This is a genomic window from Archangium violaceum (assembly GCF_016887565.1).
GTDB lineage: Bacteria > Myxococcota > Myxococcia > Myxococcales > Myxococcaceae > Archangium > Archangium violaceum_B.
The window spans coordinates 7,011,895-7,473,267 of the sequence record NZ_CP069396.1; the positions used below are offsets into that span (position 1 = coordinate 7,011,895).

308 protein-coding genes, 1 pseudogene and 1 riboswitch (2 of these 310 cut by a window edge) are annotated in these 461,373 nt (G+C 68.2%); of the genes and pseudogenes, 149 read left to right on the plus strand and 160 right to left on the minus strand.

What is annotated here, in order from left to right; all coding sequences use genetic code 11:
- A protein-coding gene (locus JRI60_RS28105) for an aldo/keto reductase (protein ID WP_204218961.1) crosses the window boundary here: on the plus strand, positions 1-134 show its 3' portion. Its footprint begins 868 nt before the window's first position; the window shows 134 of its 1,002 coding nt (coding positions 869-1,002); the start codon falls outside the window, past its left edge; the stop codon is at positions 132-134.
- Positions 135-136: 2 nt separating this feature from the next.
- Entirely contained in the window at positions 137-922 is a 786-nt protein-coding gene (locus JRI60_RS28110; RefSeq protein ID WP_204218962.1) for a phytanoyl-CoA dioxygenase family protein, read from the plus strand.
- A gap of 12 nt (positions 923-934) precedes the next feature.
- On the opposite strand, the gene JRI60_RS28115 is transcribed toward JRI60_RS28110, so the two are convergent.
- Together JRI60_RS28115 and JRI60_RS28120 are read right to left on the minus strand one after the other, a co-directional pair.
- Entirely contained in the window at positions 935-3,334 is a 2,400-nt protein-coding gene (locus tag JRI60_RS28115; RefSeq protein ID WP_239469757.1) for a PAS domain S-box protein, read from the minus strand.
- 452 nt (positions 3,335-3,786) lie between these two features.
- Positions 3,787-4,722, minus strand: coding sequence for a TonB C-terminal domain-containing protein (locus JRI60_RS28120; RefSeq protein WP_204218963.1), 936 nt, complete (start codon positions 4,720-4,722; stop codon positions 3,787-3,789).
- Between the two features lie 46 nt (positions 4,723-4,768).
- Between JRI60_RS28120 and JRI60_RS28125 the strand changes: the two genes are divergently transcribed.
- Positions 4,769-5,566 carry a WbqC family protein gene (locus JRI60_RS28125; RefSeq protein WP_204218964.1) on the plus strand — a complete coding sequence of 266 codons (798 nt, stop codon included), beginning with the start codon at positions 4,769-4,771 and terminating at the stop codon, positions 5,564-5,566.
- A gap of 29 nt (positions 5,567-5,595) precedes the next feature.
- On the opposite strand, the gene JRI60_RS28130 is transcribed toward JRI60_RS28125, so the two are convergent.
- A complete protein-coding gene (locus JRI60_RS28130) occupies positions 5,596-7,518 on the minus strand; it encodes an ATPase (protein ID WP_204218965.1) in 1,923 nt (640 codons plus the stop codon).
- 123 nt (positions 7,519-7,641) lie between these two features.
- Between JRI60_RS28130 and JRI60_RS28135 the strand changes: the two genes are divergently transcribed.
- On the plus strand, positions 7,642-9,303 hold the full coding sequence (locus JRI60_RS28135) for an acyl-CoA dehydrogenase family protein (protein WP_204218966.1): 1,662 nt from the start codon (positions 7,642-7,644) through the stop codon (positions 9,301-9,303).
- A gap of 66 nt (positions 9,304-9,369) precedes the next feature.
- Here JRI60_RS28135 and JRI60_RS28140 read toward each other — a convergent pair whose 3' ends face one another.
- From JRI60_RS28140 to sitA5, 3 genes are all read right to left on the minus strand, one after another.
- Positions 9,370-10,194 (minus strand): alpha/beta hydrolase, encoded by an 825-nt coding sequence (locus tag JRI60_RS28140; RefSeq protein WP_204218967.1) that lies wholly within the window; start codon positions 10,192-10,194, stop codon positions 9,370-9,372.
- 129 nt (positions 10,195-10,323) lie between these two features.
- Complete coding sequence (locus JRI60_RS28145; RefSeq protein WP_204218968.1) at positions 10,324-10,680, minus strand: DUF2019 domain-containing protein; 357 nt, start codon at positions 10,678-10,680, stop codon at positions 10,324-10,326.
- Positions 10,677-12,137, minus strand: a complete 1,461-nt coding sequence (gene sitA5, locus JRI60_RS28150; RefSeq protein ID WP_204218969.1) for a SitA5 family polymorphic toxin — start codon at positions 12,135-12,137, stop codon at positions 10,677-10,679. Before sitA5 ends, JRI60_RS28145 begins: the two co-directional genes overlap by 4 nt.
- A 186-nt stretch (positions 12,138-12,323) precedes the next feature.
- On the opposite strand from sitA5, the gene JRI60_RS28155 reads away from it, so the two are divergent.
- The 3 genes from JRI60_RS28155 to JRI60_RS28165 all read left to right on the plus strand — a co-directional run bounded on the left by JRI60_RS28155 (position 12,324) and on the right by JRI60_RS28165 (position 15,060).
- A complete protein-coding gene (locus JRI60_RS28155) occupies positions 12,324-13,283 on the plus strand; it encodes an SPFH domain-containing protein (protein WP_204218970.1) in 960 nt (319 codons plus the stop codon).
- A 7-nt stretch (positions 13,284-13,290) separates the two neighbouring features.
- A complete protein-coding gene (locus JRI60_RS28160; protein WP_204218971.1) occupies positions 13,291-14,211 on the plus strand; it encodes an NAD+ kinase in 921 nt (306 codons plus the stop codon).
- A gap of 120 nt (positions 14,212-14,331) precedes the next feature.
- Positions 14,332-15,060: a hypothetical protein gene (locus JRI60_RS28165; RefSeq protein WP_204218972.1), complete on the plus strand. Its 729-nt coding sequence runs from the start codon at positions 14,332-14,334 to the stop codon at positions 15,058-15,060.
- Between the two features lie 63 nt (positions 15,061-15,123).
- Here JRI60_RS28165 and JRI60_RS28170 read toward each other — a convergent pair whose 3' ends face one another.
- Entirely contained in the window at positions 15,124-18,153 is a 3,030-nt protein-coding gene (locus JRI60_RS28170) for an error-prone DNA polymerase (RefSeq protein ID WP_239469758.1), read from the minus strand.
- A gap of 359 nt (positions 18,154-18,512) precedes the next feature.
- On the opposite strand from JRI60_RS28170, the gene JRI60_RS28175 reads away from it, so the two are divergent.
- Positions 18,513-19,601, plus strand: a complete 1,089-nt coding sequence (locus JRI60_RS28175; RefSeq protein ID WP_239469759.1) for a DUF3142 domain-containing protein — start codon at positions 18,513-18,515, stop codon at positions 19,599-19,601.
- Positions 19,602-19,641: 40 nt separating this feature from the next.
- Positions 19,642-21,645, plus strand: coding sequence for a hypothetical protein (locus JRI60_RS28180; protein ID WP_239469760.1), 2,004 nt, complete (start codon positions 19,642-19,644; stop codon positions 21,643-21,645).
- A gap of 50 nt (positions 21,646-21,695) precedes the next feature.
- Here JRI60_RS28180 and JRI60_RS28185 read toward each other — a convergent pair whose 3' ends face one another.
- The 4 genes from JRI60_RS28185 to JRI60_RS28200 all read right to left on the minus strand — a co-directional run bounded on the left by JRI60_RS28185 (position 21,696) and on the right by JRI60_RS28200 (position 25,714).
- Positions 21,696-22,781, minus strand: a complete 1,086-nt coding sequence (locus JRI60_RS28185; RefSeq protein WP_204218976.1) for a phosphotransferase family protein — start codon at positions 22,779-22,781, stop codon at positions 21,696-21,698.
- Positions 22,778-23,992: an acyl-CoA dehydrogenase family protein gene (locus JRI60_RS28190; protein WP_204218977.1), complete on the minus strand. Its 1,215-nt coding sequence runs from the start codon at positions 23,990-23,992 to the stop codon at positions 22,778-22,780. Before JRI60_RS28190 ends, JRI60_RS28185 begins: the two co-directional genes overlap by 4 nt.
- 104 nt (positions 23,993-24,096) lie before the next feature.
- The gene (locus tag JRI60_RS28195) at positions 24,097-24,921 is read right to left on the minus strand and encodes an alpha/beta fold hydrolase (protein ID WP_204218978.1); all 825 of its coding nucleotides are present in this window, start codon (positions 24,919-24,921) and stop codon (positions 24,097-24,099) included.
- Between the two features lie 25 nt (positions 24,922-24,946).
- The gene (locus JRI60_RS28200) at positions 24,947-25,714 is read right to left on the minus strand and encodes a glucose 1-dehydrogenase (RefSeq protein ID WP_204218979.1); all 768 of its coding nucleotides are present in this window, start codon (positions 25,712-25,714) and stop codon (positions 24,947-24,949) included.
- A 188-nt stretch (positions 25,715-25,902) separates the two neighbouring features.
- Here JRI60_RS28200 and JRI60_RS28205 point away from each other — a divergent pair, with 188 nt between their 5' ends.
- The 30 genes from JRI60_RS28205 (at position 25,903) to JRI60_RS28350 (ending at position 76,779) form a co-directional block, all read left to right on the plus strand.
- Positions 25,903-26,385, plus strand: coding sequence for an NfeD family protein (locus JRI60_RS28205; protein ID WP_204218980.1), 483 nt, complete (start codon positions 25,903-25,905; stop codon positions 26,383-26,385).
- The gene (locus JRI60_RS28210; RefSeq protein ID WP_204218981.1) at positions 26,386-27,456 is read left to right on the plus strand and encodes an SPFH domain-containing protein; all 1,071 of its coding nucleotides are present in this window, start codon (positions 26,386-26,388) and stop codon (positions 27,454-27,456) included.
- A gap of 134 nt (positions 27,457-27,590) precedes the next feature.
- A complete protein-coding gene (locus JRI60_RS28215; RefSeq protein WP_204218982.1) occupies positions 27,591-27,971 on the plus strand; it encodes a hypothetical protein in 381 nt (126 codons plus the stop codon).
- A gap of 183 nt (positions 27,972-28,154) precedes the next feature.
- Positions 28,155-29,657, plus strand: a complete 1,503-nt coding sequence (locus JRI60_RS28220) for an ATP-binding cassette domain-containing protein (RefSeq protein ID WP_204218983.1) — start codon at positions 28,155-28,157, stop codon at positions 29,655-29,657.
- 431 nt (positions 29,658-30,088) lie between these two features.
- Positions 30,089-32,356 (plus strand): DUF4157 domain-containing protein, encoded by a 2,268-nt coding sequence (locus JRI60_RS28225; RefSeq protein WP_204218984.1) that lies wholly within the window; start codon positions 30,089-30,091, stop codon positions 32,354-32,356.
- A gap of 229 nt (positions 32,357-32,585) precedes the next feature.
- Positions 32,586-32,915, plus strand: a complete 330-nt coding sequence (locus JRI60_RS28230) for a hypothetical protein (RefSeq protein WP_204218985.1) — start codon at positions 32,586-32,588, stop codon at positions 32,913-32,915.
- A gap of 236 nt (positions 32,916-33,151) precedes the next feature.
- Positions 33,152-33,784 carry a DUF4255 domain-containing protein gene (locus JRI60_RS28235; protein WP_204218986.1) on the plus strand — a complete coding sequence of 211 codons (633 nt, stop codon included), beginning with the start codon at positions 33,152-33,154 and terminating at the stop codon, positions 33,782-33,784.
- The gene (locus JRI60_RS28240; protein ID WP_204218987.1) at positions 33,781-34,503 is read left to right on the plus strand and encodes a hypothetical protein; all 723 of its coding nucleotides are present in this window, start codon (positions 33,781-33,783) and stop codon (positions 34,501-34,503) included. The genes JRI60_RS28235 and JRI60_RS28240 overlap by 4 nt, the downstream gene beginning before the upstream one ends.
- 12 nt (positions 34,504-34,515) lie before the next feature.
- Positions 34,516-36,792: a phage tail sheath family protein gene (locus tag JRI60_RS28245; RefSeq protein ID WP_204218988.1), complete on the plus strand. Its 2,277-nt coding sequence runs from the start codon at positions 34,516-34,518 to the stop codon at positions 36,790-36,792.
- 17 nt (positions 36,793-36,809) lie between these two features.
- A complete protein-coding gene (locus JRI60_RS28250; protein WP_204218989.1) occupies positions 36,810-37,268 on the plus strand; it encodes a phage tail protein in 459 nt (152 codons plus the stop codon).
- 35 nt (positions 37,269-37,303) lie between these two features.
- On the plus strand, positions 37,304-38,815 hold the full coding sequence (locus JRI60_RS28255) for a phage tail sheath family protein (RefSeq protein ID WP_204218990.1): 1,512 nt from the start codon (positions 37,304-37,306) through the stop codon (positions 38,813-38,815).
- Positions 38,812-39,324 (plus strand): phage tail protein, encoded by a 513-nt coding sequence (locus tag JRI60_RS28260; RefSeq protein WP_204218991.1) that lies wholly within the window; start codon positions 38,812-38,814, stop codon positions 39,322-39,324. The genes JRI60_RS28255 and JRI60_RS28260 overlap by 4 nt, the downstream gene beginning before the upstream one ends.
- Before the next feature lie 4 nt (positions 39,325-39,328).
- Entirely contained in the window at positions 39,329-40,393 is a 1,065-nt protein-coding gene (locus JRI60_RS28265) for a hypothetical protein (RefSeq protein ID WP_204218992.1), read from the plus strand.
- Positions 40,394-40,396: 3 nt separating this feature from the next.
- Complete coding sequence (locus tag JRI60_RS28270) at positions 40,397-40,585, plus strand: hypothetical protein (protein WP_204218993.1); 189 nt, start codon at positions 40,397-40,399, stop codon at positions 40,583-40,585.
- An 18-nt stretch (positions 40,586-40,603) separates the two neighbouring features.
- Positions 40,604-41,689, plus strand: coding sequence for a phage late control D family protein (locus tag JRI60_RS28275; protein WP_204218994.1), 1,086 nt, complete (start codon positions 40,604-40,606; stop codon positions 41,687-41,689).
- The gene (locus JRI60_RS28280; RefSeq protein WP_204218995.1) at positions 41,689-42,393 is read left to right on the plus strand and encodes a phage baseplate assembly protein V; all 705 of its coding nucleotides are present in this window, start codon (positions 41,689-41,691) and stop codon (positions 42,391-42,393) included. The genes JRI60_RS28275 and JRI60_RS28280 overlap by 1 nt, the downstream gene beginning before the upstream one ends.
- On the plus strand, positions 42,387-44,000 hold the full coding sequence (locus JRI60_RS28285) for a hypothetical protein (protein ID WP_204218996.1): 1,614 nt from the start codon (positions 42,387-42,389) through the stop codon (positions 43,998-44,000). Before JRI60_RS28280 ends, JRI60_RS28285 begins: the two co-directional genes overlap by 7 nt.
- Before the next feature lie 21 nt (positions 44,001-44,021).
- Positions 44,022-44,414, plus strand: coding sequence for a GPW/gp25 family protein (locus JRI60_RS28290; protein ID WP_204218997.1), 393 nt, complete (start codon positions 44,022-44,024; stop codon positions 44,412-44,414).
- Position 44,415: 1 nt separating this feature from the next.
- Positions 44,416-46,815 carry a putative baseplate assembly protein gene (locus tag JRI60_RS28295; protein WP_204218998.1) on the plus strand — a complete coding sequence of 800 codons (2,400 nt, stop codon included), beginning with the start codon at positions 44,416-44,418 and terminating at the stop codon, positions 46,813-46,815.
- Position 46,816: 1 nt separating this feature from the next.
- On the plus strand, positions 46,817-49,297 hold the full coding sequence (locus JRI60_RS28300) for a phage tail protein (RefSeq protein ID WP_204218999.1): 2,481 nt from the start codon (positions 46,817-46,819) through the stop codon (positions 49,295-49,297).
- A gap of 3 nt (positions 49,298-49,300) precedes the next feature.
- Positions 49,301-50,263: a hypothetical protein gene (locus JRI60_RS28305; RefSeq protein WP_204219000.1), complete on the plus strand. Its 963-nt coding sequence runs from the start codon at positions 49,301-49,303 to the stop codon at positions 50,261-50,263.
- A 28-nt stretch (positions 50,264-50,291) separates the two neighbouring features.
- Positions 50,292-52,247, plus strand: coding sequence for a hypothetical protein (locus JRI60_RS28310; protein ID WP_204219001.1), 1,956 nt, complete (start codon positions 50,292-50,294; stop codon positions 52,245-52,247).
- Between the two features lie 24 nt (positions 52,248-52,271).
- A complete protein-coding gene (locus JRI60_RS28315; protein ID WP_204219002.1) occupies positions 52,272-56,981 on the plus strand; it encodes a hypothetical protein in 4,710 nt (1,569 codons plus the stop codon).
- Between the two features lie 43 nt (positions 56,982-57,024).
- Complete coding sequence (locus JRI60_RS28320; RefSeq protein WP_204219003.1) at positions 57,025-61,704, plus strand: hypothetical protein; 4,680 nt, start codon at positions 57,025-57,027, stop codon at positions 61,702-61,704.
- A 9-nt stretch (positions 61,705-61,713) separates the two neighbouring features.
- Positions 61,714-63,510, plus strand: a complete 1,797-nt coding sequence (locus JRI60_RS28325) for a hypothetical protein (protein ID WP_204219004.1) — start codon at positions 61,714-61,716, stop codon at positions 63,508-63,510.
- Positions 63,511-63,545: 35 nt separating this feature from the next.
- Positions 63,546-65,498: an AAA family ATPase gene (locus JRI60_RS28330; RefSeq protein ID WP_204219005.1), complete on the plus strand. Its 1,953-nt coding sequence runs from the start codon at positions 63,546-63,548 to the stop codon at positions 65,496-65,498.
- Between the two features lie 18 nt (positions 65,499-65,516).
- The gene (locus JRI60_RS28335) at positions 65,517-67,295 is read left to right on the plus strand and encodes a Kelch repeat-containing protein (RefSeq protein ID WP_204219006.1); all 1,779 of its coding nucleotides are present in this window, start codon (positions 65,517-65,519) and stop codon (positions 67,293-67,295) included.
- 29 nt (positions 67,296-67,324) lie between these two features.
- Positions 67,325-74,275 (plus strand): hypothetical protein, encoded by a 6,951-nt coding sequence (locus JRI60_RS28340; protein ID WP_204219007.1) that lies wholly within the window; start codon positions 67,325-67,327, stop codon positions 74,273-74,275.
- A gap of 3 nt (positions 74,276-74,278) precedes the next feature.
- Entirely contained in the window at positions 74,279-75,253 is a 975-nt protein-coding gene (locus tag JRI60_RS28345) for a hypothetical protein (RefSeq protein ID WP_204219008.1), read from the plus strand.
- Positions 75,250-76,779, plus strand: a complete 1,530-nt coding sequence (locus JRI60_RS28350; protein ID WP_204219009.1) for an SUMF1/EgtB/PvdO family nonheme iron enzyme — start codon at positions 75,250-75,252, stop codon at positions 76,777-76,779. Before JRI60_RS28345 ends, JRI60_RS28350 begins: the two co-directional genes overlap by 4 nt.
- Before the next feature lie 21 nt (positions 76,780-76,800).
- On the opposite strand, the gene JRI60_RS28355 is transcribed toward JRI60_RS28350, so the two are convergent.
- Positions 76,801-77,721 (minus strand): LysR family transcriptional regulator, encoded by a 921-nt coding sequence (locus JRI60_RS28355; protein WP_204219010.1) that lies wholly within the window; start codon positions 77,719-77,721, stop codon positions 76,801-76,803.
- Positions 77,722-77,799: 78 nt separating this feature from the next.
- On the opposite strand from JRI60_RS28355, the gene JRI60_RS28360 reads away from it, so the two are divergent.
- The 6 genes from JRI60_RS28360 to grxC all read left to right on the plus strand — a co-directional run bounded on the left by JRI60_RS28360 (position 77,800) and on the right by grxC (position 83,367).
- Positions 77,800-79,044, plus strand: coding sequence for an acyl-CoA dehydrogenase family protein (locus JRI60_RS28360; protein WP_204219011.1), 1,245 nt, complete (start codon positions 77,800-77,802; stop codon positions 79,042-79,044).
- Positions 79,041-79,865, plus strand: a complete 825-nt coding sequence (locus JRI60_RS28365) for an SDR family oxidoreductase (protein WP_204219012.1) — start codon at positions 79,041-79,043, stop codon at positions 79,863-79,865. The genes JRI60_RS28360 and JRI60_RS28365 overlap by 4 nt, the downstream gene beginning before the upstream one ends.
- 13 nt (positions 79,866-79,878) lie before the next feature.
- Positions 79,879-80,952 carry a phosphotransferase family protein gene (locus JRI60_RS28370; RefSeq protein WP_204219013.1) on the plus strand — a complete coding sequence of 358 codons (1,074 nt, stop codon included), beginning with the start codon at positions 79,879-79,881 and terminating at the stop codon, positions 80,950-80,952.
- The gene (locus JRI60_RS28375) at positions 80,952-81,644 is read left to right on the plus strand and encodes a histidine phosphatase family protein (RefSeq protein ID WP_204219014.1); all 693 of its coding nucleotides are present in this window, start codon (positions 80,952-80,954) and stop codon (positions 81,642-81,644) included. The genes JRI60_RS28370 and JRI60_RS28375 overlap by 1 nt, the downstream gene beginning before the upstream one ends.
- A gap of 293 nt (positions 81,645-81,937) precedes the next feature.
- The gene (locus JRI60_RS28380) at positions 81,938-82,948 is read left to right on the plus strand and encodes a DUF481 domain-containing protein (RefSeq protein WP_275439009.1); all 1,011 of its coding nucleotides are present in this window, start codon (positions 81,938-81,940) and stop codon (positions 82,946-82,948) included.
- A 137-nt stretch (positions 82,949-83,085) separates the two neighbouring features.
- Positions 83,086-83,367 (plus strand): glutaredoxin 3, encoded by a 282-nt coding sequence (grxC, locus tag JRI60_RS28385; protein ID WP_204219015.1) that lies wholly within the window; start codon positions 83,086-83,088, stop codon positions 83,365-83,367.
- Between the two features lie 2 nt (positions 83,368-83,369).
- Here the strand turns inward: grxC and JRI60_RS28390 are convergent, their stop codons facing one another.
- From JRI60_RS28390 to JRI60_RS28430, 9 genes are all read right to left on the minus strand, one after another.
- Positions 83,370-84,332: an SDR family NAD(P)-dependent oxidoreductase gene (locus tag JRI60_RS28390; RefSeq protein WP_204219016.1), complete on the minus strand. Its 963-nt coding sequence runs from the start codon at positions 84,330-84,332 to the stop codon at positions 83,370-83,372.
- 94 nt (positions 84,333-84,426) lie between these two features.
- Positions 84,427-85,785 (minus strand): protoporphyrinogen/coproporphyrinogen oxidase, encoded by a 1,359-nt coding sequence (locus JRI60_RS28395; protein WP_204219017.1) that lies wholly within the window; start codon positions 85,783-85,785, stop codon positions 84,427-84,429.
- Complete coding sequence (locus JRI60_RS28400; protein ID WP_204219018.1) at positions 85,782-86,507, minus strand: glycosyltransferase family 2 protein; 726 nt, start codon at positions 86,505-86,507, stop codon at positions 85,782-85,784. Before JRI60_RS28400 ends, JRI60_RS28395 begins: the two co-directional genes overlap by 4 nt.
- Complete coding sequence (locus JRI60_RS28405) at positions 86,504-87,091, minus strand: hypothetical protein (protein ID WP_204219019.1); 588 nt, start codon at positions 87,089-87,091, stop codon at positions 86,504-86,506. Before JRI60_RS28405 ends, JRI60_RS28400 begins: the two co-directional genes overlap by 4 nt.
- Before the next feature lie 7 nt (positions 87,092-87,098).
- Complete coding sequence (locus tag JRI60_RS28410; protein ID WP_204219020.1) at positions 87,099-87,686, minus strand: FMN-binding protein; 588 nt, start codon at positions 87,684-87,686, stop codon at positions 87,099-87,101.
- Positions 87,683-88,207, minus strand: a complete 525-nt coding sequence (locus tag JRI60_RS28415; protein WP_204219021.1) for a hypothetical protein — start codon at positions 88,205-88,207, stop codon at positions 87,683-87,685. Before JRI60_RS28415 ends, JRI60_RS28410 begins: the two co-directional genes overlap by 4 nt.
- Positions 88,208-88,221: 14 nt before the next feature.
- Complete coding sequence (locus tag JRI60_RS28420; RefSeq protein WP_204219022.1) at positions 88,222-89,634, minus strand: hypothetical protein; 1,413 nt, start codon at positions 89,632-89,634, stop codon at positions 88,222-88,224.
- Positions 89,635-89,708: 74 nt separating this feature from the next.
- Entirely contained in the window at positions 89,709-90,407 is a 699-nt protein-coding gene (locus JRI60_RS28425) for a cupredoxin domain-containing protein (RefSeq protein WP_204219023.1), read from the minus strand.
- Positions 90,407-91,894, minus strand: coding sequence for a hypothetical protein (locus JRI60_RS28430; RefSeq protein WP_204219024.1), 1,488 nt, complete (start codon positions 91,892-91,894; stop codon positions 90,407-90,409). Before JRI60_RS28430 ends, JRI60_RS28425 begins: the two co-directional genes overlap by 1 nt.
- Before the next feature lie 158 nt (positions 91,895-92,052).
- Here JRI60_RS28430 and JRI60_RS28435 point away from each other — a divergent pair, with 158 nt between their 5' ends.
- The 3 genes from JRI60_RS28435 (at position 92,053) to JRI60_RS28445 (ending at position 95,173) form a co-directional block, all read left to right on the plus strand.
- Positions 92,053-93,057 (plus strand): FAD:protein FMN transferase, encoded by a 1,005-nt coding sequence (locus JRI60_RS28435; protein ID WP_239469761.1) that lies wholly within the window; start codon positions 92,053-92,055, stop codon positions 93,055-93,057.
- A 49-nt stretch (positions 93,058-93,106) separates the two neighbouring features.
- Entirely contained in the window at positions 93,107-93,811 is a 705-nt protein-coding gene (locus JRI60_RS28440; RefSeq protein ID WP_204219026.1) for a hypothetical protein, read from the plus strand.
- 516 nt (positions 93,812-94,327) lie between these two features.
- Positions 94,328-95,173 (plus strand): HEAT repeat domain-containing protein, encoded by an 846-nt coding sequence (locus JRI60_RS28445; RefSeq protein WP_204219027.1) that lies wholly within the window; start codon positions 94,328-94,330, stop codon positions 95,171-95,173.
- Positions 95,174-95,189: 16 nt separating this feature from the next.
- Here the strand turns inward: JRI60_RS28445 and JRI60_RS28450 are convergent, their stop codons facing one another.
- The 3 genes from JRI60_RS28450 to JRI60_RS28460 form a co-directional block, all read right to left on the minus strand.
- A complete protein-coding gene (locus JRI60_RS28450; protein ID WP_204219028.1) occupies positions 95,190-96,701 on the minus strand; it encodes a Y-family DNA polymerase in 1,512 nt (503 codons plus the stop codon).
- Positions 96,702-96,722: 21 nt separating this feature from the next.
- Entirely contained in the window at positions 96,723-97,583 is an 861-nt protein-coding gene (locus tag JRI60_RS28455; protein WP_204219029.1) for an ImuA family protein, read from the minus strand.
- A 191-nt stretch (positions 97,584-97,774) separates the two neighbouring features.
- Positions 97,775-98,869, minus strand: coding sequence for a vWA domain-containing protein (locus tag JRI60_RS28460; RefSeq protein WP_239469762.1), 1,095 nt, complete (start codon positions 98,867-98,869; stop codon positions 97,775-97,777).
- A gap of 378 nt (positions 98,870-99,247) precedes the next feature.
- Here JRI60_RS28460 and lon point away from each other — a divergent pair, with 378 nt between their 5' ends.
- Together lon and JRI60_RS28470 are read left to right on the plus strand one after the other, a co-directional pair.
- Entirely contained in the window at positions 99,248-101,725 is a 2,478-nt protein-coding gene (gene lon, locus JRI60_RS28465; protein WP_204219030.1) for an endopeptidase La, read from the plus strand.
- Positions 101,726-101,833: 108 nt separating this feature from the next.
- Entirely contained in the window at positions 101,834-102,787 is a 954-nt protein-coding gene (locus JRI60_RS28470) for an N-acetylmuramoyl-L-alanine amidase family protein (protein ID WP_204219031.1), read from the plus strand.
- On the opposite strand, the gene JRI60_RS28475 is transcribed toward JRI60_RS28470, so the two are convergent.
- Genes JRI60_RS28475 through JRI60_RS28485 form a run of 3 tightly spaced genes read right to left on the minus strand, consistent with a single transcriptional unit; the run spans position 102,743 to position 137,410 of the window.
- Positions 102,743-120,709, minus strand: coding sequence for a non-ribosomal peptide synthetase (locus tag JRI60_RS28475; protein ID WP_204219032.1), 17,967 nt, complete (start codon positions 120,707-120,709; stop codon positions 102,743-102,745). The genes JRI60_RS28470 and JRI60_RS28475 overlap by 45 nt on opposite strands.
- A complete protein-coding gene (locus JRI60_RS28480) occupies positions 120,706-132,075 on the minus strand; it encodes a non-ribosomal peptide synthetase/type I polyketide synthase (RefSeq protein ID WP_204219033.1) in 11,370 nt (3,789 codons plus the stop codon). The genes JRI60_RS28475 and JRI60_RS28480 overlap by 4 nt, the downstream gene beginning before the upstream one ends.
- Positions 132,068-137,410 carry a non-ribosomal peptide synthetase gene (locus JRI60_RS28485; protein WP_204219034.1) on the minus strand — a complete coding sequence of 1,781 codons (5,343 nt, stop codon included), beginning with the start codon at positions 137,408-137,410 and terminating at the stop codon, positions 132,068-132,070. Before JRI60_RS28485 ends, JRI60_RS28480 begins: the two co-directional genes overlap by 8 nt.
- A gap of 232 nt (positions 137,411-137,642) precedes the next feature.
- Here JRI60_RS28485 and JRI60_RS28490 point away from each other — a divergent pair, with 232 nt between their 5' ends.
- Positions 137,643-138,623 carry an aldo/keto reductase gene (locus tag JRI60_RS28490; RefSeq protein WP_204219035.1) on the plus strand — a complete coding sequence of 327 codons (981 nt, stop codon included), beginning with the start codon at positions 137,643-137,645 and terminating at the stop codon, positions 138,621-138,623.
- A gap of 12 nt (positions 138,624-138,635) precedes the next feature.
- Here JRI60_RS28490 and JRI60_RS28495 read toward each other — a convergent pair whose 3' ends face one another.
- The 3 genes from JRI60_RS28495 to JRI60_RS28505 all read right to left on the minus strand — a co-directional run bounded on the left by JRI60_RS28495 (position 138,636) and on the right by JRI60_RS28505 (position 142,368).
- On the minus strand, positions 138,636-139,607 hold the full coding sequence (locus tag JRI60_RS28495) for an FHA domain-containing protein (RefSeq protein ID WP_204219036.1): 972 nt from the start codon (positions 139,605-139,607) through the stop codon (positions 138,636-138,638).
- Entirely contained in the window at positions 139,595-140,920 is a 1,326-nt protein-coding gene (locus tag JRI60_RS28500; RefSeq protein WP_204219037.1) for a S1C family serine protease, read from the minus strand. The genes JRI60_RS28495 and JRI60_RS28500 overlap by 13 nt, the downstream gene beginning before the upstream one ends.
- Positions 140,921-140,988: 68 nt before the next feature.
- A complete protein-coding gene (locus JRI60_RS28505; protein WP_204219038.1) occupies positions 140,989-142,368 on the minus strand; it encodes a hypothetical protein in 1,380 nt (459 codons plus the stop codon).
- 400 nt (positions 142,369-142,768) lie between these two features.
- On the opposite strand from JRI60_RS28505, the gene JRI60_RS28510 reads away from it, so the two are divergent.
- The 7 genes from JRI60_RS28510 (at position 142,769) to JRI60_RS28540 (ending at position 151,604) form a co-directional block, all read left to right on the plus strand.
- Entirely contained in the window at positions 142,769-143,122 is a 354-nt protein-coding gene (locus tag JRI60_RS28510; protein ID WP_343213342.1) for a hypothetical protein, read from the plus strand.
- 100 nt (positions 143,123-143,222) lie between these two features.
- A complete protein-coding gene (locus JRI60_RS28515) occupies positions 143,223-145,043 on the plus strand; it encodes a serine/threonine-protein kinase (RefSeq protein WP_204219040.1) in 1,821 nt (606 codons plus the stop codon).
- Complete coding sequence (locus tag JRI60_RS28520) at positions 145,040-145,993, plus strand: hypothetical protein (RefSeq protein WP_204219041.1); 954 nt, start codon at positions 145,040-145,042, stop codon at positions 145,991-145,993. Before JRI60_RS28515 ends, JRI60_RS28520 begins: the two co-directional genes overlap by 4 nt.
- A gap of 12 nt (positions 145,994-146,005) precedes the next feature.
- A complete protein-coding gene (locus JRI60_RS28525) occupies positions 146,006-147,910 on the plus strand; it encodes a sigma 54-interacting transcriptional regulator (protein WP_204219042.1) in 1,905 nt (634 codons plus the stop codon).
- 151 nt (positions 147,911-148,061) lie between these two features.
- The gene (locus tag JRI60_RS28530) at positions 148,062-148,607 is read left to right on the plus strand and encodes a hypothetical protein (protein ID WP_204219043.1); all 546 of its coding nucleotides are present in this window, start codon (positions 148,062-148,064) and stop codon (positions 148,605-148,607) included.
- Positions 148,604-150,223, plus strand: coding sequence for a carboxypeptidase regulatory-like domain-containing protein (locus tag JRI60_RS28535; RefSeq protein ID WP_204219044.1), 1,620 nt, complete (start codon positions 148,604-148,606; stop codon positions 150,221-150,223). Before JRI60_RS28530 ends, JRI60_RS28535 begins: the two co-directional genes overlap by 4 nt.
- Before the next feature lie 160 nt (positions 150,224-150,383).
- Positions 150,384-151,604, plus strand: a complete 1,221-nt coding sequence (locus tag JRI60_RS28540) for a cytochrome P450 (RefSeq protein WP_204219045.1) — start codon at positions 150,384-150,386, stop codon at positions 151,602-151,604.
- 66 nt (positions 151,605-151,670) lie between these two features.
- Here the strand turns inward: JRI60_RS28540 and map are convergent, their stop codons facing one another.
- From map to JRI60_RS28605, 13 genes are all read right to left on the minus strand, one after another.
- The gene (gene map / locus JRI60_RS28545; RefSeq protein WP_343213343.1) at positions 151,671-152,447 is read right to left on the minus strand and encodes a type I methionyl aminopeptidase; all 777 of its coding nucleotides are present in this window, start codon (positions 152,445-152,447) and stop codon (positions 151,671-151,673) included.
- Between the two features lie 153 nt (positions 152,448-152,600).
- On the minus strand, positions 152,601-154,877 hold the full coding sequence (gene fabD, locus JRI60_RS28550; protein ID WP_204219047.1) for an ACP S-malonyltransferase: 2,277 nt from the start codon (positions 154,875-154,877) through the stop codon (positions 152,601-152,603).
- Between the two features lie 6 nt (positions 154,878-154,883).
- Positions 154,884-155,867 carry an acyltransferase domain-containing protein gene (locus tag JRI60_RS28555; RefSeq protein WP_204219048.1) on the minus strand — a complete coding sequence of 328 codons (984 nt, stop codon included), beginning with the start codon at positions 155,865-155,867 and terminating at the stop codon, positions 154,884-154,886.
- A 19-nt stretch (positions 155,868-155,886) separates the two neighbouring features.
- Complete coding sequence (locus JRI60_RS28560) at positions 155,887-156,633, minus strand: polyketide synthase (protein ID WP_204219049.1); 747 nt, start codon at positions 156,631-156,633, stop codon at positions 155,887-155,889.
- 10 nt (positions 156,634-156,643) lie between these two features.
- Complete coding sequence (locus tag JRI60_RS28565) at positions 156,644-157,420, minus strand: enoyl-CoA hydratase-related protein (protein ID WP_204219050.1); 777 nt, start codon at positions 157,418-157,420, stop codon at positions 156,644-156,646.
- Positions 157,413-158,696 carry a beta-ketoacyl synthase N-terminal-like domain-containing protein gene (locus JRI60_RS28570; protein ID WP_204219051.1) on the minus strand — a complete coding sequence of 428 codons (1,284 nt, stop codon included), beginning with the start codon at positions 158,694-158,696 and terminating at the stop codon, positions 157,413-157,415. Before JRI60_RS28570 ends, JRI60_RS28565 begins: the two co-directional genes overlap by 8 nt.
- 9 nt (positions 158,697-158,705) lie before the next feature.
- The gene (locus JRI60_RS28575) at positions 158,706-158,963 is read right to left on the minus strand and encodes an acyl carrier protein (RefSeq protein ID WP_204219052.1); all 258 of its coding nucleotides are present in this window, start codon (positions 158,961-158,963) and stop codon (positions 158,706-158,708) included.
- Between the two features lie 104 nt (positions 158,964-159,067).
- Positions 159,068-160,330, minus strand: coding sequence for a hydroxymethylglutaryl-CoA synthase family protein (locus JRI60_RS28580; protein WP_204219053.1), 1,263 nt, complete (start codon positions 160,328-160,330; stop codon positions 159,068-159,070).
- 59 nt (positions 160,331-160,389) lie between these two features.
- A complete protein-coding gene (locus tag JRI60_RS28585) occupies positions 160,390-167,499 on the minus strand; it encodes a beta-ketoacyl synthase N-terminal-like domain-containing protein (protein ID WP_204219054.1) in 7,110 nt (2,369 codons plus the stop codon).
- A gap of 5 nt (positions 167,500-167,504) precedes the next feature.
- A complete protein-coding gene (locus tag JRI60_RS28590; RefSeq protein WP_204219055.1) occupies positions 167,505-168,647 on the minus strand; it encodes a MupA/Atu3671 family FMN-dependent luciferase-like monooxygenase in 1,143 nt (380 codons plus the stop codon).
- Between the two features lie 6 nt (positions 168,648-168,653).
- The gene (locus tag JRI60_RS54645) at positions 168,654-188,117 is read right to left on the minus strand and encodes an SDR family NAD(P)-dependent oxidoreductase (RefSeq protein ID WP_204219056.1); all 19,464 of its coding nucleotides are present in this window, start codon (positions 188,115-188,117) and stop codon (positions 168,654-168,656) included.
- Position 188,118: 1 nt separating this feature from the next.
- Positions 188,119-200,937: an SDR family NAD(P)-dependent oxidoreductase gene (locus JRI60_RS28600; RefSeq protein ID WP_204219057.1), complete on the minus strand. Its 12,819-nt coding sequence runs from the start codon at positions 200,935-200,937 to the stop codon at positions 188,119-188,121.
- Between the two features lie 26 nt (positions 200,938-200,963).
- On the minus strand, positions 200,964-202,070 hold the full coding sequence (locus JRI60_RS28605) for a 2-oxo acid dehydrogenase subunit E2 (RefSeq protein ID WP_204219058.1): 1,107 nt from the start codon (positions 202,068-202,070) through the stop codon (positions 200,964-200,966).
- Between the two features lie 573 nt (positions 202,071-202,643).
- Between JRI60_RS28605 and argC the strand changes: the two genes are divergently transcribed.
- Genes argC through argF form a run of 5 tightly spaced genes read left to right on the plus strand, consistent with a single transcriptional unit; the run spans position 202,644 to position 208,631 of the window.
- Positions 202,644-203,705 (plus strand): N-acetyl-gamma-glutamyl-phosphate reductase, encoded by a 1,062-nt coding sequence (gene argC / locus JRI60_RS28610; RefSeq protein ID WP_204219059.1) that lies wholly within the window; start codon positions 202,644-202,646, stop codon positions 203,703-203,705.
- Complete coding sequence (gene argJ / locus JRI60_RS28615) at positions 203,702-205,777, plus strand: bifunctional glutamate N-acetyltransferase/amino-acid acetyltransferase ArgJ (RefSeq protein WP_204219060.1); 2,076 nt, start codon at positions 203,702-203,704, stop codon at positions 205,775-205,777. The genes argC and argJ overlap by 4 nt, the downstream gene beginning before the upstream one ends.
- A 24-nt stretch (positions 205,778-205,801) precedes the next feature.
- A complete protein-coding gene (gene argR / locus JRI60_RS28620; RefSeq protein ID WP_239469763.1) occupies positions 205,802-206,287 on the plus strand; it encodes an arginine repressor in 486 nt (161 codons plus the stop codon).
- Positions 206,284-207,729 (plus strand): argininosuccinate lyase, encoded by a 1,446-nt coding sequence (argH, locus tag JRI60_RS28625; RefSeq protein WP_204219061.1) that lies wholly within the window; start codon positions 206,284-206,286, stop codon positions 207,727-207,729. The genes argR and argH overlap by 4 nt, the downstream gene beginning before the upstream one ends.
- On the plus strand, positions 207,726-208,631 hold the full coding sequence (gene argF, locus JRI60_RS28630; protein WP_204219062.1) for an ornithine carbamoyltransferase: 906 nt from the start codon (positions 207,726-207,728) through the stop codon (positions 208,629-208,631). The genes argH and argF overlap by 4 nt, the downstream gene beginning before the upstream one ends.
- Positions 208,632-208,733: 102 nt before the next feature.
- On the opposite strand, the gene dacB is transcribed toward argF, so the two are convergent.
- The gene (gene dacB, locus JRI60_RS28635; RefSeq protein ID WP_204219063.1) at positions 208,734-210,242 is read right to left on the minus strand and encodes a D-alanyl-D-alanine carboxypeptidase/D-alanyl-D-alanine endopeptidase; all 1,509 of its coding nucleotides are present in this window, start codon (positions 210,240-210,242) and stop codon (positions 208,734-208,736) included.
- A gap of 242 nt (positions 210,243-210,484) precedes the next feature.
- Complete coding sequence (gene carB, locus JRI60_RS28640; RefSeq protein ID WP_204219064.1) at positions 210,485-213,715, minus strand: carbamoyl-phosphate synthase large subunit; 3,231 nt, start codon at positions 213,713-213,715, stop codon at positions 210,485-210,487.
- A gap of 152 nt (positions 213,716-213,867) precedes the next feature.
- On the opposite strand from carB, the gene JRI60_RS28645 reads away from it, so the two are divergent.
- A complete protein-coding gene (locus JRI60_RS28645; RefSeq protein WP_204219065.1) occupies positions 213,868-214,599 on the plus strand; it encodes a hypothetical protein in 732 nt (243 codons plus the stop codon).
- 69 nt (positions 214,600-214,668) lie between these two features.
- Here JRI60_RS28645 and JRI60_RS28650 read toward each other — a convergent pair whose 3' ends face one another.
- The 5 genes from JRI60_RS28650 to JRI60_RS28670 form a co-directional block, all read right to left on the minus strand.
- Complete coding sequence (locus JRI60_RS28650) at positions 214,669-215,859, minus strand: pyridoxal phosphate-dependent aminotransferase (protein WP_204219066.1); 1,191 nt, start codon at positions 215,857-215,859, stop codon at positions 214,669-214,671.
- A 75-nt stretch (positions 215,860-215,934) separates the two neighbouring features.
- Positions 215,935-216,417 (minus strand): pantetheine-phosphate adenylyltransferase, encoded by a 483-nt coding sequence (gene coaD / locus JRI60_RS28655; protein WP_204219067.1) that lies wholly within the window; start codon positions 216,415-216,417, stop codon positions 215,935-215,937.
- Positions 216,418-216,450: 33 nt separating this feature from the next.
- Positions 216,451-217,008: a 16S rRNA (guanine(966)-N(2))-methyltransferase RsmD gene (gene rsmD / locus JRI60_RS28660; RefSeq protein ID WP_204219068.1), complete on the minus strand. Its 558-nt coding sequence runs from the start codon at positions 217,006-217,008 to the stop codon at positions 216,451-216,453.
- On the minus strand, positions 217,009-218,046 hold the full coding sequence (locus JRI60_RS28665) for a hypothetical protein (protein WP_204219069.1): 1,038 nt from the start codon (positions 218,044-218,046) through the stop codon (positions 217,009-217,011). It lies immediately after the preceding gene.
- 105 nt (positions 218,047-218,151) lie between these two features.
- On the minus strand, positions 218,152-219,447 hold the full coding sequence (locus JRI60_RS28670; RefSeq protein WP_239469764.1) for an ammonium transporter: 1,296 nt from the start codon (positions 219,445-219,447) through the stop codon (positions 218,152-218,154).
- 468 nt (positions 219,448-219,915) lie between these two features.
- On the opposite strand from JRI60_RS28670, the gene JRI60_RS28675 reads away from it, so the two are divergent.
- Entirely contained in the window at positions 219,916-220,563 is a 648-nt protein-coding gene (locus tag JRI60_RS28675; RefSeq protein ID WP_204219071.1) for a LysE family transporter, read from the plus strand.
- A gap of 78 nt (positions 220,564-220,641) precedes the next feature.
- Here the strand turns inward: JRI60_RS28675 and JRI60_RS28680 are convergent, their stop codons facing one another.
- From JRI60_RS28680 to ileS, 3 genes are all read right to left on the minus strand, one after another.
- Positions 220,642-222,183 (minus strand): right-handed parallel beta-helix repeat-containing protein, encoded by a 1,542-nt coding sequence (locus tag JRI60_RS28680; RefSeq protein ID WP_239469765.1) that lies wholly within the window; start codon positions 222,181-222,183, stop codon positions 220,642-220,644.
- A gap of 137 nt (positions 222,184-222,320) precedes the next feature.
- A complete protein-coding gene (locus JRI60_RS28685) occupies positions 222,321-223,100 on the minus strand; it encodes a ceramidase (protein ID WP_204219072.1) in 780 nt (259 codons plus the stop codon).
- Positions 223,101-223,114: 14 nt separating this feature from the next.
- On the minus strand, positions 223,115-226,855 hold the full coding sequence (gene ileS / locus JRI60_RS28690; RefSeq protein WP_204219073.1) for an isoleucine--tRNA ligase: 3,741 nt from the start codon (positions 226,853-226,855) through the stop codon (positions 223,115-223,117).
- A gap of 455 nt (positions 226,856-227,310) precedes the next feature.
- Between ileS and JRI60_RS28695 the strand changes: the two genes are divergently transcribed.
- Positions 227,311-228,030, plus strand: coding sequence for a hypothetical protein (locus tag JRI60_RS28695; RefSeq protein ID WP_204219074.1), 720 nt, complete (start codon positions 227,311-227,313; stop codon positions 228,028-228,030).
- Positions 228,031-228,126: 96 nt separating this feature from the next.
- Here JRI60_RS28695 and JRI60_RS28700 read toward each other — a convergent pair whose 3' ends face one another.
- Positions 228,127-230,004, minus strand: coding sequence for a hypothetical protein (locus tag JRI60_RS28700; RefSeq protein WP_204219075.1), 1,878 nt, complete (start codon positions 230,002-230,004; stop codon positions 228,127-228,129).
- A 183-nt stretch (positions 230,005-230,187) separates the two neighbouring features.
- Between JRI60_RS28700 and JRI60_RS28705 the strand changes: the two genes are divergently transcribed.
- Positions 230,188-231,426: a DUF418 domain-containing protein gene (locus JRI60_RS28705; RefSeq protein ID WP_204219076.1), complete on the plus strand. Its 1,239-nt coding sequence runs from the start codon at positions 230,188-230,190 to the stop codon at positions 231,424-231,426.
- Between the two features lie 49 nt (positions 231,427-231,475).
- On the opposite strand, the gene JRI60_RS28710 is transcribed toward JRI60_RS28705, so the two are convergent.
- The 3 genes from JRI60_RS28710 to JRI60_RS28720 all read right to left on the minus strand — a co-directional run bounded on the left by JRI60_RS28710 (position 231,476) and on the right by JRI60_RS28720 (position 233,480).
- A complete protein-coding gene (locus JRI60_RS28710) occupies positions 231,476-231,994 on the minus strand; it encodes a hypothetical protein (RefSeq protein ID WP_204219077.1) in 519 nt (172 codons plus the stop codon).
- Between the two features lie 477 nt (positions 231,995-232,471).
- Positions 232,472-232,840 carry a hypothetical protein gene (locus tag JRI60_RS28715; protein ID WP_204219078.1) on the minus strand — a complete coding sequence of 123 codons (369 nt, stop codon included), beginning with the start codon at positions 232,838-232,840 and terminating at the stop codon, positions 232,472-232,474.
- 58 nt (positions 232,841-232,898) lie between these two features.
- Positions 232,899-233,480 carry a hypothetical protein gene (locus tag JRI60_RS28720; protein WP_239469766.1) on the minus strand — a complete coding sequence of 194 codons (582 nt, stop codon included), beginning with the start codon at positions 233,478-233,480 and terminating at the stop codon, positions 232,899-232,901.
- Positions 233,481-233,653: 173 nt separating this feature from the next.
- Here JRI60_RS28720 and JRI60_RS28725 point away from each other — a divergent pair, with 173 nt between their 5' ends.
- From JRI60_RS28725 to JRI60_RS28770, 8 genes are all read left to right on the plus strand, one after another.
- On the plus strand, positions 233,654-235,372 hold the full coding sequence (locus tag JRI60_RS28725; RefSeq protein WP_204219079.1) for an N-acetylmuramidase domain-containing protein: 1,719 nt from the start codon (positions 233,654-233,656) through the stop codon (positions 235,370-235,372).
- A 74-nt stretch (positions 235,373-235,446) separates the two neighbouring features.
- Positions 235,447-236,667 (plus strand): hypothetical protein, encoded by a 1,221-nt coding sequence (locus JRI60_RS28730; protein WP_204219080.1) that lies wholly within the window; start codon positions 235,447-235,449, stop codon positions 236,665-236,667.
- A 24-nt stretch (positions 236,668-236,691) separates the two neighbouring features.
- Entirely contained in the window at positions 236,692-240,519 is a 3,828-nt protein-coding gene (locus JRI60_RS28735; protein WP_204219081.1) for a hypothetical protein, read from the plus strand.
- 78 nt (positions 240,520-240,597) lie between these two features.
- Complete coding sequence (locus tag JRI60_RS28740) at positions 240,598-241,473, plus strand: alpha/beta hydrolase (protein ID WP_204219082.1); 876 nt, start codon at positions 240,598-240,600, stop codon at positions 241,471-241,473.
- A 111-nt stretch (positions 241,474-241,584) separates the two neighbouring features.
- Positions 241,585-243,282, plus strand: a complete 1,698-nt coding sequence (locus JRI60_RS28745) for a polysaccharide deacetylase family protein (RefSeq protein ID WP_204219083.1) — start codon at positions 241,585-241,587, stop codon at positions 243,280-243,282.
- A 314-nt stretch (positions 243,283-243,596) separates the two neighbouring features.
- Entirely contained in the window at positions 243,597-245,171 is a 1,575-nt protein-coding gene (locus JRI60_RS28750) for an ELWxxDGT repeat protein (RefSeq protein WP_204219084.1), read from the plus strand.
- A 422-nt stretch (positions 245,172-245,593) separates the two neighbouring features.
- Positions 245,594-249,436: a CARDB domain-containing protein gene (locus tag JRI60_RS53605; RefSeq protein ID WP_239469767.1), complete on the plus strand. Its 3,843-nt coding sequence runs from the start codon at positions 245,594-245,596 to the stop codon at positions 249,434-249,436.
- A gap of 86 nt (positions 249,437-249,522) precedes the next feature.
- Positions 249,523-249,828, plus strand: coding sequence for a hypothetical protein (locus JRI60_RS28770; RefSeq protein ID WP_204219085.1), 306 nt, complete (start codon positions 249,523-249,525; stop codon positions 249,826-249,828).
- Between the two features lie 12 nt (positions 249,829-249,840).
- On the opposite strand, the gene JRI60_RS28775 is transcribed toward JRI60_RS28770, so the two are convergent.
- Together JRI60_RS28775 and JRI60_RS28780 are read right to left on the minus strand one after the other, a co-directional pair.
- Entirely contained in the window at positions 249,841-250,308 is a 468-nt protein-coding gene (locus JRI60_RS28775) for a hypothetical protein (RefSeq protein WP_204219086.1), read from the minus strand.
- A gap of 318 nt (positions 250,309-250,626) precedes the next feature.
- On the minus strand, positions 250,627-251,616 hold the full coding sequence (locus tag JRI60_RS28780) for a cation diffusion facilitator family transporter (RefSeq protein ID WP_204219087.1): 990 nt from the start codon (positions 251,614-251,616) through the stop codon (positions 250,627-250,629).
- A gap of 115 nt (positions 251,617-251,731) precedes the next feature.
- On the opposite strand from JRI60_RS28780, the gene JRI60_RS28785 reads away from it, so the two are divergent.
- From JRI60_RS28785 to JRI60_RS28805, 5 genes are all read left to right on the plus strand, one after another.
- On the plus strand, positions 251,732-253,315 hold the full coding sequence (locus JRI60_RS28785) for a sigma 54-interacting transcriptional regulator (protein ID WP_204229132.1): 1,584 nt from the start codon (positions 251,732-251,734) through the stop codon (positions 253,313-253,315).
- Between the two features lie 4 nt (positions 253,316-253,319).
- A complete protein-coding gene (locus tag JRI60_RS28790) occupies positions 253,320-254,258 on the plus strand; it encodes an alpha/beta fold hydrolase (RefSeq protein ID WP_204219088.1) in 939 nt (312 codons plus the stop codon).
- 194 nt (positions 254,259-254,452) lie between these two features.
- Positions 254,453-256,294: a translational GTPase TypA gene (gene typA / locus JRI60_RS28795; protein ID WP_204219089.1), complete on the plus strand. Its 1,842-nt coding sequence runs from the start codon at positions 254,453-254,455 to the stop codon at positions 256,292-256,294.
- A gap of 173 nt (positions 256,295-256,467) precedes the next feature.
- Complete coding sequence (locus tag JRI60_RS28800) at positions 256,468-257,835, plus strand: MFS transporter (RefSeq protein ID WP_204219090.1); 1,368 nt, start codon at positions 256,468-256,470, stop codon at positions 257,833-257,835.
- Between the two features lie 4 nt (positions 257,836-257,839).
- On the plus strand, positions 257,840-258,244 hold the full coding sequence (locus JRI60_RS28805; RefSeq protein WP_204219091.1) for a DUF2721 domain-containing protein: 405 nt from the start codon (positions 257,840-257,842) through the stop codon (positions 258,242-258,244).
- Between the two features lie 17 nt (positions 258,245-258,261).
- On the opposite strand, the gene JRI60_RS28810 is transcribed toward JRI60_RS28805, so the two are convergent.
- The gene (locus JRI60_RS28810; protein ID WP_204219092.1) at positions 258,262-259,716 is read right to left on the minus strand and encodes a hypothetical protein; all 1,455 of its coding nucleotides are present in this window, start codon (positions 259,714-259,716) and stop codon (positions 258,262-258,264) included.
- A gap of 274 nt (positions 259,717-259,990) precedes the next feature.
- Here JRI60_RS28810 and JRI60_RS28815 point away from each other — a divergent pair, with 274 nt between their 5' ends.
- The gene (locus JRI60_RS28815; RefSeq protein WP_204219093.1) at positions 259,991-261,277 is read left to right on the plus strand and encodes a hypothetical protein; all 1,287 of its coding nucleotides are present in this window, start codon (positions 259,991-259,993) and stop codon (positions 261,275-261,277) included.
- A gap of 19 nt (positions 261,278-261,296) precedes the next feature.
- On the opposite strand, the gene JRI60_RS28820 is transcribed toward JRI60_RS28815, so the two are convergent.
- On the minus strand, positions 261,297-261,674 hold the full coding sequence (locus JRI60_RS28820; protein WP_239469768.1) for a MarR family winged helix-turn-helix transcriptional regulator: 378 nt from the start codon (positions 261,672-261,674) through the stop codon (positions 261,297-261,299).
- 195 nt (positions 261,675-261,869) lie between these two features.
- Here JRI60_RS28820 and JRI60_RS28825 point away from each other — a divergent pair, with 195 nt between their 5' ends.
- The 3 genes from JRI60_RS28825 to JRI60_RS28835 are packed head-to-tail and all read left to right on the plus strand — an operon-like array spanning position 261,870 to position 267,594.
- Entirely contained in the window at positions 261,870-263,261 is a 1,392-nt protein-coding gene (locus JRI60_RS28825; RefSeq protein ID WP_204219095.1) for a TolC family protein, read from the plus strand.
- Complete coding sequence (locus JRI60_RS28830; protein ID WP_239469769.1) at positions 263,258-264,412, plus strand: efflux RND transporter periplasmic adaptor subunit; 1,155 nt, start codon at positions 263,258-263,260, stop codon at positions 264,410-264,412. Before JRI60_RS28825 ends, JRI60_RS28830 begins: the two co-directional genes overlap by 4 nt.
- Positions 264,413-264,444: 32 nt before the next feature.
- Positions 264,445-267,594 (plus strand): efflux RND transporter permease subunit, encoded by a 3,150-nt coding sequence (locus JRI60_RS28835; RefSeq protein ID WP_204219096.1) that lies wholly within the window; start codon positions 264,445-264,447, stop codon positions 267,592-267,594.
- A 22-nt stretch (positions 267,595-267,616) separates the two neighbouring features.
- Here the strand turns inward: JRI60_RS28835 and JRI60_RS28840 are convergent, their stop codons facing one another.
- The 5 genes from JRI60_RS28840 to JRI60_RS28860 form a co-directional block, all read right to left on the minus strand.
- The gene (locus JRI60_RS28840; RefSeq protein ID WP_204219097.1) at positions 267,617-269,164 is read right to left on the minus strand and encodes a hydroxysqualene dehydroxylase; all 1,548 of its coding nucleotides are present in this window, start codon (positions 269,162-269,164) and stop codon (positions 267,617-267,619) included.
- Positions 269,165-269,176: 12 nt separating this feature from the next.
- Positions 269,177-270,631 (minus strand): FAD-dependent oxidoreductase, encoded by a 1,455-nt coding sequence (locus tag JRI60_RS28845; RefSeq protein ID WP_239469770.1) that lies wholly within the window; start codon positions 270,629-270,631, stop codon positions 269,177-269,179.
- 9 nt (positions 270,632-270,640) lie between these two features.
- Entirely contained in the window at positions 270,641-271,963 is a 1,323-nt protein-coding gene (locus tag JRI60_RS28850) for an ABC1 kinase family protein (RefSeq protein WP_204219098.1), read from the minus strand.
- 119 nt (positions 271,964-272,082) lie between these two features.
- Entirely contained in the window at positions 272,083-273,222 is a 1,140-nt protein-coding gene (locus JRI60_RS28855) for a hypothetical protein (RefSeq protein WP_204219099.1), read from the minus strand.
- Positions 273,219-274,151, minus strand: coding sequence for a glutathione S-transferase family protein (locus tag JRI60_RS28860; RefSeq protein ID WP_239469771.1), 933 nt, complete (start codon positions 274,149-274,151; stop codon positions 273,219-273,221). The genes JRI60_RS28855 and JRI60_RS28860 overlap by 4 nt, the downstream gene beginning before the upstream one ends.
- A gap of 235 nt (positions 274,152-274,386) precedes the next feature.
- On the opposite strand from JRI60_RS28860, the gene JRI60_RS28865 reads away from it, so the two are divergent.
- Complete coding sequence (locus tag JRI60_RS28865) at positions 274,387-277,539, plus strand: PAS domain S-box protein (protein WP_204219101.1); 3,153 nt, start codon at positions 274,387-274,389, stop codon at positions 277,537-277,539.
- Positions 277,540-277,580: 41 nt separating this feature from the next.
- Here the strand turns inward: JRI60_RS28865 and cglE are convergent, their stop codons facing one another.
- The 9 genes from cglE to JRI60_RS28910 form a co-directional block, all read right to left on the minus strand.
- Positions 277,581-278,177, minus strand: coding sequence for an adventurous gliding motility protein CglE (gene cglE, locus JRI60_RS28870; protein ID WP_204219102.1), 597 nt, complete (start codon positions 278,175-278,177; stop codon positions 277,581-277,583).
- Between the two features lie 83 nt (positions 278,178-278,260).
- Positions 278,261-280,165, minus strand: coding sequence for an AgmX/PglI C-terminal domain-containing protein (locus tag JRI60_RS28875; protein WP_204219103.1), 1,905 nt, complete (start codon positions 280,163-280,165; stop codon positions 278,261-278,263).
- A gap of 45 nt (positions 280,166-280,210) precedes the next feature.
- Positions 280,211-280,495 (minus strand): hypothetical protein, encoded by a 285-nt coding sequence (locus JRI60_RS28880; protein ID WP_204219104.1) that lies wholly within the window; start codon positions 280,493-280,495, stop codon positions 280,211-280,213.
- 178 nt (positions 280,496-280,673) lie between these two features.
- Positions 280,674-282,128: a tetratricopeptide repeat protein gene (locus tag JRI60_RS28885; RefSeq protein WP_204219105.1), complete on the minus strand. Its 1,455-nt coding sequence runs from the start codon at positions 282,126-282,128 to the stop codon at positions 280,674-280,676.
- A gap of 44 nt (positions 282,129-282,172) precedes the next feature.
- A complete protein-coding gene (locus JRI60_RS28890) occupies positions 282,173-285,865 on the minus strand; it encodes a tetratricopeptide repeat protein (protein WP_204219106.1) in 3,693 nt (1,230 codons plus the stop codon).
- Positions 285,866-286,144: 279 nt separating this feature from the next.
- The gene (locus tag JRI60_RS28895) at positions 286,145-287,680 is read right to left on the minus strand and encodes a tetratricopeptide repeat protein (protein WP_204219107.1); all 1,536 of its coding nucleotides are present in this window, start codon (positions 287,678-287,680) and stop codon (positions 286,145-286,147) included.
- A gap of 9 nt (positions 287,681-287,689) precedes the next feature.
- Positions 287,690-288,787 (minus strand): outer membrane beta-barrel domain-containing protein, encoded by a 1,098-nt coding sequence (locus JRI60_RS28900; protein WP_204219108.1) that lies wholly within the window; start codon positions 288,785-288,787, stop codon positions 287,690-287,692.
- Positions 288,788-288,799: 12 nt separating this feature from the next.
- Entirely contained in the window at positions 288,800-289,615 is an 816-nt protein-coding gene (locus JRI60_RS28905; RefSeq protein WP_204219109.1) for an outer membrane beta-barrel domain-containing protein, read from the minus strand.
- Positions 289,616-289,887: 272 nt separating this feature from the next.
- Positions 289,888-290,331 carry an SRPBCC domain-containing protein gene (locus JRI60_RS28910; protein WP_204219110.1) on the minus strand — a complete coding sequence of 148 codons (444 nt, stop codon included), beginning with the start codon at positions 290,329-290,331 and terminating at the stop codon, positions 289,888-289,890.
- Between the two features lie 316 nt (positions 290,332-290,647).
- Here JRI60_RS28910 and JRI60_RS53610 point away from each other — a divergent pair, with 316 nt between their 5' ends.
- The 3 genes from JRI60_RS53610 to JRI60_RS28925 all read left to right on the plus strand — a co-directional run bounded on the left by JRI60_RS53610 (position 290,648) and on the right by JRI60_RS28925 (position 293,424).
- Entirely contained in the window at positions 290,648-290,977 is a 330-nt protein-coding gene (locus tag JRI60_RS53610; RefSeq protein WP_239469772.1) for a hypothetical protein, read from the plus strand.
- Between the two features lie 238 nt (positions 290,978-291,215).
- Positions 291,216-291,851: a hypothetical protein gene (locus tag JRI60_RS28920; RefSeq protein WP_204219111.1), complete on the plus strand. Its 636-nt coding sequence runs from the start codon at positions 291,216-291,218 to the stop codon at positions 291,849-291,851.
- A gap of 304 nt (positions 291,852-292,155) precedes the next feature.
- Positions 292,156-293,424, plus strand: coding sequence for a hypothetical protein (locus tag JRI60_RS28925; RefSeq protein ID WP_204219112.1), 1,269 nt, complete (start codon positions 292,156-292,158; stop codon positions 293,422-293,424).
- A 36-nt stretch (positions 293,425-293,460) separates the two neighbouring features.
- Here JRI60_RS28925 and JRI60_RS28930 read toward each other — a convergent pair whose 3' ends face one another.
- From JRI60_RS28930 to JRI60_RS28945, 4 genes are all read right to left on the minus strand, one after another.
- A complete protein-coding gene (locus JRI60_RS28930; RefSeq protein WP_204219113.1) occupies positions 293,461-293,847 on the minus strand; it encodes a hypothetical protein in 387 nt (128 codons plus the stop codon).
- A 929-nt stretch (positions 293,848-294,776) separates the two neighbouring features.
- On the minus strand, positions 294,777-295,502 hold the full coding sequence (locus JRI60_RS28935) for a hypothetical protein (RefSeq protein ID WP_204219114.1): 726 nt from the start codon (positions 295,500-295,502) through the stop codon (positions 294,777-294,779).
- Between the two features lie 194 nt (positions 295,503-295,696).
- Positions 295,697-297,097, minus strand: coding sequence for a tetratricopeptide repeat protein (locus JRI60_RS28940; protein ID WP_204219115.1), 1,401 nt, complete (start codon positions 297,095-297,097; stop codon positions 295,697-295,699).
- A gap of 238 nt (positions 297,098-297,335) precedes the next feature.
- Positions 297,336-298,271, minus strand: a complete 936-nt coding sequence (locus JRI60_RS28945; protein ID WP_204219116.1) for a LysR family transcriptional regulator — start codon at positions 298,269-298,271, stop codon at positions 297,336-297,338.
- A 134-nt stretch (positions 298,272-298,405) separates the two neighbouring features.
- Here JRI60_RS28945 and JRI60_RS28950 point away from each other — a divergent pair, with 134 nt between their 5' ends.
- Genes JRI60_RS28950 through JRI60_RS28990 form a run of 9 tightly spaced genes read left to right on the plus strand, consistent with a single transcriptional unit; the run spans position 298,406 to position 306,617 of the window.
- On the plus strand, positions 298,406-299,218 hold the full coding sequence (locus JRI60_RS28950) for a hypothetical protein (protein ID WP_204219117.1): 813 nt from the start codon (positions 298,406-298,408) through the stop codon (positions 299,216-299,218).
- The gene (locus tag JRI60_RS28955) at positions 299,215-300,465 is read left to right on the plus strand and encodes a 3-dehydroquinate synthase II (protein ID WP_204219118.1); all 1,251 of its coding nucleotides are present in this window, start codon (positions 299,215-299,217) and stop codon (positions 300,463-300,465) included. The genes JRI60_RS28950 and JRI60_RS28955 overlap by 4 nt, the downstream gene beginning before the upstream one ends.
- A gap of 14 nt (positions 300,466-300,479) precedes the next feature.
- Positions 300,480-301,283, plus strand: a complete 804-nt coding sequence (locus JRI60_RS28960; protein ID WP_204219119.1) for a class I fructose-bisphosphate aldolase — start codon at positions 300,480-300,482, stop codon at positions 301,281-301,283.
- A 55-nt stretch (positions 301,284-301,338) separates the two neighbouring features.
- Positions 301,339-302,034 (plus strand): amidohydrolase family protein, encoded by a 696-nt coding sequence (locus JRI60_RS28965; protein ID WP_239469773.1) that lies wholly within the window; start codon positions 301,339-301,341, stop codon positions 302,032-302,034.
- On the plus strand, positions 302,031-303,302 hold the full coding sequence (locus tag JRI60_RS28970; RefSeq protein ID WP_204219121.1) for a phenylacetate--CoA ligase family protein: 1,272 nt from the start codon (positions 302,031-302,033) through the stop codon (positions 303,300-303,302). Before JRI60_RS28965 ends, JRI60_RS28970 begins: the two co-directional genes overlap by 4 nt.
- Before the next feature lie 21 nt (positions 303,303-303,323).
- On the plus strand, positions 303,324-304,991 hold the full coding sequence (locus JRI60_RS28975; RefSeq protein ID WP_204219122.1) for a class I adenylate-forming enzyme family protein: 1,668 nt from the start codon (positions 303,324-303,326) through the stop codon (positions 304,989-304,991).
- Positions 304,992-305,018: 27 nt separating this feature from the next.
- Complete coding sequence (locus JRI60_RS28980) at positions 305,019-305,744, plus strand: TenA family transcriptional regulator (RefSeq protein WP_204219123.1); 726 nt, start codon at positions 305,019-305,021, stop codon at positions 305,742-305,744.
- A gap of 28 nt (positions 305,745-305,772) precedes the next feature.
- On the plus strand, positions 305,773-306,189 hold the full coding sequence (locus tag JRI60_RS28985) for a cupin domain-containing protein (RefSeq protein ID WP_239469774.1): 417 nt from the start codon (positions 305,773-305,775) through the stop codon (positions 306,187-306,189).
- Entirely contained in the window at positions 306,186-306,617 is a 432-nt protein-coding gene (locus tag JRI60_RS28990; protein WP_204219124.1) for an OsmC family protein, read from the plus strand. Before JRI60_RS28985 ends, JRI60_RS28990 begins: the two co-directional genes overlap by 4 nt.
- Positions 306,618-306,629: 12 nt before the next feature.
- Here the strand turns inward: JRI60_RS28990 and JRI60_RS28995 are convergent, their stop codons facing one another.
- Positions 306,630-307,094, minus strand: coding sequence for an allene oxide cyclase barrel-like domain-containing protein (locus tag JRI60_RS28995; protein ID WP_239469775.1), 465 nt, complete (start codon positions 307,092-307,094; stop codon positions 306,630-306,632).
- A gap of 237 nt (positions 307,095-307,331) precedes the next feature.
- Positions 307,332-308,822: a PQQ-dependent sugar dehydrogenase gene (locus tag JRI60_RS29000; RefSeq protein ID WP_204219125.1), complete on the minus strand. Its 1,491-nt coding sequence runs from the start codon at positions 308,820-308,822 to the stop codon at positions 307,332-307,334.
- Between the two features lie 174 nt (positions 308,823-308,996).
- Here JRI60_RS29000 and JRI60_RS29005 point away from each other — a divergent pair, with 174 nt between their 5' ends.
- Positions 308,997-310,706, plus strand: coding sequence for a serine hydrolase domain-containing protein (locus tag JRI60_RS29005; protein WP_239469776.1), 1,710 nt, complete (start codon positions 308,997-308,999; stop codon positions 310,704-310,706).
- Positions 310,707-310,727: 21 nt separating this feature from the next.
- On the opposite strand, the gene JRI60_RS29010 is transcribed toward JRI60_RS29005, so the two are convergent.
- Positions 310,728-311,429, minus strand: coding sequence for a hypothetical protein (locus JRI60_RS29010; protein ID WP_204219127.1), 702 nt, complete (start codon positions 311,427-311,429; stop codon positions 310,728-310,730).
- A 221-nt stretch (positions 311,430-311,650) separates the two neighbouring features.
- Here JRI60_RS29010 and JRI60_RS29015 point away from each other — a divergent pair, with 221 nt between their 5' ends.
- Together JRI60_RS29015 and JRI60_RS29020 are read left to right on the plus strand one after the other, a co-directional pair.
- Positions 311,651-311,932 (plus strand): mersacidin/lichenicidin family type 2 lantibiotic, encoded by a 282-nt coding sequence (locus JRI60_RS29015; protein ID WP_204219128.1) that lies wholly within the window; start codon positions 311,651-311,653, stop codon positions 311,930-311,932.
- A gap of 185 nt (positions 311,933-312,117) precedes the next feature.
- The gene (locus JRI60_RS29020) at positions 312,118-313,455 is read left to right on the plus strand and encodes a hypothetical protein (RefSeq protein WP_204219129.1); all 1,338 of its coding nucleotides are present in this window, start codon (positions 312,118-312,120) and stop codon (positions 313,453-313,455) included.
- 167 nt (positions 313,456-313,622) lie between these two features.
- Here the strand turns inward: JRI60_RS29020 and JRI60_RS29025 are convergent, their stop codons facing one another.
- From JRI60_RS29025 to JRI60_RS29045, 6 genes are all read right to left on the minus strand, one after another.
- On the minus strand, positions 313,623-314,333 hold the full coding sequence (locus JRI60_RS29025) for a hypothetical protein (protein ID WP_204219130.1): 711 nt from the start codon (positions 314,331-314,333) through the stop codon (positions 313,623-313,625).
- Between the two features lie 313 nt (positions 314,334-314,646).
- A complete protein-coding gene (locus JRI60_RS54650) occupies positions 314,647-314,781 on the minus strand; it encodes a hypothetical protein (protein WP_275439010.1) in 135 nt (44 codons plus the stop codon).
- Entirely contained in the window at positions 314,782-314,940 is a 159-nt protein-coding gene (locus JRI60_RS29030) for a hypothetical protein (protein WP_204219131.1), read from the minus strand.
- 55 nt (positions 314,941-314,995) lie between these two features.
- The gene (locus JRI60_RS29035) at positions 314,996-316,369 is read right to left on the minus strand and encodes a serine hydrolase domain-containing protein (protein ID WP_204219132.1); all 1,374 of its coding nucleotides are present in this window, start codon (positions 316,367-316,369) and stop codon (positions 314,996-314,998) included.
- Positions 316,370-316,528: 159 nt separating this feature from the next.
- On the minus strand, positions 316,529-316,912 hold the full coding sequence (locus JRI60_RS29040) for a terminase (RefSeq protein ID WP_204219133.1): 384 nt from the start codon (positions 316,910-316,912) through the stop codon (positions 316,529-316,531).
- 9 nt (positions 316,913-316,921) lie between these two features.
- On the minus strand, positions 316,922-317,614 hold the full coding sequence (locus JRI60_RS29045) for a helix-turn-helix domain-containing protein (RefSeq protein ID WP_239469777.1): 693 nt from the start codon (positions 317,612-317,614) through the stop codon (positions 316,922-316,924).
- Between the two features lie 244 nt (positions 317,615-317,858).
- Here JRI60_RS29045 and JRI60_RS29050 point away from each other — a divergent pair, with 244 nt between their 5' ends.
- Positions 317,859-319,700, plus strand: coding sequence for a glycoside hydrolase family 5 protein (locus tag JRI60_RS29050; protein ID WP_204219135.1), 1,842 nt, complete (start codon positions 317,859-317,861; stop codon positions 319,698-319,700).
- A gap of 144 nt (positions 319,701-319,844) precedes the next feature.
- On the opposite strand, the gene JRI60_RS29055 is transcribed toward JRI60_RS29050, so the two are convergent.
- The 3 genes from JRI60_RS29055 to JRI60_RS29065 form a co-directional block, all read right to left on the minus strand.
- Positions 319,845-321,920, minus strand: coding sequence for a Kelch repeat-containing protein (locus JRI60_RS29055; RefSeq protein ID WP_204219136.1), 2,076 nt, complete (start codon positions 321,918-321,920; stop codon positions 319,845-319,847).
- Between the two features lie 171 nt (positions 321,921-322,091).
- Positions 322,092-322,991 carry a hypothetical protein gene (locus tag JRI60_RS29060; RefSeq protein ID WP_204219137.1) on the minus strand — a complete coding sequence of 300 codons (900 nt, stop codon included), beginning with the start codon at positions 322,989-322,991 and terminating at the stop codon, positions 322,092-322,094.
- 79 nt (positions 322,992-323,070) lie between these two features.
- Positions 323,071-323,853, minus strand: coding sequence for a Uma2 family endonuclease (locus JRI60_RS29065; protein ID WP_204219138.1), 783 nt, complete (start codon positions 323,851-323,853; stop codon positions 323,071-323,073).
- Between the two features lie 229 nt (positions 323,854-324,082).
- On the opposite strand from JRI60_RS29065, the gene JRI60_RS29070 reads away from it, so the two are divergent.
- Positions 324,083-325,411, plus strand: coding sequence for an Ig-like domain-containing protein (locus tag JRI60_RS29070; RefSeq protein WP_204219139.1), 1,329 nt, complete (start codon positions 324,083-324,085; stop codon positions 325,409-325,411).
- 76 nt (positions 325,412-325,487) lie between these two features.
- Here the strand turns inward: JRI60_RS29070 and JRI60_RS29075 are convergent, their stop codons facing one another.
- Both JRI60_RS29075 and JRI60_RS29080 read right to left on the minus strand, forming a co-directional pair.
- Complete coding sequence (locus tag JRI60_RS29075; protein WP_204219140.1) at positions 325,488-326,267, minus strand: GNAT family N-acetyltransferase; 780 nt, start codon at positions 326,265-326,267, stop codon at positions 325,488-325,490.
- A gap of 176 nt (positions 326,268-326,443) precedes the next feature.
- Complete coding sequence (locus JRI60_RS29080) at positions 326,444-326,599, minus strand: hypothetical protein (protein ID WP_204219141.1); 156 nt, start codon at positions 326,597-326,599, stop codon at positions 326,444-326,446.
- Positions 326,600-326,992: 393 nt separating this feature from the next.
- On the opposite strand from JRI60_RS29080, the pseudogene JRI60_RS29085 reads away from it, so the two are divergent.
- The 4 genes and pseudogenes from JRI60_RS29085 to JRI60_RS29100 all read left to right on the plus strand — a co-directional run.
- Positions 326,993-327,128: pseudogene (locus JRI60_RS29085) on the plus strand (IS5/IS1182 family transposase); the annotation flags it as partial.
- A 92-nt stretch (positions 327,129-327,220) separates the two neighbouring features.
- On the plus strand, positions 327,221-327,652 hold the full coding sequence (locus JRI60_RS29090; protein WP_204219142.1) for a MarR family winged helix-turn-helix transcriptional regulator: 432 nt from the start codon (positions 327,221-327,223) through the stop codon (positions 327,650-327,652).
- Positions 327,653-327,682: 30 nt separating this feature from the next.
- Positions 327,683-328,426, plus strand: a complete 744-nt coding sequence (locus JRI60_RS29095) for an NADPH-dependent F420 reductase (RefSeq protein WP_204219143.1) — start codon at positions 327,683-327,685, stop codon at positions 328,424-328,426.
- Positions 328,427-328,559: 133 nt separating this feature from the next.
- Positions 328,560-328,985, plus strand: coding sequence for an NAD(P)-binding domain-containing protein (locus JRI60_RS29100; protein WP_204219144.1), 426 nt, complete (start codon positions 328,560-328,562; stop codon positions 328,983-328,985).
- Positions 328,986-329,068: 83 nt separating this feature from the next.
- On the opposite strand, the gene JRI60_RS29105 is transcribed toward JRI60_RS29100, so the two are convergent.
- Entirely contained in the window at positions 329,069-329,695 is a 627-nt protein-coding gene (locus JRI60_RS29105; protein WP_204219145.1) for a TetR/AcrR family transcriptional regulator, read from the minus strand.
- A gap of 66 nt (positions 329,696-329,761) precedes the next feature.
- Between JRI60_RS29105 and JRI60_RS29110 the strand changes: the two genes are divergently transcribed.
- Complete coding sequence (locus JRI60_RS29110; protein ID WP_204219146.1) at positions 329,762-330,502, plus strand: SDR family NAD(P)-dependent oxidoreductase; 741 nt, start codon at positions 329,762-329,764, stop codon at positions 330,500-330,502.
- Between the two features lie 150 nt (positions 330,503-330,652).
- Here the strand turns inward: JRI60_RS29110 and rplC are convergent, their stop codons facing one another.
- From rplC to JRI60_RS29140, 6 genes are all read right to left on the minus strand, one after another.
- Positions 330,653-331,336, minus strand: a complete 684-nt coding sequence (rplC, locus tag JRI60_RS29115) for a 50S ribosomal protein L3 (protein WP_204219147.1) — start codon at positions 331,334-331,336, stop codon at positions 330,653-330,655.
- Between the two features lie 143 nt (positions 331,337-331,479).
- A complete protein-coding gene (locus JRI60_RS29120; RefSeq protein ID WP_204219148.1) occupies positions 331,480-332,253 on the minus strand; it encodes a hypothetical protein in 774 nt (257 codons plus the stop codon).
- A 32-nt stretch (positions 332,254-332,285) separates the two neighbouring features.
- Positions 332,286-332,687: a hypothetical protein gene (locus JRI60_RS29125; RefSeq protein ID WP_239469778.1), complete on the minus strand. Its 402-nt coding sequence runs from the start codon at positions 332,685-332,687 to the stop codon at positions 332,286-332,288.
- Between the two features lie 145 nt (positions 332,688-332,832).
- Positions 332,833-333,909, minus strand: a complete 1,077-nt coding sequence (locus JRI60_RS29130) for a HupE/UreJ family protein (protein WP_204219150.1) — start codon at positions 333,907-333,909, stop codon at positions 332,833-332,835.
- 35 nt (positions 333,910-333,944) lie between these two features.
- Entirely contained in the window at positions 333,945-334,505 is a 561-nt protein-coding gene (locus tag JRI60_RS29135; protein ID WP_204219151.1) for a hypothetical protein, read from the minus strand.
- Positions 334,502-334,657, minus strand: coding sequence for a lmo0937 family membrane protein (locus tag JRI60_RS29140; RefSeq protein WP_204219152.1), 156 nt, complete (start codon positions 334,655-334,657; stop codon positions 334,502-334,504). Before JRI60_RS29140 ends, JRI60_RS29135 begins: the two co-directional genes overlap by 4 nt.
- A gap of 280 nt (positions 334,658-334,937) precedes the next feature.
- Here JRI60_RS29140 and JRI60_RS29145 point away from each other — a divergent pair, with 280 nt between their 5' ends.
- The 8 genes from JRI60_RS29145 to JRI60_RS29180 all read left to right on the plus strand — a co-directional run bounded on the left by JRI60_RS29145 (position 334,938) and on the right by JRI60_RS29180 (position 346,703).
- On the plus strand, positions 334,938-335,651 hold the full coding sequence (locus JRI60_RS29145) for a lytic transglycosylase domain-containing protein (protein WP_204219153.1): 714 nt from the start codon (positions 334,938-334,940) through the stop codon (positions 335,649-335,651).
- A 257-nt stretch (positions 335,652-335,908) separates the two neighbouring features.
- Entirely contained in the window at positions 335,909-336,175 is a 267-nt protein-coding gene (locus JRI60_RS29150) for an STAS domain-containing protein (RefSeq protein WP_343213344.1), read from the plus strand.
- Between the two features lie 215 nt (positions 336,176-336,390).
- On the plus strand, positions 336,391-338,628 hold the full coding sequence (locus JRI60_RS29155) for a PAS domain-containing sensor histidine kinase (protein ID WP_204219155.1): 2,238 nt from the start codon (positions 336,391-336,393) through the stop codon (positions 338,626-338,628).
- Between the two features lie 73 nt (positions 338,629-338,701).
- On the plus strand, positions 338,702-339,682 hold the full coding sequence (locus JRI60_RS29160; RefSeq protein WP_204219156.1) for an AAA family ATPase: 981 nt from the start codon (positions 338,702-338,704) through the stop codon (positions 339,680-339,682).
- A gap of 74 nt (positions 339,683-339,756) precedes the next feature.
- On the plus strand, positions 339,757-340,641 hold the full coding sequence (locus tag JRI60_RS29165; RefSeq protein WP_239470855.1) for a DUF58 domain-containing protein: 885 nt from the start codon (positions 339,757-339,759) through the stop codon (positions 340,639-340,641).
- Positions 340,638-342,671 (plus strand): transglutaminase TgpA family protein, encoded by a 2,034-nt coding sequence (locus JRI60_RS29170; protein ID WP_204219157.1) that lies wholly within the window; start codon positions 340,638-340,640, stop codon positions 342,669-342,671. Before JRI60_RS29165 ends, JRI60_RS29170 begins: the two co-directional genes overlap by 4 nt.
- 492 nt (positions 342,672-343,163) lie before the next feature.
- Positions 343,164-344,054, plus strand: coding sequence for an RNA polymerase factor sigma-32 (locus JRI60_RS29175; RefSeq protein ID WP_204219158.1), 891 nt, complete (start codon positions 343,164-343,166; stop codon positions 344,052-344,054).
- Between the two features lie 180 nt (positions 344,055-344,234).
- Complete coding sequence (locus tag JRI60_RS29180; protein WP_204219159.1) at positions 344,235-346,703, plus strand: OPT family oligopeptide transporter; 2,469 nt, start codon at positions 344,235-344,237, stop codon at positions 346,701-346,703.
- A gap of 94 nt (positions 346,704-346,797) precedes the next feature.
- Here the strand turns inward: JRI60_RS29180 and JRI60_RS29185 are convergent, their stop codons facing one another.
- Positions 346,798-347,085, minus strand: coding sequence for a hypothetical protein (locus JRI60_RS29185; protein WP_204219160.1), 288 nt, complete (start codon positions 347,083-347,085; stop codon positions 346,798-346,800).
- Between the two features lie 162 nt (positions 347,086-347,247).
- On the opposite strand from JRI60_RS29185, the gene JRI60_RS29190 reads away from it, so the two are divergent.
- From JRI60_RS29190 to JRI60_RS29205, 4 genes are all read left to right on the plus strand, one after another.
- The gene (locus tag JRI60_RS29190; RefSeq protein ID WP_204219161.1) at positions 347,248-349,005 is read left to right on the plus strand and encodes a HEAT repeat domain-containing protein; all 1,758 of its coding nucleotides are present in this window, start codon (positions 347,248-347,250) and stop codon (positions 349,003-349,005) included.
- Positions 349,006-349,012: 7 nt separating this feature from the next.
- On the plus strand, positions 349,013-350,326 hold the full coding sequence (locus JRI60_RS29195) for an HD-GYP domain-containing protein (RefSeq protein WP_204229138.1): 1,314 nt from the start codon (positions 349,013-349,015) through the stop codon (positions 350,324-350,326).
- A gap of 104 nt (positions 350,327-350,430) precedes the next feature.
- Positions 350,431-351,051 (plus strand): TetR/AcrR family transcriptional regulator, encoded by a 621-nt coding sequence (locus JRI60_RS29200; RefSeq protein WP_204219162.1) that lies wholly within the window; start codon positions 350,431-350,433, stop codon positions 351,049-351,051.
- Positions 351,052-351,117: 66 nt separating this feature from the next.
- Positions 351,118-352,470, plus strand: a complete 1,353-nt coding sequence (locus JRI60_RS29205) for a hypothetical protein (RefSeq protein WP_239469780.1) — start codon at positions 351,118-351,120, stop codon at positions 352,468-352,470.
- A gap of 15 nt (positions 352,471-352,485) precedes the next feature.
- On the opposite strand, the gene sugE is transcribed toward JRI60_RS29205, so the two are convergent.
- The 9 genes from sugE to JRI60_RS29250 all read right to left on the minus strand — a co-directional run bounded on the left by sugE (position 352,486) and on the right by JRI60_RS29250 (position 362,973).
- Entirely contained in the window at positions 352,486-352,812 is a 327-nt protein-coding gene (gene sugE / locus JRI60_RS29210) for a quaternary ammonium compound efflux SMR transporter SugE (protein WP_204219164.1), read from the minus strand.
- 17 nt (positions 352,813-352,829) lie between these two features.
- Positions 352,830-352,890, minus strand: a riboswitch (guanidine-III (ykkC-III) riboswitch).
- 140 nt (positions 352,891-353,030) lie between these two features.
- Complete coding sequence (locus JRI60_RS29215; RefSeq protein WP_204219165.1) at positions 353,031-354,005, minus strand: RluA family pseudouridine synthase; 975 nt, start codon at positions 354,003-354,005, stop codon at positions 353,031-353,033.
- The gene (locus JRI60_RS29220) at positions 353,999-354,262 is read right to left on the minus strand and encodes a hypothetical protein (protein WP_203405347.1); all 264 of its coding nucleotides are present in this window, start codon (positions 354,260-354,262) and stop codon (positions 353,999-354,001) included. The genes JRI60_RS29215 and JRI60_RS29220 overlap by 7 nt, the downstream gene beginning before the upstream one ends.
- A 79-nt stretch (positions 354,263-354,341) precedes the next feature.
- Positions 354,342-355,511 carry a helix-turn-helix domain-containing protein gene (locus JRI60_RS29225; protein ID WP_204219166.1) on the minus strand — a complete coding sequence of 390 codons (1,170 nt, stop codon included), beginning with the start codon at positions 355,509-355,511 and terminating at the stop codon, positions 354,342-354,344.
- Between the two features lie 8 nt (positions 355,512-355,519).
- The gene (locus tag JRI60_RS29230; RefSeq protein ID WP_430384413.1) at positions 355,520-356,413 is read right to left on the minus strand and encodes a P-loop NTPase; all 894 of its coding nucleotides are present in this window, start codon (positions 356,411-356,413) and stop codon (positions 355,520-355,522) included.
- A 182-nt stretch (positions 356,414-356,595) separates the two neighbouring features.
- Positions 356,596-358,356, minus strand: a complete 1,761-nt coding sequence (locus JRI60_RS29235; RefSeq protein ID WP_204219167.1) for a hypothetical protein — start codon at positions 358,354-358,356, stop codon at positions 356,596-356,598.
- Between the two features lie 166 nt (positions 358,357-358,522).
- The gene (locus tag JRI60_RS29240) at positions 358,523-359,122 is read right to left on the minus strand and encodes an HNH endonuclease (RefSeq protein ID WP_204219168.1); all 600 of its coding nucleotides are present in this window, start codon (positions 359,120-359,122) and stop codon (positions 358,523-358,525) included.
- Positions 359,116-360,513 (minus strand): L-seryl-tRNA(Sec) selenium transferase, encoded by a 1,398-nt coding sequence (selA, locus tag JRI60_RS29245; protein ID WP_204219169.1) that lies wholly within the window; start codon positions 360,511-360,513, stop codon positions 359,116-359,118. Before selA ends, JRI60_RS29240 begins: the two co-directional genes overlap by 7 nt.
- Before the next feature lie 69 nt (positions 360,514-360,582).
- Positions 360,583-362,973, minus strand: coding sequence for a transglycosylase SLT domain-containing protein (locus JRI60_RS29250; RefSeq protein ID WP_204219170.1), 2,391 nt, complete (start codon positions 362,971-362,973; stop codon positions 360,583-360,585).
- A gap of 102 nt (positions 362,974-363,075) precedes the next feature.
- On the opposite strand from JRI60_RS29250, the gene JRI60_RS29255 reads away from it, so the two are divergent.
- The 8 genes from JRI60_RS29255 to JRI60_RS29290 all read left to right on the plus strand — a co-directional run bounded on the left by JRI60_RS29255 (position 363,076) and on the right by JRI60_RS29290 (position 372,773).
- Positions 363,076-365,322 (plus strand): sensor histidine kinase, encoded by a 2,247-nt coding sequence (locus tag JRI60_RS29255; RefSeq protein WP_204219171.1) that lies wholly within the window; start codon positions 363,076-363,078, stop codon positions 365,320-365,322.
- A 95-nt stretch (positions 365,323-365,417) separates the two neighbouring features.
- On the plus strand, positions 365,418-367,250 hold the full coding sequence (locus JRI60_RS29260; protein ID WP_204219172.1) for a DUF1549 domain-containing protein: 1,833 nt from the start codon (positions 365,418-365,420) through the stop codon (positions 367,248-367,250).
- Positions 367,250-368,272 carry a hypothetical protein gene (locus JRI60_RS29265; protein ID WP_204219173.1) on the plus strand — a complete coding sequence of 341 codons (1,023 nt, stop codon included), beginning with the start codon at positions 367,250-367,252 and terminating at the stop codon, positions 368,270-368,272. The genes JRI60_RS29260 and JRI60_RS29265 overlap by 1 nt, the downstream gene beginning before the upstream one ends.
- A 12-nt stretch (positions 368,273-368,284) precedes the next feature.
- Positions 368,285-369,862 carry a DUF1501 domain-containing protein gene (locus JRI60_RS29270; RefSeq protein ID WP_204219174.1) on the plus strand — a complete coding sequence of 526 codons (1,578 nt, stop codon included), beginning with the start codon at positions 368,285-368,287 and terminating at the stop codon, positions 369,860-369,862.
- A gap of 711 nt (positions 369,863-370,573) precedes the next feature.
- On the plus strand, positions 370,574-371,041 hold the full coding sequence (locus JRI60_RS29275; RefSeq protein WP_239469782.1) for a DUF1772 domain-containing protein: 468 nt from the start codon (positions 370,574-370,576) through the stop codon (positions 371,039-371,041).
- Positions 371,042-371,092: 51 nt separating this feature from the next.
- Positions 371,093-371,644, plus strand: a complete 552-nt coding sequence (locus JRI60_RS29280) for a YaeQ family protein (protein ID WP_204219176.1) — start codon at positions 371,093-371,095, stop codon at positions 371,642-371,644.
- Entirely contained in the window at positions 371,641-372,000 is a 360-nt protein-coding gene (locus JRI60_RS29285; RefSeq protein ID WP_204219177.1) for a hypothetical protein, read from the plus strand. Before JRI60_RS29280 ends, JRI60_RS29285 begins: the two co-directional genes overlap by 4 nt.
- Positions 372,001-372,092: 92 nt before the next feature.
- Entirely contained in the window at positions 372,093-372,773 is a 681-nt protein-coding gene (locus JRI60_RS29290; protein ID WP_204219178.1) for a zf-TFIIB domain-containing protein, read from the plus strand.
- A gap of 3 nt (positions 372,774-372,776) precedes the next feature.
- On the opposite strand, the gene JRI60_RS29295 is transcribed toward JRI60_RS29290, so the two are convergent.
- Positions 372,777-373,685: a hypothetical protein gene (locus tag JRI60_RS29295; protein WP_239469783.1), complete on the minus strand. Its 909-nt coding sequence runs from the start codon at positions 373,683-373,685 to the stop codon at positions 372,777-372,779.
- A gap of 65 nt (positions 373,686-373,750) precedes the next feature.
- Between JRI60_RS29295 and JRI60_RS29300 the strand changes: the two genes are divergently transcribed.
- Together JRI60_RS29300 and lnt are read left to right on the plus strand one after the other, a co-directional pair.
- Complete coding sequence (locus JRI60_RS29300) at positions 373,751-374,392, plus strand: hypothetical protein (RefSeq protein WP_239469784.1); 642 nt, start codon at positions 373,751-373,753, stop codon at positions 374,390-374,392.
- Positions 374,389-376,026: an apolipoprotein N-acyltransferase gene (gene lnt, locus JRI60_RS29305; RefSeq protein WP_204219179.1), complete on the plus strand. Its 1,638-nt coding sequence runs from the start codon at positions 374,389-374,391 to the stop codon at positions 376,024-376,026. Before JRI60_RS29300 ends, lnt begins: the two co-directional genes overlap by 4 nt.
- 56 nt (positions 376,027-376,082) lie before the next feature.
- Here the strand turns inward: lnt and JRI60_RS29310 are convergent, their stop codons facing one another.
- Both JRI60_RS29310 and JRI60_RS29315 read right to left on the minus strand, forming a co-directional pair.
- Positions 376,083-377,318: a hypothetical protein gene (locus tag JRI60_RS29310; protein WP_204219180.1), complete on the minus strand. Its 1,236-nt coding sequence runs from the start codon at positions 377,316-377,318 to the stop codon at positions 376,083-376,085.
- Between the two features lie 97 nt (positions 377,319-377,415).
- Positions 377,416-379,377: an ABC-F family ATP-binding cassette domain-containing protein gene (locus JRI60_RS29315; RefSeq protein WP_204219181.1), complete on the minus strand. Its 1,962-nt coding sequence runs from the start codon at positions 379,375-379,377 to the stop codon at positions 377,416-377,418.
- A gap of 143 nt (positions 379,378-379,520) precedes the next feature.
- Here JRI60_RS29315 and JRI60_RS29320 point away from each other — a divergent pair, with 143 nt between their 5' ends.
- Together JRI60_RS29320 and JRI60_RS29325 are read left to right on the plus strand one after the other, a co-directional pair.
- The gene (locus JRI60_RS29320; protein ID WP_204219182.1) at positions 379,521-381,263 is read left to right on the plus strand and encodes a serine/threonine protein kinase; all 1,743 of its coding nucleotides are present in this window, start codon (positions 379,521-379,523) and stop codon (positions 381,261-381,263) included.
- A 125-nt stretch (positions 381,264-381,388) separates the two neighbouring features.
- On the plus strand, positions 381,389-381,880 hold the full coding sequence (locus tag JRI60_RS29325) for a GAF domain-containing protein (RefSeq protein ID WP_204219183.1): 492 nt from the start codon (positions 381,389-381,391) through the stop codon (positions 381,878-381,880).
- A gap of 83 nt (positions 381,881-381,963) precedes the next feature.
- Here the strand turns inward: JRI60_RS29325 and cmk are convergent, their stop codons facing one another.
- Genes cmk through JRI60_RS29340 form a run of 3 tightly spaced genes read right to left on the minus strand, consistent with a single transcriptional unit; the run spans position 381,964 to position 384,735 of the window.
- Positions 381,964-382,653, minus strand: coding sequence for a (d)CMP kinase (gene cmk, locus JRI60_RS29330; RefSeq protein ID WP_204219184.1), 690 nt, complete (start codon positions 382,651-382,653; stop codon positions 381,964-381,966).
- A complete protein-coding gene (gene hisC, locus JRI60_RS29335; protein ID WP_204219185.1) occupies positions 382,650-383,744 on the minus strand; it encodes a histidinol-phosphate transaminase in 1,095 nt (364 codons plus the stop codon). The genes cmk and hisC overlap by 4 nt, the downstream gene beginning before the upstream one ends.
- Before the next feature lie 22 nt (positions 383,745-383,766).
- Positions 383,767-384,735 (minus strand): acetyl-CoA carboxylase carboxyltransferase subunit alpha, encoded by a 969-nt coding sequence (locus JRI60_RS29340; RefSeq protein ID WP_204219186.1) that lies wholly within the window; start codon positions 384,733-384,735, stop codon positions 383,767-383,769.
- Between the two features lie 97 nt (positions 384,736-384,832).
- On the opposite strand from JRI60_RS29340, the gene JRI60_RS29345 reads away from it, so the two are divergent.
- Positions 384,833-385,522: a tetratricopeptide repeat protein gene (locus JRI60_RS29345; RefSeq protein WP_204219187.1), complete on the plus strand. Its 690-nt coding sequence runs from the start codon at positions 384,833-384,835 to the stop codon at positions 385,520-385,522.
- Between the two features lie 73 nt (positions 385,523-385,595).
- Positions 385,596-386,057 (plus strand): hypothetical protein, encoded by a 462-nt coding sequence (locus JRI60_RS29350; protein WP_204219188.1) that lies wholly within the window; start codon positions 385,596-385,598, stop codon positions 386,055-386,057.
- A gap of 142 nt (positions 386,058-386,199) precedes the next feature.
- Here the strand turns inward: JRI60_RS29350 and JRI60_RS29355 are convergent, their stop codons facing one another.
- The 6 genes from JRI60_RS29355 to JRI60_RS29380 all read right to left on the minus strand — a co-directional run bounded on the left by JRI60_RS29355 (position 386,200) and on the right by JRI60_RS29380 (position 394,838).
- A complete protein-coding gene (locus JRI60_RS29355; RefSeq protein ID WP_204219189.1) occupies positions 386,200-388,224 on the minus strand; it encodes an ArsA family ATPase in 2,025 nt (674 codons plus the stop codon).
- Between the two features lie 354 nt (positions 388,225-388,578).
- Entirely contained in the window at positions 388,579-390,015 is a 1,437-nt protein-coding gene (gene nla6, locus JRI60_RS29360) for an enhancer binding protein Nla6 (protein ID WP_204219190.1), read from the minus strand.
- Between the two features lie 67 nt (positions 390,016-390,082).
- Positions 390,083-390,763 carry a HAMP domain-containing histidine kinase gene (locus tag JRI60_RS29365; RefSeq protein WP_204219191.1) on the minus strand — a complete coding sequence of 227 codons (681 nt, stop codon included), beginning with the start codon at positions 390,761-390,763 and terminating at the stop codon, positions 390,083-390,085.
- 240 nt (positions 390,764-391,003) lie between these two features.
- Positions 391,004-391,465, minus strand: a complete 462-nt coding sequence (locus tag JRI60_RS29370; RefSeq protein ID WP_204219192.1) for a deoxycytidylate deaminase — start codon at positions 391,463-391,465, stop codon at positions 391,004-391,006.
- A gap of 63 nt (positions 391,466-391,528) precedes the next feature.
- A complete protein-coding gene (locus tag JRI60_RS29375; protein WP_204219193.1) occupies positions 391,529-392,425 on the minus strand; it encodes a S1 family peptidase in 897 nt (298 codons plus the stop codon).
- 133 nt (positions 392,426-392,558) lie between these two features.
- The gene (locus tag JRI60_RS29380) at positions 392,559-394,838 is read right to left on the minus strand and encodes a PrkA family serine protein kinase (RefSeq protein WP_204219194.1); all 2,280 of its coding nucleotides are present in this window, start codon (positions 394,836-394,838) and stop codon (positions 392,559-392,561) included.
- A gap of 238 nt (positions 394,839-395,076) precedes the next feature.
- Between JRI60_RS29380 and JRI60_RS29385 the strand changes: the two genes are divergently transcribed.
- Both JRI60_RS29385 and JRI60_RS29390 read left to right on the plus strand, forming a co-directional pair.
- Positions 395,077-397,665, plus strand: a complete 2,589-nt coding sequence (locus JRI60_RS29385; RefSeq protein WP_204219195.1) for a hypothetical protein — start codon at positions 395,077-395,079, stop codon at positions 397,663-397,665.
- 79 nt (positions 397,666-397,744) lie between these two features.
- The gene (locus tag JRI60_RS29390; RefSeq protein ID WP_204219196.1) at positions 397,745-399,262 is read left to right on the plus strand and encodes an Hsp70 family protein; all 1,518 of its coding nucleotides are present in this window, start codon (positions 397,745-397,747) and stop codon (positions 399,260-399,262) included.
- Positions 399,263-399,381: 119 nt separating this feature from the next.
- Here the strand turns inward: JRI60_RS29390 and JRI60_RS29395 are convergent, their stop codons facing one another.
- From JRI60_RS29395 to JRI60_RS29410, 4 genes are all read right to left on the minus strand, one after another.
- The gene (locus JRI60_RS29395; RefSeq protein WP_204219197.1) at positions 399,382-399,705 is read right to left on the minus strand and encodes an endonuclease domain-containing protein; all 324 of its coding nucleotides are present in this window, start codon (positions 399,703-399,705) and stop codon (positions 399,382-399,384) included.
- A 92-nt stretch (positions 399,706-399,797) separates the two neighbouring features.
- Positions 399,798-401,075, minus strand: coding sequence for an ATP-dependent Clp protease ATP-binding subunit ClpX (gene clpX, locus JRI60_RS29400; protein WP_204219198.1), 1,278 nt, complete (start codon positions 401,073-401,075; stop codon positions 399,798-399,800).
- Between the two features lie 201 nt (positions 401,076-401,276).
- The gene (locus tag JRI60_RS29405) at positions 401,277-401,909 is read right to left on the minus strand and encodes a hypothetical protein (RefSeq protein ID WP_204219199.1); all 633 of its coding nucleotides are present in this window, start codon (positions 401,907-401,909) and stop codon (positions 401,277-401,279) included.
- A gap of 68 nt (positions 401,910-401,977) precedes the next feature.
- Complete coding sequence (locus tag JRI60_RS29410) at positions 401,978-402,922, minus strand: AgmX/PglI C-terminal domain-containing protein (protein WP_204219200.1); 945 nt, start codon at positions 402,920-402,922, stop codon at positions 401,978-401,980.
- A gap of 65 nt (positions 402,923-402,987) precedes the next feature.
- Between JRI60_RS29410 and JRI60_RS29415 the strand changes: the two genes are divergently transcribed.
- Positions 402,988-403,845, plus strand: a complete 858-nt coding sequence (locus JRI60_RS29415; RefSeq protein WP_204219201.1) for a tRNA pseudouridine synthase A — start codon at positions 402,988-402,990, stop codon at positions 403,843-403,845.
- Here JRI60_RS29415 and JRI60_RS29420 read toward each other — a convergent pair.
- The 6 genes from JRI60_RS29420 to JRI60_RS29445 all read right to left on the minus strand — a co-directional run bounded on the left by JRI60_RS29420 (position 403,842) and on the right by JRI60_RS29445 (position 407,403).
- Positions 403,842-404,006, minus strand: a complete 165-nt coding sequence (locus JRI60_RS29420) for a ribbon-helix-helix domain-containing protein (RefSeq protein ID WP_073562486.1) — start codon at positions 404,004-404,006, stop codon at positions 403,842-403,844. The genes JRI60_RS29415 and JRI60_RS29420 overlap by 4 nt on opposite strands.
- Positions 404,007-404,125: 119 nt before the next feature.
- On the minus strand, positions 404,126-404,596 hold the full coding sequence (locus JRI60_RS29425; RefSeq protein WP_204219202.1) for a hypothetical protein: 471 nt from the start codon (positions 404,594-404,596) through the stop codon (positions 404,126-404,128).
- A gap of 165 nt (positions 404,597-404,761) precedes the next feature.
- Complete coding sequence (gene larE / locus JRI60_RS29430) at positions 404,762-405,646, minus strand: ATP-dependent sacrificial sulfur transferase LarE (RefSeq protein ID WP_204219203.1); 885 nt, start codon at positions 405,644-405,646, stop codon at positions 404,762-404,764.
- Between the two features lie 106 nt (positions 405,647-405,752).
- A complete protein-coding gene (gene cysC, locus JRI60_RS29435) occupies positions 405,753-406,493 on the minus strand; it encodes an adenylyl-sulfate kinase (protein ID WP_204219204.1) in 741 nt (246 codons plus the stop codon).
- A gap of 166 nt (positions 406,494-406,659) precedes the next feature.
- Positions 406,660-407,121, minus strand: coding sequence for a Mov34/MPN/PAD-1 family protein (locus JRI60_RS29440; protein ID WP_204219205.1), 462 nt, complete (start codon positions 407,119-407,121; stop codon positions 406,660-406,662).
- Positions 407,122-407,130: 9 nt separating this feature from the next.
- Positions 407,131-407,403 (minus strand): ubiquitin-like small modifier protein 1, encoded by a 273-nt coding sequence (locus JRI60_RS29445; protein WP_204229142.1) that lies wholly within the window; start codon positions 407,401-407,403, stop codon positions 407,131-407,133.
- 160 nt (positions 407,404-407,563) lie between these two features.
- Here JRI60_RS29445 and JRI60_RS29450 point away from each other — a divergent pair, with 160 nt between their 5' ends.
- The 3 genes from JRI60_RS29450 to JRI60_RS29460 all read left to right on the plus strand — a co-directional run bounded on the left by JRI60_RS29450 (position 407,564) and on the right by JRI60_RS29460 (position 410,105).
- The gene (locus JRI60_RS29450; protein ID WP_204219206.1) at positions 407,564-407,968 is read left to right on the plus strand and encodes a hypothetical protein; all 405 of its coding nucleotides are present in this window, start codon (positions 407,564-407,566) and stop codon (positions 407,966-407,968) included.
- A 101-nt stretch (positions 407,969-408,069) separates the two neighbouring features.
- The gene (locus JRI60_RS29455; protein ID WP_204219207.1) at positions 408,070-409,350 is read left to right on the plus strand and encodes a sensor histidine kinase; all 1,281 of its coding nucleotides are present in this window, start codon (positions 408,070-408,072) and stop codon (positions 409,348-409,350) included.
- On the plus strand, positions 409,347-410,105 hold the full coding sequence (locus JRI60_RS29460) for a response regulator transcription factor (RefSeq protein ID WP_204219208.1): 759 nt from the start codon (positions 409,347-409,349) through the stop codon (positions 410,103-410,105). Before JRI60_RS29455 ends, JRI60_RS29460 begins: the two co-directional genes overlap by 4 nt.
- 12 nt (positions 410,106-410,117) lie before the next feature.
- Here JRI60_RS29460 and JRI60_RS29465 read toward each other — a convergent pair whose 3' ends face one another.
- Both JRI60_RS29465 and JRI60_RS29470 read right to left on the minus strand, forming a co-directional pair.
- The gene (locus JRI60_RS29465) at positions 410,118-411,080 is read right to left on the minus strand and encodes a hypothetical protein (RefSeq protein WP_204219209.1); all 963 of its coding nucleotides are present in this window, start codon (positions 411,078-411,080) and stop codon (positions 410,118-410,120) included.
- 47 nt (positions 411,081-411,127) lie between these two features.
- Positions 411,128-412,273 (minus strand): AI-2E family transporter, encoded by a 1,146-nt coding sequence (locus JRI60_RS29470; RefSeq protein ID WP_204219210.1) that lies wholly within the window; start codon positions 412,271-412,273, stop codon positions 411,128-411,130.
- 101 nt (positions 412,274-412,374) lie between these two features.
- Here JRI60_RS29470 and JRI60_RS29475 point away from each other — a divergent pair, with 101 nt between their 5' ends.
- Complete coding sequence (locus JRI60_RS29475; RefSeq protein ID WP_204219211.1) at positions 412,375-412,869, plus strand: hypothetical protein; 495 nt, start codon at positions 412,375-412,377, stop codon at positions 412,867-412,869.
- Positions 412,870-412,917: 48 nt separating this feature from the next.
- On the opposite strand, the gene JRI60_RS29480 is transcribed toward JRI60_RS29475, so the two are convergent.
- Genes JRI60_RS29480 through JRI60_RS29490 form a run of 3 tightly spaced genes read right to left on the minus strand, consistent with a single transcriptional unit; the run spans position 412,918 to position 415,083 of the window.
- Positions 412,918-413,028, minus strand: coding sequence for an aminopeptidase (locus tag JRI60_RS29480; RefSeq protein ID WP_204219212.1), 111 nt, complete (start codon positions 413,026-413,028; stop codon positions 412,918-412,920).
- Between the two features lie 40 nt (positions 413,029-413,068).
- Positions 413,069-414,403 carry a P1 family peptidase gene (locus JRI60_RS29485; protein ID WP_204219213.1) on the minus strand — a complete coding sequence of 445 codons (1,335 nt, stop codon included), beginning with the start codon at positions 414,401-414,403 and terminating at the stop codon, positions 413,069-413,071.
- A gap of 32 nt (positions 414,404-414,435) precedes the next feature.
- Positions 414,436-415,083, minus strand: a complete 648-nt coding sequence (locus tag JRI60_RS29490; RefSeq protein WP_204219214.1) for a TetR/AcrR family transcriptional regulator — start codon at positions 415,081-415,083, stop codon at positions 414,436-414,438.
- A 140-nt stretch (positions 415,084-415,223) separates the two neighbouring features.
- Here JRI60_RS29490 and JRI60_RS29495 point away from each other — a divergent pair, with 140 nt between their 5' ends.
- On the plus strand, positions 415,224-416,660 hold the full coding sequence (locus JRI60_RS29495; RefSeq protein WP_204219215.1) for a carotenoid oxygenase family protein: 1,437 nt from the start codon (positions 415,224-415,226) through the stop codon (positions 416,658-416,660).
- 108 nt (positions 416,661-416,768) lie between these two features.
- Here JRI60_RS29495 and JRI60_RS29500 read toward each other — a convergent pair whose 3' ends face one another.
- Entirely contained in the window at positions 416,769-417,875 is a 1,107-nt protein-coding gene (locus JRI60_RS29500; protein ID WP_204219216.1) for a LamG domain-containing protein, read from the minus strand.
- A 206-nt stretch (positions 417,876-418,081) separates the two neighbouring features.
- On the opposite strand from JRI60_RS29500, the gene JRI60_RS29505 reads away from it, so the two are divergent.
- On the plus strand, positions 418,082-419,491 hold the full coding sequence (locus tag JRI60_RS29505) for a type VI secretion system contractile sheath domain-containing protein (protein WP_204219217.1): 1,410 nt from the start codon (positions 418,082-418,084) through the stop codon (positions 419,489-419,491).
- Between the two features lie 18 nt (positions 419,492-419,509).
- Here JRI60_RS29505 and JRI60_RS29510 read toward each other — a convergent pair whose 3' ends face one another.
- The 4 genes from JRI60_RS29510 to JRI60_RS29525 all read right to left on the minus strand — a co-directional run bounded on the left by JRI60_RS29510 (position 419,510) and on the right by JRI60_RS29525 (position 426,096).
- Positions 419,510-420,232, minus strand: a complete 723-nt coding sequence (locus JRI60_RS29510) for an SH3 domain-containing protein (protein WP_204219218.1) — start codon at positions 420,230-420,232, stop codon at positions 419,510-419,512.
- A gap of 110 nt (positions 420,233-420,342) precedes the next feature.
- Positions 420,343-421,371 (minus strand): YHYH protein, encoded by a 1,029-nt coding sequence (locus tag JRI60_RS29515; protein WP_204219219.1) that lies wholly within the window; start codon positions 421,369-421,371, stop codon positions 420,343-420,345.
- Positions 421,372-421,385: 14 nt separating this feature from the next.
- The gene (locus JRI60_RS29520; protein WP_204219220.1) at positions 421,386-422,471 is read right to left on the minus strand and encodes a tyrosinase family protein; all 1,086 of its coding nucleotides are present in this window, start codon (positions 422,469-422,471) and stop codon (positions 421,386-421,388) included.
- A gap of 148 nt (positions 422,472-422,619) precedes the next feature.
- Positions 422,620-426,096 carry a serine/threonine-protein kinase gene (locus JRI60_RS29525; RefSeq protein ID WP_204219221.1) on the minus strand — a complete coding sequence of 1,159 codons (3,477 nt, stop codon included), beginning with the start codon at positions 426,094-426,096 and terminating at the stop codon, positions 422,620-422,622.
- 227 nt (positions 426,097-426,323) lie between these two features.
- Between JRI60_RS29525 and JRI60_RS29530 the strand changes: the two genes are divergently transcribed.
- The 4 genes from JRI60_RS29530 (at position 426,324) to JRI60_RS29545 (ending at position 432,606) form a co-directional block, all read left to right on the plus strand.
- Complete coding sequence (locus JRI60_RS29530) at positions 426,324-428,093, plus strand: sigma-54-dependent transcriptional regulator (RefSeq protein ID WP_204219222.1); 1,770 nt, start codon at positions 426,324-426,326, stop codon at positions 428,091-428,093.
- Positions 428,094-428,171: 78 nt separating this feature from the next.
- Positions 428,172-430,100 (plus strand): hypothetical protein, encoded by a 1,929-nt coding sequence (locus JRI60_RS29535; RefSeq protein WP_204219223.1) that lies wholly within the window; start codon positions 428,172-428,174, stop codon positions 430,098-430,100.
- A 28-nt stretch (positions 430,101-430,128) separates the two neighbouring features.
- Positions 430,129-430,353, plus strand: coding sequence for a hypothetical protein (locus JRI60_RS29540; protein ID WP_204219224.1), 225 nt, complete (start codon positions 430,129-430,131; stop codon positions 430,351-430,353).
- A complete protein-coding gene (locus tag JRI60_RS29545; protein WP_204219225.1) occupies positions 430,354-432,606 on the plus strand; it encodes a hypothetical protein in 2,253 nt (750 codons plus the stop codon).
- Position 432,607: 1 nt separating this feature from the next.
- Here the strand turns inward: JRI60_RS29545 and JRI60_RS29550 are convergent, their stop codons facing one another.
- The 17 genes from JRI60_RS29550 to JRI60_RS29630 form a co-directional block, all read right to left on the minus strand.
- Complete coding sequence (locus tag JRI60_RS29550) at positions 432,608-433,129, minus strand: hypothetical protein (RefSeq protein ID WP_239469785.1); 522 nt, start codon at positions 433,127-433,129, stop codon at positions 432,608-432,610.
- Between the two features lie 8 nt (positions 433,130-433,137).
- Entirely contained in the window at positions 433,138-436,989 is a 3,852-nt protein-coding gene (locus JRI60_RS29555; protein ID WP_239469786.1) for a type VI secretion protein IcmF/TssM N-terminal domain-containing protein, read from the minus strand.
- A gap of 3 nt (positions 436,990-436,992) precedes the next feature.
- Positions 436,993-437,304 (minus strand): hypothetical protein, encoded by a 312-nt coding sequence (locus JRI60_RS29560; protein ID WP_204219227.1) that lies wholly within the window; start codon positions 437,302-437,304, stop codon positions 436,993-436,995.
- Positions 437,301-437,939 carry a DotU family type IV/VI secretion system protein gene (locus JRI60_RS29565; RefSeq protein ID WP_204219228.1) on the minus strand — a complete coding sequence of 213 codons (639 nt, stop codon included), beginning with the start codon at positions 437,937-437,939 and terminating at the stop codon, positions 437,301-437,303. The genes JRI60_RS29560 and JRI60_RS29565 overlap by 4 nt, the downstream gene beginning before the upstream one ends.
- Positions 437,936-439,585: a type VI secretion system baseplate subunit TssF gene (locus JRI60_RS29570; RefSeq protein ID WP_204219229.1), complete on the minus strand. Its 1,650-nt coding sequence runs from the start codon at positions 439,583-439,585 to the stop codon at positions 437,936-437,938. Before JRI60_RS29570 ends, JRI60_RS29565 begins: the two co-directional genes overlap by 4 nt.
- Positions 439,586-439,592: 7 nt before the next feature.
- The gene (locus tag JRI60_RS29575) at positions 439,593-440,195 is read right to left on the minus strand and encodes a hypothetical protein (protein WP_204219230.1); all 603 of its coding nucleotides are present in this window, start codon (positions 440,193-440,195) and stop codon (positions 439,593-439,595) included.
- A gap of 43 nt (positions 440,196-440,238) precedes the next feature.
- A complete protein-coding gene (locus JRI60_RS29580) occupies positions 440,239-441,891 on the minus strand; it encodes a hypothetical protein (RefSeq protein WP_204219231.1) in 1,653 nt (550 codons plus the stop codon).
- Complete coding sequence (locus JRI60_RS29585) at positions 441,891-442,283, minus strand: GPW/gp25 family protein (protein ID WP_204219232.1); 393 nt, start codon at positions 442,281-442,283, stop codon at positions 441,891-441,893. The genes JRI60_RS29580 and JRI60_RS29585 overlap by 1 nt, the downstream gene beginning before the upstream one ends.
- Before the next feature lies 1 nt (position 442,284).
- Positions 442,285-443,538 (minus strand): type VI secretion system baseplate subunit TssK, encoded by a 1,254-nt coding sequence (gene tssK, locus JRI60_RS29590; protein ID WP_204219233.1) that lies wholly within the window; start codon positions 443,536-443,538, stop codon positions 442,285-442,287.
- A gap of 24 nt (positions 443,539-443,562) precedes the next feature.
- Positions 443,563-444,141 carry a hypothetical protein gene (locus tag JRI60_RS29595; protein ID WP_204219234.1) on the minus strand — a complete coding sequence of 193 codons (579 nt, stop codon included), beginning with the start codon at positions 444,139-444,141 and terminating at the stop codon, positions 443,563-443,565.
- 51 nt (positions 444,142-444,192) lie between these two features.
- On the minus strand, positions 444,193-445,686 hold the full coding sequence (tssC, locus tag JRI60_RS29600; protein WP_204219235.1) for a type VI secretion system contractile sheath large subunit: 1,494 nt from the start codon (positions 445,684-445,686) through the stop codon (positions 444,193-444,195).
- 42 nt (positions 445,687-445,728) lie between these two features.
- Complete coding sequence (gene tssB / locus JRI60_RS29605; RefSeq protein WP_204219236.1) at positions 445,729-446,304, minus strand: type VI secretion system contractile sheath small subunit; 576 nt, start codon at positions 446,302-446,304, stop codon at positions 445,729-445,731.
- 142 nt (positions 446,305-446,446) lie between these two features.
- Entirely contained in the window at positions 446,447-447,316 is an 870-nt protein-coding gene (locus JRI60_RS29610) for a hypothetical protein (RefSeq protein ID WP_204219237.1), read from the minus strand.
- A 6-nt stretch (positions 447,317-447,322) separates the two neighbouring features.
- The gene (locus JRI60_RS29615; RefSeq protein ID WP_204219238.1) at positions 447,323-448,336 is read right to left on the minus strand and encodes a type VI secretion system protein IglI family protein; all 1,014 of its coding nucleotides are present in this window, start codon (positions 448,334-448,336) and stop codon (positions 447,323-447,325) included.
- Positions 448,329-448,715 (minus strand): DUF4280 domain-containing protein, encoded by a 387-nt coding sequence (locus tag JRI60_RS29620; protein ID WP_204219239.1) that lies wholly within the window; start codon positions 448,713-448,715, stop codon positions 448,329-448,331. Before JRI60_RS29620 ends, JRI60_RS29615 begins: the two co-directional genes overlap by 8 nt.
- Before the next feature lie 39 nt (positions 448,716-448,754).
- A complete protein-coding gene (locus JRI60_RS29625; protein ID WP_204219240.1) occupies positions 448,755-450,434 on the minus strand; it encodes a long-chain fatty acid--CoA ligase in 1,680 nt (559 codons plus the stop codon).
- Between the two features lie 4 nt (positions 450,435-450,438).
- Positions 450,439-455,232 (minus strand): choice-of-anchor D domain-containing protein, encoded by a 4,794-nt coding sequence (locus tag JRI60_RS29630; RefSeq protein ID WP_204219241.1) that lies wholly within the window; start codon positions 455,230-455,232, stop codon positions 450,439-450,441.
- Between the two features lie 665 nt (positions 455,233-455,897).
- On the opposite strand from JRI60_RS29630, the gene JRI60_RS29635 reads away from it, so the two are divergent.
- Together JRI60_RS29635 and JRI60_RS29640 are read left to right on the plus strand one after the other, a co-directional pair.
- The gene (locus tag JRI60_RS29635; protein WP_204219242.1) at positions 455,898-457,958 is read left to right on the plus strand and encodes an Ig-like domain-containing protein; all 2,061 of its coding nucleotides are present in this window, start codon (positions 455,898-455,900) and stop codon (positions 457,956-457,958) included.
- Between the two features lie 235 nt (positions 457,959-458,193).
- Entirely contained in the window at positions 458,194-459,669 is a 1,476-nt protein-coding gene (locus tag JRI60_RS29640) for an OmpA family protein (protein WP_204219243.1), read from the plus strand.
- A 73-nt stretch (positions 459,670-459,742) separates the two neighbouring features.
- Here the strand turns inward: JRI60_RS29640 and JRI60_RS29645 are convergent, their stop codons facing one another.
- Positions 459,743-460,747, minus strand: a complete 1,005-nt coding sequence (locus tag JRI60_RS29645) for a hypothetical protein (RefSeq protein WP_204219244.1) — start codon at positions 460,745-460,747, stop codon at positions 459,743-459,745.
- A 370-nt stretch (positions 460,748-461,117) separates the two neighbouring features.
- Between JRI60_RS29645 and JRI60_RS53615 the strand changes: the two genes are divergently transcribed.
- On the plus strand, positions 461,118-461,373 hold the start of the coding sequence (locus JRI60_RS53615) for an RCC1 domain-containing protein (protein ID WP_239469787.1). Its footprint extends 1,460 nt past the window's final position; 256 of the gene's 1,716 nt are visible here — the first part of the coding sequence; its start codon is at positions 461,118-461,120; the stop codon falls past the right edge of the window.

Below are 461,373 nucleotides of genomic sequence, written 5' to 3' on the forward strand. Positions count from 1 at the left end.
CGGGCCCGGGGACGGTGGAGCACCTGGACGCGGCGCTGGACGCCTGCGCGAAGCCCCTGCCCCCGGAGGTGGCCACGCGCGTCGACGAGGTGTACCGGGAGTGGCTGGGGACGGACGCCACATACGCGAGGTGAGCATGCTGGCCGTGGACGCGGAGACATTCGACATCGCGGGTCCGCTGGCGCACTACGCCGAGCATGGCTATGCGCGCCTGGGCCGGCTGCTGGACGCGGAAGGACTGGAGACGCTGCGCGAGCGCGCGGACGATCTCATGCTGGGCCGGGTGAGCTACCCGGGCTTCTTCTGGCAGATGGACGCGCCCTCGGGCCGGTACGAGGACGCGCCCCTGGGGCTCGGCTGGCAGGGCCCGTCGCTGGACTACCGCAAGCTGGAGAAGCTGGAGAAGGATCCGCGCTTCCTCGCGTGGATGGAGAACCCGCTCTTCGAGCGCATCGCCCGGATGCTCATCCCCGGGGACATCCGCCTCTACCGGGCCATCCTCTTCCACAAGGGCCAGCGCGGCGGGAGCGAGCTGCCCTGGCACCAGGACGGGGGCAAGCTGTGGGGCCTCACGAAGGATCCCGAGCTGCAACTGTGGACCGCGCTCGACGACGCGCCGTTGGACGGAGGCTGCGTGGAGGTGGTGCCGGGGAGCCACCGCTGGGGCCTGGCCACGCCGCTGGGGGGCGTGGTGCCGCCGGATCAGGTGGCGGCGCGAGGAGCGGACGGACTGAAGGTGCCGCTGCCGGTGGAAGCCGGCGAGGTGCTGCTCCTGCACAACTACGTCTGGCACCGCTCGAGCCCCAGCCGCACGGGGAGCCGCCGTCGGGGCTTCTCGGCCTGCTACATGAGCGCGGACACGCGGTGCGTGCGCAAGAAGAAGGCCCCGCGCGACTTCTTCCCGCTCTTCCGCTCCCGCTGAGGAGGCGGCGCCCTACCCCGCCTTCAGCCGGGCCTTGTGGTAGGCGGGGAGGCTGATGCGGAAGGTGCTGCCCTTGCCCTGCTCGCTGGTGGCGGAGATCTCCCCGCCGAAGCCGGTGATGATGCCGTGGCAGATGGAGAGGCCGAGCCCCGTGCCCACGCCCACCGGCTTGGTGGTGAAGAACGGATCGAAGATGCGGCTGAGCACCTCGGGGGGCATGCCGCACCCGGTGTCCTTCACCTCGATGATGGCGTGATCGTTCTCGGTGCGCAGGCTGACGCGGATCTCGTTCTTGTCCGGCTGACCGGGGGCGATGGCGTGGGCGGCGTTGATGAGCAGGTTGAGGACGACCTGGCAGTACCGGGCCTCGCTGCCCTCGACGAGCGGCACGTCGGACACGTCCTTCACCAGGGTGGCGCGGTGGCGCAGCTCGCCACGGGCCAGGGACAACGCGGAGCCGATGACGCGGGTGAGGTCCACCGAGGTGGGCTGCTCCTCGTCGCCTCGCGAGAAGGTCTTGAGGTCCTGGACGATGAGCCGCACGCGGTTGACGCCCTCGTTCGTCTCCTCCAGCACCTCCTCCAGCTCGTCCAGACGGCCCTGGGGCAGCTCCGCGGACAGCGCGTGCAGCTCCTCGGTGAGGAAGGACAGGTTGGAGATGACGAACGCGAGCGGGTTGTTGATCTCGTGCGCCACGCCCGCTGCGAGCGTACCCACCGAGGCCAGGCGGTCGGCGACGACGAGGCGCGCTTGAATCTGCTTGCGCTCGGTCAGGTCGCGAGCGGTCACCAGGGTGGCGGGCTGGCCGGCGAAGACGAGCCGCAGGCTGCTGATCTCCGCCGTCACCACGCTGCCGTCGGGAGGCTGGAAGCGGATCTCCCGCACCCGGTGGCCCCCGCGGCCGGCCATGCCATCGAGCGTGCTGGCGGCGACGGCGCGATCCTCCGGGTGGACGAAGTCCAGCAGCGAGCGGCCCACCAGCTCGTTGGCCTGCAGACGCAGGAAGGCGCACGCCGAGGGGTTGACGTAGAGCAGCGGCCCGCCGCGGTGCACGAAGATGGCCTCGGGCGAGCCCTCGATGAGGGCGCGGAAGCTCTCCTCGGAGCGGCGCAGCGCGCCCTCGGCGGCCTTGCGCTCGGTGATGTCGAAGGACACGCACCCGAGGAAGCGCCGGCCCGAGCTGTCGCGGGCGATGAACCGGTAGGTGAGGAAGTGGCGCGGCTCGCCGTCCGGAGTGGGGATCATGCTCTCGGAGACGGTGGGCTGGCCGGAGCGGAAGGCCTGATCATCCTGCTCGCGCAGGTGGACGACGGTCTCCGGCGGCATGAGCTGCTCGTCGGGGATGGCGCTCACGTCCATGCCGGTGGTCAGCCCGAAGAAGCGCCGGAAGGGCTCGTTGACGAAGACGCGCCGGCCCGACTCGTCCTTCATGTAGGCCAGGGCCGGGTTGTTGTTGAGGAAGGAGTCGAAGAGGTGCTGGCTCTCCTGGAGGGCGGTGACGATGGAGGCCACCTCCGTCATCAGGGCCTGCTTCGCCGCGTGCTCGGCGGCGTTGCCCATGGCGGCGCCGAGCAGACCGGCCATCAGCTCCATGGTGCGATCGTCCGAGTCGACGAAGGCGTAGGGCACCTGGGAGGCGATGCTCAACAACCCCACCGTCTGGTTGTCGCGCTTGAGGGGCACATTGAGCATCGAGCGGATGCCCATGTTGCGCGACACGTTCTTGTTGACGCGCGGGTCGCGCTCGGTGTCGTCGGTGCGCATCACGTCGCCGCTGAGCACGCTGGCGCCGGCCATGGTGCTGCGGATGGGGAGCCGCACACCCTGCACGTGCGCGTAGAAGCCGAGGCAGATGCGGAAATACATGTCCTCGCCTTCGATGAGCCCCACGGCGGCGCCACCGGCACCGCAGAGGATCATGGCCCGCTCGGCGATGAGCCGCATCACCACGTCGAGGTCCAAGCCGGCCAGGGCGATGTCGTTCTGCGTCTGGATGATGGCGGCCAGACGCTCGATTTCGCCGCGAGCGGACTCCTCGTGGGACTGCCGGCGCATGTACGCGTAGCTGCGGCGCTCGAGCAGCTCGATGCGGGCGCGCACGTCGGCGGCGTGGAAGGGAGCGACGAGGTAGTCGTCGACGCCGAACTCGAGCAGCGCGGAGATCTCCCCTTCCGAGTTGCTGGGCGCCATGCCCAGCACGATGACCTCGGCGGCACGGATCTGCGCGCGCAGCTGGCTGAACCACTCGGACTTCTCGCGGACCAGCTCGGACCCGACGACCAGCGCGTCCACCAGGGAGATGGTGGCGGCCGTCACCTCGGGGCCCGCGGCGACCACCACATCGTGACCCATCCGGGTGAGCTCGGCCCCAATGGGGTGGTCACCGTCGCGACTGAGGAGGAGAAAGCGCATGGAGGGCGGGAGTGGGCTCTTTGAGAAGGCAGAAGATTGCTAGATCGGGGCCCTTGCGGTCCACCAGGAGCCCCCGGATTCTGGAAGAACCGTTCTCCTGATGGATGAGAGCCTACCCTTCTTCGTTCCTCCTGGGGGAGAGGGAGGAGGAGTGAGAGGCCTCCCCTGGCTGGTCGTGCCACCAGCGAACGACCCGGCCTTATAAATGCCATGTGTCGGACGTTCCTCGATGGTGGCCGTCATGACCCGGGTCCAAACCCTCCCCCCTGGCATCCGAGCGAGGGGACCCTTTCGCCACCTGACGTCCGTTCAGGCAGGCGGGCGAGGAAGCGCGGGCTGTCCAGCGGGGTCAAGAGGGCTGCCGACGTGAAACAACAACCCCTCTCCCTCTGGGAGAGGGACGGGGTGAGGGTATGCACCCCCCGGGTTGAACCCGTGCCCCAAAGCCGCGCCTACTCGGCCGAGACCAGCGAGACGCGCTTGGGGTTGAACTTGGGGATGGCCTTGCGGTCGACCAGGTCGACCACGTCGAACCGGAGTGGAGGGAGGATCGGAGGAGGCTCGAAGGCGAAGCGATAAACGCTGCTGATCGAGTCGCGGTGAGCGATCAGCTCCCGAGGAGGAGCCGGGAGCGACTCAGCGGCGGAGCGCAGGTCGGCGAGCACCTCCTGGTCCATGCTGGGGTCGCACGAGGGATAGACGATGGAGGCCTGGAGGAGCCTGCCGGAGGGAGCCTGGACGAGCCGCACCTCCACGGAACAGGTGCGGCCCGACTTGCGCCGCGAGGAGGTTCCAGTGGCGCGCCATGCGGCGAGGAGCACATCCTGGAGCTCGCCGAAATAGCCGTGCACGAAGCCGTTGTGCACCTTCTGCTGGGCGACGAGCTCACGCAGTGCCGCATCGGGAGACCTGGGCACGGGGGCATGCAGCCGGGTGCCCACGGCACCCGTCCCCGACTCCTCCGAAGAGGCCCCTGGAGCAACCTGCGCCGAGGCATTCGGAAGGGCGCGAGGAAGCAGGGACCCAGGGCGCACGGGAAAGTCGGAGGCCGGAGGAGCGGAGGGGACATCCGACGCGAGGGGAGCGGAGGGCTCTGCGGAGGCGGGAGTCTCGGGAGGAGCCTGGGAGACCTGGGGAGCCGGAGCCGACTGAAGGCTCGGCGCGAGCCGGGTCCGCTTCCTGACGGGCGCGCGAGGAGGGGGAGCGGGCGCCTGGGCGACGGGAGCGGAGGGCCGGGTCACCTCATGGAACTCCAGCTCGACGACATTCCGGGCGGGAGGGACCACGGGGGGAGGAGCCTCGCGGAGCCACAGGAAGAGGAAGACGTGCAGCACGACGCTCGCCGCGACGGCCAGGACGAAAGGAAGGCGGGAGCGGGAGGGGGACACACCTCATCTTCCGACGATTCGGAAGGGCGGGCTACAGTGATGAACCGTGAGCGAGCACGCGGGCGTCCTGGTCGCCGAGCAACCACACTACCTGCCGTGGCTGGACTTCTACGAGCAGGTGGCGAGAGCGGACACGCTGCTGGTGCTGGACAACGTGCAGTGGCTGAGGAGGGGTTGGCAGAGGAGGGCGCGAGTGGCCCTGCCACCGGGGGCTCCCCTGCCCGCTCCCACGGAGCCGGCGTTCCAGTGGCTGACGATTCCGCTGGAGGGAGCGCATCGGGACACGAGGATCTCCGAGCTGGCGGTGGACACGGAACAACCGTGGACGCGCAAGCACCTGGCGACGCTGACGATGCTGTACGGGAGGAGGCCGTACTTCCGGAGCCAGGTGCTGCCGAGACTCGAGGACTTCTACGCGGAGGCGGCGCGGGAGCGGGGACCGGGCTCACTGCTGCGCACGCTGCTGGCGAGCATGGCGCTCTTCTACGAGCCGCTGGGACTGAAACCGCGAGTGGAGCTGGCCTCACCGCTGGACCGGTCGCATCCGGACAAGACAGGGCGACTGGTGTCGTACTGCACGCAGCTGGGGATGGACACGTACTACTCGGCGGTGGGGTCGCTGTACCTGAAACCGGGCCCGTTCCGGGAGGCGGGGGTGCGACTGCTGTGGCAGAAGTTCCGCTATCCGGCGTACGACCAGGGGCGAAAGGGAGAGCGCTTCGTGGTGGGCCTGTCCATCGTGGACGTGCTGTCGAACGTCCACGTGGACGAGGTGCGCAAGTGGCTGGAGCCGTCCCCGTGGGGACCCTTCGCGAAATCCCCTCTCCCTCTGGGAGAGGGTTAGGGTGAGGGTCTCCCCCACCCCGAGTCCACTCACTTCCCCTTGTCGAACCGGACGAAGTAACTCCGGACAGCGGAGTCGATGAGGTCCTGGTCCAACTGGGGCTGCATGCCGCGGTAATAAGCCATGTCGATCATCTGATCGAGCAGGTCACGAGGCTGGCAGGCGGCGAAGCGGCGGCCGACGGGCTTGTAATGGGTGTCGATGAGGTACTGGACCATGTCGGCGTCGTAGGGGACGCCGCGCTTGTTACACATGACCTCGAAGATCTGATGGAACAGCTCCTCGTCGGGGGGCTGGACCTCGAGCTTGTAGCGGACGCGGCGGAGGAAGGCGTCGTCGACGAGGTCGCTGGGCTCGAGGTTGGTGGAGAAGGCGGCGAAGACGTCGAAGGGGACCTGGATCTTCTTGCCGGTGTGGAGCGTGAGCATGTCGATGTCGCTCTCGAGCGGAACGATCCACCGGTTGAGGAGGTCCTTCGGGGAGACCTTCTGACGACCGAAGTCGTCGATGAGGAGCATCCCGTTGATGGCCTTCATCTGGAAGGGAGCCTCGTAGTACTTGACCTCGGGGGAGTAGACGAGGTCGAGCATCTCGAGGGTGAGCTCACCGCCGACGACGACGAGGGGCCGGCGGCAGCGGACCCAGCGGCGGTCATAGGGCTGGGAGTTGTCGTCCTCCTCGACGGGCTTGTGCAGGTTGCTGTCGTAGATGCGGACGACGAAGTCGTCGATGAGGATGGCGTGGGGGATGAAGATGTCCCCGTCGAAGCAGTTGACCATACCCTGGCAGATGGCTGTCTTGCCGTTGCCAGGGGGGCCGTAGAAGAAGATGGCGCGGCCCGAGTTCATGGCGGGACCGATGCCATCGAAGATGTAGTCGCGGATGATGAGGTCGCCGAACTTGTCCTGCATCCGCTGGCGGGTGATGCGGTTACCGCGGACGGTCTGCTTCTTCACGGCGTCGATCCACTCCTGGAGGGAGATGGGAGCGGGGCCGTTGTAGCGGTTGCGATCGAGGATCTGCCGCAGCACGTCGGTGGCGAACGTGGTGAGCTGGTAGATCATCGTGGACTTGCCGACGCCGGAGCCGCCGCCGCCGCGGATGTCGATGTACTTCTGGCGGCGAAGCCCTTCGAGGATGTCCTCGATGACGGAGGAAGGCAGCTTGAGGCGGTTGGCGATGTCCATGCCCCGCATCTCGCCGGCGAAGAAGATGGCCTTGAGGACGAGCTCCTCGACCATGGTGGCGGTGAGGCCGGTCTCCTCGAGGGAGCGGGGCTGGGAGGGCCAGAAGCGGGAGCCCGGGGGCGCGCCCCCACCATCGGCGATGGAGGAACGGCGCAGGGTGCCGGTCATCCGGGCGGGGCCGACGCCGCCGGGGGCGGAACGGCGCATCTCCGCGGGGACGGGAGGCAGCTCCGAGGTGGGGACGGGAGGGGCCGCCGAGCGGCGCATCTCCGCGGGGACGGAGGGCAGATCGATGCTGGGCACGGGCGGGGCCGCGCGGCGCTGCGGCTCGACGATGACGGAGGGGAGATCCCCACTGGGGACGGGCGGGGAGGTCCGCTTCTCCACGGGGACGGAGGGCAGATCGATGCTGGGCACGGGCGGGGCCGCGCGACGCTGCTCGGAGGGCACGGGGGGCAGCTGCTCGGTGGGGAGCTGGGCGATGCGGCGGCGCTCCTCGGGGGAGGGATTGCGGCGCTCGAGGAAGGGGCTGGGGCCGACGGGACGGCGCTCGGGGGGAGCGCCCTGGACGGGGGTCCGAGAGGGACCGCTGGGAGCCGCGGGGTTGGGCCCGGTGGAACCCCGGGGCCGGGGTGGCGAAGCCAGCACGTTCGGACCGGAGGCCGCGGGGGTCTCCCGGGGAGTGACGGTGCGGCTCGTATCGGTCTGGTACTCGGGGGGGTCGAATCCGGGGGGAGTCGCCCCCGGCCTCCGCTGCTCGGCCATGCTTGCTCCGGGTTGAGTGGACCGAGTGTAGCAGGAAGTGGCGGGGAGACCTGGATCCCTCCCGGAAAACGGAGGGCGGGGCGCGGACTCCCCCGGTGCCGGCTCGGTGCTAGCTTGGAGGGGATGAGCTTCTTCCAGGAACCGCCGAGGCTTGGGAACCAGTACGAGGATGACACCTTGCTCCGGAGCTATCTGGCCCGGGTACTCCCGCGGGACATGCGGGCCGGGTTGGAGGAGGAGCTCCGGGATCTGGGCGAGCTGGGAGGCAGGTACTTCTACGAGTTCCAGCTGAGGGACCGGCTGAACGAGCCGGAGCTGACGCAGTGGGACGCGTGGGGCCACCGGGTGGACCACATCGAGGTGTCGCCGCTGTGGAAGGAAGCGGAGGCGCTGGCGGCGAGGCGGGGGCTGGTGGCGGTGGCGTACGAGCAGAAGAACGGAGAGCACTCGCGCATCCACCAGTTCGCGCTGAACTACCTGGTGCAGCCGTCGCTGGACGTCTACTCGTGCCCGCTGGCGATGACGGACGGGGCGGCGCGGACGCTGCTGTCACTGGGGAACCCGGAGCTGATCAACCGCGCCCTGCCCCACCTGACGTCGAGGAAGCCCGAGTCGTTCTGGAGCTCGGGACAGTGGATGACGGAGCGGACGGGCGGCTCGGACGTGGGGCTGACGCAGACCCAGGCGAGGCGGTCACCGGAGGGCTGGAGACTGTACGGGACGAAGTGGTTCACCTCGGCGACGACGGCGCAGATGGCGCTGACGCTGGGGAGGCCGGAGGGGAACGGACCCGGGGGCAAGGGGCTGGCGATCTTCTACGTGGAGACGCGGAAGCCGGACGGGAGCCTGAACGGAATCCAGATCAACCGGCTGAAGGACAAGCTGGGAACGAGGAAGGTGCCGACGGCGGAGCTGACGCTGGACGGGACGCTGGCGACACCGGTGGCGGGGCTGACGGACGGCATCCGGAACATGGCGTGGATGCTGAACGTGACGCGGACGTGGAACGCGATGGGCGCCGCGTGGAGCATGAGGCGGGCGCTGGCGCTGGCGAGGGACTACGCGAGCAAGCGGGTGCAGTTCGGGGCGCGGCTGTCGGAGAAGCCGCTGCACGTGGACACGCTGGCGGGGCTGGAGGCGGAGTTCCACGGAGGCTTCCTGCTGGCGTTCCGGGCGGTGGAGCTGCTGGGGAAGATGGAGGCGAAGACGGCGACGGAGGAGGAGCTGCTGTTGCAGCGGCTGGTGACGCCGTTGGCGAAGCTGACGACGGGGCGGCAGGTGGTGCACGTGACGTCGGAGGCGGTGGAGAGCTTTGGCGGAGCGGGCTACGTGGAGGACACGGGGCTGCCGAGGGTGCTGGCGGACGCGCAGGTGCTGTCCATCTGGGAGGGGACGACGAACGTGCTGTCGCTGGACACGCTGAGGGCGATGGCGAAGGGGGGCTCGCTGGAGGCGCTGTACACGGACGTGGAGCGGCGGCTGAGCGCGGCGAAGAACGCGGGCCTGCGGCCGTGCGTGGCGGCGGCGCAGGACGCGCTGGAGAAGGCGCGAACGTGGGTGATGAAGGCGATGGAGAACCCGGCGGGGGTGGAGGCCGGAGCGAGGCGGTTCTCGCTGACGCTGGGCCGCACCTACGAGCTGGCGCTGCTGGTGGAGCACGCGCAGTGGTGCCTGGACAACGGGCACGGCCCGAAGACGATGGCGGCGGCGCGGAGGCTCATGCGCAACGGCGTGGACCAGATCGCCGAGATGGATTTGGACGACTCGCGGCTGCTGATGTCCTGATTCGTCGAGCAGAATCCGCGAATCGGTTTCGCGGTCGGAGGAACTCGGTGTGGCGTGGTTCGGCTTTCATGGCACTGGCTGGACCGTGTCCGCCTGCCGCGCTACGCCTCGCGAGAACTCCGTCAGCTCGTGAAGGGTATCGGGCAGGCCGAGGATGTCATTGTGGCGCCTGCCCTCGATGAGACGCACGGTCGCGTTCGGAAACAAGGTTCCCATCCGCCGCCCCATGTCCGTGGGGATGATCTCATCCCGAGTCCCGTGGACGATGAGCACCGGTAACTTCAGCTCGGGTGCCTTGGACGCACTGTCGAATCGGTCCCTCGCGAGCAGTCTCACGGGCAGCCACGGGAAGACCTTCGCCCCCATGTCCACGATCGAGGTGTACGGTGTGATGAGCACCAGCCGCACTCCGTGGCCTCGTTTCGCCATCTCGACCGCCACACCCGACCCGAGCGACTGTCCCTGCAGCACCGTGCGCTCTCGAGGCACACCCAGTTCCCGGTGCAGGTACTCCAACGCTGTCTCCGCCGCCGCGTAGGAGCCCTCCTCCGAAGGCCCCTGCTCGGTCGCGAGCCCGTAACCTGGGAACTCCACCGCGTAGAAACCAAGTCCCGCCTCCTGGTAGTGCTGCGCCAGCCACTCCACGTCCGCGAGCTGCTCGCCGTTGCCATGGAAGTGCACCACCGTGGGCGCTCCTTCCGGCGCGGGCACGTGGAAGGCGTAGGCCGTCGAGCCCTCCGGTCCGGAAATGCGCAGAAGCGAGGCCCCGGGCAGCTCCGGCTCACGCGCCCCTGGCGGTGCTGGGAACAGAATGTGCCGCTGATTCAAGAACACCAAAACGCACAGGCCCACGTAGCCGATGACCAGCGTCACCAACAGCATCAACAGCATCCGCCTAGCTCTCCGAAGAAGATGCTTCATGGCGGCACCTTAGCGGCATACGAAGCTCCGCGTCAGAACAGATCGGAGTGCCATCCGCCTCGGCCTCAGAAGCTCTCCTTGAACCCATGTTCGAGGAGGTCACTCTTCGGCAGGATCCAGGGCCCAGGTCCCCTCTTCCCAACGCTGCAAGGCCTCGGATGCCCCGAATGCAGCCAACCCCGCTCCCTTCGATATTTCCTCCAGCACGGCCTTGGCCTCCACTGTTCGGTGCCGGAGCAGATACGCTGCGGCCATCACGCGAACATCCATGCGCGGATGATTGAACAAAGCGGCGAGAGCATCCCGTCCGGCATCTCCATGAGCACACAGCTTCTTGAACGCGGCGAGACGCTTCTTGGCGTGATTGTTTCCTGTCTTGGCGTCTCCACGGAAAATCGCATCGGTCTGTGCCGCAGTGTGCTGGGCAAACACCTCAACGAGTGCATCGAGACTCATTTTTGAACTCGCCAAATTCCACTCCTGACATTCTCGATAGCTCTCAAACCAAATTGACGTTGGGCCTCATATGACCGTGTGTTGAGCCATTGCCTCACGGTCAGGCTTGGCGATCCGGTAATGAATTCCTGCTTCGATGAATAGAACGCGCTTACGTCGACATGCAGTCCCTCCTCCAGTGGGACAACATTCTCCGTGTTGTGCAGGCTTTCGGGGCCGAAACGCTTTAGATTGGCCTCGCGCTTCTCAACGATGTGGTGCCATTGCTTGCCCTCGCCCGCGGGTCCCATGAAGTCCTTGAAGTCATCGAAGGACTTGAACGCGCGATGGCCGTTGGGAAGAAGCCGGCCCTTTTTTGGAGTCCCAACCCCACTGCCCGCAAGCGAGGAACCACCACTGTTCCGAGCTGCCATGGCAATAGCAGTGGCTGGCAGGACAGCGTGGAGCGTCCCCTCGGGCACGGAGACGATGAGCCGCTCGGCTCCGGTTGCCGCATCCATCAAGCGCAAACCGGTGTTGACCTCTAGCGTCCGCGAGGCTTGCGCGAAACCCGGAAGCTTCGGCGCCTTGGACATGAGCGCCGCCGTTTCGCCTACGGCCGCCGTGCCCACCATGATGAGGATGCGCACACTGTTGGGACCAATGACCCGACCGAACCGCTCACCTGCCTCGCGCAGCTCCGCGAAGGTGGAAGCCCGCCCCGCGTCCTCATGGAGCTGCTCATAGGCCCGGAGGAGATCAAAGAATTCCCACCCGAGATAACCCCACATGAGCACGGTAAACGCGGCGGCCACGCCCTTCGTGACCGGCTCCGGTGCCAGCAAGAGCGCCATGTACCCCGTGATGGCGATGCTCACGGTGGCCAGCACCCGTGTGGGGTCGATCATGGCCCGCAGTTCCGCATCCAGGCCTTCCAACGCTGGACCCACGGCCAGGGCCAAGGCAATGGCACGCCTGTCGTCAGATTGCAGATGGGGTCCGTCGTCAAACAGGGTGAGGCAATCGCCCGGAGTACCGCGCCGCTCGCAGAGCTGCCCATAGGACCGCGCCAGGTCCGGTTGCTCCGCCTCTCCGCCCGAACCACCAGAGCCCGGCGGCAGCCCTCGGCGGAGCAGCATAGGAGCGGAGGCCGCCACCCGCAGCGGCATATCCAGCACCAGCGTCACCAAGACCGCCTTGAACTCCGAGTCCCCCAATCGCACCGGCTCGAAGTCCGTGGGCAACCTGGCGAAGACACGGGCGCCTTTGTCGCCCTCCTCGTCCCGTGACACCTCCGTCTGGCCCCGCCACTCCGAAGATTCCCGCTGCGTCGGCAGTTGGTCGCGGTTCACCGCCAACCGTCCGCCAGCAGGCGCTCCCGTGGCACACGCGCCAAGGAGCACCAGCGCAACCAAGGCCAGCGCGCCTACTCGCGAGCGCCGCCGCTCTCCTGGGGGAAAACCATAACAAAAGGACATGATCGCACCTCCTGTGCTGCATCCCCTGAGCCTACGCGAATCACCCACCTCGTGGGGAAGACCCTCACCCCAGCCCTCTCCCAGAGGGAGAGGGAGCATCCACGGATCCATTTCAGTGTTGCATTCGTGTACTTGCGACACTATGTTGGTGTCATTAAAACACGAAGATGAAAGAGGGGAAGGGCCATGTCCATCCGGTACATGAAGGCGCCGCCGACGACATACGTGATGCAGTTCAAGGACGGGCGGGTGAAGCGGGAGGGGCCCGGCCTCTCCTTCTTCTACTGGGCTCCCACCACCACCGTCGTGGCCGTGCCCCTGTCCAGCTCGGACGTGCCCTTCGTCTTCAACGAGGTGACCCAGGACTTCCAGGCCGTCACCCTCCAGGGACAGCTCACCTACCGCGTCTCGGATCCCAAGCTGCTGTCCGGTCTGCTCGACTACTCCATCAAACCCTCGGGAGAGTACGCCTCCGAGGACCCCTCGAAGCTTGAGGAGCGGCTCGTCCAGATCGCCCAGGTGCGTGCCCGCACGGTGGTGCAGTCCATGCCCCTGCGCGAGGTTCTGGTGAGCGCGGCCACCATCGAGGGCAAGGTGCTCGCGGCGCTGCGCGAGACCGAGGCGGTGCGGATGCTGGGCGTGGAGGTGCAGGGCTTCGCGCTCCTGTCGACGCGCCCCACCCCGGAGATGGCACGGGCCCTCGAAGCCGAGGCGCGCGAGGCCCTGCAGCGGCGCGCGGACGAGGCCATCTACGCCCGCCGCAACGCCGCCGTGGAGCAGGAGCGGCGCATCAAGGAGAGCGAGATCGCCACCGAGCTGTCCGTGGAGGCCGGTAAGCGGCAGATCCGCGAGGCGCAGATCGCCGCGGACATCGCCGTGGAGGAGCAGCGCGCTTCCTTCATGGACCGCTGGAGCGAGAACGAGCGCAAGGCCGCCGAGGCCAAGGCCTACGCACTGGAGAAGACGCTCGCCCCGGTTCGCAACGTGGACTGGAAGGTGCTCATGGCCGCCGCCGGCGGTGGGAACGATCCCAAGCTCAACATCGCCCTCGCCTTCCGCGAGATGGCGGAGAACGCGCAGAAGATCGGCGAGCTGAACATGTCTCCGGATCTGCTGCGCTCGCTGCTCGCGAACCCCTCCAAGTAGGTGCGCCATGTACGAGAAGATCGTCCTCGTCACCCGCAAGACGCGGCTCGCCGAGCTGGTGGAGCGCTTCAACACGCGCTCGCAGGCGCGCTTCTACCTGGAGCACGCCGGCCAGGACTTCGAGGACTACGCCCGCGAGGATGACACCTACCGGCGCTCCCTCGACGTGCTGCACAAGCACCTGGCGCTCGGCCTCCCCGTGCAGCAGGTGGACCGGGCGCTGGTGCCCACCTTCCTCTTCACCGGCAAGGAGCTGGTGGTGACGGTGGGCCAGGATGGCCTGGTGGCCAACGTGGCCAAGTACGTGGGCTCGCAACCGCTCGTCGGCATCAACCCGGACCCATCGCGCTTCGACGGCGTGCTGCTGCCCTTCGGGGTGGACACGGCACGAGTGGCGGTGCGCCACGTGCTGGAGGAGCGCGCCCGCTTCCGCGAGGTGACGCTCGCCGAGGTGGTGCTGAGCGATGGCCAGCGGCTGCTCGGGTTCAACGACCTGTTCCTCGGGGCGCGCACCCACGTCTCGGCCCGCTACACCCTGCACTACGAGCGCCGCGCGGAGTCCCAGTCCTCCAGCGGCATCATCGTCTCCACGGGAGCGGGCTCGACCGGCTGGCTGTCCTCGGTGTTCACGTTCGCGCGAGGGCTCACGGAGGCCACGGGGGGCGAGCCGGGAGAGCCGTGGCGACTCGCCTGGGAGGACCCTCGGCTGGCCTTCGTGGTGCGCGAGCCCTTCATCAGCCGGCACTCGACGGCCAGCATGGTGGGCGGCTTCGTCAGCGAGCAGCAGGAGTTGCAGGTGGAGTCGCGAATGCCCTCGGGCGGCGTCATTTTCAGCGATGGTGTGGAGGAGGACTTCCTCGCCTTCAACGCGGGCACCACGGCGCGAGTGCGTCCGGCCGCTCAGCGCGCCCGGCTCGTCGTCCACTGAATTGCGCGGCCATGTGCACCGCCCTGCACACACAGCCTCCACCGTGCGCAATCCGGGTGTCCTTTTCCTGTTTCCACGACGGAGATCCATCAGGGCACTGTGATTGCAATTCATTCACGCATGGCACAGAACCCTCGCTCCTTCCGGATGAAGTGGTTTTCCCTTCCGACCCTCTTCCTGGCTCTGGTCCTCGCCACACCCCAGGCCGTGCGTGCGCAGGAGCTCGGGGATGGACATCCTCCCGCCTCGGCCCATGTCCCGGGGACGAACACCGCCACGCCGCTCCGGCTTCTCGATGATCCCGCTCCCGCGACGCCACCGCAGTACGTCAAGGAGCCGAGGCCCACTGGGGAACGCATCCTCGCGGAAATCGGATTGGGAGTGGGAGTGCCCTTCGCGCTCGGCATCGCCACCACGGCCGGCGTCCTCCTCTGCAATCCCGCTTCCGATTCCCCCCAGACCAAGACCTGTCTGACGACCGTCCTGGTGGTGATGGGGCCCCTCGCCGTCATCGGAATGCCGTTGGGCGTCTGGCTGGGAGGGCGATTGACGGGCGGCCGGGGCTACTTCGTGGGTGCCCTCCTGGGAGCGGTGGTGGGTGTTGGCGCGAGCGCCGCCGCCGTCTACGGCGCCTCGCGGCTCGAGAACTCCGCGGGTCCCCTGTTCCTGAGCGCCCTCTTCGCGCTGGGCGCCCCCCTCGGTGGTGCCATCGCCGGGTATGAGATTTCCGCTTCGTTCGATTCCCCGCCGGACACGGACACAGACATGAGCGCGGGCACCGTCCGCCTGAGGCCGATGCTGGGCGCCCTGCCCGGCGGCGCGGCGATGGGGCTGTCCGGCACCTTCTGAGACCCAGTGCAGGAAGACCCTCACCCCAGCCCTCTCCCAGAGGGAGAGGGGGCATACACGGTTTCAGCCCGGGAGCGCGGAGGCGATCGGCTCCAGTTGCTGCACCTTCACGTTCGTCACCTTCCCCGTCTTCTCCAGCGTCCCCTGCCCCACCAGGAACAGCGCACCGTGGATGTCCTTGCGGAATCGCGCATACGCATCCGGTGGCACCACCAGGTTCGCGATCCCCGTCTCGTCCTCCAGGGACAGGAAGCAGAACCCCTTCGCCGTGGGCGGCATCTGCCGGCAGATGAGCATGCCCCCCACCGCCACCCGAGCCCCCGCTCGCACCCGCTCCAGCCCCGCCGCCGTCACCGCGCCTCGCTTGCGCAGCGCCGGACGCAGCAGCTCCAACGGGTGCTTCTCCAGCGACAGGCCCACCGTCTCGAAGTCCGTGCTCACCCGCTCCGCCACGTTCATCCGCGGCAGCTCCACCTGCGTCCCGTCCATCGCCATCCCGAAGAACAGGTCCGTCTCCTCCAGCGGGCCCAGCGCCTGGATCTCCCACAGCGCGTCCCGCCGCGAGCCGCACAGGCTCCCCAGTGCCCCCGCCAGCGCCAGCCGCGCCAGTTCGTGACGGGGCACCCGCGTCCGCCGCGCCATCTCCCCGAGGCTCGTGAACCGCCCGTCCCGCCGCGCCGCCTCCACGCGCCGCCCCGTCGTCTCCTGGAGCCCTCGCACCATCCGCAGCCCCAGCCGCAGCGCCCCGCCCTCCTCCATCGTGCAGTCCCACCCCGAGTGGTTCACGTCCACACCCCGCACCTCCACCCCATGCCGCTGCGCATCCCCCACCAGCGTGTGCGGTGCGTAGAAACCCATCGGCTGCGAGTTCAACAGCGCCGTCGTGAACGCCGCCGGGTAGTGGCACTTCAGCCACGACGACGCGTACGCCAGCAGCGCGAAGCTCGCCGAGTGGCTCTCCGGGAAGCCGTAGTGCGCGAACCCCCGGAACTGGCGGAACAGCGTGTCCACGTACTCGGGCGTGTACCCCCGCGCGACTCCGCCCTCGACGAAGCGTTGGTGGAATGGCCCCAGCCGCTCCTCCGCGCGCTTGTGAGACAGCGCCCGCCGCAGTCCGTCCGCCTCCGCCGGCGTGAAGCCCGCCACCGCCATCGCCAGCTTCATCGCCTGCTCCTGGAAGAGCGGCACCCCCAGCGTCTTCTGGAGGATCTTCCGCACGTCCTCCGATGGGTACTCCACCGGCTCCCGCCCCTCCCTCCTCCGCAGGTACGGGTGCACCATGTCTCCCACGATGGGCCCCGGACGGATGAGCGCGATCTCCACCACCAGGTCGTAGAAGCACCGCGGCTTCAGCCTCGGCAGCATGTTCATCTGCGCCCGGCTCTCGATCTGGAACACCCCGATCGAGTCCGCGTTGCACAGCATGTCGTAGACCCGGGGGTCCTCCGCCGGAATCGTGGCCAGCGTCAGCTCGCGCCCGTGGTGCTCCTTGATCAGCGCCAGGCACTTCGCCAGCGCCGTCAGCATCCCCAGCCCCAGCAGATCCACCTTCAGGACACCCACCGCCTCCAGGTCGTCCTTCTCCCACTGCACCACCGTGCGGCCCTTCATCGCCGCGTTCTCCACCGGGATCATCTCCACCAGCGGCTCGCGCGTGATCACGAACCCGCCCACGTGGATGGAGAGGTGTCTCGGGAAGCTCTCGATCTCCCGCGCCAGCGCGAGCGTCTGCCGCACCCGCCGGTCCTCCTCCGACAGCCCCACCTCCTTCAGCAGCTCCGTCGACATCTCGCCGCCGTGCGAGCCCGCCACCTTCGCCAGCCGATCCACCTGATCCAACGACAGCCCGAGCGACTTGCCCACCTCGCGCAGCGCCAGCCGTCCCCGGTAGCAGATGACCTCGCACACCATGCCCGCCCGGTGCCGGCCGTGCTTCTCGTAGACGTACTGCAGCACCTCCTCGCGCCGCTCGTGCTCGAAGTCCACGTCGATGTCCGGCGGCTCCTTGCGCTCCATGCTCAGGAAGCGCTCGAAGAGCAGCCCCATTCGCACCGGATCGATCGCCGTCACGCCCAGCGCGTAGCAGACCGCCGAGTTCGCCGCGCTCCCACGCCCCTGGCAGAGGATTCCCCTCGAGCGCGCGAACCGGACGATGTCCCAGATCGCCAGGAAGTACCCCGCGAAGTCCAACGCCGCGATGAGCTTCAGCTCGTGCTCGATCTGCTTCACCACCTCGGGTGGGACTCCTCCCGGGTAGCGCACCTGAAGTCCCTGGTACGTCAGCTCGCGCAGCCAGCTCGACGTCGTGTGCCCCTGCGGCAGGTCCTGCTCCGAGAAGTGGTAGCGCAGCCCGTCCAGCGTCGCGTTGCAGCGGCTCGCCAGCTCCAGCGTGCGCTCCAGCGCCTCCGGGCAGTCCGCGAACAGCCGCGCCATCTCCTCCGGCCCCTTCAGCGTCCGCTCCGCGTTGGGCAACCGCCTCGTCCCCAACTGCCCCAGCGTCGTCTTGTACCGGATGGCCGTGAGCACGTCCTGCAACGGCTGGCGGCTCCGGTGGTGCGTGTGCACGTCGTTGTGCGCGCACAGCGGGGCTCCGAGGCTCTTCGCCAGGGCCTTCGACCGCGCTACCCGCGCCTCGTCTCCCGAGGACAGTGAGCGGCTCACGCCGACGTAGAAGCGCTCCGCGAAGGCCTCCGCCAGCGGCGCCACCTGCTCCGCTGGCACCGGAAACGGCAGCAGCGCCAGGAGCCCCTGGTTCTCCTCGGCCAGCTCTCGCCAGGGCAGGCCCGCCTCCCCCTTCGGGTGCATCATCCGGCTCTTCGAGATCAGCCGGCTCAGGTTCGCGTAGCCCCTCGCGTCCTGCGCGTACAGCACCACCGGCGGCCCATCCAGCAGCGTCAGCTCGCTCGCCAGCAGGTACTTGATTCCCGCTTCCCTCGCCGCCAGGTGCGCCTTCACCGCCCCGTACAGCCCATCCCCGTCCGCCAATGCCACCGCCGGCAGGCCCAGCTCGGCCGCCGCCTGGATCAGCTCCTCGGGGTGCGATGCCCCGCGTAGAAACGAGAAGTTCGATCGGCAGACCAGCTCGGCGTACACGCTCGCCAAGCTACTGAGCGGCCGTTCAGGCGGAAGGTCCGCCCCGGTAGGTATGTTGTGTCTACCCGTCGTGTCACGTCACTTTTCAAGTGAGATCCATCGGCGTGACCTTCTCCGGGAGTGTGGACTCGGGTTGGAACTCGAGACGTCTGATCCAGACCCTCACCCTGGCCCTCTCCCAGAGGGAGAGGGGATTTACACGGGCTCGAGCCTGGGGGACGGATACCCTCACCCCAGCCCTCTCCCGAAGGGAGAGGGGGTTGTGTGTCTCCCCTCCACGCTAGGATGGTGATGTGTTCCTTGGGCGTCAGATGACCCTCCCTCGAGGGCTCCGGATACGGTTCACTCCGGCGTGGTGGATGGGCGTGCTGCTCCTCGTGCTCGGCCTCGCCTGCTCTCGCGGGGGCTCACCGCCTCCTCGCGCTCTCGTCCACGAGGCCTATGTCTGGCAACGCGGCTGGAGCCCGGAGCTGGTCCAGGCCGTCACGCAGGCCCCCTCCGAGCTCGGCGCGCTCCGCGTGCTGGCGCGGGAACGCTCGGGACCGGCACGCACCCCCGTGGACGTGGCGGTGGACGTGGAGAGCCTGGCGCGGAGCGGTCGCGAGGTGGTCGCGGTCATGCGGGTGGATGGTACAGCGCCACTCGATGGCATCTCCCTCCAGGAGGTCGCCACGCATGCCCGTGCCTGGCGGGCCAGGGGCGTCCGCGTACGCGGCATCGAGCTCGACCACGACTGTGCCACCGCGGCACTGGCCGACTACGCGAACTGGCTGGCGCGCGAACGGACGGCGATGGGAGACCTGCCGCTCTCCATCACGGCGCTCCCCACGTGGGTTTCTTCTCCCGCGCTCGCCCGTCTGGCCTCCATCCCCGAGGACGTCGTCCTCCAGGTGCACGCGGTACGCGCCCCCACCCTCTTCACTCCCGAGGAAGCCCGAGGCTTCGTCGAAGCCTGGTCGAAGGCCACCGGCCGCCCCTTCCACGTGGCACTCCCCACCTACCGTGTGCGTCTGCGCGACGGGACACGCCTGTCCGCCGAGCCTCGGGACGTGGCCCGGTTCCTCTCCGGGCTCCGCGAGCACCCCGTGGCGGGCGTGACGGGCGTCATCTGGTTCCGGCTCGGTCATCGCGGTGACCCCGAGGCCTGGAGCCTCCCCACGCTCATGGCGGTGGTGCGGGGCGAAGCGCTCGACCCGCGTTTCCTCCCGCGTCTGGTCGACGCGGGCGGGGGCACGCTGGACATCGTTCTCGAGAACACCGGCCGCGTGGATGCGGAGGCTCCCACGCGCCTCACCCTTTCTGGAAATCTCGAGGTCCTCGACGGCGTCGGTGGCTACACCGCGCGAGGGACCTCGCTCGTGGCGCGCACGCCTCCCCGCCTGCGCGCAGGCGAGCGCCGCGTCATCGGCTTCGTGCGGGGATCCGAGGTGGCCATTGCCTCTCCGTAATCTATTGGTGTGTCTGGTCGTCCTGGCGTCGTTCGCTCCCATGCGCCGCGCGCGTGCCTGCGGCCCCGACTTCCCTCCCGAGCTGCTGCACAATCGGGCCGCGACACTCGCGGAGCTGCCGGATGGACGCTTCGCGCACGAGGTCGCGCTGCTGGTGCCGAAGCCGGCGGAGCCCTTTCCCGTGGTCGAGAGCTACAAGGAGCCGGAAGGCGCCCGGGTGGGCGGCGGCGTCCGTGAGACGGAGCTGTACCAGTCCGGTGCCCAGGCCTTCCACGAGGGGCGCTGGGAGGAGGCCCGTGCCCGATTCCTCGAGGTGCTCGAACTGCCCGCCGAGGAGCGCCGCCGTTTCTCCCCTTTCGCGGCCTTCATGCTGGGACGTACGGCCGAGTCGACGCAGGAGGCCCGCCAGCGCTTCTCCGAGGTCCGCGAGCTGGTCCGCCAGGGCTTCGAGGATCCGCTGGGTCTCGCACTGGCGAGCTTCGGTGAGGAAGCACGGGCGCTGCTCGAAGAGGGCGACGACGTGGGAGCCCTCCACCTCTACGCGGAGCAGGTGGCCCACGGGAGCGATCTCGGGGTGATCTCCCTGTTGCAGGTCTCCCGAGCACTCGCCCGTGACGAGGCGCGCCTGCGGCGGGTGCTCCAGGATCCACTGGGGCAGCGCCTGCTCACGACCTATGCCTGGACGCGTGGACAGGAGTTGCTGTGGGCGGACGAGGAAACAAGAACGCCCGGCCCACTGGCCCGGCTGCTGGAGACGCTCGCGTCCGTCCCCGGACTGGCCGGGGCGGATCGGCTGGCGGCGGGAGCGTGGCGCGCGGGCCGCTTCGAGATCGCCGAGCGCTTCGCCGCACAGGAGCGGACCCCTCTTGCCTCCTGGGTGAAGGCGAAGCTGGCGCTGCGCCGGGGTGACAAGACCGCGGCGGATCAGTACCTCGCGGAAGCCGCGCGGGGGATTCCGGAGGCGGACGACTGGAGGGGCGAGGATGAGCCTCATCCGCGGCGCCCGAGAGCGCACGTGGAAGGTGAGCGAGCCGCCCTCGCGCTCATGCGCGGCGACTTCTCCCAGGCGGCGGAGCTCTCATGGGCGAGCTGCTCCTGGCCGGACATCGCCTACGTGGCCGAGCGCGTGCTGACGGTGGAGGAGCTCCAGCGGTTCGTCGCGGCCCATGCTTCCGATCCGAAGGACCGCTGCCAGTCCGAGATGAAGTTCTTCCCGTGGGGTTATGAAGGCGACGATGAAGGTCCGGGCCTGGACATACGCCTGCGCCTGCTGCTCGGAAGGCGCCTGATGCGGAGTGGACGGGGTCAGGAGGCCCTGGAGTACTTCCGGGGCACGAAGTGGGAGGAGTTCTCGCGGCAGTACGTGGACGCACTCGAGCGGGCCCGGGGAGCCTGGTGGGACAGCGTGGCCCGGGCACAGGCGCTCTACTCCGCGGCGAAGCTCGCGCGCGCTCACGGCATGGAGTTGCTGGGCACCGAGGCCGCGCCCGATTGGTCCTGGACGTACGGGGAGTTCGACGTGGGGGACTGGCATCGAGAGACGGAGCAGCCCGGCGAGAGCGCCGCGACGCGGGCCGTGTTGGGCGTGTTGGGGGACATCCCGCTCACCACGCAGGCCGAGGAAGAGCGGTTGGCCGCCCATGGGCCGACGCATCCCCTGCGCTTCCACTACCGCTCCACGGCGGCGGATCTGGCCGAGCAGGCCGCGGAGCAGGTGCATCCGCGCAGCCAGGCGTACGCGGCACTCCTGTGCCACGCGGCGCGGTTCGCCTCGAAAACCGAGCCGGAACGGGTCCAGCGCCTCTGGCTCACCTATGTAAGGAAGGGGGCACTCATCGAGGACGCCTGGCAGTTTGGTCAGAGCTGCCCGGAGCCGGACTTCGAGCGGCTGCGCAACCAGAAGGTCGCCCCACCGTGGAAGGTCTGGCGGCTCCGGACCGTGGTGACGGTGGGTGGCGGCATCATGCTGCTGCCACTGGCGGGCGCCGTTCTGCTCGTGCGCCGCAAGCGCAAGGACACGGGCGGCCAGGGCAGTGACTCATAGACCCTCACCCCGTCCCTCTCCCAGGGGGAGAGGGGTTTTGTCCTTCCCATTCAGGGACGGATGCTCTCCGTCTCAATGGCCCGGGCCGCAGTCTTCGAGAGGACTCGAACGCCGACGATCATCGCCGCGAAGCGCTCGTCCTTCGTCAGCCCCTGCTTGAACCGATAGTAGATCTGCTGCGCGATCACCGACACCTTGAAGAGCGACAGCACGTAGTGGAACGCGATTCCACTCGTGTCACGTCCGCTCTTCTCCGCGTACCGCGCCACCAGTTCCTCGCGCGTCAGGTTCCCCGGTAGCATCGTCAGCCCGAACGGCAGCGCCACACGCTCCTGGGAATCCTTCGCCTCCGCCCAGTACGCCAGCGCCATCCCCAGATCCGACAGCGGATCGCCGATCGTCGCCATCTCCCAGTCCAGCACCGCTCGGATGCTCGGGAGCTTCTCCGGATCCAACACCAGGTTGTCGTACTTGTAGTCGTTGTGGATCAGCGTCGGTGGCAGTTCCTTCGGGAGGTGTGCCGCCAGCCACTTCGCCACCTGCTCCATCTCGGCGATGTCGTCCGTCTTCGCCTTGCCGTAGCGCTCCGTCCACCCCGCCACCTGCCGGCCCAGGTAGCCCTCCGGCTTCCCGAGCTCCCCCAGTCCCGCCGCGCGCCAGTCCACCGCGTGCAGCTCGACCAGGTTGTCCACGAAGTTCTCCGACAGCTTCCTCATGAGCTCCGGCGTCAGCTCCAGTCCCTTCGGTGGCTTCGCCCGGATGATGACCCCACGCACCCGCTCCATCACGTAGAAGGGCACAGCCATCGGTGACTCGCTCTCGCCGCAGAACACCAGCGGCCGGGGCACCTTCGGGTACACCGGCAGCAACCCGCTGAGGATGCGGTACTCGCGGCCCATGTCGTGCCCGGCCTTGATCGCCTTGGCCCCGAATGGCGGCCGGCGCAGCACCAGCTCCCGCTCGCCCATCCGCAGCAGGTACGTCAGGTTCGAGTGCCCTCCCGGGAACTGCTCCACCACCAGTGGCCCCGTCAGCCCCGGCACCTTCTCGGCCAGGTACTTCTCCAGCCACGCGACGTCCAGCTCCTCTCCCGGACGCACTTCCCTCGTCCGGTCCAGCCACTCCGGTGTGCTCATTCCGCACTCCCCTTCTTCAGGCCGTAGCGCTCCAGGATCCGCCTCGCCAGCGACGACTTGTGCACTTCGTCCGCTCCGTCGTAGATGCGCGCGCCCCGCTCGTGGCCCCACCAGTAGGCCAGCGGCGTCGCGTCCGTCAGGCCCATCGCGCCGTGCGTCTGGATCGCCCGATCCAGCACCCGCTGCAGCACGTTCGCCACGTAGAACTTGATGGCGGAGATCTCATCCCGCGCCTTCGCCGCCCCCTCCTTCTCCATCTTCCACGCCGCGTGCAGCACCATCAGCCGCGCCGCGTTGATCTCCGCCCGCGAGTCCGCGATCCACTCCTGCACCATCTGCCGCGTCCCCAGCGGCTTGCCCGGCGACAGCTCCCGGCTCACCGCCCGCTCGCACATCAGATCGAACGCCCGCTCGCAGATACCCAGCCACCGCATGCAGTGGTAGATGCGCCCCGGCCCCAGGCGATCCTGCGCGATGACGAACCCCATCCCCTCCTGGCCCAGCCGGTTGTCCACCGGCACCCGGACGTTCTCCAGCACCATCTCCGAGTGGCTCGCCCAACCCTCGCCCGCCTCGCCCGCCACCGGGATGTTCCTCACCCGCTTGAAGCCCGGCGTGTCCATGGGGACGATGATCTGGCTTGCCCGCAGGTACGGGCTCGAGGCCTCCGGATCCGTCACTGCCATCACGATGCAGAAGGACGCTCCGTCCGCCCCCGAGGTGAACCACTTGTGCCCGTCCAGCACGTACGTGTCACCCTCGCGGCGCGCCCGCGTCCCCAGCCACGCCGGGTTCGAGCCCGCGTGCTCTGGCTCCGTCATCCCGAAGCACGAGCGGATCTCCCCGCGCACCAGTGGCTTCAGGAAGCGCTCCTTCTGCGCCGCCGTCCCGTGGTGCGCCAGCACCTCCATGTTCCCCGCATCCGGCGCCTGGCAGTTGAACACGTAGTGCCCCAGCGGGCTCCGACCCAGCTCCTCCGCCAGATGCGCGAACTCCATCAGCGACAGGCCCCCTCCCCCGTGCTCCTTGCCCATGTGCGGCGCGGACAGGCCGTTCTTCCGCACCTCTTCACGGAGTTGCTCCAGCTCCGGCTGGAGCGCGTGGAAGCCCTTCGTCTGCAGCGCGCTCTCGAGCGGCTGCACTTGATCGCGGATGAAGCCTCGTACCTCCGGGAGGAGATTCCTCAGTGACTCCGGTGGAGTGAAATCCATGCACTCGTCTCCTGGGCTCGTCTGGGTCGAACACCGTGACGGGTACCCTCACCCTCGCCCTCTCCCGAAGGGAGAGGGGATGACTCGGGATCCTGCTTCTCGGCTCACCCTACCCGGCGCGTCCCCGAAGACACCTCGCCCAGGAACTCCTCCAGCGCGGCGTTCAACAGTTCCGGCTCCTCCACCGTCGAGGTGTGCCCACCTCGCGGCAGCTTCACCAGCTTCGACCCCTGGATCGCTCCATGGATGCGCTCGGCCTTCGCCGGCACCGTGGCCGTGTCCTCCCCTCCCACCAGCACCAGCGTCGGTGTCTTCACTCGCGACAGCTCGTCGTACACGCCGCGCCGCCGGATGACCCCGTTCACCGCGCGCCAGATGTCACGCCGGTTCTCCTTCAGCTGGCGCTCCCAGTCGGCCCGCTCGGCCGCCCGCGCCGGATCCTCCAGGAACGTGCGGCCGAACATGATCGGCATCACCCGCTTCGCCACCAACCCGAGCCCCAGCCAGCGCGCGATGAAGTTGAGCACCTTGTAGCGCGGCACGTTCTCCGTCGGCTCCGGGTCCGCCGACGTCTCCAGCAGCATCAGCGAGCGCAGCAGGTCCGGCCTCCTCGCCGCCAGCCTCATCCCCACGAAGCCCCCCATGGACAGCCCCACGAAGTGGCACGGCCCCACGCCCAGCTTCTCGATGAGCCCCACCCCGTCCGCGTACACCGTTTCCATGTCCACGGTGTCCACCTTCCACACGTCGCTCCGCCCCTGGCCACGGTGGTCGTAGGTGATGCAGCGATAGCGGTCCTTCAGCGCCGCCACCTGCTTGTCGAACATCCGGCCGCTCCAGAGCAGGCCGTGGCTGAACACGATGGGCTCTCCCGAGCCTCCCGTGTCCTCGTAATACAGACGGGTACCATTGACGTCCAGGAAGGGCATGGTGCGCTCCGAGTCGAAGGGTTGCTCACATCGCCGTGGTGCCACCGTCCACGACGAGCTCCGAGCCCGTCATCAGCTTGGACTCGTCCGAGGCGAGGTACAGCACCGCGTAGGCGATATCGTCCGGCTCACCGATGTGGCCGAGCGGAATCATGCGCGCCAGCCGCGCCTTCCCCTCCGCCACGTCGCCCTTCATGCCCGCGAAGCCTTCCACCATGGGCGTGTCGATGAAGGTGGGGTGCAAGGAGTTGCACCGGATGCCGTAACCCTTGCGCGCGCAGTGCAGCGCCACGGACTTCGTCAGCAGGCGCACCCCGCCCTTGCTCGAGCAGTACGCCGCGAGGTTCTCCGACCCCACCAGCCCCGCCACCGAGCTGACGTTGATGATGGAGCCCTTCGCGCCGCACTTGCGCATGCCTCGGATGCCGTGCTTGCAGCCCAGGAACACCCCGTCCAGGTTCACCGCGTGGACGAGCCTCCACTCCTCCAGGGACAGGGACTCGACGTCCTTGGCCACGCCAATGCCCGCGTTGTTCACCACCACGTCCAGCCGGCCGAACGTCGCCACCACCTCGTCCACCACCCGCTCCCAGTCGGCCTCCTGCGTCACGTCCAGCTTCCAGGCCCGAGCGGCCTCGCCCAACGCGCCAGCCACCTCCTTCGCCCCGGGCTCGTTGCGATCCGTGATCGCCACGCGCGCACCCTCGCGGGCCAACATCGCCGCCGCCGCCTTGCCCAACCCCGACGCCCCTCCCGTCACCAACGCCACCTTGCCTTCGACTCGTCCAGCCATCACTCACCTCTCCGTTGTGAAGACGCGCTAGCATGCCGTGCGGGCCGCCGAGCGGCTCTCGGGGGCGCGAGGCGCCCGGAGCCTACCCCGCTCCCCACTCACGTGGTGCAGGAATGTCCGTCACGGACAAGGGGTTCTGGCGCGCCGCGTCGGCCCGGTGGCAAGCTCTCTCTGGACAGGAGCATTCCATGGATTTCCCACCCAGCGCATGGCAGTTGTGGCTCCTCGCCGCGGTCCTCGCGGGAGCATTGGAGATCGCCCTCCCGGGCTTCGTGATGCTCTGGTTCTCCGTGGGAGCACTGGCCGCCAGCCTCTCGGCGGCCCTGGGGCTGGGCATCGACTTCCAGCTCACCAGCTTCACGCTCGTCTCCCTGGGCCTCTTCGCGGCCTCGCGCACCCTCTTCAAGAAGGCCTTCATGCGCACCGCCACGCAGATGAAGACGGGCGTGGAGGCCATGCTGGGCCAGGAGGCCGTGGTGACCGAGTCCCTCGTCGAGGGGCACGGGGGGACGGTGCGCATCAACGGAGAGCTCTGGACGGCGCGCTCGCTCGCGGGTCCCGTGGCCGAGGGTGAGCGCGTCATCGTCGAGCAGGTGGAAGGTCTGAAGCTATGGGTGCGGCGTCCCTCGGCCGCGCTCGAGGTTCCCCTGAAAAAGAAGGAAGGTCGCTAGATGGGTACCGCAATCCTCTTCATCATCGCGCTGGCCGTGGGCTTCGGCCTCATCAAGGGCCTGCGCATCGTGCCGCAAGCCAAGGTCATGGTCATCGAGCGCCTGGGGAAGTTCCACCACGTGGCGCACAGCGGCCTGAACGTGCTCGTGCCGTTCCTCGACTCGCCGCGCGCCATGGAGATGCGCGTGGGCAACCGCTACACCCGCACCAACCTGGTGGACATGCGCGAGCAGGTCATGGGCTTCGAGACCGTGCAGGTCATCACCCATGACAACGTCACCATGGAGGTGGGCTCGGTCATCTACTACCAGGTCGTGGATCCGGCGAAGGCGCTCTACGAGGTGGAGAATCTGGCGCTGGCGATCGAGCAGCTCACCATGACGAACCTGCGCAACATCATGGGCGGGCTGACGCTGGACCAGACCCTCACCAGCCGCGAGACGGTCAACACCAAGCTGCGCACGGTGTTGGACGAGGCCACCGAGAAGTGGGGCGTGAAGGTGACGCGGGTGGAGCTGCGCGAGATCGAGCCGCCCGCCGCCATCAAGGACGCCATGGCCAAGCAGATGACGGCCGAGCGCGAGCGCCGCGCCGAGGTGACCAAGGCGGAGGGTGACAAGGCTGCCGCCATCCTCTCCGCGGAGGGCGAGAAGATCTCCCGGATCCTCCGGGCGGAGGCCGAGCGCGACGCGGAGGTGGCTCGCGCCGAGGGCCGCAAGCGCGCCACGCTGCTGGATGCCGAGGCCAAGGCGGAGGCCACGCGGCTGGTGTTCGACGCCATCAACTCCGGTGGAGGAGCAACCCCCGAGGTGCTGGCGCTGCGCTACATGGAGACGCTGCAGGAGCTGGGTAAGGGCGACAACAAGATGTTCGTCCCGTACGAGGCCACGGCGGCGCTCGGCAGCATCGCGACGCTCAAGGAGGTGTTCGCGAGGGAAGGAAGCGCCGAGAAGGCGCGTCCCACCCCCAGCGCCGCGGTCCTGAGTGCGCAGGCCCTGACGCGCACGGTGACGGCAGCGCCCCCGGCGATGCCGGTGCGCAACCGCCCGCCGCTGCCATCGGAGGAGTAATCGCCAACCTCCCCTCACCGCGCCCCCCTCCCCTCTCCCTCTGGGAGAGGGACGGGGTGAGGGTATAGCGAATCCCGGGCTGGAACCTTTCCGAGTGCCCGTTGTCCGAGCGAGCACACACTCACGGAGGTCCCATGTCGGAAGCATTCATCGCTGGTGGTTGGGGGATGTATCCCACGCTTCTCGCGGGGCTGGCGCTGCTGGGCACGAGCCTGCGCTACGCCACCCGTCCGGACACGCGCTACGTACCGCTGATGCTCACGCTGGGGCTCTTCACGCTCTTCGCGGGGGGGCTGGGGTTCATCACGGGCATCATGAACCTGCTGCGGGCCTACGCCGGCCCGCTGTCCAGCGAGGGGCCGTCCGTGCTGTTCATCGGAGTCCAAGAGGCGCTGCACAACATCGCCCTGGCGTTCCTGATGACCATGGTGTCGGCACTGGCGGCCTCCGTAGGGGCCTGGCGGCTCGCCCAGCAGACACGGGCAGCCGTCGCGGCCACCGTGCCATCCCGATAATTTCCCAGTCAGGGATTGCGCGAGGGCCCGTCCGTGGTTAGAACTTCCGAGCCCGGAACTCCGGGCCCTCCTCGCACACGAGGCTTCGTACTCCATTGAAGATCCACTCCTGAATCGTCGGCGCTGTCTCTCAGCCAACCCCCGGGCCCCTCGTGCGTGCCCGGAACGATTCCGGAGTTCCTCGTGTCACTCGTTCGCGCTCACCGCGTCTCCTTCGCGTTCACCGACGCCATTCCCCTCTTCTCCGAGGCGGACTTCCACCTGCCCACGGGTTGGACCGGCCTGGTCGGCTCCAACGGGGCTGGCAAGTCCACCCTGCTGCGCCTGATCTCCGGCGAGCTCCAACCCTCGGAGGGACACCTCCGCTTCGAGCCGCCCTCGGCGCTCGTCCACCTCTGCCCGCAGCGAGTCGAGGAGATCACCCCCGACATCACCGCGCTCGCGGAAGCATTCGACTCACGCTCGCGGCGGATGCTGGGACAGCTCGGGTTGGATCCCACCGCGCTCGAACGGTGGCCCACGCTCTCACCCGGTGAACGCAAGCGCTGGCAGGTCGGCGCCGCGCTCGCGCGGGAGCCGGACGTGCTGCTGCTCGACGAGCCCACCAACCACCTCGACGCCGAGGCCCGTGAGTGGCTCATCTCCGCCCTGCGCCGCTTCCGAGGGGTCGGAGTGCTCGTCTCGCACGACCGCGAGCTGCTCGAATCCCTCACCACGGCCACGCTGCGCGTGCACGCGGGCACGGTGCAGCTCTGGCCGGGGAGCTACTCCGCCGCCCACGAGGCCTGGGAGTCCGAGCTGGATGCCCGGCGCACCGCGAGACAACAGGCGCAGGACGAGCAACGGCGCCTCCAGCAGCGGCTCGTGCAGACGCGCCGGGATCAGGAGGCCGCCTCCGCCGCGCGCAACACCGGCAGCCGCATGAGGAACAAGTACGACAGCGACGCACGCGGCATGGGGGCCACGACACTCGCGAGCTGGGCGGACGCGAAGCACGGCCGCCGCGTGGCCATCACCCGCCGCGAGGTCGAGCACGCCGCCGCCGCCGTCGAATCGATCGAGGTGGAGAAGACACTCGGCCGCTCCGTCTTCGTCGACTACGTCCGGCCGCCGCACGCGCTGCTGTTCAGCCTGGACGTGCCCGGGCTGCGCGCGGGCGAGGTGGAGCTGTTCGGCCCACTGCGGATCGACGTGCCACGGGAGGCCCGCGTCCGCATCGAGGGCCCCAATGGCGCCGGAAAGAGCACCCTGCTGCGGGCGCTGCTCGACCAGTCGCGGATTCCCCTGGAGCGCGTGCTGTACCTGCCGCAGGACCTGAGCGCGCAGGAGGCCGAGGAGGCACTCGACTCGGTGCGCGAGCTGCCACCCGAGGAGAAGGGCCGCGTGCTGTCGCTGGTGGCCGCGCTCGGGGTGGATCCGGATCGCCTGCTCGCCACGGAGCAGCCCTCGCCCGGCGAGGCGCGCAAGCTGCTCATCGCGCGAGGACTCGGGCAGCACGCCTGGGCGCTCGTGCTCGACGAGCCCACCAACCACCTGGACCTGCCCTCCATCGAACGACTGGAGGCGGCCCTGCGCGAGTACCCGGGAGCCCTGTTGCTGGTGACACACGACACACATTTCGCGCGGCGGTGCACATCCTCACGCTGGCGAGTACAGGAGGGACGCGTGGACGTCGCCTCGGACTGAATCCGCCGGGTGTTGGAAGCATGACTTCCATGTTTCCACCTCTGTCATGCCGGCATTAGAATGAAGCCAGGGGTTTGGCGTTCTTCAGTTGCTCGCCGAAGGGGGGACCGTTGACATTCGCGCCATTGAAGAAGCGGATGGAGACCCGGAGCGACGTACCAGACCGTACGTCTTCCCAGGCCTCACCTGGGACCGCTCCCGCAGCGAGCCGTGGCCTGCCCGTGTACCTGGGCGGGCCACCGAAGCCAGGCCAGCTGCCGCGCTGGATGCATTCTTCCCTGACCCGCATGCTCGAGCCCTCCCCCGAGCATGAGGCCGAGGCCAATGCCTTCGCGAGCCGGGTCGTCGACACGTCGCGACAGGAAAGGATGAAACCCGCGTCATCCTGCGCTTGTGACGGAAGCTGTCCGAAATGCACGGCGAGTCCGCACATGCGCTCCACCGGAGCCGGTCGCGCGCTCGAACCAGCAGCCCGCGCGAGCCTCGAATCCGCGACCGGCACGAACCTGGGCGGTGTGCGGGTGCATACCGATGCGGATGCCGCCACCTCCGCCTCCAAGCTGGGGGCGCTGGCCTATACGGTCGGAGCCGACGTCGTCTTCGGCGAGGGCCAGTATCGCCCCGAGTCCTCCGAGGGAATGCGCCTCCTGGCACATGAGGTCGCGCACACGCTGCAACAATCCGCGGGCGGAGGTCCGGTTCTTCAGCGGCAGCAGGATCCTCGTGCCGCGGAGACAGGGGCTGGAGCCCAGGTCGACCCACAGCGAAACAGCGGCCCGTGCGCGATCGACGCGGCGGGGTTGAGCAACCAGGAGCTGCTGTTCCAGTTGAACCGCGCGCGGGCCTATCTCACGCAGAATGAGCGAGGAGAGGGCGAATACTACGATTACGGAAACCTGCTTCGGCGCCTGTCGGCCGAACGGCGGCGCCGCGTCAACGCTGGGCACGTCTGGCTGGCGGAGCCCGGCCTCCTCCATGTACCGGACGTTCTCTATTCGCTCGAGGCCAGCGGACCCCTCGAAGTCGCGGTGACGCGAATCTCGGGGGAACAGGTGGCCGGAACCGCGACGGTGGTGGGCCGCACGCTGGTGACCCCCGCGCAGTTCGACCGCTTCATGGCGGGCCGGAACGTTCCCCAGGTCGATGCGGCCACGTACTTCGCCACGCGGGATCCCTCCAGAAGTGGGCCGCTCCGCATCCCGCTTCCAGCCCAGCCTCGAACGATGATGATGTCGACGCCGCTCGCCCCATCCCTGGGCTTGCGTCTGCCCATCACTCTCAATGCGTCACCGTTCGCCAGGCCGGGTCTGTTTCCTGGGCTCCAGCCGCCCGTATCCCATACCTACATCCCAAGCGCTGACATCATCCTGCGGGAGCTCAACAGCGCGCCTGGCGGCGTCGTCTCCACGGGTCCCGAGCGCGTCTACCTGCCTGCTCAGCGGTCGCTCGCCCCGGATGGGAACAGCGCCAATCCCATCCCCGGGATGAGCGCCCTTGGCTTCCTCGGACAGCCTGGCGCTCCGCTTCCCACCGGTACGACGGGGGTGCTGTGGCAGGGCTCCCACGCCTCCGACCTCGCCGTCATCAACGGCCGCTTCGTGATCAGCGGGTTCCGAGCCGGCATGAGCACACACGGCTTTTCCGGCCTGGAACGCGCCCTCACCCGAGGTGGCGGCCCTGTCACCGCCATGCTCAACCGGGGCACCCCCGGCACCTATGCCAACGATGCACTCTTCCCCTACTTCCCGGACGCGGTCGCGGTGGTCCGTACCGATGGAAGTCTGGTGGAGGCGGAAGAGCTGGTGAAGTTGATGCAGAAGGCGGGCCGGGAGATGCGTGGCGAGATCTATCGCTACAGCACACCGCCCAGGGAGCATCCGGCGTTCCGGCGTGCCTTTGGAAACCTCCCCGCCACGGTCTGCCCACCGGGCGCTTCCAACTGCATCAACCTGCCCATGGCCGTCCACGACGTGGCCCTCGGCGGTCACCACATGGTCCTGCCCGGCCAGAACGGGCCCATCGACCTTTCGTTGCCGCAGAACGCGACCGCGGCCAACATGGACGTCTACGTCAATCCGAGTCAATTGCCAGAGGAGTTCTTCCTGGCGAACAACCTGCGCCGTGTCCGCGTCGCCCCCGCGATGTGGAGAGGCGTGGGGATGGGCGGTGCACTGGGCGCTGGAATGGCACTGGCCGGAAACGCCGTTCAGGATGTGCAGGGTGGCCAGACCCACTACGTGCGAGACATCACGTTCGGCTTTGGCAGCAGCGCGACGGGAGTTCTGGCCGAGAACTACGCCACCAACTACGCCACCCAACGGCTGGTCACCGCCGGTATGTCTCCGACCGCTTCGAGCACCCTCGGACGTGTCGCGGGTGGAACCGGCGCGGCCGTGGTGCTGGCGCCGCTGGTCACCACGGGCGGAATGCTGCTGGACGAGGAGAACTACACGGACATCGACTACGCCGCACGCGCCGGGCGCTCCACCGTGGCCGCCGGAGGCAGTGCGCTGGCCACCGGTCTCCTCTTCGCCGCCATGGGAAGCGAGGTGCCCATTGCCGGCAACATCGTGGGCTTCCTCGTCGGCATCGGCGTGTACTACGTCACGGACTCGCTCATCGGGGATGACACGGAAGAAGCCATCCGGCTCGGGCTGGGCGAGGGTGGCTGCACCGGAGGCGTCGGCCCTGGACACTAGGCGCTTTCGCGAGCAGGGCGGCGTGCGTACACGCTGGAGGGCGTTTCTCGCGAAAGCGCCTCCTGTCATCACCCTCCTGGTCGCCTTTACATCCTGGCCGTTCAACTTCCTGACCTACTGTCTGGCCCGGAGGCACCTCCCGCGGCTGCGTACGCTCGCGCTCCCGGCCACATCCGTGACTTGCGACAACGGCCGCTGGACGATCGATCCGGGACAACCAGGCAGGCAGTTGACCTTGACCCTGGACGAGCTGGCACACGTGGAGTGGACGGTCTTCGCCAACAACCGGCGGGGCTTCCACAACGCCAGCGAGACCTGGAAGCTCCTGTTGCTCCAGCGTGACGGCACCCGCTCGGTCCTGATCGCGGAAGAGCGCGCGGGCGGAGAGCCTCCACCCCTGAGCCCCCTGATTGATGCACTGCGCGAACGGGGATTGCTCCAGGAGCCGACCTATCGGGATGTCAGCCCGCCGCCGCGGCTCATGGACATCCTCTTCGGAAGTCTCTGGGTGATGGTGCTCGTACAAGTGCTGCGCTGGGCGTCACACCGCATGCACTGAGTGGCTGGAAACATCACACGGCACTGAAAACACAAATCCAACCTTCTACGTACGATCACCACTTCATGAGTCCGTGATTCTGATTGACTTCCAAGGTGACAGTCATTTCGAATGTTGAAAACCGATCTGGCTTCACGTAGGGTCCATCTGCCTTCACAAAGGGCCGAAGGCTCTAGTCGAGCTACGTCGTAACATTCCCGAGAAGTGCAAAGACGTCTGGTTCCCGCGGGGGGGGCATGGCGAATCTCCTTGCAATTCATTCCATCGGTGAATCGCTAGTCTCCTACTTCACCACCGCCTACCGGGCCTATCAGGCCCTGCCTCCGGATCAGAGAGTCGATCTGGATTTGAGCGCGAATCCTCAATTCGCGTTGGTATCGAGCAAGGAATTGGGGGGCGGATCGGAATCCGTCGATCCCGTCCAGAGTCGGCCGGCGCTGACGCTCTATCTCTATCGTGTGACGATGAACGAGCACCTGCGCAATCAACACTATACGGGTCTCGCTTCGGATGCGCCTCCGCCGCTCTCGCTCGATCTGCACTACCTTTTGACAGTCTGGGCAGACAACGCCAAGGACGAGCACCGCCTGTTCACCTGGGCGATGCACGTGCTCCACAATCACCAGACGCTCAGCGCGTCGGACCTCAACGATGATGGCGGCTGGCAGCCAGAAGAGCTGATCCAGCTCATTCCCGCGGAGCTGAGCAACGAGGATCTCATGCGCATCTGGGATACGTTTCAACGTCCCTATGCCCTGAGCGCCTCGTACATCGCGCGAGTCGTCCAGATCGAGCCGGAGCTCGGCCAGACTGGCAAACCGGTGGTGGCCAGGCGGATCTCCCTCACGAACAAGGGAAGTGGCGCGTGAGTCTGGAGTCGCTCGACAGCCGCGTCCTGGGCGCGGTCCGTTTCCTCGACGGAGAGACGGCACAGCCGCTCACCACCCCGCTCACCGTCTCTGGCGACGGGATGCGGGTGGTACGCAATCGGTCGGGGCTGTATGTCATCACCGAGGCTCCCGGCCTGGAGGACTACACCGCCCGCTTCGAGGCTCCGCCCATGCCAGGGCCGGCTCCGAGCACCTTCACCCTCTCCGTCGTCGATCCGAGCGGGCGCCACCTCCCCCGCAGCTTCTCCCTCGAGCTACCGCGCGGCGCGCCGGAAGCGGTGTTCGCGCCGGTGGACGTGCGGATGTACCTGGCTCCCACGGCCCGGCCCTCGCCGGGCAGCGCCGTGGTGCGGCTCTCGCTCAGGGATGAGCAGGACGCCCCGCTCGCCCGGAGAGTCATCCGTCTCCGCGTCGACCTCCTGGACAGACCCGCCGTCGAGGGGCTCGGGCTGTCGGATGAACGAGGGGAGACGCTGCTGCTCGTGCCACGCATTCCCATCATCCGGTGGGGCCACGAACAGGGCGAGTCCCTCAGCCATCGCATCTTCTCCGCGACCCTGGAGTCCGCTCTCGCCCCCAGCGTGGAGGGCCTGCCGGATCCGGACGTACCAGACCAGAGCTTCACTCCGCTGCCTCAAACCCTCCAGGTTGCCTCTGGCCTGGAAACCAACCGTCGGATCCCGATCCCGACTTCATAAGAGAGGGCTCACGTGCCTGAATACCTCGCACCAGCCGTCTACGTCGAAGAGACCAGCTTCCGCTCCAAGTCCATCGAAGGGGTGAGTACCAGTACCACGGGTTTCGCCGGGCCAACGCTCACCGGTCCCACGGGTGGGACTCCGGAGCTCCTCACGAGCTTCGCGGACTTCGAGCGCACCTATGGCGGGCTCGATGACTTCGATTACAAGGCCCCCCACCCCGCGACCAACTTCCTGGCGCATTCCGTCCGGGCCTATTTCGACGAGGGCGGCTCTCGCCTCTACGTCGCGCGCGTCGTCCCGTTGGACGCCGGGTTCGCGTCGGCCACCGTGGGCGGCAACACGAAATTCATCGCTCGTTTCAAGGGCAGCGTGGGCAACGGCACCATCACCGTCCAGCCCGTCAAGAGCCCCGCGACCATCAGGGGCATGAACAATGCCCCGGTCGGTACGATCCTGATCGGCAGCGGCTCGTCGGCCGTGCTCAAGGGGAACGCGGCGGCGCCCTTCAATCTCACCGGTCACACGACGCTCGCGTTCGAGCTGGGCCAGGCCAAGGAGCCCGTCTCCATCGACCTGGTCACGAACAAGGTCGAGCTGACCGCCGTCGCCACGCTCGCGAAGCTGGATGCCGACACCACGCTCGACATCGTGCTCAATGGCGCCCCTCAGCCCGGCATCAAGCTGGCCGCGGAAACGCAGCCCCAGGAGATTGTCGACACCATCAACAGCCGGCTCCAGGGTTGCTATGCGCGGCTGGACGCTGGCGCGCTGATCATCGGCACGCACCTTCCCTCGCTGGTGGTGAAGCAGAACAGCGATCTCGGCATCACCAAGACATTGGGAGTGGCCAAGGTCAAGGCGCTCGCGGAGGTCACCCTGGAAGAGCTCGACCGGGCCCTCCGCGGTGCGGGCATCCAGGCCATCTCCCTCGAGAACAAGGTGACGCTGCGAACCGCGGAGGTGGGAACCACCGCCGGTCTCGCCTGGAAGGGCACCGGGGATCCGCTCGGACTGGGGACGGATGCCGCCGCTGGCAAGCCCGGCGCGCGCACCTTTATCAAGCAGGGCACGGATTGGGTCGACGGCACCGGGACGGCGGCCTCCGGCCTGCCGCCCGAGCTTGACGCGGCCGTGGGCGAGTTCGTCACGCTGCGCATCAGCACCCGGGATGGTACTGGCCGTGAGTCGCTCTATGAGGACGTGGGGCTGGATCCGCTGCACCCCCGGTGGATCGGCAGCGTCCTGTCGGAGAAACCCACCCGGCAGAGCGAGGCCATCCAGCGGCTGTATGCCATCCAGATCGACCCGGCGGCCACCGGGCTGACCCTGTACGGCCAGCTCCTGAACAGTGGAGAGGCCAAGAGCTTCCCCCTGACGGGAGGCAGCGACGGCTCGCCCCCGGGCGACAAGCAGTACGCGGACGCGCTCGACGTGCTGGCCAACATCGAGGATCTCTCCATCGTCGCCGCCCCGGGCTCCTCGGCCTATGGTGAGAACACCGCGCGAGCGGTGCGCAACGAGCTCATCAAGCGTGTCGAGAAGCGGCGCGCGTACCGCATCGCGGTGCTGGACACGCCCGACGCGTCGACCCACGGCCTGCTCAGCCAGGTCAGCCAGTGGCGCGGGGAGATCGACTCGAAGCACGCGGCGCTCTACTTCCCCTGGGTGGTGGTGTCCAACCCGCTGGCCCGGCCGGGCAACGATCGCATCCCCAAGGAGATCGCCCTGCCGCCCTCTGGCTTCATCTGCGGCATCTACGCGCGCAATGACGTGGAGCGCGGTGTCTTCAAGGCGCCAGCCAACGAGGTGGTGCGCAGCGCCCTCCGCTTCCAGATCGACGTCAACTTCGCGCAGCAGGAGTCGCTCAACCCGCAGGGCATCAACTGCCTGCGCTTCTTCCCGGGGCGCGGCTACCGCGTCTGGGGCGCGCGCACGGCGAGCTCGGATCCCGAGTGGAAGTACGTGAACGTCCGGCGCTACTTCAACTTCCTGGAGCGCTCCATCGACCTCGGGACGCAGTGGGCCGTCTTCGAGCCCAACGGCGAGCGGCTGTGGGCCAACATCCGCGAGACCATCGGCAGCTTCCTGGAGACGCAGTGGCGCTCGGGGGCCCTGCTCGGCAGCGACCCGCGGCAGGCCTACTTCGTGCGGTGCGACCGCAGCACCATGACCCAGGACGATCTCGACAACGGCCGGCTCATCTGCCTGGTGGGCGTGGCCGTCGTGAAGCCCGCGGAGTTCGTCATCTTCAGGATCGGCCAGAAGACCGCTGATGCCCGCAGCTAGGCGAAAGGACCACCCACATGGCGCGCAAGACTCCCTACGGTGCATTCAATTTCGTGATCAGCTTCGCCGGCGAGGACACGGCCTTCGGCGGCTTCTCGGACGTGTCTGGACTCACCACCGAGTTCACCATGGCCGAATACCGTGAAGGCAGCGACCAGGTGAACCACGTGCGCAAGGTGCCCGGCATCTTCAAGACGGGCGACGTCACGCTCAAGCGGGGCGTCGTGGCCTCCGCCGTCATCTGGGAGTGGATCCGCGACGTGCGCAGCCGGGGCGTGGAGGGCCGCAAGGAGTTCGTGCTCATCACGCTCCAGGACGAGACGCATACCGCGGTGCAGTCCTGGAAGCTGCTCAATGTCACCCCCATGAAGTACACGGGACCGACGCTCGCGGCCAAGGGCGGGGGTGATGTCGCGATGGAGGAGCTGGTGCTCTCCGCCGAGGACATCCAGATGGGCTTCCCCAACGTGGCGTAGCCCAGGACACCACGAGGGATGGGTGAGGGTCAGGGATGAACGGCCTCGTCTTCGAAGCCAGAGCCCGCGCGCCAGTGAGTGCGCCCGAGCGTGCGGATATCGCCTGTTTCGTGGGCTTCATCCGCCGCTCCGGCGCGCCCATCTCTCCGGAGATCCGCAAATGGCTCCAGGAGAACGGGTGGAGCCAGTCCCCGCTTCTGGAGGACGTGCCCGTACCTTTCGAGCGCTGGAACGACTTCGACCGGCACTTCGACTGGAAGGGAACGTACCTGGGCGCCGCGGTCCGCTCGTTCTTCGCCCAGGGCGGGCGCAAGTGTTACGTCATCCGCATGGCCGATCCCTGGCTCGAGGGAGCCGGCCGGACCACCCGCCTCTCCTCGCTGCGGACGCTGCTCCCCGGCACCGGGAAGCTCTTCCAGGCCTCGCCCGTCGACCGGAGCACCTGGCATGGCGCGGCGCACCTCTTCGGCCTGCCGGACGTCTCGTTCCTCTGCCTGCCGGACCTCGCCGCCGCGGTCGCGATGGATGCCAGGCCCCTGCCTCCGCCCATCGAGCTTCCGCGGTCCCCGGAGGTCTTCGTCGAATGCACCCAGGAGCTCCCGGGGCCCCAGGAGTCGCTCTTCTCCACGCGGACCGCGCCCCGCTGTGACCAGGAGGGTTACGGTGAATGGGCTCGATTCCTGGAGCGGGTGAAGGAGCTGCTGAGCAGCCGCTATCTGCGGGATGTCCAGCTCGTGGCGGCCCTGCCCCTCCCCTACCCGGGGACGAGCGAGCGGGCCGGCACGCACGAGTCCGTCACCGAGGAGCTCACCGAGGACACCCCCTACGCCTTCCTGCTCGCCCACGAGCACTTCGCACGGTTCCAGAGCGCCTTCGTGCAGCTCGTCTACCCGTGGATCCGCACGCCGGGCTCGGGCCAGTTGCCCGAGGAGCTCGAGAGCCCCGACGGTCTGCTGGCCGGAGTGCTCGCCCGCAACGCGCTCCTGAGAGGCTCGTTCCGGAGCGTGATGAACCTCGGCCTGGCGGACGTGCACGAGCTCTTTCCCGTTCTCGGACGGGGCACGCTCTCCACGCCCCCTCCCGTGGACGGCGAGCAGGCCGCGCGCCCGCTGCCGGAGCGGATCACCGTGCTCGGACCGACTCCCAGCGGGATCCGCGTCCTCTCCGACGTCACCACCAGCCCCCTCGAGAGCTGGCGGCAGGGCGGAGTGAACCGACTGTTCTCCGTGCTCATCCGCGCCCTCCGGCGAGCGGGTCACAACGTCCTGTTCGAGCCCTCCAATGAGCGCACCTGGCGCGACCTGACCCAGCGGATCGAGTTCGTGCTCGTCCGGCTCTGGGAGGCGGGTGCCCTGCGCGGTGCGACCGCGCGCGAGGCCTTCCAGGTCCGCTGCGACCGGACCACGATGACGCAGGACGACCTGGACGCGGGCAGGCTGGTGGCGGAGGTGGTGTTCGACGCCGCGGCGGCCATCGAGCGCATCCATGTCGTCCTGACCCTGGTCGAGGGCGGGCCCATCTCGCTGCGGATGGAGGAGGCGCCATGAGCCAGCCGATCGATCCGCTCTTCACGTTCCAGTTCGAGCTCGCCTTCCAGGATGAGCCGCTCTCGGGAAGCGAGGGGACGGAGGCCTCATCCCTCGCGGGTGCTTTCTCCGAGTGCTCGGGCCTAGAGGCCACCATGGAGCCCAAGGTCATCAAGGCCGGCGGGTACAACTATGGGGCCTATCAACGGGTGGGGCCGGTGACGTTCGCGACGGTGGTGCTCAAGCGAGGCATCTCCCGCGATGGCCGGCTCTTCCATTGGTTCCAGCGGGTGGCCACCGGGGACTTCGGACACCGCCGCTCGGTGCAGATCCATCTCAAGCGGTGGGTCAATGCCGGTTCCAGGGAACAGCCCGAGATGAAGCAGGAGATCGTCCTCACGTGGAAGCTGGATCGGGCGCTCCCCATCAAGTTCAAGGCGGCGGACTTCAACGCCAGGGGGACCGAGGTGGGCATCGAGGAGCTGCACCTCGCCCACGAAGGGCTCACCCTCGATACGAAGGCGGGATGACACGATGATCACTCCGAAACCCGCGCCGAAGCCCGAGCCCGCGAAGCTCCTGGTCCAGGGCAGGGAACCGATCGTGGCCCACTTCAACCCGGCCACGCTGCGGCTCACCCTGACGACTCGGCTCGGCCAGGGCAAGAAGGGCACGAAGAACGAAGGCCAGCAGGTGGTCAACGAGGGCTCGGCGAAGCTCTCGGTGGAGCTCATCTTCGACACGACGGACACGCACAAGAACGTGTGTGACCAGACCGTGGCGGTCGCGCGCCTGCTGGGGGAGAAGAATCAGCCGCCTCCCCAGACCACGTTCGACTGGGGGGCCTTCGCGTTCACCGGCATCGTGGATTCCTACCAGGAGACCCTCGACTTCTTCTCGGTGGATGGCGTTCCGCTGCGCTCCACGGTCGCCATCACCATGACGAAGACCAAGGACATCTTCTCGCGCGGCAAACCGGGGAAGGAGGCGGTCGGCTGGAGTGGCGGGGACAGCGGTGGCGGCGGAGGAAGTGCCAATCAGGCGGCCCAGGTCGAAGCCCCACCGCCAGGAGGCTCCACCACGGTGACCGCCACGCAAGCGGGCGTCCCCGCGGCCGGGCGAGCCATCGCGGCCATGAACGGTGAGGAGAGCATGCGCTTTCCGCGCGCGCCTACGCTCACCGTGGACGCCTCGGTACAGCTCGCGCCTCCCGTGGCCTTCACGGTCCCGGGAGCGAGCCTCTCCGCCAGCGCGAGCCTCGGTGCGGGACTCGGTGGGGGCCTCTCCGCCAACGCGAGCCTTGGTGCGAGCTTCGGTGCGACGGGAGGCGGTGCATCCGCGGGCTTCAACCTGTCTTTCGGAGGTGGTTCCTCCGCGGGCATCACGGCGTCCCAGGGGGCCTTCGCCGGGTTGAGGGTGAGCGCCCTCGTCTCATCCCCCACCGCGCGTCTCGATACGAGCCGCCTGGTACGCAACGTGGAGACCTTTACCCATGCCGCGGACGGCGACGCCGTCTTCGAACTGGGCGGACGGATGAAGGACCAGGGCTCGAGCCTCGACGAGAGGAAACGGACCCGCATCCGCTTCGAGGAGAAATGAGCCATGGGCATCGTGTCGATTGGAGAAGTGGTCGGCAGTGTCGCGGGAGGTCCATCGGAGCCGGAGCTGACTCCGGACGACGAGACGCGCGCGGAGGGAGCGAACGCCACGCCTGACGCCTCTCAAGCCGACGCCGTCCAGCGCGAGCTGCGGGTCAGGGCGTGGCGCCAGACGAGGCTCCACGCGGACTGAGGATGGAGGACGGGAACGATGGCTGAACGCGCGCTGAGCAGCTCGCTGGTCTACTCCGCCCAACCCACGGTGCGGATCGACGGCCGTGCTTCCGACAAGGTGAAGGCGCTCCTCCTCTCCATGCGCCTCACCGAGTCGGAGGGGGGCATGTCCTCGCTCGAGCTGCGTCTGGAGAACACGGGGCGATTCGAGGATGGACAGATGGATCTGGCCTTCGAGGACGAGTCGATCATCCGGCTCGGGGCCTCCATCTCCATCTACTCCGGTGACGAAGCGGCCCCGCGGGAGATCTTCCGCGGGCTCATCACCGGTCTGGAGGCGAGCTTCGAGGGCGCGAACGTGCCCGAGCTGCTCGTGCTCGCGGAGGATGCGCTCCAGCGGGCCCGGCTCGCGCGGCGCACCAAGGTCTACGACGACCTCAGCATCGACTCGCTGGCCCGGGAAGTCGCCGCCCGGCTGAACATGCGCCCCGTCATCTCCGGCTTCTCCGGGAGCATCGGCACCCAGGTGCAGCTCAACGAGAGCGACCTGGCCTTCCTGCGGCGCCTGCTCTCCGCGCATGACGGCGATCTGCAGGTGGTGGGAGAGGAGCTCCACGTCTCCCCGCGCAAGGACGTGCGCCGGGGAGTGGTGGAGCTCGCGCTCTACAGTCAACTCCACCGCGCGCGCGTCATCGTGGACCTGGCCCACCAGGTCACCGAGGTGACGGCGACCGGGTGGAACGCGCTCGCGGGCCGGCGGGTGTCGGGCCTCGGCACCGGGGAGAACCTGGGCCCCGGCTCGGGCCGGCGGGGCGCGAATGTGCTCCGCGACACCCTGGGCGAGCGCTCGGAGCACCTCGGGGACGTCCCCGCGACGACGGACGAGGAGGCCCGGGCCATCGCCACCGCGGCCTTCGACCAGCGTGCCCGCCGCTTCGTCTGCGTGGAGGGCACCGCCGAGGGCAACCCCGCCCTGCGCGTGGGCACCCACGTCTCCCTCCAGGGAATGGGCCGCCGCTACGACAACACCTACTACGTCGTGCGCGCCTGCCACCGCTACGACCTGGCACGCGGGTACGAGACCGATTTCGAGGCCGAGTGCGCCTTCCTGGGAGGTCCTTGATGCAGCCCCTGCCCGTTCCACCTCCGCCGCCACGCCTCGGAGGCCTGCATGGCACCTACCTCGGCCGCGTTGTCTCGGTGAATGATCCAGAGGATCTCGCTCGCGTGCAGGTCCGCCTGGTGAGCACGCCCGAGGCCACGGGGGATGCGGACGCCACCCTCTGGGCCCGTGTCGCCGTCCCCTTCGCCGGCGCCGGACGTGGCGCCTTCCTGCTGCCCGACGTGGAGGACGAGGTGGCCCTCGTCTTCGTCAACGGAGATCCCCGCCAGCCGCTCGTCGTCGGTGGACTCTGGAATGGCTCCGCCCGTCCTCCCGAGACGCTTGGCGGCGGCAAGCAGCGCGTGGATCGCTACACGCTGGTGAGCGCCCAGGGCAGCCGCATCGCCATCGTCGAGGAGACGCAGGGGCAGGCGACCCTCTCCCTCTCCACGCCCGGTGGGCAGAGCGTCACCATCACCCAGTCCGAGGGAGGCAAGATCGTCCTCACCGCCGCCGGCAACACGGTCACCCTGGACACGAAGGGTGTCACGGTGGAGACGCCCCTGTCCGTCAAGGTCTCCGCCAGCCGCGTCGAGGTGAGCGCCGCGCAGGTCCAGGTCAACGCGGCCATGTCCACCTTCGCCGGCATCGTCAAATGCGACGTCCTCCAGGCCACCACCGTCGTGGCCGCGACCTACACGCCTGGGGCTGGAAACGTATGGTAGGCGACCACCCGATCCTCTTCCGGGGTCTCGACTTCGACAAGGGCAGCGGCAATCCGATGCCGGTGAAGGACAAGCGTCCGGTGCTCGTGGAGCGCACCGACGAGGACTTCATCGCGGCGTTCCTCGGGGAGCTGGGCAGCGACGAGGGCCGCAAGCTCCTGGCCGGGACGGTGCGCAACGCGGGGCAACGCGCGCAGGGGCTCAAGCTGTACCAGCCCGTGCACCGCTCCTTCCACCTCGCCGTCTTCGAGGCCGCGTGCGAGGTCTTCGGTGAGCCGCGGCTCGATCCGGCGAAGATCGAGAGCGCCGGGCTGGTGGTCCGGCGGATCAACCCCCTGACGAAGAAGACCGAGGGGTGGATGAAGCTGCGCGGTGAGGTGCACGGCTGGGTGCCCCTGGAGGATGCGCGCGAGCTCGATCGGGATCCGGATCCGGCTCGCCGGGGTGCCGCCTTCCCCGTGGGCCCTCCCCAGCTCAACGCCCTGGTGGAGGACGCGCTCGGGGCACCCACTCCCTACGAGGAGAGCGTCTCCCTGGTCTTCGTGGCACCGCCAGACGTCTGCGCCGCCGCGCAACGCACCGTCCTGTATGGCCTGGTGCCCGTCGCCAGCTCCGAGGCCGTCTCCAGCAAGGCGGTCCAACCCCACCGGTACGAGGAGCAGGAGCTGCGCGAGCTGCTCGCGCCCTACTTCTCGGATGCCGTGGGCGTGGAGCTGATGAAGGAGATCACCGGCAAGCGCTACTCGTTCCACTACGCGGACGAGGTCAACGCGGACGCGACGATCCCCGCCGCGAGGCGCCCGCTGGCCGAGAAACAGCTCGACCAGTTCGTCGCGATGCTGCGCAAGCTGATCAGCGTCTTCAACGCCTTCGATCCGAAGGAGGGCCTGCTGCCGGCCCTCAACCGGCTCCGGCTCGACTACGGCGGGACGAGCCGCCCCATGGGCACCGCGCTCGCGGAGGCCGCCACGGTCTTCGTGCTCGAGCAATCCGACAAGGCCGACGGCAACAGGAAGACGTTCCTCATGCCCAGGAGCTGGCCACGGCTGTCGAAGGCCGACGTCGCCGACCTGGTGCGTGCCGCCTCCACGGCCTCCCTCAACCGGCTCCAGAAGCTCCTGCCGCAGCGGGGACGCTTCGATAACGCCGATGCCCGCTACGAGGTACGTGGATTCATCCGCGTCCGGCGCGATGACGGCTGCCCGCCCGCCCTCATCTGGAGCACGCCCAGTCAGCCCTTCGAGATCGCTGCCTGGTACGAGAACGGCAGACTTCCTCCCGTGCAGGTGGCCCTGCCTCCCGTCACCCGGGAGAGCGTCCGCTCGTTGCTGCCCAACGTCACATTCCAGGTGCCCCGGAACGTCTTCGACCTGCTTTCGATCAACAAGCCCAAGGACTTCCTCGAGGAGAAAGCGAAGACAGGAGACGGCGGCGGGGTGGATTGGATCTGCGGATTCAACATCCCGATCATCACGCTCTGCGCCTTCATCGTGCTGAGCATCTTCCTGGCCCTGCTGAACATCATCTTCTGGTGGCTGCCCTTCATCAAAATCTGCATCCCACTGCCCCGCTCAATGCCACGCCCTCCCCCGATCCGGAATCCGTGAGGCGGCTTGGAGACGCACGTCATGACGAATCCCGCACGACCCCTGGTGGGCTTCCCGCTCCTGCCCGTTCCCGACGAGCGCGGGGAGCTTCACTTTCCGACGCTCGACGCGAGCGTGCGCCAGTCCATCGAGGTCATCCTGCGCACCCGCCCGCGCGAGCAGCTCATGCGCCCCGAGTTCGGCGCGGGCCTGGAGGATTTCATCGGAGAGCCCAATGTGCTGGGAACGCGCCGGCGCATCCGTGACCTGGTGGCGGAGTCCCTGGCTCGCTGGGAACCCCGCATCGACGTGGAGCGCATCGACGTGCTGGAGACCGATGACGCGCCGTCGCACGTCCGGGTGGAACTCGTCTACCGGCTGCGCCGGACGGGCGCGGTCCAAGGCCTCGGGCTGACCCTGGATCTCGGAGCCTAGGATGCCCATCGTCCCTCCCCGTCTCGATGATCGGAACTTCGAGGATCTCGTCGAGGAGCTCCTCGCCCGCATTCCCGCGCACACCCCCGAGTGGACCCACGCGCGCGTGGGAGACCCGGGGCGCACGTTGCTGGAGCTGTTCGCCTGGCTGGCGGACACCGTGCTCTACCGGGCCAACCTCATCCCCGAGCGGCAGCGGCTCGCCTTCCTCAAGCTGCTCGGCATCCAGATGAGGCCGGCCACCGCCGCCACCGGCGTGGTGAGCGTGTATGCCGAGAACCCGACGCCGCAATCCACCCAGGTGCTGCTGCCGTCCACGGAGCTCAAGGGGCCCGTGACCTTCGAGACGAGGACGGAGCTCACCGTCCTGCCCCTGCAGGCGGAGGCCTATTACAAGCGGCCCATCACCGACTCCGAGCGCAAGCAGATGGCCGGGTTGCTCCCGGGCCTGTCGCGCGTCTACGGGCTCGGCCCCCGGGAGACGGCCTCGTACTACGTCACCACGCCCCTCTTCCCCAACGGCGCCGCCGAGTCGGCCGGGTTCGACCTCGTCGAGCGGACCGTGGACCGCTGCCTGTGGATCGCCCTGCTCGCGCCCGAGGTCAAGAACACGCAGGACAAGGACGCGATGAAGAAGGCGCTGGCGGCCCTGCGCCAGGAGTTGTCCACGGGCTCCAATGGCTCGCCCCGCCTGATCAACGTGGGCGTCATGCCCTCCATCGAGGTGCCCGCGCTGATGGAGGACATCGGCCCGCGCGCACGCATCCCCCACCAGTGGGAGATCACCGGTACGGTCGACGCGAAGGGCAACCCCACCTACCACCCGCTCACGGTGTCCTACGACTCGACGCTCGGCCTCACCCGCCGCGGTGTCATCCACCTCCTCATGCCGGGCACCGGCATCGACGCGCCCCCCAATGAGGTCCGCGACGATCTGAAAGCAGGTGTCGGGGACCGTCCTCCCCGCCTCGACGACGTGAACCGCGCCAAACGCCTCGTCGCGTGGCTGCGGCTGCGGCCCACCGTGAAGCTCTCGCGCCTGTCGCTGAGCTGGGTGGGCATCAACGCGGTGGAGATCGAACAGCTCCGCACCTTCGCTCCGCTCGTCCTGGGCCAGAGCGACGGTGCCGCGGACCAGGAGATGCGCCTGCCCACGGGCTCGATCGAGCGCGAGTCGTTCCAGCTCGAGGTGGAGGAGCCGGGCCTGGGTTACCGGCCCTGGGCCGCCGTGGAGGACCTGGAGACGGCGGGGCGGGACGCGGCCGTCTTCCGGCTCGACGCGGAGGCGGGCACCGTCCGCTTCGGCAATGGGATGCGGGGCCGGATCCCCTCCGCGGGGATGCGCGTGCGCGCGGCCCGGATGCGGGCGGGCGGCGGTGTGGCTGGCAACCTCCCGCCGGGCACCCTCAAGAGCTTCGGCGTCAACGCCCTCACGATCGACAAGAAGGCCCCCACCATCACGCTGAAGGTGGAGCAGAGCCTGCCCACGCTGGGCGGACAGGACGCGGAGACACTCACCGAGGCCGAGCGGCGCATCCCGGCCACCCTGCGCCACGGCCAGCGCGCCGTTACCGCCGAGGACTACCAGTGGCTCGCCTCCGGCAGCCCGGGAGCGACCCCGGGCCGCGTGGAAGTGCTGCCCCGCTTCAAGCCGCACCAGCGCCGCGAGAACGTGCCCGGCGTGGTCAGCGTCATGGTGCTGCCTCCCTCCAACGCCTTCCGCGCCCCCAACCCGCGCCCGGATCGCCCCTTCCTGGAGGCCGTCCACGCGCACCTGGACACGCGCCGCCCGCTGGCCACCGAGCTGTATGTCATCGGCTGCGAGTACGTACCCCTCGGCGTGGCCACCGGCATCACCGTGCGCGAGGGCTTCGGCCGCGAGACGGTGGTGAACGCCGTGCGCGAGGCCCTCTTCCGCTGGCTGTGGCCGCTGCCTCCCGGCGGGCCCAAGGGCGAGGGCTGGCCGCTCGCGCGGGCCGTGCGTGACCGGGAGCTGGAGGTGGCGATCGCCCAGGTGCCCGGCGTGGACACCATCACCGGCGTGCGCCTGTTCAGCGCCGGGACGATGGTGGCCCTCTCTCCCGCCGCGCGTCAGGCGGCCGGGGTGGCCTCGGTACGCATCGAGGTGCGCCCGGCCTCCTCGGAAGCACAAAAAGGCCCGTCCGGCTCCGCGCTCCCCGCACTCACCAGCCAGGCCACCTCGAACTGGAAGACGCTGAGCCCGGATCCGTCCATGGCCGTCGAGCTCGTCCTCCGGCACTGGCAGCTCCCCGAGCTGATGGCCGTGGTCATCGACGCGGACGGCGGGCTGCCGGAAGACCTGCGTGGAGCACCGGATCCGTTCGGCGGATCGGGCCCCGGTGGAGGGGTGGCCGTGCCCGTCGTCCCCGAGGTCTGCTGACATGGACGCCAACCAACTGCGCTTCTGGATGTTGGCGGACCCGCTCCGCCAGTGGGAGCCCATCCCGGGGACACCGCCTCCCGACGTCCCCCAGGAGGAACCTCCCCCCGACGTCTATCTGGACGCGAGCCGCCGCTCCGTGCGCCTGGCGAGCTCTCCCGCGACGATCTCCTGGGAAGAGACTCAAAGCCAGGTGCATGCCGAGCAGCTCCTCTTCCGGACGCCCGGCACGCTCGACGCCTTCGGAACCTGGGCGTACCTCGACCTGGCCGCGAGTGCCGTCATGGCCGCGGGAGCGGGTGCTCAACCGATCCGCCTCCTCACCTTCGATCCCAACAACCCCTTCACCCTGCCCAGCGACCTGGTGCTCGGTCACGATGACGTGCTGTATGTCGCCGCCGGGGGAGGCAAGGTCCTCCTGAAGGAGCCTCGCGACCGTTGGGAGCTGACGACCGTCTCCGCGGAGGGCTTCGATGCCTGGCGGCTCGCCCCGGCTCCACAGGGCGGAGTCTTCGCCATCCCGCGTCCCACCTCCCTCACCGCGCCCCCTGGCCCCAACGACGCCACCCGGGTCCAGCTCGCCCGCGTCTCCGGCCGCCCCGTGCCCCGGGAGGTGCTCCGCGAGCGCGCCCCCCCGGTCTTCCGCCCGCGGGGAGAGGAAACGGATCCTCCCAGGATGTCGCTCGTCCTGGACGCGCCTCCCCTCGAGGGCGAGGTGATCGTTGGCATCGCGACCAGTCCCGAGGGCCGGGTGGCCCTGCTGAGCTGGGTGTACGACGCCACCCGCGCTGGCACGACCCGGGATGACGCGCGGCTGCGCTTCTTCACGGGAAGGGGACTGACGGCGCCCATCACCCTCAAGCAGGCCCGCAGGCCCTTCAGCTTCGCGTGGCTCTCGGCCGATCGCATCGCCGTGCTCCTGCGCGTCGACACGGAGACGGTCATCGCCGTGGCCTACACGCTCGGGAAGGAAGGCCAGGCCGCGGCCCCGCTCGGGGACTACTACCCGCTCACCGCGCACGACGGCGGCCCCTTCCTGCACGGCCTGGAGTCCCCGCCCCGCTACCGCACCCTGGACGGCTCCCCCTCCCCCCTGCACCCCCTCTCCCTCCCGTCCTTCGTGACGGAGGGCTCCATGCGGAACATGGCGGGCGCGGATGCGCCGCTGCTCGATGGCGGCAGCCCCCGGGCCGTCTGGCACCGGCTCTACCTCGAGGCCAGCATCCCGCCCGGCTGTGGCATCCGCGTCTTCCTGGCCACGACGAACACGCCCCTGCGCCCCAACGACGACATGAACGGTCAGCCGAGGAACTGGCACGAGCACGTCTTCGGCGACGTGGCTCCAGGACGCGCCGCCAACCACGTCCCCCGTGGCGTGTGGTTGCCCTCCCCCTCGGAGGTGCCCTTCCACTCCGGCCTGATGCCCTGCACGCCCGAGCCCCAACGCCGGGGCCTCTTCACCGCCCTCATCCAGCGCGCGGGCCTGCGCGTGCGGACGCTCCGGGGCCGCTACCTCTGGGTGAAGGTGCAGCTCGTCGGCGATGGCCGCTCCACCCCGGAGCTCTTCGCGCTCCGCGCCCATGCGCCCCGCTTCTCCTACGCCGAGCACTACCTCCCGGAGCTCTACCGGGAGCAACTCTTCGGCGAGGAGGCCAACGACGAGGGCCCGAGCACGCCGGCGGACTTCCTCGAGCGATTCCTCGGCCTGGCCGAGGGCATCCTCACGCCCCTGGAGGACCGCATCGCGAGCGCCTCGCTGCTCACGGAGCCGCGCACGGTGCCGGAGGAGTCGCTGGAGTGGCTGGCCAACTGGATTGGCTTCTCCTTCGACTCCGCCCTCCCACGCGAGCGGCGGCGCCAGATGATGGAGGCCGCCCCGCGCATCCGCCCCTGGCGCGGCACGCTGCGCGGCCTGTCGCTCGCCCTGGATGCCCTCACGCAGGGCGCCGTGACACAGGGCGGTCTCGTCATCGTGGAGGAGTTCCGGCTGCGCCGCACCTTCTCCACCATCCTCGGAATCGACCTGACGGACGAGGACGATCCGCTGCTGCCCGGCCTGTACCGCAGCGGCAACTCGTTCGTGGGGGACACGCTCTTCCTGGGGGACGAGCAGCACAAGGAGTTCCTCGCCCTCTTCGGGGAGGACATCCCGAAGACGGCCCAGGAGGAGGCGGCGGTGGAGGAGTTCTTCCTCCGGCTGGCCCATCGCGTCACGGTGCTGGTGCACCAGGACTTCGACGCGCGGGAGTTCGGGCTCATCCAGCGCATGGCCGAGTTGGAGAGCCCCGCGCACGTGAGCCTCTCGGTGAAGCTGGCGAGCAAGCCCCTCATGGTGGGGGTGGCCTCACTCATCGGCATCGACACGTACCTGGGCCCGACGTCGAAGCCAGAACCCATGCGCGTGGGACACAGCGCGCTCGGAAGCAAGAACCTGATCGAGCGCCCGCCCAGCCTCGACCCACGACTTCACGCAGGAGGTTAGCCGATGGGCTCCCCCAAGGATCCGCTGCTCGAGAACGAGGCGACCGATCGCACGTACTACGCGACCGGCGTCCTGCTGGACACCACGGACTTCGTCGCGGAGCAGTCGTACCACCGCGGCCGGCTCGCGCGGGCGCTCTCGGCCCTGCACGGGGTCGGCACGGCGTCCGGCCTCTCCGTCGATTACGAGCCTCACCACAAGAGCTCACCCGGTGACCCGACCGATCTGGAGAAGGCCAAGGAGGTGGGAGAGATCGTCGTCTCCCCCGGCATCGCCATCGATCCGCTGGGGCGGCTCGTGGAGGTCACCACGAAGTCCTGCATCCGGGTGAAGCGCTGGTACGAGGGCTACGAGCCCGCGAAGCTGGTGAGGCGGATCGACGATGACTTCAACATCGGACCCTCCGTGCTCAATGTGCCCCCGGAAGGCGTCGTGGCGGACCTCTTCCTGCGCTTCCGGGTGTACGAGCGCGGCTGGACGCCGGCGATGGCCTCGGGCCTCTACGACGCGACGGACGCGGTGTCTCCCGCGCGCCTGAGGGACGGCTACGAGCTGCGGCTCGTGCCGCGCGGCGAGCAGGGCCAGAAACCGCCCTCCGTTCCCGCGAGCCCCTGGCCGCTGCCCGATGGCGGGAAGACCTGGCCCTCGCCCTCCGATTGGAGCCAGAACCCGGACACCCGCGTCAGCGACCTGAAGAAGGCCATTCTCGCGTCCTGGCATCCGGGGCGTCCGGCCCTGTTGGACAAGCTCTGGAGCAGCACCTTCCTGCCCCATGAGCTGCGCTACGAGAACAACCAGGCGGTGGAGGATCCCGCCTGGGTGTTCCTCGCCCGGGTGGTGATCGGCGTCACCGGCAATGCCGACAGTGCCGGGCGGAGCATCCGGACGGGCGCCGTGGTCGTGGACAACGAGATGCGCCCGTTCGCCGTCACGGTGGCGGCGCTGGCGCGCTGGCTGGGCATCTAGACATCGGAAACGCAGGGAGAGTGGGTCGATGAGCGACACAATGAATGGACCGGCGCGCGAGAAGCTCGAACCGGCCGTGGTCAACAAGCTCGAGACGGCGGGAATCCTCGTCCACGATGGCCGGCGGCTGCGCTCCTTCTTCTTCGACGGCCGCTTCCTGACGGCCAAGGATCTGACGCGCGAGCAGACCTACTTCCTCACACGGCAGGCGGACCTCGGCCGCAGCGGAGGAATCGGTGTGGTGGCGGGCCTGCACGTGGGGGCGGGTCCGGATCCACGCTCGCTGAAGATCACGGCGGGCCATGGCGTCACGCCCTCGGGCGAGGCGGTGGTCATCCCGAGCGAGCTGGGCAACGTCCGGCTGGACGACATCCCGGAGATCCAACGGCTCGACGCGGCCTTCGGGCTCGCGCAGATTCCCCGCGAGACGGCGCGCAACCGCTCCGGCCTCTACATCGTGGCGCTGCGCCCCGTGGAGTACACGGCCAACCCGGTGGCCCAGTACCCCAGCTCCGCCGGGGGCACGCGCACGGCGCACGACGGCGACATCATCGAGGCCACCGCCATCACGATCCTGCCCTACCCCGACAGCCAGGCGGGCGCGGGCTACGAATCGCGGCGCTCCCGGGTGGCTCATGAGATCTTCGTGCGCAACGGGGGGATGCGCCCACCGGTGGACGCGCTCCCCATCGCCATGATCGCGCTCGACCATGGCGTCATCCGGTGGGTCGACGAGTTCCTCGTGCGGCGCGAGGTGGGCTCGGAGCAGACGGACTTCCTCGGCTTCGGCCAGGCGCCGCGGGCGCTCCGCGAGGCGCATCTGCTGCAGTACCAGCGGCACCTGAAGGAAGTGATCGACGGCCGGAAGCAGACCAACCGGGGCGAGCGCTTCGCCGCGAGCGAGCACTTCTTCGCCCTGCCCCCCGCCGGTCCGCTGCCCGTGGCGGCCGTGGATCAAAACCTCAACGAGGTCTTCTTCCCGCCCGAGGTGGACGTGGAGCTCTCCGTCGTCCCCGACGACGAGCTCGGCGCGCTGCTGGAGGAGAGCCTGTTCCTGTCCCCCATCGACCTGACGCGGACGGGCGAGGAGCTCTCGTCGGTCTCGGTGCTGGTGCTGGTGCCAGTCCCACGTCAGTCGATGGACCAGGCCCTCTCCACCCTCCTCCCGGCGGAGAAGACCGGGACGATGAAGCTGCGCGCCACCGCCTCGGGACTCGTGGCCAGGCGCCAGCCGGGTGAAGCGCTCAGGCTCCTCACGATCCGCAAGACGGCGCTCCCCTCCGTCCGGGCCGCCACGCCCGCCCCGGACGCACCGACTCCCCTGACCGTCGCGACCGACCCGACCACCTCGGCCGCCCAGACCAACCTGGCCGATGCCGCCTGGAGCAACCTCCTCTCCAGCGCCACCTCGCTCTGGTACGTCCGCCGCCGGAGCTTCCCCTACAAGCCCACCGTGGTCGGCCAGCTGGTGGAGGAACAGGAGACGCTCGATGAAGACATCGCCAGCGCCCTCCATGAGGCGGGGCTCTACTCGGAGTTCCTCACGCTTCCCACCCGCGCCACGTCGTTCGGCGTCGGCAAGAGCTACGACATGCTGCGCACCATCCTGCGGAGCCGCTCCGCCGGATACAAGCACCTCTTCGCGAGCGCCGCGGGCGAGCTCCTCCGGCAGTCGAAGCTCAACATCGACACGGTCAAGAAGCTGGAGAAGCGCTACGCCTACGAGGAGCGGGGCAAGGGGCTGTCGACACTCAGCGCGACCCTCGCCAAGAGGACCCGGACCGAGCACGCGCTCCCGCTGTCGAACCTGGCCCGCTCCAAGAGCAGCGTCGAGCTGGACAAGTACGTCACCCTGGCCGTCAAGGAGGGGAACGGCAGGTTCGAGAAGATCCAGGAGATCGTCGAGCGGACCGTGAAGCAAGGCCAATCCCTGGATGAAGCCGTCGTGGAAATCCGGAAGAGCTACGACACCCCGCCCTTCTAACCCCGGACGAGGGGAAGCCCGCCCATGAACACGAAACCGCTGAAGGAGTCGCTCCCCGACGAGCACATCCTCCAGGTGGAGCCCCGGCCCCGGCCGTCCGTCGACGCCGGCTGGCGCAGCCGCCCCCACCTCTACTCGGGCCGGGCCCTGTCCGCCGAGGCCCTGGCCACCGAGCAGCGCGAGCGCGCCGGCCGCCTCGCCCTGCGCGGCCAGATGGTGACTCCCGGCGTCGTGGCCGGCCTCGAGGTCCGCCTGGAGAGCAGGGTGGACGGCTCCACCGGAAAGCCCATCCACCTCTTCCAGATCGGCCCCGGGCTGGGCCTGACCCACAGCGGCGAGAACGTGGTCATCCCCCGCCCCACCCACATCCGCGTGGACAAGGTGCCGGTCTTCTGGCTGCCGGAGGGGCAGGACCCCCCCTCCGTCGACTTGAGCATCCTCCTGTCCGGAGAGGGCGAGGCCGAGACGCACGAGGGGCTGGATGCCGCCGTGCTCGTGCTGGTTCCGGTGGTGTCCCGAATGGAGGATCCCACCCCCCCCGACGCGCAGGGGCAGGTGGAGCCGGACGCCTACTCCTTCGAGGACTCGCACTGGGTGGATGGCTGTGTTCCGGTGCTCTTCGCCTGGCCCAGGCACTGGGACAAGATCGAGCGCGGTTTCCAGTGGCGCAACCGCCTGGCCTGGACGATCTTCAAGCAGGAGCTCGAGCGCCAGCACCCGAAGTGCGCCCCCTGGGAGTACCTCGGCCTTCCCATCGCGCTGATCGGCTTCAACCCTCCGGACAGCGGCGAGACTTCCGCCGTGCCCCACTTCGCGGACCGGGCCGCCGTGGTGCGCGCCGGCGGAGCGCCCCGGACCCGGACCTCGCTTCTCGAGAAGCACGGCACACCCCTGCTCTGGCAGTCCCGCATCCAGCAGTTCTCCGAGCACCTCGCCACCTTCTCGTCCCAGGAGATCACCAGCGGCGCCGCCCTGCAGTCCTTCGCCTTCCTCCCTCCGGTGGGGGCGCTGCCCAAGGAGGCCTTCAACCCCTTCACGTGGTCGCCCCGCTTCTTCCCCGCGTCCTTCCTCGTGGATGCGGCGCCCGTTCCCCTGGAGCAGCTCGACGCGGTGACCCAGGTCAGTGCTTCGCTGGCGCCCCTGAACACCTGGCGGCAGGAGCGCGTGCGCGTGCTCGTCCCCGTCCCCGAGGCCCACTTCGATCCCGACCTGCTGAAGGGAGAGAGCATCGACATCGCCTTCGACGAGGCGATCAACGCCGGGCTCAAACGGCTCGGAGAGTGGCTGAAGCGGCGGCAGATCCTGCGCGGCAAGGCGAACCTGCTGCTGAACACGCTCGAAGGCGAGAAGTCGGGCCGGTTCCCGGAACCGGATCCCGCCAGGATCCCAGGAGAGACAATCTCCATCCTGGAGCCCATTCCACCGGAAGAGGACTACGGGACGCTGGGTTCCACCGTCGACGCGTACGAGCAGGCCCTGCAGAAGTGGGGACAGGAAGATACCGGGCCGGAGAGCTCGTTGCTGGCGGGGGCCGGCAACGTGGAGGAGGTGTCCACCGAGAGTCCCGAGCCGGGTGGGTTCGCGCTGGTCACCCTGAAGGGGACGGACACCCTGTCCTATGTGAGCTTCCGTGACTCCTGGCAGGAATGGGAGACCATTTCCGGTGTGGTGGACGCGACCAGGAAGGAGACCTTCCGGGGATTCAGGACGGTCTGGAGCGGCGATGAGCTCCTGATCGTCGTCCTCGTCTCCGTGCCCATCCAGACCGAAACGCCCTCCGGGCTCTCCCCGCGGGAGCTCGCGGAGACCCCAGCGGCGCCAGCGCTCTTCAACTACTTCATCCGCGTCTTCCGCCGGACCGACAACAATGAATGGAAGTCGACCGACTCCAAGCAGGTGAAGGCGACCCGCGCCCCGCTGTTCACGGCGGTGTCCTGGGCGGCGGGACATATCGACGTGTTCGTGGCCATGCAGACCGATACGCTCCCCACGCCGACGCGCTCCGTGGCGGAAAACGAGGTCGTGACGAGCTACGGCATCCAGAAGTTCACCTGGGTGAAGGACGCCACGGATCAGCCCGCGGTGGTCGAGCTGGAGAAGAGCCTCAAGAGGGAAGTGAAGGACCTGGTGGCCCTCCAGAAGAAGGATGGGCGGATCGAGCTGCTCTTCCTGGCCCACGATCACGGAGGAACCATCCCCAAGGGCACCTTCTGGCTCCACCACCTCTCCGGCAAGCATGAGCAGAACAAGCCGGAGCTGGGCCAGATCGAGATGGATGAGAAGACCGCGACCACGGGCACGCTCCTGTCAGCCTGTTTGACGGGCGCCAACCAGTTCGACGTTCTCATCTCCGGGGACAGCGGCTTCATCCACGGGCAATACAAGACGGGGGATTGGAATTTCGAGCCCGTCCCCGTGGGCACGACGACCGCCGACACGATCAAAGCCGTGTCACGAATGGACGGACAGCTCCACGCCTTCTTGTGGAGGCAGGGCTCCGCGAATCCCGAGGCCCCGATCCCCGGCCAGCTCACGTACATCCGCTTCGATGGCGCTCAGTGGCACACCCCCTGGACCCAGCAGCTCCAGCTCAAACAGGTCGCCCAGCCGTTCAGCGTCGTCCTCGATGGAACGTCTCAGATCGACGTCTTCCTGGCTTCCCCCCAGGGGCTTCTGCACCTGAAGACACTGCCCGACAAGACGCGGGAGTTCGTGGAGAAGAACGGACTGAGAGCGCTCGTTGCCCAGACCGGAGACCAGCTGGAGCGGCTGGACGATCTCATCCGCTCCGGTTCCGCCCAGGTGCAGGCGAACACCCAGAACGTGCGCCAGCTCATGATCAGCGGCAACACGGAGGCCAGCCGGCTCGCGGCGTCCCCCATCCTGGGCGCCACCCTGGTGCAGAGCCCCCTGGCGGCCCGGACCGACATCGAGAGCTACTTCACGCGCTTCATCAAGAAGCGGATCGCGACCGGGCTCACGGCCGAGGAAGAGGATTTCACCAGCGATGACGATGCCATCGAGAGCCTGCAGCAGGCCGTCTCGCTGCGAAGCTCCCTGCTCGATCGGCTCGTCACCTTGTTGAGGGAGCTGGAGATCAACGTCACGGGCATCGTCGTGGCAGGAATCGCGATCTACAGCACCAGTCCGGACATCTTGGAGCCCAAGGTCGCCCTCGTGACGGACGACGAAAAGACGCTGAAGGTCGTCCAGCGCGAGAGCATCGCCCTCGAGCTCCTGGTGGAAAAACACACCGAGCTGGAGACCGTCCTCAAGCGCCTCGAGAAGGAGCCGGACGCCATCCAGTGGGCGCTCAAGGACAGTGGGCTCCGCTGGGAGAACAACGACTCCTTCTCCACCGCGGTCCAGCACCTGGAGGACACGCTCGTCCTGCTGCGGGAGGTGGAGCGCCGCACACGCCCCAGCGCGAACGCCCTGACGAGCTACAAGGAGGCGCTCGCCAGCATCGAGCGCTCCTGGTCCGCGCTCGACAAGCGCCTGGGCACGGTGCAAGGCGAAGTGGTGGAGGCCCGCCAGGACGTCACCGTCGCGCGCGCCCTGCGCGACGAGGAAGAGGCACGCATCATCGCCATCAACCAGCGCCGCCAGGACGTGTACAAGGAGCACGTCCCCTTCCTCGTCTTCCAGCGCCCGCGCGAGCACGAGATCACCCTCGATGCTCCCTCCCGCCTGCTCGACACGAGCTTCGTCGAGAACATCCTCCCCGAGGTGTTCGCCAGCACCGCGGCCGCGCCCCCGGAGTTGCTCGCCTACGTCGAGCTCGTCCACGACTCGCCCCTCCGGTGGTTTGCCCTCTCCGCCCAACTGCTGCGCGGGCTCGACCGCGTCGAGCTCATCCACCGCACCTTCGAGTGGGCCCGGATGCGGGCCGTCCAGCGGATTCCCGTCCAGATGCCCGTCATCGCTGGCCGCACCTCCACGAACTTCGCCCAGGGGCTCTCCCGGTTGCTGTCGGCCCGCGAGGAGCTCGTCGCCCGCCAGCGCGGCGCCGTGGTCGGCATCGAGCCCTCCGTCATCACCACCCGCTCCTGGCTCGAGCTGCAGCAGACGGCCCGCGCGCAGCTGTCCCTGGGGGACATCATGGACACGGCGCACGGCCGCTCGGACGTGGGCCGCACCGCGGCGACGGAGCTGGAGCACATCTCCAAGGTGGCCACCGGCCTCTACCAGCGCTTCGGCGAGGTGCTGCCCTCCACCCGCCTGAAGTGGGCCGAGCAGATGAGCCAGTACGACATTCCCGTCAACCTGCGCGACCTCTCGCGGCTCCCGCTCTGGGAGAAGATCGAGGTCACCGACCGGCGGGAGATGCAGATGCTGGTGGACTGGCTCTTCCAGCGAGTGGTGTCCACCGAGCCCGAGGCCGTGGCGCTCATCAACGACCTGGTGCGCGTGTGCCTGCTGCTGGCCAGCCATGCGCCCGTCAACGAGCTGATCTCCGGCCACGTGACCAAACCCACCGAGGCCAAGGTGGGTGGCACCATCGAGCTGGCGGTCGAGCCCACGCGCGTCCGCATCGGCATGCACGTGCTGATCCGCTCCGGAAACCAGACGGTGCAGGCGGTGGTGGAGGACCTGGCCTCCAACGTGGTGCGCGCACGCGTGCTGTCGGCTCCTTCGGGGACGGTGAGCCTGAAGGTGACGGACTCCGTGTACTTCTCCGAACCCGCCCGCGGTGCTGGCGCCCTCCTGCCCTACGTGGGCGTGAAGCGGTGAGGAGCGCGATGCGGCCCCGCCCCTGGCGAAAGAAAGGTAGCCCATGAGTACGAAACCACTGACGGGTTCGCTCCTCGGAGAGCACCTCCTCCAGGTGGAGCCGCCGCTCCAGCCCTTCGTGACCGAGGGCTGGCGCCGCCGCCCCCACCTCTACACGGGCCGCGCCCTCTCCGCCGAGTCCCTGGCCACCGAGCAACGCGAGCGCTCCGGCCGCCTCGCCCTGCGCGGACAACTCGTGGCCCCCGGCGTCGTGGCCGGCCTCGAGGTCCACCTGAAGTTCGAGAAGCCCGACGAGCCCGAGCAGCCGCTCATTCCCTGCTTCCAGATCAGCCCCGGTATGGGGCTGACCCGCACGGGTGAGGACGTGCTCATTCCCCGGACGCTCCTCGTCCGCGTGGACCAGGTGCCGGCCTTCTGGGCGGAGGACGTCCCGGAGTCCTCGGGGTTCGACCTCGGCGTGCTGGCCTACGCGAACGCGAGCACCACGCACGTCGGCCTGCGAGCCGCCGTGCTCGTGCTGGTTCCCGTGGTGTCGAAGAGGGACGCACCTCCCGACGACCTGAACCCGGCCGAGTTCGACCCGGAGCTCCGCTCCCTCGCGGACCACCGGCTGGTGGATGGCTGTGTTCCGGTGCTCTTCGCCTGGCCCTGCAAATGGCCCATGCCCGAGCCCGAGCAGGAGCTCCAGTGGCGCAACCGCCTGGCCTGGACGGTCTTCGAGTGCGAGCGCCTGCGTGCGCATGGGGCGTGCGCCCCCTGGGAGAAGCTCGGCGTTCCCATCGCGCTGATCGGCTTCGATCCTCCCGGCCACGTCGGCTCTCCCGCCAGGCCCCTCTTCGTGGACCGGGCCGCCGTGGTGCGCGCTGGTGGAGCGCCCCGGAGCCGGACCCCGCTCCTCGAGAAGCGCGGAACGCCCCTGCTCTGGCAGTCCCGCATCCAGCAGTTCTCCGAGCACCTCGCCACCTTCTCGCCCCTGGAGCTCACCAACGGCACCGCCCTCAAGTCCTTCGCCTTCCTGCCGCCGGTGGGCACCCTGCCCAAGCACGCCCTCAACCCGCTCCAGTGGACGCCCGGATTCTTTCCCGGGCCCTTCGTCCTGGATGCGGCACCCGTTCCCCTGGAGCAGCTCGACGCGGTGGCGTTCGCCAGCGCCTCGCTCGCGCCGCTGGACACCCAGAAAGAGGAGCGCGTGCGGGTGCTCGTCCCCGTCCCCGAGGCGCACTTCGATCCCCGCCTGCTGTACAGGGAATCCGTCGACAGCTCCTTCGACAAGGCGATCACCGATGCGCTCGAGGGGCTCGGCAAGTGGCTGAAGCGGCGGGAGGATCTGCGCGCGAAGGCGAACGTGCTGCTGAAGGCGCTCGACGGCCAGAACTCGTACCAGTACCCCGCCTACCCGGGTTCGGATCCCGACAAGGTCGATGGGGAGCAGATGAGCGACGAGGATCCCATCCCACCCGAGGGCTCCTACGAGACGGAGGGACAGACGGTCCCCCTGCTCGACCGGACCTTGTGGCTGTATGGCGCCTGGTCGGAGCAGGCCTCACTGGGATGGGACACCTACAGGGTGTCCACCGCGGCCTCTCCAGACCAGACCCAGTTCGGGATCCTCACGCGCAAATACTGGTCCTATGGGACTTCCGAGCTGGTCCTGCGGCGCTATTCCAAGGCCACGGGCAAGTTCGCCAACCCCGAGCCCATCTCCTACCCGAGCTCCCAGGTGGACTTCAGCCTGATCTGGCTCGGTCAGGAACCGGTGATCGTCATCCTCGCATGGGACATCTTCAAGCAAGCCGATACCCATGTGAGCTTCATGTACCGCAAGGACGCTCAATCGGCCTGGCAAAGGACCCCTGCCGCCAAGCTGGCGTTCTCCTATCGGCAGCTCAAGCACTTCTCCGCCGTGGCCTGGGGACCCCGGCAGATCGATGTGTTCGTGGCCGGGAACAACATGATCCAGAAGGTCACCTGGATCGGCAACGAACCCACGCCCTCGGTCACGATTCAGACCCTGAGTATCTCCACCGTACGGGATGTGACGAAGCTCGTGGCCCTCAGCCCGAGCAACGGGCGCATCGAGCTGCTCTATCTGGGACGCGTGAGCAGCTCGACGAGCGAGACCTGGCTCCACCACCTCTCCGCCCAACACGTGAATGACAGCCCCACATTGACTCCCGCGGTGGGTTCGACCTTCCAGGTGCTCGAGACCAAGAACCTCACCGGCAAACACCTGTCGGCATGCATCTCCGACACCACGACCGGGCGGATCGACGTCCTCGTGATGGGGGACAACGAGGCCCAGACCAGCGCTGGGAGACAGATCCAGCACGGGAAATTCGAAGCGAACACATGGTCGATCACGCAGGAGAAGGTGAGTCAGACGAGCGGTGAGGCGATCGTCGCCGTATCGAAGGGCGACAAGCAGGTTCACGCCTTCTGGTGGAGCAGTCCCAGCAAGTACACCGGGACCGAGCCCCTCCTCATGTACCGCCGCTTCGACGGCAGCCGCTGGCAGCCCTCCGAGGTCGTGTCGCGGCAGTGGCTCGTCTCGAAGGTCACCTACGGCAACTACTTCATCGTCGACCAGCCTTTCGCCGTCCTGCTCGACGGCACCAACCCGCTCGATGTCTTCCTGGCATCCAACAGCGGTCTGCAGCACGTCAAGAAGTTCGCCGACAGCACCAAGGAGACCTTGAGGACGAAGGGCCTCAGGGGGCTCATCAAGAGCGTCTCGAGCCTCTACCAGGAAGTGGTGAACTTCATCGACCAGGGAACCACCCGGCTGGCTCAGGAGCTCCAGCACGTGCGCCAGCTCATGCTCACCAGCAGCACGGAGGCCAGCCGGCTCGCCGTCTCCGCGACCCTGGGAAGCACCCTGGTGGACAGCCCGCTGGTGGCTCGGACCACCCTCGACAGCTACCTCACGCAGTTCCACCCGCGCTCGAACCTGGCGCTCATCCGCCTGTCGGACGCCATGGAGGCACTGGAACAGGCCACCACGATCCGGCGGGATCTGATCGCGGGGCTCGTCCAACTGGTGAGGAGGACCGTGAAGGAGAAGGAGTTCGGGCTCGACGTGACGGGCCTGCTCGTCACGGGGATCTCGAAGATCAACTTCAACAAATACCCGAGGATGGTCAGACTCCTCCCCGGCTGGCGATGGTGGCCCGGCTCGAGATACACCGATACGAAGGTGGTCGATCGCGAGAACATCCGCGTCAGCGATCTGGTGTACAGCCAGTCCTCGCTCACGGATCTCCTCCGCCGGCTGGACGAGGAGCCGGAGAACATCCGGCGCGCGCTCACCTCCTCGCGGTTGAGGTGGACGGAGTTCGACTACTTCTCCACCTCGGTCCGGCACATGGAGGACATGCTCACCCTGCTCAGGGCCGTGAGGCGCCGCATCGAGCAGCGCATGAGCTCCGTGAACAACTACAAGGCGACCCTCGGCCAGATCGAGCGCGTGTGGTCCGAGCTCGACACGCGCCTCAAGGCCGTGGACAGCGAGGTGGCCGAGGGCCGCCAGGATGTCACCGTCGCACGTGCCCTGCGCGACGAGGAAGAGGTGCGCGTCAACACCATCAACCAGCGCCGCCAGCAGGTGTACGACCAGCACGTCCCCTTCCTCGTCTTCCAGCGCCCGCGCGAGCGCGAGCTCACCCGCGAGGCTCCCTCCCGCCTGCTCGACACGGGCATCGTCGAGGACATCCTCCCCGAGGTGCTCGCCAGCACCGCGGCCGCGCCTCCAGAGTTGCTCGCCTACCTCGAGCTCGTGCGCGACTCGCCCCTCAAGTGGTTCGCCATCTCCGCCCAACTGCTGCGCGGGCTCGACCGCATCGAGCTCATCCACCGCACCTTCGTCCGGGCGCAGGTGCGCGCCGTCCAACGGCTCCCCATCCCCCTGCCCATCGTCTCCGGCCGGGCCACCACGAGCCTCGCCCTGGGGCTCTCCCGGCTGCTGTCGGCCCGCGAGGATCTCATCGCCCGCCAGCGGAGCACCTTCGTCTACTACCAGCCTCCCGTCGTCGAGACCCGGACCTGGCTCGAGCTGCAGCAGACGGCCCGCGCGCAGCTGTCCCTGGGGGACATCATGGACACGGCGCATGGCCGCTCGGACGTGAGTCGCAACGCGGCGACGGAGCTGGAGCACATCTCCCGGGTGGCCACCGGCCTCTACCAGCGCTTCGGCGAGGTGCTGCCCGTCATCCGCCTGGAGTGGGCCGAGCAGATGAGCCAGTACGACATCCCCGTCAACCTGCGCGACCTCTCGCGGCTCCCGCTCTGGGAGAAGATCGAGGTCACCGACCGGCGGGAGATGCAGATGCTGGTGGACTGGCTCTTCCAGCGCGTGGTGCCCACCGAGTCCGAGGCCGTGGCGCTCATCAACGACCTGGTGCGCGTGTGCCTGCTGCTGGCCAGCCATGCGCCCGTCAACGAGCTGCTCTCCGGCCACGTGACCAAACCCACCGTGGCCAAGGTGGGCGGCACCATCGAGCTGGCCGTGGACCCGGCGCGCGTCCGCATCGGCATGCAGGTGGTGATCCGCTCCGGAGACCACACGGTGCAGGCGGTGGTGGAGGACCTGGCCTCCAACGTGGTGCGCGCGCGCGTGCTGTCGGCGTCATCGGAGACGGTGCACCTTCAGGAGAAGGCCTCGGCGCGCTTCGCCGATCCCGCCCGCGGTGCCAGCGCCCTCATGCCCCTCATGGGCTACAACTGGTAAGGGGGAACGATGAGGCGCGTGGGCACCGTCCGTCTGGCGGCCAGGAGCGACGCCCTCGTGCGCCGCGGCGCCCTGCTGCTCGAGGATGCCCTGCGCACCGCCTCGTTCCCCGACGGCGGACCCGGCCGGGTGCTCCTCATCCGCTCCCTCCGGGTCGGAGTCATCCAAGGCCACCTGCCACCGGCGAGCCTCGCGCTCAGCCTGGAGCAGCGGGTGCGCGAGCTGGCCATATCCGCCGTGTATGCCGGGGAGGACTCGGCCGCGCATCGCGACGCCGTCTTCTTCCGGGATGACGCGGAGCCCACCGTCGCGCTCGCGCGGCGGCTGGTGCGCGGAGCGCCCGTGACGGGCTGGTTCTGGCCCCTCGCCGTGCCGGGCTTCCACCCCTCCCAGCCCCGGGACGAGTCCCTGCGCCTGGTGCTCGCCACCGCGCTCCGGACGAGCGCCGGACCGGCCGCCGCGATGCGGCTCGTCGAGACCCTGCACGCGGAAGGTGGCCTCGACCTGCTGCTCGGTGCCCTGCGGTGGCACGAGGGTCCCGTGCTCCTCCAGTCCCTCGGGAGTAGACCGCCGGGTCCGGTCCTCCCGACCGAGGTGCCGGCGCCTGGAGAGACGGCGCGAGTGCTTCCCTCCGCCCCGCTGCGCGCCTCGGTGGCCCGGTGGGTGGAGACGTGGGGTGCGGAGGATGCGCGCTCGGTCTGGCTCACGGCCGTGGCGCTCGTGCTCGAACGGTGGGGGCGCCTCGCGGATGTCCGGCTGGTCGAGCGGGCGGCTCGCCTCGCCGCCGGGCTCGTGTCCGGGCCGGCCAGAACGGCACGGGGGCGGGACGGACACGAAGCACCGCCCTCCTCCCCCGTTGCGCGCGGCGGCTCCACCGAGGCGCTCCCTCCCGAAGGGAACGGACACGAGGGCGGCGTCCCCTCGGCCGACAGCAAGCAACCCACCAGGGTCGCCGCGCCTGAAGAGGACTCCAGGTCCGCGCCCTCCGCTCCACGACACGAGCCAGGACCCGCTCCCACCACATTGAAGCCTCCCGCCAGCTCCGCCCTCGTGGCTCCCGAACGCCCCGCCCCAGAGGCTCCGGGAATGGAGGCGGGCTCGCAACCGCGCGCACCGTGGCCGGAGGTCCCTCTTCCCACGGTGGCCGGTGGGCTGCTCTTCCTGGTGCCCGTTCTCGAACGGCTCGGCATCTCCACGCTTCTCGAAGAGCACCCCTCCCTGCTCGAGCTCGACCTGACGGACCGGCTCCTCTCGTTCATCGCCGAGCGGCTCGGCGTTCCCGCGACGGACCCCTCGCGCGTGATTCTCGAGACCCACCTCCGAGGCCCGAGACCCGTTCACTGCCCCTTCGCCCTTCCCGAGCGCCTGCGCACGCAGGTGGCCATCAGGAGGGAGGATGCTCCCCTGGCCTTCCACGAGGGAGGGCCCCTGGAGCGCACCGTGCTCACCGACGCAACGGGCAGACTCCCCCTCGCCGTCACCTACGGTGTGGAACCCGGAGGAGCGAACCCTCCGCCGGAGCGCACGCTCGCGCCCGCGCTGCGCGGGGAGGATGACCTCGGACTGCTGCTCCTGGGCCTGAGGACAGCGGCACGGCGGTGGTGCCGCCGCTACGCACGGCTCGGACTCCACGAGCTCGTGCGCCGTCCCGGACGCATCACGGCGACGCGCACCCATGTCGATGTCCTGTTCGACATCCAGCAGGCGGACATCCGCGTGCGAAGCGCGGGGCTCGACGTCGATCCCGGATGGGTCCCCTGGCTCGGCCGGGTGGTGAGATTCCATTACCTGCATGGGGAGTCGTGAGGGCACCGATGACCTTCGAAAGCCGGAGAACTCACATGGGCACCCCTTTCTCGACGCCCCTCACCCTGAACCACCTGGCCCTGGCGGCCCTGGCGCGGCAGACCACTGCCGCCGATGACACCCACCTCGAGACCCAGGTCCTGCGCCAGGCCCGAGCCCTGGTGGAGACCCGGCATTCCGACTGGCTCGCGGGCGCACGGGTCCTCCTGGAGGAGCCCGCCCCCGTGGACGTGCCCCTCGTGCGGCTCGGCCGGGAGCTGGGCCTCACCCTCCTGGAGCAGCTCGCCGTGGCGCTCGCCGCGGCCGTGGAGGAGGAGCAACTGGTGGGCCGCGTCCTCGCCTACATCCAGTCTCCCACCGGCACCTCCCGGCCCATGCTGGGCCTCATCGCCTCGGCCCTCGCCGAGGCGGCGCCCCCGGGCAGCATCCCCCTGCACGCCCTCTCCAATGGCGCCGCCTTCCAGAGCCGGCTCCTCTCCCGGCTCGGCACGGAGGCACCCCTCGCCGATCAGTCCTTCGCGCTCCCCCTGCCCCTCTACCTCGCCCTCCGAGGCCAGGATGGCGCGTGGCCCGGGACGACGCTCGGGCTCGGTCCCTACCCCGAAGTCCCCCTGCCGGCCTCCGTCCTCGAGCAGGTGCGCCGCCACGCGGACACCCTCGCCACCCAACCACGGAGCGCGCTGCTGCTGCGCGGCGCCTCGCCAGCCGAGACCCGCACCGTGGCGGCCTCGCTGGCCGCCGCGCTGGGCCGCCGCCCCCTCTTCATCGAGACCGACCGGCTCGACGCCCTCGGTCCCTATCTCCAACTGCGCTCGCTGCTGCCCGTGTTCTGCTTCGACCTGGGCCCTGGCGAGCGCAAGCTGGTGCCGCTGCTGCCCTTCTACGACGGCCCCGTCCTGCTCACCTGCGGACCGGAGGGCAACCTCGAATGGCCCGCGGGCAGCATGCTCTCCTGGTCCCTGCCCATGCCCCGGCGGGACGAGCGCCGTACCCTCTGGGAGACGTCGCTGGGCGATGCCGCGCTGGCCGAGCACCTCGCCAGCGCCCACCGCCACCGCGCCGGGAGGATCGCCCACCTGAGCCGCATGGCGCGGCGTCACGCCGCCGTGCGGGGCCTGTCCAGGCCAGAGGAGCGGGATCTACTGGACGCGGCGTGGTCGGACGAGGGAGGCGGACTGGGCTCGCTGGCCCAGGCCCTGCCCGAGCGCATCAGCGACGAGGCCCTGGTGGCCCCTCCGCCCATCGCCGCCGAGCTCGAGGCGCTGCTGCTGCGCTGCCGCTCGCGAGACGGGCTGGCCGAGGGGCTCGGCGCCTCCGCCACGACGCGCTACCGCACCGGGGTGACGGCGCTGCTGGTGGGCCCCTCCGGCACGGGCAAGACGCTGGCGGCGGGCTGGCTCGCCACGCGGCTGGGCATGCCGCTCTACCGGGTGGATCTGGCCAGCGTGACGAGCAAGTACATCGGCGAGACGGAGAAGAACCTCGCCCAGCTCTTCGCGCGCGCCGAGCACGCCGAGGTGATGCTGCTGTTCGACGAGGCGGACTCGCTCTTCGGCCGGCGCACGGACATCCGGGACTCCAACGACCGCTTCGCCAACGCGCAGACCAACTACCTGCTCCAGCGCATCGAGTCCTTCGACGGGGTGGCGATCCTGACGAGCAACAGCAAGGGCCGGTTCGATCCGGCCTTCATGCGCCGCCTGGACGCGATCATCGAGTTCCCCATGCCGGGGCCGGAGGAGCGGCGCTCGCTCTGGCTGTCGCACCTGGGCGAGGGGCATCAGGTGGCGCCCAAGGACCTGAACCGGCTGGCCGCCATGGCGGAGCTGAGCGGCGGACACATCCGCAACGCCGTACTGCTCGCGGCGGTGCTGGCACGCGGGGAGGGACGGCCCATCGAATACGCCGATCTCTTGAGAGGCTTCGCGAGCGAATACAGGAAGCTCGGGCGCCACGTTCCAACGGAGTTGCGCCCGGGCGGCAACTGAAGACGAGAGGGAAGACGGATGTCAGAGATCCTGCAGGATGCCGGCGGTACCACCTCGAGGCCAGACGCCATCATCGAGGGCGAGCACGCCCATGCCCATGTGATTCCCGCCACCGATGACGGCTCGAGCGGCCCTATAGAGGTGGGCTTCCCCGTCAACTTCTTCGGGAAGTTCTACACGCACCTCTTCATCAACACGAACGGCAACGTCACCTTCGGGGAGCCCCTGTACAAGTACATCCCCGCCGGGCTGAAGGTGAAGTCCGGGCTGCCGCCCATCATCGCGCCCTTCCTGGCGGACGTGGATACGCGGGCAAGGGACTCGGGGCGCATCGGGTACGGCACCGTGATGTTCGAGAGCCGCGTGGCCCTCTGCGTGAACTGGATCTCCGTCGGCTACCACCGGGAGCGTACCGACAAGCTCAACAGCTTCCAGCTCCTGCTGGTGGACCGGGGTGATGCGGGGCTGGGCGATTTCGACATCGTCATGAATTACGACCGCCTGGAGTGGGAGTCCGGAGGCTCCACTCGCGGAACGGGAGGCCTGGGAGGGCGGACCGCGGCGGCGGGCCTGTCGGCGGGAACGGGCAAAGAGAATACCTTCTTCGAATTCCCCGGCTCCCACATCCCCGGCGCGCTGCTCGATACCCACGCGGATGGGCTGTCCAACACGAGCACGAACAGCGCCGTCAAGGGCCGCCACATCTTCCGGATGCGCAGGGGAATGCTCAACGTTCCGACGAAGCTGCGCGATGGCGCTCACCTCATGCCCCGCGCCGTGCGGCTGCTGGATGGCAGGGTACTCGTCCTGGGCGAATTCAACCGGGTGGCGGACGTGTTCGACCCTCGCACGAACACCTGGACGTCCACGAAGTCCACCAACGCCAATCGCCGCCGTCATACGGCCACGTTGTTGCCGAATGGCCATGTCCTGGTGACGGGCGGCGAGGACCAACCCAAGACCGCGGAGGTGTACGACCCGGCCACCAATGACTGGACGGCCGTCGCCGACATGAGCGTGGGCCGCGTCGGGCACACGGCCACGTTGCTGGAGAGTGGAAAGGTCCTGGTGATCGGAGGTCAGGCGACGCAGAGCGACTCCTCCGAAAGGCACGCCTCCGCCGAGCTGTATGATCCGGAGCTCAAGACCTGGACGGTCATCGCCCATGCCATGAACAGCCCCCGGAGCTGGCATACGGCCACCCTGCTGCCAGATGGGAACGTGCTGGTCACCGGGGGCGAGAATTTCGACCTCACCACCAGACAAACCTTCAATCTGGCCTCGGTCGAGCTGTACGACGCGAAGAACGGGACCTGGACGCTCGCCGGCGGCATGAGCACTGCCCGGCGCGCGCACACCGCCACGCTGCTGAAGACAGGACAGGTGCTGGTCGTCGGCGGCAAGAACGCCACCTCCACCGCCTCTTACGGCTCGGCCGAGCTGTACGACCTCGAGGACAAGGTCTGGAAGGCCACGGGCAGTCTGGCGCTCCAGCGCTGCAACCACACCGCCACCCTGCTGGATTCCGGCCACGTGCTCGTCACCGGCGGCTACCACGCGGGCAGCGACCTGGGGGGTATCCGCAACAGTGTCGAGCTGTACGATCCCGAAACCCAGACATGGAGCACCACCGTTCCCATGGGCGCGGATCGCGAGTTCCACGACGTGGCCCTGCTGACGGATGGCCGGTTGTTGATCGTGGGGGGTTCGAGCAACATCGGCAAGGGAACGTACGAGTTCTATTACCACCCGCTCATCAGGAGGCAGGAACCGCATCGTGGGGGATGCTGTTCGTAGAGCCACCGCTCACCGGAAGGCGTCGAGCCATGTCACGGACGTTCGAACCGAGGAAGCGGAAAGCCGAGCCCGAGGAGCTCCAGGAGCTCCTCAAGCGTCGTGCCGAAGCCGCCCAGCGTGAAGTGGCTTCGACGCCCGAGACCGGGACGATGGGACCCACCAGCGCCCTGCCGCTCTTCCTGGGTGGCCAGCCTCGGGAGTCCACCGTCCCGCTCTTCCTGGGCGGTCAGCCTCGGGAGTCCACCGTCCCTCTGTTCCTGCGGGGCTCCGTTCCCACGCCCACCGCACCGGCTCCCCTCCCGTTCGAGGAACTGACACCCGCGGAGGAACTGGCACCCGAGGAGGAATCGGAGCCCGAATCGGACGAGGCGCTCGCGAGCGGCACGGAAGGCCCGAGCAGCAGCGACAGTGCTGGCCCGACTTCCTCCGAGGTCGAAGCCCAGCCGGCTCCAACCCCCGAGGCACTCCCGCCTCAGGCGGCAACGGGAGCGAACCTCGCCGCACCGGAGGCCCCCACGGGCGAGTCCCTGGAACCGGGCCTGGAGGCCCCTGGAACGGAGGGACTCGCACCCGAGGGCGCGCCTTCCGATGCCACGGCCGGAGTGGAGAGCGAGGCCACCGAAGCCGAGGCGGTGACGGACGAAGGCGCGGGGACCGAGCTCACGATGGCCCAGGACTCGCCTCCACCCGAGCCGGACCAGGCCCTCGCGCAATTCCGGACCCAGGTGAGCCGGCGCGTGGAGGCCATCCCCAACCCCCACGTCGGCGGCGGACCGGGCGTCGCGCGGGTCCAGCGCGAGGGGGAACAGAGCGTCGATCGGGTTCACGTGGTGCGTGCGCGCGTGCCCGCCTCGGCCCAGCAGCAGGTGCCACGCCTCCCCACGGACGTGCCCGCCATTCCGGCCGCGACCCCGGAGGAGCCCGTCCCCCACGCCACCTTCCTGATCGAGCAGGCCTCGAACCGGCTCCTGTCGAACCAGACGCTCCCCGCGCTCCAGAGCAGCCCGCGAGGGAACACGCCCCGCCTCGGCCAGCGTCCCCTCTCCGCCGAGAGGCTCGAGCAGGTCCGCGGCGCCCTCGATGCGGGACCTCCGGTGAGCGATCCGCGCGACGAGGCGCGCATGCAACTGCTCTCGATCCGCGAGGGGCTCCTGCAACGGCAGGAGGTGGAGCCACAGGCCGGCCCCCCCATCACCCTCCAGCAGCCGGTGCCGCCCCAGCCGCAGCCCCTGGCCGGACAGGCGCGCACCCAGGCCATCGAGGTGTTCGCCAGCTTGATGGCGGACGTGCCCACGACGGCGCGCGACATGCTCCGCGACGTCCGGTTGGCGCTCATGGGGGGAGAGCCGCCCCGGGGACAGGAGTCGCTCGGCGAGGCCGAGATGCTTCCCGAGCTCGAGCAGAGCCTCGGCGCGCAGCTTGGCACGATCGCCACCGAGGCGGGCGTGGCGGGCCAGCAGCTCGACGAGGCCGTCCTCCTGCGGCGTGAGCAGCTCGCGGCGCAGACCCAGCAAGCGTCATCGGACGTGAACCAGTGCGTGGCCGATCAGACCCAGGCCCTCTCCTCCGCGGGCCAGGAGCTGTCCAGCACCGTCGCCACCGAGCGGCAACGCCTCGACGCACAGGCCGACGCCGTCCAGGCGAGCCTCGCGGGTGGTACCCCCGAGGACCTCGTCCGGGTGAAGCGAGATCGCCTCCTGTCCAACGTCAACCGCACGGCCGCCCGGCAGACCGCGCGCTACCGCCAGGCCCGGGAGACGCGCGAGGCGGAGCTCGCCCCTCGGGAGCTCGAATACACGAGCGCGTACGAGGCCGTCACCCAGCGCGACGTCTTCCAGCTGCGGGAGGCGCCTCCCGCGGACCAGACCCCCGAGCAGCTCCAGGCGCTCATCCAGACCAGCGAGAACTGGGGCCGCGAGCGCCGTGACGAGGTGGTGCGTACCTTCGGTGACTTCCGCACGGCCATCCAGCGCGAGTCCCAGTCGTTCACCGAGGGCCTCGACCAGGCCGCCGAACAGGCCCGGGAGGAGATCCGCGATTGGGCCGCCACCCAGACGGGGGAGACCCGCGGCTTCTTCACGCGCCTGTTCGAGAGCTGGACGGACTGGTCCGATCAGGCCCGCGCCAACGCCCAGGCCTGGGAGGAGCTGCGCAACCAGGAGACCGCCGCGCTCGTCGGCGAGCAGCTCGACCTGCTCACGCGGCTGCAGGACGCCGAGGCGCACGGGATTTCAGAGCAGCAGGTACTCGAGGCCAACCGCCTGACGCGGGAGCAGGAGGCCGTCGTCCGGGCCTTCTTCCACCGGGACCGGAGCCGTCCCGTCGATCCCATCGCCATCGTCGCGGCCGCGGTCCGCGCGCGGCTGGTCGCCAGCCGCCGCGGTGAGCTGGAGCAGCGGCTCCGGGCCCTCGTCCTCGAGAGGTGCTCGGTCGACCAGCTCGAGACGATCGGCAACCAGCGCGGGCCGCTCAACCCGAGCCGCGTTCGCGAGCGTGGCAACGCCATCAACCGTGCGCTCCACGGCGGCATCTTCGGCATGAACGAGACCGAGGCCGCCATGGAGCAGCTCGGTGGTCTCAACGAGTTCCAGGCGCTCGCGCTGCGCAAGTACTACAAGGATACATTCGGCGACGAGCTCGACGACGATCTGCGCTCGGAGCTCCACGAAGGGGAGTTCGACCGGGCACAGGCGCTGCTGTCCGGCCGGCAGGAGGAGGCGCTCGCGGCGCAGCTCTTCTCCGCCACACAGGAGCAGTTCCTGGGCACGAGCCTCGGCACGGACGAGGCCGCCATCTTCCGGGCCCTGCGCGGGCTCACGCGCGAGCAGCGGGACGCGGTGGAGCGCATCTATCGCGAGCGCTACCACCAGGATCTGCGCACGGACGTGCTCGAGGATCTGGGCGACTGGACCACCTCGACGACCCACGACGCGGAACGGGCCACGGCGCTCTTCGAGCTCAACGTCGCCCGCGCCGACGCCATCGCGCTCGACCAGGCGCTGTACTTCGGCGGCTCGAGCCGGCGCCAGGACGCGGAGGCCGTCTACCAGCAGATCTCCCAGGACGTGCAGCAGCAGGCCCAGCGCGAGGGGTGGACCACCGCGCGGATGCAGGAGGAGATGTCGCGCCGGACCCGGGAGGTCACGCGGGAGTACGACGCCCGCTACGCGAACGAGCCCGTGCTCGTCCCGCAGCCCGACGGCAGCTACCAGCAGATTCCTCGCGGCTCCCTCCAGCAGAGCATCGAGCGCACCACCTTCGGCGGCGAGCGCGACCTGCTCGTGGCCCTCTCGGAGGCCAACCAGTCCGCGGCCGACGCCGCTCGCATCCGCATCGAGCGCGAGTCGCTGTTCCAGTCCAGCGATACGCAGATCAATCAAACGATCGAGTCCCAGTACACCCGGGCACTCGAGGACACCCGTCGGGATCTCGAGGCGGAGAGACGGGCCCTGCAGGATCCCTCCGCGGCCTCGCGGGACCGCGCTCATGCGGTATCGCCCGAGGTGGCGGCTCTGGCCCGGCGGCGCGAGGATCTCCAGCGCGACCTGCGCGCGCGCGCCGCCAGCGCACGGCCGCCCTGGGACGAGAACACCTACTTCCGCGAGCAGCAGCTCGTGGAACAGCGGATTGAAGGGGAGATCACCGAGCTCGCCCGCCGCCGCGCCAGCGGGTACATGACGGCGATGACCGCCGGGTACCAGCAACGGTACGGCGAGACGGTCGAACAGGTGGTTCGCGAGAACGTCCAGAACCAGATCCTCGGGTTCGGCGGCGACCGGCGCGACGAGGCCCTGACGCGGTTGCGGCAGGGCGGCTACCTGGACGCCTACCAGCAGTTCGACTTCGCCGAGCGCGCCGGAGAGGGCGATCGCATCCTGCAATCGCTCCAGAACCTGCCTCCGGACGAGTTGCAACGTGTGCGGGAGCGCTGGGAAGCGAACCATCGCGGGCGGAGCTTCGACGAGGCGGCGCTCTCGGCCGCCAGTGGCGAGCACTCGGTGGACGTGCAGGTGGCACTGCGCGGGCGGCCCCAGACGCTGGACGAGCTCGTTGCCCAGGAGGCCCTGCGTGTCGAGATGCAGCGCGACTCCGGCGTGCTCACCGGGTGGGTGGCCGGGCCCGAGCGCGCGACGATGGAGCACCGCCTCCAACAGCTGCGCGATCAGCGCGAGCGGCTGAGGGATCCGCGGTTGCGCGAGGATCCGGACCGGATGCTCGCCGCCATCGGTGAGACGCGCGTGCACGCGGAGGTCGTCCAGCAGGCGGCGCGGGATCATCGGGAGGCCGTGGCGTCCGTCACGGAGTCCATCGCGAACGCCGCGTCCATCGCCGTGGCGGTCGTCGTGGGGGCGGTGGGCGCCATCTTCACGGGAGGAGCGTCGGCGGCGGTGGCGCTGGCCATCATCGCCTCGCTGGCCTCCACGGCCACCTCCATGGGGACGCGGGCCCTCTTCATGGGGCGGGCCTACGGCCGCGAGCAGATGTACACGGACATGGCGGTCGGCGTCGTCGACGCGGTGGTGGCCGCGCTCACGGCCGGGATGGGCAACCGGTTGCTGGGCATCCGCCAGGTCGCCACCAGCGTGGCCGAGCGGCAGGTGGCGCAGCAGGCCCAGCGCCAGATCCTCGCCCGGATGCGCGACTTCACGGTCCGTCAGATGTCGCGGCTGGGGAACGTGGGGCGGCTCACCCAGTCGGTGCACGCCATCGAGTTCCTCGAGCGGATGGCCGCGCAGGAGGCGAGCTGGTACAGCCGACTGGCCGCCCACGCCATCTCGCAAACCGTCGAGAACGTGGTGCAGGCGGTTCCCAGCGCGGTGGTGGGCAGCGCGCTCGAGAGCCGCAACTGGGAGGGCGGCAACCCGCTCCTCAACATCCTGGGCTCCAGTACGGAGCAGGTCCTCCATGGCGCGGTCATGGGGCTCGCCATGAGCGGGGCGCACGCCTCGGCGGGCCACGTGTGGGGCTTCATCCGAGGGCCGGGGCTGGGCGTCGACACCCACCCGATGCCACCCGAGCGGCTCACCGGCGAGCAGCGGCAGGCGCACCTGCGCGAATACCTGGAGATGCACCCGGGCCGCACCGAGGCGGACTTCGACGCCACCGTCGCGCGCGAGCACGCGCGGGCCCTGGCCGACTACGAGCAGGCGCGCACCTACCGCGAGAGCGTACAGGGCGAGGTGTCCGACAGCCTGCGCGCCGGGGGGCACCCGGACGTCTCGGATGTCCCCGTCACGGTACTCGGGCCCGTCGAGTTCCAGCGGCTACGCGCCTCGGGTGACGTGACGATGTCGCCGGACGGGCACGCGGCCATCGTGGTGCGCGACGGGCAGGCGCACGTCGTCATGCGGGCGGGCGCCGACCCCGCCTCCGTCCGGGAGCTGGTCTCGCATCTGGCCGAGCGGGTGGAGCCCGGCACGCACGGAAGGACGAAGAACCCCGCCGAGGCGCTGCCGCGCGACCTGCGCAACCGCGTCCCCATCGAGGTGAACCCCAAGCTCACGGGAGAGACCGTCCAGGTCCACTACATCGAGCACGATGGGCTCATCGTCGGCACCTGGATGGAGATCGGACCGAACGCGCGCGCCATCGACATCACGATGCATGCCGACACGGCCCGGGCGATGCGCCGGCTGGAGGGCGCGAGCGGGCGCGTCCTGCGGCTCAAGGACCGGCTCGGCACCTGGTTCGGCCTGCATGGCGAGAGGGCGGGCCCCGGCACGACGGCGTTCGAGGCCCGGCTCGAGGTAGAGAAGCTCCCGCGCATCATCCAGGAGCGGGCGGCCGCGCTCCAACGGGCGGGCGGCATCGACACCCCCGAGGGCCGGCACATCGCCATCGAGATGGCCATGCTGCAGGACCAGCTCGCCCATTTCGAGCAGGTGGTCCGGTCCATGGAGATCGAGCCCGGCCGTGGCTACGTCGCGGCCGAAAAGCCCATTCCCGCCCACTACCCGTCCGAAGAAGGTCAGAACTGGTACTGGAGGCGCACGGGTGACGAGTGGCTTCCGGTCCAGCGCCCCGGCGCTCCGAGACCGGGAGAGAACCAGAAGTGGACGCTGGTCGAGGTCGAAGTGGAAGGCCAGAGGCGGTATGAGGTCCAGGCGCGCGAATCGCAGCGCCCGACGCTGGCCGATCGCCAGAACGCGGCGGCCCAGCGTGACAGCACAAACCCGACCGAGCGCAAGAGCTTCCAGCCGTTGGAAGACGTCATCAACGCGGGCATTCCCGAAGCGGCCGGTACGCCACGCCTGTTCTCGGAGGGCGAAGCGGGCCAGCTCCGGGATTGGGTCGCGGTGATGCGTCGGATGGGTCTATCAAAGGAGGGCGTGCAGCGGGTCCTCGGCGACCTGACCCCCGGCTATACCGAGAACGCCTACGGCAACTTCGTGCGCCGGCTACGCCGCGAGATGCTCCAGTTCGTGCGCCAGCAAGACAACCCGATGGCTGTCCTCCGGGAGTTCGTGGTCCATGAACGGGATGCGACCGATAACATCACCCGGAGGCGGCTGGTCCCCGACAATGCGACGGCGGGCACGCTCTTCCGCGAGTACCGCGAGGCGCTGATGGGTCTTGGTACCGACCCGGCCACGGGTGAGCCGCGGTCTTCGATGATTCCCGGCCTCCAGGCCATCAAGGAGTCCGCCGTGTTCCCGGACGGCAGACAGGCCGACGGTGTCGTGCACATCTCGGAAGACCAGCGAGGCGGTCCCCCTGGGAGCCCGGGTTGGAAGTACCTGATAGAGGACAAGGCAGGGAGCAGCTACGATTCCGAGCAGGCTGCCGCCTACTCGGCCAGAGTGGAGAACGGTACCATCTCGACGAAGTCAGGCACCTACCACGGGCTCATCTACGTCTTCGAGAATGAGCGAGCAGCGAGAAGTGCCCGCGACAACATGAAAACCAACAACATCAGCGGCAGCATCTTCATTGCGTACTTCGACAGTAGAGGGGACTTCCGCTGGTTGGCACGAAAGTAACAGATGATCCTTACACTCGACGCCTCGTTGCAGAGGGACAACATCACCGATGCGGTCAAGACCTGCCTTGATGCGATCAACGAGGCCGGCGTTGGACCTGTCGTCGCCTGGGCGAGCCCGCAGGATGCGGGGCGCCGGAAAATGGAGGAGCTCCCAGCCGCGCTGGAGCAGATGCGCGCGCGGCAGCCGCAGAGTGTGCGTCTCGTACTCTCGGGGGAGGATCGGGAAGTGATGATCTTCGAGTCGGCCCCCCCCTGGGGCGTGACGATCGAATTCGGTGTGGAGAGCCCCCAAGTGGATGGATTCGGAGCCCGCCTGGTCGCGCTCGCGGAGATCTCCCGTCAGCTCCTACGCCGTGGGGGACTCGAGTCACTCTCGATGCGTAGGGAGGGCAATGGACCGGACTGCCTCCCCGAAGTCCCCATTGCCGAGAGTCATCGCCACATCGTGGTGACCACGGAGCGCGAGGTTGCCGCCGTGTACGATGACCCCAGGGCGTTCTGGGCCTCCTGGGACAGCCGCGAACAGGTGGGCGATCAGGTCCTGCTGTGCCGGGCCCTGAATACCACCAGCAGCGCCTCGTACCTGCGCGCCGTACTGGAACATCAGGCCGCGATGGCCCGCGCCGCCAAACCCCGGCTCACGCGCTACTTCTCGCCGCGCGTCATGCCCGAGGAGCGCCCCATCTACTCCGCGGGTGAGCCACGCCTGCTGCCCGTCGGCTACGAGGCCACGTCGCGCACGGTGGAGTACTCGTGCCTGGTGGAGCCGAACGAGCACATCCACCTCTGGGAGATCGACGCGATCAGGAAGCAGATCCGGGACAAGAAGCTGGCCGACGGCCGGCAGATCGACGCGGTGCGCGTCGTCTTCTTCGACAAGCAGATGGCGATGCGCGAGAAGAGGCCGCTGCTGGACGTGGGAGCGCGAGTCTTCTTCCAGAAGGACGCCACCCAGACGGAAGAGGTTCTGGAGTGACGCTCCACTGGCCCGCGGAGCGAAGCCCTCGAGCGGCCGTGGTCGTCCTGGCGCCAGGGGCGCGGCTGGAGGCACTCGAGTCCTTCCTCTCATCCGAGGGCTGGACGCGGGAGCCCGACCGCGCCGCGATGAACGCGGGACAGTCCGAGCCGGTGTTCGTGAGCTGGTCTTTGCCCGAGCGTGATGGCGAGCTCGACTACACCTTCGAACCCGAGACGGGGGTCCGGTTCCTGGAGGTGCGCGGCCCCGACGCGCTGGCTCACGCCGATGCACTCGGGCGCAACCTGCCGGCCGTCACCAGCTCCGGCGTGGAGCGGTTGCTCCGGGCCACGGCTCCTGGCGATGTGCGCCAGGGCCTCAGGATGGCGGGCCTCCTACGCGACGGCAGCCTGGCGCAGGGAGTGCTCGCTCAGCTCGAACATCCCGACCCCTCGGTGCGCGAGCTCGCGCGGGAGATCCTCGAGCACGCGCTCACGGAGATGGCTCCCGCGCGCGGAGGGAGGGACGATGCCCTGGCGCTCTTCCTCGCCACGCCGGACCCTGGCACCCGCAGACAGATATTGCGCTGGCTCGGGAAGGACCACCCGGCGTTGACGGCCAGGATCGAACAGGTACTCGAAGCCGCGCTCGAGGATCCGGACTGGGAGGTGCGCACCACGGCGTTGCTCCTCACCGGCCGCTACGGTGCCCGCCGCCTGGCTGTCGGAGTGCGGAGTTGCAGGCTCTCCAACGAGGGAGGGCTCGGGCCCACGCGCCACGACGCCCCCCTGTTCGAGACGGCGCGCCGGGCGGTGCTGCACCTCCTCGCGGGCCAGCCTCTGCCGTCCGAGTCCGCGGTGACGTTGCCCGCTCAACGCGAGCAGCTCCAGGTGGCCCGCTGCATCCTCGGGAACCCGGTCGCTCGAGACCATGTGTTCCTGCTCTTCCAGGCCCTCACCGAGCCGCTGCCACCAACGCCCGCCGGTCCGCCGCCGCACACCCTGCCCCGGACCCTCCTGGCCACGCCAGAGGGCTACCGGTTCGAGCCGCTGGCGCTGCCCCTGGCATGGGTTCCTCCCCTCCCCCACTGGCTGGGCGACGAACAGCCCGGCATGGCCGTCCCGAATCCCATCCGGCGCATCACTCCCTCGGCGGGCTTCCTGGTCACGGCGAAATGGTTTTCTCCTCCGCAACAGGAGGGGCCGTTCCACCTCACCTTCGAGCAGGCGGAAACCTGGGCCGCCACGCTGAGCCAGAGGTTCGGCGTGCGCTTCCGATTGCCGACCGCCGATGAGTGGGAGATGGCGGCGCGCGGTCCGGACGGGCGCCTGTTCCCCTGGGGAAACGGGATGGAGTCGTCGCCCGGAGCAACGTCCCCCTGGGGATGCGGAGACCTCTTCCGTTTCGGGGGTGAATGGACTCGCGCGGTGACGGAAGCGGGCGGACCCGTGGTCTGCGGGAGCTCCCGCCGGGGTTGCGCATGGCGCGCCCAGGTGGAACCGACCCAGACGGGCGTGGGCGTTCGCTTCGTCATCGAGCTCTCGTAGAGGCCGTCTGACGCTCCGCCATCAGCCTCCGAGCAGCCCTCCCGTGAGGGCCAGGAACTCCGAGCGCAGCCACTGGTTGCGTGGCTCGCCATCCACCTGGCGGTGCCAGTAGAGGTGGAGCTCCACCGTGGGAAGCATCACCGGCATCGGCAGGATGCGGATGCCCAGGGGGGCGCTGAGCGCCTCCGCCTGGCGCCGTGGAATCGTGAGGAGCAGGTCCGAGCCGGCGACGACACGGCACGCCGCCTCGTAGTGCTGACAGCGCACGGCGATCTCTCGCTGGTAACCCAGACGGCTGAGCACCAGATCCTCGAGGGTCAAGCCCGTGCGCCGCGAGGACACGGTGACGTGCCGCGCGGCCAGATAGGCCGACACATCCAGCTTCCGCCGCCGCGCGCTCACCACGCAGAAGGTGTCTCGCAGCAGCGGCGTGTGGAGCAGGTCGGCGCCGGTCGACTGCGCCACGTCGATGGCCAGGTCCAGTCTCCCCGACGCCAGATCCCTCTCCAGCCCGGCCCGGTCGAGCCGTACGCTCGCGATCCGGACCTGCGGGGCGCTCTCGCGCAGGCGCGTGACGAGCTGCGGCAGGAGCGACGGTTCGAGCACATCGTTCATCGCGACGGTGACCTGGACGACGTCACGCCGGGCGTCGAAGTGACGGGTGCGATGCACGGCCTGCTGGAGCAGCGCGAGCGCCTCCAGGATCCCAGGAGCCAGGCGCTCGGCGAGCGGAGTCGGCACCACACCGCGTCCCTGCCGGACGAAGAGCGGATCGTCGAGCTGCTCGCGCAGGCGCGCCAGGGCGTGGCTCACCGCCGACTGGCTGAGGAACAGGACCTCCGCGGCCCGGGTGAGGTTCCGCTCCCGGTAGATGACGTCGAACACCCGGAAGAGGTTGAGGTCGAGCTGTGCCAGCCGCCCCGATTCATGAGCCCCATTCATGGCAACACATGACCAACATTCACTGGCTTCATCAAGGCCCTCGACCGCAGGATCGCGGCCATACCGAAGGGGCCCCTCATGAACTTCGAGCCGAGTGACCGTTCCAAGGACTACCGAGAGCGCGTGCAGCGCTTCATCCGCGACCACATCCAGCCGGTGGAGGCGCGGTATTGGGCGGACGTCCGCGCCTCGGATCACGGCGGCGACTGGCGGCGCTGGAAGGTGCCCTCCATCATGGAGGAGCTCAAGGCGCGTGCCCGGGCGGAAGGCCTGTGGAACCTGTTCCTTCCCGACGCGAAGCTCGGCGCCGGCCTCAGCACCCTGGAGTACGCGCCCATCGCCGAGGAGACGGGTCGCAGCCTGATGGCGCCGGAGGTCTTCAACTGCAACGCCCCGGACACCGGCAACATGGAGGTGCTCTGGAAGTATGGCTCCGAGGAGCAGAAGGCCCGCTGGCTCACGCCGCTGCTCGCCGGGGAGATCCGCTCCGTCTTCTGCATGACCGAGCCCGACGTGGCCTCCTCGGACGCCACCAACATGCAGGCCACGGTCGTCGTCGAAGGCGATGACGTCGTGATCAACGGCAAGAAGTGGTGGTCGAGCGGCCTCGGCCACCCCCGGGCGAAGATCGCCATCTTCATGGCCCGTACACCCGACTCGACGGCGGATCGCCACCACCAACACTCGATGGTGCTGGTGCCCCTGGATGCTCCCGGTGTCGAGGTCCAGCGCATGCTCCCCGTGTACGGCGACTACGACGCGCCCCACGGCCACGGCGAGGTGCACTTCCACAACGTGCGGGTGCCTCGCGGCAACATCATCGGGGGTCCGGGCATGGGCTTCGAGATCGCCCAGGGACGCCTCGGCCCCGGCCGCATCCACCACTGCATGCGCTGCATCGGCGCGGCGGAGCAGGCGCTCGATCTGATGATCGACCGCGGCATGAAGCGCACCGCCTTCGGCAAGCCGCTGCTCAATCTCGGCGGCAACCGCGAGCGCGTCGCCGAGGCCCGCATCGCGATCGATCAGGCCCGCCTGCTCACCCTCTACGCCGCCTGGAAGCTGGACGAGCTGGGCGCCCTGGGTGCGATGAACGAGATCTCCGCCATCAAGGTTGTCGCCCCCAACGTGCTCCAGAAGGTGGTGGATGACGCCATCCAGATCCACGGCGGAGCCGGAGTGTCCCAGGACACGGCGCTCTCGGGATTCTTCGCCCAGGCACGCAGCCTGCGGCTGGCGGATGGACCGGACGAGGTGCACAAGGGCGTCATCGCCCGCATCGAGCTCGCCCGGCGCGGGTTCTCCAGGAGCCGCGAGTCATGAGCACCCAGCGCATCTTCATCACCGGCGGCGCCAGCGGGCTCGGGCGGTCCATCGCCCTGCGCTTCGCCCGGGCGGGCTGGCGCGTCTGCATCGGCGACGTCAACGACGCCCGTGGGGCGGAGACCGTGGCCGCCCTCACTGTCCTCACCTCCCACGCCCACTACCTCCGCTGTGACGTGACCCGCGAGGAGGATCTGCGCTCGGCCTCCGAGTGGCTCGCCTCGAACTGGGGCGGCGTCGACGTGGTGGTCAACAACGCGGGTGTCGCCCAGGCCGGTGCCATCGAGGATGTCGAGCTGTCCGACTGGGAATGGATCCTCGACATCAACCTCCTGGGCGTCGTGCGTGGCTGCAAGGTCTTCACGCCGATGTTCAAGCGCCAGGGCCACGGACACTTCGTCAACGTGGCCTCGATGGCCGGTCTGCTCGATGTGCCGAAGATGAGCAGCTACAACGCGTCCAAGGCCGCCGTTGTCTCGCTGTCCGAGACGTTGCAGAACGAGCTCGCCGATGACCACATCGCCGTCAGCGTCGTCTGCCCCTCCTTCTTCAAGACCAACCTCGCCGAGTCGATGCGCACCACCGACCCCGGGCTGCGCAAGGCCCTGGACAAGCTGCTCGATCGCTCGCCCGTCACCGCGGACGACATCGCCGACCAGATCTTCCAGGCGGTCGAGAAGCGCGGTTTCTACGTCCTCCCCCACCGCGAGGGCCGCCAGGCCTGGCTGATGAAGCGGCTCCTCCCGCGTGAGCTCTACACCTCGTTCATGCAGAAGCGCACCCGGAAGCTCCGCGGTCACGCCGAGGCTCCGCGGACCTGAGCGACGAGGACCCATGTCACCGACCATTCCCCTCGACGAGGCCAGGGCCGTGCGCACGGGCGAGGAGCTCGATGTTCCGGCCGTGGACGCCTGGCTCAAGGCCCAGGTGCCAACACTGGAGGGCACTCCCAAGATCACCCAGTACGCGGGCGGCGCCTCCAACTGGACCTACCGCCTCGAGTACGCCAACCGCGACCTCATCCTGCGCCGCCCTCCCGCCGGCACCAAGGCGAAGTCGGCGCACGACATGGCGCGCGAGTTCACGGTGCAGAAGGCGCTCAAGCCCGCCTACCCCACCGTGCCCACCATGGTCGGGCTCTGTCAGGACCCCGCCGTCATCGGCGCCGAGTTCTATGTGATGGAGCGCATCCCCGGCCTCATCCCCCGCTCGCGCCTGCCCCCCGGGTTGCGCCTGGACGCGGCCCAGACCCGGCAGCTCTGTCTCAACGTCATCGACAAGCTCATCGAGCTGCACCGGGTGGACTACAAGGCCGCGGGGCTCGAGTCGCTCGGCAAGGGCGCCGGCTACCCCCGGCGGCAGATCGAGGGCTGGTCGGATCGCTATGAGAAGGCGCGCACCTGGAACGTCCCCAGCTTCCGGTACGTGCGCGACTGGCTGAAGGCCAACACCCCCGACGACATCGCCACCTGCGTCATCCACAACGACTGGCGCTTCGACAACGTGGTGCTCGACCCGGAGCGTCCCTCCGAGGTCATCGGCGTGCTCGACTGGGAGATGGCCACCCTGGGCGATCCGTTGATGGACCTCGGCAACACGCTCGCCTACTGGGTGCACGCCGACGACAACCTGTTGATGCGCATGACCCGCCGTCAGCCGACCCACCTGCCCGGCATGCTCCGGCGCGAGGAGGTCGTCGCGTACTACCTCGAGCGCACCGGACTGAAGCCCGCGAGCTGGACCTTCTACGAGGTCTACGGCCTGTTCCGCCTCGCCGTCATCGCCCAGCAGATCTACTACCGCTACCACCACAAGCAGACGCGCAACCCCGCCTTCAAGAACTTCTGGATCCTCGTCAACTCCTTCGACTGGCGCTGCCGGGGCATCATCAAGAAGGGGGGCCGCTGATGGGTGCCGTGTACCTCGTCCGTCACGGGCAGGCCTCCTTCGGCGCGGCGGATTATGACGAGCTCTCGGACGTCGGGCTCGAGCAGGCGCGGGTGCTCGGCGAGGCGCTGCGCTCGCGCATTCCCGAGGTCGATGCGGTCTTCAGCGGCACCCTCAAGCGCCACGCTCAGACGGCGGAGGGATGTCTCGCCTCGATGGGCCTCGCCCTCTCGCCCCAGCGATTGGCCGGGTTCGACGAGTTCGACCACGAGGAGATCATCTCCCGCTTCGACCCCCGCTTCGCCGACCACGCGCGCATGGTGGAGGCGATCAGCGGAGCGCCGGATCCACGCCGGGCCTTCCAGGAGATGTTCACGCAGGCCGTCGCGCGCTGGACCGCGGGAGGACACGACGCCGATTACTCGGAGCCCTGGTCCGCCTTCCAGGCGCGCTGCCTCGGGGCCCTCGAGGAGCTCACCCGGCGGCTCGGGTCCAGCAAGACCGCGCTCGTCTTCACCTCCGGCGGGCCCATCACCGCCATCTGCCGGGAGCTGCTGCAGATCCCCGTGAGCCATGCGTTCCGCCTCAACTGGACGCTCGCCAACTGCGGCATCACCAAGGTCATCTACAGCGAGCGGGGCCGCTACCTCTCCACGCTCAACGAGCACGGCCACTTCGAGGGCCCTCGGCGCGCGCTCATCACCTACCGGTAGCGAGGTCCGGGTCCCCGGCACGCCCGCTGACATGTCGAAGCCGCCGGGCTGACATGTCAGCCGGAGTGTCAGCGGGGGCTTCCCGAGTCAGCACCCGGCCCGGACACCTCTCTTCTCGCGGGGTTCCGCGTGACTCGGGGTTGGTCCGGTTCGTGCATGCTGGAGGCCCCAGTGATGGAAACAGGACATTGTGCCCGAAGCATCCCTGGTAGAAGACTCCGCGTTCTACCAGCGGCCGCGAGCACTCATCCTGCCCAGCCGCTGAAGTCACTCATCCACCTCGCGAGTCCGCCGTGCTTCCCGTTCACACCCTCCTCTCCGCCTTCCTGACGTTCCAGGCCCCCGCCGCCGCGCAGCCTTCCACTCCCGCCCAGGCGCCTGCTTCCGAGCAGACCACCTCCGCCGCCGAGCGTGCCGCGGTCTCCGCCGAGCGTGCCGCCGCCGCCGCCGAGCGCTCCGCCGAGGCCAATGCCCGCATGGCGGAAGCCATCAAGCTGCTCGCGGAAGGCATCGCGCGGACGGCGCCCGCCGCCGAGCAGCCCGCCACCCCCGAGACGCCCGCCGAGAAGAAGGAGGAGGCGAAGAAGGACGTCTGGGACGTCACCGTGGGCCTGGGCCTCATCTTCATCACCGGCAATGCCTCCACCGTCACCTTCAACGGCCTGGCCACGGCGGAGCGCAAGACGGAGCACTGGATCTACTCCGTCAAGGCGACGGGCGTTTACGGTGAGAGCCGTCCTCCCGGGGTGGCCGGAGAGGTGGCGCCGGAGTCGCAGGTGAACGCGCTCGCCGCGGCCCTGCAGATCCGCGGAGACCGCCGTTTCACCGAGAAGGTCAGTGGCTACCTGCTGGCCAGCGGGGACACGGACCATGTGAAGAGCATCGAGTTCCGCGGTGCCGGCGAGGCCGGTGTCGGCATCATCTGGTGGGACGAGAAGCGCAAGGACGGCGGCGATGCCTTCCTGCGCACGGACCTGGCCTTCCGCTACGCCCGCGAGCTGCGCTTCCAGTACTACCCCACGCGGATGGATATACCCGACGTGTCCCTCGGCGGCCCCCGCTTCGGCGCGGCCTTCCGTTACGGCATCACCAAGGACGTCGCCTTCCTGGAAGAACTCAGCGTGCTGCCCAGCCTCATCGAGGGCTCGCGCCTGCTGGTCAACAACCAGACCCAGCTCAATGTGAAGCTCACCAAGGCGCTGGCGATCTCCACCACCTTCCTCCTCCAGTACGACAGCGAGCCGGCCGAGGGGAAGGTGCCCACCGATACCTCGCTCTCGGTGAGCCTCGCGGTGACCTTCTAGTCTTCACGGCCCACGGGGGGCGGGCTCCTCGACGATGGGACGCCCGCATGGCTCGCGAGCAGGCGGGAGTCCCCGGTTCCCGCGCATCCCCGTCGCACGTGGCTAGCTTGGGCGGAGGTGCGAGGAGGCACCTCCCCATGAGTCTCGTGACGCTCTATACGAAGACGTACTGCGCCTACTCCAAACGGGCCAAGGCCCTCCTGTCCGAGAAGGGTGTGGACTTCGAGGACATCGACGTGACGGAGGACGAGGTCTGCTTCTCCGAGATGGTGGAGCAGTCGGGCGGCTGCACGACGGTGCCGCAGATCTTCATCGCCGGCCAGCACATCGGCGGCTGCTCCGAGCTGATGGAGCTCGACGAGTGCGGCGAGCTGGATGCGCTCCTGGGCACCGGGGACATCGTCTCCCATCCCTCCTGAGCTCAGCCCTCGCCACCCCGGTACCACTCCACCAGCTTCGAGAGCCCCTGCTCCAGTGACACCGAGGGACGGAAGCCCGTCTCCCGCTCCAGGGCCGTCGCGTCCGCGCACGTCACTTCCAGCTCCTCCGGCTGCGCGGGCCTGAGCTCCACCCAGGCCTTCGTTCCCAGCCGCTCCTCCAGCAGGTCCACGAAGCGCGCCATCGACACCGGCGCGCCCCGTCCCACGTTCAGCACCCGGTACGGCGGCGCGCCCGAGGGCGGCTTGTCCAGCACCCGCACCAGCGCCTCCACCACGTCGTCCACGTACGTGAAGTCGCGCTGCATCTTCCCCTCACCGTTCAGCACGATGGAGCGGCCCTCCAGCATCGCCCGGAGGAACAGCATCGGCGCCATGTCCGGCCGGCCCCACGGGCCATACACCGTGAACAGCCGCAGCCCCGTCACCGCCAGCCCGTACTGGTGGCTGTAGACGTGCGCCATCAGCTCGTTGGCCCGCTTCGTCGCCGCGTAGAGGCTCAGCGGCTTGTCCGCCACTGCGTGCTCGGAGAAGGGCACCGGCGTTCCCATCCCGTACACCGAGCTCGACGAGGCGAACACCAGGTGCTCCACCCTCGCCTGCCTGCACAGCTCCAGCACCTGCAGGAAGCCCGTGACGTTCGTCTCCGTGTAGTCCTGCGCCTCGGCCGGCGTCGAGCGCACCCCCACCCGCGCCGCCAGGTGCACCACCCGCTCCGGCTTCGCTCCGTCGAACAGCTCCCTGCACGACTTCACGTCCCGGATGTCCATCCGGTGGAAACCGAAGTTCGGCGCCGCCTTCAGCCTCGACAGCCTCGTCGCCTTCAGCGTCACGTCACCCGACGCGTCCAGGTTGTCCAACCCGATGACCGAGTCCCCTCGCGCGAGCAGCCGCTCACAGACGTGATACCCGATAAAGCCCGCTGCGCCCGTGACCAGCACCTTCATGACACTCACTCCATTGCTTCCAGGGCGAGGTGACCACGGAGGGAAGACCCTCACCCTGACCCTCTCCCAGAGGGAGAGGGGACATACCACCGAGTCAGTCCTCGATCCGCGTTTCCAGATACGGTTTCTGCCGGCTCCGCCAGACTCGGGAACTCGCGCCTTCCGCGAGCAGTCTCCCTACCGCCAAACCCGCCGCGCACGCGTGGTGCACGTTGTCGTGGACGAACAATGCGCCGCGACCCAATGGATAGAGTCCCTCCACCCCACTCAATGCGTTCAAGGCGCGCTCCCGTACCTCGGCGAAGCCCTTGCGATACAGCGGGTAGGCCGTCGCCATGCGCCGCACCTCGGCCCCGAGGATGTCCACCCCCGCCAGCCCCGTCCGCTCCAGCGCCGGCCGCACCCGCTCCGTGAGCTCCTCCGGCGACGCACGCCAGATGGCGTCTCCCACCGCGCACGGCAGATCGAAGCCCACCACCGTCCTCCCCGCCGGGCCCGCTCCTCCCAGGAAGTTCCGCGCCTCGAAGAGCCGGTTCGCCGGCAGCTGCTCGTCCGCGAAGTAATGTACGTCCTGTGTCGTGCCCCGCTCCCTCGCGAGCACCAGGTACAGCAGCGTCAGTGAGCGGTAGTCGAGTCCCTCGGCCGCTTCCGCTCTTCCCGTCCAGGCACACAGCAACGGCAGCGGCGCCGTCGCCACCACCGACTCCGCCGGCAGCTCCCGCCCCTCCACGAGCACGGCCCGCACCCGCCCTCGCTCCACCACCAGCCCCTCGGCCGCCGCTCCGCAGTGCACCTCGCCTCCGGCTCGGCGCAAGCCGTCCGCCAGGCCTTCCGCCAGCGCACCGAAGCCGCCCTCCGGATAGAAGTAGCGCCGCCCCGCGAACGAGCCTCCCCGCCCGAGCGCCGCGCGCACCACTCCCAGCGGGCCTCCCTTCTGCACCCGCGCCTGGCCGAGCGAGGCGTCCAGCTCCTCCGGCGCCAGGCCCCACACCTTCCTCGCCGCTGGCTCGTACAGCACTCGCGCCGCGTGCCGGCCCAGCCGCCGCGCCGCCTCCGCCCCGAAGTGGCTCCCCTCCGGCGGACGCAGCCGCGCCATCACCGCCGACAGCCCGTGTCTCGCCACCTCGGCGAGCCCCAGTCCTTTCGCGATGCCCAACAGCGACAGGGGATATGGCAGCCGCCGCCCGCCTACGTGCACCATGCCGCTGCGTGCCCTCACCTGGAGCGCGCCACCCAGGGCCGTCCGGTAGAGCGCCAGCACCTCCGGCCCCGCCGCCTGGTGCAGCCGGTGCGGACCGTAGTCCACCTTGAAGCCCGCCAGGTCGAACGAGCCCGAGAGCCCTCCCACTCGAGTGGACGCCTCGAGCACCACCACCCGCCTGCCAGCCCGCACGAGCGCGTGCGCCGCGGCCAACCCCGAGGGCCCCGCGCCAATCACCACCGTGACGCTCACCCCGTGCCTCCCACGGCGGGCAGCTCCAACGCCGCGAGTGCTCCCGGCGCCCGGCCCTCGCGCAGCCAGCCGATGCCTCGCGCCACCGTGCGGCCCATGAGCCACGTGTCCCGCACCGGCCGCCACTTCGAGCGGCCCACGCGCGCGTGGTACGCGATCGGCAGGAAGACGATGGGGTCTCCCGCCGCCGCCAGCGCCAATGTCAGCGTCGTGGTGAGCGAGAAGCGATCCGGCAGCACCGGCGCGAGCGACAGCAGATCCGCCGTGCGCAGCACCCGCAGGCCCGAGTTCAGGTCCGGCGCCTCGAAGCCGCCCAGCCACCGCACCGCGCCCCGGAAGAGCGCCTTCACCGCCGAGCGCGCGAAGGGCTCGGCGGCCCCGAGCTTCGGCCGGGCGCCGATCGCCTGCCGCGCGCCACTCCGCACCGCCGCCACCAGCTCCGGCAGCGCCGCCTCCGGGTACGTGCCGTCCGCGTCGAGCAGCGCCAGCAGCGAGCCCCGGGCCTCGGCGGCCCCGGCCTTGATCGCCGCGCCGTAGCCCACGCCCGTCAGTGTCAGCACCCGCGCTCCGGCCTCACGCGCCAGCGCGCCCGTACCGTCCCGCGAGCCATCGTCCACCACGAGGATCTCGTGCGCCTCCCCCGCCAGCGACTCGCCCACCCGCCGCACCACCCCGGCGATGGCGCGCACCTCGTCGCGAGCGGGGATGACGACACTGATCATCCCGTCGCCGCCTCCGGGGCCTGCGCTGGCCGCCACATCTCCCACAACGGCCACAACAGCATCGGCAGCCACCCCACCGCCGCCCCCACCACCGACACCGGCATCAGCCAGCCCCACTGGGGCCCCACGAAGCGCACCAGCAGCGGCGCCAGCAGGTGCACGAACGTCGCCACCGAGGCCACCGTGATGACGCCCACCTTCAGCCGCGTGGACAGCGCCGTCAGCATGAACAGGTGGCCCACGATGAGCAGCACCACCGGCACCGTGAACAGGTGGAAGTGGAACGTCTCCATCACCTGCCTCGGGGGCTTCTCCAGCCGCATGGGCGCGGCCTCCGCCGTCTCCTCGGGCAGTTCCAGCGCCGGGCCTCCCACCGCTTCCACCGCGGGAGCGGGCACGGCGGCCGTGGCTCCACCCCGGTAGTACTCGGCCGCGCCCTGCCCGGACAGGCTTCCGAACGAGTCCGCGTACAGCCACGCCGAGGACACGAAGCCCAGCACCAGGAACAGCAGGAACCCGGTGTAGAGGACGCGGGCCTCGAGCGAGAGGCGGGTGATGGGAAATGGCCGGGCGAACTGGCGCACGAGCGGGCTACCCCTTCGACAGCGCACCGGGCTTGAGGATGAGCTCGTCCAACAGGATGAGCGCGCGACGCACTCCCACCGCCATCGACCGCGACGAGATGGTTGCCCCCGTCACCACGTCGATGTCCTCGCCCGCCCGCACCGCGTCCTTCACCGTCTTCCCCTGGAACTGGCGCCGGAAGCGCGCGTCGGTGATCTCCTCACCGTACTTCTCCCGGTACACCATCACCTCGTGGCGCTCGACCACGCCCTCGGGCGACAGCTTCACCGCGAAGGTGATCTGCTCGTGCTGGCCCAGCTCCTCGTCGATGATCGCATAGCCATCCACGTGCTCCCCCGTGGTGGCCACGAAGATGACGTACTCGGGCTTGGCCGGCTTGTACCCGAGCCGCCCCTGCAACGCGGCCAGCTCGGCCGGGCCCGGCTTCACCTTGCGGAAGGAGACCCGCTGGCTCTTGGGGAAGAACTCCTTGAGGACCTGCGGCGTGGTGAAATACGTGGCCGCCGCCTCCGCGGGCAGCGATGCCCCCGCCCACAGCCACACCGCCAGTGCCAGCGAGAAGTGCTTCACGGGCCATCCCCTTACCACGCTCATGGCAACTCCCGAACCGCTTGGACGACGGCCTGCCTGACATGCGAGCGCCAATCCGTCCGCGCGCGATAGAGACTCTCCGAGGTGGCGCCTCGGCGCTCACCGCTCGACAGGACCTGGCCATCCGGTCCCACCATCATCGACTCCAGCTCGACCTCGGCCCGGCCGAGCGGCTGCAGCGCGGACAGGTCCAACCGCGTCAGCACCAGCACCACCGCCGCCTCCGCCCGGTACTGGCGCGCCAGCGCCGCGGCCTGCTCCACCGTGGGCGCCGGCCCCAGCAGCGACTCCGCCGCCACCACCTCGTAGCCGCGCGAGCGCAGGGCCTCGGCCCCCTCGCGCGCCACGACGTCGCGCGGCTCGTCCCCGCCGAGCACGTCCCCGACGAGCCCTCGCGGCGCGGGCTTCGACACCGCCGACGCGCCCACCACCACCACGCGCGACGGAGCCCCCTCCGGACGCCGGGGCGGCGTGGCACAGGCGGCGGTGAGCATCACGGCGGTGGCGAGCAGGAAGGCGCGCATCGGTTCCCCGGCTTTCAGAAGAGGTAGGCCACGCTGGCCATGAAGTTCCAGTGGCCCTCGCTCCAGAAGTCGCGAGACCACGCGTGCGGCATCTGGCCATCCCCGCCGCTCTTCTCCCAGAAGAAGCTCGTCTTGAGAACGTAGGGCGGCAGCGGCCGGAAATTCAGCCCGAGCGTCAGCCGCGACACATCTCCCGCGGTGACGAACTCCGTGTCGGTGTTCTTTTCCTCATACCGGAGCGAGGCGGTGAAGTGGCCGTCGTGCCACTCGTCCGGGAGCAGCCGGAAGAAGGGCTCGACGCGGAAGCGGTAGTTGGCCTGCCCGTAGAAGCCGAACATCCCCGTCGGCACCCGGTCGCGCGTGTTGGCCGTCGAGCCCTCCGGGAAGCCCTGCACGTAGCCGGGATCGATGAAGGCGCGCACCACCTCGCCCGTGAGATCCCACGCGCCGAGCCGCCAGAAGACATCCGCGTTGACCATGTTCACCCGGCGGTTCTCGAGGTCATACGCCCCCGTGTAGCCGGACAGGCCCGCCTCCAGGCCCAGGAAGGGCGACACGGACACGCGCCCGGTGATGGCCTTGTCGTCGTTGTTGTCCTCCAGGTGGCTGCCGCGCGCCGCACGGAAGCCCTGGCCATCGAGGATCTTCGCGTCGAGGCCGTTGATGGCATACACCTCGTAGGACAGCCGCCAGTCCCGCCCCAGGTCGACGCCACCGAGGAAGCCCGCGCCGGACTCGAACCAGGTGGTGGGCACCACCGTGGTGTACGCGATGGGCCGCTCGGGCAGCTCCTGTGCCGGCGCGTCGTGCCGCAGGTTGTACGCCCCCACCGGCACGAGGATGACTCCGGCTCGGAAGGTGAGCCAGTCCGTCAGCATCAGGTCCACCACCGAGAACTCGAGCAGCACCTCGCCCGCGCCCAGGATGCCGTCTCGCTTGAGCGGGCTGCCCGCGAATTCGAACTCGATCTCCGTCGCCGTGGAGATGCGCTCGGAGATGTGGCTGTAGACGAAGAGCACGTACCGGTGGTTGCGGAACGTGGACTTGCCCTGCTCGGGCACGATGAAGTCGTGCTCGGCGTACCCTCCCAGCGTCGTCCGGTCGAGGATGGCCGCCGCCCGCTGCGTCAACGTGGTGGTCGGCTGGAGCCGCTGGGTGAAGGTCTCCTGCGACGACTGGCCGGGTGTCTCGGCGTTGGGCGCCGGCGGCGTCGTGCCCGTGGCGGCCGGATCCTCCAGGCCCTCCAGGTCCAGGCGCGGGCCCTCGACCTGTTTCGATGGCTCCTCCTGGGGCACACGGGGGGCGTCCGCCGCTGGCTTCTTCTCGGGCGTGGAGCCCTCGTCTTGCGCCAGACCGGTGAGGGGCGCGAGCAGCAACGGGAGGAGGAGCAGAGAGAGGCGGCGCGGCACGGTGGCTCCGGAAGTCACGCGGAGGAAGGGAGCGAGGCCGGAGGCGCGTTGCGCGTTCCCCCCGGCCGGAGGATGGGTTTCTGGACGCGGGCTCACTGGCCGGTCTCGGAGCTCACGCAGCGGCCACGCAGACACGTCCTGCCCGTGGCACAGTGGATGTCCTTCTCGCAGCACACGCCCAGGCAGGTACAGCACACGGTGCCCTCGGGCTGGGTGCCGGCCAGACACTCGGCGGACGCGACACAGTTGGGCGGATCCACGCACACCACCGCCTTGGGCGCATTCGACTCGCCGACGTACGTGACCGTGCCGTAGTAGGAGTCCACCACCTTGCGGCCCGGTTCTCCCATGTTGGTGTCGAAGTACTCGTAGGCTCCCGGCGTGGGGAACGCGTAGCGCCAGTAGGAGTACGTCTCCTTGCCCTCGGTGCGGACGTTGTAGGGCTTCACCAGGTTGGGGCTGAAGAGCGCCGCGGGCGCCGACAGCGAGGTGACGTTGGTGGACACCTCGGGCTGGTAGTTGCGGAACTCGACGACCTGCCCCGGCAGGATGGACAGGCCTCCCGCCGGCTGGATGTCCGTGGGCTCTCCCGTTTCCGTGCGCAGGGTGTACTGCTGCCCGATGCATGCGGGCGCGATGGCGCGGTAGAGGCCGGCGGTGATGCGGTTGAGGGACACGGAGACGCGAGGGTTTCCCTTCGCCGACTCCTGAACGGGCCGGAAGTCCTCGGGCGTGGGGCCCTTGCAGGCGGCGAGGCAGAGCGCGAAGGCGAGGATGAGACGGGCGCGCATCAGAGGACCTTCTGCGGAAGAACCGGCGGCGCGGGCCGGTAGTGGAAGAGAACGATGTCGTGGGCGTGCGAGCGCACGCGCCGGTCGCACGCGAAGCGCGAGACGGGCTCCAGGTGGGCCGCGAGTGCCTCGAACCCGGGAGCGGTGGAGGTGACGTAGACGTCCGCCCCCGCGGCGGCCACGCGCTCCACCTCTCGGCGCAGCTGCTCGCCCGTGGCCGGACGGCCGGCGCGGTAGTGGGGCACGTAGTGCTCGAAGAGCCGCGCCTCCTCGCCAGTGAAGAGCAGCGTGCCGGACGGAGGCAGCGTGCGGGACACGTGTGACACCAGGCGCGCGGCGGGAGAGGGCTCGCGGCCCTGATCGAGTGCCACCGGCAGCATCACGCCCGCGGTGGCCGCCGTCAGCGCCCCGGCCAGCGGGAGGAGCACCCGGGGAGGACTCGTGCGCGCGAGCACCGCCACGCCCACCGCCACCAGCAGCGCCAGCGCGAGCACCACCGGCAGGGCATGACGCGCCTTGAGCAGGTTCTGCCCGAGGAACATCCACGCGCCGTAGGGGACGCCGAACGCCAGGGCCAGCAGCGTCACGCGGCGCTCGGAGGTGGACAGCGTCCCACGCAGCGCCGCACGGATGAGTGCCACGAGTGCCCCGGCCAGTCCCAGCGCCAGGAGGAGACGCGCGGCCAGCAGGATGGCGGAGTCACCGCCTACACCAGGCCAGGGCAGCCCGAGGCCCGCGGCGACGATGTCGAATCCGAAGTTCTCCAACCGCCAGCCGAGCTCCGGGCGCACGGCCACGGTGCCGCCCCACTCGCCCGTGTGGCCGCGCAGGAAACCCGAGCCGATGCGCAGCAGCTCCGCCGGGCCCGTGAGCGCCACCATCGGGAGGAGCCACGCCCCCACGCCGAGCCCGCTCCCCACGAGCGCCGCCAGTCGACGGCCGCGAGGCACCACCAGGGCCAGTCCGAGCAACGCCGGGAGGAACGAGGGCCGGGCCCCGAGCGCCAGGCCGGTCACCACGCCCGCGAGCACCGCCGCCCGAGGCGAGGAGTCACCCACCAGCACGGCGCAGGCCGCGAGAGCCAGGAGCGCGAGCCCCACCCCATCCGAGCCGGGTGTGGCACCGAAGAGGACCGGGAGGGGAAGCAGCGCCAGCAGGGCCGAGGCCGCCAGCGCCCCGAACACTCCGAGGTACGGCCGCAGGACGAGACCCAGGGCACCGATGGCCACCGCCCCGAGCACGAGGCCGGGCAGGGCCAGCGCCACCACCTCCTGGGCACCCGCGGCAGAGACCAACCGGGCCATGGCCACGTACACGGGGTAACCGGGAAAGTGAGGGGCCTGCGCCGCCAGGTCGAAGCCGTGGAGAGAACGAGCGAAATTCACCGCATCGAGATCCGGCAGGAGCCGGGGCAGCGCGAGCACTCGCGCCACCACTCCAGCGCCTGTCAGCGATGCCAGGGCCACGGCGAAGGCCCGGGGTGTCATGGACCCCTGCCCTCCCACCTCCGGTGCGCCCTTCGCGGAGTGGGTGAAATTGAAACTCATTCTCAACAAGCGCACATTTGCATACTATGCCCTGGGACAGGCGGTCAACGAGAGGACCGCTGGCGGCAGTAGGCGCTCTCATGGGACAGAGGGTGGCCATGATGCTGAGTGCCCTGCTGGTGGTTCTGGCCGCTGCCCCCGCTCCGAGGGTCCGCACCGAGACGCGCCCGATGATGGGGACGACGGTGACGGTGACGCTGGTGGGAGGCACGGCGGAGAAGGCGCGCGAGGGTTTCGACGCGGCGTTCTCGGCCTTCGAGCGCGTCAACCAGGTGATGAACGAGTGGCGCCCGGACAGCGAGCTGTCGGCGGTGAACCGCAAGGCGGGAGACGGGGAGTTCGTGGCGATTCCCGAGGACCTGTGCGCGGCGCTGCGGCGAGGGGTGCAGGGGGCGGAACAGACGGGAGGGCTGTTCGACCCGACCTGGGCAGCACTGCGAGGGATGTGGCGCTTCGGGACAGACTTGACCCCTGCCCTGCCGGACCCGGCCGAGCTGAAGAAGCGGTGCGAGCTCATCTCGTACAAGGACCTGGAGTTCGCGCTGGTGGGGGACGGAGGGGAGGCAGGGTGCGCGGTGCGGCTGAAGCGCGCGGGGATGCAGCTCGGGTTGGGCGGGCTGGCGAAGGGCTGGGGCGTGGACCAGGCGGTGAAGAAGCTGAGAGGGCTCGGGTTCAAGGACTTCTTCGTGCAGGCCGGGGGTGACTTCTACGCGGCGGGGAAGAAGGCGGACCGGCCGTGGAAGGTGGGCATCCGGGATCCGCGTGGAGAGCGGGACAGCGTCTTCGCGGTGCTCGAGGTCTCCGACGCGGCGTTCTCGACGAGCGGCGACTACGAGAACTTCTTTGTCCTGGAGGGGAAGCGCTACCACCACATCATCGATCCGCGGACGTGCTACCCGGCAACGGCCTCACGTTCAGCGACGCTCCTCGCGCCGAGCGCGGTGGACGCGGAGGTGCTGACGAAATCCGTGTTCATCCTCGGAGGCCAGGAGGGGCTGGCGCTCGCGGAAAAGTACGGCGCCTCCGCAGTGGTGGTGACGGCGGACAATCAAGTGCTGGTGTCACCCGGGCTGGAGAAGAAGCTGAAGCGCCCAAGCCGCTGAGTGTCCGCCTCATTATCCTTGATTAGAATCAACCTCTACGAGCTTGACGATGAGAATCTCTGCGAAGAAAGTCTACGAAGTGCTCAAAAGAGAAGGGGTCGAGCACATCCATCACGCCAACAGCGTGATTACTTCCTGCCAATTCCTACGCAATGGCGCCCTACTGTCGCGTGGCTCCATTGAGCAAAAAGGTTTGTACCAGACACCTCAAAACTCCGACAAAATAGACAAGGACATGGGGGTATGGTTTGACGTCTTCGCTGACTCAGTGGACATTCACCATCGAGCCAGCAGACTAAACGCCTATGGCCCCGTCCTGTTTTTGATAGATATCGAACTGCTAAAGAAGGCCTACACTGGCGGCATTTGGATCACCAAGCTGAATCCAACCAGATGGGAAGGAAAAAAGCACGAGGACAAATGGTTCACCTCCGTCAAGGAATTCGAGAACAACTTCAAAAAGGGCGAGTTCAATCAAATGCTCGTCTTCCGCCACTGCGGCGGAGAACTATCATTCAAGAAATATCTCAAGGAGATAAAACTAGATGATCCAAATCAAAAAAGCAAGCACACCAAGATTGACTATTACAGCATGGCCTTTGGAGCACTCAAAATATCAATGACCGAAGGTGGCATTGACGTCCCAATCTTTAGACGAACGTGTGTAGGCAAATGCTCGTGCATCAACGAATATAGCAGCGACATGGCGCGAACAGACCAGATGTACATGCCCAAACCAATCAAGAGCGATTAGCAATAAACTACTCTCTGTCAATAGCGTCCATGCTGCGGGTGGACAGTTCGACCCTCCACGAATCGTACCTACTCGACGGTGCCGTGGTCCAGCGCCACGTACCTCCTGGTGGCCAGCTTCCCCTAAGCCAGCTGGAGTAAGAGTTCCTTTCAAAAACCCCCTCAAGTCCGAGTGGCCCGAGGGAGCGCTCCGCTCAGAGGCGGTTTCTGAAAGGAGCCCTAAGTTCTTTCAGGGGTGCTCTTGCAGGAAAGGATGGGGCACCTTCCGGTCGCGCTCCGGACGAACTGGTCTGACTGTCAGACCAGTTGCTCCCGAGCGCGACCGGGAGCTCCCTCCTGAAAGGACTTACCCCACTTGGCTTAGACGAGCAGATAGGCGATGACCCGCGCAATGGACATGGAGCAGTTGCGAAACGAACTGGTAGACGCATGTGCCTGGGGAGAGGAGGACCGGGCACGCGCGCTGATATCAAGGATTGGCGAGCAACCCCGCAGGGCGAGAAGCTTGCTGGATGCCATGCTGAAGGACCCTGATGCTCGAGTACGTCAGGCAGCAGCCTTCGGTCTGGGGGTGCTTGGCGGCGCGGCCAATGCCAAGCGCCTGGAACAACAGCTCGCTATTGAAGAAGCCCGGAATGATTACGATGGAGCGTCCGTCGTAGAGGCCATTGTCAGTGCTCTGGGTCGTATCGAGGAGACGAACGTACGAGCCACCCTGGCGCGCAGGCTGGAGAGATTGGCAGAGGGCACGCCAGAGCCTGGGGATCTGTTTTCGGTGGTGCACGCTCTTTGGAGGAGACGCCACCCGGAGCTGGTGCCTGTCGTTCGGCGCAGTCTGGAGAAGCTGACCTCGGATCGCTATAAGAGCCTGCAGGGCCTGCTCGTGCTCCTGGAGAAGACTCCTGGAGAGCTTCGCACCTGGGCCCTCGACCCTTGCATTCCCGTGGAGCACAAGACGGGCGTCATCAACGTGCTCGAGGAGGAACTGCCAGCAGAACAGCTCTCGACCCTCCCCTCGTTCATCTCCACTGCCCACACCTTGCTCGAGAACACGGCAGGCCAGCGGAATGAACGAGATCCGGTCGCTTACTACTGCGAGTGCCTCGCATCACTGCTGCTGCGGCATAAAGAGCAGGTCCTGCCCGCCCTCCCAAAGGAGACCCGTTCCGAGCTGCGCGACCTGGCTCGGAAACTGATCGTCGTCACCGCTCCCAACAGCTCCCTCCGAGCCGCAGTGCTGCTCCAGCTCATCGGCCAGCCGGAGGACGCAGCTCTCATCGAAGCACACCGTCCAGAGGAGCCAACTCTGGCCAAGGTCTTCGATGATGCCGCACGAGCGCTGCGTCACCCTCGGAAGGAATGACCCTTCGTTCTCACCCTCAGTCGAAGAGGCCCTGTAGGTAGAAGCGGCCGTCCCTCGCGTCCCTGAACACCCACGCCGGCCCCAGCCCCTCGAAGTGCACCCGGTAGTAGTCCCGGCTGTACGGCCTCGCGTCCCACCAGTCCCCGCTCAGCCGCTCCGGTCCCACCAGCGCCATCACCCGGCGCCTCCGTCCTCCGAGCCTCGCCGCCAGCAGTTCCCCCGCAGCCGTCATCTCCACGTCGATCGTCGTCGGCTTCGTCAGCACCCGCGAGGGCCTCTCCCGCAGCACCTCCGGCACCGGCTCCGCTTCCTCCACCGACTGGAGCAGCTCGCCCTCCAGGCCCCGCCTCATGGGCGGCGGTCGGAACGTCTGGGTCCCATACGCGTCCTCGGGCCGGTGCGTGTCCTCCAGCGACGCCATGAAGAGCGAGTCCTCGCCCAGCGCCGTCGCCAGCCTCGAAAGCACCACCTCCAGCGCCGCGTCACCCTCGGGGGCATCCCCCAGTGACAGTTGCTGGCCCCGGTCCTCGCAGTCCTCCTCCACCCGGAGGATCAGCCCCGCCACCGGACCCTCGAGCCGCACGTCCGACAGCCGGTGCCTGGTCAGGTCCAACAGCATCTTCGACTGCGCCGTCGGCCTCGCCAGCGTGAGCGGCACCACCGCCTGTCCCGAGGGGTCCAGCTTCAACGTGAGGTTCAGCCGTACCGCCGCCCGCCTCCGGCCCCCCAACCGCCCGCACAGCCGGTCCAGCACCGTCTTGAGCGCGAACTGCAGCGGCTCCAGCGACTCGGCCGGCCACTCCAGCGTCAGCCGCTCCTCCAGCACCTCCTCCAGCACCTCCGCGATGAACGGCGTCTCATCCCCGCCCCGGCACCGCGTGTGCGCCCGCATGCCCGCCGCGCCCCCTCGCGCCGTCACCGCCCCCACCGGCAGCGCCGCCACCTCTCCCAATGTCGTCAGCCCGAGCGCCGCGAATGCCGTCTGCTCAGGGCCCTCCAGCGCTCCCAGCGGCAGCGGGGCCAGCGCTCGCGCGCCCTCCCCATCCGCCACCACGTCCATCCGCTTCGCCCCGTGCCTCGCCAGCGTCCGCGCCGTGAACTTCTCCGAGGCCACCACCACCCTCCCCCTCCACCCGTGCTCCGAGCACAGCGCCAGCACCTTCGCGCACAGCCCCTCCTCCCCATTCGTCAGATTCGCCGCCCCCGCGTCGAACCACAGCCCGTCCGGCTCCGACACCTGGAAGCCCGGCGCCACCGACATCAGCATCTCTCCAATCCCCACCAGCGCCCGCCGCTCCTCCTCGGGCCGGTAGGGAAAGTGCTTCAGCGTCGGCTCCAGCGCGTTCGCCGCCGTCAGCGTCATCCCCGCCTTCACTCCCGCCTTCAGCGCACTCGTGGACGCGCACGCCACCCGCTGCTGCCCTCGCACCTCCTCCACCAGCACGAACGGTCTGCCCGTCAGCTCCGGCAGCTCGATCACCTTGCGCTGCACCGGAAAGCGCGGAAAGTGCAGATACCCCAGCCTCATGTCCGTTCCCCTCCCCTTCCCTCAGTGCAGCGCCGAGCCCGCATCCAGGCTCGCTCGCAGCGACGGCATCGGCACGTCCCGTCCCGGACGCTGCCCCATGATTCCCCGGTGGCCCTCGCGCGGCGTCTCCTCCCTCGGGAGCTCCGGCACCGTCACGTCCTCCGCCGGCGGCAGCTCCGCTCCCCATGGGGACTCGCCGTCCGTCAGCTCTGGGTAGAGCGCCTTCCACGGCACCAGCGTCCGCGATCCGATTCCTCCCTGCCGGCTTCGCACCACCTCCACCGACAGGCCCGCGTCACCTCGTGACTCGGTCCGCAGCCTCATCATCCCGTCCCCTGGCGCCTCCGGCGCCGTCAGCAGCACCAGCAGGCTCCCCCCTCGCACCGCCGCGTCCATCAGCCGCTTTCCCTCCGCCGGTGACAGCCGCACTCCTCCCTCACCCCTCCCCGCCCCCGCCGGGCCACGCGTCAGGTCCAGCACCACGCACGCGAACGCCCCGCTCCGCACCAGCTGCACCGCCGACCACGCCAGTTGTTCCACCGTCTTCGGCCGCACGATCAGCAGCCGGGAGGGATCCACCCCCGCGGCCACCGCCGCTGGCGGGTAGAGCTCTCCCGGTCCGTCCACGTACGCGCACAGCCGCCCTTCACGGTGCGCCGACGCCACCGCCCTCAGCGCCAGGCTCGTTCGCCCCGATGCCGCCTCTCCCCACAGCTCCACCACCTGCCCCAACGGCAGTCCTCCCCCCGGCAGCAGCCCGTCGAAGGCCTCCACCCCCGTCCGCAGCGTCGCCAGGTACTGTCTCGGCGCCGCCTGCAACCGGCGGATCTGCTCTCTCAGGGCCTCTACCGTCACCGACAACTTCTCGGCCGTCGCACTCATCACGTCCCCCGTCCCACACTGGACCTGAAACTCGGTTCAGTATGACGAGCGGGCTGACATGCGCCAGGAAATGTCGCTCGGTGATCAAACGGGCCGACGGTTTGGGCCGGTGGGACTTGTGGGTGCGCAGGGGGGGATACATACCCTCACCCCAGCCCTCTCCCAGAGGGAGAGGGGGCATACACGGGGGGTCAGTTCGCGCAGAGCAGTTTGACTTCCAGCTTCTGATCCGTCGGTCTCCTCGGACACGAGGATTGGAAGTAGAGCCGCGCGGCTCGGCCTTCCTCGGACGGCGTGTAGGTCAGGTCTCCCCCCGCCACGCTACAGGTCTGTACCTCCCCGTCCTCCCTCGTCACCCTCACCTGCGCGAGTCTCCCGTCCGGCAGGTTCACCACCTCGATGCTCTGCGACGTCCTCGCCAGCGTCGCGATCGACACCAGCGTCTCCCGGAAGCTCGCACGGCAGATCGAATCCAGGTTCTTCAGCCCCGTGTCGAACAGCGACGCCATCTCCCTCTGCCGGTACCCCGGTCCATACGACGTCGGGCAATCTACGTTCCTCACGAACGTCCCCTGCGTCGTCCTGTCCAGCACCAGCTCCGCCCTCTTGTCCGTCAGCGCCACCGGGCCAATCGTCGCCCACAGCACCTCCCGCGTCCCTCCCTTCCCGTCCCCCAGGTTGCGGAAGAGCCGCGCGTACTCCGCCACCGGCGTCAGCCGGTCCGCCTGCTCGCTGCACAGATCCCTCGACGTGTCCTCCGTCAACGTCACCGGCGGCGGGCGCTCGGTCGAGCTGCAGTCCTCCTCGTCCGACACCACCACCACCAGCAGCCGCGCCTCGTCCCTCAGGAAGCCCCCGTTCCCCCCCTCCGCGATCGCCAGCGTCGTCAGCGGCGGCGTCACCGCCAGCCTCACCGCCTCCAGCGGCGACTCCTGCCCGCTCCCCCTCGTCCCCTGCCGGATCAGCCGGCGGAACTTGCCCAGCAGGTCCGGGTCGTTCTGCTCGATGAAGCGCTCGGCCGTCGGCCGGCCCTGCTCGTCCGGCACGGCCTGCAACCGACCGGATTGGTCGGGATAAAACGTGAACTGCTCGCGGTTGGCGAAGAAGGCTCGCTGGTACACCGACGTGGTGATGACCCCGACCCGGAAGTCCTGCTCCACCCCGTTGCCCTTCCGCAGCTCGTCCAGGAAGGCCGGCAGCTCGGTCGCGATGGCCGCCTGCTCCTCGGCCATGGACCCCGAGTTGTCGATGACGAAGAGGATGTCCGTCTTCTGGGCCGAAACCACGGGGGCCTCCGCCTGGCACCGGCCCGGCAACGTGGAGCCGGGCTCGTCCACCGGAGAGGTGCATGCCGCCCCCCACAGGGCGACGGCCACCAGCGCGCTCGAACGGAAGGGATGCATCAAGGGTGTATCTCCTGGGAAACGCGGCCTGATGTAGCACGCACCGCGTCGCGACAAAGATGGACCGCCACCATGCCCCACCCCCAGGGCGTGTGCGAGCAACCGTCCGGCAGCCGACGACCTTCAGGAAAAACGAAGGGCGCGTTTGCCATGTCCTTTTTGGTTGCTACGTTGAGTCAACTCCCACAGAAGATCGACAACAGAGTTGTTTGACCGGCACGGAAGCCGTCCGGCCGAGCTGGAAACCGAGGCATCGACTACATGTCCGACGAGAAGAAGAAGGGTTCCGCCGCAACTGCAATGCCGGCGGCCATGGCCCCCCCGGGGATGATCAACAAGGAGGACATTCCCCAGGTCCTCCCCATCCTCCCCCTGCGCAATTCGGTGTTCTTCCCGGGCGGCGTCCTTCCGCTCGCGGTGGGGCGTCAGAAGACGATCGCCCTCATCAAGGACGCGGTGCGTGACGACCAGGTCATCGGCGTCGTCACCCAGCGCCGCGCCGAGGAGGAGGATCCCGGTGCGTCCGACCTCTACACCATGGGCACCGTTGCCCGTATCGTGAAGCTCCTGAAGATGGGCGAGGACAACTACTCGCTCGTCGTCCAGGGCCTGGCGCGCTTCCGCGTGCTCGACCTGGTCCAGGAGGCTCCCTACCTCAAGGCCCGCGTCGACGCCGTGGAGGACAAGACCTCCGCGGAGAACGTCGAGGTCGAGGCCCTGGGCATCAACCTCAAGAAGCTGGCGCGCGAGGTCATCGAGCTGATGCCCGAGCTGCCCGCCGCCGCCACCGAGCTGGTCGAGTCCATCACCCACCCGGGTCACTTGGCCGACCTCATCGCCGCCAACGTGGACGTCCCCATCGAGGAGAAGCAGGCCGTCCTCGAGACCGTGGACCTCAAGGCGCGCATGAAGCTCGTGCTCGAGCTGCTCAACCGCAAGCGCGAGATCCTCAAGCTCTCCAACAAGATCGACTCCGCCGTGAAGGGCGAGATGTCGAAGACCCAGCGCGAGTACTACCTGCGCCAGCAGCTCAAGGCGATCAAGGAAGAGCTCGGCGAGATGGGCGAGGAGGAGGAGGAGCTCGACGAGCTGCAGGAGCGCCTGAAGAAGGCCGGCCTGCCTCCCGACGTGGAGAAGGTCGCCAACAAGGAGCTCAACCGCCTGAAGACGATTCCGGCGGCCTCCAGCGAGTACACCGTCGCGCGCACCTACCTCGATTGGATCGCCGACCTGCCCTGGGCCAAGCTCAGCGAGGACAACCTCGACATCGAGAACGCCCGCCAGACGCTGGACAAGGACCACTACGGCATCAAGAAGGTCAAGAAGCGCATCCTGGAGTACCTGGCGGTGCGCAAGCTCAAGAACGACATGCGCGGGCCCATCCTCTGCCTGGTGGGGCCTCCGGGTGTCGGTAAGACGTCGCTCGGTCAGAGCATCGCCAAGGCGGTGGGCCGCAAGTTCGTGCGCCTGTCCCTCGGTGGTGTCCGGGACGAGGCGGAGATCCGTGGCCACCGGCGTACCTACGTCGGCGCGCTCCCGGGCCGGTTCATCCAGAGCATGAAGAAGGCCGGGACCAAGAACCCGGTCATGATGCTCGATGAGATCGACAAGCTCGGCGCGGACTTCCGCGGCGACCCGAGCGCCGCCCTGCTCGAGGTGCTCGACCCCGAGCAGAACAACACCTTCAGCGACCACTACCTGGACGTGCCGTTCGACCTGTCCAAGGTGCTCTTCATCGCCACGGCCAACCAGCTGGATCCCATCCCCGGGCCGCTCCGTGACCGCATGGAGATCATCGAGCTGTCGGGCTACACCTTCGAGGAGAAGCAGAGCATCGCCCGCATCCACCTGGTGCCCAAGCAGCTCAAGGAGCACGGGTTGAGCCCGGACCACATCACCATCACCGACGAGGCGCTGCTGACGCTGACCGTCTCGTACACGCGTGAGGCCGGTGTGCGTAACCTGGAGCGCCGCATCGCGGACATCTGCCGCGCGGTGGCGGTCGAGGTGGCCGGCGGGAAGACCGACAAGCAGAACATCGACGGAAACCGGGTCAAGGAGATCCTCGGGCCCGAGACGTTCTACTCCGAGGTCGCCGAGCGCACCGAGGTTCCGGGTGTGGCCACGGGTCTGGCCTGGACCGCGGCCGGTGGTGATCTGCTCTTCATCGAGGCCACCAAGATGGCGGGCAAGGGCGGCATGACGCTCACCGGCCAGCTCGGCGACGTGATGAAGGAGAGCGCCACGGCGGCCCTGAGCTACCTGCGCAGCAAGGCGGAGGCGCTGGGCATCAATCCGAACTTCCTCGAGAAGACGGACCTGCACCTGCACTTCCCCGCGGGCTCCATCCCCAAGGATGGTCCCTCGGCCGGCGTGACGATCCTCACGGCCCTCACCAGCCTGCTCACGGGCATCCGCGTGCGCGGCGATACGGCGATGACCGGCGAGGCCACCCTGCGTGGCCTGGTGCTGCCCGTGGGCGGCATCAAGGAGAAGGTGCTGGCGGCTCACCGCGCGGGCATCAAGCGCGTCATCCTGCCGGAGCGCTGCCGCAAGGACCTGCAGGACGTGCCGGACCAGGCGAAGAACGACATCGAGTTCATCTTCGCCACCCGCATGGACGAGGTGCTCGAAGCGGCGATGGAGACCTCGCCGTTCAAGACCCCGGTGGCTCCGCCGGAGGGTGGGGAGAAGAGCGTTCCTCCCCAGACCGAGTCCGCTCCCGAGGTCCGCGCCTAGTCGCGGGCTGATCCAGGATCGAGGTCGATGACGGGCAGGTTCCCACTCGGGAGCCTGCCCGTTGTCTTTTTGGGGAACGTCCACCCGCCGGCCGGGGTCCGAGGGGACATGTCGAGAGTCCCCGCGTGGCCGCTGTTGCTCGCCCTGGCCCTGTCCTCCGCTGGCTGCGGGGAGCAGGCCCGAGCCGCGTCCACCCCACCCGAGCCCCTCCCCGTCCCCTCTGTCGCGCCCTCCGCCGCGCCTCCCGCCGTGGAGGCCCCGCCCACGTGGCCCGCCGCGAGTGCTCCGCTCACCGTGGCGCGGGTGGAGTTCCCCCTCGGCTTCGGACGCAAGCGCATCTACCTGGACGCGGGGCACGGCGCGCCGGGGAACGAGGGGAACTCGTCCGTCACCTGCGAGCCCGAGGAGTCCTTCACGCTCCGGGTCGCGCAGGATCTGGCCCGGCGGCTGGAGGCCACGGGGCACTTCAAGGTGAAGCTCAGCCGGAAGCCGGGACAGCGGCCCCGCTACCAGGATCGGCTCGCGGAGGCCGAGCGATGGCGGGCCGAGCTCTTCGTGAGCCTGCACTCGGATGCCCGGGGCGAGGCGAGCTGGTGGATGGGAGCGCCGGACCAGTGGTGCCTGCGGAACGACGCGGCACCGGGGTACAGCGTGCTGTACGCGGACGACACCGCCGAGCCCCTGCTGTCCCAGCGGCTCACCGTGGCCCGGGCCCTCGCCCGGCGCATGGGAGAGGCCGGGTTCTTCCCCTACGGAGGGGAAGACTATGTCGGCCTGTACGCGTCCGATCCCGTGCAGCCGGGCACCTTCGTGAGCCGGCACCAGCCAGGACAGCGCATCTTCGTGCTGCGCAAGCCCCCCATGCCCTCGGTCATCATCGAGACGCATCACGCGCTGGACTACGAGGAGGTGGCCCGCTGGCGCGAGGAGCGCACGCTGGAGGCCTTCGCCGCGGCCGTGGCGCAGGGGCTGGTGGACTCGCTGGCGCCTCCCGCGAGCCCACCCGGACCCCGGGTCTCAACCCGTGCCGCTCTCCCCGCGCCCCGACCCTCCGCTCCCTGACTCCTCGCCTCCGGACGGCGCCTCCACGACCCCGAACCAGCGCTCGAACCGCTCCGCCAGTGCCCCGACGTGGGGCGCTCGCAGCAGGCCGTGGTGATCGCCGGGCACCTCCTCGACGGCGAGCCCCGAGGGCACGAGGCGTCCCCAGCCGTGAGTGGGGTCCACACCCGCGTCCCTCCGCGCGTCGCCCGCCCTGAGCAACACCACCCGCCCCTCGTAGGGCTCGGGTTGGTACCGCGCCACCGCGCCCAGGTTGGCCCGGGCCACCTCCAGCAGCGCGCGCAGCTCCTCCAGCCCGGTACCGGGAGGCAACAGGCCCGCCTCGCGCACTCGCGTCCAGAGGGTCCGGAGCTGCTCCTCGGGCGTCAGGCCCGCCAGGGCGTCGGGCGTGAGGAACACCTCGCGCCCGGCACTCCGGGCCAGATCCGCTGCGAAACCGGCCAGGAGCTCGGCGGACTCCGGCTCTCGCGCGGGCGACCCGCTCGGAGCGAAGCTGTCGAGCAGGACGAGCAGGGCCACCTCCTGCCCCTGGCGCCGCAGCTCCCGCGCCATCTCGAAGGCCACCGCGCCGCCCAGCGACCAGCCGCCGAGGAGATAGGGCCCCTCGGGCTGGATGGAGCGCACCTGCTCCACGTACCGGCGGGCCATGTCCTCCACGCTCGCGAGGGGCACCTCCCGACCGTCCAGCCCCGTCGCCTGCAGGGCGTGGAAGGGACGCCCAGGGCCCAGGTGCCGAGCGACCTCCGCGTAGCAGAGCACGTTGCCGCCCACCGGATGCACCCAGAAGGTCGGCGTGCGCGTGCCCCCGGGTTGGAGCGTGACGAGGTTGCCCCGGGCCGGAGCCAGCGAGCCAGCGCGCAGCCGGGCGGCCAGCGCTTCGATCGTGGGCCCCTCGAAGAGCGCCGCCAGCGGGATGACGTGCCCCAACCGCTCCTGGAGCCTCGCCACCAGCCTCACGGCCAGCAACGACTGTCCGCCCAGCTCGAAGAAGGAGTCCGTCACGCCCACCGAGGACACTCCGAGCACCTCCTCCCAGACGCGTGCCAGCTCCCGCTCGAGCTCATCCCTCGGCGGCACCGAGGCCCGGCCATGAGCCCCCGTCTCCTCCGGCGCGGGCAGGGCGTGCCCGTCCACCTTGCCACTCGTGGTGAGCGGCAGGGACTCCAGGTAGATGCATGCCGAGGGCACCATCGCCTCCGACAGACGCTGGCGCAACCGCGCGCGGAGACCCAGCGCCTCGCGCGGCGTGGACTCGCCGGGCACCACGTACGCCACCAGCCGCGTCTCTCCCGAGGGGCTCCGCCAGACCGTCACGTGCGCCTGTCTCGCGCCCGCCAGCTCCCGCAGCGCCGCTTCCACCTCCCCGGGCTCCACCCGGACGCCATTCACCTTCACCTGCGCGTCCACCCGGCCCACGAAGTCGAGCCGCCCGTCCGCCCGCCAGCGCACCACGTCTCCCGTCCGGTACAGCCGCGCCCCCGGCTCGCCCGAGAAGGCGTCCGGCACGAAGCGCTCCGCCGTCAGCTCCGGCCTCCCCACGTAGCCCCGCGCCAGCCCCGGCCCTCCCACGTACAGCTCCCCCGCCAGGCCCGGCGGCACCGGCCTCATCGCCTCGTCCAGCACGTACGCCCGGACGTTCGGCAGCGGCCTCCCGATGGCCGGCCGGACCTCGCCCGCCACGCACTCCTCCCACGTGGCACACACCGTCACCTCCGTCGGTCCGTACCCGTTGAGGAAGCGCCGACCACGGCTCCACCTCTCCACCAGCTCCGCCGGGCACGCCTCGCCCACGGAGAACACCACCCGCAGGTGCTCCAGCCCCTCCTCCGCGAGCAGCGCCAGCACCGACGGCGGCAGCGTGGCCACCGTCACCCGGCCCTCCACCAGCGCGCGCCGCAGCTCGTCTCCCAGCGGCACCGCCCCTCCCGGAGGCACGTACAGCGTTCCTCCGGTCCCCAGTGCGAGCAGGTACTCCCAGAGCGACGAGTCGAAGCCCAGTGAGGCGAACTGCAACACCCGGGTGTCTCCGCCCAATCCGAGCGACCTCGCCTTGCCGCGGATGAGATCGCACGCGCCTCCGTGCGTCACCACCACGCCCTTCGGCCTCCCCGTGCTTCCCGAGGTGTAGAGGACGTAGGCCGCGTTCTCCGGCCGCGCTCCACTCTCCAGCGGGCCTGTATCCCCGGCTTCCAGCTCCTCCCAACGCACCACCCGGACGCTCCCGGACAGCCGGCACCGCTCCTCCAGGCCCCGCCGCGTCACCACCGCGCGCACGTCCGCGTCCTCCGCCATCCACGCCAGGCGCTCCGGCGGCTGCGTCGCCTCCAGCGGGACGTACACGCCCCCCGCGAGCTGCACGCCCCAGAAGGCCACCACCGCCTCCACGCTCTTCTCCAGCAACACGCCCACCCGTACTTCCGGGCCTACTCCTTCTCGCCGCAGCCGGTGTCCGAGCCTCCGCGCCCGCTCCCACAGCTCGCGGTAGCCCAGCCGCTGCCCGCTCCCCTCCACCGCTCCCGCTTCCGGCATCCGTGCCGCCTGAAGCTCCAGCAGCTGCCCCAGCGTCTCCTCCGGCGCCTCCACGCGTGGTCCACGGCCCCAGTCCACCAGCACCCGGGCCCGCTCCTCTCTCACCAGCAACTCCACCTCCGCCACCCGTCGATCCGGTGCCGCCGCCACCGCCGTCAGTAGCACCTCGAGGTGTCTCGCCAGGCGCTCGATCGTCGCCGGCTCGAAGAGGGCCGCGTCGTAGGAGAACACGCCCCGCAGTCCCTCCCGCGTCTGGACGAAGCTCAGCGTCAGATCGAGCTTCGCCTCCGCGCCCTCCTGCTCCACCGTGGACAGCTTCAGCTCCGGCAGCGACACCTCTCGGGCGGGGAGGTTCTGCAGCACGAACATCACCTGGAACAGCGGCGAGTGCCTCATCTCCCGCACCGGCCTCAGCTCCTCCACCAGCTTCTCGAAGGGCACGTCCTGGTGCGCGTACGCTCCCAGCGCTACCTCTCTCACCCTCGCCAGCAGCTCCCGGAACGTCGGCGCTCCTCCCACGTCCGTCCTCAGCGCCAGCGTGTTGACGAAGAAGCCGATCAGCCCCTCCACCTCCGCCCTCGTGCGGCCCGCCACCGGCGTGCCCACCACGATGTCCTCCTGCCCGCTCCAGCGCCCCAGCAGCGCCTGGAATCCCGCCAGCAGCACCATGAACAGGCTGCTTCCCTCTCGCTGCCCCAAGGCTTCCAGTGCCTCGCTCAGCTCACGGGACAGCACCACCGGGACCCGGCCCGCCCTCGTGCCTCTCGTGCTCGGGCGCGGCCTGTCGAGGGGCAGGTTCAACACGGGCGGGCTGCCCGCCAGCTTCTGGCGCCAGTACGCCAGCTGCTCTTCCAACACCTCGCCCCTCAGCCACTCCCGCTGCCAGCGCGCGTAGTCCGTGTACTGCAACGGCAGCTCCGGCAGCGGGCTCGGCTCTCCTCGCGTCATGGCCCCGTACAGCGCCGCCAGCTCCCGGAAGAGCAGCCCCGCCGACCAGCCGTCGAAGACGATGTGGTGCACCGTCAGCAAGAGCACGTGCTCCGTCTCTCCCAGCCGCAGCAGCTTCGCTCGCAGCAGCGGCCCCCGGGAGAGCACGAACGGCTGGCTCGCCTCCTCGGACGCGAGCCGCTCCACTTCCCCGCTCCGCCTCCCGGCGTCCAGCTCCGACAGATCCACCGGCGCCAGCGGCAGCCGCAGCGACCCGGCGATGCGCAGCACCGGCTCGCCCGCCCGGCTCTCGAAACAGGCCCGGAGGATCTCATGCCGGCGCACTACCTCCTCCAGACAGCGCTCCAGCACCGCCGTGTCGAGCCGCCCCTCCAGCCGCAGCGCGTAGGGAATGTTGTAGGCCGTGCTCCCTGGCTGGAGCTGCTCCAGGAACCACAGCCGCTGCTGCGCGAAGCTGAGCGGCAGCACTTCCTCCTTCGGACCCGACCTGAGAGCGGGCTCCGCCTTCACCTTCCGGGCCGAAGCGACGCGCATGGCCAGCGCGCCGAGTGTCGGAGCCTCGAAGAGGGCCCGCAGCGGTACCTCCACCCCGAACACCTTGCGCACCCTCGCCACGAGCTGCGTGGCCAGCAGCGAGTGCCCGCCCAGCTCGAAGAAGCCGTCGTGCATCCCCACCCGCTCCACCCGGAGCAGCTCGCGCCAGAGCCGTGCCAGCTCGAACGCCACGGGGCCCTCGGGCTCCACATACCCGGACCGCGCCGGGACGGACGGCAGTGGCGGCGGAGGCACGGAACGCACCCTTGCGGCTCCGTCTCCCAGGAGGCGCGCGAGGGGCTGGTCCGGTTCCTTCGCCACCGCGCCGAGCAGCGCCTCCAGCTCCGTGGCCCAACGCTCCACCGTGCCCGCGTCGAAGAGGCTGGCGTTGTAGCTGAACAACCCCCGCAGTCCTCCCTCCCACTCCTCCAGCGACAGGGAGAGATCGAACTTCGAGCTGCCCCCCACCGGCTCGAGGCCGTTGAGCGTGAGGCCCGGCAGCTCCAGCCGCGACCTGGGCGTGTTCTGCAGCGAGAACATCACCTGGAACAGCGGTGTGTACCGCATGTCCCGCACCGGCCTCAGCTCCTCCACCAGCTTCTCGAAGGGCACGTCCTGGTGCGCATACGCTCCCAGCGCTACCTCTCTCACCCTCGCCAGCAGCTCCCGGAACGTCGGCGCTCCTCCCACGTCCGTCCTCAGCGCCAGCGTGTTGACGAAGAAGCCGATCAGCCCCTCCACCTCCGCCCTCGTGCGGCCCGCCACCGGCGTGCCCACTACGATGTCCTCCTGCCCGCTCCAGCGCCCCAGCAGCGCCTGGAATCCCGCCAGTAGCACCATGAACAGGCTGCTTCCCTCTCGCTGCCCCAGGGTCTGGAGCGGCTCCACCAGCGCCCCCGACAGGGAGAGCATCCGCGTGCCCACCTGGAACACCGGCACCTCGGGGCGCGGTCTGTCCAGCGGAAGCGCCAGCACCGGCGGGCTGCCCGCCAGCTTCTGGCGCCAGTACGCCAGCTGCGCCTCCAATACCTCGCCCTTCAGCCACTCCCGCTGCCAACGCGCGTAGTCCGCGTACTGCAACGACAGCTCCGGCAGCGGGCTCGGCTCTCCTCGCGTCATGGCTCCGTACAGCGCCGCCAGCTCCTTCACGAAGATGCCCGTGGACCAGCCATCCGTGACGATGTGGTGCATCGTCATCAACAGCACGTGCTCGGCCTCTCCCAGGCGCAACAGCGTGGTCCTCAGCAGCGGCCCCTCCGCGAGCACGAAGGGCGTCCGGGCTTCCCTCTTCGCGCGCCGCAGCATCTCGGCCTCGCGCTCCTCCTCCGCGAGCCCCGAGAGCTCCACCCTCGCCAGCTCCACCCGCATCCGCTCCGCCACGCACGCCACCGGCTCGCCGTCCCTCTCGCCGAACGTCGTCCGCAACACCTCGTGGCGCTGGACGATCGCCTCCAGCGCCCGCTCCAGTGCCTGGACGTCCAGCGCGCCCGTCAGCCTCACCCCGTAGGGGATGTTGTAGGCCGCGCTCCCCGGTTGCAGCCGATCCAGGAACCACAGCCGCTGCTGCGCGAAGCCAAGCACCGGCGCCTCTCCCGGCGGTCTCGCCACCAGCGGCGGCGGTGCCCCAGCCCCCGTGGCGAGCCTCGGCGACTCCTCCACCCGGCGGGCGAGCGCCTCCAGCGTGGGGGACTCGAAGACGGCACGCAGCGGCAACTCCACCTTGAAGCCGCCACGCACGCGCGACACCAGTTGCGTGGCCAGCAGAGAGTGCCCGCCCAGCTCGAAGAAGGAGTCCGTCACGCCCACGCGCTCCACGCCCAGCGTCCTCGCCCAGAGCTCCGCGAGCCGCCGCTCCGTCTCCGTACGCGGTGCGATGAAGCCCACGCTCCTCGAGGCCACTCCCGGCAACGGCAGCGCCTTCCGATCCACCTTGCCACTCGGGGTGAGCGGGAACGAGGGCAGCTCGACGATCGCCGCGGGCACCATCGGCTCGGGCAGGCGCGTCTTGAGCGCGGCCCGCAGCACGGCGGTGTCCACCGGCGCCGCGGCCACCACGTAGGCCACCAGCCGCTGATCTCCCGGTCCGTACTCGCGCACCGCCGCCACCGCGTCTCGCACCGAGAGCTGCTCGCGCAGGGCCGCTTCCACCTCGCCCAGCTCGATGCGGTGGCCGCGCAGCTTCACCTGGAAGTCCACCCGCCCGAGGTACTCCACCGTTCCATCCGCCAACCACCGGGCCCGGTCTCCCGTCCGGTACAGCCTCGCGCCGGGCTCGCCTCCGAATGCATCCGGCACGAAGCGCTCGGCCGTCGCGTCCGGACGCCCGAGGTACCCGCGCGCCAGTCCCGCCCCTCCGATGTACAGCTCTCCCGCGACCCCCACTCCCACCGGCTGCCCGTGCCCGTCCAGCACGTACAGCCGCACGTTCTCGATGGGCCGGCCCAGCACCGGGCGCTCGTACTCCCGGGTGATGGGGCACACCGTCGCGTCCACCGTGCACTCGGTGGGGCCGTACACGTTGATGGCTCGCACAACGCGCGAGGCGGCCAGGCGCCGCCACAGCGTCTCCGAGATGGCCTCGCCGCCAATCAGCAGGGTGACGGGGTGCGTGGCCTCCTCCAGCCAGCCCGTCTCCAGCAGGAGTTGCAACTGAGAGGGCGTGCAGTCGAAGACATCCACCTTCCGCCGCTCCAGGTACTCGCGCAGGGCTTCACCGTCGAAGCGCACGGACTCTGGCGTCACGTCCAGCGTGTGCCCGCGCAGCAATTGGAAGAGCTGCTTCACCGAGGTGTCGAACGACACCGAGCCGTTGACGCTCACCCGCTGCCCGGACTCCAGCGGCGCATACACCGCCCGATGCAGCGCCTCGACGAGGTTGGCCACCGCGCCCTGCCGCACCATGACGGCCTTGGGACGGCCCGTGCTGCCCGAGGTGTAGATGGCGTACGCCAGGTGCTCCGGCCCCGCCCCACCCGGCACCGGCGTCTCCGGCTCCCCGCGCAACGCCTCCGCCTCGGCGTCCAACCGCAACAGCCGCGTCCCGGGCCCCACCAGCCCCTCGGCCGCGCCCCCCACCGTCACCACCACCCCCGCTTCCGAGTCCTCCAACATGTAGCGCAGCCGGTCGGGCGGATATGCCGGATCCAACGGCACGTACGCGCCACCGGCCTTCAGGATGCCCCACAGGCCCACCACCAGTTCCAGCGAACGCTCCACGCACAGGCCCACCCGTACGTCCGGGCCCACGCCCACCCGCCGCAGCCGGTGCGCCACCTGGTTCGCTCGCGCGTCCAGCTCGCGGAACGTGAGCCGCTCCGTCCCCATCACCACCGCCAGAGCCTCCGGCGTGCGCTCCACCTGGGTCTCGAACAGCGCCGCGAGCCCCACCCCTTCCCCGCGCGCCACCGCCGTCGCGTTCCACTCGCGCAGCACCCGCTGGCGCTCCGTCCCGTCCAGCGGCGACAGCTCCACCACCGGGCGCTCGGCCTCCTCCACCATCCGCGCGAGCAACACCCGGAGGTGCCCCAGCATCCGCTCCGCGTCCGCCGCGTCGATGCGGCGCTCGTCGTGGTACAGGGTCAGGCCCACCCCCTCGTGCAGCTCCGCGATCAGCGTCAACGGGAAGCTGTCGAGCTCGTGGCCCCGGACGTCGCGGATCTCCAGCGCCGTCCCCTTCCCGGCCACACCGTCCACCGGGTAGTTCTCCACCACGGCCAGCGTCTCGAAGAGCGGCGTCCCGAGCGGTACCTCGCTTCGGCGCTGCGCCTCCACCAGCGGCGTGTAGTCGTACTGCCGCATCTCCACCAGCCAGGCCTGTAGCTCTCGCAGCCACTGGCCCACGGGCTTGCCGCGAGGCACACGCACGCGCACCGGCAGCGTGTTGATGAACAGGCCCACCATCTCCTCCACGCCCGGCAGGGACGCGGGACGGCCAGAGACCGTGTTGCCAAAGACGATGTCATCCTCGCCGGCATGGTGGCGCAGCAGCAGCGCCCAGGCCCCCTGGATGCACGTCCCCAAGGTCACCTGGTGGCGGCGCGAAAACGCCTGGAGTGTCGCGGCCTGCTCCGGCGCCAGGTGCATCCGCTGCTCGCGGCGCACGGGCATGCCTTCCGACACAGGGCCGCGATCCGCTCCCACGCGCGTGGGCGACGTGAAGCCCGCGAGCGAACGGCTCCAGAACTCCCGGGCCACTCCTAGATCCTGCCGCCCCAGCCAGGCGATGAAGTCACGGTAGGGACGCGCCTCGGGCCAGGTGCGCGCGACACCCTTCGTCAGCGCTCCGTAGCGCGCGAACACCTCGCCCACCATGAGGGGCATCGACCAGCCATCCAGCAGCACGTGCGAGTAGCTCAGCACGAAGCGCCAGGCCCGATCTCCGACTCGCAGCAGGGCGAGCCTCATCAACGGCGCCCGCTCCAGCTCGAACCCGCGGCGCCGATCCTCCTCGAGCCACGCGGCCAGCCGCGCCTCGCGCTCCGAGGGCTCCAGCCCCCGCCAGTCCTCCGAGCGGATGGGGAGCTGGGCGTCTCGCAGCACCACCTGCAGCGGCACCTCCAGGCCCTCCCAGAAGAAGGCCGTGCGCAGCAGGGTGTGCCTCGCCACCGTCTCCTGCCACGCGCGGGCGACGGCCGTCACATCCAGCTCCCCGTGCACCTCCCAGGACATCTGGTTGAGGTACACCCCCGAGGTCGAATCCCTCAGCAGATGGAAGAGCAGCCCCTGCTGGAGCGGGGAGAGCGGGTACACATCCTCGATGCTCCGACGGCGCCGGGCATCCCCTCCCGTCACCCGCTCCACCAGCGCGTCCAACGCCTCCTGCCCGAGCGGCGCGAGCGGGAAGTCGGACGGTGTGAAGCCTCCCGCTCCCTCCGCGCAGCGCGCCACCAGCGCACGCAGCGCGCTCACGAAGTCCCTCGCGAGCGCCTCGACGGTCCTCCGCTCGTGCACGTTCTCGCTGTACGCCCAGAAGAGCCGCAGGCGTCCCTCGGACACCACTGCGCTGATGTCCAGCAGGTGGCGGCGCGGCGTCCTCTCCGACCAGGTGGGGCCCACCGGCTCGGTCACCATCGCCAGTGGCGTGCCCTCCGGCAGCACGTTGTCCACCTGCCCCAGGTAGTTGAAGGACACCTCCGCCTCCGGCAGTGCCCCCAGGCGCGCGGACAGTTCCTCCTCTCGCGACAGGTAGCGCAGCACGCCAAAGCCCACGCCTCGCCGGGGAAGGCTCCTCAGCCTCTCCTTCACCGCCTCGAGCCCCGACTCCGGCCCCTGCCCTTCCGCCGTCTCCAGCAGCACCGGATACAGGCTGGTGAACCAGCCCACCGTGCGCGACACGTCCACGCCGTCCAGGACGTCCTCTCGCCCGTGCCCTTCCAGGTTCACCAGCAGGCTCGCCGCCCCCGTCCACCGGCGGAACGTCTCCAACAGCGCCGCCAGCAGCACCTCTTCCATCCGCGTCCGCCAGGCGCGCGGCACCTCGTGAATCAGTGCCCGCGTCTCCTCCGCGTCGAGCTCCACGCTCACCTGCCGCGCGAAGGCCACGGTGTTCTCCCCTCCGTGCCTGTCCACCGGCAGGCGCGTGACGCGCTCCCACGGCAGCCCCAGCCAGTACGTGGCCTCCTCGCGCATGGCCGGCGTCTGTGCATACGCCTCCAGCCGCTCCGCCCATTGCTGGAAGGACGTCGTCTTCGGCGGCAGACGCACTGGTGCCCCCGCCTGCAACTGCCGCCACGCCGTGAGCAGATCCACCAGCAGCACCCGCCACGACACCCCGTCCACCGCCAGGTGGTGGATGACGAACAGCAGCCTCCGAGGCTCTCCGGCCCCCAGCTCGTACAGCACCACTCGCGCGAGCAGGCCGCTGCCCAGGTCCAGCGAGGCCTGGGTCCGGGCGGCATGCGCCTCCAGGGCAGGGCCACGCGCGGCAGGCTCCAGTCCCGACAGGTCCACCTGCTCCAGCGGGAAGTGTCCCTCATCCCCTCCGTTGCTCTGACTCCAGCCCTCTCCATCCCTCGTGAAGCGCAGGCGCAGCGCGTCGTGGTGCAGGCGCAGGTGCCTCAGCGCCCGCTCCAACAGTTGCGCCTCCACCGGCTCATCGAGGCTGAACAGGAGGGACTGGTTGTAGTGGTGTGGCTCCGGCGACTCCCGCTCGAAGAACCAGCGTTGGATGGGCGTGAGCACCACCGGACCCGTCACCAGCCCCTGCTCGGCCGCCACCACCGGCGCGGCTCTCGCCACCGTCGCCAGCTTCGCGATCGTCGGATGCTGGAAGAGCTGCTTCGCGGTGACGTGGACTCCCGCCTGCGCGGCCTTCGAGATGATCTGGATGGCGAGGATGGAGTCGCCCCCCAGCTCGAAGAAGTCATCATGGATGCCCACCCGCTCGTGCCTGAGCACCTGGGCCCAGGCCTCCGCCAGTGCTCGCTCCGTGGGAGTGCGCGGCGGCTCATGGGCGGTGGGAACCTCGCGTGCCTGCTCCGGCGAGGGCAGCGCCCGGCGATCCACCTTGCCACTCGTGGTGCGAGGCAGCGCCTCCAACATCACGAAGGCCGCGGGCACCATGTACTCCGGCAGCCGCTCGCGCAGCCGCTCGCGCAGCTCGCGTACCACGGGGGCTGGACCGCCCGCCGCGGGGACCACGTACGCCACCAGCCAGGGCTCTCCCTCGGCCCGCTTGCGCAGCACCACCACCGCCTCGCCCACCGAGGACTCCGCGAGCAACGCGGACTCTATCTCCCCCAGCTCGATGCGGAACCCGCGCAGCTTCACCTGCTCGTCCGCGCGGCCGAAGAACTCCAACTGTCCGTCCGCCATCCACCGCACGACATCGCCCGTCTTGTACAGGCGGGCGCCGGGCTCCTCCGAGAACGGATCCGGAATGAAGCGCTCGGCCGTCAGCTCCGGGCGTCCGAGGTAGCCGCGAGCCACGCCCGCACCACCGATGTACAGCTCTCCTCGCACTCCCACGGCCACCGGTCGCAGGTCCGCGTCGAGCACGTAGGCGCTTGCCCCCGCCAGCGGCCGGCCAATGGGCGCCACGGGCGCACCCGGTACGCACTCGGTCAGGGTTCCGTAGATGGACACCTCCGTGGGCCCGTACGCGTTGACGAATCGCCGTCCCACGCCCCAGCGCGCCGGAAGCCTCGGGCCGCACGCCTCGCCCGCCACCATCATCGACTCCAGCGCGGGCAACTCCTCCACCGGCGTCGCCTCCAGCACCGAGGGCGTGAGCACCGCCGTCGTCACCCGCTCCTCGCGCAACACCCGCAGCAGGTCCGCTCCTGGCATCAACGCCTCGCGCGGCGCCATCACCAGCGTCGCCCCGTCGCTCAGCGCACCGTAGATCTCGAAGACGGACACGTCGAAGCTCGCCGAGGCGAACTGCAACACACGCTTGCCCGGCCCGATGGCCCAGGCCCCTCGCGACGCCTTCACGGTGTTGCTCGCGCCCCGGTGCTCCACCAGCACGCCCTTGGGTTTCCCCGTGGAGCCCGAGGTGTAGATGACGTACGCGAGCTGTCCCGGGTGGAGCTTCACTTCGGGTGCCGTCCGCGACGCACGTGCGAGCGACTCGCGCTCCGGCTCCGCGTCGAGCAGCACCCGCCGCGCACTTGTCCCCTCCAGCCACGCGGCCGTGCCCTCCCGCACGAGCACCACGGGCGCTCCGCAGTCCTCCAGCAGGGAGCGCAACCGTGCCGCCGGCCAGGACGGATCCACCGGCACGTACGCGCCGCCGGCCTTGAGCACGCCCAACATGGCGAAGATGAGCTCCGGCGAGCGCTCCAGGCACAACAGCACCCGCGTCTCCGCCACCACCCCGAGCCCGCGCAGGTGGTGCGCGAGCTGATTGGCCCTCGTATCCAGCTCGCCGTACGTGAGCCGCTGCTGTCCGAAGCGGATCGCCTCGGCCTCCGGGGCCGCCAGGGCCCGCTCCTCGAAGGCACGGTGCAGCAGCGCGGGGGCGTGGCCGGCCTTCCCCGCTCCGCTCCACTCGCGCAGCAGCACCCGCCGCGCGGCCTCGTCCACCGGGGAGAGCTCACGCAGCCGCTGCTCCGGCCGCGCCACCATCGACTCCAGCAGGTGGCGCAACTGCTCCAGCATCCGCTCCACATGCGCCGCGTCGAAGCGCGCACCGTCATACGACAGATGCAACGGCAGCTCGCGTCCGGGCGACGAGATGAGCGTCAGCGGATGATGATCCGCCTCCAGTGAACGCACATCGCGCACCTCCAGAGAAGGCAGTGACGCGGTGAGCGCGGCGTCCACCGGGTAGTTCTCGAACACCACCAGGCTCTCGAACAGCGGCGTGCCCGCCGGTACCTCGCTCCAGCGCTGCACCTTCACCAGCGGCGAGTGCTCGTGCTGCCTCATCTCCAGCAACCACGCCTGCAATCCCTTCAGCCACGGGATGAGCGGCTCGTCTCCGGCCAGGCGCACGCGCACCGGCAGCGTGTTGATGAACAGGCCCACCATGCCCTCCACCCCGGGCAGCTCCGGCGGACGGCCCGAGACGGTGGTGCCAAAGACGACGTCCCTCGTCCCCGCGTGATGCCCCAGCAGCAGCGCCCACGCGCCCTGTATCAGCGTGTTGAGCGTCAGCCCATGCTGGCGCGTGAACGCGTTCAGCGCCTCGGTGGTGGCGGCGGACAGGTGGATCTGCCTCGAGCCCCGGCCCTCCCCCGAAGCCTCCTGACTCGCGGAGAGCCGCCCCGGATCCGTCGGCTCGGAGAAGCCCGCCAGCGAACGGCGCCAGAAGCGCTCGGACTCCTCCAGTCCTCGCTCCGCGAGCCAGCCGATGTAATCGCGGTAGGGCCTCGTCTGCTCCACCTGGGGCGTCAGTCCTCGCGAGAGCTGGTCATACTGGACGAACACCTGGCGGATGAGGACGGGAACGGACCACCCGTCCAGCAGGATGTGGTGGTGGCTGAAGACGAAGCGGTATACCGCCTCTCCCGTGCGCAGCAGCGCCAGCCGGGCCAGCGGCGGAGAGGACAGCTCGAAGCCTCGACGGCGGTCGGCCTCCAGCCACGCGGCGAAGCGCGCCTCCTGCTCACCGGGCGGGAGCCCTCGCCAGTCCTCCTGGGTCAGCGGCAGCTCCACCTCCCGAAACACCACCTGCAACGGCGCCTCCACGCCCTCCCAGACCGTGGCCGTCCTCAGAATCGGATGTGCGTCCACCACCTGCCGCCACGCCCTCGTGAAGGCCGAGAGGTCCAGCGTCCCGCGCAGCTCGCACGCGAGCTGGTTGAAGTACACACCGCTGCCTTCCTGGAGGACATGGAAGAGCATGCCCTGCTGGAGAGGAGAGAGCGGATACAGATCCTCGAGTCCGCGCCGGCCTCGTGCGCCGCCTCGGGCCACCCGCTCCACCACCGCGTCCAGCGCCTGCTGTCCCAATGACGCCAGCGGGAAGTCGGACGGAGTGAGGACACTCGCCACATCCTCCGCGGTGCAGCGCCCGAGCAGGGCTCGCACGGCATCCAGGAAGCCTCGCGCCAGGGACTCCAGCGTCTCCCTTCGGTAGAGATGCGTGCCATACGCCCAGGAGACCTGGAGGCGTCCTCCCGAGACGAGGGCATTGATGCCGATCCGGTGGGAGCGGCGGGCCCGGGGATCCTGCGTCGGTCCCAGGGGCTCGGAGGCCAGGACGAGTGGAGACTCCGCGGGCAGCACGTTGTCCACCTGCCCCAGGTAGTTGAAGGACACCTCCGCCTCCGGCAACGCACGCAGGCGCGCGGACAGTTCCCCCTCCCGCGACAGGTAGCGCAGCAGGCCGAAGCCCAGGCCCCGCCGCGGAATGCGCCGCAGCGCCTCCTTCACGGCCTTGAGACCCGACTCGGGCGTCCTGCCGTCACCCGTCTCCAGCAGCACCGGATACAGGCTGGTGAACCAGCCCACCGTGCGCGACACGTCCACGCCTTCCAGGACGTCCTCTCGCCCGTGCCCTTCCAGGTCCACCCGCAGACAGGGCGCGCCCGTCCACCGGCGGAACGTCTCCGCCAGCGCCGCGAGCAGCACCTCGTCCACGCGCGTCCGCCAGGCACGCGGCACTTCCTGAAGCAGCGCGCGGGTCTCCTCCACGTCGAGCTCCACCCGCACTACGCTCGCGGCGCCCTCGGTGTCCTCCCCTCCCGGGAGCTCCACTGGCAGGCGGGAGATGCGCTCCCATGGCAGCCCCAGCCAGTACGCGGACTCTTCCCGCACGGCCGGCGTCTGGGCGTAGGCCTCCAATCGCTCCGCCCACTGCTGGAAGGACGTCGTCTTCGGTGGCAGCCGCACCGCGGCCCCCGACTGGAGCTGTCGCAACGCCGTGAGCAGATCCACCAGCAGCACCCGCCACGACACCCCGTCCACCGCCAGGTGATGGATGGCGAGCAGCAGCCTCCGAGGCTCTCCCGCTCCCATCTCGTACAGCGCCGCTCGCGCGAGCAGCCCATTACCCAGCTCCAGCGAGGCCTGGGTCCTCGCGGCATGCGCCTCCAGGGCCGGGCCACGCGCGGCCGGCTCCAGTCCAGACAGGTCCACCCGCTCCAGCGGGAAGTGCCCCTCGTCACCCCCGTTGGATTGATGCCAGCCCTCGCCGTCCCTCGTGAAGCGCAGGCGCAGCGCATCGTGGTGCAGGCGCAGGTGTCTCAGCGCCTGTTCCAACAACCCCGCGTCCACCGGCTCGTTCAGCGAGAAGAGCAGCGCCTGGTTGTAATGGTGCGAGCCCGGCCGCTCCTGTTCGAGGAACCAGCGCTGGATGGGCGTGAGCACCACCTGGCCCGTCACCAGCCCCTGCTCGGCCACCACCACCGGCGCTGCTCCCGCCACCGTGGCCAGCTTCGCGATCGTCGGATGCTGGAAGAGCTGCTTCGCGGTGACGTGGACTCCCGCCTGCGTGGCCCTCGAGATGATCTGGATAGCGAGGATGGAGTCACCGCCCAGCTCGAAGAAGTCATCGTGGATGCCCACCTGCTCGTGCCCGAGCACCTGGGCCCAGACATCCGCCAGCGCGCGCTCCGCGGGAGTGCGCGGCGGCTCGTACGTCTCCGGCACCTCCCGCGACAGCTCCGGCGCGGGCAGCGCCCGGCGATCCACCTTGCCACTCGTGTTGAGGGGCAGTGCCTCCATCACCACGAAGGCCGCGGGCACCATGTACTCCGGCAGCCTCTCGCCCAATCGCTCCCGCAGCTCGCGCAACGAGGGCGCCGGCCCCCCCTGCACGGGAACCACGTACGCCACCAGCTTCGACTCTCCCTGAGCCCCCTTGCGCAGCACCACCACCGCCTCGGCCACCGAGTCCTCGTCGCGCAGGGCGGCTTCGATCTCCCCCAGCTCGATGCGGAACCCGCGCAGCTTCACCTGATCATCCGCGCGGCCGAAGAACTCCAGCTGTCCGTCCGGCATCCACCGCACCACGTCGCCCGTCTTGTACATGCGGGCACCGGGCTCCTCCGAGTACGGATCCGGCACGTACCGCTCCGCCGTCAGCTCCGGCCTCCCGAGGTAGCCTCGGGTCACCCCCGCTCCTCCCACGTACAGCTCACCCCGGACCCCAGGGGCCACGGGTCTCAGCGTCTCGTCGAGCACATAGGCCCGGGCTCCACCGATCGGCGGACCGAGGGGTGTCACGGGCGCACCCGGCACGCAGTCGGCGAGCGTCACGCAGATGGTGATCTCCGTGGGACCGTACACGTTGATGAAGCGCCGCCCCGTCCCCCAGCGCTTCGTCAGCCCCGGGTTGCAGGCCTCGCCCGCCGCCATCACCGTCTCCAGCAGGGGCAGCTCCCCGGCCGGTGTCACCTCCAACACGGAGGGCGTGAGCATGGTGGCCGTCACTCGCTCCTCGCGTAGCAGCCGCGCCAGATCCGGCCCCGGCTGGATGGCCTCGCGCGAGGCCAGCACCAGCGTCGCGCCCTCCAGCAGCGCGCCGTAGATCTCCGACACGGACGCATCGAAGCTCGCCGAGGCGAACTGCAACACGCGCCTGCCCGGAGCCACGGCCCAGGCCCAGCGGGAGACCCGCACGGTGTTGCAGACGTTCCGGTGCTCCACCAGCACGCCCTTGGGCCTGCCCGTCGAGCCCGACGTATAGATGATGTAGGCGAGCTGCTCGGGGTGCACACGCACCTCGGGAGCCGTCCGGGGCTCCCGCGCAAGCACCTCCGTCTCCGCGTCGAGGACCACCCGAGGCACCTCGCGCCCCTCCAGCCAGGCGGAGGTCCGCGACTGCACCAGCACCGCGGCGGCACCGCAGTCCTCCAGCAGGGACTGGAGCCTCGCCGCCGGCCACGCAGGATCCAACGGCACGTACACGCCGCCGGCCTTGAGCACGCCCAGCATGGCGATGATGAGCTCCGGCGAGCGCTCCAGGCACAGCACCACCCGGGACTCCGCCTCCACCCCGAGCCCGCGCAGGTGATGCGCGAGCTGATTGGCCCTCGCGTCCAGCTCTCCGTACGTGAGCCGCTGGGAGCCGAACACCAGCGCCTCCGCGTCCGGCGTCCGCGCCACCTGCTCCTCGAAGAGGCGGTGCAGCACCGCCGGTCCGGTGGCCGCGCCTCCCGAGGTCCCCCACTTGCGCAGCTGCTGGCGCGCGGCCTCGTCCACCGGGGACAGCTCACGCAGCCACTGCTCCGGCCGGGCGGCCATGGACTCCAGCAGGGAGCGAAGCTGCCCCAGCATCCGTTCCACATGGCCCGAGTCGAAGCGCGCGTACTCGTGGGCGAGCTCCAATCGCAGCTCACGCCCCGGCACGGCCACGAGCGTCAGCGGATGGTGGTCCGCCTCCACCGAGCGCACGTCCCGCACCTCCAGAGAAGGCAGTGACGCGGTGAGCGCGGCGTCCACCGGGTAGTTCTCGAACACCACCAGGCTCTCGAACAGCGGCGTGCCCGCCGGTACCTCGCTCCAGCGCTGCACCTTCACCAGCGGCGAGTGCTCGTGCTGCCTCATCTCCAGCAACCACGCCTGCAATCCCTTCAGCCACGGGATGAGCGGCTCTTCCGCGGGCAGGCGCACGCGCACCGGCAGCGTGTTGATGAACAGGCCCACCATGCCCTCCACCCCGGGCAGCTCCGGCGGACGGCCCGAGACGGTGGTGCCGAAGACGACGTCCCTCGTCCCCGCGTAATGCCCCAACAGCAGCGCCCACGCGCCCTGCACCACGGTGTTGAGCGTGAGCCCGTGCTGGCGCGCGAGCGCGCTCAACGCCTCGGTGGTGGAGGCGGACAGGTGCACCCGGCCAGCACCCCGGCCGGATGCTGGCGAGCCTCCCGCTCCTGGATGGCCCTTCCCCAGCTCGGTGGGCTCGGAGAAGCCCGCGAGCGAGCGGCGCCAGAAGCGCTCGGACTCCTCCAGGCCACGCTCCTCGAGCCAGCTGATGTAGTCGCGGTAGGGCCGCGCCTGCTCCACCCGTGGCGTGAGGCCCCGCACGAGGCTCTCGTAGAGGACGAAGACCTGCCGGATGAGGATGGGAACGGACCACCCGTCCAGCAGGATGTGGTGGTGGCTGAAGACGAAGCGGTACGCCGCGTCGGCGGTGCGCAGCAGCGTGAGCCGCAGCAGGGGCGGCTCGCCCAGCTCGAAGCCCCGGCGCCGGTCCTCTTCCATCCACGTGGCGAAGCGTGCCTCCTGCGCGGAGGGCGGCAGCTGGCGCCAGTCCTCCTGCACGAGCGGCAGCTCCACCTCGTTGAGCACCACCTGGAGGGGCGCGTCGACGTCCTCCCACACGAGGGCCGTGCGCAGGATGGGATGCGCCGCCACCGCCCGCCGCCAGGCTTCCGTGAAGGCCGGAAGCTCCAGCCGCCCGCGCAGCTCGCACGCGAGCTGGTTGATGTAGAGCCCACCGCCCTGCTCCTGCAGGACGTGGAAGAGCAGGCCCTGCTGGAGCGGGGAGAGCGGGTACAGGTCTTCGATGTTGTCGCTCATCGGGTCTTCTTGCCGAAACGGGCGGAGAGCTTGTCGAGTTGGTTCTGCTTCACCTTCGCCAGCGGGAAGTCGGAGGGCGTGTGGCCACCCACCTCCGGAGACTGGCAGTGCGCGATCAGCTCGCGCAGGCGCTCCAGGAAGTCCGCCGCGAGCCGCTCGACGGTCTCACGGCGGTGGAGTGCCTCCCCGTACGTCCACGTCACCTGGAGCTGGCCTCCCACCACCGCGCCCATGACGTCGAGCAGGTACGGCCGGCGGTTCCGGGGGCCACGCTGGAGCCCCATACCCTCGGGCGCGAGCGTGAGCATCCCGCTCCCGGCCAGGGCACCGTCCACCTGCCCGAGGTAGTTGAAGCTCAGCTCCGCGGCTGGCAGCGCGGCCAGCCCGGAGTCCTCGCGCAGGTGGCGCAGCAGCCCGTAGCCCATGCCCTTGGAGGGCACGGCGCGCAGCTGCTCCTTCACGGCCCGCAGCGCCTCACCGGGGCCCGCCGCATCCCGCAGATCCACCAGCGCCGGGTAGTACGTGGTGAACCAGCCCACCGTGCGCGAGACGTCCAGGCCCGCGAGCAGCTCCTCGCGCCCGTGGCCCTCCACGTCCACCAGCACCAGCGGATTGCCAGCCCAGCGTCCCACCGTCCGCGCGAGCGCCGTGAGCAGCGCGTCGTTGATCTGCGTGTGGTATGCGCGCGGCACGTCCTGCAGGAGCGCTCGCGTCTCCTCGACGGAGAGGCTCGCGGTCACGCTCCGGGCCGTGCCCTCGGTGTTCCCTCCTCCCGGCTGATCCACCGGCAGGCGCGTGACGCGCGTCCAGGGACGCTCCAACCACCAGGAGCGCTCGGCCTCCAGCGCCTTCGAGAGCGCGTGCTCGGAGAGGCCCCGGGCCCACGCCTGGAAGGAGGTGGTCTTCGGCGGCAGGCCCACCGGAGCACCGGCCGCGAGCCGCTGGTACGCCGCCAGCAGATCCTCCAGGAGGATGCGCCAGGAGACGCCATCCACCAGCAGGTGGTGCAGCACGAGCAACAGCCGCCCGGACCGCCCCGCCCCGAGGTCGAACAGCACCGCCCGGAGCAGCGAGCCCTCCTCCAGCCGCAGCGAGCCCTGGACCTCCGAGGCCCGCCGCTCCAGCTCCGCGGCCTGCTCGCCCGCCGGTACGCCCGACAGGTCCACGCGCTCCAGCCGCACGGGCTCGCCCGGGGCCGCGCACGCCTGCCGCCAGCCGTCCTCCCCACGAGCGAAGCGCAGGCGCAGCGCATCGTGGTGCTCCACCACGTGCCCCAGCGCGCGCTCCAACACCGCCGCGTCCAGGGTCGTGCGCACCTCCAGGAAGAGCGACATGTTCCAGTGGTGTGGCTCCGCGGGCGCCTGGGCGAAGAACCAGCGCTCGATGGGCGTGAGCGCCACCGGGCCCGTCACCGGCCCCTGCTCGGCCTTCACGGCGAGCCGCGTGTTCGCCACCGCCGCGAGCCGGGCCACCGTGGGGTTCTGGAAGACCTGGCGCGGCGACAGCTCGATGCCCGCCCGGCCCGCCCGCGTGACGATCTGGATGCTGAGGATGGAGTCACCGCCCAGCTCGAAGAAGTTGTCATCCACCCCCACGCGCTCCACGCCGAGCACCTCGCACCAGATGCGCGCGAGCTGCTCCTCCTGCTCGTTGCGAGGCGCCACGTACGCCGCGCTCCGGACGGAGGCCTGGGCCTCCGGGGCCGGCAGTGCACCCAGGTCCACCTTGCCGGTGCGCGTGCGTGGCAGGGCCTCGCGCTCCACGAAGGCGGACGGCACCATGTACTCGGGGAGCCGCTCGCGGAGGAAGGCGCGCAGGGCGTCCGCTCCGGGGCCTGGATTCTGGTGGGGCACGACGTAGCCGACGAGCCGCCTGCCCCCCCGCCCGTCCTCGCGCGCGGCCACCGCCACCTCACGCAGTCCGGGGTGGGCGGCGAGCGCCGCTTCCACTTCACCCGTCTCGATGCGGAAGCCCCGCACCTTCACCTGTCCGTCCTGACGCCCGAGGAACTCGAGCACCCCGTCCTTCCGCCAGCGCACGCGGTCGCCCGTGCGGTACAGCCGAGCGCCCGGAGTCGTGTCGAACGGATCGCCCAGGAAGCGCTCGGAGGTCAGCTCGGGCCTGCCGAGGTAGCCACGCGCCACGCCCGCTCCGCCGATGAACAGCTCGCCCGGGACTCCCACGGGGACGGGTTGGAATCGCTCGTCCAGCACGTACACCCGGGCACCGGGGATGGCTCGGCCGATGGGCACCGGCCCCGTCTCCGTGGCGGAGACGCGGTGCGCGGTGCTCCAGATGGTGGCCTCGGTGGGGCCGTACTCGTTGAAGAGCGGCGTGTTGGGCAGGGCCTCGTGGTGGGCGCGGATCAGGTCCTTCGGAGGCGCCTCGCCACCGACGGAGACGGCGCGCAGGCTGGAGAGCCCACCGGCCGGCGCCGCCGCGAGGATCTGCGCGTAGAGCACCGGCACGCAGATGAGGTGCGTGACGCCGTGCTTCGCGAGCGAGGCGGCCAGCTCCCTCGGATCATCCATGACTCCGGCGTCCGGGAAGCGCAGCGTGCCGCCGTGGAGCAGCGTCCAGAACAGGCCGGCGAGCGAGGCGTCGAAGGTGAACGGTGACAGTGAGAGGCTGACGGCCGGTGCACCGTACACCTCGAAGCGGGCCCGCGTGGCGTGCACGAGCTGGCGATGCTCCACCACCACGCCCTTGGGCTTGCCCGTCGAGCCGGAGGTGAAGAGGACGTACGCCGCGTGATGGGGCTCCGGACGAGACGCGGGAGACGCATCGGGCTCGGACGCCACGGCCTCCAGCAGGAGCTGTCGGTCGAGCATCACCCGGGCGCCCGCGTCCTCCATCAGGAGCCGCAGCCGCTCCCGAGGGTGGGAGGGATCCAACGGGAGCCAGGCGCCTCCCGCCGCGAGCGTGCCCAGGATGGATGGCACCACGTCACTGGGGCGCTCCAAGGCGAGCGCCACCACGTGCTCGGGGCCCACGCCGCGCCGGCGCAGCCACGAGGCGATGCGCGAGGCCCGCGCGGACAGCTCGCGGTACGAGAGCACGTCCCCGGCATCGGCCAGGGCGGGCGCGTCCGGAGTTCGGGCCACCTGGGCCTCGAAGAGCTCCAGCACGGTGGCGGAGTCCCGGGGCGCGGCGGGCGGATTCCATTCGACGAGGAGCCGCTGGCGCTCGGCCTCGGACAGGAGCGACAGCGAGGAGAGCCGCCGCTCCGGTGCCGAGACGATCCCCTCCAGCAGGCGCACGAACTGCTCGCCCATGCGGGCGATGGTCTCGGGGTCGAAGAGATCGGTGTTGTACTCGAGCCCGCCCCAGAGCCCGTCCGCCGTCTCGCGCAGCTCCAGCGCGAGGTCCAACCTGGAGGCGCCCGAGTGGGCGTCCATGCCGCTCAGGGTGAGACCCGCGAGCTGCACGGTGGGCATGGGGACGTTGTGGAGCACCAGCAGCGTCTGGAAGATGGGCGAGTGGCCCAGGTCGCGCGAGACGTGCAGCGCGTCGACGAGCTTCTCGAAGGGCGCCTCCTGGTGGGCGAAGGCGTCCAGGGCGGTGCGGCGGACTCGGCCGAGCAGCTCCACGAAGGACGGATCCCCGGAGAGCCCGGCGCGCAGGGGCAGCGAGTTGATGAAGCACCCGATGAGGGGCTCCAGCTCGGGCCGGTTGCGACCCGCCACCGCGGTGCCCACCGCGAAGTCCTCCTGGCCGCTGTAGCGGAACAGGAGCACCTGGTAGGCGGCCATGAGCGCCATGAAGGGCGTGGCCCCCTCGCGCTTCGCGAGCGCGCCCAGTGCATCGGCCACGCGCCGGGGCACGGTGAAGCAGTGCTGCGCGCCCCGGTAGCCCTGGACCGCTGGCCGGGGCCTGTCCGTGGGGATCCGCAGCACCGGAACCTCGGCCAGCGTCTCCTTCCACCAGGACAGCTCCGACTCCAGCGCCGGGCCTCGCATCCACTGGTGCTGCCACGCGGCGTAGTCCGCGTACTGCACCGTGAGCTCCGGCAGCGGCGACTCGGCCCCCGTGACGTAGGCGGCGTAGAGGATCGCCAGCTCCTTCATCATCACACCCGCGGACCAGCCGTCGGACACGATGTGGTGCGGGGTGACGAGCAGCACGTGCTCCGTGTCCTCGATCTGGAGCAGCGCCGCGTGCATCAGCGGACCGGCCGCGAGATCGAACGGACGCCGGGCCTCCTCACGGGCCCACCGGGCGATCTCCGCGTCGCGGTCTCCCGCCGCCTCCAGCCGCGCCCGCTCCAGGGGCACGGTCAGGGACGGGACGATGCGCTGCACGGGGCCGGAGTCCTCCAGGGCGAAGGTGGTCCGGAGCGCCTCGTGGCGGCGCACCACCTCGTTGAGGGCCCGCTCCAGCGCGGCGGTGTCCAGGCGCCCGCTGAGGCGCAGCGCGGACGGGTTGTTGTAGGCCACGTTCCCGGGCTCGAGCTGATCCAGGTACCACAGCCGCTGCTGGCCGAAGCTGAGGGGCAGCGGCCGATCGCGCGGCACCCGGGCGATGGCGGGCGGACCCTCGGGGCGGCGAGCCACCTCCGGGCGCGGAGCCTGGGCGGCGGGCGCCGGGCGGCGGGCCGGAGCGCTCCCCACCGAGAGGAGCTCCACGGAGCCATCGGCGAGGAGACGGGCGCGCCGTCCCGTGGTGAGCAGCCGTGCTCCCGCCTCGGAGGGATGGGGCACGAGTCGGCTGCGCGTGGCCTCCGGAGCCATCCAGAAGCCTCGGGGGACACCGCCGCCCCCGAGCGCGAGCTCACCGGCCACGCCCACGGGCACGGGCTGTCCTCGCGAGTCCAGCACGTGGAGCCGCACGTGCGAGGGAGGCGCGGCGAGCACCTGGGTATGTGCGGTCCGCTCCGGACGAACTGGCAGCCACGTCCCGGGCCCGAGCGTCTCCTCGCGGCGCACCACCTCCACGCCGGCCGCGCGAGCGAGCGAGACGGCCAGCTCCGGCGCCCCGCCCTCGATGAAGAGCCGGCGCACTGGGCGAAGGGCCTCGGCCACACCGGGCAGTCCCACGAGCGCGCGGGCCAGGGTGGGCGTGCAGTGCAGGTGCGTGACACCCGCCTCGCGGACGAGCGCGAGCAGCGCCTCCGCGTCCGTGCCGCTCTCGTGCAGCACGGTGGGCGTGCTCGCCCCCTCCTCCGGTTGCGAACGCCGCCGCAGGGTGTCCAGGTGCTGGAGGCTGACCAGCGTCGCCTCGGTGCCGATGCCGAAGTCCACGAGGCAGGCCACCTCGTCGACGTCCAAACGCTTCACGCGCTCGACCATGGGCGCGCTGGACTCGGGCGTGCCGAAGAGGCCACCGTCCTCCATGTAGCGCTCGAGCCCGTGCTCCAGCAGCGCCTCCATGTCCCGGGGCGTCAGGGTGCGCGGATCCACCTTCAGCCCCTGGCTGGCGGCGAAGCCACTGAGGATGTCCACCGAGCTGCGGAAGTACCGGAGCAACGGCTCGCGCACGGTGCGGCGCGCCTCGGCCGCATCCGAGCCGAGGAAGGCATGCATCATCAAGCTCACGTGTCCGCGTCCGGCGTGGCCGTGCTGCCGCCACGTCTCGCGGTAGAGCGCCACCTTCTCGGCCAGCGAGTCCAGCTGCTGGCCCATCAGGTTGGTGAGCACGTTGGCGCCCAGCTCTCCCGCGAGCCGGAAGGTGTCCGGGCTGCCCGCGGCCGTCAGCCAGAAGGGCAGCTCGGTCTGCACCGGGCGCGGGCGGATGGTGAGCTCCACCTCCTGGCCCTCGCCGTTGCGGCGGCGCACCGTTCCACCCCGCCACAGGTGGCGCACCAGCTCGATGCCCCGGTGCAGGACCTCCTTGCGGCGCGCGTAGTTGTCGGGCGCGAAGACGAAGTCGTTGGCGTGCCACCCCGAGGCGAACGACACCCCCACCCGTCCGCCGGAGAGGTTGTCGATCATCGCCCACTCCTCGGCGACCTGGATGGGATCGTGCAGGGGGAGCACCACGCTGCCCGCGCGGATGCCGATCTTCTCCGTGATGGTCGCGAGGCCCGCGCCGGTGATGGCGGGGCTCGGGTAGAGGCCACCGAAGGAGTGGAAGTGGCGCTCGGGCGTCCAGACCGCCGAGAAGCCGTGCGCGTCGGCGAAGCGCGCTCCATCCAGCAGGAGCTGGTACTTGCGCCGGCCGAGCCCGTCCTCGTCATTGGCGAAGTACGAGAGACCGAAGGCCAGCGGGCGGCGAGCCGGAGTGCCCTGCCCCACCGAGAGGAAGCGCGCACGCTCGGGCTCGGGAGCCAGGACGACGCGCAGGCCGCGGCTCAGGGCCCAGAGCACCTCCAGGCCGCTCCCGTGCGCACCGGGTTCCTCGGCCCAGAGCCAGGCGCCGCCCGGAGTGGCCCCGTGGCCCTCGTCGAGCGCGCGGAACAGATGGGCCACCGTGCCCTGGGTGTGAATGGCCTGGAGCGGCGCGCCCGTGGAGCCGGCCAGCGGCTCGAGGCACACCATGGACTCGACATCGGGGGCAGAGCGGCGCTCCACCGGAGACGGGAGCGACCCCTCGGGCAGCGCATCCACGTGCAGCACCCGCGAGGCATCGAGCGCCAGGCTCGTGCGCAGCCGCGAGTACGTGAGCAGCAGCGGCGGAGGAGAACCCTCGGGAGAGAACGAGGCCAGCTCGCGGAGCCGGGCCGGCGGCAGGAGCACCCAGGCCGCTCCGGCCTCCAGCACGGCCCAGAGGGCCACGAGGCGCTCGGGCGAGGGCTCCAGGCACACGGCCACGAGCTGCTCCGCGCCCACGCCCTTCTGGACCAGCAGGCCGGCGAGGTGCCGGGCCCGCTCACGCAGCTCGCGCCAGGACAGGCCGCGCTCTCCGGCGGAGACGGCGAGGGCCTCCGGGGTCCGTGAGGCCTGGGCCTCCAGCGAGGCCAGGACCGGGATGACCTCGGCACGAGGAGCGTCCACGCGGGCGGTGGCGAGCTGGCTCCGCTCGGCCGCGGTCAGCAGGGAGAGCTCGGAGAGGCGCTGGCCGGGGTTGGCGAGGGCGGACTCGAGGAGCGCCTGGAGGTGGTGGAGCAACCGCTCGACGGTGGGCGGCTCGAACAGCTCGGCGGCGTACTCCAGGTGGCCCTCGTAGCCGTGCGGGCCCTCGCTCATGAAGATGGAGAGGTGGGAGAGCGTGGCGCCGAACTGGGCGGGCGCGTCTGGAACCTCCACGAGCTCCAGGCGGAGCGCGGGCAGCTCCAGGCTCGACGCGAAACCGGCGTGGAGGACGAACACCGCGTCGAACAGCCGGGCGCGCTCCGGGTCCTTGCCGGGCTCAAGCTCGCGCACGAGGTGCTCATAGGGCACATCCGGATTCGCGTAGGCGCCGAGCGTGGTGTCCCGCACGCGGGAGAGCAGCTCGAGGAAGGTGGGATCGCCGGACAGGTCCGTGCGCAGCGGGACGGCGTGGGCCACGTAGCCGATCAGCGGCTCCAGCTCGACCCGGGTGCGGTTGCCGATGGGGGTGCCCACCACGATGTCGTCCTGGCCTGCGTAGCGGGCCAGCAGCGCCTTGTAGGCGGCCAGGAGGATCATGAAGTCGGTGAAGCCCTCGCGCTGGCCGAGCGCGTGGATGGCATCGGTGAGCGCGCGGGAGAAGCCGAAGGGCCGGCGCGTCCCGAGGAGCTTCCGGACGGCCTCGCGCGGACGGTCCAGGGGCAATGCCAGCGGGCCGGGAGGCTGGGCCATGCGCTCGCGCCAGTAGGACTCCTGGTCCGAGAAGGCGCCGGACGCCAGCGCGCGGCGCTGCCAGGCGGCGTAGTCCATGTACTGCACGGACAGGGCCGGGAGCGGCGAGGGCTGGCCCTGGAGGAACGCCGCGTAGAGCGCCGACAGCTCGCGGACGAGCGCCACCATGGACAGGGTGTCCGAGACGACGTGGTGCAGGGTGGCGAGCAGCAGGTGCACGTCCGAGTCGATGCGGACGAGGCTCGTGCGGATGACGGGGCCCCGCTCCAGGGAGAAGGGCCGGGCCGCCTCTTCACGAGCGAGCCGCAGCGCCTCGGCCTCGCGCTGCTCGCGGGAACCCTCCAGCACGGTGACGGAGAGCGACGGCTTCAGCGCGGGGGTGACGCGGAGCACGGTCCGGCCATCCACGGTGGCGTAGGTGGTGCGGAGGGCCTCGTGGCGGCGGATGACCTCACCGAGGCTCCGCTCCAGCACGGCCACGTCCAGCGAGCCCGTCAGCCGGAGGGCCACGGGCATGTAGAGCGCCGGGTTGCCGGGGACGAAGCGCTCCAGGGCGCACACCCGCTCCTGCACGAAGGAGAGCGGCAGCACGCCTTCGCGCGGAATGGGAACGAGGGGCGACACCGGGACGCGCCCCGTGCCCGGAGCCTCATCCTTCAGCCGGGCCTCGATCCGTGAGGCGACGCCCGCCACCGTCGGTGCCTCGAAGAGGTCGCTCAACGGAAGCTGCACGGGGAACGTCTCGCGCAGGCGCGTGAGCATCTGCGCGGCCATCAGCGAGTTGCCGCCCAGTTCCAGGAAATTGTCGTGGATGCCGAAGTCCGCGATGCCGAGCCGCTCGCGCCAGATCTCCATCACCTGGCGCTCGATGTCGTTGCGCGGGCCGGGAGCACCCGCCCCCGCCACGGCGCTCGGGGCCGGGCGCGAGGAAGGCACGGGAGCCGGAACTGGCTTGGACACAGGAGAGGGAGCCTCCTGCCGGGGTGCCTCCTGCTCCAACCACCGGGACTCGAGCACGAAGCGCTGGCGCTCGAAGGGATAGGTGGGCAGGGGGACGCGGAGGCGCCGCTCGTGCGCGTAGAACCGATCCCAGCGGATCTCCAGTCCGGCCCGCCACAGCGAGCCGACGGACTCCAGGAGCGCGCCATGATCGGACGCGGACACGCCCGCGCGAGGCAGCGACGGCACGGCCAGGGAGCCCTCCTCGCCGCGCAGCCGCAGGCGGGCGAGCGCGGTGAGCGCCTGGTCCGGGCCCACCTCCAGGAGCACGAGGCCCCCATCGCGCAGCAGGGTGTCCAGGCCCTCGGAGAAGCGGACGGGCTGCCGCATCTGCCTGACCCAGTACGAGGGATCGGTCGCCTCCTCGGGGCGGATCCACGTGCCGGTGAGGCTGGAGACGTAGGGCCGCTGCGGAGCGGAGAGACGCAGCCCGGCGACGACGCGCTGGAGCTCCGGCATCACCGGCTCCACATCGGCCGAGTGGAAGGCATGGCGCGCGGGCAGCCGCAGCACGCCCACGTCCCGGCGCACCAGTTCCTGCTCGAGCCGCTCCACCTCGGCGACGGGGCCGGAGACGACACACCGGGAGGCACCGTTGACGGCGGCGAGCGAGAGCCCACCGGTGAGCAGCGGGCGCAGGTCCGCCTCGGAGCAGCCCACGGCGGTCATGGCGCCCGGAGGCATGGAGGCCATCAACCGGCCCCGAGTCACGGCGAGCGTCAGCGCGTCCTCCAGGGACAGCACGCCCGCGAGGCACGCGGCGGCGTACTCGCCATAGCTGTGCCCGAGCATCGCGTGGGGCTCGATGCCCCAGTCCATCCAGAGGCGGGCCAGCGCGTACTCCACGATGAACAGCGCGGGCAGCGCGAAGCGGGGATCCGCCAGGGCCTCGCGGGCCGCGACCTCCTGACCGGGCGCGGGGTACAGCAGCGGGCGAAGGTCCCTACCCAACCGGGGAGCGAGCAGCGTGAAGCACGCGTCGGCGTGCTCACGGAAGACGGGCTCGGAGGCGTACAGCTCGCGGGCCATGCCCACCGACTGCGCGCCCTGTCCGGGGAACAGGAAGGCCACGCGCTGCTCGCGGGCGGCCTCCAGGCTGGCGAGGCTCCGAATCGCGGGAGGCGCCTTCAACCGGGCGATCAGCCCGGCGGTATCGGCGGCGACGAGGGCCCGCCGGTGCTCGAAGGACTTGCGGCCCACGGCGCGGGTGAAGGCCAGGTCGGCCAGGTCCACCCCGGGCCGGGCCTCCAGGTGCGCGGCGAGCTCGCGCGTCATCGCCTCCAGCGCCTCGGGGGTGCGGGCGGAGAGCGTGACGAGTTGGTGGGGCCGGGCGCTCGGCTGGCTCTCGACGAGCGGGGCCTCGCCGAGGATGGCGTGCGCGTTGGTGCCACCGATGCCGAAGGAGCTGACGGCCGCGAGCCGCGGCGTCTCCCCGCGCTTCCACTCGCGGCGTCCGGTGACGACGAAGAAGGGGCTGCTCTCCAGGCCGAGGGCGGGGTTGGGCCGCTCGAAGTGGAGGCTCGGGGGCAGCTCCTCGTTGTGCAGGGCCAACGTGGCCTTGAGCAGCCCGGCGATGCCGGCGGCGGTGTCCAGGTGGCCGATGTTCGACTTCACCGAGCCGATCCCGCAAAACCCCCGGCCGTCCGTGTCGCGACGGTAGGCGCGGGTGAGCGCGGCGACCTCTATCGGATCTCCGAGCGGCGTGCCGGTACCGTGCGCCTCCACGTAGCCGATGTCGCCGGCCTGGACGCCGGCATAGGCGAGCGCCTCGGAGATGACGTCGGACTGGCCCTCGACGCTGGGGGCGGTGTAGCCGACCTTGAGGTGGCCGTCGTTGTTGATGGCCGAGCCCTTGATGACGGCGTAGACGTGATCGCCATCGCGCAGCGCATCCGCGAGCGGCTTGAGGACGACGACGCCCACGCCATTACCGCTCACCGTGCCCCGGGCGCGCGCGTCGAAGGCGCGGCAGTGCCCGTCCGGGGAGAAGATCATCCCCTCCTGGTAGAGGTAGCCGGTGCGCTGGGGGAGCGAGACGCGCACGGCGCCGGCCAGGGCGATGTCGGACTGGCGCATCAGCAGGCTCTGGCAGGCCATGTGGACGGAGACGAGGCCCGTGGAGCACGCGGTGTAGACGGCGAGGCTCTCGCCGCGCAGCCGCAGCTTGAAGGAGACCTTGGTGGCGGCGTTCTCGCCGGAGGTGCCGAGCGCCTCGAAGAGGGCCGCCGGCTCCTTCTTCACGTGCCCCAGGAGGGACAGCATGTGCCCGTTCTGGCCCACGCCCGCGTAGAGGGAGATCTTCCCCGCGAAGCGCTCGGGGTCATAGGCCGCGTCCTCGAGCGCGGCCCAGGAGCACTCGAGGAACAAACGCTGCTGCGGATCCATCCACAGCGCCTCGCGCGGGGAGATGTCGAAGAATCCGTTGTCGAAGAGCTCCGCGCCCTCGAGCACGCCGCCGGCGCGCACGAAGTCCGGGTGCCCGCGCAGGGCCTCGGGGACGAGCGGTGACGGCTCCAGCTCGTCCGGGCGGAAGCGGGAGATGGACTCGACGCCCTCTCGCAGGTTGCGCCAGAAGGCGCGCACGTCACCGGCCCCAGGAAAGCGCCCCGCCATGCCGATGATCGCGATGTCGTTCCCGGTGCCCTCATCCATCTGCTGCTCAGCCATTGCCTCGGGTTCCTCTCGGGTTGCGGCGCTGGAGGGCCTGACGGCGAGCCTCGGCGCGATCCTGGTGTTGGGTGGTTCCGGCCTGGGGGGCGGGCATCTGGCCCAGACGCTTCGCGAGCGCCTGGACCGTGGGGTGTTCGAAGAAGTGCGTGATGGGCACGTCCTGCTTCAGCTCCTCGCGAAGCAGGGCGCAGGCCCGGACCACCGTGAGCGAGCTGCCCCCGAGGTCATCGAAGAAGTGATCATGCAGGCCCACCGGCTCGCGGCCGAGCGCCTGTTCCCAGGTGCGGGCGATGGTCACCTCCAGCGGGGCGCGAGGCGGGACGAAGGAGGCATCGCGCTCGGGCGGCTGGGGAGGCGGGAGGGCGCGCACGTCCACCTTGCCCGTGGGAGACAGGGGCAGGGCCTCGAGCAGGACGAAGGAGGCGGGCACCATGTGCTCCGGGAGCCGCTGGCGCAGGCGGGCGCGAGCCTCGCGGGCGTCTCGCGGCGTGGCCTCGCCGGGCACCACGTACGCCGCCAGCCGCGTCTCGCCCGCGGCCTTCCAGGGACGCACGAGCGCCTGCCGCGCCCCGAGCACCTCCCGCAGCGCGAACTCCACCTCGCCGGGCTCCACGCGCATGCCCCGCAGCTTCACCTGGGCATCCGCGCGGCCGAGGAAGTCCAGCGAGCCATCCACCCGCCAGCGCACCACGTCGCCGGTGCGGTACAGGCGCGCGCCGGGCTCGCGGGCGAAGGGGTGCGGAACGAAGCGCTCCGCCGTCAGCTCCGGCCGGCCCAGATAGCCTCGCGCCACGCCCGGTCCACCGATGTACAGCTCTCCGGCCACGCCCGGAGGGACCGGCCGCATCGCCCCGTCCAGCACGTACGTCTGGACGTTGGCCAGCGGCCTGCCGATGGGAGGAGCGCCCTGCCCCGGCGTGCACTCGGTCCACGTGGCGCACACGGTGATCTCCGTGGGGCCGTAGCCGTTGTAGAAGCGCCGCCCGGGCGCCCAGCGCTCCACCAGCTCCGCCGGGCAGACCTCGGCGCCGGAGACCATGACGCGCAGGTGCTCCAGTCCGCCCTGGGGCAGGGTCCCCAGCACCGACGGAGTCATCGTGACCGCCGCCACGCGGTGCTCCTCCAACAGGCGCTTGAGCGCCTCGCCCACCAGCACCTCTCCCGCGGGAGGGACGACCACCGACGCGCCCAGGGTCACCGCCAGCAGATAGTCCCAGACGGAGATGTCGAAGCCGAGCGGCGAGAGCTGAAGCACCCGCTCCCCTTCCTCGACACCGAGCCGGCGCAGGGCCACGGCCAGGTTGAGGGCACCCCGGTGCGTCACCTCGACGCCCTTGGGCCGTCCGGTGCTTCCGGACGTATAGATGATGTACGCGGCGTTCTCGCTCCGGGCCTCACTCACGGGCGGACCCGCGTCCTCCTCCCCTACTTCCTCTATCCGCACCACCCGGACGCCCTCCGGCAGGCGGCACCGCTCCTCCATACCCGCGCGCGTCACCACCACCCGGGGCCGGGCGTCCTCCACGAGCCACTCCAGCCGCTCGCGAGGCTGCGCCAGCTCCATCGGCACGTACACGCCGCCCGCGAGCTGGATGCCCCAGAAGGCGACCACCGCGTCCACGCTCTTCTCCAGGAGCATGCCCACGCGCACCTCGGGTCCCACGCCCTCGCGCCGCAGCCGGTGCGCGAGCCTCCGGGCCCTCGCCGCCAGCTCCCCGTAGCTCAGCCGCTCGGCGCCGCACACCAGCGCCTCCGCCTCGGGCCGGGCCTGTGCCCGCCGAGCCAGCAGCTCCGCGAGGCTCCCGGGCTCCTCGGCGTCCCGAGGCCCCTCGCTCCAGGCGCCCAGCACCGTGGCGCGCTCCTCCTCGTCCAGCAGCTCCAGCGCTTCCACCGGCCGCTCTGGTGCCCGCACCAGACCCTCCAGCAGCGACGTGAAGTGCCGCGCCATGCGTGAGGCCGTGGAAGCCTCGAAGAGGTCCGTGCAGTACTCCAACGAGGCGCCCAGCCCGTCACCGGTCTCGGCCATCGTCAGGGACAGCTCGAACGCCGAGCCCCGTTGCGCGAGCGGAAGGGACTCGAGCTCCAGCGCGCCCAGGCGCATGCGCGCGCCCTTCTCTCCCAGCGCGAAGGCGGCGAGCGAGCCGCCCGTCTCCGGCAGGTGGGCGCGCTGCAGGACGAACATCGACTGGAAGACGGGCGAGCGCCCTGGCTCGCGCGCGGGTTGGAGCTGCTCGACGAGCCGGGCGAAGGGCATGTCCTGGTGCTCGAGCGCCTCCAGGACGGTCTGACGCACCTGGGAGAGCAGCTCCAGGAAGGTGAGCCCCGGAGACAGACTGGCGCGCAGGGCCACCGGGTTGACGAGGTAGCCCACGAGCCGGGACAGCTCCGGGCGCGAGCGGCCCGCTGTAGGCGAGCCGACGACGAGATCCTCCTGTCCGGTGTAGCGGCGCAGGAAGGAGAGGAAGGCGGCCAGCAGCACCATATAAGGAGTGGCGCCATGCTCGCGGGCGAGCGCCTTCACACGCGCGGTGGTCTCCGGCCCCACCTGGAACGCGAGCGAGGCGCCCCGGAAGGACTGGAGCCTGGGCCGGGGACGATCCGTCGGCAGCGCCAGCACGGGCAGCTCGCCACCGAGGCGGGAGCGCCAGAAGGAGCGCAGCGTCTCACCCCTCGGGCCCGCGAGCCGAGCCGAGAGCGCCCGCGTGGCCGCCGAGGGGCTCAGGGCAATGGCCGGCAGCACGGCCGGTGCGCCGCCCGTCTCCGCCGAGTAGAGCGCGCCCAGCTCCTCCACCATCAAGCCCAGGGACCAGAAGTCGGTGATGAGGTGGTGCAGCGCGAGCAGCAACACGTGCTCATCCGGGCCTCGGGTGAGGAGCAGGACGCGCATCAGCGGGCCATTCATCAGGTCGAAGGGCCGGTGGGCCTCGGCATCGAGCCGCGCGGCCAGCTGGGCCTCGCTCCAGCCGGAGGCATCCTCCACGAGCAGCACGGAGCGCGGAGGCTCCACGAACCGCTGCACGGGGATGCCCTGCTCCTCGGGGAACACGGCGCGCAGGGATGGATGCCGCGCCACGAGCGCCAGGAAGGCCCGCTCCAGCGCCGCGACGTCGAGACGCGAGTGGATCCGCACCGCGCGCACCACGTGGTACGCCGTGCTCTCCGGGGCCATGCGCTGCAGGAACCACAGCGCCCGCTGGCCATCGGAGAGTGGCAGGGGTCCCGCGGACTCCTCGGGCGCGAGCGGAACCTCGGCCTCCGGCGAGGGACGCTCGGCGATGCGCGCGGCCAGCTCGCGGAGACTCGGCCCCTGCAGGAGACAGGTGATCGGCAGCCGCACCCCGAGCGCCGTCTCGATGCCGCCCTGCACTTCCATGGAGCGCAGCGAGTCGAGTCCGTACCGGGTGAGCGGCACATCCAGCTCCAGCTCACCGGACGGGACTCCGAGCATCCGCGACAGGCGAGAAGAGAGCCACGGCAGCAGCGCCTCCGGACCGGAGCCAGCGGGGGGAACGGGCACCTCGGCCTCGACCGGGCCCGCGTTCACCACGCCGGAGACCGGAGTCCCCTCGCGCCAGGAGCCCACCACCTCCAGGGAGCCCTCGAGGAACGCGGTGCGGCAGGCGTGGCGCTGGATCTTCCCGCTCGAGGTCTTCGGGATGCTCCCGGGCGCGAGCAGCACCACGGCATGGGCGCCGAGCTCGTGCTGCTCGGCGACCGCCTGGCGGATGCGGGCGATGGCCTCGCGAGCGCGCTCCTCCAGGTCGGCGCCGGAGCGGTCGGCGAACTCGTGGACGACGACCAGTTGCTCCTCCCCGTTCACGTCCACGGAGAAGGCGGCGCCACAACCGGGACGCAGTCCGGAGTCGCACCGCTCCACGGTGAGCTCGATGTCCTGCGGGTAGTGGTTGCGCCCGCGGATGATGAGGAGATCCTTCCGTCGCCCGGTGACGAACAGCTCGCGCCCGTCGAGCACACCGAGGTCCCCGGTGCGCAGGAAGGGCCCCTCGCCGGAGCCCGCCAGACGGGCCTGGAAGGTGCGAGCGGTCTCCTCGGGCCGCTCCCAATAACCCCGGGCCACGCTGGTACCGCGGACCCAGATCTCCCCGATGCGGCCGGGCGCGCACGGCGCACACGTCTCGGGATCGACGATGCGGACCTCCTGCTCCGCGAGGGACTGGCCGCAGCCGATCATCGTCACGCCCTCGGCGCCCTCACCCGGAGCCCGCGCCTCCGCGCGCAGCAGCGCCTCGCGCTCGAAGCGGCGCGCCACGGGAGCCTCGGCCCGGCGCCCTCCGCTGACGATGAGCGTCCCCTCGGCGAGCCCGTAGCACGGATAGAAGGCCTCGCGCCGGAAGCCGGCGGGGGCGAACGCCTCGGCGAAGCGCTCCAGCGTCTCCTGGCGGATGGGCTCGGCGCCGCAGAAGGCCACCTCCCAGCCGCGCAGGTCCAACGCGGCGCGCTCCTCGGGGGTCGTCTTCCGGACGCACAGCTCGTAGGCGAAGTTGGGGCCGCCGCTGACGCTGCCCCGGTGCCGGGAGATCGCCTCCAACCAACGCAGGGGGCGCTGGAGGAAGAAGAGCGGCGACATGAGGACGGTGGGGATGTCGCGGTAGAGGGGCTGGAGGATGCCGCCGATGAGGCCCATGTCGTGGTACGGCGGCAGCCAGATGACGCCCACGGGTTGGGGAGAGGCATCGAACCCGAGGGCGATGAGCCCCGAGTTGTGAAGCAGGTTGCGGTGGCTGAGCATCACGCCCTTGGGCGTGCCGGTGGAGCCGGAGGTGTACTGGAGGAAGGCCAGGTCGTCCGAGGACAGGCTCGGGGCGGACCAGGCGTCGGCGGCACCGGGCTCGAGCGAGTCCGTGGCGAGCCAGCGCAGGGCGCGGAGGTCGGGGGCGTCCTCGGTGAGGAACCCGACCATGTCGAGCACGGCGGAGGTGGTCAGCGCGGCGGTGGCGCGGCAGTCGGCGACCAGCGACTGGAGCCGGGGCAGCGTGCGGCCCAGGCGGGAGGGATCGGGCGGGTACGCGGGGACGGCGATGACACCGGCGTAGAGGCAGCCGAGGAAGCCCAGCACGTACTCACGGCCCGGGGGATAGAGCAGGAGCGCCCGCTCACCGGGGGCGAGGTGCCGCCGCAGGGAGGCGGCGACGGCGCGTGCGCCCTCGTCCAGTTCGCGGTAGGTGACATGGGTCTCTCCGTCCTCATCGAGGAAGGTGAAGACACGCGCCTCGGGTTGGTTCCGGACTCTCTGCCGGAGCACGTCCACGAAGGTGATGCCCTCGGGCAGGGAGATGGCGTGAGCGGGAGTGTCTCGCGTCGGCAGCTGCATTCGTCCTCTCGAGAGGGCTCGGAGGGGGCGAGAGGTCCGCCATCACTCACACGGCCACGAGGGCCGCGCAGTCGAAGACGAGACGCATCGGTGCCCCCTTTGGCACGAGGAACATTAGACGTTCTCTTTTTTGAATTCCAAGCGACAACACCCGCATGGACTTCACTGGGAGTGGACGCGCCAGTCACTTCAATGGATAAGCGCATTCCCATCTCTCGAGGAGTGATCACGGATGAAGTACGCCAACCTGGGTCATACCGGTCTGAAGGTGTCCCGCATCTGTCTGGGGTGCATGAGTTACGGCACCTCGAAGTGGCGCCCTTGGGTGCTGGACGAGGAGGCCTCGCAGCCGTTCTTCCGCCGCGCGGTGGAGGCGGGCATCAACTTCTTCGACACCGCGGACATGTATTCATTGGGGGTCAGTGAAGAGGTCACCGGCCGCGCCCTGCGCAAGTATGCGCGGATGGAGGAGGTGGTACTCGCCACCAAGGTCTACAACCCGATGGGAGACGGGCCGAACATGCGAGGACTGTCTCGCAAGCACATCGTGCAGGGGTGCGAGGCCAGCCTGAAGCGGCTCGGGGTGGAGACGATCGATCTGTACCAGCTCCACCGGATGGATCCGGAGACGCCGCTGGAGGAAACGCTGGGCGCGTTGGACCAGCTCGTGCGGCAGGGAAAGGTCCGCTACATCGGCGCGAGTTCCTCGGCGGCGTGGAAGTTCGCCAAGGCGCTGAGCCTCTCGGAGCGCAACGGCTGGGCGCGCTTCGTGTCGATGCAGAACCACTACAACCTCGTCTACCGCGAGGAGGAGCGCGAGATGATGCCCCTGTGCGAGGAGGAGGGCATCGGCGTCATCCCCTGGTCCCCGCTGGCGCGCGGGCTGCTGGCGGGCACGCGCAAGTCGCTGGATGACAAGCAGTCGACGACGCGCTCGGGCTCGGACGCGTTCGCCAACGCGCTCTACGACAACCCCCACGACTGGGACGTGGTGGAGGCGGTGAAGAAGGTGGCCTCCGCGCGGGGCAGCAAGCCCGCCGAGGTGTCCCTGGCGTGGCTGTTGTCGAAGCCCGCGGTGGTGGCACCCATCATCGGTGCCACGAAGCTGGAGCACCTGGAGGACGCGCTCCGCTCGTTGGACGTGAAGCTCACGCCGGACGAGGTGAAGGTGCTGGAGGCGCCCTACAAGCCGCACGAGGTCCGCGGGCACTGACAGGCCCGAGGCTCAGGGCGCCTCCTTCGCGAGCTTATCGACCTCCTTCTGGAGGTCCTGGGTGCCGTCGAAGAAGGCGTCCACGGGCTTCGCGGAAGCCACCCGGAAGGCGGGGGGCAGCAGCGTGCGATCGAAGTCCAGGCTGGACGAGAAGTCCTCGTCGCCCAGCAGCGAGTCCAGCTGCGTCAGGACGCCGAAGCACACCAGGATGATGGCCAGCAGGGTGGCGAGCCGCTTCGGCTCCGCGCGGGACACGTAGCGCACGTGCCAGAAGAACACGCAGCCCATCCATCCCAGGTAGCTCAGCAGGTACAGCCAGCGCACCCACGGCCCCAGCGCCAGTCCGTACACCACCGTCCCCAGCAGCAGCGGAATGGACAGCGCCCCCAGCAGGCCGAGGCTCGCGATGGTGCCGTGCGCGCCGAAGTGGAACTGCCGGCGCGCCACCTTGCTCGCGACGGACCAGATGCCCGCCCAGAAGAAGGCCGCCACCACGGGCACCAGCACCGCCACCGTCAGCGAGCCCCAGTCCGTCTTCTGGTAGCTCGTCAGGTACTCCTGGAGGAGGAAGGCCACCACGGTCGCGGCCAGCATCGCGGGGAATGCGAAGGGGCGCTCGAAGACGCGGCCCCGGGGCGCCACCGGGACGGCCGTGACGCGGGTGATCTCCACCGCGTGCGCGCGGCTCCGGAAGCGCAGCACCGTGTCCCCCACGGCCACCCGCGCGTCGTCCGCGAGCACCAGCTCCGCCAGTTGCGCCCAGGGCTCCACCCGGAACGTGCCGTTGCGGCTGCCCACGTCCCGCACCAGGAGCTTGCCGTCCTCGGTGCGCTCGATGCGCAGGTGCGAGGTGGACACCTTCGGGTCGTCCAGGATGATGTCGTTGGCGTAGCCGCGCCCCACCGTCACCGGGAAGCGCTCCAGGCGGTGCCGCGCGTGCACCGCGTCCCCGTCCAGCACCTCGAGGAAGATCACTTCGTCCACGCGAGCGCCTCCAGGTAGCGGCGCGCGAGGGCGCGTGCGTTGTCCGCGGAGAACCCCGCCAGGTCCAGGCTCGTCTGGACTCCCGAGGTGCTCGCGTTCACGGTGGCGGCCCGGAGCGCCAGGTCATACAGGCCGGGGAACTTCTTGTAGGCGCGCAGGCACAGCGCCGTGCGCACGGGGATGCCGCCCACCTTCACGAACGACACCTTGCAGCGGAAGTTCGTCACGTCCTCCTTGGTGGCGTCCACGCCGCCCGCGTCGTTGCTGAAGGTGGCCTCGTAGAGCGACGAGAAGCGCAGGGGCCCGAGCTGCTCGCTCGCCACGGCGGCATGGTCATACGCGACCACGCCCGTGCGGTGGTCCGAGCTCAGGTACAGATCCTCCTCGGAGGAGCACTGGTAGTTGGTGATGGTGTACGGGTTCTCGGGGTTGTGCGGGGTATCGCCCCAGCACTTGAGGAAGGGCAGCCAGCGGCCGGGCACGCGGTAGTCGCCGAGCTGCTGCGTCGGCAGGGGCTCGGCCAGCAGGCGCTCGGTGATGCGCTGCTGGTTGTCCAGCAACTGCGAGCCCACCACGGCCAGCAGCGCCGAGGGGCTGCTCTCCTTCACCTGACGCGCCCGCTCCAGCAGCGCGCGGGCATGCACCACCGGCACCAGGAAGCCGAGCTGGTTGCCCAGCGTGGCCACGTTGACGCCCACCACCCTGCCCTCGCCCGTCACGGTGGGACCACCGCTCATGCCGGGGTTGATGGCGCCGCTGAAGTGCACCTTGTCGTAGAGGGCGTCCTGCACCAGGCCGTTGTAGGTGCCCTCGACGATGGTGGTGCCCAGGTCATGCGGGTTGCCCATGGCGTACAGCCGGGTGCCCTGCGGAGGCTCCTTCGTCGCCAGTTCGAACCAGTCCTTCACGGGCCCGCTCTGCTGGATGACGGCCAGGTCGTGCACCACGTCCACATCCACCAGCCGCACGGGGACGGCCGACGCGTCATTCCCATCGCGCACCAGCTCGGCGGTGTAGTCCTCCGGGTGCTGGACGATGCTGGAGACGACGTGGAAGTTGGTGACGGCGTGCCCCTCGGCGCTCACGAAGAAGGCCGAGCCGATGGAGGACTTGGTGCCGCTGCGCCGCTCGATGATGCGCACCTGGGCCACGCGGCCCTTGAGCCGCTCGAAGAGCTCATGGGTGGCGGGAGGCAGCGAGGCCACGGGCAGCGGGGGGACGACGGCCGGCGAGCCCGCGTCCGGCGCGTCCTCGGGGATGTCGTCCGCGGCCGGAACCTGGGCCAGCGCGGCGAGGAGGAGGATCGTCAACATGTCGGGCGCACAGTAGCGGAACCGCCGAGGGGGCGCGCCAGGAGACGCGCCCCCCACCCGGAAAACGGTTACCGGCCGAGCTTCGCCAGGTAGATGTCGGAGTCACCCTCGCTCAGGAAGAGGTCGCCGCCGAACCAGCCGTACCCGGAGTAGGAGCCCGAGAGCAGGACATCGCCCGCCCCGTCCAGCCCGAGGTGGGCGCGGAACTGGAGCTCCTCGTTGACGAAGGCCTGGCTCCACTGGTGGGCCCCCGTGGCGTCGAACTTCGCCACGTACGCCTTGGAATCGCCCTCGTTCTCCAGGGGGCCGGCGCCGAAGTCGATGTAGCCGGCGTAGCTGCCCGTGGTGACGATGTTGCCCGCCGCGTCGGTGGCCACCTGGAGGCCCGTCTGGCCGGATGCATCACCGAAGCGCCGGCTCCACACGTGCCCACCCGCGCCCGTCAGCTTCACGAGGAAGACGTCCGTGGGGCCCACGCTCGCCAGCGTGGCGCCGCCGAAGCCCACCGAGCCGCCGAAGCCGCCGGTGAGGACGACGTTGCCCGCCGCGTCCGTGGTGACACCGGTGGCGAACTGGTCTCCCGCGTTGCCGAAGCGCTTGCTCCACAGGTGCTGGCCCGAGCCGCTCAGCTTCGCCACGAAGACGTCCCGCTGCCCCGTGCTGCTCAGCGTGGCGCCGCCGAAGCTCACCGAGCCCCCGAAGCCGCCCGCCAGCACCACGTTGCCCGCGCCGTCCACCGCCACGTCCACCGTCGAGGCCAGGCCGCTGCCGGTGGCGAAGGCCCGGCTCCACACGTGCTGGAGCGCGCCGTCGAACTTCACCGCGAACGGGTCGTCATACCCGGTGCTCGTCAGCGTGCCGCCGCCGAAGCTCACCGAGCCGTTGAAGCGCCCGGCCACCACCACGTTGCCCGCGCCATCCACCGCCACCTGGAGGGAGTCCACGAACTTCTGCCCGTCGAAGCTCCGGCTCGCCAGGCAGTGGCCCGCCGCGTCCAGCTTCGCCACGAACAGGTCGCCGTACCCCTTCATCGGCCCGCAGCCCAGGTCCAGCGTGCCCGCGAAGTTACCCGCGAGGACGATGTTGCCCGCCGCGTCGAAGGCCACGGCGCGACCGGGCTCGTACATGCCCAGGTCATCCCCGTTCATCCCATCGAAGCTCCGGCTCCACACCACGGCGCCGGACGCGTCGAAGCGCGCCACGAAGGCCCGGTCGTAGTAGCTCGGCGCCGGCAGCGCGCCCGCTCCGAAATCCAACGCTCCCAGGTAATCCCCCACCACCACCGAGCCACCCGCGCCGTCCACCGCCAGCGCCTTCACCGACTGCCGCGTCTCGTTACCGAAGGTGCGGCTCCACAGGTGCTCACCGGGGACGGCCGCCAGGGCCGCTCCCGCCGACAGGCCCACCACCACTGCCGCCGCTGCTCCGAAACCACGTCGTGTCTGCATCGAGTTCCTCTGTTGTCCGAACGTTCTCGTTCCAGAGGCGCGCCCTCCTGCGACGCGCCCGCCCTCGCAGCCGTGCCCCCTGTGCACGTCCCGGAGCGGAGCGGGCGGACCGCTACCACGCGTTTTTGACGGCAAGGGCGGAATTTTGAAGGCAGCGGCGAAAAATTTGCGTAGCAGGCAGGCAACGGAGCCGGCAGAATGAGAGAACCCTCGGCCCCGTGACATCCCTGCCCCGTACGGTAACCTTGCGCCCGAGATGAACCCCGAAGCCCGCGCCGAAATGGTCGCACATGCCGAACGCGCCCTGCGTCGCGGAGAGCTGAGTGAGGCGTTGAGCCTCTACGAGCGGCTCTGCCGATCTTTCCCAGGCGATGAGAGTCTGGCGCACAAGCTGACCAACGTGCGCGAGATGCTCCTGCCCGAGGAGCTCGAGTCCCTCCGGACCCTGCGCGTCGAGCGTCCCAGCGCCCGGCCCGAGCGCGTTCCCCTGGGTCCCTCGTCACCCGTGGCCGAGGGCGAGCGTCTCTTCGCCCTGGGGGACTATGTCGCCGCCGCGGCCGCCTACCGTCGCGCCCTGCAGGAGCGGCCCGACAGCGAGCTCATCCGCGAGCGGCTCGAGGAGCTGTACCGGCTCGCACGCACACTCCCCGTGCGGCCCTCCCCCACGGATCGCAAGCTTCCCCGGCAGGTGGAGCCGCTGCTGCTCGCCCTGCTGGACCGGGTGGCCGCGCGGCGTCGCCTCAAGCGCGATTGACGCGTTGCACCCCTTGGGGCTGGCTCCTAGAATCCGACCCCGACGTGGCTGTCATACTGGCGCTTTCCTCCCTGACAAGCGCGTCTCAATTCCTGCACCCATGACGCTCATCGGCCGCAACATCGGGCGGTACCGCATCCTCGAGGAGCTGGGCTCCGGGGGCATGAGCATCGTGTACAAGGGGCTCGACACCACGCTGGATCGCGAGGTGGCGGTGAAGGTGCTGCACCCGCACCTGGCGATGAAGAGCGAGTCGCGCCGGCGCTTCGCGCGCGAGGCCAAGGCGGTGGCGCGGCTGCACCACCCCAACATCCTCGAGGTGTTCGACTTCTCGGCCGAGGGCGCGCAGGACGCCTTCCTGGTCACCGAGTACGTGCGGGGCCGCACCCTCAAGGAATACCTGGACGAGCTGGGCCGGCTGGAGCTTCCCGAGTTGGCGGCCATGATGCTGCACGAGATCGCCGCCGCGCTCGCGCACGCGCACGAGTCGGGCGTCATCCACCGCGATCTCAAGCCCGAGAACGTGATGGTGCGCGAGGACGGGCTGCTCAAGCTGATGGACTTCGGCATCGCCAAGCTGCTCGACATCGAGGAGCGGATGACCGTCACGGGCGCGCTGGTGGGCTCGCCGGCGCACATGGCCCCGGAGATCATCGAGGGCCACGAGGTGGGCCCCGAGGCCGACATCTTCTCGCTGGGCACCATCCTCTATGCCCTCATCGTCGGGAAGCTGCCCTTCGCGGCGCCCAACGCCACCGCGACGCTCAAGCGCATCCTCGACGGGGCCTATGAGGATCCGCGCCAGCGGGTGCCCACGCTCTCGGACGAGCTGGCGGAGATCTGCGCCAGGTGCCTGTCGAGGGATCCCTCCCGGCGCTACCCGAACGCGGGCAAGCTGCGCGACGCGCTGGGGGACTACCTGACGGGGCTCGGCTTCGCGCGCGTGGGCGAGGAGCTCGCCTCCTTCTTCGCGGACCCGCCCTCGTACCAGAAGCTGATGCGCCCGCGGATCATCGCCACGCTGCTCGAGCGCGGGGAGCGGATGCTCGTGGAGAAGCGCACGCCGCGGGCGCTCGCCTGTCTCAACCAGGTGTTGGCGCTGGATGCGGGCAACGCGCGCGCGCACGCGCTGCTGGCGGGACTGGCGCGGGAGCGCCGCATCAAGCAGTGGCGCGCCCGGGGGCTGAAGCTGGGCGCGGGCCTGCTGGTGGTCTCGGTGCTCGGCGCGGGCCTCCACCTGTTGCGTCGGCGCGCACCGGACGCGCGGCCCGCGACCGTCGGAGTCGCGCCCGCCTCGGTGGTGCTGCCCACCCCGAAACCCAAGCCCGCCACGGACCCTGGGGTGGAGAAGGCTCCGGCCACCGAGCCATCCCCTCTCCCTCCTCCGGCCGCCGTGGAGTCCTCACCTCCGCGCAGGCCCCAGGCGCGTGTGGAGCCCGGACGGACCGAGCCCGTCCGCCTCGCGCTGGTGCCCGCCTCCATCCTGGTGCGGCCCTATGGCTACATCCGCGTGGACGACGGTCAGCGCAGCGAGCAGCCACTGGCGCGGCACGCGGTGGAGGTGTCGCCCGGCCGGCACACCATCACCATCACCTGCGACTACTGCGAGGACGCCCAGGAGACGATCGAGGTGTGGCCCGAGGGGGAGAACGTCTTCCGCCTGCGCGCGCAGCTCAAGCCGTCGCGGCTCGTCTTCGCGTACGAGCCCGCGGACGCGCAGGTGCGCGTGGGGGACCAGGTGCGCACCGTGCGTGAGACGCAGGAGCATCCTTTCGACATCCGCTCGCCGAGTGGGCCGGCGAGCTTCCAGCATCGCGTGGAGTACGAGGTGAGCCACAACGGGTATCTCACCGAGAAACGCGTGGCGCTGATCGAGCCCGGGAAGTCCACCACGCTGCGCGGGTCCCTCGTCGCCGAATGAGCCGCTGCCTCACCCTCCTTCTCGTCTTGGGGCTGCTGGTCCCCGGAGCCGTGCTCGCCGCCGACGAGCAGGTGGATCCGGAGGTGAGCGCCCTGCGTGCCAGCTACGAGTACGGCCGCTATGCCGAGGTGTTGGAGCGCGCGAGCAGCCGCATCGATCGGGGCCGCCTGTCGGACAATGAGCTGGCCGAGCTGCACAAGCTGGCCGGGCTGAGCGCCTTCCACCTCAACCGGAGCGAGGACTCCGCGCGCCACTTCCGCGCGCTGCTGCGGGTGGAGCCCGACTTCAACCTGGATCCCTTCGCGGTGCCGCCGCCGGCGGTGGCCTGGCTGGACAGCATCCGCGAGCAGATGTCGGCGGAGCTGGATCTGGTGCGCCAGGAGCGGCGGCTGCGGGTGGAGCGCGAGCGCGCGGAGACCGAGCGCGAGCGCGTGGCCACCGAGGAGCGGCGCCGCCGGGTGGAGGAGCTGGCCCGGCAGGTGACGGTGCGCGAGGTGGAGAAGCGCAGCTACCTGGTGAACTTCATGCCCTTCGGGGCGGGCCAGTTCCAGCAGGGCCGCACCAGCGTGGGCACGCTGCTGGCGGCCACCGAGGGCGCGCTGGCCGTCACCAGCATCCTCTCCTTCTTCGCCTACAACTCCCTCATCGAGACGGGCAAGGTGACCGTGGACGCCATCGGCGGGCCCAAGGACATCACCTACACCTATATTCCCACCAGCCGTAAGCCTCAGGCCCTGGTGTGGAAGTGGCTCAAGTGGGGCTCGGCGGGGGGTTTCTACGCGGTGTACGCGGCGGGCGTGATCGACTCGCTCCGGTACCACCAGGACCAGGTCGTCCAGACGCACATCGAGACCCTTCCCCTCGCGCCGCAACCCGCCCCGCCCGCGGCCAGACTGAACCTCCATCCCACGCCCGGCGGAGCCGGCGTCGGCTTCACCCTCGCCTTCTAGGAACACGTCGACATGGCCAGCCTCACCGTCCGTACCCCCGATGGCAAGGTCCGCACGGTCCCCCTCCACAAGCGCATCACCAGCATCGGCCGCTCGGCCGACAATGATGTGCAGGTGGAGGATCCCTCCGTGCCGGACAGTGCCCTGCACCTGCTCTTCGATGGAACGCGCTACCAGCTCGGCAGCCTGGGCGCGAGCTTCCAGGTCAATGGCAAGAAGCGGGACAACCACGTGCTCGCCACCGCCGACATCATCCGCGTGGGCGGCACCGAGCTCGTCTTCGCCCGCGAGGACGCCGCGCCCAGGCCGGCACCGGCGCCCGTGCCCCCGCTCACCGTCACCCACGAGACCGAGGGAACGACGGATCCGGACTCGCACACCCGGGACATGCCCGGCGTGGTGGGCCGCGAGCTGGTGCTGCTGCGCCGTCTCACCGCCTTCAGCGAGCGGCTGCTCGGCAGCTCCAGCCGGGACGAGCTGCTCGAGAGCCTGTTGGACGAGGCCATCGAGGTGACGCGGGCGGACAAGGGCTTCCTCATCCTCCGGGAGAACGGCGAGCTGCGCGTGAAGGTGGCGCGCAACGTCACACGGGAGAACCTGATCGACGCGGAGGAGCGGGTGTCCGACTCCATCGTGGAGAAGGTGGCGCGCACCCGCAAGCCGCTCATCGTCAGCGACGCGCTGGACGACCCCGAGTTCAAGTCCAGCCACTCCGTGGTGAACCTCCAGCTGCTGTCCGTCATGTGCGTGCCGATGGTGCGCGATGACGAGCTGTTCGGCGTGCTCTACGTCGGCAATGACCGGCTGGTGAACCGGTTCGAGCCCAAGAGCCTGGACATGCTCACCATCTTCGCGGCCCAGGCGCTGCTGCTCATCCACAACGCGCTGCTGGTCAATGATCTCAAGCTGGACAACACCGAGCTGCGCAAGCGCCTGGATGACACGCGCTACGGGGAGATCGTCGGGGCCTGCCAGGGCATGCTCGACGTGTACAAGCGCATCGACAAGATCGCCCCCACGGACATCTCCGTCCTCATCACCGGCGAGACGGGCACGGGCAAGGAGCTCATCGCCCGGGAGATCCACCGGCACTCGCCGCGCGCCAAGGGCCCCTTCGTCACCATCAACTGCGGGGCCATTCCCGAGAACCTGCTGGAGAGCGAGCTGTTCGGCCACGTGCGCGGCGCCTTCACCGGGGCGGTGAACACCAAGCTGGGCAAGTTCCAGGCGGCCATCGGCGGCACGCTCTTCCTGGACGAGATCGGCGAGATGCCGCTCCAGCTCCAGGTGAAGCTGCTGCGCGCGCTCCAGGAGAAGGTCGTCTACAAGGTGGGCGACCACCGGGGCGAACCGGTGGACATCCGTGTGGTGGCGGCCACCAACCGGGTGCTCGAGGACGAGGTGCGCAAGGGCACCTTCCGCGAGGATCTGTACTACCGCCTCAACGTGGTGACGCTGAAGCTGCCGCCCCTGCGCGAGCGCGGCGAGGATCTCTTCGTCCTGGGCAAGTACTTCCTGCAGAAGTACGCCAAGGAGTTCGGCGCGAAGTCCAAGGGCTTCTCCCCGTCGGCCACGGTCGCCATGAAGAAGTACAGCTGGCCGGGCAACATCCGCGAGCTGGAGAACCGCATCAAGAAGGCGGTGGTGCTCGCGGAGAAGCCGCTGCTCGGGCCGGACGACCTGGACCTCAAGCCGGAGAACCTGGACCCGGTGCTGCCGCTCTCCGAGGCGCGCGAGCGCTGGCAGAAGCAGTACATCCAGGAGGTCTACGAGCGGAACAACCGCAACAAGACCAAGACGGCCAAGGACCTGGGAGTGGATCCCCGCACCATCTTCCGCCACTTCGAGAAGCTGGAGGCGGAGAAGGCGGGCACGCCCCTGCCTCCGGACGAGGGCGGAGACGACGAGCTGCTGTAGTCCCGGAGACACAATCCGCCCGGAGGGAGTCCGCGACAGGGTTGTCGCGGTTCCCCGGGCTCCCCCCTTGTGGCACCCTCGCCAAGCCCCCGTTCCGACGATGAAATCCCCTCTGCGCCAGCTGGCCAGCGAATTGCTATCGCTTCCCACCATGAAGTGGTTGGGACTCGGAGCCGTCTTGTGGACCTCGGGGGGATGCCTCATTCCCCAGGACGAGAGCTACCTCAACGCGCTCCCCATCCAGCGCAACCGCCCCCCGCGGTTCGTGGAGAGCCAGGTGGAACCCCCCGCGCGCATCATCGGGGGCTACGGCTCCGACAAGTTGTGTGATTTGAAGTTCTCCGTCTTCGTCGAGGATCCGGACACGGCCGACAGGCTCACCGTGAACTGGTTCGTGGACTACGATCCCAGCCAGCCGCGGGGACCGGACAGCGTGTCCCGGGTGGAGCCCCGGGACAACAGGGTCGTGCGAGGCGATAGCGCCACCTTCCAGGTGAGCTTCAACTCGGGAAACCTCAGCCGCCTGAACCAACTGGGCGATCACGTCGTCGAGGCGATCGTCTCCGATACCATCCTGGTGGGACGGGATCCCGAGCCCAAGCCCATTCCGCTCTCGGACGGAAGCATCTTCAACGACGCCGGTTACACCGCCACCTACGTGTGGTTCGTGAGGACCGAGGGAAATGGCTGCCAATGAACCGCCCCACCCTGCTGAGGATGATGTTGGTGACCCTCACCATGGCCGGCTGCGCCGCGGATGACGGTGACCCCTTCTCGCTCGGCTGTCGCAGCGACAGCGATTGCGAGGGGGATGCGGTGTGCTTCATCGACGGGTGTGGAGACCCCGGCAGGAACATCATCGTGGAGGTGGTCCCCAATCCGAAGGGAGGACTGTACGCCCAGGACTTCCCGGTGAACGAGCTGCGCAGCCAGCAGAACATCGAGCTGTTCGATTCCGCCACGGTCCAGGGCCAGGTGAGCGTGACGAGCACGATGGACCCTGTCCCCAGCGGCTACTCCGCTCCCGTCACCCTGCGCATGACGGGCGAGAGCCTGCTCATTCCAGGCGTGGTGCGCCGTTACGAGAGCACCCTCACCCCGACCAATGGCATCTACACGCTGCCGGTGGGCTCGGGGCGCTACAACGTGACCCTGACCGCCGCGAACCCGGAGCTGCCGCCGGTGTCCAGCACGCGCGACGTGCAGCCGGGCCGGGCGGTGACGCTGGACTTCGTCCTGCCAGCCCTCGCGGATCTCGTGCGGCTGTCCGGGAAGGTGGAGCGCCCCAACAAGCAGCCCCTGGGTGCGCAGATGGAGGCCCAGGCCCTGGACGGGGAGCTGCGCCCGCTCTCGCAGCGCGTGCTGGTGGCGGAGTCGGGGGAGTTCACCCTGTCGCTGCCGCCGTCGGCGCTGCTGCTCTCCACGGTCGTCGTGCAGGTGACGCCCACCTCGGCGGAGGCGCTGGTGCCGCAGAAGCAGTTCACCGTGAATCCGCGCCAGGCCCTCCAGGGGTCGCTGTCCCTGGGGGACTACGGCGCTCCGGTGACGTACCGGGGCCGGGTGCTGGGCCTGGACGGCAAACCGGTGCCGCAGGCCACGGTGTACCTGCAGGGCAAGGTGGGCGGCGGAGGGCAGTTCCGCAGCCGGAAGGTGCTCACCGACGTGAACGGCTTCTTCGAGCTGGTCACCCTGCCGAGCGCCGCCGACTCGACGATGACGCTCCACGCCCTGCCGCCGCCGGGCTCGCCCGCGGGCTTCACCCTCAAATCGGTCTCCGTGCCGCGCGATACCACGACGCAGGGGCCGGACGTGGTGTGCGGGGATCGGATGAAGGTGCGTGGCACCTTGCGCATGCCGAGCGGCTCACTGTGGGCCGCGGGAGTGACGGTGGTGGCCGAGCCGATCGACGCGGTGGACGGCTGGCCCGAGCCCTCGTCCAGCGTCGAGGCCGCGCGCCCCACGGATGACATGGGCCGCTTCGAGCTCGCGCTGGATCCGGGCCAGTACCGCTTCGACTTCATCCCCACCGAGGATCTCCCCCGGGTCAGCCGCATCGTCACGGTGCGCCCCGGCGGGGATGGCGTCCTGGCGGATGGGTCCATGGAGCTCGCGCCCTTCACGCTCTCCAACGGGCGCCGCATCACCGGGCTCGTCAGCTTCGTCGGCGAGAAGCGCAACCTGCCGGCCGCCCCCTACGCCTCCATCCGCTTCTTCCGCGTGGTGAACGTGGAGGGCAAGCCCTCCGCCCTGCTGCTCACGCAGACGCTGACGGACCAGAACGGCACCTACTCCACCACCGTTCCCACGCGCTGAGCGGCTCGAGGCCGCTCGCGCCCATTCTCGAATACGCAAACTCTCTCAATCGAAGACAGGGAGTCATAACTCCCTTGCCTTCCATGCTTTCGCATGGTTCTGTTCCTTTCTGCATCAACCATTGACATTTCATTCCGCGAAAGATGGTAGGACAGACGATATGAGCAAAGCGCCTCACACCCAACTGCCAGAAGGAAATCAGCTCACGGCCCAGGACGAGCACTACCGCAACCACATGCACGACGTGCTCGATCTGCTGCGGGAAGTGGCGCCGGTCTACAAAGACAACGTCTTCCAGCGCTATGTCGTCACCAAGCACGACGCCATCACCAAGATCTTCCGGAACAGCACTGTCTGTGGACGGGACTGGGAAGTGGCGGCGGAAGGCACGTGGGGCAAGACCGTCTCGCCGCGCAACGGCAAATTCGGCATGGTGGATGAGGATGGTGACAAGCACAAGCGCCTGCGCGGACTGGTCTCCAAGACCTTCACCGCCAAGGCCGCGCTGGCGCTGAAGCCGAAGCTGGATCAGATCGCCGACGATCTGATCGCCAGGCTCAAGGATCGGGAGTCGTTCGACTTCATTCGCGAGCTCGCCGCGCCCTTGCCGACCATCATCATGGCGGAGGTCCTCGGCGTGGAGAAGAAGGACCAGGAGAAGTTCAAGCGCTGGTCCGAGGAGTGGGTCTACATCTGTGATCCCGACATCTCCCCGGAGATGCTGACGGTGGCGAGGGAGGCCAACGCCAACCTGGAGAACTACTTCGCGGAGACCGTGAAGGCGCGGCTCGCGGAGCCGAAGGACGATCTGATCTCCCGCCTGCTCCACGAGGTGGACGAGGGCAACAAGCTGACGCCGATCGAGGTCGCGACCATCTGCCTTCAGCTGATCGTGGCCGGCAACATCACCTCGACCGACCTGATCGGCAATGGCCTGGTGGCGCTGCTCCAGAACCCCGAGCAGCTGGAGAAGCTCCGGGCGCATCCCGAGCTGATGGACAAGGCCGTCGAGGAGATGCTGCGCTTCGACGCTCCCGTGACCGAGATTCCCCGCTTCTGCTACGAGGCCGTGGAAGTCAGTGGGCAGAAGATCGACAAGGGGCAAACCCTCACACTCAGCCTGACCGGCGGCAATCACGATCCCGCGGCCTACAAATGCCCGCACAAGTTCGACATCGAGCGGGAAGGCCCGGCGCACCATGCCTTTGGCGGTGGCATCCACTATTGCCTGGGTGTGCACCTGGCCCGGATCGAGATCTCCGTGACCTTCACCAAGCTGCTCAACGCCTTTCCGGTGCTGAAGCTGGCGGAGCAGAAGCTCGAGAGGAAGGCCGTGCCCACGTTCAGCGGGTACAAGCGGGTGATGGTGACCACCCGGTAGTACGGCGCGCCCCGGGGCGGCCGCTCGGAGTCGGATCCGAGCGCGCCGCCTCACGGCTGGCGGACCTCAGCGGCGGGTCAGCACCATGGGACCATCGCCGGTGATGGCCACCGAGTGCTCGACGTGCGCGGCGAGCCGGCGGTCCACGGAGACGGCCGTCCACCCGTCGTCGAGCACCTCGATGTCCTCGCTGCCCACGTTGACCATGGGCTCGATGGCCAGGACCATTCCGCGCTTGAGCCGGAGCCCCTTGCCGGGCTCTCCGAAGTTGGGGACGGAAGGCATCTCGTGCATGAAGCGGCCGATGCCGTGACCACAGAAGCTGGTCACCACGGAGAAGCCGTTCTTCTCGACATGGCTCTGGACGGCCCAGCCAATGTCTTCCAGCCGGTTGCCGTGCACGCAGGCGGCGATGGCGCGCTCCAGGGACTCGCGCGTCACCTGGATCAACTTGCGCGCCTCCTCGCTGACGTTCCCGACCGGGATGGTCCGGGCCGAGTCGGCACAGAAGCCGTCCTTGTAGCAGGCGAAGTCGATCCCGATGATGTCCCCGTCCTTGAGGACGACGCTCTTGCTGGGGATGCCGTGGACCACCACCTCGTTCACGGAGGTGCAGAGCACCGCGGGATACGGGGGCGCTCCCCGGGGCGCATACCCCAGGAACGCCGAAGTGGCCCCGGCCTTGGTCATCACGCCGTTGGCGATCTCGTTGAGCTCCCAGGTGGACACGCCAGGGCGGCAGGCGGCTTCGACGGCATCGAGGACGTCGGCGACGATCAGGCCCGTCCGCCGCATCTTCGCGAGGTCATCGGCACTCTTCAGGGTAATGGACAAGGTGCTCACCCAAAAATAAACAATCGGAAATCAGTAGAATTTACCAGATAATTCACCGACCGTGCCCAGTCAAGGGATGTATGGGGTCGGCCCGAGCGAGCATCTGCTGGCTGACGACAGGGTGGCTGTCGGGCCCGGGAGGGGCCCGGCAACCCTCCCAGATTACGAGAGCGCGCGGGAGTATTCCCCCAATCTGTCGCACAGGAGTCCAGCCGTCTCCTTCATGAGCAGCTCACCGAGCGCGTCCGGGTGACGGTTCCTCCAGTTCTCGAGCCCCGTGCCCTTGACCCACTGATTGAACGCGCCCATGGCGGGGCCGGTGTGCACCTGGTAGTTCACCCGGTCGTTCTTGTCTCCCTTCATGGCCAGCCGCATCGTGTGAACGAAGTACCAGCGGAAGACGAGCGCCATCTTGTGCTTGGGATTGACCTCGGCCTTGTCGATCTGCTGGGGCATCTCGCGCAGGTAGTAGTTGCGGGTCTCCTCGAACACCTCACCGAAGCTGCGCCCGAAATACTTTCCTTCGATCTGCTGGCGGGTCTTCGGATCGATCTGCTCCCAGGCGCCATGATTGCGCCACAGCTCATGGAGCTTGTTGGCCCTGGGAGGGAAGAGCACGCCCCGGCTCAGCACCTGGACGCGCGCGCCGATCTCGAACATGTCCCCCGCGGGCGCGTAGTCCGTGTCCTGGACGTTCATGTCGGCCAGCATGTCCTTGACCTCGTCGCTGGTCCCGGCCTCGACGGTGCACTGGTTGATGGAGCCCGTGAGGATGAACTCCGCCCCGAGGATGAACGCGGACGCGGCCGCCTCCGGGCTGCCGATGCCCCCGGCGGTTCCCACCCGCACCCGGCGCGAGTAGCCCCGCTGCCGGCAGATGGCATCACGCTGCCGCATGATGGTCGGCAGGAGCACCGTGACGATTCCCATGTCGGTATGGCCGCCGGAGTCCGCCTCCACGCAGAGGTCATCCGCCATGGCGATCTTCTGCGACAGCTCGGCCTGCTCGCGGCTGACGGCGCCCGAGTCCACCAGCTGCTTCACGAGCCGCTCGGCGGGCGGATTGAGGAAGAGCTCGGCGACCTCCGGGCGGGAGATCTTCGCCATGACGCGGTGCTGGCTCGTCACGTTCCCCTGCTTGTCCCGCGAGAGACCCTTCAGCCGGAACTTGACCAGCGCGGGCGTCAACTGCGTGTAGGCGGCCGCCTCGATGTTCTTGACGCCATAGCGCAGCAACAGGTCGACGGCCTCCATCTCCGCCTTCGGGTTGACCAGGTTGCTGAGCAGGTTCACGCCATAGGACTCGCCGCGCTGGAGGTGGGCCTGGATGTACTGGAGGGCGTCCTCGATGACGGGCAGCCGGAGACCCCCGGTGCCCAGGAACCCCATCGACCCCGCCTTGCCCATGCGGACGACGAGCTCCTTCGAGGCGATGCCCTTCACCATCCCGCCGGTCACGTACGCATGCCGGAGGTTGTAGTCCCGCCTGAACTCCGCCGAGCCCAGCTGCTCCGGCGTGACGAACGGCCTGCCCGTCCGGGCCGCCGCCTTGCTCTCACTGGCGGGAGCCGGCTCCTCCTTCACGACGAGCGGCGTCGCCTTCTTCTGGATGGCCTTGACCAGCTTCGTGAGGACATCCCCCGGGCCGATCTCCCGGAACTCGGACACGCCCACGCCCATCAGGTAGCGGATGCTGTCCAGCCATTGCACGGAAGAGCTGATCTGCCGCTTCAGGTTCGTCTTGAGCTCGGAGCTCTTGTAGGGCCGCGCCAGGACGTTCGAGATGACGGGAATCTTCAGCTCGGAGAAGGTCATCCGCTCCAGGGTCTCCTGGATGGCGTCCTCCGCCTCGCGCATGTAGCGCGAATGGAACGCGGCGCTGACGTTCAGCGGAATGTAGGTGACACCCAACTCCTTGAAGACGGCGCCCGCGTCGATGATCGCCTGCCTGGGACCCGACAGCACCGTCTGCGAGGGACTGTTGAAGTTGGCGATGTCGATGGAATCGAGCTGGCGCTCCTTGAGGATCGCCTGGATCTCCGCCACCTCGCGGTTCACGACGGCGGCCATGCCACCGCCGGAGGCCTGACTCATCAGCTCGCCGCGCTTCTTCACCAGGCGGAGGCCGGTCTCGAAGTCGAACGCTCCCGCGGCGAACAGGGCGTCGTACTCGCCCAGGCTGTGCCCGAGCAGGTAATCCGGAGGCGTGGGGTTCTCCTCGAGCGCGTTCAGGTAGCTGAAGGCATTCACGACGTAGAGGGCGGGCTGGGTGTACTGCGTCTTGCCGAGCACGCCCTCGGGATCCTCCAGGCACAGCCGTTTGATCGAGTAGCCCAGGATGTCGTCGGCCTTGCGCGTCAGCTCGACATGCCGCTCGAACAGGCCACGCCCCATGCCCTTCACCTGGGAGCCCTGCCCCGGAAACATGTACGCTCTCATCTCGGTCTAGCTCCCTGAAATCATCGACCTGGCGCGAGCCAGCGTCTTGAGGTCCTGCCCGAACGGCGTGAGCGTCGGGCAGGTATTCGCCCCACCCCGCGCCGGCAGGATCTGCTTGATGAAGGTCGACAGCGTCCCGGACGGTCCGACGTCCAGATAGAAATGGCTTCCCTGGCGCTCCAGGTGCTGGAGGGTCCGGAGGAACTCGATCCGCCCCCTGAACGCATGCCAGAAATGATCGTCGGCCATGGACTCGACGACGCCCGCCCTGGCGCACGAGACGAACGGGAACCTCGGCGGGTTGTAGCGCACGGTCGACAGGAAGCCCTGGAACCCGACCCTCACCGACTCCAGCGAGGAGGAATGGAAGCCATACTCGACGGGCAGGCGCTGGTGGAGAATGTCCCGGCGCTTGAGGAACTCCTCCGCCCGCGACAGTCCTGACTCCCCGCCTGACACCACGAAGTGGGAATCCCAACTCACGGAGGCCAGCTCGCAATTGCCATGGAGGGCGGGCTCGGACTCGTACAGCGAGGCGGCATGAATCACCGCGATCATCCCGCCCCGCTCACACCGGCCCTCCAGGAGCCGGGCGTTCTCCACCAGCAGCTCGACACAGTCCTCCAGGCTCACGATCCCGGAGACGGCCGCGGCGGTGACCTCACCCAGGCTCGAGCCCAGGACGAACGACGGCCGGAGGCCCTCGTCGAGCAACACCTGGGTGAGCGCATACTCCACCATGAAGATGGCCTGGTGGGTGATGCGCGTGCGCACGAACGGCTCCGACTTCTTGCGGCGCTCGTCGTAGATGTGCTGGAGGACCGACTCACCGAGGTGGCGCTCGACGAGCCCGTCGAGCTCCTGCATCACCCGTCGGAAACGAGCGTCCTCCAGGTAGAGCTCACGGCCCATCTGGTAGTACTGCGAGCCCTGCCCCGAATACATGAACACGAGGGGCAGCTGGCTTTGACTGGAATCTCCCGGGCGCACGTTTGGCTTCCTTCTGGGCTCAGGCGTTTCCGAACAGCGTCTCGATCCGCTCGCGCACTTCCGGCTGCGAGAACGTGAGCTCGTGCATCCTCAATTCCTTGCGGATGCACTCCGTCAGGTCCGCTTCGATCGCGCTGCTGAAGTGTTTCTTGAGCGTGACCAGCGCGAGCCGCGGCTTCTCCACCAGCTCGCGAGCGAGCTTCATGGCGGTGGAGACGACCTCGTTCTTGTCGACGATGATCGCCCCGGCGCCCCGCTCCTTCAGCTCCGCGCCATGGTAGTTCCTCGCGGTGAACAGCATCTCCCGGCCCAGGGTGTCACCGAACCGCTTCGGGATGATGAACGTCGAGCCGAAACCTGGCGTGAACCCATACTTCATGAAGTTGGTGCTGTAGAGACACTGGGTGCCCATCACGAGGATGTCCGCGTAGCTGCCCAGGGCCAGGCCGCCTCCCAGGGCATGCCCCTGCATGGCGGAGATGACCGGGACCTCGCACCGGAGCAGGAGGTCGTGGATGTGCCCATCGGTGAAGACGGCCTCACCCGAGTAGATCTTCAGCAGCTCCTCGCGGGTCCCTCCGCAGCAGAAGTAGTTCTCGAAGCCCCGGAGGACCACCGCCTTGACGGTCTTGTCCTTCTGGATCTCGTCGAAGGTCTTGAGCAACCCCGAGGTCAGCTCCTTCGAGAACGTGTTCTTGCTCTCCCGATCCTCCATGACCACGGTGGCGATGCCATCCTGCCGCTGCAAATGGACCACGTCTCTCATCTTCGGTATCTCACGTGCCTTCGGGGTCCTTCACGTCCCACGGAAACAGCCGCCGCTCGACGAAGTCGCGGATGTCCTTCTTGACCTCCGGCAGCTCCGAGAGCCTGCTGATCTCCGCCACGGCCATCCGCTCGGTCTCTTCCGTGATCATCCACATGTCACGGAAGAACCGTTTGGTGTTGCCGATCGTCGAGCTCTTCAAGCGCGTCAACCGCAGGGCCCACTGGCGGATCATCTCATCGGGCTTGTCACTGACCTCGTCCACCAGGTTCATCTCGAAGGCCCTGCGGGCCTGGACGGGCATCGTCGTCAGCGTCATCCGATAGGCATTCTGGAAGCCCACCCGCCGGATGAGATAGGGCGTCACGCACGCCGGCAGCAGGCCCCACAGCGTCTCGGAGAGGCTGAACTGCGAGCGGGGCGTCGCCACGACGAGGTCACTCGCCACCACGAAGCCCACCCCGCCCGCGACCACCTGACCGTCCACGCTGGAGATGACCGCCCTGGGGATCATCGCGAGCCGCCGGATCGTCTCCATGTACCGGGCGAACATGGTGCCTTCCCGCGAATGCGCCTCGGTGGGCTCCGCGAAGTCCCGCCCCGTACAGAACACGCCATCGCGGCCCTGCAGGATGATCAGCCGGGAGTCGGCATCGCGTTCGATCTCGTCCAGCTCGAGGTTCAACTCGTGGAGCAGCACCCGGTCGATCTTGTTGCCCGACTCGGGCCGGTTCAGCACGATGGCGCGACCGTAGTCGAAACGCCTGACGGAAATAGACTCATACATCGCCCGGCCCTCGCGTCCCGAACGCAATGCAGCTGTTGATGCCGCCGAAGCCGAACGAGTTGCTCAGCGCCACCTGGATCCGGACACGCTCCGCGACCGGCCCGCTGAACCGGCAGACCGTGTCGATCGGCTGGCGCAGGTTGAGGTTCGGATGGACGAACCCATGCTCCATCTGCGTCACACAGGCGATCGCCTCGATGACACCCGCGGAGAACAGGCAGTGGCCCGTGAGTCCCTTGGTCGAGTTGATCCACACCCTGGGCGTCTGGTCCCCCAGGACGGCCCTGATCGCCCGGACCTCGGTCTTGTCCCCCAGGGGGGATGCCGAACCATGGGCGTTGATGTAGTCGACCTGCTCGGGCCGGAGGTTCGCGCGGGCCATGCACTGCTGCATGACGCGGATCTCGCCCGCCTCATTCGGGTCGGCCAGCCGGTTGCCATCGAGCCGCAGCGCGCCCCCCAGCAGCTCCGCCTTCCCAGGGACCCCCCGCCCCTTCGCCGAGCCCGCCGTCTCCAGGATGAGGCACCCGCTGCCCTGGCCGTAGATGAAGCCCTCGTGCTCCTGGTCGAAGGGGCGGCAGGCCAGCTCGGGTGAGTCGCGGAAGCGCCGTCCACCCATGGCGCCCACGTTGAAGAAGCCCTGCAGTGCCACCGGCGACAGGTCGCACAGGGCGCCGACGACCACGCAGGCGTCCAGCAGCCCCAGTTGGAGCAGCTGGGCGGCCTTCAGGATGGCCACGTTCCCGCTCGCGGAGGCACCGCCAACGGTGAAGCCCTCGCCGTGCAGTTGCAGAACCTCGCTGAGGGTGCCGACATGGTCGGTCTCGAGCCCATGCAGGACGTACCGCGGCGACAGGTACTCCGGCCCCTTGCCGTACTTGGCGAAGGCGTCGAAGTGGAACCGCTGCATCGAGCCCTCGGCCGCCACGACGACCCCGATTCGCTCGGGGTCGATGGGCGCCTCGCCGAGCCGCGCTTCCTTCCAGGCCTGGAGCGCACCGAGCACCGAGCACTGGATGGGGAGCGGCGCCCGCTGCGCGCTCCTGCGGGCCCGCTCCAGCACGGGAGGTGGCAACCCCGCGAGTGCCGGGAGGCGCTGCTCGAACGAGAAGTCCTTGAGCATCGCACCGATGTTGACGGGCCCCGCGGACGCGGAGTCTTGCTGGATGAACCCGACTCCGCTGCGACCCGCCTCGAGCGCGGCCCGGAGCTCCTCGATCGAGCCACCAATCGAGCAGACCACGCCCATGCCGGTAATGACAATCTTCTCGCTCATCTCCTGTCGCTACCTGGAACCCTTGCTCTGGCTCTTCTCGTACAGCTGATCCACCAGCCCCTGGATATTGGAGACACCAGCCAGGTCGACCAGCGGGATGTTGATACCAAGGGCCTCCATGGACATCGTCGTGATCTCGACCCGATCGATCGAGTTGGCGCCCAGGTCCTTGAGCTGGCAATCGACCCGGATCTGGTCCGCCGACACGTCCGACAGGACCTCCAGGATGTTCTTCTTCACGACCTCGAAAATCTCATTCTTCGTCATCACACACTCCTCGACCCGGTACCCTTGAAAGCCTTGCTCGCGCGGCCGCGAGCCTACCGGTCACATGGTTACAGTCAATCGGTTTTGACAAGACTTGAACGGGGTCACTCGAGCCACTCGTATTTCCTGTGGAACTCACGAATCTCTCTCAGCACGAGCCGCCGGGCGCCCGGCCGCCGCGCCGGAACACCGGGCAGCACCTCGCGATCCACCTGCACGTTCCGGGTGCCGAACTCCACCATCTTGCTGATGGTCAGCAGGTGCTCGTACTGGGGCATCGACAGCTCATGACGCAGCTCCAGCCCGTGCCCGATGTCGAAGCGCCGCTGGCGCTCCTGGCCCTCGCGCGTCACCACGCCGCTGTAGAACTCCGAGCAGCACCCGGAGCCATACGAGAAGACTCCGATGCGCTTGGGCCGCCCGAACTCGCCATGGTCGATGGTGCTGGCGAGCGACATGAACACCGTCGCTCCCATGATGTTGCCCACCCGCTGGCAGTAGCGCAGACCGGGGAGGACGCGCCGCTGGAAGTCTTCCTCGATCTCGTTCGTGGCGGCCTTGCAGAACTTGCGCATCATCTTGCGATGCGCGCCTTTGACCATTCCACCGAAGGGCGTATGGGAAGACAGGTACTGGAAGGAATTGCGATAGTCCGCGTCCTCCACCCGCCGCTGGTACTCCAGGAAGGCCTGCTCGTTGCAGTCCAGGTACGACATCAGGGACAGATCGGAGTCACCCGCCTCGCTGTCCGGCACGGGGCGGCAGGTATCCATCACCTCGTAGCCGTAGTAGCCGTTGGCCCCGACATCCACCTGATACACGTGGGGCGTCTCGCTCACGAGCACCGCCACCGCACCGGCGCCCGAGCTCGGCTCGGAGAAGGACCACTCCATGTTCACGGCGGAGCTGTGCTCGACGACCTTGAAGCGCGAGATGTCGGTGGCCACCACCAACGCCTTGGCCCCCGGTGACGTCTGGGACAGGATGAAGTTGACGGCCATCTGGAACCCGGCGGTGCCCGAGTAGCAGGCCTGCTTGAGCTCGAAGAGCCGGCAGTGGCGATTCAGCCCCAGGTAGTGATGGATATACGTGCTCATCGACTTGCCGAAGTCGATTCCCGACTCCGAGCACGTGATGAGCAGCTCGATGCGGTCCTTCTCGGCCGGGTCGAGCGCCTCGACGATCGGCATCGCCGCGTTCACCGCGTAGCTGACCGGGTCCTCCCAGGGCAGCGCGACGGTCTTCTGCTTCATCAAGAGGTTCTCGAACCTCGCGTTGTCGAGGCCGCGGTACTGGGCCAGCTTCTGGACATCGACGAAAGCCGAGCCCCCGAATACGTTCATCGCCTCGATGCCTACGTTCACCATGTCGCTCTCTCTTCGAATCTGATCTGGCCCACTCGGCCGTTTCCGATTTCTTCCCAAAATCACACGCTGCGAGCTTCGGTCGAGTCCCTCGCGGTCTCGCGAGCGAGCATCGCCGCGGCATCGATCCGTGGCTCGATGCCATACAACCTGCGGCAGACCTCGACCATCATCCCGAGCGTCTCTTCATCCTCGAACATCGCGAAATGATCCGGCGCCGCCGTCCTGTGGACGGTCAGGTTGGGGAGGAAGTCCCGCCACCGTTCCACACAATCGCTTGTCGCGTGGTACCGGTTCTGCTCGGCGAGCTCCTCCACGGTGGCCAGCTCCGGCCGGAAGAACCATTCCTTGTCCCTGCGGGAGAAGTAGTGGCACTCCACCTCGCCGGGACGAGGCAGGGGAGCGACCGAGTAGCGCCCCATGGAGGTGATGTTCGCCTCGGAGATGGCGGAGAACTTCTGGATCGCCGCCCTGAGCTCATCCTCGGAGTACTTGAGGCCCCGCTCGAGCCCCACCTGGACCAGGAAGGGCAGGAGGTCCTCGTTCCTGGGGGAACGCGCCATGAAGGTCTTCAAGTCATCGGGCCTGGCCAGGCCGCTCATGTTGAGGATGTTCAGGAACGTCAGGGCGAGGTTGCACTTCCGCGAGATCCGCGAGGAGACGGGTGGGAAGGGCGTATCGACGAGGACGATGCTCGTGACGCTCCGTCCGGCGAGTTGCAGCTGTCTGGCCACCTCGTACGCCAGCGCGCCGCCCTGGGAGTAGCCTCCGAGCTGGAAGGCGCCCTGCCCCTTCAGCTTCATCAGGATGTCGCGGTAGTGGCTCGCCATCTCGACGAGGTCGTCGAACGGCTTCTGCGAGTCCCGGACGCCGCGAGACTGGACCGCATGGAAGGACAGGTCACCGCCCAGCTTCCGGGCGAACGGCACGTACATCTGGACGGTGCCGAGCGCGGCGTGGAACCAGACGGTCGACGCGAGCCCGTCTCCCCGGCGAAGAAGCTCCACCTCTCGTGGCAGGACGGACCGGGACGAGCCACTCTCCCCCCGTGACCGGACCCGCTGCACCAGCTCCCCAACGGTCTGGCACTCCTGGACATCGGAGAGCTCCAGGCGGACGGACAACGTACTGTCGATCAGATCCACCAGCTGGGCCGTGAGCATGGAGTCGATACCCTGCTCCCTCAAGACCGCGGAGCCGGTCAGCTGCTCACGGGGTATCGCGGTGACCTGAGCGAGCAGTCCCACCACCACCGACCCGGCGTCCTTGTCGACGCCCTTCTCCACCTGCGGGGGCGGTGCCTCGATCATGGCGGTGGAGAGCCGTTCGGCTGCCACCGTCCGCACGGCACGGCCGGGCGGGATCCAGTAGCGCTCTCGCAGGAAGGGGTAGCCCGGCAGGGGCACGCGCCGGACGCGCCGGCTCCCGTAGAGCTCCTCCCAGGGGATCTGGACACCCTTCACCCATAGCAGCGCCAGCTTCGCGAGGTTTCGCCGCTGCAAGCTGTTCTGGATGATGAACCGGCTCTCCTCCTCTCCGAGGAGCAGCTTCCACTCCTTGAGCGCCGCATCGTCCACGGCGCCCCGGAAGATGCCTCCACCGGAGGTCTCGGTCTGGCCCCGGTCATCCAGATAGCGCTCGAGCTTCTCGACCAGGTCCGGGAGCGAGGACGCGACGAAGGCCACGCGATGCGTCATCGCCTCGCGTCCGCACTGGAGGGCGAAGGCAACCTCCTCGAGGGTGATCTCCGAGAAGCCCCACGACAGGTACTCCTGGCCCTTCAGGAAGCGGAGCAACTGTCGGGCGAGCATCTGAAGCTGGGGGGCCTTCCGGGTCGAGAGCACGATGACCTGCTCCGCCGCTCCGGCCGGCGTCTGCGCGGGCCGCCCCGCGTCGACATACTCCTCCAGGATGGCGTGGGCGTTCATGCCGCCGAAGCCATAGTTGTGGATTCCGACACGCCGCGGGACGCGCTGACCGCCCTGGTACTTCGCGGGCCATGCCTCGGTCCTGTCCAGCACTCGCACCGGAAGCTCGCCGTCCGCCTCGTCCCAGTTCAGCTCCTGGAGGTTCAGGATCCGGGTGAGCGTGTTGTTCCTGAGCGACAGGACGGACTTGATGAGTCCGACGACGCCCGACGCGGCGCCCAGGTGCCCCAGGTTGCCCTTGATCGTTCCCAACCCGATGGCGCCGGACGGACGCGCCGAGAACACGTGCTGATAGGTCTTCAGCTCCATGACGTCGGTGAGCTGATTGCCCGTGCCCTGCGCCTCGATGTAGTCGATGTCTCCCGGCTGGAGACGCGCATCGCGGAGGGCTTCCCGGATGACCTCCTGGTGGGAGGTGGCGTTCGGCGCCATCAGGTACACGCCCTTGCCGCCGTGCTCGACCGCGACGCCCTTGATGACGCCGTAGATCGTGTCGTTGTCCCGGATGGCGGAGGAGAGCCGCTTGAGCAGGACCAGGCCCATACCTTCGCCATTCAGATGGCCGGAGGCCCCGCGGTCGAAGGGCCGGGTGACTGGCTCGTTCGTGAGCATCCCCAGCTTCCTGTTGAGGATGAACAGGCTGGGGGTCAGCAGGACGTTGACGCCGCCGACGAAGGCCAGCTCGATGCTCCCGTGCCGGAGCTGCTCGACGGCGAGACTCAGCGCCGTGAACGAGCCGGAGCAGGCCGTGTCGAGCACCATGCTGGGGCCCCGCCACGAGAAGTAGCGGGAGACCCTGTTGGCCAGCATCGAGTGGGCATTTCCGGTGTTCATGTAGCCGTCGAGGGCATGCCCGGAGTCCTTGAGCAGCTCCACGTAGTCCTGCTTCTCGACGCCGACGAACAGGCCGACGCGCTTGTTCTGCAAGCGGGCGCGCGTGTAGCCCGCGTTCTCCATCGTCTCCCAGGTGACCTCCAACAGCATCCGGTGCTGGGGGTCCATGAAGGTCGCTTCGCGCGGCGAGATGTCGAAGTGCAACGGATCGAAGCGATCGATGCCCTCCAGGAACGCGCCATGGGTGCAATCCGTCTTGTTCTCCTCCTTCTGCGGATCGCCCCAGTAGTCCTGCCAGCGCCAGCGCGAGTCCGGCACCTCCGAGATGGAAGACCGCTCGTCGACGAGGTTGCGCCAGAACTCGCTCACGCTCGCGGCGCCCGGAAACCGGCCTCCGATGCCGATGATGGCGATGGCCTCGTCGCTCTCCGGGCTCTCCGTGCCCGAGCTGACGGAGTACGTGGGCGCACGAGCCTCGCTCCGGGCTTCCGTGGCCACGACCTCGACCTTCGCCACCACCGGCTGCGCGGTCGTCTCCACCTCGTTCAGCCCGAAGTGCTCGCGCAGCTCCTTCCCGTACTTCCTGGCGAGGAAGCCCACCAACGCGCCGAGCGTCGGATGCTCCAGGAAGGTGGAAGGCGCCAGCTTGATGAACCGGAACTGGCGCGAGAGCTCGTTGGAGAAGCCGGTCAGGGTGATCGAATCGAACCCGTACTCACTCAGGTTCTTCTCCGGCTCGATCTCACCCGGCTCGACCCTCAGGACCTCGGCGGTCATGGCCGCCAGCGTCCTGGCCAACGACTCCTCGACCTTCCTCGCCGCCCCGGGGCCGGTCACGGCCTCGGGCTTCGCGGCCGCCGCCAGCAACCCAGGCCCGGCCTCGTCGCGGGACTTCTTCTTGATGTACTGAGCCTCCCAATCCAGGACGAGGGGGTTCGCGCGCTGCTCGAGGGCGCCGTCGTACTCGGCGGAGGTGATCTCGCCCCGGCGCAGGAGGGACTCGAGGTTCTCCCGGCCCAGCCCCGCCAGGATGCGGTGCTTCAAGAGCTTGAGCGCGGGATCCGACTGGTCCGTCTTGACGAACGACTTCTGCCGGAAGACCTCCAGCTGCTTCCTGGCGTCCTCGTTGGCGTGAGAGCCGCGCAGCCGGTGGATCATCGGGAAGGCGGGGTAGTTCAGCAGCCGCCAGAACTCGCGGAACTCCTGCTCCGGCCTGGGGAACAAGCCCAGCTTCAGCCCGAAGAGCACGCTCGAGACGGGCGCCATGATGAGGTAGTAGTCGTCGGTGATCCGGTGTGAGAGCTCCTCGTCACTGAGCACGTACTTGCCGGACATGATCTGCGCGTACCAGCGCGCCACCATCTCCATGAAGTAGAACGAGCCGGTGAACGCGATGGGCAGCACCGACGTATTCACGAGGCTGGGGTTCTTTCCGTAGAAGATCCCCATCGCGAACTCCTTCGCGACCGAGATGTTCTGGAGGTAGCCGTAGCGGACGTCCTCCGAGCCGAAGTTCTTGTAGCCCGTGGCGAAGACGACGACATCCACCTCGACTTCCGACGAAGCGGCGTCCGAGAAGACACAGCCCTTCTCGTAGAAGCGCTCCAGATCGCCGCGAGGCTGGACCTTTCCTTCCGCGACCAGCTTCACGATCCCATCGTTGATGTGGACGATGGGGTTGCGGCGGAACTCCTGCTCACTCGGGAGGATGCCGCTGCGCTGATACAGCTCGAAATACTCCGGCATCGACTGCCGGAGACGCTCGATGATGTTGTAGCGGTTCTCGGGGATCAGGAGGCTCGCGGGCGACTGGCAGTCATTGGGGACGAAGCCCACCATTCGCGGCAGGATGAGCTTCTTGGAGCGGCGGCTCCAATAGACCTCCGCCGCGACCTCCGCGGCCTCCTCGGCGATGTCCATCGCGCTGACACCGCTGCCGATGACCAGGACCCGCTTCCCCCGGAAGCTCGAGTTGTCGAAATACTGCCCCGAGTGGAGGATCTCGCCCTTGAAGTGCTCCAGGCCCTTCTTCTTGGGGAAGTAGGGCTGCCAGAAGCTCCCCTGGCACAGGGCAACGCCATCGAACTCCTCCTGGCGCTCCTCGCCGTTCCTCCGGATCGTGACGGTCCACCTGTCTCCCACCTGGGAGACGGAGACGACCTCGCTCTCGTATTGGATGAGCTCGGTGAGGTGGAACGCCTCGGCGTACCTGCGAAGGTACGCCATCACCTCATCGACACTGTAGAACGTGCTCTTGATGTCCTGAGGGAGGAAGTCCGAGAAGATGCTCGTGAACATCGAGCTCTGGAAGCGCGTCTTCTTGTACGCGCCGGCCGTCTTCTCCTTGTTGAGGACCCACAGCCCGCCCATCGTCCGTTGCTTCTCGAAGATGACCGGCTGATGCCCCTCCTCCAGGAGGGACTTGGCCATCACGAGGCCAGAGGGGCCGGCGCCGACCACGCAGATCCGCTTCGGGCGCTTCTCCCCCGTGGAGCGGGGAGCCTTGCTCTCGACGATCTCGACCCTGGGTGCGCTCGCCGGCTCTGACTGCTGCTGGCGGGGCGCGCTGGCCCAGCAGGGGACCTTCTTGAAGGCGTACGCCGGCAGGGTGACCTTCTCGACGTCCGTGCCCTCGTGCAGGGTCGCCCAGTCCACCGGCGCGCCGCTGACCCAGGCCGCGGCGGTTCCGTCGAGCTCCTTCGTGTCCAGGCCTCGACCTGGGCTCACCGGATCCTTCACGACGCCGGTATGGACACCGGGCAGTTCCTTCGACGCCCCCAGGAACGCGCCCGCCTTCTCGACGAACTCGGCCACGGAGCCGACGACGAACGCGGCCCGGTGCGCCAGCGCATCACGACCGGTCTGAAGCGTGAAGGCGACGTTGGCGAGCGGAACACCGGGTTCCCGCTCCAGGTGGTCACGCAGGGCCGCGACATGCTCGCGCAGTTGGAGCTGCGTCTTCCCCGAGACGACGAGCAGTTGCCGCCTCGCCGGAGGGCTGACCACCGGCCGGGACGAAGGCACGTACTCCTCGAGCAACAGGTGCGCGTTGTTTCCCCCGGACCCGTAGGAATGGAGACCCGCCAACCGAGGCCGCTGTCCCCGCGTCCACGGCTCGGTGCTCGTCATCAACCGGCAGGGCCGCCCTTCCAGGTCGAGATAGGGATTGACTCGCTCCAGGCCGAGGATCTTATGGACCTTCTGGGTCTGGAAGGTCCGGACGATCTTGAGCACCGCGCCCAGCGCCGAGGCACACTCCATGTGCCCGAGCATCGGCTTGAGCGTGCTGATGCGGCAGGAGCCCGGCTCGATGACGTTGCCCTGGGCCGATGCCAGCTGCTCCAGGGCCCTGTTGCAAGCCTCCCACTCTGAGATGTCGCCGACCTGGTTCCCCATCCCCTGGGCTTCGATGTACCCGATGTCACGAGCATCGACGCCGGCCTGCTCGTAGCACCGCTTGATGACCTCGGTATGCGCCTCGACGTTGGGAGCCGCGATCGACATGCCCCCCTGGCCGTTGTAGTTGACGGCGCTGCTCCGGATCAGGGCGTGGATGCGATCGTGGTCCCGCTGCGCCTTCGACAGCGGCTTGAGCACGAGACTGATGACACCTTCGGCACGGATGTAACCCTCGGCGTCCTCACCGAAAGACTTCACGGAGTCCTTCGAGCTGAGGACCTTCATCCGAGAGAGGCCGATCAGCGGCTCGGGCCGGAGGATGATGCGTGCGGCCCCGACGATGGCGAGGTCGATCTCCCGGTTGTGGATGGCGGTCATGGCCCGGTGGATCGCCACCGCGCCGCTGGCACACATCGTGTTGACGATCTCGCTCGGCCCACGCAGGTCGAAGAAGTACGAGAGCCGGTTGGCCACCATGCTGGGGTGGTGGTTGAACCCATTGACGCCCAGGTCCACCCGCGCGGCCCTGAGGTGATGCAGGTACTCGTTGTCCTCGAGGGCGACATACACACCCGTGCGGCTCTTCTTCAGACCCGACGGGGCGCAGCCGGCGTTCTCGAGCGACTGATACACGGACATCAGCAGCAGGCGGAGCTGTGGATCCAGGAGGTCCGCCTCGTTGGGCAGGAAGCCGAAGAAGGCCGGATCGAAGCTCTTGATGTCGGGAATGAACGCGCCCCACCGGGTGCGCATCTTCGAGGCATCCTCGCCCGTCGCATCGTAGAACTCCCGCCAATCGAACCGATCGGCGGGGATCTCCGTGATGACGGAGCGATCCTCGTCCAGGTAGCGCCAGAAGTCCTGAACGCCCATGGCCTGCGGGAGATACCCATGCAGGCCGACGATGGCGATCGGCTCGGGCCGCGCCTCCTCGTGGACGCTCTTCCTGGACAGCGCGAGCTGCTTCTGCAGCAGCTTCAGCTTCTCCCGCTCCACGCCAACAGTCGTCATCTGGCTCATTCCAGGCCCCCCATCCGGGCCAGCCCTTCGCGCGCCAGGGCCGTCTTCAGCCGATGGAGAAACGGCAGGGACTCCATGACCAGTGAGTAATCGATGCCGAAGTCCATCAGACACGCAATCTCCGTCACGCCAACCGAGGCCGCCTTCTTGACCACACTCATCACGTCATCCACCGACCCGAACATGGCGCCTGTCTTGAAATAGCGCTCGTACGAGTATTCGACGATCTTGTTCAGTTCCCTCTCGGAAGGCCGCTCGGACTCCGGAAGGCTCTGGATGTGCCCCGTCAACGCGCTCTTGATGTAGTTGAAGAAGGGCTCCCGGACGGCGGCCTCGACCCGCTTCAGGTTCTCGTGCACCAGGGTGTGGAGCATGAGGGTGACCTTGCCGCCCTCGGGCGGAAGCCCCGCCTCCTGGCGCGCCGTCTTGTAGAGCCGGATCTTCCTGCCGAGCTCATCCAGATCAATCCCTTGCAGCATCGTCAGGACGTTGTAGCCCTCGTGGCCGGCGTACGTGTACGTCTCATCGAGCTTGGTGATGGCCAGCCAGACGTTCAGCTCCTTCTGGATGGGTTGGGGGTACACGCGGATCTCGGTGTCCTTGCCCTTCCCGTTCGGGAAGGACATGGGCTCCCCACGCCACAAGCGGCGGACGGTGCCGAGCCGCTCCTTCCAGACCTCCTTGAGGTTCGCGAACGTGCCGGGCGACAGGATGAAGTCGTTCGGATTCCAGCCACTGGCGAACCCCAGGTCGACGCGTCCGTTGGACAGATGGTCGACCATGGCCCAGGACTCGACGACCTCGGCGGGATGATGCAGCGGCAGCACGACCGAGCCCGAGCGCAGACGGATGTGCTTCGTCCTGACCGCCAGCGCCGACGCGAGCACCGCGGGGTTCGGGTAGATGCCGCCGAAGGGATGGAAATGGCGCTCGGGCATCCACACCGCCTCGAAGCCATGCCGGTCCGCGAAGTCCGCGATGTCGAAGATGAGCTTGTACCGATTGTCGAGCCCCTGATTCGCATCGGAGAAGAAGATGAAGCTCAGCTCGATCGGAGACGGATGCTGGCTCTGGGGCCGTGCCGGAAATGACAGGATTTCCGCCAGACGCTCGTTGATACGTGTGTCGTTCGAAGCCATGTCAGTTCACCCCTGCCCCTGATTCTGCTTCTCCAGCAGGATCTTCTTCGCGAGCGCCTCGATGGTCGAAAACTCGATCAGCCAGGCGGGAGAGATCTCAATGCCGACCACCTTTTCCATGCGGGTGGCGAGCTGGGTACCCGTGATGGAGTCCAGGCCGTAGTCCTGGAAGCTCTCGTTCTCGTCGATGGAGCTCCGGTCGATCTTCAAGACCTTGGCGAGCTCGGTCATCACCAACGACTTGAGGTCTGCGTCGCCCTGTGGGGCCCGTAGTGGCTCCTGCCGAGTCCGTGGCGGCTCCTGCTGGACGCGCGGACTCTCGGAACGGACGGGCGGAGGAGCCGTTTCCGGGCGCGGGGCCACAGGCCCGACGTAGCGGTCCACCGGCGCTCCGAACAGCAGCGCGGACAGCTGTTGGACCTGACCGTCCTCCAACGCGTCGACATCGAGCTCCAGGAGGAGCTCGTCCGCGGCCTGCCGACCCTCCCTGGCGAGCCGCTCGAGCAACCTGTTGAACGCCACGTGGTTACGGGCATGTCCGTTCGAACCGTGCTCGCTCCGCTGCTCCATCCGGATCATGGGGGCATGCGAGGGAGCCTTGGCCTGGTCCTCGGCTCGAACGGGCAGCGCGGACAGGACGGTCGCCGCCGCTCCCACGCTCCGCACGAGGGCGTGGACTCCGCCCTCCGTGCTCGAGGCCCGCGCCGAGGCCGTTGTGACCTCGCCCTGAAGCCCCAGGGTGACATGCAGGGTCTTCCCCTGCCGCGTCCCCTCCTGCACGGAGGCCGTCCGCCACCGGGCGAACGCGCTCTGGAACGAGTCCGGAGTGGGGGTCGCCAGGACGAAGAACGCCAGAGGCTCACGCCGCAGGACCTCGTCGAGGTTGACGATGCGCTCCGCCGCCCCGAGAGCCTGGCGTGCACGGGACCTCAGCTCGCCCATGGCCGAGAGGGCCTTCTGGGTACCGCGCCCGTCAGGCTCGGACCTGGCGAAGAGGAGCTGCTCCTTCTTCGCCTCGAACGTCCCCGGGTCCATGACACACGGCAGCAGGCTGCTGGCGCTCGCGGTGTCCACGAGCAGGCCCCGCTCGAACAGGTCGAGCCCCTCGGAGGTGTCATTGAAGAGCAGCCCCTGTTGCCGGGCATTCGCCTCCGGGATGCCGTGCGCGCTCGAGTCACGGGAGTGGCTGCCGGTGTCCGCCCAGCCCACCCAGGCCATCGACCGGAAGCAGGGCTTCCCGCCATGGGCCTGGAACTCGGTGAAGGAGTCGACGTACGCATTGGCGATGCCGTAGTCGCTCATCCCGCGCATGAAGCCCGGAAGCTGACCGGCGGTGGAGGAGAAGCTGACGAAGAAGTCCAGGTCGTCCGCGCTCAACAACGAGCTCAGGGTGTCGAGCCCGGCGATCTTCGGCGCGAACACCTCTTCCATCCGCTTCAACGACTTGCGCACGAACGCGAACTCATCGCCCTTCGCGGCCTGCATCGCTCCGGCGCTGTGGACGACACCTCGGATGGCGCCGAGCTCCCGCCGGATGTCACCGAAGAACGCGCCCAGCCGCGCGCGGTCGTCCAGCGGGCCGGTGTAGAGCGTCACCGAGACACCGCGTCCCTCCAGCTCCAGGAACGCCTCGAGCTTCCGGCGGACGTACTCTGGAGTCGAGGAGTCGTGGACCAGGTGGGTCCAGCGCTCCTTCGGGGGCAGGGGCGTCACGCCCATCAGGACCAGCTTCGAGGCCCCACGCCTCGCGAGGAGCTTCGCGACCTCGAGGCCGATGCCGTTCGTGCCACCGGTCACCACGTAGACGCCATCTCGCCGCACCGTGAAGGCAGCCTCCGTGGCACGGCCGCCGCTGGCGTCGGGCAGCTCACGGGCCTGGAGATGGGGCGCGAACCGCTCGCCGCGCCGGTAGACGATCTCCGTCTCCTCCAACGGGACCGAGAGCTCCCGCTCGGCGATCTCCCGGAGCTTCGACCCGTCGTAGGCGTGCGCGTCGATGTCGACGCACTTCGCGGTCACATGCTTGTACTCGGAGCTGAGCATCTTGACGAGGCCCGAGAACTTCGCCCCAGCCAGGCTCATCGTCTGGCTACCGAACCGCTGCAAGCCCTTCGTGAAGTGCAGGATCGAGATGTCGGAGAACGCCCCCACCAGCTTCTGGAAGAGGTGGAGCTTGCCCAGCTTGTCGTCGTCGGCCGAACGGTCCTCCGCGTAGAGGTCCGAGAGGTCGATGACGGAGGAGATCTCCGGATGGGTCCGCAGGAGCTCCGCGACCGGCTCCTGGGCCAGCGCTCCGTTCCGGAAGTCGAAGTACCGGGCTCGCGCGTCGTCGAGTCGTTCCGACGAGACGAGGACCACCTCTCCCGTGCTCCAGGAGGAGAGCGCATCCGTGACCAGCTTCGCGCTCTGGGCATTGACGAGCACCAGGACCGTCCCCGTCGCGGGGGACCTCGAGTGGCTCACGATGGCCTTGGGCCGCCACGCCTTGTTCAGGACGCGGTACGCCCGCGACTCTTCGTCTCCAGCATGGCTGTCGGCTCCCAGGTGGAAGACGCCGTGGATCGGTCCCGTGCGCGCCCTCACCTCTTCCATGACACGCGCGAGCGCGGTCCTGTCGGACAGGTCCACCTGCTCGTAGATGACTCTTCCAGGAGCCGTCTCGCGAGCCAGACGCGCCAGCGCGCCGTCCGCGGAGGCATCACCGCCCTCGCCGAGGACGATGAGGGTCGCCTGGAAGCGGTCCAGCAGGTACTTCTCCAGGGACAACCCGAGCGCGCTCGTGCCGTGGGTGACGAGGTAGGTCCCACCCTTCTCGAGGCCGTGCCCCTCTTCCAGCGGAGGCACGTCGATCTTCTCGGAGACAGCGCGCCAGCGCTTCCCGTCCTGGTAGCGGATGGAGCGGGAGGCCCCTGCCTCGTCGTCCGACCCGCCCCCGTCCGCCAGGAGCCACTCATTCAGGACCAGCGACACCTTGTCGCCTTCGCCCATCACGCCGTCGATGGCAATGGTCGTGTAGACATGCCTCGGGTTCTCGGTGGAGACGGCTCGGGCCAGACCTGGAATGGATTCGAATTCCTGGCGCGGGTCGGAGGGCATGGTCGCGTGGACGAGATACCCGCGGACGTCCCGGTCCCAGGCAACGCGCAGGAGGCTCGTGGCGAGGGAGACGAACGAACGGACGCTCTCTTCGGCGCAGAAGAACAGCACGAGGTCGGGCAGCGCATCGTTGTCACGGAGGACGCGGAACACGTCCCCGAGCTCGCTGTCCGGGCTGAAACCGGGGCTCGAGCCCTCCGCGCTCCACTCGACGACCCGCCCGTTCCTGAGTGCCAGGGACGCCACGGAGAACGGCGTTGCGCAGTCGCTCCCTTGCAGCGCTTCGTCGATCTGGCGGAAGACGCGCCGCGCCGCGCGGTAGTCGTCCCGCGCGTCGTGCACGATCAGCACCCGCTTTCCCTTCTGGTGACGAATCCTCTCGAGCCAGTCGACGCCCTGCGTGGGCAGGGGGCTGAGCAGCCAGCCCTCCGCCAGGAACAGCGCTGGCTGCTCCTCGGCGATCGGGAGCCGCTCGGGCACTGGCACCTGCACGGGCACGGGCACGGAGACCGTCGGTTGGGCGTCCTCTCGCGAGACCGGGACCCAGTAACGGTCCTGGGCGAAGGGATAGGTCGGCAGGGAGACCCGTCGGCGCACGTGCTCCTGGTGGAGCTGGTCCCAGTCGATGACCAGTCCCCGGACCCAGAGCTCGGCCAGCTTCTCGAGCTTGCCCTTCTCGATCCACCGCTGGATGCCTTGCTTCAGGTCCGCATCCGAGCTCAGCAGGTCGATGCTGCCCTTTTCATCGCCCGTCTGCCCCAGGTAGCAGTTCTCGATCTCGGTCTCGCCCGCGACGAATGCGGCCAGCCGCTCCTTCAACTGGCGCATGTCGTGCACGACCATCGCGAGGCGATGCTTGAGAGCCTCCCTGCCTGTCTGGAGGGTGTAGGCGACGTCTCCCAGCTCGAGAGCAGCGCCCTCGTCAGACGCCTCACTCCGCCTCAGGAAGTCCAGCACCTTCCGCGCGTAGGCACGCAGGCGCTCCTCGTTGCGCGCCGAGAGCACCACCAGCTGCGGCCTCCCGTCCTCCTCCTCCGCCCTCTCCGGCCTCTGCTCGATGTACTCCTCGATGATGACGTGCGCGTTGGAGCCTCCCGCTCCGAACGAGCTGATTCCCGCCACCCTCGGCCTCTCCCTTCCCTCCACCACCGGCCTCTTCCACTCCCCCAGCTCCCTCTGCACACGGAACGGCGTCTTCGTGAAGTCGATGTTCGGGTTGAGCTCCTGCGAGTGGATGGACGGCACCAGCTGCCCGTACTTGAGTTGCAGCAGCACCTTCGTCACTCCCGCCACTCCCGCCGCCGACTCGCAGTGCCCTATGTTCGACTTCACAGACCCTATGGCGCACAGCGGCCCTCCCTCTCCCCTGCCCTCGTACGCCTTCGTCAGCCCGCTTATCTCTATCGGGTCTCCCAGGCTCGTCCCCGTCCCGTGCGCCTCCACGTAGCTGAGCGTCCTCACGTCCACCTGCGCCTGCTCCAGCGCCTGGCGGATGACCGCCGTCTGCGCCTGCGGGTTGGGCACCGTGTACCCGTTCGTCTTCCCTCCGTGGTTGATGGCCGTCGCCTTGATGACCCCGTAGATGTGGTCTCCGTCCCTCACCGCGTCTTCCAGCGGCTTGAGCACGACGCACCCCACTCCCTCTCCGGGCACGTACCCGTCCCCTCCCCGCCCGAAGCTCTCGCACTTGCCGTGCGTCGAGATGAACTTGCCCTGGCTGAGCAGGATGTACTTGTTGGGGTGGATGCTCACGTTCACCCCTCCGGCGATGGCCATGCGGCACTGTCCCTGCCGCAGGCTCTGACACGCCAGGTGGATGGTCGTCAGCGACGAGGAGCACATCGTATCCACGGCCATGCTCGGGCCATGGAAGTTGCAGAAGTAGGAGACACGGTTGGCGATGCCCGAGGGGTTGCCCGTCAGTCCCAGCGGGTTGCCCTTGAGCAGCTCCTGCACTCCGTAGAACTGGTACTCCTCGTACATCACCCCCACGTACACGCCGACGTTCTTCTGCGGCGCGGAGGCGCTGTCCGCCAGACGCTCACGGGTGTAGCCAGCGTCCTCCATCGCCTCCCACGCGCACTGCAGGAACAGCCGCTCCTGCGGATCCATCACCTCCGCTTCACGTGGCGAGATGTTGAAGAACAGCGGGTCGAACTTGTCGACGTCGTCGATGAATCCTCCCCACTTGCCGTGGATCTTCCCTTCCTTGCTCTTGTCCAGGTCGAAGTAGGGGCGGTAGTCCCAGCGCTCCCGGGGAACCTCCGTGACGCAGTCGCGTCCGGCCTTCAGGTTGTCCCAGAAGGCCGCCAGGTCCCTGGCCTGGGGATAGCGCCCACTCACTCCGATGATGGCGATATCCAGCGCTCCTCCTCGCTGCACCTCCGGCGTCTTCGCCGCCAACCCACCGAGGCGGCGGCGCGGGCGACCCGCCTGACGCGACAGGCCCACGGGCTCACGCTTCTTCACCACTGGAGCGACGGGCTGTGCATTCGCGGTCGCGCCGATCCCCAGGAGCGACATCAACTTCTCCCGGTAGCTCTCGACGAAGTAGGAGCCCAGCTCGTCCAGGGTCTGGAACTCGAAGAACAGGGTCTTGGACAGGGGACCGAAGACCTTCTCGAGCTCGTTGCTCAGGCTCATCACCATCACGGAGTCGATGCCGTACTTCTCCAGCGGCGCCTTCTCATCGATCCGATGGCTCGGCAGCTTCAGCACCTGTGAGAGCTGCCGCTTGAGGTACTCGATGGTCTTTTCCTTCAGCATGTCTTCTGCCCCCGCGACTTCCGTCGTGGGCGGTGGAGTCACGGGAACGGGCTCCTCGATGCGGACGTCTTCAACGGCCGCGGCAGAGGAGGCAGAGGACAACAGGGTTTCCTGAAGACGGCTGAGCTCGCCTTGAACGGCGATGAGGTGGGGGTGAGGCAGGGCCATGGCCACGTCGAAGGCACGCAGTCCTATCTCCGTCTCCATCGGCACCATTCCGCTGGTGCGCTCCATCGCCTCCCTGGCCTGCTCCTCCATCCTCATTCCCCCCTCCCTCCACAGCGGCCAGCCCACCGACACCGTCCTGCCCTTCCTCTTCCCCTCCCTCACCTGCCCCTGCCGGTACTCCGCGTACGCGTCCAGGAACGCATTGGCTCCCGCGTAGTCCGCCTGCCCCGCGCTCCCCATCGCCCCCGCCAACGACGAGAAGAGCACCACGAAGTCCAGCTCCTCCTCCCTCGTCGCTTCCTCCAGGTTCAGCAGCCCCTTCACCTTCGGCGCGAACACCGCCTCTATCTGCCCCTCTTCCTTCTTCACCACGTACGCGTCCTGAATCACACCCGCGCTGTGGATGACTCCCTTCACCCCTCCGTACTCCGCCCTCAACTTCTCCACCGCTCCCGCCACCGCCCCCCTGTCCCCCAGGTCCACCGCCACGTACGTGAACGTCGCGTGCGGCTGCTGCCTCCTCAGCTCCTCGAGCGCCGCCGTCTTCGTCTCGTCCAGCGCCGAGCGCCCGCTGAGCACCACCTTCACGCCCTTCGTCTGGCCCAGGTGCCGGGCGAAGTGCAGCCCCAGCCCTCCCATCCCTCCCGTAATCCAGTACACCCCTCCCGGCTTCACGTACTGCCCCAGTTCCTCCACCTGGGCTCCGGGGCCCACCTCCACCAGCTGCCGCTCCTCCCTCCTCCCGTCCTCCCCGTAGCGCACCTCCACCGCACCTGCCGCCGCCCCCAGCTCCTGCTCGATGAGCTGGCGCAGCCTTTCCGTGTCCGCCCTCTCCAGCCCCGCCACCGCCACCAGCCGCCCTTGCAGCTTCGGGTTCTCCCATCCCGCCGTCTTCAGCAACCCCGCCACGGGTGCGTAGCGGAACCACTGCTCGTCCCACGGCACCACCACCACCACCTTCTGCGTGCGCTTGGGCCGGCCCTGCAGCAGCTCCTTCACCCTCTGGAATACCCAGCGGAACGTGCCCTCCGTCTCCTCGCTCTGCTCGGCTCCCGCGAACCCAGGCACCGCCTCCACCCTCACGTCCAGTGCTGCTTCCAGCCCCGCCCTGACCCTCTCCTCCCCTCCCGCCAGCAGCACCACCGCCTCCGCCTCCCCAGAGGACGCAGCGCTCGCCTCCAGCCTGCTCTCCTTCCACTGGCTCGTGGCGTACAGCACCTCGTTCTTTCGCCCTCCCTCCGGCCTCGGCTCCGCCGCCTTGCGCAGCGTCAGCCCCTGGATCGCCACGCACACCTCTCCCGCCTCGCTCACCAGGTCGATGTCGTAGCGGGCAATCCCCCTCTCTCCCTTGCCGCTGCTCCTCCGCGCGTACGCATGACTCCTGGCCGGAGTCCGCTGGAACACCTCCACCGCCTCCACCGCGAACGGCAGCCAGGCCCCTCCCTCACCCATCCCCAGCCCCGCGGACGTCTGCAACGCCGCGTCCATCACGCTCGGGTGCAGCACGTACTGCTCCGCCTCCCCGCTGATGTCCTCCGGCAACTGGATGCTCGCCAGCGCCTCCGTCCCATTGAAGCGAAGCTCCTGAATCGTCTGGAACGTCGCGCCGTACTCCAACCCCTGCTGCCTCAGCCCCCGGTAGAACTCCTCCTTCGCCAACACCGAGTCGCAGCGGCCCTTCACTCCCGTGAGGTCCACCCGCCTCGCCTGCCGGACTCCTTCACCCTCCGCCCCCTCGCCCAACACGAGCCGGCCCTGGCTGTGCAGCTGCTCCTCGAGCTGCGCGTCTCCTTCGCCCGAGGCACCACTCCGGACCTCGAAGCCGACCTCCGTGTCCGTCTCGGGATACAGACGGATGGTCACCTCCTGTGCCTTGCCGTTGACCACCACCGGTTGCGCCCACACGAGGTCCTTCAGGCTGAGCACCTGACTCCTGCCTGCCACGGCTCCGGCCGCACGTGCCATCTCCAGGTATCCCACCGCCGGCAGCACCCGCTGCCCCCGCACCCGGTGGTCCTCCAGGAAGAACTCCTCTCCCGTGAACACCGACGTGAACTGCTGATCCCACAGGTCGGAGGTGTTCTCGCCCAGGAGCGGATGCAGCTTCGACGGCCGCGCCGTCACCAGCGTCCCCGTGGTCTGCGGCACCCAGTACCGCTCCTCCGCGAACGGATAGGTCGGCAGCGACAGGCGGCGCGGCTTCTGCTCCCCGTACAGCAGGGTCCAATCGACCGCCATCCCGCGGGCCCAGAGCTCCGCGAGCTTCGCGAGCTTTCCCTTCGCCGCCCACGTGTTGATGAGCTCCTTGAAGTCTCCATCCGAGCCCAAGGACATCACGCCATCCTTGTTCTCGTTGACCCTGCCCTGGAAGCAGTCCTCGATATCCCTCTCACCCGAGGCGAACGCCGCCAACCTGGCCTCGAGCTCGAGCGGCTCCCGAACCAGGAACGCCACGCGATGCTCCATCGCCTCGCGCCCAACCTGGAGGGTGTAGGCCAGCTCCTCGAGCCGGTATTCGGCGCGCTTGACGAAATCGAGCATCCTCCGCGCGTAGGCACGCAGGCGCTCCTCGTTGCGCGCCGAGAGCACCACCAGCTGCGGCCTCCCGTCCTCCTCCTCCTCCGCCCTCTCCGGCCTCTGCTCGATGTACTCCTCGATGATGACGTGCGCGTTGGAGCCTCCCGCTCCGAACGAGCTGATTCCCGCCACCCTCGGCCTCTCCCTTCCCTCCACCACCGGCCTCTTCCACTCCCCCAGCTCCCTCTGCACACGGAACGGCGTCTTCGTGAAGTCGATGTTCGGGTTGAGCTCCTGCGAGTGGATGGACGGCACCAGCTGCCCGTACTTGAGTTGCAGCAGCACCTTCGTCACTCCCGCCACTCCCGCCGCCGACTCGCAGTGCCCTATGTTCGACTTCACAGACCCTATGGCGCACAGCGGCCCTCCCTCTCCCCTGCCCTCGTACGCCTTCGTCAGCCCGCTTATCTCTATCGGGTCTCCCAGGCTCGTCCCCGTCCCGTGCGCCTCCACGTAGCTGAGCGTCCTCACGTCCACCTGCGCCTGCTCCAGCGCCTGGCGGATGACCGCCGTCTGCGCCTGCGGGTTGGGCACCGTGTACCCGTTCGTCTTCCCTCCGTGGTTGATGGCCGTCGCCTTGATGACCCCGTAGATGTGGTCTCCGTCCCTCACCGCGTCTTCCAGCGGCTTGAGCACGACGCACCCCACTCCCTCTCCGGGCACGTACCCGTCCCCTCCCCGCCCGAAGCTCTCGCACTTGCCGTGCGTCGAGATGAACTTGCCCTGGCTGAGCAGGATGTACTTGTTGGGGTGGATGCTCACGTTCACCCCTCCGGCGATGGCCATGCGGCACTGTCCCTGCCGCAGGCTCTGACACGCCAGGTGGATGGTCGTCAGCGACGAGGAGCACATCGTATCCACGGCCATGCTCGGGCCATGGAAGTTGCAGAAGTAGGAGACACGGTTGGCGATGCCCGAGGGGTTGCCCGTCAGTCCCAGCGGGTTGCCCTTGAGCAGCTCCTGCACTCCGTAGAACTGGTACTCCTCGTACATCACCCCCACGTACACGCCGACGTTCTTCTGCGGCGCGGAGGCGCTGTCCGCCAGACGCTCACGGGTGTAGCCAGCGTCCTCCATCGCCTCCCACGCGCACTGCAGGAACAGCCGCTCCTGCGGATCCATCACCTCCGCTTCACGTGGCGAGATGTTGAAGAACAGCGGGTCGAACTTGTCGACGTCGTCGATGAATCCTCCCCACTTGCCGTGAATCTTGCCGCTCTTGCTCTTGTCCAGGTCGAAGTAGGGACGGTAGTCCCAGCGCTCCCGGGGAACCTCCGTGACGCAGTCGCGTCCGGCCTTCAAGTTGTCCCAGAAGGCCGCCAGGTCCCTGGCCTGGGGGTAACGCCCGCTCACGCCGATGATGGCGATATCCAGTGCTCCTCCTCGCTGGACCGCTGGCGCCTTCGTCTCCGGCTCACTGAAGCGACGCGGACGCGACAGACCCGCCGCCTCGCTCTTCACCGGTGGCGGAACGGGCTGCGCATTCACGGTCGCGCTGATCCCCAGGAGCGACACCAGCTTCTCCCGGTGGTTCTCGACGAAGTACGACCCCAGTTGCTCCAGGGTCTGGAACTCGAAGAACAGGGTCTTGGACAGGGGGCCGAAGACCTTCTCGAGCTCGTTGCTCAGGTTCATCACCATCAAGGAATCGATGCCGTACTTCTCCAACGGCGCCTTCTCATCGATTCGATGGCTCGGCAGCTTCAGCACCTGTGAGAGTTGCTTCTTGAGGTGCTCGAGGGTCTTCTCCTTCAACGTTTCCTCGAACCCCGCGCCTACCGTCACGCGGGATGGATTCGCCGGGAGAGACTCCTCGGAGCGGATGTCTTCCGTGACGGCCTCGGCCGCGATGGAGGCCTGAGGGCGGACGTCATCCACGGCGGCATCAGCGGCCCCAGAGACGAGGATGGGCCTCACTCGTCCGATATCGCCTTGAACGACGACGAGGTGGGAGTACGGCAGGCCCATGGCCACGTCGAAGGCACGCAGTCCTATCTCCGTCTCCATCGGCACCATTCCGCTGGTGCGCTCCATCGCCTCCCTGGCCTGCTCCTCCATCCTCATTCCCCCCTCCTTCCACAGTGGCCAGCCCACCGACACCGTCCTGCCCTTCCTCTTCCCCTCCTTCACCTGCCCCTGCCGGTACTCCGCGTACGCGTCCAGGAACGCATTGGCTCCCGCGTAGTCCGCCTGCCCCGCGCTCCCCATCGCCCCCGCCAACGACGAGAAGAGCACCACGAAGTCCAGCTCCTCCTCCCTCGTCGCTTCCTCCAGGTTCAGCAGCCCCTTCACCTTCGGCGCGAACACCGCCTCTATCTGCCCCTCTTCCTTCTTCACCACGTACGCGTCCTGAATCACACCCGCGCTGTGGATGACTCCCTTCACCCCTCCGTACTCCGCCCTCAACTTCTCCACCGCTCCCGCCACCGCCCCCCTGTCCCCCAGGTCCACCGCCACGTACGTGAACGTCGCGTGCGGCTGCTGCCTCCTCAGCTCCTCGAGCGCCGCCGTCTTCGTCTCGTCCAGCGCCGAGCGCCCGCTGAGCACCACCTTCACGCCCTTCGTCTGGCCCAGGTGCCGGGCGAAGTGCAGCCCCAGCCCTCCCATCCCTCCCGTAATCCAGTACACCCCTCCCGGCTTCACGTACTGCCCCAGTTCCTCCACCTGGGCTCCGGGGCCCACCTCCACCAGCTGCCGCTCCTCCCTCCTCCCGTCCTCCCCGTAGCGCACCTCCACCGCACCTGCCGCCGCCCCCAGCTCCTGCTCGATGAGCTGGCGCAGCCTTTCCGTGTCCGCCCTCTCCAGCCCCGCCACCGCCACCAGCCGCCCTTGCAGCTTCGGGTTCTCCCATCCCGCCGTCTTCAGCAACCCCGCCACGGGTGCGTAGCGGAACCACTGCTCGTCCCACGGCACCACCACCACCACCTTCTGCGTGCGCTTGGGCCGGCCCTGCAGCAGCTCCTTCACCCTCTGGAATACCCAGCGGAACGTGCCCTCCGTCTCCTCGCTCTGCTCGGCTCCCGCGAACCCAGGCACCGCCTCCACCCTCACGTCCAGTGCTGCTTCCAGCCCCGCCCTGACCCTCTCCTCCCCTCCCGCCAGCAGCACCACCGCCTCCGCCTCCCCAGAGGACGCAGCGCTCGCCTCCAGCCTGCTCTCCTTCCACTGGCTCGTGGCGTACAGCACCTCGTTCTTTCGCCCTCCCTCCGGCCTCGGCTCCGCCGCCTTGCGCAGCGTCAGCCCCTGGATCGCCACGCACACCTCTCCCGCCTCGCTCACCAGGTCGATGTCGTAGCGGGCAATCCCCCTCTCTCCCTTGCCGCTGCTCCTCCGCGCGTACGCATGACTCCTGGCCGGAGTCCGCTGGAACACCTCCACCGCCTCCACCGCGAACGGCAGCCAGGCCCCTCCCTCACCCATCCCCAGCCCCGCGGACGTCTGCAACGCCGCGTCCATCACGCTCGGGTGCAGCACGTACTGCTCCGCCTCCCCGCTGATGTCCTCCGGCAACTGGATGCTCGCCAGCGCCTCCGTCCCATTGAAGCGAAGCTCCTGAATCGTCTGGAACGTCGCGCCGTACTCCAACCCCTGCTGCCTCAGCCCCCGGTAGAGCTCCTCCTTCGCCAACACCGAGTCGCAGCGGCCCTTCACTCCAGTGAGGTCCACCCGCCTCGCCTGCCGTGCTCCTTGACCGTCCGCGCCATTCAGCACGAGCCGGCCCTGGCTGTGCAGTTGCTCTTCCGATCCGCTCCGGACCTCGAAGCCAACCGCCGTGTCCGTCTCGGGACGCAGGCGGATGGTCACCGACCGTGACTGGCCATTGACCACCACCGGTTGCGCCCACACGACGTCCTTCAGGCTGGCCACCTGGCTCCCGCCCGCCACGGCTCCGGCCGCGCGCGCCATCTCCAGGTACCCCACCGCGGGCAATACCCTCTGCCCCCGCACCTGGTGGTCCTCCAGAAAGAACTCCTCTCCCGTGAACACCGACGTGAACTGCTGTGCGCGCAGATCGGACGTGTTCTCGCCCAGGAGTGGGTGCAGCTTCGACGGCCGCGCCGTCACCACCACGCCCGTGGCCTCCGGCACCCAGTACCGCTCCTCCGCGAACGGGTAGGTCGGCAGCGACAGGCGGCGCGGCTTCTCCTCCCCGTACAGCACGGCCCAATCGACCGCCCCACCTCGGACCCAGTGCTCCGCGAGCTTCCTGGCGTCCTTCTGCTCCATCCACGGCGCCGCGGAGGACTTCGGCACCTCCGTCACGTGCCCGGAGTACCAGTTCTCCATGGCCCTGCCGGACACGAAGCCGGCCAGCGCGTCCCTCAGCTCGCGCAGTTCCCCGGCCTGGATCGCCAACCGATATTCCATCGGCTCACGTCCCACCTGCAGGGTGTAGGCGAGCTCCTCGAGCGAGCACCCGGCCTTCTCGACGAAGGCCAGAAGCTCCTGGGCATAGACCCGCAGCCGCTCCTCGCTCTTCGCCGACAGCGGAACCACCGCGGGCCAGCTCTCGTCATGGAGACGGCGCGTGTGCTGATGGCCTGCCTCCTCGACGTACTCCTCGAGAACGACGTGCGCGTTCACACCACCAAAACCGAAGCTGCTGACACCCGCCCGTCGCGGCAGGGTCGAGCCGTCCTCGTCCGTGAGCCGCTCCCACGGCTGTCGCTTCTGGACCAGGTAGAACGGGCTGTCGTCCAGCTTGATGTAGGGATTGACGTCGTCGCAGTGGAGGCTCCGCGGCAGCTCGCCATGCTTCATCGCCAGGAGGACCTTCATGACGCCGGCGATTCCCGCGGCCAGCTCCAGGTGCCCGATGTTGCTCTTCACGCTGCCGAGCCCGCAGTGCTTCCCCGTCGGCTGGACGCCCCACTCCTCGTACAGGGCCTGGAAGGATTTCTTGAGTCCGTTGATCTCGACCGGATCACCCAGAGGCGTCCCGGTGCCGTGCGTCTCGATGTAGGTGACGGTCCTCGGGTCGATGCCCGCCTTGCGATAGGCGTCCTTGATCAGCTCCGCCTGGGCATTGGCGTTGGGGGCGGTGAGTGACTGTCCACGCCCGCCATGATTCTCGGAGGTCGCCTTGATGACCGCGTAGATGTGGTCATTGTCCCGCTTCGCATCCCTCAGCCGCTTCAGGAAGACGATGCCGGCACCTTCGCCCCGGACATAACCGTTCGCCGATTTCGAGAACGTCTTGCACCGGCCGTCCTCGCACAGCATCCCGGCCTTGTTGAAGCTGATGTGCACTTCCGGAGACAGCAGCGTATTGACGCCGCCCGCGAGCACCTGATCGCACTCGCCGTTCTTGAGGGCCTGGACGCCCCGGTGGATCGCGACGAGCGAGCTCGAGCAGGCGGTCTCGATCGGCTCGCTCGGCCCATGGAGGTTCAGGAGGTACGAGAGCCTGTTCGGCCCCACCGACGCCACGACGGCCGTGGCGGTGTGGCCCTCGATGGAGACGCTCGTATCCATCACGCGCTGCTGATAGCCCGTACTGGCGGTGCCAACGAAGAGCCCCGTCGCCGAACCGGACAACGCCTTGGGGGAATAGCCCGCGTCCTCGATGGCCAGCCACACATGCTGCATCAAGAGGCGCTGCTGCGGATCCATCACCTCCGCTTCGCGCGGAGAGATGCCGAAGAAGAGGGGGTCGAAGCGATCGATGCCATCGATGAACCCACCCCACTTCACGTTCGACTTGTTCCGCTCCTTGCTCGGGTCGCCGTGGATCGCCTTCCAGTCCCAGCGATCGCGGGGGATCTCCGAGATGCAGTCCCGGCCGTCCCGAAGGTTCGCCCAGAACGCATCCAGGTTCTTCGCCATCGGGAAGCGCCCGCTCACGCCGATGATCGCGATGTCATCGTCCTCGCGGCTCGATGAAGCGAAGCGTTCGACGCCCGAGTGCCGGGGAGTGACGACTCCAGTCACCTCTCGCGGCGCCTCGTCCACCACGAGCCGCTGTTCCGGCCGGCCGCCACCGCCAGGTCCGCCCGAGCCGGGGCCGCCGCCGGAGTCGTCCGGTCCCTCGTCGGGATCCCCGAACCGGGCCGCCACTTCCCGCTCGTGGGTCTCGAGCAGGAAGTCCCTGAACGACGCCAGCGTCGGATGCTCGAAGAAAATCGTGGGCGCCAGCTCGATATCGAGCTCTCTGCTGGTCCTGTTGGCCAGCTCCGTCAGCGTGATCGAATCCAGGCCATAGGCGCTCATCTCCTCGTCGGGGGAGATGTCTTCCGCCTTGAGCTTCAGGATGTCACAGACACACCCCACCAGGAACCGCTCGGTGGCCTCGCCCAGGCGCTGCTTGTCGAGCGTCTTGCGCCCCGCTCCATCACGAGTCCGGGCTTCCGCCACGGACACGTTTCGCGCCGCGAGCTCACCCCGAGACGGTGGCTCCGGGGTCACGGGCCGCTTCGCCTCGGCCTGCTCCCTGGGCACCTCCAATGCCCTCGTGACGAATCCCTTGATCGCCACGCACACGTTGCCGTCCGCGTCGACGACATCGATGTCGTGCTTCTGCACGCTGTCGCCCGGCTTCGTGCCGGGGCTGTAACGGACGTAGGCGTACCCGCTCTTCGGCGTGGGGCCATGGAGCTCCACCGAGCCGATGGCGAATGGGAGTTGCGGACGCGAGGGCGAGTCGAACAACCCGCGGCTCATCGTCAGGCCGATCGTGGCCTGCAGCGCGGCATCCATGATGCTCGGATCGAGACCGAACCCGGCCACGTCCGAGCTCCTGCTCGCCGGCAGGCGCACGGTGGCGAGCGCCTCGTCACGCCCGATGGAGATCTTCGCGACGGCCTGGAAGGCCGCTCCATAGTTCAGGCCCTGCTCCCGGAACTTCTCGTAGATCCGCGCGGCCTCGATGGTGAACAGGCAGCGGTTCTCGATGGCGGAGATCTCGATCCGGCGCTTCTCCGTCGCGGGACGGGTGCCGGTCACGATCTTGCCCTGGCTGTGCACGGCACGCTCCGCGTCCCGGGCTCCCGCTCCGGGCGCGGAGCTGATCTCGTACCGGAGCTCACGGCCCTGAGGAGTCAGCCGGATCGTGACCTCCTTCGGCGTATCACCCACCTCGATCGGGCGAGACCACACGACGTTCTCGATCGCCAGGATGTCCTTCCTGCCAGCGATCGAGGCCGCGGCTCTCGCCATCTCCAGGTAGGCGACTCCAGGGAGCACCCGCCCCTGCTGGACCCGGTGATCGCTCAGGAAGAACTCCTGACCATCGAACACCGACCGGAACCGTGGTTGCTCGGAATCGGAGACGTCCTCCTGGACGAGCGGATGCCGGGGTGCCCTGGCAGGTGCCGGCTCGCGAACCACACCAGGATCCTGGAGAGCGACGGCTGGAGCCGAGAACCAGTACCGCTCCTTCGAGAAGGGATACGTCGGCAGCGAGATCTTCCTCGGCTCGAGGCCGGCATGGAGCAGCCGCCAGTCGATATCGAGTCCCTTGATCCAGAGCTCCGCGATCTTCTCGAGCTGACCGGCCTTCACCCAGCGGGTCACCGACTCCACGAACTCCGACTCGGAGGGGAAGAACTCCGTGCTCTCCACCTCGTCCCGGGCGCGCCCCTGGAAGCAGGAGTCCGGGGTTGCCTCGCCCCGAGCGAGTCGAGCGAGCTTCGCCTTCAGCTCCGCCACATCACGCACCACGAAGGCGGCGCGCTGAGACATCGCCTGACGGCCAACCTGGAGCGTGTAGGACACATCCGTGAGGTTCAGCCCCTGGCTCGACTCCACGAAGGCCAGCAACTTCTGGGCATACGCCCTGAGCCGATCCTCGTTCTTGGCGGACAGGGTGATCAGCACCGGGGAGTTGGAGAGCTCGAGCGTCCTGCGCCGGGCCTCGGTCTCCGGTGCGACATACTCCTCGAGCACGACGTGGCTGTTGTTGCCCGTCATGCCGAAGGAGCTGACACCAGCCAGTCGCGGCTTGCCGTCGCGCCGCTCCCAGTCCATGAGCTCGGTGTTGATGAAGAACGGCGAATCATCGAGCCGGATATAGGGATTCAACGCCTCGAAGTTCGGCATCCGGGGAATCTTGCGATTCTTCAGCATCAGGACGACCTTGATCAGGGACGCCAGACCCGCCGCCCCCTCCAGATGTCCGATGTGGGCCTTGGTCGAGCCGATCGCGCAGAAACCGGTCTTCGACGTGTACGGCTTCATGGCCGCCTTGAGGGCGTTGATCTCGATCGGATCGCCCAGCGGGGTTCCCGTGCCGTGAGCCTCGATGTAGCTGAGGTCCTCGGGGTTGATGCCCGCGTTCTTCCAGGCCTCCCGGAGCAGCTTCGTCTGGAGCTCGGGCCTGGGAGCGTAGGGATTGTTGGACCGTCCGACGTGGTTGATCGCCGTTCCCTTGATGACGGCGTGGATGCGGTCCCCGTCCCGGATCGCTGCGGCCAGGGGCTTGAGCAGCACCGAGACGACGCCCTCACCGGGCACGTATCCATCCGCCTTCTTGTCGAACGAGTGGCAGTGGCCGGTGGGCGACAGGGCCTGAAGCCGCGAGAAGTACACGTAGTGCAGGGGGCTGAGCAGCGCGTTCACGCCGGCCACGAGCGCCTGGTCGCACTCTCCGTTCCTGAGCGCCTGGCAGGCCAGGTGCAGCGCGGTCAGTGACGATGCACAGGCGTTGTCGAGTGGGATCGATCCGCCCTGCAGATCGAACATGTACGAGACGGTGCCCGACAGCGAGGACATCGCCGAGCTGTGGGCCTGATAATCCACCATGGAGACATGGGACCGGACGATCTCGTCCCAGTACTCCTGGAAGCAGCAGCCGACATACACGCCCGTCTTGCTGCCGATGATGCTCCGGATGGCGCCCGCGTCCTCCATCGTCTCCTGGACGGACTGCAGCAGCATCCGCAGCTGCGGATCCATCCACTCGGCGAGCCGCGGCGAGATGCCGAAGAAGACGGGATCGAACTTGTCGACGTCCTTGAGGAAGCTGCCCCACTTCGAATACGTCTTGTTGACCGCGTTCCGCTCCGTGTCGAACCACGGCCGGTGGTCCCAGTGCGACGCGGGGATCTCCTCGATCAGATCATCCGCCCGCTCCAGGTGGTGCCAGAACTCGGACAGGTTCTCGGACTGGGCGAGATACCCGCTCATGCCGATGATGGCGATCTCGTTCGAGGCCGGGAGCACCTCGTTCCGCGACGGAGCGGGCGGCTCGGTCACGGAGACCGTGTGCGAGCGCACCCCGTCCGAGCTCCTGGCCGGTGCAGCGCTGGCGACGCCGCGCCCGGAGGCCTGGAAGTAGCTCTTGAACCGGGCACCACCCGACTCGGCGAAGTGCTTCGCCAGCGCGGTGATGTTCTGATGCTCGAAGAGCAGGGTCGGGTACAGCTCGATTCCGACCTCCTTCTCGATCTCCTGGACGGTGCCGATCATGCTGCTGGATTCGACGCCCAGGTCCATGAAGTTGGTCGTCAGCGGCACCTCGTGCTTCGGCTTCCCGAGCACACGCGCCAGCTTCTCGCGCAGGTACGTCTGGATGGCCTTCTCCAGGGACGCATCGTCCCAGGCGCCCGGCGCTTCGGCGGATTCCTTCTTCGCCGAAGGCGCGGAGGCCCAGAGCCGCGAGAAGGCCTCCGCGTTCTCCGTGGCGAAGTGCTTCGACAGCGCGGCGATGTTCTGATGCTCGAAGAAGAGCGTCGGGTACAGCTCGATCCCGACCTCCTTCTCGATCTCCCGCACCGCGCCGATCATGCTGCTCGAGTCCACGCCCATGTCCATGAAGTTCAGCTGGACGGGGATCTCGTTCCTCGGCTTGTTGATGACGCGCCCGATCTTCTCCCGGAGATAGTCCTGGATGGACTTCTCCAGGGACGCGGCGTTGACCTCGCGGCGCCCCTCCACCTCCACGGCGGGACTCCGGGCCACGACCGCATCCGTGCTTCGCGGTTCCTTCGACTCGCCCCCACCCGAGAAGAGCGCCTCGCGGCTGGGCACCTTCTTCGTCGTGAAGCCCTCGAGCGCGAAGAGCAGCTCACCGTCGCGGTCGAAGAGCTTGACGTGCATCTCCGCGATCTGCTCGTTCTTCATCACGCGCTTGACGTGGCAGTAGCTCGTGCTCAGCGCGTCGGCGGTGATCTGGTTCGAGACCCTGACCCGCTTGATCATCAACGGCACGCGGTGGTCGTCGATCGGCTCGTTCCCCAGGGAGAACGTCGAGACGACGTGGCACGCGTCGAAGACACAGGGATGGATGTAGTACTCGGGCAGGCGCGCGCGCATCTGCTCGGTGATGGAGAGCTCGCCGAGAACGGCTCCATCCGCCAGACGATGGACGGTGCGGACATTGGCCAGGCTGGGGCCGTAGCTCTCCTGCCGGGAGTGCTTGTAGAAGATGTCCCCCGAGGTGCGCTCCCGGGCGGAAGCGATCGTGGCCTGGATGTCGAGCCGCTCCCCGGCCCACTCGCTGGCCGCGCCCAGCACGAAGGTGGCGGCCTGCTTCTCCCCCGCGTCGGACGGATAGCGGGTGGTGAGTGAGACCTTGTCGCCGGCACGCTCCTCCTTGACGGTCACGATGCTCGACTGCCCCGGCTTCACCACGAGCGCGTTGGAGAACATGCCGCGCTCGAGCACGACCGCGCCGCGCCCCAGGAACTGGCGCGCATGGTCGATGGCCAGGCTCAGATGGGCCACGCCCATCAACACCTGCTCGCCGAAGATCTTGTGATCCCTCAGCAGCGGCTCATCGAACACGTACTCGCGTTGGACGACACCGTCTTCTTGGGAACGCCCACCGAGCGCCTCCCTGCCGGGACCCGCGTCCAGGGGGTTGACGGCCTCTCCGAGCCAATAGCTCTTCTTCTTGAAAGCAGTGCGCGTGATTGGCTTTCGCATGTCAGACCGCTTCCTCAACAATCATGTGGCAGTTGGTGCCGCCAAAACCAAACGAGGAGATCGCCGCGAGACGGGAACCCTTCTCCGGCGTCCAATCCCTGAGCCCGGTGTTCGGGAAGAAGGGCGACTCCTGGAACTTGAACCGCGGGTGCGGGCTGCTGCAGTTCAGCGTGGCAGGGATCTTCCGATTCACCATGCTGAGAAGCACCTTGATGAGGCTCGTGATGCCCGCGGCCGTCATCGTGTGGCCGAGGTTCGACTTCACGGACCCCAGCGCGCAGTACTGACGCCTCTGGGTGTATTGCCGGTAGACCTGGGTGGCCGCCTTGATCTCGATGGGATCACCCAGCAGCGTCCCGGTGCCATGCGCCTCGTAATAGCTGATGAGGTCCGGGTTGACCTGGCTGCGGCGCAGCGCGGCCTCGATGACGGCCTTCTGCCCCTCCTGGTTCGGAACGGTCAGTCCCATGGTCCTGCCATCGTTGTTGACGGCGGAGCCCAGGATGGATCCCAGGATGTTGTCTCCATCCCTGACGGCGGCGTCGTAGTCCTTCAGCAGGATCAGTCCCGCGCCCTCTCCCAGCACGAAGCCCTTGGCGCGTTCATCGAAGACATAGGACTTCCCGTCATCGGACAGCACCTCGGCCCGGCTGAACCCGATGTGCGCGAAGGGGTCCACCAGCAGGAAGATGCCGCCGGCCACCGCCATGTCGGATTCGCCGGTCAGGATGCTCTGGCACGCGTCGTGGACGGCCACCAGGGACGAAGAGCACGCCGTGTCGAGCGTCTTCGAGGTCCCCCGGAGGTCGTAGAAGTCCGAGACCCGGGCGGCCACCAGGTTGCCGATCGTATTCACGATCGCGCGCTTCAGCGTGGGGCGCGGCAGCAGGTGGTAGTTGTTCCGGACGTAGTTGTTCTCCTTCGCGCCCAGGATGATGCTGGTGTTGCTCCCCGCGAGTTCCTCTCGGGTGTAACCCGCTCGATCGAAGAGCTCCTGCGCCAGCTCGAGCGTGATCCGCTGCTGCGGATCCAACCCGACCGCGTCCTCCTCGCTGATCCCGAAGAACTCCGCGTCGAACGCCGCCAGATCCTCCAGGAAGCCGGCCTTGTTCGTGTACGTCTTGTCCCTCGCGCCCTTGTCAGCGCTGAAGACGGCCTTCGGGTCCCAGCGCCGTGGCGACACCTCGGTGATGAGCTCCCGCCCCGCCGCCAGGTTCTCCCAGAACTGCTCCGGGGTCGCCGACTGCGGCAACCGGCAGGAGACGCCGATGATCGCGACCTTCCCGCTCCTGGCTCCGTTGTGGCTCCTGGGCGCTGGCTTGGGCTCGGGCTCCGGCTCCGGCGACCGCGGCGCCTCCACGGTCCGTGTCTCCGCGGCCGCGGACTCGACTCGCGGCTCGACGGCCGGAGCGGGCTCGCTCACGACGTTGACGGCGATGCCCTCCTCGACCAGGAACTTCGCCAAGCCCCCGACCGTGGGGTGATCGACGATCGCGCTCGGCTCCACCGCGTTGTCGTACTTGCCCTCCAGCCGGTTCAGCACCTTCATCATCAGGATCGAATCGAGGCCGTACTCCTCGAAGTTCGTCTCGGCGTCGATGTCCTCTTTCCGGATCTTCAGCAGGTCGGAGAGGATCTCGAGCAGGTCCGCACGGACCTGTGCTTCGTCCGCGCCCTCGCGCCGAACCTCCCTGGGCTCGACCGGAGCGGAGGCCGCCACGCGAGAAGCCGGCTCCGCTTCCGCCTTCCCGATCCCGAAGAGCGAGACGATCTTCTCCCGCTCTCCAGAGAGCACGATGAGCTGGTCGGCGCCGTTCGCGGAGAGGGCGAAGTCGAACGCCTCGGTGCCCTGCTCGGTGCGCAGGCTGCGCAGGCCCTTGCTCTTCTCCAGCCACGCTTCGGCCTGGGCATCGATGCGCATCCCCCCGTCCCGCCACAGCGGCCAGTCGATGGAGACGGTCCTACCCCTCCGCTCACCCCGCGCGACCTGGCCGTTCCGGGCCCGAGCGAATGCATCCAGGAACGCGTTCGCGCCGCTGTAGTCGCCCTGGCCCACGTTGCCGAAGACGCCAGCGAAGGAGGCGAAGAGCACGAAGAAGTCCAGCGCCTCGTTCTTCGTAACCTCGTCCACGTTCAGGGCGCCATCGACCTTCGAGCCGAAGACCTGTGCCGCGTCGGCCCCACTCTTGTTGAGGAGCAGCGAGTCCCTGAGGATCCCCGCGCTGTGCACGATGCCATCGATACGCCCGTGCTCGCGCTTGATCTCCGAGAAGGCGCGACGCACCTGCTCCTTCTCTCCCACGTCGACCTGCACGTACTCGACCTGGAAGCCCTCCTGCCGCAGCTCCTCCAGCGCCTTCTGCCTGTCACCGGTCAGCGGCGACCGGCCGCTGAGGACCACGGTGACGCCTTCGGTGGCGCAGAGGTGCCGCACGAAGATGGTTCCAAGGCCTCCCAGTCCGCCCGTGATCCAATAGACGCTACCGGGTCGCACGGCCTGCGTTCCACGGCCTCCGAGCAAAGCGGAAGGCCCGAGCTCCACCAGCCGCTTGACTTCGCGGCTCCCGTCCGAGCCATACCGGACCTCGTCCTCGGACGAGGTGTCGGCGCTCTCGCGACGGATGAGCTCCTGCAGACGTCCCGGCTCGAGCGTCTCCAGCCGGTCGATGGTGACCACCTTCGGCTGGAGCTTCGAGTTCTCGAGCCTCGCCGTCTTCAGCAACCCGGCGAGGGGCGCATACAGGTGCTCTCCACTCCCGCCGGGAACGACGGCCAGGATCGGCTGCTTGTCCTTCGGCTTCCTCTGGAGGATGCCCTTGACGAGCTCGAGGCCGGCCGCGAAGCACTCGTAGACGCCTCCCCCTCGTGAGGTCGAGTCTGGCGGAGACATCCGGTGCGTCTCGAAGCCGAGCCCCGCCTCGATAGCCCGAGCCACCCGCTCCTGGACGCCCCACAGGAGCAGCACGGGGGTCACACCGCGCTCCAGCCCGAGGTCCGAGGCGCCGGCCTCCTTCCGCTGCCACTGAGGCCGGGCGTAGACCACGTCCGCCCGAGCCTCCGCTCTCGCGCGCACCGGCTCTGGCTTCTGCTCGCGCCTTCCGGGCGACTTCAGCGTCACGGACTCGAAGCGAACACAGAGTCCACCGTTCGCATCGAGGATCTCGACATCGAACTTCAAGAGCTTCGGATCGGCACTCCGCTCCGGCGCGCGCCGCACCCGGGCGTAGGCCTGCGCGGGAGTCGGCGCGTGGATCTCGACGGCCTTCGCGAAGAACGGCAGATGGGACGGGCCCGCGTCCAGGGTTCCATCCGCCCCCAGGGAAAAGCCAAGGGTGGCCTGGAGCGCGGCATCCATGATGCTCGGATGCAGCACGAAGTCCTTCCGACCGTCGTTCAAGAAGGCCGGCAGGGAGAGCTTCGCCAGCACCTCATCCGGGCCGTAGCTCAGCTCCTCCACGCAGCGGAAACCGGCGCCGTAATCGAGCCCCCGCTCCTTGAAGAGGCGGTAGAGCCGCTCGCTGGTGACCCTGGAGGCGTGGCGCTCGCGGAGACCCGCCAGGTCGACCCTGATCGCGTTCCGGCTCGGACTGTCGCCGAGCACCACCCGCCCCTGGCTGTGGACGATCGCTCCGCTCGGAGCTCCGTCCGGGCCACTGCGAACCTCATAGCTGACCTCCGACCCCTCGGAGCGCAGGGACACCACGACCCGGGAGCGGGTGTTGCCCACGACGATCGGCTCGGCCCACACGACGTGCTCGAACCCGAGCGGCTTCCTCCCGCCCGAGTACTCCACCGCGGCCCTGACCATCTCCAGGTAGGCGACGCCCGGAAGGACGCGCTCCTGGCCGACACGGTGGTCCTTCAAGAAGAACTCATCGCCGCTGAAGACGGTAGCGAACCGCTGCTCGCCGAAGACAGAGGTGTTCTCGTGAACGAGCGGGTGGAGGACCTTCGCCCGGCTGCTCGTCGCTTCCGCCGCCACCGCTTCCGCCGCCACCCAGTACCGCTCCTGCGCGAACGGATACGTCGGCAGGGGAATCCGTCTGGCCGGCTGGTCTTCGTACAAGACGGCCCAGTCCAGATCGCCGCCCCTGACCCAGAGCTCACCGAGCTGCTTGACCTTGCCCTTCAAGGCCCACTTCCGGATTCCCTCCCGGAGGTCCTCGTCCATGTACAGGTGGCGGATGCCATCCCTGTCCTTCGAGGCCTGCCCGCGAAGGACGTTCTCGACCTCCGACCGTCCCGAGCCGAAGGCATCCAGTTGCTTGCACAGCTCGGCCACGTCACTGGCCAGGAACACCACGCGGTGGTCCATGGCCTGCCGCCCGAGCTGCAGCGTGTACGCGACATCCCGGAGGTCGAGCTGCTCCGAGGCCGACACCTTCTTCAGGTGCGCGCTCAGGCGCGCGGCCATGAGGGGGAGTCGGTCCTGCTTCCTGGCCGACAACGGGATGGCCACCCGCTGCCCGTCCTGTCGCGAGCGGTCCGGCATCCGCGAGCGCCTGGAGCCCGGCGTCTCCCGGTACTCCTCGATCACCATGTGGGCATTGGTCCCGCTGAAACCGAAGGAGCTGATCGCGGCCCGGCGAGGCTGGTCCCCCGTTCGCGTCCACTCCCGCAGCGTCGTATTGACGAAGAACGGGCTGTCCTCGAAGTCGATGTGCTCGTTGCCCTGCTGGAAGTTGATGCTCGGCGCGAGCTTGCCGTGCTTCAGCGACAACAACACCTTCTCCAGGCTGACCAGACCGGCGGCCGCGGCGGTGTGTCCCAGGTTGGTCTTCACCGAGCCGATCGCGCAGAACCGCTTCCGGTCGGTGTGCTCCCGGAAGACCGTCGTCAGCGCATCGAGCTCGATGGGATCGCCGAGCTTCGTGCCCGTGCCGTGGGCCTCCACGTAGCTGATGCTCTCGGGCGAAATGCCGAACCGCCGGTAGACGTTCCGCTGGAGCTCGCTCTGGGAGTTGGCACTGGGCGCGGTGATGCCGTTCGTCTTCCCGTCCTGGTTGATGCCCGACCCGGCGATCACCCCGTAGATGTGATCACCCGCCTCGACGGCGTCCTCCAGGCGCTTCAACACCACGGCCGTCACGGCCTCGGCCGGCACGAACCCGTCCGCCCTGTTGTCGAACGTGAAGCAACGGCCCTGAGGCGACAGCATGCCCGCCTCACACATCTGCCTGTACACGTCGACGCTGAGGTACAGCGTGACGCCTCCCACGAGCGCCATGTCGATCTCGTGGGACAGGAGGGCCTGAGCGCCCAGGTGCGCGGCCACGAGCGAGGACGAGCACGCCGTGTCCAGCGAGATCGCGGGGCCCTTCAGGTTCAGGAAGTAGGCAATCCGCGCCGCCGAGATGGCATTCGAGGTGCCCAGCATCGTCTGGGCCATGCCCATGTACTTCGGATTCCTCGCCAGCACCTGCCAATACTCGTTGGACATGATGCCGAGGTAGGTTCCACCTCGCACACCGTGCAGCGACTCCGGCGAGTAGCCAGCGTCCTCCAACGCCTTCCAGGCCTCCTGCAGGAAGAGCCGCTGCTGCGGATCCATGCACTCGGCTTCGACGGGAGACAGGTTGAAGAACAGCGGATCGAACTCGTCGATGTCATCGAGCGCACCGAGCCACTTCGAGTAGATCCCCCCGTTCCCCTTGTTCGCGGGGTTGAAGTGCTCATCGAGGTCCCAGCGGTTCTTTGGAACCTCGACGACACTGCACACACCGTCCGCGAGGTTGTTCCAGAACTCGTCGACGTTCTTCGCGCCCGGGAACCGGCCCGACATGCCGACGATCGCGATCTTCCCCGTGGAAGCCGACACCTGAGGGCGAGGGCTCTCTCTCTCGCGAGGACGCTCATCCCGCACGGTCGTCACGGGCGAGACCGGAGGCTCGGCCCGCGCGGTCCGCGGAACCTCGGGCTCCCTGGCGACGATGGGCTCCCTGGCGACAACGGGCTCTGGCGCCCGCTCTTCCCGGGGACGCAACGGGGCGGAAGGGGCGGTCCTGGGTGCTGGCGCGTCGTCCCGGGACAGGTTGCGGTCGATGAACCGGGCCAGATCATCGAGGGTGGGATGGTCGTACAGCTTCGTCGCGGCGAGCTTCAATCCGAAGTGCTGGTTGATGCTCTTGATCCACTCGACGCCGATGATCGAGTCCATCCCCAGGTCGACGAACTTCTCGTCCTCCCGAACCTCTCCCTCCTTGAGGAACAGCAGGGCGGTGAGCTGCTTCGCGAGGGTCTGCTTGATGGAGGCGGTCTGGTCCTGGGCGGGCCTGGCCACCTCTTCCTTCGGCTGTGCGGGGCGATTGCGCTCGGGGGCCGGTGCAACCGGAGCCGCCTGCCCCGCGAGCCTTCCGGCGATGAACGCCGACAGATCCACCAGTGTCGGGTGGTCGTACAGCTTCGTCGCGGGAAGCTTGAGGCCGAAGCGCTCGTTGATGAGCTTCACCCACTCGACGCCGATGATCGAGTCCAGGCCCAGGTCGACGAACTTGTCACCATCCCGGAGTTCACCCTCCTTGAGGAACAGCAGTTGCGCCAGCTGCTTCTCCAGGGTGGACTTGATCTGCGCCACGTCCTGCTGGCTGGCGGTAGGCGCCTTCACCGGGGCCGGGTCCGCGGCGGGCACAGGGTCCTTCACCTCGGAGGCGCGATACGCCGGGCTCGCGGGGACCGTCCGCGTCCCCTGCTCTCTCGGGGACTCCTTCGGCGCGGTAGCCGGGGTGCGGGCGACCATGTCCCCGATGAACGCCGCGAGGTCCGAGATGGTCGGGTAGTCGTACAGCCGGGTGGCGGGAATCTTGAGGGAGAAGCGCTCACCGATGAGCCGCGTCCACTCCACTCCGACGATGGAATCCAGACCCAGCTCGGTGAACTTCAGCGCCTCGTCGATGTTGGTGCTGTCCAGGAACAGCAGGGTCTTGAGCTGCCGCTTCAGCTCCGCCTTGATCACATCGAGCCCCTCGCCACGAACGCTCGGCGCCGCGCGAGCCACGGGTGCCACCTGGGGCTCCGGTGCCGCACGGGTCTCCACCGCGGCGGGGCCACCCGGCGTGCCCAGGCGGATCCTGGGGCGACTCGCCTGAGACGGGGGGGACACGGGCTTCACTGGAACGTCATTCAAGTTCGCCAGCTTGATTCTTGGAGCCACTGCCGCGTCCGCCTTGTCGCTCGACCGCTGCCCGGTTGCTTCAGCGGTCCTGGTCCTGTCCAACTTCCCGTTGTCTTCCGAGTGCACGCCGCTCTCGTTTGAATCGCTCTTGCCCGAGGCCTCGAACCAGATCTTGCGTTTCATGAACGCGTAGGTCGGCAGCGAGAGTCTTCTCGGGCTCTTGTCGAGGTACAGCTGCTTCCAATCGATGCTTCCGCCCGTGCACCACAGGGCGGCCAACTTCTCCAACTGCCCCTCACGCAGCCAGCGCTCGACGCTCCGCGTGTCCGCATCGGGAGAGGCACCGTTGCCCTTGCCCACGTGGCCCTGGAAGCAGTTCGCGATCGTCTGCCCGCCATCGACATACTCCTCCAGCCGCTGGCGAAGCTCCGAGGTGCCGTGGACGACGAACGCGGCCCGGTGCTCCATCGCCTCCCGGCCCACCATCAGCGTGTAGGCCAGGTCGACCAGGTCCACCGGGGACTGGCGGAGGAAAGCCAGCATCTTCCCGGCATAGGCCTTCAGGGACTCGGGCGTCTTCGCCGAGAAGATCACCAGGGCCGGCGCGTCATCGGAGGTGGCGTGCCTGACCGTCCTGGCCCGCTCGCCTGCGTATTCCTCGATGATGACATGCGCATTCGAGCCTCCGGCTCCGAACGAGCTGATGCCCGCCCGCCGCGGCCACTCCCGCCCGTCGATGACGGGGCGCTCCCAGTCCGACAAGGTCCGCTGCACCTTGAACGGGCTGAGCGCGAAGTTGATGTTCGGGTTCAGGCTCTCCGAGTGCAGCGACGGAACGAGCTTCCCGTGCGCGAGCTGGAGCAGGATCTTGGTGACCCCCGCGATGCCCGCCGCGGCCTCCAGGTGGCCGATGTTCGCCTTCACCGAGCCGATCGCGCAGAACTGTTTGTCCTCGCTGTGCTTCTTGAAGGCCTTGGACAAGCCCGCGATCTCGATCGGATCGCCCAGCTCGGTGCCCGTGCCGTGCGCCTCGATGTAGCTGAGGGTCCTGGCATCGACCCTGGCGCGCTCCAGTGCGGCGCTGATCAGCTCTCCCTGCGCGTTGGGGTTCGGGACGGTGTAGCCGGAGGTCCGCCCCCCATGGTTGATGGCGCTTCCCCGGATCACCCCGTAGATGAGGTCGCCGTCCTTCTCGGCCTGATCGAGGCGCTTCAGCAGGATCGCTCCCGAGCCTTCACCAGGGACGAATCCATTTCCACCCTTGCCGAAGCTCCGGTTCTTGCCATCGTCGGACAGCATCCGCATCCGGCTCAGGTAGGCATAGCTCGACGGATGGACATACAGGTTGACGCCGCCGGCGATCGCGATGTCGCAGCTGCCGTTGCGGATGTGCTCACAGGCCAGATGGATGGCCGTCAGCGAGGCGGAGCACATCGTGTCCACGGGCAGGCTCGGGCCGTGGAAGTCGAAGGCGAAGGACACCCGGTTCGCCAGCGAGCTGAAGGACGTCTGCGGATGGAAGCCCTTCTCCTGTCCCTCCGCCGAGCGGTACAGGTCGAAGCCGGTCTTGGTGATCCCCGCGTACACCCCCACCGTGAACCGGCCGAGCGACTCGCGCGTATATCCGGCGTCCTCGATGACTTCCCAGCACGACTCCAGGAACTTGCGCTCCTGGGGATCGATGTTCAGCGCCTCGCGGGGCGAGACATTGAACAGGAGGCAGTCGAACTCGTTGAAGCCCTGGATGAAGCCGCCCCACTTGCTGTAGCTCTTCCCCTGCTTGCCCGCTTCATCCTTGTCCGGGCAGTAATGCCGTTCGACGTCCCAGCGCTCGCCCGGGATGACGCCGATGCTCTCCTTCGCGTCCCGGAGGTTGTTCCAGAACTGCCGGATGTCTTCCGCGCCGGGATACCGGCCCGACAGGCCGATGATGGCGATCGGCGTGTCGTCGTCCCTTGGAGGGACGCGTCCGGGCACGGGTTCAGTGCCCTCCTGACGAGCCATGGGAGCCGACTCGCCCTGGACTCGCGGTTCCGGGGCCTTCGGGCCGACCCATCGCGAGACGGCCTCCCGCTGCTCCTGGAGGAAATAGTCCGCGAGGTCGGCCAGCGTCCGGTACTCGTAGAACAGGGTCTTGGAGACGAGGTTGTCTCCCAGGACCTCATCGAGGATCCGGTTGATCTGCCCGATCATGATCGAATCGATTCCGTACATCTCGAACGACTCGGTCTCGTCGATCTTCGAGCTCGGAATCTTGATCACACCCGCCAGCAGTTCCTTGAGCGCGTCGAGGACGCCGCGCCTGAGCGCGCCATCGTCCAGCTCGGTGGGCCGGGCCGCCTCCCGCTTCTCCTCCACGGCTGAACGGAAGAGCCCGGCCTCGAGCACCTGGCGGCGCAGCCTCGGGACGTCACCTTCCAGGACCAGGAGGTGGTGGCACTCCGCTTCCAGGAGCCGGTCGAAGACGGCCAGTCCGGTCTCCGTGCGCATCGGAGACATCCCCAGCCTGCGCTGGAGCAGCTGGAGGCTCTCCTCGTCGACCCCCATCCCCCCTTCCTTCCACAGGGGCCAGCTCACGGAGAGGGTCTTTCCGGAGCGTTCCCCCTCCTGAACCAGCCGCTGCCGGTACTCCGCATACCCGTCCAGGAACGCGTTGGCGGCCGAGTAGTCAGCCTGACCCACGTTCCCCAGGAGGCTGGTCATGGAAGAGAAGACGACGAAGAAGTCCAGGGGCTCTTCCCGCGTGGCCAGGTCGACGTTGACGACGCCCCCCACCTTGGGAGCCATCACCGTGGCGATCTCGGCCTCGGTCTTCTTGATGATGAACGCATCGCGGATGAGACCCGCGCTGTGGATGACACCGTTGAGACGTCCGTGGCGCCGTTTGATCTCCGCGACGATCCGCTGGACGTCCTCCCTCACGGCGATATCACCCTGGAGGTACTCGACCGTCGCACCCGAGGCCCGCAGGGCGTCGAGCTGCACCCGCTTCTCGTCGCTCAACGGCGAGCGCCCCGTGAGAACGAGCTTCGCCGAGCCCACCCGGCCGAGGTGCCTGGCGAAGATCAACCCCAGGCCGCCCAGGCCACCGGTGATCCAGTAGACGCCGCCATCCCTGAGACGTGCGGGCGTGCCCGTCCCCCGGAGCTCGACCGGAGAGAGCTCCTTCAGCGTCCGGACCTGCCGCGTCCCGTCCTCGAGGTAGCGGACCTCTTCGGCCAGGGACTCGCCGGAGCCGCACTCCTTCTCGAGGATCGCCAGGATGCGCTCGGGGCTCAGCGTGCTGGGGACGGTGATGAGCTTGCCCCGAACGCTCGGATTCTCCTGGCAGGCCGTCTTGAGCAGGGCCATCAGGGGCGCGTAGGCCAGGCCCGAGAAGTCCAGCCGACGTGGCTCGGAGCGCTCCGCGGAGCTCAGCACCACGATGTTCTGAGACTCGGTCCCCCGGCCTTCCAGGCGCCTCCGGACCCGCCTGAACACGTCCAGGAAGTCACGCGAGAACCGCTCGCCGACGGACTCTTCCGCGTCGTCCCGTGCCGAGCTCAGGGACGCGATCTCCGTCGATGGGAAGAGCGAGGCGGCGCGGCTCTCGAGCTCCGTTCCCGCGTTGGCGAGAACGAGGAGGGACGCCGCGGGGCGCGAAGTGGAGGCTCCGGTCCCTGAGAGGGCCTTGTCCTCCCACCGGGGAACCGCCTGGAGAACGCCGTCCAGCGTGGCGTCCGGCCGCTGCTCACGAACCTCCACGGGCGCGGGCTCCGCCACCGGGAGGCTCGCGCTCACCCAGTGACGATCCCGGGCAAAGGGATAGGTGGGGAGCCCCGCCTTGCGCGGCATGCTCTGGCCGTAGAGCCCGTGCCAGTCGACCTCGAGTCCCTCGACCCAGTTCTGGGCGAGCTTCCGGAGGTCCTGTCCCTGGACCGCCCGACCGCTGGCGTCCACGCCGTTGCTCTCGAACGCGGGGCGCCGGGCCGCCGCCTTGACCTTCGCGACCCGTCCCCGGATGACGTTCCCGGCGTCGTTGCCAGTGGATGGATGGGCCTTCAGCGCGCGTAGCAGCTCGTCCGCGTCATTCACGAGGAACGCCACGCGCTCCCGCATCGGCTCCCGCCCGGTCTGCGAGGTGTACGCAAGGGACTCGAGCTGTTCCGGGGTGAGGGCCGGGTGGCGGAGCAACTGGTCACGGAAGCTCGCGATCATCTGCTCCAGCTGCTCCCCGGTCCTCGCGGAGAACACCACGAGCCGTGGCCCGGAAGAGGGCTGGCGCTGGGCTTCCACCTGGCCAACAGGCTCGACGTACTCCTCGATGACCGCGTGCGCGTTGGCGCCACCAAAGCCGAACGAGCTCACGCCCGCTCGCCGCGGCCAGTGTGCGCCCGCCCCGTCCACCAGCGGCTCCCAGGGCTGGAGCTTGTCGACGACGTAGAACGGGCTTCCCGTGAGGTGCAGATGCGGGTTCATCTGCTCGAAGTGCACCGTCGGCGGCAGCTGCTTGTTCCGCAGGCAGGCGAGGATCTTGATCAAGCCCGCCGCGCCCGCCGCCGACTCCAGGTGTCCGATGTTGGTCTTGATCGAACCCAGGGCGCAGCGGTGCCGCGACAGGTCCTCGCCCCGCTTCTGGCCCAGCTTCGCGAACGCGTTCTGCAGGGCCTCGACCTCGAGAGGATCCCCGAGTGGCGTCCCCGTACCGTGGGCCTCGACGTACCCGATGCTCTGGAGCGGAACGTTCGCGGCCTCGTACGCCGAGACGAGGAGCTCCGTCTGGGCGTTGGGATTCGGGGCCGTCAGCGAGTTGGCCCTGCCGCCGTGGTTCACCGCCGTGCTTCGCACCAGACCGTGGATCCGGTCCCCATCCGCCCGCGCGCGCGCGAGGGGCTTGAGCATCAGGACCGTGACGCCCTCCCCTCGCACGTAGCCATTGGCCCTCGCATCGAAGGTCCGGCACCGCCCATCCGGGCTCAGCATGCCGGCATCCGAGTAGGCCGCGAACAACCTGGGCGACAGCAGGAGATTCACCGCACCGACGAGCGCCTGCTCGCAGTCCCCCTGCCGCATCGCCTGCACCGCGTGGTGCAGCGCGATCAGCGAGCTCGAGCAGGCCGTGTCGAGGGTCTCGCTCGGCCCGCGGAAGTCGAAGAGGAAGGAGATGCGATTGGCCAGCATCGACGGCGACGTCCCCAGGACGCAGTGCGCCGTCCGGGCCAGCGGCTGCTGCAACTGCAGGAGATCCCCGTAGTCGTAGCTGCAGATGCCCGCGTAGACGCCCGTCCGGGTTCCCGCCAGGTGCCCCGGCCGATAGCCCGCGTCCTCGATCGCATGCCAGGCCGTCTGCATGAACAGACGCTGCTGCGGATCGATCATCTCCGCTTCCTTGGGCGACAGCTTGAAGAACGCGGCGTCGAACTTGTCGACGTCCTGGAGGTAGCCGCCCCAGTACTCGCTCGTGGACCCCGGGGAGTGCCCGTCCAGGCCTCGCGGGAAGCGCTCCTTCCGGATCGCGTCCCCTCCGTCCTTCAGCAGGGACCAGAGGCCCTCGAGGTCGTTCACCTCCCCCGGAAGCCGGAACGCCAGGCCGATGATCGCGATCGGCTCCTGGGACGTCCCCGACGCGGGGCCTCCTTTCTGGGAAGCGTCGCGCCTGGCCGCCAGGCTGGCCTGAAGCTTTCGAAGCTGCTCTTCGGAGAGGTGCTTGATGCGCTCTCGGACATCCATGGACAGGCACTCCGGAACTACGAATCTCAGTGGTTGTTGGTCTCGAGCTCGTCGAGCAACGCGGCCAGTTGATCCCGCGGCAACTCGCTCAGGCTCCGCGTGAGCGCGTCCAGATCTACTGAAGACCCCTCATCCCGCGACCGTGGCGACTGCGTCACGTCCTCATCGGCGAGGGACAACTTGCCGGCACAGAAACGGAACAAGGCCTCCACGGACGGGTGATGCCACAGCAGGGTGCCCGGCAGAGAGGTGGATAGCAGCTCTTCCAGGAACGCCTTCAGCCTGAGCGCCTTGTGCGAATCGAGGCCCAGGACGCCGAGCGATTCGTGCTCGTCGATCTGGTCGGGAGCGACGCCCAGCATCTGGCCGACGCAGCCCAGGAGCGCCTCTCGCAGCTCTCGCGCCGTCGTGACCTTCGTGGCGGGCCGCCGCTCGGTGACCGCGTCTCCACCGGCGGCCTCTCGAGCGAGCCGCTCACTCAAGCCCTCCAGGAAGCGCGCGATCGGCATCCCATTCAGGGCGCGGTGATCGAACCCCATCGACACATAGGCGAGAGGCTCCTTCTCGTCCTTCCGCGGGGCGGGAGTGAAGAAGAACAGGGTGGCCACCGCGGGCGACACCACCAGGGGTGAGCCAAACATGAGGCTCTGGCCGCCCATGTAGCTCAGGACCACCGACATGTTCTGCTTCGCCTGGTCCTTGCCCTGCATCGCCAACCGGATGCGCTCCTGGAGCGTGTCGACGAAGGCATCGAAGGAGAGCGTGTCCGCGTCCTCCACCAGCGCCGTCACCAGGTCGCCCGCGTCCGTCTCCACGGCGATGCCCAGGTGCACGTGCTCGTACTGGCGCAGATACGACTCGTTCTCCAACGTGCACCGCAGCTGCGGGAAGTCCGCGAGCGCGCGGGTCACCCAGTACGCGAAGAACTGGAAGTCCGTGAGGTAGCGAACCGGCTTGTTCTCCCCGGCTCCGGACAGCAGCCGCTTGCTGGCCGCGCGAAGATGGTTCAGCTCCAACCGGCTGACGATCGTCGTCGGAACCACCTCGCGCTGGCTGCGCTTGAACTGCGCCGTGAGCCACTTCTGCTGTGCCGAGAGAGGCTTCAGCTCATAGCCAGCATTGCCCTGGCTCATAACTCTTGCCTTTCCATCAAGAATCCACGTCCGGATGCATGTGCCAACGGCAGTCCACGGGAAAGCCACACTCATGGGTCGTGCGGAGGGCCCGGCATGAAGAGACCAACCCAAGCGACGCTGGGATCAACTCTGGCCAGACCGGATAGCACTTGGTTCCGACATGCGGGAAAACGCCGCTCGCGCGGGCCACGTTCCCACCGCGCTCCTTCTCTCGGAACGCACGTCTAGTCTTGCCCGTTACTCGCGTTGTGGATCACTGCCCCCCTCATTTCATGCACTGATGCCGCATCACCCAGAGCTGTACGAGTTCTCCCGAGTTCCGGGCTCTTTTGTTGAAAACTGAGCTAACTAGCAGGATCCAGGCTCAGTGCAACGAAAGTTTGCACGTGAAAAGGTCGAGCGGGCTGGAGCCTGGCCACCAGTCGTCCCGCTGATTTGCCCGTGCACCCCCCACCTCCTCGGCGGGTGCGAAACGCGCTCTCACCCTCCAAGAAGACGTTGGGCCTCGGCGGCGGGAATACGCATTTGTCGCTTGCTTGTATGCAGGGTAGCGAATATTCATGCACCTCCATGCATAAGACGGCGATCGGCATCATTGGCGCGTCCGGCTACTCCGGCGTCGAGGCGACCCACATCCTGGCGGCCCACGAGCAGGTGGATCTGCGACTGGTGACCAGCGACAGGTGGCAGGGCGAGACCGTGGGCCGCCGCCTGGGCATCGCGGGCCCCCTCGGGCAGCTGCGCTATGCGCCGCTGGACAAGAGCGCCGAGCTGGCCCGCGAGTGCGAGGTCGTCTTCCTCGCCACGCCGGCCGAGTCCTCGCTGCACCTGGTGCCGCAGTTGCTGGCCGCGGGCGTGCGGGTCATCGACCTGTCGGGCGCCTTCCGGCTGCAGGACACGGCCACCTACCCGGCCTTCTACAACTTCACCCACTCGGCGCCGGAGCTGCTGGGACAGGCCGTCTATGGCCTGCCGGAGCTGTTCCGCGAGCGGATTCCGGGCGCCCGGCTGGTGTCCAACCCGGGCTGCTACGCCACCGCGTGCGCGCTCTCGGTGGCGCCGCTGCTGCGCGCCGGGCTGCTCGACGAGGGCTCGGTCATCTTCGACGCCGCCTCGGGCACCACGGGCGCCGGCCGCAAGGGCTCGGAGGACATGAGCTTCAGCGAGGTGGACGAGGACTTCCGCGCCTACCGCGTGCTGCGCCACCAGCACACGCCGGAGATCGCCCAGACGCTCGCCCTCACGGCTGGCCGGAAGGTGCCCCTCACCTTCACCGCGCACCTGCTGCCGCTCAAGCGCGGCATCCTCGTCACCGCCTACGCGCGCCTGCGCTCGGGCGCCACCCCCGCCGAGGCCCGCGCCGCCCTGGAGCAGGCCTATGCCTCCACCCCCTTCGTGACGGTGGAATCCTCGCCGGACGCGGTGGGCCTCAAGGCCGTGGTGGGCACCAACCGCTGCGTGGTGGCCCTGGCCGCCGACACCACCGGGTTCGATCCGGGCCGCGTGGTGGTGACGGCCGCCATCGACAACCTGGTGAAGGGGGCGGCCGGGCAAGCCGTCCAGAACCTCAATCTCATGATGGGGTGGGATGAGACCCGTGGCCTCTCCACCCTGCGGAGCTTCTGTCCGTGAAGGTGCCGCTCGGCTTCTCCTTCTCCGGCATGCATGCCGGCCTCAAGCCCCAGCGCAAGGACGTGGCGCTCGTCTACAGCGACACGCCCTGCTCCGCCGCGGGCTGCTTCACCGCCAACAAGGCCAGGGCCGCCCCGGTCCAGGACGCCGAGCACCGCCTGCCCGCCACGGGCATCCAGGCCGTCCTCATCAACTCCGGTAACGCCAACGCCCTCACCGGCCCCGCCGGCCTGGAGGACGTGCGCACCCTGCTGACGGAGACGGCCCGCGTCCTCTCCGTGCCCGCCTCCGCCGTGCTGGCCGCCTCCACGGGGGTGATCGGCCATCCGCTGCCCGTGAACAAGGTGCTGGCGGTGCTGGGCCCGCTCAAGAACGCCCTGCGCGCCGAGCCCGATGCCGCCGCCGAGGCCATCATGACCACCGACACGCGCCCCAAGCAGGCGTGGCGCGAGGTGCGCATCGGCGGGCGGAACGTGACGGTGTCCGCCATCTTCAAGGGCTCGGGGATGATGCACCCGTCGCTGGCGACGGTGATCGCCGTCATCACCACGGACTGCGCCATCCAGCCCGGAGCGCTCGCGGCCGCCCTGCGCGAGGCGGTGTCCTCCACCTTCAACAGCCTGACGGTGGATGGGGACATGAGCCCCAACGACACCGTCTACGCCCTGGCCAATGGCCGGGCCGGCAACCCGACCATCACGGACCCGGGGCCGGAGCTGCTCGCCTTCACCGCCACGCTGTCGGACCTGTGCCTGGAGATGGCGCGGGAGATCGCCTCCGATGGCGAGGGCGCCACCAAGCTGCTCGAGGTGAAGGTGGCGGGAGCGCCCACCGGGGCCATCGCGCAGGATCTGGCGCGGGCCGTGGCCGGCTCCACCCTGGTGAAGGCCGCCGTCTTCGGGGCGGATCCCAACTGGGGCCGCGTGCTGGCCACCGTGGGAGCGCGCGCCGGCACGCAGGGCTACGACATCGACCCCTACTCGGCCCGGGTCTGCATCCAGGGCATCACCGTCTACCAGGGCCGGCCCCAGCCGCATGACCCCGGGCAGCTCAAGGCGCGCATGCGCGAGCCCGAGGTGCGCATCGAGGTGGACCTCACCGGCGGCGAGGCCTCGTCGGTGGCCTGGGGGTGCGATCTCTCGTACGACTACGTGAAGATCAACGCGGACTACACCTCGCTCATCATCCCGAGGCCGGACGGGGGCGTGGGCAAGGACGATCGGCTGGCCAACTACAGCCCCGCGTTCAAGACGACGCTGCTGGTCGAGGCGCTCTCGTACATCTCCCGCTTCAAGGGCAAGCGCTGCGTCATCCGCTACGGCGGCGCGGCCATGGTGAAGGAGAACCTCAAGCAGTCCTTCTGCCGGGACATCGAGCTGCTGCGCTCGGCGGGCCTGCAGCCCATCATCGTGCACGGCGGCGGGCCGGAGCTCACCCGCACGCTGGACAAGCTCGGTCTGCGGCAGGAGGGTGAGCTCATCACCGATGACTCGGGCCTCAAGGTGGTGGAGATGGTGATCTCCGGCTCCGTCAACTCGGAGCTCGTCACCATCCTCAACCAGCTGGGGGACCGGGCGGTGGGCCTGTCCGGCAAGGACGGGGCGCTGCTACGGGCGCGGCGGATTCCGGGCGACGACGGGCGCTCCAAGGAGCACGTGGGCGAGGTGACGCGCGTCAACCACGAGTTCCTGGAGATGCTCCTGGCGCAGGGCTACGTGCCGGTCATCTCCCCCATGGGGCTGGGCGAGGACGGGCAGACGTACGATCTCGGCTCGGACGCGGTGGCCTCCGAGCTGGCCACCGCCCTCAAGGCCCACAAGCTCATCTACCTGCACGACGCGCCGGGCATCCTCCGGGGCGAGGAGCTCTTCTCGGAGCTCACCGCCGCGCAGTTGGAGGCGCACCTGACGGCCGGGGCCTTCAGCGGCAGCATGCAGACGCGCTCGAGGATGGCGCTGAAGGCGCTGAGCACCGGAGTGGAGCGCGTGCACGTCATCGACGGGCGGGTGCCGCACAGCCTCATCGCCGAGCTCTTCACCGACAAGGGCGTGGGAACGCTCGTCACCCGTTGAGCCGATGTCACGAGGGCCTCGAACGTGAGTCCGATCCGGAACAATGGAGACAAGGCGGCGCGCCAGGACGCCATCCGCCGCCTCATCCGCGCGCACGCGGTGGCCACGCAGGAGGAGCTGGGGCAGCTCCTGGCCCGCGAGGGCTTCGACGTCACCCAGGCCACGCTGTCGAGGGACCTGGCCCAGCTGGGGGCCATGAGGGTGTCGAGACCCGAGGGGGGCACGGTCTACGGACTGGATGAGGCCCCACCCCCTTCCGGCGAGGCACGGCTGCTGGAGCTGGGAGAGATGATCCTCACGGTGGATGACAACGAGATGTTGGTGGTGGTGCGCACGCGACCGGGCTCCGCGCCCCCGGTGGCGGCGGCCATCGATCATGCCCGACTGGCCGAGAGCCTGGGGACCATCGCCGGAGATGACACCATCTTCGTCGCCCCGGCCCGTGGGAAGTCGGCCCGCACGCTGTCCAGGAAGTTGAAGGCGCTCTTCGGAAAGGAAGAAACCCCGTGACGATTGCCAAGACGGCCGCCTCCGGCGGATCCGGCCTCCACCCGGAGGTGCTGGCATTCACCAGCTCGCTGTCGCTCGACAAGGCCCTCCTGCAGGAGGATCTGGTGGGCAGCCTCGCGCACCTCACCATGCTGTCGCGCACGCGCATCATCCCCTCGGAGGACGCGCGCGCCATCCGCGAGCAGCTCGTGGCCATCTGGAAGGCCTCCCAGGCCGGCACGCTCGTGCTGGCCGACGAGGAGGACGTGCACATGGCCGTGGAGGCGGAGATCACCCGCGTCCTCGGGGAGCGGGCGGGCCTGCTGCACACCGCGCGCTCGCGCAACGACCAGGTGGCCTTGGATCTGCGCCTGCACGTGCGGGAGAAGGTGGCCGAGGCGCTCGGCGTGGTGGCGAAGCTGCTGGAGAGCCTGGCGGCCCGGGCGGAGGCGGAGCGCGGGACGATTCTTCCCTCGTACACGCACCGGCAGAGGGCGCAGCCGATCTCGCTGGCGTACCTGCTGTGCGGGTACGGGGCGATGTTCGCGCGGGACGTGGACGGACTGGGCTTCGTGCTGGAGCAGGTGTCCTCGCTGCCGCTGGGCGTGGGGGCGATTGGTGGCACGTCGCTGCCCATCGACCGCGAGGTGACGCGCGAGCTGCTGCGCTTCCCGCGCGTGACGATGAACGGGCTGGACACGGTGGGAGATCGCGACTTCGCGATGGACTTCGCGTACGCGGCGATGCGCTCGCTGCTGCACGCGAGCCGGGTGGCGACGGACTTCTACGACTTCGCCTCGCCGGAGTTCGGCTTCGTGAAGCTGGACGGGGAGATCGCCTGTGGCTCGAGCATGATGCCGCAGAAGCGCAACCCGGACGTGTTCGAGCTGATCCGCGGCAAGTCGGGACGGGCGGTGGGCAACCTCAACAACCTGGCGGTGCTGGTGAAGGGACTGCCGGGCGGGTACAGCAGGGATCTGCAGGAAGACCGGCAGGTGCTGTTGGAGACGGGTCCGCTGCTGACGAGCGTGCTGTCGATGCTGAACCTGGCGCTGGGGAAGGTGTACTTCGACAAGGAGCGGTGCCTGGCGGCGGTGGAGTCGGACTACACGCAGGCGACGGACGTGGCGGAGGCGCTGGCGATGAAGGGGATTCCCTTCCGGACGGCGTACAAGGCGACGGGGGCGCTGGTGAGGGCGTGCCAGGAGAAGGGCCTGCCGCTGGCGAAGGTGACGCTGGAGCTGGCCCAGTCGGTGGATCCGCGCTTCGACGCGGAGGTGTTGAAGAGCGCGGATCCGCGGCGAGCGGTGGAGCGCAAGGCCAACGCCGGAGGAACGGGACCGGCGTCGGTGGAGAAGCAGATTGTCGAGTTGAAGTCCCACGCGGCACGGGCGAGGGCGATGGCGGATGCCGTTCCCCGGCTCGGGTCCCTCTTCGAGTCCTTGCAGGAGGCAGCACTGTGAAGCGCGATTTCCTCACCCTGGCCGATCGTACCGAGGCCGAATACCGAGCCCTCTTCGACCGGGCGCACGCGCTGAAGGCGAGCCGCAAGCGCAAGGAAGTGGTGACGACGCTGGCGGGGCGGCACCTGGTGCTGGTGTTCGAGAAGGCGTCGACGCGCACGCACCTGTCGTTCGAGGCGGCGATGTACCAGCTGGGCGGCACGGTGACGACGATCACCGCGGGCACCAGTCAGATCGGCCGAGGGGAGACGATCGAGGACACGGCGCGGGTCATCTCCAGCTACGCGGACTGCATCATGTTCCGCACGTTCGGGGATGAGCGGCTGAACGCCCTGGCGAAGGCGTCGAGTGTGCCGGTGATCAACGGCCTGTCGGAGGGCGGGCACCCGGTGCAGGTGCTGACGGACCTGTTCACGGTGGAGGAGCGGCTGGGGAGCGTGAAGGGGAAGACGGTGGCGTTCGTGGGCGACTGCGCGAGCAACATGGGCCGGTCGTTCGTGGAGGCGACGCTCTTCTTCGGGTTCGATCTGCGGCTGGGGTGCCCCGAGGGTTACCGTCCGGCGGCGTCGCTGCTGGCCGAGGCGGGATCGCGCGTGCACGTGACGGCGGACGCCAGCGAGGCGGTGAAGGGCGCGGACGTGGTGGTGACGGACGTGTGGACGAGCATGGGCCAGGAGGCGGAGTCGGCGAAGCGCAAGAAGGACCTGCACGAGTACCAGGTCAACGAGGCGCTGATGGCGAAGGCGAAGCCCGGAGCCATCGTGCTGCACTGCCTGCCGGCGCACCGGGGCGAGGAGATCACCGACGGGGTGATCGACGGAGCCCAATCCGCGGTGTGGGACGAAGCGGAGAACCGGATGCACGTCCAGAAGGCGCTGCTGGAGCAGCTCATCCTGGGTTGACCCCCCTCCCCTCTCCCTCTGGGAGAGGGACGGGGTGAGGGTATAGGAAGCCCCGGGTTGCCCACTGGAACCCGGGACGCCCCTCGAGTCCCGACAAGAGACTCACCGCACGGGCAGGGAAACCATGGCCTCGGCGAAGCGCTCGAACACCTGGCTCGCGGTGAGCGCGGGCTGTTCGTCGATATTTCCCAGCATGAGGGCGAAGACGACGCGGGGATGCTCGGGATCACCGGGCCGCTCGGCGACGCCCACGTAGGCCTTCTGTCCCGAGAGCGTCCCGGTCTTGGCGCGGATACGCCCTCGGATGCCATCGGTGACGGCGCTGCCCGCGAGCGTGCCGTCCACACCGGCGACGGGCAGACTCTCCACGAGCGCGTTGGCGTACGACTCCTTCAGGCTGGTGTAGATGACCTCCACCAGGCCGCGCGCGGTGGCCACGTTGTAGCGCGAAAGCCCGCTGCCATCCGCCGGCCGCAGGAGCCGAGGGGAAATACCCCGGCGCACCAGTTCCTGGGCCATGGCGTCGCGCAGCGCGGGGTAGCTCTCGGTGCCGGTGCGCTCGCGGGTGAAGCGCAGGCCGAGCCGCTCGGCGTAGAGGTTGAGCGACTCCTTGTTCGTCACCTTCACCAGCTCGGCGAGCGAGGGGCTGACGAAGTCGAGGAGCGGCTCGCTCGAGGTGGCCGAGGGCACGGCGGCTACTCCGGGAGGAACGGGCGCGCGCCAGATGCCGCGCACGGCCAGCGCCTCCTCCAGGCACGAGGTGAACAGCGCCTGGGGCTCGTCGATGGCGACGCGCATCGAGGCCTTGCGCGGGCACTGCTCCGCGGTCGAGCGCCACACGCAGCGCATGCGCCCGGAGCCCCGCTCGCGCACACAGCCGAGCCCGGCCCGCTGGGCGTTCGGGTCGAGGTACACGACGGTGGGGGGCGCGTTGAAGGCTGGGGAGTAGCGCACGGTGATGGGCCGCCGGGGCTGTGACGAGCAGTCCTGCCCCTCGGGGCGCTCCAGCGACAGATCCACCACGTTCTCGCGGAAGACGAAGGGCGTGGGAGCGGCGCTGTAGGCATAGGCCGCGTCGTCCCAGGCCCAACCGGGACCGAAGAGACCATAGGGGCCCTCGTCGGCGTTGCTCACCCGCACCGCGCCGATCCACTGCCGGATGCCACGCGCCTGGATGGCCTCGGCGAGCTGCTCGCAGGCCATGGTGGTCTCGGGGAAGCGCCACGAGCCCAGGGACGGGTCTCCGGACGCCTCGACCACGAGGTCTCCCAGGTAGAGGTTGCCCAGCTGCGTGCCCTCGAGCCGCACGGGGGTGTGGAAGCGGAAGTCCGGGCCGAACGCGGAGAGCGCCGCGGAGGTGGACACCACCTTCATCGTCGACGCGGGCAGCAGGCGCACGTGCTCGTGGCGCGCGTAGAGCGGCGCCCCCGTCACCGCGTCCACCATGAAGACACTGGCCATCGTGCCCTCGCTCTCGACGGACTCGAAGAGCGCGTTGGCCACGGAGATCAGCGTGGGCGGAGGGGGCGGGGACGGACGCATCCCACGGGGCACACAGGCCGACAGCGCGAGGACGGCGGACAGGAGCGTCGTGAGGGGGAGACGGCGCATGGCCCCAAGCTACCACCGCCCCTCGCAAGAGGGTCGACGCCGAGTGCCCTCACGGCTAGCCTCCCGCGCGAGTGTCCACTCAGGGGGCAAGGGAGCAGAGCGAAGGCGTCCCGTCCCTGCCGCGCGCGGGACGGGGAGAGGTGCACGCTGCGGATCCAGCTGTGAGGTTCTGAGCCTGGGGCCCGGATACCCTCACCCCGACCCTCTCCCAGAGGGAGAGGGAGAGGGAGGGAAGTGGGGACCTACTTCTTCGTTCCGAGGTAGTCCTGGAGCGGACGCACCGTCTGCTCCTTGCGCAGCAGGGATTCCAGTGCCCCCACCGCCATCCTCGCCGCCTGCACCGTCGTGTAGTACGGCACGCTGTGCATCAGCGACTCGCGGCGGATGGAGAAGCTGTCCGCGATCTCCTGCTTGCCGAAGGTCGTGTTGATGACCAGCACGATCTCCCCGTCCACGATCTTGTCCACGATGTGCGGACGGCCCTCGGTCACCTTGAGCACCTTCTCCGTCTCGAGGCCCTTCGTCTGCAGGTACTGGTGCGTGCCTCCCGTGGTCACCAGCTTGAAGCCCAGTGCCCTCAGCCGCCGCGCCAGATCCACCACCGCCGGCTTGTCGTCGTTCTTCACCGAGATGAAGACCTTGCCGCTCCTCGGCAGCTTCACTCCCGCCGCCTGCTGGCTCTTCGCGAAGGCCGACGCGTAGTCGTCCGCGATCCCCATCACCTCGCCCGTCGACTTCATCTCCGGTCCGAGGATGACGTCCACCCCGGCGAAGCGCGCGAACGGGAACACGGACTCCTTCACCGCCACGTGCCGGAACTCGGGCTCCTGCGTGGCTCCCAGCTCCGCCAGCGTCTTGCCCACCATGCACAGCGACGCCAGCTTCGCCAGCGGCATCCCCGTCGCCTTCGAGATGAACGGCACCGTGCGGCTCGCACGCGGGTTCACCTCCAGCACGTAGATGGTCTTCCCCTGGATGGCGAACTGCACGTTCATCAGGCCCACCACGCCCAGCTCCTTCGCCAGCGCCATGGCCTGATCCTTCATCCGCTCCACGAGATCCGGCGACAGCGAGTGTGGCGGCAGCGTGCACGCCGCGTCACCCGAGTGCACTCCCGCCTCCTCCACGTGCTCCAGCACTCCGCCCACCAGCACCGCGCCCGTCTTGTCCGCCACCAGGTCCAGATCCACCTCGATGGCGTCCTTGAGGAAGCGGTCGATCAGCACCGGGTGCTCCGGCGACGCGCTCACCGCCTCGCGCATGTAGCGCTCCAGGCTCTGCTGGTCGTACACCACCTCCATCGCCCGGCCGCCCAGCACGTACGAGGGCCGCACCATCACCGGGTAGCCGATGCGCTCGGCCACGCGGTAGGCCTCCTCGTGGCTGCGCGCCACGCCGTTCTCCGGCTGCGTCAGCCCCAGCTTCTCGATGAGCTGCGCGAAGCGCTCGCGGTCCTCGGCCCGGTCGATGGCATCCGGCGACGTGCCGAGGATCGGCAGCCCCGCCTTCTCCAGCGGCACGCACAGGCGCAGCGGCGTCTGCCCGCCGAACTGCACGATGGCTCCCACCGGCTTCTCGCGCTGCGACACCTCCAGCACGTCCTCGATCGTCAGCGGCTCGAAGTACAGGCGGTCCGACGTGTCGTAGTCGGTGGACACCGTCTCCGGGTTGCAGTTGACCATCACCGTCTCGAACCCGGCCTCGCGCAGCGCGAAGGCGGCGTGCACGCAGGCGTAGTCGAACTCGATGCCCTGGCCGATGCGGATGGGGCCACTGCCCAGGATGAGCACCTTCTGCCGCTGGGTGGGCGGGGCCTCGTCCTCCTCCTCGTAGGTGGAGTAGAGGTAGGGCGTGTAGGCCTCGAACTCGGCGGCGCAGGTGTCCACCCGCTTGTACACGGGGCGGATGCCCTTCGCGTGCCGGCGCGCCCGCACCTCGCCCTCGGTGCAGCCCAGCAACTGCGCCAGGTACTTGTCCGAGAATCCGTCCCCCTTCGCCGCGCGCAGCACGTCGTCCGGCACCTTCTCCAGCTTGCCGAACTCCTGGATCTGCCGCGCCTCGAGCACCAGCCCCTGCAGGTGCCGGAGGAACCACGGATCGATGGAGGACAGCTCGTGCACCTCCTCCACCGACATGCCCTCGCGCAGGGCCTGCGCAACGTACAGGGGCCGCTCGGGCCGGGGCACGCGCACGTTGTCGCGCAGTACCTTGCGCCGCTCCTCCTTGTTCTCGGGCAGCTCCGGCGTCTCCAGGCCCGTGCGGCCCGACTCCATGGAGCGCATGGCCTTGAGGTAGGCCTCGCGGAAGGTGCGGCCGATCGCCATCACCTCGCCCACCGAGCGCATGCTGGTGGTGAGGGTGCGGTTGGCGTGGGGGAACTTCTCGAAGTTGAAGCGCGGGACCTTCACCACCACGTAGTCCAGCGTGGGCTCGAAGGAGGCCGGGGTGTCGCGGGTGATGTCGTTGCGCAGCTCGTCCAGCGTGTAGCCGAGCGCCAGCTTCGCGGCCACCTTGGCGATGGGGTAACCCGTGGCCTTCGAGGCCAGCGCGCTGGAGCGCGACACGCGCGGGTTCATCTCGATGACCACGATGCGGCCGTCGCGCGGGTTGACGCCGAACTGGATGTTGGAGCCGCCCGTGTCGACGCCGATCTCCCGGATGATGCGCATCGACGCCTCGCGCAGCCGCTGGTACTCGCGATCCGTGAGCGTCTGGGCCGGGGCCACCGTGATGGAGTCACCCGTGTGCACGCCCATCGGATCGAAGTTCTCGATGGAGCAGACGATGATGACGTTGTCCGCGGTGTCGCGGACCACCTCCAGCTCGAACTCCTTCCAGCCGAGCACGCTCTCCTCGATGAGGATGGTCGAGGTGGGGCTGGCCTTGAGGCCGGAGCGGCAGATGGCCTCGTACTCCTCGCGGTTGTAGGCGATGCCGCCGCCGGTGCCGCCCAGGGTGAAGGAGGGCCGGATGATGGCGGGGAAGCCGATCTCATCCACCAGCGCGAGGGCCTGGTCGATGGTGGTGGCGTACCCGCTCTTGGGCAGCGCCACGCCGATGCGCTCCATGGCCTGCTTGAAGAGCAGCCGGTCCTCGGCCTTGTTGATGGCCTCCAGCGAGGCACCGATGAGCCGCACCCCGTACTTCTCCAGGATGCCCTGCTCGGCGAGCGCCTTGGCCAGGTTGAGGGCCGTCTGGCCGCCCATGGTGGGCAGCACGGAGTCGGGGCGCTCCTGAGCGATGATGCGCTCCGCCACCTCGACCGTGATGGGCTCGATGTACGTGCGGTGCGCGAACTCCGGGTCGGTCATCACCGTCGCCGGGTTGCTGTTGAGGAGGACGACCTCGACGCCCTCCTCTCTCAGGGCCTTGATCGCCTGGGTCCCCGAGTAGTCGAACTCGACCGCCTGCCCGATGACGATCGGGCCCGAGCCAATCACAAGAACCTTCCGGATGTCGTTTCGCTTGGGCATCGCGGGGGGCCCATACCAACCTTCGCCCCCGCTTGCACGAATCGTGTGAACGGGGTAGCCCCCGGGGTGGGAAACCGTGCCCGGCCGGTGGCTGGGAGGACGATCCCGGGCGCCGGGCCGTCTGCTAGTCTGCGCTCGTCTCAGGAGGTCTCATGCGCCGCTGGTCCCTGGTCCTGCTCCTCTCCACCGCGTCTCCGGCTCTCGGCCAGGAGGCCCAGGAAACCCCGACCGCCCCGGCAGCCCCGGAGCCATCGGCTCCCCAACAAAGCGAGCCGGCAGCCGACGCTCCCTCCGAGTCGGCCCCTGCCCCGGCCACCGAGAAGCCGGTGCGCCGCCGCCGCGCGAAGCAGGAGGCCACCGCGGACGCACCTGCCCCCACCCCCACGGCCGAGGCTCCAGCCCCGGCGGCCCAGCCCCCCGCCCCGGCGGTCCAGCCCGCTCCTCCTGCCGCTCCCCCTCCCGCCCAGGTGGCCGCGGCCCCAGCCCAGGCGCCCAAGCCGGGCAGCACCGAAGAGGAGGTCCGCGACGAGGCCCGCTACCTGCTCAGCGCCCTGCTGACGGGTGACGTTCGCGGGAGCGTGCCGATGCTGACCTTCCCCTTCCAGCTCGAGGAGCGGAAGTTCGAGACGCCCGAGTCGCTCGTGGTGACGTGGGTCAAGCAACTCCGGAACAAGCGGACGGACCTCATCACGCTCTACGACATCGAGGTCCTGCCCTACGCGGAGCTGGAGAAGAAGTACGGCAAGCCTCCCGCGCGTCTGGGCGCCATCGTCCCGCGCGGCAGCGAGGTGTACGCCGCGGTGGCCAACCTCTCGGGGCGCGCGGCGGTCGTCCTGTACCGGCAGACCGAGGACGGGTGGAAGGCGTTCGCCTACACGGATTGAGGCATGAGGGACGGGGTCCTCCCTCGGGAAGACCCTCACCCCCTGCCCTCTCCCAGAGGGAGAGGGAGCTCAGCGCAAGGCGGTCGCGAGCTCGCGGAACCGCTCCAGGCCCTTGTTCAGCTGCTCGCGCGAGGTCGCGAAGCTCATGCGGATGTGGCCCTCCGCTCCGAAGGGGGCCCCCGGCACCGCCGCGACCCGGAAGTCGTTCAGGAGGATCTCCGAGAACTGCACCGAGCCCGTCACCGGCGTGCCCTTGTACGAGCGCCCGAACAGGCCGCTCACGTTGGGCAGCACGTAGAAGGCACCCTCGGGACGCCGGCAGCGCACGCCCTCGATCGCGTTCAGCGTGTCCACGACCAGGTCCCTCCGTCCCCGGTACTCCTCCACCATGGGCACGAAGATGTCCTGCGGGCCCTTGAGCGCCGCCAGCGCCGCCTTCTGCGCGAAGGACGCCGCGTTCGACGTGGACTGATCCTGGATCATCTGCATGCCCGAGATGAGCCACTTCGGGCCCGCCACGTACCCCATGCGCCAGCCCGTCATCGAGAAGGACTTGCTCATCCCGTTGATGACGACCAGCCGCGACAGCAGATCCGGCGCCACGTTGCCGATGTTCAGGAACTGCCCCTGGTAGAGCAGCTTCTCGTAGATGTCGTCGCTCAGGATGAGGCACTCGTGCCCGCGCACCGCCTGGGCGATGCCCTCCAGGGCGGCCCGCGAGAACACCGCCCCCGAGGGGTTGCTCGGGCTGTTGAGCACCAGCGCCTTCGTGCGCGGCGAGAGCGCCTTGCGGATGGCGTCCGGATCCGGCGCGAAGCCGTCCTCCTCGCGCGTCTCCACGAACACCGGCTTGCCTCCGGCCAGTTGCACCATGTCCGGGTAGCTCACCCAGTACGGGGCCACGATGATGACCTCGTCGCCCTCGTTCAGCAGCGCCTGGAACGCATTGTAGAGCGCCTGCTTGGCGCCCACCGTCACCAGCACCTGGTCCGGCGCGAAGGTGAGGTGGTTGTCCCGCTCCAGCTTCGCGCAGATGGCCTCGCGCAGCTCCTGGATGCCCGACGTGGGCGTGTACTTGGTGAAGCCCTGCCGCAGGGCATCGACGGCCGCCTGCTTGATGAACTCCGGCGTATCGAAGTCAGGCTCGCCCGCCGCGAGACTCACCACGTCCACACCCTGGGCCACCAGCGCCTTCGCCTTCGCGTTGAGCGCGAGCGTGGGGGACGGTTTGATGGCCTTGAGCCGATTCGCGAGATTCATTGCAGGTGCCTCCAGACGCACTCCCCGTAAGGTACCACCCGCACCTCATCGCGTCATCGAGAAGCAGCGCGGCGCTCAGCCCTGCTTCCCGTACTTCGCCCGCAGCACCTTGAGCACGTTGGGCGGCACGAGCCCCTCCACGTTGCCGCCGAACGAGGCCACCTCCCGGACGAGCTGCGACGACACGTAGAAGTAGTCCTCGCCCGTCATCATGAAGACGGTCTCGATGCCAGGGGCCAGCTTGCGGTTCATGTTCGCCAGCTGGAACTCGTACTCGAAGTCGGAGACCGCCCGCAGGCCGCGCAGGATGACGTTCACCCCGCGCCCGTTCGCGTACTCCACCAGCAGGCCGTGGAAGGCGTCCACCTCCACCCGCGGATCCGGACAGGCCTGGCGGATGAGCTCCTTGCGCTCCTCCTCGGTGAAGAGCGGCACCTTCTTCGGGTTGACTGCCACAGCCACGATCACGCGATCGAACATCTGCAACGCGCGCTGGATGATGCTCAGGTGACCGTTGGTGAGCGGATCGAATGAACCCGGATAGATGGCGGTACGCATGCCGGCGCAGTCTCGACGCCCACCGGCAAGCGGTCAAGGAATGCGGAAGAGACTCACCAGCGTGTCCCCGAACCGCCGCTGGTCCACCCGCTCGAAACCCGCGTGGGACTCGGGGGCCGTCTCGCGCTTGTCGTGCTCGATGACCACCGTGCCCCCGGGTGCCAGCACCCCGGCCCGGGCCACCCCCTCCAGCACCGTCTCCACCACCCGCGCCGCATACGGCGGGTCCGCGAAGACGAGCTCGAACCGATCTCCCCGGCGCCCGAGCGTCTCGAGCGCCCGCTCCACCGGCTGCGCGAGGATCTCCACCCGCGAGGCGAACCCCAGCGTGTCCGTGTTCGCCCGGCAGAGCGACAGCGCCTCCCGGTCCGAGTCCACCAGCACCGCCTTGGGAGCCCCTCGCGAGACGGACTCGAGGCCCAGCGCCCCCGTCCCCGCGTAGAGATCCAGCACCTTCCGCTCCTCCAGCCACTGACCGAGCACGTTGAAGATCGTCTCCCGCACCCGGTCCGCCGTGGGACGGATGTGCTTCGACGTCGTCTTGGGGCCCGCCAGCGCCCGCCCTTTCGCCGTACCTGCCACGATGCGCATCTAGTCGCCCCGGTTCTCCGCCAGGAACAGCATCGACTTCCACCCCGTCCGCGTCGCGCCCAGCCCCGCCAACACCTCGGAGGCCTCGGCGAACGTCAGCGCCTCCAGCCGCGCCGCATCCCGAGCCTCCAGCGGCGCGAGCTGCTCGCCCAGGACACCCAGCAACTCCCCCGACGTCAAGCCCGCCTTCTCCGCCTTCTGCTCGAGGCTCGTGCGTACCGCCTCCGGATACGAGGCCAGGGCGATGCGCTCGAAGGGCGCCACGCACTCCACCTTCCTCACGCCGGCCGCCACGTACGTCGGCAGCGCCCGCACCGAGCGCCGCCCCGCCTCCCCCACCGAAACACCCGCCCCATGCTGGCCCGCCAGCTCCACCAGGTTCCGGAGGAACTGCACGTCCGGCTCCTCCTCGCCCAGCATCGCGGCGGACACCCGGAGGAAACGCGCGTTCACGCCCCGCTGGCGCAGCCCGTCCAGCAGCGCGCGGGCTCCCTCCAGCTCATCGCCCTCGGCACCCGCCGCCAGCGATACCTCCAGCGCCAGCTCGCGCTCCAACACCGCGCCGGACAGCCTCGGCACCACCTCCACCGCCACGTCCACGGGCAGCCGCGTCACGTCCAGGGACACCAGCGAGAAACCCGCGTCCACCAGACGGAAGAGGCCCTCCTGCAGCTGCGCCATCGTCTCCGGGCCCACCTTGGAAACCCGCACCGGCCCGGCCTGCAGGAAGACGGGCCGCGCATGGCCATCCGCCTCGGCCACCTGCTGCACGGAGGCCATGAAGCGCTCGGCCGCCCCGCGATCCGCCAGGGGATGCGGGCAGAGCAGCCCGAGCACCGCGTCCTCGCCGCGTGCCGCCGCCAGCATCCCCGGCAACATGGGCCGGGTGGGCACGGGCAGGCAGGGCAACGCGGCGGGCACTCCCTCCAGTGCCTTGAGCAGATCGCGCGGGTTGAGGACGGGGAGCCTCGAGGCCGTCCCCAGTCGCGCCACCACGCTCGTCGGCCGCAGCGTCAACACCTTGTCGAGCACATTCATCCGGGGGCCGAGAATCGTCCGCTCCAGAGGGGTGCCGCAAGCGACATGTGGGGGATCCGTTCAGCCCCTCACCTCCGAGGGGCTGACCAACACCCCCGGGGGGGCTCACCCCTCCATCGCGGGCTCGGCGCTGAGGGGAGCCTTCTCGGAGGCGCTGGCCTGAGCGGAAGGCACCTCGCGAGGCGCCGACGAGCCGTGGCCGTGGCCGCTGCCCAGCGACATGCCGGTGTGGTAGGCGCGCTCGCCATGGACGTGGGGATCCAGCCCCTCGAACTCGGCCTCGTCGTCGACGCGCAGCCCCACCACCGCCTGCACCACCTTGAGGAGGACGAAGGTGAGGAGCGCGGAGAAGGCGGCCACCGCCAGGATGCTCAGGGCCTGCTTGCCGAGCAGCGCCCAGTTGCCGGCGGCGAGGACGCCATCGGCACCCGCCGGGTTGACGGCCACGGTGGCGAACACGCCGGTGAGCAGGGCGCCGAGCGCACCGCCCACGCCGTGAACACCGACGACATCCAGGGCGTCGTCGTAGCGGAAGTGCTCCTTGAGGAGGACGCCGCCGTAGCAGACCGCGCCGGCCAGCAGGCCGATGGCCAGCGCGCCCATGGGGGCGACGAAGCCGGCGGCCGGGGTGATGCCCACCAGACCCGCCACGAGCCCGCTGGCGGCGCCCAGGGCGGTCACCTTCTTCAGGCGGATCAGATCCACGATGCCCCACGCCACCGCGCCGGCGGCGGCCGCCAGGTGGGTGTTGGTCGCGGCGACGGCGGCAAGCTCGTTGGCCGCGAGCGCGCTGCCCGCGTTGAAGCCGAACCAGCCGAACCAGAGGAGCCCCGCGCCCAACAGGGTGAAGGCGAGGTTATGCGGGGGCTGACGGGCGCCCTTGCGGCGGCCCACCACGAGCGCCACCACGAGCGCCGAGACACCGCTGGTCAGGTGCACCACGGCGCCACCGGCGAAGTCGAGCGCGCCCAGCTTCAGCAGCCAGCCGTCCGCGGCCCACACCCAGTGCGCCACGGGCGCGTACACGAACGTCGCCCAGAGCACCGTGAAGAGGAGGAAGGCGGAGAACTTGAGCCGCTCGGCGTACGCACCGCTGATGAGCGCGGGCGTGATGGCGGCGAAGGTGCCCTGGAAGAGGAAGAAGAGGATATGAGGCAGCGTGCCCTTGGCCTCCTGCCCGACCCCCTTCATGAACAGGTGCGTGGCGCCTCCGATGAGGCCGCCCTGGCTCTCCCCGAAAGCGAGCGAATAGCCCCACAGCGCCCACACCACGGTGACCACCGCCAGAGCGCCGAAGCTGTGCATGAGGGTGGAGAGCACGTTCTTGCCCTGCACCATGCCCCCGTAGAAGAGCGCCAGACCCGGGACCATCAGCATCACCAGCGCACTCGCGACCAACACCCACGCCACATCGGCTCCGACGATTCCGCCTGACATCATCACCTCACAGTCGATGGGCCTCGTGGGCCCGCACGGCGCGGGAACAATGCAACGGGCGGGCCAGAGCGCACCCCGCCGGAGGGAGATGGCGTATCCCATTGAAATCCAATGGAATTCTGGAGCAGGAACTGTCCATCCTTCGGCCGCGAACGACGCCCACCGGACCTACAAGTTTGTAGGCTCCCTCTCGCGAACCGACAAATTCGTAGGATTCACTGAGAGTGGATCGCGCCCCTCGGGAGTGCTCACGGCACCGCCACACCTGACGGGCGAGGAGAGCCGCCCCCGCCTCCCTCCTACAATTTTGTCGCCCGCGTGGTTTGAAGCTACGAAATTGTAGGATGCAGTGGAGCCCTCTCTCGGGGGAGAAGAAGACCAGGCGGCCAGACAGACAGACGCCCTCTCGTGGTGCTTCCGCTTCAGGAAACGATGAACACCCTCCTCCTCTCTCTCGTGGCCTTCGCGTTCGGATTCATCGGCTCCATGCCCCTGGCCGGCCCGATCGCGTTGATGGTGTTCTCCACGAGCGTGCGGAAGCAGTACGGCGCGGCCCTCCGCATCGGCCTGGGAGCCGCGCTGGCGGTGGCGCTCTACGCCGCCGTGGCCTTCTGGGGGTTCTCCACCTTCCTCGCGAAGCACCCCATCATCCTCCCGCTGTCACACGGATTGAGCGCGCTCGTGTTGACCGTGCTCGGGGTGCATTTCACCCGGTGGAGCCCCAGGGACGAGGCACCCCCCAAGCAGGAGCGGCGCCTCGGAAGCTGGCTGCTCGGCTTCACCATCGCCGCGCTGAATCCCACCCTGCTGGCGACCTGGACCACGGCGGTGGCGTTCCTCTACTCACGGCAGGTCGTCGTCTTCTCCGGGCTGCTCGCGCTTCCCTTCGGTGCCGCCGCGGGCGCGGGGGTGGCCTGCTGGGAGCTGCTGTTCGTCGGCCTGCTCCGGCGCCACGAGGGCCACTTCCCACGCCACGTGCTGACCTGGTTGGTGCGGGCCATGGGTCTGCTGCTCCTCGTGGGAGGACTCCTCACCGGGCTCGATTTCATCCGGGAGAGCTTCATCCCGCTGGAGCCGTGAGCCATGCCAACCACCATCGAGTCGGGCTCGAAAAGGTGCACCACGGGTCGCACCGCTGAAGACCCGGACCCCGGGCGCTCACTCCAGCAGCCCGGACCCCTGATCCACGCCGATCACCTGCTGCCACACCTCGAGCTTCTCCTGCGAGGAGAGGGTGAGCCGGTCCCCGGGGAAATCCTCCAGGAAGCGAACGAGGTCTCCGTCGAGCCTGTCCGTCACGGCATCGGCCTTCAGGATGCCATCGGAGGCATAGAGGTTCTCCTGCATGAGGAGCCCCGGGCGGAAGGGCGCATCCCCCAGCCTGAGCAACAGCCGTTGCGAGCCGCTCCGCACGGTGTTGTTCCTGACGACGAGTCCGGTGATCACCCTCCCATCGGCGGCCAGCATCAGCCCGTAGCTGGCCGTGCCCTCGACGAGGTTGCCCTCCACCCTCGCGTTCCTGGCGCTCTCGATGCGGATGCCCTGGCCGTTGCCCTCGGGGATGTTGCGGATCTCCTGGAGGTGATTGTCCATCACCGACACGTTCTCGGGGGGCGAGTCGCCGCCCAGCACGGAGACGCCGCGGCCCGCGCGGGAGATGGAGTTGCCCTGGACGAGAATGTCGCGGGCGAACTGCTGGATGAGCACCGCCTCTCCCGCCGAGGAGCCGCTCGGGCGGATCGCCGTGTTGGGGAACCCGAAGAGGACGTTGTCGCGCACGGTGACGCGATGGCACTGCTTGATGTCCACCCCGTTCTCGCCCTCGTCGTGCAGCGTGTTGCCCTCGATGAGCACGCCCTCCGCGGGAGCACTGCCCGCCTGGCACTGGATGGAGTCTCCCGAGTTGTGATGGATGTCGTTGTCCCGGAGGGTGATGTTCCGTGACGGGCCCACCACCACCACGCCATGGGAGTCATCTCCAGGCTTGTTGAAGTGGTGGATGGTGTTGCGCAGGAGGGTGATATCCCGCGCGCCGTCCACGAGCACGCCCGCGCTGGTCGTCCCGCTCTTCAGCTCGCTCCCGGACAGGACGGACTGGCTGGCGCCACTGTCGAAGATCACGGCGAACATCGGGGCGCCACCGACGTCGATCTGCAGGTTGTCCAGGGTCCAACGCCCTCGCACGCGGATGACCGTGCTCCGGGCCCTGTCGGCCGGGGCGAGGGTGGGACGGGGCGAGCCCTCTCCGCGCAAGGTGATGGGGGCGACCCCCGAGCCCCGGGACTCGAGGACGAGCTCCTCCGGGTACACCCCCGGGAGCACCCGGATGACCTCACCCGGGCTCGCGAGCGCCGCCGCCCGGCCAATGGTGCGGAGCGGTGCCTCACGGGTGCCTTTTGCCCCATCGGACCCCTTCGTGCTCACGTACCAGCTCCGGCCCGAGGGCTCCGGCGGTGGCGGCTCCGCCGGGGGTGGATCCGACGGCGTGGGCTCATCCGGGGGAGGCGGCTGCACCGGAGGGGGCGGCTGCCCCGCCTGGGGTGGCGGTTGCCCATCCTGAAGGGGCGGCTGCTCCGCCTCGGGAGTCGGCGGCAACACCCGGGCCACGGGTATCTCCGGCTCACAGGCGAGCAGGAGCAGACAGGTGAACACTCCGCATGCGCCCTTGAGGCTTCTCCCGCCACGCTCTCCTGGCTTCACCCGGTGCCCTCCCCCTCACAGACCCTGTCGCGGCGCCGAAAGTCGCCACGAGCAAGGCAGGCAACAAGGGGGATGCCCTGAGGTGAAGTAGCACACTGGGCGACACGGGACGCCCTTCACACTCGCAAGGTCGGGCATCACACAGTGGAGCCACTGGAGCCCCGCACGAGCGGAATCACTCCAGCGGCGAATCGCAGCCGAGGCGCCTGCCCGAGCGTCTTCAACCGGTCATGGGCGATGACCATCAGGAGCGCGTAGAACCCACAGGACACGAGCACATGCCACCACGCGTGGAACTGCGGGTTGGGGATGCCATGTGCGGGGAGCGCCTCATTGAGCGTGGGACAGAACTGGATGTCACTCAGCCAGAGGACGATGGCGAGCGCATAGGCGCCGATGCCGAGCTGGAAGACACGCCTCGCGGCCACGTCCTGACTCCGGCGATGGATGAGGTAGACGCGTGCGAGCGCGAAGAACTCGAGTGACGCGAAGCTCGCCTGGAAGAGGAAGAACTGGAGGCGCCCCCGCGTGAAGGCGGAGAGATACGTCGAGAGCACCGCGTAGCCGAGCAACGCGAGGGGGAACCCCAACCCGAACCGACGCTCGGGGCGGTTCTCCACCAGGATGTAGACCATCACGAGGGCGAGGTAGAGCATCGGGAGCTCGTCCAGCATCTGGTACTGGAAGAGGAGCGTCGTGTGGAACGCGATGCTCCCGAGCCCCACCACCGACACCATCGCGAACGCGAGCATGAACCGGCGCTCCAGCACGCGGTGGTGGAGCGCGATGCCAAGCACGCCCGCGAGCACCATGGCCAGACTGGAGACCGAGTTGAACAGCTCACAGACGTAGTGGAGGTGCTCGTAGTTTGTCTCGCACCAGTCCACCGTCGCCGTGTTCGGTCCCCAGAAGCCCATGGTGGGTGCCCGTGTCAGGCGCGCTCCACGCGCAGGCGCGCGGGCAGGCCGTTGAGGTTGAACTCCTCCTCCTTGCCGGTGAGGCCCTCGGGGCCCACGTGCAGCTCCGAAGCGAGCGTCTCGCGGGAGATGGACTCCTTCGCCTCCTGAGTCACCTTGCGCACCCGCGCGTCACCGTCCACCCAGAGGCGGATGCGGTCCGTGTAGCCGAGCGCCATGTCCTTGCGCGCCGCCTGCACCCGGGCGAGCAGCTCGCGCACCAGGCCCTCGTCCACGAGCGCCTCGGTCAGCTCGGTGTGGAGCACCACCACGCCCACGCCCGCGCCAGCGGCGGCGTAGCCGGGGTTGGCCTCCACCAGCACCTCCAGCTCCTCGGAGGGGAACACCATCTGTTCACCCTCGACGGTGAGCACCACCCTGCCCTCCCGCGCCAGCTCGCGCTGGAGCGCCCGACTGTCGGCGGCGTCGAACGCCTTGCGCACCGGGGCCAGCTTGGGACCCAGGCGGCTGCCCATCGCGCGCAGGTTGGGCCTCACCTTGTAGCGCACCACGTCCGCCTCCTGACCCGCCTCCAGGAAGCGCACCTCGTGGACGTTCAGCTCGTCGGCGATGAGGTCCTTGTAGACGGCCACGCGCTCCTGCAGCTCCCGGCGCGACAGCATCACGTCCGCGTGGGACAGGGGCTGGCGCACCTTGAGCTTGTTGTCCGTGCGGACCTTGAGGCCCAGGGACACCAGCTCGCGCACCGCGCCCATCTCCGTGGAGAGCCCCTCGTCGATGAGGCGCGTGTCCGGCTCGGGGAAGCGGCCCAGGTGGACGCTCTCCGGCTGGGACGTGGGCCAGGGCCGGCGCACCAGGTTGCTCCACATCTCCTCGGCGAAGAAGGGAATGAAGGGCGCCGACAGCGCGGTGATGGTGGTGAGCGCCTCGTACAGGGTGAAGTAGGCGTCCAGCTTGTCCTGCTCCAGGCCCGGACCCCAGAAGCGCTCGCGGCTGCGGCGCAGGTACCAGTTGGAGAGGGCGTCCACCAGCGCCACCAGCCGCTGGGCGGCCTCGTAGACCTGGTAGGTGTCCAGCGACCGGGTGACGTCGCGCAGGGCGAGCTGCACCTCGGAGAGGATCCACCGGTCCAGCACGGTGCGCTGCTTCGGCTCGCGCCAGCCGGTGCTCTTGCGGATGGCGAGCCAGGGCACCTCGGAGGAGTCCGGGTTGCCGCGGGCCGGCGAGAAGCCGTCGATGTTCGCGTAGATGGTGAAGAACGAGTAGACGTTGCGCAGCTTGACCTGGAAGTCCTTCTGCAGGAGCCGCACGTTGCTCAGCGAGTGGCGCGTGTTGGACCAGGTGGGGCTGGCGGCGAAGAAGAACCAGCGGAAGGCGTCCGCGCCCGGGGCCCGGCTGGCCGGATCCTTGAGCACCACGCGCTCGGTGAGAGCCAGCCGGGGCACCTCCACCGGCATGACGTCCGCGCCGCGCGCCGAGGGCGCCACGCCCAGCGCCTCCAGGTCCTTCTTCGCCAGCAGCACCACGCGCCGCTTGAGCTTCTTGTGCACCTTCACCGTGAGGGTGAGGGCCTTGTCCGCCGCGTTCGGACGGAAGATCTGCACCTTCGAGCCCTCCTGGATGTCCAGACCCTCTAGGTCCTCGCGGGCGATGAGCGCCTCGCCAGCCACACCGGGGACACCCGCCGCCTTGTCATCCAACACGGCGAAGTCCATCCGCACCTCGTCGAGGATGATCTCCGGCGGGGTGTAGTTGCCCTTGGACTTGGACTCCTTCTTGCCCTCCTTGTCGGAGACGTGGCCCAGGACGATGCAGCTCTTGTACGGAATGGGCCAGCCGCGCTCGGGGGTGAGGCCCTCGCGCCGCTGCGTCTCCTCGTCGAAGACGAGCGTGCTGATCATCAGCAGCGAGTAGAACCAGCCACGCGTCTGGTCGATGGCCTCGGAGATGAAGTCGGCGGGGAAGGCCTGGGCGAACTTCTCGCGCGAGCCGGGCGCGTGGGGGTAGCCCCACTGGGCGAAGGGCATGCACCCCGAGTCGAACCACACGTCCACGACCTCGGGCACGCGCACGAAGCGGCCGGGGGTGCCGGGCTTCTCGTAGGTGACCTTGTCGATCCACGGCTTGTGGACGATGAGGTGCTCGGCGCTGGTGGCACCGGGCTTGCGGGCGATGAAGGCCTTGAGCTCGGCCTCCACGGCGGCCAGGTTGCTGCCGGGCTTCTCGCGCAGGGCCTGGAGCGAGGAGATGGCCTCCACCTCGCCCGTCTCCGAGTGCACCCAGAGCGGCAGGGGCGTGCCCCAGTAGCGCTCGCGGGAGAGGGCCCAGTCCACGTTGTTGGCGAGGAAGTCGCCGAAGCGGCCCTCCTTGATGTGCTCGGGGACCCAGTTGACGGCGCGGTTGTTGGCGATGGCCCTGTCCTTCACGGACGTGGTGCGGATGTACCAGGCGGGCCGGGCGAACTGGATGAGCGGGTCGTCATCCGCGCGCCAGCAGAACGGGTACTCGTGGCGGTACTGCTCGACGAGGAGCATCCGGCCGCGCTCCTTGAGCTCGCGCTGGATCTCCTTGTCCGCGTCCTTGACGAAGCGGCCGGTGAGCTGGGGGAAGTCCTCGGAGAAGGTGCCGTCCGGGCGGATGGCGCAGAACATCTCCAGGGCCTCGGGCTTCGCGAAGCGGGTGCGCTCGTGGCGGAAGGCCTCGTAGTCGTCCTCGCCGAAGGCCGGAGCGACGTGGACGATGCCCGTGCCGCTGGAGAGGGTGACGAAGTCCGCGCCGATGACGCGCCAGGCGGGCGTGTCCGAGCCCCCGCCCGCGAGCGGCAGCTCCGTGTTGCCCACGCGCTGGAAGTACACGTCATAGGGAGGCGAGTAGCGCAGACCCACCAGCTCGCTGCCCTTGCGCGTCTGGAGGACGGGCAGGTCCTTCTTGAGCTTCTTGGCCAGCTCCTCGCGCAGGGCGGCGGCGATGATGAGCTTGCGGTCACCGGCGTCGACGGTGACGTAGTCCACCGTGGGGTTGACGGCGGCGAACATGTTGGACGGGAGCGTCCAGGGCGTGGTGGTCCAGATGAGGAGCGCGGTGTCGGGCGAGTCGCGCAGGGGGAAGGCGACATAGGCGCTGGGGTCGTCCACGGTGCGGTAGCCCATGCCGACCTCGCCGGAGCTCAGCGCGGTGCCACCCTGGGGCCACCACCAGACGATCTTGTGCCCCCGATAGAGCAGGCCCTTGCGGAACAGCTCGGCCAGGGCCCACCAGACGCTCTCCACGTAGCCGCGGTGGTAGGTGACGTAGGCATCGGGGAGGTCCACCCAGAAGCCGATGCGCTCGGTCAGACGCTCCCACTCGTTGGTGTAGCGGAAGACGGACTCGATGCAGCGCTCGGTGAAGGGCTCCACGCCGTAGCGCTCGATCTCCGCCTTGCCGTGGATGCGCAGCTCCTTCTCGACCTCGACCTCGACGGGGAGGCCGTGGGTGTCCCAGCCGGCCTTGCGGGGGACGCGGTAGCCGCGCATGGTCTTGTAGCGCGGGAACAGGTCCTTGATGACACGGGTAAGGACGTGGCCGTTGTGGGGCAGACCGTTGGCGGTGGGCGGACCCTCGTAGAAGACGAAGGCGGGAGCGTCGTCCCGGCCCTGGAGCGTCTGCTCGAAGATCCTGCGCTCCTTCCAGAAGGCGAGGATGCGGCGCTCGTCGGCGGGAAAGTCGATCTCGTTGGGAACGGTGGCGAACAGGGGGCCGGTGGACTGGGACATGGCGGCCGAGTGATAGCACCTGCCGCGCCCGGGTGTAGGCCCTTTCGTGACGGCCCGGCGCCCGTGTCCACCCTGCATCACCTTGGTCCTACCCTGGCTCGCGAACACGGGCTGAAGGTTTTCGGCGCCGCCATGCACCATGAGTGTCCCCGAATCGGCACAAGGTGCGTCCCTCCTTCGCCGACATGCTCACCCCCCTGCGCTATTCCTGTCTGCGTGCCACCATTTCCGCAAACCCACAGGACAAACAGGGTCGACAAAACCTCCTCCTGTTACTGCCCGGCTCCTTGAAGGCAGTCGCTTGAGCTTCGACCAAAGTGCGAAACTCGAACCAAGCTCACGTGCGAAGCGCGGGGGCACAGCGCCACTCCTTGACACTCGCCCACTGTCGTGTTTCCATCACAAGCATGCTAAACATTGGTAACGGGATTACCCTTCGGCGAACGATGATTGTAATGACGGCGCTCGTCCTCTTGCCCGGCTGCAGCGTGATCGCTCCTGAGGCGGAGGCCGCAACATCGCCATCTTTTACTTATTTATCCGCTTCAGCAAATGGCAAAACGACCCGCTACTGGGATTGTTGCAAGCCAAGCGGTTCGTGGCCTGGAAAAGCTTCAGTCAAAACTGGTCCGGTCAAATCTTGCGCCAAAGACGGCAAAACAGCGATCGATCCGAATCAGCTAAGCGGTTGCCAGGCTGGTGGCACCAGTTTCATGTGCGAGTCGCCTCAACCGTGGACTGTGAATGAAAAGCTATCGTATGGATTTGCCGCGGCGAATTTGGTCGGCAAACCGGAAAGCGATACGTCTTGCGCTTGTTACGCATTGCAATTCACCAGCGGACCCGTGAGCGGCAAGACGTTCGTGGCCCAGGTGGTCAACACAGCATCGGATTTAGGTTCGAACCAATTCGCTTTACTGATTCCTGGCGGTGGTGTTGGTCTTTTTAACGGTTGTCAGGCCCAATATAATGCTCCAGCCGATGGTTGGGGGGCCAGATACGGCGGTATCAGCAGTCAAGCCGAATGCTCCAAGTTGCCGGCCGCTTTACAGGCAGGTTGTAACTGGCGATTCGGTTGGTTTCAAAACGCGGATAATCCTACCGTGACCTTCCGTCGGGTCAAATGTCCAGCGGAAATCACTGCAAAGACTGGTTGCGTCCGCAAGGATGAATGAGGGGATATCAGGGCGGGTTCCCGCGACAAGGAGGTGCACGGTCGCGAGGGAGGAGTCCTACCAGACTCCTCCCCATTCCACCGTGAGCACCTCACCTCAACGCAGGCGGATGCCGTCGAGCACCAGCGGCTGCTTGGACCCCTGTTGCTTCCAGAGGTTCACGAGCACCGAATCCGCCGGATCGTTCTGGTTGACGAGCGCCTCGAGCTGCATGCCCTTCTGCACGAGGTCGGCCTCCGCCTTGGACAGGAGCACCGGTTCCGCCTGGAAGGTGTGCTTCTTCATGGGCCCGACATCCTTGCACGTCTTGCGGAAGACGGGCCGGACGCTCCGGCCCACGACGCTGAAGCGCAGGAACTCGTCGCTGTTCTCACACACGACATCCCGGTAGGTTTTCGTGAACTTCTTGAAGGTGATCCACACGCCTTCCGGGGTCTCGCGCTTCGACACCACCACCGCGGGCATTTCCTCGACATTGCCGATGGTCGAGATGGAGGCCTGCATGCCTCGCACCTGTTCCGCCAGATCGTTCGAGGCGCTCTGGGTCTCGGGCACCTGGGGCAGGTCGTCGATGGCCTCCCAGTTGGGGATGGCCTGCACGCGTTGCTCCTTCGTCGGCAGATCCCGCTTGGCCTGCCACCGCGCATTCAGGCGCGCGTAGAAGACCTTTTCCTCCTCGGTCACCCGGCGCGAGCCCTTGATGAGGTTCTCCGCCTCCAGCTTCGCGCGCGCGAGGTGGCCGCGCACCAGGTAACAGGCGGTGAGCGCCTCGGTGATCTGGTACCCGAGGGGATGGCCGGTGCGCAGCTCTCGCACGCCCTGTTCGTCCTTCGGCTGGAGCTCGGCCTCGAGTGAGGCCCGCAGGGAGAGCAGCTTCTCCTCGCAGTCGGCGGGCATCCCCTCGTGAGCCCCGCGCCGCAGCGCCTCGGCCGTCATGGGCTCCAGTGTCCGCAGCGCCTCCGCGTAGCGCACGAGGAACTCGGCGTGAACGCGGCGCGCCGCGTCGGCCGAGTCGCGGAAGATGGCCTTCATCCGGGGAGCCTGTGCCTCCAGCCGCGTGAAGGCGGCCACCACCTCCTCCCGCGCCTCGAGCGTGCGTTGCGCGACGTACACGAGGTTCGCCTTCTCCCAGGCGCGTCCGGGGAAGACGGCCTCGGAGGCCGCCTCGACCTCGGCCTGCGTGGGGACCGTCGTCCCCAAGGCTTCGGCACAGTGGACATAGGTGCCATAGGAGTCAGGCACCTTCCACTCGGTGGAGGCGTAGCAGTGGAACATCAACGCCAGGCGGTAGAGCGTGCCTCGGGGAGAGTCGGACGCCCCCGTCTGGAGTTCCCGGGCGAGAAGCCGGCGCGGGTCCCCCTCGGGGAGCTTTCCGCTCCACAGTTGGTACTTGCTGAAGGAGGGGTCCACCCCCTCCACGTCATAACCACAGGCGAGTCTCGCCAGGTAGTCGTCCGGGCCGGCATGATCGAAAGGGCTGCCGTTCGACGAACGCTGGAAGAACATCCCCCACGTGATGCGGCCAGAGGCGGGGCTCGGCTGCCCGGAGATGTGCGCGGCGCCCTTGTTCTTCTCGGGCTGGATTCCCGCTGCCGCATCCCATTCGTCCGTGGTCCGGCAGCGTTTTGGCTTCGCCTCCCAGCGCGCGCTCACCGACTTCTTGTCCCCGCCCGGGCTCGTCGCCGCCACCGCATCCTCCGCGGCCTGCATCAGCCGCTTCGCCTCCTCGTAATCACGGAGGACGTCCGCGTACCCGGGCAGCTCCCGCATCGCGGGGGCCATGTTCCCCCGGATGCAGACCTCCTCGATGGTACGGAACATGGAGGCGCCCTCGGCGGGGCCGCCCTTCTGCAATCGGCGCACGGCGGTTCGCGCGTCTTGCTGGCACATCGAGAGCATGCCCTGGGGGTCCCCCGCGCGAGCCACGGTGGAGACCGCGAGCGACGCGACGAGGAACAGGGGAATGTGTTTCACGAGATGAAGGTCTCCTTGAGGGTTCAGGAGCACAATGCCATTCCCGATGGGAGGACGGACGGAAATCAGGCGGAGCGATCTCCTCCCAAGAGCGCGTGTCCCCTCGTCACGAACTTGCTCGCAACCCGGCTCGCACCGTGAGTGCGGCGATCGCCGGACTCCGTGTTCGGCTAGTCTCGTCGCGTGACTGAATCACATCCGCACGTCCCCGTCCCCGCATCGGCCGACGAACGCCACGAGCTGATCGATGCCCTGCGCGGATTCGCGCTCGCTGGCGTGCTGATGGTCAACCTGGCGTCGCTCACGCTCTACGAATTCCTCCCCGAACCGGCTCGCGCCGTGCTCCCCACCGCGGGCTTCGATGGGGTGGCGATGCGCGGAATGGAGTTGCTGGTCAACGGCAAGTTCATCACCCTGTTTTCGCTGCTGTTCGGACTCGGGTTCGCGCTCCAACTGGAACGTGCCGAAGCGCGCGGCGCGGACGGCCTGCCGCGTTACGTGCGGCGCCTGCTCGTGCTGGCGGGCATGGGGCTGGTCCACGGCTATTTCGTCTGGTGGGGCGACATCCTGCTGACGTATGCGGTGGTGGGCCTGCTGATGGTGCCGGTCCGCCGCGCCTCCGATCGTGTGCTGTTGATCAGCGGTCTCGTCATCACGCTGCTGCCACCACTCCTGTCGCCTTGGATACGCGCATGGCTGCCAGAGATGCCCAGACAGCCGGAGGTCTATGCGGGTGCGCTGCGGGCGTTCTCGTCGGTGTCGTGGCCGGACACGCTGCACGAGAACATCCGCGTCGCGAGCTGGGCGCGCGTCTCCAACTGGCCGTTGGTGTTCTTCGTGCTGGGTCGCTTCCTCCTGGGCTACTGGGCCGGGCGTCGCGGCTTGTTGCAATACCCGGAGCGCCATCAGGCGCTGCTCCGCCGCGTCTTCTGGTGGAGCCTCGCCATCGGTATCGCGGTGACGTCGCTGTCCTTCGTGCAGGCCGCGTTGCGCGAGTCCTATCCGCTGTTGGACCGCGAAGCCGGCAAGCTCGTCATCCGCGTGCTGTTGCGTGTGGGTCCGCTGGCGTTGGGCATTGCGTATGCCACTGGCTTCGCACTGCTGTTCCCACGACCCGCCTGGAAGCGGCGACTATGCGTCCTCGCGCCGGTAGGCCGCATGGCGCTCACGCACTATCTGACGCAGAGCGTGCTCGGCGTGGCGTTTTTCTACGGGATTGGCGTCGGCATCGGTCCGCGCTGGGGCGTGGCCGGCTGGTGGGGAGCGTGGGCCGTCATCTTCGCCGCACAGCTCCTCATCAGCCATTTCTGGCTGGCGCGTTTCCGTTATGGACCGATGGAATGGCTCTGGCGCTGGTTGACGTACGGACGACGGCCGGAGCTGCGACGTCATGCGGCGACGGCATTGTCCGGCGTGGACTGAGGTCCATTCACGGGAGACACGAAAACGCTGAGCGGGAGTTGGCGGATGCTCAAGCACCCTCGCCATTCATCTGCTTGCGCATGGCCTCTCGCTGCTGGAGCAATTTCTCGCGCTCCTGCGAGATGAGCTCCCGTGCCCGGGGCTTCTGCGCATCGGTGAGTTGCGCCTCCGCCTCGTTGTAGGCGCGGGTGTCGTTGTCCTGCATCTCGTGCATCGCGGACCGGGCCTGCGCCATCCGCTCGCGCATCGCCTCCCTGTTCTGGCCGCTGCCCTCATGTCCACCGCCCTCGGCGCCCGGGCCGCCCCTGCCACCACCCATTCCGCCCATCCCACCACCCATTCCTCCTCCCATGTGACCGCCCCCCATTCCTCCTCCCATGCCGCTACCGCCCCTGCCGCCCCTATGACCACCGCCCCTGAACCCTCCGCCCTCTCCCCTGCGGCCGAAGGACTCCGCGACCTTCTTCTTGAGCGGGGCGTTCTCCGCCTGGAGCTGCTCGTCCCGCTTCTGCAACCAGCCAATCTGCTCGGTGGTAAGAGCCAGCTCGGCGCGGTGCTCGATCAGCACGGCCAGGGAGGATTTGATCTCGGGCGGTGCCTGGGGGCCGTGCTCGGGCGGGCGTTGGGCAGTGTCGGCTCCGGCGCAAGCGGCAAGCGAGATTGCCAGGCACAAGCACAACAACATCTTTCGCTGCATGGGATCTCTCCGAAACGAGGGGCTTCGCCCCGAATCCGCCGCGCTCCGCGGGCGGGAGCCGTGGACATGTTGCCCTCACGGTATTTCGGGCAGGTGTTGGCACGGTGAAGGGTTCGTTTCGGAAGATTTCCGGCTCACCTCCGTGCCAGACGGCTTCACGGACGAGCCGACAGGGCTACCGCCCCCCCTGTCCCGCTACCGCAGACTGTCCAGAAGTCAACAGTTCTCAACAGAACGAGTCATCCACACAAAGATCGGCCCACTGGCCCGCGGGCTGCTGTTCCGCAGCAGCCTCGCGGGATCCACAAATGCGGCGCACCACTCGCGGAGCTACTGGGGCGACGATTCTCACGGTGATTCGGGGTCCTCCTTCCATTCTTCATCCGTTTCCAATTCTTCCGGGAGAGGCGCCACCATGAGCCTCAGCTTTCCTGTCACTTCAACAGCCATGAAGCCCTTGCCAGCGATCTTCACACGTTCGGAGTCCTTGGCATTCCCGCTGGCAAGCCACTGGTCCGCTTCCGCTCGCGTCGCGAACTCGTGAGACACTTCGACCGTGAATGACGTATCGGAGAATCTTTTATAATACCTGGCAAAATCATCCTCCTTCTTGTTGTCACGGATATAGAGCATCGCAGCCTGAGCAAGCTTGAATGCCTCCCTCTCTTTCGATCCCTCCGCATGACTCTCGATGAAGGGATTCAGAACGAGGAGCATTTCCTCCAAATCGAAGTCTGAAGTGGATGCCATATCATCACCCAATTCTGCTATCAGCTCACAGTGGAGCCAAGATCAGCGCGCCACCCGCTGCTATGGCAACGACGTAAGGGGCAGCAGCCACGCCCGCGACGATGACGATCGTTCCAACCGCAACCTCGGTCTTGTGCTCCCTGAGCCAGTCGAGCGCAGCGTCGATAGTTGGAAAATGAAGTTCCTTCCTCTGTAACTCCTGACGCTCCAGTTCCTCCTGTTCTTTGACGCACCTCATGAACTCTTCGCGGCACGTTTTGGTACAGTGTTCATGGTGCTTGCCAGAGCCCTTATCGATGCTCGAAATGTTGGGCTTCCGTCTCCAGCATGTTCTGAAGCACTTCTTTTCCATTTCGCTACAGTAGGCGTCAGCGCCAGCCCCGCCTGTTCCGCCCTCGACGCTGGAGCCAACTCCGCTCGCGTCCTCGGAAATGACGTAGACATTGCGCTCTGGCGGCTGTGTGTGGGCACATCCGAGGCTGGTCGTTGCCACAGCGATCAGCAGAGCCACCCATCTCGTCAGACCTACAGGGTGCATCGCTCCCGCCATGCCGAGCAGGATCCGCGAAGCCCGCCAGCCGGAACGGCCGAAATGGCGGTAGAGCATCGTCCCCCTCCTTGTCAACGGCCCTCGCGCCCACCTCGGGCCGGGGCGAGCCCAGGTCTAGAACGACCGACCTCGGCGGAACCAGCCGCATGTCCTGGTGCCGTTCACCAGGAGGCATCGCCTTGCCCGATCCACCCCCCTCACGTGTCCCATGGAAAAAGAGGCGACGATCCATGGGAAATCACGACGTAACCCGGTTCACCGGAGCAGCCACCCCCCTCACCGCCCAGGGCATCCAGTCCTGCGCCGACAAACTCTCCGTACACCCCGCCGAGCTCTGGGCTGTGCTCCAGATCGAGACCCAGGGCTGTGGCTTCTTCGCGGACCGCCGGCCCGCCATCCTCTTCGAGCGCCACGTCTTCAGCCGTAGGACCCACGGCCGCTACGACACGCAGGCCCCCGACATCAGCAACCCCCAGGCAGGAGGCTATTCCTGGGGGGCCGCCGAGTACGAGCGGCTCGAACGGGCCCTGGCGCTCGACGAGCGGGCCGCGCTCGAGAGCGCCTCGTGGGGTCTCGGCCAGGTGATGGGGTACCACGCCAACGACCTGGGCTACGGCTCCGTCGAGCAGTTCGTCAGCCGGATGATGGCCTCCGAGGACGAGCAGCTCGCGGCCATGGCGGCGTTCATCCAGCACAACGGCCTGGACAAGGCCCTGCGCGACCATGACTGGGCCGCGTTCGCTCACGGCTACAACGGCGCGGGCTACGCGAAGAACCAGTACGACAAGAAGCTGGCGGCGGCCTACCAGCACCTGTCCACCCACTCCTTGCCGGACCTGAGCGTGCGCGAGGGCCAGCTCCTGCTCACGTTCCTGGGCTTCGATCCGGGCACCGTGGATGGCGCCTTCGGAGCGCACACCAAGGCGGCCCTGAACCGGTTCCAGAGCCAGCATCAACTGCCCACCACCTCCGGCTTCGACCCGGCCACCCTCGAGCTGCTGCGGCAGCAGCTCGCCGGTCCGCTGCGGAGCATGGCGCTCCCCCCTCGGCAAGATCCCGTGGCCCCCACGCCGGTCCCCGCGCCAGCCCTCGCGCTGGCCACACGCCCCCCTTCGCCGGTGGTGAGAAGCACCGAGGCCACGGCGCTGGCACCCGCCGAGCCCGCTCCGCCAGAGGTGCTCGCGAAGGTGGACGCCTCGCCGCTTCCCTCACGGCTGTCCGAGCAACTCGGTCAGCGACTCGCTCAGCCGCTCAGCAAGGACGTCCAGAAGGAGCTCGCCAGCCTTTTGACGCTGCGCGACAAGGCCGCACCGATCCTCGGCCCCACGGCCGTCCAGTCCATCGACCTGGGCCTCACGGCGCTGCTGTCGGAGCAGCCCAACCTCGCGTTCGTGCGGGGCATCCGCCTGCGCGTCGCCTCCGCGCTCGCGGACCAGCTCTACCCCCTGCGCCCACTCCCCCTCCTGCGGTCCAACTCGCCCGCCACGCAGGTGGTGCTCGGGCTGGGGCTGCTGCTGCTCGTCTCCCACGGAGCGGCCGCCTTCGTGCATCAGGTGCTGACCAGCGAGAGCACCCTGCTCTTCGGTCTCCCCGTCCGCATGCTGTTGCTGGTGGGACTGTGCGGCGCCATGGGCAGCGTGGTGAGCATCCTCATGCGGCTCGCGGATCTCGACAAGCCGCGAGGCGCCAGCCGCACCTCCATGGTGATGTTGGGTTTCTTCAAGCCCGTCATCGGCATGTACAGCGCGATCTTCTGCTTCACGTTGCTGAAATCAGGGCTGCTGCCCCTCAAACCGGCGAATCCGGAATCGGAGATGTACCTCTACATGGCGGTGTGCTTCCTGGTCGGCTTCAGCGAGCGGCTCGCGCAGGACATGTTCGCCCGCGCGGAGGAGAGCCTCGTCGCGGCCGCCGGCGGAGAGAGGCCCGCCCCCCCTTCGCCTCGCTGATGTCGGGGACCCGCGGGGATTGCCCGAAAGAAATCCCCACGGGTCTCACCTTCCGACCCGCCAGGAGGCCGCTCATGCCCAAGAAGCCAAACCCCTACGTGGCTCGCAATTACACCCACCTCCAGCTCATCACCTGGGAGCACTTCACCTCGGAGCTGACGAAGCCGGGGGACGAACCCGAGCTCAACCCCACGCGACCCAACGAGAAGGACCCCAACAAGCCCATCCCGATCTTCACCAACAACATGCGGCTCGACGAGCGGACCCGGCTCAAGCGTCTGCTCGGGGTCGTCGAGCTCGCACGCCAGAAGCTCGCGAACACCGACGACAGCAAGACCCTCAAGATCTTCCTGGCGCCCGAGTTCACCTTCCGGCCGGACAAGAACGACACCGACGAAGCGCAGGAGAAAGGCATCGGCCCGGGTGCCACCTACACCCGGGATGCCATGACGCAGATCCTCACCACGCTGCGCGAGATGTTCAGCGACGAGAAGTACCGTGACTGGTTGTTCGTGCCCGGAACCATCTTCTGGAGCGAGCCCGTCAAGATCGGGCTCGTCAACGACTACGTCTTCTTCAACACCGCCCTCATGTTCAAGGGCGGGGCGACGAACGCGCCCTTCACGTGCATCCACAAGCACGCCGCCGCGCTCTCCGACAAGGCGGACCCGCAGAAGAGCGCCGAGAAGAATCCGCTGTTCAAGGACATCCTCGGAAAGAAAGAGGACAGGAAGTTCAACGTCCTCGACACGGATGACATCCGGTTCGGTCTCGAGATCTGCCTCGACCATGGCGCGAGGATCCTCAAGGACGCCGTGATGCGGGACTACTACGTGAACGAGCAGAACGAACACCCCTTCGTGGACGTCCACCTGCTCGTGGCTTGCGACAAGGCGGTGGAGCCGCGCAACCTGGCGATCACCGAAGGTGGTTACTTCATGCGGGTGGACGGTTCCCCCAGCGTGGCGGGTGTCTCCAAGCAGCCGACTCCTGGCTACGGGCTGATCCCCGGCAAGTCCTCGAGCATCTTCCGCGGTGTCACCCAGGACGAGATGCCAAAGGAATACGCCAAGGACTCCCAGAAGCTCGTGGACATGATCCCGGAGGACGAGGACAACCCCGTGTACATCTCCCACTACGACGCGAACGGTCAGAGCATGCTCGAGCCCCTCTGGAAGGAGAACCTCAAGGACCACGGCGCGTTGGAGACGTGGGCCATCGGCACCCAGTCGCTCGTGGCCTACAAGCGGCAGCCATTCCAGCCATCGAAGAAGGTCGGTCGGAAGGGTCCCTGACAATCCCAGCCAAGGTGAGATGACATGAACAGCCAGGATTTGAAGAATGCTCTCCGGAGCGTGGATGGCAAGGTTGTCACCAGCGCCGGTACCCTGACCTCGAACATCGACAGCCTGCTCGTCGACTATTATGGCAACCAACCACTGGTCATCACCGCCGCCGAGTCCGCGCCGGACAGTGGTCCCAACCAGGTGCGCGTTTCCGGCCGCTCCAACTTCATGCAGGTTCCGGATCTCCCGGTCGACGCCCGCTTCTCCTGTCTCACCGACGGCGACGTCGGAGCGGCAGTCGGGTATCAGCTCATCGGAGACGCTCCCGGGCCGGACCGCTGGAAGTTCTCGCGCAGCCTTCCCGGGCTCCCCAGGGTCCTCAACCACGACACCCGAGTGATCCAGCCGTATGACGGCAGCTCCCCGACGCCCGTCGATCATCTCGCGGGGCAGCTCCCCTACCTCGACTCGCTGAACCTGTACGACGCCCGCCTCGTGGTGGCGAGCGAGCCGCAGGATCTGGAGCAGGCGGGGGTCCGGCTCGAGCGCGGCATCAACTTCATCGGCAAGCTGCGCCCCGCGGGAATTCTGGGCGTCCTGCTCAACACCTTCGGCTACGGCGAGCCCCTGACGCTGAGAGGGATGATCCGCATTCCCAAGGAGTCCGACGTCACCCTGCCCCTCAACCCCCGCGAGTGGCCCTGGCAGCGCCAGGACGTGCCCGGCGTGCTCCTCGAGGCCGCGCTGGGCCAGGGCGGCACCCTCGGCAAGGTCCGCTTCGACAACCCGAGACTCCGCATCTACAGCCCGCACGACACGAAGTGGCTGCGTGAGAACCCCGGCTTCCAGCCGCTCGTGGCCTATACCGGCACCCTCGCCGTGCCGAGCGCCGGCATCGGCATCGACGTGACCGCGACCAGCCGCTGGGGCGTGGACGAGCTCACGTTCTTCGGCGACGTCCACGGCGTCTCCCTGGCGAAGCTCGCCGAACTCGCCGACCTCGCTGGCGGCGACGACCTCGCGCAGTACCTGCCCGAGGAGCTCCAGAAAGCGGGACAGGCGCTCGGCAAGCTGGCGCTGACCTACGTCACCCTGTCGCTCGGCGTGGGCAGCCGCGGGCTGTACGTCAGCTCCGTCAGCTTCACCATCGGCATGCCCGACTGCCGCTGGAAGATCTGGGGCGACCACCTCGCGGTCCGCGACCTCTCGTGCCAGTTCTCCATCACCGACCCGTTCGGCCAGCGCAAGGTCTCGCTCGACGTGGGCGGCATCATCGACATCGAGGGCGTCCCGTTCAGCGTCCGCGCCTCGAACGCCAACGACTTCACCGTCTACGCCCGAATGCTCGGCGGGCAGACCCTCCCGCTGAGCCGGCTCCTCAAGAGTTACGCGCCGGATCTCCCGCCCCCCGCGGACCTGACCATCGACAGCATGAACGTCACGGTCGCTCCAGGCTCCTTCTACAGCTTCTCCGCGGCGCTGGCCGGGCGCCCGAATGAATGGGTCATCGATGTCGGGCCCCAGAAGCTCAAGATGCAGGACGTCGCCCTCCGCCTGAGCTGCCTTCAGGGCGGCAAGGTGACCGGCGACTTCGAGGGAAACATCGCCTTCGGCAAGAGCCGCATCTCGGCCCGCTACAGCCACCCGGGTGAGTTCGCCATCCGCGGCAACTTCCCGGAGGTCCACCTCGACGAGCTGATCAACGGCCTGTGCGACCAGAAGGCGCCGCTGCCCGCGGGCTTCGACGTCACCCTGAAGAACTCGTCGGTGCTCATCCGGAAGCAGGGCAACGGCTACGTCTTCCAGCTCGCCACCGCCCTCGAGGGCGTGGGCCTCTTCGCCTTCGAGGCCAGCAAGACCGGGGCGCAGTGGGGCTTCGCCGCGGGAATGGATCTGGGCCCCGCCCGGCTCTCGAGCCTGCCCGGCCTCTCCGCGCTCAAGTCGGTCGAGGACATCGTCCGGCTGCAGAAGCTGCTCCTGGTGATCTCCACCCAGGACAACGCGAACCTCCAGTTCCCGGACCTCGCGCAATTCAACGCCCCCCAGCTCGGCACGCAGAAGCTGGCCCTGCCCGCCCAGACGAGCGGCGTCGGCAAGGGCCTGACGGCCTTCGCCGAGTGGCAGCTCGATTCGAATGACAGGCAACAAGGCCTGCTCATGAAGCTCCTCGGGGTCGGCGGTACGCAGCGCGTGGCGCTCGCCATCGGAGATAACCCGGCGAAGGAGTCGAAGCTCTTCTTCGGGCAACGGACCCGGATCCAGGGGCAGCCGTTCGACTACCAGCTCGGCGTCATGCTCACCAATGGCAAGGCGAGCTTCTTCCTCACCGGCTCGTTGACGGCGAAGATCCAGGGCCAGCCGCAGACCTTCGATGTCACCACCCTGTTCGTCCCCGGTGGCGCGTTCATGTCCGCGACCATGAAGGGCGCGACGGCCGTCAATTGCGGCCCGTTCAAGCTGAGCAACCTCGCGATGCAGATCGGGGTGAACTGGGGCGGCATCCCCAGCCTCGGGATCGCCGCGACCATCGACGTGAAGAACTTCCAGTCATCGGTGGCTGTGTTCTTCGACTCGACGGACCCCTCGCGCAGCCTGGTGGCGGGCTCGATCAGCAGCCTGACCGCCAAGGACGTGATGGACACGCTGGTGGGCGGTGGCCTCAAGACGCCGATCGACGAGGTGCTCAAGGGCATCGCCATCAAGGGCACGCACCAGTTCTCCATCCCGGGCAACCTCGCCAGCGAGCTCGATGGCCTGGTCTTCGACAAGGTCTCGTCCGCGTTCGCCGCCGCGAAGGTGACGATCCCCTCCTCGTCGAACCAGCTCACGCTGGTGGTGAACAAGAAGGGCGCGTCGTGGCACCTGACGGACCTCACCACGATGCGGCACTACGAGCTCGAGCTGCAGGGGGACAAGATCCAGGTGCGGATCGCCCCGCAGTTCTACTTCGCGCCCCAGCCCACGTTCATCGGCACCATCCAATACCCGCAGAGCTACTACCTCAACGCCGCCATCTCGTTCGCCGGCTTCGATGCCTCCGCCACGATCGACATCTCGCAGAACAAGGGCTTCTCCGTGGACGCGCAGATGGACAAGATCGTGCTCGTCGACGAGCGGTTCTTCTCGATCGCGGCCGCCCAGGGCGGCGGTGGCCCGAAGATCTCCATCTCGACGTTCTTCCAGCCCGACCAGCCGGTCGCGGAGTTCCGGCCGCCCCATTTCTATATCAACGGCGGCCTGACGATGTTCGGCCTCAAGCGCTCCCTCTTCGCCAGCGTGACCGTCAACGGCGTCGAGTTCGAGCTGAAGGGACCGCTCGCGCCTGGCGTGAACTTCGACGTCGACGCACGGTTCGGCAAGAGCGGCCTCGAAGCGGGCGGGACCGTCAAGGTGGGCATCGGCACCATCGACCTCGGCCTGCTCGGCAAGGCGAAGGTCAACACCAACATCGAGGCCCACATCGAGATCGATATCGACAGCAAGAACGTCGACATGATGCTGGAGTCGAGCTTCGAGTTCGCTGGCGAGGGCTTCAAGATCGCGAAGTTCAGGCTCGACGCGACCCCCGACGCGTTCACGAAGCTGCCCGAGGTGCTGTCGAAGAAGGTCGAGGCCGCGCTGCGCGACGCCTTCAATGACGCGACGAAGTGGACCAACGCCGTCAACAAGGGCGTCATGGAGGGGGTGAACGACACCGAGAAGGTGTTCAAGGATGTCTACAAGAAGAGCGAGAAGGAGGCCAAGGCGCTCGCCAACACCATGAACAAGGGCGTGAATCAGGCGACCAAGGCCGTCGAGAACGTCGCCAAGGACGTGGGCAAGAGCACCAAGAAGGCGTTCAAGAAGGCGAAGTTCTGGTAACGGAACATGCTCCGAGCGGCCGGGCTCCGCTATCCTGCGAGCCTCCATCGCCGGATTCACTCCAGAGACGAGGCCTCCATGAAGAATGTCATCGAACGAGCTTCCTTCGCGATGAGTCTGACGCTGGCCGCGCTCCTCCTGTCGTCGTGCACCGCCGCTCCCCCCGTGCGGGGTGCCATCGAGTCCCGGTATGCGGAGCCCGGCCCCCTGGCGATCGGAACGGAGCTCATCACGAACGACCGGGGTGAGGCGCTCTATCAGACGTACTTCCCGGAGCCCCTCACCACCGGGCATCCCGTCATCGTCTGGGGAAACGGGACCGATGCACTGCCCTCGAACTACGATGCCCTGCTCCGCCATCTGGCGTCCTGGGGCTTCGTGGTCATCGATACATTCGAGACCCACACCGGAACCGGAGCCGAGATACTCGCCGCCGCCCGCTACCTGGTTTCACGGCATGAGACGCCCGGTTCCCGCTTCTCTGGCAAGCTCGACGTCCGGCGAATCGGCGCGGCCGGACACTCGCAAGGCTCCACCGGGGTCATCAACAGTCATACGAACTTCGAGGCCGGAAGTCTCATCACGACCGTGGTGTCCATCGCGCTGCCCGCCCTCCGCTGGTGCGACCCCGAGGACAAATACGACACGTCCCGGCTCGCCATACCCTTCCTGATCCTGGGAGGCACCGGGGATGGAATCATCTCCCCAGCGGCCGACAACCAGCGGGCCTTCGATCGAACCGCTCCGGGTGTTCCCGCCGCCATGGCCATTGCCTCGGGGGCCAGCCACAACGAAATCCAGGGTGATGGCGGCATGCACCGGGGATACCTGACGGCCTGGATGCGTTACTGGCTCGCCCAGGACGGCGAGGCGAGGGCCGCCTTCGCGGGGGACATGCCCGAGCTCGCCCATCATCCGGGATGGCTACACGTGGCGCTCAAGAACCTCGAGTAGGAAGGTGCCGCGCCCTCAAAATTCGAGATGTAACGGAATTCCCCTTGTGTCAGTGCCTCCCCGTACGATGAGATGATCCGGAAAAATACTCCTCCATCAAAAAGGAGACACATGAACAGATTACATGCGGTGAAGGAGTTCGTGCGGAGTCTGGCGGTGCTGGGCCTGGCGTTGGTGGGAGCTCCCACCCTGGCCGCGACTCCCTTCCAGGAAGGAATGGTGAGCATCACGCTGGATGACGGGTGGCCCTCGCAGTACACGGCGGCACGCCCGGTGCTGAACCAGCACGGCATCCACGTCACCTACTTCCTCGTCACCGAGGGCATCCGCAACGGGTGGACGGGCTTCATGACGGTGCCTCAGGTCCAGACCGTCATCGCCGAGGGCAACGAGATCGGCTCCCACACGATGAACCACTCGGATCTGACCACCCTGTCCGCGGCGCAGGTGCAGTCGGAGCTGAGCGGCTCGCAGGCGTGGCTGAAGTCGCAGTTCGGCCTGGCGTCGGTGCCGGCCTTCTCCTCGCCCTATGGGGCCTACAACGACAGCGTGCTGGCCACCGTCAAGCAGTACTACGGCAGCCACCGCACGGTGAACGGCGGCCAGAACTTCCGGGACACCAACATCTTCCAACTCCGGTCCTATGACGTGAATACCAGCGTCACCCTGGACGACGTGCGCACGTGGCTCGACAAGGCCGCCGCCGACAAGAGCTGGGTCATCCTCACCTTCCACCAGTTCGTGAGCGGCACGCCCACCCAGTCGACGGAGATCAACATCGACCAGTTCTCGCAGATCCTCGACTACATCCAGGTCAAGGGCCTGCGCACCGTCTCCGTGTCCGAGGGCGTGGCGTTGACCGAGGGGCGCACGGAAGAGCCCGTGGGTGACACACCCGTCTATGACGACGGCATGGGCAATGCCTTCGCGGACTGGAGCTGGGCCACGCACGACCTCGATGATCGCACCGTGGTGCACAGCGGACTGTCGTCCCTGTCCGTCCAGCTGGGTGGCTGGAATTCCCTCTACTTCCACCACACCTCTGGACTCGATGCGAGCCTGTATCAGTCCATCGAGCTGTGGGTGAACGGCGGCAGCAGTGGCGGCCAGGGTGTGCGGCTGGCGTTCTATGACGGCTCCCAGTACATCGGCTCGACGCGGCTGGACACGGTGCTGGGTCACCCCATCCTGGCGGGCACCTGGCAGCGGGTCGTCGTCCCGCTCAGCTCCGTGGGACTGAGCTCCGGCACCGTGCGCGACATCTACATCCAGGACGATACCGGCGGGAGCCAGGGCACCCTCTACCTCGACGACATCCGGCTGATCCGCTCGAACGCGCAGCCCCCGCCGCCTCCGCCGACCCAGCCCTTCGCCCTCTACGCGGATGCGCTCGCCTCCGGGTTCAATGATTGGAGCTGGGCGGTGCACAACCTGGCGCAGAGCTCCATCGTCCACGCGGGCACGTCGGCCATCTCCGTCGAGCTGGACCAGTGGTCGGCCCTCTTCTTCCACAGCGATAGCACCATCGACCTGAGCCGGTACAAGTCCATCGAGCTGTGGGTGCACGGAGGCACCTCCGGCGGGCAGGTGGCGCGGTTGGTGTTCAACGGCGACTCCGGCCTGCTCGGGGAGATCCGTCTGGACGAGACGCTGGGCCACGCCATCCAGCCGGGCACCTGGCAGCGGGTCTCCATCCCGTTCAGCCTGCTGGGCTTGAGCTCGGGCTCGCTCCGGGAGATCTACATCCAGGATCAATCGGGCGCGGACCAGGGGACCCTCTACATCGACGACATCCGGCTGCTCCCCTGAGGTAGCACCCAGGCCTCGGGTCGCCGCGCGGCAGCCATGCCACGGGCCCCGAGGCCTCATGGTCCAGGCGAACCTGGAGACTGGCCCCCCAGCAGCCGGGCGTGCGCCTCCGCATCGCCCTCCGAGCCCGTTGCGCTCACGGCTGTCCAGGAGGCCACATTGTATTCCAGCGTGGAACCTCCACTCGTCAACGACGAGTGAATCCGCCCACCACGACGGGAATGTGAGCAGGGATTTCTGGCTGGCTGACACTGGACGGATTCAATCCCTCTCCTCACCCTCATGTCTCAACATCAGGCATGCGAGGTAGAGGAATGGGTTCAGGGCGCGGCGTGGTACTTCTCTGCTCGATCATCGTGGGCTGCGGCGGAACCGGAACAGGTACGGGAGGAAGCGGAGATACCGGCCAGGAGAACGAGCCACCCATCGAGAGCGCCCCCTCCGGGGGAGACGGAGAGCGGACGGGGGCTCCTCCGGTCCCCACCGCGCCCCCGACGCCGTCCACCCCCTCGGGTGCTTCTCCGACGCTGGGGACGGCCCACCTCGTCAAGGACATCTTCCCGCCCTTCAACGCCTCGCCCTGGACCGGGTTCGGTCCGGGGCTCCTGGTGGACTTCCAGGGCCGCCTCTTCTTCGCGGCCTTCTTCGAGGACGGGCGGACCGGCCTGTGGACGAGCGATGGAACCGAGGCCGGCACCGTGCAGGTGAAGGACTTCCCCGCGTTCCAGGACACGGGCGTGAAGGAACTGACGCCCCTGGGCAATCGGCTCTTCTTCGCCGCGGGTGACGCCGCCCACGGCCAGGAGTTGTGGGTCAGCGACGGCACCCCGGGTGGCACGCGGCTGGTGAAGGACATCGCCCCGGGTGCGGGCAGCTCGTCGCCCTTCGCGCTCACGCCCGTGAACGGCTCCCTGCTCTTCTTCTGTTTCCGCCCCGAGACCGCGACGTCGCCCGGACGCACCGAGCTGTGGCGCACGGATGGCTCCGAGGCCGGCACCGTGCTCGTGCGCGACATGGGGCCCGACTCGTCCCTGAGCGCCTCGCGGGTACGCGTGGGCGACACGCTCTTCTTCTCCTTCACGGACGCGGCTCACGGCACCGAGCTGTGGAAGACGGACGGCACCGAGTCCGGCACGGTGATCGTCAAGGACATCCAACCCGGCGCCGCCCACTCCTATCCGTCTCAACTCCAGGCCCTGGGCTCGTCGGTCTTCTTCTTCACCTTCACCCCCACCCAGGGCCGCGAGCTGTGGCGCACGGATGGCTCCGAGGCCGGCACGACGCGCGTCCGGGAGATCTCCGCGGGCCCGGAGGGTCCCACCGCCAGCCTCCTGCCGGGAAACACGGACGGCAATCTCTACCTCACGCTCTCCGAGCCGTCGGATCAGCTCATGCGCCTGTACGCGCTGGAGCCGGACGGCGCCGGAGCCGTCCAGGAGCGGCTCGTCACGACCCTGCCCAACACCTACGCGCAGCAGGCCGACGCGCTCCCCTACATCACCACCTCCACCCGCGCGGGTGGCAAGCTCTTCTTCGGCCAGGCCCTGTCCTCACCGGGCCCCAGTCCCCGGGACGTGCAGCTCTGGGTGACGGATGGGACGGCCGCGGGCACCCGGATGCTGTCCCGGCCCCTGAGCAGGTCGGACGAATTCACGACCGGGCTCCACGCCCTGGATGACCGCATCCTCTACAGCAGCACGAGCGACGCCGAGGGTCTGGAGCCCTGGGTGAGCGATGGGACGGCCGCGGGCACGCACCTGGTGCAGGACATCACCCCCGGCGCCTCCTCGTACCCCCACGACTTCACCCGAGTGGGCTCCTCCGTCTTCTTCGTCGCCACGGACAGCCTCCATGGCAGCGAGCTCTGGGTACTCCCGCTGGAGGACTGACCTCCCCAGATGAGCAGGCCGCTCAACGCGGCCAGACCATCACCCAGACCCAGACCGGCGACCACAGGGTCGCGGGGCTGGGGGTACGGACGGCCGCGGGTTGAGGGCCACGGCGCTTGCGGAACTCGTCGAGATGGATGACTTCGGCAGCCTGGTTCATGGCGGACACCGCTCTTCCTGAGGTGGCTCGCGCCACCGTCCCCGATGGGGAACACTCACTGTTATCGGAGGGAGGCGTCCGCCAGTTGCGCGGATTTTCGTCCGTCCCAGCGGATGGCCCCGCTCCGGCGCTCCTCGAGACACGTTCACCCGGATCGTAACTTTCTGGCAATTCCCCTTGCTCTCTCAAATAACTGTCGGCAATCCTGCGAAAGCTCGAATTAACGAGAACTCAACGAGCGACCATTTCGCGGGGGCCATTCATGAGGGGAAGAGCGGTAAGAGCGAGCGCCATCATCGGGGCACTGGCGCTGATGACCACGGCATGCGGAAAGCCGGGGGCGCAACAGGAAGGGGCCCGGGGAGTCGCGGGCCAGGCCCTGGAGTCGGGTCCTGACTTCGTGGTGAAGGCGGTGAGCGGCCCGGCCAGTGCGAGGCAGGGGCAGTCCTTCACCGCCTCGGTGACGGTGTGCAACCAGGGCACGGAGCCCGACAGCACGGAGGTGGAGTTGTACCTGTCCTCCGACGAGGTCATCACCCCGCCGGTGCCCCCCAATCCATCCGACGACCTGCCCCTGGGGCGCCTCTACACCCACTATCTCCAGCCGGGCCAGTGCCAGACGCTGTCGATGCGGACCTCCGCCGCGACTCCCTCGGATGGCACCTGGTACCTGGGTGCCGCGGCCGATCCGGACAACCAGCGTTCCGAGCTCCTCGAGGACAACAACACCCGGGCGAGCAACCGCATCGGCATTGGCGACAGGCCTGACTTCGTGGTGACTGCGGTGAGCGGCCCGGCCAGTGCGAGGCAGGGGCAGTCCTTCACCGCTTCGGTGACGGTGTGCAACCAGGGCACCCGGCCCGATAGCACGGAGGTGGAGCTGTACCTGTCCTCCGACGAGGTCATCACCCCGCCGGTGCCCCCCAATCCATTCGACGACCTGCCCCTGGGGCGCCTCTACGCCGACTATCTCCAGCCGGGCCAATGCCAGACGCTGTCGATGCGGACCTCCGCCTCGACTCCCTCGAATGGCACCTGGTACCTGGGTGCCGCGGTCGACCCGGACGGTCAGTTCCCCGAGCTCTTCGAGGACAACAACACCCGGGCGAGCAACCGCATCGGCATTGGCGACGGGCCTGACTTCGTGGTGACGGCGGTCACGGGCCCCGCGAGCACTCGGCCGTGGAGCTCCTTCATCACCTCGGTGACGGTGTGCAACCAGGGCACTCGGCCCGACAGCACGGAGGTGGAACTGTACCTGTCCTCCGACGCGGTCATCACCCCACCGGTGCCTCCTGATCCGTCCGACGACCTGCCCCTGGGGCGCCTCTACTCCGACCATCTCCAGCCGGGCCAGTGCCAGACGCTGTCCATGCAGGCCTCGTCTTCTTCGGATGGCTCCTGGTACCTGGGTGCCGCGGTCGACCCGGACAACCAGCGTCCCGAGCTCCTCGAGGACAACAACACCCGGGCGGACAACCGCATCGGCATTGGCGACAGGCCTGACTTCGTGGTGACGGCGGTCACGGGCCCCGCGAGCGCTCGGCCGTGGGACTCCTTCACCACCTCGGTGACGGTGTGCAACCAGGGTACTCGGCCCGACAGCACGGACGTGGAGCTGTACCTGTCCTCTGACGACCTCCTCTCCCCGCGGACCCCCGACTCGCCTCCCGGCGACATGCTCCTGGGCGGCATGTCCACCGACGACCTCCACCCGGGCCAATGCCAGACGCTGTCCATGCCCTCGTCGGCCTCGGTGCCAACGGATGGTGCGTACTACCTGGGCGCGGCGGTGGACCCGATGAACCACCGCTTCGAGCTCATCGAGGACAACAACACCCGGGTGGGTAGCCGCATCGGCATCGGCGACAGGCCGGACTTCGTGGTGTCCGAGGTCTCGGGTCCCGCGAGCGCTCGGCCAGGGGATTCCTTCACCGCCTCGGTGACGGTGTGCAACCAGGGCACCCGGCCCAACAGCACGGACGTGGAGCTGTACCTGTCCTCCGACGACCTCCTCTCTCCGCGGACGATCGACTCTCCTCCGGGCGACCTATTGCTGGGCGGCATGTCCACTGACGACCTCAACGCGGGCCAATGCCAGACGCTGTCCATCCCCGTGTCGACCTGGGTGCCGAGGGACGGTGCGTACTACCTGGGCGCGGCGGTGGACCCGATGGACCACCGCTTCGAGCTCCTCGAGGACAACAACACCCGGGTGGGCAGCCGCATCGGCATCGGCGACAGGCCGGACTTCGTGGTGTCCGAGGTCTCGGGTCCCGCGAGCGCACTGCCAGGGGACCCCTTCACCACCTCGGTGACGGTGTGCAACCAGGGCACCCGGCCCAACAGCACGGAGGTGGAGCTGTACCTGTCCTCCGACGACCTCCTCTCCCCCCGGACGAGCGACTCTCCTCCAGGCGACATATGGCTGGGCGGCATGTCCACCGACGACCTCAACGCGGGCCAATGCCAGACACTGTCCATCCCCGTGTCGACCTGGGTGCCGAGGGACGGTGCGTACTACCTGGGCGCGGCGGTGGACCCGATGGACCACCGCTTCGAGCTCCTCGAGGACAACAACACCCGGGTGGGCAGCCGCATCGGCATCGGCGACAGGCCGGACTTCGTGGTGTCCGAGGTCTCGGGCCCCGCGAGCGCTCTGCCAGGGGACCCCTTCACCGCCTCGGTGACGGTGTGCAACCAGGGCACGCGGGCTTCGAGCACGGAGGTGGAGCTGTACCTGTCCTCCGACGCCATCCTCTCCCCCCGGACCCCCTACTCCCCTTCAGGTGACATATTCCTGAGCTTCGAGCACACCGACGACCTCAACGCGGGCCAATGCCAGACGCTGTCCATCCCCGTGTCGGCCTGGGTACCGATGGACGGTGCGTACTACCTGGGCGCGGCCGTGGACCCGATGGACAACCGCTTCGAGCTCATCGAGGACAACAACATCCGGGTGGATAGCCGCATCGGCATCGGAAATGAGCCGGACTTCGTGGTGACCGAGCTCTCGGGCCCCACGAGCGCTCTGCCAGGGGATTCCTTCACCGCCTCGATGACCGTGTGCAACCAGGGCACGCAGAGCGGCAGCACGGAGGTGGAGCTGTACCTGTCCTCCGACGCCCTCATCACCCCGCGGACGCCCTACTCTCCTCCCGGCGACATGCCCGTGGGCATCGAGTACACCGACTACCTCTATCCGGGCCAATGCCAGACGCTGTCCATCCCCGTGTCGGCCTGGGTGCCGAGGGACGGCGCGTACTACCTGGGCGCGGCCGTGGACCCGATGGACAACCGCTTCGAGCTCATCGAGGACAACAACACCCAGGTGGGCACCCGCATCGGCATCGGCGACGGGCCGGACTTCGTGGTGTCCGCGGTGAAGGGCCCCACGAGCGCTCGGCAGGGAGACCCCATCACCACCTCTGTGACCGTGTGCAACCAGGGCACGCAGAGCGGCAGCACGGACGTGGAGCTCTACCTGTCCTCTGACGCCCTCATCACCCCGCGGACGCCCTACTCGCCGCCCATCGACCAGTCCATGGGCGGCGCGGCCACCAACACCCTCTACCCGGGCCAATGCCAGACGCTGTCCATCCCCGTATCGGCCTCGGCGCCAAGAGAGGGTGTGTACTACCTGGGCGCGGCCGTGGATCCGATGGACAACCGCTTCGAGCTCATCGAGGACAACAACACCCGGGTGGGCACCCGCATCGGCATCGGCGAAAGGGCGGACTTCGTGGTGTCCACCGTGGCGGCGCCCACGCGCCTCCGGATGAGCCAGCAGTTCACGGCTTCGGTCAAGGTGTGCAACCAGGGCACGCTGGATGACAGCACGAACGTGGAACTGTACCTGTCCTCCGATACCCTCATCTCCCCGCCCTCGCCCTACGGGCCGCCCTCGGATCAATTCCTGGGAAGCGTCTCCACCAACCGCCTCAACCCGGGTCAATGCCAGACGCTGTCACTGTCGGTCCAGGCCTCGGCCCCCTACGCGGGAGCCTGGTACCTGGGCGCCGTGGCCGACCCGTTCGACGACCGTTTCGAGTTCTTCGAGGACAACAACACGAAGGCCAGCGCGGTCATCTCCATCACGCCGTGAGCCGGTGACAAAGGGAGGGGCTCGGACCGGGCCCCTCCCTCCTCATGTTGTGCGGCACGCGGGAAGCCGAGTAAGAAAGCCGGAACATGAGGTCCGCCGAGGTCATCATCTTCGAGGGGGCTGATCCACGGGAGTTCTCGCGCGTGGATGCCGTCGCCAGGGAACTGGCCCTGGAGGGCCTGGCCGGATACCCCGGCTTCGAGAGCATGTCCGTCTACGAGGATGCCTCGCTCGGCACCATCCACCTCTTCATGACGTTCGCGACGGAGCGTGACCGCCTGGGTGCGAATGCGGCGCTCGAGCAGCTCTCCCGCGTCGTGGCCCTCGCCTCGGGCGCGAAGAAGATGCGTCGCATCGTCTGCAACGTCTTCAGGGCGCCCAAGCACGTCTGACGGGGCGGAGTCCTAGAACGCCGCGTACCCGGCCAGGGCAATGCGCGCGATCTCGCTCCGGAGCGTGTCTTCCGTCTGTTCGCGCGCCCAGTTCAGGTGGAGCTCGAGGCTGTGGCCTGCTTCCACGTTGCCCGCGATCAGTGCGCCCTGCTTGATGTTCGCGAAGACCTCCTCGAGCCGATACCTGTCCAGCCGGCGAACCTTGCCCATCACCAGATCGACGAGGTAGTCGACCTCGCCGTTCACCACCGCGTCGGTCTGGCCCCGGGCCCAGCGGCGGTGCGCTTCCAGATCCGTGGCCGACCTGCCATCAGCCACCTGCCACGCGTTCTTGACGTAGGCGAACACGTTGGCCCGCTGCTCCTGGGTGATCTCCGGCCCTCCCGTGAGGAACCACGTCTGCGCCCGTGCATTTCCCGTGAAGAAGAACATCACACCCAACACGAGGAGACGCGCGGCGAGATTGCGAAACGAGACCATGATCCATCCTGCTTTCTTGTCTGTATGGGTTACGGGGATGCCGCGCATCGGCCCTTGCCGCCGCGGACGGAAACCCTCCAGAGCATCCGGAGTGCCAGGAGCCTCCGGCCGGGGAAAGCGCCCTGATTCCAGGGGCTTGTGCTCATGGGCACCCAAGAGGGCCCTCGGGCGCGGAGGAGAACGTGCCAGGACTGGCACGCGCACGCCCCTTCCCTCGGGTCACGCCTGTCATGGCGGAGTTGCCGGGCACGGCGCCGCCGCCACCCCGCCTCGAGCGCCAGGAATCCACCCTCCGATGCTCGTGCCCACCGCCCTGATTCAGTGCACCTCGCCCAGATGGGCGTAGGTCTCGCTCTCGATCTGGATGGTGGTGTGATCGATCCCGAACCGGTCGAAGAGCTCGTGCTTCACCGCGGTGAGGATCTCATCGTTGTTGCAGACCATGGGGTCCGCCACCACCAGGTGCGCCGAGAGCGCGTACATCCCGCTGGCGATGGTCCACACGTGCAGGTCGTGCACGTCGCGCACCCCCTGCACCTTGAGCAACAGGTCCTTCACCGCCGACAGGTCCACGTGCGAGGGCACCGCCTCGAGCAGCACGTCCACCGCGTCGCGCACCAGCCGCACCGAGCCCACCACGATCACCACCGAGATGAGCACGGAGATGAGCGGGTCCACCACGTACCAGCCCGTCAGCCACATCACCCCGGCCCCCACCAGCACGCCCACGCTGGAGAGCGCGTCACCCAGCACGTGCAGGAAGGCCCCGCGCACGTTCATCGAGTGCGTGTTGTGCAGGAAGGCCAGCGCCCCCAGGTTGGACAACAGGCCGATCGTCGCCACCACCGCCATGGGCCCCAGCTGCACCGGGGCCGGCGAGCGGAAGCGCTCCCAGGCCTCCACCAGGATGACGACGGTGATCCCCAGCAGCAGCACGCCGTTGAGCAGCGCGCTGAGGATCTCCATCCGGTAGTAGCCGTACGTCTTCTTCAGATCCGCCGGCTTGCCCGAGAACCACAGCGCCAGCAGGCTCAGCCCCAGCGCGCTGATGTCCGTGAACATGTGGCCCGCGTCCGACATCAGGGCCAGGGAGTTGGTGAGGTAGCCGCCCACCGCCTCGGCCACCGCGATGGTGCCCGTCAGCGCCAGGGCGAAGAGCAGCCGACTGCGATCCTTCCTCCGCTCCTCCTTCATGGAAGGCGGCAGACGTTTCGCGGGTTTGCCATGACCATGCCCCCCGCACGCCTCGCCGTGCGCGTGGTCATGGTCATGCCCTGACTCGCCATGGGTGTGAGGAGAAGTAGTCACGAGCGGGTGGTGTGCGAACACTCCTCCACGGATAAACGGCAACCGGCTAGAGTCCAGATACCCCAGTATGTTTCAAGGTTCCACCCCCCCGTTGAACATCCCCAAGGCACGGCAGATGGACCTGGAGAGGCACCAGAACCTGCACACCATCATCATGCTGCGAGAAGTCATTCGCAAGTGGTGGCGTGCGGAGTTGCACCTCGTGGACCGCAACGGGGTGGTGCTGGAGTGGCAGAAGGGCGGAGATATTCCCCCGACCCCCAACGCGTGCTGCCGCCTCTCGCTCACCTCTCGGGAGGGCCTGCGGCGCTGCAACCAGTCGGTGCGGCAGCTGCACGAGCAGTTCCGGGCCAACCGGCGCCTGCGCCGCGCGCTCGTCCACCCGTGCCATCTCCAGTTCAGCCTGGTGGGCGCGCCCCTCTACGTCCATGACGAATACGAGGGCTTCCTGCTCGTGGAGGGCTTCCTGCGCGAGCCGCTCTCGGGGCGAGAGCAGGAGCTGCTCAAGGCCCGCGTGCGCGAGTTGCAGCCGGGAGCACCGGACGTGGAGCGCGCCGTGGAGCGCCTGCCCGTGCTGGGGGACACCAACCTGGAGAAGCTCTCGGACCTGCTCGAGTATGGCGCCAGCGAGATCGCCGCCTACGAGGCCGAGCGCGCCCGCAAGGAGGAGCGCTCCATCCAGGCGCTCTCGCGGGACACCGGCGAGACCTACCGCTTCGAGGACATCATCGGCCGCTCCGGCGCGATGCAGGAGATCTTCAAGCTGCTCGAGAAGGTGTCCAACTCGGAGGCCACCGTCCTCATCAACGGCGAGTCGGGCACGGGCAAGGAGCTGGTGGCGCGCGCCATCCACTACAACGGCCCCCGGCGGCAGGGCCCCTTCGTGGTGCAGAACTGCTCGGCCTTCAACGACAACCTGCTTGAAAGCGCTCTCTTCGGCCACATGCGCGGCGCCTTCACCGGCGCCATGCGCGACAAGAAGGGCCTCTTCGAGGTCGCCGACGGCGGCACCTTCTTCCTCGACGAGGTGGGCGATATGTCCCCCGCGCTCCAGGTGAAGCTCTTGCGCGTGCTGCAGGAGGGCACCTTCCTGCCCGTGGGCGGCACGCACTCGCGCGAGGTGGACGTGCGCGTCATCGCCGCCACGCACAAGGACCTGGGCGAGATGGTCAAGCGCGGCGAGTTCCGCGAGGACCTCTACTACCGCATCAACGTCATCCGGGTGCACCTGCCCCCCCTGCGCGATCGCCGGGACGATCTGCCCCTGCTGGTGGACCACTTCCTGCGCAAGCACCACCGCGAGGGCCAGCGCGCCCGGGGCCTGTCCTCCGAGGCCATGGCCCTGCTCGGCACCTACGCCTGGCCAGGCAACGTGCGCGAGCTGGAGAACGAAATCGAACGGTTGCTGGTGCTCGGCGGCGATCTGGAGTTGCTGCCGGCCGAGCTCATCTCCAGCCGCATCCGCGACGCGGTGACGCCCGGTGGCTCGTCCTTCCTCACCGCTCGCGCCACGGGCAGGCTGCACGAGGCGGTGGAGACCCTGGAGCGCGAGATGATCCACCAGGGACTGTTGCGCACCGGGAACAACAAGAGCCGTCTGGCGCGCGAGCTTGGCATCAGCCGTTCCAACCTTATCTTGAAGATCGCCAAGTACGGCCTCGACAAGGGCCTCCCGCCCGATGCCGAGGCAGACGCCTGAGCCCATGAGCCATTATTTCCGGCAGGACTACCTCACCGTGCCCGATGGGGCCTCGCTGTACTACCAGGTGCAGGGCGAGGGCGAGCCGGGAATGGTGCTGTGCGACGGCCTGGGCTGTGATGGCTTCGTCTGGAAGTACCTGGCGCCCTACCTGGAGCAGCGCTACCGCGTCCTGCGCTGGCACTACCGGGGCCACGGCCGCTCGGGCCTGCCCCGGCAGCGCGAGCGCATCGGCATGCTCTACACCTGTGACGACCTCAACCGGGTGATGGATGCCGCGGGCGTTGACCAGGCCGTCCTCTTCGCCCACTCCATGGGCGTGCAGGTGGCGCTCGAGTTCCACCGCCGCTACGCCGAGCGCGTGCGCGGGCTCGTCCTCCTGTGCGGCAGCTACGGCACCCCGCTGGACACCTTCCACGACGGCAACTGGCTCAAGCGGCTCTTCCCCCTCATCCGCCTCACCGTGGAGAGCTTCCCCCAGCCCGTGGCCCGGATGACCCGCGCCCTGCTCAGCACCGAGCTGGCCATGCAGGTGGCACTCTCCGTGGAGCTCAACCGATCTCTGCTCGCCAAGAGCGATCTCGTCCCCTACTTCACCCACCTGGCCAACATGGACCCGGTGGTCTTCGTCCGCACCCTGGAGTCCGCCTCCCACCACAGCGCCTGGGACCACCTGCCCCACGTGGACGTGCCCACCCTCATCATCGCCGGCGAGCACGACAAGTTCACCCCGGCCTGGCTCTCGCGCCGGATGGCCGCCCACATCCCCGACGCCGAGTTCATGATGGTGCCCCAGGGCACCCATGTCGCCCCCCTGGAGCACAAGGAGCTGGTCGAGCTCCGGGTGGAGCGCTTCCTGCGCGAGCACCTGCCCGCGGCCCCTCCGGCTCCGTCCGGAGTGGAAAAGCCCGAGCTGGATGTCGCCTCTTCGCCTACCCGGTAGGCAGTAAAGCCAGGGGGGCCGCCCCCGTTCGCGCACCTTTCTTCCAGCCACGTTGCAGGTGGAAGACCCACGGCATATAAGCGCCCGCCCTCCGCGTTCCTGTGAGGTTCACACAGGGTCCCCTACGCGGGGCCTGGGCGCCTTTGCCCTTCACGATTTCCTCCGCCGGGAGTGCGCTCCGGCCCGCCTCGCTCATGATTGCCCGAGAGAACATCCGCAACGTCGCCATCGTCGCCCACGTCGACCATGGCAAGACCACCCTTGTCGACCACATGCTCCGCCAGGCGGGCATCTTCCGCAGCAACGAAGCCGTCACCGAACGGGTGATGGACTCCAACGACCTCGAGCGCGAGAAGGGCATCACCATTCTCGCGAAGAACACGGCCGTCACCTACAAGGGAAAGCAGATCAACATCATCGACACCCCGGGTCACGCGGACTTCGGTGGTGAGGTGGAGCGCGGCCTGCGCCTGGTGGATGGCGTCATCCTCCTGGTGGACGCGGCCGAGGGTCCCCTGCCCCAGACGCGCTTCGTGCTCAGCAAGGCGCTGGGCATGGGCCTGAAGACGGTGCTCGTCATCAACAAGATCGACCGCCAGGACGCCCGTCCCAAGGAGATCCTGGATCAGGTCTACTCGCTCTACATCGACCTGGGCGCGGACGATCAGCAGCTCGAGTTCCCGGTCCTCTATACGATCGCCCGCCAGGGCCAGAGCTCGCCCTCGCTGGAGCAGCCGGGCAAGAGCCTGGAGCCGCTGTTCGAGGCGATCCTCTCGCACATCTCGCCCCCGCCGGCGCCGACCCAGGAGCCGCTGCAGCTGCTGGTGGCCAACCTGGACTATGACGACTACGTGGGCCGCCTCGCGGTGGGCCGCGTGCAGGCCGGCCGCCTGACGCCGAACATGCCCGTGGCGGTGATGCGGGACGGCGGCAAGGTGGAGCAGGGGAAGATCGTCAAGCTCTACGGCTTCCAGGGCCTGAAGCGGACGGAGATCCCGGACGCGGGTCCGGGAGAGATCGTCTCCATCGCGGGAATCGAGGCCATCTCCATCGGCGACACCATCGCCGACGTGGAGAAGCCGGTGGCCCTGCCGCGCATCACCGTGGACGAGCCCACGATGATGATGATCTTCAAGGTCAACGACGGGCCGCTGGCGGGCAAGGAAGGCAAGTACGTCACCAGCCGCAACCTGCGCGAGCGCCTGTACCGCGAGGCCTACCGGAACGTGTCCATCCGCGTGGAGGACACGGAGACGCCGGACGCCTTCCGCGTGGTGGGCCGTGGCGAGCTCCAGCTGGCGGTCATCATCGAGACGATGCGCCGCGAGGGCTACGAGCTGACGGCGTCGAACCCGGAGCCGGTGACGAAGACGATCGACGGCCAGGTGCACGAGCCGATGGAGCTGCTCTTCTGCGACGTGCCCGAGGGCAGCGTGGGCGCGGTGACGGAGCGGCTGGGGCCCCGCAAGGGCCGTATGACGGACATGGCGCAGCTGGGCGGTGGGCGTACGCGCCTGCAGTTCCGGATTCCGGCGCGTGGCCTCATCGGCTTCCGCTCGGAGTTCCTCACCATCACGCGGGGTGAGGGCATCATGAGCAGCCAGTTCGACGGATACGAGCCGTGGTTCGGCTACATCCCGAAGCGGGCCAACGGGGCGATCGTGTCCGACCGCCTGGGCGAGACGGTGCCGTACGCGCTGTTCAGCATCCAGGAGCGTGGCCAGCTGTTCGTGGGAGCGGGCGTGACGGTGTACGAGGGGATGATCATCGGCGAGCACGCGCACCCCTCGGAGCTGAACGTGAACGCCTGCCGCGAGAAGAAGCTGACGAACATCCGAGCGGCGGGCCGCGACGAGAACGTCATCCTGACGCCGCCGCGCGAGATGGGGCTGGAGAAGGCCCTGGAGTGGATCGCGGACGACGAGCTGGTGGAGGTGACGCCGAAGTCGGTGCGCATGCGCAAGAAGGCGCTGAGCTCGGGCGAGCGCTACCGTGCGGATCGCGATCGCAAGCGCGAGGAGCGCGGCGAGGCGTAACCCACCCCTCTCCCACCGGGAGAGGGACGGGGTGAGGGTACCGGACTCAATGGGGTTCCGGTCACCCTCTCCCTCTGGGAGAGGGCCGGGGTGAGGGTCTACGGGCCCCCACTCGCGGCCCTCTTGGCGTTAAAAGGTCCACGAGACACACCGCCACCCTGGGGAACGAGGAAATGGAAGCAACCGATGGGCTGCCCACGCCGCGCAGATACTGGGCGATCTCCGCCATCGTGCTCGCGATCACCATGGCCGTGCTGGACGGAGCGATCGCCAACGTGGCGCTGCCGGCCATCGCGAGGGATCTGCGCGCCTCACCGGCCGCGTCGATCTGGGTGGTGAACGCCTACCAGCTGGCCATCGTGGTCTCGCTCCTCCCCTTCGCCTCGCTGGGGGACATCGTGGGCTACCGCCGGGTGTTCCAGTCGGGCCTGCTGGTGTTCACGCTGGCCTCATTGGGGTGCGCGCTGTCGGGCTCGCTGGTGGGATTGACGCTCGCGCGAATCCTCCAGGGCTTCGGAGCGGCGGCGATCATGAGCGTCAACGCCGCCCTCGTGCGCTTCACCTACCCGAATCGACTGCTGGGACGGGCCATTGGGATCAACGCCCTGGTGGTCGCGCTCTCCTCGGCGATCGGTCCCACGGTCGCATCGGCCATCCTCTCGGCGGGGTCGTGGCCCTGGCTGTTCGCGATCAACCTGCCCATGGGGTGCATCGCCCTGCTCATCGCGAACCGGGCGCTGCCGCACACCGAGCGCTCGCGCCACCCCTTCGACCTGACGAGTGCGCTGCTCAATGCCGTGACGTTCGGTCTGCTGATCATCGGCGCCGAGAGCATGACGACCGGCTCGCGCCTGGGCGCCCTGGCACTGGCCGGAGGCCTCGCCGCGGGGGTGGTGCTGGTGCGGCGGCAACTCTCACGGACCTCGCCGCTCGTGCCGGTGGACCTGCTGCGGATCCCGGTCTTCGCCTTCTCCGTGACGGCCTCCATCTGCTCCTTCTCGGCGCAGATGCTCGCCTTCGTCTCCCTTCCCTTCTACTTCCAGGATGTCCTGGGGCGCAGTCAGCTGGAGACCGGACTGTTGATGACGCCCTGGCCGGTCGCCGTGGCGGTGATGGCGCCCATCGCGGGACGGCTGGCGGATCGCTTCTCGGCGGCGATCCTGTGTGGTGTGGGCTCGGTCATCCTGTCGATGGGGCTGACGCTGCTCGCGCTGCTGCCGCCGCATGCGGCGAGCAGCACCATCGTCTGCGGCATGGCGCTCTGTGGCGTGGGCTTCGGGTTCTTCCAGTCACCGAACAACCGCGCGATGATCTCCGCGGCGCCGAAGGCACGAAGTGGCGGCGCTGGCGGCATGCAGGCAACGGCCCGGCTCCTGGGACAGACGTGCGGCGCGACCCTGGTCGCCGTGGCCTTCAGGACTTCCTCGAGCCATGGGCCCACGGTGGCCCTGGGGGTAGGTGCTGGCTTCGCGGCCACGGCGGCCGTGGTCAGCACCTTCCGTCATCATCGGCAGGTCGACGTCCAGGTGACAGGCAGGTAACGCCATGGAGCTGACGCTCACTACCCCCGGGCTGCTCTTTCCAACGGTGTCGTTGCTTCTCCTCGCCTTCACCAACCGTTTCCTCGCCATCGCCGCGCTGATCCGGAACATGTACGCGCAGTACAAAGCAAACCCCGATCCGCTGCTCCTGCCGCAGATCGAGAACCTGAAGATCCGCGTACGGCTCATCCGCGACATGCAGTTCCTGGGCGTCTCCAGCCTGTTTCTCTGCGTCGTGTGCATGCTCCTGCTCTTCGCGGGAATGACGCGAGCGGGAGAGTACGTCTTCGTCGGCAGCCTGCTGCTGATGCTCGGCTCGCTGGCCCTCTCCATCTGGGAGATCCAGATCTCCATCCGAGCGCTACAGATTCAGTTGGGGGATCTGGAGGTAGAAAAGCAGAGGAAGTGAGGAGAGGGCCGGCCCGCTCAGCGCTTGGAGCCTCCGTGCAGCCGCAGGTTCTCCCGCCACAGCTCGGGGGTCCACCCATCCCGCTCCATGCGCTCGCGGCGTGCCTGGGGAATCTCCTCCCAACGAAGCCGCTGCTCCTGCTCGGGCAGGGCCCCGAAGAGCGTGCCGTGCTCCGTCGAGGCGACGTCCCGCGCACGCTCGGTCCGTGCCCCCTGCATGCCGAAGCCCAAGCCCAGCTTCACCTCCCCGTCCTCCCCCAGCTTCCGCCCGAAGCTCACGCCGCCTCCGAACGTGCCCTCCTTCTGGTTGAACTCGGCGTAACCACCGAAGCCGCCCCCCGCCGGCAGCTCCATGCGCACGCTGCCCTCCGAGTCAGCGCTGATCCCCACTGACATCGGGTCCGTCTTCCCCAGCGACTTCGGCGCGTGTTCCAGCCCCACCGACCACTTGGGCTCCCCCGACTCCGAGAACTCGGCGCCCACGTTGACGACCCCTTTGGTGATCTCCGCGCCTCCCTTCGGCGACCATTTCATCTGGCCATCCTGGGTCAGGGTCATCTCCGCGCCGGCCTTGAAACCCACGCCCGCGATCTCGGCCTTGAGCTCCACCTCGGCCTTGAACCAGAAGGAGCCCGGCCTCAGCCGGCCACTGAGATCCGCCATGCGCTTGGACACGGCGTCATAGGCGACGTTGCGCGTGTCGTTCCCGGGGACGCGGCTCCAGCTCTCCCGGAAACGCTCGGCGTCCGGATGGGGATGAACCAGGCCGTCACTGACCTTGGCGAGCGCCACGGGCTCCCCCAGTGCACGGATCTCCAGCAGGCTCTTCGCCCGCATGACCTGCTCGGAGTACCGCTTCACGTACGCTTCATGGGCGTCGTGATAGGTCCTCTTGGCCATCCGGTTCGACTCGTGGACGAGCTCTCGAACGCACGAGGGCAGCCTCGCATCGTTCCTGTGGATGGCCGGAACATCCGGTGGAGCGAACGGCGCTGGCGGCGCCTTCCTTCCAGGCTCGCTCGAGATGTAGCCCTTGCGCTCGGCTTGGAGCAGGAAGGCCGAACGCGCCTCCGGCCCCATCCGCTCCGCGTACTTCGCGAGCAGCCCGTCCTTCTCCATCCGCGCCAGCGTCCGTGCGTAGTCACCCGCGGGCAGCTTCTCCAGGTGCTCGTGCACCCCGCGCACGTCCGCGTCCGTGATGGCCCAGTCCTTCCAATCCGTGTGCAGGCGGGTCCGGACGTCCGCGTAGGCCGCCGTCAGTCCTCTCCCATCCTCCGAGGGCCCCGCGCCCGGCATCCATGCACGCGGCTGTTCCACCGGTCCTCGATACGTCTCGACCTGATTCTTCTGGGCCGTACCGGCCGGGGTCTCCTGCCTGCCCGACACCCGGGAGGGTGAACCTTCCGACTCCGAGTGTGGGACCGTCAGGTCCGTGGCCAGCGGGTGGGACTCGCGCCGCGATACCGAGCTCATTCTTTCGCCTCCGAGAGAAATGCCGGTGCGAGCCCTGTGCAATGCCGGCTCCACCGCCACTTCACTCGGAGCGCACGGTGCCCGCTCCCGCGTCCCCGTCCCTCGGAGGGGATAGCTGTCTCACCGAGTGGACAGGTCCCCTACCTCTGATTCCACCCCCTGGAGCAGCAGGTGGACCCCCGGCATCTACCTCCCGGGTGTCGCACTCTGTTAGAACGTAAGGGCCGGTACCCCCGAGACCGCGAGCGCGAGGCCCCCCAGGGAGCGCACACCCATGGACGACACCTGGCTCAACTGCCCCCACTGCGGACTCAAGCACCGTCCAAGGGCCCAGGGCCTCTGCCCCCGCTGCGGCCGGACCTCGAGTGCCTCCCGCGCGTCCGCCACGTCCATCCCGGCCATTCCGGTGGCCCCCAGCATTCCCGTGGCCCGGGCCGCTCCGGCCAGGTCCTCCGTGTCCGTGCCCCGCGCTTCGGCCCTGGAGCACGTCCCCACCGTGGAGCACATCCCTCCGATCCCGCTGGAGCACCTCCCCACCCGGGAGCACCTCCCCTCGCTGGAGTCCGCTCCGGCCCGGGAGCGCACCCAGCCCGAGGCCCAGCCCCAGGCCGATTCCTCCAACACGGGCGTGCTCCAGCTCGGCGGCGGCATCCTGCTGCTCAATGCGGTGCTCCACCTCTTCGAGTTCCTCTTCCTGCCCTCGGTGTCGACGGATGCGTCGCTCCGGGCCGCCCAGCTCGCGGGGACGCTCGTCGGCGTGGGCCTCGACCTGCTGCTCGGCGTCAGCTTCCTCCGCGGCAAGGGCCAGCTGCGCACCCTGGCGCTGATCCGGCTGGTGGTGGGCATGTTCCTGTTCGGAGGCATGAGCCTCTACCAGGCCCAGTACCTCTTCACGCTCGTCGTGGTCGCCTTCTCCTGCGGCGTCCTGGTGCTCATCTGGGGCAAGCCCTCCGCCTTCCTCGCCGGTGTCGGCCTCACCGCCGTGCTCCTCGGCGTGGTCGTCGAGCTCTTCGGCTTCCACCGGCTCGCCGAGACCCAACCCCTGGCCGACCGGGCCAGGATCGCCCTGCGGCCGGACCTCGAGGGACGCCGGCTCGGGGAGGACGTGTCCATCGTCGGAGACCGCCACGCCTACAAGCTGCGCGTTCCCTCCGACGGCTGGTACCGCCGCAAGGCGGAGGTGGCCCGCGTCTCGGACTCCCACATCGACCTGTGGTTGACCCAGCCGGATGGGAACGCCCACCTCTCGGTGTCCGTGCGCGACTGGAGCGACTCGAACGCGGCGGACCTGCGCGAGGCCCGAGACGAGGCACTCGAGGGGCTCAAGCGCCAGTACCCCGGCTTCCAGGTCAGTGAGACCTCGGACAACGGCACCCGGCTCGAGGACCCCACCATCGCCACCCTCAACGGCGGCGCGACCCGGAGCGGCCAGCCCTTCCTCTTCGAGGTGTCACTCCACAAGGCGGGTAACACGCTCCTGCGGGTCACCGCCTTCGCGCCCAGCGGCAGCTTCGAGGCGCTCCACCTGCGCGGAGCCACCCTGGGGCTGCGGGCCAACTAGCGCTCGCTCTCCCGCCAGGTCAGCTCGAGGAGCCCGCCTCGGTGGCGCACTGCCCCTGCGTCAGCCCCGCCTGAAGCTTCTCCAGCAGGCGCTTGAGCTCCCGCATCTCCGAGGGCGTGAGGTGCTGGCTCGCCTCCTCGTCCAGCCACAGCCCCGCCTCTCGCAGCACCGAGATGTCCGCGTGGCTGGCTTCGGTCACCTCCAGGCGTACGCAGCGGCGATCCTCCCCCGCGCAGCGCCGGACGAGCCCCTCCTCTTCCAACCGATCCACCATCCGGCTCACCGCCGGTGCATCCATCAACAAGCGCTCGGCCAGCGCCGCCTGGGTGCGCACCCCCTCCTCGATGACCTTCAGGGCCACCAGTTGCTGGAAGGGCCGGCGCGTCCGCCCGCTCACCCGGCGAGAAATCAGCCGGTGAATGGCGCGTCGCACAGATGCCATTTGCTCCGGGAGCGTCATTTGACGTAACAATGCTTGTGGTTGACAACAATTGTCAACCACACCATTACAGCGAATACATCCCGTGTGCTGACCGTTCAGGGGGGCATGGAGCAGCACACTTGAAGTCCAAAGTTTCTGGCACCCACCTGTATGCTCCTCAGACCCACATTCCTCCTCGCGGTGCTCCTCGCGGCCCCCGCCCTGGCACAGCAGCAGGATCCGCTCGTGCCGCCGCCGCCCCTGTTCCAGCCGCAGGTGGATGATCCGATGCTCATCCCCGCGCCCCCCGCCACCCGGCAGGTGGGGACCTGGGATGAGGCGCTCGGGCTGGTGCGCGAGCGCTCCACGGACCTGCGCACCGCGCAGGCCAACGTCCAGCGCGCCGAGGGCCGGTGGCGCCAGGCGCTGTCGCTGCTGCTGCCCAACGCCCGCGTGTCGGCGGGTGTGGCCTACGACATCCTCAACCCCAACAACCCCATCGGGCTCACGGGCGCGCCCGTCGCCGCGCAGCCCGGAGCCGAGCGCCAACCCACCGTGCCCCTCGGCAGCGGGACGGTGTCGGTGACGCAGTCGGTGGTGGACTTCGGCGCCTGGCGCGGGCTGGCGTCTGCCGACAAGGCCGAGGACAGCGCCCGGGCGAACCTCGAGGACGTGCAGCGCCGCCTCACCCTGGGGCTGGCGCGCACCCTGGTGGCCACCGTGGCCGCCGAGCGCACCGCGGAGATCAACCGCGTGGGCCTGCGCCGGGCGCTCGAGCGCGCCGCGCTCACCCAGCGCTCCTTCGAGCTGGGCGCGGGCACTCAGCTGGACGTGGTGCGCGTGCGCCAGGACGTGGAGGTCGCGCGGCAGGCGCTCATCTCCGGTGACGAGCAGCTGCACCGCGCTCGCGAGGCGCTCGGCCTGTCCCTGGGCTTCCCCCAGGAGGTGGGCGTGAGCACGTCCTTCAACCTCCAGGGGCTGGTGGAGCAGACCCGCGCCACCTGCGCGCCGCTGAAGGCCCTGAGCGAGCGGCCGGACCTGGAGGCCGCGCGCACCAATCTGGAGTCGACGCGCGAGAGCAGGCGCCAGGCTTCCGCCGGCTACCTCCCCTCGCTCGGCCTCACCAGCGGATTGAACGCGCTCACCACGGATCCCGGCCCCGGGCGGGTGGCCACCTGGAGCATCGCCGCCGTGCTGTCGGTGCCCATCTGGGAGGGCGGTCTGCGCGGCGGTCTGGTGCGTGAGCGCGCGGGCCTCGAGCAGCAGGCGGCCGAGTCGCTCGAGCGCACCCGGCGCGAGGTGGACGTGGAGGTGGTGCGCGCCCGGCGGAGCGTGGAGGTGGCCGAGTCGCTGGTGAAGACGGCGACCGAGTCACGGGAGCTGGCCGCGAAGACGGACCAGCTTACCCGGCGCGCCTATGAGGTAGGCCGCGGCAGCAGCCTGGAGCTGGTGCAGAGCGGTGCGGCCCTGCGACAGGCGGAGCTGTCGCTGGCCCTGCGTGAATTCGAACTGGTCCAGGCACGCCTGGACGCATTCTTGACGGAGGCCCGGTGCGACTGGTGAGAAGGGTACGCCCCCTGAAGGCGATCGTGATGGGAGTGTGGGGTGCCGCGCTGGTGATGGGCGCCTCGGGTTGCGGCAACAAGCCGGCGGCCAAGGCGCCGCCGCCCGCGCGTGAGATCGAGGTGGTCCAGCTCGCGCCGAGCGAGGTGCGGGATACCGGCGAGTACCTCGGCACCTTGATGTCGCGCCAGAGCGTCAACGTGCTGCCCCAGGTGGCCGGTAACGTGCGCCGCATCCACGTGCGCCCCGGCCAGAAGGTGGAGGCGGGAGATCCGCTCATCGACGTGGACGCGCGCGAGGAGACCGCGGCGCTCGAGAGCGCCCGGGCCCAGCGCACCTCCTCGGAGGTGAACCTGGAGCAGGCGCGCCGGACGCGTGCCCGCATCGAGTCCCTCTATAAGGAGGGCCTGGCGAGCGCCCAGGAGCTGGAGCAGTCGCGGGCCCAGGTGGAAGCGCTCGAGGCCTCCACGCGCGCCGCCGCCGCCAATGAGACCCAGCGCGAGGTGCAGCTGCAGTTCCACGCCGTGCGCGCCCCCTTCGCCGGTACGGTGGGCGACGTGCTGGTGCGCGTGGGTGATTTCGTGAGCGCCACCACGCCCCTGACCAGCGTGGCCCAGGCGGACGTGCTCGAGGTGAGCGTGGCGGTGCCGTCCGAGCGCGCCCGCTCGCTGCGGCCCGAGACGCCGCTCGAGGTGCTCGATTCGAGCGGGAAGGTGCTGCTCACCAGCACCGTCTTCTTCATCGCGCCCCAGGCGGATCCCCGCACCCAGCTGGTGGAGGTGAAGGCCGCCTTCCGCAACACCGTGGGCCTGCGTCCCAGCGAGCTGGTGCGCGCGCGCCTCGTCTACTCCACCCGCAACGCCCTGCAGCTGCCGGCGCTCGCGGTGGTGCGCCAGAGCGGCCAGCCCTTCGCCCTGGTGGTGACGGACAAGGGCGGCCAGAAGGTGGTGGAGCGCCGCCCCATCAAGCTCGGAGCGCTCGGAGAGCTGGCCTACGTGGTGGAGAGCGGGCTGAAGGAGGGCGAGCAGGTGGCCGTCACCTCGCTGCAGGCGCTGCGTGATGGGGCGCCGGTGAAGGTGAAGGGCACGGTCGCCCAGGCCGGAGCACAAGCAGGGACCGCTGGCGGTGGAGCCGCCGGGGGCAGCCGTTAGGCAGCAGCAGAGAGAATGAGGGCTCCAACGCCGTGTTCGTCGACTTCTTCATCCGCAGGCCCGTCTTCGCCGCCGTCTGCTCCATCCTGCTGACGCTGGTGGGGCTGATCGCCATTCCCACCCTCCCCATTGCCCAGTACCCGGATCTCGCCCCGCCCCAGGTGACCGTCACCAGCACCTACGTGGGCGCGAGCGCCGAGGTGGTGGAGAGCGCCGTCACCATCCCGCTGGAGCAGGAGATCAACGGCGTGGAGGGCATGCGGTACATCACCTCCACCAGCAGCAACGACGGCACGAGCCAGGTCACCGTCACCTTCGAGCCCACGCGCGACATCGAAGTGGCCGCCGTGGACGTGCAGAACCGCGTGAGCCGCGCCGCCGCGCGTCTGCCCGCCCAGGTGAACCAGACGGGCATCGTCGTCAACAAGGCCTCCAGCCAGATGCTGCTGACGATCGGCCTTTCCAGCCCGGACAACCGCTACGACGCGCAGTTCCTCAGCAACTACGCGGACGTGAACCTGAAGGACGCCGTCAAGCGCGTGCGCGGCGTGGGTGACGTGCGCATCTTCGGCGAGCGCAAGTTCTCCATGCGCCTGTGGCTCAACCCCACCCAGCTCGCCAGCCGCGGCCTCACCCCCCAGGACGTGGTGCGGGTGCTGCAGGAGCAGAACCTCCAGGTGGCCGCGGGCCAGGTGGGCCAGCCGCCGTCGAGCACCGAGCAGCCCTACCAGATCGCCGTGCGGGCGCGCGGCCGGCTCGTCGAGCCCGAGGAGTTCGGGGAGATCGTCCTGATGCGCAACACGGACGGAAAGCTCGTGCGCGTGAAGGACGTGGGCCGCGTGGAGCTGGGCGCGGAGAACTACGGAACGCTCCTGCGCTTCAATGGAAAGACGGGCGTGGGCATGGCCATCATGCAGCTGCCCACCGCCAACGCGTTGGACGTGCGTGACGGAGTCCTCAGGGAGATGGACCGGCTCTCCCAGCAGTTCCCTCCGGGGCTCGAGTACGCACTGGGCAACGACACCACTCTCGCCGTGCGCGCCTCCGTCAACGAGGTGGTGCACACGCTCATTGAAGCCATCGCGCTGGTCATCCTCGTCATCTTCCTGTTCCTGCACGGCTGGCGCAGCGTGCTCATCACCGCCATCACCCTGCCCGTCTCGCTGGTGGGCACCTTCGCCTTCGTCTACCTGATGGGCTTCTCCATCAACACGCTGACGCTCTTCGGCCTGACGCTGGCCACGGGCCTCGTGGTGGACGACGCCATCGTGGTCATCGAGAACATCGAACGGTTGATGGCTGAACGGGGCCTGTCGGCCTTCGAGGCGGCGCGAGCGGGCATGAAGGAAGTGGCGGGCGCGGTGGTGGCCATCTCCATCGTGCTGGTGGCGGTGTTCATCCCCGTGGCGCTCTTCCCTGGCACCACGGGCTCCATCTACCGCCAGTTCGCGCTGACCATCGCCGCGTCGGTGGCCCTGTCCACCTTCTGCGCCCTCACCCTGACACCGGCCATGAGCGCGCGGCTGCTCAAGCACCACCATGGGGAGAAGTGGATCTTCTTCCGCATGATGGACCGGGCGCTCGACTGGACGAAGGACACCTACGGCCGGGGGCTGCGCCGGGTGCTGAAGCACCCCTGGATCATCTTCGCGGTGTTCCTCCTGTGCCTGGCCGGCACGGTGCTGCTCTTCCGCGCGGCGCCCACCGGCTTCATCCCCGACGAGGACCAGGGCTACCTCATCATCTCCGTGCAGGGCCCCGAGGGCATGTCCCTCACCCAGACGGAGAAGGTGCTGGCCCAGGTGGAGAAGGTGCTGAAGGCCCAGCCCGAGATCGTGACGATGTTCGCCATCGGCGGGTTCTCCTTCCAGGGCACCGGTCCCAACTACGCCACCATCTTCACCCCGCTCAAACCGTGGGAGGAGCGGCGCAAGCCGGAGCAGTCCGTGGCCGCGCTGGTGGAGCGGTTGCGCGGACCCCTGGCCGGCATCGGTGGAGCCCGGGTGATGCCCCTCCAGCCCCCCGCCATCCGCGGCGTGGGCAGCGTGGGCGGCTTCCAGTTCATCGTCGAGGACGTCGCGGGCGGCCGCTCCCTGGACGAGCTGGCCTCGGCCGTCCAGGAGGTGGTGGCGAACGCCAACCAGGAGGGCCAGCTGCGCGGCGTCTACACCTCCTTCAACGCCGACACGCCGCTGCTGGACGTCGAGGTGGATCGCCAGAAGGCCAAGGCGCTCGGCGTGCCCATCGAGCAGGTGTTCGGCACGATGCAGCTCTACATGGGCAGCCAGTACGTCAACGACTTCAACTACGCGAACCGCACCTACCGCGTCTATGTCCAGGCCGAGCAGCAGTTCCGCGACAGCCCGCAGGACATCGGCGCCTTCTACGTGCGCACCGAGGGCGGCTCCATGATTCCCCTGGAGTCGCTGGTGAAGGTCAATCCCACCTCCTCCGCCCAGGTCATCCGCCACTACAACCTCTTCCGTGCCGCGGAGATCAACGGACAGGCCGCTCCAGGCGTCTCGTCGGGTCAGGCGCTGGAGGCCATGCAACAGGTGGCCACCCAGCTGCTCCCCCAGGGCATGAGCTCGGAGTGGACGGGTATCAGCCTCGAGCAGAAGGAGAGCGGCGGTCAGACGATGATCATCTTCGCGCTGGGCCTGCTGTTCGTCTTCCTGGTGCTCGCGGCCCAGTACGAGAGCTTCAGCCTGCCCTTCGTCATCATCCTGTCGGTGCCGCTGGCCGTCATGGGCGCCCTGGCCCTGCAGATGGCGCGTGGCTTCGCCAACGACGTCTTCTGCCAGGTCGGACTGGTGATGCTGGTGGGTCTGGCCAGCAAGAACGCCATCCTCATCGTGGAGTTCGCCGAGCAGTTGCGCGAGACCGGCAAGAGCACCGTGGATGCGGTGGTGACGGCCGCCGAGGTGCGTCTGCGACCCATCCTCATGACCTCCATCGCCTTCCTGCTGGGCGTGGTGCCGCTGATGACGGCGTCGGGCGCCGGTGCCGCCGCGCGCAACTCGCTGGGCACGGCCGTCTTCGGAGGAATGCTGGTGTCCACCGTGGTCAACTTCCTCTTCATCCCCGGCCTGTACGTCCTGATGCAGCGGCTGCGGGGTGAGGCGAAGCGGACGCACGAGGAGCACGGGGAGCAGCCCATCGCCCCCGCCCCCGCGCCGTGAGCTCGAGGCCCCTCTCCCCGGCTCACACGCCGGGGAGGGGCAGGCCGGCCAGCAGCCCTCTCCTGGGCACGGACCAGATCTCCTCGCCCTGGGCTCCCCAACCCGCCAGCAGGTGGTTGGCCGCCATGAAGCCCGAGGTGGCGGCCCGCTCCATCAGGGCCGTGGGAATGGGCAGGCGGACGAAGTCGCCAGCGAGCGCCACCCGAGGAGAGGGTGTCTCCACCGTGGGTCGCTCCCGGAAGGAGCCCGGGGCGAACGCGGGGCAGTCCTGGCGAAGCAGGAACCGCTCCTCGAGCACTCGCGCACCGGCGAGCTCCGGGTAGAGCTGGTGCAGGGCCCCGAGGAGCTCGCGCCGCACCTGCGCCTCGTCGGCATCCTGCGGCAGGCCATAGGCATGGAGCTCGACCACCGAGCCGCCCGTCCGCGCCGCCCAGCGCCGGCTCTCGCCCTCGAAGAGATGGTAGAGCGAGATGTTGTCGATCACCCCCATCCCCGTGGTGCCCACGAAGGGATGGCGGCCCGGCGCCGTCGGGCGATCCATCCACAACCGCCAGACCGCGAACGGCGAGGTCAACGCGAGCGCCATCACCTTCGCGCGCCATTCCTTGTCGAGCAGCTCCGGTGAGTCCGTGACGATCCGCTGGAGCGCGGGCACCGGGGTGGCGAGCACCACCGCGTCCGCCTCGATGGCTTCCCCTCCTTCCACCCGGATCCGGAACCGGCCGTCCACGCACGGAGTCACCGCCGTGACCGACTGGCCGAGCTGGAACCGCACGCTCCTCTCCTCCAGGTAACGGCGCAGCGGGAGCCAGAGCGCGGAGGCGAATGACTCGTCGAGCACGTCGAAGATCAGACCCTCCGGATTCCCCATGAAGTAGAAGTGGAACATCATCAGCAGTTCGGCCGCCGACATCTCCTCCTCCGGGTTGAAGAAGGAGTGGGAGAAGACATCGAAGAGCATGCGCCGGGCATGGGGCGGAAAACGCAGCGAGTCCAGGTACTCGCGCGCCGTGCGGTGATCGAACGCGGCGTACGTCCGCTCCATGTCGAAGGCCAGCATCGCCAGACCGGACCGGACATCGATGTGGCGCAGATCCATCAGCCGCAGCGAGGAGGTGCGGCGAACGAGACCGATGAGGTTGAAGGGCGGGAGCGCGGGAAGGTTGGAGAAGGACTCCACGCTGCCCCCGGGACCGAGGATGGGGTAGTCCTCCAACGCGCGCAGGCGCTCCAGCCGGGGATCCACACGGCGCAGCAGCGCCCGCAGGTTGTAGTACTGGCGGAAGAAGGCGTGGAAGCCGCGCTCCATGTCGAAGGGCTCGCCGTCCGACAGGCGATCCCTCCAGCCCGCCACCCGGCCACCAAGGAACGGCTCGCGCTCGATGACGGTGACACGGACGCCGCGCTCCGCCAGGACGGTAGCGGTCGCCATGCCCGCCAACCCGCCGCCCACGATCGCCGCGCGACGACCCTCTGGCGCACGCGCGAGCCGGGCCCGGGGAGAGGAAGCGAGCCGCTCGGGGGAGAGACGCCCGATGGACAGCTTCGGCAGCTCGAGCGGCAGGCGCATGGGTATCTCCGGTCAGGGTGAGAGGGGCCGAGGGAGCAACACGCGGGAGAGCCCTCCCAGCCACCGGGCGACGGCGAGCGGGCCGAAGCCCGCGAGCGTGAGGGCATCCCTGTAGACCCGGGGCCGCATCCACGCGATGTGCTGGAGGAAGCGCACGAAATCGGGCCCGGACATCTGGTCCTTGAGCAGCGACGCGTAGACTTCATTGCCCAGCTCGTGGAGCGCGGCGAAGGCGGTGTCCAGGAGCCGGTTCACCTCGTCGCGGCGCTCCGGCTCGCGCGGAGGCTCGGCCATGAAGAGCGCCAGCGCCCCGGTCACCGAGTGCAGCGGAGTGTCATGGACGATCGACCCGAGCGGGAAGCGATTGCTCGCGAGCGCGGCGGCGAGGGCCATCGACCCGGGGAGGAACGAGCGCATCATCGCACCGAAGCCACAGTAGGTGAGCGGCGAGTGACGTGCGGCCGCATCGCCCACCAGCACCACGCGGCGCCCTGGAGCACTCGGAGGCGGCACCAGCCTCGACCAGCCCGGGATGTAGCCGAACGTCGGCCGGAGCAGACGTGGCTCACCCCGCTTGTACCGTCCGAGCCGCTCGAAGAACCGCCCGTAGAGCTGGAGCAGCGCATGCTGCCGGATGCACCGCGCCCGCGCGTAATAGAACAGGTAGATCGTCGCCTCGCCCGGACGCCCGGGAAACCCTTCCCAGATGTGCTGGCGCCCGTCCTCCACGCCCTCGGTCGTCACCAGGATGTCGCCCACCCGGGGATCCAGCTCGTCGGGCGCGGTGCCCTCCTTCAATCCACCGAGCACGCCCCCGACCGTGGGACAGAGGAGATCCGCGGTCGCATGGGGACTGGAGATGCCCCGCGCGTCGAGCAACACACGGGCCGTCACCTCGGATCGTCCGCCCCCGGTCCGATCGAACAGCAGGCGCACCGCCTCGGGACCCTCACCCACGCCCACCAGGGAATGTCCGTCATGGAAGGCGACGCCGCGCCGCTCGGCACGAAGGCGGCTCTCCGAGAGGAGCAGGCCGGCATCGATGGCATGATCGAGCACGCCCCGGACCGGATACTCGCCGCCACCATGCCAGCGGCAGATGCCCCGCTCGTAGCGGGCGACGATGAGCGATTCCACTTCCTCCGGCCGGAAGAGGCCACTCTGCGTCAGGGGTGCGAGCTCGGAGCCGCTGATGTTCCACTCGCGATGCGACACCGCCGCCCGGCCGCGCTCGAATACCCCGACCTTCAGGCCGAGCCCGGCCAGCACGGGCGCGAACAGCAGCGACAGACCGCCGCCCGCGAGCACCACGTCGAAGTCCGGGCGGATGCCCCTGCCGATCGCGCGCACGCAGGGAGCCTCGACCGGAGGGCGGACACGCTCCGCGTCGAGCCGTTCCAAGCGGTCGAGCAGCTCGGGCCCTCCCGCCTCGCGCACCCGGGCCTTGATCTCCTCGAGTCCCAGCACGGCACCTCCTCAGCCACCCGCCCTCGTGGAGGGCCCTGACAGCGTGCGCTCGAGCAATCGCAGGTAGACGGACCGGAAATCGCCTCGGGCCCCCAATGCTCGCAGGTTCTGCGCGCAGCCGCCCACCGCGCGCCCGAGCATCACCGCCTCCGCGGGCGGACGGACGCGCAGGAAGTCACCGGCCCGGCGCAGACCCAGCGCCCGCATGTCCGGCACCGAGGTGTCCCGCGCGTAGTCGTAGACATTCGTGCGCAGGGGCCGGGTGGCGATCTCCAGGATCTCCGAGAGTAGACTCCGGGCGGTGGCCTCGTCGGTGTCCACCTCGAAGCCCGCGGCGCGGACCCCGGCCAGCGCGTCGTAGGAGAGCCCGAGCATCTCCGATCGCAGGAAGGCACGGATGGCCTCGACGAACTCGGGGCGGAAGGTCTTCACGCATCCGAAGTCGAGCAGGGCCAGCCGTCCCTCCTCGGTGACGAGGAAGTTGCCCGGATGAGGATCCGCGTGGAGCAGCGCCGCGGAGAAGAAGGGACCGTGCACGGCGCGGATGAGCAGCTCGCTCACCCGCCAGCGCGCGCTCGCATCCGGCCCGGAGTCGATGAACTGCTGGAGCGTCCTGCCGCGCACCCGGGTCAGACAGAGCACACGGTCCGATGAACGCTCCGGGACCGGAAGGGGAACGATCAGATCCGGCTCGGGCGAGAGGACCTCCGCGAAACGGCGGGCCCGTTCCGCCTCGAGAACGTAGTCCGTCTCCCGCACCACCTCACTGCGAAGCTCATCCACGTAGCGCCGGCCATCGAGCAGCTTCGTGGTCAGTCCCGCCGCGCGGGCCAGGGTGGAGAGGTTGTCGAAGTCGGACTCGACCGCCTCGGCGATGCCGGGATACTGGACCTTGACCACCACCTCGCGGCCGTCCTCCAGACGTGCGGCATGCACCTGCCCGAGCGAGGCGGCGGCCAGGGGCTCACGCGAGAACTCGGCGAAGAGCCGCTCGGGCGGCGCGCCGAGCTCCGCCTCGATGATCCGCGCGATCTCCTCCGCCGCGATGGGGGGTGCCTCGCTCTGCAGGCGGGCGATGATCCCCCGCAGCTCCGGAGGGAGTGCATCCACGTCCATCGAGAGCGCCTGGCCGAGCTTCATCGCGGCGCCCTTCATCTCGCCCAGGACATGGGCGAAGTGACCGAGGGTGGAACGATCGAGCGCCTCCGTCTCCGCGCCCGCCATCTTGCGGACGGCGCGCCACGCCAGCCCCGCCGATCCCCGAGCGGAGAGCGCGGCCACCTTGCCGATCCGGGCCAGACGGCCACGGGGCGGGTTTCCGGACTTGGACATGGAGTTCAAGATAGGAGCGCGCGCTCCCCACCGCTAGCGAGGCACGACCAGGCGAGCGCGATATCCCCGTGACATGCCGTTCCGCTCGTTCTCCTTCTCGCTCTTCACTGACTGCCAGCTCAACGCACCCAGCGGAGGGCCGCCGCCGTGGCGGGCCCCACGCGCACCTCGTCCAGCGACTCGGGCAACCGCCCCTGCCCTTCTCCCAGCGGAACCTCGCCCACCATGACCTCGGCGGCGGGCTGCGGGTAGAGGGGCTGACGCGCGGGCTCCACCAGCCCCTCGGGGACGCGCGCATGGCCCTGCTCATCGTAGGCATCCGCCGCGCCGAGACAGTGGAACAGCTCGTGGGCCACGGCCGTCAGCTCCAGGGTGAGCTCGGTATCCTCCAGCACCCCGCGCACCAGGCCCACCGAGCCACCTGCCTCGGCCATGCCCTCCACGAGGCGCTCGCCCCCCTCCCCCGCCGGCTCCAACACCACGTAGATGCGAGCATCCAGCCCGAGCGAATCCAGACCGGCGGCCTCGTCCACGGCGGCCAGGCCGCGAGACAGCGCCCACGCATGCCGGGCCCGCGCCACCAGCGAATTCCCGGGAGCCGACAGCTCCAGCCCGGCCGCGGACTGGGGTCCGGTCAGGACGAAACGGACCGGCGGGTCCACGTTCACACCGTGGCGGCGGGCCTCACTCCCGAGCCATGTCTCCAGCCGGACCACGCCGTCGCGCCAGGCCTGGTGCACCTCGGGTTTCACCTCGCCGCGGGAGAGCAGCACCACCGCCACGCTCAAGGGCCGGTCCCACTCCAGGCGGGTCTCCCGGAGGCGGTTGCGAGAGGTGCCCCAGAACACCACGAGCACCAGGACGACGAGCAACACGGACACGCGCAACCACTTGGCCCGCGTACGGCGCGCTCGGAGGGAGGCACACCGGGCACAGAGCGCCTCGCCCTCCGGGCTCCTGCACAGCACGCACACCAGCTCGCGGCAGTCCGCGCACGGTGCCTCCGGGGCCAGGGTCGGATGGCTGCTACACACGGCGCTGCCATGACCCGCGACCGCCACCGGCTCGCAGCTCACCCCGTGCTTCCGGAGGGACTCCACCAACCGCTGTGCCTCGACCGCCTCCAGGTCCCGAGGCAGGACGCGATCCTCGGACAACAGCTGGCGAGCCGCCTCCAGGGGAACCTGGAAGGCGCGCGCCAGCACCATCGCGGCCCCTCGGGAGTCGGAGGCCGCCACCCTGACCCGGACGCCGCTCACCCCGGTCTCTGGAGCTGGAAGCCGATGCGCGGGAAGTGCACCACGACCTCGCCCGCGCGCGGATCCACCCGGCGGATCGCGATCTCATCCGGGCGCGACAACACGAGCTCGCCTTCCACGGGATCGACGCCGTAGTCCGTCGCCGCGACCGTGACACGCTCGCCGCGCGCGATGCCATGCAGATCCAGGAAGGCCTCCCCTTCGGTGGATGCGGGCTTGCTCGAGGCCGCGAGCGCGACGGCCTCGCCGCTCGTCATCTTGTCGAACGTACCGTTCCCCAGGGCCTGGACACGATCCAGCCAGGCCGTCACGTGGCGGTACGGCTCGAGAATGTCCGAGACCGGGGGCGCGCTCCGCACGAACCAGAGCGAGTGGTAGACGGAGAAATCCGCGATGCTCGTGGCCTTCCCGAGCAGCCAGGGCCGGCCATCCGCGAGCTGGGCCTCGAACTGCTCGAGGTACAGCCGCAGTGCCCCGGTCGCTTCCGGGATCGCGATGCTCCGCGCATTGCCGCGAAAGGCCGTGCGGTCGGCCACGAACGCCTTGATGTGCTCCGGCTTCATCCCGGCGAACCGGGTCTGGAGACCCGCCGGCTGGAGGGTGTACGGGATCGCCGTCCAGAACAGGGTCGAATCCGCCCACTGCGCCAGCAGATGCGCCGTTCCGGCGGATTCAGCCGGATACAGGGTCGGCGTTGGCGCGAGCCGCTCCAGCACGTCCGCGATCAGCGCCGTGTCGCAGTAGATGTCCGCGCCGATCTGCAACAGGGGCGTCTTGCGATAACCACCCGTCAGCGCGATCACGTCCGGCTTGGGCATGATCACCGGGATGTGGACCGAGGTCCACCGCAGGCCCTTGAAGCCGAAGATCGCCCGGATCTTCTCGGAGAAAGGAGAGCTTGGATAGTGATGGAAGACGAGTTGGGACACGAGGGCTCCTCGGGTTGGCATCTCGAACGAGGAGATATCGCATCGAAGCGCGAATGGCGCTCCCCCTCCCTCTCCCACATCATCCAGAGGGGCCTGGCGAGCAATCCCAGGTCAAGCCCGTCTGCTTGGACGAGGGGCCAGCGCTTGCGGACCCGTGCACACGCCCAAAACTTCCGTTGAAGGACCTCCAATGTCCGTCGGGTCATGGGACTCCCGGGGGAGAGAGGGGCGACCCATGACAGAAGCACAGACCGATGCACACTCGTCCGAGGGTCTGTCTGACGATCTGCTGCGGCACCTTCACGGGGCCATCCTCTGGGAAGCGGATGCCGCGACGGTCCGGCTCTCGTTCGTCAGTGCGTCGGCCGCGGAGATGTTCGGCCATCCCGTCCAGCACTGGGCGGTCGAGGCGGACTTCCTGAAGAAGCACGTCCACTCCAGGGACTGGGGTCGCTTCCTGGAAACGCTGTACCGGGCGGCCGCCGAGGGCGGCGTGCATACGTGCGAGCACCGGATGCACAGGGCCGATGGCTCGACGCTCTGGGCCCAGACCACCATCCAACGCAGCAGGCGCTCGAATGGCGTGCTCCTGGTGGCCGGGCTGACCGTCGACGTCTCCAGGATCAAGGAGCGGGAGCTCGCCCTCGGCGAGACCGAAGCACATTTCCGGCTGCTCGTCGAAAACCTCCGCGACTACGGCGTGTTCATGCTGTCGGCCGACGGGACCGTGGAGAGCTGGACCCCCGGTGCGCAACGCCTCAAGGGTTATCGGGCCGATGAGGTCCTCGGTGCTCCGCTCTCGCGCTTCTTCCCTCCCGAGGAGATCGCGAAAGAGACGCCCCAACGGCTCCTGGACAAGGCCGAGTTGGAGCGTGAGGCGGAGTACGTGGGCTGGATGCTCCGCAAAGGCGGCACGCCCTTCTGGGCGAGCTTGACCCTGAGCGCCATCACCGACGATCGAGGACGCCTTCGAGGCTTCTCGAACGTGGCGAAGGATCTGACCCAGAGCAAGAAAACCGAGCAGGCGCTGAGAGAGAGCGAAGAGCACTTCCGGCTGCTCGTCGAGAGTCAGGACTACGGCGTGTTCATGGTGTCTCCCACGGGAGCCGTCGAGACATGGAACCGCGGTGCCCAGCGGCTCGAAGGCTATCGGGCCCACGAAGTCATCGGGTCCCCGGTCTCCGTGCTCTTTCCTCCCGACGTGGCCGGGAACGGCCTGCCCGAGCGTCTCCTCATGGAGGCCGCGCGGGTGGGACGTGCCGAATACGAGGGCTGGCTCGTCCGCAAAGGCGGAGAGGACTTCTGGGGGCTCCTCACGATCAGCGCGGTGGAGGATGAAGGTGGCCGCCTCCGGGGCTTCTCCATTCTCGCGAGGGATGTCACCCAGCGAAAGCGAACGGAGCAGGAGCTCCGAAGGAGCGAGGAGTACTTCCGGCTGCTCATCGGGAGCGTTCAGGATTACGGCGTGTTCATGCTGTCCACGCGGGGAACCGTCGAGAGCTGGAATCAAGGTGCGCAGCGGCTCAAGGGTTACCGCGCCCAGGAGATCATCGGCTCGCCCATCTCACGCTTCTTCCCTCCCGAGGAGATCGAGAAGCACACGCCGGAGCGGCTCGTCGAGCAGGCGCTCTTGAAGGGCAGTGCGACCTATGAAGGTTGGATGGTGCGAAAGGGCGGTGACCGGTTCTGGGCGCTCGCCACCCTCAGCGCGGTGGAAGACGCGCAGGGCAACCTCCAGGGCATCTCCAACGTCGCCAAGGATCTGACCGAGCGCAAGAAGACCGAGGACACGCTGCGCGAGAGCGAGGAACAGCTCCGGCTGCTGATCGACAGCCTCCAGGACTACGGCGTCTTCATGCTGTCCCCGGACGGGCGTATCGCGAGCTGGAGCCCAGGGGCGGAACGGATGAAGCGGTACAAGGCGGAGGAGATCATCGGGGTGTCGGTGACCCGTTTCTTCCGCCCCGAGGAGTTGAAGAAGGGGATCCTCGAGAACCTGTTGCGGCGCGCGGAGACGGAGGGGCGCGCCGAATTCGAGGGCTGGATGGTCCGCAAGGGAGGGAGCACCTTCTGGGCCAGCCTCATCCTGAGCGCGGTGAGGGATCGCGAGGGCCGCCTGCACGGCTTCTCCAACGTGGCCAGGGACCTGACGGAGCGCATGCGGGCCGAGCAGGCCATGTCCTTCTTGTCCGAGGTCGGCACGGTACTGGCCGGATCGCTCGACTACCACACCACCTTGAACACGGTGGCCCGGCTGGCGACGCGAGCCCTGGCCCAGACCTGTGTCGTCGAGATGCTCGAGGACAGCCTCCTCCACCCCGTCGCGGTCGCGCATGTCGACCCGGATCTGGAGCAGCTCGTCCAGAAAGCGATGCGGAGCATCCCCAACGAACCGCAGAAGGGGCATGGAGTCGCGCGCGTCGTTCAGACCGGGCAATCGGAGTTGCTACCGGACCTCTCCGACGTAGGCTGGATCGCGGAGGCGCTCGGGCTCGCGGAGCCCACGCTCCTGAGCGACCTCGGAGCGCAGTCGTATCTGTGTGTTCCACTGACGGCGCGTGGCAAGACATTTGGCGCGATGGTCCTCGTGGCCAATCCTGGCAGGAGCTACGACTCGGAGGATCTCCGTCTGGCCGAGGAGCTCGCCCGCCGCGCTGCCCTCGCCATCGACAACGCACGGTTGTACGAACAGGCCCAGACCGCCGTTCGCATACGGGAGGAAATCCTGGCGGTCGTGTCGCATGATCTCCGCAACCCCCTGACCATCATCCGGACAGGGGCCGCGCAGCTCCTCAGTGATGCACGCGGGGCCGAGCCGCGAGTGAAGACGCCCCGGATCATCGAGAGGATCGGGCGCGCGGCCGAGCGGATGATCCACATGATCCGGGATCTGCTCGACTTCTCCAGCATCGAGGCGGGGCAGCTCCGGATCGAGGTCGCGGCGCACACCGCGAACGGGATCGCGACGGAGAACGTCGAGATGCTGCAAGCCATCGCGGCCGAGAAGGGGGTTCGACTCGAGAAGGATCTCGAACCGTCGAACCTGAAGGTCCGGTGCGATCGCGACCGCATCATGCAGGTCCTGTCGAACCTGGTCGGCAACGCGATCAAGTTCACGGGTGAGGGCGGCTCCGTCGTGGTGCGGACCCGAGGCGAAGACGATCGGGTCGTCTTCAGCGTCAGCGACACGGGCCCCGGCATCGCCGAAAAGGACCGGGCGCATATCTTCGACCGTTATTGGCAGGCGAACAGGAGTGCCCGAGACAGCTTCGGGCTCGGCCTCGCCATCACCAAGGCGCTCATCGAGTCCCATGGAGGGAAGATCTGGATCGACAGCACGGAGGGACAGGGCACCACGTTCTTCTTCACGCTACCGCGCGACGGATGAGGTGGTGCCACGGCTTCAGCTGTATCCAGCCCCCTGAGCGCTCAGAAGGTGTACTTCACGCGGGGGAAGAGGGCGAACGTGGAGATGTTGGGCCCGATGATGTAGCGGGCCATGAAGTCCGCCCCCACCGAGAAATGGTCCATCGGCGTCGCGTACTCGATGCCAATGCCCAGTCCCGCGTTCGGGGCGGTCATCGACTGCCCCGGGTCCCCACTGCCCACCGGCGCCGGATCCATCCGCGTGAGGCCCGCGGCCACCTTCGGCATCAGGTAGAGGCGCTCGGCCAGCGGCACCATGTACGCCGCCGTCACGTCGCCGAACGACACCGTGAAGTTGTCGGACATGCTGCACACGTCCGAGTCCGGCAGGTACCCGGCGAAGCAGTTCGCCGCCGACGCGCCCAGGCCGAAGTGCACCCCCAACGACACCTTGTCCGTCAGGTCGTACCCCACGCCGAGCTGCAGGTACGTCTGCGCGTTCGAGTAGATGTTCTCGCCACCCAGCGTGAAGAACGTCCCGATGTCGGCCTCGGTGAAGAAGCCGCGGCGAACCTCGAGCGGGACACCCTCGGGCGGCGTGGCCGCGAGGACAGGGGTGGGCAGCAGCGCGAGCACGGCGACCAGCAGCGGCTTCCTCATGGAGACGACCCTCTAAAAAAGACCCTCTCCCCATCAGGGGAGAGGGGTTCCACACGTTGAGAACTTCCTTGGGACGCGAGCGACTACTCGTTACCCGCCGGCGAGAAGAGCCAGGGGTACGTCACCGCCACCACGCCACCGCCCTTGGGCTCGGGGAACTTCCAGCGGCGGATACGCGAGAGCATGCAGCTCTCCGCCGTGGAGTTGTTCAGCGTGGTCTCCGTCACGTTCGCCTCCGACACACCACCCGCCGGGTCGATCGTGAAGGCCACCGCCACCTTGCCGGCGAGGCTCGGGTTCTTGTTCAGCTCGGTCTCGTAGCAGTACTTGATCTCGTTCTGGTGGCTCCGGATGATCTTGGCGATCACATCCTTGTCCAGACCGCCGATGACGGTGGTCTTTCCGGGGACGATCTTGGTGATCGACTTGCCGCGGCCCGTCAGGTCGATGCCGCCGCCGTCACCCGCGCCGCGACCATTGCCCTTGGTGCCCAGGCCACCCAGGCCCAGCGCCGTACCGCCGCCGCCCGTGCCCTGGCCACGCGAGCCGAGCCCGCCCACGCCCTGCGCGTCACCCAGGCCCGCGCCGCTCTTGAGGCCACCCAGGGCGTTGTTGATGCCCGTGCCCAGGCCGCCCGGACCGAAGACCTCCGACGCCCCACCCTTCAGTCCCTTGAAGGCGCCGAGGAGGCCCACCTTGCCCACCACCTGGCGATCCTTCTCGCGCTTCGTCTTGTCGACGACGGGCGTGCCCGGCTTGGAGGGATCGGCCTCGGCCTTCTTGGCCTCCTCCTTGCCGAACTTGCCCTCCTCGCCCTTGGCCTTGGCGCCTTCCTCCGCGCCCTTGGCCTGGAAGCGCTTCACGTCGATGGGCTTCGTCGGCTTGACCAGCAGCTTCGCCACCCGCTGCTGGCTCTGGAAGATGTCGTCGTCGGACGGCTTCTCGGAGCGCGGCGTGAGCAGGATGGCCGTCAGCAGCGCGCCGGCCGCCACCAGGGTGATGCCGGCGATCTTGAACCAGGTGAAGTCCGCCTCTTCCAGCGTGTTCACCGCCACGGCCGGCGACGGCTTCACGTAGCGCACCACGAAGGTGAGCGTGCCGAGCGACACCTCCGCCCGATCGTGCAGGCCGAGCGTGTACGCGTGCTCCCCGCCCGACGCCGTCAGCTTGCCTTCCGCGCGAAGGCTGTCCTTCGTCCGCACGTCCCCGTTGCGCGTGACGATGACGCCCGCGCTCTGGGGAACATGCAGCTCGTACAGCTCACCGCGAGCCACCGCCAGCACGTGCCGCGCTCCCACCTCGGAGTCGAACACGTGGAAGAAGTTCTTCTTCGCCTCGCCGATGGTGACCGGCACGGCGTCCCGGAAGTGTTGCACCCCCAGGATCTGATCGCCCCAGAGCAGACACACCTGGAGCACCTTCTCGTCCTTGGTGGGCTGCGCCTCGGCGGGCAGCGGCTCCTGCATGTGCGGCGCGACCCGGGGCCGGGCCTGCCGGACCTGCTGGGCCTGTTGAGCCGGGAAGACCCGGGCCCGCGGCCCCGGAGCCGTCCGGTTGCGCAGGCCCGGAGGCACCATGGGCTGAACCGGTTCCGGGGCCCTCGGTACCAGCACCGAGCCCTGCAACGTCGCTCCGTTCACCTCCGCACCCGCGGGCGGCGGAGGCAGGCCCTCATCTCCGAAGAGCACCTCCACCCGCGAACCACCCACCATCAGCACGTCACCCGACGCGAGCGTCCTCGGACCCACCACCCGCTGACCGCCCACCTGAGTGCCACTCTCGCTGCCCAGATCGATGGCCGTCACCGAACCGGTGGACTCCACCTTCAACATCACGTGAAGGTTCGAGACCCTCGGATCCGGGATCTTCACCGCCGCCTGCGCACCCGACCCCACGATGACGCTCTCGGACTCGGACACCGCTTCCTGCACGGTCCCGTCCGGCCCGGTGATACGCAGCGTCAATCCGTTCTTCTTCCCCGCCGCCATAGTGGCTTCCTCCTCCTCCCTTCCGTCCCGTCCCATGCCCGCCCGCTAGAGGTTGTCGACCGACTTCTGCAGCTCGGGGTTGAAGTTGTCCCGGACCCGGATGAGGCTCTGGAAGTCTGTCTTCTTGCGGTTGAGGACGTAGGAGCCCTCCGGCTTGGTGAGCTCGCCCTCCACCGCCATGTCCGTGAAGTCGATGTTCGTCTTCTTCCGGACGACGACCTTGTCCTCTTCCTGGATGACCTTCACCTGGGTCTGCGAGTCCTGCTCCTCGGCAACCGCCGTCCCCGCCCACAACGCCACCACCGCCACTGCCGCTGCCAGTCGTCTCATGTCAGGCCTCCTCGTCGGATGGGACAGCGGGTCCCAGGTGAGGTTCCCCCCAGCTCCCTTGCACGCCCTGCACCAACGTGCTGGTTGGTGGAATCCCGCGAAATCTCAAAGGCACGCACCCACCGCTGCCATCGAGGACCCTAAAGAGTGGAAAAATTTTCCCACCCGGGTCGGTAGGTTATTCGGTCTTCGGAGCCTCGGCCGGAGGCTCGCCCGCCGGGCTGCCTTCAGCCGTCGAGGGCTCTCCGGCCGGCGCGGGCGTGGACTCCTGAACAGGCGCGGTGTCCTGAGCAGACGTTGAATCCTGAGCGGGATTCGCCTCCTGAGCGGGCGCGCCCTCCTGCTGCGCCGCCTGATCCGACACCTTGTCCAGCAGCGAACCACTGCCGCCGACGGCCTCCGGATTCGACTGCTTCTCCTCGGGGGCGGCCGCGGGCTGAGGCTGACCGCTCTTGCGCATGGCCGCGATGCCCTGGAGCTTCGCGTCGATCATCTGCTTGTCCTGCGCGCTCGTGGTGCCCAGGTCCTTGCAGCGCGCGAGGAAACCCTCGGCCTTGTCCCAACCGGTCTTCTCGACGGCGTAGGCCCAGCCCGCGCCGCACAGGGCCTCGGGTTGATCCGCGCGCAGCGCGAGCACCTTCTCGAAGGCCTCGCCCGCCTTGAGTCCCTTCTGCGGCTCCCTGCCCTTCTGTCCGTCCAGCGCGTAGGCGTAATAGAGCCACGCCTCATGAGAGCCGGGCTCCAGCTCGACGGCCTTGGAGAAGGAGCGCTCGGCGCCGGCGTAGTCGCGCCAGGCCAGCGCCAGGGCGCCGATGTTGAGATGGCCGGGAGCGAAGCGCTCGTCGAGCGACACCGCCTTCTGGAACTGGACGAGCGCGCGGGCCCGATCGTCCAGCTTCAGGTAGATCATCCCCAGGTTGTTGTAGATGCCGGGGTCCTTCTCATCGAGCTTGCGCGCGTTGGCGAGCACCAGCTCCGCGAGCCGGTACTTCCCCTGGTCGTAATAGACGAGCGCGAGGTTCTTGTACGCCTCGGCGTCCTCCGGATGGCGAGCGAGCACGCGGCGGGCGGTGGCCTCGGCCTGCTCGTGCTTGCCCGCGAGCCGGTAGGCCACGGTGAGGTTGTTGAGCAGCGAGGCATCATGCTCGCGGCCCGGCGTCTTCAATCCGCCCTCGTAGAGCTCGATGGCCTCGGTGTACTTCTCCTGGAGCCGGTAGAGCCGGCCCAGGTTGAGCAGCGTGGGCACGTGACCCGGCTCGAGGAAGCGCACCTTCTCGTAGGCGGCCTGGGCGTCCGCGAGCCGGCCCTGGCGCTCGGCGATGAAGCCCAGGTTGAACTGGGCATTGAGGCTCTGGGGCGCGAGCTCCAGCACCTGGCGGAAGCCCGCCTCGGCCCTGGCGAAGTCGCCCGCGTCGAAGGCGGCGACGGCCTCGGCGAAGCGCTCCCGGGCCTGCCTGTCCTTGGCATTGAGAGACTCGGGAGCGGGCGTGGGCGCGGCGGCGGCCGGAGCCGCTGGAGCCGGAGCCGGAGCCGGGTTGGCGGTGGCCACCGGCGCGGGCTTCACCTGCGAGGTCGTCGCGCACGCGGCGGTGAGGGCCAGCGTGGCTGCGGCGAGGGTGCGGCGGAACGCCATGAACGTCCTCCCTGCGGAATCCCTTGGATGCATGTGAGTCACCTTCACGGCCGCACCTCCCCCGAGGCGGAGGACGGCATGAGCGAAGCCTCGGTCGAGGGCTGCTCGGGAGCCGCCGGAGCGGCGGGGGCTGGAGTGGCGGGCGCCGGAGTGGCACCGGCCTGGCTGGTGTCCGGGAGGCCCGGCTCCTTGGCCACGTCGGCGGTGACGAAGAACTCGCTGCCGCGGAAGGGAACCTGGCGCACCTGCGCGTAGGCCCCCGGGTGGTAGCGGTTCACCTGCTCCTGCGCGGCCAGCGTCCACTCGTTGTAGAGCGCCAGTTCATAGGCCTTGCTCAGCGCCTTTTCGAGCGCCTCGCTGGCCTTGTCCTCCAGAGGGAGCGCGAGGTTCTCCAGCTCGCTGCGGTACATGGCGAGCTGCTCCTCGTCGAGCCCCGCCGGATCCGGCGACTCGAGGATGTTGCGCGCGAAGTCCGAGTAGGCGAGGCCGACGCGGGTGAGCGCGGCGATGCCCCACTCGCCCGAGCCGGTGGCCAGCACGTCCGTATAGGCCTTCTCCAGCTTCTGGATGGACTGCTGCTTGGCGGCCAGGTCGCGCCGGATGGTGGCGACGCTCTTGAACTTGATGCCCACGTAGCGCTGCCAGTCGTACTCCACCGCGAGGAAGCGAGCATGGCCGTAGGCGTTGAGGAGCTCCGGCCGCTGCTTCTCCTCCGGAGACAGCCGGGCCCAGCCGCGGACGAGCTCCTCGTGCACGCGCTCGATGTTGCGCGCGTCCTTCACCTTCCGGTACGCGAGCAGCTGCTGGTAGCGAGCCAGGTACACCTGGCCGGCCGCGGTGCGGGAGTCCTTCCCATACGTCTCGGTGAAGGATTCGAAGGCACGCGCCGCCTCGGCCCACTTGCCGTCCTTCTCGTGGACGAGCGCGATGTTGTAGGCGATCTGCGGCACGTCCGGCCGGTCCTTGAAGCGCGTGAGGTACGCGCGGTAGGCGGTGATGGCCTTGTCGGACTCGCCCACGCCCTCCCACCAGAGGCCGGCGTTGAAGAGGGCATCGGCCACCCAGGCCTCGGCCTCGGTGAGCAGCTGGCGGCGCTCCGCGTCCCTGCTGGCCCGGGCCTCGTCCGTGCTCGGCGTGTCGCTGGACTTGGGCTCCTTCGCCTTCGCGTCCTTCACATCCTTCGCGTTCTTGCCCTTCTTGGACGAGGCCTTGGCCTGCTTGTCCTTGCCCTGCTGGGGCGCGAGCGCGCGGGTGGCGGCGTCATGGGTGTCCACGAAGGCGGCGTACATGGCGGCGGCCTTGCGGAACTCGGCGAGCTTCTCGTAGAGGCGCGCGAGCGTGTAGCGGACCTTGGGCTCGAAGATGCTGCCGGAGTAGTCCGAGAGGACGCGCTCGCCGGCCTGCACGCCGCGGTCGAGCTGCCCGGCCTCCTGGAAGATGACCATGGCGGAGGTGAGCGCCCGGTCGGCGTTCTCCGACTTCGGGAACTCCTTCACGTAGTCGAGGAACAGCTCGGCGGCCTTCGCCGGGTTCTTCTCCTTCTGGTAGACGACCTCGTGGATCCACTTGTACTGCGAGCCCTCGACGACGCGGGCCACGCGAGCGGCGAACTCGGGACTGGGCTTGAGCAGCTTCTCGTTGGCGAGGAACTGCCGTGACAGCTTGTTGAGCTCCAGCCATTCCTCGCGCGACTCGAGCACGTACATGGTGAGGTCGGCGGCGTCACGCGAGCGCCGCTCGGCGGGGAACTTGTTGATGATCTCCCCGAAGCGCCGGGCCGCGTCCACGTAGTGGTGCCGATCGTAGACGATGAGGGCGGCCTGGTAGCGCAGGTCGATCTCGTCCGGGTTGTCCGGGTAGAGCTTGTTGTAGGTGTCGCAGGCGGCCACCAGGCGCTCCTCGAAGCGCGAGAGCGGCTCCTCGGCCTGATCGGTCCCCTTCTTGGTGAGGCGGCCCTTCTTCTCCACCTGGCCCTTGGACTTGTTCTCGTCGACCTTCTGGCCGTCCTTGAGCTCCGTCTTGGCGAGCTGGCCGCGCTCGATCTTCACGAGCTTGTCGTAGGCCATGATGGCCGCGAAGGACGCGTTCTTGCGGTACTGCTCGTTGGTCACCTCGCGGGCCGAGTCCCGGTCGGGGACCTGGAAGGCCACGACGGCGTCGTACTGGACGGCGGCGGCCTCCCACTCCTCCAGGGCCCAGAGGATCTCCGCGTAGAAGAACCGCATGTTGAAGGCGGAGTCGGAGATGAACTCGGGGTCGTTGCTGGAGGCGAAGGTGTCGACGTACTGCTTGTAGATGTCGCGGGCGAGCCGGTACGTCTCCACCTGGCGCGTCTTCTGCGCCTCCTGGTGGTAGTCCGTCACCATCACGCGCATGGCCTCCTCGGTGACGCCGAAGGCATTGCGCAGCACCGGCTTGTTGCCGGCGTTGGCCTGCCACCACTCGCCGCCGGGCCGGTACAGCTCCACCATGCGCTTCATCTCCGCGCGCACCTGGTCGCGCTTGCGCAGACCCTCGAAGGACTTGACGATGGACTGCTGGTATTCCGGCGCGCCGGGGCCCATCGGCTTGTCCTGGATGAGCGTGCGGTACGTCTCGATGGCGCTGTCGTACAGACCCACGTCCATGAGCTGCACGGCCATCTTGGAGATCAGCCGCTCCTGCCGCTTCTCGGGAGCCTTCTGCTTGAAGTAGGCGATGCCGTCCTTCGCCCGGTCCAGCTTGACGTAGAAGACGATCACGTCGTTGAGCGACTCGGTCTTGAGGTCACCCAGCTCCTCACCGCGCTCGCCGGCGTAGTCCACCACCTCGTGCAGCTTGGCGAGGCCCTCGTCGTAGGCACCCGCGTTGTAGTCGCACCACGCCAGCTTGTAGACGGCGTAGGCATACACCTTGGGCACCTTCGACTCGCGCGCCTTCTCGTAGTACTCGCGCGCCTCCTTCAGCTTGTTGTTGTCGAAGTAGTGGTTGCCCAGCTGGACGTAGGTGTCTGGCACGAACTGCGACTGGGGGTACTCCTGGATGAGCTGGAGGTAGCGCTTCACCGCGTCGTCGCGCCGGCCGAGCTCCTGCAGGTTGTAGCCCAGGTAGAAGAGGATCTCGTCGCGCTGCGGCCACTCCGCGTAGCCGCTCAGCAGCTCCTCGTAGATGCGCATCGTCTCGGCGCGGTAGCGCTCGCTGTCGCGGTGATCCTCCTTGGGCGCATCCACCTTCTCGCCCCGGGCGGTGGCCGCGTCATGGGCCTTCTCCGCGGCCAGGTAGCGGTTCATCTCCTGCTGGTAGAGGTACTTGGACTTTTCCCAGTAGAGCTCGGCCAGGCGGTAGAGCATGTCCGCCCTGCGGTGCGAGCCCTCCTGCAGCTTGGGAATGAGGCGCTTGAAGCCCTCGATGGCCTCGTCGCGCTTGCGGTCCGCGAGCCCGTCCTTCTTCTCGTCGGCGATCCGGGGCGCGTTGGCCATGGACGAGGGACCCATGCGCGCGGGGCCCATGCGCGCCGGCCCCTCGCGCTCCTTGCCCTCGGACGCGGGGCGCTTCGCCTCCTTCACGTCCTTGGAATCCTTGGCCGCCTTCGCATCCTTGGCCTCCCGAGCCTCCGGACGCGGGGTGTCCTGGCGCTTGGAATCACGCTGCACCGCTGCCTTGGAGGGCTTCCGAGACGGCTGTGCCGCCTCCCCTGCCCCGCCCGCGGTGAGCGCCACTCCCACCGCCAGCGCACCGAAACGAAGGACCGCCTTCATGCGAGCTCCTGAGGTGGGCTCGAGGGAATGGAGGGCGCCCGGCGACCGGCTCTCACCGTCCGCGTCCCGCCCCATCGCCTCCCTGACCACCCACCGAAAGGGACGGTTGAAAGTAGACGCGCACTGTTGGAATGAGAAGTGCTCCACCCCCGAGGATCCATGCGTTTTCACTCGGATTGGCACACCGATGTTCTGGGATTGAACACGCACGAAGGGGCGGCACCCGGCGCATGCTGCGCGGGCCCGCCCCTGGTGTCCTTCACCTGACGTGTCTGGCGTCTACTTGCCCTGGAGCTTCGCCGGGCAGCCACGCTTGAGCGTGTATTGGTAGTAGCCGATCTCGTCGCGCCAGAACTCGCCCTGGAACTTCCAGTAGTTCCAGGACGCCCCCGGCATCTTCGGCCGGTAGATGGACTGGCTCTTGAGCAGCGCCTTCTGATCCACCCCGGCCAGCAGCAGGTCCTTCTCGTCGAGCGCCGTCTGCACGCGGATGATCTCCGCCTGATCCGCGAAGGTGCGCAGGTTCTGCGCGGCCTCCTGGAGGCGGCTCTTGGCGAACCTGCCGCCGATCTGCATCAGCGTGCCGCGCACCTGCTCGAGCGAGGACACCGTCTCCGGCACCAGGCCCGTGCCGCGCCAGACGCCCAGCTCGTTGGCCATGCGCTTCTCCGCGTCCACCTGGGCGATCATCCGCATCACGTCCTGGATGCGCTCGTTGTCGCGGATCCACAGATAGATGGGGCCCGGCAGCCGCCGGTTCTCCGCCGCCACCAGGTTGTAGGCGCTCAGCAGATCCAGCTCCTCCCCGGCGAACGGCTCGAGCTGCTTCGCCATCGGCTCATACAGCGTGTCGTAGGCCGCCAGCGTGGTCTTCACCTCGTCGAAGAGGCAGCTGTAATAGTAGACGGTCGCCTTGAGGATCCACGACTCGGGCTGGAAGGCGCCCTCGAACTGGGGCGCGTGCAGCGCCTGGAGGCTGCCCAGCGCACCGCCGAAGTCCTCGCCCTGGAAGCGGGCGAAGCCATTCTCGAAGAGGGCCTGATCCCAGAAGCGGCCGTAGCGCGGCACGGCCTCGTAGGAGGAGATGGCCGGCGGGTACTCGTGGCGGCCGTAGTGCAGACGCCCCATGCCCAGCAGCGCGAGCTGCTTCACCTCGTCATGGGCGATCTGCGGACCCTTGGCATCCAGGGCGCCCCGGAAGGCGGCCAGGGCGGCGGCGTCCAGCGTGTCCGCCTCGGCGGGACGGCCCGGGAAGTGGGGATCCGCCAGCACCACGCCCAGCAGGTAGCGGGCACGGGCATAGACGCGGCTGTCGGGCGGCACTGCCTCCAACAGGGCGCGAGCCTCCTCGAAGCGACCGCGGCGCTGGCTGATGGTGCCCACCATGTAGTTGATGCGGGCGAGCACCTCCTTGGGCAGCTTCACCCACCGGTCCCGCACCTCGGGCGTGTAGGCCTTGTCGAGGATGTTGGGCACGAGGTTCTGCTCGTTCAGCTTCTGCTGCACGTCCACCAGCCCCTCCAGCGCCTGGAGGTAGTTGGGATGGCTGGGGCCGGCGTTGACGATCTGCGCGTAGGTGACGAGCGCGCTGACGGGCATGTCCTTCCGGGCGAAGGTCTGCGCCAGGTAGTACTCGGACTTGGCGCGCACCTCTTCGTCGGCCGCCTTGGCGGACAGCTCGAAGAAGCGCGGCGCGGCGGCGTCCAGCTGGCCCGCGTTGAAGGCCGCGAGCGCCTGATTGTAGGCGTTCACGTCCTGCGCGGAGGCGGCCAGCGGCGCGAGGACAAGAAAGGTAGCGAGCAGGAGTCGTTTCATGGCGCGGGCTCAGAAGAGGTAGGAGAAGCCGGCGTAGAAGCTGACGTTGTTGAGCACGTCCGAGGAGGGATTGCCGACCAGGTCCTTCCCCAGGACGATGTCCTCGCGGTAGTTCTTGTGCGTCTTCGGGTCCACGCCGTCGAAGCGCTGGTACTGGCAGCTGCCGCTCAGCCCCAGCTCCGAGAAGGGCCGGCCCGTGCCCCGGCCGTCCTCCAGCTTCTGGAAATCCTGCAGGTCGCACCCGTCCACGCGATCCACGCGGGCCGTGTAGACGAGGTCACGCACCTCCAACCGCACGGCCATGGAGTCGCCGAACTGCACGCGGAAGCCACCGCCCACCGAGCCGAGGAACTTCGTGCCCGTGTCACCGAAGCGCGCCGGGACGGTGAACTGCTCGCCGTCCACCTCGTTGGTGACGTCGGGCCGGATCAGCACGCGCGTGGAGCCGATGCCCGCTCCGCCGCTGAGCACCAGGCTGAACTGCAGCAGGTGGTTGTCGTAGAAGGCGAACTTGCCGTACAGCGGCGTCACCTCCACGCCCGCCTGCGCGCCCCACACCAGCAGCAGCGCCGAGGCCGCCTGCGCCTGCTCGCGTACCTTGTCGATGAGCTCCAGGTTGAAGAGGCTCTCGTTCGAGTACCAGTTGTACTGGGTGGACAGCTGCAGGCCGAAGTTCTCCTGCAGGTGATACGTGTAGTGGAGCGCGCTGCCGGCGTGCTGGGTGAACCGGCCGTTCACCTGCGCCACCACCGGGTAGAGCGAGAACTCGTGCCGGCCCTCATCCGCGAAGCGCTTCTTCTGCACCACGTGGACGGCCACGTTCGGGTTGTGCAGCGGCGCCCCGTTCACCAGCCGCTGCTGGTTCGGATCCGACACCGGTTGCAGCTCGGGCCCCAGGGCCTCGGCCAGTGGTGCGTCCGGCACCCGCGCTGGCGTCTGGGACTCCTCGGGCACCGGCTCGGGAGAGGGAAGCTCGGGCTCGGGCTGCTTCGGCTCCGGCTTCACGGGAATGGGCGCCGTCTCCGAGGGCGCCGACGGAATCTCCTGGGCCAGGGCCGGCGCGGCGGCCGCGGCCAGGAGCAACGCGACAAACGAGGTGGATCGCATGAGACGTCAGCCTCAGAAGATGAAGGTGTAGCCGAGGTCGAACTGCACCAGGTGCGTCAGGCCCGGATTCCGCGCGGGCTCACCACTCTCCCGCCCCGCCTCCCAGTCCTCGCGCACCACGTTCACGCGGTACTGGTCCGTGAAGACCCAGTCGCGCAGCTCGAAGCGGATGGCGTGCCCACTGGCCACGAAGAAGCGGAAGCCCACCGCGCCGGACACCACCGGCGCCATGCGCGTCTCGGTGCGCCAGTAGTTCTCCTTCGCGGTGGAGGCATCGAGCGGGTCCGACCGGTCATCGCAGATGCCCAGCTCGCGGTTCTGCACGCTGGTGCACTGGATCACCGACTGGCGCCGCAGCGAGGCCAGCCCGCCGCCGCCCCAGAGGTACGCCTGGAAGTGCGCCGTCTCGTCGGCCAGCAGCGACAGCTTGCCGTAGATGGGCGCCCAGCGGGCCCCCACCACGCCGTGGAGATTCATCTCCCACATGTCCTCGAGCTCGTCCGTGATCTTCTTGTCCTCACGGTTGAGGAAGCTCTCGGAGATGGAGCGCGCCAGGCCCGTGTGGCGGCTGAGCGCATAGCCGGCCCGTGCCTCCAGGCCGAACGTGTTGAAGAGGTTGTAGGCCACGCCGACGTTGAGGTTGTAGTGCGCGGTGAGGTACTCGCGCACCGGCAACCCCACCGAAATGGACGCCTCCAGGTGCTCCTCCGGAGAGAAGAGCCGGTGGCGCACCGCGGCCGGGTCCAACACCTGCTGTTGCGCCGAGGCGGACAACGCCGTCAGCAGCAACGCCAAGGAAGCGGAGAGTGGAAGCGTGCGTGCAGTCATAGCCGTGTGGGGCCACGATGTGTGCACGCGATTTCCCACGCACAAGGGATCGGACCTCACCTGTGGCGCGCAGTTCGCATCTCCGGGGCCCGAGGCGCCCACCAGCCAACGTTTCCGCCGTCAAAAACCCGGGGAGCGAGCGAGGGGCCGCGGATCACGCCCCACGGTCCGTTGGTTGGACAACACTCTCGAAGGCAGCAGCGTGGCCGTGTGCTGACCGCGGGTTGTCGCGGGGCTGTCGGTGGAGAACCAGGGTTTGTGGCCTGGAGGTCTCACTCACGCGCGAGTAACGACTGGAGCCGGTCGAGGTTCTGCTCGTTGGCGGTGTCGCTAAGGCGGCGCATCTTCGCGGCGACCTCGGGGCTCTCGAACTCCTGGACCCAAGCCAGGTGCGTTTTGTCACCGCGAGCGGTCAGTGTCACCGTGAGCCTGAACCATGGCTTTACGACGTGCTCGATCACGATCCTGGTATCTGGCTGAATCTCCCGGAAGACACTCTCGTTGGGGTAGTTGGCACCATTCGGGCCGTGCATCACAAAGACCCACCGACCGCCGGGCTTGAACTCAAACTGCTCGAACGTGTTCGTGAAGCCGCTCGGCCCCCACCATTGAGCGAGGCGATCCGGTTGCTCGAACGCGGCGAATACCTGTCGCGGGTTGGCTGGTAATAACCGCTTGGTGCTAACGGCAGCGTTCGGGTTGTTCGCTTGGGACATCGGCAGCTCCTTCGTGGCCTGACATTGAATGCTGAGACCTTGGATGCGGCCCGGACCGCGCCGATTGAACAGCAACGCGACGGTGGACTGCAAGCGAAACGCAGCCGTGAGCGACAGATTCCGGCGCGACGGTTGGCTGGCGCAGCCACGACCAATAGCTCCCTGGCCGTCAGACGGATTCCCGGGAGCCCTGGGGCGCTTTTCTTGGCAGGGCCGCACATGTGGCCATTGGCAGAGCGTACGTCGTGCAGCACCCCTCCAATCGCGTCTTCCTCAACACCGTCGACCTCTCCACCATCGTGGAAGAGGGGGAGAGGTGAAGCCGGACGATTCCGTGCTCCGCTTCTGGGACGTGCTCCAGGAACCTCGTTATGCGTTCTGGTCGTTCGATGACAATTCCACGCTGGAAGAGCTCATGGAGGACCTCTGGCGCAAGACGCTGGAGGCCTGGTGCCCCGGAGGCCCCGCTTCGGTCCGCGAGCACCTGGCCCTCACCGTGGAGCGCATGGCTCGCGCCACTCGGGAGGCCCGGGAAGTTGCGGCTACTGCCCCATTCGCCCGCCCCTCGTTCACTTGTGGTGTTTTTCACTACTCTCACAGTGAATTCGCGAGTTTCTCACCCGCGCCGACTTCTTCCAGACCGTGAGACAGGCGTTCTCCGGATTCCGGACTCACATTATTTTTCCGGAATCCTATGTTTTCCAATTGACGAGAGCATGAGAGCTCGCGCACACTCCGCGCCGTTGCTTGTTTGGGTGAGCAGTGCTGCGTTGGATGGATTCGAGAAAGAAACAACTCAGCCTGCGCGGCTCACCCCACGGCGACAGCAACACGCGGCTTGGACCTCGGGTTCGAGCGCATTCTCGCAACAGGAGAAGTCAACTGTGAATAAGGCAATTGCAGGGATGATGTTCTTGGTGGCGGCGCTGGTGTCTCTCAACGCATCCGCGGCCTCGTACACCCGGAGCATCTCCAGCCCCAATGGCTTGTATCAGGGCGACATGCTCATCTCGCAAAACGGCCAGTATCGGATGCTGCTTCAGGGCGATGGAAACCTCGTTGTCTCTCGCATTTCCGACAACTCGCTGGTCTGGGCGAATTACGCGTATGGCACCACGGTCGTCATCGTGCAACCCGACGGCAATTTCGTTGCATATAACACGAGCACCAGCCCTACTACGGCGGTCTGGAACACCCAGACGGGGGGCAAGGCGGGCACGGGTTCAACGCCAGTCACGCTCTACCTCGAGGATAATGGGACGCTCAAGCTTTACAACACCAGCGGCTCCCTGATCTGGACGACAGCCGTGGTCCAACCGTACTGCGGCGACGGCGTCTGCGGTTTCGGCGAGAATTCCAACACCTGCCGGATCGACTGCCCCGCGTACTGCGGCGACGGCATCTGCGGTACCTTCGAGAATTCCAACACCTGCCGGATCGACTGCCCCTCGTACTGTGGCAACGGCTATTGCGACATGTTCGAGTCCCGGAGCAACTGCCCGTTCGACTGCCCGTTCTAAAAGTCTGTTTCGGTAGGAGCGCGTGGACCCAGATGATGATGCCTGGCGCGAAGTGCGGCATCGTCAGAGAGGTGTCCTCGCGCTTCTGCTGGCTCCCCCGGCGCCGGGGCCACCCCAGCAGGTGTGGTGTTGAGCCTGGCGCAGCCCTCCGCCGATCTGGTGCGGCCTGGCCGATATGCCAGAAGAGCTTGTTCGTTGATCATCCTGAAGCACGCAAGCCAGGGGCTCTTCACGAATGAGGAGCCCTCTCTCCCACCCGGGAGAGAGCTGGCCCGGTACCAACCGCGCTTCAAGAGGATCCACCATGTCTCGTCCTGGTCTGGTAGCCATCGCCGTGATCGTCGCGTGCGCACCCGCACTTGCGTCCCCCGTCTCGAGCACCGAAGCTGAACAGCTCGCGTCCGTCAGCGCCCCCTTCGCGGTGACGCGCGAGCACGTCACCGACGACATCTATCACTACCAATTCGACATCCGCGTCGGTTCCACGCCGAACGCACGCGTGCGCATCCACCGCGTCGTCCGCGAGCTCTCGCCGTGGCGACCACGTCCGACCAGGCACGCGGTGATGCTGCTGCACGGAGATTTCGCCAATTTCGTCACGAACTTCGTGCCGTCGCTCGGCAATCCCGCGTCGCCGGCCCCTGGGCTCGCCCCCTATCTGGTGTCCCGTGGCATCGACACATGGGGCGTCGATCGGCGCTGGACGCTGCCCACCGCAGACGGTGATATCTCCGATATGGGTGGGATGGGCGTCGACCAGGCGATCGGGGACACCGCTGTCGCGCTCGCCTTCGCGCGGGCGACGCGGACCGTCACCGACCGCGATCCGGGTCGGATCGTCCTCGGCGGATTCTCGCATGGCGCCCAGCTCACCTACGCATACGCCGCCGCCGATGGTCGCCACGTCTCGGCGATCGCCGCGCTCGACATCTACTACGACATCGCGCCCGAGGATGCCGATCTGAGGGCCTTCGCGTGCGCCAATGCCGCGGCGGAGCGCGAGGCTCTCGCCCAGGGAGTGACCGACTCCAGCAACAGCCTCTTCATCACGGCGGGCCAGTTGGCTCGGAGCGCGCCCGATGAGACCTCTCCCCTGTTCCCGTCCTACACGAATCGCGGAGTATTGCTCACGCTGGCGGGTCTGACCTGGTGGCTCGCGCCGTACACGCCCGTGTACCACTTGAGCGCGCCCATCCTCGATGCCAACGGCGATGTCTCGGCGATGAGCGAGTCGTCCGAGGACAGCGTGAGCGCGTGGTTCGCTGGCGCGCCGCCACACCAGTCATTGCGAGAGGCCGCGGATTTCGATGACATCTGGTGCGGCGCTTCGCCGCGGCCCGAGCTCGCGAGGATCCGCGTCCCGCTCTTCTATCTCGGCGCTGCTGGCGGGTTTGGCGACCACGGTCTGTACTCGACAACGAGGGTCTCGTCGACCGACATCACCACGCGCGTCATCCGTCGGTTCGGGCCGGAGCGAGTCGCCGAGGACTTCGGCCATGGCGATCTCTTGTACGCGGAGGACGCGCCGACACTCGCCTGGGGACCGTTCGCGGCGTGGTTGCTGCGCCACTGACCCGTCGACCTGGTCCGACAAGAACCGGTGTTTCAACTAGGCACCGGGCAGCACGAAGATCCGCACGCGCCCGTAGTTGTCGGTGTAGGGCTTGTCGACGAGGCGCACCTGCAGCGCGTTGCCGTCCCCCATCAGCTCATAGGTGTATTTGTGGTCCGTCGCGTTGAAGGACGCCGTGCTGGACGGGTGCTTCCACGTCTTCCCCCCGTCCAGGCTGACCTCGATGGTGGTCGCTCTCAGGGGAGCAGGCTCCGGGCTCTTCTCCAAGCCGGAGCCCTTTGGCCACGCGAAGGCGAACTCGGGGTCAAGGCCCACCTGCTGGTTCGCTCCCTTCGGGCTCGGGAACATGGGCGCGGGATCCGCCTTGCCCGAATTCGCGCCGGGGTTGGCCATGCCTCCCCACGCGCTATAGGTCCCCTTCATCGTGACGAGATACGGCTTCCCCGCTCGAGCACCCTCTCGCTACGGATGGGGGTGCTGCTCTGGGAGTCGAGCCAGAGCTCTTCCTTCTGCGCCCACGCGGGAGCCGCCGCCAGCATCAGCATGCCGGTGCAAAGCGTGAGGGAAGCCGAAAAACGCCTCGTGTTCTCCATGGTCATCTCCATGGGTGTGGACGAGGGTTGAGCAACAACCATGCCTGCCCGTGGCAAGGTGCTTTTCCTTCGTGGCCAGAGGGAAACACCCGTTCGGGCCATGGTCCCCATGGACGGCTTCGACGTGTCAGCCAGCACCGCTGACACGTCGGCCCGTCTTCAGCGCAGGCTGTTGGAGGCCGGAAGGCAGGCTGGCGTGCGGCGAGCGTGTAGAGCTCAAGGGTGAGCACGAGGTCGTCCGGGCCGGTCGTGAGCTCATCGTGCACGAGGTGGACGACCGTCTCGGCCAGCGCGTCGAAACGCTCTGCCATCTTCCAAGGTCTCGACGGTTCATCCATTCCTTGCCGGCCTCTTCAGAAAGCCTCAGGGTCCCCCTTTCCATGGAGGAGAAAATTCGCCAATGCCCTCCCTTGGCAAAGGCATCAATGCTGAGCCTACGATTGCCTGAGGGTTGTGATTTGGCTGTTACGACTTGAAATCGATCAAGGCCTGGTGGCTTTGTGAAGATAATCTGCGGTGACTTTGATGGTGGGAGCCGCTCGGCTTCGTTGTTTGGCGTCAACCAGCCATAGGCGCGAGACAGATATGCCTGATGGATGAGCGATGTGTTGAGCGCGCTCCAGCGCGGGCCTGCTGTCGGCGGAGGCAAGCGAGCTGGGGCGCGGACTGCCCCGGTACGTGGAGCGCGACTTCGCCAGGTACCTGGAGTGCGGCGTGCTCGCGCACGGCTTCGCGCGAGTGCGCTGTGAAAGTGGAGACTTAGCGTCCGGGGATGAGGTCGTCGGGGACGTTGCCGCGCAGGAGCAGGCGATTGAGCTCCTCGACACGCTCGCTCTGGAAGGTGTCCGGGCATTCCAGGTAGCCGTCGAGCGGCGTCTGCGGCTCACCGTCCTGGCCTGGCTCGATGAGGAGCACCTCATCCAGGGAGCCATCCGTCCGCATGAGGGAATCACCAACGGAGAGCTCTCCGGCCCGGAGCATCCACCCCTCCTGGTTGACGAGCGGATGGGCCGGGCTCACCAGCAGCCGGCCTCCGGACCTCAGGTGGAGTGTCACTCCCTCGCGCGCCGCGAACCCTGGCTCGCACACCCCATCATTGATGACGTGCACGGGCTTGTAGATGTACGACAGGGCAATGATCTGATCTCCCGTGTAGTGCGCATTCCAGGTTCCCTTCGCCCCAGGGCCCAGGAATCGGTTGTAGTTGTCGAGCGAATCCACATACAAGGGGTAGATGTAGTAGCCGAGGGCAGCCGCATCATCCGCTTCGGCATCCAGCAGCTTCATCCAGAACCTGTTGTCCCTGGTACCAGCAAGGCCGTAGGGATTCTGGGTGGCCCAGTACCGAGCCCAGATCTGGCGGCCCCGAGCCTGGTCCTGATTGATCGAATCAAACGTGCACGGATACACGCTGAGCGTCCAGGATGCTTGGGCATTCAATCCCAGCAACAGGGTGAGGGCGGGAATGGCAAGATGCTTTCTCATCATGGGTCCAAGTCGGGAAAATCCAGGTTTCCCACGTGAAAAGTGGATTCATGTGAATATGACTCAATCCACACTGTGAGTAAAGCAGGTTTGCGGAGTGTGTATTTTTCCAGGAGCACCCGCTCCGAGTCCCCCTACCCAGGTGGCTGGTGGCTCGGCCGCTTCCGGTATTCGCGCGGCACGGAGCGCCGCGCCTACTCCGACAGCAGCCCAAGAGAGATGGCCCGCCTCCTCATCTCGGCGGCATGCTCTGAATTCTGGGTGACGCCGCGTCCCATCATGTAGCTCTGGCTGAGGTTGTCGCACGCCCTGGCATTTCCGTTGAAGCAGGCCATCTCGAACAATTTGACGGCGCGGCTCGAGTCCTGGACGACGCCCATGCCATTGTCGTAGCACACGCCAAGGTTGCCACACGCCGAGGCATTCCCCTTGCCGCAGGCCTCGTCGAACAGCTCGGCGGCACGGCTCGGATCCTGGGGAACTCCCGTCCCATTCAAGTAGGCCGCGCCCAGGTTGCTGCAGCCTTGGGCATCCCCGCTCCTGCACGCCTTGCCATACAGCTCGGCGGCACGGCTCGAATCCCGGGAGACGACGCGACCCTTGCCGTACAGCGAGCCCAGGTTGCTGCAGGCCCCGGCATCCCCCCCCGTGCAGGCTTTCTCCAGCAGCGCGACGGCACGGGACGGGTTCAGGGCCACGCCGCGGCCCTCCAGATGGAGCGTGGAAAGAAGGCCGCAACCCTGTGCGCTTCCCCCCGTGCAGGCCTTCTCCAAGAACGCGGCCGCACGACTCGGGTTCTGGACCACACCGTGGCCCTCCAGGTAGAGCGTCCCGAGCACATAGCACCCCGGGGCATTGCCGCGTGCGCAGTCCTTCTCGGACACCAGCAGGGCAGCGGCCCGGCCCCGTTCGACGGCGGCGTCACTGCGGCCGACATCTCGGCCCTCGACGTACAGATTGACCGGAGCGTCCAGCTTCGGCACTTCCGCGTCGGGAATCACCGCCTGGCCCTGAGCGTCGGTGCGCGCGAGGATCTCCCCGCGACCGTTCGTGCTCACGAGCTTGACCTCGACCTGGCTGGCGGGCACCGGCTCTCCGCACGGAGCGCGCCCGCGCATCAGGTCGACCTCCACTTCACCGAGATGCTCGCGGCGCTCGCTCGAGGTGAGCTCCTGGTGCACATAGGGACTGCCCAGCAAGACACCGAGCAGGCTGAAGCTGATCGCGCCTCCAAGATAGAGGTTCCGATCCTCGCGCGATTCGGTCTGGAATCCCTTGATGCCCATGATGGCGCCCGCGACGAGACCCACTCCCCCCACCACGCCCCACAACGGAGGAACCTTGGAGCCCTCGGGCCCCTTCGTGGTGATGAGGGTGCGGTCGAGCACCTGGCGCTCGCGCCGTTCGCACATCTGTTGTCGGAACGCGCTCACAGAGATGGGCCGGCCGGCATCGGCCGAGAGCCGGGCGCTGTAGACGCTCTCCTGGGTGGGCTTGGACACGGGTTCCGAGCGCAGCAGCACGTCCTCGTTGCGCGTCTGGGTGACGACGTGGCGGAACGGGTTGCAGCCGTTCGTGGTGATCGCGATACACACCGAGGCTGCGGTGATACTCCAGCGCCTCGGAAAAGCATTCATTCTCAATAGTCCCATTGTGCCCTCTCGCTGCCGTCAACCTAATCGATCTCGAGCGGAGGGTGTCAAGCTGAGTGGCATGCCCAGCGCGCCTGAGGTTGAGTCCATCTCCACCCAAGCCCGTGCGCCGCAAGGGTGGAATGCGATCGCCCGGCCGCGAGGCTCAAAGCCTCGCGGACCCGGTCGCGGCCCACGAAGATTACCGGTCGCGGCCGAGGGGCTCTCCTTCTCGGAATTCCTTCTGGAGTGCCACGGCGACGAACTCGACGAAGCTTTTGATCCGCAACGGGATGTCCCGCCGCGGGGGCAGCACGATCTGGATCGGTAAGGACTGCGACGTCCAGCCACGGAACACGTGAACCAGTGAGCCGCTCTGAAGTTCATCCTTCATGAGGAACTCCGGAAGCCATGCGAGCCCCATGCCTTCCATGGCCATGGACTTCAGGATCAGCAAGTCGTTGCTCAGGAAGAGGCTATTCACCTGGAGCTGGCGCTCATCACCGCCGTTGATCAGTGACAGCCGCTGCTGAAAGGACCCGAAGCCTGAGAAGCCGAGAAAGGGAAGCTCGGTGAGGTCGACCGGCTCCTTCGGCAGACCGCCGTGCTCGCCAAGAAAACCCGGGCTCGCGGCAAGGAGCAGGTACGTCTCTCCCAGCTTCCTTTGAAGGATGGAGCTGTCCTTGAGCCGGCCCACGCGCACGGCGAGATCGAACGAACCGCCGAGCAGGTCGACATGGTCGTTCGAGAGGTGAAGGTCGACCTGCACTCCCGGATGCAGTTTCAGGAAGTCCCGGCAGACGCGGCTCATGAGAAACTGTCCGATGTCCTCGGCCACGCTGAGCCGGATGGGCCCCGAGACTTCATGGGTATTCTCCGTGAGCTCGTCGATGGCCTCGTGCACCTGCTCCATCAGCCCCTGCATCCTCAGATAGAAGATCTGGCCTGCTTCCGTCAGCCGGAAGTGACGCGAGGAGCGGTGGATGAGCCGCACGCCCAGCTCGGCCTCCAGCGCCGAGATGTTGCGGCTGACACGTGACTTCGGCTGCCTCAGTTTCGATGCGGCCTTGGTGAAGCTGCCACTGGTGGCGACCTCCCTGAAGATTTCGATGCGGTTGAGGTTGATGTCCCGGGACAAGCGTTCTCCGTCGTTGTTCCAGCGTGTGGAACGTTGGGTTGCGGTCCCGTTCCCTCCCTCCGGAGCAGCTTTCATGGGAATCGTCCTCTCACGACTTCCGGGCATGTCGCGGTGCCCGCAGAGAGGGAGCACTGATGCATACATTCACAGGCCTGGGCGGCGTGAACCGCCGGCAGATCATGAAGTTTGGAGGCGCCGCGCTTGCGACCGCCGCGCACATCCGCAGTGCGGCGGCCCGCATTCGTGCCGAGTTCTCAAGAGGCCATCAGGTCATCGCCGTGGTGAGCGCCATGGGCGACGAGACGGATCGCCTGGTCGCGCTCGCGGCCCAGCTCTCTTCCGAGACAGCACACGCCGAGGTCGACGCGGTGCTCGCGGCGGGCGAGCAAGTCTCCGCGGGGCTGATGGCGTTGGCACTCCAACAATCCGGCATCCGGGCGCGGTCCTTCCTGGCCAGCCAGATCCGCATCCGGACCGACGGATGCTTCGGCAACGCGGGCATCGTCGAGATCGAAACGGCGCGGCTGGAGGCCTCGCTCTCCCGGGGAGAGTTGCCAGTCATCGCGGGCTTCCAAGGCGTTGACGCGGAGGAACGCCTCGTCACGCTCGGGCGCGGCGGCTCGGACATGACGGCCGTGGCGCTCGCCGTCAGCCTTCGCGCCGACGTCTGTGAGCTCTTCAAGGATGTCGACGGGGTCTTCGCCGAGGATCCACGCCGCAATCCCCACGCACGGAAGCTGGAGCGCATCTCCTACGGGCAAATGGACGCCCTCGTGAGAGCCGGGGCCCAGGTTCTCCAGCGCTCCGCCGTGCAGCTCGCGGCCCGTCACGGTGTCCGCCTCCACGTGCGTTCCGCCTTCCATGAAGAAAGCGGCACCTGGGTCGGCCACGACGAAACCGAGTTTCCCCTGAACCCAACGCATCACATCCAGAAGGTAGCCATATGACACACGAACTGACGAACGGATACTCCCGCACCCGGCCAGAGGAACTGGCGGTGCTCCGCAAGCCCATCCGCCTCGAGGCGATGACCGGAATCTCAACAGCTGGGAAGCAGAACCAGACCCAGATCTGGTTCGACACGAAGGACTTCTCGGCGCCGCAGGACCATCAGGGCCTGTTCCTGCGGCTGGGGCGCTTCCACTACACGGGCGTCCTGCTGTACCCGCGGAACCTCGAGGCCCTCCTGCCAGCGGTTTCCGGAGGGCAGAGGGCCGCCGTTCGTCTGGAGTCCCTGGGGGAATTGGAGGCGTTGCTCGCCCAGCGGATCCAGTCCCCGCTGATCGTGGTGTCGGCGGATCAGGACGTCCTGGCTCGCGCGGGTGAAGCGGGCCTGTCCACCTGCCTCTACCAGTACGTCGACGACGGCGAGTCCCTGCACCGGTCCATCCAGCAGGGCTTCCGCCATCCGTTCCTGATGATCTGCTTCCGCGACCCGACGAACATCCCTCTGGAGCTGGTGATCGCCTCCCTGCAAGCCACCGGCACCACCCTCATCAAGGAGATCGCGAACCCTACCGACGTCGACGACGCCATCGTCACCCTGGGCGTCATGGAGGTGGGAGCAGATGGCGTGATGTTCTCGCCAGTCGAGCATGAGGTGCTGGAAGGCTTCGCGCGCAGGCTCGCCGAGCGGGGCCAGGAGCACGTCGCGCTCGAACCGGCCACGGTCACGAAGTCCGAGCCGATCGGCATGGGCTTCCGGAGCTGCATCGACCTGGCGACGCTGTTCGAGCCGACCGAGGGGATGATCGTGGGCTCCACCTCGCAGGGAGGGGTGCTGTGCTGCCCGGAGGTGTTCTTCCTTCCCTACATGGAGACGCGTCCGTTCCGCGTCAACGCGGGAGGTGTGCACAGCTACGTCTACAACGCCGCGAACCGGACCCATTACATGAGCGAGCTCAACGCGGGTTCGGCCGTGATGGTGGTTACCTCCGACGGCAGCACCCGGCAAGCGCCCGTTGGCCGGATGAAGACCGAACTGCGGCCGCTGCGGCTCATCGAGGCTCGCTTCGCCTCGGGAGAGACGATCAACGTGATTCTCCAGGACGACTGGCACGTGCGTGTCTTCTCGCCCGAGGCAAAGCCTCTCAACATCACCGAGCTGCGGCCGGGCGATCGGATCCTGGCTCACAAGGCGGCGCCGGGCCGCCACGTCGGAATCAAGATCGACGAAAACATCAAGGAAAGCTGAAAAAGGTCCCTGAGATGAACACGGCGAAGAAGGTACGGCTCGGGAAGATCCTGGGCGCGAGCAGCCAGCGGGCAGTGATCGTCCCCATCGATCATGGGCTCACCATGGGACCCCTGACGGGAATCGAGTCCACGGCCCGCATCGCACGCTGGATCGGCCATCCCGGCGTCGATGCAGTCCTCGCACACAAGGGAATCCTCTCGCGTCTGGCGGACCAGGGCGCCCTGGACCGCAAGGGTGTCATCCTTCACCTGAACGGGATGAGCAACCTCTCCGATTCGGTCGATGACAAGGAATGGCTGACGAGCATCGAGACGGCCCTGCTGCTCGGGGCCGACGCGGTGTCGCTCCAGGTCAACTTCAACGGACGGAATGACCGGGCGAACTGGAAGATGCTGGGACAAGCGGTGGATGGAGCGGCCCGCTACGGACTGCCCGTCCTGACCATGCTCTACGACAAAGTGGGCGAGGAGCCGCGGCGCTTGCACCGGCTCAAGCAGCTGATGCGCACCGCCGTGGAGCTGGGCACCGATGCGCTCAAGATTGGGATGAGTGAGCGGCCGGAACTGCTCCGCGAAGCGCTCGAGGACGTGCAGAGCGACGCCCTGGTCTTCGTCGCCGGGGGCGAGCTGACGGGCGACGAGCCCCTGCTGGAGCACGTCTCGAATGCGCTCCGGGCGGGGGCGCGGGGGGTCTGCATTGGACGCAACATCTTCGTGAAGAAGAGTCCAGCGTTGCTCTTGGAGCGCCTCTCGGAGCTCGTCCACGGAGAGCCCGCGCGCGGTGAGCGGGAGGTGGCCCTTGCCAGCGTTCGTTGATAGCCACGCCCACCTGTTGGCGACGCAGGAAGCTTTCGAGCGGCTCCTTGCCACGATGGATCGGCTTGATGTCGAGCGCTGCATCGTCGTGGGAGGAGGACTACTGCCGCCCCGGCAGCTCTCCCGGCAGATCCTGAGACAGCCGACGCAAGCGGAGACGCAGGGGTTGACGTGTGACAACCGCTCGGTCCTCTCTCTCTGCGAGCACTCCGGGGGCCGGCTCGTGCCTTTCTACTTCGCCAATCCCTGGCTGGACCCGAAGGAGTACCGGGAGCTCGGACCGCGCTTCGCGGGCCTGAAACTGGGGCCCGCGGTTCATGGGGTGCCGCTCGATTCCCCAAGGACCTCGGCCTACCTGGATGTGGCTCGAGAGCACGGGCATCCCGTGTATCTGCATTGCCTGGACCGTGACGGATTCCGGGTCACGGACCTGGTGCGCCTGGCGGAGCGGTACACCGGGCTCCGGTTGATCCTGGGCCATGGCGGAATCGGCGAGCTCGACTACGACGGGGTCGACGCGATCGCTGGGTACCCGAACCTTTATTTCGAGACCTCGGGGGCCTTCAAGCACGTGATTCAGTACGCGGCCGACGTGCTCGGTGCCTCTCGGATCCTGTACGGGTCCGAGTACCCCCTGCAGAGCGCGGCGGCGGAACTCTGCAAGGTCCGGGAGCTCACCCTGAGCGATGCGGAAATGGAGGCAATCACCGGCGGCAACATCCGGCGTCTCCTCGCGAGAGCCAGCTCATGAGCTCACCAGCGCATGCATTTCCCCGGCAGCAGCTGGAAGAGGCCCTTCTGCGCGCCCGGTCCGCTCCCTTCTACGAAGGCCGGTTGCCAAGGGCGGAGAAGCTCGACCGGCGGAGCTGGGAGCGGTTGCCACTGACGAGGAAGGAGGATCTGCGAGCGGCCTACCCCTTCGGGCTTCTCGCTGTCCCGCAAAGCCAGCTCAGCACCTACCACGAGTCCTCGGGAACAAGCGGACATCCCATCTCCTCGTATTTCACCGAGAGCGATTGGGAAGACATCCTCTCGCGCTTTCTGCGCAATGGCGTGAGGCTTTGCCGGGAAGACATGGTGCTGATCAAGACGCCCTATGCGCTGGTGACGACCGCCCACCAGATGCATGGCGCGGCACGCTCCGTGGGCGCCTCCATCGTTCCCGCGGACAACCGCTCGGCCAACATGCCCTACTCCCGCGTGCTTCGGCTGCTGCACGACCTGCCGGTGACGGTCGCTTGGTGCATGCCTACCGAAGCGCTTCTCTGGGCCTATGCCGCGCGAAGGGCGGGACGGGCCCCCGCGCGAGATTTTCCCCGGTTGCGAACCTTCCTGGCCGCCGGAGAGCCCCTGAGTGCCGCGAAGCGCGCCCACATCGAGGCACTCTGGGGTGGAAAACGCGTCCTCATCGATTACGGCTCGACCGAGACCGGTAGCCTGGCGGGAGAGTGCGAGCAGGGGCGGCTCCACCTCTGGAGCGACCGGCTCTACTTCGAGGTGCGCGATGCCCAGACGGGTGATTTCCGTGAGGAAGGGGCGGGAAGCCTCGTCGTCACGCCCCTGTTCCGCGAGGCCATGCCCCTCATCCGCTACGATCTGGAGGATGTGGTCGAGATCTCGCATGCACCGTGTGGGTGCGGCCGCACGCTGCCAACCATTCGCGTCTTGGGACGGAAGACGGGCGTGATGAACGCTGGCACCCGGGCATTCTCCGCCCTGGAGCTGGAAGAGGCCGTCTATGCGAACGCCGCGGAGACAGGCTTGTGGTTCTGGCGAGCCCGCGTCCGGGACGGTGCGCTGGAAGCCCAGATCCACGTGGAGACGCAGAACGAAGACGCGGCGTGCAGGCGCATCCTGCAAGCCATTGAAGCCACTGTCCCTGGAGTCCGCGTGAGGGTCGCCGCCGTCCCGGCGGAGTGCTTCGTTCCGGAAGCGCTGCTCTCACGAGAGGTCCCGATGCAGAAGCCCCGTTTTCTCTTCGGCGAAAACGAAGACTGGAAGTCACTGGATTACGCCTGACCCGTAGGAAAGAGCCATCACATGACTGCAATGCCATCCACGCTCGTCGCTGACGAGCTCCGTCTCCAACTTGCGAAGGACCCGATGCTGGGCGCCGGCAATTTCCTGGATTGGGCTCTGAAGGTGAGCCCGGACCCGCGAGTGCCCATTCTCCATCTCGAGCGCGAGCTGGAGACGTTCACGGGAGAGAAGTTCCAGCAACTCAGCCTCGAGCAGCTCGCCCGCCTCGCGCACCTCTACGCCCGGCTCTACAAGAAGCTGGGGGTACGCACCGCGGATCCCGTCTTTGTCTACCTGGACGACGGGGTGGAGTACCTCATCCACTACCTCGCGCTCACGCACCTGGGCGCGATCGGAGTCCTCACCAACGGCAACATGGAGCCCCGGATCGCCGCGGCGCATGCGCGCAACGTCGGCGTGGCCGGCGTCTTCACGGATGCGTCCCACATCCAGGCCCTGCGTCCCCTCGTCCAGGAAAGCGTGACCGGGTTCATCGTGACCGAGGCCGATATCCGTGGAACCCAGGAGGCATCCCTGCCCACCTACCGGCGGCACGAGTTCTCCGCCGATGACCCGATCATGATCGCGCACTCCTCGGGAACGACCGGCATTCCCAAGGCCGTGCTGCTCCAGCACGAGCGCTTCTTCCATGGGGTGCGCTACCGCCTGGGAGTCCCCAGGGTCACCGGAGGCGAGCGCATCCTGTCATCGCTCCCCCACTCCCATAACTGCGCCATCGCCTACCTCATGCTCGCGCTGCTGAGCGGGACACCGGTCTACATCGCCTCCGATCACTCGGGACGCGCGGTGCTGCGGCAGATCGATGCGTTCAAGCCCAGCATGGTTGTCTCCTTCCCGCAGACCTACGTCGAGATGACCGAGTGCGAGATGGACGCCTTCGATCTTTCCTCGGTGAACCTCTGGTTCAATGGCGGCGACGCGGCCCATGAGAGCCATATCCGGGCGCTCATCCGCCATGGCTTCCATGAGCAGAACGGCCAGCGGCAGCCCGGTTCGGTGTTCATCGACGGCATGGGCTCCTCCGAGATGGGGTTCTCGCTGTTCCGCCACGTCCATACGCTCAAGACCAATCACTACAACCGTTGCGTCGGGCGGCCGCTCGAATGGGTGGACGCGCAGATCCTCTCCGAAGAGGGGGACAAGCTTCCGCCATTCCAGGTCGGGCGGCTCGGGGTGAAAGCGCCTTCGGTGACAACGGGGTACTGGAACAACAGCCTGCTCACGTACCGGTCCCGTCTCTCGGGCTACTTCCTCACCGGAGACCTGGCCTACCGCGACGAGGAGGGCCGGATCTTCCACGTGGATCGCACTCCGGACGTGATCCTCACGCCCAGCGGGCCGGTCTATGGCCTGCAGACCGAGGAGTTCCTGCTGAGCCGCTTCTCGGCGATCGCGGACTGCGCGGTGTTCGGCCAGCAAGACGGGGCCACGGGTGCCGTCCGCGCGGTGGCCTACGTGCGGATACGGCCGGACTCGGACCTCTCGGGCCACGACACGTCAGAGCTCGCTGGCCGTTTCAACCAGGAGCTCGCGCGCGCGGGCCTGCCCACGCTGGGAGGCGTCCTGGCCGTCGGTGTGGACGACATCCCCCTGGGGACCACGGGCAAGGTCCTGAAGCGGATGCTGCGAATGAATGAGCCCCGGCCCACGCCGCAATCGGCGGCCTGAGCCTGAAACAAGAAAAGGAATCGTACAATGACCCCTGCTACTCAGCTGTCGGCCCGCTGGGACGGCCTGCTCCCGAAGGAATCCCTGGAGCGGCTCGATGCCACCGAGTTCCTCACCCGCTGCCGCCAAGGAACCGCGGCCCGCGGCGTGCTCGAGAGATTCCTCGTGCAGCAGTACCACTACTCCCGCCACTTCACGCGGTACCTCTGCGCCTTGCTGGCGAACCTGACCAGCGAGACCGACCGCTTCGCCCTGACGGAGAACCTCTTCGAGGAAATGGGGCTCGGCGGCATGGGCGAGGTGCCCCACTCGCAAATCTACCGACGGATGCTGGACGCCTTCGGATTGGAGCCCTCGGCCCAGCCGCCGCTCGCGGAGACAACGGCCCTGGTGAGGAACATGTTGCGGCTCTGTTCGGACTCCGATCCCCTGGTCGGACTCGGCGCGCTCTGCCTCGGCGCGGAGGCCATCGTCCCGCACGTCTACCAGCAAATCCTCACCGGCCTCCTGAGCGCTGGTTTTCCGGAGCGGGACCTCATCTTCTTTCCCATGCACATCGATGGTGATGATGACCATGCACTGACGATGAAGCACATCATCGAGCGTGAGCTCGCCGAGCGGCCCGGCAAGCGGGACGTGCTGCGCGCGGCCGCGGAGCAGAGCATCGAAGCGCGCCGCGCGTTCTTCGCGGCCCTCACCGCGTCCGAGGAGCAATCCGCTGGCGCTTCGAGGAGGGCCTCCGGTGCACTTTAGCTCGAAGGATTTCGCTCAAACGCGGGCGGTGCTCCGCGCTCGAGTGCCCGAACGACTGCACCACGCGGGAGTGACGGAGCAGGTCCACGGCGCGTTCTCGGACGAGCGGGGCCACGGCGTGGCGATCGTGGACCTGCCATCGCGAACCCTCAGCCTGACGATCGGGCACCTGCGGGCCGGGCAATCCACACGGCTGCACCGGCACAACTACGAGACAATCCTCTACATCCTGAAGGGCCAAGGCTACACGCTCGTCGAGAACCGGAAGGTCGAGTGGAAGGCCGGTGATGCCGTCTACGTTCCTGTCTGGGCCTGGCATCGCCACGTCAACACCGACACGCGGCTCGAGGCCGAGTACGTGGCCTGCGAGAATGCTCCGCTCCTGCAGAACCTTGGCGAGATTGCCCTCCGCGAAGAGGCGCCCCCACAGGAAGGTCACGAATGAGCCAGACACACATCAAGGCACGCTGGAAGGGTGGCGCGGGTGGAAGCGGCTTCCTCCAGGCAAGCGAGGGCTTCGAGACCCGCGTGACGCTGCCGAAGGACTTCCAAGGGCTCGGAGAAGCCGCTACCCCCGAGAACCTGCTCCTGAGCGCCGTCGCGAGCTGCTACCTCATCACCTTCGGAATCATCCTCGACAAGGCGGGGATTGCGTACGAGGGCCTGGAGCTCGAAGGAGAGCTGCGGATGGACATGGCCCCCCGGCCCTCTGTCCAAGCGATCATGCTCCTCCCGCGCATCGTCTCCAGCGCGAGCGAGGAAGCCCTCCGGACCCTCTCCGAACGAGCCGAGCAGTTCTGCCCCATTGGCCGGGCCGTGGCGGGAAATGTCGCGAAGTCGGTCCGTCTGACGGTGGTCGCTCCGGGCTCCTGAGCGGATGCACTTCTACTGCTTCGCCTTCAGGAACGTGAGCACCTGGGTGAACGTCCTGTCCCCGTTGGGGGTGGTGGCCAACACCCCGCTCGCCCCCACATAGGCGCCCGTACCACCCATGATCGGAATCAGGGAGGTGCCGGTTTCGGCCTCCCGGCCCGCGACGGTGATGGTTCCATCGGCCATCGTGAGCGTCCACTGGCACTCGCTGAACTGGCCGGGCAGCGTCCGGATGCAATAGCCACTGTTGGAGCCGATGTTCTCCTTCTCCGCGTTCAGCAGCGGCTGATCAAACACAAACATGTCACCCGGTGAGTCACCCGGCGCTCCCACATCCACCGGCGAGGCAATCCCACTGCGGGCATCAGCGATGGTGGTCAACGTCCAGGACTCCTCCGCGTGGGCGTTCTCGACACAGCCCAGCATCGGGGTGGTCAGTGCCACGGCACTCACAGCCACGAACAGGATCTTGCGCATCGGGTTCTTCCTTTTCACTTGCATGAGGCGTCCAGGACGCCGAAATAGCCCCACATGAAGAGAGAGGGGGCCGCTCCGCTCGAGGTCCCGTCACTGCAGGACAGATGCCAACGTGGCGGCCCTCGGATTTCAGGCATTTGAGCCCCTGAGAACCAGGTCGGCACGCCCACTGACACGTCAACTGACACGCAGCGGGCGCACTGACACGTCGGCTGGACGTGGAGATCGACTGCGACATCAATGGCCGTGCTCGCCCGCCTTGCTTTGTGCCGCGGGTCTTTCCCGAGGCGAGCTCGACTGGGGGGCCGGCACGAGCCGCGCGATGCGATCGGGTTCGTTGAAAGCGATGTAGATGTAGCCATCCGAGCCGCTCACGACGTCGCGCACCCGGCCGACGTCCTTGAACAGCACCTCCTGGTGCACGACCTTGCCGTCCTCGAGCCTCAGGCGCCTCAACTCCTGCTGAGCGAGCGCGCCCACGAACAGGTCGTTCTTCCACTGGGGGAAGCGACTGCCCGTATAGAAGTCGATCGCGCTCACGGCGATGGAAGGCGTCCAGTGCAGCACGGGCTGCTCCATGCCCTCTTGCGCGGTGCGGTCGGTCATCGGCGTGCCGTCATAGTTCATGCCGTAGGTGATGACCGGCCAGCCGTAGTTGAGACCGGGCGCGATGCGGTTCAGCTCATCACCACCCCGGGGGCCGTGCTCCGTCTCCCAGAGCTCCCCGGTCACGGGGTGCCGCGCCAGGCCCTGCGGATTGCGGTTGCCGTAGCTCCAGATGCTCGCGATGGCGCCCTCGCGGCCGGCGAACGGGTTGTCCTTCGGAATGCTCCCGTCCTCGTGGATGCGGTGCACCTTGCCGTTGGGCCGCGACAGCTCCTGCGCATCCTCCTTGCGGCCCCGCTCCCCGATGGAGAAGAACACGTGGCCCTTGCCGTCGAAGACGATGCGGGAGCCGAAGTGCACGCCTCCGGTGCGGTAATGCTCGGGGCGCGCGCGGAAGAGCGTCTGCTGCTCCACGAGCCGACCCTCGCGCAGCTTGCCCCGGACGAGCACCGTCATGGCGGAGTCATTCGCGCCAGGGTCGCTGTAGGAGAGGTAGATCCACCCGTTCCGGGCGTAGTCGGGATGCACCGCGACGTCGAGGAGGCCTCCCTGGTTCCGCGACCAGACCTCCGGCGTGCCGCTGATGGGCTTGGGCAGGAGGCGGCCCTTCTCCACCACGCGCAACCGTCCGGCCTTCTCCGTCACCAGCATGCGCCCGTCGGGCAGGAACGCCATGGACCACGGCGTCTCGAGTCCCTCGGCGATCGTCTCGAGCTTGAACGCGTGCCGCTCACTGTTCACGACCTTGTCCGCCACGGGCCTGGCGAAAGAGGTGCTCTCGCTCCGCTTCTTCGCGCCCTGCTCGCGCAGGTAGATGACGAGTGCGCGGATGTCCTGGGGCGACAGCGTACCCGAGAAGGCGGGCATGCCCTCTGAGAGCCGCCCCTCGCGGATGCTCCGCGCGATGCTCTCGTCGTCCGCGCCGGACTTCCAGGTGTCGTCGACCAGGTTCGGACCCAGCCCGCCCTCCAGCTTGGGGCCGTGGCAGTTCACGCAGAGCGAGGCATAGATCTCGGCGACGTCGCGCCGGGACGACTGGGGGGACTGGGGCTGCTGCGCGCTCGCGAGGGAGGCGAACACGAGCAGCCCGCACATCAGGGGGGAGCTGAATGCGTTGGACATGGCGCGCGTACTCTACTGAAGTTCTCCTCCAGCACAGCCCACGGCCCTCTTGGCTCGCGGACTGGTTGGTGTCATTGGCTGCGTCCTATCCGGGAATATCGCCATATGCTCACCGTTCGTGCGCCGGGCTTCGCCAGGTTGCCGGCTGCGCGGACAGAGACAAGGAGGTTCTCGGTGAACGCCGTTCGATCGATTTGCTGTCTGGTAGCCGCCGTCCTGGCCTGGTCCGCGCAAGCGTCTCCGGCCCGGGTGAAGACGGCGGAGGATGCCGACGCCGCCCGGCGCCACCGACAGGTGGATGCGATCTTCGCGCCGTGGAGCGGCGCGGATACGCCCGGTTGTGCGGTCGGCATCTCCCGCGACGGAGCGCTCGACTACGCGCGCGGCTACGGAGTGTCGAACCTGGAGTACAACGTACCGATCACGCCGCAGTCGATCTTCTACATCGCCTCCATCTCCAAGCAGTTCACCGCGTTTTCGATCGGGCTGCTGGCTCAAGAGGGCAAGCTGTCGCTGGACGACGATATCCGCAAATACCTGCCGGAGATGCCCGATCATGGCAAGACGATTACCATCGCGCACCTGATCCACCACACCAACGGCCTGCGCGAACAGGGCCAGCTGCTGAACCTGGCCGGCTGGCGCGGCGACGACCTGTACACCGAAGCGGACATACTCTGGGCGTTGACCCGGCAACGCGGTTTGAATTTCGTTCCGGGCACGGAGGTCGTGTACGGCAATGCCGCGTACACGCTGCTGGGGGTGATCGTTCGGCGCGTGTCCGGCAAGTCGCTGCGGGCGTTCGCCGACGAGCGGATCTTCAAGCCGCTCGGCATGGCCGACACCCATTTCCACGACGACCACACCGAGCTCGTGCCCCGGCGCGCATCGGCCTACAGCAAACGCGAAGGCGGCGGCTGGCGGATCAGCGTCCCCCATATCGACCATTACGGCTCGACCAGCCTGTTCACCACGGTCGGCGACCTGCTGAAGTGGGAGCAGAACCTGCTCGACGCGCGCGTCGGAGGGCAGGCGCTGATAGCGTCGTTGCAAACCTCCGGCAGGTTGAACGACGGCACCGCCACCGGCTATGGCGGCGGCCTGCGGCTGTCAGATCATCGCGGCCTTCGCATGGTGAGCCACGACGGCGTGGACGGCGGCTACCGCACGGACGCCATCCTCTTCCCGGACCAGCGGCTGGCCATCGTTGCGTTGTGCAACGGCGCCACGATCGCGCCCGAAGACCTCACGAGGAAGGTGGCCGAGGTGTATCTGGGCGATCGCATGAAGAACACGATGCCGCCCGCCGTCAAGCTGCCGGAGGCGGAGCTGTCGGCGCTGGTCGGCAACTACTGGAGTCCCTTGACGGATGAAGTGGTGCGGCTGGAGGTCAAGGACGGAGCGCTGCGCCAGGTCGGCATGCCCACGGCATTCGTGCCCATCGGCAATGGCGCGTTCCGTCCGGGCGAGTCGACGCACGTGTGGCGCTTCTCGGAGCCGGCGGCCGATGGCCCGCGCGGGTTGAGCATCAAGGATGTCTGGCCGACGACGAGGGACTTCATCCGCGTGACCGCGCCCATGCCCACGGACTCGGCGTTGGCATCGTTCGCCGGGCAGTACCGCAGCGACGAGGTCGACATGACCTACACAGTGCGGGTCGCGGATGGCAAGCTGGCGATACGTTGGCCACGCCGGGACGAGGTCGTGCTGGAAGCCGTCGGCGGGGACCGCTTCGTCGGCTCGCTCGGCACGGTCACGTTCACGCGGGCGGCCTCCGGTGGAATAGACGGGTTGACGATCAGCAATCGTCGCCTGCGCCGTCTGCGCGCGGAAAGGCTCGTGGCACCGGAGACGCCGCGAATGCGGGTGCCACGTCCTGGCTGATGAAACGCTCTCGTGCCGTGCCTACTGGTCGAGACGGACGACGTAGTCGATCGCGTTGCCCCAGATCGGTTGGTAGTCGCAGCCTTGGGGAGGCAGGTTCCATGACAGGATGGAACGCGCCTTGCGCGCTTGCCCGTTCATCGGTTGCACCAGGAATTCGTTTTCGTTCGCGTTGGCCACGACCGCGAACTGCCAGGGCGGCCTGTTGTTCGAATCCGCCAGGTGCACGCTGTCGCTACCGACCGGCTGGAGCACGCCCGAGGCGTCGGCGATGCAGTGCAGAACGTACTCGCGGCTGCCCGGCAACGGAGCTCCGCCAAAACCGGAGGTTTGCTTGACCTGCACCGGGCAGGCGAAGGTCCTGCGCTGCGGATCGTAGCCACAGCAAGGCATCTCCTCGAAGAAGATGCTGCCCACACGAGACACCTTCGCACCGCACCGACGTGCCGCGACGAAGAAGGTGTCGTCGGGCTGCAGCTTCGCGCTGTCGGCGCTCCCGCACTGCTTGAACTTCTCGTACAGCGAGTCCTGGAGCTTGACCTGCTCGGCCTTGCTCAGCTTCTCGCTGCCTTCGAGCGCCTTGATCACCTCCTCTTTCACCGACGCGTCGCAGGCCGTGGTCTGCTGGGCGTGCGCGGCCAGCGGTGCACCGAGCGCGAGCAGCACAGCCAACGCGAGCTTTCGTACCCTCAATCCGTTCAGCAGGGACTTCAAGGCGAACATGGTGGATCTCCTCTCCAGACAGGAAGAGGAGATGTGTGAGGGATGTGATGGGCGATTCCAGGCGCTCACGCGCTTTTCTTCCTGGAGCGCTTCAGCCTGCATGCCGGGTAATCGTTTACGCGTCAGGCATTGTCGGGGGCGGCCAGGGCTCCATCACACGCCATGCCGGATGACTCCACCTGTTGGGGCTCTCCGAGGAGAGCGCCCCGAGGAGGCCAGCCATGAACACAGAGACGATCATCCGTGCGTGGAAGGATCCGGAGTTCCGCGCGCACCTCCCCTCGGAGCTGCGGCAGGCGCTCCCCGAGAATCCCTCCGGCAGGCCCATGAGCGAGCTCGTGGATGACGACCTGGCGGACGTCGTGGGGGGCGGGACCCCCCCCAGGCTGATTACGCCTCTGCTCGTCACCCGTGTTGGCAACGCCTGCATCACGCATGGGAGCGCGTTCGACAACTGTCCCAGCGCCCTGTACTGCCCGATCCCCGTGATTTTTGACCTGTGATTTCTTGACGGCCGATGGGGTCAGCGCTTCAGCACCCTGCCCCAAGCTGCCTGGACAGCAGACGGACGGCCATGACTGTTCGTTCGCGAACGCCCTGACCTCCCCTACGAACAAAGGTTGCCGCACTTCCCAGCGCACACCGTTCGTAATGCTGGGGCGACTCTGCTCCAGTAGAGGGGGGAGACATGAAACGACAAGCCCAATGGATGGGCCTCTGGAGCGTGCTGGCACTCGCGAGCCTGGCAGCGTGTGGTGGCCCGCAGGATCCAGGGGAGGTGGAGCCAACTCTCGCGGAGCAGGAGGTCTCTGAAATCGAGGGACTCTCGGGTGACACGAAGCACTGGAACCACTCGAGACCTCCGGAGCAGAAGTGGGTGCGGATGATCTCCGCGACCTCGGAAGCCGAGACGCAGGCCATCGCGCACGATCCGGACCGCAACGTCATCGTGATGATGACCGACGTCGGAGGTCCCATCGACTTCGGCACCGGGCCTGTCAGCCCGCCGTTCCCGTCCGGCCGCATCGGCGGGCTCGCCAAGTACTCACCCGAGGGGAGCCTGTTGTGGGCATTCATCCTCCCGATCGAGCCCACCGACACCGTCTCCTTTCCTTCCGGCTTCGGCTTCGCGCTGGCGACTGACAGCAAGGGCAACATCCTGCTCTCCCTGGTCGTCGGTGGGCGGTTCGTCAAGGACGGCCTCACCCTGACGTCGGGGGAGTACCTCCTGAAGCTCGACAAAGACGGGAGAGCGGTCTGGGCGCGCCGGCTGCCTACCCGGGCCAGGGCACTCACGGTGGACGACGAGGACAACATCGCCATCACCGGCACCCTCGAGGGCACCACGGGGCCCGTCACCGAGTTCGACTTCGGCAATGGCCCCATCATTGGTGCGGACTTCCACGCGTTCGTCGCCCGGTACTCCCCGCGGGGCAAGCTGGACTGGGTCTTCGTCGATGACGAGGTGGTCCGCACGGCCGCCATCAAGGCGGACTCGCAGGGGAACTTCTACTTCGCGGGCATCCGCTTCCCGGAGATCCCCAGCGGCACCGGCACGCCCTACATTCGTAAGGTATCCTGCTCTGGCGAGGGCAGGTGGTCCCGCATGCTCGAAGGGAGCCAGGGCGACATCAGGGATCTCGCGGTGCGTGGCAACACGGTCGTCGTGGTGGGATCCTTCTTCGGCTCGTTCCACTTCAACGGACGGACCTTCAGCGCTCCGCCAGATGATCCGGACACATTCGTGCTGGCCTTGTCACGCCAGGGCCAGGATCGCTGGGGGCATCAGACCGAGGAGTCGTTCGCGGCAGTCGAGATAGACAGCCAGGGCGGGGTGCTCGTCGCCGGCGGAAGCGACAACCCCGATCCCCTGCTGCGCATCACACGCTTCCAGCAAAGCAACGGCCGAAGGATCTGGGCGCGCACCTTCGCCGAGTTCCCGTCGGCCACGGACGCCTCGCTGTCGAGGAAGGATGAGCTGGCCATCACCGGCGGCCGCATCTACGTCCTCCAGCTCAAGCGCTGAGCCACGGAGGGCCTGCCGGATGGGCCTTCACGGCACCGACTCCGGCGGGCCCTCCGGTCCTCGCCGGTCTGAATACGCTCCTGGATATGCATGGGGGCGAACGTACCGCACCCCAGCCCTTCCCCAGAGGGAGAGAGACTGGGGCGTGGGGTGAAGCGGCACTGGATTCAGAAGCAGTAAGCCCTGGCACCAACACCAGTGTGGGCGGAGGTACCGGAGAGATACCAGGACCCAACACTTGAATAGATGCGGATCATCTCATTCCAGCTATCGAACTGTCCCGCCATTCTCGTCAAGGCACAGGACCGGCCCGAGGTGCTTCCCATATGCGTGGGGTACGTCTGGCTCTGGTTCCAGGCGTACCCACCGTTGTAGCTACTCTCCGTGATACACCGGGCGCGGGCGAATCCATTGCCAGCCTGGGAGTTCCCAAACAGGAACCACGAGCCTCCGCTTGGATAGACGTAAACCCAATCCGCTGCGCTGTTGAAGCTACCACCGACGCGCGTGAGGAAGCATACACGGCCCGTTGTCGAGCCCAGGTTCGTTGGCAACGACTGCCCCGCGGTCCACGACTCCTCGACGGAGAGGGATGTGGTACTGGCCCGGTCCGCGCACCCGGCTCTGGCGCTATGCGCGGTGCCAGAGCCGCCGATGTACCAGCTTCCTCCCGAAGCGAACACGTGAACGGAGTCGTAGCCGCTGTCGAACGCCCCCTGGATACGGGTCAAGAAGCAGACCCGGTTCGACGTGGAGCCCAAGGGTGTTGCAGGATAGCCAGCCGTCCAGTCGCCGCCGTTGTTGTAGGGTAGCTCCTGCGTGATGGTTTCCAGAGCCGCTTGGGGGTCGGAGCCTTCCTCCCCCTGGCCGTCCAGCATGTCATCGGGGCCGCAGCCTCCCAGACTCGCGGTCAAGGGCAGAAGAACGACGAGATGCCTCAGTCTAAGCACAGTGCCTCCTTGGATTGGGGGAGAAGCGAGTTCCAATTTGAGGTCATTCCTCAAGGAATCCAAGTGGACATGTCTGATCTGTTTTCCAGCCGCTGCGCATTCACCCTTCAGGGCAATCAAAAGCCCTCTCGCGCATGAAATCGCTGGGGCCTCTCCGACAGTCTCCGGTGAACATGCCGGTGCTTCACATGGGCAGCACATGCGCCCGGACCGGCCCCGTCCTGGAGGGGCCGTGGCGGCGTCAGCGCACGCCCAGCATGACGGCGCGGGACTCCTCGAACCGTCCGGCGAGGAAGCCCATCAACGCGCGCACCCGTGGCACCTTGTGGGCCTCGCGCGAGGCCACGAGCCACACGTCCTCCAGGGGCAGCTCCATCTACGGGAGCACGGGCCGTAACTCCGGGTAGAGGCTGGCGAGCGCGCACGGCAGCGCCGCCACGCCCTCGACTCGTCCAGGGCCGAGCGCGAGCTGGGACTCCGCTTCCGGCCTCTCGAGGAGACCTTCCGGGATGCCGTGGAGTGGTTCGCCACGCACGGGTACGTGGACCGGGCTCGCCTGCCACGGAGCGTGGAGACCCTGGCCTCCAGGCCTACGGCTTCGACTCCGCGGGCTCACGGAGGAAGACCTGTGGCGAGCCCCCATCCGACAGACGCGTGACGGCGACGGCCCGTCCGGCCTCCAGCGTGAAGCGCAGGTGCAGGTCGGAGTTGTCCGGGAAGAAGAACTCCGTCGGGGACAGGGGCTGGATGAGGCCGGGCGGCCCCTCCCCGAGCACGCTGTAGAGGTGACCGTCCCGCAGGTGAATCGTGCGCACGGCGTCCCCGCTGCGATAGCGCCCGACGAGCGCTTGGAGCGCCTCCGCGGAAACCCCCGCGGGCGTGGGCTCCGTCAGGGGTTGCCCGATGGCCAGCGCCGCGAGGCGTTTGGCCAGGAACTCCGGTGACACATCCCCCTCCTCCCCGTTCATCAGCACGACCACTGCAACCCTGGACCGGGGCAGCGCCGCGACCTGCACGTGATAGCCCGGGTTGTCTCCGCTGTGGTGGATGTAGGGCTGCCCGTGCAGCTCGCCAATGCGCATGCCCAGGCCGTAGCGGGTGTCCTGCCCGTCCTTCAGGTGGAACGGCGTCGTCATGGCCTGGAGGCTCGCGGGCGAGAGGACCTTGCCGCCATGGAGGGCCAGGGTCCAGGCCGCCAGGTCCTCCGCGTTGGAGACCAGGCCTCCCGCGGGGCTCGGGCTCATGACGGGAGCAGGCCTGGGCCCACTCGAATAGGGCGAGGCCAGCCCCACAACCAGCTCGCCATGATTGGGAAATGCGGTGTGCGTCAGGCCGAGCGGCTGGAGGAAGCGCTCCTTCAAGAAGGTCTCGTAGGGCTGACCGGAGAGCCGCTCCACCAGGAGCCCGAGAAGGATGTAGCCGGAGTTGTTGTAGGCGAAGCGTGTCCCGGGCTCGAATTCGAGCGGCCGGCCCTCCAGCCTCGCGATGAGCCCGGCGGGTGTCACCGGCTCCTGCATTCGGAAGTCCGGCGCGCGGGAGTACTCCCAGAGCCCCGAGGTATGGGTGAGGAGATGCTCGACTGTGATGGCAGCCCAACCCGCCGGAAGCTCGGGAAGGTAGCGGCGGATGGGAGCCTTCAGGTCCACCCTGCCCTCCTCCACCAGCTCGAGCACGGCCGCGGCGGTGAACTGCTTGGTGGTGGAGGCAATGCGAAACACCGTGTCTGGTTTGACGGGGACGTCCAGCTCCACGCTGGCCAATCCGTATGCCTTCTGGAACAGCGTCCTGCCATCCTTCACCACCAACACCACGGCGCCCGGTTGGTCCGCCCGGAACTTCCCCGCCAGCAGCGCTTCCATCGCGGCGGCGGGAGCGCTTCGCGGAGTCTTCCGCGCCTCCGCGGACCGGGCGCGGACGGGTGTGACGAGTGCGAGCAGCAGCAGGACGGAGAAGAGGGTTCGCATGCGGCACCTCCGGACGATGCACGGCCCCAGGCACGCGCGCGAAGCGCAGCCCCGACCGAGCGCGGAATGGGATGGATGCACGCTGTATTACGAAAACATTCGTACATGTCAACGAAAACCTTCGTAGCTCGAGCAACGAAACGGGGCGATGTCGCGGCGTCAGGACGCGGACGTCCGAGGCTCGGAGGCAGGGTCCGCCGCGCGCCATGCCCGGGCGAAACCTCCCGACAGCACGAAGCGGGGAAATGTCACCCACTGCTCGGCGAGGATGCGCGCGAGGACGTCCCGGGGACCCCGGAAGGGAACAGGCGCGACGTGTTCCATCCGGTGACCGCGGCCTTGAACCGCCATCGCGCCCACCATGGCCAGGACACCGGGCAACACCCACGTGAGCGAGGTAAAGGGCGCGGCGACGAGGCACAGCGTGCCGAGCTGGAACACGGGCACCGACAGCGCGTGCAGCAGCAGGTTGCGGCGCGCGGCGTGGTTGTCCGGGTAGAGCTTCCACTGCCAGGGGAGGAGTTTCTCGGAGCGTTCCATCATGGGGGAAACCTACGAGCGCCCGGCCCCACGGTCTTGAACGAGCTGGCTACGGCGAGCGCCGCGCAACGCCGACGGCGGCATGCCCAACATGCGCCGGAAGGTGCGCGACATGTGGGCGGAGTCGGCGAACCCGGCCGCCTGGGCGGCCTCCCCTAGCGGCATGCCCGAGACGATGGCGGTGGCGGCCCGCTGGAGCCGCAGCCATGCGAGATAGGGCCGCAGGGGCAGCCCGATGGACTCGGTGAAGGCGTGCATCAGACGTCCGGGGGACAGCCCCACCTGGGCCGCGAGCGTGGCGAGCGAGGCGTCCTCCCCTGGGGGCAGCTCGTGCAGCAGCCGGAGCACGCGCCGGACGCGGGGGTGGATGGACCGGGGAGGAGAAATGACTCCGGCCCCCAGCACCTCGACGACCCGCCGGGTCCATGCCACGCCCTCGGGACCCATGAGACGCGAGGGCTCGGCGTCCCGGGCGAGGGTGTCGCGCTCGGCGGTGGAGAGCGCCCGGAAGGGTCCGGTCAGGGTGGCGGCGAGCGCGGCACCGGCCTCGCTCTCCGGATCGAGGAAGACGAGCAGCACCTGACGGCCCTCGGCGTCCAGGGAGTGGGGCACATCGGGCGCCGTCAGCACTCCGGCCAGGCTCGTCCAGGGCGCATCGGCGACCCGCATCCGCACGGGCCCATCCAGCCCCAACACGAGGTGCATGGCGTGGTGGGAGTGACCGGTACTGCTCGCTCCGGGGCCTCGCGAGGCCAGCAGGGGCGGCCAGAGCGGAGGAGGTCCTCCGAAAGGGAGATGGGGCACTTCGGAGAGGCGCACCCGGTGATGCTAACCCCAACTCCCTCAGGCCATCACCTCCTGGCTCAGGTAGCCAACCGGGCGTTCTGGCTGGACTCTCCTGGTGTTCGGGAGTTCAGTCCCGGCGCCCCTCACCCAGGAGCCGTTCCCGATGAAGAACAGTCTTCTGCTGTTGATGTTGGCAGTGCTCCACCTGTGCGGCACAGCCGCCCTGGCCCAGACCGGAATCGCGACGCAGTGCAGCCCGCGCGTTCCGCTGAGCACCCGGGGCCGGTACATCGTCGACCGCTGCGGAGAGCGCTTCAAGCTCAAGTCCGTCAACTGGTTCGGCGCGAGCGATCAGCTCGAGGTGGTGGGAGGCCTGGACAAGCAGAAGCTGTCGGACCTCGTCACAGGAATGAAGGCGCTGGGCTTCAACTCCGTCCGGCTGCCGTTCTCCAACAACATGCTGCACCCGGACGACAACAAGCCCGCGGCGCAGCGGTGTCTGGAGAAGTACGGCGTCACGTGTATCGACACCACGAAGAACCCGGAGCTGCTGAACAAGACGGCGCTCGAGGTCTACGACGCCGTCGTGGCGGAGCTGACGCGGCAGGGACTGGTGGTCATCCTGAACAACCACACGACGAAGTCCATGTGGTGCTGCGGCTGGGATGGCAATGGCTTCTGGGACAGCAGCCAGGCCCTGCAGCGGTGGCAGGACGACTGGGTGATGATGGCGGGGCGCTACCAGGGCAACAAGTGGGTGGCCGGGGCCGACCTGCGCAACGAGGTGCGTCCGGACGGACTGGACAGTCCCAACTGGGGTTTGCGCAACCAGCATGACTGGCACATGGCGGCCCAGACGATGGGCAACCTGCTGCTGCGGACGAACCCGGACCTGCTCATCGTCGTCGAGGCGGTCAACTGGTGGGGACTCCTGGACGGAGAGCGCCCGCAGCTGAAGCCCGTGAGGCAGCGGCCCGTCGCCCTGTTGCGCGGAGACAAGCTCGTCTACGCCGTGCACAACTATGGCTACACCGGGCCCAATCAGTCGGGAGGCTCGCTGGGCAGCGGCCCGAAGTACAGCGACATGGACAAGTCCACGCTCCACGGCACTCTGGACCAGGAGTGGGGCTTCGTGCTCGCGGCGAATCAGGCGTACACCGCGCCGGTCTGGATGAGCGAGTTCGGCATCGGCTACAACGAGCAGGCGGCCAACTCCCGGGCGTGGTTCAGCAACCTCGCGGACTACCTGATCGACAAGGACGTCGACTGGGCCTACTGGGCCATCAATGCGGCGAAGTTGCAGAGCTCGGTGCAGGGGGAGGAGGAGACCTACGGCCTGTGGAGCTATCCGGACTGGAGTGGCGTGCACAGCGGTGACTGGCGGCTCGGGACGGGCCCCTTGGGCCGGCTGCTCGGGGCGGACGGGCGGACAGGCGCCGTGGATGCGACGCGCTTCCTGCCAATGACCGTCCTCCTGAAGAACGGGAGCTCCACCTACTACGTGGACAACAACTCGCTGGATTTCGACTGGCACTCGGGCAAGGCGAAGCTCAGCTGTCCGAGGGGCTATCGCGTGGTGGGGGTGAGCGCGAGCTTCTCCATCCTCTGCACCAACGCGGGAGCCGTTCCCGCGCAGCAGGGCACGGGGAGCTACCAGACGGTCACCCAGGAGGTCTCACCGCTGCGCTACCCGGGTGACTGGGCCAACCAGAGCATCAAGTTCGAGTGCCCCACGGGCTCCTACGCGGTGGGCGTCTCCACGGCGAACCCGTTCTGGCTCGAGCTGGCGGGCCTGCTCTGCGAGCAGAACACCGGTGGCATCCCTCTCAACAGCAGGTCGGCGAAGGACTTCTGGGGAGGAGACCAGCGCGCATCGCTCTCGGGAGGCGACTGGAGCGTGGGCCAGCACAAGGGGCAGTGCGCCGACAACCAATACCTCATCGGGTTGGCGCATCGCCGGAGCGGGCTCGCGGACTACCCGTCGGTGGTGCTCTGCTCCAACTGAGAGCGCTCAGGGCCTGGCGAGCGTGAGGTCCAACACGGTGATGGACCAGGGCGGGCGCCATCGGTTCTGACAGAAGGGAACGAAAAAAGGGGCTGCCCCCTCGCGGGAGACAGCCCCTGACAGCTCACGCGGTGAAGGCGCGGACTACCGGCTGCTCAGGTCGTACACCTCGCTCGAGTACGAGTTGGCGTTGCTGACGCCCGCGGTGATGAGCACCCGGCCACCCGGCAGCGGCGTGGCGGTGTGCTCGTAGCGGTCCTGGCCCATGGAGGCGGTGGCGCACCACGTCCCCGAATTCGAGTCATACAGCTCGGCGGAGGTGTGGATGCCCGTGGAAGCATCGTAGCCGCCGGACGCCAGCACCAGGCCGCCGCTCAGCGGGGTGAGGGAGTGGCGACGGCGGGGCGAGGACATGTCCGCCGTGGCCGTCCACGTGCCCGTGGCCGGGTTGTACACCTCGGCGCGGGCACTGGTGGGTCCATCCATGCCGCCGCCCGTCACCAGCACCTTGCCATCGGCCAGTACAGCGGCCGCGTGGAAGCCACGCGCCGTGGCCATGCCGCCCGTGGAGGTCCAGGTGCCCGTGGCCGGGTTGTACACCTCCGCCGAGGCCAGGCAGTTGGAGCCCAGGCACTCGTCCCCGTTGTCCACGAGGCCGCCGGCCACCAGCACCCGGCCATCCGGCAGCGCGGTGGCGATGAAGGCGCGACGGGGATGGGCCATGCCGCCCGTGGAGGCCCAGGTGCCCGTGGCCGGGTTGTACACCTCGGCCGAGGCCAGCACCGTTCCGCCCTCGTTCGTTCCACCCATCACCAGCACGCGGCCGTCCTCCAGCCGCACCGCGGAGTGCTCGCGGCGGTACGTCACCAGATGACCGGTGGCGGCCCAGGAGCCAGTGGCCGGGTTGTACACTTCCGCCGACTCGCTCGCGCTGGCACCATCGCCGCCGGCCACCAGCACCCGGCCATCGCTCAAGAGAGTGGCCGTGTGGAGGCGGTGGGAGGTACGGGGAGCGCCCGTGAAGCTCCAGGTGCCCGTGGCCGGGTTGTACACCTCGGCGCTGGGATAGAAGCCGCCCACCGCCAGCACGCGCCCATCCGCCAGGGCCGTGGCCGAGTGCTGCAGGTGCAGCGCCGACGTGCTGCCCGAGGGGGAGAACCGGCCCGAGTTGAGCTCGCAACGGGTGGCCTCGTCCGCCACGCCCTTCACCTCGACGTAGTACCCGGTCCCTCCGCCATGGTCCTCGCGAAGGACCTGCAGGTAGTGCCTGCCCGGCGAGAGGTTCCCGAGCGGGAGGGTGTACTCCCACGTGGAGGCCGAGCCCGGCGCGAGCGCGCCAAACTTGTAGCTTCCGTCGAGCCAGACGAAGACACCATTGTCCACGCCGAAGCGCGCCACGACGTCGTGCATTCCCGTCAGGCCCGCGTCGATCGTGTAGACGATCGCCGTCTCGGTATTGACCGCCCAGGTGGCGGGAATCACCGTGGGCGCGCTCCAGTACGGGTTGAGCGGCAACGGGTTGGCCGACAGCCAGTTGCCGAGGATCGACCCCACCGCGGACAGGTTGGGCTCGGCGGCGGGATTGATGACCGGGTCACCCGAGGCGCCGTTGGCGAGCGGGAACTGCGGCTGGGTGCCGTCGAGCGCGGTGCCGAGCGCCGCGTTGTAATACGCGGGCGTCGAGCCATTGACGAGGACCGTGGGCACCTCCTCCACCACGCGCACGTCATCGATGAGCCCGCCGAGCGCGTCAGGCTGGCTCAGGTCGGCGAACCTGAGCGACGAGCCGTCCCTGGAGGCCGTCACCCGCCAGGAGTGGTGGCTCCACACGGAGCCGCCATGGCCGATTCCGTTCCCATCCAGGATGGAGAGCAGCGTGCCCTCCCAATACACGCCGATGCGGTTGTCCCCCACGCCCGGACGCGGGGAGAAGCCGACGGAGAGCTTGTAGGTGCCCCCCGCCCGGGTCGGCAGTTGCTGGACCATGGCGCTGGGCCCGTGGGAATCGAGCTCGACGACCTGTGCCCCTTCCAGCGCACCCCATCCCTGGATTTCGATTCCCGGGCCCGACACGGCCGTCCACCCGGGGATGCCGGAGTAGACCGACCAGTTGGGGGCGACCCCCGGAGATTCGAAACCGCCATTGACCACGATGGAACCCGCGGCCAGGGCGGGCGTGCCAGCGGACACGAGCAACAGGGCACCGAGCAGATGCTTCATCAACCTCTCCTTGAGATGGAACGAGCCTGGAATGAGCCTTCGGCCCGTGGCCGAAGCGCGAACACCCTGCCCTGCTCGAAAGTCCGGGTCTGTGACACAGCTCTCACCGAAGGTGTGAAGCCGTTCACTCCCGGGCCAGTTCCTCGGACCGACGTAGCGCGGGACTCATGCTCAATGGATGCTGAGTACCTGCTGGCACGCCTGGGGCAACAGCCGCGAGGACCTTCCCGCGATGCACGAGATGACAGTCGGCATCCCGCGCACCACCGCACCCGCGAAGTACGCTTCCCGCCGTTCACTCGAGTCGAGCATGCGCAGGTACGTGCACTCCGTCCTGGCGCCGTCGATGGCGCAGGGAAGGCGCGACTCCAGGTAGCTCGCCCGGGGGACGTCCTTGAACGTCAGCATGCCCTCCCGCACGGAGTCCCGCAGGCGGGAGGCATCGGGGAGCCGGGTCCAGTCGAGCCGTGAGCCATCGCCGCACTCAATCCGGCCGCCGCCATTCTCCGCCGTGAGGTTGCACCCGTCGGGCGCGACGAGCTCCCGGCCCGCGAGCGCGGCATCCGATTGCGCCACGGCCACCCCCTCCTCGGGGAGGGCCCTCCACGGTTGCGCCGCGAGCTGCTCCAGCACCCGCCCACAGCGGGACTGCAGCTCCGGCGTGCCGCGGGCCTTGCAGAGGACCCGCCGCGCCCCCTTCCCCTTCACCGGCACGACGGCGAACACCGATGCCTCCTGCGCCTCGGGCACCTTCGCGCGCATGCGCAGCAGGCGCACCTTGCGGCCCGCCAGCGTGGCCTTCACCTCCTTGAAGATCACTCCCCCCTCGGCCTGTCTCTGGAAGGTGCGGCGGCTGCGCTGCCACAGCCTCTGGGCGGAGACGCCCGCGTGGTCCGAGAGGATGGCACTGAAGTCACCGCACTTGTAGCTCCACCCCTCACCGCCGAACGGCTCCGCCGTACAGCCCGCCAGAAGAGACTGTGGGCCCGCGTGGGCGGACAGCGGGCACACCACCGCACAGAGCAGAAGGGCCAGGCCCGGCAGGAGACGGATCGAAGGGGCGCGAATCAACGGTGCCCAGCTTATCAGGACATCGCCGCACAAGAGAACGCTGGCTCGGCTCCAGAAGGGAGGTCATGCTGATGGAGTTTCACGTGTCGGACCTGGTGCGCCCTCGCAGCCGCTCCAACTCGGCCTGGAGCTCCGCCAGGCGCCGCTCCGCCTCCTCGCGTCCCCGCTCCGCCTCCTGCCTCCGCCGCGCCTCCTCTTCGCGCAGCCGCTGCTCCTGCTCCAGCAGCTCATGGGACTCCAGCAGCCGCGCGTTGCCCACCCACAGCCGCAGCTTCCCCCCCGCCAACTCGAACTCCAGTCCCAGCACCTCCGAGCGGTAGCGGCCCTCTTCCAGGGGAATGCGCTCGTACCGCTTCGCCTCGGGAGAGGGCAGCCGGTACGCCTCCAGCCGCTCCCGCGCCCGGTCACAGATGAAGTACTCGGGAATGCCCAGTCGGGCATAGCGCTCCACGTTGTACTCGGCGTCCTTCTTGCGATCGCCGCCCACGTGGACCTCCATCACCCACTCCAACCCCTTGCCCTCGTAGCTCACCAACCACTTGTTGCGCGGGTGCGTCTCCACATCCCGCACCACCAGCAGGTCCGGCGCGAAGCGCCTCTCCCCCGGGTAGTACACCGGCAGTTCCGTGCCCAGGTACACCTGCCGCCGCTGCCGGGAGAAGAAGCCTCGGAGCATATCCAGCGTCTCCAGCTTCGCCCGGGAGTGCAGGTCCCCCTCCGGCATCGCCATCTCGTCCCAGGTCACCTCGCCGGGAAGTGACTCCACCACCTGTCCCCGCTCCTCCACACTCATCCGCTCCCACTCTTCTTGCGTGGGCGCCTGGGGGAAGCGGCCTCCACGCTCCTTTGCGCGCTGTGCCATTGCCCAGAGCCTGGGATGGACCAGCGCGCGCGTCAATCGCCCCCGCCCTGCCCCCTGAGCAAGTGTCGGGCCGATCACCCTGCCCCCCCTCGCTCCGCGTGCAAGGCGCGCCCGCGACCGTCTCCGGCTTCGTCCTCACCGTCTCCTTCCGCGAACACATCACTCCAGGGGAGACTGTTCGTGCCCTACGGCACGCGGACTCCCCATCTACAGAATCGAGAGGCTCCCCATGCGTATCGCGCCGGCTCCCTTCCTCGTGGTCCTGATGCTCTGCGCGTCCGCCTGCGGTGGTGACGGTGACAGAGGTAACAGCGATGGCGGCGACAACCCCACGCCGGTCAAGGCCAGGTCCGTGGAGGTGTGGTCCATCGACGTCACCATCGGCGCGCCCTATGTCCCCGCGCTCGCGGTGGGCCGAACCCTGGACCTGTCGGCCGCTGCGTTGGACAGCACCCCCACCGAGATTCCGGGCTCCGCCTCGGAAATCCGCTGGTCCACCTCCGACCCCACCCTCGCGGCCATCACCCACACCAGCGGAAGGAGCACCCAGGTGACGGCGTTGGCACCGGGGCAAGTGACCGTGACCGCTACCTTCAACGGCACCCGCCGAGAAGTTCCATTGGTGGTCGCAAAGGGATACACGCTGACGGAGTTCAGTTCGCCGCGGCCGTGGGAGCGCATGCGGGTGACGAACCTGAACGAGCACGGGCACGTGGTGGGGAGCCTTGATGGGCACCCGTTCACCGGGAGTGCCTTCCTCTGGAAGGACGGGGCGGTGATCGAGCTGGGTATTCCCGAGAGCGTGGCGTGGGACGTGAATGACAACGGCCAGGTGGTGGGCTCCTTCAATTCCAAGCCAAACACGATCCCCAACCTCATCCACCCGTTCTCGTGGCAGGACGGACAGATGACCGACCTGGCGCCAGGCCTCGAGGAACACACACACGCGGTCGCGCTCAACAATCAGGGCGAGGTGGCCGGCTACACCAACGCCTTGTGGATGACTGGCGGAGAGCCGGCGCGTGCGGTGCTCTGGCGCAACGGCCAGCTGAGCGAACCCGGTACATTCACGGGACGCGCGGCCTACGCCCTGGACATCAATCCCCAGGGAGACGTCGTGGGTTTCTACACCCCGGCCTCCGGGATTGACGTGCCATTCCTGCTCCACGAGGGGCAGCTCTCGAGTCTGTCCGTGAAGATGGGCTCGGGCCAGGCGGTGGCCGTGAGCGAGGAAGGCACGATCGTGGGGAACAACGAAGACGGCGCCTTCGTGTGGAAGGCCGGGACCATGACGTACCTCCCTCCGAACTTCGATCTGGCCATGCGGGTTTCCGACGTGAACCGGCACGGCCAGGTGGTAGGCCATGCGGAGGCGCGGGCCGACAGGCCGCTGTCCCCTCCTCGCGCCTTTCTATGGATGGACGGCACCGCGATGGAGCTCTCGGGGCTGGTGGTTCAGCGGGGAGCGACCCTCCGCTATGCCCGGGCCATCAATGACCGCGGCCAGATTGCCGTGGAGACCGAGCGGGGGGGCGCCCTGCTGACCCCGGTCCCCTAGCAGGAGGGAGGCGCACCGCTGGCCGCAACCGGTATGGAAGGTTGGAGCCGAACCACGTGACCACGGCCTCCGGACGTCAGTCGTTGGTGAACATTGGAAACCGGCAGAGCGTCTCGAAGCCGAAACGTTCCAGCAGGGGCGCGGAAGTGCTCGCGCGGGCGTGGCTGGTGGCGAAGGGGATGCCCCGTCCGGCGGCATGGCCGAGCCGCGTGGTGACGAGGGCCCGGTACAGGCCCCGCCCACGGAAGGCGGGGAGCACGACTCCCCCGAGCAGGTACACGGAGCGCTCGAAGGTGACGAGCCCCGCCGTGCCCGCGGGCGTACCCCGGTGCCGTGCCAGGAAGAAGTGGTGGCTGCGATCGGGGTGGGTGAGGACCATCCGGTTGAACGCGGTGATCGGCGCCGGGTCCATCCCCCACCCCTCGGCCATGGTTCGCGAGTACTCCTCCACCGTACGCTCATCCACCTGCTCCACGGTGATGTCGCCCTCGGCGCTGGCCGGTACCGATGTCCCGCGAATCATCCCCAGCGTCTCGTTCCGGCGCAGGCCCCGGCGTTCGAGCCGCTCGGCCAGGTCCGCGGGCTGGCTGTCGGGTCCCACGGTCCAACGGAAGCGCAGCCCGAGGCGGCGGTAGGTCTCGAGCGTCTCGTCGATGACGGCGTCAGCCTCCTTCTCGTCCAGGGCCGAGTACGCCACCTCGTTGAGGCCACCCTGGCGCAGCGAGGGCGTGATGAGTTGCAGCCAACCGGGACGCTCGATGACCTGCGTGTCCGGCAGCGGGAGGTAGGCTCTCCGGGGCGTCTCCATCACCTCACGGAGGCGCTGGGCCCTGGTCTCGAGCTCACTGGTCGGCATGGGCGGAAGCTAGCGCATGAGAAGAAATGGGGGCACTGTTGTCCGCCCTGGCCGTCCTGCCGGCAGGGGCTGCTCACGGGAGCAAGGAGCTTGGGCCCCGTTGTAACAGCTAGCCGTACCCCGTCTGGACGGGGCGAGGATGAGCCCGCTCGGTGCCGGGGCAAGACGAGACGGCGTCAGTCGGAGTGTGCGGCGATCGCCTGGGCGTTGAGGGTCCGGTTCTCCGGATCGCACTCGAAGCTGTAAGGTGGGACATCGAGCCGGCCTGCCCGGCGGGCCTCCAGGCGCTCCGCCAGGCCGTGGCCGAGCAACCGCGCCGGGAGTGTCTCCACACCCGTCGGCTTCAGCCCCAGGGATGATGGCGTAGTGGCGGACGTCCGGCATGGCAGCTCCTTCTCTTTGAAAACCCTCTCGGAGACACCCTCTCGGCCAAGCCCCCGAGCCAGCCATCGCGTGCCCCCTCGCGCGCACGGGTGGCCTGGGGGACCGTGGCTAGATGAGTTGCGTGACGACTCCTGGCACACCCGAATCTCCGCTCTCGATCCTCTGCCGCGGCTGCGGCCTGTGCTGCGATGGCAGCCTCTTCAGCCACCTGGGGCTTGAGGCGGACGAGCTGGAGCGTCTGCGCGCCCTCGGTATTCCCACGCAGCGGCGGGGGAGCGGGATTGATCGCCGTCGGTGCTCGGACGCTGTGACTTTCCATGGAGCCCGGCTCGCGCCACTGGCTCGACTGGAGCCGGGCGGCCCTGGATAGCCGGAGCCTCCCGGCAAAGCGGGGGCGCGGCGGTCGGGTCCAACCCGACGGACAAGGGCAAGCCCGGCTCGAAGCACCACCTCCTGGTCGACCGGCGCGGCTCTCCTGAATGCTGAGCCTGGTGCCGTTCAGCAGGCGGCTTGACAAGCCATCAACGCCTCATTATCTAGCGAACTAGATACTAGCGCACTAGAAGAGGATGACTTTGAAACGGCGAACCGTCGGCACGCAGCTTTCCTTCGCGCTTTATTGCGCGGCGAACCGGATGGTGCGGCTGCACAAGCCGTTCCTTGAGCCGTTGGGCCTGACCTTCCCCCAATATCTCGCAACCCTGGAGTTGCTGGATGGCGCGCCACTTTCGGTCGGCGCACTGGGTGCCCGCCTGGACATGGATACGGGTACGATCACGCCGCTACTCAAGCGGCTCGAGGTCGCTGGGATAGTCACGCGAACACGCGACCCCGCCGACGAACGCCGAGTGCTGGTCGACCTGACACCTGGTGGCCGCGCCCTCGAAGCCGAGCTCCGAGGCATCACCGACAAAATCAAGTCGGCATGCCAGCTTACCGAGAGGGGCTTGGACGACCTTCGCCGTACGCTCGAAACGCTCGCGCACCCTGCAGTCGAGTGAAGCCTTCACGCGATACAAGGAGATTCGATCATGAAGATTGGCATCATTGGCGCTGGCCATATCGGGAAGACCTTGGTGCAAAGGCTGAGCGCGGCCGGACACGACGTGAAGGTGGCCAACTCGCGCGGCCCCGACACGATCGAGGCCGACGTGCTGGCCTCAGGCGGACGCGGGGTTTCGGCGGCGGAAGCCGTGGTGGACGTTGACGTCGTGATCCTCTCGATCCCCCTGAATCGTATTCCGGGGATCGCGCCGCTGATCGCCAACGTGCCATCCGAGACCGTCGTTATCGACACCTCGAACTACTATCCACAGCGCGACGGTAAGATCGACGCCATCGAAGCTGGTCAGGTCGAGAGCCTGTGGGTGGCCGAGCAGTTGGGCCGGCCGATCGTCAAGGCATGGAACTCGATCGGTGCCGACTCTTTCGCGAAGAAGGGGAAGCCCGCGGGGACTCCGGACCGCATCGCGCTCCCCGTTGCGGCCGATCGCGAAACGGATCGCAAGGTGGGAATGACGCTCGTCGAGGACACCGGGCTCGACGCTTTCGACGCAGGGACGCTTGCGGAGTCGTGGCGGCAGCAGCCTGGCACGCCCTGCTATTGCACGGACATCACCCGCGAAGAGATGCCGGCAGCGCTGGCGGCGGCAGACGCGGCGCGCTCGCCCAAGCGGCGCGACCTGTCGGTAGCGGCAATGAGCGAACGGTTCGGGGCAGGCGAGAACCCGGACGCGGAATATGGCGTCCGTCTGACTCGTGCGTTGTTCATGTGAGCCCTTGCGCAATCCTTCGCCAAGCATCCCGCGTACATCGAACTTGTAGCGAAGGGGGCAGGCCGAGATCGCCACGCGGCGTTTGCTCGATGCCAGGCCTCACCTCGGACCAGCAGCGTTGACAGGAGCGAATATGAAGATCGGGATTATCGGCGCCGGCAACATCGGTGCAACCCTTGCCCGCAAATTCCGCGCTGCTGGGCACGATGTGCGCCTCGCGAACTCGCGTGGGCCCGACAGCATCAGGGGACTCGCCGATGAGATCGGCGCTTCGGCGGTTTCGGTCGAAGATGCAGCCAAGCGCATCGTTCTTGGACTCGTTAGCGATGCTGGCTTCGAGGGGATCGACGCTGGCAGCCTTTCGCAGTCTTGGCGGCAACAGCCGGGGACGTCCGCATACTGCACGGATTTAACTGCTGACGAGCTTCGTCAGGCCCTCGCCGACGCAGACAAGGACAGCGCACCCCACAAGCGCGACCTGGCCATCCAGAAGCTGGGGGAAGCGACTTCGCAAATGACGAGCGACGACGTGGTTCGGCTCAATCGTTCCATGTTCTGAAAGCCAGCTAAGTCCTACAGTCGCACTTCCCTCCAGAGATGGACGCCCCACCCGCCCGTCGGGCCGCGTTTCAGGCACGGGCCTTACTTTCCCGTCAGTGATTGCCACGCCTTCATGGCGAGCCGGACCGTGGCCCGCAGATCCTCGTGGGTCGCTCCGTCACGGGCCTGGATGGACATCGCCTGCTGGACGCCCGCGTAGAACCGGGCGATGGGCAGTGGATCCACGTTTCGTGGAAGCTCTCCTTCGGCCATGGCGCGCTCGAGGCGCTCGCGGATGCGCTGAAGCACCTGGGCGCGTTTCGCCACGATGAGCGCCTTCAGTCCGGCATGGCCCTCGTCCCCCGCGGAGGCGAGCGTCACCATGCACCCCAGGGGTTTTCCGGGCCTGGTCAGCACATGGGCGGACCTGAGCAGCCAATCCTCGATCGCGCCATGCGCGGTCGGAGCCTTGGAGAACCCGCCCCAGACGAGGGGACCATGGGTCTCTTCGTACTGTTCCAGGGCCGCCTCATAGAGGGCTTCCTTGCCGCCGAACGCCGCGTAGAGGCTGGGCGAGTTGATCCCCATGGCCGCGCACAGCTCCGCGATGGACGTCGCGGTGTAGCCCTTGCTCCAGAACAGCTCCATCGCGGCGCACAGCGCCGCCTCCCGGTCGAACTCTCTTGGGCGGCCGCGCTTGGGCACCCGCTTTTCTGTAGTGGTCGGCACAAAAACCTCTTGACGCTCCTACCTCCATCAAGGATTTTGTGTCGACCATCACAGAAAGGGAACAGCATGTCGAAGCTTGCTGGCAAGAAGGCGCTCGTCACGGGAGCCAGTCGTGGAATCGGTGCGGCGATCGTGCGAAGGCTCGCGGCGGAGGGCGCGGATATCGCCTTCACCTATCAGCGCTCGGCCGAAGCAGCCCAAGCGCTTGCTCGGGAGATCGAGGCGCTCGGGAGGAAGGTCATCGCTCTGCGGGCCGACAGCGCGGATCCCGCGGCTGTGCAGCATTCCGTCTCGGCGACGGTCGAACAGCTTGGCGGTCTGGACATCCTCGTCAACAACGCGGGCATCGCCCGGGGGGGTCCGCTCGAGGAGATGGCGCTCGAGGACATCGACGCGCTTCTGAACGTCAATATCCGGGCGGTCGTGCTGGCCACGCGGGCGGCCATCCCGCACCTGCCTCGTGGCGGTCGCATCGTCAACATCGGCAGCAATCTCGCCGAGCGCGTGGCCTATGGTGGCGTCACGGTGTACTCCATGACCAAGTCGGCGCTGAGCTCGCTGACCAAGGGCCTGGCTCGAGACCTGGGGTCACGGGGGATTGCCGTGACCCTGGTCAACCCGGGCTCGACCGACACCGACATGAACCCGGCGCACGGACCGAGAGCCGAGAAGCAGCTCGGACTCAGCGCCTTGGGGCACTATGGCAAGTCGGAGGACATCGCGGCCGCGGTCTCATTCCTCGTCGGGCCGGACGCCGCTCATGTAACGGGTACCAGCCTCACGGTGGATGGGGGACAGACCGCCTGAACCAGCAGAAACACGAACGCCCCGCCCGGTGGGTAGACCGGAGCGGGGCGTCGGAATGGGGGCCCTGTGGCGGTGCCTGGAGGCTCGGTAGGACGAGTGACCCGGCCCTCCCCCTGGGCGAGGGAGGGAGCACACACGGGGCCTACGGCATTACTTCGAGGCGGCGGCGCGGGCGGCCTTGTGCTGATCGCGCAGGGCGACCTTGATGCTCGGGCGCACCACGATGATGCCGTCGTTGTGGCCGGGGATGGAGCCCTTGATGAGCAGCAGGCCCTTCTCCACGTCCACGTCCACCACGGTCAGGTTCTGGGTGGTGACCTGCTCCACGCCGTAGTGACCGGGCAGCTTCTTGTTCGGGTACACGCGGCCAGGCGTCTTACGCTGACCGATGGCGCCCGGGTGACGGCGGTACTCGTGGGTACCGCGCGTGGCCGTCTGCGAGCCCTTGAAGCTCCAGCGCTTCATGACGCCCTGGAAGCCACGGCCCTTGGTGATGCCCGTCACGTCGACCAGCTGGCCCTTGGTGAACAGGTCCGCCTTCACGGCGTCGCCCACGTTGTAGCCCGCGGCCTCCTCCGCGCTCACCCGGAACTCCTTCAGGTGACGGCGCAGCGGGGCATTGCCCTTCTTGAAGAAGCCCAGCTGCGGCTTGTTCAGGCTCTTCTCGCGGATCTCCCCGAAGCCCAGCGTCACCGCCGAGTACTGATCCTTCTCGGGAGTCCTCTTGCCCACGACCTGGCAGGTGTTGACGTCGACCACCGTCACGGGAACGAGGTTACCCTCCTCGTTGAACACCTGGGTCATTCCGATCTTCTTGCCAATGAGACCCTTCACGTCGTCCTCACAACTCGCGCCAATTGCGCGAAAACGTCAATGATTTCAGCAGTTTGCGTCCGACTTCAGTCCCCGGACGCCAGGAAGCGGCGCAATGTAGCAGCTTGCCCCCCACCGTCAAGCACGGCGGGAGGGTGGCCGCTTCACTCCGCGCGATCCAGCCGCGGGTAGAACGGTGCGAGCTGCGCGTCCTGGATGCGCTGCGCGTACACGTCCTCGCCGAGCAGGAACAACGCCTGGTCCAGATAATCCTCCGCGGCTTTGACCTCGGCGTCCTTCTCGGCGATCGCCCGGTCGATCTCCGCCATGGCCTGCTCGAACGTCTCCTTGCGGGCGTTCATCTCGTCTTCCATCTCGAGCATGCGCTTGTGCGCCAGGATGCCTGCGGCGCCGGGCTGACCGGGCTTGGGAGTGAGCGCCTGGGAGACCTCCCGGTCCAGCTCCTCCACCTCTCGGGCCAGCCGCATCTGCTGGATGCGGTTCTTCTTCAGGTTGTCGCGGGAGACGCCCAGCTTCACCGGATCCTGGGTGGTGAGCTCCAGGTCGGAGTGCTTCTTCTCCAGCTTCCTGAGCGCGTCCTGGGCATAGCGCAGGTCCGCGCGCCGGGTGGACAGCGTCTTGCGCAGCGTCTTCGTCTGCGCTTCCACGGCGTCCACCGCCTTCTTCCACTTCTTGACGATCTCGTACTGGACGGCGCGGTCCGCCTCGTACTGGGCGAGTTGGTCCTGCCAGGCCGCGTCCTCGTCGTTCATCTGCTGCTCGAGCGCGGCCAGCTCGTCGCGCCGTGCCACCACCGCCGCCTCGGCGCGGTAGACACGGTCCATGGTGCGCGGGCAGTTGGGCTTGCCCGGGAGGCGATCCCTCGCGAGATCGCCCAGTTGGAAGATCAGATCGTTGTAGCTCTCCGCCTTGGCCATGCCCCTGTTTTATGCCCAAGGCGAGCGGGCTGTCAGCTATCGGCCGGAGCGGCGACGACCGAAGAGGCGCTGGCCTCGGCGGCGGCCTGGGCAGCCCCTTCCGCCAGGGCGAAGAGCTCCCGGGCGCGATCCTGTTCCTCCGTGCGGTTGAGCTCGCAGACCCAGGCGCTGGACAGGTCCGCGTGCTGGCGGGCCAGTTCAGCGGTGGACTCGTAACGGGCCGCCGAGGCGCGGGCGAAGGAGCCCTCCCGGCGCAGCTCCATCACCGTGTCGTCGTCGAGGGTGATCTCCTCGGGCGGCACCGGCAGCGGCCCACGACCGAGCGCCGCCAGGCGGGCCAGCAACCGCGAGGCATGTGCCCTGCAAAATGCCGCCAGAACCATCAGCCGCGCCCGCCCGCGGCTATCTCCGAGTCGCTCGGCGAGCATCGTCATTCGACGTGCCGAAACCACCTCGGACTCCCATGCTGCTGCCAACGCCGCAGCCAAGCGGGTATGCCTTGCGCCCATCGGCCCTCCCCAGATCCTGCCCCCTATCCCGCGACGAAAGTAGGGACGGTTCCTCTGGGATTCAACCGATCTACCCCAAAGCACGCTCCATCAACCAATAGCCGCCGGCCGCGAGGATGAGGAGCGACAGACCACGCACTGTCCGCAGGTGCACAGCGGGACGACGCTGCACCAGCCGCACCAGCGGCAACAGCACGGCGATGACCGCTGTCTGTCCCAGTTCCACCCCCAGGTTGAAACCAAACAGCCCCGTCACCACCGAGTCGCCCAGGCCATAGCCGCTCAGCACGTTGGCGAAGCCGAAGCCGTGCACCAGCCCGAAGAGGAACGTGAGCAGGGCCCGGTGGCGGTGCTCGCGCAGCACCAGGTTCTCCACCGCCACCCAGATGATGGACACGGCGATGGCCGCCTCCACCCAGCGCGTGCGCACCTCGTCCAGGAGGATGAAGCCCAGCGCGGTGGCCCCCAGGGTGAGCGAGTGGGCCACGGTGAAGGCCGTCACCAACAGCAGCACCCGCCGGAAGCTCCCTCCCACCAGCAGCAGCGCCAGCAGGAAGGTCAGGTGATCGATTCCCTCGAAGATGTGCGAGACGCCCAGCCCCACCCACTCGAGCAGCCCCGAGGGCTCCTCGCCCCGCTCGGACCGTCCTGGTTCGGACACCACGAGTGTGGGCTGCTGAGCATCCGCGAAGCGCTGCCCCTGCTCGCCCTGCATGACGGTGCCGAGCACCACCCGGTAGTTGGCGGGCAACAGGGACAGCAGGGAGAAGCGCTGGCGGAGCTCGCCGGCCGGACAGGAGAAGGTGGCGCCGAGCTCCACGAAGGACGCTCGCACCACGGCGGAGGCGCCGGTGCGGGTACAGGGCTGGCCTCCGGCCGTCAGGGGAATGGCATCCCAGATGCCCACCGCCAGCGCCTGGGTGCGCGCGTCCAGATCCGCCTGGGTGAGCGCTCCGTCCCCATCCGCGTCCGCGGGAATGAGGCGGCCGAGCGTGTCCGCGGTGAGCGTGAGCCGCTCGCGCACCTCGGCCCCGCCCGCCTCCGGACGCCAGAGCTGCGCATAGAGGATGTCCGCGTCGTGAGCGCCCGCGCTCCCCGCAACCAACAGGAGGGCGAGCGGAGCCACCAGTCGGGCCGTCCGCCACATGGCCGGCAAGACTGCCCCCGGTCGCCCTCCGCCGTCTACTCCTCGATCAATTGCAGGTGGATCTGCTGCCGACCACTCAAGCCCCCGTGCCGGGTCCCGCAGCGCGGGCAGTGGAGCGGCCCCTCCCAGTCCCAGAGGGCCTTCACCTCGTCTCCACAGCACAACAGGGGGATGACGCGCAGGTCATCCGTGTCCTGGGGCATGGGCCCCGGCAGCGCCTCCGGCTCCACGCTGACGAAGGTGGGCCGGGGGTTGAGGGACAGGGTGCGCGACACGTACGCCAGCTGCTCGTAGCGCACGTGGTTGGCCCACGCGCGTGCCAGGGCCTCCACGTGGGCCTGCTGCGGCGGGGTGAGCCACTCGTCCCCCGGCGCCCGGTGGCCGCAGTACAGGCACCACCACTCCGGCACGTCGTCGAAGCTCTCGTGCGCGTTCTCGAAGGGGAAGAGCGAGGCCAACCGCCGCTGGAGGATGCTCGCGTCGTGGCGGCAGGGACGCGTCTTGAAGTCCCGATGACACTGCGGACACTCGCGCCGCACGAAGCCGCTCGCGTCCCGCGGCAGTTCCAGATGGATGATCGCGGGTGCCTTGCTCATGCCAGCGCCCCGCGCCCCCGCCGCGCCACCGCGAGGATGAGGGTCACCATCGAGAAGAGCAGCAACAGGTGCACCCACCGGCCTTCCGTCGAACCGCTGATCAATCCCAGCACCCACAGCACGAACAGGATCGCACTCATCGTCCAGTACACGCCGCCCGCTCCTCTCCCTTGAGCCCCCGGGGACCGGGCGCAAAGCTGGGGTGTCGGGCGCGACACGGCAAGCCCTCCGATCGCCTCCGGATCCCTCCTTTCGACAGCCTCGCAGTGAGAAGAGATCTACTCAGGTCTGTCTTTTTTTCCGGCCGGCCGAGTCCCTCCCCTCCAGCCCGCTCGTGATTCCGGGGGTTTGCATCCATGGCACGGTGACTGCTTCGGCGGACGTCGGCCACACGGGGCGCGCGGCTCGCTCGGAGTGCGCGGGGAGGGCGTTATGAGAGGGTGGACGGTGGCGATGGTGGTGGTGGGGGTGCTGGTGGGAACGGGCGCGCGAGCTTTCCAGCCCTACATCCCGGGGGAGAACAGTCCCGAGATGGCGGAGCTGAAGATGAAGCTGGCCGAGCGGGAGGCCCACCTGGCGCGGTTGGAGGAGGAGGCGGCCCTCTACGCGGAGGCCGAGGTGCTGGGCGTGGCGGCGGCGGTGCAGGCCTCGCAGCTCCCGGACCGGCAGCAGCGCCGGCTGGCGATGGCGATCGTCCGCGAGGCCCGGCGCAACGGGGTGGATCCCATGCTGGTGGTGGCGGTCATCCGCTGTGAGAGCTCCTTCAACAACTACGCGGTGTCCCACGTGGGAGCGATGGGACTGATGCAGGTGATGCCGGACACCGGCATCTATCTGGCGGACCGCGCGGGCTTCAAGCTGCAGCGCCACACCAATCTGTTCGATTCGGAACTGAACGTGGAGCTGGGGACGGCCTATCTGGCGGATCTCATCCAGCGCTTCGGCTCGCCGGAGCGCGCGCTGGTGGCCTACAACGCGGGGCCGGGGCTGGCGAAGAAGATCCTCGCCAAGAGGGACGTGCGTGATCGCTTCATGCAGGGCTATCCGGCCAAGGTGATGCGCGAGTTCCGCCGCCTGAAAGCTCAGCAGGCACGCGAGCTCACCCGCCTGGAAGAGCAGAAGAAAACATCCGATGGACCGGGATGATGGCTGGCCAACACATCGCGAGCCCGCTGTCAGACATTCACGCCGTTTTTTCAGGGGCGTGACTGCCTTTCCAGAAAATTCGGCTGCACTCTAAGCCGCCGATTGTTGTGCGCCGGGTGGGTGGTTCCACTCCGGACCGGGCGAACCCGACACGCCCGGCTCCAATGGACGCATGCGGCTTCTAGGGGAGAGACGAAACCATGGTGGGGCTGGAAATTCATCGAGAAGAGCGTGCTGGTCGGTTGACCCTGCGGCTCATGGGCACTCTGGATGGCCGCACCGCGATGCAACTGCGCAGTTCCCTCGAGGAGTTGGGGACGCGGGAAGTGGTGGTGGACTTCACGCACCTGCGGGAGTTCAGGGACTCGGCGGTGGGTGTGCTCACCCACGGGCTGAGCGAGCGCAAGGTCCAGTTCCGGGGCCTGGCCGGGCATCACGAGCGGATGTTCCGCTACTTCGGACTGACCACCGGCAACGTCGCGCCTCCGCGCGCGTACTACACGCCGGAGGAAGTTCTCGCCTGAGGCATCGCGCGAGGAAGAGACGAGGCAGCTGGCGCGGGGTCCCTCCGTGGGATGGTAGCCTCCCACTGGAGGGAGGGACGCCGGCAGGCGCTCCAGGGAGCAAGAATAGAGGGTGATCCGAGGAGACACCCTTGACGCTCTCGTCGCCCCCAGATCCTCCTGTTTCTCCTCTGGGATCATCCACCTTCCCCACCGGCGAGCAGTACCCCGTCGGGATGGACGTCGGGCTGTATGATCAGCTGCCCGAGGCGATTGGCATCTACACCCGGGACGGGAGGGTCGTGTACCTCAATCCCGCGGCGGAGCGGTTGCTCGGCAGACCCCTGAAGGAACTGATCGGCCGGAGCTTCTGGGAGGAGTTTCCCGGCGCGGTCGACACCCCGTTCCACCAAGCCTTCCACCGGGTGGCCCGGACCGGGCAGAACGAACAGTTCGAGACCCATTACGCCTACGTCGATTGGGATCGCTGGTTCGCCCACCGCGTCTATGCGAACGGCGAGCTCGTCTACGGCGTCTCGTTCGACATCACCGACACGAAGAAGGCCGACGAGACGCTCCGGCTGCACACCCGCATCCTCGAGAGCATGGCCGAAGGTGTCGGCCTCGTGGATGACCAGGGGATCCTCCTCTATACCAACCCGGCGTGGGACCAGATGCTCGGGTACGCGCGCGGCGAGTCCCTCGGCACGCACCTGTCCATCGACACGGAGATGCGCGAGCACCTGAACGGCCAGGGCCATTGGGTGGGAGAGGTCCGCTACCTGCGCAAGGATGGGACCCCCCTCATGACCTGCGTCCGGACGACGACGCTGGAGCTCGGCGGCCGGCGCTATTTCGTCTGTGTCCAGGAGGACATCACGGAGCGCAAGCGCGACGAGGCCCAACGGCGTCAGCTCTCGCGAGAGGTGGAGGCCGCGAGGGCCGAGACGGAAGCCGAGCGTCGCCGCCTCCGTCAGCTCTTCACCGAGGCGCCCGCCGGCATCGCCCTGCTCCAGGGCCCGGAGCACGTCTACGTCCTCTCCAATCCCTTCAACTCCGAGCTGATCGGCAACAGGCCGGTGCTGGGCAAGCCCGTCCGGGAGGCCCTCCCCAAGGCGGAAGAGCAGGGCTTCATCCGCGTCCTGGATCGCGTCTACACCACGGGCGAGACCTATGTCGCCAAGGAGGGATTGACGCTGCTTCCCCAGCCGGACGGCACCCTGCGGGCGTTGTATCTCAACCTCGTCGTCCAACCGACGCACGACGCCACCGGGCAGATCGACGGCACCGCGGTCTTCATCTTCATCTTCGATGTGACGGACCAGGTGCTGGCGCACAAGAACCTGGAGGTGCTGGCGGAGGGGTTGCGCCACGGCGAGGAGCGGCTGCGCACCCTGGTGGAAGCCAGCTCCAGCATCCTCTGGTCGGTCGATGCGCGAGGAAGGGTCGTGGAGGACTCGCCCTCGTGGAGGGCCTACACGGGCCAGACGCGCGAGCAATGGCTCAGCCCCGGAGGCTGGTTGGAGGCGGTGCACCCCGAGGATCGCTCCAGGACGGCCGAGGTCTGGAATCGGGCCATCACCCAGAAGACGAACTACCAGGTCGAGTTCCGGCTCCACCACCACCCTGACGGCACCTGGCGCTACGTCCAGTCGCGGGCCGTCCTTCTACGCCATCCCGATGGCAGCCCCCGGGAGTGGTTCGGCGCCATCACCGACATCCACCACCGCAAGCAGGGCGAGCTCCAGCTCCAGCAATCCATCCGCATGCGCGACGAGTTCCTCTCCGTGGCCAGCCACGAGCTGCGCACGCCGTTGACCTCGCTCAACCTCCTGCTCCATACCCTCCAACGGGCGGCCAGCACCCAGCCCGACACGCCCTTCACCCAGCTCGTCCACCGCAACGTCGAGACCGGGCGCCGGCAGATCCAACGACTGGTGCGGCTGGTGGAGGATCTGCTCGACGTGTCCCGGATCGCCGAGGGCCGGCTCCAACCGAGGCTCGAGGAGGTGGATCTGGTGAGCATCACCCGGGAGGTGATGTCCCGGCTCGAGCCCCGGGCGGCGACGGCGGGCTGCACCCTGGAGCTGCACGCTCCGCGGCCGGTGGTGGGCCAGTGGGACCGGCTGCGCATGGAGCAGGTGCTGATGAACCTCGTGGACAACGCGCTCAAGTACGGCCCTGGAAGGCCCGTCCGCGTGCGCGTCGAGACTCGCGAGAACAAGGCGGTGATCCGTGTGAGGGACGAGGGGCTCGGCATCCCGCCCGAACACCAGGCGCGCGTCTTCGAGCGCTTCGAGCGGGCCGTGTCGGAGCGTCACTACGGAGGACTGGGGCTCGGGCTCTACATCAGCCAGCAGATCGTCCGGGCCCATGGGGGCAGCATCCGCGTGGAGAGCACCCCCGGGGTCGAGACCACGTTCACGGTGGAGCTCCCGCTCACCCCCGAACCGGCTGGGATCCACCAGGAGTGAAGCAACATTATCGTACACGCACGAGACCTGGGGGGTTCTGGTGCGGCACGGCTGGGGTAGAGTGCGAGCCCAGATGAACTCCCCTGCCCGAGCCGTCAGTCCCCTGCCCTCGCCCACGACCGCGCGAGCCACCCTGGAGCGCGTGGCCGCGAATCTCTCCCTGGCGGTGCAGGGCAAGGAGAAGGAGGTCCGCCTCGCCGTCACCTGTGTGGCCGCGGGCGGACACCTCCTGCTGGAGGACGTCCCCGGGGTGGGCAAGACGACGCTGGTGGAAGCCATCGCACGCTCGTTCGCCCTCTCCTTCTCCCGCGTCCAGTTCACCGCGGACCTGATGCCCGCCGACATCCTCGGCGCCCAGGTCTTCCACGCCCAGAGCGCCACCTTCAACTTCCGGCCGGGCCCGATCTTCCGCCAGCTGGTGCTGGCCGACGAGCTCAACCGCGCCCCGCCGCGCACCCAGTCCGCGCTGCTGGAGGCCATGGCCCAGGGCCAGGTGTCCCTCGACGGCGCCACCCACGTGCTGCCCCGCCCCTTCACCGTGGTGGCCACGCAGAACCCGGTGGACTTCTCCGGCACCTATCCGCTGCCGGACTCGCAGCTGGACCGCTTCCTCATGCGCCTGTCGCTGGGCCACCCCTCGCCCGAGGTGGAGGCCCGTCTCCTCACCACGCGTGACGCCAGCTCGCCCATCGAGGCCATCCAGTCCGTCACCTCTCCCGAGGAGCTGGCGGATCTGCGCATGCAGGTGGCCGCGCAGCGCCTGGACGACACGGTGGCCGAGTACGTGGTGCGGCTGGCCCAGGCCACGCGCGCGCACGGAGACATCGAGCGCGGCGCCTCCACCCGCGCGGTGCTCGCGCTGGGAATGGCCGCCCGAGCACATGCCCTCTGGGAGGCACGGGACTTCGTGACGCCCGGGGACGTGCGGGCAGTGCTGGGGCCGTGTCTGGCCCACCGGCTCCTGCTGCGCAGCGCCAACCAGGGCGCCTACACCCGTGACGAGGCGACGCACCTCCTCGAGGAGGTCTCCCGGAAGGTCCCGGCGCCCCGGTGAGCACCCCACCCCGCTCGTGGTGGCGCCGCCTGCGCGCCGCGCTCCGTCCGCCGCGCACCCTCAAGGTGACGCGCATGGGACGCACCTACCTCGTGGTGACGTTCGGCGTGGGCCTGGGCGCGCTCAACACCGGCAACAACCTCCTCTACCTGGTACTGGGGTTGTTGCTGAGCGTCATCATCCTCTCCGGCGTGCTGTCCGAGCGGTGCCTGAAGGATCTGTCGGTGCGGCGCCTGGGCACGGAGGGCGCCTTCGCGGGAGAGCCCTTCGCCTTCCGCTGGGGCATCACCCGGCGCCAGGGGCATGCCTTCGCCCTCACCCTGTCCGAGGTGGACTCGCCCCTCACCGGCGAGGGAGGCGTGGGGTACCTGCCCGCGGGCGCGGAGCACGTGGTGCGGGCGGATCTCACCGCGCCCCGGCGAGGCCCGGTGAAGCTGTCGGGCGTGCGCGTCACCACCACCTGGCCACTGGGTCTGTTCGCCAAGACGCGCGTCTTCGCGCTGGAGGGCACCCTGCTCGTGTACCCGCGGCGTGGCTTCGCCTGCGAGGATCCGCTGGACGCGGCCGTGGGGCACGTGGGCGAGACCAACAACCCGCGCCGGCTGGACGGCACCGGGGACGTGGCGGGGCTGCGCGAGCTGGGTGAGCACGAGGACGCCCGGCGCGTGCACTGGATGAAGAGTGCCTCGGCGGGGAAGCTGCTCAAGGTGGAGCGCGAGCGCGAGGAGCGCCGCACCTTCATCCTCGACGTGAAGACGGGGCTGGAAGGTGACGTGCTGGAGCGGCGCTGCGAGGAGGTGGCGGCGCGGGCGCACCGGCTGCTCGAGGCCGGCCACGAGGTGGGGTTGGAGCTGCCGGGCACCCGGCTGCGTCCGGGAGCGGGCAGCGGACAGGAGCGGGGAATCCTCCGGGCGCTGGCCTGGCTGGGCTTCGAGGAGCAACGGGAGGAGGCGGCATGACACGGCCGAACCGGCTGCGGCTCATCCTGCGAGACCTGGGCACGGGCGCAGCCTTCGCCTCCATGGCCGTGTCCGGCCAGCTGCCCATCTGGGCCCTGGGGCTCTTCGTGGTGGCGCTGGGGGTGGCGCTGACGGGACGGCGCCCCTTCGCCCGCCTGCCGAAGCTGACGGCGATGCTGCTGGTGCCGCTGGCGGGCGCGCTCTACCTGGCGGTGGCCTCGGGACGGATGGACCTGGTGGTGGCGGCCTGCTCGTTCGCGGGCCTGGTCGCCGGCCAGCGGTTGCTGTCGGAGACGAGCACGGCCACGGACGGACAGGTGCTGCTGGCCGGACTGCTGATGGTGGCGGGCGGCGCGGCGCTCTCCGGCGAGCTGTTCTTCGCCGTGTGCCTCATGGCCTTCGCGGTGCTGGCGAGCCTCTCCCTGGGACTGGCGGTGGTGGAGGCGGCGGTGCCCGTGGGCGAGCCGGTGCCGGTGCGCGCGGTGATGCGCCCACTGGCGGTGGGCACCCTCTTCGCGCTGCTGGGCGCGGTGGCCTTCTTCATCCTCTTCCCGCGCCTGAACTGGAACGTGGGCGCGCGCCGGGCGTCGCCGGGACTGGGCACGGCCACCAGCGGATTTTCCGACACGGTTCGCCTGGGCGGCTCGGGGACCCTCAAGAGCAACCCCCGCGTGGTGCTGCGCGCGACGCTGACGCCGGATCCACTCACCGAGCAGCTCGGCGCCTACTGGCTGGGCCGCACCTACGACACCTTCGACGGCCAGGAGTGGTCGACGATCGGCGCGCCCAAGAAGCGCGGCCGCACGCGCGTGACCCTGCGCCGGGGCGCCGAGACGCAGGTGTACCAGAAGGTCGAGCTGCTGCCGGCCTACGGCAGCCGCACGCTGATCGCCCTGGAGACGCCCTCGAAGCTGGGCAACGCCCTGGCGCACACGCCCACGGGCACCCGGCGCACCCTGCTGCAGGAGCTGGGCGGGGACGAGCTGCGCTTCGTGGAGGAGGGGCTGGGCTACTCCTACGAGGTGTACAGCGTGCCGCCGGGTACGGACACGGATCCGGGGAAGATGGAGCAGCTGGAGCATGATCAGCTCCTGGCGCTGCCGGACAACCTGGATCCGCGCGTCACGGAGCTGGCCAGACAGGTGCTGGGTGACGAGAAGGACCCACTGACGGCGGCCAACAAGCTGTCGAGCTGGTTGCAGCGGGAGTACGAGTACACGCTGGAGCTGGGCGGAGACGTGACGGATCCGCTGACGGAGTTCCTCTTCGTGCGCAAGGCGGGCCACTGCGAACACTTCGCCACGGCGCTCACGCTGCTGCTGCGCAGCCAGGGATTCCAGGCGCGGCTGGCCACGGGCTTCTTCGGCGGAGAGCGGATCGGAGACGAGTACATCCTGCGAGCCGGAGACGCCCATGCGTGGACGCACGTGCTGGTGCCCGGGCGGGGCTTCGTCACGGTGGACGCCACCCCTCCGGCGTTCCGGGCCAACCAGTCGCTGGAGCTGCTGGAGTCGCTCGTGTCCATCTACGAGGCCATCGAGTCGGCGTGGCGCACGTCCGTGGTCGACTACTCGTTCCGCGACCAGATGAACTTCGTGAGGGATCTGACGCGTCCGCCGGCGGGGTCGGGAGAGAAGAAGCGGCTCGATCTGCCTCCGCTGCGAGCCTGGGTGACGGCGGTGCTGGTGGGAGTGGCCGTGTACCAGGCGTGGAGATACCTGTCGCGGCGCAAGCCCCGGACGCGAGCGCTCGAGGCGACCCGCTTCGTGGACGCGGTGGAGAGGCAGCTCGCGACGGTGGGCGTGCGAGCGGGAGACGGCGAGACACTGGAGGACGTATCGGCGCGACTGACCCGGGAGGCGCACCCGCTGGCGCCCACGGTGTCACCGCTCACGAGGCGCTACCTGGAAGCACGTTTCGGGCAGAGAGCGCTCGAGCCCGGCGAGTCCGCCCAATTGCTGAAGGGTCTGAAGCAAGCGATCGCGGCCCTACCGCCGAAAGAAAAACCGCGGGAAAAGGCCCAAGCCTGATCTCCCTCCCCCGCCTCCTCTCCCTCTCCCTCTGGGAGAGGGTCGGGGTGAGGGTATGAAATCCCCGGGCTCCCCCCGAGTCCCCGCACACATCCCACCAGGCCCCCGTTCCCCCGCCCGGTCTCCGAGTGGGCGGAACAGCGCGCCCGGCTGAGGATGCGCAGGCTCTTTATTACCGGTTGGGACGAAGGGGGAACGACCTCCCTTCGCATCCCGGTCCCGGCGGGAAAGCCGGGAACGAAGCCAGGAGGCCATTTGAGGACAGAGGAGCAATTTCAGCCTCAGTCGCCCGGTCCAGCCGATCCACCCCTGTAACTCCTACGGACTTTCCGTCCACCGTTGTGCGGTCGCATCGGCCAAGTATGCGTTGCGACTGGTGAAATCCCGCGCGGAGCCCTGGCACACCCGTTGCTCTAGGCACCCTCCATCAAGTTGTCACGCGGACCCAAACCTCTTCTCACCGGCCCCCCCGGGGCCCTCTCGGGAGAAACCATGCAGCTCTCTACTGAGCAGTCGTCCAACTCGGGCTCGCTCGCGATGTACCTCTCGGAGATCAACCAGTACGCGCTGCTCACGGTGGAGGAGGAGCAGGCCCTGGCGAGGCGCTTCATCAAGGGTGACCTGGCGGCGGGCCACCGGCTGGTGACGAGCAACCTGCGCTTCGTGGTGAAGGTGGCATACGAGTACCGCTCGTACGGCATCAAGATGTCCGACCTGATCCAGGAGGGGAACATCGGCCTGATGAAGGCGGTGCAGAAGTTCGATCCGGACAAGGGCATCCGCCTCATCTCCTACGCGGTGTGGTGGATCCGCGCCTACATCCAGAACTACATCCTCAAGAGCTGGTCGCTGGTGAAGCTCGGGACGACGCAGGCGCAGCGCAAGCTGTTCTTCAGTCTGGCGCGGACGAGGCGGGAGCTGGAGAAGTTCGGCGCGGGCGACGGGGCGGTGGTGAACGTGGATGAGATCGCCAAGCGGCTGCACGTGAAGCCCGGCGAGGTGCGCGAGATGGAGCAGCGCATGGGCGGTCGCGACCTGTCGCTGGACGCGCCGATGGGCGAGGACGGTGGCAACAGCCACGTGGACTTCGTGGTGAGCGCGAGCGCGCCGCAGGACGACGAGTTCGCGGACAAGGAAGAGGCGGGGTTGATCAACGCCCGGGTGCGCACGGCGTTGATGCGGCTGGATCCGCGCGAGCGCTTCATCATCGAGCAGCGCGTGATGAACGAGCGCCCGATGACGCTCAAGGAGCTGGGCGAGCACTTCGGCTTCTCGCGTGAGCGCGCGCGGCAGCTGGAGATCCGCGCCAAGGACAAGCTGAAGGCCGAGCTGGCCGCGCTGATGGCCGAGGTGGATCCGGACACCACCGCGTCCATGCAGTAGGCCGGACAAGGGTTCTCCTGGGGAGAGGTATGGGGGAAGTACGGCGGGCGCCGCCACTCCGATGAGGGGTGGTGGCGCTTCGTCTTTCCAGGGCCGTACACCGCGCGGCTGGAGCACCTCCACGGGCTGGCGGCGTCTGCTAGAAGGATCGCTTTCCCCGCAGTGAGGAGGAGCGCCCCCGTGTCCCACGGCCAACCGCCGATCTCCGAGGACCGAGTCCCCGTCGCCCAGGCCTCCGCTCCCGCCATCCACACGCCCTACATTCCCGCCAGCGAGTCCCGCCCGGAGCTGACGGCGCGAGGGCTGGTGCTGGGCTCGGTGCTGGGCATCGTCTTCGGTGCCTCGTCGGTGTACCTGGCGGTGAAGGTGGGGCTGACGGTGTCGGCTTCCATTCCGGTGGCGGTGCTGTCGATCGCCTTCTTCCGGGCGCTGGGCAACTCCAACGTGCTGGAGAACACCATCGTCCAGACGGTGGGCTCGGCCGGCGAGTCGCTCGCGTTCGGAGTGGCGGCGGCCATCCCCGCGCTGCTGCTGCTGGGCTACGACATCGACCTGATGCACTGCTTCCTGGTGGCGTCGCTGGGCGGAGTGCTGGGCGTGCTGATGATGATTCCCCTGCGCGAGGGCCTCATCGTCCAGGAGCACGGCAACCTCACCTACCCCGAGGGCACGGCGGCGGCGGACGTGCTGGTGGCCGGAGAGGAAGGCGGGACGAACGCGCGCACGGTCATCCTCGGCTTCGCGGTGGGAGGCCTCTACAAGTTCGCCTACGCGGGCCTGCACCTCTTCAAGGAGGTGGTGGGCGTGGCGCTGAGCTGGGTGGAGACGACGGCGGCCGGGGTGGCGCGGCGGGCGGGCTACGCGGGCGGCTCCCTGTCCATGGAGGTGAGCCCGGAGCTGCTCGGCGTGGGCTACATCATCGGCCCGCGGGTGGCGTCCATCACCTTCGCGGGCGGGGTGCTCAGCTACCTCATCCTCATCCCGCTCATCACCTTCTTCGGCGGTGGGCTCGAGCAGCCGCTGCTGCGGCCGGATGGCACGCTCATCCGAGACATGGATCCGGACACGATCCGGGACGCGTACGTGCTGTACATCGGCGCGGGCGCGGTGGCCACGGGAGGGCTCATCAGCCTCATCCGTTCCCTGCCCACCATCCTCAGTGCGTTCCGGCGCGGGCTGGACAGCTTGCTGGCCTCGCGCCGCAAGCAGGCGGCTCCGGTGCTGCTGCGCACGGAGCAGGATCTGCCCATCACCGTGGTGCTGGTGGGCAGCCTGTTGATGGTGCTGGCCATCTGGCTGGCGCCGCCGCTGCACGTCAACCTCGTCTCCGCGCTGCTCATCGTCGTGTTCGGCTTCTTCTTCGTGACGGTGAGCGCGCGGATCACCGGGGAGATCGGCTCCTCGTCCAATCCCATCTCCGGCATGGTGGTGGCCACGCTGCTCATCACCTGCCTCGTGTACCTGATGCTGGGATGGACGGATTCCGAGGATCGCTTCATGGCGCTCACCACGGCGGCCATCGTGGGGATCGCCGCCTCCAACGGAGGCACCACGGCGCAGGATCTGAAGACGGCCTTCCTGGTGGGCGGGACACCGAGGCGGCAGCAGATCGCCCTCTTCGTGGGAGTGCTCACCAGCGCGTTGCTGATCGGGCTGGTGCTGGTGGTGCTCAACCGGGGCGCCACCGCCATCATCCCCGAGTCACACGGCGGCCAGAAGGTGAGCGTGCTGAGCGACGAGACGAAGCCGCAGTGGACCTATCCCTGGGCGGTCTCGGAGCAGGCACTGGCGGCACGGGGAGTGAAGCTCGGGGAGCTGAAGGGCCCGATGTGGAAGCAGGGCCTGGAGGTGGTCCAGGAAGGCGGCACCACCGAGCTGCGGGCCTGGAACGACCTGCCGCTGGAGCGCGTGTCGGCCACGGAGGTGCGCCTGCACTCGGGTCAGACGGTGAAGGTGTCCGATCTGGGCGCGGTGACCCGAGGCGCCCAGCGCACCTGGCGCGTGGGCTACGTCCGGGGTGCGGACACCGCCGTGCCCACGGGCACGTACCTGGCGGACGACGCGAGCGTCATCCACTACGTGGTGGATCCAGGCATTGGCGGCCGGGTCACCAGCTACGAGGGTCAGCAGCTCACGCGCTACCCCGCGCCCAAGGCGCAGCTCTTCGCGCTCATCATCGACGGCATCCTGACCCGCAAGCTGCCGTGGGACCTGGTGCTGGTGGGCGTCTTCATCGCGCTGATGTTGGAGCTGTGCGGGGTGTCCTCGCTGCCCTTCGGAGTGGGCGTGTACCTGCCCATCTCCAGCACCGCGCCCATCTTCATGGGCGGCATGGTGCGCTACGTGGTGGACAAGGTGCGAGGGGGCTCCGCGGCCGAGTCCGAGTTCTCCCCCGGCACCCTGCTCTCCTCGGGCTACATCGCTGGAGGGGCCATCGCGGGCGTGCTCATCGCCTTCCTGGAGATCGCCAGCGATGGGTCATGGACCCGGGCCCTCAGCATCCCCGATCGGCTCGGAGACACGGCCTTCTCCCGCCTGCTGCAGGAGTCCGATCTATGGGGCGTGGGCTTCTTCGCCATCCTCACCGTCGTGCTGCTGCTCGCGGGGATCAAGGGTGAGAGCGCCGCACAGCCCCGGCCCGGCAAGTAGCCCGAGGAATCGCGCACAGCCGCCCCTCGCCCGCGGCCCCATGCGGCGGGGGCCGGCCCCCACCCCGCCGCCGTGCGTCACGAGCCTTCCGTCACTACCGGCCGTTGCCCTCGGCGCACACGTACTCGGTGCGGATGGGGGCCACGATGCCCAGGGTGATGCCGTAGACGAACGGCCCCCACCACGGCCAGTACACGTCCACCCGCGAGAAGCCCGAGCTGCACTCCGGGGCCGAGGACTGCGCGGTGGTGAGACCCCACACCATGCTGGCCCCCGTATCGCGGTTCTCGGGGCCGCTCGGGGTGGCGCCGCTCCGCACACTCATGCGGAAGCAGCCGGTCAGGGTGCACATCAGCACTGCGGACACAACGAGGCGCTTCATCCAGTGTCTCCTGGTGGATACAGCGCCTCGGCTCCTAGCATACCCCCCGTCCCCCGCCATTTCCGGGGTGAGCCCCCCTCCGAGGTCCACAAGAGAGGCAAGACGGGAAGAATCGGGGTAGACTGAACTCAGGTTCAACCCTGCCCGCGCATCAAGGACTCCATGGCCCAGAACGCCAGCAACGCCTCCCAGGAACCCGCGATGGAACCAGCCACGCGGGAGAAGGTGGAGGCGGCGCGCAACTTCACGTTCCATCTGCTCAAGGGCATCAAGCAGATCGGCATGTACCGGCACAACGAGGCGCGCTTCCCCGAGTTCCTCGCCAAGGCCCAGGAGGCGCTCGCCGCGTACACGGACAGGTACGGCCCGCTGTCACTCAAGGTGGAACAGCAGAACTTCATGCTGCACGGCGAGCCGCTCTTCTCCGAGGACACGCCGCTGCCCTACAAGTTCTTCCGGGACGGCATCCGCCAGCTCATCTTCCGGCCGGGCCTCACCGTGCAGGAGCTGGTGTCGTTCACCCTCATCGCCCTGTCCGAGCCGGAGCGTGGCGCCGAGGACGTGATGGCCCAGCTGTGGAGGGCGGCCCTGGAGCACCTCGAGTACGTGATGGTCGAGGGCTTCAAGATGGACGAGGTCTCCGAAGCGGAGGTGGAGGTCGAGGTCGACAAGGTGGTGGGCTACCTCTACGCGCGCCTGAAGACGAACTCGGACGACTACCTGCGCTTCGCCCGCGTGAACGCGGACGACCTGGACTCCAAGATGGATGGCGTGGAGCAGATGCGCGGCCTGGTGGTGGCCGGCAACTACGCCTCGGACGAGCTGAAGGCCCGGCTGCAGAAGGAGATCGGCGAGGAAGAGGGCTCCCGGCTCTTCCCCAAGCTGGTGAGCGCCATCTTCCAGGTGATCGAAGGCGGCGTGGACGACGTGGCGCTCCTGGAGGAGGTCTTCGTCCAGCTGCTGGATGCCATGCTCATCCAGGACGACTACGCCATCATCAATCAGCTCGTCCTGAAGATGCGGGCCATGGCGCAGCGGGATACCAGCGGCAACATCAGCAGGCTGCTCGACTACTTCGTCCTGAAGATGGGTGAAGAGCAGCGGGTGATGCGTCTGGCGGAGATGCTCAAGACGACGCGCCCGCGCAACCCGGTGGACATCACCCGGTACATGCAGGCGTTGGATCCCTCCACCGTCTTCACCCTGCTCAACGCGCTGGAGACGATCGAAATCCCCGAGAACCGCGTGCTGGTGTGCGACGTGCTGGCGAGCTTCGCCAAGGACAACCCGCAGCCGTTCGTGCAGCGGCTGGAGGCGGATCGGCCGCAGACCGTGCGCGACATGGTCTACATCCTGGAGAAGAGCGACCACCCGGACCGGGTGAAGATGTTCGGGCTGGTGCTGCTCAACAAGAACCTCGCGGTGAAGCTGGAGGTGATGAACATCATCGCCCGCGGCCGCACCAACGAGGCGCGCAAGCTCATCGTCGAGGCGATCAACGACCCCATCGCCCAGGTGCGCATGCTGGCGGTGCGCCTGCTGCCCGAGTTCGACCGCGACAAGGCCTACGTGGACCTGACGCGGCTGATGAAGGATCCGAACTTCGAGAAGAAGAGCATCGAGGAGCGCACGGCCTTCTACAGTGCCCTGGGGTCCACGGCGCTGCCGGGCGCCATCTCGCTGATGTTGCAGATGCTGGCGGTGAAGCCGACGCTGCTCAACAAGAAGAAGGTGATGGAGGACAAGCTGCTGGCCGTGGCGGGCCTGGCGGGCGCGTGCTCCATCCAGTCGTACAAGGCGCTGCAGGGCGTGGTGGAGGACAAGACCCAGCCGGTCGAGATCCTCACCGCGGCACGCAAGGCCATGTACCAGACGAAGAAGATCCTGTTCGGCGAGACGGCCGCCAACGAGGAGGCGTGAAGCCATGCTGGAGAGCAACCTGAAGGTCACCCAGGGCGCGGCGGAGAACATCAACGAGTTCGGCCGCGGCTACTCGGAGAAGCTGCAGACGCTGGCGCGCGGGCTCGTGTCGGGTCTCTACATGCTGATCCGCTCGGTGAAGATGTACGACCCGGAGAACTCGGTCTTCGAGAAGCCGCTGCTGCAGCTCCAGGACATCGTCAATCAGATCATCTCCAAGGAAGGCCGGCTGGAGCTGGTGGGCGTCAAGGAGTCCTTCTATCTCAACAACATGCTGGTGAAGGTGGACCTCAACGCCATCGACAACCTGCGCTTCCTGTTGGGGGAGATGCGGGCCAAGGACGTGGGAGGCATCTCGCTCAACAAGCCCGTCACGGTGCCGGACCTGAAGAACTTCATCTGGATCTTCAGCAAGGAACAGTCGGGCGTGGCCGAGGAGGACGGGCTGGCGGGCCGCAAGCTGCTCAACATGAAGGTCGCCAAGTTCTCCAAGCTCAAGGAGAAGCTGAACCGGGACGACCTGCAGAACCCGGACGACCAGAAGGTGGACCGCAAGAAGTACGCGATGACGGTCTACGCGCGCGCGGTGTTCTTCATCACCAAGTACCTGGAGTCGGTGCGAGAGGGCAAACCGCTCAACACCAGCAAGGCGCTGCGGCTGGTGCAGGACTTCGTGGACATCTCCTTCGAGCAGAAGACGCACTTCCTGGGGATGACCACGATGAAGCGGGAGTCGGACTATCTCGTGTATCACCAGGTGAACGTGTGCCTGATGAGCATCGTGTTCGGGCAGGAGCTGGGGCTGACGAAGGCCCAGCTGCGGGACCTGGGCTACATCGCGCTCTTCCACGACGCGGGCATGATCACCATCCCCGACGAGCTGGCCACCAAGCGTGGGGCGCTCAGCGGCGAGGAGAAGGCGCTCATCCAGAAGGCCCCGCTCATCTCCATCCGCAACATCCTGATGGAGAAGGGCTTCTCGCGCTCGACGCTGCTGCGCGTGGTGACGACGTTCGAGCACAAGGCGGACTTCGGCACGGCGGTGCGCGACGGGCGCGGCACCATCCAGATGATCATCCCGAAGACGAACCTCGGGGTGTACGCGAAGATCATCGCCATCTGTGATGCGTATGACGCGCTCACGTCCAAGCGCCCCTACCGCGACGCCTACGGCCCCGAGGTGGCGCTGATGCTCATGTGGACGGAGATGCGTCACAAGTTCGACCCGGAGCTGCTCCAGGTCTTCATGCGCGTCATGGCCATCCAGCCCGTGAAGGTCCTGAGCCGCAGGCAGCAGTCGATGACCCTCGGCGGTATCTAGGAAGGACCACGGTTCGAGGAGCGATAAAGCTCCTCACCGTGGAAGTTTATTTAGTTATTCCAAGGGGTTGCATCAGCTCGGCTCACGGAATATCCATCCCGGTCATGGGAAGGATACCCGGCGCGCGCAACCGCGATCATGACGAGGCCCGTTCACGGCTCCTGCAGCGCGTCTCCCAGCAGATGCTGGCGGCGGGTGGCTCGCACCCGAGCCTGAGGACGCTCGCGGAGGGCGCCGGGGTCGATCCCGGCACGCTGCGGCACTACTTCGGTGATCGCCGGGGCGTGGTGCAGGCCGCCTTCGGGTATCTGTTGCAATTCGGGCAGGAGCGTCAGGCCTGGGCGAAAAGTCTGGCGGAGCTGCCAGCGCGAGAGGCCTTCAAGCAGCTGCTCGAGCAGGTGTCCGCCGCGTGGGCGGGGGCCCTGGGCGGCATGCACGCCGTGGGCTTCTCGGAGGGCATGGCCGACTCGGAGCTGGGACAGCTCTACGTCTCCGCGATCCTCGAGCCCACGCTCCACTCCGTCGAGGAGCTGCTGATCATCTTCCATGCGCGCGGCGAGCTGTCGGTGCCGGATGCCCGCGTCGCGGCGCTCGCGCTGATGTCGCCGTTGCTGCTGGCGCTCTTCCACCAGCACCAGTTGCAGGGCCGCCGTTGCCGTCCCCTCGCCCTGCCCTCCTTCGTCGAGCAGCACCTCGATGGATTCCTGAAGGGTTACTCGAAGTAAGCCAACGCCGTCACAGCCTGGAGTCTTGAAATGACTGCATCGCGGTCGTGGTCGATCTTTGTCTTGATGTCCGTCATCGCGGGCTGTCAGCGCGACAAAGAGGTCCCCACCCTCCCCGAGAAGGTGGTGGGTCACTGCGTCTACAAGAACAAGTTCAGCCAGATGGAGGAGTGCCGCGACTACGTCGGGGAATGGAGCGAGAAGGAGGCGACGGAGGACTGCAAGGACCAGGGTTCGACGGCCATGCTGGGCTCGGGATGTGACACGGAGCAGCGGCTGGGCTTCTGTTTCCTGGGCGGCGAGGACGACAAGTGGACGCGCATCACCTTCCCCGGCGTGAACGCGGAGAAGTGTGGCTCCATGCAGCGCGGGTGTGAGCTCTTCGGAGGTGGCGTGTTCGAGCCATCCGCCATCTGCGGCGGAAAGGTGGAGGACTCCGGCGGCGGCACGGGCCTGCCGACGTTCCGCCAGCCGGTGCTCACGTGTATGGAGCCCAAGCCCGGAGAGCCGCCGGGAATGTCGGCCGGTGGGAAGGTCTGCACGTGGGAGATGATCTCCGGCGCCACCGAGCCCGGCCGCAGCTTCCAGGACTACGCGAGCTGCGACCGCGTGCGCACGCAGCGCCCGTACTATCCGGCGTCTCCCGCGGAGAACGCGACGCGAGACGATCCCCGCATGAAGGATCCGGCATACGTCTCGGAGGTCAACTGGGTGAGGTCGCAGATCGAATCGACGGCCTGCGTCTGCTGCCACTCGACGCGTGCACCCCAGGGCCCGTCGAACTGGTACGTCGAGTCCCCCGGCAACTTCATCAACTCGTTCCACCCGAGGGGCCTGGCCATGGGCGCCGGGTGGATCAACACCATCGGCTTCGGCGCGTACCGGCCCGAGCACAACAACGGCTTCTCGCGGGCCTCGCCCGAGCGCCCGAATGACTCCGTCTTCGTCACGACGGATGCGGCGCGCATCGCCCGCTTCTTCGAGGCCGAGCTCGCCCACCGTGGCTACAAGCGCGAGGACTTCGCCGGCCAGGTGTACGGCGCGGGACCGCTGGATGATCAGCGGCTGTACCGTCCCACCGCCTGCGAGAATGGCGAGGGCGTCGGCGCCGATGGAACCCTCACCTGGAGGGGCGGCAAGGCCCGCTACGTGTACGTGCTCGAGGCGGACGCCACGTCGCCGACGGTGCCGCCGAACCTGGATCTGCCCGAGGGCACGCTCTGGCGCATCGACGTGCCCGAGGACGGCACCCCCATCGCGAGCGGCGCGGTGCGCTACGGCGCCGTGCCCACGGGCATGTCGCAGCGCTTCCCGGCCTCCGGTCAGCCCGCGGCGCTGACGAGCGGCAGGACGTATTACCTGTACGTGCTCGCGGACATCATCGTCCCGCTCACCCGCTGCGTCTTCACCGCGCCGTGACGTACCGCGAGCCCGTCAGTGGCCCCCGCCCGAAGTGAGCTTCAGGCCGATGATGGACGTCAGCAGCAGCGCGAGGAAGAAGAAGCGCGCCGGGGTGACGGGCTCGTGGAACAGGAAGATGCCCAGCACGGCCGCGCCCAGGGCGCCAATGCCCACCCACACGGCGTAGGCCGTGCCGATGGGCAGGCTCCGGGCCGCGAGCGACAGCAGCCCCATGCTGGCGATGATCGCGATGCCGGTCAGGATGCTGGGCACGAGGCGGGTGAAGCCCTCGGTGTACTTGAGCCCGATGGCCCAGCAGACCTCCAACAACCCGGCGATGACGAGTATGACCCATGCCATGACGCACACTCCCTACGTGAGCGTCGTCTTGTCTTGACCGGGTACGGCGCACCTCGTCCGGGCACGACGGAGCTCCCCACGAGCCCGTCGGACGAGGGAGGGCATAACCCCGCCCCTCGTGCCTGTCCAGGAGTCGTGTTGCGCATGCTCCCTCTCCCTCTGGGAGAGGGCGGGGGGTGAGGGTCTTTCCACGGTGGGCAACCCGGGGGCGTATACCCTCACCCTGGCCCTCTCCCAGAGGGAGAGGGGACATCGCGCAGTATCTTCAGTGCGGCGGTGAAGTCCGGAGGCAGCGGGGCCTCCACGTGCAGCACCTTCCCCGTACGCGGGTGCGGGAAGGCCAGCTTCCACGCGTGCAGCGCCTGCCGGCCCAGCACCTCCTGCGCCTCCACCGCCCTGCCCTTCGCCTTGCGGCCCGCCCCGTACAGCGTGTCACACAGCAGCGGATGGCCCGCCTCGGACAGGTGCGCGCGGATCTGATGCGTGCGGCCCGTCTGCAGGTCCACCTCCACCAGCGCGGCGCCCTCGAACGACTCGAGCACGCGATAGACCGTGATGGCGGGCTTGCCCTCCTTCACCTTGCCGGTGAAGCGCTGGCGGTTCACCGGGTGGCGACCGTAGAGCGTCTCGATGCGCGCCTCGGCCGCCTTGGGCACCCCGTGCACCAGCGCCAGGTACGTCTTCTCCACCTCGCGCGTCTTGAAGGCCTTCTGCAGCGCCACCAGGGCCTTCTCGTGCTTGGCCACCACCAGACAGCCCGTGGTGTCCTTGTCCAGCCGGTGCACGATGCCCGGGCGCAGCTCGCCGCCCACTCCGGCCAGGTCCTTCACCCGGTGCAGCAGCGCGTTGACCAGCGTCCCCGAGGCGTGACCCGCCCCCGGGTGCACCACCATCCCCGCGGCCTTGTCCACCACGACGAGCTCCCGATCCTCGTGGAGCACCGTGATGGGCAGCTCCTCGGCCACCGGAACGGCCGGCACCGGAGCGGGAACCTGGAGGGAGAGCAGCTCGCCACCTTTCAGGCGCAGGGAGGCTTTCGCGGACTTGCCGTCGACCTGGGCGTGACCGGCCTCGATGAGGCCCTGGATGCGCGAGCGCGTGAGATCCGGAAAGGCGCGCGAGAGGAACTGATCCAGCCGCTCACCCCTGGCCTCGGGCGGGGCTCGGTGCTCTCGCGCGTCGGGGGCTACCAAATCTTCGACTTCACGTGCGCCTTGGAGCGCAGGACGATGTCGTTGATGGCCCGCTCGAAGAAATTCATCCTCTGGAAGATCTCGGGGCTCACGCGGCTCTTGTAGAGCTCACGGCCCTCGTCGAGCTCCTCCTTGAGGACCTCGAAGAGGTTGTCCTGCTCGATGCCCTTGATGATCTTCTGCTCGTTGTAGAGCGAGATATCCGAGGCGATCGCGCGGGCCAGCCGCATGGCCTTGATCTTTTCTTCTTCAGTCATCCTGGACCTTTCTAAGCAGCACCCCCCAGGGTGTCAACTTCGCTGATGGGTGAAGAACACCCGGGGGAGGCCCGGTCGCTCAGCGGCGGCTTTTCTCACCGGATGCGACGAGCGTCATGTAACTCCTCGACACCCGGAGCGGGTCCAGGCCCAGCTCGCGAGCGATGCTCATCAACATGCCGCGCAGATAGACGGAGGCAGGAAGGCTGTCGTAGCGGTCCGCCTCGATGCTCTCCACGTGCCGGGCCGAGATGCGGGTCCGGTCCGCGAGCATCTGCAGGGAGATGTTGAGGCCCTCGCGCACGCGGCGCAGCAGCTCCCCGTTGAACTCGGCATCCGAGGGGATGTCGACCACCGTCTTGAGCCGGGTCCGCGAGTCGCGCGACGGGGGAGGCTCGGGGGCGGGCCGCTGGACACCCGGCGGCTCCGCGCGCGAGGCGATGGGAGGCCTGAGGGCACCGCGCGGCGGCAACGGAGGCGGCACCACCGCGCCGGGACGTGCCGGCCGGGAATGGATGGCCGGCCGGGAGCCCGGGGCCGGTGTGGTGGCCGGACCCTGCGCGGCGCCAACGCCCGGCCTGCCGGCCGCGGGCTGCACCGGGACGAGCGCCAGGGGCTCGGACGGAGCCTCCGGCTTCGTGGTGGCCACTTCGTTCGCGGGCGCCGGAGCCTGCTGGGCCTTCTCGACGACGGGAGGGGTGACGTCGCTCGGAGGGGCCGCGAGAACCTCGGGCGCGGGCTGCTCCACGGCAGGCCCCTTCCCGGTGGCGGGATTCTCCTCGGCCAGCACCTCCACCTCGATGACCGGCTCCTCTTCCACCGGCTCGGCCGCGGCCCCGGAGAACCCGGAGGGCTTGATGCCCGGCGGCTCCACCGGGGCGGCCGCCGCGGCTGGTGGCTCCCCTTCACCGTCCGAGGGCTTCTCCGAGGGCTTCTGCTCGTCGGGGGCCCCGGCCGCGCGCTTGAGCGACTCCGCGCGCAGGCGCTCCAGCTCCTCGACGGACCGCGTCACGCCGATCTTCCGGTCGTACTCCAGGCGGCGCTCCAGCTCGGAGAGGACCTCCAGGGCCTGGCCCAGGCGCTGGCGCAGCGACTCCAGCTGATCCGGATCCACCAGGGAGTACACCGCGATGGAGTCGGGCGAGTACGTCTCCATCGCCCGCGCGTACGCGTCGAGGATCTGATCCTCCGAGGCGGTGACGGGCACCTCCAGGAGCTCGTAGTAGGACTGCTGCTCGAAGTGCTTCATGGCGGATATCACCCTGTCACCCCGTCGAGCGCCAGCAGGCGGTTGGCGATGCTCTGGATACCCATGGCGGCAGGAGACTCGGGCTTGTCGAGGACGATGGGCCGGCGCCTGCGCACCGCGCGCCAGGCCTCGTCGTCGTAGCGGATGGCCCCCAGGTCATCCATCTCCAGGCCGAAGAACTTCTTCCAGGCGGACACCACCGCGGCGCCCACGTTCAGGTCGCCATCGGTACGGGCCTGGTTGAGCACCAGCTTCACGCGGAAGGCGGCCAGCTCCTTCTCGAGCCTGTCGGCCAGCGTGGGGCTGTGCTGGCGCACGTGCTGGATGATCTGGAAGGGCGTGCGCGCGGCGCCCTCGCGGGTGGACAGGGCCTTCTCCACCAGACGCTCGATGCCGTACTCCGACTCCACCTGCTGCAACCGCCGGTAGAAGGCGGCCTTGACGAAGCGGTAGGCGTTCTCCACCGAGGTGGGCTCGGGCAGCAGCACCAGCACGCCGTGGTCGGCGATGATGAAGAAGTCGAGCGTGTTGAAGCTGGAGCCCGCGCCCAGGTCGATGATGAGGTAGTCCACCGTCTGGGTCTGCAGGCCGCGCAGCAGGCGCTGCTTCTGGGCGTACTTGATGTTGGCCGCGTCCAGCACGTCCAGCGCGCCGGCGATCAGCGACAGGTTGGGCACTCCCGTGGGGACGATGACGTCCTCCAGCCGCGCCTTGGGGCGCAGCATGAAGTCCGACAACGTGGCCGTGGGCTGACCGACACCCAGACAGGTGTGCAGGTTGGCGCCACCCAGGTCCGCGTCCACCAGCAGGACGCGCTGACCCCGAGAGGCCAGCGCGACGCCGAGGTTGGCGGAGACGAGTGACTTGCCGATGCCGCCCTTCCCGCCTCCCACCGCGATGATGCGGTGGGGACGGGTCCGAGCGCCGAGCCCCGGGGAATCGGGCTCCGGGCGCGCGGCCCCACCCGCGGGTTGGGCGGGCGAGGACGAACGAGCGGGTTGCGACGCGGAGGAGGGACTGAGGGAACTCAAGGCACCCGTATCAAAACCCGTCCCGCGCCCCGCGTCGACTCCCTGGCCGTCCGTTATTGGATGACCACCCGGCAGGTGCAGGCCGAGGTCCCATCACACGCGCCGCCAAAACCGTTGCGGCACGAGAGGCCCGAGCAGCACAAGGCGCTCGGCGAGCACGCCTGGCCGCTCGACGAGCAGGTCGCTCCAGGCTGGCAGGAGCCCACGGTGCTCCCCAGGGGGACGTCGCAGCGCAGGCCCGAGCAGCAGTCCGCGGTGGTGGTACACAGACCGTTCTGAGGCTGACACACGGCGGGTGCGGAGCAGAGCCCACCGGAGCAGATGCCCGAGCAGCACTGGGTGCCACCCGAGCACGTCGCCCCATTGGCCGAGCAGGTGCCTCCAGAGCCGCCATCCGGGGTACCGCCCGTTCCCCCGTCCGTCGTGCCGCCATCCGAACCAGGGGGCGGCTGGGTGGGCGGCACCTGGCAGGCCCGGGTCAGCTCGGAGGTGCGCAGGCACTGGGTCCCCGGGCAGCAGGTGGTGCCCCCATCCGAGTCGCAGCGCGTGCCCACCGGAGAGCACGTCCCCCCCGCTCCACCGTCCGCACCCCCGCCCGTGGAGGGCGCCTGGCACTTCAGATTGCCGGTCGAATCCGGCAGACACAGCGAGCCGGAGCAGCACTGATCGCTGAACTGGCAGCTGTTGCCCGGATTGATGCAGCAGGCGGGGTTCTGGCTGTCATAGCCGTCGGGGCACACGCTCGCGCCACCGAAGCAGCGCGGCACGCCGGACGAGTCCACCTTGCACACGTCCGTCTTGCCGTCGCAGCAGTTCTGCGGAGCGCTGATCTTGATGACACCGCCGTCTGGCAGCTTGCCCGTTCCGCAGATGTTGCCCGTGGGCTGGCAGGCGTTGCCGTTGTCGCAGCGGCCCTCGTTGCAGGTGACGTTGGAGATCGTCCCGCTGCCGCAGCAGATGGCGTTACCGGTGCAGAAGTTGCCCGTCAGCTTGCAGCCGCCCACCGGCTGGCACACCGTGGTGCCGTAACCGAGATCCACGCAGGTGCGCGAGCAGCAGTTGCTGCCGCTGCCGCACGGATTGCCATCCTGGAGGCACCCGCCACCGCCACCGCCGCTGATGGTCTCGCAGCGGCCGACCCCCCCGGGCTGCGCGGTGCAGGAGTTGCCGCAGCACTCGGCGTCCTGGGTACAGATGTCACCGTTGGCCTTGCAGACCCACGAGCGGGAGCAGACACCGTTCTGGCAGTTCTGCGAGCAGCACTGGTCCTCGGTGGCCTCCGTGCAGGACTGGCCGAGCACCTTGCACGTGTCGGACGTATCCGCCAGCGGAGCGCACTTGCCGCCCGTGCACGTCTTCGAGCAGCACTGCTCGGCCGTGGAACACGCGCCGCCCTCGTCGAGGCACAGGGTGGAGGAACACTTGCCGTTGAGGCACGAGTTGCTGCAGCACTGCCCGCCCGTGGCGCACACCTCTCCGGCGCTGCGGCACAGGTTGTTGGCCTCGGGACACCGGCCGTCCTCGCCACACACCCCCGTACAGCACGCCGCGCCCTGGTTGCGATCGCACACCGCCCCGGCGGACACACAGTAGGAGCCCGAACCGCCGTCCAGCTCCACCCCGCTGGTGCCACCATCCGGCAGGTTTCCGGACACGCCACCGTCCGGCTCGGGCGGGAGGACGACTCCTGAATCCTCGGGGACGGTTCCGGCGTCATCGCCGGGATTCGTCTGCGTCCCACCACAATCACAGCCCACGATGCTGATGGTCACTGCCAGGGCGCCCAGCAGCAACCAACGGTTTCCTCGTATCACGAGTGACTCCCTCTGGTGACGGCCGGCCCCGGCCCCCCTGGGTACGAGGGGTCCGGCCACGTCGAACACACGCCGTGGCTCACGCCACGTGTGGAGGGAGACCCGTGGCGGGAGTCGATGGCCACGGGCTACAGGCTGTCTGGAAAACTACAGACGGAAGGAGCCGTCAGTCGTCGAGCAGCTCCACGTTCCAGTACGAGGCATCAGCCAGGTTCAGGAACGGCAGCCACTCGCGGTAGGTGACGCGGCGGGAGGCACCTCGGAAGAGGGGCGTCCAGCGCGGCCGCATGGGCACCTTGAGGAGCTTCATGTGCGCCTGCTCCGGCGTGCGGCCGCCCTTCTTCAAGTTGCAAGGCACGCACGAGCACACCACGTTCTCCCAGCTCGTCTTGCCCCCCTGGGAGCGAGGCACCACGTGATCCAGGTTCAGCTCCGAGCGCGGCAGCGTCCGGGCGCAGTACTGGCAGGTGTCATGGTCGCGCGCGTAGATGTTGAGGCGGGAGAAGCGGACCCGGCCGCGCGGCAGGTACTCGTAGGCGGAGAGCACCACCACGCGGGGCACGCGGATGCGCCGGTCGATGGTGTTGATGCTGTCGTGCGGGGCGCTGGCGCTCAGCTCGGCCCAGTCCTTGAATTCATAGAGGCGATACTGCGTGTCGATGGCCTTCGCGACGCCCAGATAGAGCAGCGAGAGGGCCCGCTTCACCGAGGTGACGTGGACCGGTTGGTAGTTCCGGTTCAGGACGAGAACGGCGCTGTTCAACATGGCTGCCTTCCCTGTGAGGCCGCTCCAACGGCTTCAGCGACCGGCCCGAGGTCCTCCTCCGCCAGGCACCGGACGTCGAGGACCACCTCTCCGTCCGAAATCCGCCCAATCACCGGAACGTCCGCCTCCCGGAGGTATTCCAGGAAGGCCGCCGGCCCCCCAACGGTGAGGATGCACGCGAAGGAAGGCAACCGGGCCAGGGGCATCGCTCCCCCGCCTACCTGCCCCGACGTCGGAGCCACGCGAGCCTTGACCCCCTTCACCGCCAGGAGCGCGAGCAGCCGCTCGGCGCGGGCACGCAGGGACTCCGGGGGCTGGGTGAGCAACCGGTACGTGGGCACCGCCTCCGGCCGCCCATCCCGGTACAGCTCCAGCGTGGCCTCCAAGGCCGCCACCGTCATCTTGTCGATGCGCAGGGCCCGGGTGAGCGGATGCTTCTTCACGCGGGCGAGCAACGCGGCGCGGCCCACGATGATGCCGGCCTGCGGCCCCCCCAGGAGCTTGTCGCCGGAGAAGGCCACCACGTCCGCCCCGGCGGCCACGGTGGCCGGCACGGTGGGCTCGTCGGTGAGGCCCTCGCCCGTGAGTGGTACCAGCGCTCCCGAGCCGAGATCCACGAACACGGGCACCCCGCGCGCGCGGCCCAGCGCCGCCAGCTCCTTCGTCTCCACCTCCTCGGTGAAGCCCACCAGCGCGAAGTTGGAGCGGTGCACCTTCATCAACACGCCGGTGTCCGGCGTGAGGGCCGACTCGTAGTCCGAGCGCCGGGTGCGGTTGGTGGTGCCCACCTCCACGAGGCGCGCCCCGGACTGCTTCATCACGTCCGGCACCCGGAAGCCGCCGCCGATCTCCACCAGCTCCCCGCGCGAGACGATGGCCTCGCGACCCGCGGCCAGCGTGGCCAGCACCAGCAGCGCCGCGCCCGCGCAGTTGTTCACCACGAGGGCATCCTCGGCGCCCGTCAGCCCGGTGAGCAGCTCGATGACGGGAGCGTAGCGGCTGCCACGCTCGCCCTCGTCCAGGTCGTACTCGAGGTTGGAGTAGCCGCGCGACACCTCGGCCACACGGGCCACGGCCTCGGGGGCCAGGGGCGCGCGGCCGAGGTTGGTGTGCAGCACCACCCCGGTGGCGTTGAGCACGGGCCGCAGGTTGGGCGTGGCCAGGACGCGCAACGCGTCCTCCACGTCCGAGTCCTGGAAGGGACGGGCCTCACCGCGCAACAGCCGCTCGCGGACCCGCTCCACGGCCAGCCGCAGCGCCGCCACGGCCCGGGCACGCGGAATGCCCGACAACCGCTCCTCCAGGGAGGGGCGGTGCAAGAGCTGCTCGATGGAGGGGAGCGCGCGCAGCAGCGCGTTCTTCCCCCCGTCGTTGGTCGAGGGTGCACCCACGACCGGAAGTGTAAGGGACCGGGGGCGCTCGCGCCAGCCAACCCGCCTGCCCTTCACCTCGAGTTCACATCACCTGCTGGCCTGCACGGCGGGCGCCTTGGCGGGCCGGCCGTAGAGCAGCTGGTAGGTGTTGTAGGAGCGCAACACCCGCTTGATGTAGCCGCGCGTCTCGGCGATGGGCACCTCTTCCACCCACGCGTCCAGCGGCATCCCCGGGCGGTCCGCGCGCCACCGGTCGATGGCCAGCGGGCCGGCGTTGTAGCCGCCCACCGCGAACGGGGTGTGCCCGGAGAAGCGCTTCACCAGCGAGCCCAGGTAGTGCGCGCCCAGCTTGATGTTGACGTCCGGCTCCAGCAGTGACTGGTTCGTCACCTTCTTGAGCTTGAGCTGACGCGCCACCGCCTGCGCCGTGGAGGGCATGAGCTGGGTGAGGCCCAGCGCACCCGCCCACGAGAGCGCCTTCGGATCCAACGCGCTCTCCTCGCGCATCAGCGCCTGGAGCAGATCCGGCTCCACGCCGGCCGCGGAGGTGTGCTTCTCGATGAGCTCGCGGAAGGCGTTGGGGTAGGCCACCTCCCACACCGGCCGGGTCTCCGGGGTGATGCGGCCGCTCAGGTCCCGGCGCAGCGCCACGCGGGCCACCGCATGCGCGGCGCGCTCGTCGCCGGCTCGCGCCAGCATGAGGACCAGCAACCGGACGTTCTCCGGCGGCAGGTTGGAACGGTTGACGGCGAGCAGCTCCGAGGACACGGCCTCGGGGAAGCCCAGGCGCATCAGCTCCACGGCGGCGGTGAAGTGCGGATCCTTCTCCATCGCCCCCGCGTGCATCGGCCAGGGATCGCGGCGCTCCTGCCTGGTGAAGTCGAGCTGCGGCTCCACGCGCTTCAACCGCGCCGGCTCCAGCGAGCCCAGCATCGCGCGCGCCATCAGCCCGTAGTAGGTGGCCGGGTGCTCCACCGCGAGCTGCTCGAAGAGATCCGCGGCGCCCTTGGCATCACCCCGGTCCTGCAGGGTGCGCGCCCGCCAGTACCGCGCGCGCTCGAAGTCGTACGTCTCGTCCGCGTCGGCGAAGCGCTTCTCGATCTCCACGAGGCTGGAGAGCCCGCCGTCCTTGGCCTTCAGCGTGCGGGAGATCCAGAAGTCCTTGAAGAGCGCCTCGCCGAGGAAGTCCCCCTGGGGGTAGAGCTTCGCCAGCTCCTGGAGCCGCTGCGCGGCCAGCTCCAGTCGGCCCGTCTTCACGTAGAGGTCCGCGGCGTAGAAGAGCGCGTCGTCGGCGAAGGAGTGCTCCGGGAACTCCCGGGCCAGCCGCTCGTAGGTGTCCGTGCCCCTCACCTGGTCCACGATGGAGCGCGAGGAGCCGAGCACGTACAGGGCGCGCGGCAGTAGATCGCGCTCCTTGCACTGGTCCACCACCGGGGTGAGGGCGGCGATGGCGCGGGTGTGCTGGCGCTCCTTGCGCTGGCCCTTGCCGTAGGCGAAGTGGGCCCGGCAGGCGAGCGCGTCCGGCAGCTTGAGCTTGGGCAGCAGGGGCTCGAGCACGTCGAGACCCTGGCGGTTGCGGTTGAGCTCGATGAGCTGCTCGCCGCGCACCACCTTCATCTCCAGGGGCGCCTGCTGCCCCTTCAGGCGAGCCTCGGCCTGCTTCGCCAGGGGCGTGAGCGGGTGCCAGGCCCACAGGCGCCAGAGGAACTCGCGCTCGCGGGTCTTGTCCTTCTTCTCCGCGGCGATGTCGGCGCTGGCCAGGAGGGCCTCGGCGCCGACGTTGCGTCCCCACGAGGGAGAGGTGCGGCTGGCCAGGGGCGCGAGGGCGGCGAGCGCGGCCTCGGTATCCTTGGCCTTGCGCAGGACGCGGCCGAGCGCCAGGCGGGCATCGGCGTACAGCCGGGAGCTGTCGGGCACCTGGGCGAGCAGCACGGCCGCGTCGCTGAAGCGTCCGAGCGACTCCAGGGCCACGCCGGCATGGGTGAGGCAGCGGTCGCGCAGCGCGGGGTAGTCCTCGGCGAGGGCGGTCATCTCCTCGGCGGCGCGCTTGTCGTCCCCGGCACGCACGGCGCTCAGGGCGCGCAGGTAGCGCACCGGGAGCGAGTTGCCCTCCTTCTCGAGCAGCTCGCGCGCGCGGGTGTAGAAGCCCTTGTCGAAGGCCTCCTTGGCCTCCTTGCGCTTGCCCTCGGCGAAGTACGGGGACAGGTCATCCAGCCCGTAGGAGCGGCCCTTGAAGACGCGGGGCTGCACGGGGGCGGGCGGGGGCGGGTCCGGGAACGCGGGGTTGAGCACCTCCACGTACCCGGGGGGCACCAGGACCTTCTCCGAGTCCGGGGGCGGAGAGAGCTGGGCCTCGGACGGAGCATTCTGCGTCTGGGCCTGGGGAGCCGCGGAGGGCTCCTCGGTGGGGGGCGCCTGGGTGAAGGCCAGCGAGGTGGCGGCGGCGGCGGCGGCGAGCAGGGGGACGAAGGCTTTCATACGGGAAGGGCCCTCAGGTGATGGGCCTGGGCAGCCCCGGAGACAACTGGAAGCAGGGAAAAAATTTCCGCGGGCGAACGAAGGTTAGACTGGCCACTACTCATGGACATCCGGACACAGAGCGCGCTTCTCGCATCCATCATCGGGCTGGCGCTCGGCGTTTCCATGTTGTTGAGGGCGGGACGTCCACGAGTGCTCACGCTCTACTCCGTCTTCGCGCTGACGGTGGGCGGGTACTACCTGTCCAGCTTCTTCCACAGCCTGTTCGCGCGTGCTGAGTACCCGTGGGTGTCGAGGGTGGCCGTGGGCGCCACCATTCTACTGGCTTCTCTGGTTCCTGGCGCGGCAGTGGCCTTCTTCCTCGAATTCTTGGGAGTGAGCAAGGGCACGCATCTGCTCGGCAGGCGGCTCGCCTTCCTCTCCGCCGTCTTCGGTCTGGCGGTTGCGGTGTCGCCTCTCGCACAGAAGGGCTGGGTGCGGGTGGTCATGGGCGCCTGGGTGCTCGGGGCCCTGCTGGCCTCGGTTTCGTTGCTGCTCCGACGAGTCAGCACCACCGAGTCGCGCATCGAGAAGCTGCGGCTGACGTACCTGGCCATCGGGGCCGGGGCGGCCATCCTGTTCTCCGCGTTGGACCTGCTGGGGCGCTTCGGCCTGCCCTTCCCCGCCCTGGGGCCGGTCTTCACCACGCTCTACCTGTTCTTCCTGGCCCAGACGCTGCTGCGGCTGCGGCTGATGGACCTGCACGAGCTGCTGGGGAAGATCGCCTCGCAGACGGTGCTGGCCACCATCCTGGCCGCGGTCTTCACCGTGCTGACGGTGTGGGTGGACGAGAACAACACCTCGCTCTTCCTGTTCAACACGGTGGTGGCGGCGTTCGTGGTGCTCATCCTCCTGGAGCCGCTGCGGGTGAAGGTGGAGGAGCAGGTGGTGGCCATCTTCTTCCGCGAGCGCTTCGAGCTGCTGCGGGTGCTGGGCAACGCGCGGACGAGGATGGCGGGCGTCATCGAGATCTCCGAGCTGGCGCGCATGGTGCTGGACGCGCTGCACGAGTCGGGGCGCATCACCCACGCGTCGCTGTACCTGCTGGCGGAGGATCGGCCGGGGTACCGGCTGCTGGACGCCCGGGGCCCGGCGCCGGTGAGTTTCCTGGACACGGGCGCGGCGCGCGGCGTGCTGTTCGCGGTGGCCTCGGGACAGAAGGCGGTGCTGCTGGAGAACCTGGAGCGGCGCATCGTGGTGCTGCGGCAGCAGGCGGTGGAGGGCAAGCGCTTCCGGGACGAGCTCAAGCGGCTCAACGACACGCGCGCGGCGCTCCTGCAGATGAAGGCCGGCATCACCGTGCCGCTGCTGGGCAATGACCGCGTCATCGGCTTCCTCAACCTGTGGGACGAGCGCGTGCCGGAGGCCTACGCCTCGGACGAGATCGCCCTGATCCTCGAGGTGGCCGAGCGGTTGGCGACGGCGCTGGAGAGCTCGAAGCTGTACGAGAAGATCCGCGAGCGCGACCGCCTGGCGGCCCTGGGCGAGATGGCGGCGGGCCTGGCGCACGAAATCCGCAACCCGCTGGGCGCCATCAAGGGCGCGGCGCAGTGTCTGGATCCGAAGCGCCTGCCGGGCGAGGAAGGCGAGTTCCTGGAGGTCATCGTCGAGGAGGTGAACCGCCTGAACGGAGTGGTGTCGGCGTTCCTCGACTACGCGCGGCCCTTGAAGCAGACCTTCGGGCCCACGGACCTGAACGAGGTGGTGACGCGGACGGTGCGCCTCATCCAGAACGAGATGCCCCAGGGCATCGAGTTGAAGGTGGAGCAGGAGGAGTCGCTGCCCCGGGTGGAGGCGGACGCGGAGCAGTTGAAGCAGGTGCTGATCAACCTGGTGCAGAACGCGATGCAGGCGATGGCCGACACCGGGGGCGCCATCACGGTGAAGACGATGAGGCCGGAGCGCTTCAACGACTTCCGGCCCTCGGGGGACTCGTTCGTGGAGGTGCACGTGTCGGACACCGGTCCGGGCATCCCCCAGGACGAGCACCAGCACATCTTCGTGCCCTTCTACACGACGAAACAGAAGGGAACGGGGCTGGGGCTGGCGATCTGCCAGCGCATCGTGAAGAACCACGGCGGGACGCTGGTGGTGCAGAGCAAGCCGGACGAGGGCGCGACGTTCATCATCCGCCTGCCCGCGCCCCCGGCCGAGCCCGTCCAACTTCCGGAGCCGGTCATCGTGGACGGAACGCCCTTCCCCACCACGAAGCCCGCCGAGGCCCAGCCCTCGGAAGGCGCCACGGCGGAAGGGGTACCGCCGAAGCCCGAGCGCAAACCGAAGCGCGAGAAAAAGCGCCGCGCGAGCTGAGAGCGCTATCTGGCTCGAACCTTCAAAAATGAAAAATCGCGGTCACCCGGACTAAGCCCTTTTCACTGGAACAGTTCGCCGGTAGTCTTCCGCGGATGCACTGGCATTTGCCCTCGAAGAGCGCGGCCATGCTGACGGTGATGCTCGCGATCTCCGGACTCGTCGGGATCGATGCGCACGCCCAGCAATGCACTCCTGAGACTCCCGAGACGGTCGATCCGCCCAATGACCGGATGAGCGATACGCGGCTGTTGCGGCGCATCGTGCTCGGGCTCACCGGCACCACTCCGACCCTCGAGCAGTACGAAGCGATGGCGGCCGCGGCCACGCCCGAAGCGCGAGAAGCGATCCTGCGCTCGACGCTCGATAACGCGCTCGCCTCGCCGAAGTTCTACGAGCGGATGCTGCGCTTCGGCCACGAGTGGATCGCGGTGGGCGCGTACACCACCGGCGCTTCCGGCGACGCGTACCAGGGCGACATGTCCGGCCACCTCTTCAAGTGCGCCGCGAACACCCTGCACCCGGGCGCGTACTACCACGTGAACGAGTCGAAGGACCCGGGCAAGCAGTGCAACAACCAGGACCCGGATGGCAATACCGCCGTGCCCGTGGTGAACATGGTCGAGCCCTGGTGGGCACCGGGAACACGGGTCGAGGTGCTCGGAAAGGCCGGCTCCAACGTCACCCAGGTGGTCGATACCACCAAGGGACAGACGTACGACTGCGGCATCGCGAGCGGCGGCTACTACGATCCCATGCTGCCCGCCGGGTGCGGCTGCGGACCGAACCTGGTGTGGTGCTCACCGCTCTCCGGCCTGGGGAGCGCGAGCAACCATGACCTCAACGTTCAACGGCGCCATCCGTACGAGGAACCCGCGCGCCTGTTCGCGCACCTCGCGTGGCACGACCGGCCGCTGTCGGATCTCGTCATCGGCAACTACTCGGTGGGAACCAACTGGCTGCGCGCGCTGTACGTGCGCTTCGGCCGGCAGATGGGCAGCAACGCGGTGGACTCGAACACGACGTGGTGGCGCCCGGACGCGGACGGCGCGCCTCGCGACCCGCTGCACCCGGCACCGAATGATCCGCAGGCGTGGCGCGAGTTCGTGGTCGAGGACCTGGAGCCCTTCCACCTCGCGCTCACCAACAACCGGACGCGCTCCGGCAGCATCGATCGCACGTACCGCTTCGATCCCCGCACCACGGCCGAAGCGCCCAAGGGTCTTCCCGCGGCCGGCGTGCTCACCATGATCGGCGCGATGTCCTCGTTCCCCCGCGAGCGCGTCCGGGCCGCGCGCTTCCTCGAGATCTTCGCCTGTCAGAGCTTCACGCCGCCTCCCGCGGACGTGCACTTCCCCCCGTATGACACCGATCCCGCGAAGGGCGGAACGTGCCTGCACTGCCACAAGACGCTCGATCCCGCGGCCATCTCGTTCAAGCGGTGGGATTTCAATCCGGCCATGAGCTACTACGTGCCGTGGCCCTTCATCCCGGGCATGGGCCGTCACCGCGTCACGAAGGAGTGGCTGTCCGGGCAGTATCCGCACAGCGGCAACATGCCGGGCAACCGGTGGAGGAACGCGTTCCTCCCCAACACCGTGCTGACCCCGGTCACCCCCGAGCAGATCACCGCCAATCCGGAAGCGGTGCTGCTCGACACGATGCCCGAGTCGTACACACTGCTCGGTCTGCCCGGTGACGGCACGATGGGTCCGCTCGGGTTCGGAAAGCTCCTCGTCCGCTCCGGCGAGTTCGATCGCTGCGCCTCGCGCAAGCTCTACTCGATGTTCATCGGCCGTGAGCTGGACCCGGCCTCCGAGAAGCACTTCATCGACAAGCTCGCCCGGGAGTTCGTCGCACGCGACCGCAAGCTCCGGCCCTTCATCCGCTACCTCTTCGAGCAGCCCGAGCTGCGGAGGGGACTGTAATGAGAACACCGCGTTCGATGTTGAAAGCCGCCGCGCTGGCCACGCTCGTGCTCACCGCCGGGGCCTGCACCGAGACGCCCCCGACGAACGGTGGCGACAACTGCGCACCCTCGAGCAGGAATGATGAGATCCGGCTCGGACTCGCGCCCGCGTGCGAGGGTTGCCACCTCACCGGCAACAAGCCGTTCTTCGCCTCGCTCACCGCGTTCGAGAACGGGCTCGCGTACGACGAGCGGTACGTGAAGCGCGGGGACCCCGACAACAGCCCGCTGATCCAGCTGCTGGAGGGAACCGCCCCCGGAAGCTATCCCCAGATGCCGCCGGGTCAGCCCTATGACGAGCTCGTCGCCAGCGGCCGCGTCAAACTGACCATCGAGCAGGTGAAGGCGTGGATTCGCGAGCTGCCCCCTCCGCCCGAGCGGCTGGAGTCTCCGGATCCGGAAGCGTTCAGCGTCCGCCGGCTCTCCGCCGAGGAGATGGTCGTGAGCTTGATGGAGCAGCTCGGGCTCACGCTCGAGGACTTCGTCAGCACCAGCGACCCCAACTGGCGCAACAAGGAGTACGTGGTCAATGGCGGCAAGCTCTTCGTGTGGCCCGGTGACTGGGCGCCCGGCATCTCGCGCCAGTACGTCTCCGACTCGCGCAGCGTCGAGCGGTTCGATGCGCTCGGAGGCGGCAACTCGCTCGTGTACCGCAAGCGGGACGTGAGCTTCGGTCCCTCCGCCGCGCAGACGCTGGTCCAGATGTCGCAGGCCTGGTGCGCGCGCGCGGTGGACAAGAAGGGCAACACGGCGGTGTTGCGCTACGTGACGCTCGCCGACACCTCCTCGAAGAACCCGGACGCGGTGCAGAAGAACCTGCGCACGCTCTACCTGCGCATGCTCGGACAGCCGCCTTCGGAAGCGGAAGCGAAGGAGCTGTACGAACGGGTCTATGTCCCGCTCGAAGCGCAGAGCACGCGCATCGCCTGGATCGGCGTCTGTGCGTCCCTCATCCGTCACCCGCTGTGGATCACCTACTGAGCCGAGGACACCATGCCGAACACCTCTCGTCGCACGCTGCTCAAGTGGGCCCTCGGAGCCGGACAGCTCGCGCTCCTCGAACGCGCGGGTCTCCTCGGCTCGAGCGCCGCGCGCGCCGCGGACATCGACGTCCCCTCACGGCTCGCGGTGCTCTACATCCCGGGCGGCTACCGGCCGGCGTACTACTTCACCCCGATGGACGACGCGGACATTCCGCTCTGCGTGCCAGCGCCCTCCTCCTACAGCGGCGAGCCCGTCTTCTTCGACGCGAGCAAGCTGGTGAACCTCGGGCCCGAGAACGGACCCTACAAGCCGCTCCGGACCTGGCAGTCGTGGAACCCCCTCAACCCCGCCGAGCGCGGCGGCTTCAGCCCGCTCATGTACGGCTACTCGCACTTCGCGCTGCACGAGCAGCTGAGCGTGCTGCACGGCATCGACCAGGGCACCAACGACCACGCGAGTGCGTTCATCGCCTCGATGTGCGGTGTCGCCGGCGCGGACTACCGGGCGCCCGCCGTCCACTCGGTGATCGCCAACCACCTGTTCGAGAAGTACCGCGAGAGCAGACCGCTGCCGTTCGTGGTCGTCACCGGTGAGCGCGGCACTCCGCTCGGAATGGGACTGCCCTCACACGCCTCGCCCGTCCGCGTGCCGTCGATCGAAGCGCTCAAGCCGCAGCTCTCCGCGAAGCCCTCGGACAATCCCTGGTGGACGGGGCTCGATGCGCGCACCGAGGGGCCCGAGCTGGACGCACGGGGTCAGCCCACCGGCGGCACCTTGAAGACGACCACGGTGGAGCGCTTCTCGCTCTCGCGCGCCCAGCAGTTGATGGAGCGCTCGACGTCGAAGGTGGACAACTACCTCGAGGGCCTGCATGGCTCGCTGTCGTCGGTCTCGCGCGTGCTCGCGACGGATGTCGTGTCCGTCATGGAGCGCACCAAGGGCATCGACGCGCTGAAGACGAACCGTCCCGCGTACCTGTCGAGCTACCTCAACGAGTCGTTCACGTACACGTTCGGCCTCGCGAACTTCCACCTCACCGGGCTCGATCCGCGGATGGATCTCGCGCTGCGCCTGCTCAAGTCGGACCTGTGCACCTCGGTGCACGTCTCGCTGCAGCTCGACTTCGACACGCACAACACCTTCGGCCACGCCTTCAGCTGCGCGCACGGCCGCGGACTGATGGACTGCGTCGCGCGCTTCCTGGGCGAGCTCAAGGCCTCGCCCGCTCCCGGCAAGCCGGGCAAGACGCTGCTCGATGACACGCTCGTGCTGGTCATGAGCGAGTTCGGCCGCAGCTGGGCCTCGCGCGGAAAGGACAACACCTACTACCAGCCGGATGACCACCACCCGTACACCTCGGTCTTCTTCGCGGGCGGAAACGTGGCGGCGAACCGGCAGGTGGGCTCGTACACCTCGCGCGGGCTCGGCGTTCCGGTGGACATCATCGAGGAGAACGGGCAGCCCTCGAAGCGCGTGCCCAGGGCCGCCGACGCCGTGACCACCGCGCTGCGGATCATGGGCATGAACACGCACGACTTCTTCATCCCCGGCGGGTACGGAGAGGTGCTGGGGATCCGGAGGGCATAGGAGGTGTCTCGGTCAGCCTGAACGGCGGCCGTGCACCCCGCGGCGTTTGCGCCCTTTCGTGACGCTCTCGGAGCCCAGACCTATGAGGCTCCGAGCTCGCGTCAGTGCGAGCTCGACCTGTTCTCGTGCCGCTGGATGCGGCGGTCGAAGGCGAGCCCGTCGTTCAAAATCAGCGATGAGCGCCGCTGTCTTTCTCATTCCCGCTGGAGACGCACTGGCGGCCTGAGCTGCCCAGCCACATACCAACAGGCGGCAGTCCATCGTCGAGTAACCCAGTCTCTCCATCCGCCGCAGGTAGGGCGAGAACCTCCTCCAGGGACCATCACGAGTCTCCATGAGAAAGGTCTTGGTGATCCGCCTCTGCACTTCTCGTCTCCCGACGGCGGTACGCATCTCCTTCAGGAACCGCTTTTCGAGCTGCTTGAAGGCCTGGATCTTCTCGGTAACGGGTGCATCCCGAAGCGTGAGGTAGAGGCGATCCCACTCTTGCGCCAAGCGCCACAGCCGCTCCCCCTCTTCCTTTGTCAGAGGCCTGGGCATGGCAGCCGCACCCCATTCCATGTGTAGAGCGCCTGTGGAATGCCACCATCGAAGCACCTCCTCCCCGCCCAGGAGCAACGCACCATCAACGCCAGCGTCACCCATCTTACGTCCAGTGCAAGGCGGGAGCCGTAGTACCGTGGAGCGATGTTCCGAGGTCCACTCCACGCATTGACCTTCGTCTCGGCGCTCGGCAGTGGCGTCGTGGCCGGGCTGTTCTTCGCGTTCTCCACGTTCATGATGAAGGCCCTCGCCCGCCTCCCGCCAGCGCAGGGAATCGCCGCGATGCAGTCCATCAACGTCACCATCATCAGGCCCTCCTTCCTGGCGGTGTTCCTCGGCACGGCGGTGGCCTCGCTCGTCCTCGGGGTGTCCGCGCTGCGCTCCTGGGAGAGACCCGACGCGCGCTACCTGCTGCTGGGCAGCGCGCTCTATCTGGTCGGAGTCATCGGGGTGACCGGCGCGTTCAACGTTCCGCGCAACGACGCGCTCGCGGCCGTCGATCCGGCCCAGGCGGACGCCGCCAGCCTGTGGGCGCGCTACGTGTCGGGTTGGACGGCGTGGAACCATGTGCGCACGGCGGCGGCGCTCGGGGCCACGGCCTCGTTCATCCTCGCGCTCCGGCTCGGAAGGGAATGAGCTATAGCTCGCGGGTCACCCGCGCCCTGGGTGGACAGGGGAACCGCTTCGATGACCCTCGCTCCGACGTTGTACGACTTCCAGATCGCCCTGAGTCACGTCGATCGTGCGATCGACCAGCCGCAGCTGAGCTTCAAGGTCGCACGCCACCCGTCCGAGACCATGCAGCGCGTCTGGCTGCGGGTGATTGCGTTCTGCTGGCTGTGGGAGGAGCGGCTGACCTTCGGCAAGGGCCTGGGCGAGCCCGATGAGCCAGACCTCGAGTGCCGCGACTACACCGGCCTCGTCACGCGCTGGGTGCGCGTCGGCAAGGCGGATCCGCTGAAGCTCCAGCGCGCGGTCGATCAGAACCCGCACGCCAAGGTGTCGGTGCTGTTCGAGTCTCCCCAGCGGCTCGAGGCGTTCCTCACCGAGGCGCGCGAGGTGAAGGCAACTCGCGTGGCGAAGGCCGAGCTCGCCGCCATCGACGCCGAGTTGCTGCGCGCGCTCTCCGGTTTCGACGCACGGCGGATCAAGCTGTCTCTGACCCTGGTCGGCGACCACGCCTATGTCGAGTGCGAAGGTCGGAGCTTCGATGGCCCGCTGACCCGCGCGGCCCTGTGAAGCTCGAGCGCCACGTCGGAGGGCTCTCACTCGCCCGCAAGGCCAACTACCTGCGCGCGCGGGGCTGGATCGAGGAAGAAGGCGGCTGGTCGAGCGAGATCTTCGGCTTGCTGCCCTTGGCCAAGGCCGTTCACCACCAGCTCACCGACGACCTCAGCCAGGCGCTCGTCAAGCGGGGATGGCAGGTGGTCGGGTTCTCTCAACGAGGTTATGTCCAGATGCTCGATGGCGAGCGCGGCAAGCCGTGCTCGCTGCCCAAGGCACTGCGCACCCAGGCCCGCCGAGAGAAGCGGCCGGTCGCGGAGCTGACCTACGAGCTGTTCCTCGCGGCGCTGCTGGAGGTGGAAGGCGCGTAGACTTCCACGCACGAGCAGAAGCGCGGCACGGGCTGGGGTAGAATGCCGCCCCCGGAACGCCCATGCTCCCCTGCCCCTTTTGCGCCAAACCGATGCACCCCAACCTCACGGGAGGACTCCTGCGCGAGCACTGTGGCGCGTGCGGAGCCGTGTGGTTCGAGGGCGGCACACTGGCCAAGGTGTTGGGAACCCCGACGGCCGAGGCGCTGGTGGAGCAGGCGCGCGGCAAGCCGGGGCAGTGCAAGGGCTGCCAGGGGACGTTGGAGTACGTCCCGAGCTGCCCGGCCTGCGGGACGGACGCTCCGCGCTGCCCTCGCTGTGGCACGTCACCGCTGGCGATGACGACGGTGACCGTGGCGAAGGAGGCGGAGGTCGCGGTGGACGTGTGCACGCGCTGCCAGGGCGTGGCGCTCGACCCCGGCGAGCTGGAAGTGCTGCAACAGGCGGCCGAGGCGGAGCGCGAGACCTGGCTCGAGGAGATGCACGAGGGCCCCAAGGCACTGGAGGCCACGAGCTCCACCTGCGCCGGCTGTGGACGTGAGCTGAAGCCGCAGCACGCCTTCTCTTGGGAAGAACGGACCTGGTGCGGAAGCTGCGCGCCCGCCGGAGCGAGCCCGGTGGAGCTCCGGCTCACACCTCGCTCCCCGAATGGCGGGCTCGAGGCGGATCTCTCCGACCTGTACCAGTCAGGCCGCACGGGCATGGCCCTGGAGGCGGTGGGCGACGCCGTGAGCTCCGCCTTCTCCTGGCTCTTCTCGAAGCTGCTGCGCTGAGGCTCACAGGAGGAACTGCGCCCCCATGAACGCGGGAATGCCCACGTAGTAGAGCACCGCGCACGTCACCTCCACGAACCGCCGCCCTCCCCGCGCGTGCCTCGGAGAGATCCACACCGCCGCGAAGGCCACCCACTCGAACAGCACGCGCAAGAGGACCGCGTACACCACGAGCACCCCGGTGTAGTGGGCCCAGTAGGTACCAAAGCTCTGCAGATACGGCCCGAGCCCGTACATCTTGTACTGCGCGAACGGCCCGCCGTAGGTGATGTACTGGTTCGCCCGGAACATGATGACGGTGGGCACCAGCGGGAACAGGACGAATTTGATCAGCCAGTGATACCAGCGTCGGCGCGCCAGCACGGCCCGGGCGTGCGCGAAGGCGACGTGCGGATGACGCGCCGCCGCGGAAACCCCGGGGTTCTCCCGGCCGATCGCCTCCAGCACCGGCAGTGGATCCGCCACCTGCGGCGAGTACTGGAAGTCCCGCCCCGACTTCATCCGCAGCGAGAAGCCCTCCCCCGGCATCAACAGCCTCCACACCCGGATGGCGTCCACCGAGGCGAGGGGAATCTCGAACCGCTCGTCCCGGCGCTCCAGCACGAGCCGTCCCGGCTCGACGGAGAAGGTGGCGGTGGTGAGCAGGCGGAGGATCCGGGTGAGCCCGAACAGGACGAGCGCGACCAGGGCGCACCAGCCCGCCCGCGCGGGCGGTACGGGATTCTGCGCCCCCGTGAAGGTGAAGAACATGGCGAGCACCGCGGCGTACAGGACCGTGAGTGCGGTCAGCACCTGGAGCACGGAGCCGAGGAGCCTCAGCGCCAGCGGGTATGCGTGGACCTGGAAGCGCGGGGACTCGGCCTGACCGTTGACGGGGGGCTCCGCGGGAGCATCGGCGTGCGTGGGGGTCATGGGGGACGGATTGCCCGGACAGCAGGGGGCCCGTAGCATACGAGTTCCGGAGAACAGGGACGAGAATGGCTTCGCAGCCTCCCAACCAAGAGCGGCACGTCGATCGTGACGGCGTGACGCGCATCCAGCGCAAGCGCACGGGCGGCAACGGCACCTGGCTCGTCTGGGTGGCGCTCGGCGTCACCGTCTTGTGCCTGCTCCTGAGCGCATGGCTGGTGTCCTCGCCCGACCCCGTGCCGGACAGTCAGGAGCCCGCGCCAGTGAGGGTCGCACGGGCCACGCCCGCCCCCTCCCCTCCTCCCCCGAGGGTGGCGCCACCGGCTCCGACGCCCGCGCCCCAGCAAGCCGCTCCGGCCACACCCGAGCCCGAGGCCCCCGCGGAGCAGCCGTCCGAGCCCCAGCAGCCTCCCGCCGAGGGCATCAACCTGTACCGCCCCGGCACCAGCCCGCTCAAGCAGGGCATCATCGTTCCCGAGGACTTCCCGCTGCCCGACGGCTACGTGCGCCACTACCAGGCCACGGACAACGGCGAGCGCGTGCAGCCCATCCTCATGTTCCATCCGGACTACAAGCCGACCGATTCGAGCGGGAACCCCGTCGAGCTGCCCTCGAACCGCGTCGTCCCACCCGAGATGGCGCCCCCGGGAATGCCCATCGAGATCCTCGAGCTTCCCGCCGGACCCGAAGGAGTGGAGCCCATTCCATGAGCGCGAGTGCGGTACGCGCACGGCGCCTGGCGGCCCTGCTGCTCGGCGTCGCGGGCACCACCGGCCTCATGTGGCTGTTCGGAAGCCTGGAGGCGCGGTGGGTGGCGCTCGGCTGGGTGGCGTTCGTGCCCTGGTTGTGGGTGCTGGATCGGGCCAGTTCCCGGCGCGAGGCCGTGCTCGGGGGGGTGGCGATCGCCCTGTCCTTCACCGCCGCCCTCTTCGGCTGGTTCCCCGGGGCGCTGCAGAGCTACTCCGGAGCGCCCCTCGCGCTGTGCTGGCTCGCCCTGCTGGTGCTGGCGCCCTTCATGGAGCTCCAGTTCATCACCTTCGCGCTGGCGCGCCACCACCTGCGCAAGGCGCCCCAGGAGGGCCCTCTGGCCTTCTGGCGCGTCACGCTCACGGGCGCGCTCGTGTACGTCGGCACCGAGTGGCTGTGCCCCAAGCTCTTCGCGGAGACGCTCGGACAGGGCCTCTACGCCTCCGAGTCCCTGCGGCAGGGCGCCGACATCGCCGGAGCGCATGGGCTCACGCTCCTCCTCCTCGTTGGTAACGAGTGCGTGCTCGCGGCGGGCAAGGTGCTCGTGGCGCACGGTCCGCGAGCTGGCTTCCGGCGCGCGCTGGCGCCCCTGGCCGTGCTGGCGGCGCTCGTGCTGGGCGGGTTCGGGTACGGGCAGCTCCGCTACCGGCAGGTGGCCGAACACAAGACCCAGGAGCCGGAGCTCGTGGTGGGCGTCGTGCAGGCGAACATCACGAAGTACGAGAAGCTCGCGGCGGAGATGGGCACGTACGACGTGGTCCGGATGATTTTGGACACGCACTACCAGCTCTCGGATGCGCTGCTCCAGAACCGGAAGCTGGACCTGCTCGTCTGGCCCGAGACGGTGTACCCGACGACCTTCGGAACGCCCAAGAGCGAGGTGGGCGCCGAGTTCGACGCGGAGATCTCCGCGTATGTCACGCAGCGCCGGGTGCCGCTGCTCTTCGGCACGTATGACCTGGAGCAACAACGCGAGTACAACGCCGCCATGCTCCTGGGTCCCGGGCGCGATGGGACGCTGGCGCGCTCGGCATACCGCAAGACGATGCTCTTCCCGCTGACCGAGTGGGTGCCCGAGAGCATCGACTCGCCTTGGCTGCGCGAGCGGTTGCCCTGGACGGGCTACTGGAAGCGCGGTCCCGGTCCCCAGACGATGGCGCTCCCGCTGGGCGAGGGCCGATCGCTCACCCTCGCACCGCTCATCTGCTACGAGTCCATCTTCCCCAGCTACGTCGCCGAGGAAGCCCGCCGCGGCGCCGAGCTGATCCTGACACTGTCCAACGACTCGTGGTTCTCCGGAACGCCGGCGCCGAAGCTGCACCTGATGCACGCGGCGTTTCGCAGCATCGAGACGCGGCTGCCTCAGGTGCGCGTCACCAACTCGGGCATCTCCGCCCTCATCAGCCCCACGGGCGAGGTGCTCACCGAGGTGCCGGACAACCATCGTGCGAGCCTGGCCTTGGCGGTTCCCCCCACTCCGCACCTGTCCACGTTGATGGTGCTCTGGGGGGACTGGCTGCGCCCCACCGCCCTGCTGCTGAGCGTGGTGCTCCTGCTCGTGCCTTCGCGGCTGGCGCGGTGGAAGGCCTCCAGGTAACTCCTGGCCAACCCCCGGCGGAGTATCGCGGCCGGGGGTCGGCGGAGAGCCCTGCGCTACTTCACGACGACGCCAACGGAGAAGCTGTCGCCGAGGCCACTGTTGGCGGCCCGCGCGGTCAGCTTGCACACCGCCCCGGAAGCCGGCGCGGTCCAGTAGTAGCTCACGGAGCAGTAGTACCCATTCGTCGCGCAGCTATCCCAGGACAGCATCCAGGAACCACCACAGTCGGACTCCAGGCTCTTCTCGAAGGCCCCGAAGCGCGTGCCGAAATCCAGCTGCATCTCGACGAAGTACATCGCCCCCGCCTGCATGTTGGGCAGGGTGGCGTTCGGACTGGAACGAGACACGCCCACGCCCGGCACACCCGGACCGGTGACGTAGAGGCCATAGATGTTGGGCCGGGCGATGTACTCGCCATTCACCTGGACGCTGCCCTCACCCGGTCCACCATCCACCGGCGCCGAGAAGACCGTCACGTCCACCGACTCGGTGACGCTCTGCGCGCGGGAGGAGACGGTCACGGAGAGCTTGCACACGCCCGGAGCGCTGCTGGACCAGCTGGTGGTGGCTGCATAGGGGCTGGTGAACGTGCCCGACGGGCAGTTGCTCGTCCACGTGTAGAACAACGGATCCCCATCGAGATCCACCGCGTTCACCTCGAGCTGCGTGGAGGCGCCAACGGTGAGATCCGACCGGGAGCTCGTCATCGAGTAGATGAGAGGCCCGATGTCGCCCTGCGGCGGCGGCGGCGTGATGTCATGGATGCGCAGGGTCACCGCCGTCGTGCTGTTGGCCACGACCGTGACGGTCGCCGAGCCGGCGGCCACCAGGACGTCTCCGGTCGTCGGGCCCCCGTCGAACGAGCCCCCGTCCACCGGGCGGCCGGCGTCCGTCCAACCACCGTCCTCCGTGCTCGAACCCGCGTCCATATAGCCGCCGTCCGACGAGCCCGCGTCCACAGAGCCGCCATCCGGATAACCGCCGTCCTGAGAGCCGCCGTCCACCCCGTAGGAGGAGTAGCCCTCGGCCGTCAGGGTCTGCTCCCCCGCGGGCAGCAAAAGGCGCCCGGAGAAGGCACCCGTGTCCGGGTTGTAGTCCAGCGTCTTGGAGACGTTGGCCGGCCGCGCGGTGACGACCACCCGGGTGATGTTGTACGAGGACAGCCCGCGCACCACCATCTGCGCCTCTCCCTCGTTGGACTGGAGCTGCTCCCCCTCGGGCGGCTGACACGCCGCCAGCGCGAGGGCCATGACCAGCACGCCCACCGCGCTCTCGAATCTCTTCAACATATGAGTTCCCCTCTACCCGGCGCCATGACGAGCGCACCCGGGGAGGAGAATTCTACCGTAAAAGTGCAATCCAGGACAACCTGGAACTGCATGTTCCTCAAAGAGAAGCGGAGGCCGCGGCCAGCTTCTCCTGCGCCGCCTCCCACTGGGCATAGAGCTGCTCCAGCTGCTCCTTGCCCTCGCGGTGCGTGTCCATCAGCGGCTTGGCCTTGGCGAAGTCGTTGTAGAGCGCCGGATCCGCCAGCTGGGCCTCGCGCTCCTTCTGCGCCGTCTCCAGCTTGGAGATCGCCTCCTCGATCTTCGCGATCTCCTTCTTGATGGGGCCCTCCACGGCGCTGCGCTTCTGCCTCGCCTCGGCCTCCATCCGCTTGCGGTCCTTCTCGGACAGGCCCGCCGTGGACGTCTTCTCCGACTGCTTCTCGCCCAGCCCCGCGGCCTCCTCCGCCAGCCGCTTCTGCTCCTGGTGGTACAGGTAGTCGTCCAGGTTGCCCGGGTGCGTCTCCACCTTGCCCCCCACCACGTCCCAGACGTGCGAGGACAACCCGTTCACGAAGCTCCGGTTGTGCGAGACGAAGACCAGCGTCCCCCCGTACCCCTTGAGCGCATCGATCAGCATCTCCGTCGAGTCCAGGTCCAGGTGGTTCGTCGGCTCGTCCATCAGCAGCAGGTTGGAGGGCACCAGCAGCAGCTTCGCCAGCGCCACGCGCGCGCGCTCACCTCCGCTCAGCACGCCGATGGGCTTCTCCACGTCGTCCCCCGAGAACAGGAACGACCCGAGCACCCCACGCACGAAGCTCTCCGGCTTGTCCGCCGCCAGCGGGCGCACCTCGTCGATGATGGTGTTGCGCTTGTCCAGCTTGTCCGCGTGGTGCTGCGCGTAATACCCCATCACCACGTTGTGCCCGAACTTCACCGTGCCCCCGTCCGGCACCAGCTCGCCCGCGATGATCTTCAGGAGCGTCGTCTTGCCCGCGCCGTTGGCGCCCACCACGGCGATGCGCTGCCCGCGCTCCACCCGCGCATCCAGCCCCGAGTACACCACGTTCTCCCCGTAGCGCTTCTGGATGCCCTCCAGCAGCACCACGTCGCGGCCCGAGCGCTCCACCTCCGGGAAGCGGAAGTGCACCGTGGAGCGCTCCTCGAGCACCTGCACGTCCTCCATCTTCTCCAGCATCTTCGCGCGGCTCTGCGCCTGCCGCGCCTTGGTGGCCTTGGCGCCGAAGCGGTCGATGAACGCCTGCAGCTCCGCCTTGCGCGCCTCCACGCGCTCGGCCTGGGCCTTGAGCTGCACCATCTCCTCGGCCCGCTGCCGCTTGTACATGTCGTAGTTGCCCACGTACGAGCGCAGTCCCTCCATCTCCAGCGAGAGGATCCGCCCCACCTGCCGGTTGAGGAAGTCCCGGTCGTGCGAGATGAGGATCAGCGCCTTGTTCGAGCGCTTGAGGAAGCCGTCGAACCACGCCAGCGTCGGCACGTCCAGGTGGTTGGTGGGCTCGTCCATCAGCAGCAGATCCGGATCCTGCAGCAGCAGGCCCGCCAGCGCCGCGCGCATCCGCCAGCCACCGCTCAGCGCCCCCGTGGGCTTGGCCAGATCCGCCTCCCGGAAGCCCAGGCCCTTGAGGATGCGCTCGGCGTGGTGCCGGCCATAGTGGTCCTCGAAGTGGTCCAGCTCCGTGTGCAGATCCGCCAGCGTCTGGGCCAGCTCCAGCTGTTCCTCCTCGCTGGCCGCGTTGCCGAGCGCCGCCTCGGTGTCCCGCAGGCGCGCCTCCAGCGCGTCGCGGCCGGGCACGGTGCTCATCACCGCGTCCACCACCGAGCCCTCCGGCAGGCCCGCCAGCTCCTGGGGCAGGTAGCCGATGCGCGCCTTGCGCCGGTAGGTGATGGTGCCCGAGTCGGGGTGCTGGGCCCCGGCCAGGATCTTCATCAACGAGCTCTTGCCCGTGCCGTTGGCTCCTACCAGGCCCACGCGATCCTTGGGGCCGATGGTGAAGCTTTCGTTGTCGAAGAGAACCTTCTTCCCGTAGGAGAGGCAGATGTCCTGGGCGATGGCGAGGCTCATGGCGGGTTCGGGGGTGTAACAGCCCGGCGCCCTCTCGGGAACGGCCGATGTGCTTGCCCGCTCCCCCTCCACCCCGGGAATCCGCGTCTCCCCGTCAGTCCCCCTGCCCGGCGCCGTTCGCCTCTGCCTATACTCCGGCTCCGATGGCTTCCCCCTGCCCGCACTGCGGTAGCACCGACGGTTCCGATCATCTCTGCAGCGCCCCCCAGATGGCGCTCATCGGCCAGGTGCTCGACGGTCGTTACAAGATCGAAGACGTGCTCGGCCAGGGCGGCATGGGCATGGTCTTCCGTGCAACCCAGACGTCCGTCCAGCGCCCGGTGGCGGTCAAGACGCTCAACCCCTCGCTGGCCGCCGCGCCCCAGTTCTTCGAGCGCTTCCGCCGCGAGGCGGAGATCGCCAGCCGTCTGCGCCACCCCAACATCATCACCATCTACGACTTCGGGCGCGCCCAGGACGGCACCTGCTACTACGTCATGGAGCTGCTCGAGGGCGAGAGCCTGCGCGAGCTCGTCAAGCGCGACGGCCCCATGTCCCTGCGCCGCGCGGTGGACGTCATCGAGCAGGCCTGCCGCGGCCTCGCCCACGCCCACGAGCAGGGCGCCGTCCACCGTGACATCAAGCCGCACAACATCATGATCCAGCAGCTCGACGGGCGGGACTTCGCCAAGGTGCTGGACTTCGGCCTGGTGAAGGCGCTCGAGCAGGACGACGAGCAGCAGCTCACCTCCACCGGCCAGGTGCTCGGCACGCCGCAGTACATGCCTCCCGAGCAGGCCGGCGGCGAGAGCGTGGACCACCGCTCCGACCTCTACTCCATGGGCGGCGTCTTCTATTACTGCCTCACGGGTACCTCGCCCTATGGCGCCAACACGGTGCGCAAGGCGCTTACCGCCGCCCTGACGCAGCCCGCTCCCACCGTGGCCGCCAAGCGCCAGGGCGCGCCCGTGCCCCCGGCGGTGGAGGAGTTCTTCCAGAGGGCCCTCGCCCGCGAGAAGGAGGACCGCTTCCAGAGCGCCCAGGAGTTCCTCGACGCCATGCTGGACGCGGTGGCGGACCTGTCGCCCGAGGAGCTCGACGCGCTCCCCACCGGCTCCGCCCCCGATGCGGGCGGCGGCAGCAGGCCGAGCCAGCGCAGCGTATCGAAGCCCGGCCGCTCGTCCCCGAGCGGGGCGCGCTCCCGGCCTCCCGGTGGACCGGCCCGGGGGACCTCGCAGCAGTCCGCCGTCCGAGGCTCGCAGCCATCCGTCGCGAGGGGCGCGCAGGCCGCGGCCCGGGGCTCGCAGTCGTCCGTCGCCGGGGGTCCGCGTGGAAATGGCAGCGGTGGGTCCCCTTCCGCCCCTCGCCAGCGGACCCCTCGTCCCGAGGCGCCCGCTCCCGCTCGCCAGCCTCCTCCTCCGACCGGGGAAGAGACGCAGCCTGGTTCCTCCTTCGGGGTCGGGAAGGTGGCGCTCGTGGCGGTGCCCCTGTTGCTCATCGCCGCCGGTGGCGCCTTCGTCGTGCTGCGGCCCGCCACCCCCGTCGAGGCTCCGCCTCCCACCGCGGAGGTGAAGAAGCCCGCGGCGCCCGCCGTGGACAGCATGCTCCTGGTCCAGCTTCGCTCGACCCCCGCCGGCGCCGCCGTCTTCGTTGGCGACGTGCAGATCGGCACCACGCCGCTGGATCGCCGGCTGCGCCGCGACGAGGTCCATGAGCTCACCTTCCGCCTGGCCGATCACCAGGACGTGAAGCGCAAGCTGGACTTCACGGGTGTGATGTCGGACTCGCAGGAAGTCAGCGTGTCCCTGGAGCCCGTGAAGACCGCTCCCTCCGAGCCCCGGCCCTCTCGCCCCGCCAGGCCCGCCAAGGAAAAGGACAAGGACGACTCGGTCCCCATCTTCGAGTAGCCCCCAAGGGGCTCTCGTGAAGGTGTCCTCCCGGCAAGGCATCGCGGCCCGGCCGGGTTCAGGTTAAACATGCGCCGCACCCTGGCGCGACCTCGCGCCGGCCCCTGTTTCGAGGACCGCACATCATGGCTGAAGTCACCCTGGATCTGCGTGGCATGCCCAAGGCCGAGGCCTATGCCGAGCTCACCAAGCACGTCGAGGCCGTGCTGGAGGGCATCAACGACGACGTGGCCGCCATGGCCACCATGAGCTGCCTCCTCCACCACGCCTTCGGCCACCTGTGGACCGGTTTCTACCGCGTCGTCGAGCCCGGCAGGCTCCTGCGCGTCGGCCCCTACCAGGGCACCCTCGGATGCCTGGAGATCCGCTTCGGCAAGGGCGTCTGCGGCACCTCCGCCGCCAAGGGAGAGACCGTCGTCGTCGAGGACGTCCACGCGTTTCCCGGTCACATTACCTGTGACGGACGGTCGGTCTCGGAGATCGTCGTCCCTGTTTTCGGGCCCAATCGTGAGTTGATCGCCGTGCTCGACATCGACTCCGAGCACAAGGCCACCTTCGATGATGTGGACCGCCGCGCCCTGGAACAGTTGATGGCGTGGTTCTCTCGGCGCCGGTAACGGGATTGCTGCCAGGGGGCGAGGGTGGGAACCCGGTTGGGTCCTATACCCTCACCCCAGCCCTCTCCCAGAGGGAGAGGGAGTTAGCGCTTCGACATCCGGGACAGGATCTCCTGCTCCAGACGCTGCACCACCTCGGATAGGGGCAGCACGCTCGAGTCGAGCCGGATCGCGTCCTCCGCTGGTTTCAGCGGCGCCACCGCTCGTGACGCATCGTCCTGGTCTCTCTTGATTTGATCCGCCAGGACGTCTTCCAGCGAGCGCTCCACTCCCTTCTGGAAGAGTTCCTCGTAGCGGCGCCTCGCCCGGATCTCCGGGTTCGCCTCCAGGAAGAACTTCGCGTCCGCGTCCGGGAACACCACCGTCCCGATGTCGCGGCCCTCCAGGATGGCCCCCTTCGCCGTCTCCAGCGCCAGCCGCCGCTGCAGCGACAGCAGCCCCGCGCGCACCACCGGCCGACTCGACACCTGCGAGGCCGCCATCGAGTTCTCCGGCGTCCGGATCTCCACCGACACGTCCTCGCCGTCCAGGAACACGTGGTTGTCCTCGCCTACCACCTCGAAGGACACGTGCACCCGGCCCAGCAGCTCGCCCAGCTTCGCGTCGTCGTCGAACGCCAGGCCCTCCCGCCGCGCCTTCAGCGCCACGCAGCGGTAGATGGCCCCCGTGTCCACCAGCGCGAAGCCCAGCCGCCTCGCCAGCACCTTCGACACCGTCGACTTGCCCGCCCCCGCCGGTCCGTCGATCGCCACGATGAAGGGACGCGCGCTCATGAGGCGAGCACCTCCCGCAGCGCCTCCACGCAGCGCGCGTTCTCCTCGGCCGTCCCCACCGAGATGCGCAGGGACGTGGGATAGCCATTGCCCGCCACCGGCCTCACGATGACGCCCTTGCGCAGCAGGCTCTCGTAGAGCGCCACCGCCGGCCGCCCGAAGTCCGCCAGCACGAAGTTGGCCCGGCTCTTCGTCAGGCGCGCCCCCAGCTTCGGCAGCTCCGTCTCGTAGAAGCGCAGCCCCTCGCCGTTGAGCTCGCGCGTGCGCCGCACGTGCTCCGCGTCGTCCAGCGCCGCCAGCCCGGCCATCTGCGCCGGAATCGTCAGGTTGAAGGGCATCCGCGTGCGCTGCAGGTACCCCGCCAGCTTCGCGTCCATCACCCCGTACCCCAGCCGGATGCCCGCCAGCCCGTAGATCTTGCTGAACGTGCGCAGCGCCACCACGTTGGGGTGCTTCCGGAAGTACTCCACCGCGCTGAAGTACTCCGGCCAGTCCACGAACTCGAAATAGGCCTCGTCGTGGACCACCAGCACGTGCTCCGGCACCTTCGCCAGGAAGGCCTCCCACTCCTGGCGGCCGAACGTCGTGCCCGTGGGGTTGTCCGGGTTGGCCACGAAGATCAGCCGCGTGCGCGGGTTGATCGCCTTCGCCATGGCCTCCAGGTCGTACCGGTGCCCCTCGCGCATGGGCACCTCGGCGAAGGGCCGCCCGTGCGCCTGCGTGGAGATGCGGTAGGCCGGGAACGAGCCACTGCTCAGCAGCACCTCCTCCTCCGGCGTGGTGAAGGTGCGGATGAGCAGCTCGATCAGCTCGTTCGAGCCGCTGCCCAGCACCACCTCCTCCGGCTTCACGCCCAGGTGCGTGGCCAGCCGACGCACGAGCGTGTGGCTGCTCGCGTCCGGGTACAGATGCACCTTCTGCGCGGCCACCCTCATGGCCTCGATGGCCTTGGGCGAGGGCCCCAACGGGTTCTCGTTGGAGGCCAGCTTGATGACACCCGTGAGACCGTACTCCCGCTCCGTCTCTTCGATGGGTTTGCCCGGAACGTAGGGCTTGAGCGTCTCGATGTACGGAGGGACGAGCGGTCTCATGGCAGGTGCGTCCTTTGAACGGCTAACGCCCGGAGAACACGCCGAGCGCGCGGAACTTCTGGTAGCGGTCCTGGACCAGCTCGTCACCCGTCAGCTCGGTCAGCTCGCCCAGGTGCTTGCGTAGCGCCTTGCCCAGGTTCTCCGCCGCCCGGGAGTAGTCGCGGTGCGCTCCGCCCGCGGGCTCGGGGATGACCTCGTCGATGACGTTCAGCTCCTTGAGGTCCTTGGCCGTCAGCTTCAGCGCGTCCGCCGCCTTCTCCGCCTTGGACGCGTCACGGTAGAGGATGGACGAGCACGCCTCGGGGGAGATCACCGAGTAGATGCTGTTCTCCAGCATCAGCACGCGGTTGCCCACGCCGATGGCCAGCGCGCCACCCGAGCCTCCCTCGCCAATGACCGTGGAGACGATCGGCACCTTCAGCCGGCTCATTACCTCCAGGTTGTACGCGATGGCCTCGGCCTGCCCGCGCTCCTCCGCGCCAATGCCCGGGTACGCTCCCGGCGTGTCCACGAAGGTCAGGATGGGCTTCTCGAAGCGCTCGGCCAGCTCCATCAGCCTCACCGCCTTGCGGTAGCCCTCCGGGCGCGGCATCCCGAAGTTGCGCGCCATGTTCTCCTTCGTGTTCCGCCCCTTCTGGTGGCCGATCAGCATCACCGTCTTCCCATCGAAGCGCGCGAAGCCGCCCACGATGGACGGGTCCTCTCCGAACAGGCGGTCTCCCGCCATCTCGAAGAAGTCCGAGAACAGGTGCTGGACGTAGTCCATGAAGTACGGCCGGGAGCTGTGGCGCGACAGCTGCACCACCTGCCACCGCGAGAGATCACTGAAGATCTCCGTCTGCAGTTTCTTGGCCTTCTTCTCCAGCTTGGAGATTTCCGAGGTGAAATCCACCGAGCCGCTCGCCGAGAGGGCCTTGAGCTCGTCAATCTTCTTCTCCAGCTCGATGAGCGGGCGCTCGAAATCGAGTGGATAGTTGATGCCGTTCGCCATGGCGCCGGACCCCTATCACCTGCCCCCAGGGCTTTACAACGCGCAACCCGTTACGCGGTGCGTAGAATCCCCTCCCCCTTCCTTCCGTCGGAGAGTCATGCACCGCCTGCTGCTCCTGCTCGCCCTCGTCCTGGCCGCCCCCTCCTCCGCCCAGTCCGCCCGCTCCCTCAACACCGAGGGTTTCCGCCTCTACCAGGCCGGTAAGTACCCCGAAGCCTTGGAGAAGTTCCAGGCCGCCGCCCAGGCCGACCCCAAGCTCGCCCTCGCCCACTACAACGTCGCCGCCACCCTGGGCGTCCTCCGCAAGCAGGGCCAGGTGTGTCAGTACGAGGCCTACCGGGAGACCATCCTCGAGCGGCTCAATACCTCCGTCCGGTTGGATCCCCGCCGCCTCACCCGCGCCAAGGAGGACGCCGACCTGGACCCCATCCGCGACACCGTCGGCTGGCAGCGCCTCCTGGGCCGCTCCCCCGAGCGCCTGGCCGATGTCCCGGAGATCCTCCGCCGTGTCACCTGGTTCTCCCCCGGCGAGGGCGTCTACGGCTCCACCCGGAAGCTCACCTTCCCCGATGGTCGACGCGTCGTCCTCTGGCGCCGCGTCATCGAGGACTCCGCCAATCCGACCCGCACCGAGGAGGTGAGTGGAACGTATACCCTCAAGGGTCGCACCCTCACCCTGTCCTTCCCCGGCAAGAAGCCCCTCTCCGGCAAGATGACCCCCCGCGGCGTTCTCGAGATCGACGAGCTGGGGAGGTTCCTCGACTCCCCCTCCGAGTGCGAGGCATAGGACGGACTCCCCCCTCCGGGGCTTGGCGGACCGGCGACCCCTGCCCAACCTCCTCTCACGGAGGTGGCGGGGTATGGTGCGGCTCAAGGGTCCGCAGTGGGGATTGGTGGCCTTGGTGGCGGGGACTCCCTTCTTCCTCGCCTTCCTGCTGGCGGCTGTCTCCCCTGCGCTCCTCGAGCCCGTGTTCGGCACCGTGCTCGGCGGCGCCTGCTGGCTCCTGGCCGCGCTCCTGGGACTGCTGGGCGGTGCCCTGTTCGCCGGTTTCCTGGGCTCCCTGGCTCAAGTGCCTGGATTCGCCACCTCGCGGCCACGGCAGACGCTCGGATTCATCTGCGCCGCGCTCGTCTCCGTGGCGCTGTGCATCGTCCCCGCCACCTGCCTGCTGCTCGCCGGCCCTGCTCTGGCCGTCCGGTTCGAGCGCGGTGAGGTGGAGACTGGTGGGGAACGGCTCCGCACTCCCCTGGACCTGGCACAGCGGCTCCGCCAGCAGGTGCCTCGGGTGATTCCGAATCTGCCTCGGATGGAGCTGCGGTGAGCCTCGGGTAGGGACGGGAAGACCCTCACCCTGACCCTCTCCCAGAGGGAGAGGGGATTGACGCGGGGAGCAGCCTGGGATTCGAGAGACCCTCACCCCGACCCTCTCCCGAAGGGAGAGGGAGTGGGGTTGTGGGGGACGGTCAGGCCGCCTTCGTCTTCGCGGTCGCACTCAAGGCGTACCAAGCCGTTCGGAACGCCTTGAGCTCCCTCAGACCCGCAGGATGACGTCCCAGCGCAGGAGCCACCGTCACCGGCAGGCCGATCTTCTTCTCGATCACCTTCGCCGCGTTCAGCTCGTTCTTCCGCCGGTTCTCGCACCGCGCGCAGTCCGCCTTCGGACCCACCCGGTTCACCAGCACCCGCTCCACCTGAAGCTTCCGCTCCTTCAGGTACTCCACCAGCCGCTCCGACCTCGCCCCCGCCAGATCCTCACCGCGCGTCACCACCACGAAACGCGACTCGGTCGGCGAGGCCAGCGCCGCCTCGAACCTCGCGATGTGCTTGAGGAACGCCGCCATGTCGTCCGCCAGCTCGCCCAGCCCCTTCGACTTGTACTTCGACAGCACCCCGTGCAGCGCCGTGAACCACCCCTTCGCCGTCTCCGCCAGCTCCACCACCCTCATGGAGCTCACCATCGGCGCCCCGTCCACCACGATGCGCTTGAAGCGCTCCTGCACCAGCGCGTCCGTCAGGCACGACATCGCCGCCAGCTCGTCGATCCCCGGCGGCGCCGCGTCCAGCAGGTTGCGGAACAGCAGCAGATCCGTCGGAACCTCGTTGCCCGTCTTCGGCGCGCCCTCGAAGGCCTTCTCCGCCTTCTCCTTCCAGCGCTTGCGCAGGTTGCTGAACCACCCCGCCATGTCCAGCTCGCGCGCGTACAGACCCTTGGTTCCCTTGACCTGCGTCTCCACGTCCGTCAGCCGGCTCTGCAGCACGTCCGACAGCGAATGCGCCGGATCCGTCGAGATGAGGAGCACCGGCCCCTCCTTCTCCGTCAGCGTCACCGCCGCGGCCGCCGCGCACGAGCTCTTCCCCACCCCACCCTGCCCCACGAAGAAGATGAGCCGCGTCGGAGGCAGTGGCGGCGCCGCGATCGGCGGCATCGACGGAGCACGCACCAGCGCCGGCGGGCCCTCGGCCGCGGCGAACTCCAGCGCCTTCGTCTCCTTGCCGCTCGCCCACTCCTGGGCGAACACCTTCATCGCCTCCAGGCCGCGCGGCGCGACCTCGCGCTTGCCCACCAGGTGCACCGGTACGTTCTTGTCCAGCGCCTGGTACTTGCGCACATGTGGCGCTTGGAGTCCTCGGCGGCCCAGACAGGCGGGACATCCTTCCTTGTCCTCCACCTGGTTCACCACCACCTCGACCACCGGAATTCCGCGCTCGCGCAGCTGCGCGAAGTACATGCGCGTCTGCGCCTCGGGCACCGGCTCCGCCAGCGCCACCAGGTGGAACGCCGTGCGCGCTGGATCCTTCAGCTGCCCCAGCAGCTTCTCCGCACGCGACGAGAACTCCTCCAGGAACAGCTGCTCCTCCGAGGGCGCCGCCGCCGCCTTCTTGCCCTTGCCGCTCGCGGCCCGATCCGCTCCCGCCTTCACCAGGCCCAGGAACTTGCGCAGCCCCACCGGCATGTCGAACAGCCGCAGCGTGTGGCTGGTGGGCGCCGTGTCCAGCACCACCCGATCGAACTCACCGCTCTCGGCCAGCTCCACCACGTGCAGCAGGCCCAGCAGCTCCTCCAGCCCCGGAGTGGCCTGGCTGTACAGCTTGCCCAGATCCTCCTCCGTCAGGTGCGTGCCCTTCACCGCCGCCTTCTGCAGCGCGGGCTGGTACTTCGCCAGGAATGGCTTGAGCAGCGCGGCGGGCTCCAGCTCCATCGCCCACAAGCCCCCCTCGCCCTTGCCCTTGGCCGCCTTGGCCTTGCCCTTCGGCTCCGGCTTGGGCTCCTTGGGGGCCTCGCCACCCTCCGCTTCCACCTTCGTGGGCTTCGCCGACAGCTTCTTGTTCAGCAGATCCGACAGCGAACCCACCGGATCCAACGAGACGAGCAGCACCTTCTCCTTGGGCGCATCGTCCGCGAGCCGCAGGGCGTAGGCCGCCGCGAGCGTGGTCTTTCCCACCCCGCCTTTTCCGCCGAAGAAGTGAAGAACTCGCGCATCGCTCATGAAAACGTGGCCTTCCTTGACGCCCCCCGGCGGGGCCGCTCTTCGTCCGTTCCTGGACAGCCGCGGTGAGGACACACCGGAGGTGCCCCTGAGTAGGGAGCCATGCCACCGAGTGTCCCGTGGGTGTGTAATGGGAAGGATCGCCCGCAGTGACCCTGTGAGTCAAGCAAAGAGGGGGTATCCCACCCTCTGCCTCGCGCGCTGCGTCATGCCCTTCTCTCATGTCGGACATACGCTCGACGCCCGATCACCCAGCGTGCGGACGAGAGCAGCGCATGGCCGTGAAGCCGACCAGCCGAGTCGGCTCCGGGCCCTCTTCCCTTGAAGTAGGTGGGAGGCGGTACGAAACGCGGCTCAGCGGAGCTCGGGGTTGCTGCCCAACGAGGGTCCACCGTGGCCGGACAGGCTGTTCGCCTCGGCTCCCTTGGCCGGCTGCTGGCGGGCCTCGGCCGCGTAGCGGTTGAGCTTGTTGTAGAGCGTCTTCTCGCTCACCCCGAGGATCTCCGCCGTCCGGGCCTTGTTGTTCCCGTTGCGCTGGAGACTGCCGAGGATGTACTCGCGCTCCACCGCGTCGAGCGACAGCCCGTAGGGCAGGCGGAAGGTGTGGCGCTCGGGGCTCTTGCCCGCCATGTCGGGGGGCAGGTGCTCGCGCATGATGAGCTCGCCGTCGCAGAGGATGACGGCGCGCTCCACCGAGTTGCGCAGCTCGCGGATGTTGCCCGGCCACTCGTGGTTCTTGAGGATCTCCATCGCGTCCGGGTGCACGCCCGTCACGCGCTTGGCCGAGTCCCCGCGGAACTTCTCCACGAAGTACTGCACCAGGATGGGCACGTCCTCGCGCCGCTCGCGCAGGGGCGGCAGTTGGATCTGGAAGACGTTGAGGCGGAAGTAGAGGTCCTCGCGGAAGCGCTTGGCCTCGATCTCCTTGCGCAGATCGCGGTTGGTGGCGCACAGCACGCGCACGTCCACCTCGATCTCCACCTTGCCGCCCAGCCGCCGCAACCGGCCCTCCTCGAGCACGCGCAGCAGCTTGGCCTGCAGCTCGATGGGGATCTCCCCGAGCTCGTCCAGGAAGAGCGTGCCGCCGTGGGCCAGCTCGAACACGCCGGGCCGCCGCTGATCCGCGCCGGTGAAGGCGCCCTTTTCGTGCCCGAAGATCTCCGACTCGATCAGCGTGGCCGGGATGGAGGCGCAGTTGATGGCGATGAACGGCTTGTCGCGCCGCTGCGACAGGTTGTGGACGGCGCGCGCCACCACTTCCTTGCCCGTACCGGACTCGCCGGTGATGGCCACGCTCGCCTTCGAGGGGGCCACCTTCTCGATGAGCTCGAACACCTTGCGCATCGCGGCGGACTGACCGATGAAGTCCGAGGAGCCCAGTTGCTTGAGGCGCCGGCGCAGGCCCTGCACCTCGCGCATCGTCTCCTTCTTCTCCAGCGCCCGGTCGATGCAGACCTTCAGCCGCGCCGTGTCGAGCGGCTTGACGATGAAGTCATACGCACCCTCGCGGATGGCCTCCACCGCGGCGTCGATGGTGCCGTGGCCGGTGAGGAGCACCACCGGACAGTCCGGCAGCTCGTCCCTCAGCGCCCTCAGCAGCCCCAAGCCATCCGTCTCCGGCATGGCCAAGTCCGACAGGACCACGTCCGGCCGGAACTCGCCCGCCTTGCGAAGGGCGTCGTGCGCGTCGAACGCGGTCTCCACCTTGTGGCCCCAGGCGGTCAACATCTCCGCCAGCGCCTCGCACGTATCGCGCTCGTCGTCCACGGCCAGAATTCGCGCGCTGCCCACGTGAGAACCTCCAGACATCAAGAACAAGCCAGATGGGAAAAAGGTTTCAGAAGCTCGAACACCGCGCTCAGGCGAGCGGGAAGCTCAGTCGGCACTGCCCCGCGCGAAGTTGCAGCTCCACCCCGAGCTGCCCACACCGCAGCTCCAGGGCCGCCACCGCCTCCGGCGTGTTCTCCGTGGCGGCCGTCGAGGCATCCACCACCTCGAGCACCGCCCGGGACTCCTCGGCCCGTACCGACACCGTCACTTCGGCTCCCTGCTCCGAGCGCCCGTAGGCCCTCATCAGGGCCTGCACCACCAGGAAGCCCAGCTCGCCCGTGTCCGACAGCCTCGCCCGCACTCCGGCGGCGATCGTGGGACGCACCTGGAGGCGGCGCTTGCGGCTCTCGTGCGCCAGCACCTCCAGCGCCCGCGTCACCGTCTCGGACAGATCCGCGTCGCCGGGCACGCCCGGGCGGCTCACGATGAACTCGGCGAAGCGCCGGAGGATGCCATCCACGCGCTGGATCTGATCGCGCATGGCCTTGAGGTTCTTCTCCTGCGAGGGGGGCACCTGGCCCGTCTCGACCTTCAACTTCTCGGACAGCACTTCCAGATGGATGGACAGTGCGTTCAAGGGGTTGCGCACATCGTGCAGGAGGCTGTCCATGAGAGTGGGAACCGCGCCGTAGCGAGCGGCGTCCACCACCGGGTCCGCCCCTTCACGTATCGAGGGCACACTGCTGCTCGCAGCCGTGGAGGTGATCACGAATTCTCCCTAAGAGGTTGACCGGCGCCCTTCACTCCCGCCGCCCTGTCGCTGCGAGGATTTAGGGAGCCACCCTGGTACCGTCAACCCTGGGCCGGTAATTCTTGCCGGATGGGAGTAATTCCCACAGGATTCGTCGGGCAGACATCCAAACAGATGTCCTGCACAAAACGTTTCACCTGTACTGAAGAACGAGCTCACGCGAAGACTCGTGAACTGTCCGACACCGTGCGCTAGCGGTCAGCGCCCGCTCGGCTGCTCTTCGGGACCGGGGCCCACCAGTTCGATGTCGAGCCGGGCCGCGTACTCGAAGATGCGCGGATCGCGATAGAACTCGCCGTAGACGATGCGACGCACGCCCGAGTTGGCGATCAGCTTGAAGCACGGCCAGCAGGGGCTGGCGGTGGTGTAGAGCGTGGTGGGCTTCTCGCGCTCGCTGTCGATGCGCACGCCGTTCTTGGCCGCCTGGATGATGGCGTTGGCCTCGGCGTGGACGGTGGCCACACAGTGTCCGTTTTCCATCATGTGGCCCACGTCGTCGCAGTGGGGCAGGCCGCGGATGGCGCCGTTGTAGCCGGTGGAGAGGATGGTCCTGTCGCGCACCAGGAGCGCACCCACGTGCTTCCTGTCGCACGTGGCGCGGCTGGCCACCTGGCGAGCGATATCCATGAAGTACTGATCCCAGGAGTTCCGGTTGCCCATGCGTACCTCCCCTCCTCCGGCATCTACCGTGGAGGGGGGTAGCAAGCGAGTTTCCGGCCGGGCCTAGCGGCTGGCGGTCTGCGAGCCGTCCGGACCCGTCTCGGGCCTGGATGCCCCGGAGGTGCCGAGCAGCCGGGCGAAGCCGTGCTGCAGGAGGAACTGACGCACCTTGGAGCTGGGGGCGGCGAAGGTCTCGCCGGGCATGGGCACGTCGAAGCTGTAGTTCTGCTGGGCCACCTCGAAGCCCACCTTCGCGGTGCGATAACCCTCGACGATGGCGAGCAGCTTGCCGGACTCCAGGCTGAAGATACCGCCACCGGAGGCGCCATAGCCGATGGGCGCGTCCGTCTTCAGCATGCGCGGCTTCTTGCCCTCCTTGTCCCACTCCACCTGGGACACCATGCCGCCGGAGAGCGACAGGGCCCGGCCGAAGGGCGAGGCGGCCACCACCACGTCATCCCCGAGCTCCACCTCCGTGTCCGTGGCGAGCAGCGCGGGCGTCAGCGCCAGGCCGGGCACCTTCACCAGCGCCAGGTCCATGTCCGGCACCGAGCCCGAGGCCACCACCTGTGCCCCGTACTCGGTGGAGTCGGCGCGGTCATCCACGATGACGACGAGACGGGGAGCCTTCAGGTCGCCCATCTCCACCGCGTGCGCGTTGGTGATGACGAAGCTGACGGTGCCCTCGGCGGTCTTCTCGCTGCCGATGACCACGCCCGAGGCGGTGCGCCGCGCCTTGCCGTCCTCCTGGACGGCGAGGCGCACGTTGTGCGGAAGGATGCGCTTCACCTGCTCCCTGCGCGTGAGCCGGGGAGCCTGGGCGCCCACCGTCTGCATCACGACCGGCGCCGAGCCCCCACCGCCGATGCCCGAGGTATCGGAGACGGCATGCGGATTCGGAGCGGCGGCGCAGGACAGCATGGCGAAGAGGGCAGGCAGGCCCAGGGCGAAACGAGTCATCGACGCTCCGAAGCAAGGAGAGGACGGGGAACAAAAACCCTTCATCTCTAATGAGTTCCCATCTTCCCCTTGCAACGCGTTTTCGGAAAGCATCGCCCCCAGCGAGCGCCCGCTCGCTGGGCTGCCTTGGCGATCAGCCGTAGCGCTTCTTCATGAGGAAGAGGATGGCGTCCTTGGCGCAGTGCTCGCAGTAGCCGTAGCGCTCGTGCATCGCCTTGAGGGTGCTCTCCACCTGGGACTGCTCGCGCGGAGACAGCGTGGCGCGCTCCTCGGAGAGGTACTTGAGGATGTTCTCCTTGTTGCGGCGCAGCACCCGCTTGCGCTCCTCGAAGTAGTGGTCGCGCAGGCGGCGGAACATGTCCGGGAAGATGCGCGGGTAGTCCATCTCCGCGTCCGGATTGTCCAGCTTGTGCGCGCCGATCTGCGAGATGAGCCCGCGGCGGAACTCGCCCGGATCCTCGCCCCTCGGCATGACGATGCCCTCCATCTCCGCCATGCGCTGCTCGTCGGGGCGCTCCATGGCGCCGGTGATCCGGTTGCGGATCTTCTCGCCCTTCACCCAGTGGCTCACGTTGTAGACGTAGCGCTCCACCAGCTCGCGGTACTGGCCCTCGGAGACGAGCCCCATGGACTCACGCACCTCCTCGTCCACCCGGTCGAGGTACTCGGCCTCCACCGCGCGCACGAACTCCTCGTGATCGTGGTAGCCGTCCACCACCTCCTGCAGGAGGAACTCGTAGACGCTCTTGTCCTTGCAGATGGCCTCGAGCTCCTCGATCACCGCCAGCGCGTTGAGGCACTTGTAGTCGGGGTGTTGCGCGGCGTTGAAGAGCGCCGTCTTGATCTCCCGGGCGCTCGCGCCGCTGCGGCCCTCGTAGTTGGGGTAGGCGTCGGACTCCTCGTAGAGGTCCGTGCGCAGCTTCCGCAGCTCCTTGCCGTGGGACATGCTGAGCCGATCCGGCGCCACGCCCTCCTCGTAGAGGTGCATCTTCTCCACCGGAGTCACCTGATCGACGAGCTCCTTCACCTCGGGCGCGTAGCGGTCCGGGATGGGCTTCTTGAGGCGCGTGAGCACCGCCCACATGGCGGCCACCTCGGTGGCATGCGGGGCCACGTGCTTGCCCACGGTGGTGGGGGTGATCTGCGCGTCGTAGATCTGCTGCTCCAGCTTGAAGCGGCGCAGGTACGGCACGCGCACCAGCTCGATGCGGCCCTTGAAGGAGGCGAAGTCCGGCAGTTCCTTGAAGGCGCCCAGGTGCTTCTCGTTGGAGGACGCGATGAGCACCTCGTCCAGCTGCAACACGAAGTGCTCGAGCGGCACCTGGGACGTCTCGCTGAAGCCCAGCAGGTACTTGAAGGCCTCCAGGGGGCGCTTGAGCAGATCCGAATACTCGATGATGCCGCGGTTGGCGTGCACCAGCGGGCCATGGGGCTCGAAGAGGGCCACGTTGTGGAGCGCGGGCGGCACGTTGAGCAGCTGCGCTCGGTCCGCCGTCACCTGCTGGTACATGGCGTCCACGCTCATCTGCGGCTCCACCGTCACCGTGCCCACCTGGTAGCGGCGCGAGATGTAGAAGCGCTCGACGCGCACGTGGCGCAGCACCTGGAGGTAGTCGCCCTTGTGGTTGGCCAGCAGCGCCGTGTAGATGCTGCGGCACTTGTGGCAGAGTTCTCCGTGCAGCAGGTAGTCGGAGAGCACGAAGTCGTCGCCGCCCTGCCCGTCCCCATTGGCCACGCCCTTCTTCTTCAGCGCGCCCTCGAGCAGGCGCTGACGCTCGGTGGGCGGGACGACGAAGAGCGGGTGATCGCGCAGCTCGCAGGGGATGCGCACGTCGATGGACTCGGCGTCCAGATGCGCGTAGGTGGACAGGTCGCCCCCCGTGGCCCCCGCGGCGGGCGCCGCCGTCGCCGCGCGCTCGCCGCCGAAACCGATGGAGCCCTTGACGAGCTTCTCCGAGGGGAAGATCCAGCTGATGCGGTAGAGGGCTCCCTCGGGCTGGCGCGAGTAGGCCTCCATGCCGGCCTTGAGCGCGTTGACGAGCGTCGACTTCGCGCTGCCGTTGGGGCCGTGCAGCATGATGAGCTTGTTGATGCGGCCGGCGCGCGTGAAGTTGCCCAGGAGCCGGTAGATGGCGTTCTGGATCTCCTCCTGCCCGGCGACGCGGCCGTCCCGGTCATTGCCAGGGACATCGAAGACCTTGAAGCGGCGGATCTTCCCGGTGGGATGGGGCACCGTGTCGGTGCCATAGTGGTCCATCACGTCGCGCAGGTACTGGGCCGCGTTGCGCGACTGCCCCCGTGGGTCGCCCATGAAGAGGGTCAGGTACTCCTCGAAGGAGAGGATGGAGCGATTCTTGACGAAGTCGTCGGACACCTGGGCGCCCACTTCCTGCAGGTATCGCTTGGCTTCCACGGGATGACTCCTCTGTGCTGTAGTTCAGGAACCCACTAACCACGCCGGCGGGTGGCCGCCATCAAGCGCGGGGACCCCCGGAACTTTCCCCTCGGGGAGCGGGATGTCCAGGGCTCTTCTTTCCGTTGTGTTGTTGGCAGTGCTCTCCGCCTGCCCGCCTACCTCGACGACGCCATGCGACACGGACGCCGACTGTTCCGGTGGTCGATGCCGCTATGGCGGCTGTGGTCCGGTGTGCTTGGATGACTCCGAGTGCGGTGGTGGCCAGGTATGCACCGCAGGTGCCTGCGCGCCCCGCCCCGAGTGCACGACCTCCGCCAATTGCGCCGAGGGCTTCGCCTGCACGGAGGGCCGCTGTCAGTGCGGCTCCGACGCGGCCTGTGCCTCCAACCAGGCCTGCCGCGAGGGCCGGTGTGTGACGCGCTCCGCGTGTACCTCGGCGAACGACTGCCCGGCCGGCCAGCGCTGCGAGCCGACCCAGGGTGTCTGTCAGGTGCCCTGCACCCAGGCCACGGACTGCGCGCCCGGCGTGGATCCGCGCGTGGCCTCGCTGCTCTACCTCTGCAGGCAGGGCGACTGCCTGCGGCAGTGCTTGAACGACCAGCTGTGTGGCGCGGGCTTCATCTGCGAGGCCGGGACGTGCGCCAGGGCCGGCTGCGCCACGAAGGCCGACTGCCCCTCGGGCCAGTACTGCACCAGCGCCACCGCGGGCCGCTGCACCGAATTCCAGCCGTGTGACTCCAACGCCCAGTGTGGCCCCAATACCGAGTGCCGGGCGTTCGCCTCGGGCGCCTGCCCTCCGGGCTTCGACTGCGCGACGAAGATCTGCCAGGAGCTGCCGCGCTGCCTCGTGGACACGGACTGCTCGGTCACGGCGTACTGCCGGGACTCGCACTGCCAGCCCTCCACCGCGTGCACGGACAGCGGCACCTGTGCCCCAGGCCTCACCTGCGTGGCGAGCCGGTGCGTGCCGAGCGGTTGCCGCGGGCACGCGGACTGCGCTCCGAACGAGGCCTGCACGGATGGCGCCTGCCGCCCCGCGCCCTCGGCGGGCAACATCGTCTCCATCGCCCTCACCCCCAAGACGGCCACGCTCGTGGTGGGGGACACCGTGCGGCTCGGGCTGGTGGCCTACACGCTGGACGGCGCCAGCTTCCCCCTGGCGCAGGGCTCCTTCTCGGCGGTGGACGCGAGCGGCTCTCCCAGCGGCGCGGTGACCGTCTCTCCCGAGGGGCTGGTGACGGCCGTGTCCGCCGGGACGGTGCGTGTGCAGGCGAAACCCTCGGGCGCGGCGGTGTCGGCCCAGGAGGCCACGCTCACCGTGCTGCCCGCGCTGGACAGCGGCCGGCGCGTCACCGTGATGGACGCCTCCACCCGGCGTCCGCTCGCGGGCGTGGAGGTGCTCGGCTGTGATGCGCCTCCCGCCTCGGGCCCCTGCCCCGCTCCCGTCACGGTGACGACGGACTCGCGAGGCGTGGCCCTCTTCCCCGGCTTCGCCGGAGCCACCGCCAGCTTCTCCGCCGCCTCGGGCGAGCCGCGAGCGGATGGGCTTCCCCGCTACGACCGCGTCTCCGTGGCCTCCACTCCCGCGCGCGACGTGCTCCTGCCGCTCGGGGACAACCCCGTCCACGGCGCCGCCGGCTTCAACGCGGGCATCAGCTTCAACGAGGTCCACTCCTCCGGCGAGCTCTCGGTCGGCTTCTCCGTGCTCTCCGTGGGCGATCCCACGGCGGTGGATCTCACCAACCTCTTCGGGGAGTCCTTCCTCGTCTCCGTCCCCGGCCTCCCCCAGCGCCTCCCCGTCCCCAGCAGCCTGGTGGCCTATGCGTCTCTCGGGCTCGCGGGGAACACGGAGATCAAGCCACGCTCGTATGGCCTCGGACAGGCGGGACGCCGCACCGCCGTGGCCTTCGCCGGCAAGCTGCCCCTCGCCCAGGCCACGAGCCTCCGCCCCGCGGACCTGCTCGCCTACAGCGGCGCGATGGACTTCGCGCTCCAGTCCTTCACCTCCCTCTCCCACCTGCCCTATGCGCCCGACGCGACGGACCTCGACGGAGATGGGCTGTGCTCGAACACCCAGAGTTGCCAGGGCAGCGAGGACCTTCCGGACTACAGCCGCTTCACCGGCATCACCCACCGCCCCCGCCGCGAGCAGCTCCGCCGCATGGAGGTGGTGCTCCCCAACCTGCCCTCCGGCCTCGATACGGCCGTGATCGCCGCGGTGGAGCTGTCCCCCGAAGCGGGCCTGGTGCCGATGGGGCTCGCCTCGCGCACAGGTGGAACCGTGCAGCCCGATGGGACCCGGCCCGTCCAGCCGGTGCTGCTGCGCAGTGGGGCGCCGTACGGTGGGGCCGAGGGAGATACACCTGGAGTGTGGGCGCTCGCCACCTCCGCCACCTCGGGAGCGTCCGTCAGCGGCCGTATCGTCCGCGGGCCCACCCTCCCCACCCGCGTCTCCATGCCCGAGTTCCTGCCCCTGCCCACCGCCTCCTACACCCCCGCGAGCCGCACCTTCACGCCCTCGGTGGCGAGCTGGAGCGCCCTGGCCGGGAAGGGAGCGAGGCTCGTCCGGGTGACGCTCACCGGGCCCAGGGGGCGGCACGTGGTGTACCTCGCACTGGAGGCGAGCGGAGGAGCGCTCCGGGTGCCGGATTCGCCCGCCGGGGCGGACACGGACCCGGCGGGTCAGACCGGGGTGATCCTCGAGGTGGCGGCGCTGCGGCCGGCCGAGGGACGCTCAGCCGAGGACCTGCTGGACGCGCCCGGGGTGAACCTGCTGCAACTTCCCGTGGCGCTGGACGGCTACTCTCGCTCGCGACCCCCGTGAAGTTGAACTAACCTGCTGGGTTCATGGTCGAGGCGAGCCCCAGCCGCCTCGAGCCCCCCTTCTTCGGAGTCCACGCGCGATGCACAAGGATCCCATCATCGGCATCGACCTCGGCACGACCAACTCGTGTGCCGCGATCGTCGAGGACGGTGGGAACGTGAAGCTCATCCCCTACAAGGGGGGCGAGTACACCATCCCCTCGATCTTCGCGATCGACGACAAGGGCAACGAGCTGATCGGCTACGAGGCCAAGCGCCAGTGGCAGCTCAATCCGAAGAACACCATCTACGGCTCCAAGCGGCTGGTCGGCCGGCCCTTCAAGAGCGACGTCGTCGAGGCGATGAAGAAGGTCGTGGCGTACTCGGTACGCCCCGGCAAGAAGAGCGACGTCGTCCTGGACGTGGGCAAGAAGGAGTTCTCGCTCCAGGAGATCAGCGCCAAGATCCTCAACAAGATCCGCGACGTCGCCGCCAACCACCTGAAGACGCCCATCAAGCGCGCCGTGGTGACGGTGCCGGCCTACTTCAACGATCGGCAGCGCCAGACGGTGAAGGAGGCCGGCAAGCTCATCGACCTGGAAGTGGTGCGCATCATCAACGAGCCCACCGCGGCCTCGCTGGCCTATGGCGCTGGCAAGGGCATCAACAAGAAGGTGCTCGTCTACGACCTGGGCGGCGGCACCTTCGACGTGTCCATCATCGCCATCCGCGACCGCGTCTTCGAGGTCAAGGCCACCGGCGGTGACATCTTCCTGGGCGGCATCGACTTCGACAACGCCATCATCCACCACGTCCTCAAGGACTTCGCCTCGAAGACGGGCATCGATCTGGCCACGGATCCCGTGGCCATGCAGCGCATCAAGGATCTCGCCGAGCGCACGAAGATCGATCTGTCGGCGCGCGATGACGTGCAGTTCAACATCCCCTTCATCACGATGACCTCGCAGGGCCAGCCCCTGAACATCGAGATGAAGTTCACGCGCAAGATGCTGGAGCAGCTGACGAACCACCTGGTGGATCGGACGCTGCAGATGGTGGCGCGCGTGCTGGTGGACTCGGGGCTGAGCACCAAGGACATCGACGAGGTGCTGCTGGTGGGCGGTCAGACGCGCATGCCCGTCGTGCAGGACCGGCTGACGAAGTTCTTCGGCAAGACGCCGAGCAAGGGCGTCCACCCGGACGAGGCGGTGGCCGTCGGCGCGGCGCTGTACGCGAAGTCGCTCGAGGACAACTCCAGCCTGCGGTTGCAGTTGCTAGACGTGATTCCGATGGCGATCGGCCTGGAGCGCGCGGGCGGTGGGTTCCACACGGTGTTCCCGCGCAACGCGCCGATCCCCAATGCCAAGCAGCTGGTGGCGACCACGAGCATCGACAACCAGACCGAGCTGGCCATGCGCATCTTCCAGGGCGACCACGAGCAGGTGGTGAAGAACGATCTGCTGGGCGAGTTCACGTTCTCGGGGATCCGCCCGGCCCGGGCAGGCACGGTGCAGGTGGAGATCACCTTCGACGTGAACGTGGAAGGCATCCTCACCATGCGCGCGAGAGATCCCGCCACCGGCCGCGAGATGAAGACCACGGTCCGCGTGTCGGGCTGAGAGCGTCACAATGACCGCTGCCCGTGGATGTCCCCTCTCCCTCTGGGAGAGGGCTAGGGTGAGGGTCTACCCTCCGCATCCATGAGCACCGTGTAGATGCGCACCAACACGGCCTCGGTCTAGAAGAGCAGGTCCCTGTTCCCGAAGCGCAGGACCCTCACGCCCTGCTCCGCGAGAAACCGCGAGCGCGCGGCATCGCGCGAGACGTTGGCGGGTAGCGCGTGCTGGTCACCATCGAGCTCGATGGCCAGCGAGCGCTCCGCGCAGAAGAAATCGAGGATGTAGGGACCGAACTGATGCTGCCGCCGGAACTTGAATCCGGCCATCTGCCGGGCGCGCAGCAGCTTCCAGAGAATCGCCTCGGCATCCGTGGAGGAGCGGCGCAGATCACGGCATCGCTCCAACAGACCGACGATGATGGTGTTGCCTCGATAGTCGGGCACTGCCTTGTACCCCCCTCTCCTCGAAGGCCAGCGGCTCGGGACAGTAGACCCTCACCCCAGCCCTCTCCCAGAGGGAGAGGGGGCATACACGGTCATGCCGACTTCTTTTCCTTCTCCATCACCAGTTGGGGCGGCTCGTGCTTGGTCACCACCGTCTCGGTGATCTTGCACTCCTTCACGCCGTCCCGGTACGGCACGTCGTACATGATGTCGAGCATGGCGTCCTCGAGGATCGCCCTCAGGCCTCGCGCTCCCGAGTTGCGGCGCATCGCCTCCTTCGCGATCGCCTTCAGGGCTTCCTTCGTGAAGGTCAGCTTCACCTTCTCCATCTCGAACAGCTTCTGGTACTGCTTGATCAGCGCGTTCTTCGGCTGCGTGAGGATCGTGATCAGATCCTCTTCCTTCAGGTCGTTCAGCGTCGCCACCACCGGCAGACGGCCGATGAACTCGGGAATCATCCCGAACTTCATCAGATCCTCCGGCTCCACCATGGCGAGCAGCTCGCCCACGCTCCGCTCTTCCCTGTGGGTGATCTTCGCCCCGAACCCCAGGCCCTTCTCACCCACCCGGCGCTTGATCACTCCGTCGATGCCGTGGAACGCACCGCCGCAGATGAACAGGATGTTCGTCGTATCAACCTGCACGTACTCCTGCTGGTTGTACTTCTTCCCGCCCCTGGGCGTGACGTTGGCCCGCGTGCCCTCGATGATCTTCAAGAGCGCCTGCTGCACGCCCTCGCCGCCCACGTCTCGCGTGGCGCTCGGCGTGTCACCCTTGCGCGCGATCTTGTCGATCTCGTCGATGTAGACGATGCCCCGCGCCGCCTTCTCCACGTCGTAGTCCGCGTTGTGGAGCAGGTTCTGGATGATGTTCTCCACGTCCTCGCCCACGTAACCGGCCTCGGTCAGGCTGGTCGCGTCCGCGATGGTGAACGGGACGTTGAGGAAGCGCGCCAGCGACTGCGCCAGCAACGTCTTGCCGCTTCCCGTGGGGCCCACGAGCAGGATGTTGCTCTTGCTCAGCTCCACGTCCTCCGAGCCCGAGGGCTTCATCCCCGGACGCGGCCGTGCCGCAGGCTTCTTCTGGTAGATCCGTTTGTAGTGGTTGTAGACCGCGACCGAGAGGACCTTCTTCGCCTGGTCCTGACCGATCACATAGTCATCGAGGAACGCCTTGATCTCCATCGGCGTCGGCAAGCTCACCTGCGGCTTGCCTTCCTCGCGCTCATTCTCGTCCGCGATGATGTCGTTGCACAGTTTGATGCACTCGTCGCAGATGTACACCGTCGGGCCCGCGATGAGCTTGCGGACCTCACGCTGCGACTTGCCGCAGAACGAGCAGGACAGGTTGACGTGGTGCTCCTTCTTCACTGCCGCCTCCAGGTTCACCGACCCCGGTTCCCCGGAGCCTACTAGCCGACACCACCACACCCAAGCCGTTTGGCTGCCCACGTCTCGAACAGCCGTCCGCCAAAATATAGGCTCCGGCTGCACGCGCAGGAAGCCCATCTCGGATATGTCGTCCGGCGGGCTGTGTACCGCCGGACGGGGTCAGCGTTCAGTAACACCCGATCAGGCGTCATTCACGCCCGAAGCGATCTCCTCCAGGTCCTCGGCCAGGGCGCTCGCCCGCTCAGCGATGGCCTGGGGTACCCGGCGACACCCGGACACCTCGGCGGCCAGCTTCCGGGCCATCTGCGCCAGCTTCCTCACCTGGAAGCTCTCCGGGGGGGGCTCGGGGGGCGGCTTCGGGAAGCGCTCCACGAACTCCTTCTTCAGCTCGTTGGGCGGCTTCTCCGCGTTCCAGATACTGTCTCGCAGTGAACGGTACTCCTGGGGCGACAGCTGCCCGCGCTCCTCCGCGTCCGCCAGGACCTCGATGACCTCGAAGGGCGGCGCCTTCTGGGGGAAGTCCGGCTGGGACACCTCCTCGGCGGGCTCGTTGCGGGCCAGGAAGCTGAACGAGCGCGTGAGCTTCAGGGCCGTCTGCTTCTTGATGTGCAGCTCCTTGAGGCAGTACGCCTCGAAGGAGGCGTAGCCCCACGGCTCCCAGAGGTTCTCGTCCCGCACCTGCACGAGCAGCTTGCCCAGCTCGGCCCAGGTGGACTTGAAGCGCTTGGCCGCCACCAGCACGGTGTGGCGGAAGGTGCCCGGGGGCACGGACGCGGCCTTCTTCTCGATATCGGCTTCAGCTGCGGTCAGCATGCTCCCCGTATCCATCAGGAAAACCGGGGGGGCAAAAAAGCGGCCCGCTGCCTCCTGGCCACGTCCTCCTACTTCTTACCGATGGTGAACGCGAGGTTCACCGTGGCTCGCTCCCCCGGGTAGGGCTTGAAGGGCCACTTCTTCAATTCCCCGAAGAGGCAGTCGAAGAGCGGGCCCTTCTTGAGCTGCGGGTGGTCCACCCACAGCTGGGCCACGTGGCCGTCGTTGCCGATGGTGAACTCGAGCGGGACCTTGGCGGAGAAGCCCGGACGGCGCTCGGCCTCCTCCTTGAAGCAGCGGAAGAGCGACGACTGGTACTGCTTCACCACCCGGTTGATGGAGGCCATGTCGTAGTTGACCTCGGTCGACAGCCCGTCCGCGTCCGTGGTGACCTTGCCCGTCGGGCGTCCCCCCGGCGTGCGGCCCGGCTTCGGCAGCGGCGAGGCCGACGCCACCTTCTCCGGCTTCCCGGGCTTCTCCGTCGGCGTATCGAGCGGCTTGCTCTCGGGGGGCTTGTTGGCGACCGGCGGCCGCTTCGGCTCGCCGGGGTACTCGAACAGCTCCTCGGGCACGGAGCGCTTCGCCACGGTGATGACAGGCGGATCCACCTTGATGTCGAGCTCGCGATCGACGCCCGGCAGGTACACGGACGCGTAGCGCGAGATGTGCCACGCCCCCAGGCCCAGTCCACTCAGCACCAGCGCCGCCACGCCGCCCACCATGAGCCGCTGGCTCCTGCGCCGGGCGTGCGCGGCCCTCGCCTCCGCCTCCACCTTCAGCTTCACCGCCGCCTTCGACACGTGCAGCTGGAAGGCGTCCAGCTCCTCGAGCTTGCGGAAGCCGCTCGGGCCCGAGGCGGAGACCTCCGTTTTCCCCGTCAGCTCCCCCGTGTACAACTTCTCCACCACCTGGTGGCCGGACAGGGGGCCAAGGACGAGGTCTCCCTGACGATAGAGCCACTGGGAATCGAGCTGTATCCGCTCGAGGTCATGCAGATCTTGTGCGGCCGACATGGGCCGGGAAGTATCCCAGGCCCCACGGGCCTCCACAACGCCCCTCACACCACACCCTACGCTCCGTGAAGAGAACCCCCGCCGCCCTGTGGATCTGGTACCGAGGTACCCCCTTCATTGGTTTCCAGCGCCAGCCGGACGGCCTCACCGTCCAGGAGGCCCTCGAGGACGCCCTCCGCAAGGCCGGTGTCCCCTACCCCGTCATGCCCGCCGGCCGCACCGACCGCGGCGTCCACGCTCGCATGCAGGTCGTCAGCGTCCGCCTGCCTCCCTGCTACACCTCGGAGATGCTCGCCGAGCGGCTCCCGCCTCATGCCCCGCCGGATCTCGGCCTCTGTGTCGCCCGGCGCCCTCCCGACGGCTTCCACGCCCAGTGGAGCGCCGCCGGCAAGGAGTACCGCTACCGCATCCAGCTCGGGGGGCGTGCGTCGGAGGCCTGGCAGCCCTTCGTCATGGAGCCCTCCGCCGAGCCCCGCTTGGAGGGGCTGGCCCTCGCTCCCGAGCGCGTGGCGGAGCTGCTCGGCGCCGCGGTGGGCTGCCGCGACTTCTACGCCTTCCACGAGCACTCCAGCCTGCGCAAGCCGCGCACCCTCACGTCCGCCACCCTGCACGAGCTGGGCAACGGTCTCTTCGAGGCCCGCCTGCGCGGTGATGGCTTCGGCCGCTACCAGGTGCGCTACCTCGTGGGCTCCGCGATCCTCACCGCCGCGGGCGCCCTCTCCGAGGAGCTCTACCGCTCCGCTCTCGACTCGAGCACCCCCATCCCCGGCCTCAAGGCCCCCGCCAAGGGGCTCGTCCTCTGGGAGGTGCACTACCCTTCCAAGGTGGATCCCTTCCCCGCCGAGGAGCGGGCCCGCCCCCCGGGTCTCCCCCTGGGGCCTCCCTTCTCCTTCCCCGCGGAAGCCGGATCCGAGGCCGCCTAGTCGACCAGCCGATCCTCGTACTTCGTCAGCAGGTCCGAGATCGCCTCCCGGAGGTACTCGCTCTGGCGGATCCTCGTCGACCGCGACAGCTCCTTGAGCGCATCGAGCTTCTCGCGGTTGAGACGGAACACCACCGAGGTGAGGCGAGGATTCATGTCCATGTGCGTTGTCTCCTACAGGTGCACACAAGGTCTCACAGACGCATCGGATCGCAAGAAATCCACTCCACCTCTTGGATCACCTGGGATCAGGATTGGATCACCCGGGGATCGGATCCGGATCAGAGACTCCAGCGCAGACCGCTCGACACCTCTATGTCGAATCGGAGCCCGGATCCAAATCCCAGCTGCGCTCCCGCTCCTCCGTAAATGGAGAGGGTCTCGGTCAGCGCTCGCCTCACACCCACGCCTACTCGGGGGCCTATCCAGAAATGGGGCCTCGCGTGCACCATCACTCCGAGATCCGTGTAGGTCTGCCACTCCTCCAGCGTGAAGACGCTCCGGAAGCCTCCGTGCGCTCCGAGGCTGAAGCCCGGTGCTCCCGCGCCTGCTCGGGCCAGCAGGAAGAGCTCGTTGTCCTCGTAGCCCACCGGGAGGCTGCCACCGATCTCCACGTGCCCCGACAGGCCTCGCCTCAGTTGCTCTGAGTCGAAGCCCTCCGTGTACGTCAGGACGGGGCCGAGGAGGAGCGCTGGATTCCGCGCCTGCGCGGAGAAGGTGGTCAGCAGGAGCAGCAGGGGGAGTTGGTTCATGGGAACCCGGTGAGGTGGGACGGATGACCCTCACCCCAGCCCTCTCCCAGAGGGAGAGGGGGCTTACACAGGAGGAACCCGGGGGCCGAGATACCCTCACCCCGACCCTCTCCCGAAGGGAGAGGGAGGATCATTCCAGGATCAGCCTGGAGGATCAGGTTTGGATCAGCTGACCACCGGTAATGGGTGCGTGTCCGCCCCAGGTCGCTGGATCCCCGCCGCCTCGTTCATCCGCCCCGAACGGAAGGGTTCCAGATCCAACGCCACGAACTTGAACCCCAGCGCCTTCAGCGCCCCGTCCACCTCCCGCCTCACCTCCGCCGATAGGAAGCGCTCGTACTCCTCCGCCGAGAGCTCGATTCGCGCGATCTCCTGGTGGTATCGCACCCGGAACTGCCTGAATCCCCTCTTGCGCAGCTCCGACTCCGCCCCGGCGATCTGGAAGAGGCGCTCCCTCGTCACAGACGTCCCGTACGGGATTCGCGACGCCAGGCACGCCATCTGCGGCTTGTCCCACGTCGGCAGCCCCAACACCTGGCTCCACGCCCGGATCTCCTCCTTCGTCAGCCCCGCCAACGCCAGCGGCGAGCGCACCTCGTGCTCCTTCGCCGCCTTGTGCCCCGGCCGGTGATCCTTGAAGTCGTCCGCGTTGAAGCCGTCCACCACCACCGCCAGCCCCAGCTCCTTCCTCTTCACCTCGCAGAGGTCGTACAGCTCCGTCTTGCAGAAGTAGCAGCGGTTCGTCGGGTTGGCCGCGTACTGCGGGTTGGACAGCTCGTCGCTCGACACCACCACGTGCCGCGCTCCCATCTTCGCCGCCAGCTCCCTCGCCTCCCGCTCCTCCTCGGGCGCCACCGACGCCGACAGCGCCGTCAGCGCCAGCGCCTTCTCTCCCAGCTCCTCCACCGCGATCTTCAGGACGAACGTCGAGTCCACCCCTCCCGAGAACGCCACCAGCGCCGAACCGTGCGCGCGCAACGCCGCACGCATCGCGTCCAACTTGGGACGGGAGGAGTCACACAGGGCCTGGATCCGCTCGGGGGTCAGCATGAGGGCACCTCTATAAACGAAGAACCCCCGGGCTGCCCGTGCAACCTGGGGGTCCTCGAGCTCGTTGTCTCACACCCCTCCCCATCGAGGAGGAATGGATGCCCGGCTAGCGAGCCTTGCGCTTGGGAGCGGCCGCCTTCTTGGCCGCCGGCTTCGCCACCCGCGCCGCTCGGGCCGCGGGACGCGCCTTGGCGCCCTTGCCCGCCGCCTTCGTCGCCGCCACCACCGGCGTCTTCGTCGGCGCGCGCGACACCTGCTTCTTCGTCGGCGGCTGCGCCTTCATCTTCTTGCCCGTGATGATCTTCAGCTCGTCCACCGTCACGTACCCGAGGTCCAGCAGCGACTGGAAGATCTTCATCGCCCCGTCCTCGACGCTCTCCACGTTCGAGTGGATCACCACCTCGGCCGACGCCGGCGGCTCGTACGGCTCGGTGATGCCGATGAAGTTGGGGATCTCCCCACTCAGCGCCTTCTTGTAGCGGCCCGTGGAGTCCCGCTCGATGAGCTTCTCGGTCGGGCAGTCCACGTACACCTCGATGTACCGGCCGATCGCACGGCGGTTCTCCTCGCGCCCCGCCTTGTACGGGCTCACGCACGGAACCAGCACCGCCACGTTGTTGCGCGTGAGCAGTCCGGCCACGTACCCCAGCCGGCGGACGGTCATGATGCGCTCGTCCTTGCTGTCTCCAATGCCCTGCCACAGAGATTCCCCGACCTCGTTCTCGTCGAGAATCTCCACATTGCGATCGACCTGCCGGAGCCGGGCCGCGATGTATTCAGCCATCGTACTCTTGCCGGTCCCGGACATGCCGGTCAGCCAAACGGTAAAACCAATCGTCTGCGCCATACGGGTCCCAAACTCCCTGCGCCTACAGGGGGGTGTTTCCTCCGTGCCCCCCAAAGAGCGCGGCAGATCAAAAGTCGCGGGCGTTATAGACGAAACCCACAGCCTTTGACAATTCGCACCCACCTTTCCGCAGGTAGGGGGGTCAGGCGGCCAAGTGCCCGCCTTCTCAAGGGATTCCCTCAGGTTGGCGACCTATCGAGTCCAGCGAAACCCGACGATCCTGGAACTCTCCGCACTCCCACCAGAAAATTCGCGCGTCCCTGGCACACCCCGCATGCACAGCGATGACGAGGTACGTCACCCCGGGGATCAGCGGCTGTCCGTCCGGCGCCGCCTGGCGTCGGTCTTCGTCGGAGAAATACGCACCTGCGTCCACATGTGAGTGGAACACACAGGCCACGTGCTCACCGCGGGCCTCCGCCTCCAGGAGGACGCCGAGCCACTCGCGGGGCTCGAACGCGTAGGCGGTCCGGGAGGTGTGGAGCTCGTCGCACGCGTTGCGCAGGGGGCGGACGCGCCAGGGTCCACCCTCCCCCGCTCGCAACAGCACCCCACAGCCTTCCCGGGGATAGGAGGCCTCCAGGTGCCGGACGACGTCCGAGAGATCTTCCGGCAGCGAGGGAACCATCGGGCGGCGCTACCCTCCCGCGATGGCCGGGATGAGGGTGAGGCGGTCTCCCTCCGCCACGGGCGTGGACAGCTCGCCCAGGAAACGGATGTCCTCGTCGTTGAGGAACACGTTCACGTAGCGCCGCACCGCGCCCTTGTCGTCGAGCACCCGCGCGCCGATGCCCGGGTGCGCCTTCTCCAGGTTGTGCAGCACCTCGCCCACCGTGGCGCCCGCGACGCGGACCTCGCCCTTGTTGCCCGTGAAGCTCCGCAGCGACGTGGGAATGCGAACCGTGGCCATGTCCCGCCGACCCTCGCCGAGCCACCGCACGCCGTCAACCCGCTCCTCCATGGCGAAAAGCTGCCCGACCCGGAACCGAACGAATATCTTCCCGCCCCGCTCCGTCCCCACTCACACAGAAGCGCACCCGTTACGGAGCCCACTCCTTCCCCGAGGACCCATGAGACACGCGCTCGCCTTCCTCACCCTCGCCCTGCTCGTCACCGGCTGCCCCAAGAAGACCGGGGAGAACCCCGACGGCGCGGTGGACAACCCCTCCTACCGCGATGGCGGTCAATCCGGTGACGCCGGCGAGACCGCCTCGGCCGGAGCCGCCCTCTCCGGCGCGACCCCCACCGAGGGCACCCAGGCCCAGGACGGCGAACGGGCCACGGTGGAGGCCTGCGTGGACCGCTGGCTCCAGGCGCACAAGATGGATCGCTACGGCCACCCCGAGGGCACCATGTACGCGGGCGGCACCCCGCTCTTCAACGAGGCCACCGGCGAGACGAAGGACCGTCTCGAGTACGTCTTCGCGCGCCAGCCCGAGGCCCGCAAGGCCTGCGCCGCCAAGGACGCGCAGTAGTCCCCTCCTCCGTGCCCGCCCCTTCGAACCAGGGGAGCAGGCGTCTTCCGGAGTGACAGGATTCCCGAAAACCCGGCAGGTCCCTTAAGCTTGCCGGCCTGATGGAACCCGCGCTCGTCCTCGAAGAAGACAAAGCCGACTCGCACCGGCGCGCCCGCGTGCGCGCGGTGCTGGAGCGGCGCAAGCTGTCGGACAGCGTCTCCGCCGAGCAGGCCGCGGCCTCGTGGGAGCAGGATCGCTTCGTGGCCCGGGCCCGCGCCCTCTTCTACGCGCGGCTCATGTTCCTCACCCTGGGCCTGCTCATCCTCGCGGTGCCCACCTGGTCCTTCTACTTCGGCCTCCAGAGCACCTTCGCCTTCGTGGGCTACTTCACGATGCTGCTCTACAGCGTCGCGAACTTCCTGGTCATCGACCACCCCAGGGCCGGCCGCTGGGTGACGTACATCACCCTCTGCCTCGACCTGGTCATCATGGTGGTGCTCATCGCCAAGCCCCAGGTCGGCGGCGGTCTGCAGAGCCCGCTGCTCGCCACACAGCTGCTCTTCACCGCCCTCTTCGCCATCCTCTACCCCAAGCCGCTGGCGATCCTCCCGCCCATGCTGGCGCTGCCCGTCACCACGCGCCTGGATCTGCTCCTCAACCGGGACGTCACCGCCGTCGAGGTGCTCACCCTCCTGTGGTACTCGGGACTCAACTTCATCATCGTCTACGTGCTCGTGTACCTGAACGAGCGCGAGGCCGCCGCCCACCGCGAGGTGGTGGAGCTCCAGGGCGATCTCAAGGAGCTGGCCGTGGTGGAGGAGCGCAACCGGCTGGCCCGCGAAATCCATGACGGCCTGGGCGCCTCGCTCTCCTCGATGATCATCCAGACCGAGTACATCCTCGGCATGGCCCGCGAGGACTCCCTGCGCTCGGAGATCCAGGAGCTCAAGACCACCGCCGAGGAGTCCATCGAGGAGCTGCGCCGCAACCTGCAGATGATGCGCGAGGACTTCGAGCTGACGCAGGGGCTCGAGGACTACGTGAAGACGTTCAGCCAGCGCACCCAGCTGGACATCCGCTTCGAGCGCGGCGGCCTCGTGCGCAAGCTGTCGCCGGACGCGCAGCTCGCCCTCTTCCGCATCCTCCAGGAGTGCCTCTCCAACGCCGTCAAGCACGCCCAGCCCAAGCGCGTGGACGTGAAGCTCGACTACGACCTGGAGCAGGTGCACCTCTCCGTCCGCGACGACGGCAAGGGATTCGATCCGGGGCGGACGCCTCGCGGTCACTACGGCTTGCTCAACATGCGCGAGCGGGCCATGAAGCTCGGCGGCAACCTCATCGTGGACTCGGCACCGGGGGCTGGTACCCGGGTGTCCTTCTCCCTCCCCTCCCTCCCATGACCGAAGAAGCGATCGCGTCCTCCCCTCCCATCCGCGTCTTCGTCGTCGAGGACCAGACGAAGATCCTCAAGAACCAGCTCAAGCTGCTCGAGAGCCACCACGACATCGAGATCATCGGCACCGCCCTGTCCGGCGAGGCCGCGCTCGAGGAGGTCGCCAAGGCCCTTCCGGACGTGATGCTCCTGGACCTCGGCCTGCCGCGCATGAGCGGCATCGACGTCACCCGCCACGTCAAGGCGCAGTGGCCCCACGTCGAAATCCTCATCTTCACCATCTTCGACGAGGAGGACAAAGTCCTCGAGGCGGTGAAGGCCGGGGCCTCGGGCTACCTGCTCAAGGGCACGCCCGCGGACAAGATCATCGAGGCCATCAAGGAAGTACGCGCCGGTGGCACCGTCATCCAGCCCAACCTCGCGCGCCGGCTGCTGCGCCACTTCCGCGTGGAGCCCGACGCGGGCCCCGTTCCCACCGCCCCCGCCGCCCCGGCTCCCGCCGTCGCCGCCCCGCCCGAGACGCCTCCCGCGCCCACCCCCGACGGCTCCGGCGAGCCCCTGCTCAAGCCCCTGTCGGATCGCGAGACGGAGATCCTCCAGCTCATCGCCAAGGGCGTGTCCAACAGCGAGGCGGCCAAGCTGCTCGATCTGTCCAAGGCCACCATCCGCACCCACCTGGAGCACATCTACCGCAAGCTCGAGGTCACCAACCGCGTGGAGGCCGTCACGGAGGGCATCCGCAAGGGCCTCATCTCGGTGTGACGCACCGGGGCGTCACCAGGAGGCCGTGACGCCCGCGAGGATGCTGGAGTAGGTGTCCTGGGCCAGGCCTCCCTCGGACCAACCGCGCCGAGTGCCCGCTCCCGAGAAGCGGTCCACGTAGTGCTCCAGCCGGAAGCGCGCGGAGTAGCCGAGCGGGCCCCAGAGGTCGCCCGCCACGCCCAGCTCCGCCGCCCAGCCGATGCTCGACACCGACTCGCCGTAGTCGAGCACCTCCGCGAGCCGCGAGCCGTCCTCTTCACCACCCAGTGCCCGCCCGGGGTTGGGCCTCAGGAAGAGCTGGCCCGCCCCCTGGATGCGCACCGCGCTCATCAGCGGCACCGACACATCCACCCCCACCGCCGGGTAGAAGCGGTGCACCACCGGCAGCGGGCTCTCCACTGAATTCTCCGCGTCGAACTCCCGGCCGAGCGCCCCCAGCCGGATGCCCGCGTAGCCCCACAGCGGCGTTCCCGTCGTCCCCAGGTCGAAGAAGTAGCGGTACGCGAGCATGGCCCCGTAGGTCGTGTCCGTCGCGAACACCTCGCGCTCGGGCGTGGAGCCCACGGGCGTCGACACCTGCACCGTCGTCTTCGCGAAGCTCCGCTGGTACGCCAGCGTGAGCCCCACCCCGCGCAGCAGCGACGGCCAGTGCGCCAGGGGGAACACCTCCGCCTCCGCGACGATCCCCACGTAGGGCACCGTCGAGTCGAAGTCCACGGTGTCGTCGCCAATCCGCTGATCCGCGGGCCGCGCGTCGTACACGGCGCACGAGGACACCCCCGGCCGCGCGCAGTAGTTGCGCCACGTCCCCGCCGCCCCGAGGAACACCCTCAGCCTCGGGGGCAACCGGGCCCCGGGCGCTTCCTGGGAAGCCGCGGCGGGAGCCGGCTCCCCGCTACCTGGCGCCTCCTCCCCGGCGAGCGCGACTGTCGAGGAGAGCACCGCGAGACACATCCAGCGTCCGGAGGCCTTCATGAATGCCGGGCAGCCTCACCCACCGCGCGGGCGATTGTCCACGGTCATCAACCCTCGACCACCGTGGGCCCGGACGCCGTCACCGCCTGCGGCGCCACCACCACCGGCGACACCATGGACGCGGACTCGGTCACCACCACCGGCTGGGACACCGGCGGCACCTTCAGGAAGTCGCGCCGGTAGATGCGCACCATGGCCATGAAGAGCGACGCGATGAGCGGCCCCACCAGCAGCCCCATCATCCCGAACACCGCCAGCCCTCCGAACATGGACAGGAAGACGAGCAGCGGGTGCAGCGTCATGCGCGAGCCACACAGCCTCGGCCGGATGACGTTGTCGATGCTGCCCACCACGAAGGCACCCCAGGCCAGCAGGAAGACACCCTCGTTCACCCGGCCCATCAGCACCAGCACCGCGCCGATGGGTCCCCAGACGAGCGCCGTGCCTCCCACCGGCACCATCGCCACCAGCACCATCGCCGCGCCCCACACGCCCGCGTGCGGCACCCTCGCCAGCATCAGCCCCACCACCCCCAGCGCCCCCTGCACCAGCGCGGTGATGGTGTTGCCATAGATGATGGCGTGCGCCACGTCGGTGAACTCCTGCGCGAACGCCTGGGTGTAGCGCCTGTCGAGCGGGATGAGCTGCGTGGCCTCGGCCCACAGGCGGCGGCCATCCAGGAAGAAGTAGTACATGGCCACCGTCATCAGGAACAGATCGATGACCAGCGCCGTGCCAGCCCCCAGCAGATCACTGAGCACCGAGGCCCCGCTGGCCATGGCCCCCGCCAGCGCCTGCTCCGTCTGCGGGGTCGCCGGCACGTAGCGCCGCAGCCCGCGCGGCAGGTTCAGGTTCGCGGCCAGCTGCCGCAGGTCCATCCGGTCCAGCACGTCCTGCGTGTGCTCCATCAGCCCCAGCACCTCGCGAGCCACCAGCCACCCCACCACCGCCAGCGGCGCGAGGATGAGCAGGAAGATCGCCACGGTGGACAGGCCCGCGCACACCGACGGGTAGTTTCTCAACCGGGTGCGGAACAGGATGTCCTGAAGGGGCAGGAACAGGACGACGAGGAAGCCGCCCAGCAGCACCGGCATCAGGAACGGAAGAAGAATTCTCGAGAAGAGAATCAACGCCAGGCCGAACAACCCGGCGAAGATAAGATTGGACCACCGCTTGGTGTCTAAACCCGTCACGCCCCCACCCCTCACCCACGCAACCCGCCCAGGACGCGACAGAACGTAGGAACGTCGCTTCACTGCGGGAAGCCCGGGCTCCACCCCGAGGTAGTCGATCCATGACTTCTGGACGCTTCTGGTTCCCCACCTTCGTCCTCTCGTTCACGGGAGCCGCGCTGCTGGCCTCCGCTGGATGTGGCGGTACGTCGCGGGGTTGCCTCCAATGTCCTCCCATGGAGGGTCTCTATGCCCTGGAGCTCGAGCCGGGGACGCTTCCTTCGAGCTGCAACGGAGTGACGGTGGAGCTGCCCGAGGGGCCCCTGGAGGTGACGCGTCGGGGTGGAGACATCACCGCCACGCTGGACGGCGTGACGCTGCGCGGCACGCTCTACGATACGTACGACTTCGGCCTGGTGGGAGGCGGCGCGGAACCGACGGACGGCGGCACGGTCGGGCCCGAGTCGTCGAGCCTCACCGGTCGCTACATCCCAGCGGTGGGTGATGGAGGGGTGCCCCGACTGGAGGGCGACTGGCAGGGGAACTTCGCGAGCAGCTCGGCCGGGGGGACCCGGCGGTGCTCGGTGACCCGCTCCTTCACGGCGACCCGCCAGTAGGCAGGCGGGCGTGCTCGCGTGGAGCGGGGCCGGCGAGACCGGGGCGGACTACTTCTTCTCGCCCTCGGCGGCCTTGGCGGCCTTGCGCTTCTCCTGGCGCTTCCACTTCTGACGGATCTTGTGCTGAACGCGACGGTGCTTGCTCTTGCTACGGGCCATGTAGGTGTCTCCTGGATGGAGGTAGGAACGAAAAGGGGGCCTAACTACCAGAACTTCCCCCGGAAGAGGAGTCCTCGATGTCGTCCGGGGCCGGACGTGTAGGGAACGGGATGCCCTCCGCCCCTCTGACTTCGGTGGGCAACACCGCGCCGGCCCGAACCTCTCCCTCCTTGTCCACATCCGCCGGCTTCTCGCGGGCCACGGGAGCGCTCGTCTGCTGGGGGCGCTTCTTCACCGAGGCGAAGATGGGCCGGCAGGCCTGCACGAAGCGCCGCACCTCGTCCAGCGGCAGCGCCGGGACGAAGTTGTCGTTCACCCCCTTCATGGAGGTGGCCATGCACATGGAGTTGAGGATGGCCTCCTCGGTGGCCTCCATCACCGCCTCGTAGAGGGGATCCAGGCGCTGATCCAGGAGGATCTTCAGCTTGTAGACCATCTTCTGGGTGCGCCGGGGGATGATGTTGGCGGTGGAGAAGCCCACGACGATCTCCCCCGAGCCGTGCGCCGCGTAGCTGCCCACCCGGCCGATGCCCAGCGCCACGCGCTTGCACAGGCGGTTGATCTGATGGCTGAGCAGAGGGGCGTCCGTGGCCACCACGGCGATGATGGAGCCGTACGTCTGCCCGCGCCGGGGCGTGTCCTTGAACTTCTCGGCGAGCACCTCGCCCACGGGCAGGCCGCCCACGCGCAGGTTGTGCATCTTGCCGAAGTTGGACATCACCAGCACGCCCAGGGTGTAGCCGCCGAGGGCCTCGGGCAGCTTGCGCGAGGCGGTGCCGATGCCGCCCTTGAAGTCGCACGTCACCATGCCGGTGCCGCCGCCCACGTTGCCCTCGGGTACCGGGCCCTCCGAGGCGTTGCGGATGGCCTCGTAGACGTGCTCGGCGCGCACGTGCCGGCCGGCGATGTCGTTGAGGTAGCTGTCGTCGCACTCGCCGACGATGGGGATGATGACGTCGTGCTCGTCCCCGATGCCCGGGTAGCGCTCCACCATGTGGCGGGCCATGCCATCGGCCACCGCGCCCACGGACATGGTGTTGGTGAGGAGGATGGGCGTCTCGACGAGCCCCCACTCCATGAGCTGCGTCATGCCGGAGACCTCGCCGGCCCCGTTGAGCACGAAGCCCCCCCCGTTCATGCGCTCCATGAAGATGTTGCCCCGGTTGGGGAGGATGGCGGTGACGCCCGTGCGCACGGGCCCGTGACCGGGCCGCAACGGCCCCTCGCCCCGGATGATGGTGCTGTGCCCGACGAGCACCCCCTCCACGTCGGTGATGGCGTTGTGCCGGCCGGTCTTGAAGCGGCCGAGCGGGATGCCCAGCTCCCGGGCTCGCACGCGCTTCTCGGTGGACTCCGTCTCGGGTGGGTTGGCCATGGGCATGCAACCTAGCCGAGGCGCACCCTCCGTCAATCGCTCGTTGAGCGCGCCAGCCCGTGCAACAACACACGCACGGTCTGCTCGGCCAGTGCCTCGGCCTGGGCCACGGTGGTGATACCCGAGCGCGCCAACAGCCCGTCCACCAGCAGTGACGCCAGCCCGTGCACCATCGACCAGCACGACAGCGCGAGCGGCTGGGTGTCTCCCTCGCGCACCATGCCCGCCCTCTGCGCCTCGGCGAGGGAGCCCACCAGCAGCCCGAAGGAATCGGTGTCCCCGCCCGCCTCGCCCAGGTCCGGTGGATGGGAGAAGTGCGGCCCGAACATCACCCGGAAGTGCGCGGGATGCTCCATGGCGAAGAGGACATAGGCCACGCCGCAGGCGAGCAGCCGTCCGTCGGGTGTCGTCTCGCGAACCATGCGCTCCTTCATCCGGGCCGTCATGGCGCGGAAGCCCTCCTCGGCCACGGCCGCCAGCAGCGCCTCCTTGTCCGGGAAGTGCCGGTACGGCGCCGCGTGCGTCACCCCCGCCCGCCGGGCCACCTCCCGGAGCGACAGGGCCCCGAAGCCCTCCTCGGAGATGAGCGCCAGCGAGGCATCCAGCAGGGCCCGCCTCAAGTCGCCATGGTGGTAGCGTGGCTTGTCCGCCGTCTTCTTCCGGGTGCCTCGGGTGGCCATGCCTTCCTCCTCGCTCAACGGGCGTCACCGTGCAAGATGTAGTCACTGCCTACTCTGAATGTTGACGCCGGAAACTTCAATGTTTACAACGTCATCATGAACGGTGGCCATCAGGGCGCCCGAATCGGAGGAGACACGAGATGACGAGCACGGCGATGAAGCTTTCCCCTCCCGGGCAGCCGGGCTGGCGTGGAGCCTTCCGTGACTTCACGAAGGACCATGGCTTCCAGCCGCTCCGGGTGGAGGGCAAGCTGCCGGAGGATCTGCGGGGCACGCTGATGCGGGTGGGGCCGGTGAGCTTCGGCGTGGGAGAGGAGCGCTACAAGCACTGGTTCGACGGGGACGGCGGCATCCTGGCGGTGCGCTTCGACGGCAGCGGCGCTCAAGGGGCGGCACGGCGGATCGACACTCCGAGCATGAGGGCCGAGCGCGAGGCGGGAAGGATCATCAGCAGCAGCTACGGCACGGCGGTCCCTCTGTGGCGGAAGCTGAGGCACGGCGGGAAGAAGAGGAACGCGGCGAACACCTCGGTGATGGGGTGGAACGGGCGGATCTTCGCGCTGTACGAGGGGGATGTGCCCACGGAGCTGTCCCCCGAGGATCTGCACACCCTGGGCGAGACGAACCTGGGGGTCATCGAGGGAACCTTCTCCGCGCACCCGCACCGGGTGCCGGGGCGCGAGGCGACGTACAACTTCGGCATGAAGTACGGCCGCGTCACCACGCTGGAGCTGTACGAGCTGCCAGACGGAGGGGCGGCGCGCCACCTGGGCCAGGTGCCCCTGCCCGGGCCGACGATGATCCACGACTACATCGCCACCGAGCGGCACCTGATCTTCTTCGTGACGCCGCTGCGGCTGAACGTCTTCCGGATGCTGCTGGGGATGGGGGCCTATTCGGAGAACCTGGAGTGGCGGCCGGAGTTGGGGACGCAGGTGCTGGTCATCCCTATCGACGACGTGGCGAACCCGGTGCGCATCGAGACGGAGCCGCTCTACACGTGGCACTTCGCCAACGCGTACGAGCGGGAGGACGGGAGCCTGGTGGTGGACTACGTGCGCTACCCGGACTTCGGCACGAACGCGTGGCTGCGCGAGCTGGCGCACGGAGTGCCGTCGACGAACGCACGGGGCCGGCTGCACCGGGCGACGGTGGACCTGAAGGCACGCACCTTCCGCAGCGAGGAGCGCTCGACCCTGTCCTCCGAGTTCCCCCGGGTGGCGCCGCGGGTGCAGACACGGGAGCACCGCTACATCTACCTGGGAGTGCACTCGGGGCCGGAGTCGGAGCGAGGGCTGTTCGACACGGTGGTGAAGGTGGACATGACGACGGGGCGGGAGGAGCGCTTCGGGCTGGGAGACGCGCAGTACCCCACGGAGCCGGTATTCGTGCCGAGAGCGGGAGCCACGGAGGAGGACGACGGCTACGTCCTGGCACAGGTGTACGACGCACCGAGCGACCAGACGAACGTGGTGGTGCTGGACGCGAGGAACCCGGGAGCGGAGCCGCTGGCGAGGGCGTGGTTCGATCACGCCTTCCCGGTCACCTTCCACGGCGGCTTCATGCCAAGGAAGTAAACCCCATCAAGAAGTAAACCCCACCAACAACCCCTCCCCTCTCCCTCTGGGAGAGGGACGGGGTGAGGGTATCCGCCCCAAGGGTTGCCCCGAGAGCACCCTCCTCCGTCACCGAGAGTCCCACGCCGCTTCACGCAGAACACCGTGGTGCTGATGGGGAGACATATCCCGAGCAATGGAGCCCTGGCCGTCATCGAGGGGCCAATAACCCACGAGGCCCGGAGCGTCCTTCTTCGGGGCGCGCTGCATATCCGAGCGGATCTCCTCCTGGGAACGAGGGACGTTCCAGATGAGCACGTCCCGCATGTCGCCCTGAAAGAAACGCTCTCCGCCGCCGCCTCTGGCGCCAATGGCCCAGGGGGCGGAGAAGGAGTGGACGACATCGGGCGGTTGGGGAGTGGAAACCAACAACTCGCCATTGCGATAGAGGAGCCACTGCGCGCCATCGTAGACGCCAGCCAGGTGGATCCACTGTCCCACGTCCGAGCTGGGGACACGGGCAACGGCGGAATGATCCCCTCCATCCCAGGAACCCACCTGGTACGTCCCATTCACGATGCGGAAGAAGATCTCGCGCGGGGGGCTGAGGATGTACCCATGGGCGACGATGTCGCGCAGACCGTCCAGGGCGAGGGGCCGGATCCAGGCCTCGAGGGTGATGGGGCCCTCGATGTTCAGGGAGCGTGGGTTGCCCAGGTCGATGTAGGAAGCCGTTCCATCGAAGTGCAGGAACCCGGCATCTCCCGAGCCCCCGGTGCCCGGGTCGCGATGAGCGCGGGCGACGAGGGCAACGGTCAGGGTGATGAAGAGGATGCCCGCGGCCAGGGCGACGGCCCACCAGGGGAAGCGCTTGCCGCGAACCGGCTCGACGGGGCGTGAGACCTGGATGGCCACCGCGGGTCCGAGGGAGAACTCCTCGTCGGGGTGCTCCACGTTCACGACGGACGGATGGAAGGAATAGGTGCCATCGGGAGTGCCAGGGGGGACGGCCACCTGGACGGTGTATTGGAGGGTGCCATCCGAGGGGAGGTCGCGCTCGGGCTCTCCCACGAGCGTCAGCCACTCCTTGCGCGCGGCCCCCTCGGGCTCGATCAGCACCCGGGCCCGAACCGGCCGGCCGATGGAATTGGTGACCGTGAAGGAGATCTCACCCCGAGCCGCTCCATCCAGTTGGACTGATGGAGTGGACGTGGTGATGGCGAAACTCCGACCCATGCGTGCCTCCTGGGAGACCCTGGATGTGTCCCCTTCAACGAAGGTGGACAGGGCCGGAAGAGCACGTGACGGATGGACGGGACGTATCGAGCCACCTCAACCGGGCGGGCAGCCTTGCAGCGCCCCTGGGTGCCGGCGGCCTGAACCCTGTACGCTCGGCTGGCGCTGGTCCGCGACGCTCCACCCCGAAGCCCGACGAAGGTCACATGAACACGAACCCTCCGCCAGGCACACGAGTGCGCTGGCTCGTCGCCGGGGCCTTCGGCACCTCGCCCTCGGGCCGCCGTTTCCTCCTCACCGAGGACACCTTTTCCGAGTACCTCGGGCGCACCGCGCGAGGGCTGTCCGTCACCGTCCAGGATCGCCTCGGCTCCGGCGACGCGAACGCCTATGAGCTCTCCTTCGACGGGCTGAGCGCCTTCCAGCTCTCCGCGGTCATCGACGCCGTTCCCGATCTGCGCGCCCTGCGCAACGCCCTGGACGCCCTCTCTGGCGCGAGGACCCTCGATGCCCAGGACGCCACCCGCCTCCAGTCCGTCCTGGGTGAGGGTCGGCTGGCCTCGGCGGTGGCCGGCGCCCTCCGTGGCGCGAGCTCACCCCAGGGGGCCCGCCGCGCCGCGCTCGCCGCCATCGAGGAGGCCCTCTTCGCCACCGCGCGAGACATCCTGGGGCATCCCCGGGTGGCACGGCTGGAGTCCGCCTGGCGAGGACTGCACTGGTTGTGGACGCACTGCCCCGCCTCGGCGGGCATGGACATCGAGGTGCTCGACATCGAGCCCCACCAGCTCGTGGAAGCCCTCTCGCGATGCCTCGACGTCCCGCCCATCCAGCGCCCCGATGCCTGCTTCATCCTCGATGCGAGCGATGACGTGAACACCCTGCACCAGCTCGCGGCCCTGGGAGAGGAAGCCTGGGTGCCCATGGTGGTGGCCGTGAAGGACGACCTCCCTCCGGAAGCATGGGCCCGGCTGCGCGCCGACGAGACCTCGCGCTGGCTGTGCGCCGCCCTGAACCCCGTGGTGATGATGGCCGAGCAGCAAGGGGAGGTGCACCGCGAGTGCTTCACCAGCCCGGCACTCGCCGTGGCGGCCCTGATGTCGGCCAGCTTCCGGGACACACGGACCTTCGCGCGCCTCGTGGGGCCGGGCAGTGCGACGCGAGCCCCTTCGGTGTGGCGGCCCCAGGGGGGCTCGACCGTGGCAACGGAGGTGGGCCTCTCCCTGCGAGAACAGGAGCGGCTGGCGGCGCGGGGACTGGTGGGCGTGAGTGGCTGGTGGGACTCGAATTCGGTGCTGCTGACGGCGGCGCCGACCGTGTACGGCGGTCGCGATGCGACGATTCTCCCCGCGCAGCTCCTCACGGGGCGCGTCGTCCGCCTCGCGCAGGAGCTGGCCGAGCGGATTCCCACCGGAGCCAGCCAGGACGCGGTGTCCACCCTCTTCTCCCGAGCCGCCGAGCTGTTCCTCTCCGCCGGCTCGGGAAGGACGTGCCAGCTCCAGGGGCGGGTGGTGGCCACCGGGAACGGCGAGCGAGGCGTGCACGTGTACGCCTCGCTGAAACCCGAGCTCGCGGGCACGCAGGTGCAGCTCGAGTTCACCCTGCCGCTGCGCGGGTGAGCGCCAGGGAGGGAGCGCTCACCCGGCCCAGGGCAGGCCGTCGGTCTTGTCGGAGAGGTCCCTCTGGCGGGCCCATCCGAGCAGCCCGGTGGAGGACTTCACGAGATACCAGGGCTCCTTGTCCTTGGGGCCGATGGGCGGGGCGGCGAGCACCTGGATCTTCGAGCCCTGGGCCAGGTTGGCGACGGGAGCGCTATCGGTCCGGCTGCGGACGATCGGGAAGGACTGCTTCACGGAGGCCTCGGCCCCCACGTAGTAGAGCTCCTGGGGAACGAGGTTGAGCTTCCACGCCTTGCGGTCCAGGGTGTACTTCTCGCGGCGGTTCCAGAAGCCCATCCACGAGTCGGAGAGGACGATTCCGTTGCCGCGCACCTCGGAGAGGGCACGGACGCGGCCCAGCTCCTTCAACGCCTTGCCATCGAAGCCGTAGACGGTGCTGCTGGCGTCGCTCTCGGTGAGGCCCGTGTGGACGGAGACCTCCTTCCACTTGTCGCCACCATCGATGTCGATGACGGTCACGCCGTGCACCTCGGTGTCCTCGGCCTTGCCACGGAGGGTGGCGCCGCCGACCTTGAGGACGAACTGGCGGTCGCCCTCCTTCCACTGGATGGAGATGGCCTCCGGCTTGCCATCACCATCCAGGTCGGCCGAGGTGGACATCACCGGCTCATCGGCGTGAGCAGGGGGCACGGCGAGCAACAGGAACGTGGACACGGCCAGGGCAGGCACTGTCGTCTTCAAGAAGAGACCTCGCGATGGCCCGGACACCGCGGTCTCACGGCGCTCCCGGGCCGGATGAAAAGGACGGGCATCTTCGCACCGAGGACCGCGCGACACACCGATCTTCTTGTTCAGTGTGCGTGCAATTCCATCTTCCTGAATGAGCCATCGGGGATGCCCCTGAAGCAGGCCATCACCCACGGGTAGGTGTTGGTGACGTAGTAGCCATACTTCCCGTTGCGGTCCATCCCGTTGCACTCGTCGAGGTCGCCGGAGTCCTCGTCGTACTCCCAATCATCGCGGAAGCGACCGTCGTAGTCTCCGCCGGGAAAGCAGGCTTCGTTCTGAAGGTGTTTCCGCTTCCCCTCCTTGAGGCGATAGCTCGAACGAACCTCACGGATCTCCCCACCGTCCTTGATGTACGGCCCGTAGATGGGGAAGCCGTCGGCCGCGAAGCCGATCACCGGGGATTCCTCCGTGACCTCATCGGGCTCTTCGTTGAAGAGGGCATGGGGGTTGCCGTGGTAGTGATAAGCGCCGTCGGGTTGCGCGTGCGCGTTGTGTTCATCGGCCCCGAATTGGTTGATGGGAGACATGGGATCGTAACGCCACGGCCGGTCCATCGACAAACAGCCGATCTTCTCCTCGCCGAGAGGCTCGTCTCCGACGCAGTAACAAGCGGCGGCCAGGAGGTCGAGCTTGACTCCATTCAGCAAGATGCCGTTGTCATAGTTGATGCTCAGAGGCGTGTTCCTGGGCTCCACTCTCGGCCTGGTGGTGATCTCGAAGACCTCGGTTACCTTCTTCACCTGATTGGCGAACTCCTGGTTTCCATCATTGAAGTTATGATTGGGGATGCTGTTGGTCTCGAACACACACTTATATTGGGCCTCGGCGATGGTCAGCGAGCCCTTGAACCGGGCGCCTCGCCTCACATCCTTCGCCGAGGAGACGTAGGTGCCGACATACTCCGTGCAGTTGGCACTGCGCTTCTGGAGCTTCTGGTTCGTGATGTCGGTGAATTTCTCGACCTTCGTGTCGGCGGAAATGTGTTCCGCACCGCCGGCCCCCAAGCTGCTGCCGGCGCAGCACACGAGCGGCAGTGCGAGAACAACCGCCGCGAACTCGAGCTGAAGCTTCTTGATGGTCAGTTCCAGCATGGCTGCTCACCTGGTTAGCGGTACTCGTAGTCCAGCCTGGAAAGGTCGATCATGTCGCCCACGGTATTGCCAGACATCTTCACCCGCGAGTCGTCCGGGTGCTCATCGAAGGGGTACAAGGAGTCCTCGGGGTTCCAGCCTGGATTGCCCTCGCCGTTGGGGACATAGGAGTTGCCGTGGCGCTGCTCCCACAGGGCCCAGAGGCGGTCCACGTTGGCATGGTGGAGGAAGAAGGCCGGGTCATTGGGAGACGTATCCAGGGCCGCCATGCTGCCCATGGGGATCGGCCCACTGTCGTAGATGCCACCCACCCAGATGTGTGCGGCATTGTGCATGTGATCGGGCGATGAGTGGCCCCAGCCCTCCAGGCAACTGCGGAAGCTCCTGCTGCTGTCGGCCTTGTCATCCCAGGGAGCCTCGTCATAGGCGCTCACCTTCAGGCACGCATCCATGTCCGCGGTGGTGGGCAGCATGGGCGCGTCATGCATCTCGAGGGTGCTGCGGACCAGGTAGGGAATCTTGAGCTCCTCCTTGGTCTTTTCATCCATCGAGAACACCTTGACCTCCCAGACGCCCTTGCGGAAGGGGCCCTGAAGCACGGCGTGACCCTCCTTCGTATCACCGCCACGTCCCATGAAGTCCTCGGAGAAGACGGCATGGGTGCTGGCTTCGTCGGTCCAATCCCAATAAGGCAGGGAGATGTCCTTACCACTCACCTCGCGCAACGCCTGCTCGTACATGAGCAGGAACTTCCGGTGCCAGGGCAGGAAACTGGGGCTCAGGTGGCCGACCTGGTATTCCTTGTCCTCATTCTGCTTGTCCTTGCGCCTGTAATGGTAGACCTGCTTGTGGAAGGTGACGAACTGATCATACCAGCTCAACTGGCTGTCATAGGGAGAGGGCGTGGACTTCAGCTTCAGCACCGCGTCGACGTAATCCTGCTTCTCCTGGGGGGTGAGATCCTTGACGTTCTTGCGCTGCCGGACGGGCTCCGAGCATCCCGCCAGGGCTCCGGCCACGAGCAGAGAGCCCAGCAGCAACAGGGCTCGGCGGATGGGAGAAGCCAGGAACGAGAGAGGGAGGATGCCATTGTCTTTCATGCGTGTGGACCTTGTCTCGCCAGGGGTTGCGAGCAGGGGCATGAGCAATCAACGTGCCAGCAAGGCCCCACACACGAGTCGAGAGGGATGAGGCGCTGGAGGAGCGCAGCCCCCCTCGCGAGGCTGCGTCACCGGCCGCACACGTGCGTCAGTTCGAGACGCGGGGGCCGCCGGCCCGGGCCAGCTCGGCCTCGACGCGCGCCAGATCGACGGCGGCCTCGAGCCGTTGGAAGATCTCCCTGGCGCGCGAGAGATGGGCCTCGCGCTCCGGAGCATCCAGGGCCAGATGCCGCCCCAGCTCGAGCCGGGCCCTTCCTTCCTCGTAGGGCATCGCCAATTCCACGGCGCGCTCGGCGCAGCGCCGCCAGGTACGCAGCGCCACCTCGCTCCGCCCCGAGAGCCAGGCCTCCTGCCCGTCACAGAGCAGGGAGACCGGCTGTGCGAACACGAAGGCCCGGGTGTAGGCCCGCAGGAGCTTGCAGGCCTCCCGCGCCGCCCGCTCCAACTCCCCTGCTCCAGTGGCCCGGCCGCCCATCACCTGCTCCCACTCCGACAGGTACACCTCGGTCACCATGCGTACCCCACCGAGGAGGAGGCAGTTCACCGGCTTCGTGCCCTTGATCAGCGCCAGACCCCTGCCCGCCAGCGCGAGCGCGCGCTCCCGCTGCCCGCCATGCAGCAGCGCCAGGGCCATCGGGCCGTAGAGCAGGATTCTTTCCGTGGCGCTCGCATGGGACTCGAACCAGGGCAGCACCTGCTCCAGCTCGCGGAGGACTTCCTCGGTACGGCCCAGACGAACGAGACAGCGCGCCCGCAGCATCGGTCCCCAATACAAGGTCTGCACGGCATTGCGCTTCCGTGCGGAGAGCTCGAGCTCGTGCGAGAGCTCGACCCCCCGGCGGAAACCTCCCTGGTAGTAGAGCGCGTTCACCAGCATGCTGCAGCCCTGCTCGAACTGGCGGAAATCCCTGGCGGTGCTGGCGAGCCCGCGGGCCTGTTCCGCCCAGTCCTCCGCCTCCCTCCAGCGGGCCTGACTGATGCCACAGACCACACGGCGCACCAGCACGTAGATCGCGCTGTCCGTACTTCCCACTCGACTGGCCGTGCGCACGGCGCGCTCGCACCAGTCGTCCACCATCGACCGCGGGAAGGGGAGGGCGTTCAGGATCGTCGCCATGATGATGTAGGCACGCGCCAGGTCCGGCGAAGGACCCGCGGGCTCCAGCAGGTTGACCAGCCGGAGCGTCGACCAGAGCGCGCGCAGGGCATCCGGCCGGAAGAAGTAGATCTCGTTGAGTCTCGTCGTCAGGTGCCCGGCCTCGATCCGCGACTCGCGGCGCTCGGGCGATTGCTCCTCGAAGGACTCGGGCGTGGCCGCCTGCGCGAGCCGCACGAGCAGCTCACGTGCGAGGCTCAGTCTCCAGCCCATGGGGCTCCCGGGCAGCGGCCAGCCCAGGTTCTTCAGGGCCTGCCCGGTATACGTGACGCAGGAGGCCATGTCGCCGATGAGATAGGAGGCCTCCGCCAACCGCCCCTCCAGGTGGCCGATGTGGCGCGCCCGCGCGGCGCTCGCCCGGGCGATCTCCAGGGCCCGCTGGAAGTAAGGGAGGGCCGCATGGCAGGCATAGACGGACATGGCCTGCTCTCCCGCCCGCTCCGCGTAATGGGCCTCCCGCTCCGTGTCACCCGCCTGGCTCCAGTGGTAGGCGAGCGCCGCCAGCCACTCGGCCGCGTGGGGGTGCGCGGCCTCGATGGAGCGCGCGGCCCGGCGGTGCAGCTCTCGCGCCTTCTCTCCCGGCAGGCTGGCCAGTGTGCCCTCGCGCAGCTTGTCGTGGGCGAACCTCCACCGCCCATCCGCGAAGTCCAGCACCGCGGCGCTCGCGCAGTCCTCCAACCACCGCTCCAGGTCCACCTCGGGCTCGCTGGCCTTCAGCACCTCCAGGTCCAGGTGGCGGCCCACCACCGCCGCGAGCCGCAGCAGCTCGCGCGCCGACGCCGGCACCTTGTCCAACCGCCGCTGGATGATCTGCCGCACGCCTCCGGCGAAGACCCGCTCCGGCAGTGGCGCGGCACCGATCCGATCCAGTTGTCCCGCTTCCTCCGCCAGCGCGCGCACCACCTCCACCAGGAAGAAGGGATTGCCCTCCGTCTCCCGCCGCAGCAGCTCCAGCACCTGGGGCGCGCGGCCCGCCTCGCCGATCATCGACTCGCTCAGGCGCGCCATCTCCTCCTCCTCGAGCCGCGGCACGCTCAACACCCGCATGTCTGGCAGCTCCTGGGGGAGCCCGGGACTCTCGTCTTCGCGGTACGTGGCCACCACCAGCAACGGCAGCGAGCTCGCACGCGCCGACAGCCGCGCCAGCAGCCGCTTGGACTCGGCCCTTCCCCACTGCTGGTCCTCGAGGATCAACAGGGTCGGCTGGCCGATCCGCTCGAAGAGCGCCTCCACCACGCTCATCAGGCGCTCCTGGGCGATGTCACCGGAGACCTCCAGCGCTTTGGGCACCTGCCGCCGCAGCAGCGCCTCCATGTTCGGCACCAGGGGCTCGAGCACGCTGGCCTCGAAGTCGCTCGGGTCGGTCAGCAGCGCCAACCAGGGCAGCACCGGCCGGAAATCCTCATACGGGCTGCCTCCACTGCTGACGGCCTGGCCACTCAGCACCACGGCCCCTCGCACCATCGCCAGCGTGCGCAACTCCTCCACCAGCCGCGACTTGCCCACCCCGCTCTCCCCACCCACCAACCACGCCTCGCCCTGGCCGGCCAACGACCGCTGCAGCGCCTGCTCCAGCAGCTGGCGCTCGCGCGCCCTGCCCACGAAGCGTGCCGCCCGCAGGTAGCTCTCACGCGTGGCCGAGGTCTCGAGCTGCACCCGCTGACCGGTCATCTCCCGCAGGTCCCTCAGCACCTCCTCGGCGCGCTGGTAGCGCTCGCGCCGGTCCACCGCCATCAGCCGCTGGAGGATCGCCCCCAGACGCGGCTCCGATTCCCTGGCCCCCGGCAGCAAGCGCTGAGCCATCACTCCCACGCTGTACAGGTCCGAGGCCTCCGAGGCCGGCTCGCCCTGGAAGAGCTCGGGTGCCATGAACCCCGGCGTGCCCGCCGCGCCCCCTCGCTGCTCACCTTCTCGCTCGCGCGCCAGGGCCAGACCGAAGTCCAGCACCTTCACCTGCCCGTCCACCACCAGCACGTTGGCCGATTTCAGGTCCCGGTGGATGAAGCCCCGGCGGTGCATGTACGCGAGCGCCCGCAGCAGTTGCACCAGCAGCTCGAGCCGCGCCAGGAGCGGCTGACCCCGCCCCGCCTCCACCAAGGTCTTCGCCCCCACCAGCAGCTCCATGGTGAGGTAGGGCCGCAGCTCCTCGTCGAACCCGTAGTCCAGCACGTGCACGACGTGAGGATGGCGCAACGAGGTGAGCGCCTCGAACTCAGCGGCCAGGTCCCGAGCCAGCTCACGCGAGATGGTGGCCGTGGTCTCATCTTCCGAGGTCCCCTGCTCCAGATCCGCCAGGGAGCGGTGCAGCCGTTTGAGGGCAACGGAGCCGCCCAGCCGATCCAACGCCCGGTACACGGTGCCCATGCCTCCGCGGCCGACGACGTCCAGGAGCTGGTAGCGGCGACCCACCAGTGAATCCCGCGCGCTGACTTCCGTGGTCTCTACCCTCTCGGTCCCCGCGTGCCGCATACGTCTCCCACGTCAGGCTCCCGGCCCCTGGCCAGCAGTCTTCTCATCCCGGGATGCATTGTTAAGATACGGACAGCATTCTACCGGGACGTTCGCCGGAGCGTATCCGCGCGACCCCCCCTTGCAGGTCCCTGCTCTCGGCAAGCCCATTTCCCAGGAGGAGTCTCATGCAGGACCCGGCCATCCGGCTCATGGTCATGCTCATGGAAACGGGTAGCTTCGAGGAGGCCGCCAACGCCACGCTGCGTGTCATGCTCGAGCTGACGGAGCAGGCGCTCGCCGCCACCCGCTACGGACGGCATGGCCGCATCATCCGCGGAATGATCCACCTGCGGCCCGAGGAGGGCTACCGGGGTCTGGCGGTGCTGGAAGCGGGAGCGGCGGCTCGGCCCTCGGGAGCGGCGGGCAAGGCGGATGGCACGGCGGGCATGGTGACGCCGCTGCTGGCTTCCGCCACGGCGTGGCAGCTGATGGTGGAGCACCGCTGTGCCATCTCCATCGACGTGAACCTGGGCCTGCTGACGCCGCACATGGCGGGCGCGGCGCCGCTGGGTGAGTCGGAACTGGGGCCCGCGGGACGGGCCTTCAACAGCGCCGAGAGCCAGCAACGCTTCCTCGGCCGACAGGCCACGCACGTGGGCGTGCTACCGCTGCTGGGGCCGGGCCGGGTGCTGCATGGAATGATTTCGCTGGAGGCGGAGTGCCCCGCGGCCACCGGCCAGGAGTTCATCTGGCGCGAATGCGGCGAGCGGCTCCAGCTCCTGGCCAGCCAGGCCACGCCCTACCTCATCGCGCTGCCGCCTCGGCCGAGCGAGCAGGCGGGGGACAAATACCTGCCCGTGGTGGGCGCCTCGCTGGCGAGCCTGCTGCCCGCGCTCAAGGTCTTCGCCCGTCAGGAGGAGACGCTGCTCATTTCAGGGCCCACGGGCGTGGGCAAGTCCCGGCTGGCCCGCTGGTGCCATGAGCAGTCCTCCCGCCAGCGCGAGGCCTTCGAGGTATTGGACCTCATGACGGTGCCCGAGGATCTCCAGATGGCCGAGCTGTTCGGCTGGAAGAAGGGGGCCTTCACGGGAGCGGTGCGTGACAACCCGGGGGCGATGACACGGGCCGAGGGTGGCACGCTCTTCATCGACGAGATCGACAAGCTCTCGCTCAAGGCGCAGGCGGGGCTGTTGCACGTGCTGGAGGAGCGCACCTACCGAATGCTGGGAGAGAACGGCGCGGAGCGGCGGGCGGACGTGCGCTTCATCATCGGCACCAACGCCAACCTCCAGACGTCCGTGAGGGCGGGCCGCTTCCGGGAGGACCTCTACTACCGCATCAAGGTCCTGCCCATCGCGCTCCCTGCGCTGAAGGATCGGCAGGACGAGATCGCCCGCTGGGCGCGGTACATGGCCGATCGCCGCCACCGCGAACGCTACCCCGAGGGCCAGGTCCGGTTGACGGGCGCCGCCGAGCGGCTCCTCACCACGCAGCCCTGGCCGGGCAACCTGAGGCAGCTCGACAACATCGTCCGCCGCGCCTACGCGCTCGCCCTGGTGGACAGTGGAGAGACCGCACAGGCGCTCACCCTGGAGGTCCACCACTTCCAGCAGTCCCTGAGTTATGAGTCGGATCCGGCGGCCCAGCCACTCACCGAGGTGCTGAGCACGGCGGCCCGTGCCTTCGTCAGCGAGGCCCAGGCACGCGGGCCCGGTGCGATCGACCTGGACCTGGCCGACAGCTTCCGAGGGTTCGTCCTCGCGGTGGCCACGCGGCGGCTGGGCCGGGACGAGGCCTTCCGCCTTTTCGGACGTGAGAGCCTCATCAAGAGCCGCAATCACTCCCGTACGCTCCGACGGGAGGTGGAGAGACTGGAGGCCCTCTACAAGGCCCTGGGCCTCGCGGACTGCCCCTTCTCGGACCTGGTGGAGGGAGGAAGCGACTCGGAGGGCTGACCGCCGCTCCCCGGCCCGCCAGGGACGGATCACCCGGGTGCCGGAGCGGACCGGGCGGAGATATGAGAGGATGGCCCGGTGACGACGGCATTCCATGAGGAGCTCCAGCTCGAGCTGACGCTCACCATTGGCGGCAAGTCCTTCTCCATTCCGGGCGGACAGGTGAAGCACGTGTCCGCGCGCCTGGCCAACCACGGCTTCGCGGCCTCGGTCTCCTTCTGGACCGCGCTGGAGAAGAAGGACGCGCCGCTCTTCACCGCCTTCCAGAAACCGGACCTGGTCCAGGTGCGGCTGGCCGTGACCGCGGTGGACCCCGAGCTCGACTCACCGCCCGCGCCGCTGGTGCTCCAAGGCATTGCCCGGAGCCGCCGCCTCGTGGCGGATACCCACGGCAGCACCAAGGGCACCGAGCGCGTCTTCCGCAACTACACCCTCGAGTTCGCCGACCCCGCCCAGGTGCTCTGGCGCCAGCACCGCCCCGTCGAGCTGCACACCGACATCTCGATGGCGGAGATCATCGACGCGCACAAGGCCAGTCTCCAGATCAACCAGGACTGGGCCGTGCTGCGGCAGAAGATGCCGATGCTGTGCCTCGCGCTGGGCGCGGACGCCCCGGGGGTCAGCTTCTACGACTTCGTCCTCTGGTACGTGGACGCGAACAACGGCGTCTGGAGCTACGACAACCAGAAGAACGAATACCTGCTGGCCGACAGCAAGCCCTCGGGCAAGGTGGCACCGCTGGACCGGCTCCGGGTGGCGGACGTGCGGGTGCAGCTGCCACCGACCATCCGCCACGGCACCCGCGTGCTCAACGCCCTGGCCAACGGGCCCACCACCACGCCCATCGAGCAGAACCAGGCCGTGGCGGGCGTGTCCCACGACGTGATGCTGCGCACGCCCATCACCGCCCAGGCCGAGCAGCGGCAGAAGCTGGAGAAGACGCGCCTGCAGGTGCGTCAGCGTCAGCTCCAGGTGTCCTTCAACCGGTTCCCCTCGGTGGACGTCTTCCCGGGCGCGATGCTGCGCCTGGAGGGTCCGCACTGGCCCTCCGCGTTCACGGGGCGCGACGAGGACCAGCGGGTGCTCGAGCTGAGCCTGGAGGCCCACGCCGAGCGCGACAGCCAGCACGACGAGCAGCAGAACACCGTCGCGGGCTATCAGGTGCTCCTGTCGGCCCGGCTGGAGTCCGCCTCCGAGGCGCTGGTCTCGCTGCCGCCCTACCGCACGCCGCGCTACCCCATCCACGTCGAGGGCCTGGTGCACAGCCCGGGCGGAGAAGCCCCGGACAGGCGCTACCTGATCGTCGACGACGAGAAGACGTCCCTCTCCTACTTCCGGATGACGGTGCCGCTGTGGAACCAGACGGTGAGCGTGCCCGCCGAGCCCATCCACTTCCCCGGCCACTTCTTCTTCCCGCCGTACAAGAACACGCGGGTGCTGGTGGAGCTCCACTTCGACCGGGCCGATCTGATCCGCTTCCTCGACTGGAAGGAGGGCGTGCGGACGCCGCAGGATGGCCAGGGCGACCAGATATTGCTGGGCTGGAACAAGACGAGCCAGACGGCCTTCACCCATGACTTCCAGGACGAGAAGCCCGTGTGGCGCATGCACCGGACCTCCGGGGGTGACACGCAGATCATCCGCATGGGGGAAGGCCACCTCTTCATCCAGGTGAAGGAGTCACCGGCGGGCGGTCCACCCACTCCCACCTACGATGTGTCTCCCCAGGTGCAGGCGGCCAAGACGGACCTGTCGGCGTCGGTGGGAGGAGCCATCGGGGAGACGTCGGCCGCCTACCAGGGCGCGATGACCGCGGTACGTGCGAAGATGAAGAGCGCACAGGCGGAGGCGAAGGCGGCGCTTGGCGGGGCCAGGGCGGAGGTGGGGGCCAAGGTGGCGGAGGCCAAGAGCGGGATGCAGGGGGCGATGTCGAAGCTCTCCGAGGGAGTGGGAAAGCTCTCGGGGACGGCCGAGTCGGCCAAGGCCGCGCTCCTCAAGTTGAAGTGAGCAACGAACCGGGGGACGGAGCGGAACCATGCAGGAACTGCGCGGCAAGCTGGCGGAGCTTCGCGGAGAACTGGAGTCCTTCAGCACGGGCGTGGTGGCCCGTGTGGAGCCGATCCGGAGCGAGGTCGAGACCCTGACGGGGAAGATCGAATCGGCCCTGGCCTCCCTGCGCCCCGAGGTGGAGAAGCTGGGCGGGGAGCTGTCCGAGAAGATCGATTCGCTGGACGCCGAGCTGGCGAAGATGGAGCCCTGAGTGAAGGCGCTGTGGACCCGATTCGACAAGGCCGCGGAAGAGGTGCTCGCCCTGCGGCAGAAGCTCGACACCTCCGCGGACCGAGTCCGCACCAGCGTGACGGCGATAGAGCCGGCGGTCTCCTCGCGCTGCGAGGCCCTGGAAGGCCAGGTGAAGGGCAAGGAGCAGTCCTTCGTGCAGCAGCTCGATGGGCTGGGCAAGCAGGTGAACCAGCGCTGTGAGTCGCTCACCACCGAGTTGGGCTCGGTGACCAAGAAGCGCAAGGACGCCCTGCAGGCGAAGCTGGAGGAGCGCGAGAAGCAGCTGCAGGACGAGCACGAGAAGCTGCGCGCCCAGGCGGAGCAGGAGGTGAAGAAGGTCACCGCCCAGCACGAGGCCACCCTGAAGCAGCGCGAGGGGGAGCTCGAGAAGCTCCGCGCGCAGGCCGGGAAGAAGGCCTCCACGGAGCTCGCTTCGCGAGAGAAGCAGCTCCAGGAGGAGCTCCAGAAGACCCGTGCCCTGGTGGATCAGGAAAAGAAGAAGCTGGAGGAGCGCGAGAAGCAGCTGAAGGAGCAGTACCAGAAGCTGCGCGACCAGGCGAAGCAGGAGCTCGAGAAGGTCACCGCGGAAATCGAGGCGCGCGAGAAACAGCTCAAGGACGAGCTCCAGAAGCTCCAGGGCAAGGCGGAGAAGGAGCTGCAAGGCGCGGCCACGAAGCTCACGGCCGTGACGGACATGCTGCTCGCCCCGATGGTGCAGGTCCGCGAGACCATCGTTCAAGAGACCCAGCAGCTGACGAAGGCGCTCGACGCCGTCATCGTCCCGCCCGCCAAGGCCCTGCAGCAGGTCCACGACACCGTCCAGACGACGAGCGAGTCCGCGAAGGCCGAGGTCCGGCGGCTGGTGGGGCAGCTGCGCGCGGGTCTGGACCCGATCCGCACCCAGCTGAAGAGCGCCACGGAGGCGGCCACCCAGCTGCTCGAGACGGTGGAGAACACCGTGGGCAAGACCCTGACGACCGGGCGCGATCAGCTCAACCAGATGCTGGACCTGGTCGAGAAGACCCTGGGGGAGCAGGTGCAGCAGCTGGCCGACGGCATCAAGGCCGTGGAGCAGCTCCTGGAGCAGGTGCAGACGCAGATCGACACGATCGTCACCCAGGGGGCCGCGGCCATCGATACGCTGATGAAGACGGCGCTGGCCACCTTCGAGTCCATCCGCGCGCCCGTGCAACAGACGATCGACGCCACCCTGTCGGTGCTCGACGGCCTGATGGACACGCTGGCCGAGATCGAGAAGCAGATCCAGGCGGTCTTCACCGCGCTGCCCGAGAAGCTCGAGCAGCTCCAGACGCTCTACAAGACGCTGGTCGGCACGCTGGAGTCCCTGCTGGCCAAGGCCGTGCAGTTGCTGGAGGCCATTCCCGCCTCGGACCTGCCCAAGCCGCTGGTGGATCCGGCCATGCAGGCCATCACCAAGGTGGTGAGCCAGATCTCCACCCAGCTCGGCACCATCACCAGCCAGATAGGCGAGCAGATCACCTCACTGCAGCAGCAGCTCGTCACCCAGGTGGATCAGATCCAGACCCAGGCCGTGCAGCAGGTGGAGACGCTGAAGCAGCAGCTCGTGCAGCAGATCGACACCCTGAAGCAGTCGGTGCAGACCACCATCGACCAGGCCGTGCAGCAGGTGGAGCAGCTGATGGCGCAGATGGCGGCGCAGATCGCGACCGCCCGCGATCAGGTGGTGAAGCAGGTGGAGGCGCTCCAGAAGCAGGTGTCCGATCGCGTGGAGACGCTCAAGGAGGACGTGAAGACGCGGCTGACGACGTTCCAGCAGAACCTCGAGGACGGGGTGAAGGCCGCCACCGACGAGGTGGCGAAGCTGGGCAAGACGATCGAAGACAAGGTGGCCGAGGCCCGGACGCAGCTGGAGACCCAGCTCGACACGGCCCGCACCGCGGTGGAGAAGGCGCTCACGCAGGCCGAGGAGGCCCGGACGCGCGCCGAGAACGAGCTCACCACGCGGATGGATCCGGTGATCAGCTCCTTCACGAAACAGGCCGGGGGGCTGATGAACACGGCCGAGGAGCAGATCAACGGGGTGGCGGGCCGGGTGGACGCGGCCCGGGAGCAGCTGCTCAAGCCGTTGGACACCATCGAGACGTCCATCAATCAAACCAACCTCTTCGAGCAGCCGCTGAAGCAGGCGCGCGAGTGGGTGGACAAGATGATGGACGGGGTCGACGCCCAGGTGCGCGCGCTGGCGGCCTGAGCTACTTGGAGCCCCCGAACTTCGGCAGCTCCGGCATCTTCTCGGGCAGCTTGGGCATCTCCAGACCCCCGCCCTTCTTGCCCTCCTCTGGCGCCGCGGGCTGTTGCTGTTCCGACGGGATGGCCGGAGGAACCGAGTCGCTCAGGATGCGGCTCACCGCCAGCTCGACGTCCACCGCGGTGGGCGTCGGCGGGCTGAGCAGCAGCTGCCAGTTTCCGTCCGGGGCGGTGAAGAGGAAGGAGACGGCCAACGCCCCACCCTCCTTCGGCGTCTTCACCTGGAAGCGCTGGATGGTTCCCGGATAGATGACGGCCGTCTGCAGCACGGTGTTGTCCGGGGCGCCCACCTTCTCGGCCACCTCGGAGTAGGCCTCGTTGGCGTACTGCTTGGGATCCACCTCGCGGACGAGCATGTACATCGGCCGGCCGAGGTTGGTGCCCGGAGGCGATTTGACGTTGAGGTTGATGGTGCTCGGCGCGCAGGCACCGAGCAGCAGCGCGGACAGGGTCGTCAGTCGATTCAAGCGTGCGCTCATCGCGGCACCTCGCGGAAGGGAACCCAGGGATCTCCCTTGAGGCCGAAGCTGATGTCCAATCCCTTCTTGCCCACGCCGTTGCCCTGGAGGGCGAGGCTCCACTGCCGGCGCTGATCGGTGGTGACGGCGGCCTCCTCGAAGAGGCGGAAGCAGCTCCAGGCCGAGCGGTTCCACGGCAACGACAGGTACTGGGGAACGTCACGAGCGGGCGAGCGCAGCTCCAGCACGATGGAGGACACCTGCTGATCCCACCAGTTCAAGGAGAACTCCTGCCAGGTGGGGCTCTGGTTGAAGCCATACGCGGCCGTCTTTCCGCACTTGAGGGAAGACATGGTGACGAAGACGCCCGGCATGGGAGGCGCGGGCAGCGGCTGGGGCTGGACCTTCAGCATCAGCGGGCGAGGCCGGCCCTCATCGTCCCACAGCAGCTTCGACAGCCGAGCCAGCCGGCTGAGGGTGACCAGCATCTCGTCCGGCAGCGTCAGCTTCTCGCGCAGGGGACCGCGCAGGGACCACTGGGTGCCCCGCTCCACGCACACGCGGGAGAACGTCTGGTCCACGAAGTGCCAGAAGGCGCCGTCCTTGCGACGGAGCACCTCCAGCTCGCCCGGATCCACGTCCTCCTTGGAGTCGGGGTTGAAGGGGTAGCGCTCCAGCATGGGCCGCAGCATGCGCCCCGAGGCCTCTTCCCACTGCCGCGACAGGGTGTTCTCCAGCTCCTGCTTGCCCAGGCGCTGCACGGCGAGGAAGGGCGCGAGGAAGGGCTCCCGCAGATTGCCGGTGATGCCCTGCTGATCCAGCCACTCCTGCGCCTTGCGGAGGTAGGACCCCTCCTCCTCGAGCAGCATGGTCAGGGCAACCCGCTCCAGCGGCGTGAGCATGTCCGCGAGCTCGGCGGGGCCACCATCACCCTGGGCTTGCGCGTCCTCCTCCTCGTCCGCGGCCTTCTTGTCCTTGGCCGAAGCCTCCGCCGCCTTGTCCTTCCCGTCCTTCTCCTTGCCGTCCTTGTCCTTGTTGGCCTTGTTGGACACGGCATCCAGCTCGTCGTGCATCTGCGCCACGAGCGCGTGGTACGGAGCGAGCGCGGCATAATAGCCGCTCTTGTCCGCCGTCATGAGCTGGACGATGGGCCGGAAGGGCGCCACGGCGTTGCGCAGCGGCTCGTAGTAGGGCCCCTCCAGGGGGTCGAGGTTGGCCTGGGTGGCCACCTTGCGCAGCATGTCGACCTGGTCCGAGGAGGGCTGGGTGAGCCGGGACAGCTCGTCGAGCAGGTTGATGCGGGCCGCCCGGAATCTGTAATCGGCGATCCTGCGGAAGAGGCCCTCGCGGTAGCCACGGGAGAACACGGCCACGCGCTTCTGGATGAACTCCTCGCGCCTGGCGGCCTCCTCGGTGGGAAGCTGGGCGTTCTTGAGCCGCTGGGTGAAGTCGTCCACCAGCGGCTTGAGCTCGGCGTCGAAGGGGGTGCGGCTGTCCACCAGCTCGCCCTCGCGGGTGGCGGTCTGCGGACCGACGGTCAACCTGCCGCTCTTCTCGTAGGAGTCGAGCAGCGACTGCAGCAGGTCGCGCGACAGGGTGGCCGGGCGGAACTCGAAGGACTGCTGCAACAGCTCGATGCGGTACGGGCCCTTGTTGTTGCCCGTCAGCCAGAGACCATCCCGGGTGAGGAGCTCGGACGGGGTCATCTTCTCCACCGCCAGGAAGCCCGCGTAGGCCTCCTCCTCCATGTTCAGCACGGCGGCGAGCGTGTCCCGGTTCGCCCTCAACCACTCGAGCACCTGGACGGTGGTCTCGATGCCCAGGAAGTGGCGCGTGTTGACCTGCACCGAGGAGGCGTCGATCAGGCTGAGCACGGTGGGCAGCGAGGCGTAGACGTCGAGGTCGGCCAGCTGCGCCTTCAGCCGCTCGCGCTCCTCGCGACGCATGTCGAGCAGGGCCAGCCCCTTCGGCCCCGCCTCCAGGGTCTGCCGGAGGAACAGGAAATGATCCACCCAGGGCTTGAGCTGGCTCTCGACCGTCAGCCGATTCTCGTAGGGCCAGCAGGACCAGTCGTCCGCGGCGGTCCCGGCGACCTGCACGGCGCCCCGGCGGCAGGGTGGATTGCGCTCCCACGGCTCGTCACTGGCGAGGACGTAGGTGGCGACCAGCGGCTCGCGCAGCTCGAGGGCGGAGATCCAGGTGCGGTTCTCGGCTCCGGCGGCGGGCTCCGTGCCGGCCGCGCTGGCCTCCCTGTCGCGCCACCGCCGCCAGTGATGGGGCTGGATGGTGGAGCTCACGAAGGTGCCGAGGGCGTCCCGGTTCGAGGCATGGAGGGTGGCCAGCAGGTAGACCTCCTGCTCGGGGCGGCAGTCCTCGGGCTGCTTGCGGCAGTGCTCGAGAGCGGGCCGGAGATGGCTCTCCCGGATGCCCTGGGCCAGGCGCTGGCGCAGATCCAACATCTCGTCGGGGAAGCTGGAGCTCAGGGGCGGCCACCAGCGCTCGGCCCGCTTGAGGTTCAGGAGCGCATCCGCCGCCTGGTTCACCTGCTCCTCGACGACCTCTCCCCTCCCCTCCAACCCCTGCTCCCGCTGCTCCGTGACGGTGTCCTCGAAGCGCTGCACCTGATCCTGCGCTTCGTCGAGCAACATGTAGAAGTGGGCGTAGGCGGCCAGCACGGGCAGACAGCACACCGCGGCGATCACCGCGGCGCGCTGCTGGTGGGTGCGCAGGTAGTGCTGGCGCAGCGACTGATTGTTGCCCTCCCCGGCCAGCATGGAGAGCGCACCACTGGCGCGCGCCTCGGGCGTGAGGGAGGAGAGGTACACCTGGGTGAGCCGGGGCTTGTAGGAGAGGGTGTCGCCCTCCAACAGCGCGGAGACGAAACGGCCGAGCGCCGAGAACGAGCGCCCACCCTGCGAATAGAAGTGCTCCAGGCGCTCGAAGGCGTCCACCGGGAGCGCGGTGAGGCCCAGGGCCAGGTACTGCTCCTGCCCTTCGAGCAGCGAGGCCAGACGACCCTCCTCGCCCTGCTTGGGGATGTCGAAGGAGAGCGGCACGCCGTGTTGCTTGAGCAACCGGGCGAAGTCCTCGAAGCCCTCCAGCCCGTCCATGTGCGTCAGGCACAGGCGGGTCTCCATCGGAGCCCCGCGAGCCTCGGACATGAGGTTGAGCTTGCCGCGCAGCAACTGGGCCATGCGCCGCTGCTCATCGGGCGGGGTGTCGGAGAGCCAGCGGATGTCCAGGACGATGACGGCCAGTCCCTTCTGCCGGTGGCTGAAGCTCTTGCGCCACAGCTGGCGCAGGGCGCCGCGGGCGCCGAGCGAATCATCCTCCAGCAGGGGGGCCGACACCTCCTGCACCACGCAGTCGGGCCCCAGGTACATCTGGAGCAGCGAGTCCGCCGTGTAGCTGGGGAGGAACTGGCGGGCCTGGCGCTGCCAGTCCACGTCCAATCCGATGAGCTGCGTCTTGCCGCTGCCCGCGGGCCCCAGGACCACCACGTTGGGCAGATCCACCACCGCGGCGCGGTTGGCGAAGGGCAACCCGGAGAGGAAGGTCCGGCGCACCTGCAGCAGCCGGCCGGAGGCCATGGGCGGAGGACCGCTGTCCACCTGGGCCGGAGAGCGGCGGCGGCGCCACCACTGCACCAGCTTCACCCCGCCGTAGACGACGAGCGCCACGGCGAGGATGACCATCAGCCAGAACAGATAGGGGCTCACCATCGCCCAGATCTTCTTGAGCGTCGTGGCACTCGTGTTGACCGACTGGGCGCCCGTGTTGAGGGACTGCGTCCCCGCGGTCAGCGCCTTCGTCGGATCGACCGACGCCTGCGACAACTCCAAGACCATGTTCAGCAACTGCGAACCCACGGCTTACCCCCCACCGCGGGCCGCGCTCGCCCCGGGACGGCTGGAGCGCGCGGCCAATTGGAGTGCCTCCAGCACGTCTTCCAGCCCGTCCAGGGACTGCAAGAGCTTCTCGTGCTGGGCCTCATACTCCTTGGGAGCCAGGCGCGTGCCTCCCGCCTCCGGGAAGAGCGCCGCCACGCCCGCGCGCACCTCGTCCAGCAGGGGCTCCACGCCCGCGCGCAGGGATCCCAGCTCGGACTGGATGGCCTGCTCCAGACGCCCCAGCTGCGTACGAGCCCCCTGGAGCTCCATGATCCTCTGCGCTTCGGCTCTCATCTCGACAGCCACCACAGTAGCACCGGTACGGCCACCACCACGAATCCAGACACCGCGTAGTAGCGCACGGGGAAGGCGTGGACGAGCGGGGCCTGGGCGGCGGCAGGCGGGAGAACGGGCACCGCCTCGGGCTTGGGGATGCGAGCGGCCAGGCGCTCCTTGTACTCGCGCAGCCTGGCCGTGTTGCCCGCGTAGCGGCCCTCGAAGCCGGCGGTGAGACAGAAGTGCAGCATCTCGAAGACGAGCGGCGAGGCGCCCTTCTGCACCAGCTTCTCGTCGATCAGCTCGTAGAAGCGATCTCCGCCCGAGTCGATGCCATAGAGCTTGTACTGCAGCAGCGGCCAGTCCGCCTGCTCCAGGTCCGCGAGCCGCCGCAGCACCAGCTCATCCACGAGGTAGACGAAGGGGCGCAGCGCCTCGTCGATCTCCTCTTCGCGGTAGGCGCCACCCAGGGCGCGTTGCAGACCGTTCACCTCGGACAGGAGCTGCTGCTGGAGCAGCGCCAGGCCTTGCAGGCCCACCCGCACCTGCGTGCGCTCCCCGCCCTCGCCGGGCTCGGGGGGCAATGACTGATCCAACAGCGAGCGCACCTGCCGGTGGGCCCGGAGGATGCTCTGCCAATGCTCGAGTTTCATGAGGATACCTTCAACGGAAACGAACCCGCCCCGGCGATGGAGGGCCGCAGCACCACCGAGGCCTCGCCATTCCACGCCTCCAGCAACTGCTGCACCTGCTCGAGGAAGCAGGTCACCAGGGGCTCGGCGCCGGCATCGAAGGGCTCCAGCAGCAGCTCGTAGACGTGCAGCAGGCCCGAGCCGCGCAGTGCGCCGTCGGGGGCCACCGTGGCCTTGAGCTCGCGCATCCACGGGATGACGCGGCGGAAGGGCTCCTCGGAGGGAGTGCCGAGGTAGGTCAACAGGGCGGCCAGCTCGTTGCGCTCGAGGGTGGACTTGACCTTCCACGCGAGCAGCCGGGTCAACCCCGCCACGTCGTTGCGCAGCGAGCTCTCGCGGTGCGACTCGAGCCGGCCCACCAGCTGCCAGCCCAGGCCCTCCACGTGGCGGCCCGGGGTGGAGACATTCAGTCGGCCGACGGCCTCGGAGACGAACTGCGGCTGATACCAGAGGGCTTCCACCAGCAGCTTCTGCGGCTCGACGAACGCCTGGGGCATGCGCACCAGCAGGCTGTGGCGCGTGCGCATCTCCTCGTCGAGCGACTCGTCCAGCTCGTAGCTCGGCCCCTCACCCGGGAGGAAGGCGGGGCGCATGGGGGTGCGCCCCGTCTTGCCCAGCACGAACACCCCGGTGACCGAGTGCAGTTGCAGGTCGCGCCCGGCGGTCATGCCACGGATGGGGTACTCGGAGCGGGTGCCATCGGAGACGATGGGCTGTGCGGGATCGGCCTTGAGGTTCTCCACCGGCACGACGAAGGGGTGGAGGAAATCCGGATGGGTCGAGCGGCCCACCGTCCAGGACTTGTCCAGGTCCAGGCACAGGCTGAAGCGGGTCCACTCCTTGCGGTGCGAGGGCACCGACAGGTGGAGGAAGAGCCCCTGCTCGGGCATCTGGAAGAAGGAGCGCACGCGCTGCAGCGGGTGCTCGTAGGCCCCGGCGTCATCCAGCTCACGGGGAGGAGTGCCGAAGGAGAACTCACACGGAATGCCCTGCGAGGTCTCGCTGGCCGGGGCGTCGTACACCACGCCCACCTGCGTGAGGTGCTTGCGCAGCGCGTGGAAGACGGCCAGCGAGGGGCGGTACTCGTCCAGGTGGCGCACGTGCAGGCTGAAGAGGCCCACCGGATCCCTGCGCGGGAAGCTGGACTCGAAGCGGAGGATGAGCCGGTAGCGGCCGTCCTGCAGACGCACCACCTCGGTGCCCGCCATGGAGATGGGGAGGATGCGCAGGTGGCGCCGGGTGCGGAAGGTACCGGGCACGCCGTGGCTGGGCGAGAGCCGCAGCTCGGTGTTCCTGGGGAGCACCAGCGTCTCGGTCATCTTCTCGGCGGGCAGTGCCTGCACCAGGCCCACCGCGGGCAGCGGCTGCAGCAGGAAGTCGAAGAAGGAGGAGAACAGACGCAGCCAGGTGGAGCGCAGGTTGTGCTGCGTGGCCAGACGCGTCTGCATCGAGAAGAAGGCCATGGACTCGATGAGGCGCCGCACATGCGGGTCCTCCCGGTCCAGCGGCACGGTGGGATGCGACGTCAGGAAACGCTGCCGGAAGCGCTCGAGCGCATCCAGCTCGTTGAGGTAGTCCAGGTAGATCCGCTCCGACGAATCGCTCACCGAGCCCTCATCCCAGCTTCACGAGCGACCCGGCGACGGTGGTCATCGCGCCCTTGAGGTCGGCCATGCCCGAGGACTCCAGGCCGAGCTTGCCCTGGGCGGCCACCTTGATCATGGGGGCGGCCAGCTCCGCCTGGGCCTTGCCAGCCATCTTCAGGTTGACGCCCTCGACCTTGTTGTCCCCACCCGAGGCGGTCAGGCTCGTCTGCATGCCCTTCATGTCGAGCTTGGAGGTCGCCTCGATGGCCACGTTGGCGCTCGAGGACAGCTTGGCGTCCTGGGTGGCGCTCTGGGTGAGCTTGGCGCTGGAGGTGAAGGTCATGTCCTTGGTGCTCTCGAGCTTGAGGATGTCCTGGCTGGTCCAGCTCGAGGCCTTCGCCGATTTGAGGGTGAGCGTCCCGGTGGCGTCCACGGTGAAATCCTTGCACGTGATCGTGACGCTGTCCTGCTTCTGGACGTAGGTGCTCGTCTCCTCGGAGCCCTTGACGGTGATGGTGATGCTGGTGCCGTCCATCACCACGGTCTGGGTGATCTGATCATCGGCGTTCTCCACCTTTACGGTGACGCCTTTCTCCTTGTCCAGCTCAACGGTGCAGACGAGCTTGCCCATGGTTCCTCGCCTCCTCGGTGGGGAGCCCGGGCCCCCCTTGGCTTCACGACTGCTCTTCCTTCACCTGGATGAGCAGCGTGCCCTCGTCTAGCTGGATTTTCTGCGTGTCTTTGGCATTCGTGCGCTGCATCAGGAACACGGGCTTGTCGTCCGTGTAGAAGTGCTTGAGCGCGGTACCGTTCTCGGGCGTCTTCCCCACCAGCAGCTGTACGCCCTGCCCGTCCTGCGGCATGCGCGCGCCGGTGCGCCAGTCCAGGAAGCGCTTGATCCACGCCCGCTGGAAGTCGAGCCCCACCAGCACCCGCTCGCCCTTGTAGGCGGGAAAGTAGAAGTGGCCGGGAAGCAGGTTGGGATTGAAGGGAGCGGGGATGATCTGATTGGCGAAGAGAGGGATCTTCACCTTGTACCCGTCCAGTGAGGTCTTCGAGTCCGTGTAGGCCTGCCACGTCTCGTCCTTCTCCGCGCCCTGCTCGCTGACGATGAAGCCTTCCACGAAGCGGGGGTAGACCGGAGGCTGCCAGGCGGGAAGGTCCACGTGGGACTCGTCCTTGGGCTCCAGCCGGGTGCTCATGCGGAAGGAGAACATGGCGTCCGGATCGTTGTACACCTCCTCCTCGCCCTGATCGCTCGTCACCTCGCCGGACAGGTGCAGGTTGCGGACGCGGAGGACCTGATCCTTGGCCACGCCCGCGGAGGCCCAGGCATCGTCCGGCGGCAGCTTCACCAAGGCCCCCGGGGCAAGCGCCTTCTCGGGGAAGGAGCGCCAGACCAGCTCCATCTCCGGGCCCCGCACCTTCAACCGCGCCGTCTCCAGGTCCACCCGGGCCTGCACCTCGTCCGAGATGGGGGTGCACAACAGCACGTCCTGGCGGATGCCGGTGACGGCCTGCTTCTGCGTGATGGCCTGGGTGAGAGGGCTCTCGGCCGTGGCGTTGAGCACCGTCACGTCATGGCGGATGACCTCGGGCAGCAGGATCTCCAGCCCGGAGAGGTTGTCCTCGTGCAGGTTCATCGGTGTGCCCGAGGTGTCCTTGGTGCCCGCGAACTTGTAGCCCTGCTTCGCGTAGTCGTAGGTGAACACCCCCGCGAGGCCGTGCACGTACCACAGCACCCAGTCGTAGAAGCTGGCCCCCTGCCCTGGATCCAACCCCACGAAGAGGATGGGGTGCGAGGTGCCCAGACCGGCATCCCAGTCGTAGGAGAGGCTGATCTTGTCACCCTTGTGCGCGTCCAGCACGTCCTTGACCGTCTTGGAGGTGTAGAGGGCACAGGGATAATGCTGCCGCCACAGCAGCCGCGCGGCATCCTGGAAGCGGATGCCATAGCGGCGATGGAGGACGACACTGCTCCCGCTGGAGGTGGAGACGAACTCCTCGGAGAGCGACTTCTCGGAGACGAGGCCCTTGACCTTCAGCGCGGTATGGGTCGGCTTGGCCGAGGTCTCCGCGAGGACGGCCTTCACCTCGAGCGACACCTCGACCAGATCCGACTTGAGGAAGTCCGCCAGCAGCGCGTCCTTCTCCTGGCCACCGCGGCCCTGGGTGTCCGTCAGCAGGAACTCCACCTCGCCTTCCAGACCCCAGCTCCACAGGTCCAGCGCGAAGCGCTTGATGCTGCCGGCGACGATCTCGTGGGACTTGCCAGCGATGGTGAGGGTGAGCAACACGGCCAGCCGCTCATTGAAGGTGCTCTCCATCACCCCTCCTCATCTTCTTCCACCCGCACCTGACCGCTCACGGTGTGGAAGAGGAGACGCAGCGTGCGGGGTGTCCCATTCAGCACGCCGGTCAGGACGAAGTGCAGCCACAGCCCCGAGTCCCGTCCACGCAGCTCCAGCTCCACATCCTCCAGGCGAGGCTCGAACTGCCGCACCGAGCTCAACAGCTCGTCGGTGAGGGTCTTCATCAGCTCACGGGTGCCGAACTGCGCCGTGTAGCGCCCCACCCCGAAGCCCTGGACGAAGTAGCCGAACCCCTCCTTGGTGTTGAGGACGGACTCCAGGTTCTGCCGCACCTGCGCCAGCTCGCCCTGCGTGTCCGGGCGCTGCCAGGCACTGGTGAACTTGTCGAGGAAGGAGGGGCGCGTCATCTCAAGCCCTTCGCCAGAAGAGGAACACCTGGGTGCCCTGCAGCGCCGGGGTGACGTAGAAGGCCATGCCGTTGTCGCGCAGGGCGTACTGCCACTCCTCGCCCAGCGACAGCTTGTACCAGGAGATCTCCGGGCCGAAGGCGTGGGGGAAGGCGGGGTGCGGCACGTGCTGGAAGGGAATGCCCCGGAGCGCCAGCCGGCGCACCGCGGGCAGGCGGGAGGGACTCGCCACCTTCACGCCCTCCAGGGAAGGCGGCTGGCTGGGGTCCTCGCTGCGCACCAGCAGGTACAGCTCGCTCTCCACGCCCGCCTCCAGCGTGGGCAGGGGCGAGAGGATGAACTGCCCGTCCCGGCACTCGAAGGTCTTGTAGGTGAGCCGCGTGTCCTCGGGACGGAAGGCGCGGTTGAGCAGCTCCATCCACCCCCACATTCCGGCACCCGGATCATCGTGGAGGTAGGTGGGCATCTCGCCAGCGGGCTCCAGCTCCAGGTAGCAGCACACCTCGAAGTAGAACTGGCGGAGGGCGTCGAAGAAGGAGTACGGGTGAGGACTGATGCCGTTGCGCATGTCGGTGCGCAGGGCCTGCAGGCGGCGCACCTCGAGCAGGGTGCGGCGGGCGCTGGCGAGCCGCTCACTGCGCTGGTAGCTGTCCAGCAGGAGCGTGCGGAACTGGCCGTGGGCCTTCTCCAGCAACGAGTCCAGCTCCGCGAGCAACCCGTTGAGGAAGGGATTGGGGCCCACCAGCAGCAGCGGCGGCACCTTCCGGGTGGAGGGCCGCCAGGTGCCATCGAGGTTCTTGGAGAAGGCCACCAGCTCCAGGGAGGAGAGGGCCCGGTCCACGGACTGCTCGCTGGAGAGGAGCAGCCGGCGCAGCACGCGCTGCACGTTGGGGGGCTCGTCCGCGTAGAGCGGCACGCCCTCGGTACCGCGGGTGTCCTCCAGCAGGTGCAGGAAGACGGTGACCTCCGCGCGCCCGGTGGCCTCCAGGGAGAAGGACGGCAGGGCGGCATTGCCCGGCACGTCCACCAGGAAGCCGCCCGGCAGGACGGCGGTCAGGGATGAGATGGAGAGACTGCCCTCGGCCAGCAGCGCCTCGCTCCAGGCGAGCGAGGCGATACCGACCTGAGGCAATCCGGACAGCTCGGCATGCAGCCGCGCCTCCGCCGAGAGGGCTTCGTCCTGGGCGCGAAAGTGCTCGGGAAGGAGCGTCTGGCCAACCTGCCAGCGGACCCGCGCGAGCTTGGAGCGCTGCATGTCATTGATCCTGACGTGGAGTTGCTAGGCCGCCGCGTTGATGCCCCAGATCTTGGAGACGTTCTTGTTGACGCCGGTGGCCATGTGGACCGTCTGCTCCTCGGTCTGGGGCTTGACGCCGAGCTGGAGGCTGTAGACCTTGGGAGACTGCACCTCGGTGGACGGGTCGTCCGCCACCGACAGGTTCAGATCCTCGCCGTTCTTCTCCAGGATGCCCTTGAGCTCCGGCTCGGTCCAGTTGGACTTGAAGTACTTCTTCTCCACCGGATCGTACTCGTAGATGACGTAGGCGAACGTGACGTTCATGTCGGTCCAGCTGGTGAGCAGCTTGGCCGTCAGGTCCGTCTTGTTCTTCACGGAGATCTGCATGGACAGGTACATGGCATCCGTGGTGCCCGTCTCCCACATGTAGTGGTTGAGCACGCCCACGACGTTGGCGCCGATGTTCTGCCCCGGCTGCTCCGGATCCTTGATGCTGGCCTGATCGGCCGCCAGGACCACATCACCCAGCTCCAGCTTGGTGACGAACCCCACCGGGGTCTGCTTGTCCTTCTTGAAGTTGAACCCCTGGTAGATGTCCAGGGAACGAGCGAACTGAGGCATGGTGCCCTCCTTCTCTTGATTGGATGGGGACTGCGTACAGCGGACGCCCGGCTATCCCAGGCGGGACTCCAACATCAACTCCACATTGAGGCCTTCGAACTGGATGTGCGGAAGGACGGCCACCTTGCAGTCGTACCAGCCGATTTCTCCAGCGCGCGATTCTACCTGGACGCTGACGGCCTTGAAGGGGAAACGCCGCAGCGTCACGTCGTCCGGGTTCGTCACGGTGGTGACGTACCCCGACAACCAGGACTCGAGCTGCCGCTGGACGTAGCCGGCATCGGCGGTGCTGCCGATGTTGTCGCGCATGATGCTCTTCACGTAGTGCGCCAGCCGGGTGATGGAGAAGGTGTAGGCCAGGTTGGTGACGAGCTGCGAGTTCTCCGAGTCCTTGGGGTCCTTGAACTTCCTGGCCTGCTTGATGGACTGGGTGCTGAAGAAGGCCGCCTCGCCGGAGGATTTGCGGTACACCAGCGGGATGAAGCCGTTGCGGGCGAACTCGTACTCGCGGTAGTCCGGGATGGCGATCTCCACCGGGGCCTGGATCATCTTCTGCCCGCGCAGGGTGAAGGTGTCCACCGGCAGGCCGGTGACGAGGCCGCCGCTCTTGGGGCCACGAATGGACTGGCACCAGCCGGACAGCTCGAAGGACTTCACCAGGTTGCGGCCCAGCAGGAAGGCCGAGTTACCCCACAGGTACTTCTTGGAGTCGCCCTGGGCGTCCTCCTTGAAGTTGAGCACGTCGCAGGGGTTGCTCTCCGGATCCCACGGCAGGCGCACCACGTAGCGCGGCAGCGTCAGGCCGATGTAGGCCGCCTCTTCCTTGTCGCGCAGCTCGTGCCACTTGCTGTAGCGCGGGTGGCTCAGCACGCCATCCAGGTTCTTGAGCGACTCGAGCTGCTCGACGGTCTCGCAGTCGAAGAACTTGGGGCTGGCGGCGGAGATGAACGGGCAGTGGGCGGCGTTGGCCACCGTGGCCATGCGCTCCAGCCAGGTGAGGTCCGCGCGCGAGGCGGAGAAGTCGTACAGGCCCAGCATGACGCCGTAGGGACGGCCGCCGAACTGGTCGTACTCCTTGATGTACATCTTGTCGAAGAGGGCGCTGGAGAAGATGCTGCTCGAGTTCTTCTCGAAGTCCTCGGCCAGCTCCTCCTTGGCCACATCCAGGAGGTCGATGGTGATGTCGGCCTGGAAGTTGGTGTTGTTGACGAGATCCTCGAGGCCGCGCCAGGCCGCCTCCATCTGCTGGAACTTCTCGTGGTGGAGGATCTCGTTGAGCTGCGCCTCGATGAGCTCATCGATGCGCGCGACGGCCTTGAGCACTTCGCCCTTGTCGAAGCGGACCTGCCCCACGTCGTCCTGGATGGGCTCGACGTTGTAGAGCAGCGCCGCCAGGGAGGACATGAAGCGCTCGTCGCCCGGGACCTGAATCTCGTTGGAGGAAACAGGAACCAGGCCGGTGCCGATCATCGGCTGGGCGCTGGTGGGCATCTCGAGCCCGCGGACCTTGAACAGCTCACTGAGGTAATCTTTTTCGACGGCCATGGGAGGGTGGTTCCTCGGCGTGGAGAAGGGTGCGTGGAGAGATCAGGCCTTGGCAGCCGCGGCGTTCGCGGCGGCGAGCGCGGGCTGAGTGGACTGAGGAGCCGCCTTGGGCAGGCGCATGGACACGTAGCTCTTGAGCTGATCGCTCTCCAGGAGCTTCTGCAGCTGCTCCTTGTTGGAGAAGAGCTCGTAGAGCGTGCGCCGCAGCTCCTTGCGGTTGTCGATGTCCGCCTGCATCTCCAGCAGCAGCTTGCGCAGCAGCATCAGCGCCTTGAGCTTGGGCACGTGGTGGACGATCTCGTCCGGGTGGAAGGACTTCATCCGGTTGATGGGCAGATCGATCTGCATCCGCCCCTCACCATCGGCGCTGACCTTGTCGACCACATCGAACGAGAGGGACATGGCCATGTCCTTCATCAGATCGTTGATGTTGGAGCCGGTGACGGAGCGCATCTTGCGCTCCTCCAGGTCCACCTGCCGGTCCGTGGAGCTCCCGAGCGAGAAATCACCCAGCACCACGACGCGGAAGGGCAGCTTCACGTCCTCCTGCTGGCCGTTGATCTTGGTGCGATAGACGAGAGTGATACGAGACTTCGGCAGCTTGTCCTGAATGGGCACGGCTTCTCCTTCACAAGGCGATCTGCGTCATTTTGAGAACCCATGCCCCACCCCCGCTACCTCGGGACACAGACCGCTGTGTTCTGGATCGGGAGTTTAGGGAGAAGCACTTGCATGGGTCAAGGGAGGTACCCCCCTCGAATCACGATGCGGCGCGAGCTCGAGAACTCGAGGTGTCACCTGAAAAGAGCAGAACCTGCCGGGTCTCCACGGGGGCTCCGTGCAGAGGGTCGTAGCCGAGGTGACTCTGGCGCTCGAGGCGCAGAAAACCTTCCTGGTCTCGCAGCACGAGAATGACGGTGAGCATCAGCACTGTCTCGGAAAGCAGCGGCAGCAGGTCCGTCTCGAAGCGGCGGAGCGCCTCCACGGCCCAGGGAACGCCACTGCTGGAGATGGGCTCGTCGCAGAAGATGCGCACCTCCATGCCACCCGCGGGGATGGAAGCGAAACCTCCCATGGAGCCGCCCTCACCGAGCGCGCTGGCGCCCAGCCGCACCTCGGACGCGGGCACCCGCTGGTGGCGTACCTCGCGGCGCACCGAGATCTCCGCGTCGGGGAAGACCTTGCCGAAGAGCCAGTGCAGGGTGCTCTGGCAGGTGGGGCGCAGCAGCCGCAGCCGGTCCTTCGCCGCCTCCGGCCAGCCGGGCAGCAGCGCTCCTTCGCGCTCCGGATACAGCCCGGCGAAACACTCCCACAGCAGCAGATGATCGAAGAAGCCGATGAAGCGCTCGAGCCGATCATGATCGAGCTGATCCATCGTCTGCATCATGAAGGATGGCAGCGGTGATTGTGCGCTGAGCAGCCCCACGTTCACCGTGATGACGACACGCTTGCGAGGCTGGTGGATGAACTGGATGTCGTGCACCAGGTGGGACTGGTGCAGGGTGGTGCGGTGGCCGCGGTACTCGATCTCCGCGTCGCCGTAGCCGGACGCGGCCAGCACATCCAGCAGCGCCGGGACGTCGAAGCTCCGGATGCGCTCACGGATGCGCCGCTCGAGCGGGCCGTCCATGCGCTTCTACTCCCCTTCCCCATCCGGATTCGCGCCCTGGGCGAGGAAGGTCTCCAGGTCCACCCGGTAGAGCTGGTCGAGCGCGCGGAAGGACAGCGTCTCGGTGCTCTGCAGCAGCGGCTCCACCTGCTCCGCGTTCGTGCTCAACCCGGCGAAGAACCGGGAGAAGAGCGCGGGCAGGTACACGCGTGGATCGAAGTGCTCCACCACGTTCAACACGTCCGCCGCCACCACGCTGGCGCGCAGGAAGTCCTGGCGCTCGACGAGCGTGTCGAACGCGGCCAGCTTGCTCATCAGCTGGGCCAGAGCAGGCGAGATCGGCATGGAGGGACCGGCCGATGAGGAAGCGGAGCGCAGGGACTCGGCTGGCCGCGACGGTGCCTGGGATTCCTCCTCCTCGGGCTCTTCCTCGGGCTCCGGCTCGTCCGGCGGAGCCGGGGTGGGCAGCGACGCCAGATGGCCCTCGAGCCACTGGGAGAGACGGCGGAACGGAGCCTCGCACCCATTCCGGGGCATCACCCGGCCGAACGCGGAGAAGATCTCCTCGCTGAGCGCGAGCGCCTGCTCCAGGGGCTCGCGGTTGCTGGGGAGGCTCCAGCGCTGCCACGTCTGGTCCTTGAGGCGCTCGTGGTGCTCGAGGTGCTTGTTGAGCACCTTGAGGAACCAGCGCAGGACTCCATCGGCGAAGACGTCCTTGCGCTCGCGCGGTCCGAAGGACGGCCAGTTGAGCAACAGGGTCTTGGAGAGCGAGTGGAACACCACCGGCATCGACTCCAGGCCGCCCTCGATGAACAGCCCCAGGAGATAGGGGCCTACCAACCGCACGTCGTAGACGCCCTGACGCAGCAGAGCCTCGGCCGCCCGCGCCGCATCCACGTAGTCGCTCCGGGATACCAGGGCGTTGACCTTCTCGAGCCGCTCATCCGAGCTCTCCAGGTCTGACGCCTCGCCGTACAGCGGCTTGTCCAGGAGGTGGAGCTCGAGAGGAGGAAGAGGCTGCTGCTTGGCGGATTCAGCCATTTTGCACCGTGAACTGCCCAGGGGAGACGACCTGGATGACGCCTCCCCAGTTGCACATCAGTTTGCAGTTGCTATCCACGGCCGGCATGTTGCCGATCATCACCTTGGGGCAACCCGGCACCCAGGGAGCCGCCGTGGCCGGAACGCACGGCATCGGCGTGAGGACCCCCATGGCCGCTGCCGTCGCCGCGGCCACCATGGGGTTGGCCATCGACATGCACATGCCGAAGGGCAGGATGTTCAGCATCGGCTTGTTGTCCATGATGTTGGCCGCCGGCGTCGTGGCCATCACCTTGTTCGCGGGCAGAACCATCAGCGAGGACGGGGCCGCACCAAAGCTGCATTGGAGCATGGCCCCCGTGACGACCTGGACTCCCATGGCACACCCCTTCGTCGGACCGCGTGGGCCGTGCCATCGTCACACACCCGGCCCTCCTTTTTCCAGCAGATGGCCTCGCAGCACGGTCAGTGCCTGGAAGAGTGGATCCGAGCTCTTCCGGTGGAGCGCTCCCGTCAGGAACTGCATGTGGCACCAGGCCTCGTCTACCTGCCCGTCCACCTTGCGAGGATAGAGGGGAATGAACTCGGTGCGGTCGGGCAGGTGCTCGGCCCCGAGCTGGAGCTCGATGCAGCGGCGGATCTCCTGCAACCAGACGCTCGCTTGTTGGGGCTGGGCCCCGGTGAAGACGAGCAACACGTGGCGGTAGTGGCCGGCTACACCACCCGTGGGGGCAGGCACCACGGTGGCACCCCGCGCGAAGGCCAACTCCTGCACGACTGCTGCAACCTCAGCGGCCGGGTAGACACGCCCTTCCCTCCTCGCCGTGCGCGGCCCTCCGTAATGGTACAGGCCATAAGAACGCGTGAGGACCACATAAGCGGGCGGCCGCTCCTTGTCCGGCAGCAGGGTGAAGACGCCCAGGTCTCCCGGCGCATCCTGGCCGCTCATGTTCACGTCACGCAACGCCCAGGCGCGGCCCGGAGCGGGAGGCGTCTCCGTGTGCAGGTCCCTCACCCGCCGTGGAGAGCCGAGCACCGCGCCTCCGGCGGCCGCATCCACGAGCACGTTGGAGGATGGCACCGCGGCCAGCCCGCACTGCTTCACCCAGGCGCGCCAGGCCACCCAGTCGATGGGCTCCTCGGGGTTGCGGAACCAGTGCGCCACGTTCTTCAGCGGCGTGCGGGCGCGCAACAGCACGTCCCGCAGGGCCGGGGTGACGCCGAGCGCGCGCACCGGGTGCTCGGTGAGCAGCGCGGGGTTGGCCTCGAGGTCCGACAGCTCGAGGTGGATGTACGTGGCCCCGCGCAGCAATGTGGCGAAGAGGAAGGCTGGCAGGTGCTGCAGGGGGTGGTAACCGGGCGCGGCCAGATGCTCTCCGGGGCCGAGGCCGAAGGTGAGCAGCCCGTCCACCAGCGCCCCGCGCCAGGCATCCTCCGCGGTGAGCAGCGCCGGAGTCCCCGTCGGCTCCACGAGAGGAGAGAAGAGCAGCCCCACCGGCTCGCCCGGCTTGTAGGTGTGAGAGGTGAAGGCCGGAGATGCCTGACCCTTGCTCTGCAACAGTTGCTTCTCGAAGCCCTCCAGCAGCAGCACTTGATGCGGCTCGGCGGCGATGTGGTCCGGCGCGAGCTCTTCCAGACGGCACGAGATGAAGCGCCGGCCCTGGGGCGGCAGGAAGCTGATGCACGCGCCCAGGCCCAGGGCGGCCACGAGCGAGATGAGTAGCTCGCTGCCGACGGAATGGAGCAGACACACCTTGGCCCCGGCCTTGACGCCCTGCCGGGCCCACTCGGTGGCCCGCCGCGAGGCCTGCTCGTGCAATTGCTTGTAGCCCAGCACCTGCCAGCCACTCCTGCGGTCGTAGCAGCGCAGGGCCACGCGGTCCGTGTTGCCGTGGCGGACGACGAGGTCGTGGAAGAAGTCGTAGTAGTGGCCCGCGCGGCTCTTAAGGGGAGCGCCGCGGCCCACGTGGGCCACGGCCAGGGCGTTGGCGAACCCCTCGGGCTCCTGCCAGCTCTCCTGCTGCCAGACCGGCACCCCCGCCTCAGCAGGGGTGCCCGTCTCGAGCTGCTCGAGGATCTTCTTGACGTCGAAGACCATCCGACTACTCGCGCCTCCGGCGCCGCGAGCCCAGGCCCACCATGGCCAGCAGCATCAGCATGCCCGCGCTGCCCGCCTCGGTGCTGTTGCAGGAGTAGCCCGCGCCGCCGCTCCACTCCCGCTTGAGACCGTAGCCCGTCACGGGGATGACCCCATCGGCCACGGGATCATCCTGCAGCGAGATCCGCACCTCGTCCTCCTTCAAGCCCACATCCTCGGGAGAAAAGCCCACCGTGAAGGTGGCGGTAGCTCCCGGCGGGAGGGGATCTGCCAGCGCCTTTACATCGAGCACGAAGGGCGAGCCCTCATTCTTCAACTTCACCACCACCTGCTGCGGACGGGCGGACAGGTTGGTGACAGTAACCTCCTTGGGCGGCACCGGATTACTCACATCCATCTTGCCGAAATCCAGACTCTCCGGATCGACGCGCAGGAGGCGCTTCACCGCCCGGCCCTTGAGCTCGAGACCCGCCTTCCCCAGCCACGCTGGCGTCGTGGTGCCAAAGCTCAAGACGGTATTCGACGAGGTCTCGGTTTTGGGTTTGTAGCTCACCGTCACGGGGTAGCGCTCGCCAGCACCGAGTCTCCAACCCCGACTTTCCAGGCTGGCCCAATCATAGTTGAAGAGTTCGCCGGAACTGCTCAATACCGCTGGCTTCGCAAGTACGATCTCATCATCCGTCAGGTTGTTGATGGTGAACTTCAGCGGGAGCGCTTCACCCCCAGCGCGGACCCCTCCAAAGTCCAGCTCGGAGGGGGTGATGGAGAGCACCGAGGAAACACCCGTGCCCTGTAGGTCCACCTCGAGCGGCTGCAGAGCCTGATCGGTGAAGGTGATTCGCAGTTTGCCGCTCACCGCGCCTTCGCTCAGCGGCTTGACACGCACGCGCACGTCCAGCTTGTTGCTTCCCGTAGCCGTACCACCATCTTGCCCATCCGCGGGCTTGCCCTGCAGGTCGCGCGGCAAGGTGAGAGCAGGGTCCCGCTCGAATGGGCCCTCAGTCGTGATCGACCTGATGCTGACGACCTCATTGCGGTTGTTGGTGATGGTCAGCGTGTGCCAGTTCGAACTGGCGTTGACGAGCTGGTTCCCGAAGTTCAGCGGGCTTGGTTCGGCACTGACCTGATGGCGGACGCCCGTACCCCTCAAGCGCACGGTCACGCTGGGCGCATCCACGTTGTCGGTAGCCACCAACAAGTTGGCCAGGAATGTCCGCTCCTCGGATGGCGTCAACGTCACGATCACCGACATGGAGGCGCCTCGCGCCAGAGTCTGCGCCCCCGGAGGAGCCGTCACGGTGAAGGAGCCCATGTCCGGCCCCCCCAGGGTGACGGATTTCACGACGAGCGGACCATTGCCCGTGTTGGTGATCTGGAGAGTGGCTTCCGCGGGGCTGCCCATCAGCACGTCCCCGAAGTTCAGACTGCCAGGCTTCAGCTCCAGGCCTGGCACAGTCCCCTCTCCCACGAGTTGCGCCACTGCGTACCCACCATCCGCCGCCCGGGCATTTGAATAGATGATGGCCCGGGCCTCACGCGGGCCCACCTGCCGAGGCATGAACTCGATCGGGACGGTGAGAGTCGCTCCGGCATCCACTGTCTGCTGAGAGGAGGACATCGAAGTCTTGAAGTCCAGTCCCACTCCCGCATCACTCCCCTCTACATCCGTGAAAGCAATACCCGAGACGACCAGGGTCTTTTCCCCTGGGTTGTTGATGCCGAGCACCTGGGTAGTGGTCGTGCCCACATTGGCCTGACCGAACAGGATGGTGTCGGGCACCAGGACCACGGCCGCGGCGACCCCCGTCCCCGACAGGGGCAGTGGGAGCATGGGTTGCGTGAAGGAATCACTTTGAATGACAGTGGAAGTGAAGAAGGAGCCGCGCTGAGCGGGCTTGAATGTGACCGTCACCGGCCACTCGGCTCCCGTCCCCAGCGTCAACGTGCCTCCGTCCAGGGACAGTCCGGAAACGGAGAACGACCTGTCCGCGGGAGGAGAGATGCCGTTGATCGTCAGAGATGCTTCCCCCATGTTCTGGATGAACACCTGCTGTTGAGCCGTAGCAGTACCATCCACCGCCACCTCCCCGAAGTTGACATTGGAAGGCTTGACCGAGATCTGCCCAGCGACCCCCCTGCCCGTCATGGGTGGATTGGTCCACGCCGTAACGGAACTGCTCTGGATGAAAAGTGTGCCCGTCACATCACCCAACGTCTTCGGGGTAAAGCTCACCTTCACGACCTCCCCCTGGCCTGGATTGATTGTCAGACCGCCATCCAGTGTCACACCGCCATCCTGGCCGTAATCAGTCCTGAAGACCGCGGGAGCCTCGACCTTGAACACGCTGTCATCGGAAGAGAAGAGCTGGGAAATATACAGCGGAGCATTCCCCTCGTTCTTGAGGGTCACGGCCTGAACACCACTGGTCACATTGACGCGTTGGCTGTTGAAGGCGAAGCTGGCTGGCAGAATCGACAACTTCGCAACGGTTCCTCTGCCGCCGAGATCCACCGTCAGCGTCTTCACCTCACCGTCGGGATCGGAGATGGTGATGGTTCCAGTCTCCGTGGCCTCCCGGTACGGATCGAAAACGACCTCAAAAGTGAAGGGACTGCCCTGCTTGATTGGGAAAGGCGCCTTGGCACCAGCAGGGTAGATGATGTGAAACGGCCCCCCCACTGCCGGCTCCTGCAGCATCACCGTGGCAGTGCCCTGATTGGAGATGGTCACTTGTTTCGGCGCGCTCTGGGTGCTTACCGGAACGTCTCCGAAACCAAGAGCCGTAGGCGAAACGGACAAATGCGAGTAGGCCCGAAACCCTTGCAGGTTCAAAACCATCGGAGAGTTCGTGGCGCTCGACTTGAAGGTAAAGGTACCGTTGTAGTATTCCTTTTCCGTAGTCGGTGCAAAGGACAACACGAATTCGAGATACTGACCAGGGGCAATGGTGCCGGAGGGAGGCCCTCGGTAGAAAAACCACCTGCTGGCGAGGCTGGGAGTCTCAACATCGGCAACGGTGATATCACCCGTCTTGAAAGTCAGCGCAACCGGGCCGGTGTTGGTGAGCCTCATCGCTATCTCACCAGTGGTGTTCAACCTCACCCCATCGAAGTTGAGGATTCCCCCTGAGTCGATGACAGTGGCATAGGAATCCTGGGATGATCTGAACTCACCCAAGACGGCAACGCCGGTTCCGTGGAGGTTCAATTTGGTGGGGCTGAGAGCGTTGGTGGCGGGGGCTGTCCAGTTGAGCGCCCCCGTGAACCCCACTGCGCTATCGGGCTTGAATCTCACGGTGACGGGAACGGTGGCGGAGCTGGTGCCCTTGGCTCCGAGCGTGATCGTGGTGGCCGTGGGGGATGTGATCGTGAATGGCAGACCCGTCGTTGCCAGACTCGAGAGCGAGATGGACGCCGAGCTGAGATTCTTGAAGTTGACGACCTTGTCACTGTTGATGCCCATCTGCACCGAACCAAACTCGAGGGGGTCGTCCACATCGATACTGAACGCGGACACTCCCCGGCCGGTGAGGGACACATTCTTCGTGTAGGCCGTGCCCTTGTCGTCGGTGAATCCCAGGGTGGCGGATTGAGCCCCCAGGGCGGTGGGGGTAAAGGTCACCGTGAGTTCCTTCGGGGGCCGCAGGGGGTCGTCATCATTGCGTATCTCAAACCGCCCATTCGGTGTGATCGTGAAGGGCTTGCCTGAGATGGTGGCGGGGACGTTGACAACGAGCGTTCCACTGCCGCTGTTGCTCAACGTCACCTTCTGGGTCGCAGACGTGACTCCGTCCCAGAGCTGATCTCCAAAGACCAATCCGGGCTGGCTCACCGCCAAGGTTGGATTCACGCCCGTGCCCTTCAAGTTGATCACGACACTGGGCTTGTCCGTGCTGGGGTCGGCGTTAGTGTTGATGGTGAGGGTCCCCGTCTTCGCCCCCGCGACCGTGGGTCTGAACGACACCAGAACGTCCTGGGAAGTACCCGGCGCCAGATCGAACACCGTGGGCTGACCTGGGGCAAACTCGAAGGGTCCCGTGATGAGTATGCTTTGAACCTTGAGCGTCGAAGAGCCAGCGTTGTACACCACCACTTTCTTGGTAGAACTGGAGATGTTCAGCAGCTGTTCGCCAAAATCGAGAGGCTGCGACTCCTCGGTGGTTACGTAATTGGCGAAATCCACCCCTCGGCCTTTGAGTTGAACAGTGGTCGAGCCATTCGAAGCATTCGAGGCGTCGCTTTGGATGGACAGGGTGACAGCGGCTGGATCGAGGGAGCTGGGCGTGAACGTTACCTCGACGGTGTAATTCCCCCCTGCCGGGACTGTGAATCCCGCGCTTGGGTTACTTGGGGTGACGATGGTGAAGGGCGTGCTGGTGCTAAGAGTAACGCTAGACACCGTGATGTCTTTGTTCCCATCGTTGTAGACCGTCACAGTGTGGGGGATACTCTCCAGGCCCTGCTTCTGTTTGCCAAAGTCGAGCTCAGTCTTGTCAAGCCGGATGATGCCCTGCCGCTTCGCGAGGGTCAGGTAGATTTCGACATGGGAGACACAATAGTAATCCGTGTTGGGCTTGATCGTGATGGTGTTGCTGCCCCCGTAATTATAAGCACTGATGCCGTTGGCATTCGATCCGGAGACATCCTTCGCTGCGTCGCAGCCACCCGAACTGCAGGTGCGGCTCGTCGATGTGAACCCCGTGCCGCCGTCCGCGGTCGTGAGCATGAGCTTGTCTAGCTGGGATTCGTTAAGGCTGACCTTGACGGTCGTCGTGGCAGCACCACTGCTATTCTTCACGCTGGCGCCGTACACCCTCGCCTGGACCCCCGTCACGAAGGAATCGGCGGGAACCGCGTCAGTGAAGCTCTTCGTCCAATCGGACGACGAGGACGGAAGACAGGCATACGTTTTATTCGAGTTGCACGACAGGCACCCCGTGCCGCCGTCCGCAGGCTCATCCCCGCTCCACGTGAGAACATGATCCAGCGTAGAGAGCGCTGCGGACATCTGACCCGGCGAGTCCGATGATGTCCCCCCAGGCACGGCTGATGTCCCCCCGGGCACGGCAGACCCACAGGCGACCAAGAGCCCAAGCCACATCAAAACCAGGATTTTCAACCGGAGCACTCGTGCCTCCCCACTTAAAGAGCGGTAGGATTCTACCTGGGCATGAGACTACCTTCGTCCGCCATCAGGAGCACAAGGGCCACGACCTGGCGGGCGTGCTCACCGGGGAGTCCCCCTCTGGCCGAAAACGCCCTTGACTCCTGGTGGCTTTTGAGTATCGGCCGGACTTCGACTCGGGAGGAGTTCCGCCTGAGTCCACGCTGACCACCACGGGCAAGGGGCTGTGTGGAACGCAGGGCCGCAGGCCGCGCGCACATCGCCGCCTCGACCGACTGCATCCCCTCGTGTCCAAACTGTTCTATCCTCGTCGTTCGAAGAAAGGAGTTCAAAGGTCCATGAGTCTCAAGAAGGCATCTCTCTGTCTCTCAGCACTGCTGGTGGTCGGAGGGTGCAAACCCGACCCCGAATTCAGCGCGGTCACGGTGACGTGTGAGCCCGCCCCCGTGCCGGCTACTCGGCCCGCGCAGTGCACGGCGAGCGCCACGGATCAGGAAGGAAAGTCGTTCGAGGTACCCGGGTTCACCTGGACGTCCAGCGACGCGTCCGTGGCGAAGGTGGACTCGACGGGCAAGGTCACCACCTTCACCCCCGGAACCGCCACCATCAGCGCGAGCGCCACCGCCGACGGAGTCACCCACCAGGGACAGGCCACCCTCACGGTCGCAAACGAAGCCCAGCCCACCCGCCACTCCACCCCCATCACCACCAACGAGACCTGGCGCGAGGCCGAAAACCCGCACGTGGTGACCGGCTCCATCGAAGTAGGCGGCGCCGGTTCCCCCACGCTCACGCTGGAGCCAGGAGTGCGGATCCGCTTCGACCAGGATGCAGAGCTCCGCGTCACCCAGGGGGCGCTGAAGGCGATGGGGACCCAGGAGGCACCGATCCTCATGGTGGCCAACCAGAGCGCACCCACCAAGGGCTATTGGCGCGGCGTGGCGTTCACCACGGCGGGGAGCGCTTCGGAGCTCAACTCCGTCACGCTGAGCGACTGTGGGCGTGACACGGGAGAGGGCGCCTGCATCGCCATGAAGAACCAGGCGGCGCCGGTGCTCCGCAACGTGACGGTACGCAATAGCGACATCGCCGGAGTGAAGGCGGCTGATGACGACAGCGGTTTCGGGACCGGATCGATCGTGCTCAGCGTCTCGGACAGCGGGAGCTACGCCGTGGTCATCGGCGCCAATCAGGCGGGTACGCTGCCGACCGGCGGCAGCTTCACGGGCAATCTCCAGAACGCAGTCGAGATCCGGGGCAATGTCTCCCGCACGCAGACGTGGCCGAACCTGGGCATCCCCTACGACGTGAATGACATTGTCCGGGTCCAGGGGGCTACCACTCCCACACTCACCCTCTCCGCCGGCACGGTGTTGCGCTTCGGACCCAACTACGCGTTGTACGTTGGCGACACGGCTCCGGGAGGCCTGGTCGTGGATGGCACCGCAGCCTCGCCCGTCCTCCTCACCGCGAACTCGGCCAGCCCCCAGCCCGGTCATTGGGGGGGCGTGCACCTGTGGAGCAAGACCTCCAACACCACCCGCCTCTCCTACACCACGATCGAGTACGGGGGCGCGGAAGATCAATTCCACAACGAGGCGGGCAACCTGAACGTTCACGGAGACATGGCCGGTGGCGGCGCGCGCCCTGTCATCAATAACGTGATCCTCCGCAAGAGCGGCAACATGGGCGTCCTGCTGAAGGAGGATGGAGCGTTCGGCCCCGGCTCGACCGTCCTGTCCGTACTCGACAGCTTTGGCCCCGCTATCTTCATGCAGCCCAACTACGTCGGCACGATCCCCACTGGCGGCACCATTAGCGGCAACTACAGCGACGTGGTGGTGCTCACCTCGGGTAGCGTGCTCACCACGCAAACGTGGCCCAACCTCGGAACCAACGTCTATTATGATATTCGAGACAACGTCAACGTGGGTTCCGCGTCCAATCCGACGCTGACCCTGCGCCCTGGCACGGACGTGCGGTTCAGCCTCGGCAGTGAACTTCGGGTCGGTGCGAATGGCCAACCCGGTGCGCTGATCGCAGCGGGAACCGCAGCGGCGCCGATCCGCTTCCAGCCGACTGTCCTCCCTCCCTCCCCGGGACACTGGCGCGGGATCCACTTCTGGCAGGCCAGTGGGAGCAAGCTCGACCATGTGATCGTCACCCACGCTGGATTGAAGGGCACCAGCGGCTTCGGCACGGGCAACGTGAACGTGCACCAGGAGATTGGCGGGTTCATCACCAACAGCACGTTCAGTGATTCGTCTGGCTGCGGCCTCTCCCGGGCTGACGGCAGCTACACCGACAGCTCATTGGTGACGACGGACTTCACCCTGCCGGCGTACAACAACACCTTCGCCAACAATGCCGGCGGAGCTCAGTGCACCAACATCAACTGATGGCAGCGCGCTGAAGGAGCCCCTCCTCGACCCCTGCCGCCATGCCGGGCGGCAGGGGTTTGGTGGGAACCCCCTGGCGCTGGAGCCATGAGGGCACGGGCTTCGGCCCACTTGTCCCGCCCCCTACCAAGAGCAGTAGGATTGCCGCCGAGCCGTTCGTTCCAGGGAGAGGATCCACTTGCGTTCCCGCAGATCACTTCTCGCCTCCCTTCCTGGAGCAGTCAGAGGGACCTGCATGCACCTACACCCATCCATCCGGGGAGCGGTAGCCGCGACGTTGCTCGTGGGCCCACTCGCGTCGGCCCAGACCACCGAGCAGCTGCCGGGCTTCGACCTGGAACGGCTGGAGACGAACGTGGGGCGCGGCACACTGCTGGTCGGCAATGGCGAGTTGCTGGTGCCCGGGGGCCTGAGCATCAGCCTGATGGGGCACTACCAGCGCCTGCCCCTGGTGCTGAACGATGGAGAGCGGAACCTGGAGGTGGTGCGCGACAGGGCGACCGCACTGCTCGCCGCCAGCTACGGCGTCCTGCCCTGGCTCGAGCTGAGCGCCCAGGTGCCCTTCGTGCTCTGGCAGCACGGTGATGATCCCACCCAGGCAGGCCTGAGCGAGCTGGCCATCCAGGGCGTGGGCACTCCCGTGCTGCAGGCCCGACTGGGGCTGCTATCCCAGCGCCAACGGCAACCCGTGGACTTGTCGGCGGACCTGGGTGCGGGGCTGCCGCTGGGTACCGGACAGGCCCTGGCGGGTGATACGGGACCGCGCTTTCACGCGCGGATGGTGGCAGGAACGACCCTGGGCTGGTTGCGCCCCTCACTCGAGGCGGGAGTGCTGTTCCGTCCGCCCATCCTCCTGGATGCTGTCGGACAGAAGGACAAGCGGGCAACGAGCGCCGAGGTGCGCCTGGGAGCCGCGCTGGCCACGACGGGTACCGGTCTTCGCGGAGAACTAGGCGTGAGGGCCACGCTCTCCCCCAATCTGTCGATGGATATGCTTGGCGGAGTGCGTTTCCCCTTGCTGGTCGGGCTGGACGCCTTCGTCCTAGGAGGCCCCAGCTTTGGTTGGGCCCTGGGTACGCCTCGCTTCCGTGTGCTCGCGGGCGTCACCTTCCGCAGCGAGCCACCTCCCAAGCTCTCGTACCTGAATCCGATCGAGGATCGCGAACTCCAGCTCGCCATGGCCGAGCCCTCGCGCCCGCAGCAAGAGGATCGACTCGTCCGTCCGGCCGGCACCTGGGAGTTCAACTCCCTCACTCCCGGCGATGCGCAGGGGAACTCGGACGGAGAGTCTCGGGAGCCTCCGCGACCCTACCAGCCCGGTCCCCAGGAACGGCTCGTACTCCGGGGAGAGATCCACTTCTCGCAGGGCAGCTCGGAATTACCGGGCGTGGTGCCACTGCTGGACCAGAGCGTCCTGCGGTTGTCGGAACTGCCCAAGGGAGGCACCATCATCGTCGAGGGGCATGCGGACACCGAGGGCACCGACATGTCTAACATGATGATGTCGCTCAGGCGCGCCCAGGCAGTGCGGCGCTACCTGCTCGACCAGGGAATCCCTCCGATGCGAGTGCGGATCCGCGGCTTCGGCTCGGACTGGCCCGTGAGCGCCAAACCCGCCACCGAGCAGGAGCGCCAGCTCAACCGCAGGGCCGAGGTGCTCATCATCACCGAGACCCCGCCGTCGGCCACCACCCAGGCGTCGGCCCCGTAACGCCGCCCTCCCCCGCTCGCATTCCACGTCGGCGGCCGAGGGGTACCGCCGCGTGGAACCGGAGCACCCGCCCTCAGTTCCGGGGCTGAACGACGCCAATCCGGACGAGGAACCGGGCCTTTCGCTCCAACTCTCGCTGCAGATCCTGCAAGTGCCGGGTCGAGTCGCGCACCACGGGCACACTGGCGGGCGAGCTCACCGGCGGCGGCGCGGGCATGAGCGGCGGAGGATTCATGATCCGCCGCTGTTCGGGCACGGACCGCGGTGCCTCCTGCTCGACCGGCGCGCTCCGAGCCTTCCCAATCAGAGCTGGTCGGACCGGGAGCGGAGGCACGCGCTCATCGACCGCACGGCCGTAGAGCCATGCACCGCACCGCCAGAGCACGTCATAACGCTGATTCAACAGCGTCCAGAACCGATCGCGGATCTCGACAGCATTGACGAGGGACGTCGCGCCCCCGCTGCTCTCGACCCCTTGCTGCCCGAGCATCACGCGCAACTGCCCGACGAGTTGCTCCGCCTCGACAAGATCGGACGCGACCACCGGCGATCGGCCGGCGATCCTCGCCTCGTTCCTCCGCAACAACGCGACGAGCGACAAGCAATCGTCCAGGACATCGTGCTTCCCGCGCAGCCAGACCTCATCGACGTCGGCATCGGGAAGAAGCCGAGACTCGGCGAGCGCGTCGGCGGCCTTACGCAGCTTGCGGCGCAGGTGTTGCACCCGGTCGTACAGTTTCCCGAACGAGGCGAGCTCAAGCTCGCGCTCCACCTGCAGCGCGGCGAAGGCCAGCGCCTGAGCGAGTCGTGGGAGCATCGAAAGTTCCACGACGTTCACATTGGGCAACCTGCCGACGACCACCGACCCACTGCCCAGCACGTTCTCCACGCCGTGCACCACACTCCGATAGGCGAGCACGATGTCGGCGCAGCACTCCTCGATGAAGCCCGGCTCTATGGCCCTCGCGTCGGCAAGGAACGCATCGTAGGCGGCCCGAGAGCCGATGCTTTCGAGCTCAGCGGCGTCCACCGAGGGGGTCTCCGATGCCTCCGGCCTGCTGCTGTCGTCCTCTGCCATGCGGGCAGATTATCGAGCACGCCCCAGTGCTGCAATGCACCGCCTCCGCACGTGTGGCACAGGGGGCCAGACCAGGTGAAGCTCACCCGTCCGCTTTTCGGAACCCGAGTGAAGGTGGAGAAAAAGGGACGGACAGTGTGAGCAGTCTCACCCACGTCGAATTGGACGATGAGGTTCACACAGCTCCAACCACTCGCGCCGAACCGGGCCGCTGTCCTGGCGCTCAGGAACAACCCATTGGCGGACTGGCGGAAGGAGAGCCAACCCCAGCCATGTACAAGGCCGCCACTCGTGCTGGGAGCCGTCTCCTTCAATGAGGAGACACCCGCGGAGTGCATGTGTTTCTGGTGCCCCAGGGAGGGGACAATTCATGAAGTGGAAGCATGGGGGGAGTGTCTGGGCCGCGCTGATGTGCGCCCTGATGGCCGTGGCCTGTGGACAGCCAGAGGTGGGGCTGCATGGCACGGAAGAGCAGTCCATGCCGGAACTGAGCGCCACCTCGGCCGCGCTGACGGCAACGGCCAGTTACGATTCAGCTTTGAAGGTGCCCCGGTGCATCGGGGTGGCTTCAGGCTGTGACTCGGGCAACCTCGTCAACGGCCGTGGGCCGATGGGGCCCGAGTTCA

Excerpts from the sequence above, each read along its gene's own strand:
- JRI60_RS28175 (WP_239469759.1), top strand. The coding sequence starts at position 18,513 with ATGGGCGTGCTGCTCCTCGTGCTCGGCCTCGCCTGCTCTCGCGGGGGC.
- JRI60_RS29345 (WP_204219187.1), top strand. The coding sequence starts at position 384,833 with ATGCACCGCCTGCTGCTCCTGCTCGCCCTCGTCCTGGCCGCCCCCTCC.
- JRI60_RS29575 (WP_204219230.1), bottom strand. The coding sequence starts at position 440,195 with ATGGGCAAGCTCGTCTGCACCGTTGAGCTGGACAAGGAGAAAGGCGTC.
- JRI60_RS28910 (WP_204219110.1), bottom strand. The coding sequence starts at position 290,331 with ATGTCCCAAGCGAACAACCCGAACGCTGCCGTTAGCACCAAGCGGTTA.
- JRI60_RS29485 (WP_204219213.1), bottom strand. The coding sequence starts at position 414,403 with ATGGCCAACCCACCCGAGACGGAGTCCACCGAGAAGCGCGTGCGAGCC.
- JRI60_RS28500 (WP_204219037.1), bottom strand. The coding sequence starts at position 140,920 with ATGTTGACGATCCTCCTCCTCGCCGCGCTGGCCCAGGTTCCGGCCGCG.
- JRI60_RS29585 (WP_204219232.1), bottom strand. The coding sequence starts at position 442,283 with ATGACGCGCCCCTCCTTCCTCGACAAGTTCACCAGTGCCTGGCAGCGC.
- JRI60_RS29505 (WP_204219217.1), top strand. The coding sequence starts at position 418,082 with ATGAACACGAACCCTCCGCCAGGCACACGAGTGCGCTGGCTCGTCGCC.
- JRI60_RS28930 (WP_204219113.1), bottom strand. The coding sequence starts at position 293,847 with ATGAAGGGGACCTATAGCGCGTGGGGAGGCATGGCCAACCCCGGCGCG.
- JRI60_RS28850 (WP_204219098.1), bottom strand. The coding sequence starts at position 271,963 with ATGTCCAAGTCCGGAAACCCGCCCCGTGGCCGTCTGGCCCGGATCGGC.
- tssK (WP_204219233.1), bottom strand. The coding sequence starts at position 443,538 with ATGCAGCGCTCCAAGCTCGCGCGGGTCCGCTGGCAGGTTGGCCAGACG.
- JRI60_RS28180 (WP_239469760.1), top strand. The coding sequence starts at position 19,642 with ATGCGCCGCGCGCGTGCCTGCGGCCCCGACTTCCCTCCCGAGCTGCTG.
- JRI60_RS28285 (WP_204218996.1), top strand. The coding sequence starts at position 42,387 with ATGGTAGGCGACCACCCGATCCTCTTCCGGGGTCTCGACTTCGACAAG.
- JRI60_RS29150 (WP_343213344.1), top strand. The coding sequence starts at position 335,909 with ATGGGCACTCTGGATGGCCGCACCGCGATGCAACTGCGCAGTTCCCTC.
- JRI60_RS29040 (WP_204219133.1), bottom strand. The coding sequence starts at position 316,912 with ATGATGGAACGCTCCGAGAAACTCCTCCCCTGGCAGTGGAAGCTCTAC.
- JRI60_RS28740 (WP_204219082.1), top strand. The coding sequence starts at position 240,598 with ATGAAGAATGTCATCGAACGAGCTTCCTTCGCGATGAGTCTGACGCTG.
- JRI60_RS29390 (WP_204219196.1), top strand. The coding sequence starts at position 397,745 with ATGCACAAGGATCCCATCATCGGCATCGACCTCGGCACGACCAACTCG.
- JRI60_RS29455 (WP_204219207.1), top strand. The coding sequence starts at position 408,070 with ATGGAACCCGCGCTCGTCCTCGAAGAAGACAAAGCCGACTCGCACCGG.
- ileS (WP_204219073.1), bottom strand. The coding sequence starts at position 226,855 with ATGTCCCAGTCCACCGGCCCCCTGTTCGCCACCGTTCCCAACGAGATC.
- JRI60_RS29375 (WP_204219193.1), bottom strand. The coding sequence starts at position 392,425 with ATGACTCGTTTCGCCCTGGGCCTGCCTGCCCTCTTCGCCATGCTGTCC.
- JRI60_RS29615 (WP_204219238.1), bottom strand. The coding sequence starts at position 448,336 with ATGGCTGAATCCGCCAAGCAGCAGCCTCTTCCTCCTCTCGAGCTCCAC.
- JRI60_RS28905 (WP_204219109.1), bottom strand. The coding sequence starts at position 289,615 with ATGACTGCACGCACGCTTCCACTCTCCGCTTCCTTGGCGTTGCTGCTG.
- JRI60_RS28590 (WP_204219055.1), bottom strand. The coding sequence starts at position 168,647 with ATGGCTTCGAACGACACACGTATCAACGAGCGTCTGGCGGAAATCCTG.
- JRI60_RS28535 (WP_204219044.1), top strand. The coding sequence starts at position 148,604 with ATGAACCGCCCCACCCTGCTGAGGATGATGTTGGTGACCCTCACCATG.
- JRI60_RS29200 (WP_204219162.1), top strand. The coding sequence starts at position 350,431 with ATGGGAAGGATACCCGGCGCGCGCAACCGCGATCATGACGAGGCCCGT.
- JRI60_RS29170 (WP_204219157.1), top strand. The coding sequence starts at position 340,638 with ATGACACGGCCGAACCGGCTGCGGCTCATCCTGCGAGACCTGGGCACG.
- cmk (WP_204219184.1), bottom strand. The coding sequence starts at position 382,653 with ATGAGCGCGCGTCCCTTCATCGTGGCGATCGACGGACCGGCGGGGGCG.
- JRI60_RS29625 (WP_204219240.1), bottom strand. The coding sequence starts at position 450,434 with ATGGTCTTCGACGTCAAGAAGATCCTCGAGCAGCTCGAGACGGGCACC.
- JRI60_RS29595 (WP_204219234.1), bottom strand. The coding sequence starts at position 444,141 with ATGCCTCAGTTCGCTCGTTCCCTGGACATCTACCAGGGGTTCAACTTC.
- JRI60_RS28650 (WP_204219066.1), bottom strand. The coding sequence starts at position 215,859 with ATGAATCTCGCGAATCGGCTCAAGGCCATCAAACCGTCCCCCACGCTC.
- JRI60_RS29035 (WP_204219132.1), bottom strand. The coding sequence starts at position 316,369 with ATGCGAACCCTCTTCTCCGTCCTGCTGCTGCTCGCACTCGTCACACCC.
- JRI60_RS28775 (WP_204219086.1), bottom strand. The coding sequence starts at position 250,308 with ATGGTCTCGTTTCGCAATCTCGCCGCGCGTCTCCTCGTGTTGGGTGTG.
- JRI60_RS29280 (WP_204219176.1), top strand. The coding sequence starts at position 371,093 with ATGACCCTCGCTCCGACGTTGTACGACTTCCAGATCGCCCTGAGTCAC.
- JRI60_RS29020 (WP_204219129.1), top strand. The coding sequence starts at position 312,118 with ATGAAACGACAAGCCCAATGGATGGGCCTCTGGAGCGTGCTGGCACTC.
- JRI60_RS28725 (WP_204219079.1), top strand. The coding sequence starts at position 233,654 with ATGGGAAATCACGACGTAACCCGGTTCACCGGAGCAGCCACCCCCCTC.
- JRI60_RS28805 (WP_204219091.1), top strand. The coding sequence starts at position 257,840 with ATGGAGCTGACGCTCACTACCCCCGGGCTGCTCTTTCCAACGGTGTCG.
- JRI60_RS28490 (WP_204219035.1), top strand. The coding sequence starts at position 137,643 with ATGAAGTACGCCAACCTGGGTCATACCGGTCTGAAGGTGTCCCGCATC.
- JRI60_RS29045 (WP_239469777.1), bottom strand. The coding sequence starts at position 317,614 with ATGCACCTCGTGTTGGGGCTGGATGGGCCCGTGCGGATGCGGGTCGCC.
- JRI60_RS28315 (WP_204219002.1), top strand. The coding sequence starts at position 52,272 with ATGAACACGAAACCGCTGAAGGAGTCGCTCCCCGACGAGCACATCCTC.
- JRI60_RS28480 (WP_204219033.1), bottom strand. The coding sequence starts at position 132,075 with ATGGCTGAGCAGCAGATGGATGAGGGCACCGGGAACGACATCGCGATC.
- JRI60_RS28115 (WP_239469757.1), bottom strand. The coding sequence starts at position 3,334 with ATGCGCTTTCTCCTCCTCAGTCGCGACGGTGACCACCCCATTGGGGCC.
- JRI60_RS28585 (WP_204219054.1), bottom strand. The coding sequence starts at position 167,499 with ATGACGACTGTTGGCGTGGAGCGGGAGAAGCTGAAGCTGCTGCAGAAG.
- JRI60_RS28275 (WP_204218994.1), top strand. The coding sequence starts at position 40,604 with ATGGCTGAACGCGCGCTGAGCAGCTCGCTGGTCTACTCCGCCCAACCC.
- JRI60_RS29410 (WP_204219200.1), bottom strand. The coding sequence starts at position 402,922 with ATGTCGGCCGCACAAGATCTGCATGACCTCGAGCGGATACAGCTCGAT.
- JRI60_RS29490 (WP_204219214.1), bottom strand. The coding sequence starts at position 415,083 with ATGGCCACCCGAGGCACCCGGAAGAAGACGGCGGACAAGCCACGCTAC.
- JRI60_RS29015 (WP_204219128.1), top strand. The coding sequence starts at position 311,651 with ATGAACACAGAGACGATCATCCGTGCGTGGAAGGATCCGGAGTTCCGC.
- JRI60_RS29270 (WP_204219174.1), top strand. The coding sequence starts at position 368,285 with ATGCCGAACACCTCTCGTCGCACGCTGCTCAAGTGGGCCCTCGGAGCC.
- sitA5 (WP_204218969.1), bottom strand. The coding sequence starts at position 12,137 with ATGTCCTTTTGTTATGGTTTTCCCCCAGGAGAGCGGCGGCGCTCGCGA.
- coaD (WP_204219067.1), bottom strand. The coding sequence starts at position 216,417 with ATGCGTACCGCCATCTATCCGGGTTCATTCGATCCGCTCACCAACGGT.
- JRI60_RS29460 (WP_204219208.1), top strand. The coding sequence starts at position 409,347 with ATGACCGAAGAAGCGATCGCGTCCTCCCCTCCCATCCGCGTCTTCGTC.
- JRI60_RS28415 (WP_204219021.1), bottom strand. The coding sequence starts at position 88,207 with ATGCGCGCCTTCCTGCTCGCCACCGCCGTGATGCTCACCGCCGCCTGT.
- JRI60_RS29425 (WP_204219202.1), bottom strand. The coding sequence starts at position 404,596 with ATGAACCAACTCCCCCTGCTGCTCCTGCTGACCACCTTCTCCGCGCAG.
- JRI60_RS29530 (WP_204219222.1), top strand. The coding sequence starts at position 426,324 with ATGCAGGACCCGGCCATCCGGCTCATGGTCATGCTCATGGAAACGGGT.
- JRI60_RS28360 (WP_204219011.1), top strand. The coding sequence starts at position 77,800 with ATGAACTTCGAGCCGAGTGACCGTTCCAAGGACTACCGAGAGCGCGTG.
- JRI60_RS28110 (WP_204218962.1), top strand. The coding sequence starts at position 137 with ATGCTGGCCGTGGACGCGGAGACATTCGACATCGCGGGTCCGCTGGCG.
- JRI60_RS29565 (WP_204219228.1), bottom strand. The coding sequence starts at position 437,939 with ATGAAACTCGAGCATTGGCAGAGCATCCTCCGGGCCCACCGGCAGGTG.
- JRI60_RS28955 (WP_204219118.1), top strand. The coding sequence starts at position 299,215 with ATGACACACGAACTGACGAACGGATACTCCCGCACCCGGCCAGAGGAA.
- JRI60_RS28130 (WP_204218965.1), bottom strand. The coding sequence starts at position 7,518 with ATGGCCGAGCAGCGGAGGCCGGGGGCGACTCCCCCCGGATTCGACCCC.
- JRI60_RS28900 (WP_204219108.1), bottom strand. The coding sequence starts at position 288,787 with ATGCGATCCACCTCGTTTGTCGCGTTGCTCCTGGCCGCGGCCGCCGCG.
- JRI60_RS28305 (WP_204219000.1), top strand. The coding sequence starts at position 49,301 with ATGGGCTCCCCCAAGGATCCGCTGCTCGAGAACGAGGCGACCGATCGC.
- JRI60_RS28790 (WP_204219088.1), top strand. The coding sequence starts at position 253,320 with ATGAGCCATTATTTCCGGCAGGACTACCTCACCGTGCCCGATGGGGCC.
- JRI60_RS29560 (WP_204219227.1), bottom strand. The coding sequence starts at position 437,304 with ATGAGAGCCGAAGCGCAGAGGATCATGGAGCTCCAGGGGGCTCGTACG.
- JRI60_RS28455 (WP_204219029.1), bottom strand. The coding sequence starts at position 97,583 with ATGAGTGCGACGGCCGAGAAGTTGTCGGTGACGGTAGAGGCCCTGAGA.
- JRI60_RS29220 (WP_203405347.1), bottom strand. The coding sequence starts at position 354,262 with ATGACTGAAGAAGAAAAGATCAAGGCCATGCGGCTGGCCCGCGCGATC.
- JRI60_RS28365 (WP_204219012.1), top strand. The coding sequence starts at position 79,041 with ATGAGCACCCAGCGCATCTTCATCACCGGCGGCGCCAGCGGGCTCGGG.
- JRI60_RS29160 (WP_204219156.1), top strand. The coding sequence starts at position 338,702 with ATGAACTCCCCTGCCCGAGCCGTCAGTCCCCTGCCCTCGCCCACGACC.
- JRI60_RS28715 (WP_204219078.1), bottom strand. The coding sequence starts at position 232,840 with ATGCTCCTCGTTCTGAATCCCTTCATCGAGAGTCATGCGGAGGGATCG.
- JRI60_RS29110 (WP_204219146.1), top strand. The coding sequence starts at position 329,762 with ATGTCGAAGCTTGCTGGCAAGAAGGCGCTCGTCACGGGAGCCAGTCGT.
- JRI60_RS29420 (WP_073562486.1), bottom strand. The coding sequence starts at position 404,006 with ATGGACATGAATCCTCGCCTCACCTCGGTGGTGTTCCGTCTCAACCGC.
- JRI60_RS28310 (WP_204219001.1), top strand. The coding sequence starts at position 50,292 with ATGAGCGACACAATGAATGGACCGGCGCGCGAGAAGCTCGAACCGGCC.
- carB (WP_204219064.1), bottom strand. The coding sequence starts at position 213,715 with ATGCCCAAGCGAAACGACATCCGGAAGGTTCTTGTGATTGGCTCGGGC.
- sugE (WP_204219164.1), bottom strand. The coding sequence starts at position 352,812 with ATGGCATGGGTCATACTCGTCATCGCCGGGTTGTTGGAGGTCTGCTGG.
- JRI60_RS28935 (WP_204219114.1), bottom strand. The coding sequence starts at position 295,502 with ATGAGAAAGCATCTTGCCATTCCCGCCCTCACCCTGTTGCTGGGATTG.
- JRI60_RS28400 (WP_204219018.1), bottom strand. The coding sequence starts at position 86,507 with ATGATCAGTGTCGTCATCCCCGCTCGCGACGAGGTGCGCGCCATCGCC.
- fabD (WP_204219047.1), bottom strand. The coding sequence starts at position 154,877 with ATGAGAGCGTACATGTTTCCGGGGCAGGGCTCCCAGGTGAAGGGCATG.
- JRI60_RS28440 (WP_204219026.1), top strand. The coding sequence starts at position 93,107 with ATGAGAATCTCTGCGAAGAAAGTCTACGAAGTGCTCAAAAGAGAAGGG.
- JRI60_RS28200 (WP_204218979.1), bottom strand. The coding sequence starts at position 25,714 with ATGGCTGGACGAGTCGAAGGCAAGGTGGCGTTGGTGACGGGAGGGGCG.
- JRI60_RS28880 (WP_204219104.1), bottom strand. The coding sequence starts at position 280,495 with ATGAGACGACTGGCAGCGGCAGTGGCGGTGGTGGCGTTGTGGGCGGGG.
- JRI60_RS28355 (WP_204219010.1), bottom strand. The coding sequence starts at position 77,721 with ATGAATGGGGCTCATGAATCGGGGCGGCTGGCACAGCTCGACCTCAAC.
- JRI60_RS28485 (WP_204219034.1), bottom strand. The coding sequence starts at position 137,410 with ATGCAGCTGCCGACGCGAGACACTCCCGCTCACGCCATCTCCCTGCCC.
- JRI60_RS28810 (WP_204219092.1), bottom strand. The coding sequence starts at position 259,716 with ATGAGCTCGGTATCGCGGCGCGAGTCCCACCCGCTGGCCACGGACCTG.
- JRI60_RS29050 (WP_204219135.1), top strand. The coding sequence starts at position 317,859 with ATGAAGAACAGTCTTCTGCTGTTGATGTTGGCAGTGCTCCACCTGTGC.
- JRI60_RS29120 (WP_204219148.1), bottom strand. The coding sequence starts at position 332,253 with ATGGCCAAGGCGGAGAGCTACAACGATCTGATCTTCCAACTGGGCGAT.
- JRI60_RS28470 (WP_204219031.1), top strand. The coding sequence starts at position 101,834 with ATGTCGAGAGTCCCCGCGTGGCCGCTGTTGCTCGCCCTGGCCCTGTCC.
- JRI60_RS28435 (WP_239469761.1), top strand. The coding sequence starts at position 92,053 with ATGATGCTGAGTGCCCTGCTGGTGGTTCTGGCCGCTGCCCCCGCTCCG.
- JRI60_RS28980 (WP_204219123.1), top strand. The coding sequence starts at position 305,019 with ATGACCCCTGCTACTCAGCTGTCGGCCCGCTGGGACGGCCTGCTCCCG.
- JRI60_RS29480 (WP_204219212.1), bottom strand. The coding sequence starts at position 413,028 with ATGGCCCGTAGCAAGAGCAAGCACCGTCGCGTTCAGCACAAGATCCGT.
- JRI60_RS29640 (WP_204219243.1), top strand. The coding sequence starts at position 458,194 with ATGCACCTACACCCATCCATCCGGGGAGCGGTAGCCGCGACGTTGCTC.
- JRI60_RS29265 (WP_204219173.1), top strand. The coding sequence starts at position 367,250 with ATGAGAACACCGCGTTCGATGTTGAAAGCCGCCGCGCTGGCCACGCTC.
- hisC (WP_204219185.1), bottom strand. The coding sequence starts at position 383,744 with ATGAGACCGCTCGTCCCTCCGTACATCGAGACGCTCAAGCCCTACGTT.
- JRI60_RS28530 (WP_204219043.1), top strand. The coding sequence starts at position 148,062 with ATGAAGTGGTTGGGACTCGGAGCCGTCTTGTGGACCTCGGGGGGATGC.
- JRI60_RS28925 (WP_204219112.1), top strand. The coding sequence starts at position 292,156 with ATGTCTCGTCCTGGTCTGGTAGCCATCGCCGTGATCGTCGCGTGCGCA.
- JRI60_RS29205 (WP_239469780.1), top strand. The coding sequence starts at position 351,118 with ATGTCCGTCATCGCGGGCTGTCAGCGCGACAAAGAGGTCCCCACCCTC.
- JRI60_RS28475 (WP_204219032.1), bottom strand. The coding sequence starts at position 120,709 with ATGAGCGACAACATCGAAGACCTGTACCCGCTCTCCCCGCTCCAGCAG.
- JRI60_RS28325 (WP_204219004.1), top strand. The coding sequence starts at position 61,714 with ATGAGGCGCGTGGGCACCGTCCGTCTGGCGGCCAGGAGCGACGCCCTC.
- JRI60_RS28430 (WP_204219024.1), bottom strand. The coding sequence starts at position 91,894 with ATGACACCCCGGGCCTTCGCCGTGGCCCTGGCATCGCTGACAGGCGCT.
- JRI60_RS29090 (WP_204219142.1), top strand. The coding sequence starts at position 327,221 with ATGACTTTGAAACGGCGAACCGTCGGCACGCAGCTTTCCTTCGCGCTT.
- JRI60_RS28525 (WP_204219042.1), top strand. The coding sequence starts at position 146,006 with ATGGCCAGCCTCACCGTCCGTACCCCCGATGGCAAGGTCCGCACGGTC.
- larE (WP_204219203.1), bottom strand. The coding sequence starts at position 405,646 with ATGCTGACCCCCGAGCGGATCCAGGCCCTGTGTGACTCCTCCCGTCCC.
- JRI60_RS28320 (WP_204219003.1), top strand. The coding sequence starts at position 57,025 with ATGAGTACGAAACCACTGACGGGTTCGCTCCTCGGAGAGCACCTCCTC.
- JRI60_RS29580 (WP_204219231.1), bottom strand. The coding sequence starts at position 441,891 with ATGGAGAGCACCTTCAATGAGCGGCTGGCCGTGTTGCTCACCCTCACC.
- JRI60_RS28600 (WP_204219057.1), bottom strand. The coding sequence starts at position 200,937 with ATGGATGTCCGAGAGCGCATCAAGCACCTCTCCGAAGAGCAGCTTCGA.
- JRI60_RS29300 (WP_239469784.1), top strand. The coding sequence starts at position 373,751 with ATGGCTTCGCAGCCTCCCAACCAAGAGCGGCACGTCGATCGTGACGGC.
- JRI60_RS28390 (WP_204219016.1), bottom strand. The coding sequence starts at position 84,332 with ATGAAGGTGCTGGTCACGGGCGCAGCGGGCTTTATCGGGTATCACGTC.
- JRI60_RS28260 (WP_204218991.1), top strand. The coding sequence starts at position 38,812 with ATGAGCCAGCCGATCGATCCGCTCTTCACGTTCCAGTTCGAGCTCGCC.
- JRI60_RS28270 (WP_204218993.1), top strand. The coding sequence starts at position 40,397 with ATGGGCATCGTGTCGATTGGAGAAGTGGTCGGCAGTGTCGCGGGAGGT.
- JRI60_RS29645 (WP_204219244.1), bottom strand. The coding sequence starts at position 460,747 with ATGGCAGAGGACGACAGCAGCAGGCCGGAGGCATCGGAGACCCCCTCG.
- JRI60_RS28865 (WP_204219101.1), top strand. The coding sequence starts at position 274,387 with ATGACAGAAGCACAGACCGATGCACACTCGTCCGAGGGTCTGTCTGAC.
- JRI60_RS28815 (WP_204219093.1), top strand. The coding sequence starts at position 259,991 with ATGGACGACACCTGGCTCAACTGCCCCCACTGCGGACTCAAGCACCGT.
- JRI60_RS29520 (WP_204219220.1), bottom strand. The coding sequence starts at position 422,471 with ATGAAAGACAATGGCATCCTCCCTCTCTCGTTCCTGGCTTCTCCCATC.
- JRI60_RS28685 (WP_204219072.1), bottom strand. The coding sequence starts at position 223,100 with ATGGGCTTCTGGGGACCGAACACGGCGACGGTGGACTGGTGCGAGACA.
- JRI60_RS28770 (WP_204219085.1), top strand. The coding sequence starts at position 249,523 with ATGAGGTCCGCCGAGGTCATCATCTTCGAGGGGGCTGATCCACGGGAG.
- cysC (WP_204219204.1), bottom strand. The coding sequence starts at position 406,493 with ATGGCGCAGACGATTGGTTTTACCGTTTGGCTGACCGGCATGTCCGGG.
- JRI60_RS28135 (WP_204218966.1), top strand. The coding sequence starts at position 7,642 with ATGAGCTTCTTCCAGGAACCGCCGAGGCTTGGGAACCAGTACGAGGAT.
- JRI60_RS28445 (WP_204219027.1), top strand. The coding sequence starts at position 94,328 with ATGCTGAAGGACCCTGATGCTCGAGTACGTCAGGCAGCAGCCTTCGGT.
- JRI60_RS28140 (WP_204218967.1), bottom strand. The coding sequence starts at position 10,194 with ATGCTGTTGATGCTGTTGGTGACGCTGGTCATCGGCTACGTGGGCCTG.
- JRI60_RS28675 (WP_204219071.1), top strand. The coding sequence starts at position 219,916 with ATGAACACCCTCCTCCTCTCTCTCGTGGCCTTCGCGTTCGGATTCATC.
- JRI60_RS29025 (WP_204219130.1), bottom strand. The coding sequence starts at position 314,333 with ATGCTGGACGGCCAGGGGGAGGAAGGCTCCGACCCCCAAGCGGCTCTG.
- JRI60_RS28505 (WP_204219038.1), bottom strand. The coding sequence starts at position 142,368 with ATGCAGACACGACGTGGTTTCGGAGCAGCGGCGGCAGTGGTGGTGGGC.
- JRI60_RS29515 (WP_204219219.1), bottom strand. The coding sequence starts at position 421,371 with ATGCTGGAACTGACCATCAAGAAGCTTCAGCTCGAGTTCGCGGCGGTT.
- JRI60_RS28645 (WP_204219065.1), top strand. The coding sequence starts at position 213,868 with ATGCGCCGCTGGTCCCTGGTCCTGCTCCTCTCCACCGCGTCTCCGGCT.
- JRI60_RS29295 (WP_239469783.1), bottom strand. The coding sequence starts at position 373,685 with ATGACCCCCACGCACGCCGATGCTCCCGCGGAGCCCCCCGTCAACGGT.
- JRI60_RS28280 (WP_204218995.1), top strand. The coding sequence starts at position 41,689 with ATGCAGCCCCTGCCCGTTCCACCTCCGCCGCCACGCCTCGGAGGCCTG.
- JRI60_RS28950 (WP_204219117.1), top strand. The coding sequence starts at position 298,406 with ATGCATACATTCACAGGCCTGGGCGGCGTGAACCGCCGGCAGATCATG.
- argC (WP_204219059.1), top strand. The coding sequence starts at position 202,644 with ATGCATAAGACGGCGATCGGCATCATTGGCGCGTCCGGCTACTCCGGC.
- JRI60_RS28875 (WP_204219103.1), bottom strand. The coding sequence starts at position 280,165 with ATGGCGGCGGGGAAGAAGAACGGATTGACGCTGCGTATCACCGGGCCG.
- JRI60_RS29620 (WP_204219239.1), bottom strand. The coding sequence starts at position 448,715 with ATGGGAGTCCAGGTCGTCACGGGGGCCATGCTCCAATGCAGCTTTGGT.
- JRI60_RS29540 (WP_204219224.1), top strand. The coding sequence starts at position 430,129 with ATGCAGGAACTGCGCGGCAAGCTGGCGGAGCTTCGCGGAGAACTGGAG.
- JRI60_RS28340 (WP_204219007.1), top strand. The coding sequence starts at position 67,325 with ATGTCACGGACGTTCGAACCGAGGAAGCGGAAAGCCGAGCCCGAGGAG.
- JRI60_RS28155 (WP_204218970.1), top strand. The coding sequence starts at position 12,324 with ATGTCCATCCGGTACATGAAGGCGCCGCCGACGACATACGTGATGCAG.
- JRI60_RS29450 (WP_204219206.1), top strand. The coding sequence starts at position 407,564 with ATGAGACACGCGCTCGCCTTCCTCACCCTCGCCCTGCTCGTCACCGGC.
- grxC (WP_204219015.1), top strand. The coding sequence starts at position 83,086 with ATGAGTCTCGTGACGCTCTATACGAAGACGTACTGCGCCTACTCCAAA.
- JRI60_RS28145 (WP_204218968.1), bottom strand. The coding sequence starts at position 10,680 with ATGAGTCTCGATGCACTCGTTGAGGTGTTTGCCCAGCACACTGCGGCA.
- JRI60_RS29130 (WP_204219150.1), bottom strand. The coding sequence starts at position 333,909 with ATGTGGCGGACGGCCCGACTGGTGGCTCCGCTCGCCCTCCTGTTGGTT.
- JRI60_RS29125 (WP_239469778.1), bottom strand. The coding sequence starts at position 332,687 with ATGACGATGCTCGCCGAGCGACTCGGAGATAGCCGCGGGCGGGCGCGG.
- JRI60_RS29155 (WP_204219155.1), top strand. The coding sequence starts at position 336,391 with ATGGACGTCGGGCTGTATGATCAGCTGCCCGAGGCGATTGGCATCTAC.
- JRI60_RS29165 (WP_239470855.1), top strand. The coding sequence starts at position 339,757 with ATGGGACGCACCTACCTCGTGGTGACGTTCGGCGTGGGCCTGGGCGCG.
- JRI60_RS28570 (WP_204219051.1), bottom strand. The coding sequence starts at position 158,696 with ATGAGCGAGAAGATTGTCATTACCGGCATGGGCGTGGTCTGCTCGATT.
- JRI60_RS28375 (WP_204219014.1), top strand. The coding sequence starts at position 80,952 with ATGGGTGCCGTGTACCTCGTCCGTCACGGGCAGGCCTCCTTCGGCGCG.
- JRI60_RS28185 (WP_204218976.1), bottom strand. The coding sequence starts at position 22,781 with ATGAGCACACCGGAGTGGCTGGACCGGACGAGGGAAGTGCGTCCGGGA.
- JRI60_RS28695 (WP_204219074.1), top strand. The coding sequence starts at position 227,311 with ATGACGGCGCTCGTCCTCTTGCCCGGCTGCAGCGTGATCGCTCCTGAG.
- JRI60_RS29310 (WP_204219180.1), bottom strand. The coding sequence starts at position 377,318 with ATGTTGAAGAGATTCGAGAGCGCGGTGGGCGTGCTGGTCATGGCCCTC.
- JRI60_RS28730 (WP_204219080.1), top strand. The coding sequence starts at position 235,447 with ATGCCCAAGAAGCCAAACCCCTACGTGGCTCGCAATTACACCCACCTC.
- JRI60_RS54650 (WP_275439010.1), bottom strand. The coding sequence starts at position 314,781 with ATGGAGCTGCCCCTGGAGGACGTGTGGCTCGTGGCCTCGCGCGAGGCC.
- JRI60_RS28205 (WP_204218980.1), top strand. The coding sequence starts at position 25,903 with ATGGATTTCCCACCCAGCGCATGGCAGTTGTGGCTCCTCGCCGCGGTC.
- JRI60_RS28965 (WP_239469773.1), top strand. The coding sequence starts at position 301,339 with ATGGATCGGCTTGATGTCGAGCGCTGCATCGTCGTGGGAGGAGGACTA.
- JRI60_RS28515 (WP_204219040.1), top strand. The coding sequence starts at position 143,223 with ATGACGCTCATCGGCCGCAACATCGGGCGGTACCGCATCCTCGAGGAG.
- JRI60_RS28745 (WP_204219083.1), top strand. The coding sequence starts at position 241,585 with ATGAACAGATTACATGCGGTGAAGGAGTTCGTGCGGAGTCTGGCGGTG.
- JRI60_RS28540 (WP_204219045.1), top strand. The coding sequence starts at position 150,384 with ATGAGCAAAGCGCCTCACACCCAACTGCCAGAAGGAAATCAGCTCACG.
- JRI60_RS28210 (WP_204218981.1), top strand. The coding sequence starts at position 26,386 with ATGGGTACCGCAATCCTCTTCATCATCGCGCTGGCCGTGGGCTTCGGC.
- JRI60_RS28190 (WP_204218977.1), bottom strand. The coding sequence starts at position 23,992 with ATGGATTTCACTCCACCGGAGTCACTGAGGAATCTCCTCCCGGAGGTA.
- JRI60_RS28235 (WP_204218986.1), top strand. The coding sequence starts at position 33,152 with ATGGCGAATCTCCTTGCAATTCATTCCATCGGTGAATCGCTAGTCTCC.
- JRI60_RS28825 (WP_204219095.1), top strand. The coding sequence starts at position 261,870 with ATGCTCCTCAGACCCACATTCCTCCTCGCGGTGCTCCTCGCGGCCCCC.
- JRI60_RS29370 (WP_204219192.1), bottom strand. The coding sequence starts at position 391,465 with ATGGGCAACCGGAACTCCTGGGATCAGTACTTCATGGATATCGCTCGC.
- JRI60_RS28335 (WP_204219006.1), top strand. The coding sequence starts at position 65,517 with ATGTCAGAGATCCTGCAGGATGCCGGCGGTACCACCTCGAGGCCAGAC.
- JRI60_RS29440 (WP_204219205.1), bottom strand. The coding sequence starts at position 407,121 with ATGGTTCCCTCGCTGCCGGAAGATCTCTCGGACGTCGTCCGGCACCTG.
- JRI60_RS28975 (WP_204219122.1), top strand. The coding sequence starts at position 303,324 with ATGACTGCAATGCCATCCACGCTCGTCGCTGACGAGCTCCGTCTCCAA.
- JRI60_RS29260 (WP_204219172.1), top strand. The coding sequence starts at position 365,418 with ATGCACTGGCATTTGCCCTCGAAGAGCGCGGCCATGCTGACGGTGATG.
- JRI60_RS29185 (WP_204219160.1), bottom strand. The coding sequence starts at position 347,085 with ATGAAGCGCCTCGTTGTGTCCGCAGTGCTGATGTGCACCCTGACCGGC.
- JRI60_RS28750 (WP_204219084.1), top strand. The coding sequence starts at position 243,597 with ATGGGTTCAGGGCGCGGCGTGGTACTTCTCTGCTCGATCATCGTGGGC.
- JRI60_RS28840 (WP_204219097.1), bottom strand. The coding sequence starts at position 269,164 with ATGCGCCTGCCGCTCGAGCTGCCGAAGCTGTCCATCGGGCGTCTCTCC.
- JRI60_RS28970 (WP_204219121.1), top strand. The coding sequence starts at position 302,031 with ATGAGCTCACCAGCGCATGCATTTCCCCGGCAGCAGCTGGAAGAGGCC.
- dacB (WP_204219063.1), bottom strand. The coding sequence starts at position 210,242 with ATGCGCCGTCTCCCCCTCACGACGCTCCTGTCCGCCGTCCTCGCGCTG.
- JRI60_RS28160 (WP_204218971.1), top strand. The coding sequence starts at position 13,291 with ATGTACGAGAAGATCGTCCTCGTCACCCGCAAGACGCGGCTCGCCGAG.
- JRI60_RS29500 (WP_204219216.1), bottom strand. The coding sequence starts at position 417,875 with ATGGGTCGGAGTTTCGCCATCACCACGTCCACTCCATCAGTCCAACTG.
- JRI60_RS29350 (WP_204219188.1), top strand. The coding sequence starts at position 385,596 with ATGGTGCGGCTCAAGGGTCCGCAGTGGGGATTGGTGGCCTTGGTGGCG.
- JRI60_RS28265 (WP_204218992.1), top strand. The coding sequence starts at position 39,329 with ATGATCACTCCGAAACCCGCGCCGAAGCCCGAGCCCGCGAAGCTCCTG.
- JRI60_RS28215 (WP_204218982.1), top strand. The coding sequence starts at position 27,591 with ATGTCGGAAGCATTCATCGCTGGTGGTTGGGGGATGTATCCCACGCTT.
- JRI60_RS28255 (WP_204218990.1), top strand. The coding sequence starts at position 37,304 with ATGAACGGCCTCGTCTTCGAAGCCAGAGCCCGCGCGCCAGTGAGTGCG.
- JRI60_RS28345 (WP_204219008.1), top strand. The coding sequence starts at position 74,279 with ATGATCCTTACACTCGACGCCTCGTTGCAGAGGGACAACATCACCGAT.
- JRI60_RS28330 (WP_204219005.1), top strand. The coding sequence starts at position 63,546 with ATGGGCACCCCTTTCTCGACGCCCCTCACCCTGAACCACCTGGCCCTG.
- JRI60_RS29000 (WP_204219125.1), bottom strand. The coding sequence starts at position 308,822 with ATGTCCAACGCATTCAGCTCCCCCCTGATGTGCGGGCTGCTCGTGTTC.
- JRI60_RS29250 (WP_204219170.1), bottom strand. The coding sequence starts at position 362,973 with ATGAAAGCCTTCGTCCCCCTGCTCGCCGCCGCCGCCGCCGCCACCTCG.
- JRI60_RS54645 (WP_204219056.1), bottom strand. The coding sequence starts at position 188,117 with ATGCGAAAGCCAATCACGCGCACTGCTTTCAAGAAGAAGAGCTATTGG.
- JRI60_RS29315 (WP_204219181.1), bottom strand. The coding sequence starts at position 379,377 with ATGAGCCTCGCCATCGCCCAGGACATCTGCCTCTCCTACGGGAAGAAG.
- JRI60_RS28800 (WP_204219090.1), top strand. The coding sequence starts at position 256,468 with ATGGAAGCAACCGATGGGCTGCCCACGCCGCGCAGATACTGGGCGATC.
- JRI60_RS29225 (WP_204219166.1), bottom strand. The coding sequence starts at position 355,511 with ATGAAGCACTTCGAGCAGCAGTCCTACTACGAGCTCCTGGAGGTGCCC.
- JRI60_RS29135 (WP_204219151.1), bottom strand. The coding sequence starts at position 334,505 with ATGAGCAAGGCACCCGCGATCATCCATCTGGAACTGCCGCGGGACGCG.
- rsmD (WP_204219068.1), bottom strand. The coding sequence starts at position 217,008 with ATGCGCATCGTGGCAGGTACGGCGAAAGGGCGGGCGCTGGCGGGCCCC.
- JRI60_RS29095 (WP_204219143.1), top strand. The coding sequence starts at position 327,683 with ATGAAGATTGGCATCATTGGCGCTGGCCATATCGGGAAGACCTTGGTG.
- JRI60_RS28295 (WP_204218998.1), top strand. The coding sequence starts at position 44,416 with ATGCCCATCGTCCCTCCCCGTCTCGATGATCGGAACTTCGAGGATCTC.
- JRI60_RS29495 (WP_204219215.1), top strand. The coding sequence starts at position 415,224 with ATGACGAGCACGGCGATGAAGCTTTCCCCTCCCGGGCAGCCGGGCTGG.
- JRI60_RS28720 (WP_239469766.1), bottom strand. The coding sequence starts at position 233,480 with ATGCTCTACCGCCATTTCGGCCGTTCCGGCTGGCGGGCTTCGCGGATC.
- tssC (WP_204219235.1), bottom strand. The coding sequence starts at position 445,686 with ATGGCCGTCGAAAAAGATTACCTCAGTGAGCTGTTCAAGGTCCGCGGG.
- JRI60_RS29405 (WP_204219199.1), bottom strand. The coding sequence starts at position 401,909 with ATGCTGACCGCAGCTGAAGCCGATATCGAGAAGAAGGCCGCGTCCGTG.
- lon (WP_204219030.1), top strand. The coding sequence starts at position 99,248 with ATGTCCGACGAGAAGAAGAAGGGTTCCGCCGCAACTGCAATGCCGGCG.
- JRI60_RS29475 (WP_204219211.1), top strand. The coding sequence starts at position 412,375 with ATGACTTCTGGACGCTTCTGGTTCCCCACCTTCGTCCTCTCGTTCACG.
- JRI60_RS28785 (WP_204229132.1), top strand. The coding sequence starts at position 251,732 with ATGGACCTGGAGAGGCACCAGAACCTGCACACCATCATCATGCTGCGA.
- JRI60_RS28290 (WP_204218997.1), top strand. The coding sequence starts at position 44,022 with ATGACGAATCCCGCACGACCCCTGGTGGGCTTCCCGCTCCTGCCCGTT.
- JRI60_RS28225 (WP_204218984.1), top strand. The coding sequence starts at position 30,089 with ATGCGCTCCACCGGAGCCGGTCGCGCGCTCGAACCAGCAGCCCGCGCG.
- JRI60_RS28575 (WP_204219052.1), bottom strand. The coding sequence starts at position 158,963 with ATGACGAAGAATGAGATTTTCGAGGTCGTGAAGAAGAACATCCTGGAG.
- JRI60_RS29325 (WP_204219183.1), top strand. The coding sequence starts at position 381,389 with ATGGCTGAAGTCACCCTGGATCTGCGTGGCATGCCCAAGGCCGAGGCC.
- JRI60_RS29145 (WP_204219153.1), top strand. The coding sequence starts at position 334,938 with ATGAGAGGGTGGACGGTGGCGATGGTGGTGGTGGGGGTGCTGGTGGGA.
- JRI60_RS29190 (WP_204219161.1), top strand. The coding sequence starts at position 347,248 with ATGGCCCAGAACGCCAGCAACGCCTCCCAGGAACCCGCGATGGAACCA.
- JRI60_RS28580 (WP_204219053.1), bottom strand. The coding sequence starts at position 160,330 with ATGGTGAACGTAGGCATCGAGGCGATGAACGTATTCGGGGGCTCGGCT.
- JRI60_RS29100 (WP_204219144.1), top strand. The coding sequence starts at position 328,560 with ATGAAGATCGGGATTATCGGCGCCGGCAACATCGGTGCAACCCTTGCC.
- JRI60_RS28410 (WP_204219020.1), bottom strand. The coding sequence starts at position 87,686 with ATGAGCGTGGTAAGGGGATGGCCCGTGAAGCACTTCTCGCTGGCACTG.
- JRI60_RS29175 (WP_204219158.1), top strand. The coding sequence starts at position 343,164 with ATGCAGCTCTCTACTGAGCAGTCGTCCAACTCGGGCTCGCTCGCGATG.
- JRI60_RS29070 (WP_204219139.1), top strand. The coding sequence starts at position 324,083 with ATGCGTATCGCGCCGGCTCCCTTCCTCGTGGTCCTGATGCTCTGCGCG.
- JRI60_RS28995 (WP_239469775.1), bottom strand. The coding sequence starts at position 307,094 with ATGCGCAAGATCCTGTTCGTGGCTGTGAGTGCCGTGGCACTGACCACC.
- cglE (WP_204219102.1), bottom strand. The coding sequence starts at position 278,177 with ATGAGGAAGCCGCTGCTGGTCGCCGTGCTCGCGCTGCTGCCCACCCCT.
- JRI60_RS29635 (WP_204219242.1), top strand. The coding sequence starts at position 455,898 with ATGAGTCTCAAGAAGGCATCTCTCTGTCTCTCAGCACTGCTGGTGGTC.
- JRI60_RS29290 (WP_204219178.1), top strand. The coding sequence starts at position 372,093 with ATGCACCCCAACCTCACGGGAGGACTCCTGCGCGAGCACTGTGGCGCG.
- JRI60_RS53605 (WP_239469767.1), top strand. The coding sequence starts at position 245,594 with ATGAGGGGAAGAGCGGTAAGAGCGAGCGCCATCATCGGGGCACTGGCG.
- JRI60_RS29240 (WP_204219168.1), bottom strand. The coding sequence starts at position 359,122 with ATGTTGAACAGCGCCGTTCTCGTCCTGAACCGGAACTACCAACCGGTC.
- JRI60_RS28560 (WP_204219049.1), bottom strand. The coding sequence starts at position 156,633 with ATGAGAGACGTGGTCCATTTGCAGCGGCAGGATGGCATCGCCACCGTG.
- JRI60_RS28250 (WP_204218989.1), top strand. The coding sequence starts at position 36,810 with ATGGCGCGCAAGACTCCCTACGGTGCATTCAATTTCGTGATCAGCTTC.
- JRI60_RS29465 (WP_204219209.1), bottom strand. The coding sequence starts at position 411,080 with ATGAAGGCCTCCGGACGCTGGATGTGTCTCGCGGTGCTCTCCTCGACA.
- JRI60_RS29445 (WP_204229142.1), bottom strand. The coding sequence starts at position 407,403 with ATGGCCACGGTTCGCATTCCCACGTCGCTGCGGAGCTTCACGGGCAAC.
- JRI60_RS28165 (WP_204218972.1), top strand. The coding sequence starts at position 14,332 with ATGGCACAGAACCCTCGCTCCTTCCGGATGAAGTGGTTTTCCCTTCCG.
- JRI60_RS29320 (WP_204219182.1), top strand. The coding sequence starts at position 379,521 with ATGGCTTCCCCCTGCCCGCACTGCGGTAGCACCGACGGTTCCGATCAT.
- JRI60_RS29075 (WP_204219140.1), bottom strand. The coding sequence starts at position 326,267 with ATGCCGACCAGTGAGCTCGAGACCAGGGCCCAGCGCCTCCGTGAGGTG.
- JRI60_RS29055 (WP_204219136.1), bottom strand. The coding sequence starts at position 321,920 with ATGAAGCATCTGCTCGGTGCCCTGTTGCTCGTGTCCGCTGGCACGCCC.
- JRI60_RS28665 (WP_204219069.1), bottom strand. The coding sequence starts at position 218,046 with ATGAATGTGCTCGACAAGGTGTTGACGCTGCGGCCGACGAGCGTGGTG.
- JRI60_RS29340 (WP_204219186.1), bottom strand. The coding sequence starts at position 384,735 with ATGGCGAACGGCATCAACTATCCACTCGATTTCGAGCGCCCGCTCATC.
- JRI60_RS28890 (WP_204219106.1), bottom strand. The coding sequence starts at position 285,865 with ATGAAGGCGGTCCTTCGTTTCGGTGCGCTGGCGGTGGGAGTGGCGCTC.
- lnt (WP_204219179.1), top strand. The coding sequence starts at position 374,389 with ATGAGCGCGAGTGCGGTACGCGCACGGCGCCTGGCGGCCCTGCTGCTC.
- JRI60_RS29065 (WP_204219138.1), bottom strand. The coding sequence starts at position 323,853 with ATGGCACAGCGCGCAAAGGAGCGTGGAGGCCGCTTCCCCCAGGCGCCC.
- JRI60_RS28300 (WP_204218999.1), top strand. The coding sequence starts at position 46,817 with ATGGACGCCAACCAACTGCGCTTCTGGATGTTGGCGGACCCGCTCCGC.
- JRI60_RS28885 (WP_204219105.1), bottom strand. The coding sequence starts at position 282,128 with ATGGCGTTCCGCCGCACCCTCGCCGCAGCCACGCTGGCCCTCACCGCC.
- JRI60_RS28565 (WP_204219050.1), bottom strand. The coding sequence starts at position 157,420 with ATGTATGAGTCTATTTCCGTCAGGCGTTTCGACTACGGTCGCGCCATC.
- JRI60_RS28425 (WP_204219023.1), bottom strand. The coding sequence starts at position 90,407 with ATGCGCGCCCGTCTCATCCTCGCCTTCGCGCTCTGCCTCGCCGCCTGC.
- JRI60_RS28370 (WP_204219013.1), top strand. The coding sequence starts at position 79,879 with ATGTCACCGACCATTCCCCTCGACGAGGCCAGGGCCGTGCGCACGGGC.
- JRI60_RS29610 (WP_204219237.1), bottom strand. The coding sequence starts at position 447,316 with ATGGACGGCCCGCTCGAGCGGCGCATCCGTGAGCGCATCCGGAGCTTC.
- JRI60_RS28605 (WP_204219058.1), bottom strand. The coding sequence starts at position 202,070 with ATGAGCCAGGGCAATGCTGGCTATGAGCTGAAGCCTCTCTCGGCACAG.
- JRI60_RS28735 (WP_204219081.1), top strand. The coding sequence starts at position 236,692 with ATGAACAGCCAGGATTTGAAGAATGCTCTCCGGAGCGTGGATGGCAAG.
- typA (WP_204219089.1), top strand. The coding sequence starts at position 254,453 with ATGATTGCCCGAGAGAACATCCGCAACGTCGCCATCGTCGCCCACGTC.
- JRI60_RS29010 (WP_204219127.1), bottom strand. The coding sequence starts at position 311,429 with ATGTTCGCCTTGAAGTCCCTGCTGAACGGATTGAGGGTACGAAAGCTC.
- JRI60_RS28960 (WP_204219119.1), top strand. The coding sequence starts at position 300,480 with ATGAACACGGCGAAGAAGGTACGGCTCGGGAAGATCCTGGGCGCGAGC.
- JRI60_RS28195 (WP_204218978.1), bottom strand. The coding sequence starts at position 24,921 with ATGCCCTTCCTGGACGTCAATGGTACCCGTCTGTATTACGAGGACACG.
- JRI60_RS29255 (WP_204219171.1), top strand. The coding sequence starts at position 363,076 with ATGGACATCCGGACACAGAGCGCGCTTCTCGCATCCATCATCGGGCTG.
- JRI60_RS28520 (WP_204219041.1), top strand. The coding sequence starts at position 145,040 with ATGAGCCGCTGCCTCACCCTCCTTCTCGTCTTGGGGCTGCTGGTCCCC.
- JRI60_RS29355 (WP_204219189.1), bottom strand. The coding sequence starts at position 388,224 with ATGAGCGATGCGCGAGTTCTTCACTTCTTCGGCGGAAAAGGCGGGGTG.
- JRI60_RS28450 (WP_204219028.1), bottom strand. The coding sequence starts at position 96,701 with ATGAGGCTGGGGTATCTGCACTTTCCGCGCTTTCCGGTGCAGCGCAAG.
- JRI60_RS28895 (WP_204219107.1), bottom strand. The coding sequence starts at position 287,680 with ATGAAACGACTCCTGCTCGCTACCTTTCTTGTCCTCGCGCCGCTGGCC.
- JRI60_RS28990 (WP_204219124.1), top strand. The coding sequence starts at position 306,186 with ATGAGCCAGACACACATCAAGGCACGCTGGAAGGGTGGCGCGGGTGGA.